Source organism: Agrobacterium sp. CFBP2214 (assembly GCF_030209895.1).
Lineage (GTDB): Bacteria > Pseudomonadota > Alphaproteobacteria > Rhizobiales > Rhizobiaceae > Agrobacterium > Agrobacterium radiobacter.
In genome coordinates, this window is the sequence record NZ_JARVRC010000007.1 from 1 (window position 1) to 380,859 (window position 380,859).

A 380,859-nucleotide genomic window follows, 5' to 3' on the forward strand; every position below is an offset into this window, starting at 1 on the left:
ACACCGTCAAAAAACTGACATTTTTATCAAGCCATTGATATCAATACATAGTTTCGTGGTGCGCAACGGAAATGGGCGAAAAGGGGAGGAATTTTCAGACGTTTCACCACAGGCCGGATGTCTCCCCTCCATGCGTCATTGCAAATAGCGCGCCAGGAACCGCAATTTTGCCGGCGGAGCATTTGCCTTATCCTTACATACGGCTGTCAAAGCGCAGGGTCGTGCATTAGAAACGGCATATAAGACGCTTAAACCCACCCCCAATCGCCGCAGGCCTGTTTGCATGACCAGAACGTCCGTCCCTATGAAGACTGAATCGCCCGAACTTCCCGTCAGTGCCGTTCTGGGCGATATCGCCGAGGCCCTGGCCGGGGCGAAGCGCGCAGTTCTTTCAGCCCCTCCGGGCGCGGGTAAAACGACGCTGGTGCCGCTTCATCTTTTGCAGCAGGACTGGCGGGGTGACGGCAAGATCATTCTTCTCGAACCGCGCCGGCTTGCCGCCCGGGCCGCGGCCGGGCGCATGGCCGAGCTGCTTCGCGAGGAAGTCGGGCAAACCGTCGGCTACCGCATGCGGCTCGACAATCGCATTACCTCGAAAACCCGGATAGAGGTGGTGACCGAAGGCGTGTTTGCCCGCATGGTTCTGGACGATCCGGAACTTGCCGGCGTTTCGACTGTGATTTTCGACGAGTTCCATGAACGTTCGCTCGACGGCGATTTCGGACTGGCGCTTGCACTGGACGTGCAGGGTGGGTTGCGAGACGATCTGCGAATCCTCGTCATGTCCGCCACTCTCGATGTCGAACGCATCAGCGCGCTCATGGCAGATGCCCCGGTCATTCAGAGCCTTGGGCGGACGTTTCCGATCGACGTCCGCTATGAGGATCGTTGGCAGGGCGTACCGGTTGAAGAAAAAGTCACCAAGGCGATTACCGAAGCCCATGGGTCGGAAACCGGCTCCATCCTCGCTTTTCTGCCGGGACAGGCGGAAATTACCCGAACGGCCGCGCGGCTGGAGGGGCGTTTTCCCAGTGATACGGATATCATCCCCCTTTACGGAAACCTTTCGCAGAAGGAGCAGGATGCAGCGATAAAGCCGGCGCCAGCCGGACGGCGCAAGATCGTGCTGGCCACCTCGATTGCCGAAACATCCATTACGATCGATGGCGTGCGTGTGGTGATCGACAGCGGATTACAGCGACTGCCCGTCTTCGAGCCGGCAACGGGAATCACGAGGCTCGAAACGGTGCGGGTGTCGCGCGCTTCCGCCGACCAGCGGGCGGGGCGCGCCGGGCGAACGGAACCCGGTGTTGCGATCCGCCTGTGGCATCAAGGACAGACGGCGGCGCTCAATGCCTTTACGCCACCGCAAATTCTGGCGAGCGATCTCGCCGGCCTTGCGCTTGATCTCGCCCATTGGGGGGTTCAGGACCCGTCTTCTCTTGCTTTTCTTGATATGCCCCCCGAAGCCGCACTTAAAGAATCGGTGGCGCTTCTCAAAAATCTGGGCGCGCTCGACAAAGGCGGCGCACTGACGCAGCGCGGTCGTCTGATGCGCGGCCTTTCGCTGCCACCGCGACTGGCAGCCATGGTGATTGCGGCGGCAAGCGAGGGTGCGGGGAAAAAGGCGGCGATGCTCGCCGTCATGTTGACGGAACAGGGGCTCGGCGGAAACGACATCGATCTCGATGAACGGCTGCGACACTTTCTTTCCGACAGGAGCGAAAGGGCGCTGGCGGCGCGGAAGCTGGCATCGAGGCTGTTCGATGCGATCGGCGACAAAACGGCGACAGCCGAATTGCCGAGTGAGGCCGGTCCACTGCTGCTGCACGCCTATCCGGACAGGATCGCACTCCAGCGTGGCGCGCGCGGACGTTATGTAATGGCTAATGGGCGGGGTGCGGAGCTTGCCGAGACCGAGCGTCTGGCGGCGAGCAAAATGCTTGTCGTGGCCGATATTACCGGACGGGCGGCGCAACCGCGCATCCTTGCGGCGGCGGGCATAGAAAGGACCGATATAGAAGAGCGGATGCCGCACCTCATCGTTCAGCAGGACCAGCTGCTTTTCGACAAGGCGAGCGGCCAGGCGCGTGCGCGAAGGGTGACGCGGCTTGGCGCCATCATCCTCGACGAAACACCCCTGCCCCGCCCCGAGGGTGAACAGGCGGCCCAGGCGCTCGCCAATGGTATCAGGGAATTCGGCATCGACATTCTTCCGTTTTCGAAAGAGACGCTGCAGCTGCGCGACAGAATCGGCTTTCTGAACGCCAGTATCGGCGACCCCTGGCCTGATGTCAGCGACGAGGCTTTGCTTTCGCGGCTGGACAAATGGTTCGTCCCTTTTCAGAACGGCGCGCGCAGCCTGCAGGACATCCGGCCCGGCAGCCTTTCCGACGGGATTCTGTCCCTGGTGCCGCATGAGGTAGGGCGCGACCTCGGCAGGCTGGCGCCCACGCATTTCGAAGCGCCGACGGGCCAGCGCCACCCCATCCGTTACGATGCCAGCGAACCGACGCTTTCCATTCGTGTGCAGGAGCTTTTCGGGCTGAGAGCCCACCCGTCTATTGCGCAGGGGCGGTTGCCGCTGCTCCTGGAATTGACCTCGCCGGCACACAGGCCGATACAGACGACACGCGATCTTCCCGGTTTCTGGGCGGGATCCTGGAAGGACGTGCGGGCGGATATGCGCGGACGTTATCCACGCCATCCATGGCCGGAGGACCCGGCATCGGCCCTGCCGACCAGCCGCGCAAAACCGCGCGGGACGTGATGACGATAAAGAGGGTAAAGGAGACGAAAATGGCTGGCCATTCGATCGAAACCACGAGACTTGGCCGCGCCAGCCGCAGGATAAGGCTGCAGACCATTGTCTGGCTGCGCTGGCTGGCGGTTGCCGGACAGACGGCGACAATCCTGCTTGTCGCCTTCGGGCTCAATTTCCCCCTGCCGCTTCTGGCCTGCGGCCTCTTGATCGCGGCACTGGCGCTCGCCAACCTGTTTCTCACTGCCCGTTTTCCCTCCACCTATCGTCTGGAGCCCTGGGAAGCGACGTTGCTGCTGGCCTTCGACCTGCTGCAATTGACGGCGCTCATTTACATCACCGGTGGACTTTCCAATCCGTTCGCGCCGCTGATCTGCGTGCAGGTCATCATCGCGTTTGCCTCCCAGCCGCTTCGGCACTCGCTTATTCTTCTCGCCTTTGCCGTCATCTGCTCGACAGCGATCGCTTTTTCCCCCTTTCCGGTTCCCTGGTATCCGGGTGAGGTTTTGCCGATCCAGCTTCTGCTGCATGTCGGCACCTGGGTCGCGATCATCGCCACGACCTCGTTTGCGGCTTTTTACGCCTATCGCGTTTCGCATGAGGCAAATCAGCTGGCGGATGCTCTGGCTGCAACCGAACTGGTGCTGGAGCGGGAAAAACATCTTTCACAGCTGGATGGGTTGGCAGCAGCAGCAGCGCATGAGCTGGGCACGCCGCTCGCAACAATCAGCGTCGTCGCGAAGGAGATGGAGCGGGAACTTGGGCATGACGAAAAATTTGGTGAAGATATAGCGCTGCTGCGCAGCCAGAGCGAAAGATGCCGTGACATTCTGCGCCGGCTCACATCGCTTTCCACCGACAATGAAGAACATATGCGCCGCCTGCCGCTCTCTTCGCTGATCGAGGAGGTGATGGCCCCGCACCGGGAATTCGGCATCCGCCTCGAACTCGTTGAAAAGAGCAATCGCGCCGACGAGCCGGTCGGTATCCGCAATGCCGGTATCATCTACGGTCTCGGCAACCTCATTGAAAACGGCGTGGATTATGCGCGGGAAAAGGTCACCGTAACGGTGGATTACGATCAGCAGAACGTCGCCGTCATCATTGAAGACGACGGGCCGGGTTATGCCCATGACGTACTTGCCCGTATCGGCGAGCCCTATGTGACCGAACGTCACAACGACACAAGGGCGGGCGGGCTCGGGCTCGGGCTTTTCATCGCCAAGACTCTGCTGGAGCGCTCCGGCGCCGGTGTCACCTTTGAAAATCGCGGCACAAGCGAAAAGGGAGCAAGGGTCACAATCGTCTGGCCTCGAGCGCTTATGGACGATAAAAGAAACCGTTGACTTTACCATCCACGTTGAAGCGGCGATAAGAAGAAGAAAACAAAGCCGACGAAGTTGCCGGAAGGCCGCAAACATGAAGACAGAAGACCAGAACAACTCCACCAGCGCGCCAACGGACGACGGCGATCCGATCGGGCCCGACAGATCGCTGTTGATCGTCGATGATGACGGCCCGTTTTTGCGCCGGCTTGCCCGGGCAATGGAAACACGCGGCTTTGCCGTCGATACGGCCGAGACGGTGAGTGACGGTATAGCCCGTTCCAGGGCTGCGCCGCCGAAGTATGCGGTGGTCGATCTGAGGCTTGCTGATGGCAATGGTCTGGAAGTCATCGAGGCGATCAGGCAGAACCGGGACGATACGCAGATCGTCGTTCTGACCGGCTATGGCAATATTGCAACCGCTGTTACCGCCGTAAAACTGGGAGCGCTGGACTATCTGGCCAAACCCGCCGATGCGGACGATGTCTTCAATGCGCTGACGCAGCGCAAGGGTGAAAAGACCGAAGTTCCCGAAAACCCCATGTCGGCAGACCGGGTTCGGTGGGAGCATATTCAGCGTGTCTATGAAATGTGCGAGCGCAACGTTTCGGAAACGGCACGCCGGCTCAATATGCATCGGCGCACCTTGCAGCGCATTCTCGCGAAACGCGCCCCAAAGTAACGATACTTATTCGCCAAAGCTGCGCCCGGTTGTCCATTCTGCCAGCATCAACCGGGTCGCGGCGGTTCTCGAGAAATCCAGCATCACCGATTTGCGGGTCGCCGGCGGCAATTTATGTTCCGGCGCATCGCGCAGCATATGGGCACCATATCCATCCGAGAGGATCAGCCCGCATTCCTCCGGGAATATGTCGGTCGGAACCTCCGGGTGGGTGGCGAAGAACAGCCGATCGCAATGCAGGCGATATTCCGGCCATTTGCGATCGACACGGAAATCCTCGATGGAGGATTTGATTTCGATGATCCAGATTTCACCCTTGACCGACAGACTGATGAGATCGGCCCGTCGCCCGTTTGCAAGCGGCAGCTCCGGCAGCACCGAATGGCGCATTTCGTGCAGAAGCACCTGAACGCCGCGACGCACCAGCATCGCCTTGTCCGACTGGCGTCCGTCGATTAACGGATTATTGTTGGTAACGGAAAGAATAGTCATGGATAAAGGCTGCTGAAGCGTTTGGCCTATTGTTGCAAAAAGGCAATCAACCGGCAATTTTAAAGGCGCAACCGCCTCGCGGCGGCGCAACGGCTTGCCAAGAGCGGCTTAATGGAAAATAACCGATTTATCCAATTAAGCCTACTCCTTCGCACAATTTGGCGAATTTTCCGCGAGAACGACATGCGCATCCGCACTCCATTGACCTTACTCGGTCTGACGGCAGCACTGGCTCTGGCCGGCTGCGCCGAAACTACCTCCCAATCCTCCGCTCCGACCTCCGGCAAGATCGCAGCGTCTGTTCCGGTTGCTGACCCCGTTCCGGCGAAGGTCGAAACGGTCCAGATCTTCAACGATGTTTACGGTGCCGTGACCGATGCGGGCTATGCGCTGCCGGCCATTCCGATCAACCGTGTCAACGAGAAGTATCGCCGTCAGATTGTCGAATTCCAGACATCCGAACGCGCCGGCACCATCATCGTCAACACGCGCGAGCGTTACCTCTATTACATCCTCTCCGGCAACCGTGCGGTTCGTTACGGCATCGGCGTCGGCAAGGCGGGTTTCGCCTGGGCCGGTGAAGCCTATGTCGCCTGGAAGCAGGAATGGCCGATGTGGCATCCGCCGAAGGAAATGGCGGACCGTAAGCCGGAAGTGGCCAAATATGTCGAGGCCGGCATGGGACCGGGCCTTTCCAACCCGCTCGGCGCGCGCGCCATGTATCTCTTCAACGAAAAGGGACAGGACACGCTGTTCCGCATCCATGGCTCGCCCGAATGGGCCTCGATCGGCACCGCCGCCTCTTCCGGCTGCATCCGCATGATCAACCAGGACGTCATCGACCTTTACAGCCGCGTCCGCCCCGGCCGCAGCACGAAAGTCGTCGTGATCCAGTAAAGATCAGATACCGGACAAGAAAAAGCCGCCGTGGATTTCCCCCGGCGGCTTTTTTGTTTCTCAGGACTGCTGACGGTGTCAGGCCGCCTGTTTGGCCTTCAGTTCCAGACGACGACGGTGCAGAACCGGTTCGGTGTAACCATTCGGCTGTTCGCGGCCCTTCAGCACCAGTTCGACAGCCGCCTGAAATGCCACCGATCCGTCGAAATCGGATGCCATCGGCAGATAGGCCGGATCGTCGGCATTCTGCGTATCGACCACGGCGGCCATGCGCTTCATGGTCTCGACGATCTGTTCCTCTGTCACCACGCCATGGCGCAGCCAGTTCGCCATATGCTGCGCGGAGATGCGAAGCGTGGCGCGGTCCTCCATCAGCCCGATATTGTTGATATCAGGCACCTTGGAGCAGCCGACGCCCTGATCGACCCAGCGCACGACATAGCCGAGAATACCCTGCGCATTGTTGTCGAGTTCACGCTGGATTTCTTCCGGCGTCCAGTTGGGACGCGGCGCGACCGGCACGGACAGGATATCGGAAAGCTTCGCGCGGCCGCGGCTTTTAAGTCCTTCCTGCACCGAAGCGACATCGACCTTGTGATAATGCGTGGCATGCAGCGTCGCTGCGGTCGGCGACGGCACCCAGGCCGTGTTGGCGCCGGCCTTCGGATGCGCGATCTTCTGCTCCAGCATCGCCGCCATCAGATCCGGCATGGCCCACATGCCCTTGCCGATCTGCGCATGGCCGGAAAGGCCGCATTCCAGCCCGATATCAACGTTCCAGTTCTCGTAAGCGGCGATCCACGCCGCCTGCTTCATGTCGCCCTTGCGGATCATCGGACCCGCTTCCATCGAGGTGTGGATTTCGTCGCCGGTGCGGTCGAGGAAGCCCGTATTGATGAAAACGACGCGATCCTTCGCGGCGCGAATGCTTTCCTTGAGGTTGATCGTGGTACGACGCTCTTCATCCATGATACCCATTTTCATGGTGTTCGGCGCCATGCCGACAAGCTTTTCGACCCGGCTGAAGATTTCGTTGGCGAAGGCCACTTCCTCCGGCCCGTGCATCTTCGGCTTGACCACATACATCGAGCCGGCGCGGGAATTCTGACGACGCCCGGACGGACCGACATCATAAAGAGCGATCAGCGCCGTGACGACGGCATCCATGATGCCCTCCGGCACCTCGCGGCCGTCCCTGTCGAGGATTGCCGGATTGGTCATGAGATGACCGACATTGCGCACCAGCATCAGGGAACGGCCCGGCAGCGTCAGCGCCGCACCATTGGGAGCCGTGTAGTAGCGATCCGGATTGAGGCTGCGGGTGAAGGTCTTGCCGCCCTTCGAAACCTCCTCCGTCAGGTCGCCGCGCATCAGGCCAAGCCAGTTGCCGTAAACCAGCACCTTATCCTCGGCGTCGACGGCGGCAACCGAATCCTCACAATCCATGATGGTCGTCAGCGCCGATTCAAGAATGACATCGGAGATGCCCGCCTTGTCGCCCTTGCCGATTTCGGTCGAGGGATCGATGACGATTTCGGTGTGCAAACCGTTCTTGCCAAGCAGGATCGTTGCAGGCTTTGCCGCCTCGCCGCTGAAACCCTTGAACTGGGCTGCATCCGTGAGGCCAGTCTTGGCGTCGCCGGTGGCGAGCTGCAACAGGCCATCCTCGATCTTGAAACCGGTCACATCGGACCAGCTTCCCGTCTCCAGCGGCGCGGATTCATCGAGGAAGTTGCGAGCCCAGGCGATGACCTTCTCGCCGCGCCCGGGGTTATAGCCCCTGCCCTTTTCCGCACCGTCAGCATCGGAAATGGCGTCCGTGCCGTAAAGCGCGTCGTAAAGCGAACCCCAGCGGGCATTCGCGGCATTCAGTGCATAACGTGCATTCATAACCGGAACGACGAGCTGCGGACCGGCAACGGCAGCAATTTCAGGGTCGACGTTGCTGGTTTCCACCTTGAAGCCGGGGCCTTCCGGCAGCAGATAGCCGATTTCCTTCAGAAATCCCTCATAGGCAGCAAAATCTACCGGAGCGCCATTCTGCCGATACCAGCCATCCAGTTTTTCCTGCAGGGCGTCGCGCTTTGCCAGCAATTCACGGTTCTTCGGAGAAAGCTCGTGAACAATGGTCGAAAAACCTTCGAAGAACGCCTCACTGTCCAGACCTGTGCCCGGCAGGACGTCGTCAGTCAGAAAGGCATAAAGCCTGTCATCGATGGAAAGACCGAATTTATTCGTGCGGCTCACATGCGCCTCCTCTATTCTGGAGATACAGATTGGACGCGGAGACGGGCGCTCGTCAATTGCGGCAGGCAGCCAAATATTATTTCCGTTTTGGAAACAATGGAGCCGATAGTCGTCTTTTTCTACAAAAGCGCCTGCAGATCCTTGAGGCGGTCGTTCACCAGCCAGCCGTAGTAGTTTTCTTCCGGTAACAGCGGCTGTTCCCCGCCCGAGGCGCGTTGGCGGTTCTTCTGGGCAAGGGCGGCAGCACGCTGCTGCGACCCGCCGACATTATAAAGCGTGGAGGTCACACCCGGATTTTTCGAAATATCCATGTCGGCAATCGACCGGTAATCATCGATAGACTTGCGGATGGAGGCGGCCATGAAGGCGAGTGACCGGTCCGGGTCCATGATCGCCGTATAGACCGCTGTGGCATCGTTTTCATCCAGCCTCTCGTAACCGGAGGTTCTCGACACCATGTCGGACAACATCAGCGCCGTCAGCGGGTTGATCTGGCCGAGGCCAAAAGTCTGGCCGGCATAAAAGGGCTGGAAGAATACGGCGCTGAAACGGTTGTTCGGATAGGCCACGCCATCGACGGTCTTACCACGGAAACTGTCGTCCCAGACATCTTCACGGCAATTCCAGAGGCTGTAGGAATCCTTTTTCGACTGGCATTTGGCAAATTGCGAATGCGTCAGAAACTGCGCGATGGTTTCGTCCTTGTAGCCGAAACGGAAGCTGCCGCCGGCATAGGAGGCGGCCTTGACGTAATAGGACTGCAGCCGGTCATAAGCGTCGACATTATAGGTATGTTCGCCGACGATCGCGCCGATCATATGGATCGGATCGATGCCGTAGCGCCCGGCCGTCGACTTGATCTTGGCGATCAGGGCCTTGTCGGAGGACAAAAGCTCGATGACCTTCTGGTATTTGCGCTCGAAAGACGTGTTGGACGCCTTGGTTCTTTTTGCGGAAGCGCCGGGAACACCCGGCTGTTCGGCATTGCGATTGCCCGGCGGAACGACCGTCGCGGCTTCGACGTAAGAAGACGCGGTGACGGTGACCGCCAAAGCAGCGGCAAATGCCAGAAGAGTTTTGCGCACGAGCGAATGCCTTTTCTCAAGCCTGCGGTTTCCGCCAGCGAAATACGCTGGGAAAACCGGATCATTCCACTAAAGCGGTTCCAACCGGAATGCAGCCCTTCCCATAAACAAAATGCGGGCTGAATGCGAGACAAGGCGGATAAAATAAAAGAGTGCGGCAAATATGGCCGCACTCTTCTTTCTCGGATCCCCGAAGTCTTCAGAGAATATAGCGCGACAAATCCGTGTCGGCGGCGAGATCGCCCACATGTTTTTTGACATATTCCTGGTCGATCTTGATGGCGGAGCCTCCGCGATCCGGCGCGTTGAAGGAAATCTCGTCCAGAACACGCTCCATCACCGTCTGCAGACGGCGCGCACCGATGTTCTCGACCGACGAATTGAGATGAACGGCCACATCGGCCAGAGCATCGATTGCGTCATCGGTGAAATCGAGATCCAGTTCCTCCGTCGCCATCAGCGCCTTGTACTGGCGTATGAGGCTTGCTTCCGTTTCCGTCAGGATACGGCGGAAATCCTCCTTGGTCAGCGGCTTCAGCTCGACGCGGATCGGCAGGCGGCCCTGAAGTTCGGGCAGGAGGTCCGAAGGCTTCGCCACATGGAACGCGCCCGATGCGATGAACAGCACGTGGTCGGTTTTGACCGGGCCGTACTTCGTCGAAACCGTGGTGCCTTCGACAAGCGGCAGCAGGTCGCGCTGCACGCCTTCACGCGAGACGCCGGCGCCCATGCCACCGTCGCGGGCGGCGATCTTGTCGATCTCATCGAGGAAGACGATGCCGTCATTTTCGACCGACTTCACCGCCTCACGCTGGATCATTTCATTGTCGAGCAGCTTGTCGGATTCGTCGCGGATGAGATCGGCATAGGATTTGGACACTGTCGTGCGCACCTTCTTGGTGCGTCCGCCCATGGCCTTGCCGAACATTTCCGACAGGTTGAGAACGCCGATATTGGCGCCCGGCATGCCGGGAATTTCGAAACCGGGCATGCCCGAGCCGCTATCCGCCACCTCGATGTCGATTTCCTTGTCGTCCAGCTCGCCGTCACGCAGCTTCTTGCGGAAGCTTTCACGCGTGCCAGGCGATGCGGTTGCACCAACCAGCGCGTCAAGCACCCGTTCTTCGGCGCTCTGATGCGCCTTGGCCTGCACTTCGGCGCGCTTCTTTTCACGCACGAGGCCAATGCCGATTTCAACCAGATCGCGGATGATCTGTTCGACATCGCGTCCGACATAGCCGACTTCGGTGAACTTCGTGGCTTCGACCTTGATGAAGGGGGCACCAGCAAGCTTGGCGAGGCGGCGCGAAATCTCGGTCTTGCCAACACCGGTCGGTCCGATCATCAGAATATTCTTGGGCATGACTTCATCGCGCAGGCTCTCATCGAGCTGCTGGCGGCGCCAGCGATTACGCAGCGCAATCGCGACCGCACGCTTGGCCTCATGCTGGCCGATGATGAAGCGGTCGAGTTCCGAGACGATTTCCCGGGGAGAAAAAGTTGTCATTCTATCCTCTCGGCTTTCCTGCTCCGGCCGGCCATCCAGGCCCGGCCCACAGGACCCATTGGTGAGAAATTGAGCTTACTCAGCGTCGAGGGTTTCGACGACGAGGTTGTGGTTGGTATAAACGCAGATATCGGCCGCAATATCGAGCGACTGGCGCGCCACCTCTTCGGCCGACTTGTCCGTGTCCATCATGGCGCGGGCCGCCGCAAAGGCGTAGTTGCCGCCGGAACCGATGGCGATCGCGCCGTGTTCCGGTTCCAGCACATCGCCATTACCGGTGATGGCAAGCGTGGTGGTTTTATCGGCCACCAGCATCATCGCTTCAAGATTGCGCAGATATTTATCGGTGCGCCAGTCCTTCGCAAGCTCGACGGCGGCGCGCATGAGCTGGCCCGGATATTGCTCGAGCTTCTTCTCAAGACGGTCGAGCAGCGTGAAGGCATCCGCCGTCGCACCGGCAAAACCGGCAATCACTTTACCCTTGCCGATACGGCGAACCTTACGGGCATTACCCTTCATGACCGTCTGGCCAAGGCTCACCTGGCCATCGCCAGCCATGACGACCTTGCCGCCCTTTCTGACTGTAATAATTGTTGTCATCAAACACCTGTCTGCCCTGCCGGGCCTGGGGTTAACGGGCCGGATGCGGCCCTTCTCGGTTTCTATGTAAGTTTGCTTTTCACGATTGCAATCTTCGCGGCGACGCACCGTTTTCGGCGTGTCATGCAAGACGATGGAACAACTGGATATTTGTGTCCCGTGCTGATAAGGAACGGCAACATTTTCACGGAGCGGCCAAAATGGCAGAACGTAAAGGCGAGATTATCCGCAACACCAACGAAACCGCGGTTTCGGTGCGCGTGGATATCGACGGCACCGGCAAGTCGACAATTTCCACCGGCGTAGGATTTTTCGACCATATGCTGGACCAGCTGAGCCGCCATTCGCTGATAGACATGGAGATCGAGGTGAAGGGCGACCTGCATATCGATGACCATCACACCGTGGAAGATACCGGTATTGCCATCGGCCAGGCGATTGCCAAGGCGCTGGGCGACCGGCGCGGCATTACCCGCTATGCCTCGCTCGATCTTGCCATGGACGAGACGATGACCAAGGCCGCCGTCGATATTTCCGGCCGACCCTTTCTCGTCTGGAACGTCAATTTTTCCGCACCGAAGATCGGCACCTTCGATACCGAGCTGGTGCGCGAATTCTTTCAGGCGCTCGCCCAGAATGCCGGCATCACGCTGCATGTCCTGAACCATTACGGCGCCAACAATCATCATATCGCCGAAACATGCTTTAAGGCCGTTGCCCGCGTTCTTCGCACGGCAACCGAGATCGACCCCCGGCAGGCAGGCCGCGTTCCCTCGACAAAGGGCATGCTGGCCTGACGCCAAAGCTGTCAGGAAGCCCATGACAAGCTATCTCGTTCTGGAAGCCCCCAACGGGCCGGACAGGGACCACAAGACGACCCGCTTCATTGCCGACCGTTTCGTCTGGCTGGCCCTGATTGCGCCCTGGCTTTGGCTCGCCATCAACCGCCTGTGGCTGGCAACGGCGGTGGTTATCATCGCGCTCCTTCTGGCCGGACGGGTATCAATATTAGCCGGATTCGAACCGGTTGGACTTCTCTGCGGTTTCGCCATCGGGCTCATCACGGCGCTGGAGGGACGCGATTTTCTCGTCCGGCACCTGATCCGCAAAGGCTGGAAGCTAGCGTCAGTCGTTTCCGCCCCTGATCTTTCGAGCGCCGAAGACATATATTTCTCCGAAACCGCCGAAACGGCGGAACAGCTGTCCCAGCCGGTCTGGTCTCCTTCGCCGCAAAATAGAGGCGACAAAAACTTCGTCAACGATCCCGCAGGATCGTTTCTTTTCGACTTGAATGGAAGGCGCTGACATGCGTGTCGCGATCATCGACTACGGTTCGGGCAATCTGCGTTCGGCCACCAAAGCTTTCGAGCGTGCCGCCCGCGAAGCCGGCATCAATGCAACCATCGACCTGACCGACAAGCCGGATCACGTCGCCTCGGCAGACCGCATCGTCCTGCCGGGCGTTGGTGCCTATGCGGATTGCCGGGCGGGTCTCGAAGCCGTTCCCGGCATGCATGAGGCGCTTATCGAAGCCGTCGAGAAAAAAGCGCACCCCTTCCTCGGCATCTGCGTCGGCATGCAGCTAATGTCCTCGCGCGGGCTCGAAAAGACTGTCAGTACCGGACTCGGCTGGATTGAGGGTGACGTCGTGGAAATGACGCCGTCCGACCCCAGCCTCAAAATCCCGCAGATCGGCTGGAACACGCTGGAAATCCGCCACGCTCACCCGCTTTTCGACGGCATCAAGACCGGAGCGGATGGGTTGCACGCCTATTTCGTGCATTCCTATCATCTGTCGGCAAAGCACTCGACGGATGTCATCGCCACCACCAACTACGGTGGCGCGATGACGGCTTTCGTCGGTCGCGACAATATGGCGGGCGCGCAGTTCCACCCGGAAAAAAGCCAGACGCTCGGCCTTGCCCTGATTTCCAATTTCCTGCGCTGGAAGCCCTGACATGATTCTTTTTCCCGCAATCGACCTTAAAGACGGCCAGTGCGTTCGCCTGAAACTCGGCGATATGGACCAGGCCACCGTCTACAACGAGGACCCCGGCGCACAGGCGAAGGCCTTCGAGGACCAAGGCTTCGAATGGCTGCATGTGGTTGATCTCAATGGCGCGTTCGCCGGCCAGACAGTCAATGGCGAGGCGGTCGACGCCATTCTGAAAGCGACGAAAAATCCGGTGCAGCTCGGCGGTGGCATCCGCACGCTCGATCATATTGAAGCGTGGCTGAGCCGTGGGCTTGCGCGCGTCATTCTCGGCACCGTGGCGGTGCGCGATCCGGTTCTCGTTCTGGAAGCCTGCAAGCGTTTCCCCGGCCAGGTCGCCGTCGGCATCGATGCCAAGGGTGGCAAGGTTGCCGTGGAAGGCTGGGCGGAAGCGTCCGAACTCGGCGTCATCGAACTGGCCAAACGCTTTGAAGGTGCCGGCGTCGCGGCCATCATCTACACCGATATCGATCGTGACGGCATTCTGGCCGGCATCAACTGGGCCTCGACGCTGGAACTGGCGGATGCCGTCTCCATCCCGGTCATCGCCTCCGGCGGCCTTGCCTCCATCGAAGACATCAAACGCATGTTGCAGCCGGATGCCGCAAAGCTCGAGGGTGCGATTTCAGGCCGCGCGCTTTATGATGGGCGCATCGACCCTGCCGAGGCACTTGCCCTCATCAAGGCCGCGAAGGAGGTACGCGCATGACCCTCAAAGCCCGTGTTATTCCCTGCCTTGATGTCAAAGACGGCCGCGTCGTCAAGGGCGTGAACTTCGTCGACCTGATCGATGCCGGTGACCCCGTCGAAGCGGCGAAAGCCTATGACGCGGCAGGAGCGGACGAGCTCTGCTTTCTCGACATCACCGCCTCCTCGGACAATCGCGATACGATCTTCGATGTCGTCTCGCGCACCGCCGATCATTGCTTCATGCCGCTGACCGTCGGCGGCGGGGTCCGCGCCGTTGCTGACATCCGCAAGCTGCTCCTTTGCGGCGCGGACAAGGTTTCCATCAATTCTGCGGCGGTGAAGGATCCTGACTTCGTGGCGCAGGCGGCCGACAAGTTCGGCAACCAGTGCATCGTCGTTTCCATCGACGCCAAGCGCGTTTCGAAGGATGGGGAAGCTGGCCGCTGGGAAATCTTCACCCATGGCGGACGCCAGCCGACCGGTATCGACGCCGTGGAATTCGCCATCAAAATGGTCGAACGCGGCGCGGGTGAATTGCTTGTCACCTCGATGGACCGCGACGGCACCAAAAGCGGATATGATATCGGCCTGACGCGCAGCATTGCCGATCAGGTTCGCGTGCCCGTCATCGCCTCGGGCGGCGTCGGAACGCTTGATGATCTGGTGGCTGGCGTTCGCGATGGCCATGCAACTGCGGTACTTGCCGCCTCCATCTTCCATTTCGGCACCTATTCGATCGGTGAAGCCAAGAGCTACATGGCCGAGCATGGCATCGCCATGCGTCTCGACTGATTGCAGGAACTTCTCATGAGCGCATTTTCCCTTTCCGATCTGGAACGCATCGTCGCGACCCGTGCCGCTGCCTCTCCTGACGAATCCTGGACGGCCAAGCTGGTTGCTGCCGGCCAGGAACGCGCGGCGAAAAAACTCGGCGAAGAGGCGGTGGAAGCCGTCATCGCAGCCATTGCGAAAGATCGCGACGGGCTGAAGAACGAAGCCGCCGATCTGCTTTACCATCTGCTGGTGGTGCTGAAGATCGCCGACATTCCGTTGGACGAGGTTTTTGCCGAGCTGGAGCGCCGGACCGGTCAAACCGGCCTTGCGGAAAAGGCGGCGAGGCCGACATCATGAATGTCGAGGCAGGCAGCGGGGAGAGAGGCATGCCGAGCACACTCGATCATTTCCGGCCGGATGAATATTCGCCCTACCACTTCTACAGTTCGGAAGAATGGGCGAAGTTTCGCGCTGACACGCCACTGACGCTTTCCGCCGATGAGGTCAAACGCTTGCGCTCGCTGGACGACCCGATCGATCTGGACGAAGTGCGGCGCATTTACCTGTCGCTGTCGCGCCTTTTATCCTCGCATGTCGAGGCGTCACAGCTGCTGTTCGAACAGCGCAACCGCTTTCTCAATATGGCTGACGTCAACAAGACGCCCTTTGTCATCGGCATTGCCGGCTCTGTGGCGGTTGGCAAATCGACGACGGCGCGTATTCTGAAGGAGCTTCTGGCGCGCTGGCCCTCCAGCCCGAAGGTCGATCTCATCACGACAGACGGATTTCTTTATCCGAATGAGGTTCTGCGGCGCGAAAACCTGATGGAGCGCAAGGGCTTTCCCGAAAGCTACGATATCGGCGCGCTCCTGCGTTTCCTGTCGGCGATCAAGGCGGGCCAGCCCAATGTGAAAGCACCGCGCTATTCGCACCTGACCTATGACGTTCTGCCGAATGAGTTCACTGTCATCGACCAGCCGGATATTCTGATCTTCGAAGGCATCAATGTGCTGCAATCGCGCGACCTGCCGGCGGGCGGGCGGATTGTGCCGATCGTTTCCGATTTTTTCGATTTCTCGATCTATATCGACGCGGACGAGGATCTCATTCACAACTGGTATGTGAACCGGTTCATGAATCTGCGAAAAACCGCCTTCCGCGATCCCAATTCGTTCTTCAACCGTTATGCTTCCATCAGTGAAGAAGCGGCGCTGAGCATTGCCGAAGGCCTCTGGCAGAACATCAACCTGAAGAACCTGCGCCAGAACATCGTGCCGACCCGCCCGCGCGCCGACCTTATCCTACGCAAGGGCAAGAACCACCTGATCGACACGGTGGCGCTTCGCAAATTGTGAAAGATGCCGCACAAGACGGCATCTCCATTGCAGCGGTTAAGAGCCGCTATTACGCAAGGTCAGGAATTCGCAGGACCTGGCCGGGATAAATCTTGTCGGGATGGGTCAGCATCGGCTTGTTCGCTTCGAAGATGATGTTGTTCTTCGCGCCATTGGCCTTGCCATATTGCGCTTCAGCGATCTTCCAGAGATTGTCGCCCTTCTTAACCGTATAGAACACCGGCTCCTTCGCGGGCGCTTCGGCCACTTTCAACTCACCCGCCTCGACCTTGGAAATGCCGAGCGTATTGCCGACCGCGATAACCGCCTTTTCGAAGACCGACTGATCGGCCACTTCGCCCTTCAGAACGACCTTGTCGTCTACCACCTCGACCTGAACCTTGTCCGTGCCGAGATCGTGGGAAGCGAGTTCCTTCTTGACCGCTTCGACATCGGGCGTATCATCGCCGCCGATACCGAGCTTCTTTCCCGCTTCCTTGATGAAATTGAACAGACCCATAGCACCCTCCTTGGTTGTAGGGAGGTTTACCAGACGATATTTGAAGCTCTATGACAAGCGCGAAACATTTGGCCCCTATTCGCCCGAGGGCTTGCCGCGCATTTTCTTGATATCGGAGCGGCCGGACTTCGCCTTCAGGCGGCGCTCGACCGAGCCCTTGGTCGGCTTGGTGGCCTTACGCACCGGCGGCGGCGGGGCGGCGGCTTCGAGGATCAGCTCCTTCAGCCGTTCGCGCGCATCTTCGCGATTGCGCTCCTGGCTGCGAAACCGGCTCGCCTCGATCATCAGCACGCCTTCTTTCGACACACGCCTGCCACCGAGGCGCAGGGCATTCACCTTCACCCGCTCCGACAGGGAGGGCGAATTTGCAATGTCGAAAAACAGCTGAACCGCCGTCGAGACCTTGTTGACGTTCTGGCCGCCCGGCCCGCCGGCCAGCACGAATTGCTCCGTCAGCTCCCAGCCGGCGATGGTGATACGGTTGCTGATGTAAAGCGGGTCGCTGGCCATGATCTTTCTCCGCGCCGGTGATGCCACAGATCGCAAAAAATGAAAACAGCGGAGAAAATGAAAGAACCCGGCACAAGGCCGGGTCCCCTCCTCCTCACGAATGAGGCTCTATTTATTCAGCCGCAAGCAGCAGGCCCGGTGCAGCATCGCGAACCTTGCTATCGACGTGATCTTCGAACTTGGTGAAGTTCGTGACGAACATCGAGACCAGCTTCTTCGCCTGCGCGTCATAGGCTGCGCCATCGGCCCAGGTCGAACGCGGATCGAGGATCGCGCTGTCGACGCCATCAAGCGACAGCGGCACTGCGAAACCGAAATTCGCGTCGGTGCGGAATTCCGCATTCTTCAGGTCGCCGGTCAGCGCTGCCGTCAGAAGCGCGCGGGTCGCCTTGATGGGCATGCGCTTGCCGATGCCGTAGGCACCGCCGGTCCAGCCGGTATTGACCAGCCAGCAATCCACGCCATGCTTGCCGATCAACTCGCGCAGCAGGTTGCCATATTCCGCCGGGTGGCGTGGCATGAAGGGTGCGCCGAAGCAGGTTGAGAACGTCGCTTCCGGCTCCGTCACGCCCTTTTCCGTGCCTGCAACCTTTGCGGTGTAACCAGAGAGGAAGTGGTACATGGCCTGTTCCGGCGTCAGACGGGCGATCGGCGGCAACACGCCGAAGGCATCCGCCGTCAGCATGATGATCGTCTTCGGATGGCCGGCAATGCCCGTTTCCGATGCATTCGGAATGAAGTGCAGCGGATAGGCGCTGCGGGTGTTTTCCGTCAGCGAGTTGTCGTTGAAGTCGGGAACGCGGTTTTGGCCCAGCACCACGTTTTCGAGAACCGTGCCGAAACGGCGGGTCGCGGCGTAGATTTCCGGTTCGGCTTCGGCCGAAAGCTTGATCGCCTTGGCGTAGCAGCCGCCTTCGAAGTTGAAGATGCCGTGCTCGCCCCAGCCATGCTCGTCATCGCCGATCAGCGTGCGCGACGGATCGGCCGACAGCGTGGTCTTGCCGGTGCCGGACAGGCCGAAGAACACGGCGGAATCACCTTCTGGACCAACATTGGCCGAGCAATGCATCGGCATGACGCCCTTGGCCGGCAGGAGATAATTGAGGACTGTGAAGACCGACTTCTTGTTTTCACCGGCATAGGAGGTGCCGCCGATGAGGACAAGACCATTGGTGAGATCGCAGGCGATGACGGTTTCCGAACGAACGCCGTGACGGTCCGGATCGGCCTTGAAGCTCGGCAGGTTGATGATGGTGAGCTTCTGTTTGAAGCCCGCCAGTTCTTCCTGCTTCGGTCGGATAAGAAGGTTGCGAATGAACAGCGAATGCCAGGCAAGCTCGGTGACGACGCGGGTCGGCAGAGCGTTTTCCTCATCGGCGCCGCCGATCAGGTCCTGAACATAGAGGGTCTTTCCGGCGGCATGGGCCAGCATGTCCTGGCGCAGCAACTCGAAATTTTCCGGCGACAGCGGCTTGTTGTTGTCCCACCAGATGGTGTTCTCGGTGGAGGCATCGCGGACGACGAATTTGTCCTTCGGCGAACGGCCCGTATGCTGGCCGGTGACGGCGCGAAGCGCACCATCGATGGTCAGTTCGGCCTCGCCGTTGCGGATCGCTTCTTCGTATAATTCGCTCTCATTGAGGTTATAAAAGACGCGGGAGGCCTCGCCCAGTCCGAGTTCCGCAACTCCATTGGCAGGATTATGAACCCCAAGCTCGTTCATGACGCGTTCCTTGTTAATGACGATAAGGCCGTTGAAATTTCCACGGAAAATACGTGGCGGCTTTTGGAAACGCAAGAGCCAAACTTTAAAAAACTTAGTGATTTCAATATATTAATCGATTTAAAAGATTTTATTTCTTTTTAAATCGGTTGAAGACGCATTAAAATCCAACTGCGGCCTTTCCGCAAAATCTCCTCGCTCCAGCCCGGCGATTTGGCAGCGAGTTTTCCTTTGCCACAATTTGTTCCACCTTTATACTCAAGAGAGTGGCTCGCGGCGCACAACCTTGGCTGGGTGAATGTCGGGAGTTACGAGAAAATGACGATGGAGACCAACTATATGCAGACGATCGCGCTTGTCGACGACGACCGGAATATTCTGACTTCGGTATCGATCGCGCTCGAAGCCGAAGGCTACCGGGTCGAAACGTATACGGACGGCGCTTCCGCGCTTGACGGGTTGATCGCCCGTCCGCCGCAGCTCGCCATTTTCGATATAAAGATGCCACGCATGGACGGCATGGAGCTTTTGCGGCGTCTTCGCCAGAAGTCGGATCTGCCGGTTATCTTCCTCACCTCCAAGGATGAAGAGATCGACGAATTGTTCGGCCTGAAGATGGGTGCCGACGACTTCATCACCAAGCCCTTTTCGCAACGCCTTCTGGTGGAACGCGTGAAAGCCATCCTGCGCCGCGCCAGCAGCCGCGAGGCTTCCGCCGCAACCGGCAGCGTGCTGAAGCCGACCGCCGATCAGCAGGCGCGCACGCTCGAGCGCGGGCAGCTCGCCATGGACCAGGAACGCCACACCTGCACCTGGAAGGGTGAGCCGGTGACGCTGACGGTCACCGAATTCCTCATCCTGCATTCGCTGGCGCAGCGGCCCGGCGTGGTGAAAAGCCGCGACGCGCTGATGGATGCGGCCTATGACGAACAGGTCTATGTGGATGATCGCACCATCGACAGCCACATCAAGCGTCTTCGCAAGAAGTTCAAACTCGTCGATGGCGACTTCGATATGATTGAAACGCTTTATGGCGTAGGATATCGCTTCCGCGAAGCGGCTTGAAGAAGCCGACTCGAGCAGAAGGGACCGCCCGATCTGGGGTGGTGAGGACTTTAATACGTGTTGAAGAAAACGCCGGAAACCGTCTCGGATAGTGACGATGCCGAAGAACGCGGCAGCGAACGCCGCCATCGTATCCATCCGCTGACGATCATCCGGCGCATTTTCGGCAATGCGGTGTTTTCCAGCCTCACGCGCCGCATTCTTTTCTTCAACGTTGCGGCGACGGTGGTTCTGGTCGGCGGCATTCTCTATCTCAACCAGTTCCGCGAAGGGCTGATCGACGCACGGGTGGAAAGCCTGTTGACGCAGGGCGAAATCATTGCCGGTGCGGTCTCGGCTTCCGCCTCCGTCGATACCAATTCGATCACCATCAATCCGGAAAAGCTGCTCGAATTGCAGGCGGGGCAGAGCATTACCCCCGCCCCCAATGACGAGGACCTGAGTTTCCCGATCAATCCGGAGCGGGTGGCGCCGGTGCTGCGGCGGCTGATCTCGCCGACGCGTACCCGCGCACGGCTGTTCGATGCCGACGCCAACCTGCTGCTCGATTCCCGCCATCTTTATTCGCGCGGTCAGGTTCTGCGCTTCGATCTGCCGCCAGTGACGCCGGAGACGCAGACCTGGGGCGACTGGTTCACCAGCATGTTCAACCGCATGCTGCAGCCCAGCAGCCTGCCGCAATATAAGGAAGCGCCGGGTGGCGACGGCTCGATCTATCCGGAAGTGATGAATGCGCTGACGGGTGTTCGCGGCGCTGTCGTGCGCGTCACCGAAAAGGGCGAACTGATCGTTTCTGTGGCTGTGCCGGTACAGCGCTTCCGGGCCGTGCTCGGCGTTCTGCTTCTGTCGACGCAGGCGGGCGATATCGACAAGATCGTGCATGCGGAGCGCCTTGCGATCATGCGCGTCTTCGGCATCGCCACCCTGGTCAATATCGTGCTGTCACTGCTCCTGTCCTCCACCATCGCCACGCCGCTGCGGCGCCTTTCGGCCGCCGCGATCCGAGTGCGCCGCGGCGCAAGGACGCGTGAGGAAATACCGGATTTCTCGGCGCGCCAGGATGAGATCGGCAATCTTTCGATTGCGCTGCGTGAAATGACGACGGCGCTCTACGACCGTATCGATGCCATCGAAAGTTTCGCCGCCGATGTCAGCCATGAACTCAAAAACCCGCTGACCTCGCTGCGCAGCGCCGTGGAAACCCTGCCGCGCGCCAAGACCGAAGAGTCCAAGCAGCGCCTGACCGAGATCATCTTCCACGACGTCCGCCGTCTAGACCGCCTGATCAGCGACATTTCGGATGCGTCGCGGCTCGATGCCGAGTTGGCGCGCGCCGACGCCTCGCCGCTCGATCTCGATGTTCTGATGAAGGGTCTGGTGGACATATCCCGCCAGATAAGCACCAAAAAGAAAAGCGTGACGATCGACTATTCTGTTGACCGGAAAGCGGGCGCAAAGACCTCGTTCGTGGTCAACGGCCACGATCTCCGCATTGGCCAGATCGTCACCAACCTCATCGAGAATGCGCGCTCCTTCGTTGCCGAGGAAAGCGGGCGCATCACCGTGCGCCTTTCGCGTCACAAGGATCGCTGCATCGTGCAGGTGGAGGACAACGGCCCCGGCATTCAGGCGGAAGATATCGACCGGATCTTCGAGCGCTTTTACACCGACCGGCCGGCGAGCGAAGGGTTCGGCCAGAATTCCGGCCTTGGTCTTTCCATCAGCCGCCAGATCGCCGAAGCCCATGGCGGTAGCCTCAGGGCGGAAAATGTCGTTGACAAATATGGCGTGATTTCCGGCGCGCGCTTCACCCTGTCGCTGCCGGCGGCCGAAACCCATGAACGCTGAACGCTTCAACCTTCACGCCACTGCCATCGTCGTTCAAAACACCGGTATCCTCTTTGCCGGACCATCGGGCAGCGGCAAAAGCGAGCTTGCCTTCAGCTTCCTGACGGAGGCTGAACGCTGCGGATTGCCGGCCGCACTGATCGCGGACGATCAGATTTTCGTGTATCGCGACGGCGAAACCATCATCGCCGAGCGGCCGGAAACAATCGCCGGCCTGCTGGAATTGCGCGGCAGCGGCATTGTTTCGTTGAAAAGCATTGCGCGCGCGCCACTACATTTCGCCGTCACGACAGTTCTTTCACCTGAAAATCCAAGACTTCCAGAAGATGACGAAGTGTTGTTGCTACCCTGCGGCGGGCATCTTCCGCTCTTACGTATTCCGCTTTCCAGTCTTACGCCCTATGGAAAATTTGCTGCACTTGCTCAGAATCTTTTTAAAACGAATGTGAAGTGACCGTGATTCAGGCGATTTTAGGCTTGCGATTCGCATTTTCCTCATCAAGATGAAATCCCACCGATGGACAGGATTGCCGCGTTGCGATAGTCGGCAATGAGAGTGCGTGTGCAAGGGAGCATTTCATGATCGGACTAGTGCTTGTCACCCATGGCAAGCTGGCTGAGGAGTTTCGCCATGCGTTGGAGCATGTCGTCGGTCCCCAGAAATTGATCGAGACGGTCTGTATCGGTCCCGAAGACGACATGGATCAGCGCCGGCAGGACATCATCGACGCCGTTGCGCGTGCCAATGATGGCAATGGCGTCATCATCCTGACGGACATGTTCGGCGGCACGCCCTCCAATCTCGCGATTTCCGTCATGAACAACGGCAATGTCGAAGTCATCGCCGGGGTCAATCTTCCCATGCTGATCAAGCTTGCCGGCGTTCGCAGCGAAGATAACATGGACAAGGCCCTTCAGGATGCATCCGATGCCGGCCGCAAATATATCAACGTCGCCAGCCGCGTTTTGAGCGGCAAATAAGAAGTCAGCCCATGTCGCCATTTACCCGGGAACTACCGATCATCAATAAACGCGGTCTCCACGCCCGGGCATCCGCCAAATTCGTGCAGATGGTCGAAGGTTTCGACGCGACGATCACGGTTTCCAAAGACGGCATGACCGTTGGCGGCACCTCCATCATGGGTCTTATGATGCTGGCCGCAAGCCCCGGATGCAGCGTCTATGTCGAGGCGAGCGGCAATCAGGCGAAAGAAGCGATCGAAGCGCTCGAGGCGCTGGTCGCCGACCGCTTCGGCGAAGAAGCCTGAGCCGGCACCATATAAAGACATAAAGACTTCTTTATATCATCATTGCCAGATCGTTCGTGGCCTGCTAAACCGCTGCTACGTTTAAAAGCCGGGCCGCAAGGCGCGGCGTTTCTGATCTGGAGAACTTCATGAGCCTTGAGAAGGACTACATCGTCGCCGATATCAACCTTGCCGCGTTCGGCCGCAAGGAGCTGGACATTGCCGAAACCGAAATGCCGGGCCTGATGTCCTGCCGCAAGGAATTCGGCGAAAGCAAGCCCCTGAAGGGCGCACGTATCACCGGTTCTCTTCACATGACGATCCAGACCGGCGTTCTCATCGAGACGCTGAAGGAACTGGGCGCGGATGTTCGCTGGGCCTCCTGCAACATTTTCTCGACGCAGGATCATGCGGCGGCGGCAATTGCGGCGGCCGGCATTCCGGTCTTCGCGGTCAAGGGTGAAAGCCTGACAGAATATTGGGAATATACCGACAGGATCTTCCAGTGGGCCGATGGCGGCCTCTCCAACATGATCCTTGACGATGGCGGCGACGCCACCATGTATATCCTGCTCGGCGCACGTGCTGAAGCCGGCGAGGACGTTCTGTCCAATCCCGGTTCGGAAGAAGAGGAAATCCTCTTCGCGCAGATCAACAAGCGCCTCAAGGCTTCCCCCGGCTGGTTCACCAAACAGCGCGACGCGCTGAAGGGTGTCACAGAAGAAACGACGACCGGCGTTCACCGTCTTTACGATCTCAGCAAGAAGGGCCTGCTGCCCTTCCCGGCCATCAACGTCAACGACAGCGTCACCAAGTCGAAGTTCGACAACAAGTATGGCTGCAAGGAATCGCTCGTCGACGGCATTCGCCGCGCAACCGACGTGATGATGGCCGGCAAGGTTGCCGTGGTCTGCGGTTACGGCGATGTGGGCAAGGGTTCTGCCGCTTCGCTGCAGGGCGCCGGCGCCCGCGTGAAGGTCACCGAAATCGACCCGATCTGCGCGCTTCAGGCTGCCATGGACGGTTTCGAAGTCGTTCGCCTGGAAGACGTCATCTCGTCTGCAGATATCTTCATCACCACGACAGGCAACAAGGACGTGATCCGCATCGAGCATATGCGCGAGATGAAGGACATGGCCATCGTCGGCAATATCGGCCATTTCGATAATGAAATTCAGGTCGCATCGCTGCGTAACCTCAAGTGGACGAACATCAAGCCGCAGGTCGACATGATCGAGTTCCCGAAGGGTAACCGCATCATCCTGCTCTCGGAAGGCCGCCTGCTGAACCTCGGCAACGCCACCGGTCACCCGTCCTTCGTGATGTCGGCGTCCTTCACCAACCAGGTGCTGGGCCAGATCGAGCTCTTCACCAAGCAGGGCGAATACAAGAACGAGGTTTACGTGCTGCCGAAGCACCTCGACGAGAAGGTCGCACGCCTTCATCTCGAGAAGCTTGGCGTGCGCCTGACCGAACTTTCCGACCTTCAGGCTGATTATATCGGCATCTCGAAGGAAGGTCCGTTCAAGGCTGAACACTACAGATATTAATATCATAGTTAATATCCACTAAAATTACACAACATCTAGATGCCGCGCACTTGACAAAGTGCGCGGCATCTTTTTTGCGCGCTCCCTTTCCGCAGATTTATGAAGGCGGTATTGTCATCAGACTTGATTCGGACACGCCAAAGGGCGGCGGGGACGAAATGGGATGTCTTGTCGAAGATGCGGCACATAGGACGGAGACAGACCGGGGATGACGGTTCACAATTCGGATCTGCGCGAGCAGACAGTTCAACGCGTTGAAAACACGCATGCTGGCGTGGCATTGAGCGCGGCTCTTACGCGTTGCCGGCTGGTATTCAGTGCGGTTCGGACAGGCGTTGCGAGGCTTCCTGTCCTGATGTCGGGCACGGTTCTGGCCGGCTCGGCAAGCATGGCGCTGGCGCAGGACGGGCTTGTGGCAAAGACCGGCGCGCGACTATTTTCATCCGGAGAAACAATCACCTATTCGCTTTTCGTCGGCATGCTTTCGGCAACGCTGTTTTCCGTTGTCTGGCTGGTGCGGCAGCGCGGCAATATCGAGGCGGAGAGCAGCGAATACCGTCAGGCGCTTGCCCAGTCCCACCACAAGATCGCGAAATACGAGGCGCTGATTTCCGACAAGAGCCGCCGCATCGTCATCTGGGACGGCGCGGATAAGCGCCCCGAATTTCTGGGACAGCTGCCGGCAGAAACCGGTGTGCCGCAGGCGGATCACGATTTTCTGGCCTTTGGCCGCTGGCTGAAACCGGCATCCGCAAGCCAGCTTGAAAAATCCATCGAAAAACTCCGCAGCCATGCGCAGAGTTTCGATCTAACCATTGAAACACAGCGCGGCGAAGTCATTGAAGTTCAAGGCCGGGTTTCCGGCGGCAATGCCTTTGCCCGTTTCATCGCGCTCAACAATCTGCGCGCGGAACTCGCTGAATTGCAGGTGGAGCGCGAGCGCCTGATCGCTTCGGTCTCCACATTTCAAGAGCTTCTGGATTCCATCGAACAACCCGTCTGGCGGCGCAATGGCGAAGGCGAACTCACCTGGGTCAACCACGCTTATGCGCATGCTGTGGATGCACGCGACGCCGACCAGGCCGTTCATGAGAAACGCGAGCTGCTGAACACGGTTACCCGGCAGAAGATACGCGCGGCCGCGACACCGGAATCACCCTATCACGACCGTATTTCGACGGTTGTTTCCGGAAACCGCACCTTCTTTGACGTCGTGGATATCAAGACAGCCGGCGGTTCGGCTGGCATCGCTATCGACGCAACGGAAGCCGAAACCATCAGCGAGGAACTCAAGCGGGTTCTGAAAAGTCACGCTGAAACGCTCGATCATCTGGCAACGCCCGTCGCCATTTTCGACGGCCGGCAGCGGCTGCAATTCTACAATCAGGCTTTCGCGGCTCTCTGGGGTTTCGACCTCGTTTTCCTCGAATCCAGCCCTGATAATTCCGAGCTTCTGGACAGGCTGCGCACCGCCGGCAAATTGCCGGAGCAGCTGAACTGGAAGAACTGGAAAGAGGCGGCGCTTTCCGTCTACCGTTCGCTGGATACCAAGACCGATCTCTGGCACCTGCCGAACGGCCAGACCCTGCGGGTTATCGCAACCGCCCATCCGCAGGGCGGCGCGACCTGGGTTTTCGAGAACCTGACCGAGCAGGTCGACCTGCAGATGCGCTACAACACGCTGGTGAAGGTGCAGGGCGAAACCATCGACCATCTGGCCGAAGGTGTCGCCGTATTCGGTGCGGATGGGCGCATTCGCCTCTCCAACCCGGCATTCCGGGCGCTCTGGGGCGTGACCGCGGAACAGGCTGAGACTGGCACCCATATCCGCGCCATCGAAACCGCCTGCACACAATCTTATGACAGGCCGGACGGCTGGCGCGCCTTCAGCCAGTTCATTACCAGCTTCGATGATGAGCGGCCCTCGCGACAGGGAACGCTGGAACTGCTTTCCGGCCTTGTGCTCGACTATGCCATCATTCCGCTGCCCGATTCACAGACCATGCTGACTTTCGTCAACATGACCGACAGCGTGCGGGCCGAGCGGGCGCTCAAGGAAAAGAACGACGCGCTTTTGAAGGCCGACGAGCTGAAGAACGATTTCGTGCAGCATGTTTCCTACGAGCTGCGCTCGCCGCTGACCAATATCATCGGCTTCACCGACCTCCTGAAGACGCCCGGCATCGGCCAGTTGACGGACCGGCAGGCCGAATATCTCGACCATATTTCCACCTCCTCCTCGGTTCTCCTGACCATCGTCAACGATATTCTCGATCTCGCGACGGTGGACGCGGGCATCATGCAGCTCAATTATTCGGATAATGATCTGAACGAATTGCTTGAAGACGTTTCGGTGCAGATCGCCGACCGGCTGCAGGAAAGCGGCATTTCGCTCGAGATCGTTGCACCGACCCATCTCGGCAGTCTCGTGGCCGATCACCAGCGACTGAAGCAGATTCTCATCAAGCTGCTGACCAACGCGATCAATTTCGCCCCGGAAGGGTCTTCGGTTCAGCTCTCCTGCCAGCGCAGCGAAGGTGACTTCGTGTTCTCGGTGGCGGACAAGGGTCCGGGTATTCCTGAAGACATGCTGAAGAGCGTGTTCGACCGCTTCGCGACGCGCGGCAATGGCGGGCGGCGAACCGGTGCAGGGCTTGGCCTTTCCATCGTGGAAAGCTTCGTCAGCCTGCACCATGGCACTGTCAGCATCGACAGCCGACCCGGCAACGGCACCATCGTCACGTGCCGCATTCCTTCCGGCACACGGCCGCATTCCATCGCCGCAGAATGAGCGAAGACATCTTGCCGATAGCCATTCCCCTTGAGGGAGAAAAGGACACCATCAGGCTCGGTGAAGACCTCGCACTGGCCTTAAAACCCGGCGATTGTCTCGCACTCATCGGCGATCTCGGCACCGGCAAATCGACGCTCGCCCGAGCCTTCATCCGCGGGATGGCGGATGAGCCTGATCTCGAAGTGCCGAGCCCCACCTTCACGATCATCCAGACTTATGACGCCCGCATTCCGGTCGCCCATCTTGATCTTTACCGGCTTTCGGATGTTTCCGAGCTGGACGAACTCGGCATTGATGAGATGCTGGAGGACGGCATCTGCCTGATCGAGTGGCCGGATATCGCCACTGATATTCTGCCGCCGGAACAGACCGTAACCCTTACGTTGACACATTCCGGCGAAGGGCGGCTCGCCGCCATCGAGGCTCCGGCAAAACTGAAAGCACGGCTTGAGCGGGTTTTCGCCATCCGCGCATTTCTCGCGAAAAATGGCAGGGGCGATGTGGCCCGGCGCTTTCTAAGCGGCGATGCTTCCACACGCGCCTATGAGACCGTTTCAACTGGTGGGCCGGATCTTATCCTGATGGACTGGCGCCGCCCCATGCGAGGGGCGATCGTCGCTGAAGGCAAGACCTATGCGGAAATCGCCCATCTTGCCCAGGATGCGCGTTCCTTCGTGGCTATTGGCAATTATCTGAGAAATAGCGGCTTTTGCGCGCCGGAGATTCTGGCGGCGGATACCGATCAGGGCATTCTCCTGCTGGAAAACCTCGGGCGGGAGGGCGTGCTGGCGCCTGACGGGACGCCGATAGAGGACCGCTATCTGCAAAGCGTCGCCTGTCTCGCGGCCCTTCACCAGGCCTCGCGGCCCGACCTGCTGCCAGTGGGTGACGGCAGCGCCTATGAGGTTCCCCCCTTCGACCGGCAGGCGATGAAGATCGAGGTTTCGCTGCTGGCGGAATGGTATCTGCCGCATAAACGCGGCAAGCCCCTCACCGATAGCGAAAAGAGCGACTATTACGCTCTATGGGACAGGCTGATCGACCAGCTCGCCGACTGTGAGACGGGACTTGTGCTGCGCGATTTCCATTCACCCAACCTTATATGGCAGCCGAAAAACAGCGGCATACGGCAAGTCGGCCTGATCGATTTTCAAGATGCGATGATCGGCCCGACCGCCTATGATGTCGCTTCCATCGTGCAGGATGCCCGCGTTACCATCTCCCCCGAACTGCAAGCGCGCCTGCTTTCGCACTATCTCGAGAACAGAAGAAGCACGCCTTTCGATGAGGCCGCTTTCCTCAAGGCTTTCGCCATCATGTCGGCGCAACGCAACTGCAAGCTTGCCGGTATCTGGGTGAGGCTGTTGGAACGGGATCGAAAACCCGGTTATATGAAACATATGCCGAGGACGTTCCGCTATCTCAGTGCAGCGCTTTCGCATCCGGAACTCGCACCGCTCAGAGACTGGTGCCTGCGCATGGGCATCGAATTTAACGACTGAAAGACGGTTGACCACGATGACGATCAAAAACGCGATGGTGCTGGCCGCCGGGCTTGGCACGCGGATGCGCCCGATCACGGATACGATCCCGAAGCCGCTCGTGAAAATCGCCGGCAAGCCGATGATCGACTACGCGCTCGATTCCCTTGTCGAAGCCGGTGCCGAGACAATCGTCGTCAATGTGCATCACCACGCCGAACAGATGATTGCTCATCTCGAAAACCGCACCGACGCCGAAATCCTGATTTCCGACGAGCAGTCGCAGCTGATGAATTCCGGTGGCGGACTTGCCAAGGGCCTGAAGCTTCTGGAACCCGGCCCGGTCTTCGTCATGAATGCCGATCTTTTCTGGATCGGCGAACAGTTGAATGCGGTCAGCAACCTGCGCAAGCTTGCGCAATTCTTCGATCCCACCCGCATGGATATGGCGCTGCTCTGCGTCGACATGGATCGCACCACCGGACACAATGGGAAGAGGGATTTCAACCTGGCGGATGACGGAAAACTGGCGCGGTATCGCGATGGCGACCCAACCCCGGTAGTTTATGCGGGCGCCATCGCCATGGATTCGCGACTGCTGGACGATGCGCCGGTGGATGCCTTCAACCTCAATATCTATTTCGATCGCGCCATCGGAAAAGACCGGCTTTTCGGGCTTTCTCTGGATGGCCACTGGATTACGGTCGGCACGCCCGACGCAATAGAAGACGCCGAAAGCATTATCCGGCAATTCAGGGAAAAACGCTCTGCATGACCCTTACTCACCACGCAAAGCGCGTCCTGACGATCGCCGCGGGAACACCGTTCCTCAGGACGCTCGCGGAAACGCTGTGTGATGGGACGCTGACATCAGGCTATAAATACGACCCGGCCGATCCGCTATCGCTTGCCAAGGTGACGATCTATGTGCCGACGCGGCGCTCCGCCCGCGTGCTGCGCTCCGAATTCGTCGATCTTCTAGGCGGCCGATCCGCCATTCTGCCGCTGATCCGGCCTCTGGGTGAGACGGATGACGATAGCGGCTTCTTCGAGATCGAAAACCCTGAGATCATGGATCTGGCGCCACCGATTTCCGGCACCGGCCGGCTCATCGAACTGGCGCGTCTCATTCTCGCCTGGCGCAACAGCCTGCCGGACGCCATCCGGGCCATCCATTCCGATTCGCCGCTTGTCGCCCCCGCCAGCCCCGCCGATGCTATATGGCTGGCGCGTGCGCTTGGCGAGGTGATCGATGCGATGGATACCGAAGAAAAGGACTGGGAAGCGCTTCAGCATATCGATACTGGCGATCACGCTCAATGGTGGCAGCTGACTGCGGACTTCCTGCGGATCGCCAGCGTCTTCTGGCCGGCGCGGCTTGCCGAACTCAACCGTTCCTCCGCCGGCCGGCATCGCAACGCCATCCTGCGGGCGGAAGCGAACCGGCTTGCCAATTTGCCGGATACGGGACCCATCATCGTCGCAGGGTCGACGGGCTCCATTCCTGCGGCAGCCGATCTGATCGCCGCCGTTGCCGCCCTGCCGCAAGGCACCGTTGTGCTTCCCGGCCTCGACCTCGCCATGCCGGAGGAACAATGGCAGGCGATTGCCGAGGACCCCACCGATCCTTCGAGCCGCACCCATTCGCAATACGGGCTTTATATGCTGTTGCAGAAGCTCGGCATCCTGCGCGATGACGTGGATCAGATTGGCGCCATTGACGGCGATCTGGAAAAGCGAGCAGCGGTGTTTTCGGCCGCACTCGCACCGGCCAAATCCACCAGCGACTGGAATCGCTGGCGCGAAGACAGGCAACCCGGCTTTTTCGACGATGCTTTCGCAACCGCCACGCTTATTGAAGCCGCCAATGAGCGCGAGGAGGCAACGGCCATCGCAGTGGCTTTGCGGCTGGCCCTTGAAGCACCGGGTGCTGGCCGTCCATCGCAGGCAGCATTGATTACACCGGACCGCGGACTGGCGCGACGCGTGGCGACGGAGTTACAGCGCTTCGGCATCGAAGCCGACGACTCGGCCGGTACGCCGCTTTCCGCCACCCCGCAAGCCGGGCTGACGCAACTGGCGCTGGAGGCCATCCTCAGGCCCGGAGACCCCGTGCCAATTATTTCCCTCCTGAAACATCCGCTCAGCCGTTTCGGGCTTTCCGATGAAGCTTTCGCGAAAGCCTCGAAAGCGCTGGAGCTGATTGCGCTGCGCGGCGGCCGTGTGGAAACCGAAATCGGCAATCTGGAAGCGGTTCTGGATGCACAGCTTGTGGTGCAGCGCGATGACCGGCACCCGCCCGCCTGGCGGCTGGCCCTGCCGCAGGCAAGCGCGGAGGCCGCGCGCGATCTGGCGCGGCGGATTGCCGTTGCTACCGAACCGCTCGGCTCCGCCTTTATCCGCAGAGATCGATCCGGCCGCGCCTTCACCGATAAATTGCCACTGTCCGTCTGGGCGGAGCGGACGGGCCGCGTGATCGAAGCCATCTGTGCGGATGAAAACAACGATCTTGCCGCACTCTGGTCCGGTGAAGCGGGAGACAAGCTTTCCGAGCTGTTCGGCGAATTGATGGAAAACGGCGAAATCCTCGACGCGGACGGACCGCAATGGATCGATATTTTTGCGGCACTGGTGGCCGGTGAATCGATCAAGCCACGATCGATGCGTCACCCGCGCATTTTCATCTTCGGCGCACTTGAGGCACGGCTGCAAAGTGTCGACACCGTCGTCATCGGCGGCCTCAATGAAGGGCTGTGGCCCGGCCAGACAGCGAATAATCCGTTTCTGTCCCGCACCATGAAGACCGCGATCGGGCTGGAGCCGCCGGAACGGCGTATCGGCCAGTTGGCGCATGATTTCGAGATGGCAAATGGCACCCGGCAGATTTTTTACACCCGCGCGCTGAGGCAGGGCTCGACACCCGCCGTCGCCTCACGCTGGCTGCAGCGTCTTCTGGCGCTGGGCGGCGAGAAATTTGCCGAAAGCCTGAAGAAGCGCGGCGAGACCTATCGCCATTGGGCAGGATTGATGGATGAAAGTATCGATCAGGAAGCGGCAAAGCGCCCTGCCCCGAAGCCGCCGGCCGAGTTGCAGCCAACGCGCTATTCCTTCAGCGAAGTGGGCCGCCTGCGCCGCGACCCCTATTCGATCTATGCGCGACGCATCCTGAAACTGGACCCGCTTGCCCCCTTCAACCGCGATCCGAACGCCGCCGATCGCGGCACGCTCTATCACGCGATCATCGAGCGTTATTCCCGCGAGGCGCATATTCCCGGCACGCCAGCCTCGCTCGCGGCCATGCAACGCATTCTCGATGAGTGTTTCGACGCGGAAAACCTGCCTCCCCATGTGGATGTCATCTGGCGGCCGCGTTTTGCGGCGGTGGCCCGCGCCTTCATCGACTGGGAGAAGGAAAGGCATCCGTCCATCCGCCACAGCTTTTTCGAGGCACGCGCCGGGCAGGAAATCGCCGAGGCGGGCATAAGGCTGACCGGGATCGCCGACCGCATCGACATCAAGACGAACGGCCACGCGGATATTATCGATTACAAGACGGGGCTTGCGCCTTCCGTCAATCAGGCGCGCGCGCTGCTTGATCCACAGCTTGCGCTGGAAGCCGCAGCGCTGATGCGCGGCGCCTTCCGCGAAGCCGGTTCGCCCACGCCTGACAATCTCATCTATGTTCGCCTGCGGCCGGGCGAGCGCTTCTTTGCCGATCAGGTCAATAACGAACATTCCAGTCGAAGCAGCAAAAGACCGCCGAAATCGGCGATTGAGCTCGCCACTGAATCGATCGAACAGCTCACCAAATTCGTTCATTCTCTGCGCAACGGCGAAAACGGCTTCGCCTCGCGGCTGGTGCCCGAGGAGCAGCAATCCTATGGCGGGGAATATGACCACCTCGCCCGCGTTTCGGAATGGTCGACGGCAGAACCGGGAGACGGCGATGACGATTGATCCCTTCGACGCCGGCCCCGCCACCGACACGCCTGAAAGCTGGATCGACTGGACCAGCGCCCGGCAGCGGCTTGCCTCCGATCCCGCCAGTTCCGCATGGGTGTCGGCCAATGCCGGCTCAGGTAAGACCCATGTCCTGACCCAGCGCGTCATTCGCCTGCTTTTGGCCGGCTGCCGGCCTTCGGCGATTTTGTGCCTCACCTATACCAAGGCCGCGGCGTCGGAAATGTCGAGCCGTGTTTTCGACCGTCTGGCGGAATGGGCTACTTTGCCGGATTCCGATCTTAAGGACCGCATCGCCACCATCGAAGGCAAGGCGCCGGATCGCATCAAGCTTGCCGAAGCGCGCAGGCTGTTTGCCAAGGCGCTGGAAACACCGGGCGGGCTGAAAATCCAGACCATCCACGCCTTCTGCGAGGCGTTGCTGCACCAGTTTCCGCTGGAAGCCAATGTCGCCGGCCATTTCTCCGTTCTCGATGACCGCGCCGCGACCACGCTGCTGGCCGAGGCGCGCCGCTCGCTTCTGACGGCGGTTTCAACGGAGCGCGACGCGGAACTGGCGCAGGCGCTAGCCTATGTGCTTGATCTCGCCGACGAAAGCGGGCTGGAATCACTGCTCTCCGCCATCATCGCCAACCGCAGCGCCCTTCGCGCCTTTCTTCTGGACGCCAAACAGTCAGGCGGCATCGATGCCCGGTTGCGGCAGGCGATGCAGATCGGCCATGGGGAAACCGAAGAAACCGCGGCAGCCGCCTTCTGGCCTCTGCCCGGCCTCTCCGGCCTCGCGCTCGATACCTATCTGGCCCTTGCCGACGAGGTGGGCGGAACACGCGTCATCGATGTCGCTTATGCGCTCAGGGAAGCAAAACGCCAAACGGACCCCGTCCGGCGGATGGAATTCATCGAAGCGGCGCTGCTGACGGCCAAGGGCGAAAAGAAGTCTGATACCTATGTTATCAACAAGGGTATGCAGAAATCCGCCCCCGAACTTCTCGATGCGCTGACGCTTGCGCGTGACCATGCTGTTTCCTGCCGCAACCGTTATCGTCTGGTGCGGATGCTGGCGGCTACAAAATGCGCCCTTGTTCTGGCCGAAAGGCTGATCGGCGATTTCGAAGACCTGAAGAAGCAGCGAAGCCAGCTCGATTTCGAAGATCTGATCGAGCGCGCCGCCAACCTCCTCAACCGCGATACGGCGGGCGCCTGGGTGCATTACAAACTGGATCAGGGCATCGACCATATTCTGGTCGACGAGGCGCAAGATACGAGCCCGGTGCAATGGTCGATCATCCAGTCGCTGGCGGCGGATTTCTTCACGGGTGAGAGCGCTCGCTTGGGACGGCGCACGCTGTTTGCCGTGGGCGATGAAAAACAGTCGATCTATTCATTCCAGGGTGCGCGGCCGGAACGGTTTTCGCAGGAGCGCGAAGAGACCAAAAGGCGCGTCGATTCCGTCGAGCAGGCCTTTCACCGCATCCGCCTGCCGCTATCCTTCCGGTCCACGCAGGATGTGCTGGCCGCTGTCGACCAGGTGTTTTCAGACCCGAATAACGCCAGCGGTCTCAGCGCCGATAACGAACCGGTGGAACACCGATCCAACCGGGCCGGTCATCCGGGCACTGTGGAAGTGTGGGACATGGTGGCGCCGGAAACCACTGAAGACGAAGAGGATTGGACTGCCCCCTTCGATGCGCTGCGGGAAAGTGCGCCGGCCACCATCGTTGCCCGCCGTATCGCCGCGCGCATCGCCGATATGATCGGAAACGAAACCATTATCGAAAAAGGTGTCGAGCGTACCGTCGAGCCCGGCGATATTCTGGTGCTTGTCAGAAAACGCCATGCCTTCGTTAATGCGCTGACCCGGGAGTTGAAAGGGCGCAAGAACATTCCCGTTGCCGGCGCCGACCGTCTTCGCCTGACCGACCACATTGCCGTGCAGGACCTTCTGGCGCTCGGCCATTTCGTTGTCCTGCCCGAAGATGACCTTTCACTCGCCGCACTTTTGAAAAGCCCGCTCTTCAACCTGACGGAAGATGACGTTTTCGACATTGCCGCCACGCGATCGGAAACGGAAAGCGTCTGGAAACGGCTGCAAATCCTTTCGCAGGAAGAGAATAGTCACCTTTCCACCGTTGCCGCCAAGCTGGAAGGCTTCATCGTGCTTTCGAAAACGGCCACGGTGCATGATTTCTTTGCAGCGGTCCTGACCCTGCATGACGGGCGCAAAAAATTCCTCGGCCGGCTTGGCAACGAGGCGAGCGACGTTCTGGATGAGTTCCTGTCCTTTGCGCTGGATCACGAAAGAACCGGCCTGCCCGGCCTGCAGGCCTTTTTGTCCGTTCTGGAAACCGATTCTCCTGAAGTGAAGCGCGAGCAGGACAAGGATCGCGGCGAAGTGCGCATCATGACAGTGCACGCCTCCAAGGGCCTGGAAGCGCCGGTTGTTTTTGTCGTTGATGGCGGTTCGAAAGCCTTCAACCACAGCCATGTGCCGAAACTGCGCTTCGTCGAAGCAGGTGAGGACGCCTTCCCGGTGTGGCTGCCTGGCAGCGGTTTTTCCAACCATCTCATCCGCTCGGATGAAGAACGACTGAAGACGGCCGCCGAAGACGAATATCGACGGCTGCTTTATGTGGCGATGACGCGCGCTGCTGATCATCTCGTCGTCTGCGGTTATCGCGGCCAGAAGGAAAATCCCGAATGCTGGCATGCCATCGTCAAGGCGGCGCTTGCCAACAATGAAGACCATTGCAAGCCGCAGCTTTTCATGGCGGATGGCGAGGAATGGCAGGGGCTTGTCTGGCGTAAATCCGAGGCTCGCACGACATCTATCCCGCAAAAGCCACCGGAAACGCAGCAGCAGGAAGAATACGCCCTTCCGGCGGGACTTCTCGCTCCCTTGCCGGCACTGCCCTCCCTGCCGAGACCGCTCAGCCCGTCCGGTGCCGGCACCATCATTGATGACGGCGCGGACGATCTCGCCGTGCGTTCGCCGCTTTTCGGCGAGAAAACCGATGTCTCGTCGCTGGCGCTGCAGCGCGGTAGGCTAGTGCATCGCATGCTGCAGGCCCTGCCGGATTTTACCGAGGAGGAGCGGGAAGCGGCTGCCCGCCGTTATTCGGAACGTGCGGCCCGTTTCTGGCCTGCTGCCGAGCGCGAACATTTAATACGAGCGGTTCTGCGCGTCATGTCCGAACCGGCAGTGCAACCGGCCTTCTCCGCCAACAGCCGCGCGGAAGTGTCGATCATGGGCACGATGACGATCGGCAGGCAGCAATATGCCGTCTCCGGCCGCGTCGACCGGCTGGCCGTGGATGGTGATCGCGTCATTCTGGTCGATTACAAGACCAACCGCGTGCCGCCGCGCGAAGCGCGTGAAATACCTTTCTCCCACACGGCGCAGCTTGCTATCTATCGCGAAATTCTAGCACCGCTCTATCCCGGCAAGAAATTTGTCTGTGCGCTGATCTATACGGAAAATGCCGCTTTTGTGGCAGTCGAAGACGATGCGATGAGAGAGGCCCTTGCCGCAATAAAGACAAAGTGAGATACCGGGGCATTGAAATTCCGACGCGCCCGCATCACATCGATAGCGGAAAAGATTAGCTGAAAGGAGAGCCAGATATGGCTACCGTAAAAGTCGATGCCGCCAACTTCCAGTCCGAAGTCCTCGAATCCGCCGAACCCGTCGTGGTGGATTTCTGGGCCGAATGGTGCGGCCCGTGCAAGATGATCGCGCCAAGCCTTGAGGAAATTTCGTCCGAGCTGGCCGGCAAGGTCAAGGTCGCAAAGCTCAACATCGACGAAAACCCGGAACTGGCAGCGCAGTTCGGCGTGCGCTCGATCCCGACCCTTGCCATGTTCAAGGGCGGCGAAGTGGCTGATATCAAGGTTGGCGCTGCTCCCAAGACAGCGCTTTCCGCCTGGATTTCCGGCGCCGCATAAGCAATATCGATGGAATGAAAAAAGCCCGGCAGTGATGCCGGGCTTTTTTATTGAGGAACCGTGCCGTTCAGGGCAAGCGCATTGCCCGCAAGGTAAAGCGAGCCGCCGATCAGGATGCGCGGCGCTGGTCCCTCGGGATCGAAGCGACGCGACAGCTCCTCCAAGGCATGCGTGAGAGACGATGTTGGCGCTGCCACGAGGCCAGCATCGAAGGCGGCATGGGCAAGTACCACGGGGTCGATCGCCGCATCCGTGCCGCCGATCGGCACGGTGAAGACATATTCGGCGATATCGGCGAAGGCCTTGAAGTAACCTACCGGATCCTTGGTGTTGATCATGCCCGCAATGATGAAGAGCGGGCGTGCCATCTTTTCCTCAAAGCCAGCCATCGCCTCGGCGATAACCTCGCCCGCGCCGGGGTTATGACCGCCATCGACCCAGATTTCCGCATCCTTAGGGGCCATTTCAGCGATTTTTCCGGACAGGATACGCTGCAGACGGCCGGGCCATTCCACCGTGGTCATGGCCTTTTCGATCATCCGTTCCGTCACCTCGAAACCGGCGGCCTTGACGGCGCGGATCGCGGCGGCGGCATTGGCAAGCTGGTGACGGCCGGGAAGCCGCGGCAGCGGCGCATCGGCCAGACCGAATTCATCCTGATAGACCATGCGGCCGAATTCTTCATGGGCGGAAAAATCCTGCCCGTAGACGGATACCGGGCAACCGAGCCGTTCCGCCGTGGCGACCAGCGTTTCGAGCGCCGCATCATATTCCTGATAACCGATGACGACGGGCGAACCCTTTTTCATGATGCCGGCCTTTTCGGCGGCGATCAGCTCCACTCGGTCACCGAGATAGGCCTCGTGATCGAGCGATATCGGCATGATGACGGAGACCGCAGGATTGTTGATCACATTGGTTGCATCGAAGCGCCCACCCAAACCAACCTCCACGATTGCCGCATCGGCTGGATGTTCCGAAAAAAGAAGGAACATCACTGCCGTCAGAATTTCGAAAACGGTGATCTTTTGGCCTTCATTGGCGACTTCGATGCGACGCAACGCGTCCGCGAAAACAGCGTCGTCAACGAAGCGGCCTCTCTCGCCGGCGACGCCTATGCGATAGCGTTCATGCCAGTTTACGAGATGCGGCTTTGTATGAACATGGACAGGAAGTCCCGCCGATTCGAGCAAGGCCCGGCAAAAAGCGCTGACAGAGCCCTTGCCATTGGTGCCGGCCACATGGATCACCGGCGGCATTCTGTTCTGGGGATTGCCGAGTTTTTCGAGAAGACGGGAAATTCTGTCGAGTGAAAGATCGAACCCCTTGGGGTGGAGCTGCATCAGCTCTTCAATGATCTTTTCGGCCTCACCGATCGCGGGCTTCGTCATGTCTTCCGTTCGCCTTTCAGGCGTTTTGCTTGCCATTTGTCCGCCGCACCAAAAATGAAATCATGCAACGTATAGCATCATCCCGAAGGCAGTTTATGCCTCCGGGCGACATATTTTTTTCCTCAGGCCGAAGCCGCCAGCGGTACGACGGCGTTTGCGTTGTCAGCAGGCGCTTTGGTCATGATCTTGAGCAGATTGGCCAGCGTGTCCGGGATTTCGCGGCGGTCGACGACCATATCCACCATGCCGTGTTCCAGCAGGTATTCCGAGGTCTGGAAGCCTTCCGGCAGCTTTTCACGAATGGTCTGCTCGATCACACGCTTGCCCGCAAAGCAGATTTCGGCGCCCGGCTCGGCGATATGCACGTCACCCAGCATAGCGTAGGAGGCCGTGACGCCACCCGTCGTCGGGTTCGTCAGAACCACGATATAGGGCATGCCTGCCTCTTTCAGCATGTTTACCGCAACCGTGGTGCGCGGCAGCTGCATCAGCGAAAGAATGCCTTCCTGCATGCGCGCCCCGCCGGAGGCCGGGAACATGACGAGCGGGCAACGCTCGGAAATCGCACGCTCAAAGGCCTTGACGATGGCTTCGCCGGCGGCAATGCCGAGCGAACCGCCCATGAACTGGAATTCATGCACGACGGCAACGATCTTCAGGCCTTTCAAGTGGCCGACACCGGCAAGGATCGTGTCTTCCTGCTCGGTTTTCGTGCGGCTGTCACGCAGACGGTCGGTGTATTTCTTGGAATCGCGGAACTTCAGAGGGTCCTGCGCCACCTTCGGCTGCGGAAGCGCCTCGTAGACGCCGCCGTCGAAAAGATCGGCAAGGCGCGCCTTGGCCGGCATCTTCATATGGTAACCGGAAGCCGGGATGACCCACTTGTTGTCTTCCAGGTCCTTGTGGAAGACCATTTCGCCCGTTTCCGGGCACTTGATCCACAGGTTCTCCGGAACCTCCGGGCGGCGGCCAAGCATGGAATTGATCCGCGGCCGAACGTAATTAGTGATCCAGTTCAACTGTCTACTCCTGACTGGGCCGCGCGCTTATTCCGCAGCGGCAAGGCGCGACGCACGCACGCCCGTTGAAAGTCCTTTTACCAGCGTCGTAACGGCCGGCACGGTATCGGCGGTCGCCTGCCCGTCCTTGGTCAGGCTGCCAGCAATCTGGTTGACGATGGCCGAACCGACCACAACGCCATCTGCCACCGCGCCGATCGCTTTTGCATGATCGGCTGTCTTGACACCAAAACCGACACAGACCGGCAGTTCCGTATGCGCCTTGATACGACCGACAGCGCCCGAGATCAACGAGGGATCGGGAAGCGCCGAACCGGTGATACCGTTCATCGAAACGTAATAAACGAAACCTGAGGTATTTTTAAGGACGGTCGGCAGGCGCTTGCCATCCGTAGTCGGGGTCGCGAGACGGATGAAGTTGATGCCGCGCGCAAGCGCCGGTATGCAGAGTTCATCGTCCATTTCCGGCGGAAGATCGACTACGATCAGGCCATCGATGCCAGCCGCCAGCGCGTCGTCCAAAAACTTTTCGACGCCATAGATATAGATCGGATTATAATAGCCCATCAGCACGATGGGTGTTGCATCGTCTTGCCTGCGGAACTCGCGGGCGAGATCGAGCGTGGTCTTCAGCGTCTGTCCGCCCTTCAGCGCGCGCTGGCCGGCCAGCTGAATGGCCGGACCATCCGCCATCGGGTCGGAAAAGGGCATGCCGAGTTCGATGACGTCAGCACCGGCTTCCGGCAGCGCTTTCATGATGCCGAGCGAGGTCTGGAAATCCGGGTCGCCGCCCATGAAATAGGTAATCAGGGCCGGGCGATTTTCAGCGCGCAGATCGGCAAAGCGCTTGTCCATACGTGCAGTCATGATCTTATACATCCATTCCAAGGAACTTGCTGACGGTGTGGACATCCTTGTCACCACGGCCGGAGAGGTTCATCAGGATGATTTCATCCTTGCCCATCTTTGGCGCGCGCTTGATGACCTCTGCCAAAGCGTGGCTCGGCTCGAGAGCCGGAATGATGCCTTCGAGGCGGGTCAGCATCTGGAAGGCGTCCAGCGCCTCATGGTCCATGATCGGCACATATTCCGCGCGGCCGATATCGTTCAGCCAGGAATGTTCCGGGCCGATGCCGGGATAATCGAGACCGGCGGAAATGGAATGACCTTCCTTGATCTGGCCATCCTCGTCCTGAAGCAGATAGGTGCGGTTGCCATGCAGCACGCCCGGCGAACCGGCCGTGATCGAAGCGCAATGCTCGTCACCGGAAAGGCCCTTGCCGCCCGCCTCGACGCCGACGATGCGGACATTCTTGTCATCGAGGAAAGGATGGAAGATGCCGATGGCGTTCGAACCGCCGCCGACAGCCGCAATGACCAGATCCGGCAGGCGGCCTTCCGCCTCCAGCATCTGCGCCTTGGCTTCTTCACCGATGACCGCCTGGAAATCGCGAACCATTTCCGGATAGGGATGCGGGCCAGCCGCGGTGCCGATCAGATAATAGGTATCCTCGACATTGGTGACCCAGTCACGCAGAGCCTCGTTCATGGCGTCCTTGAGCGTGCCATGACCTGCTGTCACCGGCTTCACCTCGGCGCCCAGAAGCTTCATGCGGAAGACGTTCGGGGCCTGACGGGCTACGTCGGTCGCGCCCATATAAACGACACAGGGAAGACCGAAACGTGCTGCCACCGTTGCGGAGGCAACGCCGTGCTGGCCCGCGCCGGTTTCCGCGATGATGCGGGTCTTGCCCATGCGCTTGGCAAGCAGGATCTGGCCGAGGCAATTGTTGATCTTGTGCGAGCCGGTGTGGTTCAGCTCCTCGCGCTTGAAATAGATCTTCGCGCCACCAAGTTCCGCCGTCAGGCGTTCCGCGAAATAAAGCGGGCTCGGGCGACCGGTATAGTGCGCGCCGAGATGCTTGAGTTCCGCCTGAAACGCGGGATCGGTCTTGGCCTTGTCCCATTCCGCCTGCAAATTCAGAATGAGCGGCATCAGCGTTTCGGCAACGAAGCGACCTCCGTAAATACCGAAACGGCCGTCCTCATCGGGACCAGCACGAAAAGAATTGGGTGTTGGCGCGTCGTTCACTTCAAGCTCCCTTTGGGCCTTTCGACCAATCATTCACCACATCAAAAAATGCATCGATCATGGACAGATCCTTGACGCCCGGCGCGCTTTCGACACCGGACGACAAATCTAGTCCACTTGCCTTGGTTTCCGCCAGAGCCTCGGCGACATTGTCCTTGTTCAACCCTCCGGAAAGCATGTAATCGATGCTTCCGTCAAGTGATCGCAGGATGGTCCAGTCGAACGAGACGCCATTACCACCCGGCAGGTCGGAGCCCGCCGGCGCCTTGGCATCCAGCAGAAAACGATCGGCTATTCCAATATAAGGGTCGATTTTGGCAAGATCAGCGGCGTCGCGAATGGAAATCGCCTTCATGACGGGCAGGCCATAAAGCGCCTTGATGTTCAGCAACCGTTCCGGGCTTTCATTGCCATGCAGCTGCAGGATATCCGGTTTTACGAGATCAACGATTTCATCGAGATAATCATTATCGGCATCAACGGTGACCGCGACCACCTTGGCGGCGCCACGGGCGGCTTCCGCCAGCCTGCCGGCAATATCGGGCTCGATGTTGCGCGGGCTTTTTTCAAAGAAAATAAAACCGACATGGGACGCACCGCGCCTGACGGCGCGCTCCAGCGCTTCCGGTGTCTTCAATCCGCAAATCTTGATATCCGGTTTCATACCCGCGACCTGACATGAAATGCGACAAGAGTCGAGCCAAATCGAACCCATTCCCGATGGAATGTTTCACGTGAATCCAGATGGCGATCCGTGCCGCAGGTTTCAATCGAAATCGATGGCGTGAAGTTTGGAGCCGTGGCGTTTCAGCCAGTCCTTGGCCTCATTGGTGTGCGGGCACAGCTTTTCACACAAGGCCCAGAATTTCGGACCGTGGTTCATTTCGCTCAGATGCGCGACCTCATGGGCGGCAAGATAATCGATGACCTTTTCCGGGGCCATGACGATACGCCAGGAAAAGCTCAAGTTTCCATCATGGGAACAGGAGCCCCAGCGGCTGCGTGTATCCTTCATGCTAATGGACCGCACCGGCCGGCCGGCAGCGCTGGCATGAACGGCGACGAGCCGTTCCAGATCGGCCTTCGCTTCCTTTTTCAGGAATGTCGCGATCCGTCGTCTCAGATGCTCCGGCGCGCCGCTGACTTTCAGAACGTCGACGCCATCGGCGTCTTTCGCGATATGTGTCAGCCCTCGCAGGCTGCCGGTATGGTCAATGCGGTGGGATATGCCTCTGATATCGATGGTAGCGCCCGGACGCAAACCGTCATCGAGGCTGAATTTCAGAAGCTTGCCTTCCAGCCAGCCCTGATGCCTCTCGAGAAAATCATCCACCTGCCGGTGATGCAGGCCCATAGGGATCGTCAGCTTCAACGCCCGGCCGCCCGGTTCGATGCGCAAGGTGATGCGCGTGGCCCGCGGATTTTCCCTGACCGTGATCGGCACCTGCCGGCCCGCCACCGCGACGGTGCGCTGGCTCGGCGCAACCTTCTTTGGCGCCGGTGACTTCAGGGATTTTCTGAGGAGCGAAAACATGAACCCTTCATAGCCGATTCGTCCGTCGCTTGGCCATGCAAATGCATGACACCACCCACCATCTTACGTCAGGCAGTCTGGTGTTTGTGGATAAAATCCAGCATGCGCGGCACGATTTCCTTCCGGAAGCGTGAGCCGTTGAAGACGCCATAGTGGCCGACATCCGGCTGCATGTAATGGGCGCGTTTGTCTTCAGGCAGGTTACTGCAGAGATCATGGGCCGCCTTTGTCTGGCCGACGCCTGAAATATCGTCATTCTCCCCTTCTACGGTGAACAATGCGACATTGCGAATGGCGGCGGGATCGACCGCCCTGCCCCGGTGCAGCATCTTTCCCTTCGGAAGCGCATGGTCGATGAAGACGGTTTCCACCGTCTGCAGATAAAACTCCGCCGTCAGATCCATGACGGCCAGATATTCATCGTAAAATTCGCGGTGCTTTTCGGCGGAATCGCCGTCATTCTTGACGAGGTTGAGGTAAAAATCCTTATGCGCCGTCATGTGCTTGTCGAGGTTCATCGACATGAAACCGGACAGCTGCAGGAAGCCGGGATAGACATTGCGGCCGAAGGCGGGCTGCGGCCACGGCACCTGCATGACGACATTATCGCGGAACCATTCGATCGGCTTCGCCTTGGCGAGACCATTGACGGCTGTGGGATTGATGCGCGTATCGATCGGACCGCCCATCAGCGTCATGGATGCCGGCGCAAATTTATCGCCATCGGCCTCCATAAGCGAAACGGCGGCCAGAACAGGCACGGATGGTTGACAGACGGCGACCACATGCGCGCCCGGACCTATCTCGCGCAGCATCTCGATGACATAACTGATGTAATCGTCGAGATCGAAGGTCCCATCGCTCGTTGCCACCATGCGGGCATCGACCCAATCGGTAATGTAAATATCGGCCGAAGGCAGCAGCGCCTCCACGGTGCCGCGCAGCAGGGTCGCATAATGGCCGGACATCGGCGCCACCAGCAGCACCTTCGGCTCAGGTTGGCGGGCAGGATCGATCTCTTTTTTGAAATGGACGAGATTGCAGAACGGACGCGACCAGACGGTCTCTTCAGCAACGGTAACGGTCTCTCCATCGACAATAGTCGTGGCAAGGCCGAATTCCGGTTTGACATAACGGCGCGTCAGGCGTTCGAAAACCTCGAAGCCGGCATCGAGGCTTCTTCCGAAGGCCGTGCTGGAAAGCGGGTTCATAGGATTGTTGCAGGCCTGGCGCATCATATCGGCACCGGCGCGCAGCGGCGCCATGGCCGCATGGTTCATTTCATAAAGATGGTAGAACACTGATGACGCCTCCCTCGCGATCACGCTCTTTTTTTCAACCATAGCAGCTTTTCGCAGGTGCACAAAATCGAAGGCGCCGGCGGTTTCCCACCAGCGCCTCACTTTCCGTTGAACGCCGTTGCGATCAGATGTCGGCGACGAAGGTCTGCTTCTGGGAACCGAGGCCCTCGATACCGAGTTCCACGACATCACCCGCCTTCAGGTAACGCGGCGGCTTCAGGCCCATGCCGACGCCGGGAGGGGTGCCGGTGGAAATGACATCGCCGGTATGCAGCGACATGAACTGGCTGAGATAGGAGACAACGTGGGCGACGCCGTAAACCATGGTCTTGCTGGAGCCGTCCTGCATGGTCTGGCCGTTCACCTTTAGCCACATGCCGAGGTTCTGCGGGTCGGTAATTTCCTCTTTCGTCACCAGCCAGGGGCCGATGGGGCCAAAGGTGTCGCAGGACTTGCCCTTTGTCCACTGGCCGGCACGCTCCGTCTGGAAGGCGCGTTCGGAAACATCATGCGAAACGCAATAGCCGGCAACGTAGTCAAGAGCATCGGCTTCCGAGACATATTTGGCGGTCTTGCCGATGACAACGCCGAGCTCGACTTCCCAGTCGGTCTTCTCAGAACCGCGCGGAATGGTGACGTTGTCATTCGGACCGACGATGGCCGAGGTCGCCTTCATGAAAATGACCGGTTCCGGCGGTACGGTGGCACCCGTTTCGGCGGCATGGTCGGAGAAATTAAGGCCGATGCAGATGAATTTTCCGGTTCCCGCAACGCAGGCGCCGATGCGGTCTTCGTTCAGGACTGGAAGCGTGCTCAGATCGATCGCGGCGATCTTTTTGAGGCCCTCGGGAGAAATGGCGTCGCCGCCGATATCTTTCACATGGGCAGACAGATCGCGGATTTTTCCTTCCGCGTCGAGGATTGCAGGTTTTTCCTGGCCGGGCTGGCCAACACGCATCAATTTCATGGAACTCTCTCCCGGTTGTCAGACAAGGTGATGCATATATGAACGATGCATTCATACTTGTCACCCCTTGACTGCGCCAAGTTTCGAAAAATACCTTTTCCTTCCCGTCAATCAAAAGGACATGGCCCGTGACGAACAGCAATTCCCGGCAATCCGAATATCCCGTTGATCCCCTCTTCCTTGATCGCTGGTCTCCGCGCGCCTTCGATGGCAACGCCATGCCGTCCCAGCATCTGATGACCATTCTGGATGCGGCGCACTGGGCACCCTCCGCTTCCAACTATCAGCCATGGCGGTTTGTCTATGCGCACAAGGATAGTGAAGACTGGCCGCTCTTCGTGGAACTGCTGATGGAAGGAAACCAGCGCTGGGCAAAAAACGCCTCCGTGCTGCTTTTCGTCATTTCCCGCGACCATAACATCTCGCGCGAAGGTGAGAAAAAGCCATCCGCGACCCATTCCTTCGATGCGGGTGCTGCCTGGTTTTCGCTTGCCATGCAGGCGCATCTGCTCGGGTACCACGCCCACGGCATGGCCGGCATCTTGAAAGACCAAATCGTTGAGAGGCTAAATATTCCGGAAGGCTACAGGGTGGAGGCCGGGGTCGCCATCGGCACGTTGACCGACAAGTCCGTTCTTCCTGATGATCTGGCGGAACGGGAAGTACCGAGCAAGCGTCTGCCTCTTTCAGACGTGGCTTTTGAAGGACGCTTCACGGGCAAGACCGACTGATATCAGCTTGTCCGCACAAAACAAAAGGCCCGGCGGAAATTGACCGCCGGGCCTTTTGTTAAAGTTTCGTTTCACGTGAATCGTTACGCGAACTGCTCCACAGGATTAAATGTCGAGGTTTGCAACGCTCAGCGCATTTTCCTGGATGAAGTCGCGGCGCGGCTCCACTTCGTCACCCATCAGGCGGGCAAACAGGCCGTCAGCATCGGTGGCGTCGTTGACCTTGACTTGCAGAAGCGAGCGAACATTGGCGTCAAGCGTCGTTTCCCACAGCTGCTCGGCATTCATTTCGCCAAGACCCTTGTAGCGCTGCATGGAAAGACCCTTGCGCCCGGCCGCGAAAATCGCATCCAGCAGCGCGCGCGGACCAGCCAGTTCCATCGTGCCATCCTTGCGTTGCAGGACCGGCGGCGTGACGTAGATATCGCGCGTGCGGGCCGCGAGCTGATCGATATGGCGGGCATCGGCCGAACCGAGCAGGCCCATATCCAGCGTCGAGACTTCCTTGACGCCACGCACCATGCGCTCGAAGCGCAAACCGCCATCCTGCAGCACGGTGCCGGACCAGCCGCGTTCGGTTTCTTCCGCAATCATGTCGAGACGCCGCGCCACTTCGGCAACGGTTTCTTCGGCGCGGGCGGCATCGGCCGAAAGCTCGGGGTTCAGCGCGCCGGCAATGGCAGCCTGTTCCACGATCGAGCGGCTGTAACGGGAATGCAGCCCGTCGATCAGCGAGCGCATGCGCAACGCATCCAGAATGACTTCGCGGAGATCGGCGCCGACGCGCACTTCGCCAGAGCCGAGGGTCAGCGATGCTTCCTCGATACCCATGGAGATCAGGTACTCTTCCAGCGCCTTTTCATCCTTGAGGTACTGCACGGATTTGCCACGCGTGACCTTATAAAGCGGCGGCTGGGCGATATAGAGATGGCCGCGCTCGATCAGTTCCGGCATCTGGCGGAAGAAGAAGGTCAACAGCAGGGTACGGATGTGAGCGCCGTCGACGTCAGCATCCGTCATGATGATGATCTTGTGGTAACGCAGCTTGTCGGCGTTGAACTCATCCTTGCCGATGGACGTGCCAAGTGCCGTGATCAGCGTGCCGATTTCCTGGCTGGACAGCATCTTGTCAAAACGGGCGCGTTCGACATTGAGGATCTTGCCGCGCAGCGGCAGGATCGCCTGCGTTTCGCGCGAGCGGCCCTGCTTGGCCGAACCGCCAGCGGAGTCACCCTCAACGAGGAAAAGTTCGGATTTCGCCGGATCGCGCTCGGAGCAGTCGGCAAGCTTGCCGGGCAGAGAGGCAATATCGAGCGCACCCTTGCGGCGCGTCAGTTCGCGCGCCTTGCGGGCAGCTTCGCGGGCAACCGCCGCTTCCACCACCTTGCCGACGAGAATTCTCGCGTCGGACGGATGTTCTTCCAGCCAGGTGGAGAGCGCTTCGTTGACGAGGCTTTCCACGACCGGACGCACTTCGGACGAAACGAGCTTGTCCTTCGTCTGCGAGGAAAACTTGGGGTCGGGAACCTTGACGGAAAGAATGGCCGTCAGACCTTCGCGGCAGTCCTCACCCTGCAGGCTTACCTTTTCCTTTTTCAGGATGCCGGAAGTTTCGGCATAGGAGGTCACCTGACGGGTCAGCGCCGCGCGGAAACCGGCCATATGGGTGCCGCCGTCGCGCTGGGGAATGTTGTTGGTAAAGCAGAGCACGTTCTCGTGGTAGCTGTCGTTCCACCAGAGCGCGACCTCAACCGTAATGCCGTCCTTTTCGCCCTTGATGGCGACAGGCTTGTCCACCAGCGGCTTCTTGGCACGGTCGAGATAACGGACGAAGGCTTCGAGGCCGCCATCATACAGCAGCTCTTCCTGCTTGATATCAGAATGGCGTTTGTCGGTGAGCAGGATGCGCACGCCGGAATTCAGGAATGCGAGCTCGCGCAGGCGATGCTCCAGCGTTCCATAATCATAGTCCGTCATGGTGAAGGTTTGCGGGCTTGCAAGGAATGTGACTTCCGTGCCCGAACGGCCTTCATATTCGCCAATGACGGAAAGCGGCGCATCAGCAACGCCATGGGTGAAGCCGATTTCATGCAGCTTGCCATTGCGGCGGATTCTGAGCTTCAGCCAGACCGAGAGCGCATTGACCACCGACACGCCCACGCCATGCAGGCCGCCGGACACCTTGTAGGAATTCTGGTCGAATTTACCGCCAGCATGCAGCTGGGTCATGATGACTTCGGCGGCGGAAACGCCTTCGGAAGAATGGATGTCGGTCGGAATGCCGCGTCCGTTATCCGTCACCGTCACGGAGCCATCGGCGTTCAGCGTCACCGTCACCAGATCGGCATGACCGGCGAGAGCCTCGTCGATGGCGTTGTCGACGACTTCATAGACCATGTGATGCAGGCCGGAACCGTCATCGGTGTCACCGATATACATGCCGGGCCGTTTGCGCACGGCATCAAGGCCCTTGAGAACCTTGATCGAATCGGCTCCATATTCCGCATTCGCGCCGACTTCGCTTGACGATGTTTCGGTCATAAGTACTCTTTCCAAAGTTTTCCTGGCCAGGTTTCCAGTGAGAAGGCCTGAAGCCAGCGAATCACTCAAATCCGACATGCGACTATAGAAATTCTACACCCAATCCCAAAGGCCGCATGCTTCAGGATGCTGAATAAAGCAGGGGATAGAGGGGTTTCAATCGCAAGAACGGCTTTTTTGCAGCAAGGCTGACAGTTCCTCTACCACACTCGGCGGCAGCTTGCGAATATCCCGTGCGAGACGGTTGGCGAAAGCCGTATATTGCGGCGGCAGGCCGATGGTGTCGATCACCACTTTCGGGTCGGACGAGCCGGCCAGAAAGAACAATTCCTCCGCCTCGTCCCAGATGATGTTGAAATATCCGGCGATGCGCTGCAGCAGATCAAAGCTCGGCTTACCACGCTTGCCATGCTCGAGCGCCGAAAGATAAGCCGGCGACACGCCGATGGCGGCGGCCATCTGTTTCTGCGTCACGCCCTTGCGTTCACGAAGCTGCCGCACGGCCTCCGCAAAGGGCGTCATGACTTTTCACCCCGCCGACGCGCCAGCCGCACATAAAGCGCGCCGTCGCCGCCGTGATTGGCGGATGCATCCTCATAGGATGAAATCAGGTGGCGATATTCCGGTTTGGAAAACCACATGGGCACCGCCCTTTTCAACGCGCCATCGCTGCCAATGGAACGCCCCTTGCCCGTTATGACGAGCACATGCCTGAGACCCCGTTCATGCGCGCGCAACAGAAAATCAAGCAGCACCGCATGGGCTTCGCTCTGGAACATGCCGTGCAGATCGATCCGCCCTTCCAGCGGCAGTCGGCCACGCGTGAGCTTGCGCTTGACCGGTTTTTCCATCGGCTGATGAATTTTCGGCTTTTTGTCCGGAGCCGCTGACGGCGGCTCGGCCGGCTCGGCAAGCATGCGGGGGAAGCTGCTCTTGCCGGTCTGGGAAACCTCGGGTTCAACCAAAGGCTCCTCCATGTCCTCGAAAGCCAGCAAGTCTTCCAGTCTGCCGGAGATCGGCCGCGTGGTTTTTGCGACCTTTCCCCACAGAATGCGCTCTTCCTTGCCGAGCTTGCGACTGCTCTTCATCACCGATACCTCTCCGCAGCAACCCGCGGTATCAGTATATAAAACTCGGCCTCATTGCGCACCGTACCGGCAAGCTCTCCTGCTTCGAAACCGGAGCCCGTGAAGATATCGCCACGGGCCGGGCCGACAATGGCTGAACCCGTATCGAGCGCCAGCATCAGCCGCGCGAAAGGTTTTCCACCATCGAGATGGGTAAGCGACGGTGAATGGATGAAGAAGGGAAGCCCGAACGTGTGGATGAGCCTGTCCACCGCAAGCGCCCGCCCCGCAACGAGCGGCACTTTTGCGGCGGCAATCGGCCCCATATCCAGATCTGCGACATCCGCCTCCCGGAAAAAAATGTAGGAGCGGTTATGCCATAACACCCCATCCACCTCGTCGGGATGGTCAGCGAGCCATTTGCGGATCGTCTGCATCGATACGGTTTTCGGATCAAGTTCCCCGCGATCAAGAAGCAGGCGGCCAATCGGCGAAAAAGGATGCCCGGCCTTGGCCGCATAGGTGATGCGCTTTACCGCGCCATCAGGAAAAACCAGACGCGCCGCACCCTGCACATGGACAAAAAACAGGTCCACCTTCGATCTCGCCCAAGCGATCTCAAGGCCCCTGCCCTTCAGATGCCCTTCATCGATCGCCTGGCGGTCGGGAAAATAGGAAATACCGTCCTCGTCCGCCCCGCCGAAAGCATAGGACGGATCGAAGCCAGCGGGCCGATTGGTATCGTCGATATCCACCAGTTCGGGCGGCCGGCGGTAAATCGGATAACGCCAGATGTCGTCGGGTTCAGATGACACTTCCAGTTCGGGTTCGTAAAAAGCGGTTACGAAACCGCTTTTTCCCGGAGCCGAAGAAATCCTGAAAGGCACGCAATTGGTTTCGAAAAACCGGCGCGCCTGTTCCGGACTTTTTGCTGGGTTTTTCTCAGCACTTTCCAGAAGCGAAACAAGTTCCGCCGCCGTGACCCCGAGCGCGCCGGTCCTGTAGGGTTTTGCGTTCCGAAGATGCGACAGGATTGTCGCCATCGCGGGAAAAAGCTTGCCCGGATCGTCTTGCCGCCATCCGGGCAGGTCGCTGAAAGAAACTTCCTCGATCGAATAGGGCGCGGTCATTGCTCGGATTCAGTAGCGATCAGCTTCCAGTTCGGATCACGCGAGCGGATATCGCGCGAGAAGGTCCAGATATCATCCACCTCCGCAACCGTATCCGGATCGCCATCCACCAGCTTGCCGTCCTTGTCATAGGTCGCCGAAATCAGCTGGCTGATGATCCTCAAGGTGATCTGCACTTCGGAATCGCGCACACCGGCCTGGGTAATATCTGCTTTCTCGATGCCCACGAAGGTGGACTTCACCACCTCGCCACGACCTTCACGCTCCGAAATCGCCGCTTCGAAACCATCGAAAACCTCCTTCGACAGAAGGTTCTTGAGCGTCTTGCGATCCCCATCGGCAAAACCCATGACGATCATTTCATAAGCCATGCGAGCGCCGTTCAGGAATTCCTTGGGACCGAAGGACGGGTCCCTGGTCATCACCTCACGCAGCGATGCATTGAGTGGACTATCGACGGGCGCTAGCGCATCCGCCTCAGCAAAGCGGTTCTCATCCTCTGCTTCGCTGCGTTTCGGCAAGGTCACGACCTTGTTATCATCTGCAACGGGGCCCTTTGCCACATCTCGCGGGCTATAGGGGTCGAATGGCGGCTTCTCATTGCCCGTGCGGCGGCCAAGGACGCTGCGCAGCTGAAAGAAGATCAGCACCGCTGCAACGAGAAAAAACAATGTGATAAAGTCGCTAAAGCCCATGTTTTACCAAAACCGCCATTTAAATTCGAAAACCTCACCATCATATAGTCTGCATCTTATCATCATTCAAATGTGCAGATTCAATCATCGGTGTCCCGGGAACCGGCAATCTGCCAGAGATGCACACGCAAGGCTAGAAGATGCGTTTTTCCTTTCTCCCCATCGTCATCCTGATGATGCCCATTCTCGAAATTGCCGGCTTCATTATCGTCGGCAAAGCGATCGGCTTGTGGCTGACATTGGCGCTTGTCCTGTTCACGTCGTTTCTGGGGCTCCTGATCCTACGTCTCGGCGGCATCGGCATGGTGAGAAACCTTCAGGATGCGGGCCGCACCGGCGCGCAGCCGACGGATGAGCTGGTGAATGGAGCCATGCGCGTCGTTGCCGGGATCCTGCTTATCATTCCCGGCTTCATTACCGACATTCTCGGCCTTCTGCTTCTGTCGCCGGTCGTACGGCGGTTTTTCTGGAAAGCCTTCGGACCGCGGGTCGTCGTTGCGGGTTCGTTTAGGCGGCCCGGCCAGCAAGCCGGTCCTCAGCCCGGTGATTTTTCTGGCTTTCGCAATGGTCCGGGACATGCCGGCAATTCGAAGGTGGTGGATCTTGATGAAGAGGAGTTTCACCGCGAGGAGCCAAAGGGTTCTCCATGGTCGCGCAAACCTGATGATCGCGACCTGCCCAAACCCTGACCCCGGGCGGAATGGATCACCATGACCCGATCACGAAGGGTTGTAAGCCCCCGGTCGAAATGATAGACCGCCTTCCACGAATTCACGCCGTGAGGAAACGTAATGACCGCTGAAAATGGTGCACAGGGCGCAGTAAGTCCTTCCCTCAACATTCTTGCCCAGTACATCAAGGATCTTTCCTTCGAAAATCCGGGTGCTCCCCGTTCGCTTCAGGCCCGTGAGAATGCGCCCTCGATCAACATCAATGTCAACGTCAACGCAAACCCGATCTCCGGTTCGGATTTCGACGTTGTCCTGACACTGAATGCGGAAGCCAAGGATGGCGACAAGGTCCTGTTTGCGGCCGAGCTGGTTTATGGCGGCGTGTTCCGCATTGCCGGTTTCCCGCAGGAACATATGCTGCCGGTACTCTTCATCGAGTGCCCGCGCCTGCTGTTCCCCTTCGCCCGCCAGATCATCGCCGACGTCACCCGCAATGGCGGCTTCCCGCCGCTGATGATCGACCCGATCGATTTCGCGCAGATGTTTGCGCAGCGCGTTGCCGAAGAACAGGCCAAGGCCCAGGTTCAGGCTGTACCGAACTAAGCGGCGCCCAACGCCCTGCATTGCAGATAAAACAAAACCCGGGTTCTGCCCGGGTTTTTCTTTGGCCAGAGTTCCATTTCAACGCCTCAGCAGGCGTCAATTCTGGTAGCGGTTCCAGATTGCCTTGTCGCCCATGCCGAGAACGAGCTTGCCATGGGCCGCGACCGTTTCCGCATCCAGTCTTGAGGGCAAGGGGCTCGGTCTTTGCAGCGGCTCAAGCGGCACATCGTCCTCGATGACAATAGTTTCCTGCTTGGCGGCGGAACCGAAACCGAGCGCCGTCTGACGCCCGCCGATCATCTCAATATAGACTTCGGCCAGCAGTTCGGAGTCGAGAAGCGCGCCGTGCTTGGTACGGTGGGAATTATCGATACCATAACGCCGACAAAGCGCATCCAGCGAGTTCGGCCCCATAGGGTGCTTGCGGCGGGCAAGCGAAAGCGTGTCTGTCACCAGTTCGGCGGACACCGGTTCGATGCCGAGGCGTGCGAATTCCGCGTTGATGAAGCCCATGTCGAATGTGGCATTGTGCGCCACCCAGCGCGCACCATCGAAGAAGTCGCGAATCTGGTCGACGACTTCGGCGAATTTCGGTTTGTCTTTCAGAAACTCGTCGGTAATGCCGTGAACGGCAAGCGCGTCGGGATGAACCTTGCGATCTTCCGGGCTGATATAGAGATGCAGCGTGCGGCCGGTAGGAAAGTGGTTGATCAGCTCGATACCGCCGATTTCAATCACACGGTCCAGCTTCGACTCAAGGCCCGTGGTTTCCGTATCGAAAATGATCTCACGCATTCATCTCTCCGCGGCGCGACTCAGCGGCCAGTTTCTGCAATATCTCTCTTACCTGATCCCGTGCTGCTTCGACACCACTTCCGGAATCGACGATAAAATCGGCACGCCGGCGCTTCTCCGCATCGGGCGTCTGTCGCGCGAGGATCATTTCGAATTTCTCTTCCGTCATGCCGGGTCGGGACAAAACCCGCTCCCGCTGAATCTCCGGCGCACAACTTACCACCACGACTTTATCGACGCGGCTTTCCGCACCGGTTTCGAACAGCAGAGGAATATCGAGGAGGGCGAATTGCCGATCGTCTTTCCTTGCCACAGCCAGAAAAGCTTCCTGCCTCTTGCGCACCAGCGGATGCACGATTTCCTCTAACCTGCCAAAATTAGCCGGATTCTTCCGTAAGACATCGCCGAGTTTCTGCCTGTCCACCACACCGGAAACGGTGGTACCGGGAAAGGCTGCCTCAATCAGCGGAACGGCTTCGGTCCGGTATAGCCCATGCACGACCTCATCCGAATCGAGAACTGGGACCCCTTCCCCGGCAAACAGCTTGGCGGTCGTCGTTTTTCCCATTCCAATCGAGCCGGTAAGACCGATGACGATCATCAATGTTTCTCCATGTCCTCGATGATGAGAGAACGCAGGGTTTCATCGACCTCAGGCATTTTGCCGAACCATCGCCTGAAACCGGGTTTTGCCTGATGAAGCAGCATGCCTAATCCGTCGACTGTCGCAATGCCTTGCTCTTCCGCCATCTTCAGGATCGGGGTCTTTAAAGGCACATAGACGATATCGGTCACGACGGCCTGGGCGGCCAGCGGCGAAAAATCGAGATGCGGCGCTTCTGTTCCATCCATGCCGAGCGATGTCGTGTTCACGAAAAGCCCGGCGCCCTGCATGACCTCATGAAGCGCTGCCTGGGGGTGGGAAAAGACCCGCGGCCCAAAACGGTCAGCCAGTTCTCGCGCACGCTCGACGGTACGGTTCAGGACATGGATCTCGGCAATACCACGATCACGCAGGGACTGAATAACCGCCCGGCTTGCGCCGCCGGCACCCAAAATCACGGCCCGCTCGGCCTTGTCCCAGCCCGGATGACGTTCATCGAGATTGGCGACGAAACCGTAACCATCCGTATTGGTGGCGCGAAGACTGCCCTCCTCCATCCAGACAGTGTTGGCGGCGCCGAGTTCTTCCGCCAGAGCATCGGGTTTATCTGCCAGCCGATAGGCCGCTTCCTTATGGGGAATAGTGACATTGCCGCCGACGGGTGTGCCCGGCTTGCCTTCCTTCAGCACTGCAATGAAATTCGTGAAATCATCAGGAGAGACTTCAACGGCCTTATACGAACCGGCAATCCCGAATTTCTTCAACCAGTAAGAATGGATAATAGGCGACCGCGAATGCTTGATCGGGTAACCGACAACGAAGGCATTTATGGTTAATGTTTCACGTGAATCAGCCATCGATGACATCCATGTCGCGCAGTTTCGATAAAAGCGGCAGAAGCGGCAGACCTAGAATGGTGAAATAATCGCCCTTGATTGAGGTGAATAGCTGGATTCCCTCTCCCTCAAGCTGGTAAGCGCCGACACTGCTCAAGGCCTTTTCGCCCACCCGTTTCAGGTGACGGGAGACAAATTCTGCACTTAATGTTCGAACGCCTAGCTCGGCGCTGGAAACGGTCTGCCACACCACCTCTCCATGCCGGACGAGAACGGCAGCGCTGTTCAGACGATGGACCTTGCCGGACAATGAGAGCAGATGCGCTTCGGCCTCCACCATCGTTTTTGGCTTGTGATAGACACGGGCACCAAGCGCCATGGTCTGGTCGCAGCCGAGAACCAGTGCTTCCGGATGGAGCGCGCCGACCGCAAGAGCCTTGGCCCTGGCAAGTTCCAGTGCGACCTCTTCCGGGCTGGCGCCGTCTCGTTCCAGCTGCTCATCGAGCGCACGCTCATCAATATCCGCCGGGATTGCCGAAAATGTCAGCCCCGCATTGCGCATCAGCATCTGGCGGGATGCGCTGGACGAGGCGAGGATCAACTCTTGTTTCATCGACTGTCTGCTCCGAATGGTGCGATCCGGATTATCGCGTCCTCGAGCGGAGGGCAAGGATGGCTGCGGCCGTTTCCTCGATGGAGCGGCGTGTGACATCAATCAGCGGCCAATTATTGCGGGCGCAGAGCGCGCGCGCATATTTCAGCTCTTCCATGATGGTGGCGCGATCCGTGTAACGCCCGCTGTCAAATCCGCCCGTCGCGCCCAACTCCCGGTTTTCACGCACCTGCGATATACGATCCGATGTCGCGACCAGACCCACAATCAGCGGCCGGGTGGCGGCATAGAGGCTTTCCGGCAAAGGCACATTGGGAACAACCGGAATATTGGCAGTCTTTATTCCCCTGTTGGCGAGATAGATGCTGGTTGGTGTTTTTGATGTGCGGCTGATGCCGATGATAACAATATCAGCCTCGTCATAGGTTTCCGGCATTTGCCCATCATCATGATCCATGGCGAAATTGAGCGCCTCGATCCGGGCAAAATAATCCGCATTCAACGCGTGCTGCGCGCCCACCCGCCGTCGGGACGGCGCACCGAGATAAGTCTGGAAAATACCAATGATCGGTTCGAGGACGTTGACGCAGGGCACCCCGATCGCATGGCACCGCAGATCCAGGAACTCGGCCAGCTGCTGATCGACGATGGTATAGAGGACGATACCCGGCTCCTTGTCGATGAGGTCGACCACCTGCGCGAGCTGTTTCTGGTTTCGGATCATCGGATAGACATGTTCCACCGGCATTGAGGCGTGAAACTGGGCCGAGACGGCACGACCGGCCGACATCAGAGTCTCGCCGGTTGAGTCCGAAATCAGGTGCAGATGGAAGAAGCTTTTTTTGTTCTCCACGCTGTTTTTCTCCCGCTGTTGATAAACCGGGACAAATCCCCGAATTGCCCTGCGGGTCGAACCGCGCCGTGAATAAAGTGGTGTTTTTCCACAATCCGCAAGTGGCTTCAATCATCGCCGGCGCGCCTGTGAATTATTTGAAGAATGTGGAGTTGTTCAAAAATTCTCCCCAGATTATCCACAGATATGCGGTTTTCTGGTTCGGCGGTAACTAAATGAAATAATTTAGTAAATTGTCGTTTTCCGAATTATCTACGAGCAAGCACATCGACAATATCCTCAGGTACCTGATGGGCCTTGCAACTGCGGCATTTCGACTGGAATGATTTTAATCCTTGCTACTCACAGACTCTAAGAAATAGAAAATCTTTTAAATCTCTTTGATTTTATTTTTTAGAAGCTAGGTGCCATGAGCGAACGCAAGGTTATGACGGTGTTGAACGGGCAGACGGTCGCGCCGCCGCCCATTTGGCTGATGCGACAGGCTGGGCGCTATCTTCCCGAGTATCGGGAAACGCGGAAGAGTGCCGGAAGTTTCCTCGATCTCTGTTATAACCCCGAGCTGGCAACGGAGGTCACTCTCCAGCCCATTCGCCGGTTCGGGCTGGATGCCGCAATTCTCTTTTCCGATATTCTGGTGATACCCGACGCGCTTCACCGCAACGTCTCCTTCAGCGAAGGCAAGGGTCCTGCCATGGACCCGATCGATGTCAGTGGTATCGAGAAGCTGGATGCCGCGAATGTCATGGCGCATCTTTCGCCCGTTTTCGAAACCGTTTCCCGTTTGCGTAAGACCTTGCCGGATGAAACGACGCTTCTCGGCTTTTGCGGCGCGCCCTGGACGGTTGCGACCTACATGATCGCGGGACATGGAACACCGGATCAGGCTCCGGCGCGGCTGTTCGGTTATCAGGAGCCGGCCGCCATGGAAAAGCTGCTGGCTTTTCTTGCCGATGTTTCCGCTGATTATCTGGTGGCGCAGATCGATGCCGGCGCCGATGCGGTGCAGATATTCGATTCCTGGGCCGGTGTGCTCGGTGAGAAGGAATTCGAGGATTATGCGATAAAGCCGGTTGCCCGCATTATCGCATCGGTGCGCGCCCGTCGGCCCTCGGCAAAGATCATCGCTTTCGCCAAAGGGGCCGGTTATCTTCTCAAAGATTATCGTCGCAAGACGGGCGCTGACGCCATCGGGCTCGACTGGTCGGTGCCGCTCGGTTTTGCCAGGGACTTGCAGAAGGAAGGCCCGGTGCAGGGCAATCTGGATCCCATGCTGATGGTAGCGGGCGGCAAGGCCTTGCAGGATGGCATCGACGCTGTTTTGCAGGCGCTGGGACAGGGTCCGCTGATCTTCAATCTAGGCCATGGCATTACCCCGCAGGCTGACCCGGAAAACGTCACCCGGCTGGTGCAGCGCGTGCGCGGCGGTGGAGCCGGGGCATGAGTGATGAAAAACAAACCTCCGCCCGTTCCGGCAATCGCGCGGCTCTGCGCGCCGGCATTGCACTTGGTGTCTTTGCCGCTTTCGTCGCCCTGTTATTTTATGCTGATCCGGCCGATCTCTATCTGTGGGTCAAGGCGCTGCATATCATCGCCGTGATTTCCTGGATGGCGGCGATTTTTTACCTGCCGCGGCTTTTCATCTACCACACCGATGCACCCGTCGGTTCGCAGCAATCCGAAACCTTCAAGGTCATGGAGCAGCGGCTGATCAAGGTCATCATGAACCCGGCGATGATGATTTCCTGGATATTGGGGCTTTATCTCGCATGGTCGGTTTATGGTTTTTCCGGCGGCTGGCTGCATGCAAAAATCGGGCTGGTGGTGCTTTTGACAGCGACGCATGTTTATTTCACCCGCAGTGCGAAGCGTTTTGCGCGGGATGAAAATACAAGACCTGCCCGTCACTGGCGGTTGATGAATGAAGTTCCGACCCTGCTGATGATCCTGATTGTCATACTTGTGGTTGTGAAACCCTTCGGTTAAGACGGTGCGACGATAAATTTCGCGGAATTCGTGCTTTCCTCTTGCAGCGGCCGTGTTCAATCGCTATTTTCGGACCACTCATCTTCGTGGCATGTGAATTATTCAGTCATCTGCGGTGTCTCCCTCAGCATCTGATTCGCGAACACGCCCTCCCCCAAATTACATTATCAAACGGTCTTTCCTTCATGGCTGAAATGAAGCTTCAGGAACTTAAGAGCAAATCGCCTACCGACTTGCTGACTTTTGCTGAATCCCTGGAAGTTGAAAATGCGAGCACCATGCGCAAGCAGGAGCTTATGTTCGCAATCCTCAAGGTTCTCGCGAGCCAGGACATCGAAATAATCGGCGAAGGCGTCGTTGAAGTCCTGCAGGACGGGTTCGGATTCCTGCGGTCCGCAAACGCAAACTATCTGCCCGGTCCGGACGATATCTATATTTCGCCCTCGCAGATCCGCCGGTTCTCGCTGAAGACCGGTGATACCGTTGAAGGCCCGATCCGCGGCCCCAAGGAAGGCGAGCGTTATTTCGCACTTCTCAAGGTCAACACGATCAATTTCGACGATCCTGAAAAGATCCGCCACAAGGTTCACTTCGACAATCTGACGCCGCTCTACCCGAATGAGCGCTTCAAGATGGAACTGGATGTTCCGACCTCGAAGGACCTGTCGTCGCGTGTGATTGATCTTGTCGCGCCGCTCGGCAAGGGCCAGCGCGGTTTGATCGTGGCGCCGCCGCGCACCGGTAAGACGGTTCTGCTGCAGAACATCGCCCATTCCATCACGGCAAACCATCCGGAATGCTATCTGATCGTTCTCCTGATCGATGAGCGTCCGGAAGAAGTGACCGACATGCAGCGTTCGGTGAAGGGCGAGGTTGTTTCCTCTACCTTCGACGAGCCGGCAGTCCGTCACGTGCAGGTCGCTGAAATGGTCATCGAAAAGGCGAAGCGCCTGGTCGAACACGGCCGCGACGTTGTCATCCTGCTCGATTCCATCACCCGTCTTGGCCGCGCCTACAACACGGTTGTTCCCTCCTCCGGCAAGGTCCTGACTGGTGGTGTGGATGCCAATGCCCTGCAGCGCCCGAAGCGTTTCTTCGGCGCTGCTCGTAATATCGAGGAAGGCGGTTCGCTGACGATTATCGCCACGGCGCTGATCGATACCGGCAGCCGTATGGACGAAGTCATCTTCGAAGAGTTCAAGGGTACCGGCAACTCGGAAATCGTGCTTGACCGCAAGGTTGCCGACAAGCGTATCTTCCCGGCTCTGGATATTCTCAAATCCGGTACGCGTAAGGAAGACCTGCTGGTGCCGCGCCAGGATCTGCAGAAGATTTTCGTTCTTCGCCGCATTCTCGCGCCGATGGGAACGATGGACGCCATCGAATTCCTGATCGACAAGCTGAAGCAGACAAAGAACAATTCGGATTTCTTTGAATCGATGAATACCTGATCCGAACTTTTAGCCGGATTCATCATAAGATTTGTAAAGCCGTATCCGTTCACTCGGATGCGGCTTGACTGTTTTAGACCGAGGTAAATGATGCCAGCTTCCGCCGATACGATCTATGCGCTTTCCAGCGGTGCCTTGCCTGCTGGCGTCGCTGTTCTCAGGATCAGCGGGTCAGGGGCTTTTGATGCCTTGAAGATGCTGACGGGTCGGGACCTTCCATCACCAAGAAAGACCACACTCTGCTCGATTCGGAATCGAAACAATGAGGTGATCGACCAAGCGCTGGTAATTGCTTTTCCAGCGCCAAATTCTTTCACCGGTGAGGATTGCGTCGAAATTCATAGCCACGGCAGTCGCGCGGTTATCGCTTCGATTTTTACCGAACTCGAAAACCTCAGTGGATTTCGACCCGCTGATGCTGGCGAATTTTCCCGTAGAGCCTTCGAGAACGGGAAGATGGACCTCCTTGAGGTCGAAGGTCTGGCAGATCTGTTGCAAGCCGAAACGGAAATGCAGCGACGGCTGGCGGTGGAACAGAGCACCGGCAAATTATCGGCACTCTATGATGGCTGGGCCAGTCGCCTGACGCGGGCTCGCGCCCTTATAGAAGCGGAACTGGACTTTGCAGACGAAGAGGATGTTCCGGATTCGGTGGCTGCACAGGTCTGGGACGCAGTGGCGCAGTTGCGCGGGGAAATCCGTGATCATCTCCAGGGAGGCGGAAGTGGCGAAATCATTCGTGACGGGTTCAAGGTTGCGCTCGTTGGCGAACCGAACGCGGGCAAATCCACCCTCTTGAATGCCCTCAGCGGCCGAGATGTTGCGATCGTCACCGACATTGCCGGCACGACGAGAGATGTCTTGAGTGTCGACATCAATCTGGAAGGTTATCTGGTCCGGATCTTCGATACGGCAGGAATACGGGAAACACAGGATGTCGTGGAACTGGAAGGTGTTCGGCGTGCGGTTCTGACAGCTGAAACGGCAGATATTATTCTACTGCTGCAAGATAATGATTCGCCCCCGAAACAACCTCTCGAATCATTCAAAAATCGGAGCTATCTCCGGGTTAGAACAAAAGCTGCACTTCATCCCACTACATTGGACGATCAATTTGATTTGTCTATCTCAGCCAAAGAGGGAATAGGCCTGAACGAATTGCGTTCGGTGCTCAAGCAGGAGATAGAAAAACGCGTCGGCGCCGGCCAGACTTTGTTTCCCGCCCGTGCCCGTCATAAAAAACGACTTGAAGAGACGCTGAACTATGTTAGTGATGCGCTCGATTCCGCGACCCCAGATCTTGCTATAAGGTCGGAATATTTGAGGCTCGCCGCCACATCGCTCGGACGGATCACCGGCCGTGTTGATGTGGAAGATTTGCTGGGCGTGATCTTCTCGGAATTCTGCATAGGAAAATGATTCACGTGAAACATCGGCGGCTGAGACCGTGATGTTGACGCTGACGGAACAGGGCGCAAGGATATGCACCAGTCATTCGATGTCATTGTTATTGGTGGTGGTCACGCGGGTAGCGAAGCCGCTGCCGCGGCTGCAAGGCACGGCGCAAAGACCGCCCTTGTGACCCACAAGCGCGAGACGATTGGCGTCATGTCCTGCAACCCCGCTATCGGCGGTCTCGGCAAGGGGCATCTCGTTCGTGAGATCGATGCGCTGGACGGTTTGATGGGCCGCGTTGCCGATGCGGCGGGTATTCAGTTCCGCATGCTCAATCGCAAGAAGGGCCCCGCTGTTCGCGGGCCGCGCACACAGGCCGATCGACGGCTTTATCGCGAGGCGATGCAGCGTGAAATCGATGCGATTGAAAACCTGACGATTATTGAGGGCGATGCTTTCGATATTGAAATGGACGATGATCGGGTCGCGGCGGTTATCATGAAAAACGGTAGCCGGATTCCTTGCGGCGCCGTCGTGCTGACGAGCGGCACCTTCCTGCGTGGTCTCATTCATATCGGTTCCGAAAAGATTCCGGCGGGGCGCGTAGGAGAAATGCCGTCTCTAGGTCTCTCGGACACGCTCTCACGGCTCGGTCTTGTTATGGGTCGTCTGAAAACAGGGACCCCTGCCCGACTGGACGGACGTACGATTGACTGGAATGCGGTGGATCGCCAGGCGGCTGATGAGGATCCCGTACCGTTTTCCTTCATGACGGATCATATTGTTAATCCCCAGATCGAGTGTGGCGTCACTCGCACCACGCCTGCTGGTCACAGGATTATCAAGGACAATATTCATCTATCGGCAATGTACTCCGGTCAGATCGAAGGGGTTGGTCCGCGTTATTGCCCGTCAATCGAAGACAAGATAACCCGTTTCGGCGAGCGGGACGGTCACCAGATATTTCTCGAGCCGGAAGGCCTCGATGATCACACCATCTATCCGAACGGCATATCGACTTCCCTGCCCGCTTCCGTGCAGGAGCAATTTATCAGGACGATACCCGGGCTTGAACAGGTTACAATTCTCCAGCCTGGCTATGCGATCGAATATGATTATGTCGATCCGCGCGGGCTGAAGCCGTCTCTGGAATGCCGCAAGATTCCGGGGCTGTTTCTTGCCGGCCAGATCAACGGCACGACCGGTTATGAAGAAGCGGGTGCCCAGGGCCTCGTGGCCGGTCTGAACGCTTCGCTTTATGCGGGCGATGCTGATCCAGTCTATTTCAGCCGCACCGAGTCCTATATCGGTGTCATGATCGATGACCTGACGTCAAAGGGTGTCAGTGAACCCTACCGGATGTTTACATCAAGAGCGGAGTATCGCCTCTCGCTGCGCGTGGATAATGCGGATCTGCGACTTACACCCGTCGGCCAGATGGTGGGCATTGTCGGTCGTGAGCGGCAGGAACGGTTTGCAAAGTTCATTTCCGATCTGGATCGTGGTCGTGAGTTGATGAAGGCAATCTCCATCAGTCCGTCCCAGGCGGCAAAACAGGGATTGAAACTCAATCAGGACGGCCAGCGCCGTTCCGTTTATGAATTACTCGCCTATCCTGATATGACGTTGGAGACCCTCACCGGACATTGGCCTGAATTGGGCGCGCTTGACAGGAAAGTCGCCGAAGTCTTGCAGATCGAAGCGAGCTATGCGGTCTATATGCAGAGGCAGAGCGCTGATATCGTTGATATCAAACGGGATGAAGACAGGAAAATTCCCGACGATTTCGACTTTAAGGACCTCTCCGGCCTCTCCAATGAGCTTAAACAAAAGCTGGAAAAAGCCCGTCCCGAAAATATTGCGCAGGCCGCCCGTGTTGACGGCATGACACCGGCTGCGATATCGCTGCTGCTCGCGCTTCTGCGGAAGGACTCCGCAACGCGAAATGAAAAATTGCGCATGCACCAATAGCGAGTCGGATTATGAAGATAAACGGCCAGAGTGTTTCACGTGAAACACAGGAGAGGCTCGAACATTTTGTCGAGCTTTTTAAGAAGTGGAACAGAACCACAAATCTGGTCGCGCCCTCCACTCTCACCGAGCTTTGGAGCCGGCATGTCGCCGACAGCGCGCAGATATTTCAGCTCTCCCCTCGGCCAAAAAACTGGATTGATCTTGGAAGCGGCGGCGGATTCCCTGGCGTCGTCACTGCAATTTTTCTGGCTGAGCTTGGCGATGGCTGGGTCGATCTCGTTGAAAGCAACAATAAAAAAGCGGCATTCCTGCGAATTGCACTGAAGGAAACCGGTGCAAGAGGTGCGGTACATCCTGTCAGAATCGAGAGGGCACCCGAAGTCATCAAGAATTGCGACGCCGTTTCAGCGCGCGCGCTCGCCGAACTAGACCTGCTTTTCGATTATATTCACCCCTGGGCGCGGAATAATCCAAATCTGAAGGCCTATTTTAATAAAGGCCGGGATTATGATTCCGAAGTGCAGAAAGCACATGGTCGCTGGGAGTTTGATCTGGTAAAACATCAGAGTGCCATTGAGGCAGATTCTGTTGTTCTTGAAATCAGCAACCTCGTTTTGAGGCGCTGACGAACTGGTCAGGTGCGGTATGACTTTTGAAAAAAACCGGATTATCGCAGTTGCTAACCAGAAAGGCGGCGTTGGTAAAACAACCACCGCCATTAATCTGGCTACCGCGCTGGCGGCTATTGGTGAGCGGGTGCTGATCGTGGATCTGGACCCGCAGGGTAATGCGAGTACCGGCCTTGGAATCGACCGCAAGGAGCGCAAGCTTTCGTCTTATGATCTTCTGGTGGGAGAACATGGAGTCGCGGAAGTTGCTGTTCCCACGGCAGTTCCCAATCTCGATATCGTGCCTTCCACGATGGATCTGCTCGGTTTCGAGATGCAGGTCGCGAATGTTTCCAACCGCGTTTTTCTGTTGCGCGCAGCCATGGAAACACAGGAAGCCAGAGGCTATTCCTATATTCTTGTTGATTGCCCCCCTTCTTTCAATCTTCTGACCATGAATGCGATGACGGCGGCGCATTCTGTACTCGTGCCACTGCAATGCGAGTTCTTTGCGCTGGAGGGCCTTAGTCAGCTGCTGGACACGGTCAGTCAGATTCGAGGGTCGGTCAATCCGCAGCTTGATATACAGGGCATCGTTCTGACGATGTTCGATGCGCGGAACAATCTTGCGCAACAGGTTGTGTCAGATGTGCGCACGCATCTTGGAGAAAAGGTTTACCACACGCTCATTCCACGCAACGTGCGTGTTTCCGAAGCGCCTTCTTATGGTAAACCGGCAATTCTTTACGATCTGAAATGCGCCGGCAGCCAGGCCTATTTGCAGCTGGCGTCCGAAGTGATCCAGAGAGAGCGTCTGCGTAAAGCCGCCTGACGTTTGCCGGAATGTATGGAGTAATATCTTATGAGTGATGATCTTTCCAAGCGTCGGCTGGGGCGCGGTCTTGCTGCATTGATCGGAGAAATGGATCAACCAGTGCCGGTGGGTGAGCCTCAGCGCGCTGTTAATGCTGACCGTACCATTCCGATCGAATTCATCGCTCGCAGCCAGAGAAACCCCCGTCGTCATTTCGATGAGAATGAGCTGCAGGATCTGGCCGCCTCCATTCGTCAGCACGGAATTGTTCAGCCTGTGGTCGTGAGAACAGTTGGAGTCAACCGCTACGAGATTATTGCGGGTGAAAGACGCTGGCGCGCGGCGCAGCTGGCGGGCTTTACCGATGTCCCTGTCATCGTTCGCGACGTGGATGATCGCACGGCGCTGGAATTAGCGATTGTCGAAAACGTACAGCGTTCAGATCTCAATCCGCTCGAAGAAGCGATGGGATATGAACAGCTGATCGCCGAACACGGCTATACGCAAAATGATCTCGGCGAAATCATCGGCAAGAGCCGAAGCCACGTTGCCAACAGCCTTCGGCTTCTCAAGCTTCCGGATCCGGTACGTGATATGCTGGCGGATGGTTCGCTTTCCGCAGGTCACGCGCGTGCGCTTGTTTCCACATCCGATCCGGCGACGCTTGCAAAAACAATCGTGTCCAAGGGACTTTCGGTGCGTGATGCCGAGCGCCTGGCGCAGAACGATATCAAGTCGCAGGGTGATGTCGCGGAGAAGCGACCTGCTGCGGAAAAGGATTCCGACACGATCGCGCTCGAACGCGGCCTGTCCGATGCTCTCGGACTCGATGTGAAGATCAGCCACAAAGGTGGATCCGGGCAAATCCGCATCGGTTACCGGACGTTGGAACAGCTTGAAGCGGTATGCCGCCTTCTGGAGCAGAAGTAGTAACTAATTGTTTTTAATTATAAAATACCCGCCAAAGGCGGGTATTTTTATTTGTGGACTCAAAAATCGATGGCCCGGCCTTTTATTTCGTAATCACCGAAACGCACAGGTTCAGCGCCACCGCGACCGCCGGTTTCCGGCGGTAATTGCAGATCGGCCTGTTGTCTGCGCCGTTCTTCTGCTTCCTTCAAAGCCCGTTGCGCCGCCGGCGAAAGCTGCTTGGCCCTTTCGGCGTCGTCCGTGGCATTGTCATTATCCGCATTCTGCATGAAATCCTCCCTATGACGGGATATTGAAATACGTTTGCCGCTTACCAGATTATATAATCTGATGGGCTTTATAAACCCCGGAATATTCCCGGTGAGTGAGAAGGAGAGTTTAACGGATGAACATGATGCGCACGGCAATGCTTCTGGCCTTCATGACCGCATTGTTCATGGGTGTCGGTTTTCTGATTGGCGGCAAGGGCGGCATGATGATTGCGCTGCTTATTGCGGCCGGTATGAATCTTTTCTCCTACTGGAATTCTGACAAAATGGTCCTCTCCGCCTATCATGCGCGGGAGATTGATGAGGCCAATGCGCCTGAGTTTTTTCATATGATCCGCGATCTGTCGCAGAATGCCGGTCTGCCAATGCCAAAGGTCTATATTTACGACAGCCCGCAGCCCAATGCCTTCGCGACTGGACGAAATCCGCAGAACGCCGCTGTTGCGGCTTCCACCGGATTGCTGGAGCGGCTAACTCCTGAGGAAGTGGCCGGTGTCATGGCGCATGAACTCGCACATGTGCAGAACCGGGATACGCTGACCATGACAATCACCGCCACGCTGGCGGGTGCCATTTCCATGCTCGGCAATTTTGCCTTCTTCTTCGGCGGCAACCGGGAGAACAACAACAACCCGTTGGGCTTTATCGGTGTGCTGGTCGCGATGATTGTCGCGCCGCTGGCGGCAATGCTGGTGCAGATGGCGATCAGCCGCACGCGTGAATATTCCGCCGACCGCCGCGGCGCGGAAATCTGTGGCAACCCGCTCTGGCTTGCCTCCGCCCTGCAGAAGATTTCGGGCATGGCGCAGCGCATTCACAATGATGATGCCGAGCGCAACCCGGCGACGGCGCATATGTTCATCATCAATCCGCTTTCCGGCGAGCGCATGGACAATCTCTTTTCCACGCATCCGAACACGGAAAACCGCGTGGCGGCGCTGCACACCATGGCGCAGGAGTTTTCTCCGCGAGGATCGACGCCGCCGTCATCGGGTGATAGACCTCTGCGCAAATCAGGCTCTGTTCCCAAAACAGGCTGGGGACGAGGCAATGAAAACGAGCGCAAGGGGCCGTGGTCTTGACATCCGATATTCAGAATAAGCCGGCGCGGTCCAGAAAACCGAGACCTGCAAATGGGAGGGGCCGTGAAGACGGCCCTTCGTCTTTCCAGGATAAGCCAGGCCTTGCCGCGCGCATTGCCGCCACCCGCATTCTGGCGGCCGTTCTGGAAAAGAAGACCTCGCTGGACGGGATGCTTGATAACGAAAACGGCAATCCCGTCTATCGAGCCCTGTCGCTTGCCGACCGGGCGCTGGTAAGGGCCATCGTCAACAGCGCGCTTCGCCACCTGCCCCGGATTGAAACGGCATTGTCGATGCTGCTCGATGGGCCGCTGCCGCAGGGCGCGCGATCGCTGCACCACGTCCTTGTCGTCGGTGCAGCCCAAATGCTCTACCTCGATGTGCCGGATCATTCCGCTGTCGACCTCGCCGTGGAGCAGGCTCACCGTGATCCGCGCAACAAGCGTTTCGTCAAGCTGGTGAATGCCGTTCTCAGAAGGCTCGGTCGTGAAAAAGCGGAGATCGAAAAGGCTGTCGCCGATGTTCCCGTGCTGCCGGACTGGTTCTATGCGCGGCTTGTTTCGGCTTACGGAAATGAGGCAGCCCAAAGGATTTCGCAGGCGCAGCTGACACCCTCCTCCATTGATCTCACGATCAAGGCGGATCCCGCTCTTTGGGCGGAGAAACTGGGCGGTACGCTCATGCCGAACGGCAGCGTGCGACTGGGTGAATTCGAGGGACAAATCCCATCGCTCGAAGGTTTCGCCGAGGGTGCATGGTGGGTGCAGGATCTTGCGGCGAGCATGCCTGTCAGGTTACTGGGCGATATCTCCGGCAAGCGTGTCGCCGATCTCTGCGCGGCCCCGGGCGGCAAGACCGCCCAGCTTGCGCTGGCGGGCGCCAGGGTGACGGCGCTGGATCAATCCGGCAACCGTCTTCGTCGCCTCAGGGAAAATCTCGATCGACTTGGCCTAAATGCCGAGACGGTGGAGGCGAATATGCTGAAGTACCAGCCGGAACAGCTTTTTGACGCGGTTCTCCTTGATGCGCCATGTTCTTCCACCGGGACACTTCGCAAACATCCTGATGTCTGCTGGACCAAGGATGAGAACGATATCGCCAAATTGGCCGCTCTTCAGGGCCAGATGCTGCGGCAGGCGCTGACCCTTGTTGGTCCCGGCGGTCTCGTGGTCTTCTCCAATTGCTCGCTTGATCCTTCCGAAGGGGAAGAGATGATTGCCGAGGTTCTGGCGGAAAATCCCGGCGTGGAGCGTGTTGCCGTCCGCCGCGAGGATTGGCCCGGAATGGAAGCGGCTATCAGCGCCGATGGCGATCTTCGTACGACGCCTGATATGTTCGGCGGCGTCGATGGGTTTTTTAGCAGTGTCTTGCGTAAGAAGTAGAAAAAAGCCAAGCTCTCGCGAATCATTAGATATTTATCGAAAACGTTCCGGTCGTCGCGGTTCACTGATAAAAACAAAACATGTGAAACGGGAAACACAGCTTGTTAGGGTCCTTTGCAGGCAGCATGAATGCCGCCGGTCTTCTTTCGCGGATGGCGTATCGTCATTTGTGTGTCGGCCTTACGCCCTTGCGCCTGCATGTGTCGCGATTTGCCAATCGTGTGCCCGATGGTCTGGTGGCGGCGCCGACCGATCTCAGAGCGATCGATCCCTATTTCGCCGAGGAATTGTTGCGGGGCCGCATCGCGTTGGCCGGGCGTGTCGTCGAAACCGGCGGAGCTTCGCCCTTTCAGGTGGACTACCCCTCGGCGGTTTTTGAAGAACGGCTGCATGCATTCACTTGGCTGCGGCATATTCGTTCCGATAAATCGAGCGAGGCCTGTAAGCGGGCTCGCCGCATCGTCGCCGAATGGATGGTGATCCATGGCAGACGGCTTGCGGGTATCGCCTGGTCGCCGGAAATCGCGGCGCAGAGGTTGATAGCCTGGCTCTCGCACTCTCCCGTGGTTTTATACGAGGCTGATGCCGGTTTTTACCGCCGTTTCCTGAAAAGCCTTGCCTTTCACGTGCGGTATCTCGAAAGAATCGTCAGACATGCGCCTGACGGCGAAGCGCGGCTGAGGGTTAGGATCGCGCTCGCCATGGCCTCTATCGCCATGCCTACCCGCCTGTCGCGCATCAACCGGAACGGAATGAAGCTGGCTCAGGAAATGGAACGCCAGATTCTACCCGATGGCGGGCATGTTTCCCGCAACCCACGGGTCATGCTGGATTTGCTGCTCGATCTCCTGCCGCTGCGACAAAGTTATATCAATCTGGGCCATGATCTCCCCTCCGGTCTGGTGCCGGCGATAGACCGCATGTTTCCGGCGATCCGGTTCTTCCGGCATCAGGGCGGCGATCTCGCGCTGTTCAACGGCGCCACGGCCACGCTGGCCAATGAGCTTGTTTCCGTGCTGCGCTACGACGAAACGGCTGGCCGGCCCTCCAAAGTCCTGCCGGATGTGAACTATCACCGGCTTGCGACGGACGATACGGTCATCATCGTCGATACAGGGTATCCCGGTTCGGCGGAGCTTTCACGCAATGCCCATTCGGGTTGCCTTTCGTTTGAAATGTCCTGTGGCAAGAACCGCTTCATCGTCAATTCCGGTTTTCCGCGCAATGCCGCGCCGGAATATCAGCGGGCCAGCCGTTCGACGGCCGCGCATTCCACTGTCACGCTTGCGGATACATCATCCTGCAGACTGTCGCGCTCGAGGCTGCTTGGTCCGATCATGGTATCAGGTGTCAGCCAGGTTGACAGCCGACGTGGAACGGACGCAAACGGCAATGACATCCTGTGGGCGTCTCATGACGGTTATTTGCAGAATTTCGGCTGTTATCATGAGCGGGAAATAGAATTGAATGCGGCCGGCACCAAGATAAAAGGCCGGGATCTGCTTCGGGCTGATGAGAATGCCGCAAAAACGCAATTGCAGTCGATCTCCGCGGTTTCGCGTTTCCACATTCATCCTCACATTCAGCTGCACCAGCGGGACGAAGAGTCGGTCTACCTGGAGGCGGCGGATGGAACCGTCTGGCTGTTTTCGGCACCCGGGCTGGAGCTTTTCGTCACCGAGGATGTGTTTATGGCCGATGCGTCCGGCATGCGGCCCTCTCAGCAGATCGAGCTCCCCTTCAATCTTGCGAATACGCGGGAAATCCGCTGGCTGATTGAACGCCAGGCCTAGGAAATTTCCGGCGGCGCGGGGCAAAAACCGCCATAGTTTACGCCGTTCAGCATCCCCGCTGTTTATTAATCCGGTAAGCTGTGTTAACGCGGCGGCAATTGCTGGATCAATCCCATTCCAGCCTGTCCTCCCCGTTTAACGGAGTATGCCTGATGGCCGTCGTGTCCAAGAAAATCCCCGCCCCCGACAAGGTCAAAATCCGCACGGCGCTTCTTTCCGTGTCTGACAAGACTGACATTATAGAGCTGGCGACGGTTCTGTCGAAGCTTGGCGTCAAGCTCCTGTCGACCGGTGGTACGGCGAAAGCCATTGCGGAAGCAGGCCTGCCGGTGACGGATGTCTCCGACGTGACGAATTTTCCTGAGATCATGGACGGCCGCGTCAAGACTCTGCACCCCAATGTCCATGGTGGGCTGCTGGCTATCAGGGATGACGCGGAGCATGTCGAGGCGATGAAGGCGCACGGCATCGAGGCGATCGATCTCTCGGTCATCAATCTCTATCCCTTCGAGGAAGTTCGCGCCAAGGGCGGCGATTATCCGACGACGGTCGAAAACATCGATATTGGTGGCCCGGCAATGATCCGCGCTTCCGCCAAGAACCATGCCTATGTCACTGTTGTTACCGATCCGTCCGATTACCCTGACCTGGTTGAAGCCCTGCAGGCTGATGACGGCCAGACCTCCTATGCGCTACGCCAGCGTTTTGCCGCCAAGGCCTATGCCCGCACGGCTGCCTATGACGCGGTGATTTCCAACTGGTTCGCGCAAGCGCTTGCGATCGAGACACCGGATTACCGCGCCATCGGCGGCGTGCTGAAGGAAAAGATGCGCTATGGCGAAAACCCGCACCAGAGCGCAGGCTTCTATCTGACGGGTGAGAAGCGCCCCGGCGTGGCGACCGCCACTCTGCTTCAGGGCAAACAGCTTTCCTACAACAACATCAATGATACGGACGCAGCTTACGAGCTTGTGGCGGAATTCCTGCCGGAAAACGCGCCGGCCGTTGCCATCATCAAACACGCCAATCCCTGTGGCGTTGCGACCGGCCCGACGCTTGCCGAAGCCTATCGGCGCGCGCTGGCATGTGATTCCGTTTCCGCCTTTGGCGGCGTTATCGCCTTGAACCGCACGCTTGATGCGGAAACGGCGGAAGAGATCGTCAAGCTCTTCACGGAAGTCATCATCGCACCTGACGTGACGGAAGAAGCCAAGTCCATCATCGCCCGCAAGCCGAACCTGCGCCTGCTGACCGCCGGTGGCCTGCCTGATCCGCGCGCGGCCGGGATTACGGCGAAGACCGTTTCGGGTGGCCTGCTGGTGCAGAGCCGCGACAATGGCATGGTCGAAGATCTGGACCTCCAGGTGGTCACCAAGCGTGCGCCGACGCTGCAGGAACTTGAAGACATGAAGTTCGCTTTCAAGATCGCCAAGCATGTTAAGTCCAATGCCGTTATCTATGCCAAGGACGGGCAGACCGCAGGCATCGGTGCCGGCCAGATGAGCCGTGTGGATTCCGCCCGCATTGCCGCCCAGAAGGCTGAAGATGCCGCCAAGGCTCTTGGTCTTTCCGAGCCGCTGACACGCGGCTCTGCCGTCGCTTCGGAAGCATTTTATCCCTTTGCTGACGGTCTGCTCGCCGCGATCGCCGCAGGTGCTACCGCTGTTATCCAGCCGGGTGGCTCCATGCGCGATCAGGAAGTGATCGACGCTGCGAACGAGCACAATGTGGCAATGGTCTTTACCGGCATGCGTCACTTCCGCCACTAAGTGCGGAACAGGCAGAAATGACAAAGGCCCGGAAAGTGATTTCCGGGCCTTTTGTTTCACGTGGGACAGTTTGTTGTCGCAGGTTCAGGTCACAGCCCCAACCTGCCACGGCACAAATTCGTTGTCGCCGTAGTCGTAAATCTCGCTGACGGTTTTGTCGCCGGATGCGACGGCCAGAATATGCTCGAAAATTCGTTTGCCGGATTCTTCGATGGTTTCGTTGCCGGTGACGATCTCGCCGCAATTGATATCCATGTCTTCTTTCATGTGTTCATACATTTCGGAATTGGTGGCGATCTTGATGCAGGGAGCCGGCTTGAAGCCCGAGACCGAGCCGCGGCCGGTGGTGAAACAGATGACGTTGCAGCCGCCCGCGACCTGGCCGGTGACGGCAACGGGATCATAGCCTGGTGTATCCATGAAGACGAAACCCTGCTCCGTCACGGTCTCGGCAAATTCATAAACCGCCTTCAGCGGCATGGAGCCGCCCTTTGCGACTGCGCCGAGTGATTTTTCCAGAATGGTGGTCAGGCCGCCAAGCTTGTTGCCGTGGGAAGGGTTGTTGTTGAGTTCGTCACCGTTGCGGGCGGTATAATCCCGCCACCAGTCGATACGCTGCAAGAGCTTCTCGGCCACAGCAGGGGTGACTGCGCGCTTCGTCAACAGATGCTCGGCGCCGTAAATCTCCGGCGTTTCGGAGAGGACTGTGGTGCCGCCGTTGCGGACGATGAGGTCGGAGGCATAACCCAGGGCCGGGTTGGCGGAAATGCCAGAGTAACCATCCGAACCACCACATTCCAGCGCCACCTTCAGCTTGGAGAGTGGTTGCTCGGTGCGGCTGGCGGCGTTGACCATTGGCAGCATGGCCTTGATCTCGGCGATCGCCGCATCGATCGTCTTGCGGGTGCCGCCATGCTGCTGGATCGTCATGGTGCGCAGCCGCTCACCCTCTTCCATCTTGTAATGTTCGAGGATGGGGGCGATCTGGTTGGTTTCACAGCCGAGGCCGATCAGCAGAATGCCGCCGAAATTCGGATGGCGGGCATAACCCTGAATGGTGCGGATCAGCAGGCGGTAACCTTCCGATTTTGTATTCAGCGCACAGCCGCCCCCATGGGTCAGCGCCACGACGCCATCGACATTGTCGAAACCATCAAGGCCGCCCTGCTTGTTGAAATAATCGGCGATGTAACGCGATACCGTGGCGGAACAGTTCACCGAAGCGATGACGCCGATATAGTTTCGTGTTCCGACGCCACCGAGGCCGCGGTCATACCCCTTGAACGTCCGGCGCTCGGCTTCCGGCAGCATGCCCTTTTCTTCAATATCGATACTGAACTGATGCGCGTGTTCGGACGGCACCATGGCGAGATTGTGCAGGTGAACATGCCGGCCGGGCTCGATATCCTGTGTGGCGATGCCGATCACCTGTCCGTATTTCAGCACCTCGTCTCCGGATTTGATGAGTTTGAGGGCCACCTTATGTCCGCGCCCGATCAATTCGAGCGCCGCCAGATCTCCCCTGCCCGTTGCGCCGCCGGCCGGAATGGACCGACGCGCCACCGCGACATTGTCGTTGGCGTTCAGCAAAATGGTTGCCTCGGAATTCTCACTCACGGGTTATCCTCCTCCCGGTATATATTGTCTGCTATGTTTCGAAATCAGCTTTCTACCCAGCGTCTCTTCGAACCTTCCAGATGGGTATGCATGGCTGCCTGCGCCAGCAGCGGGTCTTTAAGCTCAAGCGCCGCCAGAATGGCTTCATGTTCCTGAAGCGCATGGGTCCAGGTATCGCGGTCTTCAAATTTCACGCGAAGCTGGGCCGAAATCGGGCTGTGGCGCTCATCGAAAAGGTTCGCCACCATTCGGGCCAGAACGCTGTTACCGGATTGCTCGGCTATGGTGACGTGAAACAGCCGGTCCTGATCCAGAGGTTTGCGACCGGCCTCGATTTCCCTTTGCATGGTGTTGAGTATCTGGCGGAGGGTCGCGATCGTCTCATCGGCCATCCGGCTTGCCGCCAGCACGATGGTCGCGCCCTCCAGCGCGGCCCGCGCCTGCATCAGTTCGGAGGGGCTGTCGCCAAGCGATTTGGTATGATGGGTCGTCTGCAGAGCTTCCGCCGACACATAGACGCCGGAACCCATGCGAATCTCGACGGTGTTGTCGATTTCAAGCGCAATCAGCGCCTCGCGCAACGAAGGCCTTGATACACCGAGCTTCTGGGCCAGTTCCCGTTCGGCGGGAAGCCGCGTACCGGGTAGGAATTCACCCATATCGATGAGTTCACGTATCTGGTCCGCAATCTGCTGATAAAGCCTGCGCGGTTCCGCTATTTTGGCCTGACCACTCATGTGTTTTCCGACGAGCCCTATCTGCAATCCGTATTTGGCCTTACCGTAACGCCAAGCGTATCAATGCGCAAGGAATTACTTAATCATATGAAAATACATGATTATTACCGATATGATTTCGATACTCTGTTTCCGCTTCGGATGCAGGATAGCAAATTTTGACCTAATTGGCTTGACCATTCTGAAAAACCGGCCTAACCATTTGACCTGTTCATGAACCCCGGTGGAGCGGGGATACGGGTGGGAGGTTTCCAGATGTCGCAGGGCGCATCGACAATTCGGGGCGATTTTTCGCCTGAGGAGATGGCGCGCGCGGAGCGTTCGGCCCTTCTGCGTCTCGACAATATCAGCAAGGAATTTCCGGGCGTCAAAGCGCTGTCCAACGTGCATTTTGATTTGCGCGGCGGTGAAGTGCATGCCGTCTGCGGCGAGAATGGTGCGGGAAAATCGACGCTGATGAAAATCATCAGCGGCGTTTATCAGCCGAGCGACGGCACGATCCTGCACAAGGGCGTGAAGGTGCAATATGCATCACCGCTGGAATCCGAAGCCGCCGGCATCGCCATCATTCACCAGGAACTCAACCTCGTTCCGCATCTTTCCGTTGCCGAGAACATCTATCTTGCGCGCGAACCGCGTCGCGGTTTCCTCGTTGACCGCAAGAAGCTGCGTCTCGACGCCAAGCGCTGTCTCGACCGGCTGGGTGTGGATATCAACCCCGACCAGATGGTCCGTGGCCTCTCCGTCGCCCAATGTCAGATGGTGGAGATTGCCAAGGCGCTGTCGCTTGATGCGGAAGTGCTCATCATGGATGAGCCGACCTCTTCGCTGACCGAGCAGGAAACCCGCCTTCTTTTCAAGGTTATCCGGGACCTCAAAGCCTCCGGCGTCGGCATCGTTTACATTTCCCATCGTCTCGATGAAATGGCCGAGATCGTCGACCGTGTGACGGTCCTGCGTGACGGACGTTATATTTCGACCGACGATTTCGCCTCGATTACCGTCGATGACATCGTCACCCGCATGGTCGGGCGTTCACTGGAAGACAAATTCCCCGAGCGCACATCGCGCCCGACGGAAGACGTCATCTTCTCCGTTGAAGGTCTGGCCCGCAATGGCGTATTCAGCGATGTGAGCTTTTCACTGCGGCGCGGTGAAATCCTCGGTTTTGCCGGACTTATGGGCGCGGGACGAACGGAAGTCGCGCGGGCGATCTTCGGGGCCGATCCGCTTGATGCCGGCAAAATCACCTTCAATGGGCGCGAGCTTTCGATCAACTCGCCACAGGACGCGATCGAAGAAGGTATTGCCTATCTCTCGGAAGACCGCAAAAGCGATGGCCTCGCCATCAAGATGTCGGTGGCGGCCAATACGACGCTTGCCAATCTCGGCGAGGTTTCCAACCGTTTCGGGCTGATCGACTTCAAGAAGCACGACGACGTCGCCAAGCGCTACGTCGACCTTCTGAATATCCGCACCCCTTCGATCGATCAGACGGTGCGGCTGCTTTCGGGTGGCAATCAGCAGAAAATCATCATCGGCAAATGGCTGTTCCGCCAGTCGCGCGTGCTGTTCTTCGATGAGCCGACACGCGGCATCGATGTCGGCGCGAAATTCGCGATCTACAAGATCATGGACGAACTGGCCGCACAGGGCATCGGCGTCGTTCTCATCAGTTCGGAATTGCCGGAAATTCTGGGGCTGACGGATCGCATCGCGGTCTTCCATCAGGGCCGCATCACGGGCGTACTCGAAACCGCCAAGACCAATCAGGAAGAAATCATGCGGTATGCGTCCGGTTACGGCCGGGCCGCGCAGTGAGGAACGACATGGCCAATATTGCAGAACCCAAGAAGAGCTTTGCTGTCAGCGACCGCCAGAAGGACATCATCCAGAAGTTTGCTGCGCTCGGCAGCCTGTTCGCCCTCGTCGCGGTCTTCTCCGCCACCAGCAGCGCCTTCTTCACCGTCAATAACGGCATGACGATTGCGTTGCAGGTCACGTCCATCGCTCTGCTCGGCATTGGTGCCACCTGCGTCATCATCACCGGCGGTATCGATCTTTCTGTCGGTTCGGTGCTGGCGCTCGCCGGTGTGGTTGCCGCCCTTGCGGTGAAGGAACTCGGCATGCCTGTGCCGATCGGCATGTTGCTCGGCATTCTGACGGGATCGCTCTGTGGTTTCATCAACGGCCTTCTGGTCACGCGTTTCAAGCTGCCGCCCTTCATCGCCACTCTCGGCATGATGCTGATCGCGCGCGGCGTGGCGCTGCAGATTACCGGTGCGCGCGCCGTTTCGGGCCTTGGTGAATCCTTTGGCGAACTCGGCAACGGCGCTCTCTTCCGCATTGTTAATATCGGTGACGACGGTTTTCCGAATGTCGTTTTCCCCGGCATTCCTTACCCCGTCATCCTGATGGTGGTGATTGCGCTTGCGGTTTCCTTCATGCTCAACCGCTCGATCCTCGGCCGCCACATCTACGCCGTGGGCTCCAATGCGGATGCTGCACGCCTTTCCGGTGTCAACGTCGCCCGCGTCACCAATTTCACCTACATCCTGTCCGGCACGCTCGCCGGGCTGACGGGCTGCGTGCTGATGTCGCGCCTCGTCACGGCCCAGCCGAATGAGGGCGTGATGTATGAGCTGGATGCGATTGCCAGCGCCGTTATCGGCGGCACATCGCTGATCGGCGGCGTCGGCACGATTTCCGGCACGGCCATCGGTGCCTTCGTCATCGGCATCCTGCGCAACGGTCTCAATATGAATGGCGTCTCCGCCTTCACGCAACAGATCATCATCGGCCTCGTCATTCTGGTCACCGTCTGGATCGACCAGCTGCGCAACCGCCGCTGATCAAAGGGCTGCGGACCCTTTCCGCAAAAAAGATCGGCAGGGGAGGCCCGGTATGCCGACATCACGGAGGAAGAAATGAAGAAAATTGCGACTGCCCTTCTGACATCCGCAATCGCGCTGTGGAGCGTTTCCACCGTGCAGGCCGGTGAAATCGCCGTCATCGTCAAGACCGTCAACTCCACCTTCTGGCAGAACGTCCAGAAGGGCGCTGACGCGGCGATGAAGAATTCTTCCGGCAACACCATGACCTTCCAGGGTCCGGCTGCTGAATCGGCGATTGCCGACCAGGTCAACATGGTTGAAAACGCCATCAACCGTAAGGTTGCTGGTATTGTTCTCGCACCTTCCGATCCGGACGCGCTGGTGCCTGCCGTCAAGAAGGCCTGGGAAGCCCGTATTCCCGTCGTCCTGATCGACTCGCAGCTCGCCAAGGGCTCGGAGCAATATTACCAGTCGTTCCTGGCGACCGATAACAAGAAAGCCGGCGAACTGGCAGCGCAGGCGCTGATCGACAAGGTGGGCAAGGAAGGCAAGATCGCCGTCATGTCCTATGTCGCCGGTGCCGGTTCCGAAATCGGCCGTGTCGGCGGTTTCACCGACTATATCCAGATGAACTCCAATCTGAAGATTGTCGGACCGTTCTACTCGCAGTCGCAGATGGCCACCGCGCTGAACCAGACGACCGACGTTCTGGCCGCCAATTCGGACCTCAAGGGCATTTTCGGCGCTAACGAGCCGACGGCGATCGGCGTTGGCCGCGCTCTCGCCCAGAGCGGCAAGGCCGGCAAGGTCGTCGCCATCGGTTTCGACGGCAATCAGGACCTTCAGAGCTTCGTCAAGGATGGCACGCTGGGCGGTATCGTGGTTCAGGGTTCCTACCAGATGGGTGAAAAGGGCGTAGAGACCATTTCCAAGCTCATCAACAAGGAAAAGGTCGAGAAGTTCGTCGATACCGGCGTCGTTGTTGTCACCAAGGACAATATCGAAAAGCCGGAAGCCAAGAACGTTCTTTACTGATGCATGATGGCGCGCCGCCACAGGGCGGCGCGCCTTACCTGTTTGAGATGCGGTTTTCACCATCCCGCTCTAGCTAGAAATTCAGGAAGTCCCTGCGATGAAAGTCTCCGATACACGTAAGTTGCCGCACCGCGCCGTTGACGTCACCGTCATGGGCCTCGGTTGCGCCCAGATGGGCAATCTCTACCGCGTCACCCCCTATGAAGAGTCCAAGGGTGCGTTCGACAAGGCATGGGAAAGCGGCATGCGTTATTTCGATACCGCGCCGTTTTATGGCTATACGCGGTCGGAGCGTCGTCTGGGCACCATGGTTACGGAGCATGACCGGAGCGAATATACGCTCAGCACCAAGGTCGGCCGTGTGATGGTTCCTGACGAGACCGTCGGTCCGGAGGAGGATGCCTATATAGCGCCCCTGCCCTTCCGCCCGGTCTATGATTATTCCTATGACGGTATTCTGCGCTCCTTCGAGGCAAGCCAGCAGCGGCTAGGCGTCCTGAAGCCGGATATTCTTTATGTCCACGATATCGGTTCCTACACCCATGGCGAAAAGCACCAGCATTATTGGGAGCAGTTGACCACGGGCGGCGGCTTCCGGGCGCTTGGCAAGCTGCGCGAGGAAGGATCGACGGGGGCCATCGGCCTTGGCGTCAACGAGTGGGAAATTGTCAGCGACGCGATGGATGTCTTCGACATCGACGTTGCCATGCTTGCCGGCCGTTATACGCTGCTGGAACAGCAGAGCCTTGGTTTCATGAACCGTTGCGCTGAAAGCGGCGTCGGTATCGTTGTCGCCGGTGCTTTCAATTCCGGCATTCTGGCTGGCAACCGCAAATTCAATTATGCCGATGCGCCTGCCGATATTCTCACGCGTGTCGATGCGCTGCAGGGTGTTTGCGAGGAACTCGGCGTATCGCTGCAGGCCGCCGCATTGCAATTTCCGCTCGCGCATCCGGCTTCGGTCACTGTTGTCTCAGGTGCGCGCAATGCGCAGCAGCTGGCTTCGAATATCGAATGGTTCGAACAGTCGATCCCGGATGAATTCTGGTCCGAGCTGCACAGGCGTGGCCTGATTGCCGAAGGTGCGCCTACGCCTGTCGGGAAGGCTTGAGGCATGATTATCGACGCCCACCAGCATTTCTGGCTGATGAAGGATCGTGCCGGGCAATGGCCGCCGCCGTCGCTCGCCGCCATCTACCGGGATTTTCTCCCCGCCGATCTGTCGCCCTTGCTGGCCGCTGCCGGAGTTTCCGGCACCGTGCTGGTGCAGACGATGGAGACACGGGCCGACACGGATTTCATGCTGGAACTGGCGGAAAAGACCGATTTCATCAAGGGCGTGGTTGGCTGGGTGGACATGAAGTCTCCCGAGGCGGCGAGTGAAATTGCTCGCCGGGCAAAACATCCGGCCTTCAAGGCTGTGCGTCCGATGTTGCAGGGCATGGAGGATGTTGCCTGGATCGATGATCCGGCACTCGATCCAGCCGCGGCGGCTTTGGTAAAGCACGGTCTGGCGTTCGATGCGCTGGTCCTGCCGCCCAATCTGCCGCATCTGCTGTCGTTCGCCCGCCGCCATCCGCAGTTGCCCATCGTCATCGACCATGGCGCGAAGCCCATGATTGCCATCGGTCACTACAGCGACTGGCGCAAGGATATGGCCGCTCTGGCGGCTCTTCCCAATGTCCATTGCAAACTCTCCGGTCTGCTGACCGAGCGCGGTGAACAGCGACCGGAAGCCGTGCGGCCTTATGCCGAGACCATTCTTGAACTCTTTGGTGGCAACCGCGTGATTTTCGGCAGTGACTGGCCGGTGTTGCGGCTGGCCGGCGATTATCAGGCATGGCTGGATTTCTGCCGCGATATCGTGCCGGCAGAGGACCATGCGGCAGTCTTTGGCGGTAATGCCATTCGTTTTTATTCCCTTTCCCACAGGTGATGCATGCTGGCGATTTTCTGCGAAACCCCAGGTCAACTCGTCCCCAAGGAACTGCCGAAACCAGCGCGTGGCGAAGGTGAAGTGCTGGTGCGCATTCGCCGCATTGGTGTTTGCGGCACGGATCTGCACATCTTCACCGGCAACCAGCCTTATCTTTCCTATCCGCGTATCATGGGTCATGAGCTTTCCGGCACGGTGGAAGAGGCGCCGCAAGGCAGCCATCTGTCCGTGGGCGACGTGGTCACCGTCATTCCCTATATCTCGTGCGGCAAATGCAGCGCCTGCCTTAAGGGCAAGAGCAATTGCTGCCGCAATATCGGTGTGCTCGGCGTTCATCGTGACGGCGGCATGGTCGAATATCTGAGCGTGCCGCAACAATTTGTACTGAAGGCGGAGGGGCTAAGCCTCGACCAGGCGGCGATGACCGAATTTCTGGCTATTGGTGCGCATGCGGTGCGCCGTGGCACAGTCGAGAGGGGGCAGAAGGTTCTGATCGTCGGTGCCGGCCCGATCGGCATGGCCGTTGCGGTTTTCGCCGTTCTCGATGGTGGCGAAGTGACGATGATCGATGGACGTACCGACCGATTGGATTTCTGCAAGGAGCATCTTGGCGTTGCGCATACGGTGACACTCGGGGAAGGTGACAAAGATCGTCTTTCCGAAATCACCGACGGCGATTTCTTCGATGCGGTCTTTGATGCGACCGGCAATCCGAAAGCCATGGAGCGCGGCTTTTCCTTTGTCGGCCATGGCGGTTCCTACGTGCTGGTCTCCATCGTCGCCAGCGATATCAGCTTCAACGATCCGGAGTTCCACAAGCGTGAGACGACGCTGCTCGGCAGCCGCAATGCCACGCCTCAGGATTTCGAGCGCGTCCTGCAGGCGCTGCGGGAAGGCAAGGTGCCGGAGGCACTGATCACCCATCGCATGACGCTTGCCGATGTGCCCTCCAAATTTGCCGGCCTGACCGATCCGAAGGCCGGAGTGATCAAAGGCATGGTGGAGGTCGCATGACGTCCGATACGCCCATCCTGCAATTCGGCACCAGCCGCTTTCTTCTGGCGCATGCGGATCTCTTTGTTTCGCAGGCGCTGGACAAGGGCGAAGCGCTCGGGCGCATTGCGATTGTCCAGACGACCGGCAATGCGGAGAGCCTGAAGCGTGTTGCGGCGCTAAACAGCGGCGCGCCCTATCCCGTGCTTATTCGCGGTATCCGTGATGGGCATGACGTGGATGAGGAAATTCAAGGCAGGGCTGTCGCGCGGGCACTGACCGCTGCGACCGACTGGGCCGAAGTGCGCCGCCTCGCCTGCGAGGCCGAGGTTATTCTGTCCAATACGGGCGATCGCGGTTATGAGCTGGATTCGGCCGACAATGCTGGGCTTGCTGGCGATTTTACGATCGTGCCGAAGAGCTTTCCGGCGAAACTCTGCATGTTGCTGCTGGAGCGTTTTCAGAGCAATCCGGAAGCGACCGTGTCCATCTTCCCCTGTGAGCTTGTGCCGCGTAACGGCGAAAGGCTGAAGGAGGTCATTCGCCGGCTTGCCGATGAATGGCAATTGCCGGCGGGTTTTGCCTTTTATCTGAACGAGAAGTGCCGTTTCGCCAATAGTCTGGTGGATCGCATCGTCTCCGAACCTATCGACCCGGTGGGTGCGGTGGCGGAGCCCTATGCGTTATGGGCGATCGAGAAGCAGGACGGGCTTGTCCTTCCCTGCACGCACCCTGCCGTGGTGCTCACGGACGATCTCGATCACTATGAAAAGCTGAAGCTTTTCCTGCTCAATCTCGGCCATTCCTATCTGGCGGAACGCTGGACGCAGGATGCGCGCGGGAAAGACGAGACGGTGCGTCAGGCAATGGCCGACGATGCTCTCGTCGCGGATCTGGAGATGCTCTGGCGGGACGAGGTTCTGCCGGTCTTTGCGGCTGAAGGCATGGGAGACGAAGCGCAGGCCTATATCGGTCAGTTGCGGGAGCGTTTGCGCAATCCCTTTCTCGCGCATCGGCTGGCTGATATCGCCGGCAACCACGACGAAAAGAAGCGTCGCCGCTTCGCTCCGGTCATTGCCGCGGCGGAACGGCTGGGATTAAGCCTACCGCAGACAAAGCTGCGCGCTGCGCTCGCCACCATCAAGCAATAACGGAGTTTTTCATGCAGCGTATGGGCATGGTCATAGGCGTCAAACCTGACATGATCGCGGAATATAAAAGGCTGCACGCCGCCGTCTGGCCTGAAATTCTGGCGCTTATCAGCGACTGCAATATCCGCAATTACACGATCTTCCTGCGCGAGCCGGAAAATCTGCTCTTCGGCTATTGGGAATATCACGGCACCGATATCAGCGCCGACATGGCGAAGATGGCCGAAAGCCCCAAGAACCAGGAATGGTGGTCCTTCACGATTCCCTGCCAGCAACCACTCGAAAGCCGCAAGGAAGGCGAGTGGTGGGCGATGATGGAAGAGACCTTCCACCACGATTGAACGATTTCCTTTGACACTGACCGCGAGTGACCGGCCATGACCAAAATTACTGATCTGCGTGTTTTCGACCTGCGTTTTCCGACCTCCCAAAGTCTCGACGGTTCGGATGCGATGAACCCCGACCCGGATTATTCGGCGGCTTATGTCATTCTCGATACCGATGAGGCGGGTCTCAAAGGCCACGGGCTGACCTTCACCATCGGCCGCGGCAATGACATCTGCTGCATGGCCATCGAAGCGATGCGTCATCTGGTGGTCGGCACCGATCTTGCCACCGTTACCGAGAACCCCGGCAAATATTGGCGGCATCTGACGAGCGACAGCCAGCTGCGCTGGATCGGCCCGGACAAGGGCGCGATGCATCTCGCCACCGGCGCCGTTGTGAATGCGGTATGGGATCTGCTGGCAAAGAAGGCGGGCAAGCCGGTGTGGCAGCTTGTCGCCGATATGAGCCCGGAAGAAATCGCCGATATCGTCGATTATCGCTATCTGACCGACGTGCTCACCCGCGACGATGCGCTCGCGATCCTCAAAAAAGCCGAAAGCGGCAAGAAGGAACGTATCGAGACGCTGAAGAACGAAGGTTACGCCTGCTATACCACGTCGGCCGGCTGGCTTGGCTATGACGACGCCAAGCTGCGCCGTCTTTGCCAGGAAGCCATCGATGCCGGTTTCAACCATGTGAAGATGAAGGTCGGCCGTGATCTGGAAGACGACATTCGCCGTCTAACCATAGCCCGCGAGGTGATTGGTCCCGGACGTTACCTGATGATCGATGCCAATCAGGTGTGGGAAGTTGATCAGGCAATCGAGTGGGTGAATAAGCTCGCCTTTTCCAAGCCCTTCTTCATCGAAGAACCGACCAGCCCGGATGATGTCGCTGGCCATCGCAAAATTCGTGCTGCCATCGGCTCGGTGAAGGTGGCGACGGGCGAAATGTGCCAGAACCGGATCATGTTCAAGCAGTTCATCGCTGAAGGCGCGATCGATGTGGTGCAGATCGACAGCTGCCGCATGGGTGGCCTGAACGAGGTGCTGGCGGTTCTCTTGATCGCCGCCAAATACAATTTACCGGTTTGGCCGCATGCCGGCGGCGTCGGCCTTTGCGAATATGTGCAGCATCTGTCGATGATCGACTATCTGGTGGTATCTGGTACGAAGGAAGGCCGCGTGATCGAATATGTAGATCATCTGCACGAGCACTTCATCGAACCCTGCGATATCAGAAACGCCGCTTACATGCCGCCGAAACTGCCGGGCTTCTCCATCGAAATGAAGCCGGAGTCGATCGAGACCTACACCTTCGAGGAATAACCGAGGGATGACAGCGCCTCCTTAAGGCGCTGCCACTCCGTTTCGCTCCCGGGAAGGCCGAAACGCACGTCGTTCGGCCTTTCATCAAAAATGCGGACCAGAATGCCGTGTTGGCCAAGATGGCTGAACAGTTCGGTGGCCCGGGGGGTGCGCACCAGAGTGAAAAGGGACGTGCCGCCGGCAATCGCCTGTCCCGTTTTTTCCAGCATGTCATTCATGCGCCGGGAGTCTTCGGCAAGGCGCAGACGCATGGAAGATTGCCATTTCTTATCCGCCAGAGCCTGCGTCGCGATATGAAGCGCCGGGCCAGAAACCGCCCAGGGGCCGAGCTTTGCTTCAAGTTCAGCGGCGATATCGGGCTGTGCAATGGCGAAACCCAGCCGAACGCCCGCCATGCCGTAAAATTTGCCGAATGAGCGCAGGACCACCAGCGCTTCCTGACCGGTGGCATTCGCGAGGCTTTCGGCAAGTCCCGTCTCGGTGAAGGCTTCGTCCACGACGAGCAATCCGCCCTTGAGGCGCATGGCTTCGGCTAGCGACAGCAACGCTGCGCGATCTGTGATGCGGCCATCGGGATTATTGGGATTGACCACCACGGCATAATCGTGAGCCGATAGCTCCCGGGTGTTTTCCACCTCGGTCACGGCAAGTCCGGCCATCCGCGCGGTCCGGGCATGTTCCGCATAAGCGGGCGAAAGCACGGTGCCGCTCTTGGCCCCGCGAGCAAGTGCAATCTGAGCCAGCAATGGTATCAGCATCTGGGTGCCGGGTGAAAGCACCACATGCCGGGCGGAAGGCGCGTCGAAATGGGCTGCAGCCAGCTGTTTCAATTCTTCGGCGGCATCCGGTTCCGGCAGGCGGGCGAATGCGCTGGCGGGAACGGGCGAATGCGGATAGGAGTGCGGATTGATCCCGGTCGAAAGGTCGATCCACGGTTCCGGCGCTTCAGGAAACATCAGACGCGCCCTGCCGAGATTGCCGCCGTGACGGATCGCAGCCTGCGCCTTTTCTGGTACTGTTTCGCCCATGTTCTTTGCTCTCGCTTTCTTGTCGCTCTTGATCGAACGCCTGACCGGCTATCCGGACTGGCTGTTCAAACGCATCGGCCATCCCGTTACCTGGGTCGGTTCGCTTATCGCGCTGCTGGACAAAAAATGGAACCGGGAGAACGCGTCATTTTCACAGCGCAAGGCGGCAGGTGTGGCGGCTCTGGCCGGTTTCGTCGGGCTGACGCTGCTCCTTGCATGGTTTGCGCAATCCACCCTGCTTTTTCTGCCCTTCGGCATTTTGCTGGTTGCCGTGCTGGGCGCTTCGCTTCCGGCGCAGAAAAGTCTTGAGCAGCATGTGGAGGCTGTCGCCACTGCTCTGGAGCGCGAGGGCGTGGGCGGTGGCCGCAAGGCGGTATCGATGATCGTCGGGCGCGATCCGCAAAAGCTTGATGAGGCGGCGATCTGCCGGGCGGCGATCGAAAGTCTGGCCGAGAATTTTTCCGACGGCATCGTTGCACCCGCCCTGTGGCTCGGTCTCCTGGGCCTGCCGGGCGGCGCGGCTTACAAGGCGATCAATACGGCTGACAGCATGATCGGCCATCGCTCACCCCGCCATGAGGCCTTCGGCTGGGCCTCGGCCCGGCTGGACGATCTGGTCAATCTGCCGGCGTCGAGACTGAGTGGCGGCCTTTTCGTGGCCGCTTCGTTTTTCGTGAAGGGCGCATCACCCGGCGGGGCCATTGCCGCGATACGTCGCGATGCCCGTCATCACCGTTCCCCCAATGCCGGCTGGCCGGAGGCGGCGCTGGCCGGCGCTCTGGGCTTCGCGCTTGCAGGGCCGCGCTCCTATGGCGGGCAGATGATCGAGGCGCGCTTCATGGGCGAAGGCGGGAGGGCGACGCTGGTTGCGGGGGATATTCGCAGGGCGCTGGAGCTGGCGCGGGTTGCCGACCTGCTGTTGATCGGCCTGTTCGGACTTCTGGCGATCCTTATCGCGCTATAGCCAGCAGACGGTCGAGATCGAGGTGCTGCTCCATATGCGCCGCAAGATGATCGAGGACGGCCTCCACCTGCGCATCATAGTTCAGGTCCGCGCCCTGCCCGCCGAGCCGCTCCAGCCATGCGCCGCGTTGGCGATCATCCGCGAAAAGACCGTGAATATAGGTGCCGAAGACGCGGCCAGAGGCCGAGATGGCGCCATCATTATGCCCATCGAGCGTCGAGAACGGCAGATGGTCCGTCATGCCTGTGGTTTCGCCGACATGCATTTCGTAGCCGGATAAATCTATGCCGTCGAAACTCGTGCCGCGAACGGAAATGAGCCGCTTGTCGCCCGTCAGAACCGTGTCCACATCCAGCAGGCCCATTCCCTCGACCGTCGCTGGCGATCCTTCGATACCGTCAGGATCGGCAACTGTTTTTCCAAGCATCTGGTATCCGCCGCAGAGACCCAGAACATAGCCGCCGCGTCTTACATGCGCCTTGATATCAATGTCCAGGCCAGCATTCTTCAGCACGGCAAGGTCGGCGATAGTGGATTTCGAGCCGCACAGCAGGATCAGCCGGCAATCGGCGGGAATGGTTTCGCCCGGCCGCACGCGGATCAGTTCGACATCGGGTTCCATGTCCAGGGGATCGAGATCATCGAAATTGGAAATATGCGGCAGGATCGGCACGGCAATGCGCATCTTCGCACCCGGCTTTCGCTCAGCCGGGCCGGAAAGCCCGAGAGCATCCTCCGCCGGCAATTTTGCGGCGCTGGCAAAATGCGGCAGAAGCCCGATGGAGGCCCAGCCGGTCTTTTCCGCAATTATCCGCATGCCGTCTAAAAACAGGGCCGGATCACCGCGAAAGCGGTTGACGATAAAACCTTCGATCATCGCCGCGTCTTCAGCTTCGAGTACGGCTTTGGTGCCGACGAGGCTGGCGATGACGCCGCCCCGGTCGATATCGCCGATCAGGATCACAGGCGCATCCGCAGCTCTCGCAAATCCCATATTAGCGATGTCATTGGCGCGCAGGTTGATTTCGGAGGCACTGCCTGCCCCTTCCACCAGCACCAGATCGGCCTGCTGTTTCAGGTGCTCGAAGCTTTCCAACACGCGCGGCATCAGCCCGACCTTCATGTGCTGATAATCGGCCGCTTTGGCATTGCCGGCGATCTTGCCCTGCACCACCACTTGGGCGCCGGTTTCGCTCTGCGGCTTCAGGAGCACCGGGTTCATGTGCACGGAAAGCGGCACGCCCGCCGCCCGCGCCTGCAGCGCCTGTGCGCGGCCAATCTCGCCGCCATCGGCGGTCACGGCCGCATTGTTCGACATGTTCTGCGGCTTGAACGGCATGACAGACAGGCCGCGCCTGACGAAGGCACGGGCAAGGCCGGCCACCATCAGCGATTTGCCGACATCCGAGCCGGTTCCCTGAAACATCAGCACGCGTGCAGCCATGTCAGAATTCTATCCCCGCCTGCGCCTTCACGCCCGCCTTGAAGTGATGTTTGACGAGGGTCATTTCCGTCACCATGTCGGCGGCGTCAATGAGCGGTTGCTTGGCGTTGCGGCCGGTAACGATGACATGCAGATCGGGCCTGCGGCTGGAAAGCGTTTCGACCACCTCCTTCAGCGGCAGGTAATCGTAACGGAGCGCGATGTTCAGCTCATCGAGGATCAGCAGGCCGATGGTGTCGTCGGTCATCAGGACCTTGGCTTCTTCCCAGGCCTTTGCCGCCGCTGCGACATCGCGTTTCAGATCCTGTGTGTCCCAGGTGAACCCTTCGCCCATAGTGCGCCACACGACCTTGTCGCCGAAGAGAGTCAGTGCCTGCTGTTCGCCCGTCGACCATGCACCCTTGATGAATTGCACCACGCCGACCCTGCGCCCGGTACCGAGCATGCGCAGGGCAAGGCCGAAAGCGGCCGTGGATTTGCCCTTGCCGGGGCCGGTATTGATCATCAGCAAACCTTTTTCGATGGTCTTTTCCGCAACTTCGGCATCCTGCACCGTTTTGCGGTTGACCATTTTCTGCCGGTGGCGCTCGGCTTCGCTGTCGCTGATGTCGCGTGTCATTGCATTTTCCTTTTCATCCAGCTGTGCGGGATCCGGTGCCCCCGCCATTCGGAGCGGCGACTATACCCAATTTGCCGCACCCGGCAATGTGCCGCCGCAGGGCCCGCAGCATTGACCCTCACGCCCGTTCAGCCTAAGGGTAACGGACTGACGGTCTTTCCCCGGCAACGGGAAAAGCTAAGAGGGAACACGGTTCCAACCCGATTATCGGGTCATTCCGTGGCTGCCCCCGCAACTGTAAGCGGTAAGCCCGCACCGTAAAGCCACTGGACCTTTGAAGATGGTTCGGGAAGGCGGTGTCAGGGTGCAAAGCCGCGAGCCAGGAGACCTGCCGTTTCAGGAAAAACGTCTGCCGGGCGGGGTGCTCCGGTCAGTCGGTTAGATCGAACATCCGGTTTGCGCCTGTCCGCATGCCGTTTTCGACATCCGCACCCCGAGATTTTTTGCAAGGCGCGGGAAACGATACGGTTTGGATATTTCAGCGACATCTTCTTCTACGAGTGGAAACACACAGTATGAAACGGCGTCCGGCGTGACCGTCTTCATTTGCAGAAGCTGTCGCGATGAAGCCGATCCTAATGCCGAACCGCGCCCCGGTTCGCGTCTTGCCGATGCCGTCATGGCAAAAGCGGAGGAAACGGGTGTTACTGTTCGTTCCGTCAATTGCCTTGCCAATTGCAAGCGTGGCCTCAGCGCCGTGCTGCGCAGCGCCAATGGCTGGTCCTATGTATTCGGCGGGCTGACGACCGGTGATGCCGAAGATTTGTTGACCGGCGCGCGGCTGCTGGCCGCCGCCCCCGATGGCCTGATGCCCTGGCGCGGCCGCCCCGAACCATTAAAGCGCGGCATGGTGGCGCGCATTCCCCCATTCGATTTTACCGAGGAGAGATCATGAGCACCCTTCTGGACCGCGTTCCCTGCACCATCGTTACCGGTTTTCTGGGGGCCGGCAAAACCACGCTGCTGCGCGGTCTTCTCGAAAAGCTTGACGGCAAGCGGCTGGCGATCATCGTCAATGAATTCGGCGATATCGGCATCGACGGCGAGATTCTGAAAGGCTGCGGTATTGAAAGCTGCCCGGAAGAAAACATCGTCGAACTGGCCAATGGCTGCATCTGCTGCACGGTGGCGGATGATTTCCAGCCCGCCATCGAACAGATTCTGAGCCGCCAGCCGAAGGTGGAGCATATCCTCATCGAGACCTCGGGCCTTGCCCTGCCGAAGCCCTTGGTGCAGGCCTTCCAGTGGCCGGCCATCAAGAGCCGTGTGACGGTGGATGCCGTCGTGGCCGTGGTGGATGGCGCTGCCCTCGCCGAAGGGCAGGTGGCGCATGACATGGAAGCGCTCGCCGCTCAGCGGGCCAATGACGAGGCGCTCGATCATGATGACCCGGTTGAAGAGGTTTTCGAGGATCAGGTCGCCTGCGCCGATCTTATTGTGCTGACCAAGGCCGATCTTCTTGACGATGCCGGCCTGGACAAGGCCAAGGCGCATATTCTCGAACATCTGCCGAGGGCAGCAAAGATCGTCGTGGCCTCCAATGGCGCTATCGATCCCGCCGTGCTGATCGGTCTTGGCCTTGCGGTGGAAGAGGATATCGAAAACCGCCGCACCCACCATGATGGCGAGCTTGACCACGAGCATGACGATTTCGACAGCTTCGTCATCGATTTGCCGGCCGTCACCGACCCGGAAGCGCTGGCTATCCGTATCGCCGAGACGGCTGCTGCGGAAAATGTCCTGCGGATCAAGGGCTTCATCGAAGTTTCCGCAAAGCCGATGCGCCTGCAGGTGCAGGCTGTCGGCAGCCGCGTCAACCACTATTACGACCGGCCCTGGGCCGCGGGTGAAGAACGCCGCAGCCGTCTCGTCGTCATCGGTGAAAAGGGCCTCAATCGCGAGAAGATCGAGCAGATGCTGGCCGCCTGACGATGCATATTCTCGCCACCACATCCTCGTCTCTGGACGACCTGATAGAGCCGGTTGATCTAAACCAGCCCCGGTCGGATGTGGTGATGCTATCGTTTTCGGCAAGCGATCTGGCCGGGCTGGAACAGGCTTGGCGGCGAACCGAGAGTACACTACCCTCCCTGTCCGCCGCCAACCTGTCCGAGCTTCGGCACCCGATGTCGGTCGATCTGTGGATTGAAAAGACGGCGGAACACGCCAAGGTTATTCTTATCCGGATGCTCGGCGGTGCAGAACGCTGGCGCTACGGTGTCGATCAGCTTTCCATTCTGGCGCGCAGGCGCGGAATAAGGCTGCTGCTCCTGCCGGGAGAATGCAGCGACCGAGATGAAAAGCTTGAAGCGGCATCAACCGTCGATCGGCGGATCTTGGCCTCTGCCCTCTCCTTCTTCCGCGAGGGTGGGCAGGAGAATATGGGCCGGCTTGCCGGTGGTCTTACCTCCCTTGCAAATGGTGAGACATGGCCGGATATCGAGGCTGAACCGCTGCCGAAAGCCGGTTTCTACCGACCCGGCAGGGGCGTCATGGATCGGGCGGAAGCCTGCGAGGGTTTTCCCGCCGGTGCGCCCCTTTTGCCGATCCTCTTTTACCGCTCCATGCTTCTGGCGGCAGATGCTGCACCTGTGGATGCGCTCTTCGAAGCGCTCTCGCAGCGCGGTTTTGCACCCTTGCCGATTTTTGTCAGCGGCCTGAAGGATTGCGAGGCGATCCGTTTCCTCGAAACGGTGCTGCCAGATCTCAAACCCGCCGCCATCATTGCCGCCACCGCCTTCGCCAGCCAGACGGATGACGAGGGTAAAACACTGTTCGACCGGCTCGGCGTGCCGGTGTTTCAGGTAGTGATGGCGACGACGCGACGGGACGGCTGGGCGGAAAATGCGCGCGGTCTCAATCCCTCCGATCTTGCCATGCATGTCGTTCTGCCGGAACTGGATGGCCGGATTCTTGCCGGTGCGATCTCGTTCAAACAGGCGCGAATGGATGGTGGCGCGAGTTTGCTCAATGTACCCGAGGCCGATCGCGTCGAGCAGGTGGCAAATCGCATCGCCGCTTTCCTGCGGCTGCGGCATGCCGCTCCACGGGATCGCCGGATCGTCATTCTGATGCCGGATTATCCCGGTGCGGCGCCCTGGCGAACCGGTTATGCCGTCGGTCTTGATGTGCCGCAAAGCGTTCTCGAAATGCTGCGCGATCTCGCTGGCGCAGGTTATGCGGTCGAGGATATTCCTAAAACCGCGCGGGCGTTGCTCGACCGCGTCGAAAAGCAGGAAGCGACGATTGGTCTTTCCGTCTATGAGAGCTTTTTTTCCGCCCTGCCACCTATAGCTGCCGCATCCGTAAATGCGACATGGGGCGCAGCAACCGACGACGACGCATTGGTTGATGGTGCATTCCGGTTTCGTGTCGCCCGTTTCGGCGAAGTATTCGTGGCGCTCGCGCCCGACCGGGGCCGCAACGAGGATCGCCGGGTGGATTACCACGACCCTGCCCTGCCGCCGCGTCACGCGTTAGTCGCTTTCGGTGCATGGATGCAGCGGGTCGCAGATGCGCATGCCATCGTGCATGTGGGTGCGCACGGCACGCTGGAATGGCTGCCGGGCAAGACGGTCGCGCTTTCCCGTGATTGTTTTCCCGAAATTGTCACCGGCTCGCTACCCGTAGTCTATCCGTTCATTGTTTCCAATCCAGGCGAAGCGGCGGTCGCCAAGCGGCGTATCGCGGCCGTGACCATCGGCCATGTTCCACCGGTGCTGGTCAATGCCGGGCTTTCCCCGGAACAGTCGGCGCTGGAACAGCTCGTTGATGAATATGCGCAGGCGGATGGGCTGGATCGCCGCCGGCGTGACCGACTGGCGAAACTGATTGTCGAAAAGGCGCTGGAGACTGGGCTTGCAGCTGAGGCGGGCGTGGGTGTGAAGGATGATGCCGATGCGGCCCTGTCGCGCATCGACGCCTTTCTGTGCGACCTCAAGGATTTCGCCATCAAGGACGGCCAGCATGTTTTTGGCCGCTGTGCCGAAGCCGAGACCGATCTTCTGAGGCTTGAAAGCGCCAAATCGGAAAAAGCTGCCCTGCTGGCTGCGCTTGATGGCCGGCATATCGCCCCCGGCCCCTCCGGCGCACCTGCGCGCGGACGGCTCGATGTGCTGCCCACGGGCCGCAATCTCTATGCCGCCGATCCGCGCACCATGCCGACGCCGACGGCGTTCGAGCTCGGCAAAATGGCGGGCGAAGAGGTGCTGCGCCATCATCTGCAGTCCCACGGCGACTGGCCGAAACATCTGGTTTTCGATCTGTGGGGCAGCGCCAGTCTGCGCAATGGCGGTGAGGATGTGGCCCAAGCGCTGCATCTGATGGGGGCGAGACCGATCCACGATCTCGCCACCGGCCGGGTCACCGGCATCGAGGTTCTGCCGCCGGCGAGCCTGGGGCGGCCGCGTGTCGACGTCACGTTTCGCATATCCGGCCTGTTCCGCGACATGTTCCCGGCGCTGATCGCGCTTCTCGATGCTGCCGCCAAGGCCGTTGCGCGGCGGGAGGAAGCGCCGGGCGACAATCCTCTGGCGGAAGAGGCCGTCGCGCTTGGGCATATTCCGGCGCGCATTTTCGGCTCCGCGCCCGGCACCTATGGTGCCGGCATCGAAGAAAAGCTTGCGAGCGGGAAATGGGAAGAACGCGAGGAGCTGGGGCAGGCCTATCTCGACGCGGCGAGCCACGCTTTCGGTGGTGCGGACGGGCTGGAGATTTTCGAAGATACCGGTTTTGTGGAGCTCGTCAGGCGGGCCGACCTTCTGGTTCATACCGGCGATGATCCGGGTCGTGACCTTCTCGATGGTTCTTCCGATGTCGCCTTTATCGGCGGCTTTTCCGCTGCGAAGGCCGTGCTTGGCGGGGTCGCTGACATCGTGGCGCTGGATACCACAGATCCGGCACGCCCGCGTGCAAGGTCAATGACGCAGGCGCTGACGCGGGTGGTGCGCGCGCGCGCCGTCAATCCACGCTTCATTGCAGGCCAGATGCGGCATGGTCCGCGCGGGGCGGCGGAGTTCGCCGAGACGGTGGACCGGCTGATCGGCTTTGCCGAAACCACACATGCGGTGTCCTCCTCGTTGATCGAGGCGCTTTACGACGCCTATTTCGGCAATGAGGACGTGCGCGATTTCATTCTGCGGGAAAATCCGAAAGCGGCGCAAGTGATGGCCGAACGGTTTTTATCCGCCCGCCGTCGTGGGTTGTGGCATAGCCGCCGCAATGCTGTGGATGCGGAACTTGAAATGCTCATCCTGCCGCGGCCCCAAAGGGTGGAGGCGTGATGATGGCCGCTGCCGATCCCGTCCAGCCCTTTGGCCGCCGTGGCCTCTGCCCGGCCCTCTCCGTTCCCATGCGCACCGGAGACGGGTTTTTGTCGCGGATCGCTTTCGAGGCGGATATTGCCCCGCGTGACATGGCGGCGCTTTGCCATTTTGCCGAACTGCATGGCAACGGATTGATCGACATTACCGCACGCGGCAGCCTGCAATTTCGCGGCCTGACGCCGGAAAGCGCCCGCGCCCTGGAAAAAGATGTTCTGGCGCTGGATTTGCCGCTGCGTGAGGGACTGGCAGTTGAGACCTCGCCTCTCGCCGGTCGGGATGACGCGGAAATCGCTGATGGCCGCCCACTCGCCGCAGAGATTCGAAAAGAGGCTGACAGGCTCATTCTCCATGAGAAGCTTGCCGCTAAAATGTCTGTCGTCGTTGATGGCGGCGGGCACCTCTCCATGGGAGATTTGCTGGCCGATATTCGCCTGAAAGCACTGTCACTTGATGGTCGGACCTTCTGGCGATTGCTCGTTGGCGGGCCGGAAAGCAGGGCGCTGAATGCGGGACTGGTCGAGACGGGCGCGGCGGCGGGCGCCGTCGTGTCGCTGCTCGCCTTTCTGGCCGGCAAGGGACCGCTTACCCGTGGCCGCGATCTGGACCATTCGACCATAAAGACAGTTTGCGGAGATCGCCTGCTCGATCGGGTGATTGCGGACGAAGCCAGGGTGGCTTCTGCACCTCTGGGACTGATGACGACGGGAAAGGACTGCTTTGCAGTTGCTGTCGCGCCTGCTTTCGGGCAAATCCGGGCCTGCGATTTGTCTCATCTCTGCGAACGGGCCGGTACGCTCGGCATCAAGGCTCTACGGCCATCCCCAAACCATAGCCTGCTATTTTTTGGATCGTCATCCGCTTGCAACGCCTTGCTGGAGATTGCAGGGGAGTCCGGTTTCATAACGACGGCAGGTGACGCGCGCTCTTCCATCGCCGTCTGTCCCGGCGCGCCGGGCTGCGCTTCGGCTTTTCTTCCCACCCATGAACTGGCCGCCTTTGCGTCTGAGGAATGCGCGTCATTGCTGGATGGCTCCTTCACGCTGCATATTTCCGGCTGTGGTAAGGGTTGCGCTCATCCCGCGCCGTCGCTTCTCACTTTTTCCGGCACTGCCGATGGCCTGGTCTTTTCTATTGCAGGCCGCCCCGGCGATGTGCCGGATGGCATTTTACCTTTCCCGCATCAGAGGACGGTGCTTTCGCGGCTTGCCCGTCTTTACGAAAAAGAACATAAGCCCGGGGAAAACGCCGCTACCCTGTTTGCCCGGCTGGGCAAACAGGCGATCGGTGCGGCGCTTCGACAGGATGACCGATGACCGACTATGACTATATTCGCGACGGCAATGCGATCTATGAGCGCTCCTTCGCCATCATTCGCGAAGAAGCGGATTTGTCCGCCTTTACCGAAGAGCAGGCGGATATCGCCATTCGCATGATCCATGCCTGCGGGCAGGTGGAGGCGGCCAGCCATTTCCGATTTTCGCCGGATTTTGTTGCCGCTGCACGTGGTGCTCTACGAGCCGGCAAGCCCGTTCTCTGTGATGCTGAAATGGTGGCCCACGGCGTGACGCGTGCCCGTCTTCCGGCTGATAATGATGTGATCTGCACCCTTCGCGATCCGCGCACGCCTGAGATAGCGCAAAAGATCGGTAATACCCGTTCCGCCGCCGCACTCGATCTCTGGGCCGAGAAGCTGGATGGCGCGCTGGTCGCCATCGGCAATGCGCCGACGGCCCTGTTTTATCTTCTGGAAATGCTGGAAAAAGGCGCGCCGCGCCCCGCCGCCATCATCGGCATGCCCGTTGGTTTTGTCGGTGCGGCGGAATCGAAAGACGCGCTGGAAGCAAGTTCGCTCGGCATTCCCTATGCCATCGTCAAGGGACGCATGGGTGGCTCGGCGATGACGGCTGCCGCCATCAACGCGGTTGCGAGGGCTGGCCTGTGAGCGCGGCTCTTTTTGAAAACCCCAGGGGTAAACTCGTTGGCGTCGGCACCGGCCCCGGTGATCCCGAACTTCTGACGCTGAAAGCCGTTCGTGCCATCGAAAATGCCGATGTGCTCGCCTTCTTCTGCAAAAAGGGTGGCAGCGGTAACGGTCGTGGCATTGTCGAAGCCTTCATTCGCCCCGGTACGCTGGAAATGCCGCTGGTCTATCCGGTAACCGTCGAAAGCGACAAAAACGGCAGCGATTATCGCGATGCGATCGCCGCCTTTTTCGATCAGTCGGCGAAGGATATTGCCGTGCATCTCGAGGCCGGGCGCAATGTTGCCGTGCTGTCGGAAGGCGATCCGCTGTTTTACGGTTCTTATATGCACCTTCATTTGCGGCTTGCTCCGTCCTACCCGGCGGAGGTCGTTGCGGGTATCACGGCAATGTCCGGCTGCTGGTCCATGGCCGGTCTGCCGCTGGTGCAGGGCGATGATATTTTGAGCGTCCTTCCCGGCACGCTTGGCGAAGATGTTCTGACGGAACGTCTGTCCGGCACGGACGGTGCGGTGATCATGAAGGTGGGACGCAACCTGCCAAAGATTCGCCGGGCGCTGGAAAAGGCCGGTAAGCTTGAAGAAGCGCTTTATGTCGAGCGCGGCACGATGGCCAACAGCCATGCGGTGCGGCTCATCGAACGTGATGCATCGCCTGCGCCCTATTTTTCACTGGTTCTGGTGCCGGGCTGGAAAACGAGGCCCTCTGCAGGTGAAAAGCCATGACCGGCAGGCTCGTCGTTGTCGGCCTCGGCCCGGGTAGTGCGGCGCAGGTGACGCCGGAGGCGCTTGCCGCTGTCGATGCCTCGGAGGATTTCTTCGGTTATATTCCCTATCTCGATCGCCTTTCGCTTGGGCCGCACCAGCGTCGCCATGCGTCCGACAATCGCGAGGAGATTTCCCGCGCCGAGCAGGCTTTGCGGCTTGCGGCTTCCGGCGGCAAGGTCTGCGTGGTGTCCGGCGGTGATCCCGGCGTTTTCGCCATGGCGGCGGCAGTTTGCGAGGCGATCGAAAGCGGTCCTTCCGAGTGGCGCGAGATCGATTTTTCCGTCGTGCCCGGCGTGACCGCCATGCTGGCGGTCGCTGCGAGGGCCGGCGCGCCGCTTGGCCATGATTTCTGCGCCATTTCGCTGTCGGACAATCTGAAGCCCTGGAGCATCATTGAAAAACGGCTGATTGCGGCGGCGGAAGCAGGGTTTGTCATGGCTTTCTACAATCCCGTCAGCAAGGCGCGTCCGCACCAGCTCGGTACCGCTTTTGATCTGTTGCGGGCGCATTTGCCCGGTTCTGTGCCGGTGATCTTCGGTCGGGCAGCAGGCCGGGCGGATGAGCGTATCCGGGTGATACCTCTTTCGGAAGCCTCGAGCGACATGGCTGACATGGCCACCTGCATCATCGTCGGTTCGGTTGAAACCCGTCTGATTGAACGATCCGGCAAAGAACCGCTGGTTTATTCGCCGCGTTTTTCGAGAAGAGAGAGCTGATGTTGGATGGCGGTGAGCGCAGCTGCAATATCCGGCACCGTCACATCATTCATGGACGCGTCGTTTCGCTTTCGCGGCCGCTCGATCATGATGACCGGCAGGCGGAGCCGTCTTGCGGCCTCGATCTTTCCATAGCTGGCGCTGCCACCGGAATTTTTCGAGACCAATGTCTCGATGCGGTTTTCTTCCAGCATGCGGATTTCATCATCCAGCGCAAAAGGACCACGCGCGGTGATGTAGCGCGCATGCGGCAGTTTCAGTGGCGGCTCCACGGGGTCAACGCTGCGGATGAGATAGCTGTGCTGGGGCGCGGCTTCGAAAGGAAGCAGCTCCTGCCGTCCCAAAGCCAGAAACACGCGCCGGCCTTCGCTGCCGAGCGCAATAACAGTCTGCTCGACGCTGTCGACACCATGCCATGTGTCATCCGGCTGGCACTGCCAGGCGGAACGCGAAAGCGCCACAAGCGGGACCTTGGCAAGCCGCGCCGCCTCAACGGCATTGGTGGAAATCTTCGCCGCATAGGGATGCGTGGCGTCCACCAGAATATCGAAACCCCCGGTGCGAATGAAATCCGCAAGACCTACGGCACCGCCAAAACCGCCACTGCGCATCGGCACCGGCTGTTCGACCGGCGAGAGTGTGCGACCGGCCATGGAAAGCAGAATTCGGTAGCCGGAGTCTTCTGCCAGACTGCCGGCCAGAATGCGGGCATCCGCCGTGCCGCCAAGGATGAGTATGGAGCGTGTCATGACGTCTGAATATTCCGGAACGGGCGATGCTTCCACAGAAAAGAAAGAGAGGCCGTGGCTTTCCATCGTCGGCATTGGTGAGGATGGGCTCGCGGGGCTGGGCCGGAACGCGATCCAGGCGATAGAGGCGGCCGAGATCGTTTTCGGCGGTAAACGCCATCTGGAACTGGCGGCTGCGGCTGTTCGTGGTGAAGCACGGCGCTGGCCGGTGCCGTTCGACACGGATATGAGTGATGTCGTGGCGCTGCGTGGCAAGCGGGTTTGTGTGCTCGCCTCCGGCGATCCGTTCTTTTATGGCGTCGGCGTCACGCTTCTGCGGCATGTCGAGGCGGATGAGACGGTTTGTCATCCCTCGCCTTCCGCCTTTTCCCTGGCGGCGGCGCGGCTTGGCTGGGGGCTGCAATCGGTCGAATGCGTTTCGCTACACGGCCGTTCCATCGATCTCCTGCGGCCGTATCTCCATGCCGGTGCGCGCATCATTGCGCTTACCTCGGATGCTCACGCCCCGGCTTTGATTGCGGAATTGTTGTCCGATTTGGGCTTCGATCAGTCGGAATTCGTTTTGCTCGAAGCCCTGGGCGGCGAGCGGGAGAGGCGACGGCAGGTCAGGGCGGCCGATTTCGCCTTTGTTGATATTGATGCGCTGAATGTGGTGGCGATTGACGTCGTTGCGGATGAGGGTGCACGCGTCCTGCCTTTTACCTGTGGTCTTGATGACAGCCTGTTCGAACATGACGGGCAGATCACCAAACGCGAGATCCGCGCCGTGACACTTTCCTCTCTTGCCCCACGGCGGGGCGAATTGTTGTGGGATATCGGTGCCGGTTCGGGTTCGATCGGTATCGAATGGATGCTGTCGCATCCCTCGCTTCGTGCGATCGCCATAGAGCAGCACCCGGAAAGGGCGGAGCGTATCGCCCGCAATGCCGAAGCTTTCGGTGTACCGGGGCTTGAGGTCATGATCGGCGCGGCTCCCGCAGCTTTTGAAGGCTTGCCTCAGCCGGATGTGATTTTCATTGGCGGCGGCGGCAGTGAAACGGGCGTGCTGGAGGGGGCCATGGAGGTCCTGAAACCGGGTGGGCGGCTGGTCGCCAATGCGGTGACGCTGGAAATGGAGGCGGTACTGCTTGCCGCCCATGCGCGGCTTGGCGGTTCGATGATCCGTCTGGATGTGTCGCGGGTGGTGGCTGTCGGCTCCATGTCGGGCTGGCGTCCGGCAATGCCGGTGACGCAGTGGAACTGGGTCAAGCCATGGTGACAGTGGCTGGCATAGGCTGCCGCAAGGGCACGGGTTCGGATGCTGTCATGGCCGCCGTGCGCGCTGCGGAGCATGCTTTTGGCATGACCGCAGAATGCCTGGCGACTGCGCCGCTCAAAGCCGGTGAAGCCGGTCTTGCGGCAGCGGCAAAAAGCTTGTCGCTGTCACTGGAAATCGTATCGCAGGAGCGGCTCGATGCGGTCGCTTCGAAAACAATGACATTTTCACAGGCAAGCCTTGATCATGCCGGCTCGCCAAGTGTCAGCGAAGCGGCGGCGCTTGCCGCCGCCGGAGAAAATGCAAGGCTGGTCGCGCCGCGTCTTGTGGTTGGCGATGTGACGGTGGCCATCGCAACGACTGACGATGCCCCACGTGATAGCGGCTGTGCCATCGAACATGGAGAACAACAATGACGGTTCATTTCATCGGCGCCGGTCCGGGTGCCGCCGATCTCATTACGGTGCGCGGGCGCGATCTTATCGCCGCCTGCCCGGTGTGCCTTTATGCGGGCTCACTGGTTCCGAAGGCCCTCATCGATTATTGTCCGCCGGGTGCACGCATTGTCGATACGGCAGCGCTTTCGCTTGACGAGATCGAGGCGGAGTTTGTGGCTGCAGCAGAGGCCGGCAAGGATGTGGCGCGGTTGCATTCCGGCGACCTTTCCGTCTGGAGCGCCATGGGTGAACAGATTCGCCGTCTGGAGCGGCTGGGTCTCGATTATACCGTCACGCCCGGCGTGCCCTCCTTTGCCGCTGCAGCCGCCACTTTGCAGCGGGAACTGACGGTGCCGGAAGTGGCGCAGAGCCTTGTACTGACCCGCATTTCCGGTCGTGCATCGAAGATGCCTGACGGTGAGACACTGAAGGCTTTCGGTGCGACGGGTACGACGCTCGCCATTCATCTCGCCATTCATGCCATCGGCAAGGTGGTGGAAGAACTGGCGCCACTTTACGGCTCCGATTGCCCGGTTGCCATCGTGGTTCGCGCCTCCTGGCCGGATGAGCGGGTTATCAGGGGAACGCTGTTCGACATTGAAGGAAAGCTCGCAGCCGAACCGGTGGAGCGGACGGCCCTGATCTTCGTCGGACGTGGACTTGCCTCGACGGATTTTCGTGAAAGCGCGCTTTATAGCACCGACTATGTCCGGCGGTTCCGATCTCCGAAAGAAGATGCGACGGGCTGATGCGACGGCGTGGAGGCGGTGCGCCCCTTGAGCGTGCCCTGACGATCGAACACCAGAATATCAAGCGCAATGGCGGGCGTCTTCAGCGCTGTCGCTGCGGTCACCCAGGCTTTTTCCGCCACGACCGCACCGAGGTCTATACCCGCGCGTTCGGCCAGCTCAAAGGCGTGCGCCACCATGTTGGCCTGACGGATGGCAATGGCGAGGCTTCCGTCTCCTCCGGCTTCCGTCGCCAATGCCGCCAGCGCATCAAGATCGGCCAGTCCCTTCTTGGAGTGCACGTCGAGCATTCCCTGCGCGAGCTTGGTCATCTTGGCGACGCCGCCGGCAATCGTCACCCGCTCGACCGGATGACTGCGCAGGTATTTCAGCATGCCGCCGATGAAATCGCCCATGTCGATCAGCGCGGTTTCCGGCAGATCGTAAAGCGCCTGCCCGGCTTTTTCGGAGGTGTTGCCGGTGGCGCCCAGCACATGGGCGCAGCCGGTCGCGCGCGCCACATCAATGCCACGCCAGATGGAGTGGATCCAGGCGGAGCAGGAAAAGGGAATAACGATGCCTGTTGTGCCGAGGATGGAAATGCCGCCAACAATGCCGAGCCTGCCGTTCAGGGTTTTCTCCGCCAGTTTCTCGCCGTCGCGGACGGAAATCTCGACTTCGAAATCGGCACTTTCTCCGGCCACCTCTCGAATCGCTGTTTCGATCATCTTGCGCGGTACGGGGTTGATGGCGGGTTCTCCCGGTGGCAGGGGCAGGCCCGGCCGTGTGATGGTGCCCACGCCCTTGCCGGCCTTGAAGGTGATGCCGCTTCCCGGTTGACCTCGTCGCACCGTGCTTTCGATCAGCGCACCATGGGTTACGTCGGGATCGTCACCCGCATCCTTGACGACACCGGCGCGGGCGAAGTTTTCACCCTTTTCCTCGGTGGCGAGGGAAAATGCAGGCCTCGCGCCGCTTGGAAGTTCGACCTCGACAGGGTAAGGAAATTCGCCGGTCAAAAGGGCAGCGCAGGCCGCCTTCGTGGCGGCCGCCGCGCAGGTGCCCGTGGTCCAGCCGCGGCGAAGGGTCTTTCCATCTGTTTCCATATGAATTTCTATAGCCGGGACGGCTTTTTCCGTCATCGTTAAAAAGCAGCCAAGAAGAATGTCGATACCGCAGATTTTGAACAGCATTGCCGCAAAAGGTCCGGTCTTCCAGGCCGGTCACGTCTGGCTCGCGGGCGCAGGGCCGGGCGATGTGCGTTATCTGACGCTGGAAGTGGCGCTCGCGCTGTCTCAGGCCGACGTCATCGTGCGCGATGCTTTGGTGAGCGACGATGTCGTCGCTTTGGGTCCGCAGGCAGAGATTGTTTTTGCCGGTAAAAGGGGCGGCAAGCCTTCCGCAACGCAGGATGACATTACCGCTTCGCTGATCGATTTCGCCGGCCAAGGCAAAAAGGTGCTGCGGCTGAAGGGCGGCGATCCCTTTATTTTCGGGCGTGGCGGTGAAGAGGCGGAGGCGCTTGTCCATGCCGGCATTCCGTTTCGCATATTGCCTGGGATGACCTCGTCGTTCACAGCGCTTGCTTCAGCCCGCATTCCCGCCACCATGCGCGGCATCAGCCGCGCCGTGACTCTCGCCACGGGCCACGCAGCGGGCACGGAAGAGGATCTGGACTGGCTGGCGCTGGCGAAAACACGGGAACCCATCGTCGTTTACATGGGGCTGAAGAATATTGGCACGATCGCCGGTCTTCTGATGCAGGGCGGCCGTTCCGGCGAAACGCCGGTCGCCGTCATCATGTCGGCAACGACTGCGCTGGAGCGGATTTTCATCGGCAAGCTGGAAAGCATAGCTGACGATGCAATCAGGGAAAATTTCGAAGCGCCGGCTTTGATCGTTATCGGCGAGATTGTTTCGATGCGGGCGCGTCTTGGAGTTTCCGGCTCATGACGGCGCGGGCGATCATCATTGGCGCGCCACGCTCGGGTTCTGGCAAGACCAGCGTGACCATCGGCCTGCTCCGGGCCTTTGCCCGGCGCGGTATCAAGGTGCGCGGCATCAAGACAGGGCCGGATTACATCGATCCCGGTTTCCACACCTTCGCCACCGGCACACCGGGTCTTAATCTGGATAGCTGGGCCATGCGGCCAGACTTGCTGCGACATCTTTTTTCGCAACAGACGGAAGATGCGGAACTCGTTCTTATCGAAAGCGCCATGGGCCTGTTCGACGGCATTCCGGTTGCGGAAAATCGCACGGGTTCGGCGGCGGATCTGGCGCGGCTGTTCGGCATTCCCGTGCTGCTCGTGCTGGATGTGTCCGGTCAGTCGCAGACGGCCGCTGCCGTCGCCCATGGTTTTGCTCACTACGATCCGGCCGTTACCATGGCGGCGGTTGTGTTGAACCGGGCGGGCAGCGAAAGACATCGGACGCTGTGCACGGAAGCGATCGAAAAAATCGGCCTTCCCGTTGCCGGCTGCGTGCTGCGTGATCCTTCGCTCATCCTGCCCGAAAGGCATCTGGGGCTGGTGCAGGCCAGCGAACATCCGGAGATCGATGCACATATAGAACGACTGGCCGATGCGATGGAAAAATCCATCGATCTCGATGCCTTGCTTTCACTCGCCGCGCCGGTGGACGTGCCTTCAGGCTCGGTGGATGCGGCAATCGCACCGCCCGGTCAGCGTATCGCGCTGGCGGAGGATGCGGCGTTCACCTTCCTTTACCCGCATCTTAGGAAGCATTGGCAGGCGGCCGGGGCCGAGATCGTGCCGTTCTCACCGCTCGCGGATGAGGCGCCCGACGACAGCTGTGATATCTGCTGGCTACCCGGCGGATATCCCGAGCTTTTCGCCGGGAAGCTTGCGGATGCGGCTGGTTTCAAGGCAGGTATTGCCCGCTTTGCCGCGACAAAGCCTGTGCACGGCGAGTGCGGCGGTTACATGGTGCTCGGCGAGGCGTTGGAAGATGCGGATGGGGTGACCCACGCAATGACCGGGCTTCTGTCGCATGCCACCAGCTTTGCGACGCGCAAGATGAATCTAGGCTACCGGCAGGCAACAATTGCGGCAAGCGGCCCGCTCGGCACGGCGGGGGATGTTCTGCGCGGCCATGAATTCCATTATGCGCGGGTTACTGATGCCGGCAGCGATGAGCCCTTCGCCCAGATTGCTGACGGGCAGGGTCGTCCGCTGGGGCCATCGGGCGGCAGGAGAGGATTTGTCTCAGGCACCTTTTTCCATGCCATCGCCAGAGGCGGTTGACCGTTAACGGCTTTGGTCCGTGGGACCTGCGGCAAAGTGGAGCAAGCTGCGAAAGTTTGTAGGCTTGGATAACGGGAAAGTGCTATAGATCATTTTATAGGGCATGGAAGAGCGGAGTTGTCTGCCGTGATCCATGTTCGGTGAAGCGCAGCCGGACCGAAAGCCGCTTCATATTTCCTGGTCCGAACCTGCCCTCGCGCATTCATATCGAGCGTGCCTACCGATGATGAAACCCGGATTTTTTGTCTCTGCCGCTCTCGCTGCGACCATTTTGCTGGCCCCTTTGGGAACCGACGGCACGGTCGCCCACGGCGGTGAAGATTACGCAACGCTGGAAAAGCTCGGTGGAGCGCTGTTCGACGATCCCAACCTTTCGATGAACCGCACCATGGCCTGTTCCACCTGCCATATGCAGGCTGCCGGTTTTTCCGATGCGCGGGAGAGCGAAAAGGTCGGGCGGGACGTCTCTCTCGGCGACGATGGGATTTCGCTGGGCGACCGCAATGCGCCGACTGCAGCTTATGCCCGCTTCACGCCGCCTTTCGGCAGGAATGCGGCGGGCGAGTATGTCGGCGGGCAATTCTGGGATGGCCGCGCCTCTCTGCTCGAAGATCAGGCGGGCGGTCCGCCGCTTAATCCCCTCGAAATGGGCATGCCGGACAAGACCTCGGTCGTCAAACGGCTCCGGGAAAACCCGGATTATGTCGCGGCTTTCGGCACGCAGTTCGGCAAGGATGTTTTTGAGAGCGACGACACTGCCTATGCCGCGATGACGAAGGCGCTGGCGAGCTTCGAGCGCTCCGATGAATTTTCCACCTTCGATTCCAAATATGATCGTTTCCTGCGTGGTGAGGAGAAGCTGACCGAGCAGGAAGAGCTGGGTCGGGTCCTGATCTCCTCGACGCAATTCACCAATTGCAATACCTGCCACGAAATCCGCGGCGCCAAGGGGCTGGAAGACGGCCTCTTCACCAACCACAAATATTTCAACATCGGCGTTCCAGCCAACACGGCGGTGAGAGCCGCCAACGGCTCGAAGCCGGATGCGGTCGATCTCGGGCTCGCGCAAAATCCTGTTGTGGCCGGCGATCCGGCTGAGCGCGGCAAGTTCAAGGTGCCGACATTGCGCAACGTCGCCGTTACCGCTCCCTACATGCACAACGGGGTGTTCAGAGACCTGCGCACGGTGGTGCTGTTTTATGTAAAATACAAAAGCAAGAAACCCAGCCGCCAGATCAACCCGGAAACCGGCAAGACGTGGGATGCGCCGGAAGTGCCTGAAAATATCGCCATGACGGAACTGACATCCGCACCGGCGCTGGACGACAAGCGTGTGGACGCCATTGTCGCATTTCTGAAGACGCTGACTGACAAAAGATATGAGCATCTTCTGCCGAAAGAAGATGGACAGGCGAACGTGCCGCCTGCCCAGCCGGTTTCGTCAAGCGTTACGCCGAAAGCGCCTTGAATTCGGCGAGAACCGCGTCGCCCATTTCGGAGGTGCCGACCTGGCGGCTGCCCTCGGCCATGATGTCGGCGGTGCGGATGCCCTTGTCGAGCACGTTTGCGATTGCGGTTTCGAGCTTTGTCGCCTCATCCACCATGTTGAACGAGTAGCGAAGGCACATGGCAAAGGACGCGATCATGGCGATGGGGTTGGCGATGCCCTTGCCGGCAATGTCAGGGGCCGAACCATGGACCGGCTCATACATGGCCTTGCGCTTGCCGGTCTTGGCGTCAGGTGCGCCGAGAGAGGCGGACGGCAGCATACCGAGCGAGCCGGTGAGCATGGCGGCGACGTCGGAGAGCATGTCGCCAAAGAGATTGTCGGTGACGATCACGTCGAACTGCTTGGGCTTGCGCACCAGCTGCATGCCGCCGGCATCGGCCAGCATATGTTCCAGCTGAACATCCCTAAACTTGGCGGAATGGGTTTCGGTGACCACCTGGTTCCACAAAACGCCTGATTTCATGACGTTGCGCTTTTCCATCGAGCAGACGCGGTTGTCACGGGTGCGGGCCAGTTCGAAAGCAACGCTGGCGATGCGCTCGATTTCGAACGTATCGTAGATCTGCGTGTCGATGCCGCGCTTCTGGCCGTTGCCGAGATCGATGATCTGCTTCGGTTCGCCGAAATAAACGCCGCCCGTCAGTTCACGGACGATGAGGATATCGAGACCCTCGACCAGCTCCGGCTTCAGCGAGGAAGCGGCAGCGAGCGCCGGGTAGCAGATGGCGGGGCGCAGATTGGCGAAAAGTTCGAGATCCTTGCGCAGGCGCAGCAGGCCGGCTTCCGGGCGGTGCTCGTAGGGCACGCCATCCCATTTCGGGCCGCCAACGGCGCCGAACAGGATCGCATCGGCGGCAAGCGCCTTTTCCATATCCGCATCGGAAATAGCCACGCCATGGGCGTCGTAGGCAGAGCCGCCGACGAGGCCTTCCGAGACAGTGAAGCCGGCATTGTGCGCGCTGTTCATATAATCGATCAGCTTGCGGACCTCGGCCATGGCTTCGGGGCCGATACCGTCACCGGGCAGCAGGAAAAGCGAACGGACTGTCATGAGAACCCTCCTTGGGCGGCGCGCCGGAAAACATCACGAAGGGTTTTCGGTTGCGGCGAGCGCGGCGTCAAACTCGTTTCCGTCCTGCAGATGCAAAGTCTTATCGCAGCCGGACGGGATCGTGGGCTTCTTATCTCTGCCTCAACGGCTTTTCAAGCAAAGCAAAAGCCGATCCGGTACGGTTTGGTACGGGATCGGCTTTTTTGACGAGCGGAAATGTTGTCAGGCCCAGGGGCGGACCGAGGCGTTCGCCTTTTCGAACGTGTCGATGGCGCTGGAATGTTCGAGCGTCAGGCCGATATCATCAAGCCCGTTCAGCATGCAGTGACGCTTGAACTCATCGATCTCGAAGGTAATCGTGCCGCCATCGGGGCCGCTGATTTCCTGGCGTTCCAGATCAATCGACAGAACGGCGTTCGATCCGCGCGACGCATCGTCCAGCAGCTTTTCGAGGTTCTCGGGGCTGACGACGACAGGCAGAATGCCGTTCTTGAAACAGTTATTGTAGAAGATGTCGGCGAAGCTGGTGGAGATCACGCAGCGGATGCCGAAATCGAGAAGTGCCCATGGTGCATGTTCGCGCGAGGAGCCGCAACCGAAATTGTCGCCAGCGACAAGAATCTGGGCGTTCTGATAAGCGGGTTTGTTCAGCACGAAATCCGGATTGGGCGAGCCATCCTCAAGATAACGCGACTCGGCAAAGAGGCCCTTGCCAAGGCCGGTGCGCTTGATGGTCTTCAGATAGTCTTTCGGAATGATCATATCGGTGTCGATATTGACCACCGGCATGGGCGCGGCAACGCCCGTCAGCTTGGTGAATTTTTCCATCTGTCGCTTCCCGTGTTTCCCTTGAACATAATCCCGCGCGGACAGGCCTGCCGGATATTTTCAGCCGGGAAATACCGCAAAATTAAGCGCTTTAGAAGCGCAAACCCGCGTTCTTCGGTACGCCGTGTGTGGCGCGCTGGCATTTTTGCCGATTTGAGACGATCTCAGAGATCGATAATCGTGCCCTTACCGTCGTTCCAGACGCGCATATCACGCTGGTTACGGGGCTTGACCGGAATGGGGGCCGGCTTCAAACGCGCAGAAAGCAGGCGGGCAGCGCTGAGAACCGCGAGCACGCCGATGAAAGCGACCGTAAGCGACGCGGTGAAAAGGGCGACTATCGCCAGAACTGCAATGCCGGATGCGGCGATGAAAAACGAACGTATGCCTTGCATGATCCAAACCTTTCTATCCAGACGAATGTGGGCCTTCTTCTTCCGGCTTGCAAGAGGATTCAGTGGATTGTCAGCTTGCAGATGTCACAAAAGCTTGACACAAGTGCGGCATGGTCGATTTTTCCGAAAATATTCTTGTGAGACCGCGCCGTTCGCTGCTGTCAGTTCCGGCCATTAATGTCCGGGCGCTGGAAAAAATCCGCGATCTCGATTGTGACGGGGTGATCCTCGATCTGGAGGATTCCGTCGCGCCCGATATGAAGGGCAAGGCGCGGGACAATCTGGAAAAGCTGTTTTTGGGGCAGCCCTTTAGCGGGCGGGAAACCGTTATCCGCATCAATCCGCTCTCGACGCCAGATGGAAAGGCGGATTTGCAGCTCGTGCTTTCCTGCCGGCCGGATGCGGTTCTTTTGCCGAAGGTGGAACAGCCGGCCGATATCAATGAAGTGGCCGATCTTCTGGCCGAAATGGATGCACCGGAGCGCCTGAAAATCTGGGCGATGATCGAAACGCCGCTTGGTGTGCTGAATGCCGCCTCGATTGCTGACGCGGCCCATACGCCGGATGCGCGGCTTGCGGCTTTTGTCATCGGGCTCAACGACCTGCGCAAGGAAACGCGGGTTCCGGCCCTCCCAGGACGCACCTATCTCGTACCGTGGATGATGCAGGTGGTGCTTGCCGCCCGCGCCTACGGGCTCGACGTCATCGACAGCGTCTCGAACGACTTTCGCGATATCGCCGCTTTCGAAGCCGAATGTGAGCAGGGTCGCGCCATGGGGTTCGATGGCAAGATGTTGATCCACCCGGCCCAGATCGAGCCGGCCAACGGGCGCTTCGCGCCGGACGAGGCGGCGGTCGCGGAAGCGCGCGAGATCATTGCCGCTTTCGCAAAACCGGAATCTGTGGAATTGAACGTCATCAACATGAACGGTCGCATGATCGAGCGGCTGCATGTGGTTGAGGCCGAAAGGCTGGTCGCCATGGCCGATATCATCGCACAAAGAAAGGCAAACAGGACGTGAAGGTCTATCGTTTCATAACCGGTCCCGACGACGCGAAATTCTGTCACCGGGTGACCGAGGCGCTGAACAAGGGTTGGGAACTCGCGGGTTCACCGAGCTATGCCTTCAACGCCGCAAGCGGCGTCATGCATTGCGGCCAGGCCGTGACCAAGGTGGTCGAGGGCAAGGAGTACCATCCGGACATGAAGCTCGGCGAGCAGTGAGCGGCGCTAGCCGTCCCGATCAGCGATCGGCGGCGGCCTCGTCTGCGCTTTCTTCGATCCGTTCCATGTCGTCATCCGACAGGCCGAAATGATGGCCGATTTCATGGATCAGGACATGGGTGATGATATCGCCCAGCGTCTCCTCATTTTCGGCCCAGTAGTCGAGAATGGGGCGGCGATAAAGCGTGATGCGGTTCACCATCTCGCCCGTTTCCATGGTGAAACGTTCGGAGATGCCGCGTCCTTCGAATAATCCGAGAAGGTCGAAAGGCGTTTCGAGAGCCATGTCCTCGAACACGTCATCGGTCGGAAAATCGGCGATCTCGATGATGAGATCCTTCGTTAATGCGCGAAATTCTTCCGGCAGGTGGCCATATGCCTCGATCGCAAGCGACTCGAAGGCGGAAATTGTCGGCGCATGGCGGTCCCGCCAATCGTCGGTCTGGTCTATGCGGGCCATTTCTGCTCCTTGTTGGAAGGCCCATATAAACACTTGCTGGGCAAATTTCGAGACCTGACTGCTTCACCCGCCGAAAAAGCATGAAATTCTTGGCGTTACAGTTACTTTTCGGGCCGTCGTCATCTTGACATAAACTGGCGTCTCGCGTAATCGGCACCCAAATTGATGGCGTAATGCGCCTTCCGTTTATTCCGCCCCTTAAAAGGCGACTTCACCGGCAGACATTCAAAGGGACATTCTGTTCCCAAGGGTTTCTACCAAATTCCGACTGATAAAAAGACGGCCAGCTTGCATTTGCGGGCAGAGCCGGAACGAACATGAAAGGATAAAAAATGTTCGCAGTCATCAAGACCGGCGGTAAGCAGTACCGCGTAGCGGCCGACGCCGTGCTGACCATCGAAAAGCTGGAAGCAGAGGCGGGCGCAACTGTAGAATTCACCGAAGTTCTCGTTGTTGGCGAAGGCGCCGACGCCAAGTTCGGTGCTCCCTTTGTCAAGGGCGCCATCGTCAAGGCTGAAGTTGTCGAGCACAATCGCGGCAAGAAGGTCATCGCCTTCAAGAAGCGTCGTCGTCAGAACTCCAAGCGTTCGCGCGGCCATCGTCAGCATCACACTGTCGTCCGCATCACGGACATCGTTGCTGCCTGATCGGCGCGACACGGGAAACAAGGTTTAAAGGAGAACTCCAATGGCACACAAAAAAGCTGGCGGTTCCTCGCGTAACGGTCGCGATTCCGAATCCAAGCGCCTTGGCGTAAAGAAGTTCGGCGGCGAAGCTGTCATTCCAGGCAACATTATTCTGCGTCAGCGCGGCACACAGTGGCATCCGGGCGCCAATGTTGGCATCGGCAAGGACCACACGATTTTCGCACTGACCGCAGGTAACGTGAACTTCCGTACGAAGGCCAACGGCCGCGTATTCGTATCCGTGGCTCCGAAAGCGGAAGCCGCAGAATAAGCCGGTAAGCGTCATATGCAGCCGGTGTCCCATCGACCCGGCTGAGACGTATCAGGTTCAGTCAAGAAAACAGGGGAGATGGGGCACCACCCAACTCCCCTTTTTCTTTAACCTCATGGAGGGACTGAACCATGCAAGCTGAATTGTTGAGGGTTGACCAATCACGGTCACCCGAAGAGCGGCCAAGGCCCGATCGGTCAAGGAGCGATTGCCCCGTTTTACTGTCGCAGAGGCTGGTTTTACGCAAGCCTCACGAAGAAGACATCGACGCCCTTGCCCATCTTGCCAACAATGCCAATATCGCGACCATGGTGTCGCGTATGCCGCACCCTTACACGGCCAAAGACGCCGCGGATTTTGTGCGACGCTCCAAAGCTGGCGAGATTGGCAAGTGCGTCTATGCGATTACCCGCATGGACAATGGCGAGTTTCTGGGCTGCTGCGCGCTCGAACCCCAGGAAGACGAAAAGACGCTGGAAATCGGTTACTGGCTGGGGGAACCCTACTGGAACCGGGGCTACATGACGGAAGCCGCGCATGCGCTGATCGACATGGCCTTCCGCACGCGTGAAATCGACCAGATCGATGCTCGTTGCCGGGTCACCAACATCGCTTCGCGCCGCGTCATCCAGAAGTGCGGTTTCCAGTTTCAGGGTTCCGGCATGGTCGGTTCGCTGGCGCTCGGCGGCATGGTGCCGGTCGAATGGTACCGGCTGGACCGCAAGACCTGGGTTTCGCTGAAGAGCTGGGGGGACATGGGATGAGTGCGCTCGAACTGACCCGCCGCCGGGCTGCCACGTCAGTGGCGCCGCCCGGCCCCTGCCCCGTCATCGAGACGCGGCGTCTGGTGCTGCGCCCGCAGCGGCTTTCCGATGCCGGCAGCATTGCGGAATCGCTTGGCGATTTTGCTGTGACGAGGATGCTCGCTCGTGTTCCGGCACCCTATCACAAGCAGGATGCGCTGGAATGGTTGGTCCTGCGCACCTCAGGCACCCTGCCCGACTGGGATTTCGCCATTACCAGTGGCGACGATACCCTGATCGGCGTCGTTTCGGTGGAATTGCGGCACGGCGAGTGGCATCTCGGCTACTGGCTCAACCGCTTCTACTGGGGCAAGGGTTACATGACCGAGGCGGTGGCCGGCGTGGTTGAGCGGTTCTTCCGCCGCATGCCGGGCGTGACCCTTCATTCCGGCGTGTTTGCGGATAATCCCGCTTCGCTGCGGGTGCAGGAAAAACTCGGCTTCCGGGTGACCGGCTGCCACCAGATCTACGCCACGGCGCGCGCCGCCATGGTGGCGCATATCGACACGATGATCACGGCTGAGGATTTTGTCCGGCCGCATCGCTGACAATCAAAACAAGGCCGGTTTGCACCAAACCGGCCTTGTCTCGCACAGGGGCTTCCCGCACGATAGTCTTTGACCTTGTGAAGAAGCGCTTGTATTCGAAACGACGATATTTTTGTTTGGCGCAACGCGATTGGCGGCCGCGCCCGCAAACCGATAGAACGGCAGTCCGATGAAATTTCTCGATGAAGCAAAAGTCTATATCAAGTCCGGTGATGGCGGCGCAGGCGCGGTGTCTTTCCGGCGCGAAAAATTCATCGAATTTGGTGGTCCTGACGGTGGTGATGGCGGACGCGGCGGCGATGTCTGGATTGAGGTCGTCAACGGTCTCAACACGCTGATCGACTTCCGTTTTCAGCAGCATTTCAAGGCCTCGATCGGGCAGCACGGCATGGGCAAGACCCGCAACGGCGCCAAGGGCGCGGATGTGGTGCTGAAGGTGCCTGTTGGTACCCAGATATTTGAGGAAGACAATGAGACGCTGATCATCGACCTCACCAAGGAAGGCCAGCGCTTTCGTCTTGCCGCCGGCGGTAATGGCGGTTTCGGCAATGCCTATTTCAAGTCTTCGACCAATCAGGCGCCCACCCATGCCAATCCGGGTCTTGCAGGCGAAGAAAAGACGGTCTGGCTTCGCCTGAAGCTGATCGCCGATGCCGGTCTTGTTGGATTGCCGAATGCGGGTAAATCCACATTCCTCGCGACCGTGACCCGCGCGCGGCCGAAGATCGCCAATTATCCCTTTACCACCCTCCATCCGAACCTCGGCGTGGCGACCATCGACGGCCGCGAATTCGTGCTGGCCGATATTCCCGGCCTCATCGAAGGCGCGCATGAGGGCGTGGGCATTGGTGACCGCTTCCTCGGCCATGTGGAGCGCACTCGCGTGCTTCTGCATCTGGTTTCCGCACAGGAAGATAAGGTCGGCAAGGCCTATAAGACTGTCAAGGCCGAGCTGGACGCCTATGGTGGCGGGCTGACCGACAAGCCGGAAATCGTGGCGCTGTCACAGATCGACGTGCTCGATGAAAAAGAACTGAAAAAGAAGGCGAAGGAACTGGAAAAGGCCTGCGGCCGTCCGCCGCTTCTTCTGTCTGCCGCCGCGCATATCGGCATGACGGAAGCGCTGCGCGCCCTTCGCGACATCATCGTTTCGGCAAGCGAGGGCGGGGAGACTGCCCTGCCCGACAGGTCCATGCCGCATGAGGATAGCGAGGCCGAAGAAGAGGACGACCGCCTATGAGCCTGACGCGCAAGCCGCTGGCGAGCCACCATCGGATCGTGATCAAGATCGGGTCGGCGCTTCTGGTGGACCGAAAGACCGGTCTGAAGAAAGACTGGCTGGATGCCATCTGCGAAGATATCGCTGCGCTGAAGAAAAACGGCGCGGATGTCCAGGTCGTGTCTTCGGGCGCCATCGCGCTTGGGCGTACCGTGCTTGGCCTGCCTTCTGGTGCATTGAAGCTGGAGGAAAGCCAGGCGGCGGCGGCGGTTGGTCAGATCGCGCTGGCGCGGGCGTGGTCGGAAAGCCTGTCGCGGCATGAAATCGTTGCAGGCCAGATTCTGCTGACGCTGTCCGATACCGAGGAGCGTCGCCGTTATCTCAATGCGCGCGCCACCATCAACCAGTTGCTGAAGATCGGCGCTATCCCGATCATCAATGAAAACGATACGGTTGCGACCACCGAAATCCGTTATGGCGACAATGACCGTCTGGCAGCGCGTGTGGCGACCATGACGGGTGCCGATCTTCTGGTGCTGCTTTCGGATATTGACGGACTTTATACGGCTCCGCCGCATCTCGATCCGGACGCGAAATTCCTTGAGACGATCGCTGATATCACCCCCGAGATAGAAGCCATGGCAGGTGGTGCGGCCTCCGAGTTGTCGCGCGGTGGCATGCGCACCAAGATCGATGCGGGCAAGATTGCAACCGCTGCCGGTTGCGGCATGATCATTGCGTCAGGCAAAACGTTCAATCCGCTGAAGGCCATCGAAAACGGCGCGCGCTCCTCGTGGTTTGCACCATCAGGCACGCCGGTGACGGCACGCAAGACCTGGATTGCCGGGCAATTGCAGCCGGCCGGTGAAATCCATGTGGATGCCGGCGCGGAAAAGGCGCTCTATGCCGGAAAAAGCCTGCTTCCCGCGGGTGTGAGACTGGTGAAGGGCAATTTCGGCCGTGGGGATGCAATCGCCATTATCGGTGCGGAAGGCCGGGAAGTCGCTCGTGGTCTTGCGGGCTACGATGCGGAAGAGGCGCGCCTTATCATCGGTCACAAGTCCAACGAGATCGAGGCGATCCTCGGTTATGTCGGGCGCGCGGCCATGATCCATCGCGACGATCTCGTGATGACCGGCGCCGCCGTCAAAATTAAACATGCAAAGAAGGATGAGGTCCATGCCTGAACAGGCCGTGAAGCAGAGCCATGACATCGATGCGCTGATGATCACCATCGGCGCTCAGGCGAAAGCTGCTTCACGACCGTTGTCCATCGCCGGCACGGACCAGAAGAACCGTGCGCTGCTCGCCATGGCCTCCGCCATCGAGGCGTCGAAGGAGGCGATCCTTGCCGCCAACAGGAAGGATCTGACCGCAGCCGAGAGCGCCGGTCTTGCTGCTTCTTTCGTTGACAGGCTCACGCTCAACGATGCCCGCATCGCCGGCATTGCTGAAGGTATTCGCTCGGTTGCGGCGCTGTCCGATCCGGTCGCCGAAGTCATTGCCGCCTGGGATCGCCCCAACGGGCTTAAGATTGAGCGCGTGCGTACGCCGCTTGGCGTCATCGGCGTGATCTATGAAAGCCGCCCGAATGTGACGGCGGACGCCGGTGCTTTGTGCCTCAAGGCGGGCAATGCCGTCATCCTGCGCGGTGGCTCGGATTCGCAACATTCATCGCGTGCTATTCATGCCTGCCTCGTGGAGGGGCTGAAGATTGCCGGTCTTCCCGAGCATGCCATTCAGCTGGTGCCGGTGACCGACCGTGCGGCCGTCGGCGCACTTCTCAGCGGCCTGAACGGCACTGTTGATGTCATCGTGCCGCGCGGCGGCAAGAGCCTCGTGGCTAGGGTGCAGTCGGAAGCCCGCGTGCCGGTCTTTGCGCATCTGGAAGGCATCTGCCACATCTATGTCGACAAATCCGCCGATCTCGACATGGCAAAACGTATCGTCGTTAACGCCAAGATGAGACGCACCGGCATTTGCGGCGCGGCTGAGACATTGCTGGTGGATGCCGCTGCCGTTTCCACGCATCTCGAGCCGCTCGTCAAAGCCTTGATCGAAGCTGGCTGCGAAGTGCGCGGTTCGCAAGCTGTTCGTGATGTGGTGGCGGGTCTGGTGCCGGCAACGGAAGAGGACTGGCGCACCGAATATCTCGACGCAATCATTTCGGTTGCTGTGGTGGAGGGCATTTCCGGTGCGATAGAGCATATCGGCACCTATTCGTCCAACCATACCGAGGCGGTGATCGCCGAGGACTCTGACGTGGTTGAGCGGTTCTTCAACGAACTCGATTCGGCCATTCTGCTGCACAATGCCTCGACGCAATTTGCCGATGGCGGCGAATTCGGCATGGGTGCGGAAATCGGCATCGCCACCGGCAAGATGCATGCGCGGGGTCCCGTTGGCGTCGAGCAGCTCACCTCGTTCAAATACCGGGTGCATGGCACCGGCCAGACACGGACCTGATATTTGCCCGCTGATAAGCGCCTCGACAGACGTTATCTCACCATGCCGCATGTGGAACGCGGCATGGTCGTCGGGCTTTTCGGCGGCTCTTTCAATCCCCCCCATGCAGGCCACGCGCTTGTGGCCGAGATTGCGCTGCGCAGGCTGGGTCTCGATCAGCTCTGGTGGATCGTCACGCCGGGCAACCCGCTGAAAAGCCGTTCGGAGTTGGCGTCCCTCGAAGATCGCATCGCGGCCTGCGAAAAGCTGGTCCACGATCCACGCATCAAGGTGACGGCTTTCGAGAAAACGCTGGGGATGAGCTATACGGCCAATACACTCGCGAAGGTGAAGGCAAAAAATCCGCACGTCCGCTTCATCTGGGTCATGGGTGCCGACAATCTGAAGAGTTTTCACCATTGGCAGAAATGGCGCACCATAGCCGAGACTTTTCCAATCGCGGTGATCGATCGACCGGGTTCGACCCTGTCCTACCTCTCCTCCACCATGGCGCAGGCCTTCAGCCAGGTGCGGATAGATGAGGACGATGCCGGGGTTCTGTGGAAAAAACGCGCTCCCGCCTGGGTTTTCATTCACGGACCGCGTTCTACGCTCAGTTCCACGGCGCTGCGCAACGGCCGTAAATGACAGCTCCGATCACAAATGATGTATGCGGCTGATGTTGAAGTGCCCATATCTTGAAAAGTTAATGCTTTGATGCCACCTTCATTGTGTGACGCAGAGAATCGCGTCGCGCAGTGCCTGTTTTGTCATTCTTGGAAAGGAAAACCTCTGACAACAGTACACGCCAAGGGAAAAGCATTTGTTGCTATCCCGAAGGGTCAGGACAGTGGCGCCGATGCCGCCGGCCATGCCCTCGAAACCGTCCTCGCGAGCCTCGAGGACTCCAAGGCTGAAGATATCGTCTCTCTCAACATTGCCGGAAAATCGGCGCTTGCGGACTACATGGTTGTGGTCTCCGGGCGATCGAACAGGCATGTCTCGGCGATTTGCGAGCATCTTCTGAAAGACATGAAGGATGAAGGGTTCGGAAACGCCCGCGTCGAAGGTCTCGAGACCGGAGACTGGGTGCTGATCGATACCGGCGACATCATCGTTCATGTGTTCCGCCCGGAAATCCGCGCCTTCTACAACATTGAAAAAATGTGGGCGACGCCGGATATGCCGGAAGAGACGCTGCATTGATGCGGTGAGCCTTTGAGCGAGTGCATCGTTTCTGCCGAAGATCAATCTGACTTCGGAAACGGTGCCTCTGGCCGGAAATCAGACCGGCCGCATAGGAATCCGCAGGCTATGCTGTTAAGAGCGGGACCCTGTTGGGTCACGACGAATGCAGGTTTGCGATGCGGATTTCAATTTTTGCGGTGGGACGGCTGAAATCCGGCCCTGAAAAGGATCTTGCGGCCCGTTATATCGAGCGTCTGGCAAAGACCGGCCCGGCGATCGGGCTGGAGTTTTCGCGGGTGATCGAGGTGGGTGAAAGCCGTGCTTCCAATGCCGAGACCCGCAAACGCGAAGAAGCCGCGATGCTGGAGAAACATCTGGCCGATGGCGCTGTCCTCGTCCTGTTGGACGAGCGCGGAAAGGCACTTGATAGTCCCGCCTTTGCTTCATTTTTTGGCGATCTGCGTGATAGCGGCAAACGTGACCTTGTGATCGCCATTGGCGGGGCAGATGGGCTTGACCCCGCGCTTTACGACAGGGCGGCGGCCGTTCTCAATCTCGGCAAGCTGACATGGCCGCATCAGATCGTTCGTATCCTGATTGCCGAGCAGCTCTATCGGGCTGTCACGATCCTCTCCGGCCATCCCTATCACCGCGCCTGAACGGGTTTCCTTTCGGGGAATTGTCTCAATTTCAACATGAAGCTCCGCGACACCGCTGACTGCGGACGACTTTGGCGGCGGCCTTTCTCAGGCCTCTTGGAAGATCGCGGCAAAATCCCTAATATCGGCGCTCCTGCTTCGGCATCAAAGAAAGCTCAAATGGACACCACGCCTCAACGAAAACGGCACGCTGCCCTTGCGGGCGCGGTTATTGCTGCTTTCGTCATGGGGGGCGGTCCGACCCATTCGCGTGACGATGCGGGCGCTGCCCCGGCGGCAAGCGATGCTTCCTCGCCGGATGCGCTGCAGACGCTGGAGAAGCGCCGCGACCAGAACCGGCAGGATCTGGAGGAGCTGGTCGACAGCATCGGCCTTTCGGAAGACAAGACAAGGACGCTCGAAGAAAGCATCGCCTCCCTCAATCAGGACAGCGCGCGCATTCGCGAGGAACTGATCGCATCGGCTGCCCGACGCAAGGCGCTGGAAGCCAAGATCAGCGACGGCGAGGATCGCCTGGCCAAGCTTTCGGTCCGTGAGGATGGCGTCAAGGCATCATTGCGGGAAAGACGCGGCGTGCTGGCGGAGGTTCTGGCCGCATTGCAGCGCATGGGCAGAAACCCGCCACCGGCTCTCCTCGTTTCACCTGAAGATGCACTGGCTTCCGTGCGCAGTGCCATTCTTCTCGGCGCCGTCGTGCCCGGCATTCGCGGTGAAACCGACAAGCTCGTCGCCGCTCTCAAAGAATTGACCGACGTCAGGCAGGCAATCGCTCGCGAAAAGGGTGATCTTACGGGTATGATGACGGCAAGTCTGGAAGAGGAAAAACGCCTCGACCTCCTGATTGCCGAAAATGACCGCAAGAATTCCCAGACGGCGGCCGAACTGGAGGCGGAACGCAAGCGATCTGAAGAGCTTGCGAGCAAGGCGACGAGCCTTGAGGGGCTAGTCAGTTCGCTCGAAGGCGAGATTACCTCGGTGCGGGAAGCGATGGAAAAGGCGCGGGCGGAAGAGCAGCGTCTTGCTCGTCTTTCGGAGGCGGAACGCGAGAAGGAACGCGCCGCGGCCGAGGCGGGAATGCCCGATAAAAACCGCATTGCGCCCGCATATCCCTTCGCGAGTTTGAAGGGAAAGCTGGAGCTGCCGGTGACCGGCGAGGTGCTGCGGCGCTTCGGCGATGCGGACGGAACGGGCCACTTTTCCAAGGGAATTGTTGTCGCGAGCGGACCGGAAGCCATCGTGACGGCGCCTGCAGACGGCTTCGTGGTATTTGCCGGAGATTTTCGCAGTTACGGCCGGATGATCATCCTCAATACGGGTAACGGATATCATGTGGTGATGACGGGCATGGACAATGTGAGGACGCGGCAGGGCATGTTCGTGTTCTCCGGAGAGCCCATCGCCTCCATGGGTGCAAAAAGAGTAGCGAGTGCAGCAGCATTGGCGCTGGAAACCGACAGGCCAACGCTCTACATTGAGTTCAGGAAAGATGGTGTACCGGTTGATTCCCAACCGTGGTGGACCGCAAAAAATACCGGAAGGGCGCACAATGATTCGTAAGGTTTCGCTTCTCCTTATCGGTGGGCTTATGGGCGCCACGGCGATGAGTGTGATTTATTCGGCGAGCATGCCGGCACAGGCGGCCGGGCCTTCGACCTATAAGGAACTGTCGATCTTTGGCGACGTGTTCGAGCGCGTGCGCGCACAATATGTGACGCCGCCGGATGACGAGAAGCTGGTGGAAAATGCCATTAACGGCATGCTCAGCTCGCTCGATCCGCATTCGAGCTTCATGAATGCCAAGGATGCCAACGACATGCGCACCCAGACCAAGGGTGAATTCGGCGGTCTCGGTATCGAAGTGACCATGGAGAACGAGCTGGTCAAGGTCATCACGCCGATCGACGACACGCCGGCTTCCCGCGCAGGCATTCTCGCAGGCGACTTCATTTCAGAAATTGACGGTACGCCGGTTCGCGGCCTGAAGCTGGAACAGGCGGTTGAAAAGATGCGCGGCGCGGTCAAGACGCCGATCAAGCTGACGATCATCCGCCAGGGCGCTGACAAGCCGCTTGAATTCACCGTCATGCGCGATGTCATTGCCGTGCGGGCCGTCAAGTCCCGCGTCGAGGGTGACAATGTCGGTTATCTGCGCGTCATCTCCTTTACCGAGAAGACCTATGATGATCTCGAAAAGGCGATCAAGAAGATCAAGGCTGATGTGCCTGCCGACAAGCTGAAGGGCTATGTGCTCGATCTGCGCCTCAACCCGGGTGGTCTGCTTGATCAGGCGATCAATGTTTCCGACGCCTTCCTCGAGCGCGGTGAGGTCGTTTCGACCCGTGGCCGCAATCCCGACGAGACCCGCCGCTTCAACGCGACGGCCGGTGATCTGACCGATGGCAAGCCGGTAATCGTGCTCGTCAACGGCGGTTCGGCTTCGGCTTCGGAAATCGTTGCCGGTGCCCTGCAGGATCTGCGTCGTGCGACCGTCGTCGGCACGCGCTCCTTCGGCAAGGGCTCGGTCCAGACGATCATTCCGCTCGGCGAGGCCGGTGCGTTGCGTCTGACCACGGCGCTTTATTACACGCCGTCGGGCAAATCGATCCAGGGCACGGGCATTACGCCTGACATCAAAGTTGAACAGCCTTTGCCGCCGGAATTGCAGGGTCGCGTCACGACCGAAGGCGAATCCAGCCTGACCGGCCATATCAAGGGCCAGAGCGAAACGGACGAAGGTTCTGGTTCCTCCGCCTACGTGCCGCCGGAAGCAAAGGACGACATCCAGCTCAACTACGCGCTGGACCTGTTGCGCGGCGCCAAGACGGATCCGTCTTTCCCGCCGAACCCGGACAAGGCTGTGGTCAACAAGCAGTAAGATAGTGCGCCGGTCAGCCGGCGCATTGTCTCTATTGCCCAACCGTTTGGACGGATCGTTCATTGCCTTCGGACCTGCGAAAACCGCTTCTAGGTCGTCAGAAAAAAAGCGCCGGTATTAACCGGCGCTTTTCCGTCATTATGGCTCTGTCGGTGCTTGCGGTTTTTTCGATTGGCGGCCTCTCCGTCTATACGGCGCTTTCGCCCGGCAACTTGCAGAAGACGGCGAGCGGGCCGGATGCACAGCCTCAGCTTGCCGACAAGACACCTGAAACCGCACTGGCCGAGGTAACGGCTCCCGGTGATGCTGCCGTTCTGCAGCCGCAAAGCGGGCGCTCCGGCGCCAATATCAATCGCGAGACAATGCCTGATGGCAATGTCGTATCGGTGTACTCCCCCCGCCCGCGCGAGGGTGACGGGCCGGTGCTGATGAGCGGCCAGACCTATGGTCAGGATCCGCGCATGGCGACGCGGCCCAATGAGGAGCTGCTGGAAGAAACCGCATTCGGCAGATTGCCGGTCGTTGGCGCGGACGGTTTGCGGCCGATGGAGCAATATGCACGGCCCTGGTCGGGCGCACGGGGCACACGGGTGGCGATCGTGGTCGGCGGGCTGGGTCTCAGCCAGACGGGGTCGCAAAAAGCGATCCGAGACCTGCCGCCGGAGGTCACGCTTGGTTTTGCCGCCAGCGGCAACAGCCTGCAACGCTGGATGCAGGAAGCGCGCCGGCAAGGACATGAAATTCTTCTTCAGATACCGCTGGAACCCTTCGGTTATCCGGGTACTAATCCCGGCCCGGACACGCTGCTGGCGGGTGACCCTGCCAAGGTCAATATCGACCGGCTGCATCGCTCCATGACAAAAATCACCAATTACACCGGCATCATGAATTATCTCGGCGGGCGCTTTCTTGCCGAGCAGGCGGCCTTGGAGCCTGTCATGCGCGACATCGGCAAGCGTGGCCTGCTGTTTCTGGATGATGGCTCCTCGGCGCAGTCGTTGAGCGGGGGGATCGCGAAGGCTATTTCCGCGCCGCAGGGCTTTGCCGATATTTTGCTCGACGGCGAAGTCACCGAAGCTTCCATTCTGCGCAAGCTGGACGAGCTGGAGCGGATTGCGCGGCGTAATGGCCAGGCGATCGGCGTTGCGTCGGCCTTCGATGAAAGCGTTGCGGCGATATCGAAATGGTCGCGTGAGGCCGGCGGGCGCGGTATTGAGATCGTCGGTGTTTCCGCGCTTGTTTCCGGGCAGGCGGGGCAGTAAACCTTGCCTGCGACCATTTCCGGCGTTGAGACAGTGCGGGTTTCCCATGACAATCAAAGCAGAAGATTTGCCTTACCGTCCCTGTGCGGGAATAATGGTTCTGAACGCTCGAGGCCTCGTCTGGGCCGGTCGGCGTATCAAGGAAGGCAATTCCGAATATGACGGTTCACCGCAATTGTGGCAGATGCCGCAGGGCGGCATCGATGACGGCGAACGGCCTTTGACGGCCGCCATTCGCGAACTCTACGAAGAGACGGGCATGAAAACGGTGAGCCTGCTTGCGGAAGCGAGCGACTGGATTCACTATGATCTGCCGCCCGAACTGATCGGTATCGGCCTCAGGGGCAAATATCGCGGGCAGGCGCAGCGCTGGTTTGCGTTCCGCTTCGAGGGCGATGAAAGCGAAATCCAGATCGATCCGCCGCCAACCGGGCACACGGCCGAATTCGACGCATGGGACTGGAAGCCGATGGAAATCCTGCCGGAGCTCATCGTGCCTTTCAAGCGGGCGGTATACGAAAAGGTTGTGGCGGAGTTCCAGCACCTTTCCGGCAAATAAAAAAGGCGGCCTGGGCCGCCTTTTCTGTCCTGTCGCCAGTGCTTATTCCGCTTCGTTGGCGGAATCGGCATTGAGCTGGCCGTATTTCTCTTCGCCGATCTTGCCGAGCAGTTCGAGCTGGGTTTCGAGAAAGTCGATATGGCCTTCCTCGTCGATCAGCAGTTCTTCGAAAAGCTTCATGGAGACATAGTCTCCGGCCTCATAACAGATATCGCGCGATTTCTTGTAGGAGGTGCGGGCGTCATATTCGCCGGCAAGGTCAGCTTCCAGAACTTCCTTGACGTTCTGGCCGATGCGCAGGGGCGAAACCGTCTGAAGGTTGGGATGGCCTTCAAGGAAGATGATGCGTGCGACCAGCTTGTCGGCGTGCTGCATTTCCTCGATGGATTCAGCACGTTCCTTTTTGGCGAGCTTCGTGTAGCCCCAGTCTTCCAGCAAACGATAGTGAAGCCAGTACTGGTTTACCGCACCGAGTTCGAGAAAAAGGGCCTCGTTAAGCCGCTCGATGACTTTTTTGTCGCCTTTCAATGTCCGCTCTCCTGTTCTCTTCATGGAATTGCTTCAGGCGGGACATAAAATCAAAAACATCGGCCTCAGTCGAGTGGCGACGGGCATGATATTCTTCAGTCGTTTTGATGATCAGGTCGACAACGGTCGGGAAACAGCCGCAGCAGCGGCCGCGTTTTTCCATGGCGTGATACACTTTTGCAGGAACGATGAGCTGCCAACAGTCCTCGTCGAGGAGCTCGTTAATGACGTCCCGGATATCGTGATCAGTGATGTAATTGCAGCTGCAAACCAGCATGATGGACTGCCTGTATGACGCAACACGTTGTTTTCATTCTTAAACCAAAACAGGACAGCCAATGTCAAGAAAAACCTATTAATGAGTCGCCAAGGGTTTTCTAGACTCATTCTAAACTATACAAAAACTATCGTATTTTCATTGGTTTAGGCGGCCTGTCTTTCCTGTCTTTCATCTTCAAGTTTTTGTGCGCCGCAAATTTATCGAAGCCGAGATCACGGAAAGTTTACTGAGTTCAGGCGGCCGGCAGGGCGGCGATGGATGGCCTCAGGCGAAATATTGTCCGCCATTGGCCGTCATGGTCGAGCCGGTGATGAAGCCGGCCTCGTCGGAAACCAGAAACAGAACGCAGCGCGCGATTTCTTCTGGTTCACCCAACCGTCCTACGGGAATTTGCGGCACGATCCGTTCGGCCAGAACCTTTTCCGGGATCGCTCTTACCATCTCCGTGCCGATATAGCCGGGGCAGATGGCGTTGACAGTGATGTTGCGGCTGGCGCCCTCCTGGGCGAGCGCCTTGGTGAAGCCGATATCGCCTGCCTTCGAGGCGGAGTAGTTGGCCTGCCCTGCCTGTCCCTTCTGGCCATTGATGGAGGAAATATTGACGATGCGACCGAAGCCGCGGTCGCGCATGCCCGGCCAGACGGGGTGCGTCATGTTGAACACGCCGGTGAGGTTGGTGTCGATCACCTCGCGCCATTGCTGCGGTGTCATCTTGTGGAACATCGCATCGCGGGTGATGCCGGCATTGTTGACGAGGACTTCGACGGGCCCGAGAGTTTCCTCCACCTTCGCAATACCACTGACGCAGGCGTCATAGTCGCGCACGTCCCACTGGAGTGCAGGGATGCCGGTTTCTTTCTGGAATGCTTCCGCCCTGTCCGTTGTGAAAGCGTAGTTGACGGCCACGCGGTAGCCGGCCGCCTGCAGGGCGCGGGCGATTGCGGCACCTATGCCGCTCGTCCCGCCGGAAATCAAAGCAACCCGGCTCATATCGGCCTCCATGACCTGTCATTGAAGCGCCTGCATATGCGAGGATGCTTCCATATCTTGCAGAAGTTTTTCGTCGCGCTCACCGGCCACAGAAATGCGGCCAATGGGAGGCCGCTTCTAACCTATTGCACGCCGAACCGGAATTGCTTTTTGAAAAGTCAGGCGGTGGTTTCAGAGTGCTTCGATGCACATGGCGACACCCATGCCGCCGCCGATGCAGAGCGTTGCGAGGCCCTTCGACACGTTGCGGCGGCGCATTTCGAAAATCAGGGTGTTAAGGACGCGTGCACCGGAGGCGCCGATCGGATGGCCGATGGCAATCGCCCCGCCATTGACGTTGACGATATCAGGATCAAGACCAAGTTCGCGCACCACCGCGCAGGACTGGGCCGCAAAGGCTTCGTTGGCTTCCACAAGGCCAATATCGCTGATCGACCAGCCAGCCTTGGCCAGCGCCTTGCGGGAGGCGGGGATGGGGCCGGTGCCCATGATCTGCGGATCGACACCTGCCGTCGCCCAGGAGGCGATACGGGCCAGCGGCTTGATACCGCGCTTTCCCGCCTCCTGTTCCGACATCAAAAGCGTGGCGGCGGCACCATCATTCAGACCGGAGGCGTTGCCCGCCGTCACGGTGCCTTCCTTGTCAAAGGCGGGGCGCAGCTTGGCCATCGTTTCCAGTGAAGCGCCAGCGCGGATATGTTCATCCGCATCGATGACGATATCGGCCTTGCGGCCTTTGACCGTGAAGGCAACGATCTCGTCAGTGAAACGACCGGCATTCTGCGCGGCTTCGGCCTTATTTTGCGATGCGACCGCAAATTGGTCCTGTTCATCGCGGGAAAGCTGCCATTGGCGTGCGATGTTTTCAGCAGTGATGCCCATGTGATAGCCGTAAAAGGCGTCAGTCAGGCCGTCTTTCAGCATGGTGTCGATCATCTTGAAATCGCCCATCTTCACGCCGCCGCGCAAATGGGCGCAGTGGGGCGCCATGGACATGGATTCCTGGCCGCCGGCAATAACGATGGCCGCATCGCCGGTAACGATCTGCTGCATGCCAAGGGCCACGGCGCGCAGGCCGGAACCACAGAGCTGATTGAGACCGAAGGCGGTTGCTTCCTGGGGAATTCCGGCCTTCATCGCCGCCTGCCGCGCCGGGTTCTGCCCTTCGCCCGCCGTCAGGACCTGACCGAGAATGACTTCATCGATTTCGCCAGCCGCGACGCCGGCGCGTTCCAGCACGGCGCTGATGACGGTCGCCCCCAGTTCATGGGCTGGCGTATTGGCAAAGTGGCCATTGAAAGAGCCGACTGCGGTGCGCGCGGCGCTGGCAATTACGATTGAAGGCAGGGTCATTAGTTTTCTCCTCACTTGCGGGCGGAGACTGGCAAAGCTTTCAATACAAGTCAAATGGCGAAAGTTGCTTTAAAAGATGTTGCTAAATCACGCTGGAATCTTGCGGAAAATTGCTGCGCAAAAAACAAACTGTTGCGATGCACAAAACATTTGTCAGAGGGCTTGTTTTGCGCATACACTTTGCGGTGGGAAGAGCAATAACACCAAAAAACAAGAAAATACCATCATCGCGAGGAGGCGGGCATGGCGAAACACGACGGCGAAACAATCATTAAAAAATACGCCAACAGGCGGCTCTATAATACTGGCACGAGCACCTATGTGACGCTTGATGATCTGGCGCAGATGGTCAAGCGCGGCGAAGACTTCAAGGTTCAGGACGCCAAATCATCAGAGGATATTACCCACGCAGTCCTGACGCAGATTATCGTCGAGCAGGAGGCCAAAACCGGCAATACGTTGCTGCCGACGGCGTTTCTGCGGCAGCTGATCTCCTATTATGGCGACCAGATGCAGATGGTAGTGCCGACATTTCTCGAACATTCGATGAAGACCTTCTCCGACCAGCAAAGCCAGATGCAGGAGCATATGGCCAAGGCCTTCGGCGACGGTTCGCTTGCCCGCAATTTCCAGGCGCCTCTGCAGATGATGGAAGAGCAGATCCGCCGTAACACCGAACTCTTCCGCCAGGCGATGCAGGGCTTCACGCCTTTTGCGATGCCGCAGGCGCCGAAAGAAACCCGCAAACCGAATGCATCCGAAATCGATGAGCTGAAGGCGCAGTTGCGCGCATTGCAGCAAAAACTCGACCAGCTGTGATTCTACCGCATTCTGGCCGATGCTGGATTTGATCACCGCATCGGCTGCTGCTTGGGACTTTCAGCCCGCCGCTCTTTCCGGAACGCGCAACAGCAGCAGGAAACCTGCCCCCAGAAATACGATGAGCGTCGCCATGCCGATATGGGCGGAGCCGCTTATATAGGTGGCTATGGAAAATGATAGCGTCGCCATGAAACTCGTGGCGCGCCCGGAAAGCGCATAGATGCCGAAATAGCGGCCCGCTTCTGCGACAGTGATGTTGCGGGCGAGATAAGAGCGCGACGAGGCCTGAACCGGGCCAAAGGCAAGGCCGATCAAAACGCCATAAAAGAGATACGTCTTTTCCGCACCGGTGGCGAAGATGCCGCCATTGTCAGCGGTTGATAATTGTATCCAGCCGAACAGGGTAGAGCCCTTTTCCGTGGAGACGATGCCCAGCGTGGCCAGCAGCAAAAGCACCAGGCTGATGAGGATGGTGACGCGTGACCCCAGTCTCTGGTCGACGCGCCCGGCGGCAAAGCAGCCCGCGATGGCGACGACATTGAGCAGAATGCCAAAAAGGCCGATTTCCATCGTCGCCCAGCCGAACATGCCGGCAGCGAAAGCCCCGCCCAGAATGAGAACGCCATTAACGCCATCCTGATAGAGCATGCGCGCGATCAGAAACCGCAACAGCATGGGGCGGTAACGCAGTTCGCGTAGCGTAATCTTCAACTCCCCCAATCCCGAGCGGATCGCGGCTGCGAAGGGCAGACCCTTTTCAGCATCGGGGGTCAGCATAAACATCGGCAGAATGAAGATGAGATACCAGACCGCGGCGAGCGGGCCTGTTATTCTGGCATCTTCGCCGGTTGCAGGATCGAGGCCGAAAAGCGGCTTGATACCGGCAATGGTCACCCCGGTCTGCGGGTTGGCGGCCAGAAGCGTCACCACGGCAATCAATACCACCATGCCGCCGAGATAACCGAGCCCCCAGGCGAGATTGGAAATGCGCCCGACATTTTGCGGATTGGTCAGCCGCGGCATCATGGAATCGTTAAAAACGATGGAAAATTCCGCCGCGATGGAGGCGAGGATCATGCAGACGATCGGCAGGATGAGCGGTGAACCCGGTGCGGCAAACCAGAGGAAAAAGAGGCTGGTAATCTTGATGACGGCAAAAAAGGCGATCCAGGGTTTGCGTGCGCCCGACTGGTCGGCGATGGAACCGAGAATGGGTGAAAAGAGAGCGATGATGATCGACGACACCGTCGCCATGTTGCTCCATGTCGCCTGCGCCGAAATCGGATCATCAGTGAGCCGGGCGACGAAATAAGGCCCGAAAACGAAGGTTGTGACAACAGTGAAAAACGGCTGTGCCGCCCAGTCGAACATCACCCAGCCCCAGATGCCGCGTTTGGTAATCACTGTTTCCGCATTGGGGGAAGGGACAGTCATTCATCGTCCTATCGGAAAATCGGGAAATAAAAGGCGCGATGCCGGTGCATTCGTCTTGCCTGCTCCATCCGGGCCGGTGACCCGGATGGCGTTTTTTAAGGTTGCCGCTCAGCGTGCCTGAACGATGTCGCCAAGCAGCCCCGCCGCGACCGTCAGACGGGCAAGGTTGGTATCGCCGCTGTCGCTGAGCGCGCCGAGTTCGGAGACGATACGGTTGACGCGCACGCGGTCTGCCGCATACCAGGCCTGAACCGGATCCTTTTCCTTGGCATATTCCGTCAGCGCGGAGATGACGATCCGTCGTCTCGACGAGGAGATCTGATCCTGGCTGCGCAGGAGAGCCAGACTCTCGTAATGATCCGCCGGCGTGATGCGCTGGCTGGCATCCAGCAGACGCGCGACACGGAAAGTCGAGGAGACGGTGGCATAGCTTTCGGCGGCGCGGGCGAGCGTCGTGCCCGCACTTTCGGCGATGCGCATGATTTCAGGCACATAGACCAGCAGCGAAAGCGTATCGAGTTCCTCCAGAAGAGCTTGGGGAACGCCGTCGATTTCCGTGACGCCAAGCTCCCGGCGATATTTCGCTGCCGCTGGCGACAGCGTCTTGATCGCGGTTTTCAGACGCTCGATCTCGGTCGCCATGTCGCCCGTCGCCGCGCCCGCACTCCCGGTTTGCAGGTAAAGCCTGCTCGCATCCGAGAAGATACGTGTGATCGTCGCATAAAGCCCGTTCTGGACTTCACCTCCGATCTTGCCGTCAAGCGCGTCGACTTCGCTCCAAAGACGTTTGAGACCAAAACCGTCCTCAACGATCACCGCCGCCTTGACGACATCAGCGGCCAGAAGACCGCTCGCATCGGCAAGTTTTTGCACGAAGCCCGGGCCGCCGCGATTAACCACGGCATTGGCGAGTGCGGTCGCGACGATTTCGCGGTGCAGACGATGCGCCTTGATATCGTCGGCATAGTTCTTCTGCATCTTGGCCGGGAAATAATCGACCAGCAGATGCTGGAGATAGGGTTCGTCCGGAAGCGGGCTTGCCACCAATGCGTCGAACAGGGTCAGCTTGGCATAGGAGAGAAGCACGCCGATTTCCGGCCGGGTCAGCGGTTTGCCGGAGGCATATCTTTCGCTGAGTTCGGCATTGTTCGGCAGGGTTTCCACCTTGCGGTTCAGCTGTCCGGTTGCCTCCAATGCGCTCATCAGGCGGCCGAGCTCTTCCCGGTTGGCGAGCCCCAGCCGCTCCGTCAACGAGATCGCCAGGGATTGCAGGTAGTTGTTGCGCAGCACGAGCTGCGCCACTTCCGGCGTCATGGAGGCGAGAAGCTGGTTGCGCTTCGGCATCGTCAGGCGACCACTATTAACGGCGGAGGCCAGTGCGATCTTGATGTTGACCTCGACGTCGGAGGAATTCACGCCCGCCGAATTGTCGATCGCGTCGGAATTGCAACGCCCGCCCGAGAGCGAATAGGCGATGCGGCCCTTCTGGGTGATGCCCAGATTGGCGCCTTCGCCGATGACCTTCGCACGCAACTCCGTGGCGTTGACGCGGATGGGGTCATTCGCCCTGTCGCCCACCTCGGCATTGGTTTCCACCGCCGCCTTGATGTAGGTGCCGATGCCACCGAACCACAGAAGATCGGTCGGCGCCTTCAGGATGGCGGTCATGATCTCGAAGGGCGTGGCGACGGATTTGTCGATGCCAATGGCAGCCACGGCTTCCGGCGTCAGCGTCACCGATTTTTCGGAGCGCGAAATGATCATCGCGCCGCCGGAGAGCGTTGAACGGTCGTAATCCTGCCAGCTGGAACGGGGCAGTTCGAAAAGCCGCTTGCGCTCGGCAAAGGACTTGTCGGTATCGGGGTCCGGGTCGATGAAGATGTCGCGGTGATCGAAGGCCGCAATCAGCCTGATCTTTTCCGACAGCAGCATGCCGTTGCCGAAAACGTCGCCGGACATGTCGCCCACGCCTGCCACGGTGAAGGGCGTGGTCTGTATGTCGGTGCCCATTTCACGGAAATGGCGTTTTACGGTTTCCCAGGCGCCACGCGCGGTGATGCCCATCTTCTTGTGGTCGTAACCGGCCGAGCCACCCGATGCGAAGGCATCGTCCAGCCAGAAGCCGGCGTCGTGGGCAAGACCGTTCGCCGTATCGGAGAAGGTTGCTGTTCCCTTGTCGGCGGCGACAACGAAATAGGGGTCGTCGCCATCGAGCCGCAGCGTATCGGCCGGTGGCACAATGGCATCATCAACGATATTGTCGGTGATGGACAGCAGGGTGCGGATATAGGTCTTGTAGGCCTCGCGGCCGGCATTAAAGACCTCATCGCGGGAGCCGCCGGCGGGCAGGCTCTTCGGGAAGAAGCCGCCCTTGGCGCCAACAGGAACGATCACCGCATTCTTGACCTGCTGCGCCTTGACGAGACCGAGCACTTCCGTGCGGTAATCCTGGCCGCGATCCGACCAGCGCAGACCACCACGTGCGACCTTGCCGAAGCGCAGATGCACACCTTCGACCTCGGTTCCATAAACGAAGATTTCGCGGAAGGGGCGCGGGTCGGGCAGGCCATCAAGATGTTTGGGATCGAACTTGAACGCCAGAATGTCACGCGGCGTGCCATCGGCGTTTTTCTGGAAGTAGTTGGTGCGCAGCGTCGCGTCGATGGCGTTGACGTAACGTCGGAGGGTGCGGTCCTCATCGAGATTGGGAACGCCGCTCAATGCCGCTTCGATTGCCTTGTGTATCTCGGCGAGTTTCTTCACCCGCTTCTTTTCCTCAACAGACGGATCGAAGCCGGCCTTGAACAGCGCGAAAATATTCCGCGAAATGTCAGGATATTTATAGAGCGTTTCGGAAATATGCTCCTGTGAATAAACGATGCCGGTCTGGCGCAGATAACGGGCATAGGCGCGCAGGACGGAAACTTCGCGCACTGTCAAACCGCTGGTGAGGATCAGGCGGTTGAAGTTGTCGTTATCGACCTTGCCGGAGAAGGCGGCAAGGAAGGCTTCTTCGAGCTTCGGTCCGTAATGCGGCAGATCGAGCGTCGTGCCGGCTGCGACAGAGAGTTCCATATCGTGCAGAACGATATCGCGCTTCTCGCCATCTGAAACCACACCGATGTCGAAGGTGCGCTCACTGATGACGTTGAAGCCGAGATTTTCGAGCAGCGGTACGCGGCGCGAAAGCGGCAGGTGACCGTCGCGGTGGAAGATTTTCAAGGACAGCGTGTCGGCCGACTGGCCTTCCTGCTGGTAAAATTCGATGCGGACCGGCTCACCCTTCGCGGCACCCAGAATATCGGGCATGTCGCCGATCGCCTCTTCCGGCGTGAAGGCCTCCTGATACGCCTGATCCACCTCCAGCACCGGCGCACCGGGCTCCGACAGCGCAATGAAGTGGTCTATCCAGCGCGCTGCAATATCGCTGACGGCATCTTCGAGCTTGTCCTGGGCAATGCGTGGGGTTTTGCCTTCCGTGCGCCCGACGATGAAGTGCACGCGGGCGACGGCGCCTTCGGGGAAGGCGGGATAATAGGCGGAAATATGCCCGTCATAGACCCTGCTCAGATAATCGCCGATCTTCTCACGCACATAGGAATTATATTCCTCACGCGGAACGAAGATGATGGCCGAAACGAAGCGGTCGAAACGGTCGATACGCGCAAGCACGCGCACGCGTGGCCGGTCGCTCAGTTCCATGATCTGCTCGACGAAGCGGATCAGAAGATCCGTTTCGATCTGGAAGAGATCGTCGCGCGGGTAGGCTTCCAGCGTGTTCTGCAGGATGCGGCCGGAGTGGCTGTTCGGATCGAAGCCGAAATGCCGTTCGACTTCCGCGACCTTGGCGCGCAGCAAGGGTATCTGTTTGACCGAGCGCGTGTAGGCGGTGGCGGTGAAGAGGCCGACGATGCGCAATTCGCCGATGACATTGCCGTCCTCGTCGAAGCGTTTGATGCCGATATAATCCATATAGGCGCGGCGGTGCACGATGGATTTCACATTGGCCTTGGTGACGATGAGGAAATCCGGGCCGTCGAGGAAGGCAAGGATTTCCGGGGTCGTCGTCACGGCGTTCTTGCCGAGACGCAGCACGCGCACATCCGGATCGCTGAGACTGCCGAGGCCAACGCCGTCGCCGCGTTCGATCTTCGCGTTCTTTCCCTTGCCGGAATAGGTGTAGTCACGCATGCCGAGGAAGGTGAAATTGTCATTGCGAAGCCAGTTGAGGAATTCGACCGCTTCCGTTCGCTCCGTCTTGCGCCGCGATGAGCCGCGCTTGGACAATTCGTCCAGCGCCTCGTCGAGTTTCGCCAGCATGGGCCGCCAGTCGCGATAGGCTGACTGGACCTGCGTCAGTACGAAGCGCAGCTTCTCTTCCAGCGCTGCGGCGGCCTGCTGCGTGAGCGGCGCGATATGCAGCTGGATGAGGCTGATATTTTCAGCGGGATCATCCTCCGGTTCCGCAAGACGATAGCCTGCCTGCGCGCTTTCGTCGCGCACCAGTATCGGGTGCACGGCGAGATAAAGGCCGCGATAGCTGCTGGTGACCTCGCCCATGACGGAATCGTAAAGGAAAGGCATATTGCGGCCGATAATGGTCAGAACCGTTACCGGAACCTCCCGCGGTGAAACGCCCTCCACCTGGGAGATGCCGATGTACGGAACCTCTCCCGTCCAGTGCGAAAGTGCCTGGAAACTGTGGGCCGCGCTCGCCGCCAGCATCTCTGCGGAATAATATTCTATATCGTCCGCACTTGCCCTTCCATAAAGAATACCTGGATCAAGAAATTGGACATTTTCGGCAATTGCCTGCTGGCGCGCTTTTTCGATCTGTTTTTCGCGTTTTGGATTGTTTCTATAGCCCATTTGACGTGGATTCCTCCAAAAATCACACTTTAATATAAAAAAGCATCGCCAATTTGCGGATTTTGCCTTTTCAGTCGAATCGGATATTGGCGTGGAATTACGAAGAGTTTAAGAGGCTTTCGTGTTTCTGCAGTTTGGAAACGAAATTTTTTTGCTCCTTTTGCCATGAGGCCTGTCACGAAGCATTTTGACAGTATTTCTGCGGCTAATTTTTAGGCGGTTCTTTGGCCGCCATGTGATGTTGCGGCCACGGTCGAAGCAAATTATTGATTTGCGCCTATTTTTGTGGTACACCAACGACACTGATCCACAGCGTGGCATTTGTGTGCCCAAAAACACCACGAAAGCAACACCTCTTTTGCACGCGGTTTCCGTGACATATCGAGCGTTTACGTTATCGAACCCCGCAAGACGGGAAGGTGTGTTTTTGCGTGCACGGCTGGACCAGTGCGGAGTCACCTGACGGTTCCCCCGTCTCATCAGGGCCTGACCGACCCAACCCCGGCATCCCCGGGTATGTAACAGGGAGTTTTTAGAACGAATGACGACCCAGCAGAAGAAATCTCCAGCACATCACGGTTTCAAGACCGGTGAAGCGATTGTGTATCCCGCTCATGGTGTCGGTACCATTTCTGCAATCGAGGAACAAGAAGTTGCCGGCATGAAGCTTGAGCTTTTTGTCATCGATTTCGAAAAAGACAAGATGCGTCTTAAAGTTCCCGTCGCAAAAGCCGTCAGCATCGGCATGCGCAAGCTTTCCGAAGGCGATTTTGTCGAGCGGGCGCTGAAAGTGGTGCAGGGCAAGGCGCGTGTGAAGCGTACCATGTGGTCGCGCCGCGCGCAGGAATATGATGCGAAGATCAATTCCGGCGATCTCATCGCAATTGCGGAAGTTGTGCGCGATCTCTACCGTGCGGAAAACCAGCCGGAGCAGTCCTATTCCGAGCGTCAGCTTTATGAGGCTGCGCTCGATCGCATGGCGCGCGAAATCGCCGCCGTCAACAAGATGTCGGAAACCGAGGCTGTTCGCCTGGTGGAAGTCAACCTTGCCAAGGGCCCCAAGCGTGGCAAGACCGTTGAAGAGGACGATTCTCAGGACGAAGCCGCTTAATATCAGGCTTTTTCCTTCTAAAAAAACCCGCCTTAATGGCGGGTTTTTTGTTGGCTGCTTGCAGGCTCAACGTCACAGGATGCGGATCTTTGTGTCCTTGCGCAGATACGGTAGAATGCGGCGCATGTCTCGGGGGTGCAGGGCGACGCAGCCTGCGGTCGGCTCATATCCCGGTCGGATCAGATGCATGAAGATCGCCGAGCCCCGGTTGCGGCTTCTCGCGGTGATGTTCCAGTCAAGCACCAGGCAGACGTCGTAGAGGCCGTCCTTGCGCATCATTTCTTCATGGCTCAGGGCGAAGGGCGCCTTGACCAGCCTGTTATAATTGGCGTTGCGTGGCTCGTCGCACCATAACATGGACTTCCGTGTTCGCTGCATCGGCAACGCCGTGGCGATGCCGGGAAGGCGGTCGCCGCGATAGAACCCGTGCAGGAGGCGCGTGGTGGAAATGGGGGATTTTCCGTCTCCCTCGCGTTTCAGTGCGGTGCGGCCATTACGACCGATCGCGGCTGGAAAAGTGAGGTGTCCGAGCTGGACGATGGCGCGGCTGATTTTCGAAGGGGCTGGCCGAACCATGAGCGTCGATGCGCGTTTACGTTGTCTTGCGGGCTGTATGCTCATGTTTTTCACGAGATTTTGCTTTGCAGGTTATTTAACGTGAAGTCATAGCACTTCGTTATATCAAGGCAATGGGTTGACCTTTTATCGGCAAACCGCTGAATTGGCTGATAATTGGAGCGCCAGGCGTCTTTTCGGACGCCCAAGGGACGCTCTAACTCTTTTAAACTACGCATCGTGCTTCTCGAAAATCGAACCTGATTTTTGGGCTGGTGCGCTAAAGTAAGAAAGGCTGAGAATCCGAATGACGGCTCGCACTATCCTTCTGGTGGACGATGACGACGATCTTCGGGAGACGCTGACCGAGCAATTGTCTCCCTATGAGGAATTCTCGCTTTTGAGCGGCGCAAACGCCGCACAGGCGATGCAGACCGCCAAGACCGCTCAGGTCGATCTTTTGATCATGGATGTCGGCCTTCCGGACATGGACGGCCGTGAGGCGGTGAAGTTGTTGCGCAAGGGCGGCTTCAAGGCGCCGATCATCATGCTGACTGGGCACGACACTGATTCCGATACTATCCTTGGGTTGGAAGCTGGTGCGAACGACTATGTGACGAAACCTTTCCGTTTCGCCGTGCTTCTGGCGCGTATCCGGGCGCAGCTGCGCCAATACGAGCAGAGTGAGGATGCGGTTTTCACTGTCGGCCCCTATCAGTTCAAACCCAGCCAGAAGCTGTTGACGACGGAGGATGGCAAGAAAATCCGGCTGACGGAAAAGGAAGCGGCGATCATCCGTTATCTCTACCGCGCCGGCAGCACCGTCGTGACACGCGACGTCCTGCTCGAAGAGGTCTGGGGTTACAATTCCGGGGTGACGACACACACGCTCGAAACGCATGTCTATCGTCTGCGCCAGAAGATTGAACGCGACCCGTCCAACGCTGAAATTCTGGTCACCGAGAACGGCGGATACAAGATCGTTCCCTGAGCAGGGACCTTGTTGCGCCTTTCATATGTCGTCGTTGAAGCTCACGCCGCGCGTCCGAAAAGGCGCGCGGCGTTCTAACACCTTGTATTTTGAGGACTGATATTGGAAAACCGCTATAGTGATGCAGGCGTTTTCCGGAGTAACGATCGACATGGCCTTGACGGACGATATCATGCTGCTGGGGCAAGTGCCGTTGTTTGCAGGGTTCAGCGATGACCAGCTGCGGCTCATCGCCTTCGGTGCGGAACGCCGCCGTGTATCTGCCGGGCAGACATTGTTCCGGGAGCACTCACCGGCCGAATGCGCCTTTGCGGTGACATCGGGCCATTTCGAGCTTTTCACGGCCGGGCGGGATGGCAAGCCCGTGCTGCAGGCGACGCCCGGCAAAGGGGCGCTGCTTTCGGAGCTGGCGCTTTTCACGCTTTGCGAAAGAAAGTTCACTGCGGTCGCGGCTGAGGATTCCGAAGTCATTCGGATAACGCGCATCCTCTTTCACCGGCTGGTGGAGGAGTTTCCGGAAGTGGCCGATATCGTATCGGCGCGTATTCGCGACAATATCGCGTCTTTGGCGGCGGGTGCGGCCCGGTTGCAGAACCGCTTCGTCTGACGCCAAGTCAAACGCGCCGGCTCAAAACCGGAACTGGGCGGTGACCGGAACGTGGTCCGATGGCCGGTTCCAGCCACGGGCCTCGCGCAATATGTCGATTTTTTCAAGCGAGGGGCCGAGATCCTGCGAAGACCAGATATGGTCAAGACGGCGGCCGCGATCAGCCGCCTCCCAATCCTTGGCGCGGTAGCTCCACCAAGTATAGATCTTTTCAGTCTCAGGCACGTTCAGACGCATCAGATCAAGCCAGTTGCCCTGCTTCATGATGTCAAGCATCCCCTCGGTTTCGACAGGCGTGTGGCTGACGATCTTCAGAAGCTGCTTGTGGGACCAGACGTCATTTTCGAGCGGTGCGATGTTGAGATCGCCGACGAGAATGGACGAGGTGCCGGGCACGCCATCGGCACGCAGCGCCTTCATTTCCTCGATGAAATCGAGCTTGTGGCCGAATTTCGGATTGATTGAGCGATCCGGCTCGTCACCGCCCGCCGGCACATAAAAATTATGCAGCCGCACACGGCGCGATCCAACCTGGAAAATCGCGGAAATGTGCCGCGCGTCACCGATTCCGCAATAGTCCTGTCGATGATCTTCGGTCAGCGGAATCTTCGAGGCGATGGCGACGCCGTGATAGCCCTTCTGGCCATGGATGATGACGTGCTCATAACCCAGCGCCTTCAGCGGCTTCATCGGAAACTCGCCATTCGGGCATTTCGTTTCCTGCAGGCAGAGAATGTCGGGCTTGTAACGCACCAGAAACTGCTCAACGATCGGCATTCTGAGCCTGACCGAGTTGATGTTCCAGGTGGTTATCGAAAACGACATGCATGTGCTCCGCTTTTATTGCCGCGAACCGCATGGCCCGTGACATGTTTCCGGGGCGCAGGCTTATAACATCGCGATGAAAACGGGAATTTATTTTAGCGCTAAAATGAAAAAGGCGACCGCAGGGCCGCCTTTCAAAAGTTTCCGTGGGCTTGATGCCTCAGCCGCCTTTACGGACTTCCTCATAATTGATGCTGAAGACGCGTTCATCAAGGTTTACGCCGGTCTGGACGTTGAAGATCATGACGGTCGTGTCCTTGTTCTGGGCGTCGGTCGTCGTCCATTGCCTCAGGTCGAAGGTCTTCGGATCGAACATCAGGGTAATGGTGGAATCGCCGAAGACGCTCTTGTCGCCCAGCACGATTGTGGTCAGGTCCGATTCTTCCTTCACGTTCCGGACCTTCTGGTTGCCGAGATCGATGTTGTCGGACAGAAGCAGGCTGAGCGGCGTTTTGGAGAGCGGATAAAGATCCCATGTCTTCAGCTTCATATTGCCAATGACGACGTTCCTGCCGTCGGCAATGACGCGCATGGGCGAAGGGTCCTCGTAATTGAAACGAAGCTTGCCGGGCCGTTCGATGTAAAACTTGCCGCCGGTCTGCTCACCACGCGGGCCGAACTGGACGAATTCCCCCATCATGGTTTTGACCGACGAGAAGTGATTGGCGATTTTCTGTGCGGTCGCGCTATTGCCGGCCGCCTGGGCAAAGGCGTCAAGCGGCGATAGGCCGGCGATCACCGCGGCCATGGAAAATGCCGTCAGCACGCCACGTCGCGTCACGCCGTTTTGCGTTGCGTTTGCGTTGGCCGTTTCGCCGGTGGTGAGGTCGTTCATTCTATTCTCCTTCATCGCAGCGATTGTCCGCATAAAAGGCGGCGGCTTCATGACGTTGAAAGCGTGGAATAACGCTTCTCCGCCCCGCTTGGTTGCGGACGTTACCGCTCGATGATGTCTGCTTCCGTTGGCACGAGGATTTCGCGTTTTCCGGCGTGATTGGCGGGACCGATGATGCCTTCCTGCTCCATGCGTTCGATCAGCGAGGCGGCGCGGTTGTAACCGATGCCGAGACGCCGTTGCACATAGGAGGTGGAGGCTTTGCCATCGCGAAGCACGACGGCCACGGCCTGATCGTAGGGGTCTTCGGAATCGGAGAAGTTGCCTGCGCCGGCCGGGCCGCCGGCATTGCCTTCCTCGTCGTCTTCCTCGGTAATCGCTTCCAGATATTCCGGCGACCCTTGTGTCTTCAGATAGGCGACGATTTCTTCGACTTCATTGTCGGAAACGAAGGGGCCGTGCACGCGCTGGATGCGCCCGCCGCCCGCCATATAGAGCATGTCACCCATGCCGAGCAGCTGTTCGGCGCCCTGTTCTCCAAGGATGGTGCGGCTGTCGATCTTCGACGTCACCTGGAAGGAGATGCGGGTTGGGAAGTTTGCCTTGATCGTACCGGTGATGACATCGACGGACGGACGCTGGGTGGCCATGATGACGTGGATGCCGGCGGCACGCGCCATCTGCGCCAGGCGCTGCACCGCGCCTTCGATGTCCTTGCCGGCAACCATCATCAGGTCTGCCATCTCGTCGATGATGACGACGATATAAGGTAGTGGCTTCAGGTCGAATTCTTCCGTTTCGTAGATCGCCTCACCAGTCTGGCGGTCGAAGCCTGTCTGGACCGTGCGGGTAAGGATTTCACCCTTGTCGAGCGCCTGCTGCACGCGGCTGTTGAAGCCGTCAATGTTGCGCACGCCGATCTTCGACATTTTCTTGTAGCGCTCTTCCATCTCGCGCACCGTCCACTTCAAAGCCACCACGGCCTTTTTGGGATCGGTAACGACCGGAGAAAGCAGATGCGGAATGCCGTCATAGATCGACAGTTCGAGCATTTTCGGATCGATCATGATCAGGCGGCACTGCTCCGGTGACATGCGGTAGAGCAGTGACAGGATCATGGTGTTGATGGCAACCGACTTGCCCGAGCCGGTGGTGCCGGCGACCAGCAGATGAGGCATCTTGGCAAGATCGGCGATGACGGGTTCACCGCCGATGGTCTTGCCGAGCGCCATGGCGAGCTTCGCCTTGCTGTTTTCGAAATCGCGGCTGCCGATCAGTTCGCGCAGGAACACGGTTTCGCGCGTCTGGTTCGGCAGTTCTATGCCGATGGCGTTGCGACCGGGAACGACGGCGACACGGGCGGCAATCGCGCTCATGGAGCGGGCGATGTCATCAGCAAGACCGATGACGCGCGAGGATTTGATGCCGGGCGCCGGTTCCAGTTCGTAAAGCGTGACGACCGGGCCGGGGCGGACATGGATGATTTCGCCCTTGACCCCGAAATCCTCGAGAACGCCTTCCAGAAGGCGGGCGTTCTGTTCCAGCACTTCCTCGCTCAGCATATTGTCGCGAACGACATTCTTCGGTTCTGCCAGAAGATGGACGGTTGGCAGCTGGAAACCGTCTGCGGCGATGAAGGAGGCCTGCGCCTCCCTTGCCACGCGCTCGCTGGGCTTCGGTCGTGCGGAAGGTGCTGTTATTCTGGGCTGTCCGCGTCCCGGCACCTGTCTGGCGGTGAATTTCTGGTCGGCCTCGTCGTCGGAGAGAATGCCGTCCGGCAGCCGGCGTTCGTCCGCGTCGAAGGGCGGTTCGTTATCCATGTCCTCGTCATGACCGAGCGCGATGGATGGAGGTGACATCTGGCGACGCGATGCGGCGCGTTCTTCGAAAGACGGCTCTGCGCGCTGGTCGAGGCGGTTGATTGCGGTCTTGAGGCGAGAAGGTTCGTTCAGCGTGCCGAATTCATATTCGTTGAAGTCATAGGGATGTTCGAACTCATCGTGCAGGGACTTCGACTTCAGGCCGAACAGGCGGCGCAAGCGCGCCTGGGTGATGTACCAATAATGCGTAAGCGCGCCGAAGGCGAGCATATTGGTGAAGAAGCCTTCGCCGTCGTCTTCGTCATCCTCTTCGACTTCACGGGCTGCGCGGGCCTTGCTGGTGGTGACCGGAGCGGCTTCTTCCCGCTCCAGTTCATCGTCCAGGCCGCCCACAATGCCGGTGGCAAACAGCATCAGCCAGGCAGCCGGTGCCGCGAATATGACACCCAGTACCGTGGCGATCGTGCCGGTGGGGTAAGCGCCGATAAAAAGGGCGGGAAAACGCAGGATCATGTCACCGATGACACCGCCGATGCCGTTCGGAAGCGGCCAGGTGACGGGGGCAGGAAAACAGCCGAGCGAGGCGGCGCAGACAATGGCGCCAGCGATCCAGGCCACGAGGCGGACGGGTATGCGGTGGAATTTACGACCGGCGATCAGCGCGATCGCCCAGGCGATGACCGGGAGAAGCGAGATGATTGCGGAAAGCCCGAGGAACTGCATCACGATATCGGCGAAAATCGCACCGCCGTAACCCAGAAGATTGGTAGGCTGGTTTCCTGTCGCATAGGAGAGGCTCGGATCCGCCACATTCCATGTGGCGAGTGCGGCAATGCCCAGCGCGATCGTGGCCAGCAGAGCGAAACCGGCCAGAGCCATGATCTGACGCACGAAAAACGCCGTCAGCACGAAGCGTGTGTGACGACCATCGAATGTCGGAGAATGCATTCTGCCCATGTCCCTGAACCCGTCGCTTTTCTTGGTTTCGGCAAGATTCGGCTGGTGACCAAATCCCGGATTGACAGGGAAAACTAACCGCTTGCTGGTTAATGTCGTATTAACCATGCGGTTTTTTGAGCGTTCACGGGTTTGCGTCAAAGAAAAAGGCCCGCCGAAGCGGGCCTTCTTTTGGGAGAGGGGATGGAGAACCCCTCTTCCGTGATATCAGGAGTGGTAGGCGGCTTCGCCGTGGGTCGCGAGGTCGAGACCTTCGCGTTCGGCTTCGACCGGAACCCTGAGACCAACGATCACGTCGACGATCTTGTAGAGGATCGCCGAGACGATGGCGCACCAGACGATGGTGATGGCGACGGCGACGAACTGCGTCCAGACCTGCGAGGCGATGGAGAAATCGGCCTTGCCCGTGCCGCCAAGCAGCGGAGACGTGAAGATGCCGGTGCCGAGGGCGCCGATGATGCCGCCGATGCCGTGGACACCGAAGACGTCAGCTGTGTCGTCGTAGCCGAACTTGTTCTTCACAACCGAGACGAAGAAGTAGCAGATCGGCGAGACGATGAGGCCGAGAACGATAGCGCCCATGGGTCCGACGGAACCGGCCGCAGGCGTTACGGCGACGAGGCCGGCGATCATGCCCGAAGCTGCGCCCAGCATGGAAGCCTTGCCGCGGGTGAAGCTTTCAACCAGCGACCAGGAAACGATGGCTGCTGCAGTGGCGAGGAAGGTGTTCATGGTTGCAAGAACCGCACCGCCAGATGCTTCGAGGTTGGAGCCGGCGTTGAAGCCGAACCAGCCGAACCACAGCATGGCTGCGCCAACCAGCGTCAGCGTCATGGAGTGCGGGGCCATCATGTCCTTGCCGAAGCCGGTACGCTTGCCAACCATGATCGCGCCGATCAGGCCCGCTACACCGGCATTGATGTGAACGACCGTGCCGCCGGCGAAGTCGAGAGCGCCCATGCCGAAGATCAGGCCGTTCGCATCCCAGACCATGTGAGCGATCGGGAAGTAAACGAAGGTGGCCCACAGGATGGTGAAGAGAATGACGGCGGAGAACTTCACGCGTTCTGCGAAGGCACCGATGATCAGCGCCGGGGTGATGGCCGCAAAGGTCATCTGGAAGGCGATGAAGGTGTATTCGTAGATCACGACGCCCTGGGAGAAGGTTGCCGAGGTGCTGTCAAGCGAAACGCCCGACAGGAACAGCTTGCCGAAACCGCCGAAATAGGGGCCGGTGCCGCCGCCAAAGGCAAAAGAATAGCCGTAGATGACCCAGATGAGCATCATGACCGCGGTGATGACGGTGCACTGCATGAGAACGGAGAGCATGTTCTTCGTGCGGACGAGGCCGCCGTAAAACAGCGCCAGACCCGGAAGGATCATGAACAGCACGAGGATCGTCGCGACATACATGAATGCGGTGTCGGCTTTTTCAGGAACGGGCGCTGCGGCTGCTGCCGGCGCGGCATCCTGGGCAAAGGCGATGGCCGGCGCCATCAGGGCCGCCGCTGCGGCGCCCAGCTTGCCGAGCGTGGAAAATTTGTTGAGTTGCATAGTTAGAAAACTCCCCTGTCAGCCGTGCTTCAAAGCGCTTCTGTGTTGGTTTCGCCGGTACGGATGCGCACGGCCTGTTCGATAGAGTAGACGAAGATCTTGCCGTCACCGATCTGCCCGGTCTTTGCCGCAGACGCGATCGCCTCGACGGCCTTGTCGACGACGTCGGATGGAACTGCGATCTCGATCTTCAGCTTGGGAAGGAAGCTCACCGCATATTCCGTGCCGCGATAAATCTCGGTATGCCCCTTCTGGCGTCCGTAACCCTTTACCTCGGTCACGGTCAGGCCCTGGATGCCGACGCCGGTGAGCGCTTCGCGCACTTCATCCAGCTTGAACGGCTTGATAATGGCCATCACAATTTTCATCTGGTTTCCCATCCTTTGTTTTGTCCTCGGCACGGAGCCGACTCTCCTGCCGCTGGCAGATCAGTAACAGCGACTGAGGACATACATTCAAAGGGCGTGCCAGTTTTGAGTGTGTATCTAACGTATTGAAATATAAAACTTATATGAAAGGCGTCTGAAAAAGGGGCATTTGTCGCCAAAATTTGCGTCTATTAAATGTGCGATTTTCAGAAAAAGCACATTATTTAATCATTTGCCCTTTTGCGGATCAAACCCTCCTGCGCCACGGAAGCGACCAGTTCACCCTGTCTGGTGAAAATATTGCCACGGGTCAAACCACGAGCGCCGGAAGCGCTGGGGCTATCCTGTGTGTAAAGCAGCCAGTCGTCCAGATGGCAGGGGCGGTGGAACCACATGGCGTGATCGAGGCTCGCCACCTGAATGGAGGGATCGAAGATCGTTGTTCCATGGGCGTAGAGCGAGGTGTCGAGCAGGGTCATATCTGAGAGATAAGCGAGAATGGCCGACTGCAGACGCGGATCATCCGGCACGTCGCCGACGGCGCGGACCCAGATATCCTGCTGCGGTTCCAGCTTTTCTTTCGAGATATAGTGGGTCAGCGAAACCGGCCTTATCTCGATCGGCCGCTTGTTGCTCCAGTATTTGCGAATTGAAGCGGGCGCCTTGGCGAGGAAGGCCGCCTGCATCTGCTCTTCGCTCATCAGCTTTTCGGGCGGCGTCACATCAGGCATCTTGATCTGATGGTCGAAACCATCCTCGAAAATCTGAAACGAAGCAGACATGGAAAAAATCGCTTTGCCATGCTGAATGGCGACGACACGGCGGGTGCAGAAACTCGCGCCATCGCGGATGCGCTCTACCTGGTATACGATGGGCACCAGCGGATCGCCCGGGCGCATGAAATAGGCATGCAGCGAGTGCACGAAACGGTCGTCATCCACGGTCCTTTGGGCGGCAATCAGGGCCTGCGCGATGACCTGACCGCCGAAAACCCGCTGCCAGCCGATTTGCGGGCTTTCGCCCCGGAACAGGTTCTCCTCCAGCTTCTCGAGATCGAGCGTGGCGATGAGATTGGCCATCGGGTCTGACGTTTGCGAGGGATGCGACATTTTTTCGGCCTGCTCCGGCTGTAGGAAGACGTCACATGGTCTATAGTGCGCCGATGATGCGTGCACAAGATTTGAGGAGAAGCGTGATGCTGGACGTAGTGGTGGCAGGCGGCGGATATGTCGGTCTTTCCGTTGCTGTTGCAATCAAGCAGGCGGCCCGGCATCTTAATGTGCAGGTGGTCGAGGCCGCTCCCGAGGATGTCTGGGTAAAGGACGTCCGTGCGTCCGCCATCATCGCGGCGGCCACCCGGATGCTCGATGTTTTCGGCATCTGGAGCGAGATTGAGCCGGAAGCCCAGCCGATCCACAAGATGATCGTCACCGATTCGAAGACCGCCGATCCGGTGCGTCCCGTGTTCCTGACGTTCGACGGTGCCGTAGAGGAGGGCAGGCCGTTTGCCCATATGGTTCCGAATGTCGCTCTGGTGGGTGCGTTGCGGGGCCTGTGCGAACGCCTTGGCATAGAAATCCGCCACGGTCTCAGTGTTTCCGATTTCGCCGCGGGGCCGCAGTCGACGGCCATCAGCCTTTCCGACGGGTCAATGCTCGAAGCACGATTGCTAATTGCCTGTGACGGGGTTCGCTCGGCACTCAGGGACATGGCTGGCATCAAGACGGTGCACTGGGCTTATGATCAGTCCGGTATCGTGACGACCGTTGAGCATGAGCGGCCGCATGAGGGTTGTGCGGAGGAGCATTTTCTGCCATCGGGCCCCTTCGCCATCCTGCCCTTGAAGGGAAACCGGTCTTCGCTCGTCTGGACCGAACGCACGGCCGATGCCGACAGGCTGGTGGCCTCCGACGATCTGGTGTTTGAAGAAGAGCTGGAGCGCCGGTTCGGTCACAAGCTCGGTCCTCTGCGTCCCGTCGGTCCCCGCCGCGCCTTCCCGCTGGGGCTGACGCTGGCGCACTCCTTCGTCGCGCCACGGTTTGCGCTTGCGGGTGACGCGGCGCACGGCATTCACCCGATTTCCGGGCAGGGCCTCAATCTTGGCTTCAAGGATGTGGCGGCGCTCGCGGAAACGGTGGTCGAGGCAGACCGTCTGGGCCTCGATATCGGCTCTCTCAATGTTCTGGAGCGTTACCAGTCCTGGCGGCGTTTCGATACATTGCGGATGGGCGTGACGACCGATGTGCTGAACCGGCTTTTCTCCAATGATATTGGTCCTATCCGTGTCATGCGTGATTTCGGTCTCGGCGTCGTGGATCGTTTGCCGGGTCTGAAGTCCTATTTCATCGGCCAGGCCGCCGGCACGATGGATGCGAATGCGCCGCGTCTGCTTGCCGGCGAGGCGCTTTGATCCAGCCCTTCGCATATATTTCGGATCGGCTTTTCCGGGATTGCCGCTTGACAGCCTATCCCGGTATTTTCTGCCCCGAGGCCCTTCCGTAAAGATGAATCCGGCCAAGGACTTATCCGGATTCATAATCTGGTATGGTCTGCGCGCTCGCCAACCAGATATTGCGGAGAACAAAAGCTGAATCATGCGGAGTCAGCGATTCGTATTCGATTCGTTCGCAGACTGTTCCGTAGCCGAATCGATTCGATTTTCGCCGGATTCTTTTTGTTTCTTCAACTTGCTGAATCTGCACGGAAAATTCCGTGGATCGGTCGCCTTGCGCCACTTTGCGGGCAAGGCCTATTGCCTTTGTCAGCGGGCGTTGCCATGTGTGGTGCGTGCGGCCCGCATCAGCAATGGTGAGCGGCACGGCAAGCAGATGAAGTCGATTCGCGGATAGTACGTTGAATTTTCGCCCCATGATCCTGAGCGGCCGCGGTGTCACGGCCGTTCTCGGCCCCACCAATACCGGCAAGACCCATTACGCGATCGAGCGGATGGTCGCGCATGGCAGCGGTGTCATCGGCCTACCGCTGCGTCTTCTGGCGCGGGAGGTCTATACCCGCCTCGTTGAAAAGGTTGGGGCGCCGAATGTGGCGCTGATTACCGGCGAAGAAAAGATTTCACCTCCCAAAGCCAAATATTCCGTCTGCACGGTTGAAGCCATGCCGCGCGAGACGACGGCCGCCTTCGTCGCGATCGACGAGGTGCAGCTGGCGGGTGATCTCGAGCGCGGGCATATCTTCACCGACCGGGTGCTGCATCTGCGCGGGCGGGAGGAAACGCTGCTGCTCGGCGCGGGCACGATGCGCCCTATCCTCGAAAAGCTGCTGCCCGGAATTACCGTGGTGGAACGTCCGCGCCTGTCGCAGCTTTTTTATGCGGGTCAGAAGAAGATAACCCGTCTGCCACAGCGCACGGCGATCGTCGCTTTTTCCGCCGATGAGGTCTATGCCATTGCCGAACTGGTGCGCCGCCAGCGCGGTGGCGCAGCCGTGGTGCTGGGTGCGCTTTCGCCACGCACGCGCAATGCGCAGGTGGGTCTCTACCAGTCCGGCGATGTCGAATATCTTGTCGCGACGGACGCCATCGGCATGGGTCTCAACCTCGATGTCGATCATGTCGCCTTCGCACAGGACCGCAAATTCGACGGTTATCAGTTCCGCAATCTCAATCCCGGCGAGATCGGCCAGATTGCCGGCCGCGCCGGTCGCCACCTTCGCGACGGTACATTCGGTGTGACGGGGCGTGTCGATCCGTTCGATGACGAATTGGTGGAGCGGATCGAAACCCATCAGTTCGACGCGGTGAAGGTGCTGCAATGGCGGACGAAAAATTTCGATTTTTCCTCCATCGCCAATCTGCGCCTGAGCCTCGACGCCGCACCGGCGATCCAGGGACTTTCGCGCGCTCTGCCGGCAATTGACCAGCAGGCGCTGGAATATCTGTCGCGTTATCCTGAGATCATTGATGTGACGACCACCGATTCGCGGGTGGAAAAGCTCTGGGAGGCCTGCGCGCTGCCCGATTATCGCCGCATCGCCCCCGCACAGCATGCCGACCTGATCTCCACGCTCTATTTCGACCTCGTCAAACGGGGGGCGGTGAATGAGGATTTCATGGCCGAGCAGGTGCGCCGCGCCGACCGGACGGATGGAGAGATCGATACCTTGTCTGCAAGGATTGCGCAGATCAGAACATGGACTTATGTATCGAACCGCCCAGGATGGCTTGCCGATCCGACACACTGGCAAGAAAAGACTCGGGAAATCGAGGATCGATTGTCCGATGCGCTACATGAAAGGTTGACGAAACGCTTTGTTGATCGCAGGACATCTGTGCTCATGAGGCGCCTGAGAGAGAATGCGATGCTTGAAGCTGAAATCAGTGTAAATGGTGATGTCTTTGTAGAAGGACATCACGTCGGCCAGTTGGCCGGGTTCCGGTTCACGCCGGTGCCGGGAATGGAAGGGCCGGATCAGAAGGCCGTGCAGGCTGCGGCGCAGAAGGCGCTCGCGCTCGAATACGAGGCGCGTGCTGCGCGTCTGCATGCCAGTGGAAACGGCGATCTCGCTTTGAGCTCCGATGGTCTGGTTCGCTGGTTGGGCGAGCCGGTAGCCCGCCTTTCGGCCGGCGACAACATCATGAAGCCGCGGGTGATCCTGCTTGCCGACGAGCAGTTGAGCGGCAATGCCCGTGATCACGCGCTGGCGCGCGTCGAGCGTTTCGTCAATCATCAGATTGCGACCGTGCTGAAGCCGCTGGACGATATTTCCCGCGCCGAAGACCTTCAGGGTCTGGCGAAGGGCCTGGCGTTCCAGCTGGTCGAAAATCTTGGCGTGCTGTTCCGCCGCGACGTTGCCGAAGACGTGAAGTCTCTCGACCAGGACGCGCGCGCCTCCATGCGCCGTTACGGCGTGCGTTTCGGCGCCTACCATGTTTTCCTGCCCGCGCTTCTCAAGCCCGCTCCGGCGGAGCTCGTCACGCTGCTCTGGGCTTTGAAGAATGATGGCCTTGGCAAGCCGGGTTACGGCGATCTCATTCCGGTGCTTGCCGCCGGCCGTACATCGGTTGTCACCGATGCCAGCTTCGAGCGCATGTTCTATAAGCTCGCCGGTTTCCGTTTCCTCGGAAAGCGCGCCGTGCGTATCGACATTCTCGAGCGTCTGGCTGATCTCATCCGTCCGCTCCTGCAGTGGAAGCCCGGCCAGCAGCCGCGTCCGGAAGGCGCCTATGACGGTCGCCGTTTCACGACCACGACGGCCATGCTTTCCATTCTCGGCGCGACGCTCGACGACATGGAAGAAATTCTGAAGGGCCTTGGTTACCGAGCCGACCAGGTGACGGCGGAAGACGCGCAGGCCTTCCTCGCCAGTCACGCCGGTGCCTCTGCCCCGGTTGCTGCAGAAGCGGCGACGGCAGAAGAGGAAAACATCGAGACCGAGGAGCACGAGCCGGCTTCCGAAGAGCAGGTGTCCGAAACGGCGACTGTTGCGGAAGGCGAAGCTGCCGAGGCGCCGGTTGCGGAAGTTGCCAGCGAAGAGGCTGCTGCAGCCGAGGCTGCACCGGAAAGCGCCGATGCAACCGAGCCCAAGCCCGTCCTTCTGTGGCGTCCGGGTGGTCGCAACGAAAATCAGCGTGGCGAAAGCCGCCGTCCCGGCAATCGCGGTCAAGGCCGTGGTGAGGGAGCCCGCGAACAGGGCGAGCGTCGCGGTGAAGGCCGTCGCGACAATCGTGACGGTGCAAACCGCGAAGCTGCAAATCGCAGTGGCGACGGCGAGCGCAAGCGTGATGGCGGACGTCCCGACCGTGGCAACAACCGCAACAATGATCGTCATGATCGCGGGGAGCGCAAGGACCGGCCGGAACGCAATGACCGTGGCGGAAAGCCGCAGGGGCAGCAGCGCTTCGAAGCCAAGCCGCCGCGCAAGGAGAAGCCGCTCGATCCGGATTCACCTTTCGCAAAGCTCGCTGCTCTCAAGGAGCAGCTGAAGAAGTAAGCCTATGGGAAGCAGCGAACAGCCACTGGAAGGCACGCGTCAGCGTCTGGACAAGTGGCTGTTCTTTGCCCGTATGGCCAAGTCCCGTTCGCTTGCCCAAGGCTACATTCAGTCGGGCCACGTCAAGGTCAACGGGGTTACCATCCGCCAGCCCAGCCATGCGGTGAAGGCGGGTGACAGGCTCGATATCGGTTTCGAGCGCATGGACAAGGTGCTTGTCGTCAAGTCCGGCGGAACACGGCGTGGGCCCTATGAGGAAGCCAGACTTCTCTATGACGACCAGACACCGCCACGCGAACCTTCCGACAGGCTGACGCCTCTCGAGCAGGCGTTGCGCCAGCCGGGCAGCGGGCGTCCGACTAAAAAAGAGCGCAGGGCGCTCGACAGGTTTCTGTCTGATAGCGACGGAAGCAAAGATTAGAATAAACCTCCAAGTCGCACCCGTTTTTCAGAATTGTTTATCCTTGCTATCTGTAGTCAAAGGCATTACGTCACTTGCGAAATTGCCCTGTCTGAATTCCGGGCGACGGCTTGTGTTCCGAAGCCCAAAGACCCGGCCTGCATATTCTGGAGTTCATCATGACATATGTCGTGACCGACAATTGCATCCGCTGCAAATATACCGATTGCGTTGAGGTCTGCCCCGTCGACTGCTTTTACGAGGGTGAAAATTTCCTCGCGATCAATCCCGATGAATGCATCGATTGTGGTGTGTGCGAACCGGAATGTCCCGCCGAGGCTATCAAGCCCGATACGGAACCGGGTCTCGACAAGTGGCTGAAGCTCAATGCCGAATATGCTGCAATCTGGCCGAACATCACGATCAAGCGTGACCCGATGGCGGAAGCCAAGGAAATGGACGGCGTTGAAGGCAAGCTGGAGCTTTATTTCTCTGCCGAGCCCGGCAAGGGCGACTGACCTCGGATTTACGAAGGTCCTGTACAAATATTTGAAAAGCCCTCGTTGCACCCAGCACGAGGGCTTTTTGTTTATCCGCCGCGGCCGGACTGCAGCGTGGTGGAGAGCAATGTCAGAAGGGCCACGCTTTCCTCCAGGCTTTGCCGCTGGCGGCTTTGCAGGATGGCGGCCTGCAGACGGTTCATCTCGCGGGCAATCGCCGCTGGCTGCCAAGTTCGCAGCGCTCTTTCGATGACGGGTTTTCTGCGGAAGTGGATGTGGCGTCCAAGCGTCTGCATGACCTGGCCGGCCTGCAGTTTTTTCTCATCCATTTCGGCCCGCATCTGGTCGAGCAGCTGGAATTGCTTGAGGCATCCCTGGAGCACAAGGAAGATCGGCGTCTTCGAAGAGACGATCTTCTGCGTCGCATGGAAAAAGGCGTTTCTGTCGCCTTTCAGGATGGCGTCAACGGCATCGTCGGCGGAGACCGTGCTGGCATCGCCGATAATGGAGAGAACGTCGTCTTCTTCGACCACGTCCGCGCCACGGCAATAGAGCGCGAGCTTACGGATTTCATTGCGCGAAGCGATACGGTCGCCGCCGAGCGATTCTATCAGCCTCTGCCGCGCAGCAGGCGCGATGCGGAGATTGTCTGCGGATAGTTCCTGATCGATCAGTGCATTCAGCGAGCGGGCATCGTCGGCATAACAGGGGATCGCGGCGATGGAGCGCGCAGGCTCCGCGATCTTGCGCAGTCCGGTACCTTTTTTGACATCGCCCGCTTCGATGATCAGGAAGCTCGCTTCCGGCGGCGTTTCCGCCAGAATCTGGAGGGCATCCACCAGCGCCTTTTCGGCGGAGGCACCTTTGACCCAGACGAGTTTTTCACCGCCGAAAAGACCGATGGCGTTCACTTCATCGAGCAGGCGGCCAGGGTCGCCCTGCAGATCGGATGCGGTCAGCTTTAGCGATGCGAAAGCGTCGTCGGGATCGATGCCGGTCTTTTTGGCGATGAGGGTCGCCCGTTCCGATACGAGGCCGCGATCCGGGCCGTAGAGCACGAAAACGCGAAAGCGCTCCGCCGGATTTTCGGCGAAGCGCTCGAATTCATGGGACTTTATCTCCGTCACGGCCGCCGCTCTCAGCGGCCGAGTGTGGCGGCGATATCGGTGCGGATGATTTCAGCCAGTTCCCGGGCGGCACGATTCTCGGCGTCGCGAGTTGCACGGATCTTGGCGAATTCCTGCTGCGGCAAGTCCACCTGCGCCGTCACGCTGCGGCGTGCAGAGCGCAGAATCTGACCGTCGGAAACGCGCGTCAGCACATATTGACCGCTCATCACGACACGGCCGGGATAGGGGCCGTCGTAATTGTTGTTCGCGCGGGTCGTCAGGTCGTAGTTCTGCACTTCCGTTGACGTGGCGCTCGAGCTTACAAAAACTTTGACGTTATATTGCGCCGTGGCCGGTTGGCCCGCGCCGCCGGCCATCAGAAAGATCAGCTGATTGCGGACTTCCTGCCCGACTCTGCCACCGGTCTCGGAGACGCTGACAGCCGCCAGCCTCTCCTTCGTTCCGGAAGCCTCGCCATAAAGCGGGCGCACCTGGCATCCTGCCAGAAGACCAGCCATCGTCACGACGGAAATCGCTGCCGCGACGCGGCTCCATCTTGAAAAAACGTCAGACAACAATGTTCACAATCCTCTGCGGAACCACGATGACTTTTTTGGGCTCGCCACCGGCAAGAATCGATTTGACGGCATCCAGCGCAAGGGCGGCCGTTCGGACCGCATCTTGATCCGCATCGCGCGCGATTGTCAATTCGCCACGCTTCTTGCCATTGACCTGCACGGGCATGACCACGTCGTTTTCCTCGACCAGCGAAGCGACGAAGCTTGGCCATGGTGTCTGGGCCACGAGGCCCGTATTGCCCAGCGCCGACCAGCATTCTTCCGCCAGATGCGGTGTCATCGGGGCAATGATGCGGATGAGGATTTCGACGGCGTCGCGCGCCGCTGCCTTGACGTCGTCAGGCTTGCCGCCAGAAGCAACATCGGCGAGCGGACCGGCCAGCGCATTGACCAGTTCGTAGATGCGGGCGATGGCCTTGTTGAAGGCGAGCTTGTCCAGATCTTCCTGGACAGCCTTCAGTGTCTTGTGGGCCGCCTTGGAGGCTGCCAGCCCTTCGCCTTCGGTTGCCGGCTTCGGTTTCACGCCCTTCAACTGTTCGGCTGCTTCGCCAATGATGCGCCAGACGCGCTGAACGAATCGGTTTGCACCTTCCACACCGGCTTCAGACCAGATGACGTCGCGATCAGGTGGCGAATCCGAGAGAACGAAGAAGCGTGCGGTATCCGCCCCGTAGGATGCGATGATATCGTCAGGGTCGACCACGTTCTTCTTAGACTTCGACATCTTCTCGATGGAGCCGATCTTCACCTCTTCGCCGGAAGAGAGCAGGAAGGCGCGGCGCGCGCCGTCGTTTTCCTCGATCCGCAGTTCGGCAGGCGGCACCCATTCACGCGTTGTGCCTTCACCGCGGCTGTAAGTCTCGTGGACCACCATGCCCTGGGTGAACAAGCCCTTGAAGGGTTCCTTGACATCCACATGCCCTGTTTCGCGCATCGCACGGGTGAAGAAGCGCGAATAGAGCAGGTGCAGGATGGCATGCTCTATACCGCCGATATATTGATCCACCGGCAGCCAGTGATTGGCGACCTTCGGGTCGGTCGGTGCGTCTTCCCACGGCGCGGTGAAGCGCGTGTAATACCAGCTGGAATCGACGAATGTATCCATCGTATCCGTTTCGCGGCGTGCGTCATGGCCGCATTGCGGGCAGGAGACATGGCGCCATGTGGGATGCCGGTCCAGCGGGTTGCCGGGCACATCGAAAGTCACGTCGTCGGGCAGTTTGACCGGCAGATCCTTTTTCGGAACCGGCACCACGCCGCAGACTTCGCAATGGATGACCGGGATAGGGCAACCCCAGTAACGCTGGCGGGAAATGCCCCAGTCGCGCAGGCGGAAATTGACCTTGCGCTCGGCCTGCGGCGTGTTGCCCAGCATCTCAGCAGAGAGCTTCTGCACGACCGCCTCAAAAGCGTCCGTCGTATTCATGCCGTTCAGGAAGCCGGAATTGATCATCACGCCATCATCGGTGAAGGCGGTGTCTTCGATGGTGAAGCTTGCGGCATCCGGACCTTCCGGTGCGACGACGGCGACGACCGGCAGGCCGTATTTGCGGGCGAAATCCAGATCGCGCTGGTCGCCGGAGGGGCAGCCGAAGATCGCGCCGGTGCCATAGTCCATCAATACGAAGTTGGCGACATAGACCGGCAGTTCCCATGTCGGGTCCAGCGGGTGCACGACCTTGACGCCGGTATCGATACCCTTCTTTTCCGCCGTTTCCAGCGCTGCCAAGGAGGTGCCATGGCGGCGGCATTCGTCGCAGAACTCGGCAATCGCAGGATTCTGCGCAGACAGTTCCCGCGCCAGCGGATGGTCGGCGGCGATCGCCAGGAAGGATGCGCCGAACAGCGTGTCCGGGCGCGTCGTATAGACGGTGATGTCGGAGAAATCTTCCGGCGCCGTGTCAGCAACGGTTTGCCAGCGCAGCGACAACCCCTCGGAACGACCGATCCAGTTCTTCTGCATCAGGCGCACTTTTTCCGGCCATTGATCCAGCGTATCCAGCTCGTCCAGCAGGTCCTGGCTGAAATCGGTGATGCGGAAGAACCATTGCGTCAGTTCGCGCTGTTCCACCAGCGCGCCGGAGCGCCAGCCGCGGCCGTCGATCACCTGCTCATTGGCCAGCACGGTGTGGTCGACCGGATCCCAGTTGACCTTGGACTGCTTGCGATAGACCAGACCTTTTTCCATGAAATCGACGAACAGCGCCTGCTGGCGATGGTAATATTCCACGTCACAGGTGGCGAATTCGCGGGTCCAGTCCAGCGACAGGCCCATGGATTTCAGCTGGCCGCGCATGGTCGCGATGTTCTGGTAGGTCCAGTCCTTCGGATGAACCTTGTTCTGCATGGCGGCATTTTCGGCAGGCATGCCGAAGGCGTCCCAGCCCATCGGATGCAGGACGTTGAAACCACGGGCACGCTTGTAGCGGGCGACGACGTCGCCCATGGCGTAGTTGCGGACATGGCCCATATGGATGCGTCCCGACGGATAGGGAAACATCTCTAGAACGTAATACTTCTCACGCGGATCGCTGTTGTCGGTGACGAAAACCTTGTCTTCGTTCCATTTCTGCTGCCAGCGCGGCTCGGCGTCGCGAGGATTGTAACGTTCGATGGCCATTGTTTAGAATTCCGGGTATCGAGGGGAAAAATTTGCGCTGACCTTCACCATGAAACGACCGGGGCGTCAAGTTTGGCGGGGCATTCGGGCGTTCAATCTTGGCCAGCGTGCCTCAAATGGTGCTAAACCCGCTTGGCATCAAGGCAATCGGCGTCTAGTTAGCGTTGCGAATGGTTCAAATGAAGGTCTTGTGATGGAAATCGAAGCACGTCTTGAAGATGTCAGGCAACGCATTGGTGATGTCGCGGAAAAATCCGGCCGCAAGCCTGCGGATGTTGCCCTCGTCGCGGTCTCTAAGACCTTTGATGCGGAGGTGATCCAGCCGGTCATCGATGCCGGCCAGCGCGTATTCGGCGAAAACCGTGTGCAGGAAGCGCAGGGCAAGTGGCCGGCGCTGAAAGCGAAGACTGACGCCATAGAGTTGCGTCTGATCGGCCCGTTGCAATCCAACAAGGCGGCGGATGCCGTGGCGCTGTTTGATGTCGTCGAGAGCGTCGACCGCGAAAAGATCGCCCGCGCGCTTGCCGAGGAATGCGGCAAGCAGGGCCGCAGCCTTCGGTTTTATGTTCAGGTCAATACCGGGCTTGAGCCGCAAAAGGCGGGCATCGATCCGCGTGAGACAGTTGCTTTCGTGGCCTTTTGCCGGGATGAGCTGAAATTGCAGGTCGAGGGATTGATGTGCATTCCGCCGGCCGATGAAAATCCCGGCCCGCATTTTGCGCTGCTGGCGAAGCTTGCCAGGGAGTGCGGCCTGGAGAAGCTTTCCATGGGCATGTCCGGCGATTTCGAAACCGCCGTCGAATTCGGCGCGACCAGTGTGCGTGTGGGTTCTGCCATCTTCGGTAGGCGATAAGGCCATAAACAAAAAACCCGGCGCTGAGGCCGGGTTTCAAGTATTCGAGAACGTCGATCAGTACTGATCGTCCTCGTCTTCGTCCTTCTGCGTGGATTTCAGCGAGGAGAGCTTCTTGAAGACCGCATCGGCGTCGATCTGTTCGTCTTCTTCGCGCTGGAGGTTGTAATCCAGACCTTCCGTCACGGTTGCCGGCTGCAGCGTGTTGTCCAGCTCTTCGGCTGTCGGCAGCGGGCGGCCGCGCGAGGCGCGTTCGACTTCAAGGTCGAGGTCGATCTGGCTGCAGAGGCCGAGCGTTACCGGATCCATCGGCGTCAGGTTTGCCGAGTTCCAGTGGGTACGGTCGCGAATCTGCTCGATCGTCGATTTCGTGGTGCCGACGAGACGCGAAATCTGCGCATCCTTCAGTTCCGGGTGGTTGCGAACGAGCCAGAGAATGGCGTTCGGACGGTCCTGACGCTTGGAAACCGGCGTGTAGCGCGGGCCACGGCGCTTGGATTCCGGCACGCGGACCTTCGGCTCGGAAAGCTTCAGCTTATGGTTCGGATTGGCTTCGGCGCGGGCGATTTCGTCGCGGGAAAGCTGTCCGGTTGCGATCGGATCGAGGCCCTTGATGCCCTGCGCGGCTTCACCGTCGGCAATTGCCTTGACTTCAAGCGGATGCAGTTTGCAGAACGTGGCGATCTGATCGAACGACAGCGCGGTGTTGTCAACCAGCCATACAGCCGTAGCTTTTGGCATGAGCAATTGTTGAGCCATAGATACAGTCCTTCTGTCCGTCCGCGCCGGTGTCGCGGGCGTGGTATCAACCACTGATTTCCGGGATATTGGCGCTCTATAACCGGATTGCATCATAATTGCAATTCTTTGCGAAACAAATGACCTTTGTCTAATTGCCGTGCGCATTTGAACTGCTATGAATTCAACACATGCCTGAGGTGGGAGTCTCAAGGTCACGCATATCTAGCCATATCTGGTTCCAGGAGGAGTTCATGTCTGCCAAAATCTACCCGGTTCTCAAATCGGCGAAGGCCCGCACGCTCATCGACAATGAGCGTTACCAGAAATGGTATCAGGAGAGCGTCGAGGATCCGGAAAAGTTCTGGGACAAGCACGGCCGGCGGATCGACTGGTTCAAGCCCTATACCAAGGTCAAGAATACGTCCTTCAAGGGTAGGGTGCCGATCAGGTGGTTCGAGGACGGCCTGACCAACGTCTCCTATAACTGTATCGACCGTCACCTGAAGACGCATGGCGAGCGCACGGCGATCATCTGGGAAGGCGACAATCCCTATATCGACAAGAAGATCACCTATAACCAGCTCTATGATTATGTCTGCCGTCTGGCGAATGTGCTGAAGAAGCACGGCGTCAAGAAGGGTGACCGCGTCACCATCTATATGCCGATGATACCCGAAGCGGCTTATGCGATGCTCGCCTGCGCCCGCATCGGCGCCATCCATTCGGTCGTCTTTGGCGGCTTTTCGCCCGAAGCGCTGGCGGGCCGCATCGTCGATTGCCAGTCCACCTTCGTCATCACCTGCGATGAGGGCGTGCGCGGCGGCAAGCCTATCCCGCTCAAGGAAAACACCGACAAGGCGATCGATATCGCCGCCAAGCAATATGTCATCGTCAACAAGGTTCTGGTGGTGCGCCGCACCGGCGGCAAGACCGGCTGGGCTCCCGGCCGCGACATCTGGTACCATCAGGAAATCGCCACCGTTAAGCCGGATTGCCCGCCGGTGAAGATGCGCGCTGAAGACCCGCTGTTCATCCTTTATACCTCCGGCTCTACCGGCAAGCCGAAGGGCGTGCTGCACACGACTGGCGGTTATCTCGTCTATACGTCGATGACACATGAATATGTCTTCGACTACAAGGATGGAGAGGTCTTTTGGTGTACCGCCGATGTCGGCTGGGTCACCGGACACTCTTATATTGTCTATGGGCCGCTTGCGAATTGCGCGACGACGCTGATGTTCGAAGGCGTTCCCAACTTCCCCGATCAGGGCCGGTTCTGGGAAGTCATCGACAAGCACAAGGTCAATATCTTCTACACGGCGCCGACGGCGCTCAGATCGCTGATGGGGGCGGGCGACCAGTTCGTTCAGCGCTCGTCGCGCTCCAGCATCCGTCTTCTCGGCACGGTGGGTGAGCCGATCAACCCGGAAGCATGGGAGTGGTATTACCATGTGGTCGGCGAAGACAAGAGCCCGATCGTCGACACCTGGTGGCAGACGGAGACCGGCGGCATTCTCATCTCGCCGCTGCCCGGTGCGACCGATCTGAAACCTGGCTCGGCGACGAGGCCGTTCTTCGGCGTGCAGCCGCAACTTGTCGATGCCGAAGGCAACGTGCTGGAAGGGCCGGCTGACGGCAATCTCTGCATCATCGACAGCTGGCCGGGCCAGTCGCGCTCCGTCTATGGCGATCATCAGCGCTTCATCGATACGTATTTCTCGACCTACAAGGGCAAATACTTCACCGGTGACGGCTGCCGTCGTGATGAGGACGGTTATTACTGGATCACCGGCCGCGTCGATGACGTGCTGAACGTTTCCGGTCATCGCCTTGGCACGGCCGAAGTGGAATCGGCGCTGGTGTCGCATCATCAGGTTTCGGAAGCGGCCGTGGTCGGTTATCCGCATCCCATCAAGGGACAGGGCATTTATTGTTATGTCACGTTGATGGCGGGCCAGAATGGCGACTATGCGCTGCGCGAGGAGCTGGTGAAACACGTGCGCAACGAGATCGGGCCGGTTGCGACACCTGACAAGATCCAGTTCGCGCCGGGCCTGCCCAAGACCCGTTCCGGCAAGATCATGCGGCGTATCCTGCGCAAGATCGCCGAGGACGACTTTGGTGCGCTGGGGGATACATCGACGCTCGCCGATCCGGCGGTGGTCGAAGACCTCATCGCCAACCGGCAGAACCGCACGGCGTGATCTTTTGAAAAGGCTGCTTCGGCAGCCTTTTTTCTGTCGGCCATTTTCACAAACAAAAACACCCGGAGGTGGAACCTCCGGGTGTTTTCAATTTTATCCGGTAAGGATTACTGGCCGCGGATCTTCTTCAGGTCCGCCAGAACGGCGTCAACGACGTCAGCGCCGATTTCAGCCTTGTGCTTTTCGTAAACGACCATCGACTTTTCGCGAATACGGGTCTGCTCTTCCGGAGACAGCGTGTTCACTTCGAGACCGGCAGCCTTGATCTTTTCCAGCGACTTCTGGTTCAGTTCGCGGATGACCTTGCGTTCTTCGTCACGGCCGACGACTGCGCATTCACGCAGGGCCGTCTGCTCTTCGGGCGTGTAGCTGTCGAAGATCGGCTTGGAGAAGAGGAAGAGGAACGGCGTATAGGCGTGGTTCGTCTCGGTGATGTACTTCTGCACCTCGTAGAACTTGGAGGTGTCGATCGTCACATAGGGGTTTTCCTGTGCGTCGATCGCGTTGGTTTCAAGCGCCGAGAACACCTCGCCGAAGGCCATCGGCGTTGCGTTGGCGCCGAGGTTCTGGAAGGTGTCGAGGAAGATGTTGTTCTGCATCACGCGGACCTTGAGGCCCGAGAAATCTTCCCACTTGTTCACGGCATGCTTGGAGTTGGACAGGTTGCGGAAACCGTTTTCCCAGTAGGCGAGATTTACGAGACCCTGCTCTTCCAGCTTCTTGTTCATCATGTCGCCGAAGGCGCCGTCCATGACGGCATCGGCTTCCTTGTCGTTCGCAAAGAGGAACGGCAGGTCGAAGACGCCGAGCGACGGGATGAGGCCGACGAGCGGCGAGGACGAGGTTACGACAGCTTCCTGAACGCCGGAGCGCAGGGCCTGCGTTGCCTGAAGGTCGCCGCCAAGCGCGCCGCCCCAGAATGCCGTGAGCTTCAGCTTGCCGCCGGATTTGTCATCGAGGCAGGCCTGCATGGCCTTGATGCCGTTGCCAACCGGGTGGTCCTGGTTGATGCCGTTCGAAACGCGGATGTTACGGCTGTTGAATTCGGCCATTGCCGGGGCAGCGGCGCCAACGGCGAAGGCAATCGCTGTAGTGGTCAGAAGAAGCTTTCTCATAATATCCTCCCTTGGATTGTGGTCGAGAAAAAGTATCGATTAACGAAGGTACTGCAGCGGAACCATGACGATGTCAGGGAATATCACCAGCAGCGCCAGCACGATGGTTTCGGCAACGAGGAACGGCCAGACGCCGATTGTGACCTTGCCGAGCGGGATGCGGCCGACACCGCTGACGACGTTCAGCACGACGCCAACCGGAGGGGTAATCAGGCCGATGGCGTTGTTGATGATGAAGAGTACACCGAAATAGACCGGGTCGATGCCTGCCTGCTTGATGATGGGCATCAGAACAGGCGTCAGGATCAGGATGGTCGGGGTCAGGTCGAGCGCGGTTCCGACGATGAAGACCAGCACCATGATGACGATCATCAGAAGCATCGGACGGTCGATCAGCGGCTCGATATAGCCTGCGACTTCGTTCGGAATGTTCGCCGCCGTGATGAGCCACGCGGAGACGAGTGCAGCGCAGACGAGGAACATGATGATCGAGGTGCTCTTGGCGGCGCGCAGAAGCACGTGGAACAGGTCCGCCGGCTTCAGTTCGCGGTAAATCACCATGCCGACGAACAGCGCGTAAGCGGCAGCGACGACGGCGGCCTCCGTCGGTGTCATGATGCCGGCCTTGATGCCGCCGAGGATGATGACGGGCATGCCGAGCGCCCAGCCGGCGCGGGCGGTTGCGACGAGACGTTCCTTGGCTGTGGTTCTCGGCAGCGGCTTGATGTCATCCTTGCGAACGACGATCAGCCAGGCGACGATCAGCGAAATGCCCATCAGAATGCCGGGAACGATACCTGCCAGGAAGAGCTGGGTGATCGAGACGTTTGCGGCGACGCCGAAAACGATGAAGGCCATGGACGGGGGGATCACCGGTGCGATGATGCCACCTGCAGCGATGAGGCCGCCGGAGCGCGGAATATTGTAACCGGCCTTCGCCATCATCGGGATGAGGATTGCGGCAAGGGCTGCGGTATCGGCTGCCGCCGAACCCGAGATGCTGGCCATGATGATGGCCGCCACGATGGCAACGATGCCGAGACCGCCCCTGATATGACCAACGCAGGCGATGGCGAAATCAATGATGCGGCGCGACAGGCCGCCCGAATTCATCAATTCGCCAGCCAGAATGAAGAACGGGATGGCCAGCAGCGTGAAGGTATCCGCGCCCGAAATCATGTTCTGGGCGATGATCGCAGTGTTGAACATGCCCATGTACCACATGAGCACGACGCCGCAGAACATCAGCGAGAAAGCGACGGGAACGCCAATCGCCATGGCTCCCAGGAGAGAGCCGACAAAAACGAGAAGTGTCATGGTATCAGCGCTCCGAAAGCTGTTCGATCGTCAGGTTCTCGCCCGCAAACTGGGCGATTTCGTCCTCTGTCACGCGGCCCGTCAAAAGACGGTAGAGGCGTTCCAGCGCGATGATGAACATCAGGCCGCCGGTGAACATGCCGATGCCATAGACCCAGATCATCGAAAGCTTGGTGACGGGGGCATGCATGCTGGCGTTGATGCCTGACTGCTTCCAGGTTCCCCAGAAGAAGATGGCGGAACAGGCCAGAATGATGATGTTCGACGCGATCATGCAGACGATGCGGGCACGGCGCGACAGGAACATCACCAGCGTTTCAATGCCCATGTGGCTGTTCTCACGGAAGGTGAGCACGGCGCCGAGGAAGGTCAGCCACACGAAGAAATAGCGCGACAGTTCTTCCGAGACGTTGATGCCGGAATTCATCGAGTAACGCATGACGACGTTGACGAAGACCATGATCGACATGCCGGCGAGCAGCAGGACGAGAATGATTTCGAGAATCCGGTAAAAGAGATTGATGGTCTTTTGCATTTTCCCCTCCCGAAGAAATATCTAGAGCAGCCCTCGTTTCGCCAGGTTGCGCATCAGGGCCGCGGTGCCGAATGTCCATTCCGGGCATTCGTCAGTCGTCGTGACCCAGTTGATCAGCTTACCGAGCTTGGGCGTGGAGATTTCGACACGGTCCCCCTTTGAATGGGTGAAACCGAGACCTGGTCCATGGCGGTCCTTTACCGGCGCGAACATCGTGCCAAGGAAAAAGACGGCACCGTCAGGATATTGATGGTTGCGGTTCAAAAGCTGCGACGCAAGGTTTTCCGGCGTGCGGCTGATCGCCTCCATGGGGCTGGCGCCCGTCATGGTGAAACCGTCTTCGCCTTCGACCAGAAGCGAGATCTGCGACTTCTTCACATCTTCAATGGTGAAGTTGCCGTCGAACAGGCGGATGAAAGGACCGATCGCGCAGGAGGCGTTGTTGTCCTTGGCCTTGCTGAGCAGCAGGGCGGAACGGCCTTCGAAATCGCGCAGGTTGACGTCGTTGCCAAGCGTTGCGCCGATGATGCGGCCATCGGAGGTAATGGCCAGCACCACTTCCGGTTCCGGGTTGTTCCACTGCGATTTCGGGTGAACGCCGATCAGGGCGCCGCAGCCCACCGAGGCCATGGCCTGCGCCTTGGAGAAGATCTCCGCATCGGGGCCGATACCTACTTCCAGATATTGCGACCACAGGCCCATTTCCTGGAGCAGTTTCTTGACTTCGGCGGCTTTTTCCGAGCCGGCCTCAAGTCCCTTGAGATTGTCGCCGAGAACCGGGGCCAGCCGCCCGCGAATTTCCTGCGCGCGCAGCGGATCGCCCTTGGCCTGCTCTTCGATCACCCGTTCCAGCATGCTGTCGGCAAAGGTGACGCCTGCAGCCTTGACGGCCTGAATGTCATTGGGGGCAAGAAGTTCGCCGGCGGAACCGTCCAGAAACGCCTCCAGCGCACCGAGTGCGACGAATGTACCGGTGTCGGCGAGCCGCTCCACCAGATCCGTGTTTTCCAGAAGTTCGGACATGGTCGGGGAAAGCGAAGTGAGGTCATAAAGCACGCCGCCCTTGAGCAGGACGGGGCAGGGGCCGCCCTCGCTTTTCGACCACACGCGGCCGACGAGCAGCGCGTTTTCGAAATCTTCAGGCAAAATTGCAGTAGCGTCGATGGACCTTGTGCCGGTCATGTAGTCCTCCCCTTCAGCATCCGACAGGCCGCCTCCTGCGGTCTTATTGTCTGGATGTCTGACAACTTAATCCCATTCTTCTTAGTATGACTTTTGCTACGAGTCTAGCGGCCTTGCCGACAAATTTGTCGTCTTTCGCGTCTCAATTCCCGGAAAGCCGTAAACCTGTCCTATAGCTTTGCCGGCGTGGTCTTTCGCTGCTCTCAGAAGATATCCAGTTCGAGATTGACCCGGCTTGCGGCGCCGATCAGATGCTTGCGCATGGCGTTCTTGGCAGCAGCGGCGTCTGCCTTCTCGACGGCCTCATAGATTGCCACATGTTCGGTGATCGTCACCTCGAGAATTTCGCCAAAAACCGCGCGGGAGAATGCGATGTTGATCGCGGAACTGATGCGTTCCGCGATGAAGCCGAGGAACATCAGAAAATATTCGTTCTGCGTCGCTTCCGCCAGAATGCGGTGAAAGTCGAGATCGGCAGCAACGCCTTCCGTTGACCAGTCATCGGCGGTTTTCATCTTTTCCAAAGCGGCCGCCAGCCGCGTCAGTTGCTGTGGGCTGCGATGCAGTGCGGCCAGACCCGCCGCCTCTATTTCCAGAGGCATGCGAAGCTGGAAAAGATCGCGGAAATTCTCCGGGTCGTTCAGCCGGGAGCGTTCGATGCGGATGGATAGTCTCTGCCGGGGATCGGTGACGAATGCGCCCACGCCCTGCCGGGTTTCGACAAACCCCTCGTTGCGCAATTGCGCGATCGCTTCGCGGATGACCGAGCGGCTGACCCCGAAGGTCTTCGCCAGAACATGTTCCGTCGGCAGCCTGTCGCCCGGGCCGAGCTTCGAATCATTGATTTCGCGCGCGATCTCCGCGGCGATCCGGCCGGGCAGATGGTCGTTGCGATGTATCTGATTGAACTCCAGCGTCATGGTTGCTCCCGTTCCACAGAAACGATTGGTTCTTTTTCCCGCGGCAGGCGACTTCCTCCTTCGCCGTCAACGGGGTTTTCAAAGGCGGCGTTTTCAGCCGCCTTTGCCGTTCCTCGATTAGCTATCCGGTTGCAGGGTTATCTGGCAACCGGGATTCATCCGCAAATCGGGGTCGAACGTGTTTTTAAGGCCAGTGATCATCCGGCGCTGCACATCAGATAGCCGGCTTTCGAAATCGGAGCGTTTCAGGCGGCCGATGCCGTGCTCGGCGCTGATGCTGCCGACGTAACGGTCAAGGACTTCGTTGACGAGGGTTTTCGATTTGTAGATGAAGGCTTCGCGCTCCTGCGGCGTTGCTCCGTTTGGCGGCAGCACGTTGAGATGGACGTTGCCGTCTCCGACATGGCCATAGGAAACCGCCAGGCATTCCGGCAGTTTTTCCGCCAGTTCAGCCTCTGCTTCGGCCACGAACGCCGCAAGTTTTGACAGCGGCACGGAAATATCGGTGCGCATATGGCTGCCGCGCAGCGCCTGACCCTCGTTCATGCCCTCGCGGAAAAGCCACAGCGATTGCGCCTGTGCTCGCGAGGAGGCGATGACGCCGTCCAGCACCAGACCGTCTTCCATGACGCCCTCGAGGAACCGTCCCATCAGGTCGGCAGTGTCTACTAGCCCCGAGCCGGAAATTTCCATCAGCACATAGGCCGGATAATCTCCGGCGATCGGCATTTTAAGGTCAGGGATTGCTTCGATTGCGAGTGTGAAGGCGACGGGCGGCATGAATTCGAAGGCGGACATCAGGTCGCAGCATTCGCGGCGGGCGCGGCGATAAAGCTTGATGGCGTCATCCAGCGAATTTAGGCCGAGCAGTGCCGTCTCGACATGTTCTGGATTGGGGTAGAGCTTTACGGACACGGCCGTGATGATGCCGAGTGTTCCTTCCGCGCCGATGAAAAGCTGCTTCAGGTCAATGCCACGATTGTCCTTACGCAGCGTCGACAGGCCATTCCAGATCGTGCCATCAGGCAATACCACTTCGAGACCCAGCACCAGTTCGCGGGTCATGCCGTAACGCAGAACGTTGATGCCGCCAGCATTGGTGGAGACGTTGCCGCCGATGCGGCAGCTGCCCTGCGCGCCGAGCGACAGCGGAAAGAACATTCCCTTGTCCTGAACCGCATCCTTGAATTCCGACAGAATACAGCCGGCTTCAACGACAGCCGAAAAATCGTCGCTGTCTATGGTGCGGATGGCGTTCATGCGCTCGAGGCTCAGCACGATCTGACGCTTTGGCTCATCGGGAATGCCGCCGAGTACCAGCCCGGTATTGCCGCCCTGAGGGATGATGGCGAGACCGAGTTCGGCGCAGGCGCGAACCGTATCGGAGACTTCCTTGGTCGAACGGGGGCGGATGACGGCTACCGCCGAACTGGTAACGTCACCATGCCAGTCGCGGCAATAGCGCAGCATGTCTTCCTGCGATGTCAGCAGCAATGCCTCGCCCAGCCTGTTCTTCAGCGAGAACCGCAATTCCTCGATATCGTGTTCGCTCACGATCGTCATTCCACCCTCTCCGTCCAATCCGCCCTAAAATATCCGGGCAAAGGTCTTTCGCCCTTGCTTTTGCCGGTTTGTGAAAAAATACTATTTTCAATCAAACCATATAAGGTTATCAGACAACCTTACAAGCTAATTTATCGGTTCACGAGCCGATGATGTTTTTTCGGTCTCGGGAGAATGACCGGGCCAAAGAGGAGGAAGATATGCATATCGCAATCATCGGTGCTGCAGGCATGGTTGGCCGTAAGCTGACGCAGCGTCTCGTCAAGGATGGATCGCTTGGCGGCAAGTCGATTGACAGATTCACGCTTATCGACGTGTTTCAGCCTGAAGCGCCGGCCGGCTTCTCGGGTGCGGTTGATGCGCGCGCAGCCGATCTGTCCGCGCCGGGCGAAGCCGAAAAGCTGGTCGAAGCCCGCCCCGATGTGATCTTTCATCTTGCTGCCATCGTATCCGGTGAAGCCGAACTTGATTTCGACAAGGGCTACCGTATCAATCTCGATGGCACGCGTTATCTCTTCGACGCCATCCGCATTGCCAACGGCAAGGACGGTTACAAGCCGCGCGTGGTCTTCACCTCGTCGATCGCCGTATTCGGTGCGCCGCTCCCCTATCCGATTCCGGATGAGTTCCACACCACGCCGCTGACCAGCTACGGCACGCAGAAAGCGATCTGCGAGCTGCTGCTCTCCGACTATAGCCGTCGCGGTTTCTTCGACGGTATCGGCATTCGCCTGCCGACGATCTGCATTCGCCCCGGCAAGCCGAATGCGGCTGCTTCCGGCTTCTTCTCCAACATCCTGCGCGAGCCGCTGGTTGGTCAGGAAGCGGTTCTGCCGGTGCCGGAAAGCATTCGCCATTGGCACGCTTCGCCGCGTTCCGCTGTTGGTTTCCTTCTTCATGGCGCAACGATCGACGTGGAAAAGGTCGGTCCCCGCCGCAACCTGTCCATGCCCGGCCTCAGCGCCACCGTTGGCGAACAGATTGAAGCGCTGCGCAAGGTTGCGGGCGAAAAGGCCGTTGCCCTCATTCGCCGCGAGCCGAATGAGATGATCATGCGCATGTGCGAAGGCTGGGCGCCCGGTTTCGAAGCAAAGCGCGCCCGTGAACTTGGCTTTACGGCTGAAAGCTCCTTCGAAGAGATCATTCAGGTTCATATCGAGGACGAACTGGGAGGTTCACTGAAATGAGTGTCGGCGGGGAGGAGAAGAAGCGGTCGGTTGCCTTTATCGGCACAGGCCTGATGGGCGGGCCGATGGCCCGGCGTCTGCTGGGCGCGGGCTTTTCGGTTGCGGTGTGGAACCGCAGCGTCGAAAAGGCTGAGGCGCTGGTTGCCGATGGCGCGGTTCTCGCGGCATCGCCGGCCGAAGCCGCCAGGGGTGCCGATATCGTCATCACCATGCTGAGCGATGGCAAAGCCGTGGGCGAGGTGCTGTTCGAGGCGGGTGTGGCCGAAGCGCTGGAAAAAGGCGCTGTTGTCATCGACAGCAGCTCCATTGCGCCGCCTATTGCGCGCGAACACTCCTCCCGGCTACGGGCAATGGGCATTCATCATGTCGATGCGCCGGTCTCCGGCGGTGTGCCGGGCGCAACGGCGGGTACGCTCGCGATCATGGCCGGTGGCGATGAGGCGCTGATCTCTGGTCTTTCGGATTTCTTCGCGCCGATGGGCAGGCTCACCTATGTCGGCCCCTCCGGTGCGGGCCAGCTTTGCAAACTCGCAAACCAGCAGATCGTCGCCATCACCATCGGCGCGGTTGCCGAGGCGATGATGCTTGTGGAAGCGGGCGGGGCATCCCGCGAAGGGTTCCGTAACGCCATACGTGGCGGTTTTGCCGAAAGCCGGATATTGGAGTTGCACGGCGAACGCATGGTGAAGCGCAATTTCGCGCCAGGCGGACCCTCCAAGTTCCAGCTCAAGGATCTGAACGGGGTGCTGGCGACGGCGAAGGATTTGTCCCTGACGTTGCCTTTGACCCAGCAGGTAACGCGGGAGTTCGATGATTTCGTCAGCGATGGCGGAGCCGATATCGACCATAGCGGTATCCTGCTTTACCTCGAAAAACTCAACAACCGGGAACAGGGCTGAGGCGGTCTCATGAGCGACGACAAGACACCCGTGCGGCGGCTGCGATCCCAGGACTGGTTCGACAACCCTGACCATCTCGACATGACGGCGCTCTATCTGGAGCGCTTCATGAATTATGGCGTGACGCCGGAAGAGCTGCGTTCCGGCAAGCCGGTCATCGGCATCGCGCAGAGCGGCAGCGACCTGACGCCCTGCAACCGCGTCCATGTCGAACTGGTCAAGCGGGTGCGCGATGGTATCCGTGATGCGGGCGGTATCCCTATCGAGTTTCCGACCCATCCGATGTTCGAAAACTGCAAGCGACCGACAGCGGCGCTTGACCGCAATCTTGCCTATCTCAGCCTGGTGGAAGTGCTTTACGGTTATCCGCTCGATGGCGTCGTGTTGACCACGGGCTGCGACAAGACCACGCCTTCGGCGCTGATGGCGGCAAGCACGGTTGATATTCCGGCTATCGTCTTATCCGGCGGGCCGATGCTCGACGGGTACCATGACGGCGATCTGGTTGGTTCCGGGACGGTCATCTGGCGCATGCGCCGCAAATATGGCGCCGGCGAAATCACCCGCGAGGAATTCCTGCAGGCGGCGCTGGAATCCGCTCCGTCGGTTGGCCACTGCAACACCATGGGCACGGCCTCCACCATGAATGCCATTGCCGAAGCGCTCGGCATGTCGCTGACCGGCTGCGGCGCGATCCCGGCCGCTTACCGCGAACGCGGCCAGATGGCCTATCGCACCGGCCGTCGCGCCGTCGAACTGGTTGTCGAGAATATCAAGCCTTCGGATATCATGACGCGCGAGGCGTTTTTGAACGCGATCCGCGTCAATTCGGCGATCGGCGGTTCGACAAATGCCCAGCCGCATCTGGCGGCGATGGCGAAACATGCGGGCGTCGAACTTCGCGAGGACGACTGGCAGGTTCACGGTTATGACATTCCGCTCATCGCCAATGTCCAGCCCGCCGGAAAATGGCTGGGCGAGAAATATCACCGTGCCGGCGGTACGCCCGCCATCATGTGGGAGCTTCTGAAGGCAGGCAAGCTTGATGGGAGCTGTCCGACCGTGACCGGCAAGACCGTGGCGGAAAATCTGGACGGGCGGGAATCGACCGACCGCGACGTGATCCTTCCTTACGATAAGCCGCTCAAGGAACGGGCCGGTTTCCTCGTCCTCAAGGGCAATCTGTTCGATTTCGCCATCATGAAGACGAGCGTGATTTCGGCGGAATTTCGGCAGCGTTATCTGAGCGAGCCGGGCCGCGAGGGCATTTTCGAGGGCAAATGTGTGGTGTTCGATGGTTCGGAAGACTATCACGCCCGCATCAATGATCCGTCCCTGGATATCGATGAGCGCACCATCCTCGTTATTCGCGGAGCGGGACCGCTCGGCTGGCCGGGTTCGGCCGAGGTCGTCAACATGCAGCCGCCGGATGCGCTGCTGAAAAGGGGCATTACCAGCCTGCCGACGATCGGCGACGGCCGGCAATCGGGAACGGCGGACAGCCCGTCGATCCTCAACGCCTCGCCGGAAAGTGCCGCAGGCGGCGGGCTGGCATGGCTCCGCACGGGCGATGTGATCCGCATCGACTTCAACAAAGGCGAGTGCAATGCGCTGGTGCCGGATGAGGAGCTTGCGGCCCGCAAGGCTGACGGCATTCCCGCTGTTCCCGCGGATGCGACGCCCTGGCAGCGCATTTATCGTCAGTCGGTGACCCAGCTTTCGGACGGCGCGGTTCTGGAAGGAGCTGCGGATTTCCGCCGGATCGCCGAGAAGATGCCCCGGCACAATCATTGATCGCACCTGACAAAAATCCCCGGCCACGTCCGGGGATTTTTCCTTTCGGACTGTTTCGCATTTGATTGCGACCTCCTAATGTATCCGCGAATCCGCGTTACATCCGCATTATCGAGGGCAGGACATGACAGATATTTCGATGATAGAGGCCGCGCGCGAGCGTATCGGCAACCATGCGGTGCGGACGCCATTGCTGTCGTCACCTTTTCTGGATGAGATTGCTGGGCGAAAGCTGTTCGTGAAGGCCGAATGCCTGCAGAGGACGGGTTCCTTCAAGTTTCGCGGCGGCTGGTCGGCCGTCTCCGGCCTGCCGGCGCAGGTGCGCGCCAAGGGCGTGATCGCCTTTTCCTCTGGCAACCATGCGCAGGGCGTGGCCCTTGCAGCCCGCCTGCACGACGTTCCCGCCGTCATCATCATGCCGTCGGATGCACCGAAGATCAAAATCGACAATACCCGCGCCTATGGCGCGGAGGTGGTGCTCTACGACCGGGCGAACGAAGATCGCGATGCCATCGGAGATCGCATTTCGCGCGAGCGTGGGCTGACACTGATCAGGCCCTATGACGAACCGCTGGTTATTGCCGGGCAGGGGACGGTGGGGCTGGAGATTGCCGAACAGGGCGCGGAGCTGAGTATCTATGCAGCCGAGGTTCTGGTGCCTTGCGGTGGCGGTGGCCTCACATCCGGCATCTCCCTTGCACTTGCGGCGAAAGCTCAGAACTACAAGGTCAGGACTTCAGAACCGGAGCGGTTCGACGATGTGGCCCGTTCCCTTGCCTCGGGCAAGATCGAGCGTAACGCCACGACCTCGGGTTCGATCTGCGACGCGATCGTCACGCCACAGCCCGGAAACATTACTTTCCCGATCATGGCGGAGCTTTGCGGAAAGGGCATTGCCGTGACCGAGGAGGAAGCGCTGCGGGCGATGGTTCTCGCCTTCAACCGGCTGAAGATCGTCGTCGAGCCCGGTGGTGCGGTGGCGCTGGCGGCGGCCCTCTTCCACGGCGATGAACTGGAGAGCGAAACGGCGATTGCAGTGGCTTCCGGCGGCAATGTCGATCCTGACATCATGGCGGGCGCGCTGTCCCGTTTCGGCTGAATGAGGTTGAGATCAAGCCTCGAGTCGTGCCGCGACCTCGTTGGCAATCGCCAGCGAGGCGGTCAGGCCGGGGCTTTCTATGCCGAAGAGATTGACGAGGCCGGCAACGCCGTGGGTTTCCGGCCCGTCAATGCGGAAATCCATGGCCGGTTCGTCCGGACCGGAAATCTTCGGCCGGATTCCGGAATAGGCCGGAATCAGCGCATGGTCGGGAAGGCCCGGCCAATAACGCCGTATCGCGTCGCCAAAACCCTCCATGCGGCGGGGATCAACGGCGTAATCGATGGTGTCCACCCATTCCACATCCGGCCCGAAACGGGCCTGGCCGGCAAGATCGAGAGTGAGATGCACGCCAAGGCCATGGGTGTGAGGTGCGGGGTAGATCAGCCGTGAAAAGGGCGACTTGCCGGCCAGCGAAAAATAGCTGCCTTTGGCAAAACGCGCTTGCGGGACCAAATCCTCCGACAATCCTTCGATCTTTCTTGCCACCATCGGCGCAACAAGTCCGGCGGAATTGACGAGCAGCCGGCATGTCAGGCTTGTGGGCTCCGCGCCGCCGACGTGAACCCGGAAACCATCGCCGATCACTTCTGCCTTTTCGAAGGGTGCGTTCAGGGCAAGGGCTGCGCCATGATCCTGCGCGTCTCCAAGGAGCGCCAGCATATAACCATGGCTGTCGATGATACCGGTCGAGGGCGATGTCAGGGCTGCGACGCAGGTGAGCGCGGGTTCGAGCGAGACTGCCTGTCGCTCATCGATCAGCTCAAGGTCGTCGCAACCGTTGGCTTTGCCTTTTTCGCGGAGGGTGGTGAGCATGGCCGTCTCTTCATCGCTCGCGGCGACGATGAGTTTGCCGCAGCGGCGATATGAGACGCCGTGGCTTTGACAGAAAGCATAGAGTCGCGCCTTGCCTTCCACGCAAAGCCGGGCCTTGAGGCTTCCGGCCGGATAATAGAGCCCGGCGTGAATGACTTCGCTGTTGCGGGAGGAAGTGGCCGAGCCGAATTCCTTTTCGCTTTCGAGGATGATGACGGAGAGGCCGCGCATCGCCAGCTCGCGTGCTGTCGCCAGTCCGATCACCCCGGCTCCGATGATGATGGCGTCGATATCCGTCATGGTCTTTTCCGTGCCCGCCGCTGGTTTTGAACGGAAATGCCCTCCAGCGCGTTGATCCCGGGCAATGGGTAGATTGATGCTTGCCGGTGGGCAAGTCGCAATCCGTATTTTTCCCGATGCGCCAATCTTATGGAATTTTATCTCTACTGAAACAGTGGGGAATAAAGCTATTCTCTACGTGAAATAAGCAATGCCCGCTTTGAAGGGCCGAGCAGGAAGGGAGTGCACAATGTCTTATTCCAAGGCAGGAAAAGTGAAAGACTTTGTCTCGCAGCCCCAGTCGCCGCGTAACTGGAAAGATTCGGTTCATGCGGCTCTTGTCGGCGTCTGCGTGGCGTTTGTCGCTGCCGTCATATTCGGTCTCGTTCCCTGATCCTCCCGACTTTCTCATCAGGGTATTTGAGAACAAAAGGCCGGTCGCTCCTCCGACCGGCCTTTTTCATGTCCATTCATGCCTTCAGGTAATCCTCGGCCAGATCAACCCAGAAAGCGGTTCCGATCGGCAGGATATCGTCGTTGAAATCGAATTTCGGATGGTGCAGCGGTGGGTCGTTGTCGGTGCGCGCGGTGCCGAGGAAAAAATAACAGCCGGGCCGCTTCTCCAGCATATAGGCGAAGTCTTCCGCGCCCATCGACGGGCGCTGCATCTCAGCCACCCTTTCAGTTCCGGCAAAGCGGCGGGCGAGATCGGCGACATAATCCGTTTCCGCCTTGTGGTTGACCGTTGCGTTATACCCGCGCTCGTAATCGATGGTGACGCTCATGCCATAGCTGGCCGCCTGGCCTTCGGCTATCGCCCGGATGCGCTTTTCCAGCTCATCGCGCACGCCCGGATCGAAGGAGCGGATGGTCAGCAGCATTTCCGCCGTCTCGGGAATCACATTGCTGGCAGCACCCGCATGGAACGCGCCAACGGTGACGACCGCCGACAATTGCGGATGGATATTGCGGGATACCACCGTCTGCAAGGCCATGATGATGCTCGCGCCGGCAACGATGGGGTCGGCCGCGTCCTGCGGCTCGGCGCCGTGGCCGCCGTAACCGTTGACGGTGATCTTGCACTCGTCGACAGCGGCGAGAATCGGCCCCTCGCGCAGCACGAATTGCCCGAAGGGCAGGCCGGGATCGTTATGCAGGGCAAAAACCGCATCGCAGGGAAAACGTTCGAATAGCCCGTCCTCGATCATGATTCTGGCGCCGCCGAAATTTTCTTCCGCCGGCTGGAAGATCAGATGCAGGGTTCCATCGAAATTCTTGCGCTCAGCGATGATCTTTGCCGCGCCGAGCAGCATGGCGGTGTGGCCATCGTGGCCGCAGGCATGCATCACGCCCTGATTGGCGCTTGCATAATCCGCCCCCGTCTCTTCGTGGATCGGCAGGGCGTCGATATCGGCGCGGATGCCGAGCGTGCGTGTGCTGTCGCCATTGCGCAGAGTGGCGACGATACCGGTGCCGGCGAGCCCGCGCGTCACCTCATAACCCATTTCCACCAATTGCCCGGCAATGAAGTCCGAGGTTTTGAACTCCAAAAGACCGATTTCCGGATTGCGGTGCAGGTGGCGGCGTATGGCCACCACATCTGGCATATGGTTGGCAAAGAATGCGATATTCGCGGTCTGTTTCGTCATTTTCAGAATCCCGGGTTTGGCCGTTTTTTCCGGCGTCTTTCCCAAGGGACATATCAGCATATTTATGTATTCTAAAGTGTCGTTATCGGCGCGGAAATGGCCTGAAATTCAGCGCTTGCATCGTGCCGCGACAGGTGGCATGGAACTATTGACGTCCTGGGGCATTAGCTTCTTTCGGATGTAGCGCGGGCAGTCTCGGTTCCGCGTTGCCCTTCAGGTTGTCAACGGGGGATTATCGACGTTGCGCGAACAATTTTCGCCGTCGGGGAGGGTGCGAAATTCGGTCGGAACGGCATTGCCGGGCCGCAGGATGCCATTTTCTTCCTGTTATCGAAAATCTCCTGTCCGCACCGATCTGCGGTTTTCCGATCGTATCGGAATAATTTCACTGCAACATGCTGCACCTGCGGATACCACCCGCCTGACGATTCGTTCCGCACGGCGTCCGGTCCGGTTCACCGAAGGTTCAGGATAAGTCATAAATATAGCGTGGCCTGATTTTCGTATGTGTTCCCGCCATGGACGAAATGCCGGTCAAGTCGAACAAGTTTCCCTAAAGTTCAGAATACGAGCCCGATGTCATTTCATATTACCCCGACCGCCGCCGCCCGTGATTCCGAGACGAAGCAGATCGATCATAACGATTCGATCCGCGCGTCCTATATGACGGTCGAGGAACTGCATGATGCGGGCGCCGCGCTTTCGCGCGATGGCGCCGACAGCCTTCCCGGCTTCATGGAGTTCGATTTCTTCGAACGTCATCGTGAGAACGAGAAGGAAATTCTGCGGGTCTACCGCACAACGGCGGTCGACGCGGAAAATGGCGCGACGATAACGCCGGCGGCGGAATGGCTGCTCGACAATCACTACGTCATCGAAGAGGCGATCCAGGAAGTCCGCCGCGATTTTCCGCGCAAGTTCTATCGCCAGCTGCCGACGATGACGGTGGGCGGTGTGACGATCCCGCGGGTCATGGCGCTCGGCTGGCTTTATGTCGCCCATACCCACAGCACGGTTTCGCGCGAGAACATGACGGCGCTGGTGGATGGCTACCAGACCTCAAAGACGCTGCAGATCGGCGAATTGTGGGCGCTGCCGTCGATCATCCGTTTTGTCCTCATCGAAAATCTTCGCCGCATCTCCATCCGTGTGGAGCGTTCGCGCCGCATGCGCCAGAAGGCGAACGAGGTCGTTGACGAGATCATTCGTCTCAACGATGCGGAGGCCTCCGCGGCCCTTTTGAAGCAGGTCGATACGCTGGTCGACGACCCGACTTTCGCAACGCAATTCCTTTATCGTCTCCGCAACGGCTCCCAGACATCGGGTTTTGCGGTGGCATGGCTCGAAGAGCGCCTGCATGCTGCCGGCACGGACGCCGAAAACGTCATGATGTCGGAACATAACCGTCTTGCATCCGGCAACGTGACGATGGGCAACATCGTCAAGAGCCTGCGCGAAATCGACGATACCGAATGGTCGGTGTGGTTCGAGGAAGTCAGCCACATCGACAAGGTTCTGCGCGAAGAGACCGATTACGAAACGCTCGATTTCGGTTCGCGAAACACCTACCGCAATACTATCGAACTTCTGGCGCGCCGTTCTCCCAAGACTGAAGTTGAGGTTGCGCGTGCCGCTGTCGAAATGGCGCGCGCTGATACGCCTGTGGAGGCGGACGAGACACATCCCGTCAATGTCGGCTCCGTGCTCGTGGGCCAGCGTCGTTTCGAGCTTGAGAAGGCGCTGGGTTACCGGCCTTTGGTGTCGCAGCGTATCGTCCGGGCGATGCGCAAGTTCAACTGGCTTGCGATTGCGGCGCCGGTGTTTCTAATCACCGCGCTCGCCATGCTCGCCGTTGGCTGGTTCCTGGCGCAGGCGGGCATGCCCTGGTATGTGGTGACCGCCTTCCTGCTGATGTTCGCATTGCCGGCATCCGAGGGCGCGACCGGCCTCTTCAACACGCTCGTCACCTTCTTTGTGAAGCCGTTCCGGCTGGTCGGATACGAGTTCAAGAACGGCATTCCGCAGGACGCCCGCACGCTGGTTGCCGTGCCCTGCATGCTGACCAGCCGCGACAGTGTCGATGAGATGATGCGCAATATCGAGGTGCATTATCTCGCCAATCCGCATGGCGAGATCTATTTCTCGCTGGTGAGCGACTGGCGCGATGCGCAGTATGAACAGTCCGACGATGACCTCGAAATTCTCGATTATGCCAAGCGTGAGCTTGCGGCGCTGAACAGCCGTTATGCCTTTGACGGCAAGACGCGCTTTTACCTGCTACACCGCCGCCGCATCTACAATTCGGCTGAAGGCTGCTGGATGGGCTGGGAGCGCAAGCGCGGCAAGCTGCATGAGCTGAACATGCTGCTGCGCGGCGACAAGGATACAACGTTCCTGGGCGGCGCCAATGTCGTGCCGGAGGGCGTGAAATACGTCATGACACTGGATGCCGATACGCGCCTGATGCGCGATGCGGTGACCAAGCTCGTGGGCAAGATGCACCACCCGATCAATCGTCCGGTGATCGACCCGGTGTCCGGACGGGTTGTCGAAGGCTACGGTCTGCTGCAGCCGCGCGTAACGCCCTCGCTCACCACCGGCAAGGACGCATCCGTTTTCCAGCGGGTCTTCTCGATCAACCGCGGTATCGATCCTTACGTCTTCACCGTTTCCGACGTCTATCAGGACCTGACGTCCGAGGGCACCTTCACCGGCAAGGGCCTTTACGACGTGGATGCCTTTGAGGCGGCGCTGAAGGGCCGGATCGAGGAAAACTCCATTCTCAGCCACGATCTGCTCGAAGGCTCCTTCGCGCGCTGCGCGCTGGTGACCGACGTGGAGCTGGTCGAGGATTTCCCGACCCGTTACGAGGTTGAAGTGTCGCGCCAGCATCGCTGGGCGCGTGGCGACTGGCAGCTTCTGCCCTTTATCCTCGATCGTGCCCGTGGCGTTACCGCGATCGGCCGCTGGAAGATGGTCGATAACCTGCGTCGCTCGCTGACGCCGATCGCCTGGTTCTTCGCTTCGATCCTCGGCTGGTATTTCATGGACCCACTGGGCGCGCTGATCTGGCAGATTTTGCTGATCTTCTCGCTGTTCGTAGCCCCCACGCTTTCCCTGCTCTCCGGCCTCGTGCCCCGCTCCACCGATATCGTGCCGCAGGCGCATTTTCACACCATCTGGTCGGAAATCCGCGCGACCAACGCACAGGTGGCGCTGCGCATCGTCTTCATCGCCGATGCCGCCTGCATGATGACGGATGCTATTGCCCGCTCGCTTTACCGCCTGCTCGTCAGCCACAAGCTGATGCTGGAATGGCGTACCGCCGCCAGCATGCAGTCGAGCGCGCAGGGCAGCATCATCGATTATTATCGACAGATGTGGCATGCGCCCGTAGTGGCGATGCTCGGCCTGCTGTTCGCGGCGCTGCCGGGTGACAATGCCTTCCTGATCGGCATTCCCTTCACGCTTCTCTGGGTTCTGTCGCCTGCCGTTGCCTGGTATGTCAGCCAGTCGGCTGAAACCGAAGACCGGCTGTTCGTTTCGGAACACGTCTCCTTCGAGCTTCGCAAGATCGCGCGCCGCACATGGCGTTATTACGAGGCCTTCGTGACGCCGCAGGAAAACCACCTGCCGCCTGATAACTTCCAGGAAACGCCGGAGCCGATCGTCGCATCGCGTACGTCGCCCACCAATATCGGCGTCTACCTGCTCTCCATCATTTCGGCGCGCCAGTTCGGCTGGATCAGCTTTGCCGATACTCTGGAGCGGATCGAGAACACGATCCAGACCGTCGAGAAGATGGAGAAACATCGCGGCCATCTCTACAACTGGTACCATACGGACACGTTGCAGACGCTTGGACCCCGCTACGTTTCGGCGGTGGACAGCGGCAACCTCGCCGGTCACCTGATCGCGGTCTCTTCGGCCTGCCGACAGTGGGCGGAAGCGCCTTCCGCGCATCTTCAGGGCAATCTGGACGGTATCGGTGATCTTGCCGGCATCCTGCGCGAAACGCTGAAGGCGCTGCCTGACGACCGCAAGAACCTGCGTCCGCTGCATCGCCGCCTTGAAGAGCGTATCATCGGCTTCTCGAACGCTCTCGCCTCCGTCAAGCGCGAGCATGAATTCGCGTCGATCCGCGTCATCAATCTGGCGGTGCTTGCGCGCGACATCCAGAAACTCGCTACCAATGTCGATCACGAAGTGAAGTCTGCGCAGAGCGCGGAAGTGACCCGCTGGGCGCAATTGCTGGTGGATTGCTGTGAGGCGCATATTTCCGACAGCGCCATCGATCTCACCAATATGGAACCGTTGCGCCAGCGTCTCGCATCGCTGCGCGACCGCAGCCGCAACCTCGCTTTCTCGATGGATTTCACGTTCCTTTACCGCAAGGATCGTCGTCTTCTCTCGATCGGCTACCGCGTCGAAAGCAAGGAGCTGGATGAGGCCTGCTACGACCTTCTGGCGTCCGAATGCCGCCTGACCAGCCTGTTTGCCATCGCCAAGGGTGATCTGCCGACAGAGCACTGGTACCGTCTCGGCCGTCAGGTCGTGCCGATCGGCGCGCAGGGCGCGCTGGTCTCCTGGTCGGGTTCGATGTTCGAATATCTGATGCCCCCGCTCGTCATGCAGGAGCGTCAGGGTGGCATTCTCAACCAGACCAACAATCTGATCGTCAAGGAACAGATGAACCACGGCCGCCGCCTCGGCACGCCATGGGGCATTTCCGAAGCGGCGTTCAACGCCCGCGATCACAACATGAACTACCAGTACACCAACTTCGGCGTGCCGACGCTTGGTCTCAAGCGCGGCCTTGGCCAGAATGCAGTGATCGCGCCCTATGCGTCGATCCTCGCCAGCCAGTACGATCCTGATGGTGCGCTTGAGAACCTCGACAAGCTGCGCAAGCTTGGCGCGCTTGGCCAGTACGGCTTTCATGATGCGGTGGATTTCACACCGACACGTGTGCCTGATGGTAAGGTCTGCGCGGTGGTCTACAACTATTATGCCCACCACCACGGCATGTCGATTGCGGCCGTCGCCAACGTCGCTTTCGATGGCGTGCTGCGCGAACTCTTCCATTCCGATCCGGTGATTGAAGCGGCCGAACTGCTGTTGCAGGAAAAGGCACCGCGCGAAGTGCCCGTCATGAGCGCGAAATACGAGCCGGAAACCCCCGGCAAGGAACAGGCGGACCTGTTGCGTGCGGAAGTGCGCTCCATCGTCGACCCGGCCGCGCGCGACCGCGAAGTGGTGTTCCTTTCGAACGGCCATTATTCGACGATGCTCACCTCTACGGGTGCCGGTTATTCGAAGTGGAACGGTCAGGCGATTTCCCGCTGGAAGGCCGATCCGACCGAAGACCGCTGGGGCACCTTCATCTTCCTGCGCGACACCACCAACGGACAATGGTGGAGTGCGACGGCAGAGCCGCGTGTTATCGAAGGCGAAAAGACCAAGACGATCTTCACCGACGACAAGGCCGAGTTCCACAAGACCACCGGCGATCTGCAGAGCGTGGTCGAATGCATTGTCGCCACCGAGCACGATGCCGAAGGCCGCCGCGTCACGCTGCTCAATGTCGGTTCCGAGGATCGCTATATCGAAGTGACCTCCTATATGGAGCCCGTCATTGCGTCTGAAGATGACGACAACGCCCATCCGCTGTTCTCGCGCATGTTCGTGCAGACCGAGATTGGCCGCCGCGGTGATGTCATCCGCGCCTGGCGCAACCGTCGCAGCCCGAACGAGCCCGGCACCGTCATCGCGCATCTTGCCGCCGACAATGCCGGCCCGTCGCGCCCGACGGAATTCGAGACCGATCGTGCCAAGTTCATCGGCCGCGGCCGCTCGCTGCGCGAAGCGGCGGCTTTCGATGCCGGTGCGACGCTTTCCAGCAACGACGGCTTTACGCTTGATCCGATCCTGTCCTTGCGCCGCACCGTACGCGTGCCGGCGGGCAAGAAGGTGAGCGTGATTTTCTGGACGATTGCCGCGCCAAGCCGCGAGGAGGTCGACAAGGCGATCGACCGTTATCGTCATCCGGACGCGTTTGCCCATGAACTCGTGCACGCCTGGACACGCACGCAGGTGCAGATGCGCCATGTGGGCGTCACCTCGCAGCAGGCGGCCGCCTTCCAGCATCTCGGCCGCTATCTGACCTATCCGGACATGCATCTGCGTGCGGATTCGGAAACGCTGAAAACCGGCCTTGCCTCGCAGCGTGCTTTGTGGCCGCTCGCGATTTCAGGCGATTTCCCGATCTTCAGCCTGCGCATCAACGACGATATGGACATGGATATCGCCCGTGAGGCGCTGAGCGCCCATGAATATCTGCGTTCACGCGGCGTGATCTTCGATCTCGTTATCGTCAACGAACGGGCTGCATCCTATGCACAGGACATGCAGCATGCGCTGGATCATATTTCCGAGGCGCAGCGCCGCATCAATCCCGCCGATGGCGGTCGTCCGCACGTCTTCTCCGTGCGCCGCGACCTGATGGACGAAGAGACGTGGAGCGCGCTTCTCGCCGCTTCTCGCGTTGTTCTCCACGTGCGCAACGGCAAGATTGTCGACCAGATCAACCGTGCGGTCTCGCTGTTTGCGGCCCATCGCGGCCCCGATGGCACAAGCGATGCTGCGCAGGCCCGTTTGCCGGTTCCGGCCTTTCCGGTTGCGGAACAGGTCGAAGATGCGGGTGATCTCGATTTCTGGAACGGTTTTGGCGGCTTCGCCAGGAACGGCCAGGAATATGTCGTGCGCCTCAATGGCGGGCAGTCCACACCGCATCCGTGGATCAACGTCATCTCGAACGAGAGTTTCGGCTTCCACATTTCGGCCGAAGGCGCCGGTTTCAGCTGGAGCCGCAATTCGCGCGACTATCAGCTGACGCCCTGGAGCAACGATCCGGTCGTCAACCGGCCGGGTGAGGCCTTCTATGTCGCCGATGTGGAGACAGGAAAGCTCTATACGCCCTGCGCCGCGCTGTCGCGCGATCCCGAAGCCATGTTCGAAACCCGCCATGGCCTGGGTTACTCCGTGCTGACAGGCGTGGCCGATACACTTGAAGTCGAAGTGACGCAGACCGTTGATCGCGAAAAACCGGTCAAGTTCTCGCAGGTCATCGTTCGCAACAAGGGTTCAAAAAGCCGACGCCTGAAGGTCTATGCCTATGTGGAATGGGTGCTGGGCAACAATGCCCAGAAATCCGCACCGTTCATTCTGAGCAGACACGATGCCGGCAGCAATGCTATCTTCGCGTCGAACCCCTACAGCATCGACTATAGCGCCCGCACCGCTTTCCTGACGCTCGACAGCGAGGCGAGCGGGTTTACCACCAGCCGCCGGGAGTTCATCGGCCGCTTCGGGTCGGCGCAGGCGCCGCAGGGCATCGTGTCCGGCGCCGCACTCAGCGGCAGCACCGAGGTCGACGGCGATCCCTGTGCCGCGCTGATGCAGGAAATCCATCTGAAGCCCGGTGAAGAACGGCACATGACCTTCATTCTCGGCGATGCCGACAATGCGGAAGAGGCCGAAGCGCTGGTAAAGGACGTTCGCAAGGCGGACTTCCAGACGGTGCTGGATGAGAGCAGGGCGTTCTGGACGGGCTTTACCGGCCAGTTGCAGGTTTCCACGCCGGATGCCGGTTTCAACCACATGGTCAACAACTGGCTGCCCTATCAGGCGCTGGCGTGCCGCATTCTGGCGCGCACGGCCTTTTACCAGTCGAGCGGCGCCTTCGGCTTCCGCGACCAGCTTCAGGATACGCTGGCCTTCCTGCTCTACCAGCCGGATCTCGCCCGCAAGCAGATCCTGCGTGCAGCCGGTCGTCAGTTCCCGGAAGGCGATGTGCAGCACTGGTGGTTGCCGCTGACCGGTGCCGGTGTTCGCACCACCATCTCGGATGACGTGGTCTGGCTTGCTTATGCAATCAACCAATATGTCTCGGCCACGGGTGATGTCGCGATCCTCGATGAAAGCATCCCCTTCCTGAAGGGCGCCGCATTGATGCCCGGCCAGCATGACGCTTTCTTCCAGCCGGAGACCAGCGACAGATCTGCTACGCTTTACGAACATGCGGCGCTGGCGCTTGATCTCGCCATTCATCGCACCGGCGAAAATGGTCTGCCGCTGATCCTAGGCGGCGACTGGAACGATGGCATGAACCGCGTCGGTGTCGGCGGCAAGGGCACCAGCGTCTGGCTCGGCTGGTTCCTTTCCGGGGCGTTGCGCGATTTTATCACGATTGCGGAGAAGCGTGGCGATGCCGACCGCGTCGGCAAATGGGCATCGCATCGGGAAAGGCTGCGCAACGCGCTGGAAACAGCGGGTTGGGATGGCAGCTATTACCGGCGCGGTTATTTCGATGACGGCACGCCGCTCGGTTCCGCCGAAAGCGAGGAGTGCCGGATCGATTCCCTTGGCCAGAGCTGGAGCGTTCTTTCCGGCGAAGGCGAAGAGGGTCGGTCGCGGCAGGCGATGGATGCCGTCATGGAGCATCTGGTCGATGAGCAGACCGGCATTATCAGGCTGTTCACGCCGCCCTTCTCGCGTGCACCGCATGATCCGGGTTACATCAAGGGATATCCGCCGGGCGTGCGTGAAAACGGCGGGCAATATACCCATGCCGCAACCTGGGTGGTTCTTGCCCTCGCCAAGCAGGGTAGGGCGCAGGAGGCATGGAACTGCTTCAAGCTGCTCAACCCGGTCAATCATGCGCTCGATGCGGCATCGTCAGAAACCTATCGGGTCGAACCCTATGTGGTGACCGCGGATGTTTATGGTGAAGGCGCTTATGCGGGCCGTGGCGGCTGGAGCTGGTACACGGGTTCGGCCGGCTGGCTCTACCGCGCCGCTGTCGAGGGTATTCTCGGCATCACACGCACCGACGGCAAGCTGCATATTGCGCCGTCTCTGCCGGAGGACTGGAGCGGTTTCTCGGTGAAGATCACGCTCGACGGGAAGGCAAGGGACATCGCCGTCAGCCGCAAGGCCGGTGGGGCGGAAGTCTCCGTATCCGTCGATGGCAAGGCTTTGTCGGCAGGCGACAGGGTGATCCCCTTCGACTGAGACGATCAGGCCTCTGTTCGCTTTTAGACTCAGGCTCCTGTGGTGACGCAGGGGCCTGAATTTTTATGGTGCTAGCTTGGTTTCCAACTTGGCACATCGGCCGGATCATGGCCCGGAAGCCCGGTCTCCTTCGCAGCGGTCGGCTGAAAGGTCCTGCGGCACCGAGATAAGGTCATGCAGGCAGGCCTTCACGGCGCAGTGCCGGATTTGTCCGGTCCGACCTGTCGTCAATCTTTTCGGAAAAAAGCAGCCGTTGCGAGTGATTAATTACTGAAGACGGGCAACGGCAGGAACCTGTCATCTATGGTCGGCTTCAGGAATTGCACTCAGGAATCTTGATTGGTCTCCGCGTGTTTCGCGATATTCTCGGTCGATCGGAAAGGGAGTTACCTTGCAATTCAACACCTCTTTCACAGAACCTGCACTGTTGGTGTTGCTCGCCATTCTTTCCCTGGCGTTGTCGTGTTGGTTGGCGCGCTACCCGCGGAAGACGAGCGTCGGAGTAACGCTTGGCGTGGTGCTCGGAGTTTTCCTGACTAGTCTCGCAGCAGGTATCGTTGCCTTTCTGGGAAATGTCCTCCCATTCGGGCAGATCGATTTTTGGTTGGCCAGTTCCTTGACCGGAATTCTCCGATAGGAGACCCGTGATCTGGCGCCGCCGTCGGGAAGCGGGCAAAGAAAAAGGGCGGACAACATGCTGTCCGCCCTGTCTTCATTCTGTCAGCCAAACACTCAGGAAGCTATGGCCTTTGGCCGGGGTTGCTGGCCTTCATCTTCCGTCAGCAGGCCGCTGGTGCGCAGCAGCGAGGTGAAGCGTCCGCCGCGCTGGCTCAGCTCATCGAAAGTACCGTTTTCGATGATCCGGCCCTGATCGAGGAAGAGGACGAGATCGGCATCGCGGACCGTGGAAAGGCGGTGGGCGATGATGAAGGTCGTACGGTTCTTTCTCAGCGCGTCGACAGCGGCCTTCACGCGGGCTTCCGTTTCCACGTCCAGCGCACTGGTCGCTTCGTCCAGAACCAGAATGGGAGCGTTCTTCAGGATGGCGCGCGCAATGGCGATGCGCTGGCGCTCGCCGCCGGACAGGCGGTTGCCGCGTTCACCGACCTGGGTCAGATAGCCATTGATGCGGCTGTCGATGAAATCCGTTGCCGCCGCTGCCGCCGCTGCTTCCATCACTTCCGCATCGGTTGCCGATTCACGGCCGAGGCGGATGTTTTCGCGGATGGAGCGGTTCAGCAGCCCGGCATCCTGAAATACTGTGGCGATGGAATTGCGGAGCGAATTTTTCGTCACCGTCGAAATATCGGTGCCATCGATCAGGATCTGGCCGGAATCGGGATCGTAGACGCGCTGCAGAAGGTTGATGAGCGTTGTCTTGCCGGCGCCCGTCGGACCGACGATCGCAACGGTCTCGCCGGCCTTCGCCGTGAACGAGACGTCATGAACGCCCTGCTTGGTGTTGGCGAAACCGAAATTGATGTGGCGGAATTCCACGGTGCCGGAGACATTCGACAATTCGCGGGCGTCGCCCGGCTCTTCCCGTTCCTTGACGGAATCCTCCAGAACGAAGAAATCCTCGAGCTTGGCGCGGGCTTCGAAAATTTGCGTCACGAATTGCCGCATCTGATCCAGACGGCCAATCAGGAGATTGGCAAAACCGATGAAGGCGATGACGTCGCCGACGCGCAATTCGCCGTTCTTGACCAGAACGGTACCGATGACGAGGATGATCATCATCGAAACAGTGGAGGCCGTGCGGTTCAGAGCACTCGCAAAGGCCCACCAGTCAAGCACCGGATATTGTGCGCTCAAGAGTTTTTCAGTGAAGGATTTCAGCGCCTTCGTTTCAGCCTCGATGCGGTTGTAGCTGTGCAGCACCGACACGTTGCTGATGGAATCGCTGACATGGGCAAAAACGCTGTGATAGTGCTCTTCAACCGAAGCCTGGCCATCCTTGGTGCGGCCCATCACCCACTTGCCGATGAACCAGTAGACGATGCCGAGGCCAATCAGAACGAAACTGAGGCGCATGTCCATGGACATGGCGGTCGGCACAAGCAGCACCAGCGCGACGAAAGTGGCCAGATGCGTGCGCATGAATTCGAGCCAGAGGCCAAACAGCGTTTCGCTGGCGCGCAGGAGCGTGTGCAGGGCGTTCGACGTGCCGCGCTGATGGTGCCAGGAGAGCGGCATGGAGATGATGCGCCCAAAGGCTTCCGTCAGCAGCGAAGCGCGCCGGCCATGGGCCAGCCGGTCGGCCTCGCGGGCGACCGCGACATAAGCGACGGTGTTGAAGACGCCAAAACCCGCCCACAGAATGAGAATGGGCGTGACATTGGTGCCAGAAGAGATGGCGTCAATGATCCGGCCGAACAGTACGGGTTCGGCGATGGTGATCGCTGCAAGAATGACGTTGGCAATGACGACAACCGTCACACGCCATTTATGAACGGTCAGATAGCGCAGAGCGCGTGTATAAACCTGAAACAAGGTCAAATTTTCAATCCAGTCCGTGCGTCTTTTCAAGCGGTTTATTGTTCGGCCTCAACGCCATGCTACTTTAGCAAGGTTGCATGAGACGGCGAATTTTGTGTAATTATCGCTCTTTCTGTCTGAATGGCGGCTTAACAGATTGACCGCGCGTGCGAACCGAAAAAACCGAACCCGATGTTTCCCGGGGCCTGCCGTCACAAGATTTAGCATCTTCGTTTCAGGGATTGATAACGACGATATGTTCAATCTCAACCGACCGGCGCCCGAGTAACATGACGTCATCGCGGGACCATGTCCTCCGTGTCATTCCCTTCAAGCCAAGCTCCGGACCCCGTGTCTTTATGCATGATATTCTTCACTTCATCTCAGCGTGTTACCAGGCGGGAAGCGCCGACCGCGTTCGCTCCGAATTTGCAACGCTCATTCGCGAATACGGTTTCGAATATTTTCTCGTCAGCAGGCGGATGACCGGGGAGATCGCCTCCAGTGGACACATTCTCGCGCAACATCTGCCTGAAGGCTGGCTGGAGGTTTACAGGGCCAAGAAGTACAATCTCGTCGATCCCGTCCGCAAGGTGATCGGCATGGTGCACAAGCCGTTTCAATGGAAGGAAGCGCTTGAGGGCCTGCCGCGTGCGATGCATCGCAAAAGGGCGAGCGTCTTTTTCCACGACGCAGGCCGCTACGGTCTGCAGGGCGGCTATGCCTTTCCCGTGCACGGTCGTGCGGGATTCATCGGTGCGGTCTTCATTGGCGGTCAGGATCGGCAATTGCCCTCCTTGCAGGTGGAGCTGCTTGATGCTGCCACGCGTGCCGTGTTCTGGCGCCTGCTCGATCTTTCCGGGCAGGCTCATGGCTTCAGCAATGCCCCCGACGTTTCCGCTCTCGAGCTTACGAGGCGCGAAATGGAGGTGCTGACGCTGATGGCAGACGGCATGACCTCGACGGAAATCGGACGTCAGCTATCGATCTCCAACCACACGGTCGACTGGTATATCAACGGAATCCAGCGCCGTTTCAGCGCCAAGAACCGACAGCACACCGTAGCGCTTGCTTTTCGTCATGGATTGCTGAGCTAGCGCAAACAGGACAGTTCTCGCCGGAATTGCCCTTTCCAAGACCGGGTTTTGCTGCTTAATTCCGCAGTGCAGCAGAAGTTTTGTTTTGGCGTGTGGGGAGACCGTCTTGAAGATATCGAAAATACTTGTTGCCAACCGATCCGAAATTGCGATCCGCGTTTTCCGGGCAGCGAATGAGCTTGGGATTAAAACCGTTGCGATTTGGGCGGAAGAGGACAAGCTGTCTTTGCACCGCTTCAAGGCGGACGAATCCTATCAGGTTGGCCGAGGGCCGCATCTCGCCAAGGACATGGGGCCGATCGAGAGCTATCTTTCGATCGAGGAGGTTATCCGCGTGGCCAAGCTCTCGGGAGCAGACGCGATCCATCCCGGTTACGGTCTCCTGTCTGAAAGCCCCGAATTCGTGGAGGCCTGCAACAAGGCCGGCATCACCTTCATCGGACCGACGGCGGATACGATGCGCCAGCTCGGCAACAAGGTCGCCGCCCGCAATCTGGCGATCTCGGTTGATGTCCCCGTTGTTCCCGCCACCAATCCGCTGCCTGATGATATAGCGGAAGTGGAACGCATGGCCGAAGAAATCGGCTATCCCGTGATGCTCAAGGCCTCCTGGGGCGGCGGCGGTCGCGGCATGCGCGCCATCCGCAAAAAGGAGGACCTCGCCCGCGAGGTGACGGAGGCCAAGCGCGAGGCGAAAGCCGCCTTCGGCAAGGATGAAGTTTATCTCGAAAAGCTGGTCGAGCGTGCGCGTCACGTCGAAAGCCAGATTCTCGGCGATACGCATGGCAATGTCGTGCATCTGTTCGAGCGTGATTGTTCGATCCAGCGGCGCAATCAAAAAGTCGTCGAGCGTGCGCCTGCACCCTATCTGTCCGAAGCGCAGCGCCAGGAACTGGCCGCCTACTCCCTGAGGATCGCCGCCGCGACCAATTATATCGGCGCCGGCACGGTCGAATATCTGATGGATGCCGATACCGGCAAATTTTACTTCATCGAGGTCAATCCGCGTATTCAGGTGGAGCATACCGTCACCGAAGTCGTGACTGGTATCGATATCGTCAAGGCGCAGATTCATATTCTCGAAGGTGCCGCCATCGGCACGGCGGAATCCGGCGTTCCGCGCCAGGAGGACATCCGTCTCAATGGCCATGCGCTGCAGTGCCGCATCACGACCGAAGACCCGGAGCATAATTTCATTCCGGACTATGGCCGTATCACCGCCTACCGTTCCGCGTCAGGCTTCGGCATTCGTCTGGACGGCGGCACCTCCTATACCGGCGCTGTCATCACCCGCTATTACGATCCGCTGCTTGTGAAGGTGACGGCCTGGGCGCCGCGACCGGATGAGGCGATCAACCGCATGGACCGCGCGCTGCGCGAATTCCGTATTCGCGGCGTGGCGACGAACCTCACCTTCCTCGAAGCCATCATCGGTCACGACAGCTTCCGTAACAACACCTATACGACCCGGTTCATCGATTCGACGCCGGAGCTCTTCGCACAGGTCAAGCGTCAGGACCGCGCCACCAAGCTTCTGACCTATCTCGCCGACGTAACCGTCAACGGCCACCCGGAAACCAAGGGTCGCGCCAGGCCGTCCGAAAAGGCGGCGAAGCCCATCGTGCCTTATATCGATGCGCCGACACCTGACGGCACAAAGCAGCTGCTGGACAAGCTTGGCCCGAAGGGCTTTGCGGACTGGATGCGTAATGAAAAGCGAGTGCTGGTCACCGATACGACCATGCGCGATGGACACCAGTCGCTTCTGGCTACCCGCGTTCGCACCCATGACATCGCCCATGTCGCGAGTGTTTACGCCAAGGCGCTACCGCAACTTCTGTCGCTGGAATGCTGGGGTGGTGCGACATTCGATGTTTCCATGCGCTTCCTCACCGAAGATCCGTGGGAGCGCCTGGCGCTTATCCGCGAAGGCGCGCCGAACCTGCTGCTGCAGATGCTGCTGCGCGGCGCAAACGGCGTCGGATACAAGAATTATCCTGATAATGTCGTGAAATACTTCGTCCGCCAGGCCTCAAAGGGCGGGGTTGATCTTTTCCGCGTCTTCGACTGCCTGAACTGGGTGGAGAATATGCGCGTTTCGATGGATGCGATTGCCGAGGAGAACAAGCTCTGCGAAGCGACCATCTGCTACACCGGCGATCTGTTGAATTCGGCGCGTCCGAAATATGATCTCAAATATTATACGGGCCTTGCCGCCGAGCTTGAAAAAGCCGGCGCTCATATCATCGCCGTCAAGGACATGGCGGGTCTGTTGAAACCGGCTGCCGCCAAGGTTCTTTTCAAGGCGCTGCGCGAGGCGACCGGTCTGCCGATCCATTTCCATACCCATGATACCTCGGGCATTTCTGCCGCTACCGTTCTTGCGGCCGTGGATGCGGGTGTCGACGCGGTCGATGCCGCGATGGATGCCTTCTCCGGCAACACCTCGCAGCCTTGCCTCGGCTCGATCGTGGAGGCGCTGGCAGGGTCGGAACGTGATACGGGTCTTGATACGGAATGGATTCGCCGCATTTCCTTCTATTGGGAAGCTGTTCGTAACCAGTATGCGGCTTTCGAAAGCGATCTCAAGGGACCGGCTTCGGAAGTCTATCTGCACGAAATGCCGGGCGGTCAGTTCACCAACCTCAAGGAACAGGCGCGTTCGCTGGGTCTGGAGAGCCGCTGGCACGAGGTGGCGCAGGCCTATGCCGATGCCAACCGCATGTTCGGCGATATCGTCAAGGTAACCCCGTCCTCCAAGGTCGTCGGTGACATGGCGCTGATGATGGTCAGCCAGGATCTGACGGTCGCCGATGTCGAAAACCCCGATCGTGAAGTGTCTTTCCCGGAATCTGTGGTTTCGATGCTGAAAGGCGATCTCGGACAGTCGCCAGGCGGCTGGCCGGCAGCCCTGCAGAAAAAGGCGCTGAAGGGCGAAGCGCCCTATACCGTTCGTCCGGGTTCGCTGTTGGCAGATGCCGATCTCGACGCGGAGCGGAAGGTGATCGAGACCAAGCTGGAGCGCAAGGTCGACGACTTCGAGTTCGCGTCCTATCTCATGTATCCGAAGGTGTTCACCGATTTCGCGCTCACCGCCGAGACATACGGCCCCGTTTCCGTGCTGCCCACCCATGCCTATTTCTACGGCATGGAGGATGGCGAGGAGCTGTTTGCCGATATCGAGCGCGGCAAGACGCTTGTCATCGTCAATCAGGCCTCGTCCGGCATTGATGACAAGGGCATGGTGACGGTGTTCTTCGAGATCAATGGCCAGCCGCGCCGCATCAAGGTGCCGGATCGCGCCCATGGTGCTTCCGGCTCAGCTGTGCGCCGCAAGGCCGAACCGGGCAATGCTGTCCATATTGGCGCACCGATGCCCGGCGTTATCAGTCGCGTCTTCGTCAATCAGGGTCAGGAGGTCAAGGCCGGTGACGTGCTGCTCTCCATCGAAGCCATGAAGATGGAAACTGCGCTTCACGCCGAACGTGACGGCAAGATCGCGGAAGTTCTGGTGCGCCCCGGCGACCAGATCGACGCGAAGGATCTGCTGATCGCTTACGCCGAATAAAAGCCGTTCGAATCTCTCATTACACAGTCAGACGCCCGTCTTTTTCGGCGGGCGTTTTTTATTGCACTTCCGCAGAAACTCGAATATGCATGTTTGTGCACGTTTATTCCTGTTTATGCGTGAGTCTCCATGAGTGATCATTTCGTCAGTGAGCGGCAGGCGCTTATCCTCGCACAGTTGCGGCAAAGCGGCCGTGTGCTGGCGCAGGATCTTGCGCAGAACTTCGGCGTTTCCGAAGACACGGTGCGTCGTGACCTGCGTGAGATGGCGGCGCGCGGGGAATGCCTACGCGTTTATGGCGGGGCGCTGCTTTCCGACAGCAAGACGGTGCCACTGAAGACGCGCATTGCCGAGGATGCGGACCGCAAGGCCATGCTGGCGCGTGCCGCTGTCCCGCTGCTTGAACCCGGCATGGTCGTCTTCATCGATGCCGGCTCCACCAATCTCGCCATCGCACGCGCGATCCCTGCCGGTCTCAACCTGACAGTGGTGACGAATACGCCAGCCATTGCCGCCGAACTGACGGGGCGGGCCAATATCGATCTGGTGCTGATCGGCGGAAAAGTCGATCCGGCTGTAGGTGCGGCTATCGACGCCATGGCGCTTCGGCAGCTCGAACTGATGCGGCCCGATCTTTGCATTCTCGGTGTGTGCGGCGTTGCGGCCGAGACGGGTCTGTCGGCGGATGTTTTTGAAGATGCGGTGTTCAAGCGGCTTGCCTGCAGCGCCAGCCAGCGGATCGTCGCAGCGATTACCACGGAAAAGCTCGGCCATAAGGCTGCTTTCCATGTGCATGATTTTTCTCCACCTCTTTCCCTCGTGCTGGAGCAGGATGCCGACCGCGTATTCGTCGAGGCGCTGTCGGCAAAGGGCGTACAGATTCATTGCGGCGATGAAGACGCCGCCCGATTTTCCCACGGTCAAGTCTGAAGGATATTGCCGATGAATGGCCCCACGACATTTTCGCCGACAGGCATGCGTTCGTCCTATCTGACACGGCACAGGCTGGGCGTTTCCCTGTTGTTCCTGATGAATGGTTTCATGATGGGGTCATGGGCGCCCAAGATTCCGGAATTTGCGGCGCGTCTTTCCCTCAGTGAAAGTGCGCTTGGCCTCATCATTCTGGTTTTCGGCATTGGCTCGCTGGTTTTCATGCCGATTGCCGGTTCGCAGATCGCCCGTTTCGGCTCGCGCACGGTGAGCCTTGTCACCGCCGCGATCTTTCTGCCGACGCTGCTTTTCATTTCCTGGGCCGGCACGGTGTGGGCGGGGGTGATCGCGGTATTTCTGTTCGGCGGGCTGACGGGGGCGATGGATGTCGCCATGAACGCCAATGCCGTGGCGGTGGAACGGGATATGCGCCGCGCCATCATGTCGTCGTGCCATGCCTTCTGGAGCCTCGGCGGTCTGATCGGCGCTGGTCTTGGCGGTTATCTCATCACGGCGATCGGTGTGCAGGGGCATGCCGTTGCGTTGACGGTCATCGCGCTGGTGTTGCTGGTCATTGCATGGCCGCGGGTTCTCGCGGATCGCCCGCATCCTGAGGAGGAACGCCCGAAAGGCGGCCTGCCGCTGACGCCGCTGCCCTGGATCATCGGCCTGATGGCGTTATTCTCGATGATTCCGGAAGGCGCCATCCTCGATTGGGGTGCCCTTTATCTGCGCAACGAACTGGGCGCTTCCGTCTCGCAGTCCGGTTTCGCTTTCGCGGCATTTTCCATGACCATGGCGATCATGCGGTTTGCCGGCGATCTGGTGCGTGACAGGTTCGGGGCGGTCCGAACCCTGCGTTTCTGCTCGGTCATGTCGATCACCGGTCTTCTGATTGCCGGCCTTGCGGGAAATTCCACTTTCGTGATTATCGGTTTCGCCATTGCCGGTATCGGTATTTCCAACATGGTGCCGATCGCCTTTTCGGCGGCGGGCAATATGCCGGGACTGGCGCCTGGCATCGGCCTTTCGGTCGTCACCACCATGGGTTATTCCGGCATTCTGGTAGCGCCCTCGGCGATCGGCTTCATCGCTGAACATACCGGTCTTGCCAGCGTGTTTCTCGCTCTGCCGCTGCTGCATGTGGTCGTTCTGCTACTTTCACGGCTCGCCCGGCATGCTGATGGTGCGGGCAAGGAATAGGCGTCTCGAATTTTGCCATGATTGCGGTAAAGTAGAAGCTCCAGCGCGTTGGGTGTTGACAAGGAGGCCCCCTTGTTTCACCTCAATTGCCAGACCTTGCCGCAAGCTCCAGAGACCGCCATGACGTCACATGCCGATTACGATCCGAAGCCCCGCCGCGCATCCGTCGCCGTAGACGTGGGCGGTGTCATCGTCGGTGGCGGTGCGCCCGTCGTCGTGCAGTCGATGACCAATACCGATACGGCTGACATCGACGCCACCGTGCAGCAGGTGGCGGCGCTTTTCCAGGCCGGTTCGGAAATGGTGCGCATCACCGTCGACCGCGATGAGAGCGCTGCCGCCGTGCCGAAAATCCGCGAGCGGCTGCTGCGTCTCGGCATGGATGTGCCGCTGATCGGCGATTTCCATTATATCGGTCACAAGCTTCTCGCCGATCACCCTGCCTGTGCCGAGGCGCTGGCGAAATACCGCATCAATCCCGGCAATGTCGGCTTCAAGGACAAGAAGGACAAGCAGTTCGGCGAGATCGTCGAAATGGCGATCCGATACGACAAGCCGGTGCGAATCGGCGTCAACTGGGGGTCGCTCGATCAGGAATTGCTGACGACCCTGATGGACAAGAACAAGGAGCAGGGCTTCCCTCTCTCCGCTCGTCAGGTCACGCGCGAGGCGATCGTGCAGTCGGCGTTGATTTCCGCCGAGCTTGCCGAAGAGATCGGCCTGCCACGTAACCGCATCATCCTGTCGGCCAAGGTCAGCCAGGTGCAGGACCTCATCGCCGTTTATTCGATGCTGTCGGAACGCTCCGGCCACGCCCTGCATCTCGGTCTCACCGAAGCGGGAATGGGCTCGAAGGGCATCGTCGCTTCATCCGCCGCCATGGGTTACGTGTTGCAGCATGGTATTGGCGATACGATCCGCGTTTCGCTGACGCCGGAGCCGAATGGCGACCGCACCCGCGAGGTGCAGGTGGCGCAGGAATTGCTGCAGGTCATGGGTTTCCGTCAGTTCATTCCGGTCGTTGCGGCATGTCCCGGCTGCGGGCGCACCACGTCCACCGTCTTCCAGGAACTTGCCCAGAATATCCAGAACGATATTCGCAAGAACATGCCGATCTGGCGTGAGAAATATCCTGGTGTCGAGGCGCTCAATGTCGCCGTCATGGGTTGCATCGTTAATGGCCCCGGTGAAAGCAAACATGCCGATATCGGCATTTCGTTACCCGGAACCGGCGAAAGCCCCGCAGCGCCCGTCTTCATCGACGGAGAGAAGGCGCTGACCCTGCGTGGACCCAATATCGCCGCCGATTTTGAAGCGCTTGTGATCGATTACATCGAAAAGCGTTTTGGCCGGAAAGATGCGGCGGAGTAAAGAGTACCGTGAAAAGGCCGGAATTCCACTGTCATACCTCCTGAACCTCTCGGAGCATCAAAATACATGATCAAAAAAATCGCGATCGTCGCCCTTTGCGGGACCTATCTTTCCGCCTGCACCACCACCGATCCCTATACGGGTGAGCAGAAGATGTCGAACACCGCCGGCGGTGCCGGCATCGGCGCCGTGGTCGGTGCTCTGGGTGGTCTGGCTGTCGGCGGTTCGCCGACCGGTCGCCGCAATGCCGCGCTTATCGGCGCGGGCATCGGCGCGCTCGCCGGCGGCGCTATCGGCAATTACATGGATGGTCAGGAAGCCGAGCTTCGCGCCCAGCTTCAGGGAACGGGTGTTTCGGTTACTCGCCGCGGCGACAGCATCGTTCTCAACATGCCGTCGAACATCACCTTCGCGACGGACCAGGATCAGGTCATTCCGCCATTCTACCCGACGCTCGATTCTGTCGCCATCGTGCTGAACAAGTTCAACCGCACGCTCATCGACATCAACGGCCACACCGATTCCACCGGCAGCCTGCAGCATAACCAGGCGCTTTCCGAGCGTCGCGCCGCATCGGTTGCGAATTATATCGGCGCACGCGGCGTCGACCAGCGCCGTATTTCGACGCTCGGCTTCGGCCCGTCGCAGCCGATCGCCTCGAATGCAACGTCTGACGGTCGCGCCCAGAACCGTCGCGTCGAAGTGCTGATTTCGCCGCTCAAGGGCTGATTGGATGATGGGAAGCTGAGAGGGAAACCGGCTCAGCTTTTCCGTTCAGCGATGAACCTAGCGGCCGCGATGAGAATCGCGGCCTTTTCACCATAGGGAGCCAGCAGTTCCGCAGCTTCCGCCACCTGCTCCTGCAGCTTGCGGCGCGCCCAGTCTTCGCCGCGCAATGCCACGAGCGTTCCCTTGCCGCGCGCGGCATCCTTGCCGGTCGCCTTGCCCATGGTGGCGGCGTCGGCCGTCAAATCCAGAAGATCGTCGGCAAGCTGGAAGGCGAGGCCGATCTTTTCGCCGAAGTGACGCAACCTTTGCCTTTCGGAAACATCGCTTCCGGCGATGATTGCGCCCGCTTCGCAGGCAAAACGCAGCAGTGCGCCAGTTTTCATAGCTTGCAATGTAATGACGCCGGCCTCATCCGGCGCTGTCTTTTCAGCAGCGAGATCGAGGGCCTGGCCGCCGGCCATGCCGCCGATGCCCGCTGCGCGGGCAAGCGAAAGCACGAGCGCGGCCTTGCGTTCGGCCGCGAGCGGATTTTCGTCCGAGGCGATGATATCAAAGGCAAGCGTCAGCAGGCTGTCGCCGGCGAGAATGGCGGTCGCCTCATCAAATTTGCGATGCACCGTCGGCTGGCCGCGGCGCAGGTCATCGTCATCCATGGCGGGCAGATCGTCATGAACAAGCGAATAACAATGGAGGCATTCCAGCGCGGCGCCGACATAAAGGGCGGCTTCGGCATTTCCGCCCGTAAGGGCGGCACTTTCGATGACGAGGAAGGGCCGCAGGCGTTTGCCGCCGTTCAGCACGCCATGGCGCATGGCGTCGAGCAGGTTTTGCGGGCGCGTGATCTCGTCTGCGCGTGCTTCGCCGGAAAGCAGGCGGCCAAGCAGGGCTTCGGTTTTAGCCGCGTTTTCGCGCAGCTTCATTTCGAAATTTGTCATCGCAGCGTCCATGCCGCGCTCTTTGGCATGCCGCGCGAATGCAGGCAAACCTTTTCGTGATTCCAGAGGCGCAACTATTTGACCGGACTCGCCTTGAAGGCGGCAATGGACTATGAAAGGCTTCAATTGGTGCGGGGCTTTGACGAATATTGAGCAGTACGCCTGAAAGCGACGCAGATTACGCCGTGCTGGCGGAAGACCGGAGCAGTCCGAAGGTGGATTTTCGCACGTTGGCAAAGCGCATCATCATGACCTTGCTGGCTTTGCTGATCCTGCCCTATCTGCTGATCCCGGTCTATGCACTGCCGTTTTTCCGGCCGGTCTCGACGCTGATGCTTGCCGATCTGGTGACCTTTCAGGGTTATGACAGACGCTGGGTGCCGCTCGAGGATATTTCCCCGCGCCTTGTTCAATCGGTGATGATGTCCGAGGACGGGCAATTCTGTTTCCATGGCGGCGTGGACTGGAACCAGATGCAGTCCGTGGTCAGCAATGCGCTCGACGGGGCCTCCACCCGTGGCGCGAGCACCATTCCGATGCAGACGGCAAAGAACCTGTTTTTATGGAACGGCCGCTCTTTCCTGCGCAAGGGGCTGGAGTTGCCGCTGGCGATCGCCGCCGATTTCGTCTGGTCCAAAAAACGGATGATGGAGATTTATCTCAACGTTGCCGAATGGGGACCTGGCATCTACGGCATTGAGGCCGCAGCACAGCACCATTTCAAGGTGCCGGCCGCAAAGCTCAGTTCCCGCCAGGCGGCGCTGCTGGCTGTTTCACTACCTAATCCCATCGACCGCGTCGCCAGCAAGCCGGGACGCGGATTGCAACGGCTTGCCGGCCTTATCGAGCGTCGCGCTCGCGCCTCCGGCGGCTATGTCGGCTGCGTGCTGGACTGACCCTAGCGCGCTGGTTCAGCCTTTCTTGAAAATATAGTCGGTTTCCTGACGCAGCGTTTCGCCCGGCCGCAGGATTGCATGCGGAAAATCCGGGTGATTGACGGCGTCTGGCCAAATCTGCGTTTCCAGGCAGAAGCCCGCAAAGGGGCCGTAGTGACGGCCATCGAGGCCGGGAACCGGGACGTCCAGTTTAAAGGCCGAATAAAGCTGTACACCGGGTTCGGTGGTGTGAACCTCAAGAGCGATATCGGAGGCCGGCGAATAGGCGCGGGCGACCTTGCGCTTGGCGCGACGTTCGGGCGAAAGGCAGAAATTATGGTCGTAGAGGACCTGCTCGCCATTCTCCTTGCGCCGCATCGGTGTTGTCTGGCGAAGGTCGAACACGGTTCCTTCGACGGAGCGGATTTCGCCCGTCGGTATCTGCTTGTCGTTGGTGGGCAGGTAGAAGTCAGCAGCGATGCTGATCTCATGCCCAAGTGCGGTATCTGCCCCATCGAGATTGAAATAGGAATGCTGGCAGACATTGGCGATGGTCGGCTTGTCGGTCACCGTTTCATAGACCACCGAAAGCACACCGCCGTCGAGGATCGTATAGGTGGCCGTGACCGTGCAATTGCCGGGATAACCGGCGCGGCCATCGGGATCGATTATCTGCAGAATCGCATGGCTTTCGCCATGTTCCATCAGCATCCAGTTGCGTTTGCCCATGCCGTCGCTGCCGCCATGCAGATGGGTTACGCCCTTTTCGTTCAGTTCCAGCTGGTATTCGTGCCCGTCGATCGAGAACCGGCCGTCACCGATACGGTTGGCGTTGCGGCCGGGGGTGGCGCCGAAATAGGAGGAATATTTGTAATCCTCGAACTTGTCGAAGCCGAGCACGAGCGGCGGCTGGTGGCCCTCAAGACGCAGATCCTGAATGACGGCACCCCAGGTGATGACCTTGGCCGTCAGCCCGCCTTTCGAGATGGTGACGCGTTCGACTTTTTCGCCGGTCGCCGTGAAACCGAAATTCTCCCGTGCCGCCGCGTCGCCCATAACATCATTCTCCCGGTTGCCATGAATTGCCGGCGGACGTTGCGTCATTTTCCGGCAATTCGCAATCCCGCAATTCAAAGCATGTCTCCCAAAAGTGTCCTGCGGTTTTGGGACAAAGACATGCTTAAAACAAAGAAGAAAGCGCGTCGCATGCGTTTGACCAAACGCGACGCGCTTTAAGCGGCCAGTTGCCCGATGGCTTCTAGATCATAGGGCGTCGTCTGGTATATCTCGTTGATCCAGTTGCCGAAAAACAGATGGGCATGGCTGCGCCAGCGGTTGAGCGGGGCAAGTTCCGGGTCGTTGTGCGGAAAATAATCATGCGGCAGCTTGATGGGCACGCCGGCATTCGCGTCCCGGAAATACTCATCCGAAAGCGACGTCGAATCATATTCGACATGGTTGAACATATAGAGCCGGTTGCCCTCCTTCTCATGCACCAGACAAACGCCCATTTCCTCTGACTCCATCAGGATTTCGAGTCTCGGATGTTTTTCGATATCGGCGCGGCGTACTTCAGTCCAGCGCGAGACAGGAACCTGGAAATCATCCGAAAAGCCGTTCAGGTAGATCGACGAGGGGCAAAGATTGCGGTGACGATAGACCCCGAAAGCCTTTTCCTTCAGTTCGTGCTTCGGCACGCCATGGAAATGATAGATGGCGGCCATCGCCCCCCAGCAGACATTCAGCGTCGAATGGACATTGGTCTGCGTCCATTCGAAAATCTTCTGCATTTCGTTCCAGTAGGTCACGTCTTCATAGGCCAGCGTCTCCACGGGGGCGCCGGTAATGATGAAACCATCAAACTTGCGGTGGCGCACTTCCTCCCACGTCTCGTAGAACGACAGGAGATGCTCTTCCGGCGTGTTCTTGGCGCGATGGCCGCCGATCCGCACCAGCGACAGTTCCACCTGCAGCGGCGAAGCGCCGACGAGGCGTGCCATCTGGATTTCCGTCTTGATCTTGTTCGGCATGAGGTTGAGAAGCCCGATCTGGAGCGGGCGGATATCCTGCCGGATAGCAGCCGTTTCGGTCATGACCCGCACGCCCTCGTGAACGAGGGTCTCAAAAGCGGGAAGCGTATCGGGAATCTTGATCGGCATGTCGAACTCTCTTTTCCGGATCACGTAAAGAACGTTGCGAAAACAAAAAAACCGGCAGCGAAATCGCGACCGGTCCCAGGAAATTGCCTTTTTCCTCGACCCTTTAGCGACTTCTTTAAAGTGGCTGCAAGCCGGTCGGCAAATCACCACTGAGGCGTTTCATAATCCCGAAGCCGGCGAAAATCAATATAGGCTGATTTCATCGGGGTTTCGGCTTTCCATTTTTGGCCGAGGTGCGGTAAGGCAGGGCATGGATAAAGAGCGTTTCACCATTCTGCTTGGCGGCGATGTCACGGTGACCGATCGTCTGAAAGAGGCGGTCGCGGATAGCCGTGTGATTGCGGCCGATGGCGGCATGCGCCATGCCCGGCCGCTTGGCCTTGCGCCGGAGCTGTGGGTCGGGGATTTCGATTCCGCCAGCAAAGAGTTGCTGGACGCCTGGCCAGATGTGGCGCGGCAGCCGTACCCGGCCGCAAAGGCGGTGACGGATGGCGAGATCGCGGTATCGGAAGCTCTCTCCCGTGGAGCGCATTCGCTGGTGCTTGTCGGTGCGCTTGGAGGCGAGAGAAGCGACCATGCGCTGCAGCACCTTCTTTACGCGGTGGCGCTGGCCGAACGTGGTATCGACGTTACGCTGACGTCAGGTGAAGAAGAGGCCCGGCCGCTGCTTCCCGGTTTGCTGGATGTCGATCTGCCGCCCGCTTCGCTGTTTTCTGTTGCCGGATTTACCGCCCTTGCGGGGCTTGATATCGGCAATGTGCGTTATCCGCTGAAGGATTTCGCGCTTGCTTTCGGCTCCTCCCGCACTATTTCCAATGTCGCGAATGGCGGCCCCGTGCATTTCTCGCTGAAAAGCGGAAAAGCCATCGTGCTCGCCCGCCCTTATGATCTGACCGGAGCCTGACACCTTGGCACCCCCAATTTTGAAACTCGATGACATCAAGCTGACCTTCGGCGTGACCCCGCTGCTCGACGGCGCCAATCTTCAGGTAGAGCCGGGCGATCGCATCTGCCTTGTCGGGCGCAACGGTTCGGGCAAGTCGACGCTGATGAAGATCGCTGCGGGTCTCGTTGAAGCGCAGTCGGGTGAGGTTTTCCGGCATCCGTCCGCGACCATCCGTTATCTGGAACAGGCGCCGGACTTTGTCGGTTACGACACGGTTCAGGCTTATGCCGAAGCGGGGCTCGGGCCAGGTGACGATCCCTACCGCGTCACCTATCTTCTTGAGCATCTCGGCCTCACGGGGCAGGAACATCCGGCAAGCCTTTCCGGCGGTGAGGCGCGACGTGCGGCCCTTGCCCGCGTGATGGCGCCGGAACCCGATATCCTGATGCTGGACGAACCCACCAACCATCTGGATCTGCCGACCATCGAATGGCTTGAAAGCGAGCTGCAGCAGACGCGCAGCGCGCTTGTGCTGATTTCGCACGACCGCCGTTTTCTCGAAAAAGTCTCGACTTCGACCGTCTGGCTCGATCGTGGCCAGTCCCGCCGTCTCAATCGCGGCTTTGCCCATTTCGAGGAATGGCGCGACAAGGTGCTGGAAGAGGAAGAGCTGGAGCAGCACAAGCTCGGCAAGGCCATCGAGCGCGAAGAACACTGGATGCGCTATGGCGTGACCGCGAGGCGCAAGCGCAACATGCGCCGCGTTGGTGAGCTTCAGGCCATGCGCGCGGAATATCGTGGCCACAAGGGGCCGCAGGGCACCGTGCAGGCGACCGTCACCGAAGGGCGCGAATCCGGCAAGCTGGTCATCGAGGCCGAGGCCATCACCAAGGCCTACGGCGAGCGCGTGATCGTCGCGCCGTTTTCGCTGCGTGTCCATCGTGGGGATTGTATCGGCTTCGTCGGCCCCAATGGCGCCGGTAAAACCACGCTTCTGAAGATGCTCACCGGCCAGCTTGAGCCCGATAGCGGTATGGTGAAGCTCGGCACCAATCTGGAGATCGCGACGCTCGACCAGAAACGTGAGGATCTCAATCCCAACGATACGCTCGCGCATTATCTGACCGATGGTCGTGGCGAAAACCTGCTGGTCAACGGCGAATTGAAGCATGTGACGGGCTACATGAAGGATTTCCTGTTCCAGCCGGAACAGGCCCGCACGCCGATCCGTAACCTTTCCGGCGGCGAGCGAGCGCGCCTTATTCTGGCGCGCATTCTGGCGCGGCCGACCAATCTTCTGATCCTCGACGAGCCGACCAACGATCTCGATATCGAAACGCTCGATCTTTTGCAGGAAATCGTCGCTGGCTTTTCCGGCACGGTCATTCTCGTCAGCCACGACCGCGATTTCCTTGACCGCACCGTCACCTCCACCATCGCCCCGGTCAATCCGGACCAGCCGGATGGACGATGGATCGAATATGCCGGTGGCTATTCGGACATGATGGCGCAGCGCAAGGGTGCTGCGGAAGAAAAACGCAAGGCTGAGAAGCAGGAAAAAGCGAAGGCCGCACCTTCGGCCTCCGCGTCGCAGGATCCCTCAAAGGCCAAGGGCAAGCTTTCCTTCAAGCAGAAATTCGCGCTCGAAAATCTTCCGAAGGAGATGGAAAAGGCGCAAGGCGAAATCGCCAAGCGCGAGGAGCGCATGGCTGATCCTAATCTCTTCACCAAGGATCCGGCCACTTTCAACACGCTGGCGAAGGAAATGACGAAGCTGCGTGAAAAGCTCGAGACCATGGAAGAAGAATGGCTGGAGCTGGAGATGCTGCGCGAGGAACTGGAAGGCTGAAGGCCGCAGGCCCCTCGTTTGATCGACCCTCCTTCGGTCTTTGACAGAAAAGCGGAATTGCCGTTCTATGCCGGTTCGTTTGGAGGAGTTGTGAAAATGCGCATGATTTTCGTCAATCTGCCGGTCAAGAATATCGAGAAATCAAGAAGCTTTTTCACGGCTCTCGGTTTCAGCTTCAATCCGGAATATTCTGACGACCGCACGCTCTGCATGATCGTGGAAGAAAACATCTTCGTGATGCTTCTTCAGGAAGGGCGTTTCCGCGATTTCATCAACGGCGACATCGCCGATGCGACGCGCACCACCGAGGTTCTGACCTGTCTCACGGCGGGAAGCCGCGACGAAATCGACCGGATGATCGCAACGGCGCTTGCCTCCGGTGGCAGTGATTGGAAACCCGTGCAGGATCACGGCTTCATGTATGCCGGCAGTTTTCAGGATCCCGACGGGCACGTCTGGGAGCTGGTGCATATGACGGAGCAGGGCTGACGGCGGCCATCTTGCCAAGCAGGGACGACCGGACTACACCATCATCTTGATCTAACGGGGTGTCTTTTGCGCTTGCGTGCAAAAGGCTGAGAGGCTTGCCAACCCGAAGAACCTGATCCGGTTCATACCGGCGGAGGGATTAGACGGCTTCAAGGCAGGCGGCTATTTCCCTTTTTGTTTTGAGGAGATACCCGTGCGCCGTCGTCTTTTCCTGAATTCCCTTGTTGCCGCTTCGCTGTTCCTGCCCGGTCTTGCCGCCGCGCAGGACAAGCAAGAATTGACAGTCTATACCTATGAGAGCTTCGTTTCCGAATGGGGTCCCGGTCCCAAGGTAAAAGAAGCCTTCGAGAAGGTCTGCGGTTGCACGGTCAATTTCGTCGGTGTTGCGGATGGTGTGGCGCTTCTTAACCGTCTGAAGCTTGAAGGCGCAGGGTCCAGGGCGGATGTGGTCGTTGGTCTCGACACCAATCTTGTTGCCGAGGCGAAACAGACCGGTCTTTTTGATGTCAGCGGCGTCGATGCGTCGGCCGCCAAGGTGCCGGGCGGTTACAGGGACGATGTTTTCGTGCCTTACGACTACGGGCATTTTGCCGTCATCTATGACACGCAGACGGTGAAGAACCCACCGACGAGCCTGAAAGAGCTGGTGGAAGGCGACCCCTCGCAGAAGATCGCCATTCAGGACCCGCGCACCTCCACGCCGGGGCTCGGCCTGCTGTTGTGGGTAAAATCGGTCTACGGTGACAAGGCCCCGGAAGCATGGGCAAAGCTCAGGAAGCGCATTCTCACCGTCACGCCGGGCTGGTCGGAATCCTACGGCCTTTTCACCAAGGGGGAGGTGCCGATGGTGCTCTCCTACACCACCTCGCCCGCCTATCATATGGTCGCCGAAAAAACGGATCGTTATCAGGCCGCGGCTTTTTCCGAAGGGCATTATATCCAGATCGAAGTGTCCGGCCTTCTCAAAAACGCGCCGCACAAGGAGCTGGCAAAGCAGTTCCTCGCTTTCACGCTGACATCAGGTTTTCAGGATGCCATTCCGGAAAACAACTGGATGATGCCGGTTGCGGCAACGTCCAATCCCCTGCCCGAGGCTTTTTCCAAACTCGTGGTGCCGCAGAAGACTTTCCTGATGGATCCGGAAGAGGTGGCGAAGAACCGCAAGGCGTGGATCGATGAATGGCTCGCGGCCATGAGCATGAATTGAGGAAGAGGCACGCCCGCACATGATGCTGCGTCGCGATTATCGGCGATCGATCATTTTCGGAACGGCGGCTTTTGCCGCCGTTTTCCTATTCATGGCGCTCGCCGTTGCGGCCCTCCTGTCTTTTGATGCGGGCGCGTCTGCTGCCGGTATCATGGATGCCTATACGCTGCGCATCCTGCGTTTCACGCTTTATCAGGCAACGCTTTCCACCCTTCTTTCCATTGTTCTTGGCCTGCCGGTGGCGCTGGCGCTTTCCCGGCGACGCGAGTTTCCGGGAAGGATCTGGATCATCAGGCTGATGGCGGTGCCGATGGGTCTGCCTGTCATCGTTGGCGCCTTCGGCATCATCACCATCTGGGGCAGGCAGGGTGTTTTGAATACGGCCCTCGTTTTTGCCGGTGCGGATGAACCTTTCAGCATTTACGGCCTTTCCGGCATCCTTATCGCCCATGTGTTTTTCAATCTGCCGCTTTCGGTCCGGCTGATGCTGGCCGGGCTTCAACGTATTCCGGGCGAATATTGGCGCATGGCGGCAAGCCTCGGCATGGGGCCGGTCTCGGTTTTCCGTTTTATCGAATGGCCGGCGGTCGCGCGTCTCGTTCCCGGCATTGCCGGGCTTATCTTCATGTTGTGCGCCACCAGCTTCACGCTCGTGCTTCTTTTAGGCGGCGGGCCGGCAGCCACGACACTGGAGGTGGCGATCTATCAGGCGCTGCGGTTCGATTTCGATCCGCAGCGGGCGATTGCGCTTTCGGTTTTGCAGATTGCCCTCACCGCAATTCTGCTCGGCCTTCTCGCCTTTTTGCCGTCGCCCGAAGCGGAAATCCCTTCGCTTGGTCGTTCCCTTCGCCGTTTCGACGGCAAGAGTATCGGCGCCCGTTTGTGGGATGGGGCGGCAATTGTCTTCGCTGTTCTGCTGATCGGCCTGCCGCTTGTCGCCATAGCTGTCTCGGGTTTGAGTGCCGATCTGCCGCGTCTTCTGTCTGCACCGATTTTTCTGCGCGCGGCGGCGACCAGCCTTGCAATCGCCGCGCTTTCCGCAGCCCTTGTCGTGCTCTACTGCATGGCGATCATCGGCGCGCGCCAGGCTGTAGGCTCCAGACGGCAGGTGGGGCAGCCTCTGCGCTTGCTCTCCGCCATGCTTGGGGCGGGGTCTTCGTTGGCGCTCTTGGTGCCGCCTGTCGTGTTGGGAAGCGGGTGGTTCCTGTTATTGCGGGTTTTCGGTGATGTCAGCTTCTATGCTCCCGTTCTCGTGGCGCTTATCAATATGTTGATGGCTTTGCCGCTTGCCATGCGGGTGCTGGAGCCGGCCTTCACCAGTCATTTTTTACGCACCGGCCGGCTTTCCGCCAGTCTCGGGCTTCAGGGCCTCACGCGGCTGCGGTTTGCCGATCTGCCGGTTCTGTGGCGGTCGCTGGCCATGGCGTTTTCCTTCGCCATGGCCCTGTCGCTCGGCGATTTAGGCGCGGTTGCCCTGTTCGGCTCGGAAAATTTCGTCACCCTGCCGTGGCTGGTCTATAGCAATATGGGCAGCTATCGCACCAATGATGCCGCCGGTTATGCCTTCCTTCTCGGCATTGTCTGCCTGCTGCTTGCCGCAGGCGGCGTTTCACGGCAATCCCAATCAGCAAGGGCGAGCATATGACAGGCGATGATTTTGCCGTTGAACTGGACAAGGTCAGGCTACGGCTGGGAACACAGGATTTCGAGCTTGATTGTTCGTTCCCTAAGGGGCAGATAACCGCCGTTGTCGGTGCATCCGGCTCGGGAAAATCCACGCTTCTCAATCTCGTCGCCGGTTTCGAGGAACCGGATTCCGGGCGCGTGATGATCGGCGGGCAGGACATGACCGCGCTTGATCCTTCGGAAAGACCGGTCTCATCAATCTTTCAGGATAATAATCTTTTCGCCCATCTCGATATCTTCACCAATGTCGCTCTCGGTGTCAGCCCCGGGCTGAAATTGCGGGTGGAAGACCGGCAAGAGATTGAGATGGCCCTCGTCCGTGTCGGTCTTGCGGGTTTCGACAAACGCTTGCCGGGCACGCTTTCCGGTGGAGAAAGACAGAGGGCGGCGCTGGCGCGCGCGCTGGTCAGGAAAAAGCCTGTCATGCTGCTTGATGAACCTTTCGCGGCACTCGATCCGGGATTGCGGGCGGGCATGACCTCCCTGCTTCTCGACTTGCACGCCGAAACAAAAAACACGGTGATTATTGTCACCCACCATCCCGAAGACATAAAGAAGCTGGCGCAGCGGGTGGTGTTTCTTGAACGCGGCCGTGTTGTCTATACCGGTTCGACCGCAGATTTCTTCGCCACACAAAATGTGAAGGCGGTCGACAGTTTTCTGAACGGGTGATCGCCTTATTTTCGACGCGTGCCGCTGGCAATCGCTTTAGATGACTTCAATGGCGCTAATTTGCACTTGCCAGTTTCAAGTTGTTGCCCGAGAAAAGATGGGAATTATTGCGTTCTTCAGGAATATTCCGGACTTGATGGATCGTTTTTACCGTTTTGGCATTCATCGCCCGTTGGGGCGAATCTGTTATTCTGGTCTGCAATTAACGGATGATCAGGAACGTTAGGGGCAGGCATAGAGAATGAGAAATAGCATGACTGCACAGTGGAGGCTCTTCTCCCGTTCAGGCCTTCGCCGTTCGGGCAGGATGGCTGCCGCCTGTTCCGTGCTGACAGCGTCTGCGGTGTTCCTGTCGTCGTGCCAGTCTCTCTTCAGCCCGGCCTACCAGTCCACCCTGCGCCCCTCGGATAATCCGCAGACCGTGGAAGAAGTGCAGAAGAATGATCCCCGCGCCCAGATGGGTGCGCGCGAGCATCCGCGCATCGTGGCGAGTTATGGCGGCGAATATCGTGACGCCAAGACGGAAAGGCTCGTCGCCCGCATCGCCGGCGCGCTGACGGCGGTTTCGGAAAATCCGCAACAGTCCTACCGCATCACCATCCTGAACTCGCCGGCCATCAATGCCTTTGCGCTGCCGGGCGGATATCTTTACGTGACGCGTGGGCTTCTGGCGCTTGCCAACGATGCTTCGGAAGTGGCTGCCGTGCTTTCGCATGAAATGGGCCATGTCACCGCCAACCATGGCATTGAACGCCAGCGCCGGGAAGAGGCGGAGGTGATTGCCAGCCGCGTGGTTGCCGAAGTGCTGTCGAGTGATCTCGCCGGCAAGCAGGCGCTTGCGCGCGGCAAGCTGCGGCTCGCGGCCTTTTCGCGTCAGCAGGAATTGCAGGCGGATGTGATCGGCGTGCGGATGCTGGGCGAGGCCGGTTATGACCCCTTTGCCTCGCCGCGTTTTCTGGATTCCATGGCGGCCTATGCGCGGTTTTCCTCGGCCGATCCTGAAAACGACCAGAGCCTCGACTTCCTTTCCAGCCACCCCAACACGCCGCAGCGTATCGAGCTTGCGCGCCGTCATGCCCGCGCCTTCGGCCAGGACGGCCAGGTCGGGGATCGTGGTCGCGAGTGGTTTCTGGACGGCATAGACGGCCTGCTTTATGGCGACAGCCCGCAGGAAGGGTATGTCCGGGGCCAGACATTCCTGCACGGAACGCTCGGCATTCGTTTCGATGTGCCGGAAGGTTTCGTCATCGACAACAAGGTTGAGGCCGTTCTGGCGACGGGGCCGGGCGATATGGCCATCCGCTTCGACGGCGTCGCCGATCCGAAACAGACAAGCCTTGCCAATTATCTGACCAGCGGCTGGGTTGCCGGCCTGTTGCCGGAAACCGTCAAGGAAACCCAGATCAACGGTCTGGAGGCTGCGACGGCGCGGGCAAGCGCGGATAAATGGGATTTCGACGTGACCGTCATTCGCGTCGGCCAGCAGATATTTCGTTTCCTGACGGCCGTGCCGAAGGGCAATACCCAGCTCGATTCCATCGCCAACACATTGCGCACCAGCTTCCGCAAGATGACGCCGCAGGAAATAGCCTCGCTGAAGCCGCTCAGGGTGCGGGTGGTGACGGTGAAGCCCGGTGAAACCGTGGCGACGATGGCGGCGCGGATGATGGGAACCGACCGGAAGCTGGACATGTTCCGCATGATCAACGCCATGAGCGCCACCGCCACAATCCAGCCCGGGCAACGGGTGAAGATCATTTCGGAATAAGCTTGCGGCCTCCTATTCGCCGGTTGCCTGCGACAGGTAGGCGTGAACCAGTGCGATCATTTCCCGCCTGACTTTGGGCGACTGCAGCTCTCCGCGGCGGGCGGCATTGTGAATGATGCCGTCAATGGCATCCGATACGATCCGCGCTGCGGTTCCGCTTTCGACCTTTGAACCGGCTGTCATATGTGCCGCGATCGCTGCCGCATAGAGACCGAGATATTCCTCTTCGAAAGCGCTGTTGGGATCGTTCGTTCCTTGGTGGCTCGGCGCATCATCCAGAAGGACCTTGTGAAGGCCGGGATGGATGCTGTGGACCCCGATCATGCCGGTCACGAGCTCTTCAACGAATCTAGCGAGCGATTGCCGCTTTTGCGCGATGCTCTTCATGATGGAGAGACAGTCCTCGAGGTGACGATGGCGTACCGCTTCCACGATCGAAACCTTGTCCGGGAAATATTGATAGAGCGAGCCGATGCTGACGCCGGCCGTTTCGGCGACCCTGTTCGTGGTAAAACCCGCCCAGCCGTGATCGCTTAAAATGCGAGCCGCCGCATGGATGACAGCATCGACCGTTGCCCTGGAACGCTCCTGACGCGGCTCCTTGCGCATCTCGGTTTTCCGCTTTGCAATGCGAGTAGACAAGGCATCCTCCATGACGAAAATATAAACATAGTGCTCACATTTTTCAGATGTAAAGGATATTGTCATGAGGGATTTGCTCAGGAGCCTGCTCGGCTATCACGCATGGGCGAACAGGGACTTGTTCGAGAAGCTGCAACAACTCGATCCCGTCCAGAACGCGTCCGAGCGGCACATGGCAATTCGGCTGATCAATCATTATTACGTGGTCGCAAGGATTTTTTCGGGCCATCTCACCGGAGCGGCGCACGGTTTTCTCTCCGACAATACCGAGGCAACGCCGCAGCTGGATGATCTTGCGAAGGATGTCGCTGCTCTGGATGGCTGGTATCTCGACTACATCGGGAAAACATCACCGGCATCGCTTGGCGAATTTGTCGCCTTCACCTTTACGGATGGTGACAAAGGTTACATGTCCCGTGCCGAGATGATCTCGCATATGGTCCTGCATGCCGGCATTCACAGAGGGGAGGTCGCGCGTATTCTGAGCCAGCTCTCCATCACGCCGCCCTGGGATACTTTTGCTGTGTTTCTGCACGGCACGCAGCCGCAACGGCGTTTGCAGGGGGCATAATAAAAAGCCACCCGCCCCTGTGTGGGACGGGTGGCTTTCCTGAAACGATGGTGTCAGGAACCTATTGCCACTCGCGCACGTCGACGAAATGACCGGCGATCGCCGCCGCTGCTGCCATGGCAGGGGAGACGAGGTGGGTGCGGCTCTTATAGCCCTGGCGGCCCTCGAAATTGCGGTTCGAGGTCGAGGCACAGCGTTCGCCGGGCTTCAGGCGGTCGTCATTCATGGCAAGGCACATGGAACATCCCGGTTCGCGCCATTCGAAACCGGCTTCGAGGAAAATCTTGTCGAGACCTTCCTTTTCCGCCTGTTCCTTCACAAGACCGGAGCCGGGCACGATCATTGCCGAGACCGTGGGGGCGACCTTGCGGCCGTCGACGATTTTCGCCGCCGCGCGCAAATCTTCGATGCGGCCATTGGTGCATGAGCCGATGAAGACGCGGTCGATGGCGATATCGGTGATGCGCGTTCCGGGCTTCAGGCCCATGTATTCCAGCGCACGCCATTTGGAGGTACGCTTGTTTTCTTCCTCGATATCATCCGGATTGGGAACGATCCCTTCAACGGAGGTCACGTCTTCCGGCGACGAGCCCCAGGAGACGATCGGCGGCAGATTGGCCGCGTTCAGTACCACGACCTTGTCGTAATGTGCGCCTTCGTCGGACTTCAACGTTTTCCAATAGGCGATGGCCTGTTCCAGCGTTTCGCCCTTCGGCGAGCGCGGCTTGTCTTTGATGTAGTCAAAGGTGGTTTCGTCAGGTGCAATAAGACCTGCGCGGGCTCCGCCCTCGATGGTCATGTTGCAGACCGTCATGCGGCCTTCCATGGAGAGCGAACGGATCGCCTCGCCGGCAAATTCGATCACGTGACCGGTGCCGCCAGCCGTGCCGATCTCGCCGATAATGGCGAGGATGATGTCCTTGGCGGTAACACCATCCGGGATTTTGCCGTCGACACGCACCAGCATGTTCTTGGCCTTTTTCTGGATCAGCGTCTGGGTCGCCAGAACGTGCTCCACTTCCGAGGTGCCGATGCCATGCGCCAATGCGCCAAAGGCGCCGTGGGTCGAGGTATGACTGTCGCCGCAGACGATCGTCATGCCCGGGAGGGTGAAACCCTGTTCGGGGCCGACGATGTGAACGATGCCCTGGCGCTTGTCGCGCTCGGAATAATATTCGACGCCGAAATCCCTAGCGTTCTGCGCGAGCGCTTCCACCTGAATGCGGCTTTCCTCGTTCTTGATACCTTCCAGCCGGTCGGCCGTGGTCGGAACGTTATGGTCGACGACGGCCAGCGTGCGGGCAGGTGAATGCACGGGGCGACCGGCTATGCGCAGGCCTTCGAAGGCCTGCGGGCTCGTCACCTCATGGACGAGGTGACGGTCGATGTAGAGAAGACAGGTTCCGTCGGGATCACGATTGACGACGTGGTCGTCCCAGATTTTGTCATACAGGGTGCGGGGTGCGCTCATGGCTCTGTGCCTTGTCATATAAAAGGGTAATGAGGGTTCAGTAAGGCGGTGGACAGCGTGCTGCTGTCAGGCGAGCCTAAGTCGGCTGGTGAGCGCCCCGGAAACGCGCGCAAAGAACCGTGCCGGCAGACGCTTGTGGTCCTGCAGCACATAAACATTCTGCGCGAGACATCCGAATTTAGATCCCATGGCTGAGTTCATAGCAGATTGCCGGTTTTACGGCAATATGAATGCGTACAGCCCTGAATGCGACGGTTCGGCATTTTCTATATGCGCTGCATCATGGCTCAAGCCCCCAATGGGCCTGCCTTGTAGTGGTTGCCGGTGGTTATGATGCAGTGCAACTTGCGTATTTTGCAATGCACATATAGATGGGTTCCCTTATCATTTGCATTTCGACGAGCAATCGAAGGGAGGGAAAAGCATATGGTATCCGAAAAAGCCCTTATCTCGAAGATCACCTGGCGGCTGATGCCGTTTCTTGGCCTTCTTTATCTCATCGCCTATATCGACCGCCAGAATGTCAGCTATGCCAAGCTGCAGATGGTCGATGCGCTGAGCCTCAGCGAATATGCCTACGGCCTTGGCGCTTCGCTGTTCTTCATCGGCTATTTCCTCTTCGAGGTGCCGAGCAACCTTTTCCTCAACCGTTTCGGCGCCAGCAAATGGTTCGCCCGCATTCTGGTTTCCTGGGGCGCCGTCACCATCGCGCTTGCCTATACGCAGAACGCCACGATGTTCTACATCCTGCGCTTCCTGCTCGGGCTCTGCGAGGCGGGTTTCTTCCCCGGCGTCTTGTTCCTGATGACGCTCTGGTTCCCGCGCGATTATCGTGGCCGCATGATCGGCCTGTTCATGATCTTCAGCGCGCTTGCCAATGCCATCGGCGCGCCGCTTGGCGGCATGCTGCTCGATCTGGATGGTTTCCTCGGTTATGCCGGTTGGGAATGGGTATTCCTCGCCACGGGTATTCCGGCCGTCATCGCCGGTATCGCCACCTTCTTTTATCTTGATGATACGCCGGAAAAGGCGAAGTTTCTGACGCAGGATGAGAAAACCTGGCTGAAGAACCGGCTGGCCGAAGAAAACAAGGGCATGGAAGAGCATGCGGAGGACGGCTTCAAGGCGCTGGTCAATCCGCGCGTTCTGTTCATGGCGCTTTGCTATGTCGGCTTTCCGCTGGCCGCCTATGGTCTCAGCTACTGGCTTCCGACCATCGTGAAGAGCTTCGGCGTTTCCAACACCGCTAACGGCTTTATCAACATCATCCCCTGGGTGATCGTCGCCGTTGCCCTGTTCGTCGTGCCTTTGGCAGCCGACAAGGCCAAGAACAAGACGCCCTATATCGTCGGCCCTGCCTTCATCGGTGCGTTTTGCCTGTTGATGTCGGCATTGCTCAGTGATCCGGTCCTGCAGTTCGCTTTCCTGTGCATCGCCGCCGCAGGCATCTTTGCCGGCCAGCCGGTGTTCTGGAGCCTGCCCGGCCGCTTCCTCAAGGGAGCAGGTGCGGCTGCCGGTATCGCCGCGATCAATTCCGTCGGCAATCTGGGCGGCTTCGTGGCGCAGAATGTGGTGCCCTGGATCAAGGATCAGACCGGCAGCACCATTGCGCCGATGTTCTTCCTTGCTTTCTGCTTGGCGCTTGCCGGGGTGCTTGTCATCGTCGCAACGCGCAGAATGGGCAATCAGGTCAGGGCCGCCTGACTTTGGAAGATAGCGACAGCTGACACGATTGCCGACCGGCGCACCTGTAAAAAATCGTGGCCCGGATGTTTCCGGGCCACGATCATTTTAAGCGGCAAATAATCAAATTCTCTTCGAGAGAATTACGCGGTGAACCAATCGCTACCGGTCAGGTGAACACCGGAGACAACGATCTTTTCGCCCTTGTGCTCGCCAGTGACGTTGTAGCTGAGGATGGTGTCGTTATCGATCGTCGATACCGCCCAGTTATCGATCACCGAGCCGACCAGCTTGAGCTTGTCCACGGCGGCGTTGAAGCCTTCGATGGTATCAGTCGCAAAGCTCTTGGCCATGTCGCCGAGATTAAAGACGAAGGTATCGGCGCCACCGCTTGCGATGATGTGATCGATACCCTTACCGCCGGTCACCAGTGAGGACGCAAGTTTCACGCCGCTCAGGTCGATCGTATCGTTACCGGCACCTGCATCGATCTTGACGGAAGTGAAGCTGCCGTCGGTGATGCCAGCACCGCCATTCACGGCACCGGTATTGGCGGCAAGACCGCCCGTGCCAGCCGCAGATGCGTCGTTAAATGCAGCGCCAGCCTTGACGATGATCGTGTCGTTGCCTGCCCCGGTATCGATGTTGAAATTGTTTACCCAGGTCTTTTCATTCGAAACGACAGAGACGGTGACCGTGTCATTGCCAGCGCCGGTCGAGATGTTGCCACGCTTGGCATTGAGAACTTCCACGGTGGACGAACCGGTGCCGCCGAGATGAACGTCGACCTGAACGAAATCCTTGAAGATAAGGTTTTCAGAGGTGTCGGACTGGGCGAGAGCGTTCTTTACCGAATTCCATGCTGACGATACGTCAAATTTGAAGCCGTTCGAGGAGGCATCGTAACCGACATCCACCGTACCACCTGCACCGGTGCCGGGAACTGATACAGCGCCGACATTGACGCTACCGGATTCGAGCGAGGAACCGTTCTTGACCTGAGCGGTCGATTCCGTGAGGAGCTTATAAGCTTCCTGGTCGATCAGGCTGGTAAGCGAGGAAACCGAAGCGGCGCCGCCATTACCGAAAGTTACTTTTAACGCCATTTTAAACTCCTATAAATCTTTGAGAAATTGATGAATTGAAATTAAATTAATAGTAATTATTGCGGGTAATATTTAATACATAAAAAACGATAATACAATATAAGAAATACGTTTTTTTCGAAAAATCGCGTATTTGGTGTATTGAGAAATTTTCTCTAAAAGCCGCTTTTTCTGAAATAAATCATTCCTGAACGAAGGTTTTTCTGAGCCTGTCTTGGAATGGTTTTACGAAATAAGAAAGAACACTCCTCTCGCTGGTCTGGATAAATACTTCTGCCGGCATGCCAGGATACAACTTCCCGCCAGGTAGGTGCGTCATGCCGGCCTTGTTGGGTTTGATGCGCAACGCGTAATAAGATGTGCCAGTTCGGGAATCCGTCTGCAGATCGGGGGCAACGACAGCAACCTCCGCGCTCAAATCCGGCGTCGTGCTTTGGTTGAACGCCGTAAAGCGAACGGTGACCGGTTGCCCGACGTAAATCTGATCGATGTCTCGCGGGGTTATATTGGCCTCGATCGCAAGCTCATCCCGCTCCGGCACCACCAGCATCAGCACTTCGCCGGATTGAATGACGCCATTTATATTGTGCACTGAAAGCTGGTAGATGCGACCGGCAATCGGCGAGCGGATGTCGAGGCGATCCAGCTGGTCGCGCGTCGCCGCCAGCCGTTCTTCATATTCCGCAACGGTCGCTTCGATTGATGTCAGATCTTTCGTGACTTCCGATTTGCGGTCTTCGTCGAGCTGAAGCAGTTGCAGATCCAGTTCGCTCAGCTTGCCCACCGTTTGCGCACGAGCGGCGATATATTGGCCCTGCTGGCCTTCGAGATTGGACAGCTGGCGTTTGAGGAGATTGAGGCGCTGGAGCGTCACGAGCCCTTTTTTGAAGAGCTCGTCCGTCTTGGAAACATCGTCCTTTACAATGGCAAGCTCATTGTCCGTCGCCTCCACCTGCACCTCGAGGCCACGCGCCTCGTCACCGAGTTGGTCCTTGCGCGTTCCCAACTGCTTTTTCATGCCGACCAACGCGTTGCGACGGCTATTAAAAAGGTTCTGTTCGCTGTCGATGAAGGTCTTGGCCGCCTTCGAACTCGTCAGCGCCGCCAGGTCTTCCGTTACAGTGAAAGACGGTGCTTCGGCAATCTCTGCACGGAGACGGGCCCGACGCGAGTAGAGCTGCGCAAGCGTATTCTCGATGATGGAGAGGTTCGCCTGAACGACGGTGGCGCTCAGCCGCAGGAGGATCTGGCCGGCCTCTACCCTGTCACCTTCGGCGACATTGATCTCGCTGACGATGCCGCCGGAAAGATGCTGGATTTTTTTTGAATTGCCTTCAACGACAACCCGGCCCGTGGCCACCACCGCACCGGCAAGCTTTGCGAAAGCAGCCCAGCCGCCCAATCCGACCAAAAGGCCAAGGGCGAGAACGACCACTGCCGTCGAATGTCTGAGAATGGACGCATTCGTCATGCCGGGTTTTTCCGCTTCAACCATTTTCGCTCACCCGGTTTTCAATCTTGCGCGTTTCTTCCTCCTCAGGCACCTGGCGGATGTTCTGCCGCAGGATTTGCGCGAGCACCTCCTCCTTCGTGCCAAAGCGCAGCATCCGGCCGTTGCTCATCACCATCACCAGATTGACGCTTTCGATGGCGCTGGGGCGATGGGCAATGACGACGACGATGCCGCCGCGCGCCCTGATGTCGCCAATCGCATTGCGCAGGGCTCCTTCGCCTTCACTGTCCAGATTGGAGTTCGGCTCATCGAGAAGGACGAAGAAGGGTTCGCCAAACAGGGCACGGGCAAGGCCGATGCGCTGCTTCTGCCCGCCCGACAAAGCCTCGCCGCGGTCGCCAATATAGGTATCGTAACCGTTGGGCAGGTTCAGGATCAGCTCATGCACCTGCGCAGCCTTGGCTGCGGCGACAATTGCTTCCGCAGTCGCATTGCGGTCGAAGCGCGCAATGTTCTGCGCCACCGTCCCCGGCATCAGTTCCACCTGCTGGGGCATGTAACCGATGGATTTGCCGAGAAACTCGAAATCCCACTGGTTGAGTGCGGCCCCATCAAAGCGGACGGAGCCACGTTCATAAGGCCAGATGCCGGTCATCAGGCGTGCCAGCGTGGACTTGCCGGACGCGCTTGGGCCAATGATGCCGAGCCCGTCGCCTGCGTTCAGCGTGAAGGAAATATCGGCGACCGTATCGCGTGCGCCATTGGGCGGCCCACCCGTTACACGATCGACTGCGACGGTAAATTGCGGGCGCGGCAGGGAGAGCGGCGGTGTGGGTTCCGGCACCAGCTCCAGGAACTCGTTGACGCGTTTCCAGCCCTGTCTTGCGGTCATGAAGCTGCGCCAGTTCGCGATTGCATGTTCGACAGGACCGAGCGCCTTCGCAGAGAGAATCGAACCTGCGATGATGCTGCCCGCCGATGCATGGCCGTCGATGACAAGCACGGCGCCGATGGCCATGACGCCGGATTGCAGCAACAGGCGGAAGGTTCTCGACATGGCGCCGAGCATGCCGGCCGTATCTGAAGTCGACAGGGTGACGGAGCGATATCTGGAGTGCAACTCGTCCCACATGGACGTCACTGCATCCATCATGCCCATGGTCTTGATGGATTCAATGTTGCGCTGACTGTTGCCGACGAGGACGTTTCTCTGCCCTCGCGCAGTATAAGCCTGCTTTGTCGCCCTTTCGGTCAGCCAATTGGTCAGAAGCGTCAGCACGATGAGAACCACGGCTCCGCCGAGCACAGCGAACCCGATCCACGGATGCAGGGCAAAACAGATCAGGAGATAGATGGGCAGCCAGGGAATATCGAAAAAGGCCGCAGGCCCCGGCCCTGAGAGAAACTGGCGGATCTGATCGAGATCACCGACGATCTGCAGCCCATCGATCTTCCCGGAAGCAAGGAGCGGGGCGCTGATCGACGCCCTGAAAAGCTTCTGATTGAGCGCGTCGTCCATATTGTCCGAGATGCGCGCCAATATACGGCCTCGCAGCGCGTCGAACCCCATGAGAAACGCGTAGAGAACGATCAGCAGAACGACCAGCGCCACAAGAGAGGGAATGCTCTTGCTGGGCAGAATGCGGTCGTAAACTTCCAGCATGAAAAGTGAGCCGGAAAGATTAAGGATGTTCATCAACGCGCTGGCGAGGCCAACTGCCAAGAAAGCGGACTTATTTCTTGTTAAAAAAGAATTAAATAAAAACATAATAACACCTAAAACAGCAAGAAAATTGCACAATAAAGGGAATTAGGCAATGCTATTCGAGGATGGGCTAAAACACCCACACGAAAAAATTAAGTAAGTATCTGTAGTTGATTGGAATCTTTCTGCATCCTTTCATGAGAAATGACTGAAAGGTCGCGCGGCAGGCGGGCAGTAAGGCGAGTTTTCTTTCGATTTTCCAAGCTGCATAAAACCGCTCGCGCAGCATAGTTCCAGGCCGCTTGCCAATTCTCAGCCTGCGGCTTTAGGTTTGCAGCGAGACACCACAAAAAAGGCGGCCCGAAGGCCGCCTTTTCTTTAATCCATCGAAATGGAAATCTTATTCGGCTGCGGTTTCAGCAGCCTTTGCTGCTTCTTCTGCTGCCTTGGCTTCTGCGGCTTCGGCTGCTGCCTTCTCGGCGGCGAGAGCCTGTGCTGCTGCTACCTTTTCGGCTTCCAGACGTGCCTTTTCTTCGGCTGCTGCCTGCCGCTCGGATTCGTTCAGCTTGCGCGCGCGCGTACCGGTGTTTTCAACGATACGGGCAGCCTTGCCGCGACGGTCGCGCAGGTAGTAGAGCTTCGCGCGGCGAACCTTACCGCGGCGAACGATTTCAACGCCTTCGACCAGCGGGGAGTAGATCGGGAATACGCGCTCGACGCCTTCGCCGTAGGAAATCTTGCGAACGGTGAAGCTTTCGGAAAGGCCACCGCCGGAACGGGCGATGCAAACGCCTTCGTAGGCCTGAACGCGGGTACGGTTACCTTCGGTAACGCGAACGTTGACGCGCAGGGTGTCGCCCGGAGAAAACTCGGGCAGGGTGCGCTTTGCTTCGATCTTGGCGGCCTGTTCGGCTTCCAGCTGCTGAATGATATTGGTCATGTTAACCTCTGATTTCTTCTGAAACAGCCAGAGCGCTCAACGGTTTGTCCTTCGGTCAAAGCCTTGGGATCATGCCTTGCGGCAGGAGCGGATTCGCCATTCTTTGCTTGCGGTTAAAGGGGTAAACCCCAATTCCACGCGGGCACATACACGAGGCAGCGCCGTTTGTCATCCCTTTCATGACAATATTTTATCAATTGCGCACAGCGTTCCTGCAGTTGCGAAGCGGCTTTCTGCCGGATATGGCATGAAAACCTTGGGAGGGGCCATGTCCATATTCATCGTTCTCGTGCTGTTTGCGACCGGCTTTCTGTCGGGTGTCGTCAATGCCATTGCCGGCGGCGGCACTTTCCTGACCTTCGGGGCGATGACGCTGGCCGGCCTGCCGCCCATCGTTGCCAATGCCACTTCGGCTATCGTGCAGTTTCCGGGTTATATCACCTCGGTCATCGCCTATGGGCCGGAAATCCGTGCGCATTGGCGCGAGGCGATCCTGCTGTCAGCCGTTTCCGTCGTCGGCGGGCTGGCCGGCTCGCTGCTTCTGCTGTCGCTCGACAATCCTTCCTTCCGCCAGCTGGTTCCATGGCTGCTTCTTGCCGCCACCGCCGTTTTCGCCGCCGGCCCGTGGCTGCGTCCGAAGGTCAGTACGGAGCGGTCTCCCGGCAATCTTCCGAGCCTCGTCTTTCAGGGGCTCGCCTCCATCTATGGCGGTTTTTTCGGTGCCGGCATGGGAATCATGATGCTCGCCATCCTCGGGATCACCTCGGGCGGCAGCTATCATCATCTGAACGCGCTGAAGAACCTGCTGTCGGTGGTGATCGCCATCATCGCGATTACGATCTTCGTCAGCGGCGGCGTCGTATCCTGGTGGGCGGCGCTCATCATGTTCCCGGCAGCGGCACTTGGCGGCTATGCGGGCGTGCACACGGCAAGGCGCGTGCCGCAATGGATCATTCGCTGGCTGGTCATTGCGGTCGGCCTGGTGCTGACGGCCTATTATTTCGTCTCGGCCTGAGCCTTTTTAAGAAGGTCTGGCCGTCTTTCCTTCGTCAGCGCCAGCGCCTGTTCGTGCCGCCATTTGTCGATGGCGGCGTGGTTGCCTGACGTGAGGACGGCGGGAATATCGCGGCCCTCCCATGCCTGCGGACGGGTATAATGCGGATGTTCCAGCAGCCCGCCCTCGAAGCTTTCATGCACACCTGACAGATCGTTGCCCATGACGCCCGGCAGGACGCGGACGATGGCGTCCAGAAGCGTCAGTGCGGCCGGCTCGCCGCCTGAGAGGATGTAGTCGCCGATCGACACTTCCTCCAGCCCGCGCGCCTCTATGACCCGCTGATCGACGCCTTCGAAACGGCCGCAGACGATGATCGCACCGTCGCCAACCGCCAGTTCGCGCACACGGTCCTGCGATAGTGGTTTGCCGCGTGGGCTCATCAGCAGGCGCGGTCGCGTATCGCCATCCGAAACATGGTCGATGGCTGCAGCAAGAATGTCGGGTTTTAGTATCATGCCGGCACCGCCGCCTGCCGGGGTGTCATCGACGCTTCTGTGCTTGTCCGTCGCGAATTCGCGAATCTGCACGGCCTCAAGCGACCATTGTTCGCGTTCCAGCGCCTTGCCCGCCAGCGAATATCCCAAATGTCCCGGAAACATTTCCGGGTAGAGCGTCAGAACGGTGGCCTTGAAAGTCATTGCTTTATTTCTTGCCGAAAGGCGATGCGCCGGTTTCGTCTTTGTCGTCGGGATTGTCGATCAGTCCGGCGGCCATCGGGTCGATGAGAATGCGGCCGCCTTCGAGATCGATTTCAAGCACGGCTGCTTCCGAAAAGGGTATGAGGGCAGGGCGACGGCCCGCACCTTTCAGTTCCAGCAGATCACCTGCACCGAAATCGTAGACGGCGCTGACGGCGCCATAGCTTTTGCCTTCGGCATCAACGGCTTCCAGCCCTTCGAGATCGGCATAATAAAACTCGTCGTCGTCAAGCTCGTCGTCAGGAAGGTTGTCCCGGTCGATGAACAGTTCCAGCCCGTTCAGGCTTTCGGCCGCATTACGGTCGTTGATGCCCCTGAAACGAACGACGACAACGTTCTTGCCCTCGCGCACCTCAAGAATTTCGAAGATGCGGCCATCGGCGGTGACCAGATTACCATAATCGCCGAGCGCCATCGGATCGGCCGTATAGGTGCTGACACGGACCTCACCGCGCAGGCCCTGCGCGCCGCCGATCTTTGCCATGAGTACCGGGTTTTCCAGCTTTGCCATCGGGCCGTCCGTCTTCTGGTGGTGGTTGCGTCAGCTTTAAGGTTTGTTGACGCCAAAATAAACAAAAAACGGGCGGCATGGAAAACCACGCCACCCGTTCTTCAAAAGATTCTGCGCAGATTATTCTGCGGCAGAGGCTTCCGCAGCAGCAGCGGCTGCATCTTCAGCCTTCTGCTTCTTTTCGGCAACGCGTTCCAGAGCGCGCTTGCCCGGCTTTGCCTTTTCCGGGTTGCTGCGAGCGGCGCGCTCGGCAAGGCCGGCTTCTGCGAGGAAACGCAGAACGCGGTCGGTCGGCTGTGCGCCCTTGGCGATCCATTCCTTGATGAGGTCAGCCTTCAGCTCGATGCGCTGCGGGTTGTCCTTGGCAAGCATCGGGTTCCAGGAACCGACCTTCTCGAGGAAACGGCCGTCGCGGGGCGAACGGGCGTCAGCAACGACGATCTGGTAGTACGGGCGCTTCTTGGAACCACCGCGTGCGAGACGAATTTTAAGTGCCATGTCATTTACTCCTTAGGATGGCTTGTCCGCCTTTCAGGCGGTCTTTTCGGTGCCGCCATGTTCGGCGGCGATTGCTTCATGATGCCGGATGACTTCCTTGATGATGAAGTTCAGGAACTTCTCGGCGAAATCCGGATCCAGATTGGCATCCTTTGCCAGGTGGCGAAGGCGTTCAATCTGGTATTCCTCGCGCGCCGGGTCGGCCGGCGGCAAATTGTATTTTGCCTTCAGCACGCCCACCGCCTTGGTACAGCGGAAACGTTCGGCAAGAATGTGAACCAGTGCGGCATCGATATTGTCGATCGACTGTCGGTATTCGGAAAGCTGGGCTTTCACCTCTGCATTGTTCACTGGTGTCCCCCTCACTTCTTTTTCGGAAAGCCGGGCAGGCCCGGCATGCCGCCAAGACCTGGCAGCTTGGCGCTGCCGAGGCCCGGCAATCCGCCCGGCATGCCGCCGAGGCCGGGCATCCCGCCCGGCTTGCCGAGACCGGCGGCTTCTGCCTGCTTCTGGAGCGCTTCAAGCTGCTTCGGATCGATGTTCGACAGATCAGGCATGCCGCCGCCAAGACCACCGAGGCCCATCTTGCCGGCAAGGCCGCCCATCATCTGCTTCATGATGCCGCCTTTGCCCTTGCCGCCCATGGCCTTCATCATGTCGGCCATGCCGCGATGCATCTTCAGAAGCTTGTTGATTTCAGCGGCATCGGTGCCGGAACCGGCGGCGATGCGCTTCTTTCGGCTGTGCTTCAGAATATCGGGATTGGCGCGTTCCGCCTTGGTCATCGACGAGATGATGGCGATCTGGCGGTCGAACATCTTGTCGTTGAGGCCAGCGGAAGCCATCTTGTCCTTCATGCCGGCCATGCCGGGCATCAGCCCCATGATGCTGCCCATGCCGCCCATCTTCTTCATCTGGGCAAGCTGGTCGGAGAGATCGTTGAGGTCGAACTTGCCCTTGGCCATCTTCTCGGCCATGGCACGGGCTTTTTCCGCATCGATGTTCTCGGCGGCCTTCTCGACCAGCGAGACGATGTCGCCCATGCCGAGAATACGGTCGGCGATACGGCGCGGATGGAACTCGTCGAGTTCGTTCATACGCTCGCCGATACCGATCAGCTTGATCGGCTTGCCGGTGACGGCGCGCATGGAAAGGGCGGCACCGCCGCGTCCGTCGCCGTCCATACGGGTGAGCACAAGACCGGTGATGCCGACGCGCTCATCGAAGTTGCGGGCGAGGTTGACGGCGTCCTGACCTGTCAGCGAATCCGCGACCAGCAGGATTTCGTGCGGATTGGACTTCTTCTTGATGTCGGCCATTTCCAGCATCAAGGGTTCGTCGATGTGGGTACGGCCGGCGGTGTCGAGAATGACGACGTCATGGCCGCCGAGCTTTGCAGCCTGCACGGCGCGCGCGGCGATATCTGTCGGCGACTGGCCGGCAATGACCGGCAACGTGTCGACGCCGGTCTGCACGCCGAGCTGACGAAGCTGTTCCTGTGCGGCCGGACGACGCGTGTCGAGAGATGCCATCAGCACCTTCTTCTTGTCACGGTCGGTCAGGCGCTTGGCGATCTTGCCTGTTGTCGTGGTCTTGCCCGAACCCTGCAGACCCACCATCATGATGACGACGGGGGCGGCCGCATGCAGGTCGATCGAGACGCCTTCGGTGCCGAGCATTTCGACAAGCTCGTCATGCACGATCTTGACGACCATCTGGCCGGGCTTGATGGATTTCAGAACGGCTGCGCCGACAGCCTTTTCACGCACCTTGTCAGTGAAGGAACGCACGACTTCCAGCGCAACGTCCGCTTCCAGAAGCGCACGGCGAACCTCGCGCAGGGCGGCAGCAACATCGGCTTCCGTCAGCGCGCCACGGCCGGTCAGTCCATTCAGAATGGAACCAAGGCGGTCCTGGAGGTTTTCAAACATCGTTTCTTCCTTCTTCGTTCCGGGGTTTCCGAAACGTCGGTGCTTTCGCTGCCAAAAACAAGACGCAAAGCCAAAAAGCACCCGAGGGCGCATCGCGCTGTCGGGTGTTGACCTCCGGGATCTCTTTATACCTTTGCGGGTCCCGGTCGGCGGCTTGGAGTCGTGAAACTGCCAGCTGATTGGCGGCGATAAACAGGAAAGCGCGGGAAAAGTCAAGGCGGTGCCGGGTTTCAGGCGCGAAGGCCTGCATTTCATCTTTGCGTGATTGGTCGCCGGCCACCATTGGCGGTGCTTGAACGGCCCTCTTTCGCTCCCTATACATTTGTCATGAACCGTCGAAAATTTTTTCGTTTTTCCGCTCTTGGCCTGCTCGCTCTGGCGGGTGGTGGCCTTTATGCCCGCCGTTCGAGCGCCAGCGCCTATTATAGCGGCCCGATCTCCGATCATTTCGACGGGATGCGCTTCTTCAACCCCGGCGGTTCGCCGCCCGGCAATTTCATGGGGCTGCTGAAATGGCGCTTCAATGGCGAGCGCGCCACATGGCCGGAAAGCTATCCGAGCCCCTTTCCCTTCGCAAAGCCGGAAGCCCGCATCGAAGGCAGGGACATGCGCGTCACCTTTGTGGGCCATGCTTCATTTCTCATCCAGACGGCGGGTTTGAATATTCTCGTCGATCCGGTGTGGTCGCAGCGCACCAGCCCTTTCAGTTTTGCCGGTCCCAAACGGGTCAATCCGCCCGGCATCCGTTTTGAGGATTTGCCGCCCATCGATCTGGTGCTGGTGACCCATAATCACTACGACCATCTGGATATGGAAACGTTGAAGCGCCTGCATGTGGCGCACAAGCCGCTTTTCATCACGCCGCTCGGCAATGACGCGATTATTCGCACCGGTGTCGAGGCGGCGCGTATCAAGGTGGGTGATTGGGGCGATGTGGTGGAGACAGGTTCGGTGAAAATTCATTTCGAACCGTGCCACCACTGGTCGGCCCGCGGTCTTAACGACCGACGCATGGCGCTCTGGGCCGCCTTCGTCATCGAAACGCCAGGCGGTAAAATCTACCATATAGGCGATACCGGCTTCCACGAGGGCCTCAATTATCACGCCGCGCGCAAGAAGCACGGTGAGTTCCGCCTCGCCAACCTGCCTTTCGGTGCTTACGAGCCGCGCTGGTTCATGAAAGGCCAGCATCAGAACCCGGCGGAAGCCGTGGAAGGAATGAAGCTTTGCGGCGCGGCGCATGTTTGCGGCCATCATTGGGGGACAGTACAGTTGACGGACGAGGCCGTGGATGCGCCGCTTGCGGCCCTCAAGGTTGCGTTGACGGAGCAGGGGGTCGACGAAAGCCGTTTCCGGCCAATGCGTCCCGGTGAAGTTTTCGACGTGCCTTCCGTCTGACCGCAGCCCCGTTTGCGCCGCAACAGTCTGGTAATTTGCCGGTCTTTCCGCCATATAGGGCGAAAGCGCGGGGCAAATCCCGAATGCAAACCGGTTTTCAGACAGTTTTCAGGTTTAAGGCGATGGCGGATACGGTCGAATTTGCGAAGATGAACGGGCTTGGCAACAAGATCCTCGTTATCGACATGCGCGGCCGTAAAGATATGGTCACGCCGGAGGCGGCGATTGCGCTGAACGCCGATGCTGCCACACAGTTCGACCAGATCATGGCGATCCACGATCCGCGTGTTGGCGGCACGGATGCCTTCATCGATATTCTCAATTGCGACGGCACGAAGGCGCAGGCCTGCGGCAATGGCACGCGCTGCGTGGTGCAGGCGCTGTCTTCCGAAACGGGCAAGACTAGCTTCACCTTCCAGACGGTGGCGGGCATCCTGAACGCCGTCGAACATGAAGATGGCATGATATCAGTCGATATGGGCCTGCCGCGGTTCCGCTGGAGCGACATTCCGCTTTCGGAGGAGTTCCACGATACCAGCCGCATCGAATTGCAGATTGGCCCGATCGATGCGCCGATCCTGCACTCGCCTGCTGTGATGTCCATGGGCAATCCGCACGCGATCTTCTGGGTGGATCGTGATCCGATGGAATTCGACCTCGAACGTTTCGGGCCGCTGCTCGAAAACCATCCGATGTTTCCGGAGAAGGCCAATATCACGCTGGCGCAGGTGATTTCCGACAGTGCGCTTCGCACCCGCACCTGGGAGCGCGGCGCAGGGCTGACACTCGCCTGCGGTTCGGCCGCCTGCGCATCAGCCGTTTCCGCCGCCCGCACCGGCCGTACCGGCCGGAGGGTCACCATCGATGTCGCCTCCAGCCCCATCCGCGTGCCGCTGACCATCGACTGGCGTGAGGACAATCACGTCATCATGACCGGCCCTGCCGAATGGGAATGGTCCGGCATGGTCGATCCCGTTACCGGCGTCTGGTCGCGTGATGCTGCGGCCGAACAGGGGGCCGTATGAGTGGCGTCGAGGTCATAACCTTCGGCTGCCGTCTCAACACCTATGAATCGGAAGTGATGCGGGCGGAGGCCGAAAAAGCCGGGCTCAACAATGCCGTGCTGGTCAATACCTGTGCCGTGACGGGCGAGGCGGTGCGTCAGGCGCGCCAGGCCATCCGCCGCGCACGGCGCGACAATCCGCATGCACGCATCATTGTTACCGGCTGCGCCGCACAGACGGAAAAACAGACCTTTGCCGAAATGCCCGAGGTGGATGCGGTGCTGGGCAATGAGGAAAAGCTGAAAAGCGCCTCCTATCGCGCGCTACCGGATTTCGGCGTCTCGGCGGAAGAAAAGCTGCGCGTCAACGACATCATGAGCATCAAGGCGACAGCGCCGCAGATGGTGAAACACATAGACGGGCATGTGCGCGCCTTCATTCAGGTACAGAATGGCTGCGATCATCGCTGCACCTTCTGCATCATACCCTACGGGCGCGGCAATTCGCGCTCGGTGCCCATGGGTGCGGTGGTGGATCAGGCACGCAGGCTGACGGAAAGCGGCTATTGCGAAATCGTGCTGACCGGGGTGGATGCGACCAGCTATGGCGCGGACTTACCCGGCGAGCCATCGCTCGGTTACCTCGCCAAGACATTGCTGAAACAGGTGCCGGATATTCTGCGTCTGCGGCTTTCCTCGATCGATAGTATCGAGGCCGACCATCATTTGATGGATCTGATTGCCGATGAGCCGCGTTTCATGCCGCATCTGCACCTGTCCCTCCAGCATGGCGACGACATGATCCTGAAACGCATGAAACGCCGCCATTCACGGGCCGATGCCGTTCGTTTCTGTCACGAAGTGCGGGCGCTGCGGCCGGAGATCGCCTTCGGCGCGGATATGATCGCCGGTTTTCCGACCGAGACGGAAGAGATGTTTGAAAATGCCGCGACGCTGGCGGAAGAATGCGGCATTTCCAGCCTGCATGTATTTCCCTACAGCCCGCGTGCCGGCACGCCGGCGGCTCGCATGCCGCAGCTCGACCGCGCGCTGGTGAAGGAGCGGGCGGCGAGGCTTCGTGAACGCGGAGAAGCGCTGCGGCTCACGCATCTGCAAGGTATGGTCGGTTCGATGCAGACGATCCTCGTCGAAAACAACGGTTTTGCCCATACCAATAATTTCACGCTGGTCGCGGCGCCTGATCTTCCTGCGCGTACTCTTGCGCAGGTTGCGATTACCGGCCACAACGGCAAACATCTGAACATGAAGCTTCTGGCGGCAAATGCGGCCTGAGGCGGCTAAAGAGAAAAGACACGGGAACGACCATGGCCCTCGGCTTCATCAAAAAAGTCTTTTCGTTCGGCAAGGACAAGGCCGAAACGGAAGAGCGGCCGCAAGAGGACGCCGCGTCTGAGCGCGGCAATGAAAACGCCTCCTTCGAAGCGGCGCTGAGCGACGCGCAAGTGCATGACCCTGTCGAAAGGGACCCGGTTTCCGAACTGGAGATGGAGACGGCCGGTGGCCCGGCCCCGGACGAGGCGACGGATGTCGTTCTCTCCGAAGAAGATGAGGAAGAGGACGCGCCGCTTCTTCCCGGTGCCGAGCTTTCCGGCGATATGGGCGTGGTGCCATTGTCGTTGCTACAGGCGGAAGCAGCCGCTGAAGAGCAGGACGAAGCTTTGCCGGAAGCAGCGGATGTCGTGCTGGATACGGATGCGATGGATGCGCTGCTCGACGAGGCGGAAGCCGCGAGCGCGGTCGAACCCCCTGCGGTTCCCACGGCTCTGCCCAAGGGTTTTTCGTCGGCAAGTGAACGGCAGGAGCCTGCGCCTATCGCACCGCAGATAAAACTGACATGGTTTCAGCGCCTGCGGGCCGGGCTTGCCCGCACGTCGTCGCAGCTGACGACGCAGATTTCGGCGCTCTTTACCAAGCGCAAGCTGGATGAGGACACGCTCGATGAGCTGGAAGACCTTCTCATCCAGTCGGATCTGGGTGTGGAGACCGCCATGCGCATCACCGGCGCCCTGTCTTCCGAACGTTACGGCAAGGATGTCAGCGGCGAAGATGTGGCGCGCATTATGGCGGGCGAGATCACCAAGGTCCTGAAGCCTGTCGCCAAGCCGCTGGAACTCGATCTCTCGCACAAGCCGCATGTCATTCTCGTCGTCGGCGTGAACGGTACCGGCAAGACGACCACTATCGGCAAGCTTGCCGCCAAGCTCTCGGGCTCTGGCCTCAAGGTCATGCTTGCGGCCGGCGATACCTTCCGCGCGGCGGCCATCGAACAGCTCAAGATCTGGGCTGATCGGACCGGTTCGCAATTCATCGGTACCAAGCTCGGCGCAGATGCGGCTGGGCTTGCCTACGACGCTTATGAGCAAGCGCGGGCGCAAAAAAGCGATGTGCTCATCATCGATACGGCCGGCCGTCTGCAGAACAAGACGGAACTGATGGCGGAGCTGGAAAAGATCGTGCGCGTGCTCGGCAAACTCGATCCCGATGCGCCGCACACCGTGCTGCAGACGCTGGATGCGACGACCGGCCAGAACGCGATGAACCAGGTGGAAATATTCCGGAATGTCGCGGGCGTTTCGGGCCTGATTATGACAAAATTGGATGGCACGGCGCGGGGCGGTATCCTCGTCGCCATCGCTGCCAAACACAAGCTGCCGGTTTATTTCATCGGCGTGGGTGAAGGTGTTGATGATCTGGAGCCCTTCGAGGCGGAAGATTTCGCCAAGGCCATTGCGGGAGTGTGAGTATGGATATTGAAAGCAATTCCAAGGAAAGCGAAAAGATGGTGGCGGAAATCAGCCCGCTCCTGAAATTCGTGCTCGAGCTTGGCCCGCTCATGGTGTTCTTCTTCGCCAATTCCCGCGGCGAATGGCTGGCCTCCACCTTCCCTGTGCTGACGGAATTCGGCGGGCCGATCTTCATCGCCACCGGCCTGTTCATGATTGCAACGGCGCTGGCTCTTTCGGTTTCATGGGTGCTGACGCGGAAACTGCCGATCATGCCGCTGATATCAGGCATCGTGGTGTTCGTCTTCGGCGCGCTGACCTTGTGGCTGCAGAACGACACCTTCATCAAGATGAAGCCGACCATCGTCAACACGCTGTTCGGCGTCATTCTGCTGGGCGGCCTGTTCTTCGGGCAATCGCTGCTGGGTTACGTCTTCAATTCGGCCTTCAGGCTGACGGATGAGGGCTGGCGCAAGCTGACGCTGCGCTGGGGCGTGTTTTTCCTCTTCCTCGCGGTGATGAACGAGGTTGTGTGGCGCATGTTCACCACCGACACTTGGGTCGCCTTCAAGGTGTGGGGCACGATGCCGATCACCATCATCTTCACCATGGCGCAAATGCCGCTCGTCATGCGCCATTCGCTGGAACCGCTCAACAAGGACGAAAAATGACAATTGCAGAGATGTCGGCTTCCCGTTCGCGCTCGCTCAAATGGTTCGGCGTGGCCGCCGGGCTGCTTCTCCTGCAGATCGTCATTCTCTATGCCATGGGCCGCATTCCGATCTGCGAATGCGGTTATGTGAAGCTGTTCGAGCCCGGCGTGAACACACCGGGAAATTCCCAGCATCTGGCCGACTGGTATACGCCCTCGCATATCATTCACGGCTTCCTGTTCTACTGGTTCGCCTGGCTGCTCTTCCGCAACAAACCGCTTTCCATGCGGCTGTCACTTGCGGTTCTGGTGGAAGCGGCATGGGAGATCCTTGAAAACTCGCCTCTCATCATCGAGCGTTACCGCACCGCGACCATGGCGCTGGGTTACACCGGCGACAGCATCCTGAATTCAGCGATGGACACGGTTTTTATGGTGCTGGGTTTCCTCTTCGCCGCCCGCGTGCCGGTGTGGCTGACTGTCGTGATCGCCATCTTCTTCGAAATCTTCACCGGCTGGCTAATCCGCGATAATCTGACGCTGAACGTCGTCATGCTGGTCTGGCCTGTGGAGGCGATCAAGGAATGGCAGAACGCGCTCCCGCAAATGTGAACGCAGCTGCCGGGATTTTGGCCGGGATGAGCTGAAACCACGCGAGACATGCAGGCTTTCTTAAGGGCATTGCGGTATCGTCCGGGTTCAAAGACCCGTCTCTTCCTGGCAGAACCCGTTGCAAGATAATTTCGCCTATCTTCTCCCCTTCATCATGCTGACATTCGGCGTGGTGTTCCTGTTCCTGCAGAGGATCGGTCACGCTTCCGCCCGCTATTGGGGTATCGGATATCTTTCGGCGGCCTTTGGTTTTGCGACGCCTCTGGTGCTCGGTGGCCTGCCTTTCGAAGTCCAGGCGATCCTTTCGAACCTGTTGTTCTTCTCCGCCTTCTTCCTCTATGGCCATGCGCTGCTTACCCATTTTGACCGGCCGCTTCATACCGCGGCCCGACTGTCGATCGTCGTGGTTGCGGTGTTGCTGGTCTCTTTCCATGTTTTCATCACGCCGGATCTGAAACGCGAGCTCGTCATTGGCGATCTCGTCTGCGCCCTTTTGCTTGCGATCCCGGTCTGGCTCGTGCGAAAGCGCCCCGTCGCGCTCGCCGACAGGCTGATGGTGGGAATTGCCTGTCTTGTGGTAGTGGAAACGCTGGTGCGCATCGGCATGCTGCTGGTGATGACGCCGGGGGGCTCGATGATCGAGCTCAGCGAATTCTTCGAGTCGGATTATGCCTTCTACATGCAGCTCGCCGCGAGCATTTTCGGTTTCCTGCTTGCGCTTTCCGTGCTCGCGAGCCAGATTTCCGTCACCGTCGACCGTCATCTGCATGCGGCGGAACATGATCCTCTGACTGACGTGCTGAACCGCCGCGGCTTTGATCGCCGTGTTCCCGATTTTCGCAACGATACGCCTGAGGGCGCGGTCATTGTCTGCGACATAGATCATTTCAAGCGCATCAACGACGTCTACGGTCATGCGGCAGGAGATATCGTTCTTATCGGCCTTTCCGATCTTCTCAGAAAAAACGCGCCCGGGGATGCGCTGGTGGCGCGCTTTGGCGGTGAGGAATTCGTTGTCTTCCTGCCCGGCCAGACGGCTGCCGCAGCCGGCCAACTTGCCAATGGCATGCGTACAGGTCTCTCGTCGCTCGATTGGCGCAACCGGGGTGTAACCAGCCAGATCACGGCAAGCTTCGGTGTCTCGGCCGTCGCGAGGGGGGATCATTCAATCCACGATGCCATCAAGCGTGCCGATGATAGTCTCTATGCCGCAAAACGTGGCGGTCGCGACCAAGTCGTGCTGGAAGGCATGCGTCTGCCGGCTGAAGGCCCGTCGCTGAGGGTCGTTACCAAGGGGTGATACCTTGCGGAGTGGGTTATTTCCCGGCTGCGGCCGCGATGGCTGGCAGCAGGTCCCGTTCGACGCTGCGGGCATCGAAGGGGCCGACCTTTTTATAAAGGATCGTGCCATCCGCGCCGACCAGATAACTTTCGGGAATACCATAGACACCCCAGTCAATCGCCGCCTTGCCGTTCGGATCGACGCCTATCGCCGCAAAGGGATTACCGAGCTCGCCGAGGAAACGCAGCGCATTATCCTGCTTGTCCTTGTAATTGATGCCGACGACGGTGATGCGCTCGTCCTTCGCCAATTCCTGAAGCAGCGGATGCTCCTGCCGGCAGGGAATGCACCAGGAGGCGAAGACGTTGACCAGCGTCAGCCTGCCTTTGATGGCGGTATCGGTCAGCGCCGGAAGGTTCGAGCCCTCCAGCGGCGGTAGCGACAGGGCGGGTGCCTTGGTACCGATAAGCGCCGAGGGAATGGCGCTGATGTCAAGCCCGTTCACGTCCTGATCGTAGAGCATCTTGCCGGCGATGAGGGCGAAACCGCCAAACAGCAGCAACGGGAGAAGCGCCAGCGCATAACGTGTACGGCCCGTCGTTTTGGCTTTTGTGTCGTCCCGGTTGGCCTGCGTCATTGCGCGTCACCTGCGGAACCGGCTCTTGCCCTGCGGCGCACACCGGAGGCCTCCAGTTCCTTCAGTTCCCGTTTGCGTGCCTGACCGTCCACGACGACCCAGGCGATGAGACAGAGAACGACAAGGCCCGTCGCCGCATAGGACATTCCGATATAAAAGGCGTGTGTCATCCCCTCAGCCCTCCCGGTTCGCCATGCGGGCGGCAAGCCGCCGTTGCGCGGCGACACGCCGGCGCCAGATTTCATTGCGCATGGCGGCGATATGCAGGGTGAAGAACAGCAGCGTGAACCCGATGGCCATCGTCAGAAGCGGCCAGAGAAATTCTGCATCGATGGCGGAACCGCCCATGCGGATGACACTTGCCGGCTGGTGAAGCGTATTCCACCACTCGACCGAAAATTTGATGATGGGGATATTCACGAAACCGACGAGGATCAGCACGGCGCTGACGCGGGCCGCCCTGGACGGATCATCCATGGCCCGGTTGAGTGCGATGAGCCCGAGATACATCAGGAAAAGCACGAAAACGGAGGTCAGCCGTGCGTCCCATACCCACCAGGTTCCCCACATGGGCTTGCCCCAGAGCGAGCCGGTGATGAGTGCGATGAGCGTGAACGCTGCGCCGATGGGGGCGGCGGCCTTGTGGCTGACATCCGCGAGCGGGTGACGCCAGACGAGGGTGCCGATCGCGGAGATCGCCATGACCGAATAACACATCATGGCGAGCCAGGCGGAGGGGACATGCACATACATGATGCGCACGGTATAACCCTGCTGGTAATCGCCATCGGTGGTGAAGGATAGATAAAGGCCTGATGTCAGTACCAGTGCTGTCAGAGCCGCGAGCCAAGGCAGAATGCGCGCCGCCAGCGCCAGGAACCGCGTGGGGTTGGCGAGATCACTGAATTTGGTGATGGTGAAGGTCTGCTCGTTCATGCCGTTTGTGTAACCCGAGAATGGCCGTCCCGCAATTGATCCCTGTCAATCGGGGATCGTCTGGCGTGGTTTCATCAATCCATAACATTGCGCAGTGCCAAAGCGGCAAAGAAAGGACCGGTCACGGCTGAAAATAACGTGATCGCGCAGAGGATGAGGAATGGCGGCATGAAGGGCGCCGGGTCCTGCACGGCTGCATAGGAAGCGCTGACGCCGAAGATCAGGACGGGAATGGCGAGCGGCAGGACGAGGATGGAGACCAGAAGGCCGCCGCGTGGCAGGGCAACGGCAACCGCCGCGCCCACCGCGCCGATGAAGGTGATGGCGGGTGAGCCAACGAGAAGGGTAAGCATGACGGCGCCGATCGCCACCTCGTCCATGTTCATGAACAGGCCGAGCAGCGGCGAGGCAAGCACCAGCGGCAGGCCGGTCGTGACCCAGTGCGCCAGGCATTTCACGAAGACGGTCAGGACAAGCGGGGTTTCCTGCATCAGGATCAGATCGAGGGAGCCGTCATCCCTCTCCGCCTGAAACAGCCGGTCGAGGCCGAGAAGGGCGGATAAAAGCGCGCCGATCCAGACGATGGCCGGGCCGATGCGGGCGAGCAGGTTGAGATCGGGACCGACGCCGAACGGGATGACGGCAACCACGGTCATGAAGAACAGCACGCCGATCAGCGCGCCGCCGCCGGCGCGGATGGAGAGTTTGATATCGCGGAGGAAGAGGGCGGTCATTGGTAGGGCCTCGGTGGATATAGCTTACCCCCCTCTGCCCTGCTGGGCATCTCTCCCTCAAGGGGGGAGATCGACCTGCGGCAAGGTCTCACCCATCTCAATGTTGGAGAAAGAAGCGGCGGGAGTGCGCCTTGCCGATCTCCCCCCTTGAGGGAGAGATGCCCGGCAGGGCAGAGGGGGGTAAGCCGCACGCACATCACCATCATGCCCAAGCCTCCACCCCTGCAAACCCCATCATCTGCAATTCCTGCGTATTCTCCAACCCCAGCGGCTGATGGGTCGCAGCAAGTACAATCCCGCCCCTTCCAAGGTGGTTTTTCACAAGATCGGTAAACATTCCGTCCGCAGCCTTATCAAGCGCCGCGGTCGGCTCATCGAGAATCCACACCGGTCGCCAGGCAATCAAAAGCTTCGCCATGGCAAACCGCCGCTGCTGGCCGGCGGAGAGATAACCGAAGGGCAGGTGGGTAATACCGGCAAGGCCGACGATCTCCGCGGCCTCATCAATCGCCATGCCCCTGCCGCCGGGAAAGTCACCGAGGAAATCCTTCCAGAAGCGCAGGTTTTCCGAAACGGTCAGTTCGGTTTTCATGGCATTGCGATGGCCGAGATAATGGCAGGCCTCCGAGGGGCGCATGGCCGGCTCAATTCCTTCGCCGGCTATCTTAATCCGTCCCTGCTCGGGACGCAGCAGACCCGCCACCGTGCGCAGCAGCGTGGATTTTCCCGAGCCGTTGCGCCCGGTCAGCACCAGCGCCTCTCCGTCGCTTAACTTGAAGGAAATATTCATGAATATGAAATCTTCGCCGCGTCGCACGCCAAGATTTTCCGCCGTCAAATCCATGCTGCGGTTCCGTTTCAGATTTCGTCGTCTCGATAAAAAAATCGATTAGCTTGGTTGAATGGTCTGGCACGTTTCTCTGAAATTATCTATATGGGTGTCAACACGCCAGCGGCCGGCGTGAACATCATCTTGCGCCGGACTTGACGATTGCGAGGAGCAATTTTCACGTGCGGACAGCGGAAATGGTCGTACCCGCATCCTGATGTGCATGAGTGCATAGGTGTCCGCACGAACGTGTTGGCTATCAGTGTAAGCGGGGTTTTTATCCATGCCCAAATCACTCGACAGTTTCAAATGTCGTTCCGTCCTTACCGTTGGCGGTAAGGATTACGTCTATTTCAGCCTTCCCAAGGCTGAAGCAAATGGCCTGAAGGGCGTTTCCAAGCTGCCCTATTCCATGAAGGTTCTTCTGGAAAACCTGCTGCGTTTCGAGGACGGCCAGTCCGTCACCAAGGAACATATCCTTGCGGTGTCCGAATGGCTTGGTAACAAGGGCCTGACCGAAACCGAAATCGCCTACCGCCCCGCCCGCGTTCTCATGCAGGACTTCACCGGTGTTCCCGCCGTGGTTGATCTTGCCGCCATGCGTGACGGTATCAAGGCTCTTGGCGGCGATCCGGAAAAGATCAATCCGCTGGTTCCCGTCGATCTCGTCATTGACCACTCTGTTATCGTCGATGAATTCGGCACGCCGAGCGCCTTTGCCCGCAACGTTGAACTGGAATATGAGCGCAACGGCGAGCGTTACCGCTTCCTGAAGTGGGGCCAGCAGGCGTTCAAGAATTTCCGCGTGGTTCCGCCCGGCACAGGCATCTGTCACCAGGTCAACCTCGAATATCTCGGCCAGACCGTCTGGACGAAGGAGGAGGACGGCGAGACGATCGCTTATCCGGATACCTGCGTCGGCACGGATTCGCATACGACCATGATCAACGGTCTCGGCGTTCTCGGCTGGGGTGTCGGCGGTATCGAAGCCGAAGCTGCCATGCTCGGCCAGCCGGTCTCCATGCTTCTGCCCGAGGTCATCGGCTTCAAGCTGACCGGCAAGGTGAAGGAAGGCGTCACCGCGACCGACCTCGTTCTGACGGTCGTGCAGATGCTGCGTAAGAAGGGCGTGGTATCGAAGTTCGTCGAATTCTTCGGCCCCGGCCTTGATTCGATGTCTCTGGCCGACCGTGCGACCATCGGCAATATGGGCCCGGAATATGGCGCGACCTGCGGCTTCTTCCCGGTTGACGGCGAAACCATCAACTACCTGACCATGTCCGGCCGTGCCAAGGATCGTATCGCGCTCGTCGAAGCCTATTCCAAGGCGCAGGACATGTGGCGCACCGGCGATGGTTCCGACCTCGTCTTCACCGACACGCTGGAACTCGATCTTGGTGACGTCGTGCCCTCCATGGCCGGTCCGAAGCGCCCGGAAGGCCGTCTGCCGCTCGAAACCATCGCACCGAATTTCGCGACGGCTCTCGAGAACGACTACAAGAAGCCCGGCCAGATCAACAGCCGCTATGCTGTCGAAGGCGAAGCTTTTGATCTCGGTCACGGCGATGTGGCGATTGCCGCCATCACCTCCTGCACGAACACCTCCAACCCCTCGGTTCTCATCGCCGCCGGCCTTCTCGCCCGCAACGCTGTCGCCAAGGGGCTGAAGTCCAAGCCGTGGGTGAAGACCTCGCTGGCACCGGGATCGCAGGTTGTTGCCGAATATCTCGACAAGTCCGGTCTGCAGAAGGATCTCGATGCGATCGGCTTCAACCTCGTCGGCTTCGGCTGCACGACCTGCATTGGTAACTCCGGTCCGCTGCCGCCTGCGATCTCCAAGACGATCAACGACAAGGGCCTGATCACATCAGGCGTTCTCTCTGGTAACCGCAACTTCGAAGGCCGCATCTCGCCTGACGTGCAGGCGAACTATCTGGCCTCGCCGCCGCTCGTCGTGGCCTATGCGCTTGCCGGCACGGTCCAGAAGGATCTGACCAAGGAGCCGATCGGCGACGACCAGAACGGCAACCCGGTCTATCTCAAGGATATCTGGCCGACTTCCAAGGAAATCCAGGAATTCATCCTGAAATACGTCACCCGTGAGCTCTACGAAACCAAGTATGCTGACGTGTTCAAGGGTGACGCGAACTGGCAGGCCGTTCAGGTTCCGCCGGGCCAGACTTATGCCTGGGACGACAAGTCCACCTATGTTCAAAACCCGCCCTATTTCGTCGGCATGGGCAAAAAGGGCACCGGCCTCAAGAACATCAAGGGCGCGCGCGTCCTCGGTCTCTTCGGCGACAAGATCACCACCGACCATATTTCTCCGGCCGGTTCGATCAAGGCTGCTTCGCCTGCTGGCGCCTATCTGACGGAGCACGGCGTTGCCGTGGCCGACTTCAACCAGTACGGCACGCGCCGTGGCAACCATGAAGTGATGATGCGCGGCACCTTCGCCAATATCCGCATCCGCAACCACATGCTCGGCCCGAACGGCAAGGAAGGTGGCTACACCATCCACTATCCGTCGAAGGAAGAGATGTCGATCTATGACGCCGCGATGAAATACAAGGCGGAAGGCGTTCCGCTCGTCATCTTCGCCGGTGTCGAATACGGTAACGGCTCGTCCCGCGACTGGGCGGCGAAGGGCACCAACCTGCTCGGCGTCAAGGCTGTCATCGCGCAGTCCTTCGAACGCATCCACCGTTCGAACCTCGTCGGCATGGGTGTCGTTCCCTTCGTTTTCGAGGAAGGCACTACCTGGGCGAGCCTCGACCTCAAGGGCGACGAAATCGTCGAGATCGATGGTCTCGAAGGTGAAATCAAGCCGCGTGAAAAGAAGATCGCCAAGATCACCTACAGCGACGGTACGGTGAAGGAAGTTCCGCTTCTCTGCCGCATCGATACGCTTGATGAAGTGATCTACATGAACAATGGCGGCATTCTGCAAACCGTTCTTCGCGATCTGGTCGCGTAAAGCTTTGAAAATCTAAGGCGCCGGGCGGAATCCCGGCGTCTTTCCGTTTCAAGTCTCTTTTTTTGTGATTGTCGCTCACCCCTTCGTGACTTTCTATTGAAGGACAATAGACGTTATTTTCCGGTTTGCATCCCGGCAGGATTGATCGCATCAATTCGTCTGGATCTCTTCCGGACAAAGGTTTTTGTAATGCCGCTGAAATTCCCCCTGTCGATATGTCTTCTCGGCACGTTTCTCGTCACCTCCGCGCAGGCGCAGGAAGCTGTGAAGGGCGTCGTCGAATTGTTCACATCGCAGGGATGTGCCTCGTGCCCGCCGGCGGATGAAGCCTTGCGCAAGATGATCCAGAAGGGCGATGTCGTCGGTCTTTCCTACCATGTCGATTACTGGAACTATCTGGGCTGGACGGATTCGCTGGCATCGAAGGAAAATACCGATCGGCAATATGGCTATATGCGCGCACTCGGCCGCAACGGGGTCTATACGCCGCAGGCCATTCTGAATGGTCGCGACCACGTCAAGGGCGCGGATGTCCGTGGAATTTACGACAGGCTCGATGCTTTCAAGCGCGAAGGCAAGGGACTGAATGTCCCGGTCTCGTCGAAGTTTTCCGGAAACGAGGTGGAGATCGATATCGGTGCCGGCAGCGGCAGGGCCGATGTCGTAGTCGCCTATTTCACGCGCGAACAGACGGTTGATGTGCAGAAGGGGGATAACCAGGGGAAAAAAATGTCCTACTGGCACAGCGTCTATGACGTGCAAACCGTCGGCATGTGGGATGGTTCACCGATGACAGTGAAGCTTCCGGCGAGCGTGGTGGCAAAGGTGAAAAAGGGCGGCTGCGCGGTGCTTTTGCAGACGGCAAATGCCGGCGGCGATCCCGCGGCAATTGTCGGCGCAAGTATCCTGCTTGGAAATGAAACCCCCTGATCGCCTGTGGGCGATGGAAGATCCGGTCCGGGCATTGGGGGCTGGGGGTAAAGGGTCAATGCACCGGACCGGGTCATCTTGGTGCCTAGGCATCAATTGACAATAGGACTATTCCACCCAATTCGGGCCATGGTTTGACCGAAATACGGCAGGCCATGTGAAAATGGCTGCCTAAATGGTTACCATTTTTAACCTCTGCCTTTGCTGTCGGCAGTCCCTCCAGAGGGATGGATGGGGCGCCATTCCGTGCTGGCGCCTTCTGGATCGGCTGCAATTCGAGGCCTGTCAAACCTTTCCTGGAATTGCCGGTCCTGTGCGCCATGGTAGTGCAAAGACTTGCAATTTCGCCCCCTCAGGCTCACACTGCATGGATGATTTGGGTGGAATCGGAGGTATTGGATGACCGATCAACCGGATGTGCAGCAGGTGCAGACCGCTTCACGTGACAATTCCACCGTTATCGATCTCCGGGAATATAAAAAGAACAAGGACCCTTTGCCGGTCACCTTTCACCGGCGCGAGCTGGATGCGATTCTGCGCATCTATGGCCGCATGGTGGGAGAGGGCGAGTGGCGTGACTACGCCATCGATCACCTGAAGGAAAAGGCGGTGTTTTCCGTCTTCAAGCGATCAGGTGAAATGCCGCTTTTCAGGATCGAGAAAAACCCCAAGCTGGGGGCAAAACAGGGTGCCTATTGCGTGGTGAATACGGATGGCCGCATTCTGAAACGTGGCCATGAATTGCCGCAGGTTCTGAAAGTCTTCGACAAGGTTCTGAAGCTTATTGAATGAGCTTTAACAGGAGCGGACTATTCGCAGGAACAGCACGCCCTGACGGATATAGGTGAAGAAATCTTCGCAAATAAAAAGGCGGCCGAATGGCCGCCTTTCGCATATAGGTCAGGAGAACTCTTAACCTTAGTCGTCGCGGTTTCCGAGGAACTGCAGGAGGAAGGTGAAGAGGTTGATGAAGTCGAGATAGAGCGTCAGCGCGCCCATGATGGCCTTGCGGCCAGCCACGGCAACATCGTCGCCGTCAAAGTACATTTCCTTGATCTTCTGGGTGTCGTAGGCGGTCAGGCCTGCGAAGATCAGTACGCCGATTGCGGAAATCGCAAACTGCAGTGCGGAGGATGCAAGGAAGATATTGACGATGGAAGCGATGATCAGGCCGAACAGACCCATGATCAGGAACGAACCGAGACCGGAAAGGTTCTTCTTCGTCGTATAACCGTAAAGCGAGAGCGCGCCGAACGAAGCGGCCGTCACGAAGAACGTCTGCACGATGCTCTGGCCGGTGAAGACCAGGAAGATCGCCGACAGCGAGACGCCCATCAGCGCTGCATAGACCCAGAAGGTCGTCTGGGCGGCGGAAACGCTCATGTTCTGAATACGGAAGCTAAGGAAGAAAACCAGTGCGAGCGGAGCCAGCATGACGACCCAGCGCAGTGGCGATGCGTAGAGCAGCTGGGCGAAAGCCGGGTTGGAAGCGGCAAGCGTATAAGTGCCGAACGCTGCAACGCCGGTGATGACCAGAGCCAGCGCCATCAGGTTGTAAACCTTGAGCATGTAGGCGCGAAGACCTTCATCGATCATCGCACCAGTCTGTGCACGGGTCTGCGCCATGCGGTTCTGGTAGTTATTGAAGTCAGCCATTGTTTCCTCTTTTGAGCTCCGTGATTGCTACGGTGTCGGGATACCTCCCGGGCGCCGCTGCGGAGCTTCAGCAAGCCTGCTCAAGAATATGATGGCAGAACGTGTCCGATACAAGGCCTTTTCCAGTTGAAAAGACACCATATGCGCGAAAAGCGCTCACGTTTTGGCGATCATTACAAAGAATTAATCGTTAAAGTTAAGCCGCGCACAACCGACGATCATTCACCCGCCTGCCTGAGAACCGGAGCTGCCTTCTGCCCGAGAATTCGCCATGTGCCGATGAGCCCGATGCCGACAGTCATGACGAGGGCGACGACGAGGGTTCCGATCGCCACATCCGGCAGGAAGCTGGAGGGCAGCTTCATGATGCGGGCGATCACGAACCATGCGGAGACGCCGCCGGCGAAAAGCGCGAAGACGGCGGTGGCGAGACCGAGCATCATATATTCGTAGGAGAAGGCGCGGATGAGCAGGTTTCGTGTGCCGCCCAGCGTTTTCAGGATGACCGCGTCGTGGGTTCGCGCGCGGTTGCCGGCAGCGAGAGCGCCGGCGAGAACGAGGACGGAGGCTATCAGCGCGACGGCGGCAGCGGCGCGAATGGCGGTGGCAAGCTGGCCGACAAGGCGGTTGACGACGTCGAGCGCATCCTTCACGCGCACACTGGTGATCGTCGGATAGGCGTTGGTGACAGCGCGCAATATGCGGCCTTCGTCGGCGGCGGTTGCGGAGGGGTCGGCGAGCGTTGCCAGCCACGCATGCGGCGCGCCGCGGAAGGTGTTCGGTGAAAACACCATGACGAAATTGATCGACAGTGATTCCCATTCGACGTTGCGCAGATTGGCGATCTTGGCCGTTATGCTGCGTCCGAGCACGTTGACGGTGACCGTGTCGCCGATCTTGAGGCCCAGATCCCCCGCCTCTTTCGCAGCGAAGGAGACCAGCGGCTCGCCGCTATAGTCCGGCCCCCACCATGTTCCCTCCGTTAGCGTCGCGTTTTCAGGAATTTCCTGGGAATAGGTGATGCCCCGGTCACCGCGCAGCACCCAGCGTCCGGAAGATGGCACGTCCATTTTTGTCACGTCCTCCCCGTTAAGCGCCAGAATGCGGCCGCGCAGCATCGGTACTTCGGTCAGGGCTCCATCCGGCGCTTCCCGCTTCAAAAGATCGCGGAAGCCCTGAACTTCGCTGCCCTGAATATCCACGAAGAAGAAATTCGGTGCCTTTTCCGGCAGGCTGTCCGTCAGTTCGCGACGCAGATTGCCGTCGATCAGGGTGAGCGTTACGAGGAGGGTCAGCCCGAGGCCGAGCGAAAGAACGACCGAGGGGGTGAGTGCGCCCGGCCGGTGAATATTACCGATCGCCAGCCTCAGCGCAGCCGAATGAACGCGCGGGCTGCGCTTGGCGATGGCCTTTACGCCCGCAGCCACCAGTCGCAGCACCACGAAGGCAAAAGCGATGGCCGCAAGGAAGATCGAGGCGATGAAGCGGTCTTCCGCCGAAAAGATGGCGAGGGCGGCAAGCGCCGCCAGCAGCAGACCGGTTGCGGCCAGATAGGGCCAGGATGGCCAGCTTCCTTCTTCGAAACCCTGCTCGCGGAAAAGCGCGGTTGCCGGAACCTCACGCGCCTGGCCAAGGGGAACGATGGCGAAGGCGAACGTGGTCAGGAGGCCGAACAGGGCGGCGAGACCGAGAGCGCCGGGGTAAAAGGCGAGCTCTTCCGGTACAGGCAATACGCCTTCCAGAAACCGCATGGCGATGAGTGGCGCGACGGCGCCGACCACAAGGCCGATGACGATGCCGACGGCGGCAATGAAGGCGATCTGGAAGAGATAGGTCATGGTGACCACGGAGGCCGGTGCGCCCAGGCATTTCAGCGAGGCGATCGTGGTGCGTTTGGAATCCAGAAACGCGCGGACGGCATTTGCGACGCCGACACCGCCGACGATGAGGGCGGTGAGGCCTACCAACGTCAGGAATTGCGAGAAGCGGTTGACGTTTTCGGTGAGCGAGGGTGCCGCCCGGTCGCTGGTGCGGATGGACCAGCCAGCTTCAGGAAAGGCCTTGTTGGCCGCGTCGTTCATCGTTGGCCGTGACGAAGCATCGTTCAGCCTGATCTTGTAGGCGTGTTCGACCAGGCTTCCGGTCTGAACGAGGCCAGAGGCAAAAAGGGCATCGCGGCTGACCATCAGCCTTGGAGCAAAACCGAAGCCGTCAGACAGCGCATCCGGTTCGTCGACCACGGTGCCGGTCAGTTTCAGCTTCACATTGCCGAGCAGGATTTCATCGCCGACCTTGATGCCGAGCCGTTCCAGCAGAAGCGGTGCGGCGATGGCGCCATAGGTGTCGCCGGTGCCAGCCAGAAGCTCGCTTAACGGCCGGTTGGGTTCGGCAACGAAGGTGCCAAAGAGCGGATAGGAGCCGTCTATGGCTTTCACCTCAGTCAACGTCTGTTCGGAACCGTCGGCAAGGCGCGCCATGGAGCGCAGCCCGGTGGAAACCGCGACGGTGCCTAGCCCATCGAGATAGGCCCGTTCTTCCTGCGTTGCTTCCCTGTTGCGCAGTTCGAAACGCACGTCGCCTGCCAGTATGGACTGACCTTCCGTGGCAATGGCGCTGGTGACCGCGCGTGAGACGGAATTGACGGCGGCGATGGCGCCGGTTCCAAGCGCAATACAGGCAAGGAAAATGTAAAAGCCTCGAAGGCCGCCGCGAATTTCTCGCCGTGCGAGCCTCGCGGCGTTTCTGACATTGGCAAAAGACGGGAGAACAGATCCAGTCATGCCGATACCGCCCGCGCAATCTGGGGCTTCGCGCTGTCGCCCTCTATCTCGCCGGAGCGCACCTTGATCTGCCGTGAGCAGCGGGCGGCAAGCGACGGATCATGGGTGACGAGGATCATCGTCATGCCGCGCTCGGCCTGTTTGGCAAAAAGAAGATCAGCGATCTGCCTGCCGGTATCGGTATCGAGATTGCCGGTCGGTTCATCAGCAATCAGTACGGCCGGTGAGGGGGCAAGCGCGCGGGCGATGGCGACACGTTGCTGTTCGCCGCCGGAGAGCTGGCCGGGATAATGGTTCAGGCGTTCACCGAGACCGACGGCGACGAGTTCGCGCCTGGCGATCTCGAAGGGGTTCGGGGTGTTTGCCAGTTCGAGCGGAACGGCGACATTTTCCAGTGCCGTCATGTTGGCGATGAGATGGAAGGACTGGAAAACAATGCCGATATTCCGGCCGCGAAAATCCGCCAGCGCGTCCTCGCCGAGCTTGTGCAGTTCCGTATTCGCGATGATGATTTCACCGCTATCGAGCCTCTCGAGACCGGCAAGCACCATCAGAAGCGTCGACTTTCCCGAGCCGGAGGGGCCGACGATACCAACCGCCTCGCTCTCTCCGATTGAAAGATTGATGTTCTTGAGAACGTGAACGGAGGCGGCGGCATTGCCGAGCGTGAGGTCGGCTTTCTTCAGCTCTATGATGCTTTTCGTCACAATTCTCGTTCCTATATAGGGTGATGAAAACGGTCTGGCGGTCGATGCGGTCGGTATTTCAGACAATGGGAACCAAGTTAGGAAAGCCGTGATGAGATTTAAAGCTGCCCTGTTTCACTTCATCGTCATTTTCGCTACCGCCTTTTCCGCCACTGTTGTCACGGCTCAGGAGCGGACATGGCAACTGGTCGGCCTCGGCGACAGCCTGATGGCTGGCTATCAGTTGCCCCCAACCGACAGCTACACCGCACAGCTTGAGGCTGCATTAAAGGGCAAGGGCGTCAATGTCGCCATCGCCAATGCCGGTGTGTCCGGCGATACCTCTTCCGGCGGCCTGGCGCGGGCGGAATGGTCGGTTCCCGATGGTACTGATGGGGTCATTCTGGAACTCGGCGCCAATGACGCTCTGCGCGGAATTCCCCCCGAACAGACCGAAAAGAACCTCGACACCATCATTTCCGGCTTCCAGAAGCGCAACATAGCCGTGTTGCTGGTCGGCATTATGGCGCCGCCGAATATGGGCGAAGATTACGCCAAGCGCTTCAATCCGATCTTTCCGAAGCTTGCCGAAAAATACAACCTGCCGCTTTATCCCTTCTTTCTGGATGGCGTGGTGACGGATGATGCGCTGAAGTTGGATGACAAGATGCACCCCAATACCAGGGGTGTGGCGATGATGGTTGAAAAATCTTTGCCGGCTGTTGAAAGCTTCATCAAGACAATCGGTGCGCAAAAAAAATAAGCACTTGCGCCCATCTGCATTGCGTGATTCGCTATGCTTGTTCTGCCAAGAGATTCGGGGAGCTCGCCATGCCGAGACTGTTTACCGCCCTCGAAATTCCGCGCAATGCGGCTATGAGCCTCTCATTGTTGCGCGGTGGTCTGCCGGGAGCCCGGTGGATCGATGTGGAGAATTATCACATAACCCTGCGTTTTATCGGTGACATCGACGGGCGGACCGCCGATGAGGTCGTGGACAGGCTGGATCGGATCGAAAGGCCGGAATTCCAGCTCAATCTCACCGGTATGGGGTCCTTCGGTTCCAAGAAACCGCATTCCATCTGGGCCGGGGTTTCTCCCTCTCCGGAAATGCATGCGCTGCAGGCGGAAGTCGAGAGAATCTGCCAGAGGATCGGTCTCCCGCCCGATCCGCGCAAGTTCATGCCGCATGTCACGCTGGCGCGGCTGCGCTCATCGCGGCTGGACGATGTCGTTCATTATCTTTCCGGACGCGGCAACTTCCGCACCTCGCCCTTCACGGTCGGACGTTTTGTGCTGATGTCTTCGAAGGAATCGGTGGGCGGCGGGCCCTATATCGTTGAAGAGGCGTTCCCGCTTCACGAGGCCCGGTCCAGCTCCATCTTTTCGAGCAACGACCTGCATCCTGCCAAGAGCATGTTGTAGACGCCAAGGAACCCGTCCTCGGCACCGTAATAGGGATCGGGGACGTTCTCACGACGGCCAGCGGCATAATCCATGAAGAGATGGATTTTGTGCCGATGCTTTTCCGGGCTCGATTGAAGCAGGTTCGCCAGATTGTTTTCGTCCATGGCGAGTATCAGGTCGAAAGTCTCGAAATCTGTCCGGGTGACCTGTCTTGCCCGCTGACTTGAAATATCGATGCCGTGCCATCGCGCCATGGCGATGGACCGGGGATCAGGCGCTTCACCCGCGTGCCAGCCGCCGGTGCCGGCGGAATCGATAGCGAGCTGGTCAGACACGGCCGCGTCATCGGCAAGATGTCTCAAAACGCCTTCGGCAGTCGGTGAGCGGCAGATATTGCCCATGCAGACAAAAAGAATAGCTGTATGTTTCATGGAATATGCGTCGATCCGGTCGTTGAAGCGTTAATGGGTCTCAAGCGGAGGCAAGTTCATGAAATATCCCAGACTCGAGCCGGACGCCATCCGGCAGGCCCTGTCGAAACTCGAGGGCTGGTCCCTGCGAGAAGACGGGGCGGCGATCGTCCGTTCCTTCAAGTTTTCAAGTTTTGCGGAAGCCTTCGGTTTCATGGCCGAATCCGCACTTGTTGCGGAAAGGCTTAATCATCATCCCGAATGGTCCAATGTCTATTCGCGGGTCAAGGTTTGCCTCACCACGCATGATTCACAGGGAGTGACGGAGCGGGATTTTCTTCTGGCCGAAGCCATGCAGAAGGCGGCTGCGGGCCGAAGCAATTGAACGGCGGACCTTAAATCCCATATAATAGCCGTGACCGGAGGACCGTCGATCATGGATGATGTGAAAATCGGTGAAATTCTTCTGCCGGGTGAAACCGACAGGCAGCAGGAGCGTGAAAATGCGGTGCGGGCGAAATTCTGGCCCAAGCTGAAGCGTGTGATGTCAAAAGTGCCCTTCGCGCGCGATGCGGCGGCGGCCTATTATTGCGCGATCGACCGTGACACGCCGCTGCGCGCAAAGGGTATCATCCTGGCGGCGCTTGCTTATTTTATCATGCCGATGGATGCCGTGCCTGACGTGCTGGCCGTCATCGGTTTTACCGATGATATTGCCGTCATCACGGCAGCGCTTGCCATGATCCGCGCTCATATCAAGATGGAGCATTACGAGGCGGCTGACGCCATGCTGAAGCGACAGCAGGAAGCCGGGTAACGTCTCTGTGATGTGTCCGTCCGGCAGAGCCCGGCGGGTGACAAATTCTTGCCTGAATTTATGTGTCTTACACACGAGGGAAGGGCGTGCCACGCCGTTCTCCTCAGGGCGTCGGGAAGTCGCCAATCTGTAACACCGCAAGACGTTTCCGGCATTTTATGCGTGTTGTTGACGGTTTGGTAACCGCTTTCCGACCACAATGAGAAAAGACGATCCGCACCTGAACGTGGCCGATCCAGAAACTGGGCTCGCCGCTGCTTCGGGCCAATGGAAGACAATAACCCGGCAGGAAATTCTATGTTTGTAAGAAGTGTAGCAACCGCAGCGGCCATTTTGCTGACCAGCGTCGGCGTAGCATCTGCACAGTCGCCCACGCGCATCCAGCAGTTCAATGCATGGGGTGCCTATTCGTACAAATCGGGCAACAGCACCGTCTGCTACGTTCTTTCCATTCCGACCGCCAAGGAACCGGCGAGCGTCGACCACGGCGATATTTTCTTCATCGTGTCGCAGCGCCCGGGCCAGAATATCTCCTATGAGCCGCAGGCCATGGTGGGTTATTCGCTCAAGCAGGGTTCCAAGGTCAATGTGACGATCGACAACAAGAACTTTGTCATGTTCACCAAGGACAAGGCCGCTTGGGTTGAAAACGCCGCTGAAGAACCGGCTCTCGTGGCTGCCATGAAGGGCGGCAAGTCCATGACCGTCAAGGCAGTCTCAGGCCGCGGCACCGCGACCTCCTATTCCTATTCGCTGTCGGGTATTTCGGCAGCTCTCAAGCAGATTGAGAGCTGCAAGTAACCCTGACGCTTCATCGCATTTGATAATGGCCGGTCATTGACCGGCCATTTGCGTTTTTGCCAGTTTGATGCTAAAGGCGCGGCAACATTGACAGGCGGATGCGCGAAAAGTGCTCCGCCTTTGATTTTCTCGACATGCAGACGATTTTCCGCCTATCCGACAGGCCGGTCGTGCGATGCATGGAATGATGGGATAGCGTGATGTCCGTAATGCAAGCCCCTGCCGGCCTGGCAGTCAAAACCCCGCTGATCGCCAATAGCGATCTGATGTCCGGCAAGCCGTCACTGATTGGCCTGACGCGTGAGGAAATGGGCGAGGCGCTGGCCGAGATCGGCGTGCCGCAGAAGCAGGTGAAGATGCGCGTCAGCCAGTTGTGGAACTGGCTTTATGTGCGCGGCGTCTCCGATTTCGACAATATGACCAATGTCGCCAAGGAGCTTCGCGAGAAGCTGAAGGCGGCCTTCACTATTGCCCGCCCGGAAATCGTCGAGGAGCAGATCTCCAATGACGGCACCCGCAAATGGCTGATGCGCTTTCCGCCGCGCGGTGCGGGACGCCCCGTCGAGATCGAGACGGTCTATATTCCCGAAGAAGGTCGCGGCACGCTGTGCATATCGAGCCAGGTCGGCTGTTCGCTGACCTGTTCCTTCTGTCACACCGGTACCCAGCGTCTGGTGCGCAACCTGACGGCTGAGGAAATTCTCGCCCAGCTGCTGCTGGCTCGTGACCGGCTCGGCGATTTTCCCGATGGTTCGACCCCGGTAGGCGCCTATGTGCCGAGCGAGGGCCGCAAGGTCTCCAACATCGTGATGATGGGCATGGGCGAGCCGCTCTATAATTTCGAGCATGTGAAGACCGCGCTCCTGATTGCGACCGATGGCGATGGCCTGTCGCTCTCCAAGCGTCGCGTCACGCTCTCCACCTCCGGCGTCGTGCCGGAAATTTTCCGCACCGGCGATGAGATCGGCGTCATGCTGGCGATTTCGCTGCATGCGGTGCGCGACGACCTGCGTGACATGCTGGTGCCGATCAACAAGAAATATCCGCTGAAGGAGCTGATCGAGGCCTGCCGCAATTATCCGGGTCTCTCCAACGCTCGCCGCATTACCTTCGAATATGTGATGCTGAAGGATGTCAACGACAGCTTGGAAGATGCCAAGATGCTGGTGCAGCTTCTGAAGGGCGTTCCGGCCAAGATCAACCTCATTCCGTTCAATCCATGGCCGGGCACGAACTACCAGTGCTCCGAATGGGCGCAGATCGAGAAGTTCGCCGATTTCATCAATCAGGCGGGTTATGCCTCGCCGATCCGCACGCCGCGCGGCCGCGATATCCTCGCCGCCTGCGGTCAGCTGAAGTCGGAATCCGAGCGCATGCGCAAGACCGAAAGGCTGGCTTTTGAGGCGATGATGATCGCAAACCACGGTGCGGATGACTGAATCAGCCGCAATTGCGCCATAAAGCTTGATTTGCAGCGGTTCTCTGATTGATTTCAGACTGTCTTGTTCCTAAGAAGACGAAAACAGGGAACCAACAGGAGGATATCCATGCGCGCATTCATTCTCGCTCTCGCTGCCGCGAGCGCCCTCGTTCTGCCGGCCAAGGCCGAAAACGTCACCGTCGCCGTCACCGCCATTGTTGAACATCCGGCGCTCGATGCCGCTCGCGATGGCGTGAAGGCCGCCCTTGCCGAAGCCGGTTACAAGGAAGGCGAGAACCTCAAGTTCCTGTACGAGTCCGCGCAGGGCAATCCCGGCACCGCAGCGCAGATCGCGCGTCAGTTCGTGGGCGACGCTCCTGATGTCATCGTGCCGATCTCCACGCCGTCCGCTCAGGCCGTCGTTGCCGCCACGCGTGATATCCCGGTCGTCTTCACGGCCGTTTCCGATCCGGTTGGTGCACAGCTTGTCAAGAGCATGGAAAAGCCCGGCGGCAACGTGACCGGCCTTTCCGACATGCTGCCGGTTGGTGAACATCTGGCGCTCATCAAGGAAATCTCGCCGAACGCCAAGTCCATCGGCTTCATCTACAACTCGGCCGAAGCCAACTCCGCCTCGACGCTCGCTTTGCTGAAGGCTGAAGCTGAAAAGGCTGGCCTCAAGATCGTCGAATCCGTCGCCACCAAGTCCGCCGAAGTGCAGGGCGCAACCCGCGCGCTGGTCGGCAAGGCTGACGTGATCTACGTTCCGACCGACAACACCATCGTTTCCGCTTTCGAAGCGGCAGCTGGCGTTGCTTCCGAAGCCAAGATCCCGCTCTACGCCGCCGATACGGATTCCGTTGCCCGCGGTGCGGTTGCGGCCCTCGGCTTCAACTATTTCGACGTTGGCAAACAGACCGGCGCGGTCGTCGTCCGCATCCTCAAGGGTGAAAAGCCGGGCGACATTCCGGCAACCGTTGCTGTCGGTACTGATCTGGTGATCAACAAGAAGGCCGCTGAAAAGGCTGGCGTTACCTTCCCCGAAAGCGTCACGAAGCGCGCCACCAAGGTCATCGACTAACCGAAACCAGACTGAATTGCGGGCGGCGGCATTTCGCCGCCCGTTTTACGTGGCACGAGACGGTGCCCGTATCCGCCTGATGGCGGCAATAACAAGGACATTACCGTGAGCCAAATCGCCTTCTGGGGTGCCGTGGAGCTGGGACTGGTCTTCGCTTTCGTGGCGATCGGCGTCTACCTCGCTTTCCGCGTGCTTGATTTTCCTGACCTGACCGTGGACGGTTCTTTTCCGCTTGGCGCCGCTGTGGCTGCCGTGCTGATCATCGCCGGTCTGAATGCCTGGGTCGCGACGGCGATTGCAATGGTTGCCGGTGCTGCCGCCGGGATCGTGACCGCAACGCTCAACGTCCGTTTCAAGATTCTCAACCTGCTTGCCTCGATCCTGACGATGATCGCGCTTTTTTCCGTCAATCTGCGGGTGATGGGAAAGCCGAATGTGGCGCTGCTCAATCAGGACACGATGATCTCACCGTTTTACGGCCTCGGCCTTTCGGAATATCTGGTGCGGCCGCTCTTTGTCGGCGCGCTGGTGCTGATCGCGGTCATTCTCGTCTGGCGTTTTCTTGAAAGCGATGCCGGCCTTGCCATGCGGGCCACCGGTGCCAACGCGCGGATGGCGCGGGCGCAGGGTGTGAAGACCGGTGACCAGATCTATCTCGGCATGGCGCTTTCGAATGCGCTGGTCGCCCTCGGCGGCGCGCTGTTTGCGCAGACCAATGGTTTTGCCGATGTGACCTCCGGTGTCGGCACCATCGTCGTCGGGCTTGCCGCCGTCATCATCGGTGAGACGCTGTTCGGTGCGCGCGGCATTCTGATTGCCCTTATCGGATGTGTCTTCGGCTCAATCGCCTATCGTCTAGCCATCCAGCTTGCTTTGTCGAGCGATGTGCTGGGTCTCAAGGCATCCGATCTCAATTTCGTAACGGCGGTATTGGTGGCCATCGCGTTGATCCTGCCCCGACTCCGCCGTGGGGGGGCAACATCGTGATTTCCCTTTCCGATATCCAGGTCGTTTTCGGGCGCGGCACGCCGCTGCAAAAACAGGCGCTGTCCAAGATTGACCTTACCATCGAGGATGGTTCCTTCGTCACCGTCATCGGCTCCAACGGTGCAGGTAAATCAACGCTGCTCGGCGTATTGGCGGGCGATGTCCTGCCGACGGCGGGCAAGGTGATGATCGGCGGCGCCGATGTTACCCGCAAGCCGACCGCCAGCCGGGCGGGGCGGGTGGCGCGTGTATTTCAGGACCCGCTGGCGGGCAGCTGCGGTGCGCTCACCATCGAGGAAAATCTGGCGCTCGCGGCATCGCGTGGTGAACGCCGCGGCCTTCTGCCGGCGCTTGGGCGCGGGCGGCGGGATTTCTTCAAGGAGCGTATCGCCTCGCTCAACCTCGGTCTGGAAAACCGACTGAAGGACCGCATGGATCTTCTGTCGGGCGGCCAGAGGCAGGCTGTGTCGCTTGTCATGGCGACGCTATCCGGCTCGGACGTGTTGCTGCTCGATGAACACACGGCCGCACTTGATCCCGGCATGGCGGAATTCGTGATGGAGCTGACCCGCAAGGTGGTGTCGGAGCGCAAGCTGACGACGCTGATGGTCACCCATTCCATGCGTCAGGCGCTGGATTACGGCACCCGCACGATCATGCTGCATGCCGGTGAAATCGTGCTCGACGTCTCCGGCGACAGCCGCAAGGATCTCGAGGTCGAAGACCTGATCGACATGTTCCGCAAGATACGGGGCCAGAAGCTTGATGATGACGAGTTGCTCATCGGTTGATCGCAAAAAGGCGCCTTCCGGCGCCTTTTTTGTTTGCCCTCAGCGCGTTTGCGTGAAGAAAATCTTGACCGCGAAAATCGAGAAGACGCCGGCGATCGTGTAATCCAATCCACGCAGAACCTTCCGGTTGCGTTGCAGCCACGCGGAGAGAACATCGGCGGCGACAACAATGCCGATGCCGATCGGCAGTGCGACGATGATCGACCAGATGCCGAGGAAGATCAGCTTGCCGGTCACATGCGGATCGGAGGCGCTGACGAATTGCGGCAGGAAGGTCATGAAAAAGATGATGACCTTGGGGTTGAGCAGATTGACCCAGATGCCGTTCAGCAAGGCCGATTTCAGGGAGGCCTGCGCCCTTTCGCCGGTGCTTTTCACCATCACGAAATCCGAGCCCTTGCGGATCGCCTGGATGGCGAGCCACACCAGATAGGCGGCGCCGCCTGTTTTCAGGATCATGAAGGCGGTCGGTGAGGCGACGATGAGGGCGGCGACGCCAAAAGCGACCAGCATCGTATGCACGGTGATGCCGATGTTTGTTCCCACCAGCGTCATGAAGCCCGCCGCCCGGCCTTCGCGCAGGGAGCGGCTGATCCAGAGCGTCATATCAGGACCCGGCGTCACCGCCAGAAGCAGAATGGCGATGGTGAAGGCGATCAGTGTTGGCAGGCTTGGAACGAAATCCATCGCGGCACCCGTAAATTCTGGAGATTGCCGTTGCTTAACGCGGTTTCGTGCTTCTGCCAATGTTTTTGAACGGCGACGCGCCTGCGGGAGAGAATAGCCGCCGCACCTTTCAGGCACGGCGGCTGAAAGTTCAGTTTTTCAAAAAGCTGGTGAAGGCGGCGGAATATTCCGTGTGCCAGCGCGACAGCGGGGGGCGGTTCTGGACGATGTCATAGGCCGCCCAGAGAATGCGCTTTTCATCCGTCGGGCGGTCTACCTCGCCATCCGGGCAGAGAATGTAGAAATCGCCGCGGCCGATGCTCTCAAGCATGAAATCGACGGTCTGTTCGCCGGTCCATGCGCCTTCAGGCTTTTCCGTCCTGCCATGGGCGGTGAGGCCGGTGAAAACGAAACCGGGAATCAGGAGATGGGCGGAAACCGCACCGTTCGGAACATTACGCAATTCGTGCTGAAGCGCCTCCGTGAAGGTTTTGACGCCGGACTTCGAGACATTATAGGCGGGATCACCGGGAGGCGTGGTGATGCCCTGTTTCGAGCCGGTATTGATGATGAGCGCCGGCTCGCCGTGGGCGATCATGCCCTGGCCAAAAACGCGGCTACCGTTCACGACGCCCATCAGATTGACGCCGATAATTTTTTCCCAGTTGGACTGCGGTCCGAAGATGGCGCTGCCCGGCTGGATGCCGGCATTGTTCATGAGGACGTGGACACGCCCGAAACGCTGGATAACCGCGCGTTCGAGCGCCTCCAGCTCATCGAGTTTCGATACGTCGGTCGGGATGGCGACGATCTGCGCTTCACCGTCCTTGGCGACAGTCAGAATATCCGCATGGGCTGCGGCGAGCTTTTCGCCATCAAGATCGACGAGCACGACGCTCATGCCAAAGGTGGCGAATTTGCGGGCGGCGGCAAGTCCGATGCCGGATGCCGCACCTGTTATGACAGCGACATTATCTTCCTTGAATGCGGGGTGGATGGTCGTCATAGGTTTCTCCTTCGCGTCGTTTCTGCTGTTTCCAGCGGTTTGCAACGTTGCCTGAACCTGAGTGGCTTCATTCACGGTCTTCAAGTCGATCGCGCCGCTTTATGATAAAGCGCGAATTTTCTAAATGCATGTGACAATTGCTTCGTTCCCGTCGGCGCGGCCGGTCATCGCCCATCGTCATACGCGCCCATCAATTGTTTTGTCGCTTATCTCACGGAAAAGCGCTTCACACATTTCGGGTTGCACTGTAAAAGTGCCGAAATCCCGAGGAAATGGCGGTGTCCTGATGCCGTCATCATGCAGATGGACATCACTATGGCACTCCCGAAAGACGTTAAGAAAGTCGTTCTCGCCTATTCCGGCGGTCTCGACACCTCGATCATCCTGAAATGGCTTCAGACGGAACTCGGCGCTGAAGTCGTGACCTTCACTGCCGATCTCGGTCAGGGCGAAGAGCTTGAGCCGGCGCGCAAGAAGGCCGAGATGCTGGGCATCAAGGAAATCTTCGTTGAGGACGTCCGCGAAGAGTTCGTGCGTGATTTCGTGTTCCCGATGTTCCGCGCCAACGCCGTCTACGAAGGCGTCTATCTGCTCGGCACTTCGATTGCCCGTCCGCTGATTTCCAAGCATCTGATTGAAATCGCCAAGAAGACCGGCGCCGACGCCATTGCCCATGGCGCCACCGGCAAGGGCAACGACCAGGTTCGTTTCGAGCTTTCGGCCTATGCGCTGAACCCTGACATCAAGATCATCGCGCCCTGGCGTGACTGGACGTTCAAGAGCCGTACCGACCTCCTGAACTTCGCCGAACAGCACCAGATCCCGGTCGCCAAGGACAAGAAGGGCGAAGCGCCTTTCTCCGTCGATGCCAACCTCCTGCATTCCTCTTCCGAAGGCAAGGTTCTGGAAGACCCGGCACAGGAAGCGCCTGAGTACGTGCATATGCGCACCATTTCTCCGGAAGCCGCTCCTGACAAGGCAACCGTCATCAAGATCGGTTTCCGCAAGGGCGATGCCTGCTCCATCAACGGTGTTGAAATGTCGCCCGCGACGCTTCTCGCCACGCTCAACAATTATGGCCGTGAAAACGGCATCGGTCGTCTCGATCTGGTCGAGAACCGCTTCGTCGGCATGAAGTCGCGCGGCGTTTACGAGACACCCGGCGGCACCATCCTGCTGGCTGCACATCGCGCCATCGAATCCATCACGCTCGACCGGGGCGCGGCCCACCTCAAGGACGAGCTGATGCCGCGTTATGCCGAGCTCATCTATTACGGCTTCTGGTTCTCGCCCGAGCGTGAAATGCTGCAGGCACTGATCGACAAGAGCCAGGAACATGTCGAAGGTGAAGTGACGCTGAAGCTCTACAAGGGCAATGTCATGGTAACCGGCCGCGAGAGCGCCAAGTCGCTTTATTCCGACGCGCTGGTGACCTTCGAGGACGACCACGGCGCTTACGATCAGAAGGATGCAGCGGGCTTCATCAAGCTCAATGCGCTGCGCCTGCGCACACTGGCCAAGCGTAACCTCAGCAAATAATTCTGCTGGAATGGAAATAATGAAACCCGCGGGCGGTGACGCCGGCGGGTTTTTTATGTCTCTCTTCTGGAAACGATGCGGAAGCCGATATAGCTGGCAACGGCCGTGAACTCCATCACCGGAATGATGATGCCGAAGCCGGTGAGTGGCGAGCCGATGACCGAGGCGGCAGCGCCGCCCGCAAAACCAGAACCCATCTGGATGAAGCCCATCATTGCCGAGGCCGAGCCGGCAATATGCGGAAAAGGGGCAAGGGCTGCCGTTACCATCGAAGGCGTCAGCAAGGCAATGCCGATCGTCGCGACGGCCACGGGTCCCATGATCGAGAGAAAGGATGGGGGTATCAGGAACACTGACAGCAGAATGAGAAGACCGCCTGCCGCCGAAAAACAGAGACCGAGGACGACCGAACGACGGTCACCCAGTCGCGGTGCGATATAACGCAGGGCAATGGAGCCGAAGAAATAAGCACCAGTCTGCATCAGCATGCCAACACCGAAAGCGGTGGGTGTCATGCCGACCTCGTTGATGAGGATGAAGGTCAGCATGGTGGCCTGCGCATAAAGCGCGCCGATGGACCCGCCAAGCACCAGTGCGGCCAGAAGAAAGCGCGGCGCGCTCAGCAAGGTCTGATAGGCCGACAAAAGGCGACGTGGGCGGATCAGGCTCTTGTCCGGGATCGTCGTCTCGCGCAGAAAAACCACGACGGAGAAGATGGCCAGAGCCCCGAGGCCGGCCATGAGGAAAAATACCGATTGCCAGCCAAAAGCCGCAAGTGAAAGCCCGCCGATTGTCGGGCCCATGGCGGGGCCAACGGCCAGCATGATACCGATGAGGTTCATGATGCTGGAAGCATCGGCGCCGGTGAACTGGTCGCGCACCACGGCGCGCGCCACTGTCATCCCGACGGAGGCCCCGATGCCCTGGATAAGCCGGGCAAAGAGCAGCACTTCGATTGTCGGTGCGAAAATGGCAAGCAATCCGCCGCCCAGAAAGATGGACAGGAAAACGAGGCTTGCCTTGCGCCGCCCGAAGGCGTCGGAGGCTGGGCCGGCGAGCAGTTGCGCGATCGCGAAACCCGCAAAATAAAGCGAGAGGCTGAGTTTTATGGCGGACTCTGTCGTGGCGAAAACCCGCGTCAGCTCCGGCATGGCCGGTGTATAGATGGCCATGGAAATTGGCGCCAGCGCCGTCAGCAGCGCACCGAGCATGGCCGTGCGCTTTCTGGACATGATCGTTTCTGGTGACATTGAGGTCAGCAGCTCTGGCCGGGCTGTTCCGGTTGGAGATTGTTGCGAAGCGTCTGCAGGAAGCTGCGGAAAAGCGCGACCTCCTCCTCGTTCAGGCCCTGCGTGGCGTGACGGACGAGTTCATCGATTTCCTGTCGCACGGCTTCCAGCATCTCGGTGGAGTTCTTCGTCAGTACGATGCGCTTGGAACGCCTGTCCTGCGGGTCCTGCTGGCGCTCAATGAGATCGAGGGACTGCAGCTTGTCGAGATAGGCGCAGATCGTCATCGGCTCGATGCCTAGCCGGGCGGCGATATCCGACTGCTTGCTGCCATCAACGACGGCAACCGTCAGCAATGCGCGGGCTTCGCCGGGGGTAAGACCCAGTCCAGCTTCAGAAATTCGGCGCTCAAACGCACTGTTCAGCAGGCGTGCGCTGCTGTTCAGCAAGAATGCCAATGAATCTTTTTCGCGTTTCGTGCCCATGTCTCGCCTTTTCGTAAGTCAGCCTTACTAAATTCCGGGCGATAATCAATGGTACACAAATCATATTGTCGAAAATCGAGTAAAGTATGCGTCAATTCGGTTGTCGGACGGCCCGCAATATAGTCGCCGATTGTTACGCTGAAGCAAAAAAGATCGGACTTCCCCGTTTTTTTCACGCGGCCTGTCATCTCCGCCGGGCATATTGAATTGGCGGTGGAGGCGTGCCCATATGGGCTTAAACCGGAATTGTACAAGGAAGACGAAATGCCATCCAAGACGACGCTTTATCCCGCCCTCGTGACCTGGGACGGTCACAACGGTTTGCCCAAATTTGATGCGGTCAAAGATGAGGATTTCGCTCCGGCTTTCGAGGCAGCGCTTCTCTCCCATGAACAGGAAATCGATGCGATTGCCGGCAATGCGCAGGCGCCGAGTTTCGAAAACACCGTGACCGCGCTTGAAATCGCCGGCGACGAGCTTTCGCGCATTTCGGCGCTGTTCTGGAACAGGGCAGGCGCCAATACCAATGGCGTGATCCAGGCGCTGGAGCGGGAGATTGCGCCGAAAATGTCGCGGCACTATTCGAAGATCGGCATGAACGAAACGCTGTTCAAGCGCATCGATACATTGTGGGAAAAGCGCGAGACGCTGGGGCTGACGGGCGAGGAAAGCCGTGTTCTCGAGCGGCACTGGAAGGGTTTCGTACGCTCCGGCGCGAAGTTGCCGAAAGACCGGCAGGAACGGCTGGCGGCGATCAATGAGGAGCTGGCCGGTCTCGGTGCAAAGTTCGGGCAGAATGTGCTGGCGGATGAAAAGAACTGGAAGCTCCTGCTTTCCACCGAAGAGGAACTTGCCGGCATTCCCGGCTTTCTGCGCGACGCCATGGCGGGTGCGGCCCGTGAGCATGGCGAGGACGGCAAATTTGCCGTTACCCTTTCCCGTTCCATCATCGAGCCTTTCCTCACCTTTTCCGAACGTCGCGATCTGCGCGAGCAGGCCTTCAAGGCATGGGTGGCGCGCGGCGAAAACGGTGGCGAGACCGACAATCGAGAGACCGTTCACCGCACGCTCGAACTGCGTGAGGAAAAAGCCAAGCTTCTCGGTTACGGGAATTTTGCCGCTTACAAGCTTGATGACACGATGGCGAAGACGCCGGATGCCGTGAACGGCCTTCTGGGTCAGGTCTGGGAAAAGGCCGTGCGCCGCGCGGGCGAGGAAGAGACCGAACTTGCCGCCATCATCGCCGAGGAGGGCAGGAATCACGAGGTGCTGCCCTGGGACTGGCGGCACTATGCCGAAAAGTTGCGCGCGCGGAAATTCAGCTTCTCCGAGACGGAATTGAAGCCCTATCTGCAGCTCGAAAAGATCATTGAGGCCTGCTTCGATGTCGCCGCGCGGCTGTTTGGAATTCGTGCCGTTGAAGTGAAGGGCGTTGCCGCCTATCACCCGGATGTGCGGGTTTTCGAAATTCGCGACGACAGGGGCGATCTGAAGGCCATGTTCCTCGGCGATTATTTTGCCCGCCCCTCCAAGCGATCCGGTGCATGGATGAGTTCGTTCCAGTCGCAGCACAAGCTGCCGCTGAAGAGCGGAACGGTCGGTGAAATTCCGATCATCTACAATGTCTGCAATTTCGCGAAACCGGCTGAGGGTAAGCCCGCGCTGCTTTCGCTTGATGATGCGCGCACGCTGTTTCATGAATTTGGCCACGCGCTGCATGGCATGTTATCTGATGTGACCTATCCTTCCGTTTCCGGGACGGGGGTCTCGCGCGATTTCGTCGAATTGCCGTCGCAGCTTTACGAACACTGGCTGACGGTGCCGGAAATTCTGGAAAAATACGCGCTCCACTACGAGACCGGCGCGCCGATGCCGAAAGCGCTGCTGGACAAGGTTCTGGCCGCTCAAACTTTCAATGCCGGTTTCAGCACGGTGGAGTTCACGTCTTCGGCTATCGTCGACATGGCGTTCCACACCCGGGGCAGCGTGAGCGATCCCATGGTCGTACAAGGCGAGGTGCTCTCCGCCCTCAACATGCCGAAGTCCATCGTCATGCGGCATGCGACGCCGCATTTCCAGCACGTCTTCTCGGGCGATGGCTATTCCGCCGGCTATTATTCCTACATGTGGTCGGAAGTGCTGGATGCCGATGCGTTTTCGGCCTTCGAGGAAACCGGCAATCCCTTCGATGGCGAGATGGCGCGCAGGCTGAAGGACAATATCTATTCTGTCGGCGGTTCCATCGATCCGGAGGAGGCCTATCTCGCGTTTCGCGGCAAGATGCCGAGCCCGGACGCCATGCTGTTGAAGCGCGGCCTCGTATAAGAGCACGTTATAAAAGACTGTCATATTTCTGAGCTAGAACCGGAGCGCAGGGGGCTTATGACAAGGCCCCCCCCTTTCGCATTTGCAAAAAAAAGGTTATGAGCGCGCCAAACTAAATTGGCGCATCTCACGATAGTGGCGCCCAACCTCAGAGATTTTGAACAATGGCACTTCGCAACATCGCGATCATCGCGCACGTTGACCATGGAAAAACGACGCTCGTGGACGAGCTTCTGAAGCAGTCCGGCTCGTTCCGCGACAACCAGCGTGTCGCCGAGCGCGTAATGGACAGCAACGACCTCGAAAAGGAACGTGGCATCACCATTCTCGCCAAGGCGACCTCGGTGGAGTGGAAGGGTGTTCGCATCAACATCGTTGACACCCCCGGCCACGCCGACTTCGGCGGTGAAGTCGAGCGTATCCTGTCGATGGTGGATGGCGCGATCGTTCTGGTCGATAGTTCCGAAGGTCCGATGCCGCAGACGAAGTTCGTCGTCAGCAAGGCGCTGAAGGTTGGTCTTCGTCCGATCGTCGCGATCAACAAGATCGACCGTCCGGATGGCCGCCATGAAGAAGTCATCAACGAAGTCTTCGACCTCTTTGCAAACCTCGATGCTACCGACGAGCAGCTCGACTTCCCGATCCTTTACGGTTCTGGCCGTGACGGCTGGATGAACGTCAACCCGGAAGGTCCGAAGGATCAGGGTCTTGCACCGTTGCTCGATCTGGTTCTCGAACATGTTCCAGAGCCCACAGTCGAAGAAGGTCCGTTCCGTCTGATCGGCACGATCCTCGAAGCCAACCCCTTCCTCGGCCGTATCATCACCGGCCGCATCGCCTCTGGTTCGATCAAGCCGAACCAGGCCGTGAAGGTGCTTGGCCAGGATGGCAAGACGATCGAAACCGGTCGTATTTCCAAGATCCTCGCCTTCCGCGGCATCGAGCGCACCGCGATCGATGAGGCCCATGCGGGTGACATCGTCGCCATCGCCGGTCTTTCCAAGGGCACTGTTGCCGACACCTTCTGTGACCCCTCCGTCACCGAAGCGATGACCGCGCAGCCGATCGACCCGCCGACCGTTACCATGTCGTTCATCGTTAACGACAGCCCGCTCGCCGGCACCGAAGGCGACAAGGTAACGTCGCGCGTCATCCGCGACCGTCTGTTCAAGGAAGCCGAAGGCAACGTCGCGCTGAAGATTGAAGAGGCTGAAGGCAAGGACTCGTTCTTCGTTTCCGGCCGTGGCGAATTGCAGCTGGCAGTTCTGATCGAAACCATGCGTCGCGAAGGCTTCGAGCTCGCCGTTTCGCGTCCGCGCGTCGTCATGCACAAGGATGAGAACGGCACCCTGCTGGAGCCGATCGAAGAAGTCGTGATCGACGTCGATGAAGAGCATTCCGGCGTCGTCGTCCAGAAGATGTCCGAGCGCAAGGCTGAAATGGCCGAGCTTCGTCCTTCCGGCGGCAATCGCGTTCGTCTGAAGTTCTATGCCCCGACCCGTGGCCTCATCGGCTACCAGTCGGAACTTTTGACCGACACGCGCGGTACGGCGATCATGAACCGTCTGTTCCATGACTATCAGCCCTTCAAGGGCCAGATCGCCGGTCGCGTCAACGGCGTTCTGCTGTCGAACGGTTCGGGCGAGGCAGTTGCCTACGCCATGTTCAACCTGGAAGATCGCGGCCCGATGATCATCGAGCCGGGTGAAAAGGTCTATGCAGGTATGATCATCGGCATTCACACGCGCGACAACGATCTCGAAGTGAACGTGCTGAAGGGCAAGCAGCTGACCAACATCCGCGCCGCCGGCAAGGATGAAGCCGTGAAGCTGACGCCGCCGATCCGCATGACGCTCGACCGCGCTCTTTCCTGGATCCAGGAAGACGAGCTGATGGAAGTGACGCCGAAGTCCATCCGCCTGCGCAAGATGTTCCTGGACGCCAACGACCGCAAGCGTTTCGAAAAGGCAAAGCTCGCTGTCTGATTGGCTCTACGCCACGAATTTCAAAGAACCCGGCCTCGCGCCGGGTTTTTTTATGCATTCGTTTTTATGTGTGCATGAGTCGAAAGGCGCTTTGCCAAAGGTTAAGGATGCGTTAATTTTTTCTGGTCGTCCACATGAATAGGCTGTGGGTAAGCTTGCCGGCGTTAACCTTTATGACTGGTAAGTTTCCGTGGCCGGGGCCAGAATCGCGTTATGAAAACGTTATCCATCGATGTTCGCCGTGCTGAACCGCATGATGCGCGCGCCATCTCAGAGGCGCACCGTCTGTCGTGGCAACAGGCCTATGCGGGGCTTATCCCGCACAGGCCGTTGACGCAGATGCTGGAGCGCCGTGGCGAAGTCTGGTGGAAAAAGGCGACCAAGGGCTCCGCAACCATGCTGGTGGTGGAAGTGGCCGGTGTGGTTGCCGGATATGCGACGCTGGGCTTAAGCCGGGCGCGTGGGCTGCCGCAGGACGGCGAGATTTACGAACTTTATCTCCGGCCTGAATATCAGGGTATTGGCCTCGGCTCGCTGCTTTTCACGGAAGCGCGCAGATTGCTGACTTCACTTGGCTGCAACGGCATCGTTGTCTGGTGCCTCGAGGATAGCGACGTCGCCAATCGCTTTTTCCGCTCGCATGGCGGCCGGGATATTGCCGAAGGCATGGAAGATTTTGACGGCAAGTCGCTTCGCAAGGTCGGTTTCGTCTGGAACTGATAGAGGGAGTTCGCGCCGTTTTCATTTTGCAGCGGGCGATGCTTCGTCGCGATGGCATCAAATCGCCCATTCTGCCTTATCCGGCCAAAGCCATGTTGCAATGCGGCGACTTTCCCAGTATCGAAAACCAAATCCAACCCGCCGAATGAGGGAAGCGAATGCGTATTGATGCAATTTCCATAGGCAAGAATCCGCCGGAAGACGTAAATGTTATCGTTGAAGTGCCGGTTGGCGGCCAGCCGATCAAGTACGAGATGGACAAGGACGCCGGTGCGCTGATCGTCGATCGCTTCCTCTACACGCCAATGACCTATCCGGGTAACTATGGCTTCGTGCCGCACACGCTGTCCGACGATGGCGACCCGATCGACGTTCTCATCTGCAACACCCGCCCGCTGGTTCCCGGCTGCGTGATCAACGTTCGCCCCATCGGCGTGATGATCATGGAAGATGATGGCGGCAAGGACGAGAAGATCCTCGCCGTGCCGGTTCCGAAGCTGACGCGCCGTTACGACAAGGTCCACAACTACACGGACCTGCCGGAAATCACGCTGAAGCAGATCGAGCACTTCTTCGAGCACTACAAGGATCTGGAGCCCGGCAAGTGGGTGAAGATGGGCGGCTGGCAGGACGTAGACGTCGCCAAGAAGCTGATTGTCGAAGCCATCGAGCGCTACAAGGCGCAGGGCTGATAGGCCTAACCCGCCAGCTTTTTAAAGAGCTTTTCGAAATCCTCCGGGTCGGTATCGATCCGGAGGATTTTTTTGCGCGCTGTTTCGCCTGAGATGAAGGTGATGGATGATTTGGGCAGGCCGAGTTTTTTCGCCAGCAAAACAATCAGGGCCTTGTTCGCCTTGCCGCCTTCCGGCACGGCGCTGACGCGGGCCTTCAGATGCGCGTTTCCGTCCGCATCCTGCTCCACGCCGTCAATCGCATCCCGCCCGCCATTCGGTGTGAGGCGAACGGACAGGTGGATATGATCATCGTGCTTTTTCCAGAGACTGCTCAAACGGTCATCGGATAGAGCGTGTTCCACATGAAGGAGCGGATGAAGAAGATGATCAGCAGCAGGATGATCGGCGAAATGTCGATCCCGCCGAGATTGGGCAGAATGCGGCGGATGGGGCGCAGGGCCGGTTCCGTGACATTGACCAGGAAACTCCCGATGGCGTTCACGAACTGGTTGCGGGAATTGATGACGTTGAAGGCGTAAAGCCAGGAAAAAATGGCGCTGGCGATCAGCACCCACGTATAGAGGTTCAAGGCCAGATCGATGGTCTGAAACAGGGCAAGCATCAATATCTCCGTATCTTGGTTGCAAGACATTTAGACATTGACGCGTGAACCGGCAAGTGTTGCGCCGGATCGTAATGATCTTTGGTCTGATCGGCTGCGGTCATCGCGGGATTTCAGACGAATACCGCTCACACTTTTCGCCGTCCCGCTGAAGAGGAGGGCTGGCGATTCCTGTGATATCGCTCTATTGCAGTCATCTCATATTGTCTCGCGAGCACTCAGCCGATGTCCCTCCCTTCCGCCGAAAACCGTTTCGGTGCTTTCCGGCATAGTTCCTATCGCCGTTTTTTCAGCGCCCGGTTTTTCTCGGCCTTCGCCATTCAGATCGTCAGCGTCTCCGTGGGCTGGCAGATGTATGAGGTTACCGGCAACGCCTTTTATCTCGGCCTGATCGGTCTCTTCCAGTTTCTGCCGTCTCTGCTTTTGATCCTTGTTACGGGAACGGTCGCCGACCGGCATAATCGCCGGCGTATCATGGCCATATGTCTTCTGGTCGCGGCGCTGTGTGCTGTGGCTCTTCTGGGTCTTACGCTGACACACAGCTTTTCTCCCTGGCCGGTCTTTGCCATTCTCGTTGTCTTCGGCATAGAGCGGGCCTTCATGGGGCCGGCAGTCCAGTCGTTGGCGCCCAATCTCGTGCCCGTTGAGGATTTGCCGAACGCCATCGCCTGGAATTCCTCTTCCTGGCAGATGGCGTCCATTCTGGGGCCTGTTGCCGGCGGTCTGCTTTATGGTCTCGGCGCTTCCATCGCCTATAGCGTGGCGCTTGTGCTTTTCGTCCTCTCCGCAACGCTGGCGGTGACGATCCGCAAGCCGGAACAGCGTGGTCCGGCAAAAGCCGTCACCCTCGAAACAATGCTGGCCGGCTTCAAATTCATCTCGCAGGAGAAGATCGTTCTTGGCGCCATTTCGCTCGATCTTTTCGCGGTGCTGCTGGGCGGTGCCGTCGCGTTGATGCCGATTTTTGCCAAGGAAGTGCTGACGCTTGGCCCATGGGGTCTCGGGCTTCTGCGCGCCGCACCCGGCATCGGGGCCATCACCGTTGCGGTCATTCTGGCATTCAAGCCCATTCGCCACCATGCGGGCTTGCTGATGTTCGTCGGCGTCGGCTTCTTCGGCGTTTCCACCGTGGTCTTCGGGCTTTCGCAAACCGCGTGGCTGTCCATTGCCGCGCTGGTGGTCATGGGAGCATCGGACATGGTGTCGGTTTATGTGCGCGAGACCCTGATCGCGCTCTGGACACCGGATGAGGTGCGCGGGCGTGTGAATGCGGTGAATATGGTTTTCGTTGGAGCCTCCAACGAATTGGGTGAATTCCGCGCCGGCACCATGGCCCATGTTGTTGGTGCCGTGCCAGCCGTTGTCATCGGCGGGGCGGGCACGCTTGCTGTCGCGGTCATCTGGGCGCTTGGTTTTTCCAAGCTGCGCAAGATCGATAGCCTCGACGCGCCGCACTAACCGCGATGGGCCTCAGCGCTGTGCCTTGCCCTCAAAAACCAGATCGAGAAAATTGCTGAGCCATGCCCTGAGCGGCGTGTCGAACAACATGCGGCCTTCCAGATGCTGACTGCCGACCTGCGCATTCGGCATGCCGAAACGCTGCGCGCCGCGCACCACCCAGCTATGCATCATGGCGCGGGTCAGTTCGGCGTGAAACTGCAGGCCCCAGGCATTTTTTCCATAACGATAAGCCTGATTGGGATAGGTCTCGCCTGCCGCCAGAAGCTCGGCTCCCCGCGGCAGTTCGAAGCCTTCGCGGTGGAAATGATAGACCATCTTCGGCCAATGCGGCATCAGAAGCCGACCGTGTTCGGTGGCGTGTAGCGGATACCAGCCGATTTCCACCTTGCCGTCCCTGTCTGCCTCGACCTTGCCGCCCAGATGTTTGGATAGCATCTGCGCGCCGAGACAGATGCCGAGAAAGGGCTTGTTTTCCTTCAGCGGCACCTTCAGCCAGTCGATTTCGGCTTTGACATAATCATGTGGATCATTGGCGCTCATCGGGCCGCCGAAGATGATGGCGCCCGCATGTTTTTCCAGCGTTTGCGGCAGGTCGTCGCCGAGCGCGGGCCGCCTTATATCGAGGCGATAACCCTTTTCCACCAGGATCTGGCCGACACGGCCGGGCGTGGAACGTTCCTGATGCAGGACGATGAGCAGCGAAGGTTGTTGTTCCTGTTGCCTGGAAGGGTCAAACAGCATCGTCTTCGTTTTCGCTTTCTTCAGCGGGCCCGGACCTCGTGGCGGCCTGCTGACGTTGCAGAACCCTGTCGCGCACGGAAACACCGAGGAGATCGGCGACTCGCCAGATCACATGGTCTTCCATTTCGCTTCGTTCGCCGTCAGCGTAAACAATATCCCATAATATGCCAATAAGCTCCACGCGCTGATCCTCATCGAGGTGGCGGCGGATATCGGTGGTGAAGCGGTAATAATCGACGGCTTCCTTGCCGGCCTCCTGGCCGGCGGCAAGAAGGGCATCAAGCTTGCCACCGTCGAGATGGTAATATTCGTGAAGAATCTGGCGCAGGCGATCACGCTCGCTTTTCGAGACGGTGCCATCCGCTTCCATCACCTGGAAACAGAGGGCGGCTACCGCCACCCTCAGATCATCAGGGCTGAAATCACCCGCCTGCGGGCCAACGAGGTTCTGAATAAACGACTGTATTTGCTGGAACATCGATAGCCTGCTGGTCAGAAGAGTTTGAGCCGGGTCTTGGGTTCGGCTTCCGCGCCTGGCTTCTTGACGCCCGGATCATCCGGTGCGCCGCCAAAAAAGGGCACGGCTTCCGCCGCCTTGTCATCCGCCACTTCGGTTTCCACCGGCGCTTCGATTGTGACCGGCTTTTTCTCCTTCGGGATTGAAACAGTCGGCTTTACCTCGATCGGCGCGGCCGGGGCGGGTTTTGGCTCCGCAAGGGTCTCGGGCGCGGCTTCGACAACGATCGTCTTCGCAACCGGTTCGGCTCTTGCGGGTGCCGCGGCAATCGCATTTTCGATCGCCAGATCTTCAACAGGGCCTTCGAGCTGACCGAAGGGCGCTTTCCATTCGAAGGCGTCGAGACGGCCGGTGATGGGGGAGACCGGAAGCCATTTTTCCGAGACGATACCATCCGCCACCCATGCCGGGTCACGCGGCGCGCGCAGCGCCTGTGCCATCCAGTAGCGCACACGGCCCTGATCGCCGGTTTCCGCTTCTTCGATATCGGCCATCAGCAGGAAGATGCTTTCGCGTGGCTCAATGCGGGCGGCGGCTTCGGCCTTGGCCCGTGCCTTGGCGAATTCCTTGGCGTCGAGCGCTGCCTGCGCCACGGCAAACAGGGATTCGATGTTGTTGGGCTTCAGGCTCTCAAGCCGCTCCGCCCGTTTCAGCCGGTCGATGGCGGTATCGCCGCTGCGGGCGCGGACATAAAGCTCGGCGATCTGCGGATGCGGATCGTTCTTCCAGACGGGTTCCAGAACCGTGGCGGCCTTGCGCAGATTGTCTTCGCGCAGATAGGACTTCGCTGCAATCAGTGCCGCCGGAACGAGGCCTTTTGCGAGCTTGAGAGCGTGCTTGGCATCCTCGCGCGCGCCCACCGGGTCGCTTTCCAGCTTTTCACCGGCCTTGGCGGTGAGAAGCACGGCTTTCAGCCGCTCCGCCTCGCCGCGTTCGATGACGCTTGCCGCTTTCTGCTGGTCGAGCAGGCGGATGGCATCGTCCCATTGTCCGTTGCGGCAGCGGTTTTCCAGCGTCGCCTGTGCCGCCCATGGCAGGTAGGGGGCTTTTTCCGCTGCATCCTCGGCATATTGCTGGGCGGCTTCATAGGCGCCCTGCCGACGCGCCTCGATATAAAGGCCGCGAAGGCCGAGTTCGCGCGTTTCAGGGTCACGGGCCATCGCCTCGAACTTGCGGCGCGCCTCGTCATATTTGCCTTCGATGAGGTCGGCCTGCGCATCGAGCAGATGGATCAGCGGTTCCTGATCGGCGCTGAGCAGCCCCTGCGTGCGGGCCGTCATCTTGCGGGCGAGGATGGCATTACCAGCGCCGGCGGCAATGAGGCCGGTGGACAGAGCCTGATAGCCGCGGTCGCGCTTCCGGGCGCGGAAATACCGGCGTGCGGCATTGGGCGAGGTCCAGATGGCGTTGACGACCCACCAGACCAGCATGATGGCGGCAACCAGCGCGGCGATGATGGAGGCGGCGACCATCAGGCTCATTTCGATCAACTGGCCCTGCCAGACGATGGAGAGCACGCCCGGCCTGTCGGCCAGCCAGGAGAAACCGAAACCGAGAGCCAGAACGATAATGGCGAAAGTCAGAATTCTGGTCATGCGCTCACCCCTGCCTGCCAGTGCTGGTGATGGCGCGGTTCAACGTGCCGCCCACCAGATTCTCGACCTCGATGCGCGCATCCAGAGATTTTTTATAATCGGCGGATACCGTCCTGGCGGCATCGGGAAGACCATTCCACTCAAGTGCTGCGCCCTGCAGGTCGCCGTTGCGCAGCTTGTTTTCCATACGCGCGATCATGGCCTCGGGGGTCTCGCCCTCGATGTTGCCGACCGGGCGCACCTTCACCAGCGAAAAGGCGCTTTCGGTCAAGCGCTCCATGATGCCCTGATTGGGGTCAGGCTGGTTGATGGCTGACAGCATCGCATTGGCGACATCGGGGAATTTCTGCATCAGCTCCGAACGCGACGGTACGCCGGTGGCGGCGAAGGATTGCAACGATGCAATCGCCGGATCATCTGATGTGACCCTGGAGAGCGTATCGAGTTCCGTGAGGAACGGCCCGCCGCGATCGATCGCGGCCTTCAGCGCGGCCGAGGCAATGGCGCGGGCGACTTCGATATCGTCGCGTGGCTCGTTGATCTTGGCTTCCGCATCCGCAAGACGGCGTGTCAGTTCGGCGGTCGCCGTGGCCTGCGCGGATCGCTCCGACTGCAGGGCAGATTCCAGCGCGGTAATTTTTTCAGAAAGCCCATCCACCTGCGGGGCTTCACCCTTTGCGCCTTCGAGGGTTGCGATGCGCTGTTCCAGTGCCGAGGTGTCCGCCGCTGGAGCATTGGCAAGCTGCTGCCGAAGATTGCCCAGATCGGTTTTTAGTGCGGCGATCTCCTCGCCTCCGGCCCTGCCTGCATTAACGGAGGGCAGGATACCGGCATATTGCATGCTGCCGGCGGCGGCGAGCGCCACAAGGCCGCCGACGATACCCGCAGCGATCAGGCCGGAGGTCGCCGCTTGTTTGCGTTCCGCCTGTTGTGATGTGGATGGCTTCGCCGGTCCTGAATTGGCCGGTCCTGAAGATGGGGTCGTGGTCGATGGTTTTGCAGCGGTGGCCCCGCCAGATTCGCTGGAGGAAGCCGTGGAGCCAAAGGCCGGCTTCGCACCTGCTGCTGCAGCCGCAGTGGCGCTCGTCCCGGCGGTGCCCGTCATTGGTTTTGCATCGGCCTTGGGCGGAACAGGGGCCGTCGAGACAGGCCCTTTCTGTTTGTCTTCAGGGCTCTCCGCCTTCGACGCGGCGGCTACGGATTCCGTTTTGCCGACATTGGGTTCGGGCTCGATAGGGGTTTTCTTGGGCTGGTCCCAGATGGGGGCGGAGTTGCCCGTTGTGGCTGCTTCCGGCTTTGTTTCCGAAACACCCGGCGTTGCGGTGGCCGCAGGCGTTTTGTCACCGGGCTTTTCGTCCGTCTTGGCAGCGTCCACGTCGGCGGAAATTGCTTTCACGTCTTTGGCGTCCAGGTCGATGGTGACCGGTTCGGCTTTGGACTTGGAGTGGCGTGGCGGCTTTCCCGATACCATGACAACCTCATTTCTGCCTGCAGTAATCTAAACCTAGTCAGTGACGGCGGCAAAGGAAAGAGGCGAGCTCGAATTAGGTTCCAGAGTTAGGATGCAGAAGTTCGAACATCGCAGCCTCGCTGGGTTCTCTGGCGGCGATGGCGTTTGCGCGAAAGATTTCCGGAACCAGAGAAAGCACGTTGTGGCTGATGCAGATGAATTGTGTCCCAGCCAGTGCTGCCGCGTATCTGTCCGTTGATGCATGGCTGAAAAAGGCCCGCGCCGCTTCCGAGGAATAGAGCAGGACTACATCGGCAGCGTTTTCGACAAGCGCCGTCTGGAGCATGCTTTCGGAGATATCCGAGGGCAGCATCTCGTAACAGTCGATCACTCTAAAGGGAATGCCCGCGGCGGCAAGGCCCTCCTCGAAGACGGAGCCACGGGGCCTGCCGGCGAGATAGAGCAGGGGCTGTCCTTCGGAAAGAAGTGCGCGGCGCTGCGTTACGAGAGCAATCAGACCCAAGGCGTCTCCGGAGGCGATGAGTATTTGCGTGAAGCCGGCTTTTTTCGCCGCTTCCGCCGTTGTTGCGCCGACGGCGAAGAGCGGTTTTGACAGATGCGGGACCAGCCGGTCCCGTGATGTTTCCAGTGCCCGCAATGCCTCGGCACTGGTCACCGCAATCGCCGCCAGCGGGCCGGATAGCGCCGAGATGGCGCGTTCGCCATGATGGGCTGGATGAAACAGCGGCAAAAGCACCGGGTCGTGGCCGAGCGCTTCAAGTTTTGCGGCCGTCCTTTCGCCCGAACGTTGCGGTCGGGTGACGACGATCCGCATAGGCTCAGTTCCAGCCTTCGAAGAAATTGCTGCCCGCCTTGGCACGCACCTCTTCGCCGGCCTGTCGGCCAAGCTTTGCCGCATCTTTGCGGTTGCCGGAGATTTCGATGTTGTGGCTCGTCTGGCCATGAGGGGTGAGGATCAAGCCGGAAAAATAGAGTTCCTCGCCCTCGCAGGTGGCGTAACCGGCAATCGGGGTGCGACAGGAACCGTCGAGTGCGGCCAGGAAGGCGCGCTCGCAGGTCACCGCATCATAAGTGGGCCTGTCGTTTATGGGGGCAAGCAGCTCGTCCATGCGGGTGTCACCGATGCGGCTCTCCACACCGATTGCGCCCTGCGCCGGAGCAGGGGGGAATTCCTTTGGGTCGAGAATTTCCGTCGGAACATTGTCCTTGCCGAGCCTCTTCAGGCCGGCAAAGGCAAGCAGCGTCGCATCCGCCTGGCCTTCTTCGAGCTTGCGCAGCCGCGTATCGACCTGACCGCGAAAGATGATGACGCTCAGATCCGGCCGCAGGCGGCGGATCAGCGCCTGGCGGCGCAGGGATGCGGAGCCGACCACGGCGCCCTGCGGCAGCTCCAGCAGCTTCGGCGCGGTGCGGCCGATGAAGGCGTCGCGCACATCTTCCCGCGGCAGGAAGGCGGACAGATAAAGGCCTTCGGGTAAAACGGTCGGCATGTCCTTGGAGGAATGCACGGCCATATCGAGTTCGCCAGACAGAAGCTGGCTTTCCAGCTCCTCGGTAAACAGGCCTTTACCGCCGATTTCCGACAAGGCGCGGTCGGTTATCCGGTCGCCCTTGGTGGATAGCACGACGATTTCGAACATTTCTTCCGGCAGGCCATGCGCCGCCATCAGCCGGTTGCGCGTCTCGTAAGCCTGCGCGAGCGCCAGCGGGCTGCCGCGCGTGCCGATTCGGAAAGGTTTTGTTTGCATCCGCGTCTATCCATTGTTACCGGAGTTGTCTTAGACCAACTCAGCGCATGATCGCAATGAACGAACAGATTTGATGACCCCCTTTCTTCGTATCCTCGGCATAGAGACAAGCTGTGACGAAACCGCTGCATCCATTGTGGTTCGGCATGCGGACGGGCGTGGCGAGATCGTCTCCGACGTCGTTTTGTCGCAGCTGGAGGAACACAGCGCATATGGCGGCGTGGTGCCGGAAATTGCCGCGCGCGCCCATGTCGAGGCGCTGGACACGCTGGTGGAAGAAGCGCTGGAGCAGGCAGGCGTGACCCTTGCCGATGTCGACGCCATTGCCGCCACCTCCGGTCCCGGCCTCATCGGTGGTCTGCTGGTGGGGCTGATGACGGGCAAGGCCATCGCCAAGGCGGCCGGCAAGCCGCTTTACGCCATCAACCATCTGGAGGGCCACGCGCTGACGGCGCGGCTGACCGACGGTTTGTCTTTTCCCTATCTGATGCTGCTGGTTTCCGGCGGCCATACCCAGCTGGTGCTGGTGCGCGGTGTGGGCGACTATGAGCGCTGGGGCACCACCATCGATGACGCGCTGGGTGAAGCCTTCGACAAGACCGCGAAACTTCTGGGCCTGCCCTATCCCGGCGGTCCTGCGGTCGAGAAGGCGGCGGCGAAGGGGGATCCCAACCGCTTTCCGCTGCCGCGTCCGATGGTCGGCGAAGCACGGCTCGATTTTTCCTTTTCCGGCCTGAAGACAGCGGTGCGGCAGGCGGCGACTGCCATCGCGCCGCTTTCGGAGCAGGATATTGCCGATATCTGCGCCTCCTTCCAGAATGCGGTCTCGCGCACTCTCAAGGATCGCATCGGCCGTAGCCTTGCGCGTTTCCGCCAGGAGTTTCCGCAGCTGGAGACCCAGCCTGCGCTGGTCGTGGCTGGCGGTGTCGCCGCCAACAAGGAAATCCGCCAGACCCTGCAGTCGCTTTGCGATATCAATGGCTTCCGCTTCGTCGCACCGCCGCACCGGCTCTGCACTGACAATGCTGCGATGATCGCCTGGGCCGGACTGGAGCGGATGGCCGATGGCAAGGAAGCCGATCCGCTTGAAATTCCGCCGCGCTCGCGCTGGCCGCTGGATGGCAGCGCGGAGACATTGATCGGTTTCGGTAAAAGGGGAGCCAAGGCCTGATGCAGCGGGAAAAAATCGTCGTCATCGGCGCCGGCGCCTTCGGAACCGCGCTAGCCGTCGTCATTGCGCTGGAAAACCGGCATGATGTGACCCTGCTCGGCCGCGATCCGTCCCTGATGGCTGACCTCAGGAGCGATCGCGTGCACGAGGCGGCCCTGCCGGGTGTCGACCTTCCGGATGCGCTTGAATTTTCTGCCGAGCCTGATGTGCTTGCAGGTGCCAGCATTGTGCTCTTCGCCATGCCGTCTCAGGCCCATGCCGATGCGGCCCGTCACTATGGTCCTTATCTGGCTAATGACTCTATCATTGTCACCTGCGCCAAGGGCATCGACCGCAGTTCCGGCCGTCTGCTGACGGAACTTCTGGAAGCGGAACTGCCACATCACCCGATTGCGGTTCTGTCCGGTCCGGGCTTCGCGGCCGATATTGCCCGTGGCTTGCCGACGGCCATGGCGATTGCGGCGGAAGACGCTGCCATCGCCGAACGGCTGGCAACCACGATTTCCGGCAGGACCTTCAGGCTTTATGCCTCGATCGACCGCATCGGCGTGCAGCTTGGTGGCGCACTGAAGAATGTTCTCGCCATTGCCGCCGGCATCGTCGAAGGCGCGGGCCTTGGCGATTCCGCCCGGGCGGCGCTGATCTCGCGCGGGCTTGCCGAAATGTCGCGTCTCATTGTCGCCATGGGCGGCAAGGCGGATACGGTGCGCGGCCTCTCGGGCCTCGGCGATCTGGTGCTGACTGCCACAAGCCATCAGTCGCGAAACCTGCGGTTCGGCATCGCGCTCGGCCGCGGGGAGGGCAAGGACATGTCCGGCGGGCTGGTGGAGGGCGCTTTTGCGGCTGCCGTCGCCGCCCGACTCGGAGAAAGTCACGCTGTCGACATGCCGGTTACCGAAGCGGTGGCCGCCATCATCGATGGCAATCTGGATGTGGCGAGCGCCATGCAACAATTGATGACACGGCCGATCACCACCGAATGAGGGTGGGGCGGTCGAACAATATTTTACGCATGTCTTGGTCCCAAAGCCGCTGATACTTTTGGGAGACATGCTCCAGCGAGGAGACGAAAATGCTGTTTGCCTTTATCTGCAAGGACAAGCCCGGCCATCTGAACGTGCGCATGGAAACGCGCCCGGCGCATCTGGAACATCTGAACAGGCTGAATGCCGAGGGCACGCTGAAGATCGCCGGTCCGTTTCTCGATGCCGAAGGCAAGCCGAATGGCAGCCTCGTCATCGTGGAAGCTGCCGATATCGATGCGGCCAAGGCCCTTGCCGATGCCGATCCCTATGCAAAGGCCGGCCTGTTCGAAAGCGTCGATGTGAAGCCCTATAATTGGGTCTTCAACAATCCGGGAGCGTGACCGGACATGGCGAATTACTGGCTTTATAAGTCCGAGCCGTTCAAATGGTCCTGGGAAATGCAGAAGGCCAAGGGCGAGGCCGGCGAAGAATGGACCGGCGTGCGCAACTATCAGGCCCGCAACAACATGCGGGCCATGAAGATCGGCGACAAGGGTTTCTTCTACCACTCCAATGAAGGGCTGGATGTCGTCGGCATCGTCGAAGTCTGTGCGCTGTCGCATCCGGACTCGACCGCTGAAGGCGATCTGAAGTGGGATTGCGTCGATATCCGCGCCGTTTGCGATATGCCGCAGCCGGTTTCGCTGAAGGATGTGAAGGCCAATCCCAAGTTGGAAAAGATGTCTCTCGTCACCTCCATGCGGCTTTCCGTGCAGCCGGTGACGGAGGAGGAATATCTTGAGGTTTGCCGCATGGGTAACCTCGCCAATCCACCGAAATCACCGGACTGACCCTTCGGTGAGGACCGATCCCGAACGCTTCATTCTCGACAACACCGGCATCATGCGCCCGCCGCATGTGCCGGAATTGCGTCTTCATCTTGCCACGGAGGCTCATGAGCTGTGGCTGAAGACGGAGGAGGAGCTGGAAGCGATCGGCCTGCCGCCGCCCTTCTGGGCCTTCGCCTGGGCCGGCGGGCAGGGGCTTGCCCGTTATGTTCTCGATCATCCCGACAGCGTCTCCGGCAGGCGCGTGCTGGATTTCGCCAGCGGCTCCGGCCTTGTCGCCATCGCCGCGGCAAAGGCAGGTGCCAGCGCGGTTCTGGCGGCCGATATCGATCCGTGGACAGAGACGGCCATTCGGCTGAATGCGGCTCTCAATGAGGTGGACATTGCCTTCACCGGACTTGATCTGGTCGGGAAGCCGGTCGCTACGGATGTTCTGCTGGCTGGCGACGTGTTTTACGATCGCGCTTTTGCAGATCTTCTCGTGCCGTGGTTTCGGGAACTGACGGAAAAGGGCGTGAGCGTGCTCGTCGGCGATCCGGGGCGGGCCTATTTGCCCAAAGATCGGCTCCGGGCGGAGGCGACCTATCAGGTGCCGGTGACGCGGGCGCTGGAAGACGGCGAAGTGAAGAAGACCACCGTCTGGCGTTTTATCTGATCAGTGCATCGCACATTTGCAGTAAAACCGCGTCATGCTTTCGCCGGAAATGCTTTAGGGCCGGATAATGCAGACGCCATGTTCATAGGCGCAGGCGTCGTCAGCGGTTTCGGCACGGACATTGATGATCTTCGCCTTTGGCGCAAGCTGCGAGCCTCTTGTGAGCGTTGCGCCTTTCCGTGAAAGCCCGCCGCCAATTGCGAAATAATTGCCATTGCCACGAACGCGCAGCGCCGATATCGCGCCCACATAAGTGCCGCCGGAGAGGGTGGATGGCAGCCCGTCCGTTGAGAAGCTCACCTGCGATTGACGATGTTGATAATGATGCTGATAATCACGGCGACCATAATAATCGTCTGCCGCCGCCGGAGGCATTACTGTGAAAATGACGCCTGCAACCATCATGGTTAAAGCAGCGATTCGGCGCTGTAACATGAGCCTCATTCTCCGGATTTTCCTCATTAACAAAAGGTAAATTACACGATTCATGAATTACGTAAAGGTAAATATTTTGAGGGCGTAAATCTTGGAAACGCTCGATTTTTTATTTTGACGCAAAAAAATTCCAAAAAAAATTCGTGAACCAATCGATTAAATTGGAATCGGCCATGAAATGTGCTTGTGGTGATGCTCCCATGTGATTAAACGTCGCGGTTGGTGCAATGCACATTCTTTCGTCATGTGCTGTTGCTTGGGGGCGTCCTGTCTGATGGGCGCACGGGAAAACGCCGCGAGGTTCTGATGGCGAATGTGACTAATAACCGGCCTCTGTCGCCGCATCTTCAAATTTACAAGCCGATTCCGACGATGGTTGCTTCCATCGTGCACCGCATCACAGGCGGCGCGCTTTATTTCGGAACGCTTCTGGTTGCCTGGTGGCTGATCGCAATCGCCTCGGGTTCTGCCTATTACGACTGGGTCAACTGGGCGATGGGTACGATCATCGGCAGACTCATCCTGATCGGATATACCTGGGCTCTCGTGCACCACATGCTAGGCGGGCTTCGCCACTTCATGTGGGATCTGGGCTACGGCTTCGAAAAGCACTTTACCACCAAGCTGGCAAAGGCCTCGTGGGTGGTGTCGATCTGTCTGACCGCGCTGATCTGGGTCATCGCCCTGATCGTGCGCTGAGGAGATTTTTCATGGATATGCGTACACCTCTCGGAAAGGTTCGCGGTCTCGGCTCCGCCAAGGAAGGCACCGACCATTTCTTGCGCCAGCGCGTCACCGCGGTTGCCAACGTTCCGCTGCTGATCTTCTTCGTGATCTTCCTCATCAAATATGCCGGCGCGCCCTATCCGGAAGTCGTCGCCGCGCTGTCGAACCCGCTTGTTGCGGTCATCATGGCTCTGGTGCTGGTGTCCGGCCTCATTCACATGAAGCTCGGCATGCAGGTCATCATCGAAGATTACGTCCACGCCGAGGTTTCGAAGCTCGTTCTTCTGATGCTCAATACGTTTTTCGCGATTCTGATTGGCGGCCTTTCGATCTTCGCCATTCTGAAAATCGCATTCGCAGGATAAGTCCGCCATGGCATCGATCAGTTCACCTTCCCAGAATGGCAAGGCCTACACCTATGTCGATCACTCCTATGACGTGATCGTGGTGGGCGCCGGTGGCGCGGGTCTGCGCGCAACGCTCGGCATGGCGGAACAGGGTTTCCGCACGGCCTGCATCACCAAGGTTTTCCCGACGCGCTCCCACACGGTTGCGGCGCAGGGCGGCATCGCGGCCTCGCTCACCAACATGACGCCCGACTGTTGGCAGTGGCACCTTTACGACACCGTAAAGGGCTCCGACTGGCTGGGTGACGTTGATGCGATGCAATATCTCGCCATGGAAGCGCCGAAGGCGGTCTATGAGCTTGAGCATTACGGCGTGCCTTTCTCGCGTAACGAAGAAGGCAAGATCTACCAGCGCCCCTTCGGTGGCCATATGCAGAATTACGGTGAAGGCCCGCCGGTGCAGCGCACCTGCGCCGCTGCTGACCGTACCGGCCACGCCATCCTGCACACGCTTTATGGCCAGTCGCTGCGCAACAATGCGGAATTCTTTATCGAATATTTCGCGCTCGACCTCATCATGTCGGCAGACGGCCGTTGCACGGGCGTCGTGGCGTGGAACCTCGATGACGGCACGATCCATCGCTTCTCCGCCAAGATGGTGGTTCTCGCGACCGGCGGTTACGGCCGCGCCTATTTCTCGGCGACCTCTGCCCACACCTGCACCGGTGACGGCGGCGGCATGATTGCCCGCGCCGGCCTGCCGCTTCAGGACATGGAATTCGTGCAGTTCCACCCGACCGGCATTTATGGCGCAGGCTGCCTCATTACCGAAGGCGCGCGCGGCGAAGGCGGTTATCTCGTCAACTCCGAAGGCGAGCGCTTCATGGAGCGTTATGCGCCTTCGGCAAAAGACCTTGCCTCGCGTGACGTGGTGTCGCGCTGCATGACGATGGAAATCCGTGAAGGCCGCGGCGTCGGCAAGAACAAGGATCACATCTTCCTGCATCTCGACCACCTTGATCCGGCGATCCTGCATGAGCGTCTTCCGGGCATTTCCGAAAGCGCGAAGATTTTCGCCGGCGTCGACGTAACGCGCGAGCCGATCCCGGTCCTGCCGACGGTTCACTACAATATGGGCGGCATTCCGACCAACTATTGGGGTGAAGTGCTGAACGCCGATGCCAACAACCCGGAACGCATCGCGCCCGGCCTGATGGCTGTTGGCGAAGCCGGTTGCGCCTCGGTTCATGGTGCGAACCGCCTCGGTTCCAACTCGCTGATCGACCTCGTGGTCTTCGGCCGTGCCGCCGCAATCCGCGCTGCCCAGGTCATCGACCGCGATGCGCCGGTTCCGGCGCTCGACATTGCTGCCTGCGACAAGATCATGGAACGCTTCGACAGCCTGCGTTATGCCAACGGCTCCACGCCGACGGCGGTGCTGCGCGACAAGATGCAGCGCGCCATGCAGGACGATGCGGCGGTGTTCCGTACGCAGGAATCGCTCGAGAGCGGCTGCAAGCGTCTTTCCGCCATCTGGAAGGAACTGCCTGACGTCAAGGTCACGGACCGTTCGATGGTCTGGAACTCCGATCTGGTCGAAACGCTCGAGCTGCACAACCTGATGGCCAATGCGATTACCACGGTCTACGGCGCGGAAGCGCGCAAGGAAAGCCGCGGTTCGCACGCCCGTGAGGATTTCGTCGACGGTCCGTTCGCCGGTCGCGATGATGTGAACTGGCGCAAGCACACGCTTGCCTGGGTCAGCCCCGAAGGTGATGTCAAGCTCGACTACCGCCCTGTTCACACCGACCTGATCGCCGACGGCATCGATCCGAAAAAGATCGAGCCGAAGGCTCGCGTCTACTGATTTGAGGAACTGGATATGGTTGAACTAGCTCTCCCCAAGAATTCCCAGATCAGCGAAGGCAAAGTCTGGCCGAAGCCAGACGGCGCCAGGAACGTTCGCGAGTACCGGATCTATCGCTGGAACCCGGATGATGGCCAGAACCCGCGCATCGATACCTATTATATCGATGTCGACGATTGTGGCCCGATGGTTCTCGATGCGCTTCTCTACATCAAGAACAATATCGACCCGACGCTGACTCTGCGCCGCTCCTGCCGTGAAGGCATCTGCGGTTCCTGCGCGATGAACATCGACGGCACCAATACGCTCGCCTGCACCAAGGGTATGGAAGAGATCAAGGGTACGGTTAAGGTCTATCCGCTGCCGCATATGCCTGTCGTGAAGGACCTCGTTCCCGATCTGTCGAATTTCTACGCCCAGCATCGCTCCATCGAACCCTGGTTGAAGACGGTTTCGCCGACGCCCGCCAAGGAATGGAAACAGAGCCACGAGGACCGCCTGAAGCTGGACGGTCTTTATGAGTGCATTCTGTGCGCCTGCTGCTCCACCTCCTGTCCCAGCTACTGGTGGAATGGCGACCGTTACCTTGGTCCCGCTGTTCTGCTGCAGGCCTATCGCTGGCTCATTGACAGCCGTGATGAGGCAACCGGCGAGCGTCTCGACAATCTCGAGGATCCGTTCCGCCTCTATCGCTGCCACACCATCATGAACTGCGCGCAGGCTTGCCCGAAGGGCTTGAACCCGGCCAAGGCGATCGCGGAAATCAAGAAGATGATGGTCGAGCGCCGCGTTTAAAGGCGATTCGCTGACAACGAAAAATCTATCGGGCCGCGGTCTCGGCCGTGGCCCTTTTTACAACCCGGCGTGGGAAAATTCGGTAAAAATCGACCGAAATGGTAATTATCCCGGCCATCGCTTGCGCAAGATAAGGCTTTGGTAATAATTCAGCCTTCTTGTTTGATCATGATCTTTCCGGAAGCGAGAGAATCGGGAGCTTGATATGCAATTCAGATATGTGGTGACGGGCCTTGCGGTTGTGATGACTCTCGCCGGTTGCCAACGTACCTCCTACGATTACAACAACACCAGCAACAATCCCGGTTATACGCCGCCTTTGCAGGCGCAGCCGGTGCCCTCCGTCCAGTCCGGCGCCCTGCCGCCGCCCGGTGGCGCCACCGGCAGCCAGTTCCCTTCGGCACCTGCCTCGGCGGCCCCTGGCGGAACCAATGTTGCTTCCGCCGCCCCGCCGGCAGCCGCACTTGACGTTACCAAGGAATCCATGGTCGGCAACTGGCGCGTTTCCAATGGCGGCGCCAATTGCGACATGTTCCTGACGCTCACCAATCTCGGCAGCGGCTCGCGTGGCGGCACGCGCGGTTGCGCGGGCGAGTTGACGGCAATGGGGTCATGGGAAGTGTCCGGCAAGATGGTTCTCTTCAAGAACCGCTCGGGTGACACGATCGGCCGCGTCTACAAGAGCGCCGATGCGCGCTTTGACGGCACGACCAATAGCGGCCAGCCGCTCAGCCTCAGCCGATGAGTCTTTCCGGTGCAGCCGGAACGCTCTTTTCGCTCTAAGCCTGTTCATTCGTCGCGGGTGCCTTTGTGCGCCCGCGCCCAAGGCGTTTATCCATGAAGCCTTTGCCTGATTACAATCATAGTGTCGTTGAACAGCTCAACGCATTGACGGCAGCTGGCACCTTGCAGGCCGATGCCGCCCAGCTTGGTGTGGCGGCGCATCTTGATCGTATCCTTGCTGATCTGAAGGCACGCAAGCCGGCCAAGAAGAAGAGCGCGCTGGGCTGGATGTTCGCGCGCAAGTCCGGGCCTGCCGCCTCCGTCAAGGGATTGTATGTCTATGGCAGCGTCGGCCGCGGCAAGACGATGCTGATGGACATGTTCTACGAGATGGCGCCCGTCTCTTCCAAACGTCGCTGCCATTTTCATGAATTCATGGCGGATGTGCATAATCGTGTGCACGCGCATCGGCAGAAGCTGAAGAATGGCGAAACCAAACAGGCCGATCCCATTCCCCCCGTCGCGGCGGAGCTTCTGGCGGAAGCGGAGCTTTTATGCTTCGACGAATTTACGGTCACGGATATTGCCGATGCGATGATCCTCGCCCGGCTGTTCAGCGAACTCTTCGCCAATGGGTGCACCTTGGTGACGACCTCTAACGTCGTACCCGACAATCTCTACAAGGATGGTCTCAATCGCGGCCTTTTCCTGCCCTTCATCGATCTGCTGAAGAAATATGTTGACGTGGTGACGCTGGACAGCCCCACCGACTACCGGATGGAGAAGCTGGAAAGCCTTCCGGTCTACGTCACGCCGCTCGACGGTTCGGCGGATCAGGCGATGGACATGGCCTGGCGGCACATGACCGGCGGTCATCTCGTTGCCCCAACGGAAATACCCATGAAGGGCCGCTCCATTCTGGTGCCACGCGCCAGCGGCCGGGTGGCGCGCTTTTCGTTTTCAGATCTCTGTGAGAAGCCGCTCGGGGCTTCCGACTTCCTGGCCATCGCCAATCGTTTCGATACCGTCTTCATCGACCATATCCCGCTGCTCAACGCGGACAAGCGGAACGAGACCAAGCGTTTCATTATCCTCATTGACGCGCTTTACGACCATAGCGTCAGGCTTTTCGCATCAGCCGCAGCCATGCCGGAAGACCTGCTCGGCAAACGCAAGGGAACCGAAGGTTTCGAGTTCGATCGTACGGCCTCGCGCCTGTTCGAGATGCGCAGTGCAGACTACCTGGCGCTTCATCACGAAAAGCGGCAGAAAGTTTGACACTTTCGTGACGCATTTTCTTACGTTTACGTAAGAAAATAATGATCTAAACGATTGAAAATATTCACCACAAAAGAATCTGTTGCCTATTTTAGCCAATGGGGCTAATCGGAGTGCGACAATTTGGCTGCCGGTTTGGCGCGGTGAAATTGAATTGAAGCTCAAGAGGAAGCATTCGATGGCTCGCAAAAAGATTGCACTTATTGGTTCTGGCATGATCGGCGGCACGCTGGCGCATCTCGCCAGCCTGAAGGAACTGGGCGATATCGTCCTCTTCGATATTGCTGACGGCATCCCGCAGGGCAAGGGTCTGGATATTGCCCAGTCCGGCCCGGTCGAAGGCTTCAATGCAAAGCTCACCGGCGCTTCCGATTATGCTGCCATCGAAGGTGCTGACGTCTGCATCGTCACCGCTGGCGTTGCCCGCAAGCCAGGCATGAGCCGCGACGATCTTCTCGGCATCAACCTCAAGGTGATGGAACAGGTCGGCGCCGGCATCAAGAAATATGCCCCGAACGCTTTCGTCATCTGCATCACCAACCCCCTCGACGCCATGGTCTGGGCGCTGCAGAAGTTCTCTGGCCTGCCGAAGAACAAGGTCGTCGGCATGGCCGGCGTTCTCGACAGCGCCCGTTTCCGCCTGTTCCTCGCTGAAGAATTCAATGTTTCGGTCCAGGACGTCACCGCCTTCGTTCTCGGCGGTCATGGCGATACGATGGTGCCGCTCGCCCGTTATTCCACGGTTGGCGGCATTCCGCTGACGGATCTCGTCAAGATGGGCTGGCTGACCGCTGAGCGCCTTGAGCAGATCATCCAGCGCACCCGTGACGGCGGCGCGGAAATCGTCGGCCTGCTCAAGACCGGTTCGGCCTATTACGCGCCGGCCGCTTCGGCGATCGAAATGGCAGAATCCTACCTTAAGGACAAGAAGCGCGTTCTGCCCGCCGCTGCCCACCTCTCGGGCCAGTACGGCGTTGATGATATGTATGTCGGCGTTCCCACCATCATCGGTGCCGGCGGTATCGAGCGCATCATCGAGATCGAACTCAACAAGGAAGAAGAAGCCGCCTTCCAGAAATCCGTCGGCGCCGTCGCTGGTCTTTGCGAAGCCTGCGTCAACATCGCTCCGTCGCTGAAGTAATAGCCTAGCGGCTCCAAACAGGGATTATTCCATGAATATTCACGAATATCAGGCCAAGGCTCTTCTGAAGGGCTACGGCGCGCCGGTTGCTGAAGGCGTCGCCATTCTCAAGGTCGAAGAAGCCGAAGCTGCCGCAAAGCAGCTTCCCGGCCCGCTCTACGTCGTCAAGAGCCAGATCCACGCTGGCGGCCGCGGCAAGGGCAAGTTCAAGGAACTCGGCCCCGACGCCAAGGGCGGCGTTCGTCTGGCAAAGTCGATCGACGAAGTCGTTTCCCACGCCAAGGACATGCTCGGCAACACGCTGGTAACGGCGCAGACGGGCGACGCCGGCAAGCAGGTCAACCGTCTCTACATCGAAGACGGCGCAGACATTGCCCGCGAACTCTACTGCTCGCTGCTGGTTGACCGTTCCGTCGGCCAGGTCGCTTTCGTGGTTTCCACCGAAGGCGGCATGGATATCGAAGCTGTCGCCCACGACACGCCCGAGAAAATCCACACCATCGCCATCAACCCGGAAAAGGGTGTGAGCGACGCCGACGTTGCCGCGATCTCCAAGGCGCTCGAGCTTGAGGGTGTTGCTGCGGAAGACGCCAAGGCGCTGTTCCCGATCCTCTACAAGGCCTTCAACGAGAAGGACATGGCTCTCCTCGAGGTTAACCCGCTGATCGTCATGGAAAACGGTCATCTGCGCGTTCTCGATGCCAAGATGTCCTTCGACGGCAACGCGCTGTTCCGCCATGACGACGTCAAGGCGCTGCGCGACGAGACCGAAGAAGATGCCAAGGAAATCGAAGCCTCCAAGTGGGACCTCGCTTACGTTGCGCTCGATGGCAACATCGGCTGCATGGTCAATGGTGCCGGTCTCGCCATGGCGACGATGGACATCATCAAGCTTTACGGCAAGGAGCCGGCAAACTTCTGTGACGTCGGCGGCGGCGCCGGCAAGGAGAAGGTTGCTGCAGCTTTCAAGATCATCACGGCCGACCCGAAGGTCGAGGGTATCCTCGTCAACATCTTCGGCGGCATCATGAAGTGCGACGTCATCGCCGAAGGTGTTATCGCAGCCGTCAAGGAAGTCGGTCTCAAGGTTCCGCTCGTCGTGCGCCTCGAAGGCACGAATGTCGAGCTTGGCAAGAAGATCCTCAACGAGTCCGGCCTTGCGATCACCGCGGCTGACGATCTCGACGATGCGGCGAAGAAGATCGTCGCAGCGGTGAACGGCTAATTTGAAGGACCGGATATAATGTCGATTCTCGTCAATAAAGACACCAAGGTCCTCGTACAGGGCCTGACCGGCAAGACCGGCACCTTCCACACCGAACAGGCGCTTGCCTATTACGGCACGCAGATGGTCGGCGGTATTCACCCGAAGAAGGGTGGCGAAACCTGGACCGGATCGAAGGGCGAAAGCCTGCCGATCTTTGCAACGGTTGCTGAAGCCAAGGAAAAGACCGGTGCAGACGCATCCGTGATCTACGTTCCGCCGGCAGGTGCTGCGGACGCCATCATCGAAGCGATCGAAGCTGAGATCCCCTTCATCACCTGCATCACCGAAGGTATCCCGGTCATGGACATGGTTCGCGTCAAGGCTCGCCTCGACCGCTCCAAGTCGCGCCTGCTCGGCCCGAACTGCCCGGGTATCCTGACGCCGGAAGAATGCAAGATCGGCATCATGCCGGGCTCCATCTTCCGCAAGGGTTCGGTTGGTATCGTTTCGCGCTCCGGCACGCTGACCTATGAAGCCGTGTTCCAGACCTCCAACGAAGGCCTCGGCCAGACCACGGCTGTCGGCATCGGCGGCGACCCGGTCAAGGGCACCGAGTTCATCGACGTGCTGGAAATGTTCCTCGCTGACGAAGCCACGCAGTCGATCATCATGATCGGCGAAATCGGCGGCTCGGCTGAAGAAGATGCAGCACAGTTCCTGATCGACGAAGCCAAGAAGGGCCGCAAGAAGCCGATGGCCGGCTTCATCGCGGGCCGTACGGCTCCCAAGGGTCGCACCATGGGCCACGCCGGCGCTGTTGTTTCCGGCGGCAAGGGTGACGCAGAATCCAAGATCGCAGCCATGGAAGCGGCTGGCATCAAGGTTTCGCCTTCCCCGGCGCGCCTCGGCAAGACGCTGGTTGAAGTCCTCAAGGGCTGAGACCACATGACATCGGTACGGGCGGCGCGGCTTTAATGCCTCGCTGCCCGATGCCGCAAGAAGACAGACAGACGGCATACCGCCCCGGCGGCAGACAGCAGTAATCAAAGCGGCAGGCCGGCGAACGGCCCTAACGGCATCGAGGAGGCGGACGGATAAGTCCGCAAGAACACAATGGCAAGGCAAGAAGCGAACGAGCAGTTTCAGATCACGTCGTTTCTGGACGGCGCGAATGCAGCCTATATCGAGCAGCTCTATGCCCGGTACGAAGAGGATCCCTCTTCCGTGTCGCCGGAGTGGCAGAGCTTCTTCAAGGCGTTGTCCGATAATCCGGAAGACGTGAAGAAGGCGGCCAAGGGCGCCTCCTGGAAGCGCGCCAACTGGCCGATCCCGGCCAATGGCGAACTGGTATCCGCACTGGACGGTAACTGGGCCACGGTCGAAAAGGCCATCGAGAAAAAGGTTCAGGCGAAGGCTGAAGCCAAGAGCGCCGACACCGGCAAGCCGGTCAGCGAAGCCGAAGTGCTGCAGGCGACCCGTGACAGCGTTCGCGCCATCATGATGATCCGCGCCTATCGCATGCGCGGCCACCTGCACGCCAAGCTCGATCCGCTCGGTATCGCCGTTGCGGTTGAAGATTACAACGAGCTGTCACCGAAGTCCTACGGCTTCGAGGAAAGCGACTACGACCGCAAGATTTTCATCGATAACGTTCTCGGCCTCGAATATGCGACCGTGCGCGAGATGATCGATATTCTGGAGCGCACCTACTGCTCCACCATCGGCGTTGAATTCATGCACATGTCCAGCCCGGAAGAAAAAGGCTGGATTCAGGAACGCATCGAAGGTCCGGACAAGGGCGTTGCTTTCACGGCCGAAGGCAAGAAGGCCATTCTGTCCAAGCTGGTTGAAGCCGAAGGTTACGAGCAATTCCTCGACGTGCGCTTCAAGGGCACCAAGCGTTTCGGCCTCGATGGCGGCGAATCGCTGATCCCGGCGCTGGAGCAGATCATCAAGCGCGGTGGCCAGGACGGTCTGGAAGAAGTCGTGCTCGGCATGGCCCATCGTGGCCGTCTGAACGTTCTCACCAACGTCATGGGCAAGCCGCACCGCGCCGTGTTCCACGAGTTCAAGGGCGGTTCGTTCAAGCCTGACGATGTCGAAGGTTCCGGTGACGTGAAGTACCATCTAGGTGCCTCCTCCGACCGCGAATTCGACGGCAACAAGGTTCACCTGTCGCTGACGGCCAACCCGTCGCACCTTGAAATCGTCAACCCCGTTGTCATGGGCAAGGCCCGCGCCAAGCAGGACCAGCTGGCCAAGACATGGGACGGCGACATCATTCCGCTTTCCGAACGCGCCAAGGTGCTGCCGCTGCTGCTGCACGGCGATGCCGCCTTTGCGGGTCAGGGCGTGGTTGCCGAAATTCTCGGCCTTTCCGGTCTGCGCGGCCACCGCGTTGCCGGCACCATGCACTTCATCATCAACAACCAGATCGGCTTTACGACCAACCCGGCCTTCTCGCGTTCGTCGCCCTATCCGTCCGACGTCGCCAAGATGATCGAAGCGCCGATCTTCCACGTCAACGGTGATGATCCGGAAGCGGTTACCTATGCGGCCAAGGTCGCGACCGAATACCGGATGAAGTTCCACAAGCCTGTCGTCATCGACATGTTCTGCTACCGCCGCTTCGGCCATAACGAAGGCGATGAGCCGGCGTTCACGCAGCCGAAGATGTACAAGGTCATCCGTGGCCACAAGACGGTCGCGCGCATCTATGCCGACCGCCTGATCGCGGAAGGCCTGATGAACGAAGGCGAATTCGAGAAGATGAAGGCCGACTGGCGCGCTCATCTGGAACAGGAATTCGAGGCAGGCCAGTCCTACAAGCCCAACAAGGCCGACTGGCTGGATGGCCAGTGGTCCGGCCTGCGCGCCGCCGACAATGCCGATGAGCAGCGTCGCGGCAAGACCGGCGTGCCGATGAAGCAGCTGAAGGAAATCGGCAAGAAGTTGTCGACCATTCCGGAAGGCTTCAGCGCCCACCGCACGATCCAGCGCTTCATGGAAAACCGCTCGCAGATGGTCGAGACGGGCGAAGGCATCGACTGGGCGATGGCGGAAGCGCTTGCTTTCGGTTCGCTCGTTGCCGATGGCCACAAGATTCGTCTTTCCGGTCAGGATTGCGAACGCGGCACCTTCTCGCAGCGTCACTCGGTTCTCTACGATCAGGAGACCGAAGAGCGTTATATTCCGCTCGCCAACCTTTCGCCGACGCAGGCCCGTTACGAAGTCATCAACTCGATGCTCTCGGAAGAAGCTGTCCTCGGTTTCGAATATGGCTATTCGCTTGCCCGCCCGAATGCGCTGACGCTCTGGGAAGCCCAGTTCGGCGACTTCGCCAACGGTGCGCAGGTAGTGTTCGACCAGTTCATCTCTTCGGGTGAACGCAAGTGGCTGCGCATGTCCGGTCTCGTCTGCCTTCTGCCGCATGGTTACGAAGGTCAGGGGCCGGAGCACTCTTCCGCCCGTCTGGAGCGCTGGCTGCAGATGTGCGCCGAAGACAACATGCAGGTAGCCAACTGCACGACGCCGGCCAACTACTTCCACATCCTGCGCCGTCAGGTGAAGCGCGACTTCCGCAAGCCGCTGATCCTGATGACGCCGAAGTCGCTGCTGCGTCACAAGCGCGCCACCTCTTCGCTGGCCGAGCTTGCAGGCGAGTCCTCCTTCCACCGTCTCCTGTGGGACGATGCTGAAGTCATCAAGGACGGCCCGATCAAGCTGCAGAAGGATTCGAAGATCCGCCGCGTCGTCATGTGCACGGGCAAGGTCTATTACGATCTGCTCGAGGAACGCGAAAAGCGTGGTATCGACGACATCTATCTGCTGCGTGTCGAACAGCTCTATCCGTTCCCGGCGAAGGCGCTCATCAACGAGCTTTCCCGTTTCCGCAATGCGGAGATGGTCTGGTGCCAGGAAGAACCGAAGAACATGGGTGCGTGGTCGTTCATCGATCCTTACCTGGAATGGGTTCTGGCGCATATCGACGCCAAGTACCAGAAGGTCCGTTACACGGGCCGTCCGGCTGCCGCCTCTCCGGCGACCGGCCTGATGTCCAAGCACCTGGCGCAGCTTGCTGCGTTCCTGGAAGACGCGCTGGGAGAGTGAGAACTCTCCCGCATCGCCCCGCAAAAAAGACACCTGAATAACGGAACTAGATCATGGCCACTGAAATCCGCGTACCAACCCTCGGCGAATCCGTCAGCGAAGCGACCGTAGGCACCTGGTTCAAGAAGGTCGGCGATACCGTCAAGGCCGACGAACCTCTCGTTGAACTGGAAACCGACAAGGTTACCGTTGAAGTCCCGGCGCCTGCGTCCGGCGTTCTCACCGAAATCGTTGCGCAGAACGGCGAGACCGTCGGTCTCGACGCGCTTCTCGGCCAGATCGCCGAAGGTGCCGCCGGCGCTGCAACCGCTGCACCTGCCGCAAAGCCTGCTGCGGCTGCCACACCGGCACCTGCCGCCGTTGCCGCTCCGGCAACCGGCTCCATGCCGCCGGCACCTGCCGCCGGCAAGCTGCTTGCTGAAAACAACCTGTCTGCCGATCAGGTTGACGGTTCGGGCAAGCGTGGCCAGGTTCTGAAGGGCGACGTTCTCGCTGCCGTCGCCAAGGGTGTTTCTGCACCCGCCGCTGCTCCGGTTGCCGCTGCTGCCCCCCGTCCGGTTTCGGCCGAACGGGATCAGGTTCGCGAAGAGCGCGTGAAGATGACCCGCCTGCGCCAGACGATTGCCCGTCGCCTGAAGGATGCGCAGAACACGGCCGCCATGCTGACCACCTATAACGAGGTGGACATGAGCGCCGTCATGGACCTGCGTAACCGCTACAAGGACGTGTTCGAGAAGAAGCACGGCGTCAAGCTCGGCTTCATGGGCTTCTTCACCAAGGCCGTGACCCACGCGCTGAAGGAACTGCCCGCCGTCAACGCTGAAATCGACGGCACGGACATCATCTACAAGAACTATTGTCACGTCGGCATGGCTGTCGGCACCGACAAGGGCCTCGTCGTTCCTGTCATTCGCGATGCCGACCAGCTCTCCATCGCAGGCGTTGAAAAGGAACTCGGCCGCCTCGCCAAGGCAGCGCGTGACGGTTCGCTCGGCATGGCCGACATGCAGGGCGGCACCTTCACCATCACCAATGGCGGTGTTTACGGTTCGCTGATGTCCTCGCCGATCCTCAATGCACCGCAGTCGGGCATCCTCGGCATGCACAAGATCCAGGAGCGTCCGGTCGCCATCGGCGGTCAGGTCGTCATCCGTCCGATGATGTATCTTGCGCTCTCTTACGATCACCGTATCGTTGACGGCAAGGAAGCAGTGACCTTCCTCGTTCGCGTCAAGGAAAGCCTGGAAGATCCGGAACGTCTGGTTCTCGATCTCTAAGACCAGATAGGGGAGAAGAGGGATGGAAAACCTGGCCGGCGGGAATGGACCTTTTGTGTTCCTGCTGGCGCTCAGCGTCATTCTTCTTCTCCTGCATATCTGCATTCAGGCCATGTCCGTCACGCGGGAAGTTGGTCTTGCCTGGAATGCGGGTGCGCGTGATGCGCGTCCGGACCTCAAAGGGGTCTTTGCGGGACGCGTGCAGCGCGCCTCGGATAATTTTCGGGAAACCTATCCGGCTTTCGTCGGTCTGGTTCTCGCTCTTGCGATCGCCGGCGATGCCTCCGGCTGGGGGCTGACGGGCGGCTGGATATGGACCGTGGCGCGCGTCGTCTACATCCCGCTTTATCTTGCAGGCGTTCCCTATATGCGGTCGATCGCGTGGGTCGTTTCCCTCGTCGGTCTGGTCCTCATGCTTGTCGCGCTGATCTGAGGTCGAGCTCATGCATCAATATCTCATCGAACTTGCATCCCTGATGGCGATCTTCTTTTTCGCGATCGTTTCCCCCGGCGCCGATCTCGCGATGGTCATGCGTCAGGCCATGGTGCATGGGCGCAAGCAGGCCATCATCACCAGTTTCGGTGTCGGAACGTCGTTGATGTTCCATGTCACCTATACGATCCTCGGACTTGGTCTCATCATTTCCCAGTCGATCTATCTCTTCAACATCGTCAAGTGGCTCGGCGTCGCCTATCTGATCTATATCGGCATCAAGGCGCTGCGCGCTGGCAAGACCGAACTGCCGACCGCTGCTGAAGGCGAGGTTCGGGCCAAAAGCGGCCAGACAGGGCTCAAGGCCTTCACGCTCGGCTTCGCCGCCAATGCGCTCAATCCCAAACCGGTGTTTTTCTTCCTGTCGATCTTTTCGACGGTGGTTCACGCGCATACGCCGGTCGCCATCAAATTCGGATACGGGCTCGTCATGGCGAGCTGCCTCATCCTGTGGTTCGTCGGCGTCAGCCTGTTCATGACGACGCCACGCATGCGCGCCGCATTTCAGCGCGCCAGCCAATGGATCGACCGCACCAGTGGTGTGGTGTTCATCGCTCTCGGTATAAAACTCGCAACGGAAAAAGCGGCCTGAGTTTCAGGTCAAACGCAAGCAGGGCAATGATCCGCATCTTGCCCGACATCAATCAGGAAAACGAACATGGCATATGATGTAGTTGTAATCGGCACGGGCCCCGGCGGTTATGTTTGCGCGGTCAAGGCGGCACAGCTCGGCCTCAAGGTCGCCGTCATCGAAAAGCGCGCGACCTATGGCGGCACCTGCCTCAATGTCGGCTGCATCCCGTCGAAGGCGCTGCTGCACGCGTCCGAAACCTTTGCGCATGTTGCCCATGGCGTCGATACGCTCGGTATCGAAGTTGCTGCTCCGAAGCTGAACCTTGAAAAGATGATGGGCCACAAGGACGGCGTGGTGAAGGCCAATGTCGATGGCGTTTCCTTCCTGTTCAAGAAGAACAAGATCGATGCCTTCCAAGGCACCGGCAAGGTGGTTTCCGCCGGCAAGGTCGCCGTCACCAATGACAAGGGTGAGACACAGGAAATCGAAGCCAAGAACATCGTCATCGCCACGGGTTCTGATGTTGCCGGCATTCCGGGCGTTCAGGTCGATATCGATGAAAACGTCATCGTTTCCTCCACCGGCGCGATCGCCCTTTCCAAGGTTCCGGAAAAGCTGATCGTTGTCGGCGGCGGCGTGATCGGCCTCGAGCTCGGTTCGGTCTGGTCGCGCCTCGGCGCGAAGGTCACCGTTGTTGAATATCTCGACAATATTCTCGGCGGCATGGATGGCGAAGTTTCCAAGCAGGCGCAGCGTCTGCTCGCCAAGCAGGGTCTCGATTTCAAGCTCGGCGCCAAGGTGACGGCCGTTGAAAAGACGGGCGCCGGTGCGAAGGTGGTGTTCGAGCCGGTCAAGGGCGGCGCTGCCGAAACGCTGGAAGCAAACGTCGTGCTGATCTCCACCGGCCGCAAGCCCTACACCGAAGGTCTCGGCCTTGCCGAAGCCGGTGTCGTGCTGGACAGCCGCGGTCGCGTTGAAATCGACGGCCATTACAAGACCAATGTCGACGGCATCTACGCGATCGGCGACGTGGTGAAGGGCCCGATGCTGGCGCACAAGGCGGAAGACGAGGGCGTTGCGCTCGCGGAAATTCTCGCTGGTCAGCGTGGCCATGTGAACTACGACGTCATTCCGGCAGTCGTCTATACGCAGCCCGAAATCGCTTCCGTCGGCAAGACCGAAGAAGAACTGAAGGCCGCTGGCGTCGCTTACAAGGTCGGCAAGTTCCCCTTCACCGCCAATGGCCGCGCCCGCGCCATGCAGGTGACGGATGGTTTCGTGAAGATCCTAGCTGACAAGGAAACCGACCGGGTTCTCGGCGGCCATATCGTCGGTTTCGGCGCTGGCGAAATGATCCACGAGATCACCGTGCTGATGGAATTCGGTGGTTCTTCGGAAGATCTCGGCCGCACTTGCCATGCGCATCCGACCATGTCGGAAGCGGTGAAGGAAGCAGCGCTGGCGACCTTCTTCAAGCCGATCCATATGTGATCGGTTCTGGAGCCCGCTGCTCCAACATTAAATTTCAGTCATCTGCCAAACCCCGGCTTGCCATGCAGGCCGGGGTTTTCCATACTCGCGCCATAGCCTGTCTAACCTTTTGATAAAAGGCAATAAAATGGCGTTTCAAAGTCAAGTTTCCTTTTCGGTTCCACAGCGCATCATTCACTGGGCGATGGCGCTTCTGATCTTCTTCAATCTGCTGTTTCCCGATGGTATGGAACATGCCTATCGGCTGATGCGGCGGGGCGAGACACTGACGCCGGAGCAGATTTCTTCAGCCAATATTCACGCCTATGTCGGTTTTGCCGTGCTGTTTCTTGCGGTTTTGCGCCTCTGTCTGCGCTTCTTCCAAGGCGTGCCGCCGCATCCCGCCGAAGAACCGCGACCGTTTCAGATCGCCGCGAAGGTGGCGCATTTCACCTTCTATGCCCTGTTTCTCGTTCTGCCCCTGTCAGGTATCGCCGCTTATTATTTCGGTGCGCAGTCGGCCGGGCAATTGCATTCCGGTCCCTTCAAGGCGCTGATGTGGGTGTTGATCGCCGGTCACGTCGGCGCCGATCTGGTTCATCAGTTCTACTGGCGCACCAATGTCCTGAAGCGCATGACGCACGGCTAAGCGGCGGTTTGTCGCGTTCCCGGTTCCTTGGAAAAAGAGGAAGGTGGCCCTTGTCGCATGGTGCGGCCGGGGTTCAGGAATGCAGGTTATCGAAGACATATTGCCGGGCGCAGACTGGCGGGATCGCTATCAGGGAGAGATGGTGACGCCGGAGCCGTCCTCTCTCGATGTAAGCAGGCTCCTTCTCGATCATCCTCCAGCGTGGATCAGCAGCCTTATGGCGCTTCGAAACCGTGTCGTATCGCTTTTCGGTTTAAGAACGGTCGAACTGGCGGCTGGCACGTCGGCGGGCGGTTTTCCCGTTCTTTCTTCCACCCAGGAGCGGACAGTGCTTGGCTTCGACGACCGCCATCTCGATTTCCGGATCGTTGTTGATCTTGAAGAGAAGGGGAACGGCCAGATGGTAATTGTCACCACCATCGTCAGGCGCAAGAACCTGTTTGGGCGGCTCTATCTTCTTGTCGTCGGGCCGTTTCACCGCCGCATCGTACCAGCGACGATGCGGCCCTTCTGCTCCAATGTCCGGCCCGTCAGCATCGGGCGTGAGCGGGTCAGTCAACCCGCGTGAGGGTGAAACCCTGGGCGCGCAGAAGTTCGACGACGCCTTCCTCACCGGGCAGATGCAGCGCGCCGACGGCCATGAAGACATTGCCCTTGGCAAGCTCGGGGGCCGCCCGTTCCGCCATGACGTGGTTGCGGTCGGTGATGATGCGCTGTTCGAAGGCGGCATAGCCCTGTTCGTTTTCAGCCGCGGCCTTCTTGGGATCGAGGCTTTTCAGCATGGGCATGGTCATGCCGATATCGCCGGCGACGTAAAGATCGGTCATGGTCGTCATCACGTCATCCATGCGCTCCCCGAGCTCAAGCGTTTCGATCAGCGCCTGAAGATGAAATTCCATCGGCAGTTCGGACATGGCCGTCAGCTGCTCGACCATGGTTTCCAGCCCGACAAGGCGCTTGCCGTCCGCAATCGCATCTTCGGCCAGCTTCTTGTCCAGAAAGGAGAGGCCGGTCGCCTTGCGGGCGAATTCGCAGGCGGGAAGGGCGACGAAGCTCGAAAGCATCCACGGCTTCATCCGCGAAACGGCATTCAGCGGGATGCCGCGTTCCTTGAGGCCTTTTTCGAGGCGGGCGACATTATCGGGCGACAGAATGTCGGTGATCGATTTGCCATCCAGAAACATGGTGAGCTCAGGCTTGCTCAGCAACGAGGTCGCGACCTTCTTGTCGTCGACGATTTCGTCCGACTCCACGATGACAATCGCGGCTTTTTCAAAGGCGGGGCTGGCGGCGGCAGGCATTTCGAGAACACGCGGATCGGTGACATGCATGGTGCCGAGAAGATAGGACGGGGCCATGCCTGCCTTTTCGATGCGCCAGAAATTGCCCTTGCCGTTCGGGATGGAGGCCGCTTCCTGTTCGATCTTTGCGAAGGCCTGCGGATCGGTCTTGCGCATTTCCACGAGAATGTCATTGCCCGTGCACGTGATCTGCTGCTGCTCTGCGGCTTCCGCTTGCCCCAGCGAAAACAGGGTCATGAGCAGGATTGCAACGGCTGTGACATGCAGGGCCGCAAGCAGCCAGAGCAGGGCATCGCCGGTCTTGCCCATCAGGGTGGCGGTGAGATTTTGTGGTCTTATCAGGCTGTGCATCGGTCCAATCCGGTTGTCCTTCGCTTATAGAACGGCGGCTTGGACGTCTGGTTAATGATTATGGTTAACCATTTCCTGCTTCATGCGCGCGGGTGGGCATTGTCGTAGATTTCCAGCAATCTTGCGGTATCGACACCGGTATAGACCTGTGTGGTGGAAAGGCTGGCGTGGCCGAGCAGTTCCTGAATGGTGCGCAAATCCCCACCGCCGGCCAGAAGATGGGTGGCGAAGGAATGGCGCAGCGCATGTGGCGTGGCGTTCTCCGGCAGGCCGAAAGCGCCGCGCAGCTTCTGCATTTCCCGCTGGATGATGGCGGGTTGCAGCTTGCCGCCGCGTGCGCCAAGGAAGAGGGGCTCATTCGCCGACAGGGTATAGGGGCAGAGCTTCTTGTAGGCGTCGACCGCTTCCGTCACCACCGCCAGCAGGGGCACGATCCGCGTCTTGTTGCCCTTGCCGGTAATGCGCAGGCTGCGGGCACCGGGTGGGAAATCAGATGGCGTAAGACCCAGCGCCTCGGAAATGCGCAGGCCGCAGCCATAAAGCAGTGAGAGGACTGCCGCGTTGCGGGCGGCGATCCAGGGCTCTTCGTTCAATTGCGCCTCGGCAGTGGTGATTTTCAGCGCCTGCCGGTCGGTCAGCGGTTTCGGCAGGGATTTCGGCTGTTTTGGCGCGCGCATGGCAGTCGCGCCAGCCGCGTTGACGAGGCCATTTTTCTGCAGGTGGTGCAGCAGGGAGCGCAAGCCGGCCAGATGCCGGCCGAGCGATCGCGCGCCCGCACCCTCCTTGCGCCTGTTGGCCAGAAAGGCGCGAAGGTCCACCGGACGCAGATCGGCTATGTCGCTTATAGCCGCGGGCTTGCCGATGTAACCGGTGAGGAAAGTCAGGAACTGGCGGGTGTCGCGTTCATAGGCTTCGACGGTATTGTCCGAAAGCCGTCGTTCGCCGGCAAGGGCGGCGAGCCAGGACTGACGCTCGTTCAGGAGATCAGGTTCAGCAAATGTCAGGATTTCGGTCACGTGGCGCTCCATTCCATGTCCCGAAACTATGCGCTTATGATCAGCATTTGGTTAAGAGGTGGACTTTGCAAGGCGTGCCCACTACATCCGGGCGGTTTCCTTTTTCCTGTCGTCGGGGCATGGTCGCCACATCATGGCAAAAGATTCGTCCGATCTGTTTGGGGCTCTGTTCGACCCGCCGTCGCCCACGCGCACGGTGCCCGTTCTCGTGCCCATGCCGGCGCCCGGGCCCTACAGCTACGCCGTGCCTGAGGATATGGTGGTGGAAACCGGTTCCGTCGTTCAGGTGCCGCTTGGTCCCCGGCAGGTCTTCGGCGTGGTGTGGGACGATGCCGGCGAAAAGGGCGTTGATCCGAAGAAGCTGCGGCCCATCACCAAGAGTTTTGAATGCCCGCCGCTGAAGGCGGAGATGCGCCGCTTCATTGACTGGGTTGCCGCCTATACGCTTTCTCCGCCCGGCCTGGTGGCTCGCATGGCGCTGCGTGCGCCCGCCGCCTTCGATCCCGAACCGATGATCGAGGGGTTGCGGCTGACCGAAGGCAGGCCGGAGCGCCTTACCCCCGCCCGCGAGCGGGTGATGGAGCTGGCGGCCGAAGGACACGGCTGGACGAAGAGCGGGCTTGCCCATGCCGCCGGTGTCTCGACCAGCGTCATCGATGGCCTTGTCAAACAGGGCGTGTTTGAAACGGTTTTTCTGCCGGCGCCGCCTGTCGTCGCCGAGCCCGACCCTGACTATGTCGAGCCGCGCCTGGAAGGCCCGCAGAAACAGGCCGCGTCGGAGATACTGGAAGATGTGCGCAAGGGTGGTTTTCACGTCTCGCTCATCGATGGCGTGACCGGTTCGGGCAAGACCGAGGTCTATTTCGAGGCGGTGGCCGAGACGCTGAAGCAGGGCAAGCAGGTCCTCATCCTGTTACCGGAAATTGCTCTGACGGCAGCCTTTCTCGAGCGGTTTCAGGACCGCTTCGGCGCAAAGCCGGCGGAATGGCATTCGGACCTGTCACCGCGCATGCGTGAAAAGGTCTGGCGGCAGGCCGTCACTGGTGAAGTGAAGGTGGTGGCCGGTGCGCGTTCGGCGCTTTTCCTGCCTTTCGACAATCTCGGTCTCATCATTGTCGATGAAGAGCACGACCCGGCCTACAAGCAGGAAGACCGCGTCTTTTATAATGCACGCGATATGGCCGTCGTCAGGGCGCGGATCGCCGAGTTCCCGGTCGTGCTGGTCTCGGCCACGCCTTCGGTGGAAAGTCAGGTCAACGGCAGTTCGGGACGTTATAACACCATTCACCTGCATACGCGTTTCGGCGATGCGGCGATGCCGGACCTGCATCTTGTCGATATGCGCCGCCATCCGCCGGAAAGGGGAGGGTTTCTCTCACCCGTCCTACTGCGTGGTATCGGCAAGACGATCGAAAAGGGCGAGCAGGCGTTGCTGTTCCTCAATCGCCGTGGTTATGCGCCGCTGACGCTCTGCCGCGTCTGCGGCCACCGTTTCCAGTGCCCGCAATGCTCCAGCTGGCTGGTGGAGCACCGCTTCCGCAATCAATTGCAGTGCCACCAGTGCGGCCATAGCGAGCCGACGCCCGATCATTGCCCGGAATGCGGCACCTTCGATCATCTGGTGGCCTGCGGTCCCGGCGTGGAGCGCATTGCCGAGGAGGTGGAGAAACATTTCCCCGAGGCTCGCACAATCGTGCTCTCGTCCGATCTCATGGGCGTCAAGAGGTTGCGTCTGGAGCTGGAGGCCATCGTCAAGGGCGAGGCGGATATTGTCATCGGCACGCAGCTCGTCGCCAAGGGGCACAACTTTCCCCTTATGACGCTCGTCGGCATTGTCGACGCCGATCTTGGCCTTGCCAATGGCGATCCGCGTGCGGCGGAGCGAACCTTCCAGCTGCTTTCACAGGTCACCGGCCGCGCCGGACGTACGGGTTTGAAAAGCCACGGCCTGTTGCAGACCTATCAACCGCAGCATCCCGTCATGCAGGCCATCGTTTCTGGCGATGCCTCGGCCTTCTACGAACGGGAGATCGTGGAGCGGGAAAAGGCTGTTCTGCCGCCGTTCGGGCGCCTTGCCTCGATCATCGTTTCCGCCGATACGCGCGGGGAAGCGGAAACCCATGCACGTGGCTTGAGGGCCGCGGCCCCCCAGGTTACCGGCATCATGCTGCTCGGCCCGGCAGAAGCGCCGCTCGCGCTCATCCGCGGCCGCCACCGTTTCCGCCTCCTGGTGCACGGGCGGCGCAATTCCGACATGCAGTCTTTTCTTCGTACATTGCTGGCCAATGGTCCGAAGGAGCGGGGCAGCGTGCATGTGCAGCTCGATATCGATCCGCAAAGTTTCCTTTGAACTTCGCCGACGAGGCGTTTTCCCGCTGTCATGACCGTGTCATAACGCAGCAGGCAAAAAACGATTTGGGGAACGAGATGGAGTTTTATTTTCCCGCCGAATTCGGCGAGCAGCTGGCCTTCGGCGCGGCGGTGGTGTCGGCCGTGATTGGCCTCTTCTTCATGTTTGCGCCGGGCCTTACCCTGCGCGCTTTCGGTCTGCAGGCGATCGGCGAGCGTCGTGATGGCTACGCGCTTGTGCGCTCATCGCTTGCCGGCTTCTATCTCGGCCTCGGCGCTGCCGCACTGCTTCTGGCGCAGCCCATGGTCTATCTCGCTTTCGGCGCGGCCTTCGGTCTCAGCGTGTTCGGCGGCATTCTCTCCATTCTCTCCGATGGAGGCGCAACGGTGCGGAATTTCATACTTCTGGTTGTGCACCTTCTGTTGTCTGCACTGTCGTTGAGCTACGTGTTCGGACTAGTCTGAGGCGGGCTTTTTGGCTTTTGTGCCGCACCTGCGGCGCATCCTGGGCGGAATCGGAAAATTTAAACGCATTCCCCCTTGCCCAAACGGCGCTTTCCGCTATTACGCGTGTTGCGAGTCCCGGCGTCCTATGCTAGACGGACCGCGAAATTGGGAAAAGGCAGGGGGGAATTCCGGTCTTTTTCGGGGAAATTGAAACGATTTCAAGAATTTGATGCGGAGGATCCCCCTCGCTGATGTTCTTGGACGATTAGCAGGGAAAAAGTGCCCGTGGCAGATACCTCCCATGGAACATCCGGTGTAGCCGAAAGGTATGCATCGTCGCTTTTCGAGCTTGCTTTGGAAGCGGGTGCGGTCGAGGCAGTTGGAGCCGATCTGGACAGGTTCGGCGCACTTCTCGATGAAAGTGACGATTTGAAGCGTCTGGTTGCGAGCCCGGTGTTTTCCGCCGAGGATCAGTTCAAGGCAATCACCGCAATCTGCGAGAAGGCCGGTCTTGCCGGTCTTGCTGTCAATTTCCTCAAGGTCGTTGCGAATAACCGCCGTCTGTTTGCCGTTCCCGGCATGATCCGCGCCTATCGCTCCATTGCTGCTGCCCATCGCGGCGAAATTACCGCCGAGGTCACCTCGGCACATGCGCTCGACGAAGCGCAAGAAACTGAACTGAAGGCGGCGCTGAAGAGCGTTACCGGCAAGGATGTGACGGTTTCCGTTACCGTTGATCCTTCGATCCTCGGTGGCCTGATCGTCAAGGTTGGTTCTCGCCAGATCGATACGTCTCTTCGCACCAAACTTTCCACCCTTAAGCTTGCACTGAAAGAGGTTGGCTGATGGATATCCGCGCCGCGGAAATTTCCGCAATTCTGAAAGATCAAATCAAAAATTTCGGCAACGAGGCGGAAGTCTCGGAAGTCGGTCAGGTGCTTTCCGTCGGTGACGGTATCGCCCGCGTCTATGGTCTCGACAATGTTCAGGCCGGCGAAATGGTCGAGTTTCCTGGCGGCGTTCGCGGCATGGCGCTCAACCTCGAGGCCGACAACGTCGGTGTGGTTATCTTCGGTTCCGACCGTGCCATCAAGGAAGGCGACACCGTAAAGCGGACTGGCGCTATCGTTGACGTTCCGGTTGGCCCGGAACTGCTCGGCCGCGTCGTTGACGCCCTTGGCAACCCGATCGACGGCAAAGGCCCGATCAACGCCGCCAAGCGTTCGCGCGTTGACGTCAAGGCTCCCGGCATCATTCCGCGCAAGTCGGTTCATGAGCCGATGTCGACCGGCCTCAAGGCTATCGACGCCCTCATCCCGGTTGGCCGCGGCCAGCGCGAGCTCGTCATCGGCGACCGCCAGACCGGCAAGACCGCGATCATTCTCGACGCGATCCTGAACCAGAAGGCCATTCACGACAATGGTCCGGAAGGCGACAAGCTTTATTGCGTTTACGTTGCTATCGGCCAGAAGCGTTCGACCGTTGCCCAGTTCGTAAAGGTTCTGGAAGAGCGCGGCGCCCTGCAGTATTCGATCATAATTGCTGCCACGGCTTCCGACCCGGCTCCGATGCAGTATCTGGCACCGTTTGCCGGTTGCGCAATGGGCGAATACTTCCGTGATAACGGCAAGCACGCTCTCATCGGTTATGACGACCTTTCCAAGCAGGCCGTTGCTTACCGTCAGATGTCGCTTCTGCTGCGCCGTCCTCCGGGCCGCGAAGCTTATCCGGGCGACGTCTTCTACCTTCACTCCCGTCTTCTGGAGCGCGCTGCAAAGCTCTCCGACGAAATGGGTGCTGGCTCTCTGACGGCTCTGCCTGTCATCGAAACCCAGGGCAACGACGTTTCGGCCTTCATTCCGACCAACGTGATCTCGATCACCGACGGTCAGATCTTCCTTGAAACCGACCTGTTCTACCAGGGTATCCGTCCGGCCGTTAACGTCGGCCTGTCGGTTTCGCGCGTTGGCTCTGCCGCCCAGATCAAGGCGATGAAGCAGGTCGCCGGTTCGATCAAGGGTGAACTTGCCCAGTATCGCGAAATGGCCGCCTTCGCCCAGTTCGGCTCGGACCTTGACGCTTCCACGCAGCGCCTGCTTAACCGCGGTGCCCGCCTGACCGAGCTTCTGAAGCAGCCGCAGTTCTCTCCGCTCAAGACGGAAGAGCAGGTCGCGGTGATCTTCGCCGGTGTCAACGGTTATCTCGACAAGATCCCGGTCGCGCAGGTCGGCAAGTTCGAGCAGGGTCTGCTCTCCTACCTCCGCTCGGAAGGCAAGGCGATCCTCGACACCATCCGCACGGAAAAGGCAATCAGCGACGATACCAAGAGCAAGCTCAAGGGCGCTCTTGATAGCTTCGCGAAGTCTTTCTCGTAATTAGGGCTCTTTTACTCGGACGGATAACGGATGCCTTCACTAAAGGATCTGAAAAACCGCATTGCCTCCGTAAAGGCGACGCAGAAGATTACCAAGGCGATGAAAATGGTCGCCGCGGCGAAGCTTCGGCGCGCCCAGGAAGCTGCGGAGGCCGCCCGGCCTTATTCTCAGCGCATGGGCGCCGTTCTTGCCAACATCGCCAAGGCGGTAGAGGCGGACGTCGCTCCGGCGCTGATGACCGGCACCGGCAAGGACAACGTGCATCTGCTCGTTGTCTGCACGGCTGAGCGTGGTCTTTGCGGCGGTTTCAACTCGCAGATTTCCCGTTTTGCCCGCGATCAAGCCCGCAAGCTGATTTCCGAAGGCAAAACGGTCAAGATCATCACGGTCGGCAAGAAGGGTTACGACAGCCTTCGTCGCGAATTCGCAGCTAATATCATCGAGCGCATCGAACTGCGCGAAGTGAAGAAGGTCGGTTTCGAAAACGCCGACCAGATCGCCAAGAAGGTGATCTCCCTGTTCAATGCGGGTGAATTTGACGTCTGCACGCTGATCTACTCGGAATTCAAGTCCGTCATCAGCCAGATCCCGACCGGTCTGCAGCTTATTCCTGCCGCAGTCCCTGTTGTGGAAGAGGTTGAGGCAACGCAGAGCGCCGTCTACGAATATGAGCCTGATGCGGCTTCTATTCTGGAAGACCTTATTCCGCGCAACATTTCGGTTCAGGTTTTCCGGGCTCTGCTCGAAAACGTTGCCGGTGAAATGGGCGCCAAGATGAGCGCGATGGACAACGCAACGCGCAATGCCGGTGATATGATCAACAAGCTGACGCTTTCCTACAACCGTCAGCGTCAGGCTCAGATCACCAAGGAACTCATTGAAATCATTTCGGGCGCGGAAGCGCTCTGAGGTAAGGAAAGAGGGTAAGGATAATGGCTAAGGCAGCTACCCCCAAGAAAACCGCAGCGGTGAACGGCGCGGGCAAGGTTACCCAGGTTATCGGCGCTGTTGTCGACGTGGCGTTCGAAGGCGAACTGCCTCCGATCCTCAACGCGCTCGAAACCGATAACAACGGCAACCGCCTCGTTCTGGAAGTCGCTCAGCATCTCGGCGAAAACGTCGTACGCACGATCGCCATGGACTCGACCGAAGGTCTCGTCCGCGGTCAGGTCGTCGCTGATACGGGCGCTCCGATCGAGGTTCCGGTCGGTCTGGAAACGCTCGGCCGCATCATGAACGTCATCGGTGAGCCGGTTGACGAAGCAGGTCCGATCGTAACGGCCAAGAAGCGCGCCATCCACCAGGACGCACCGTCTTACGTCGAGCAGTCGACTGAAGGCCAGATCCTCGTTACCGGCATCAAGGTCGTTGACCTTCTGGCTCCTTACGCCAAGGGCGGCAAGATCGGCCTGTTCGGCGGCGCTGGCGTTGGCAAGACGGTGCTCATCATGGAACTGATCAACAACGTCGCCAAGGCGCACGGTGGTTACTCGGTATTCGCCGGCGTGGGTGAGCGTACCCGCGAAGGTAACGACCTCTATCATGAAATGATCGAGTCGAACGTCAACAAGCTTGGCGGCGGCGAAGGTTCCAAGGCAGCTCTCGTTTACGGCCAGATGAACGAACCGCCGGGCGCCCGCGCTCGCGTCGCTCTGACCGGTCTGACGATCGCTGAAAACTTCCGCGACGAAGGCCAGGACGTTCTGTTCTTCGTGGACAACATCTTCCGCTTCACGCAGGCTGGTTCGGAAGTGTCGGCTCTTCTCGGCCGTATTCCTTCGGCTGTGGGCTATCAGCCAACGCTCGCAACCGACATGGGCCAGATGCAGGAACGCATCACCACCACGAACAAGGGTTCGATCACCTCGGTTCAGGCGATTTACGTTCCCGCCGACGACTTGACCGACCCTGCACCGGCCACTTCGTTCGCGCACCTTGACGCAACGACGGTTCTGTCGCGTTCGATCGCAGAAAAGGGTATTTACCCGGCTGTTGACCCTCTCGACTCCACCTCGCGCATGCTCGACCCGATGATCGTCGGTGAAGAACACTACGAGGTTGCCCGTAAGGTTCAGTCGACCCTGCAGCGCTACAAGTCCCTTCAGGACATCATCGCCATCCTCGGCATGGACGAACTGTCGGAAGAAGACAAGCTGACGGTTGCCCGCGCCCGTAAGATCGAGCGCTTCCTGTCGCAGCCGTTCTTCGTTGCCGAAGTCTTCACCGGTTCTCCGGGCAAGCTCGTCGCACTCGAAGACACGATCAAGGGCTTCAAGGGCCTGGTCAACGGCGAATACGACAGCCTGCCGGAAGCAGCTTTCTACATGGTCGGTTCGATGGAAGAAGCCATCGAAAAGGCAAAGAAGCTGACTGCTGAAGCTGCCTGATTATGAATTGGCGGGCGCGTGGTTCGACCACGCGCCTTGCCGACGATGACGGTGAAACCGGAACGGCTTTGCCGGCGTTTTAATAAACAAGTCCGTGACGCCCGCGTAATTGAAAAGAAGTGAATAGCCATGGCTGACAGTTTCAAATTCGATCTCGTTTCCCCGGAACGTCTGCTCGTTTCCGAAACGGTTACGGAAGTCGTCATTCCGGCTACGCTGGGTGAGATGACGGTTCTGGCCAATCACGCGCCGACGATGACCACGATCAAGCCGGGTCTGGTAACGGTGAAGTTCGCTTCCGGTGAGACCCATAAATACGTGGTTTTCGGTGGTTTTGCCGATATTCTGCCGACCGGCTGCACGCTTCTTGCCGAATCCGCGGTTTCGGCCGATGACATGTCTCCCGACACGCTGCAGAAGCGTATCGATGCGGCCAAGGCCGAAATCGAAGAGGGCAATCATCACCACGAGCATCTGACCAAGCTTGAAAAGCACCTTTACGAACTGACGAACCTGCATGAGGTTCTCGTCGCTGCTTGAAAGCACCGGGCGGGTTCGAAAGAATGACTGCCCACAAAAAATTCAAAACAGAAAGCGGCCGTTTCGGTCGCTTTTTTGTTTTGGGCTAGTGTCTGCCACTTTATCCAAGCGAAAAATTCCCGTTTCCGCGCATGAGCCCGTCCGTCAGCTCGGCTCGGGCTTCGGAATGTTGCTAGCGAATTACGCCGGCGATTCACGGGCAGACAATGGGTAAAGCAGGGATAGTAAAGCGCCTTCAATAGATGCACTCGGAAACCGATTCCGATTTTTATGGCTATAGGTTAGATGTGGTGGCGGGAAGAAGTGCTGCTTTGGGATCCTTAGCGAGATGAGGCAGATTTTCGTCATGGAGGAGTGATCAGCGTGTCGGCAGAGGCAAGTTACCGAAGGGTCGCAAGAACCGCTCTGCGGGAAGGGGCCATAGTCGAGGGCGAGCGGGCGGTGCCCGAGGAGGTGCCGGTTGCCTTTTCTTATGGCGGCAGCACCCATGCCGTGATGATGGCCAGCCCCGCCGATCTTGTCGATTTCGCAATCGGTTTCAGTCTCACGGAGGGCATCATATCCACCAGGGCGGAAATCCGTTCCATTGAAGTGATTGAGGCCGGGCAGGGTTTCGATGTTCAGGTGGATTTGCAGGATGCCAACGCCGATGCGCTGAGGGCAAGACGACGGCATATGGCGGGCCCGGTCGGATGCGGTCTTTGTGGCATCGAATCCATTGAACAGGCAGTCCGCGTGGTACCGGATCTGAGCGGCGCGGAAGTCTCCGTTGATGGCAATGACATCGTTGCGGCGGTGAAAGCGCTGAACGGGGCGCAAAGCCTCAACCGCGAAACGAGGGCAGTGCACGGCGCGGGTTTTTACAATCCTCAAGGAGGGCTGCTTGCCGCCCGAGAAGATGTCGGCCGCCATAATGCACTCGACAAGCTCGCAGGTGCGGTTATCAACGCGAACCTATCTCCCGATGTGGGCATTGTGGTGGTCACGAGCCGCCTGTCGGTGGAAATGGTCCAGAAGACGGCCATCCTTGGCTGCCCCATTCTGGCAGCGATCTCCGCGCCCACCGCGCTCGCCATTGAAACGGCTGAGAGCTCGGGTATCACGCTTGTGGCGCTGGTGCGGGGTGAGGATTTTGAAATCTTCACCCGGGCGGATCGTATCATTCTATAACGTTGAGGCCGCCGTTTCCCGGCGACCTTCCGGCTTCTGAACGGGCCTAGAATTCCGCCCATTCCGCTGCTGCGTTTCCGTGAGACCTTGGCGCGGCGGCATATCGAGGCTGCGGCGCGGGAAGTCTGGTGACGACGGCAGGCTTTTTGTCCGCCGGGCGGGCGGGTGATGCTGATGCTTCGTGTGATATTCTGAACTGCCGCAGCAACTCGTGCAGATTTTCCGCCTCGGTGGCGAGGCCGTGGCTGGCGGCAGTGGTTTCCTCCACCATGGCGGCGTTTTTCTGGGTGGCCTGATCCATGACGTTGACGGCCTGATTGATTTCCCGCAGACCATTCGCCTGTTCTCGCGAAGCTTCAACGATGGCCGAGACATTGGTGTCGATCTCGCTCATCTGTGACTGGATATCCCGCAGGGCGCCGCCGGTTCTGCCAACCAGATCCACGCCATTGGCGACCTGCTCGCGAGAGGTGTTGATGAGGGATTTGATTTCCTTGGCCGCAACGGCGGACCGTTGGGCGAGTTCCCGGACCTCCTGTGCCACAACGGCGAAACCCTTGCCCGCTTCCCCGGCCCGGGCAGCTTCGACGCCCGCATTCAGGGCCAGAAGATTGGTCTGGAAAGCAATGTCGTCAATGACGCCGATGATGTTGGTGATTTCACCCGAGGACCGAGAAATCGCGTCCATGGCGGAAATTGCCTGCTGGACGATGTCGCCGGAATGTTCGGCATGTTCTCTCGTTCGCAGCACCAGCTTGCCGGCCTCGCCGGCGCGCTGGCTGGCATCGGACACGGTGGTGGTGATTTCCTCCAGTGCGGCTGCGGTTTCTTCCAGCGAGGCCGCCTGCTGTTCGGTGCGTTGCGAGAGTTGATCGGCGGCGATGCGGATTTCGCCTGAGCCGGAGGCGATTGTCGAGGCATTGTGGGCAATGGTCTGCATGGTGGTCTGCAGCTTGGCGACGACCTTGTTGAAGTCCGCACGCAGCTTTTCCATGCTGGGCACGAAGCTGTTGTCGAGGCGCTGCACAAGATCACCCTCGGCCAGTGCCCGCAGGGCATCGGCAAGCACGCTGATGGCGCTCATGCGCGGCGTGACGTCAGTGGCGAATTTCACCACTTTCACCACCTTGCCTGCCTCGTCCAGCACCGGATTATAGGCGGCCTGGATCCATATTTCCTTGCCGTTCTTTCCGTAGCGGACAAATTCATCCGAGATGAATTCCCCCGCCGCCAGTCGCGGCCAGAAATTGCCATAGGCAGGCGAGGCGGCATAGGCCGGATCGCAGAACATCCGGTGGTGCCTGCCCTCGATTTCCTTGACGTCGTAATTTACCGTGGCGCAGAAATTCGGATTGGCGGTGATGATGGTGCCATCGGGCAAAAACTCGATGGTCGCCTGGGAACGGGAGAGTGCCTCCAGCTTGCCGGCATCGTCCACGGCCTTGATCTTCTTGGCGGTGATGTCGGTGGCGATCTTCACGACCTTATAGGGTTTGCCCGAACGGAAAACCGGGTTGTAAGAGGCCTCGATCCAGATAACGGAGCCGTCCTTGCGGATACGGCGATATTCCTTGGCCTGGAACTCGCCACGGGCGAGAGAGGCCCAGAATTCCTGATAGGCCCGCGATGCGGCGAGTTGGCCGTCGCAGAAGATGCGATGATGCTTGCCGACGATCTCGGCGAGATCATAACCCAGCGCCGCGCAGAAATTCTTATTTGCAGTGAGAATGTTACCTTTGAGATCGAATTCTATGACCGCCTGTGATCTCGATATGGCATCGAGCATATTTTTATTATCTGCTCTTTTTCCTAACCCCAGCATTCCACGTCCCCCAAAATCAGCCCACGGCGCGGCGAGCCGCACAGGACATGCGGTCCACGTCGTATCATGTTGAATAACGAACAGGTTTTGCCGCCGAAGGCAGCAATGCAGGCACTTTTGTCTCTTCGCCTTGGTCAGGTATCGGCCCGCGTGATAGTCGTGCCGGCGCGATAATGATCTACGGCTTTTAATATTAGATATCTATAATATTAAAATGTTCTTATTTAATAAAACAGCGTAAAGGAAAAACAAAACCGCCGGGCGGGTGCTCCGGCGGTCTGGATTGATTGATAGTTTTCGTCTGGCAAGGCCAGCGGAAACGGCCTGATTAGGCGGCGAGGTCTTCCGCTTCGGTTCCCTTGAACATTTTTGCGAGGTTCAGGAAGCAGATCATGCCGTGTTCGTTGGCAATGATGCCTTCCGAGTACGACTTGTCGAAGGAGGCCGAGATCTCCGGAACCGGCTGAACCTGGTTTGCCGGGATCGTCAGAATGTCAGAAACGCGATCGACCAGCATGCCGATGACCATGTTGTGCACTTCCGCCACCACGATGGCGCTTCTCTCATTGGCGACGGTGCTTTTCATGCCGAGCTTGTGGGCCAGATCGATGATCGGGATGACAGAGCCGCGCAGGTTCATGACGCCGATAACGTCTTTCGGCGCGTGGGGAATAGGCGTCGAAGGCGCCCAGCCGCGAATTTCGCGGATGGTCGTCGTCTTCACGCAGAATTCCTGATCATGCAGGCGGAACGCGATGATTTCGAGCGTCTCACCGCCAAAATTGGTAGAGTTAATCATTGCCATCAGAATTCTTCCCAATGCTCGCTGTGGAGGCCGGCGCAAGTGCACCGACACTTGCATATGCGGATTTGGCGTTCTGCCTGGTGCCTGAACAGCCGGAAAACAATATTTCCGTCTTCAATGGAAGATTCGTAGCATGAGATGGTTTCGCAAACCTAAATGCGAAGCGGCTCTGGAGTGTTTTCGCTTTTCTTCGAATTGCGAAAATACTCTCTTTGATTTTACGCATTGTCCGGACGTAAAACCGCTACGCACTTTTACTGGAAATACTAATATTCCTTCTCGTAAAATATGCCGGCTGCGCCATCGCCATCGCCGCCCGCTTCCCCGCGCAATTTCACGCCCCGCCCGACATCGAGGTTGATGATGGCTTTTGCGCCGGACTCGCCGCTTTGCTGCAGTTCGAGATAGGTTCTTTCGTTCAGATATTTACCGGCGGAAACGCGGGCCTGCCCCTCGGAGTCGGTCGAAATATCGAGATCGTCGACGCCGAGATTGCTTCTGAGCTTGTCGAACAGCGAGGTGGAGCGTCCGCCTGCCAGCTGGGCGGCGGCATCGGCGAGCCTCGCGATCTGCAGAGCCGAGAGTTTCGACATGGACTGGCCGAAGATCAACTGTGCCATTACCTCGTCCTGCGGCAGGGCGGGCGCCGAGGAGAAAGCAAAGGTCGGATCGTTGGCAGTGCCGGAAACGGACACGGTGATAGTCGTTGAGCCGACCGTCGAGTCCGCCTTCATATCGAGGACCGGAACGAGGCCGCCACCAAAACTGATATTGCCTGTCGTGAAATCGAGGCGGCGAGTGAGGATTTCGAGCCGGCCACGGCGCATTTCAAAGCCACCGGAAATGACGGGAACGGCTGCCGTGCCACGGATCGTCAGATTACCCGTGAGTTCCGCATCGATGCCGCGGCCGCGCACGAAGATACCGCTTGGTGCATTCACCTGCAGATCGAGATTGATGGTGGACGAGCTGCCGCTTCCGCCTTGGTCAGCCCCGAGCGCTTTGGCCTGCGCGCGCACCTTTGGTGGGGCGTTCTTGTGCTTGACATCGATCTCCGTCAGCGAGGCCGGAAGCTTTTCCGGAATGGTGATGGCGCTTCTGTCCAGCGTCAGATTGCCACCCAGCACGGGGGAATTCAGCAGCGGGCCTTTCAGCGTCAGCGTGCCGCTTACCACCGTCGTCACCAGCGTGCCGTCATTATAACCGGCGCGATTAAGCGTGATCGATATATCGGCGGGGAAACCCGAACCGCCTGATATGCCGACGCTGCCGGTTCCCGAGATCGTTCCACCGCCCGCCAGCTTGCCCGTCAATCGGGAAATGACGGCGCGGTCGCGGTCGAAGGTGATGGTGGCGCCCAGATCGTTGATGGTCAGGTTCCTGCGCACGTCGGTCAGGCGCGTACCATCGGTGGTGATGCTGCCGGTCACGACGGGCGCGGAAGCGCTGCCGGAAATCTTCACATCGATGGCGGCGGTGCCATCCACATCGAGGCCCTGCGCTGCGGTTTGTGCCGCGACGGCGGAGAAGGGCAGCCTGCCGGAAAATGCCATTGAAAGCGGACGATTGCCGGCGATGCCGAGCGAGCCGCCGCCGGAAAGTGACATGCCGCCCTGGCCGGATACATTGGTGTCGATCTGCAAGGTGCCGCCGGCGAAACGGCCATTCGCCTTGATGCCGAGCGCCGCGAGCCCCGCTGCGCGTGTCTGCGCGACCTCGGCATTGGTCCAGTTCAGATTGTAATCGACCGCCGGATTCGACGCCGCACCCTTGGCGCTCACCGTACCGGAGATACTGCCTGCCGCATCCAGCCCGGTGGCGAAGGCATTTGCGAGACTGGCGGGCAGCGAACGGATATCGGCATTGATGTCGAGCGTTGACCCGGCGGTGCCGTTGACCTCGACCCGTCCTTCACCCGTGATGATGGTCAGACCGGAGATGCGGGCCGTGCCGTTCTGGATGGCGATGGTGCTCGGTTTTTCAAGCCGTACTGCAATGCCCTTGGGCGCGGCGGAAAAGGCGTCAATCCGCACCGCCATCGGCGAACCACCGGTGTCAGCGCTGCCCTTTACCACCAGCGGCGCGTTGTCGTAACGGCCGTTGACGTCGAACTGTGTCGTCGTGCCGGAATGGCCGATGGTGGCATTCAGGCCTGATATCACGGCGGCGCCGGCATTGACGCTATCGGCGCTGACCTTGCCATTGATGGCGAGAGCCTGAAGGTCATCGATGGAAATATCGGCGGCGAGCTTGGAGATCGTTGTCGTGCCCTGGCGGATGCTGCCGCCATTGGCCTTTATCGTCGTGGCGATCCGGCCATTGGCGTTGCTCAGCGCGATTTCGCCGGCAATATCGCCATCCGCCTGCTGCGCGGCGAGTGCGGCGAGCAGCGCAAGATCGGGGAAATTGAAGGAAAGATTGCCCGATGGCAGGAACTGCTGCGAGAATTGCAGCTGCCCATTCAGGATATTCCGGCCCACCGCCACGTGCAGCTCGGGCATCGCCGTGCCGTTTTCGGTCTGCACTACATTGGCATTGGCGTCGATCTTCTGCCGGTCGAGACTGCCGCTGGCGGTGATTTTTGCCTGAGGCGCAGCCGGGTCGGCCTTGCCTGTTGCATTGACCTTCAGCGCTTCCAGCGTGCGTCCGGCAAGGATGGCGCTTTCGGAACTCAGGGTGACGTTGAAATCCGGTGCGGCAAGCGCACCGCTGGCCTCGATTGCAAAATCGGCGACGCCCTTTGCCTGCGGCGTCAGTTTCTCGAGCGCCGGAAATTTACCCGTCAAGCTGGCGCTTAATGCCTCGTTTTCGAGGCTAACATTGCCCGTGGCTTCGATCGTTCCCGATTTGACGACAAGGTTTTCAACGCTGGTGCGTCCACCGATCGTCAGGTCGATATCGCCCTGGAGGGCGATGGTCGTATCGAACTTTTCCGCGAGCGCCGGTGGAAGGGTAGCGGGCAGTGCGAAGAGCTGAATGCCGGAGGTGAGGCGATTGCCGGCGAGATCGAAACTGCCGTTCAGCGTGCCGCCGACACTGGCGCTTTCCAGCGTCGCGCCGTCGAAGCCGATGGCGGAAGAGGTGAGGCGGAGCGGGGCCTTGATGGTGAGTGGCGCACGCACCAGCCGGTCGATATCCGGGCTGACGAAGGATGATTGCGCCACGGACAGGACCGTCGCGATCGTGCCACTGCGGTTGGCGACGTTGAGATCGGCGCTTTCGGCCGTCAGCTTGACATCGTCAAGCCGGCCTTGCGGCAGGGAAAGGCTGCGCAGCGATACGGTCGTGTTGAGATGCGCGGCCTCCGCTCCACCCTTGAGGGAAAGATCGAGGCCGTTGATGAGAGCCTGAACCTCGCCATTCTCCAGCGGCCAGCGAAAATCCACGGGGCCGGCGGTGCCGATGAGATTGGCGGCAAGATCATTTTCACCGTTCGGATCGACGGAGCCTGATGCCGTCAGCAGCAACGTGCCGGTCTCCAGCGTGCTGCTACCGATTTCGATGCGGCCCTGCGGCGAAAGGGTCGCATTTGCATCGAGCTTCGTCTCGCCAGCAAAAAGCTGGCGGAAGGCCGGGGGCAGAAGCAGGTCCGGCTGGCCACCGCCCGCAATTTCGATACGGCGTGTGCCATCATCGCCAAGAAGGTGGCGACCGGTCACATTGACGACGGGGTTACCGGCGACATTGCCGCGCAGGGTGCCCGTCCAGTCTGAAAGCGGGCCTTCACCGTTGAGGTCTATCGCCACCGCAGGTGTGCCGGGAAGCGAAAGCAGCGTGGCGAGAAGCCCGCCCTCGGGCTCCTTCATCTCCGCTTTCAGCTTCAGGACGTTCTCATTCGGAAGGAAAGCAACGTCGGCGTTAACCTCCGCATCCGGTGCATTCAGCCGGTGGGCCGTGAGCGACAGCCTCACGTCGTCCCGGGCGGCCTTGAGGCTGCCTTCAGCGGTCAGGTCGAAAGGGCGGCCGAGAAGTGATTGTCCAAGGCTGATATCGGGAAAGCTGAAATTGTCGACGGCGACTTCGATCGGCAGCGAGGAATTGCTGGAGCTCTTGGTCGGCGTCTGCTCTGACGCAAGCGGTTTACGCTCGACATCGATCGATCCGGCCGAGACGCGGTCGGCATGGAAGGTGCCGGCAAGCAGCGAAAGCGGCGACCAGTTGACGGCGATCTGGTTCACGCGGGCATAGGGGCCCTGCCGGTCTGAAAGGGTGACATTGTCGAGCCGAAGGCGACCGGTCAAAAGGCCGCTCGGGGGAGAAATCTCGATCACCTGATCGGGCGTGGAAACGAGTGATGAAATCTGCGTTGCGGCGATCCTTGCGCCCATCGGCGTAAGACCGACGAACAGAACCGCGAGCAGCACCAACACCACGCCGAACAAAGCAGCGTAGCCCAGCCATTTCAGCAATCGAATCAACATTTTCATAAAGGGTAATCTACACTCTGTTGCAAGGGTGTTCGACTGCGGCGTTTAAAAAGACTGGCCGATGCCAGCATAAATGCCGAAACTGTTGCCACCATCGTATTTTTCAAGCGGCATGGCGACATCGAGACGCAGAGGCCCGAAGGGCGTCGCGTAACGCAGGCCGATACCGGCGCCAGCCCGGATATCGGAAAAATCGGGTGTCACTTCATCCGAAACAACACCCGCATCGATGAAGGGCACGATGCCGATTGTATCGGTGACCTTGATGCGGGCTTCGATGGAGCCGACCACATAAGAACGGCCGCCCGTTGCGTCGCCAGCGGCATTATACGGCGATATTTCCTGATAGCTATAGCCACGCACCGATCCGCCGCCACCCGCATAAAAGCGCCTTGTGGTGGGAATGTCCTGTAGATCGCTGCCGCCGACGAGCACGCCGCCGGAAAGCTTTCCGGCCATGATCAGCCGGTCTTCGGCGCCAATCCCCTTGTAGCCCGAGATGGAGCCTTCAAAAGAGGAAAAGAAGGTGCCGTTCAGTGCTTCATAGCTAGGCTTGGCGGCCAGCGATGCGCGGAAGCCTTCGGTGGGGTTGAGCTTGTCGTCGCGTGTATCACGAACGAATTCCAGCGGTATGGAGGTGGTGAGGTATTCGTTCTTGCCGAATGCGTCTTCGGTATCGGCCCATTGCACCTCGAGACCGGCTGCCGCAGTGTCAGTGTCGTTCAGCTCGTAGGCGAAACCGGCTGTGCCCGTCACTGTCTTGGCGTCGTATGTATCGGGGTGTTCGGTCTTGGCAATCAGGCTGGTCTTGAAGGTGGTGCGCGGATTGAACATGCCGGGCTTGGTGAAAGTAATACCCGCCGAATAATCCATGCCTTCGACGCTCGATGCTTCGGCGATGCGCGAGACAGAACCTTCGATACGCAGCGATTCTGCCTGTCCGAACAGGTTCCGGTGGCCCCAATAACCCTGAAGGCCGATGCCTTCCGTGGTGGAGTATTGTGCGCCGACGCCGAAATAGCGGTGTTTGCCTTCTGAAACCTCGATGGTGAGCGGAATGGTGCCGTCGCGCGCCAGCGTTCCCGCTTCCTTGATCGTCAGGCTGGAAAAGACGCCCAGCTGGCGCAGTCGGTCGGCGGCCTTGCGCAATTTTTCCGGCGAATAGGGCTCGCCGCCATTGAGGCGCGAATAACGGCGGATGAAATCGCCATCGACGGTTTTTTCACCTGTTACCGTCACCGTGCCAAGGGGCGCCACGGGACCGCCTTCGGCCCCCATGGTGATATCGACCGTGTTCGTTGCGTGGTTGGCGACAGCCTCTCGTTTCGTCAGCTTCGCAAGCGGCCGGCCTTCGGCCTTCAGATCATCGATCAGCTTGTTGCTGGCGCGGATGATGGCCAGAGAACCGGCGTCGCCCCCGGTCGTCAAGCCATAGTCCTCAAGGTTGCGGCCGGTCACATCGCCTTCAAGCCTGACATTGCCAAGTTTGAAGACCGGGCCGGGCGTTACCGTGATCACCACGGGCACCGGAGCGGAATGATCGAACACCGGATTTGGCGGCAGGCTATCCACATCCTTGCCGGCGACAGTGACCTTGACGATGCCGCCATAACGGGCGTTTTCATAAAGCGCCGCAATCAGCCTGTCCCTGTCGTCTCTTGCCTTTATCAGAAGGCCAAGATCGCCTGAGGCCGGCTTTTCCTTGTCCGCCAGGAGAAGCGAGCTGTTTTCCAGGCTGTCTTTCAGGGATTTGTCGGCGTCCTGGGCATCAAGCGTGACTGCGTATTTGACCGGATTGATAACCTCGACCTCCGGTTCTTCCGAACCCCAGAGGCGCATGCCGAACAGTTTGAAGGCGAAGGCGTCACGGGTAAACGCCGGATACAGGGCGAACGTCACAGCAACCGCGAGAGCGGTGCCGGCTTTCCGATACGCAATACCTGTCTTCGGGTTAGTTCGTGTTCTTCGCATAAGCTGCTTTATGGTTGAGCCTTTATTGTCGCCCTAACCCGTTTCCTGTCCGTTAACATTGCAATTTAATCATAAATAAACGGCTTTGAGGACCCTCCGCCCCGTCTTTTGCCCGCCATAACGCAAAAAGCCCCGGATGACCGGGGCTTCTGTGCAACGGTATTTCGCGAAGCGATTAGCGGCAACGTGCTGTGTAACGCTGACCGTACTGGTCGCGATAATAGCAATAGCCCGGCTCGGAAGCATTGCCGATCAAAGCACCGCCGACACCGCCGATCGCTGCGCCAACTGCCGCGCCGCGAACATTACCCGTGATGGCTCCACCAATAACAGCGCCGGAAACGGCACCGATCGAAGCGCCCTTTTCCGTCTGCGTGCAGCTTGCAAGCGACAGGCCGACGAGCGCAAATATGATTGCCTTTTTCATGAAACTCTCTCCAACGTTACAATGAGCTCTTCGGCTCGGTAGGCGTCCCATATTTATCTGCGGCGACTGCTACCTCCGACCGCCACAGATAACTAACAATTCGATGTCGTTTAGGGAAGCCTCATCTTCCAGGCATTCCTGCGAGCGTAAATCGATTGTGTGCCAGACAACGGCGCGGTGCGAAAAAGGTTCCAAATCTCGCGGTTTTTTGATGTGAATCAATTTTGTACTTTTCATCAGCGTCTATAAACGGTTTATTGGAATGGTTCAAAACAACGGCGAATTGACGCAGACGTGGTTAAAGCAGCTCGCAAGGGTTGACGGTCCCGGTGTCGAGGCAGAAAAACGATCTGGTCAATTCTGGAGCATGGCATGGACTTCGAGGCATTTTTCACAACGGAACTGCAAAGCCTGCATTCTGAGGGACGCTATCGCGTTTTTGCGGATATCGAACGCCAGCAGGGCAATTTTCCCCGCGCGACACGGTACAACGCCAATGGCGAACGCAAGGACGTAACCGTCTGGTGTTCCAACGACTATCTCGGCATGGGCCAGAACCCGAAAGTCATCGAAGCCATGAAAGCCGCCATCGATCACTGTGGCGCGGGTGCGGGAGGCACCCGGAATATTTCTGGCACCAACCATTATCACGTCCTGCTTGAACAGGAACTTGCCGACCTCCATGGCAAGGAATCGGCGCTGATCTTCACCTCGGGTTATGTGTCCAACTGGGCAACACTCGGCACGCTCGGCCAGAAAATTCCGGGCCTGATCATTTTCTCGGATGCGCTCAACCACGCATCGATGATCGAAGGCATCCGTTATGGCCGTTGCGAACGGGTGATCTGGAAACACAACGATCTCGAAGATCTCGAAGCCAAGCTCAAGGCTGCCGATCCGAACGCGCCGAAGCTGATCGCTTTCGAATCCGTTTATTCCATGGATGGCGATATCGCGCCGATCAAGGAAATCTGCGATCTGGCCGACCGTTATGGCGCCATGACCTATCTCGATGAAGTTCATGCCGTCGGCATGTATGGCCCGCGCGGCGGCGGCATTGCCGAGCGCGAAGGTCTCATGGATCGCCTGACGATCATCGAAGGAACGCTCGGCAAGGCCTTCGGCGTGATGGGCGGCTATATTACCGGGTCCACGGCGGTCTGCGACTTCATCCGCTCCTTCGCCTCCGGCTTCATCTTCACGACGGCCCTGCCGCCGTCGCTTGCCGCCGGCGCGATCGCTTCGATCCAGCATCTGAAGGCAAGCCCCTTCGAGCGCGCCCGCCATCAGGATCGCGTGCGCAAGCTGCGCGGTCTTCTCGATGCACGCGGTATTCCGCACATGGACAATCCCAGCCACATCGTGCCGGTCATGGTGGGTGATGCCGCCAAGTGTAAATGGATTTCGGATATCCTGCTCGACAGTCACGGCGTTTACGTGCAGCCGATCAACTATCCGACTGTGCCGCGCAAGACCGAGCGCCTGCGCATTACCCCGACGCCGCTGCATAGCGATGCCGACATCGAGCATCTCGTTGGCGCGTTGCACCAGCTCTGGTCGCATTGTGCACTGGCGCGTGCGGTGGCGTGAGGCCGCAGTTAAGATAAAAGAAGACCGGGCCGCGTTTACGCGGCCTTTTCTTTTGTGGCGATCAATTCACGGGCGTGACGACGGGCTTCCTCATCCGCTGCGAAGACGTCTTCGATGGTCGCGGCAGATCGGCCGTCATGCATGCGGTCCATGACCGTTTCGACGATCTCGGCCATATCGAGAAAACCGATGCCGCCCGCGACGAAGGCGTGAAAGGCGGTCTCTTCGGCGGCATTTAGGGCTGCGCCCTGCAAGCCGCCGCGCTCCAGCGCCGTGCGGGCCAGACGGATCGCCGGGAAACGGGCTTCATCCGGCGCTTCGAAATCGAGCCGCGCCAGTTTTGCGAAATCCAGCCGCTCGACATTCAGATTGCCGCGTTGCGGATAGGTGAGGGCATAAGAAATAGCGGTGCGCATGTCGGGAGAGCCGAGTTGGGCGATATAGGAACCATCGGTATAACCCACCATCGAATGGATGATCGACTGCGGGTGGACGATCACCTCCACCTGATCGGGCCTGAGATCGAAGAGATATTTCGCCTCGATCATTTCCAGCCCCTTGTTGAACATCGAGGCGCTGCCGATGGAGACCTTCAGCCCCATCGACCAGTTGGGATGGGCGCGGGCGATATCCGCCGTGACATTGGCCATCTCGTCGCGCGACCAGGTGCGGAACGGCCCGCCGGAGGCCGTCAGCACGATGCGCTCCACGGCCTGTTTATGTTCGCCCGTCAGGCACTGGAAGATTGCGCTGTGCTCGCTGTCGACGGGGATCAGCCTGCCGCCGCCCTGCTTGACCGTGCGCAGAAAAACATCACCAGCCGAAACCAGGCATTCCTTGTTGGCGAGGGCTATATCTGCGCCGCGCCGCGCGGCTGTCAGCGTCGGCGCGAGACCGGGGGTTCCGGCAATCGCCGCCATCACCCAGCCGGCATCCATCGATGCCGCTTCTTCGAGGCCGGATTTGCCTGCCGCAACCTCTATGCCGGTGCCGGCAAGGGCCGATTTCAGCGCTTCGTATTTGTCATCTTCAGCCGTGACTGCCAGCCGCGCGCCGAATTCCCGCGCTTGTTCCGCAAGGAGAGCAATGTTGCCCGCGCCGGTCAACGCCGTGATCTCGAACGCGTCGCGGCCACCCAGCTGACGGACCACATCCAGCGTGCTGGTGCCGATCGAACCTGTCGAACCCAATATTGTCAGCTTGCGTGGCATTTCACTGGCATCCGTCATTTTCAGTCCGTCGGTCGTTTCCGGTTCGCACCTCTTGGTGCCTGTCATTCTCCCGAAATCGTTACGCACTTTCGGGCAACATGCATTAGCCTCTACTCGCGAAAACCAGCCATAACAAGGACAAAGCCCGGGCTATTGTTTTTGCGGAGGGCAAAGCCATATGCAAGAAAAACAATGAGAGGATATTGATGCGACGTTTCCTGGTTTCCAGCGGGTGGATTTTTGCGGCAAGCCTTGTGCTGGTCCTGGTCTTCATTCCTTTTGATCCGCGTCTTTCCGAAAGTGCGCAGGCCCTGCCGGGTGGGGTGGTTTCCTTTAACCGCGCGATTACCGATTTCGGAACCTTCAGCTGGATGCTCTATTCCACCGGCCTTCTGGCGATATTGGCCTATGTCGCCGCACGGGTTTTAACGGCGCAGACCTACAATGGACGGCTGAGGACGGCATGGCGGCTTCTGGCTTATTTCTTTCTGACGATCGGAACGGCGAGCATTCTCGTCCATACGCTGAAATTCCTGATCGGGCGGGCAAGGCCGGAGCTTCTCCTTGAAATGGGCGCCTATAGCCTCACTCCATTTACGGGCGACAATCTCTATGAAAGTTTTCCCTCCGGCCATTCGACAGCCGCCGGGGCGTTTTTCGGCGTTTTCGCCATGTTGATGCCGCGCTTCCGCTGGGCGTTTCTTTTGCTTGCCCTTGTCATCGGTGTTTCGCGTGTCATTGTCGGCGCACATTATCCAAGCGATGTCGCCGCCGGGCTGTTGCTCGGCATGTGGACGGCCATGGCCTTCGCCTTTATCTTTGCCCGGTCCGAAATGCTGTTCCGGTTTGACGCGCAGGGCTGGCCGCAGCCGAAAAATGCAAATCTTCCGGCGGCGGATACACGATAGAGACTTTCAGCGGGACATAGGGGGAAGGTGATGGAAGAGGCGACAAACGCTCCGGAAAATGACGGCAGGTCCGTTCAGCGTATCCGCACGTCCGTCGCCGTGGCCGGCGGCGGGCCGGCGGGCATGATGCTTGGCCTGCTGCTCGCGCGCAGCGGTATCGATGTCGTCGTTGTCGAGAAACACGGGGATTTTCTCCGCGATTTTCGTGGCGACACCATCCATCCCTCGACGCTTGAATTGATGGAGCAACTCGGTTTTGTCGATGAGTTCCTGAGCCTGCCGCATACGCGTGCGCTAAGGCTGAATGCGGTCATCGGCGGCGAGCGTGTCACGATAGCGGATTTTTCCCGTCTGCCGGTCCGTCACCGCTTCATCGCCTTTATGCCGCAATGGGATTTTCTCAATTTCATTGTCGGCAAGGCGGGGCAATACGAAAATTTCCGATTGCTGATGAATGCGCCGGTGACCGGCCTGATTGAGCGCGGCGGGCATGTTGGTGGTCTCACGGTCAGCACACCGGAAGGCATCATCGAGATCGAAGCCGATCTGGTGGTGGGAGCGGATGGCCGTAACTCCACCGTTCGCGAGGCGGCGGGGCTGGAGGTGCAGCGTTTCGGCATTCCGACCGAAGTACTGTGGTTGCGTCTTTCGAAACAGCCTGGTGATCCAACGGAAACCATGGGGCATGCCGGCTCGCGGCAGGGTTTCGTCATGATCAACCGGGGCGATTACTGGCAATGCGGTTACGTGGTGCGAAAGGGATTTTTCGCGGACATAAAGCTGCAGGGAATTGAAGCCTTCAGGGACAGGGTTGCGGAAATCTGCCCTTTCCCACGCGAAAGGCTGGATGAGCTCAAGAACTGGGACGATGTGCATCTCCTGACCGTCCGTATCGACCGGCTGAAGCGCTGGTGGAAACCGGGCCTGATCTGCATTGGTGACGCGGCTCATGCCATGTCGCCTGTCGGTGGTGTTGGCATTAATCTGGCCATTCAGGATGCGGTTGCGGCGGCGAATATATTGGTGCCGGTGCTCGTATCCGGTCGCGCCGTTACCGACGACGATCTTGCCGCAATTGAAAAGTGGCGATCCTTCCCGACCAAGGCCACGCAATTTCTGCAGCGGATGATGCGTATCGGCGGCAAGAAGGGCCGGGCCGATGCGGAAAAACCGAAGGGACCGCCAGCCTTTGTGCTGGCCATCATGCGGTTTCCGCTTCTTTCCCATCTCACCGGCCGGCTGGTGGGGCTGGGTTTCCGCCGGGAAAAGATCGAGACGGTGTGACGCCGCTCAGGCAGTGCCGGCGGCTTCTTTCTCATATTTCAGCCCGATAACGGCGGAACCGATCAGCCCCGGCTCAATGCGGCAGATGGCGGGCACGACCAGAGGGCGATCGAAGCGTCTGAGAATGCGGCTCCTGACCACCTCGTCCAGAGCTGCGAGAAGCGCCTTCGAATTGGAAAGTCCGCCGCCGACCGGCACGATGGTTGCGCCGGTAACGTTGATCACCATCGCCAGAGGCGAGGCGAGAATATCGATGAGGACATCGATGGTTCTCGCGGCCTTCGCATCGCCCGCCTGCCAGGCCGCAATAATGTCCTCGCTGGTCATCTCCTGCCGGTGAAGATGCGAATGCAGTTTTTCCATGCCACGGGCGCTGCCGATTGCGTCGACGCAGCCGGAAAGGCCGCAACCGCATTCGAAACGCGGCAGTGAAACCGGCGGGTTTCCGGCCAATGTCGCGGCCACCGGCCCGTGTCCCCATTCGCCGGCGAAACCGCCGTCGCTGTTGATGAGCTTGCCGTCGATGACAAGGCCACCGCCGACACCCGTTCCGAGGATGACGCCGAAGACCACGCGATGGCCTCGCCCGGAACCGATTTCCGATTCGGCGATCACGAAACAATCCGCATCGTTCGACACGATGACGGGAAGGTGCAGCGCCTTTTCCAACTCGTCCTTCAATACCCTGCCATGGATGCTCTGAATATTGGCGACAGTGGCCTTGCCGGTGTCGGCGTCGATGACGCCGGCAATCGACAGCGACACGCAGGCGGGTGTGCCGCCGCTATTATCGATGATGGATTTCAGGCCGGCGGCGAAGTCTTCAAAACTGGTCTTGGGCGTCGGGATGCGCGGCACGGGGCGAATATCGTCGGGAGCGTAGGCAATCGCGCCCTTGATGGTCGTTCCGCCTATATCGAAACAAACGATCATGATTCAGGCTCCGGAACGTGCGGCATCGTGGATTTTTTCTCCTGATATCCATGTCGAATGCATCTGAAGGTCGGGTGTCAGCATGACGAAATCCGCATCGAAACCGGGCAGGAGTTTACCTTTGCCGGAGGCGCCGACCGCCTCGGCGGGATAGGCCGAGGCCATTCTCAAGGCCTCTTCCAGCGGTGTGTCCAGCTTTTCATGCATGAAGCGGACGCAGGAGAGCATATCGATATCCGCCCCCGCCAGCGTGCCGTCTTCAAGCGTCAGCCGGCCGCCGTTGCGATAGACGCGCCTGCCATTCAGTTCAAAACCGTCATCGTCCGTGCCGATGGTGGACATGGCGTCGGTAACGAGAAAAATGCGGCCAGGACTATTCTTGGCGCGAAGCGCTATGCCGATCGCGGCGGGATCGACATGGAAACCGTCGGCGATCAGCCCGCAATCCAGCTTCCCGTTAGAAAGTGCCGCTCCCACCAGCCCCGGCTCGCGGTGGCCGAGCGGGCTCATGGCGTTGAAGAGATGTGTCACCATGGATGCACCGGCCTCGGCATAGGCCGTCGCCACGCTGAGGCCCGCATCGGTATGGCCGAGACTGACGACGATGCCGGCCCTGCGCAGCGCCGTAACCTGCTCCTCGGTTACGTTTTCCGGGGCGATGGTTGTCAGCACGAATGGAAGCTTCGCCTTGCAGCCCGTCAGAATCGCAAGATCGGCCGTTTCCATCTTTCGGATCAGCGCCGGATCATGGGTGCCCTTGCGTGCGACGGAAAGATGCGGCCCTTCGAAATGCAGGCCGAGAAAGCCGGGCACCCCAGCCTTGTGGGCGACGATGCCGGCTTCGGCGGCTCTGGAGGTAATGTCCGGCCGGTCGGTGATGAGTGTGACCATCAGCGCCGTAGTGCCGAATTGTGCATGGGCCGAGCAGATGCGGGCAATGCCTTCCACATCCGGCTCATTGTTGAACATCACGCCGCCGCCGCCATTGACCTGGAGGTCGATGAAGCCCGGCGCAATGAGCAGTCCTTCCGCATCGATAATGTCGGCGTCTGGGGGTACGGACATGCGGTCGGCTATGTCGCCAACACGGCCGTCACCGGTCACCAGCACCTTGCCATCGTGCCACCCGGCGCCATCGAAAATGCGGGCGCCGACAAATGCCTTGCTGCTCATTGGGTTTCCGTCACCTTCTTCAACGCCACGGGCGCATCCGGATTGAAGCCGCGTGCGCGCGACAATTGCTCGATGAAGCCGTAAAACGGTGCGATCAGCAACAGGGCGTCGGTCAGCGGGTGATTGGTTTCCACGAAGGGCAAGGGCTTGGCCGGGCTGCCTTTTGCGGAGGTGACGAAAACGCTTGCGCCCTTGCCGGCGAGACCGGCCGCTATGTCAGTCACGGAGGTTTCCGCGCGGTCACGCGCGGCAAAGGCGATGATGGGAAATTTCGGCGCGACCAGCGAAACGGGGCCGTGCATGACTTCCGCCGAAGAATAGGCCTCCGCGTGGAGTTCGCAGGTTTCCTTGCATTTCAGGGCGGCTTCCGCGGCAATGGCGAGAGCCGGACCGCGGCCTAGCATATAAAGCGATTCCTCGCCCTTGACTGCTTCGCCGATCTGGCTCCAGTCGAGCGCGATGGCCTTGGCGAAATTCTGCGGCAGGGCGCTGACCGCCTTGGCAAGCAGGCTGTCTTCCGTCCATTCGGCAAGGATCGCGAGGCCAGCGACGATGGAGTTGACGAAAGATTTGGTTGCCGCCACCGCTTTTTCAGGACCGGCCTGGATGTTGATGGCGTGATTTGCCGCTTCGCCGAGCGCGGAGGGCAGGGTGTTGACGAGCGAGAAGGTAAGCGCGCCACCCGTACGGGCGCTTTCCGCCAGAGCGACGATATCTGGGCTTTTACCGGATTGCGAGACGGCGAAGGCCGCCGCCCGGTCCAGCCGCAGTTTCGTCTGGTAGATCGAGGCGAGCGAGGGGCCGAGCGAAGCGACTGGCAGCCCGGTCTGCAATTCGATCGCATATTTCAGGAAATGCGCGGCGTGGTCGGAGGAGCCGCGTGCAATGGTGACGATAACGGCCGGGTCACGGGCCTTCAGGTGAGCGCCGGCTTCCCGGAAGTCGGCTTTGGCATTGTCCAGCAGGCGGGCGACTGCATCGGGAATCTCATCGATTTCCTGGCGCATCAGGGTTGTCATCGTTTCATGTCCTTGATCAAGGTTTGTCACTCGGGACCCATCGTCAGTTCGGCGACGAGGTCATAGGCGTCACTGCGGTACAGTGCGCGGGATATTTCCATGAGGCGTCCGCTTTCCAGATAGGCCATTCGCTGAACGGAAAGGGCTGCCGAGCCTGGCGGGACCCCAAGCAGCAATGTTTCCTCATCGGTGAGGTTGCGGGCGGAGATGCGCTGAATGGCGCGCACGGGGCGAATGCCGCTTTTCTCGAGCTCCAGATAAAGCGAGTTTTCAACCAGTTGCGGGTCGGGCAGAATATCGCCCGGCAGGCTCGTGACTTCGAGTGCGATCGGCTGGTCGTTGGCGAGACGCAGACGTGTGAGTCGCGCCACCATGGCGGATTGGGAAAGGCCGAGCGCCATCATCTCGTCGCCGGTCGGGTGGAACAGGCCTCTGTCCAGCCAGCGTGTGCTCGCTGTCATCCCGCGCCGGCGCATGTCCTCGGTAAACGAGGTGAGCTTGGTCAGGGGCTGCTGCATACGGGTGATGGGCTTGACGACAAAAGTGCCCGAACCGTGCCGGCGGACCAGAAGACCATCGCGAACGAGATCATCCACCGCCTTGCGCACTGTGACGCGACTGACGCAGGCGCTTTCGGCAATATCGCGCTCCGGCGGCAAGGCGTCGCCATGCTTCAGGCGGCCGCCATTGATGGCGTCTTCAATCGTCTGGCGCAGTTTCAGGTAAAGCGGGCCGCCGCCTGATTGCAGGTCATCCAGATTAAGCGCTGCCCCGTTCATCCATAACCTCTGTCACGATCCATGTGGTCGGCGATATGGCCGGCTCTGGCTATATCATATGCCGCGTAATCAGCAATACCAAAATAAAACCATTGTCGGATTTGTACGATTAATCGGTTATTTTTTCGATATTTTGCCTGATAATAAGGCTATGTGCTTGATATTTTCGCATTAACCAAAAAAAATTTCCCGATAACGGAAATGCTCTGGACGATTGGCATTTTTTTGGTATTGTTTTGTGCGTTGGTGGCCGGCGGCGATCTGTTTCGCACCTGTCTCGACGAAAAAATCGGTTTCCAGCTGGCGGCAGCGTTAGTGAAATCGAATTTAACTTGACCGTCGTGAAAATTAATTTCATCGTGACGGAAAATTATCGCAGATAACTGGATGGCCAGCACAGAAATGGTCGCTTCTGCGAAAATGAATTACGAATGAACAGGGAACAAAGTTCATGAAGGTGGGAATTATCGGACTCGGATTCCGTCTCGGTTATCTGGGCTACGTTTTTCATGAGATCGACAAGGATTTCGAGATCGTCGGTTATGTCGATCCGGCGCCGGCAGGCCTGCCGGGTCTGCAGGAAAAGGGCATTTCGGCCGGCAAGGCTTACGATAGTCCCGAGGCGCTGATCGCAAACGAAAAATTCGATCTGTTGATGATCGGCTCGCCGAACCATATGCATCTTGAACATATCCGCATCGGGCTTGAGGCCGGCTGCACCATCTTCTCTGAAAAACCCATCGTCGTCAGCATCGAGGAAAGCCTCGAACTCGCCCGGTTGCTCAACAAGCACGGTCACGAGCGGCTGCTCGTTGGTCTGGTCCTGCGTTATTCCCCGCTCTACCGCGATCTGCGCGCCGCGCAGGCCGAAGGCAAGCTGGGTGATGTCGTTTCCATCGAGGCCTCGGAGCATATTCCGCCCTATCACGGCGCATTCTTCATGCGTGACTGGCGGCGTTACGAGAATTATTCCGGCTCCTTCATGCTGGAAAAATGCTGCCACGACCTCGATCTTTATAATGGCGTGGTCGGTGCGCGGCCGCGTTTCGTATCGAGTTTCGGCGGGCGCAAGAGCTTCACACCGGCGAACGCGCCGCAGAATGACGGTATCAACGACATGGAGGTTTACCATCGCAAGCCGAGCGGCTGGATGGGCTCCGAAAAGGTCTTCGACAGCGACGGCGACATCATCGACTACCAGACGGCGATCGTCGAATATGAGAACGGCGCGTCGCTGGCCTTCCATACCAATCTCAACGTTCCCGATGATTTCCGCCGCTTCTGCGTGATCGGCGCCAAGGGCATGGCCGAGGGCGATTTTGTTCGCGGCTTCCTGAACGTGCACAATGCCCGGACCAATGAAAAGACCGTTGCCAAGACCTATTCGGCGGCGACCACGCTCTCGCAGCATTATGGTGCGGATGAGCAGATGGCGGAGGACGTCATCGCCCATATTGTCAAGGGTACGCCGCTGCCGGTTTCCGCACTCGATGCGATAGAGGCCGGAATTCTGGCGCTTGCCATGGATGAAGCGCGCCATGGCCGTAAAGTGATCGATCTCAAGCCGGTGTGGGAGGAGTATGATCTGGCGCTGCACGGGCAGCTGAAATCCCCCGCCGTGAAATCGGCTTGAGGGGCGCGGCGATGGATGCGAAACGCAGCGCGGTCGTCTTCGCCTGGCTTCTTCTTCTGCCGGCGCTTTTATACATCACGGTTATCGTTGCTTATCCGCTCGTCGATACCTTCATCCTGTCCTTCACCGATGCGTCGCTTAGAAAAACGACGAACTGGGTGGGATTGATCAACTACGAGAAGATTTTCAACGCGACTTTTGCCGAGGTCATCACGCGGACCTTTATCTGGACGTTCTTTTCCGTCTCGATAAAGATGATCATCGGCACATTTGGTGCAGTCCTTCTGAATTCGGCCGTTCCTGGTCGGGCGCTGTTTCGCCTTTTGACCATGCCGCCATGGATCGTGCCTATGGCTATCGGCATCTTCATGTGGGGCTGGATGTATAACGGCCAGTTCGGCATGATTTCCGGTGTCCTTCAGAACGTGGGTCTGGTGGACGGTCCGGTCGCCTTCCTCGCCTATGGCAGCACGGCTTTCTGGGCGACGATCATTACCGATGTGTGGATCGGCGTGCCGATGGTGACGCTTTATCTGCTGGCGGCGATCCAGGCCATTCCGCAGGATCTCTACGAGGCAGCTTGGACGGATGGCGCCAGCCGCGCCTACCGCTTCCGCCGCATCACACTGCCGCTGATGCTGCCTGCCATGATCACCATGTCGATGATCTCGCTGATTTCGACCTTCAACTCGTTCGATATCATCTGGATCCTGACGCAGGGCGGCCCGACCGGCCAGACTACGACCATGATCATCGACACCTATAAAACGGCGATCGGTTCCTACAAATACGGTGAGGGTGCTGCACGCGCCGTGCTGATCTGCATCTTCCTGTCGATCTTCACCTATTTCTACTTCCGCATCACCAGCCGTATCTCGCAGGAGGCCAGCCGATGACCGACAAGAATGCGATGATCAACCGTTACAGATGGTATGAAATCGTCGGGATCTATTGCGGCATCGCCGTGTTCCTGACCTTCGTGCTGGCGCCCTTCGTGGAAGGATTTCTGGTTTCGCTGAAGCCGCTCAGCCTGCTTTTCTCCTCGCCCTACAAGTTCTGGCCGCAAAACGGCTCCTTCGAGGCCTACCGGACCATGTGGGTCAGCGTTCCCGTTTTTGCCCGCTACGTCTTCAATTCCTTCTTCATCTCGACGATCTCGACCATTATCGTCCTGCTGCTGGTGGTGCCGGCGTCCTACGCCTTTGCCAGATTCCAGTTTCGTGGGCGTGGACAATTGCTTGGCGCATTTCTGGCCATCAACATGTTTTCCGGTGCGGTGCTGCTGATCCCGCTTTACCGGCTGATGCGCAATATGGGCGTGCTGAACACCTATCTGGCGATGATCATTCCCGGTGCCGCCTTTTTGATCCCCACCGCCATCTGGCTTTTGCGGACCTACATGCTGCGTATCCCGCGTGAACTGGAGGAGGCGGCCTATGTGGATGGCGCGAGCTATTTCTACACCTTCCGCCGGGTGATCCTGCCGCTGGCGATGCCTGGTATCGCGGTCGTGTCCATCACCACCTTCATCGGCGCTTATGCGCAGCAGTTCATCTTCGCGCTCACCTTCAATTCCAAGACCGAATATATGCCGCTGCCCATCGGCCTGTTTGCCTATTTCGGTCGTCAGGAAGTCGTCTGGAATGAGTTGATGGCGGCCAGCTTCGTCGGCATTGCGCCGGCCATGGTCGTCATCTTCTTCATGCAACGCTATCTCGTCAGCGGGCTTACCGCAGGCGCGGTGAAATAATCAACAATAGGAACGACCACCAGAAAACGGGAGACTATCTATGGCACTGAAACATTACGGATTGGCGCTTTGCGCCTTCGCATTTGCCGGTTCCACTGCCCTTGGCACGGTGGCGGCACACGCCGCCGACAAGGAGATCAGCTGGATCTATTGCGGCGACAAGATGGACCCCATCCATGAAAAATACATCAAGGAATGGGAAGGCAAGAATGCCGGCTGGAAGGTCGTTCCGGAAGTCGTCGGCTGGGCGCAGTGCCAGGACAAGGCAACCACGCTCGCAGCCGCCGGCACTCCGGTCGCCATGGCCTATGTCGGTTCGCGCACGCTGAAGCAGTTCGCACAGAACGACCTCATCGTTCCGGTGCCGATGACCGAAGACGAAAAGAAGACCTACTACCCTAACATCGTCGATACGGTTACCTTCGAGGATACGCAGTGGGGCGTGCCCGTCGCCTTCTCGACCAAGGCGCTCTATTGGAACAAGGACCTCTTCAAGCAGGCCGGTCTCGATCCGGAAGTGCCGCCGAAGACCTGGGCTGAAGAGATCGCCTTTGCCAAGCAGATCAAGGAAAAGACCGGCGTCGCCGGTTATGGTCTGCCCGCCAAGACCTTCGACAACACCATGCACCAGTTCATGCACTGGGTTTACACCAATAACGGCAAGGTCATCGACGGCGACAAGATCACCGTCGACAGCCCGCAGGTTCTTGCAGCTCTGAAGGCCTACAAGGACATCACGCCTTACTCCGTCGAAGGTCCGACGGCCTACGAGCAGAACGAAATCCGCGCCATCTTCCTCGATGGCAAGGTTGGCATGATCCAGGCGGGATCGGGTGCCGCAACCCGCCTGCAGGAAACCAAGATCAACTGGGGTATCGCAACCCTGCCGCTCGGCCCTGAAGCCAAGGGTCCCGGCACGCTGCTCATCACCGACAGCCTCGCGATCTTCAAGGGAACCGGTGTCGAAGAAAAGGCGACCGAATTCGCCAAGTTCATCACTTCTCCCGGCCCGCAGGGCGAATACGAACTGCAGGGCGGCGCTGGCCTGACCCCGCTTCGTCCGTCGCCGAAGGTTGATGAGTTCATCGCCAAGGACCCCTTCTGGAAGCCGCTGATCGACGGTATCGCCTATGGCGGTCCCGAGCCGCTCTTCACTGACTACAAGGGCTTCCAGGACACGATGATTGAGATGGTGCAGTCTGTCGTTACCGGCAAGGCGACACCGGAAGATGCCGCAAAGAAGGCCTCTGCCGCTCTCGAGCAGTACAAGTAATCCACTTTTATACGGTTGCGGGCGCAGGTCGCCCGCAACCTCATAATTCGTTGCGAGAATACCCGCCGCTATGACGGCAGGAGCTTCTCGTGTGTTTTAACGGTTCCGATAAGGCGCGATTTTTCCGTGTCGCGGAACGTCTCTGAACGCAGCCTGATGTCGGCTGGTGACGGGAGAGGCAAGTTTTGGGTCAGCTTTATCTCAACAACGTCCGCAAGAACTATGGACATTTCGAAGTCATCAAGGGCGTTCAGCTCGACATCAGGGATGGCGAGTTCGTCGTTTTTGTCGGTCCCTCGGGATGCGGTAAATCCACATTGCTGCGCATGATCGCCGGCCTTGAGGATATTTCCGCCGGCGACATCGTCATCAACGGCGTGAAGGTCAATGACTTGCCGCCGGTTAGACGCGGCATCGCCATGGTGTTCCAGTCCTATGCGCTCTATCCGCATATGACAGTTTTTGAAAACATCGCTTTTCCCCTCCGCGTCGAAAAGATGGAAGAGGGCAAGATCAAGGAAAAGGTCGAGGCCGTCGCCAAGATCCTGCAACTCGACCAGCGCCTGCAGCAGCGTCCCGGCATGTTGTCCGGCGGCCAGCGCCAGCGTGTAGCGATCGGTCGCGCCATCGTTCGCGAGCCGAAGATCTTCCTGTTCGACGAGCCGCTTTCCAACCTTGACGCCGCACTTCGCGCCGACATGCGTATCGAGCTCACCAATCTGCATCGGACGCTGAAGGCGACGATGATCTACGTGACGCATGACCAAGTGGAAGCCATGACCATGGCCGACCGCATCGTGGTGCTGAATGCGGGCGAAATCTCCCAGGTCGGCGCGCCGCTGGAACTTTACCACAAGCCCGCAAACCTGTTCGTCGCCGGTTTCATTGGCAATCCGAAAATGAATTTCCTGAAGGTCACCTGCAAATCCGTCAGCGCCGATGGTGTGACCGTGGAGTATGAGGGCCAGACAATCACCGTGCCGGTGGAGCCGCGCGCCGGTCTTGAAGGCACGCAGCTGACGCTCGGCATTCGCCCGGAACATACCGGTCTCGAAACGGCCGACCTGAATATCAAGGTCGCGCCCAGCGTTATCGAGCGGCTGGGTGTAAATACGATCGCTTATGGCGTCGCGCCCACGGGTGAAAATTATTGCGCGCTTCTTTCCGGTTCCGCGCCGGTTGTTGTCGACGAACTCATCGTCACCGGCATTAAGGCGTCGGACTGCCATCTGTTCGATGAAAGCGGCACAGCGCTGGAACGGCGCGTCGATCTCTCCGTCCTCAAGCTGATACAATAAAGGGCAGGAACCGGGCCATGAAATCTGTCTCCCCATGCCCGGTTTTCTCTGACGAGATCCATTTTCGTCGGTTTTCTTCTTCGTCTTCCAGACGAAAAAATAACGCCGGGCTTTCGGCCCGGCGTTCGAAACTGTCTGCCAAGTCCGTTGGATCAGGGCATAGGATTGGGCATGTAGCCGGTGAAACCGCTGATCTTCCAGCGGCCCTCATGCAGCCGGCAATAATAGAGCGTCTGCCATTTCATCACGTCGAAGCTGCCATCGGCCTTGCGAAGCCCGCCGTCGAACTTCTTGCGGACCAGCGCGGTCTCGCCTTCCACTTCGATTTCTTCCAGCGTGGTGGTCGTGAAGATCGCACCCCGCGGGTCTTCGGCGAATTGCTGTGTCTGGAAATCCTGCGCCTGCCGCAACCACTCGTCGCGATAGGCCTCAAGCGATGGGAAGGACAGGCGCCAATTGTCCGGGTTTGCATCCCGGTTGGCGTTGATGCCGAGAAAGCCGTCCTCGACGAAATCATCCGCGACCTTCGACCAGTCGGCAGTAAGGAATGCGTCGATGTCCCGCGTCACCAGCATCTCCCAGATAGAATGGCGGGCGACGTCCGTTGCGGGAAAGGGGTTTTTGAAGGGGTCACGCATGGTTTGGGTCCGTTTTTGAAATTATTTTCAAGATTTGGAGTTTTCTCTGGTGAAGATTGTTGGCATATGCTCATCTATCAATCAACAGAGAAAATAATTTTCAAATCAGAGGTGTCCGTCGTGTCGTCAATGGGACGAAACAGGATCGATTCAGGGGGCTATGCGGTTGACGGGCGCGCTTTATTAGGGTGCATCGGTAACGGAGCCAAGGCTTAAGTTTTGGCGGAACGGAGACCGGTGAACATGGATATTTTCGCAAGGATACAGGAAGACAGGGGGCAGTTCTCGCAATCGGAACGGCGGATCGCCGATATTCTGGTTTCGGACTTCGAATTCGCCGTCAATGCCTCGATCATCGAGCTTGCGGTCCGCGCCGAAGTATCTCCGCCGACGGTGACGCGGTTCTGCCGGCGTCTCGGCTGCCAGAGCTTTTCGGATTTCAAGGTCAGCCTCGCCAAGACGGCCTATGTGGGTATCCGGTATCTTACCTCCGAGCCCTCCAGCGCCGGCCCTTCCGATGTCGCGGAGGAGGTGCTTGCCAAGGCGCAGGAAGCGCTTTTCCTGCTGCACAGGACGCTCGATCCCGCCCTTGCCGATGAAGCGGCGATCAGGATCGCCAATAGCGGCATGATCTACGCCTTCGGCGCGGGCGGCAATTCCTCGATGATAGCTTCGGAAATCCAGAACCGGCTGTTCCGCCTGGGTCTGCGCGTTTCGACCAGCGCCGATCACAGCATGCAGCTGATGATGACCGCCGCTGCGCGCAAGGAAGACGTCATCATCGGTTCGTCCTTTTCCGGCCGAAACATGGAACTGGTGAAATGTTTCAGGCTGGCGCGGGAAATGGGGGTCACCACCATTGCGCTCACCCAGAGCGACACGCCTGTTGCCGCGGCTGCGGATATGGTGGTGGCCGTTAATGTACCCGAGGGAAACAATATCTTCCGCCCCACCTCATCGCGCTACGCCTATCTGGCCGCCGTCGATGTTCTGGCGACGCTTGCTGCCTATCACCAACGGCAACGGTCGATGGTGACGTTGCGTCATATCAAGCAGCAGCTCGTGGAACATCGTGACCCGGATGACAAGCAATTGCTCGGTGATTGAGGGCGGTATGCCGAAAAACACAGGCTGCTTTGCCGGAGACCTCGCTTTGTGGCGGGTCGTAAAGCTTCAAGGGAGTTGTAGGAGATGAAGGACAGGAAAGACCAGCTCGCCGTCGTTACCGGCGCGGCAGGTGATATTGGTCGGGCAATTGCTGCGGCGCTCGCTGAAAGCCATGCAAAGGTAGTGTTGGTCGATATCGATCCCGACGCTCTTTCGGGCGCGCTATCCCTGCTTTCCGGTCCCCGCTTCGTTGCGAAAACCTGCGATGTCACCGATCCGCAGGACCTTGAGAGGCTGGCCGCCGAGGTTGCGGAACTGGGTGATGTCGCGACCCTCGTCAACAATGCGGGTGCCGCAAGGGCGGTCAGCCTGCATGACACGACCGCCGACATATGGCGCAAGGACAATATCCTCAATCTGGAAGCCCCGTTTCTCTGCTTCAGGGCTTTCGAGGAGGCGTTGAAGCGTACCCAGGGGTCGGTGGTCAACATCACCTCCGTCAACGGCATGGCGGTATTCGGCCACCCTGCCTATAGCGCGGCAAAGGCCGGGCTGATCCATCTGACCAAGCTGATCGCCGTCGAATACGGAAAATTCGGCATCCGCTCCAACGCCGTTGCGCCGGGCACCGTGCGCACGCAGGCATGGGAGGCGCGGGCCGCCGTCAATCCTCAGGTCTTCGAGGAGGCGAAGCACTGGTATCCGCTGCAGCGGATCGTGCGACCTGAAGATGTGGCCAATGCGGTTGCTTTCTTGGCCGGCCCGCAGGCCGCCGCCATCAGCGGCGTGTGCTTGCCGGTTGATTGTGGTCTCACGGCGGGGCAGGCACCGCTTGCCCGGACTTTCTCGCAATCCGAACACTACTGATTAAAACCGTCTCACCGGTTCCAATGCGCAATAAAGGGGAGCATCATGGCGCTCGCACAATATCGTCTTGAAAATTCTTGGCATCCGCTCGCAGAGTCCGCATCCGGCGGCTTTACCTTCACTCTCGTCAATCTTTCCGGCGCACCGCTGAAGGATTTCCGTATCGTTTACACGTCGCTGACGCGGACGGTGGACAAGCCGGTGTGCGGCAATGCCGTTTACCTGCGCCGCAACGCCAATTTCCATGAATTAGCACCGCCGGCGGGCTTCGTGCTGGAGCCCGGCAAATCCTGGCGCTTCACCGTCGATGGCCTGCTGCGGCCCGCAAGGCATCGCACGGATGGCGCGAAATCCGCCTATGTCAGCCTTGCCGACGGAACGCATCGCGCTGTCGATGTCGGTGACCTGATGCTGGATGGGCGTCACAGCGAGCCGGCACCGGTGCTGCTTCCTGAAGGCAAGCTCGATCTGCCCTTTTCCATCCAGCCCTGGCCTGCCGAAATCGATGCGGAACCGGGCGAAGGCTTCCCCGTCGCGCTCTTCCCCACGGAAGATGCAGGCGCGGAAGAGGTGCTTGCGGTGGAAACCGTGCTTTCGTTGTTCCGCAGGCTTTTTGCCGTCGGGCACGTGCCCTTCAGCCTCGCGCCGGTTCATGAGGGAAAACCGCTTCGTTTCAAGCAGCATAGCGGTCTGGAAGCCGAAGGCTATCGCATCACCTTTTCGAAAGACGCGGTCGTTGTGGAATATTCGGCCGCTGCCGGTCTGCAATATGGCTTGACGGTTCTGGCGCAGCTGCTGCATGGCGCGCGCATCGATCCCAAGTTCCGTTTCCCTGTTGCCGGCACCATCAGCGATGCGCCGCGTTATAGCTGGCGTGGCTGCCATCTGGATGTCTCGCGGCAATTCTATCCGACTGATGATGTCGTGCGGCTGATCGATATTCTCGCATGGCTGCGCATGAACCGGTTCCACTGGCACCTGACGGATGATGAGGCGTGGCGTCTTGAAATCAAGGCCTATCCGCTGCTGACCACAGTCGGCGCGACACGCGGTCCGGATGCGCCACTTCTGCCGCAGCTCGGTAACGGGGCCGAACCGGTGTCCGGCTATTACACGCAGGATGAGGTGCGCATGGTCGTTGCGCATGCGGCCGCGTTGAATGTCGAAATCGTGCCGGAAGTCGATATTCCCGGCCACAGCACGGCGGCTCTTGTCGCCTATCAGGAACTGACGGATGGGCAGGAGGCACCGGACAGCTATCGCTCTGTGCAGGGATATCCGAACAACGCGCTGAACCCGGCCATCGAGCCGACCTATGAATTCCTCGGCAAGATATTCGACGAGATGGTTGAGCTCTTTCCGTCGCGGCTGATCCATATTGGCGGCGACGAGGTTGCGGATGGGTCCTGGCTCGCCTCGCCTCTTGCCAAGGCGCTGATGGAAAAGGAGGGGCTGGATGGCACCTTCGGCATCCAGTCCTATTTCATGAAACGTATTCAGGGGATGTTGCACGAGCGCGGCCGTCAGCTTGCCGGCTGGGATGAGGTTTCCCATGGCGGCGGCGTCGATCCGGCCGGAACGTTGCTGATGGCATGGCAGAAGCCGGAAGTCGGACTTGAGCTTGCGCGCCAGGGCTACGACGTGGTGATGACGCCGGGTCAGGCCTATTATCTGGACATGGTGCAGGATGAAGCCTGGCAGGAGCCGGGCGCAAGCTGGGCCGGCACCGTTCCGCCTTCGCATACCTATGCCTATGAAGCCGTCGGCGAATTTCCCGAGGAGTTGAAGGAGCGGATGAAGGGCGTTCAGGCCTGCATCTGGTCGGAACACTTCCTCAACCGTGCCTATTTCAACCATCTGGTTTTCCCGAGGCTGCCGGCCATTGCCGAGGCGGCGTGGACACCAAAAGCGCAGAAGGACTGGTTGCGTTTTTCCGCCATCGTCCCCTTGAGCCCGGTTTATTGAGGGAAAACAGACATGCGTATTGCCGTTGGTGGAATTCATACCGAATGCAGCACCTATTCGCCGGTGCTGATGGGGCAGGAAGATTTTCGTGTCTTTCGCGGCGTCGAACTGCTGGAGGCCGAGTATTTCAATTTCCTCGGTGAGGGCAGGGTGGACGTACTGCCGCTTCTGCATGCGCGGGCGGTGCCGGGCGGCCCTGTGTCGCGCGCGACCTATGACGCGTTCAAGCGGGAATTCCTCGAGCGCCTGAAGGCCGCGCTGCCGCTCGACGGGCTTTATCTCGCCATGCATGGAGCGATGAATGTCGAGGGTATGGAGGATGCGGAAGGTGACTGGATTTCCAGCGCCCGCGCCGTGGTGGGACCGGATGTGATCGTTTCCGCGAGCTATGATCTGCATGGCAATGTCAGCCAGACGATCATCGATCAGCTCGACATATTTGCCGGCTACCGAACGGCGCCGCATATCGACGTGCGCGAGACGATGGTGCGGGCCTGGACGATGCTGCTGAAGGCCCTGAAGACCGGCGAAAAGCCCGGCGTGGCATGGGCGAAAATTCCGGTTCTGCTGCCAGGTGAGAAGACCTCCACAGAAGATGAGCCTGCCAAAAGCCTTTATGCGGTTCTGCCGGATCATGATGTGCGGCCCGGCATTTGGGATGCGAATTTCATGATCGGCTACGTCTGGGCGGACGAACCCCGTGCAACGGCCTGCGCCGTGGTGACGGGAACGGACAAAGCGGCTGCACAGGCGGTCGCGAGCGAGATCGCGCAATCCTACTGGAATGCCCGGCAGGACTTTCGTTTCGGCCCCGTGACCGAGCCGCTTGAGGCCATTGTGGATATTGCCGAAAACACCGCAACGCGACCGATCATCCTGGCCGACTCGGGAGACAATCCGACCGGTGGTGGGGTTGGCGATCGCGCCGATGTTCTGGCCGCACTGATTGCGCGCAACTGGCAGGGTGCTCTGCTGGGCGGCATCACCGACAGGCCGGCGGTCGAAGCCTGTTTTGCGGCCGGCGAAGGTGCAACACTTTCCCTGAAGATTGGCGGCAGTCTCGATCCGCAAAGCCCATCGGTCACTGTCGAAGCCGAGGTCCTGAAATTGGACGATTCTGGTGCTGCGGACCAGCGGCAGGCGGTGGTCGCCATCGGTGGCATCACGGTCATCCTGGCGGCGCGGCGTAGGCCTTATCACATGATTTCCGATTTCACCCGTCTCGGCTTCGATCCAAAGGGCGTGCGGCTGCTGGTCGTCAAGTCCGGTTATCTTTCGCCGGAGCTTGCACCGATCGCCAATCCCAACCTCATGGCGCTGACGGAAGGGGTTATCAATCAGGATATCGAAAATCTTCCCAATCGCCGCCGGGATGGCGATTTCTACCCATGGAAGCCGCATTTCGACTATACCCCCAAACCCATCCTTTCGGCTCGCTGGCGATGACAGCGGTCCGGTAGCTTTTACCCAGCGATCCGGCGGTGCCGGATCATCTCAGGCGAATCTCCATGCCGTCGGCTCTTTCCATCGTCATCAACAATCCGTCGATCCGCATCGGGGCGCTCGCCATCCTGTTCTTCGGGTTTTCGAATGCGGCGACCGCCCCCTATCAGGCGGTCATCGGCATTCGCGAAATCGGGCTGAGCAACAGCGTCTATTCGCTGTTGATGCTGTTTGCCGCTGTCATCAATGTCAGCGCCAGCGTGTTGATGGGCATCGTCGCCGACAGGCTGGGCGAATATCGCAAGCCAATGCTCTATATCGCGCTCTTCGGTGTCAGCGGTTATCTGCTGGTTTATCTGGCCGGCAACGCCACTGCCTTCGTGGCTGCAAAGCTGGTGCTTCTGCCGATTTTCGGGGCGATGAATTCGCTGATCTTCGCGCATGTGCGTGCGGATGCGCGCAACCTTTCGACAGGTGAAATGATCGCGGTGAACTCGATCATGCGGGCAACCATCTCGCTTTCCTGGGTGCTGGTGCCTGGTATTGTCGGTGTTTTTCTGGTGAATTCCGGCAATATGCTGATGGCTTTCCTGTTTTCGGGCATCTGCGCGCTTGTCTGTTTTCTGCTTGTCGCCTTCTGCCTGCCGCGGGCCGCCACACCGGCATCGGCAAATACCGAAGCGCGGTTCGGCCTGCGCGCCTCGCTTGCGGAAATCGGGTCACGGCGGGTGCTGCTCCGGATCATCGCCATCGCGCTCATCTGCTCGATGCTGCATCTCAACGATTCCGTGCGCTCGCTCATCATAACCGGACAGGCCAAGGGCACGGTGGCGGATATCGGTATTGTTGCGGGTATCGTCGCTGCGCTGGAAATCGTCTTCATTCTCCTCTGGGGCTGGATCGAGAAGAAGGTTCCGCAAACACTGACACTTGCGGCGGGAGCGGGGCTTTATGCCATCTATCTCATCCTGCAGGGGCTTGCTTCCGCGCCGTGGCATATCTACGCGCAGACGGTTATCAGTGCGCTGGGTGCCGCCGCGATCATCAGCATTCCCATTACCTACCTGCAGGAACTGATCGCTGATCGGCCGGGGCTCGGAAGCTCGCTGATTGCCGTCAATATCTTTCTCGGTGCTGGTCTGGGTGCGCTGATTTTTGCCGTTGGAACCCTGGTCTCCAGCTATTCGGGAACTTCCATATTGGGAGCAATCGTGGGGCTCGGCGGCGTTTATATGCTTTACGCGCTTGATGGAAAGGGCCGCCGCAGGTAACGGCCACCCAAATGAAAGAGGTTACGATGATTCTCGAGATTTGTGTGGACGATGTCGCCGGTCTGGAAGCGGCGGTCAGCGGTGGGGCCGATCGCATTGAGCTCTGTGCGGCGCTGTCGGGCGGCGGTGTGACGCCATCGGCGGGTTTCATGCAACGCGCGGCGTCCTGTGGGCTGCCGGTGAGCGTCATGATCAGGCCGCGCGCCGGTGATTTCGTGTTCACACGCGATGAAGCGGATGTCATGAAACGCGACATCGATGCGGCGCGTGCTGCAGGCCTTTCCGGCGTGGTGCTCGGCGCCTCGCGTGACGATGGTTCGCTCGATATCGTTCTGCTCGAGGAATTGCGCCGTCACGCGGACGGGCTGGATGTGACGCTGCACCGGGCCTTTGATGTCGTGCCTGATATGGAAGAGGCCCTGGAAGCTGCCATCACGTTGGGGTTTCCAAGAATTCTCACTTCCGGCGGCGCGCGTTCGGCGCTTGAGGGGATGGAGGCTCTGGCGCACCTATCCGAGATGGCCGCAGGCCGGATCGTCATCATGCCCGGTGCCGGCGTGCGTCCGCAGAGCGTTCAGACATTGCTGGATCGCTTTCCGATCACGGAAATCCACGCATCCTGTTCCGCCGTTCCATCCTTTGATCCGGAAAGCAGGGTGGCGAAGCTCGGTTTCACCGGCGCAGGGCGCAAGGTTACAGATGAGGCGGCGGTTCGCGAGTTGAAGACGATCCTCACCGCTCATCATAAAGGCGGCGCAGCGCTCTAGCCGTTCCGGCCGCGCCATCGAGGTCGAGCGTGATCGTGCCGGGTGCTGGCAAGGCCAGTGCTGCCTTGATGGCATCGGCCATCGGTTGCGCCGAAATATCCTTCTCCTCCAGCACATGCGCCAGCCCCAGTCGCGCCAGTCGTTCGGCACGGGCGCTCTGTTCGGTTTCGCCCCCGGCCGCGAAGGGGATCAGAAGCGAGCGGCATTTTGCCTGAAGAATATCGCAGACGGTATTATAACCGGCCTGTGAAACCGAAAGCCGTGCCCCGGCGAGCAAACTTGCGAAATCCTTGCGGAAACGGAAGACGGACACATTCTCGGCCGCCTGCGCCGAGATCGCATCGAAATCCGCTTGCGGCATGTTTGGACCGGTTACGAGGCACCAGTTCTTGATGCCACCAAGCAGAGGGGCGGCCTCGATAGCAGCCCGTATGAGTGTTGCCCCTACGGCGCCGCCGCCTGCGGAAACCACGATGTCGAATTTCTCCTCCGGTTCCGGCGGCGGAAGGGGGGCGACGAGCCCGGTATAGACGATGCGCTGGCTGATTTCGCCGGTGAGGGGAAAGGTGTCTTCCAGCCGGGCGAAATCCGGATCGCCATGGACGAGCACTGCATCGAAATGTTTCTTCACCAGCGACACGGTCTCTTCGTCCCGTCCCGGTTTGGTTTTTTCCTGAAGAATATCGCGCAGCGACGCCATGACGAGGGGGCGCGGTTCGCTGTCCTCAATCTCGTCCAGCAGCGGCAGCAATTCAAATCGCACCTGCCTGCGACCGAAAGGGAAAGCCTCGATGATAACGATATCGGGTTTGGCGCCGTGATAGGCCCCGATCAGCATATCGGTTCTAAGCCTCTTGAAGTTGTCATCCACCGGTTTGCCGGAACTGTCGACTAGGCCGGCAAAGTTGCCGTCGCTAACGGCGATGGGCGGCAATTCGACATGGCGGATGCCCTCGCCCGGAAAGCCCGGGACCGGAGTGCCGCCCGTCACCAGAACCACATCAAAACCGTCCGTCTGAAGGGCTTTGGCAATGCGGCTGGCGCGGGCGATATGGCCGATGCCGAGAAGGTGCTGGACGTAAAAGAAGACGCAGGGGCGTTTTTCCGTATCGGTCATGGCGTTTTTTCCCACTCGGTCTCGAACAGGGCCTTCAGTTCGGCAATGCTGGTGCGATGGTCGAAGGCGGTGCGCACACGGTTTTCGGCTGCACTGCCAAGACGCTGGCGCAATTGCGGATCGGTGATGGCCATGCGCAGAGCCTCTGCGAAGGCGGCCGGATTTTCCGGTTCCGTCAATAGGCCGTTTTCACCACTGACGAAGAACTCCGGAATGCCTGATATGTTGGTGGAGATGCAGGTCAAAGCCTGGCTCGCAGCCTCGACCAGCACATTGGGAAGGCCATCGCGGTCGCCATCGCTGGTGATGCGGCAGGCAAGAGCGAAGAGGTCTGCTTCCCGGTAATTCTCCAGCACCTGCTTCTGGTCCATGGCGCCGGTCCAGACGATCCTGTCGGCAATGCCGAGTTCGTCGGCAAGTTTCTTCAGTGCGGCCAGTTCATCGCCGCCGCCGATATGGGTGAAACGCCAATGGATATTCTGGGGAAGCGAGGCGAGCGCGCGCAGCAGAATATCGATGCCCTTTTTCTTGACGGCTCGGCCGACGCTTAAAATCCTGACAGGATCATCGGCGTCCGATCCGTCCCTTACCGGGCGCGGTGTCTCGAAATGCGGGAAGCGGGTGAGATCGAGGCCATGATAGCTCAGATGCACATTCTTCTTGGCCCCGGAAAGTGTCTGCAGATGCTGAAAACCGCCGGCGGTGCAGGTCACGGCCCAGCGGGCGCTTTGCAGCTTGGCGGCAAGGTCGCGGTCGTTCGAGGTCCAGATGTCCTTCGCGTGCGCCGAGATCGTCCAGGGCGTGCCTGTCATCAGATGGGTATAGGCGGCGACCGAGGCGGGCGTGTGGATGAAGTGAACGTGCAGCCATTCGGCATCTTCCGGCCATTCATGCGCGAGCACCGCGGCCTGCCCGAAACGGCGGAAGCGGTTGCGGCTGAGATCATGCGGCAGGTCGCTGAAAAAGCGGCGAAGCGCTTTGGTGAAGCCCGGCTTTTTGCGGCAGGCCCATAGCGCCCTCAGAACGCGCAGCGGTTCCTCGTGCAGATACTCCGGCAAATAGGTAACGGGCGCGCGGATTTCATCGTGAACGGGATGGCGCTTCTTGTCCGTGGGCCGGCGCATCGACATGAGTTCGAGCTTCAGGCCGGCCTTTTCCAGCCCGAGAAGCTCCTGAGCTATGAATGTCTCGGACAGGCGCGGATAGCCCTTGAGGAGCACCACGATTTTTTTTGTATCGGTCACGTTGCGCGTGTCTCTTTTGAAGTGGTGTTTGTCGGGGAACCGGTCACGCGGTTAGCGTGATCGGCGCCTTGTCGCCCTCGGGCGGCAGCCATTCGGCGATCCGGCGCGATATGTTTTCCAGACCATCCAGTTTCAGCCCGCGCGCATTGACGGAAGGGGGCGCGCGGTTTGGCAGCGCTTTCAGTGCCGCCGCCATTTTTGCGGGGTTCTCGGCATCTTCCGGTAGAAGCATGTCGAAAAGGCCAAGCTCCGAGGCGCGGCTGGCGCGGATAAGCTGCTCTTCGCGCGGCACCGTGCGCGGCACGACGAGGGCGGGTTTGTCGAAAGACAATATCTCGCAGACGGTGTTGTATCCGCCCATCGAAACAACGGCCTGCGCGCCGGCGACGAGATCTTCCATGCGATTGTCGAACTCGATGATCTCGATATGCGGAATATCGGCGACGCTGTTCATGAAGCGCTGGCGCTGATCCGCCGGCATATAGGGGCCGAGCACCACCAGCGCCTTATGCGTCAGTTCGCTGTCATGGCGATAGGCGTTGATGACGTCATCGATCAATTCGCTGCCATCACCGCCGCCGCCGGTGGTGACGAGAAGGTAATCGCCTTCCGGCCGATGCGATACGGTTTCGGCCTGCGTCTTGGACCTTTGCAGGAAACCGACGAAATCCATCTTGTCTCGAACGGTGTGCGGAACATCGAGCCCCGTCAGCGGATCGTGGAAATCGGGCGGGCCATAAATCCAGACGTGGTCATAGAACTGGCCGATCTTTGTCATGACATTGTTGCGCTTCCACTCCGCTTCGAGCAGCTGCGGCGCATCCATGACGTCGCGCAGGCCGATGACGAGCTTGGTGCCCTGTCCCTTGAGATAGGCGAGCGTTTCCTCCACCTCGCCACGCAGGCCCATGGGCTCCTTGTCGACGATGAAGATATCCGGCTGGAAGCTTTCAGCGGTGTGATAGATGATGGAGCGGCGCATCTTCAGCGTTTCCTGAAGATCGATATGCCTGTCCATCGAGGTATATTCACCGTTGCGCAGTTTGATGACGCTCGGGATTTTCACGAAATCGACGCGGGCGCGATAATCGAAGGCGCCGGCAATCGTCGCACCTGAAATGATGAGGACGTTGAGGCCGCGATAATCCTCCACCAGAGCATGCGCAATCGTGCGACACCGCCGCAGATGGCCGAGGCCGAAGGAATCATGGCTGTACATGAGAATGCGCGCGTCGTTCAAACGGGAGCTCATGGGCCAGACCTCTTTTTGCCTTTCACGATGAAGGCGGCGTCGGAAGGGCAGTGTATCAAGACGTATTCCATTTTATTTGAAGGGGTCCGCAGCATCACGTAGTCCGTCACCGAAGAAATTAAAGGCCAGAATGACGAGAACGACCGGGATCGTCGGTATTAGAAGCCACGGATATAGCGCAATGACGCTGACGCTGCGCGCCTCTGTGAGCAGAATTCCCCAACTTGTGATCGGTGGTCTGAGACCAAGCCCGAGAAAGCTCAGTGCGGTCTCGCCCAGGATCATGCCTGGAATTGTCAATGTGGCAGAGGCGATCAGGTGTGACATAAAGCCGGGAATAAGGTGTCTGCCGATGATGCGCGGCGTGCCCGCGCCCATCAATTGTGCAGACAAAACATAGTCTTCTTCGCGAAGCGCCAGCAGTTTTGAGCGCACGGCGCGCGCCAGCCCCGTCCAGTCCAGCATGCCGAGAATGATGGTGATGCCGAGATAGACGAGGATGGGGCTCCACGTCACCGGCATGATGGCTGCAAGCGCCAGCCACAGCGGAATGCTGGGGATGGATTGCAGCACCTCGATGATGCGCTGGACGATCAGGTCGAAGGTGCCGCCGCGATAACCCGCCAGACCACCGATCACAATGCCGAGAACGAAGCTCATGGCGACGCCGAGAAGGCCGATGGTCAGCGAAATACGGGCGCCATAGATGATACGGGAGAGTACGTCACGGCCGAGACGATCCGTGCCGAGCAGGAACATTTCACCGCCTTCGGCCGGGCAAACGAGATGGGTTCTGCCCTCGAACAGGCCCCAGAAGTGATAGGTATCGCCCTTGCAGAAGAAACGCAGCGGCTGGATATCCGTCGGCACGTCCCGATAGACCCGTCTCAGATTGTCCATGTCGAGCGTCATTTCCCGGCCGTAAACGAAGGGGCCGACAAATTTTCCGTCATTGAACAGGTGAATGGCCTGCGGTGGCGCGTAGATGTGCTCGATATTGCGGGTATGGAGGTTATAGGGCGCGAGGAATTCGCTGATCAGGATCGAAAGGTAAAGCACCACCAGAAAAGCGCCGGACCAGACCGCGATCTTGTGCTGTCGGAACTGCCACCACATGAGACGCAGCTGCGAGGCCTTGCTGAAGGCCGCCATTCCTGACGTGTTGGGTTCGATCAGCGACGGGTCGAAGGGCGCGGTCGAGACATAGTGGGGCAGCGCTTCGCCGGGGTTCGGAATGGATGAAGTCATTTGACGTTACCACCTCCGAAGCGGATTCTCGGGTCGAGTATGGCAAGGGCGATATCCGACACCAGAACGCCGATCACCGTCAGGAAAGCAAGGAACATCAGGAACGAACCGGCCAGATACATGTCCTGGCTCTGCAGCGCTCTGATGAGCATGGGGCCGGTGGTTTCGAGCGATAGGACGACGGCGGTGATTTCCGCGCCTGATATGATCGCAGGCAGGATCGAGCCGATATCCGAGATGAAGAAATTCAGCGCCATGCGCAGCGGATATTTGGTCAGCACCTTGAAGGGATGAAGCCCCTTGGCCCGGGCCGTCACCACATACTGCTTCTGCAATTCGTCGAGCAGATTGGCGCGCAGGCGGCGTATCATGCCGGCCGTACCCGCTGTTCCGATGATGAGGACGGGAATCCAGATATGTTCGAGGATCGATTTGAGCTTCGCCCAGCTCATCGCCTGGCTCAGGTATTCCCGGTCCATCAGGTGGCCGATGGAGATGCCGAACCAGATATTGGCGAAATACATCAGGATCAACGCCAGCATGAAATTGGGAATGGCGATGCCGAGCAGGCCGAGGAAGGTGAGCCCGTAGTCACCCCAGCTGTACTTGTGCGTGGCGGAATAGATGCCGATTGGAAAAGCGAGGATCCAGGTGACGATGATGGTGACGAAGGACACCAGAACCGTCAGCCACAGGCGGTCTCCAACCACATCGCTGACCGGCAGCTGATATTCGAAGGAATAACCGAAATCACCGACGAGCATGCCGGTCGCCCAGCGGAAATAGCGGATCGGTGCCGGTTGATCGAAGCCATAGCGGACGCGCAACTCCTCGATTTCGGCAAGGTTCGCCGTTTCGCCCATGGCACGCAGCTCTGCGACGTAGCTTTCGAAATAATCGCCCGGCGGTAGTTCGATGATGGTGAAGACCAGCATCGAGATCAGGATCAGCGTGGGGATCATGACGAGGATGCGCTTTAAAATATACCGCAGCATATCAGGCGTCTCCGTCATACCAGAAGGCATCCGGCATGTAGACGCCGAGATAAGATGTGGGTTCGTAACCGAAGAGCGCTTTGTCCGGCACGTTTCGCATGCGTTTGACATGGACGACAGGTTGCAGCGCGCCGTTGACGATACCGATGGAAAACACCTGCTGCGTATAAATCCCGAGCATCTCCAGCCAGATGGCCTGACGTTCTTCCTCGGTGACGCTTCTGCGCCATTTTTTCAGGAGATCGAGCAGGTGCGCCGCTTCCGGCAGGTCAGGTTCCTTGCCCTCGCGGCCGCCGGAAAGATAATGGATGCCCCAGACTGGCCATTGCAGCTGGTCGTCACCGGTGGGCGCAAGGCCGGATGGCAGCATGTCCGGCGTCGGCACACCATTGTCCATGCCCATCCATACCGACATCAGCACCTCGCCGCCCATGGCGCGTTTGCGGAAGACATCGCGCTGGGTGGGGCGCACGGAAACAGCAATGCCGATATGCCGCCAGTGATCCGTCACCAGCTCCATCACGTCGGTTTCGAGCGTGCTTTCGCCTGTCGTCTCGACGATGATATAGGCCGGACGCCCATCCGGCAGGAGCCGGAGGCCAGCGCTGTCGCGCCTGTCGAGACCGGCTTCATCGAGCAGCCTGTTGGCGGTTGCGCGGTCGAAGGCGCTCCAGGCGTCCGCAAATTCCTGCCGGTAAAGCGGGCTTTCCGGCAGAACGGTATCGGCGCTCTCCTTCGCCAGCCCGTAAAAACAGACCATGTTGATTTCGTGCCGGTTGATCGCAAGGGACAAAGCACGGCGCACGCGTACGTCCTGAAAAGCGCTGCGCCAGACCGGATCGGCGCAATTCAGGTTGGGCAGAAGCGCGATGCGTGAACCCTGGGAGCGCTTGTAGAGGTTCACCTTCAGAGGAAAACGCTTTTCCGCATCCTTCAAAAAGGTGTAGTCGGCGAAATCGAGGCCAAAATATTGCAGATCGCTGTCGCCGGAGGCCGTCTTGGCCGAGATGATATCGGACGAGGTGACGTTCAGCAGGAACCGGTCGAGATAGGGCAGTTGCAGGCCGTTTTCATCGACGCGATGATAATAGGGGTTGCGTTCGAACACGAACTGTTCGGCTGGCGGCGCGGTTGTGTTGCGCCAGGCATCCAGTGTCGGCAAAGCAGGATTTTCCGGGCGCACCTGCCGCGACATCTTGATATGCAGCCCGCTCCAGTCATCCGCCTTGTTTTTCTTGATGAGTTTGGCGAGATTTTCCGCAGTCTGATATTTGACGTGGAACTGCTTCATGTAGGCGGCGGGAAGGAACAGCCGCGCCGGTGAGGCGGCTGCGAGCTTCGCCAGAAAATCCGGGTTGGGGCCGTCCCAGCTGTAACGTACCGTCAGCAGGTCAATGACCTCGATCAGGGGTGGTTTGTTGTTGACCAGAAGTTCGATCGGAGGACCGCCCTTGTGGATTTCCTTGTTGAGGGCGACATCCTCCCAGAAATAGCGGAAATCCTCAGAGGTGAAGTCGCTGCCATCGGACCATTTGTGGCCCTCGCGCAGCTTGAAGGTGAAGATGCGTTCGTCCTGAACGTCGTAGCTTTCCAGAATATCCGGATGAAGCTCGAATTTTTCGTCATAACCGACGAGGCGGGCATAGCTGCTGATCGGCATCAGCCTGATATCACGCTGGCCGCCAATGAGCATGCGCACCGAGCCGCCATGTTTTCCTGGCTCACGGCCAAGCGCTTTCATGTCGATGACGCGCGGGTTTTTCGGCAGCCGTTCGGCTACGTCGGGCAATTCGCCCTTTTCCCGTTTTTCCTTGAAATAGGCGGGGTCGGTATAGGCGGCTCGCGCATAGGCCGGCAGGAAAACGGAGGCCAACAGGGCAAGGGTGGTGCGGCGCGTGATCAAGGGCGAAGCTCCCGGATATCGGCGTTGCCGTTTGCGAGAACGAAATGGCCGTCGCCCAGATCGGCGGAGATCATGTCGCCATCACCCTCATCGCGGAACTGCTTGCCCCAGTCGAATTTGCCCGTCGCGCTGATCTTGCCGATGGTGCGGAAATCGAGCGGCCGGTCGAGATCGGGGAAAGGTACAGCCGCCAGCAGCGATTTGGTATAGGGATGCACGGGAGCGCGCATCATGATTTCCCGCGGCGCCAGCTCGACGATGCGGCCCTCGCACATCACGGCCACGCGGTCGGCCATGTAATCCACCACCGCCAGATTGTGCGAGATGAAGAGATAGGTAAGCCCGAGGTCTTTTTGCAAATCCTTGAGCAGATTGAGGATTTGCGCCTGCACGGAGACATCGAGGGCGGAAACGGGTTCATCGCAGATCAGCAGTTCGGGTCCGAGCGCCAGGGCTCTGGCGATACCGATACGCTGCCTTTGGCCGCCCGAAAAACTGTGCGGATAACGATTAAGCGCGCTTTCTCCAAGCCCGATAGCCCTGACGAGATTGCGGACTTTCTCCGCGCGGTATTTCGCATCGCCCCGTCCGTGGATTTCGAGCGGCTCGCTCAGAATATTGCCCACCGTCATACGTGGAGACAGCGACGATATCGGGTCCTGGAAGACCATCTGTATCTTCGACCGCAGCTCCTTGAGGTCGCCGTCCTTCGCATTGAGGACATCGATATCGCCCTGCGGCCGGTGAAAGGTCACCGAGCCTTCATCCGGGCGCACGGCGCGCATGAGGATTTTGCTGACGGTGGTTTTGCCGCTGCCGCTTTCGCCGACCAGGCCGAGGCATTCTCCGCGGCGGATTTCAAAACTGACGCTGTTGACCGCTTTGGTGGCGTTGGCGTCACCCTTGCGGAACCAGCTGGACTTTCGGGTTGTGAAGGTCTTGCTGATATTGTCCACGGTCAGAAGCGGGCCGGGAGTTTTATTGACCGCGGCGGTCTTTTTGCCGACCAGGCTTTCGTGGTCAATGTTGATTTCGCGCAGTGCCTTCAGCCTTTCGCCGGGCTTCATGTCGAAATGCGGTACGGCGGCCATCAAGCCTTTGAGATAGGGATGGCTTGGCGCCTTGAAAATGTCGTCGACCGTGCCCGCCTCCATGATCTCGCCCTGATAGATCACGGCGACCTCGTCGGCGATATTGGCCACTACGCCGAGATCGTGGGTGATGAGCAGCATGCTCATGTTCAGCCGGCTCTGGAGATCGCGCAGGAGCTTCAGGATCTGCGCCTGTATCGTCACATCAAGCGCCGTCGTCGGCTCGTCGGCGATCAGGAGCGCGGGGCGACAGATCAGCGCCATGGCGATCATGGCACGCTGGCGCATGCCGCCCGACAATTCGAAGGGATACATGTTCACGACCTTCTTGGGTTTGGAAAACCCAACGAGATCGAGCGTTTCATACATTTTTTCCGCACGTTCGGCCGGCGACAGGATGCTGTGGATTCTGAGCGCCTCATCGATCTGGTTGCCGATCGTATGCAGCGGCGAGAAGGACGTCATAGGCTCCTGAAAAATCAGGCCGATGCGGTTTCCGCGTATTGAACGGATTTCCCGCCCGTCCTTCGGCAATTGCAGCAGATCGATAGGGCCGGCTGCGGCATTTTCCGGATCGGTGAACAACACGCGGCCGTTCACGCGCGCCGTCTTGGGATGAATGCCCATGATGGTCTGGCCGATGACGGACTTTCCCGAGCCGGACTCGCCAACGAGAGCAGTGACTTTTCCCGGAAGAATGCGAAGGCTGGTACCCCTGACGGCATCGATGGTGCCGCCCATCAGAGAAAACGAAACCCGCAGATTTTCAATACGGAGCAAATCTGCGCCTGCGCTCATGCCAAAGGGTTCCTTGCCGTCTCTTTATTGTTACGTTGTGACAATTGCTCAGGAGGGCTTAAATCCACGTTATCGCAGGGTTTGTTGTCTGTCTATGCCTCTGAAACATCGAATTGTTTAGCAAATTCAAAGCCGGCTTCCGAAATAGGGCGGCTTGCCTGACAGCTCCTGTTTCGTGATATGTTAACGGGTGCTTTTGAATGAGGATCCATGTCCGACAAGAAATATTATGACGCTGAGCTCGATAAAGCCCGGCAGTTGCAAAATGACGGCCGATACGCGGAAGCCGACGCGCTTCTCTTATCGCTGGTTGCAGCGAAAGACGGACATCTGATGGGCGAACGGACGGTGCTCGGTCTGCCGCGCAGACTGCATGCCGCGCGGCTGCGTCTCGCCAAGGCCGAGGGCGATATGGTCGCCAGGATCGGCTATCAATATACGCTGGTTCCGCCGCCACAGGTGCTGCAGAAATATGCGCGGTTTTCCACGGAAGAACGTCGCATCATCAGTCTCAAAAGCCGTGAAGACGTGCCAAGGCTTATCCACCAGATATGGATCGGGGAAAAAGCCCCGCCGGTATCGGTTGAGGCATGGGCCGCCCACGCTTCGAACCATCGTTACGACTATCGCCTCTGGCGGGAGGCTGATCTTGAGCGGGAAGGCGTGTTTTCGAACGGCATCTTCAAAACCATGCTGGACAAAGGCGATTATCCGGGCGCGGTGGATGTGGCCCGTTATATCCTGCTGGAGCGATTTGGCGGCATCTATCTCGATTGTGACTGGTATCCGGCGCGGGACGATGTGAGCTTCGATACATTCCTGCCCTTGGCGGGGCTGACAGTGTTTGACGAAAAAACGCCGCGTGACACGGGGCAGGGCAGCATGCTGCTTGCCAATTCCTTCATCGCTGCGCCTGCCGGACATCCGGTCTTTGGCAAGATGCTGGAGGCCTTTCCCGGGATCATCGAAGACATGCCGCGCGCGCCTGCCTGGTGGTCGACTGGTCCTTTGATATTCACCGTTATCGCCCGGGCCGGAAGCATCAGCCTCGCGCCGGCGTCGTTCGTCGCCGCGTCTCTTCCCGACCGCGCAGCTTTCGATGAGGTGGAAGTGGTCAGGCGGAAACTTTCCACTGAGGCGGGCGGGTTGCTGATCGCCTGGAAATCATGGTGAGATTTCGTCGACAAGGTCCTTGGAAGAACGCCAGCGGGCGGCGGGATGTTCGGCGGTCACTTCGAAAAGCCGTCTCAGGAAGCGCCAGACATTGTCGTCATGCACGAGATGATGGGTAAGGACGCCTGTGACGCCGCCATTTTCGGCGGCCCTCAGGATGCGGGCGGCGGTCTCGGAAAACAGGATGCCGTCGTCACGGCCACCGCGGCTGCCGTGCCAGTCGATCACGTCGACATGGGTGTTCAGGCAGGGCGGCAGGGTGCTTTTCTCCGGGCCGAAAACGGACAAGGCGCGATATCCGAGGCCGGCCAACTCCTTCACGATACCGGCATCTATGCGGTTCCATGGCGGCACGAGCATAGGTACCAAGCGCCCACCATGCAGGTCGTGGAGTTTATCCAGCCCGGATTGCAACTCATCGAGAACGATGGCCGGATCGCGATGTGATCCGAGCTCCTGCTTCTTTTCTTTCTCCCCGGCATAATTCGCATGGGACCAGCCATGGACGGCGACCTGGGCGATATCAGACGTATCCAGATGCTGTGCGAGCCTGTCTGTCGTCATCTCGGGAATGACCGCGAGCGTGACCGGAGCGGAAAAGCCGGCGCAAAGATCGAGTAGCGTGTCGAGGGCCGGTGTCGGCTCCACCGCATCGTCGTCCCTGAGCCAGAGATCGGCCTTTATGCCGCGCCGCTCACATTCGTCCAGTGCCGCAACGAGTGTTTCCAGACTCATGATCTTCGCGCCTTTGCTTGCAGCAGGATATGGTTCAGCTCTTTTGCGGCGTTTTCCAAAGACCGTTCGTTCCTGACGAATTGCCGGGCCGCCCTTGCCAGTTCTTCACGCCTGTTGTCATCACCGATCAGGGTTTTAATCGCGTCGGCATAGGCGGCTGTATCATTCTCCGGTGTCAGTAATCCTGTGGTGCCGGATTTTACCACTTCGGGAACGCCCGCCACCTTTTCGGCCACGACGGGTAGGCCGGCGGCCTGCGCTTCGAGATAGGCAAGCCCATAGGCCTCGCCATGGCCCGGCCAGACGTAGAGCGACGCTTTCGAAAGAAGCATGGCGATCTCGGACGCGGTTTTTTCCCCGTGCCAGACAAGGCGCTGATCCGGAAAAGCGCTGAACATGGCTTGTACGGCCGCGCGTTCCGGCCCATCGCCGACGATATCCAGCGTCCAGTTGATATCCTGCGGCAAAAGGGCGAGCGCTTCGGCAAGGGCGCGATAGCTGTCGAGCTTGTCACCCGCCCGCATCATGGCGACGGCAATCAACTTTGCTGGGGTCGGATTGGGTGTGTTTTTGAGAAAGGCCTCGGCATCGATAAAGGGCGGTAACATGGCCCATCGAAGGGCGGGCGAGGCCCGCACAAGCCCCTCGCGATCCCGCGCAGTGAGGCAGATATTGATCGATGCGACATTCAATGCGGCCAGCAACCGGTCTTGAACCACCTGCCAGCCCATCCCGTTGCGCTTGGGCGAATAGGATGCCTCGGCGGTGACGTAGGGAATATCGAAGCGTCTGGCCAATTCCGGCCCAAGCAAATCGAGGGCCTTGTAATAGGGGTGATAACAAAACCAGAGGTCCGGTGCGCCCTCCAGCTGCCAGCGCTGCGTGATGGTCTCGATTTCGCGCTCAGCCGTTTCGGCAAGCGAAGTCCGCGCGGGTTCATCCGGCTGTTTCAGGAAGCTGCGCAGTTCGGAGGCGACTGAAACCTCGTGGCCGCCCATCGTCATCGCCTGCATCAGCAGGCGGGCCATCAGCCGGTCGCCGGAGGGAACGGGATGGTTGGGTGATTTGAGCGGCGCATGAAAGGCGATCTTCATGGCGATGGTTGTGCGTTGCCGGCGGCTTGGGCGTCAACCGGAATTTGAAAGGCCCGAGCCTTGACAGGTCAGTCATTCTTGCCCAACTGAAAGGCATCTTTTGCACATGCGCGGAGCGTGACACGCTTTGACTTCCCCAGACATTTCCCAGAACCTGCTTTCCAGCATTGAAAACAGAAGCGCCAAAGCGGGGGTGATCGGCCTCGGCTATGTCGGTCTGCCGCTTGCCATGACGATCGCCAAGGGCGGTTTCAAGGTTGTCGGTTTCGATATCGATCCCGGTAAAATTACCGCGATCGAGGCCGGACACAGCTATATCGAGGCCGTTTCGGACGAGGTGCTGGCAAGTGTGAGACAGGATGATGGCTTTGTCGCCACCTCGGATTTCTCCAGGCTGGCCGAATGCGATGTCATTGCCATCTGCGTGCCCACGCCCCTGACCAAATATCGCGAGCCGGATCTCTCCTATGTCGAAAAGACCTGCCGGGATATTGTCGCGCATCTGCGCAAGGGGCAGCTCGTGGTTCTGGAATCGACCACCTATCCCGGCACCACCGACGGGGTGGTGAAGACCATTCTGGAAAGCACCGGGCTTGTCTCCGGCGTCGATTTTTTCCTTGGCTTTTCGCCCGAGCGGGAAGATCCCGGCAACCGCGATTTCGAGACCTCAACCATTCCGAAGGTTGTCGCTGGCGATGGTGAGGCCGCTGGAAAGCTGATGGAGGCTTTTTACGGTTCGGTGGTCAAAAAAATCGTTCCGGTTTCGACCAATGCCACGGCGGAAGCGGTGAAAATCACCGAAAACGTCTTCCGTGCCGTCAATATCGCCCTCGTCAATGAACTCAAGGTCGTCTACGAGGCCATGGGCATCGACATATGGGAAGTGATCGATGCGGCGAAAACCAAGCCGTTCGGTTTCATGCCCTTTTATCCCGGTCCGGGTCTTGGCGGCCATTGCATACCGATCGACCCTTTCTATCTCACCTGGAAATCGCGGGAATATGAATTGCCGACGCGGTTCATCGAACTTGCCGGTGAAATCAATACCGGTATGCCGCGTCACGTCATCGGACGGGTTGCGGAGGCGCTCGATATTCATTCCGGCAAGGCGCTCAGCCGCTCGAAGGTGCTGGTTGTCGGTCTCGCCTACAAAAAGAACGTGCCTGACATTCGCGAAAGCCCCTCACTGAAGCTCATCGAGCTTATTCAGGAGCGCGGCGGCGAAGCGGCCTATTTCGATCCCTACGTGGCTGAAATCCCGAAAACACGGGAATATAGCCACCTCATGGGCATGAAATCCGTGTCGTGGGACAGGCAGGCGATAGGCGCCTTCGACGCCGTTCTCGTTGCGACTGACCATGACAATGTGGATTATGCCGCTCTAAGCGAATGGGCGCCGCTTATCATCGACACACGCAATGTTTTCGCGCGTCGGGATATAGCCGCAAAACACATCATCAAGGCCTGATAAAATGAGTAGACTCGATAGTTTCATTCGCCGGTTGACCGCGCAGCGGGATATCCTCAACCATGTCGCGGCCAATCTCGATCTGCCGGGTGAAGGGGCGCTTATGGAAATCGGCCTTGGAAACGGGCGCACCTTCAATCACCTGCGAGAGCTGTTCCCCAACCGCCGCATCATCGCTTTCGACAGGGCCATGGGTGCACATGCCTCCTCGGTTCCGGCGCAGGAGGATCTGGTGATCGGCGAAATATCGCAAACCGCTCCGGCTTTCATCGGCACGGAAGCGGCTTTCGTGCATGCCGATATCGGCACGGGCTATCCGGAAAAGGATGCGGTTACCCTTACATGGTTGCCCGATCTTGCTGCGGGCATGCTGGCAAAAGGCGGCCTCGCGGTCAGCGGGCTGCCTCTGGATCATCCCATGCTGAAGCCGCTGCCGGTGCCGGCAAGTGTGCCGACGGACCGTTATTTTCTCTATCGCAAGATTTGAGATCGGACGCCCCGACAGGTTTGTCGGGGCTACTTCATAAATAGCGCTCGCTCTCTTCCTTCGAGAGCAGGAAGACCCTCATCTGCGAGTTTCGGCCGCGAATGGCGATTTCTTCGCTCCTGAGATCGGCAATCTCCTGTCCCGCCTGAATGATGGCCGGTTCGGAAACGACGATGGCGGCGCCGAACTCCTTGGCCTTGGATTCGAGCCTGCTTGCCACGTTGACGGTATCGCCTATGGCCGTCAGGGTTTTTGCCGCGCCATATCCCATCACACCGACGATGCTCGGGCCGGAGTGAATGCCGACCACCACTTCCAGGCGGACGGCGAATTGTTTCTCCAACCCCTCGTTCAGGATGGCGATATCCCGCAATATGGTTGCGGCTGCCTTCATGGCGTTGCGACAGGCACGGTCCGCATCCTCGCCAAGTCCAAAAAGGGCCATGGCGCCATCGCCAATGAATTTGTCGAGATGACCTCCGGCGTGTTCGACGGCTTGGCCGACGATGGTGAAATAGCGGTTGAGAAGGAAGACGATATCATAGGGCAGCTTCGCTTCGGACAGCGTGGTGAAGTTACGCAGATCGCAGAAGAGGATGGCGATTTCTTCTTCACGGCCGGGTCGGGCCGGCTGTGCATCCGCGGGCAGATCGCTCTGCTGGGGCGGTGAAACGAGAAGCGCGATGTTGAGATCGCTCGTAGGGCGCAGCTGACAACCGAGCCGCACATCCGAATCGGCATGGATGCGCCTCAAGGTGGTCTGCTCTATCTCCCCGGGTGGCGGAAGCGGGCCCTTGCTGTTCAGAACCTTGACGCGACAGGTTGAGCAGCGTCCCTTGCCGCCACAGACGGAGTAGTGCGGGATGCCCGCGAGCCTGCTGGCTTCGAGAATGCTGAAGCCGGCCGGGATGCGTGCTTGTGCGCCCTGTTCATAGTGGATTTCGATGGCGGTCAACCGTTGCCGGAAGCTGCGCACGCCGCGCAATACGAAGACCAGCATGACCGCGCCGGCAAAAAGCGCTTCGGTCGTGCTGGTAATGAACCGGATTCGCGTTTCCATCTCCCTTTGCAGCGGGAGCTCGTCTCTCTGGATGGCGTAATCCGAGAGCCCGGGAGGAAGCGCGTATTTCCGATCGACTTCCTCCAGCCAGCGGCCCGCATCGCTGAAACCCAGCAAGGCCAGAAGCGGCAGCATCACTGCCACCGTCATGAAGAGCCCGGCGATTTTCGGATACCAGTCGCGATAACGCAGCCAGAAATAAAGGCCGATGCATCCGTGGATCCAGATCACGATCAATGCAAGGCTCTGCCATGCGCCGCTGACAGGATTATTGATCCACAGGCGGCGGATAACCGAATAATAACCGACGTCGATGCCATAGAGCATGTGCGATACGCGGATATTCACGGCATGGCCGATGATCAGAAACGGGATCGACAGGCCGAAAATGACCTGAAGCGCTTCGCGAAGCGGCATGCGCAGCGTTCTGCGCTGATAAAGCGAGCGCAGAACAAGGCAGACATGCACGACAACCGACCCATAAAAAAGCAGGCTGCTGACGGGATTGAGCCAGATCAGGCTGAACCATTTTCGCGCCCGTTCGGCGGTATCGATGGAGATGAGCGCGAGGGAGTGATTGAAAAGATGGGAAAATACGAAAGCAAATATGATGAGACCGGATAAAATCCGGGCGCGTCTCAAATTGGTCTCCGAAAAGAAACGGATCATGCAAATCCCATCATGTGGTCATCGACGCAGAATCATCATGTAGTATGTGGTGGCACCCCTTAGTGCAGGGTGTCTCGTGGCAATATCGTGGAGCAATTGATCGCAAACAGTCAATTGTGCGTGTTCGAATGCCCGCGTGCAAAAGATGTTGAATCAGGACTTCGAAAAAACGGTCGGCAAGATCAAATCTTCGCCGGAGCCAAGTTGCGATCAGAGTTCGATGATCTGGCCGTCCATGGCCGCGAACGCGCCGCTGAACAGAGCTTTTGCCTGTTTTTCGATGCTGTCCAGTTCCTCGTCGCTGCGGCTGGGGGCGTGGTGGATGAAACCAACATTTTTTGCGCCAGCGAGTTTGGCGAGGCGGATCGCCTGTTGCCAGGACGAATGGCCATAACCGCGATAAAGGCCCATTTCCTCATCGGTGAACATGGCGTCATAGAGGAAAAGATCGACATCCCTGATCAGGTCGAGCACGGTTTCGTCGATGCTGCCCGGCTCATGTTCGGTGTCGGTGATGATGGCAAGGGATTTTCCTTCCCAGTCCAGCCGGTATCCGATGGCGTTGCCGGGATGGTTGAGCATTCCGGTTCTGATCGAAAGGCCGGGATGCACGTCAAGCGCATCGCCGGGCAGGAAGTCCCGTGTTGCGATCTTGGCACAACAGATCTCCAGCGGCACGGGGAACCAGGGCGGGCTCATGAAATCCCTGAGCATTTCCCGGGTCGTCATGGTGCCGGCAAGGTGGCCGGACCAGATGGCGACATCATTGGAGCTGTTATAAAAGGGCTTGAAATAGGGGAAGCCGACAATGTGGTCGTAATGGCAATGCGAGAAGAACAGGTTGACGTCGGTAATGCCTTCCGCCCGCAAGGCAAGGCCAGCGGGATGCAAGCCCGAACCCGCATCGAACAAAAGAACGTGATCGCCGCATCTTACCTCGATGCAGATGGTATTCCCGCCGTATTTTCGGAAGTTTTCACCTGAAACAGGAAGCGTTCCCCGCGCACCCCAGATCTTTACCCGAAAATTTCTATTACTTTCCCGACTTGCTGTGTCGGAATCGAACGCCATGACACACCCCAATAACAACGGAATCTTGCACGCTTTCCTCCCATGAAGCCCGTTGTCTCTATAGATTCTTATATCCGCTCGTTTCTGGCGGAAGCCTTTACCCCTTATTCAGTCAGCATTTCATTTATATTGCAATAGTACGACATTTATTTTTCCAATATCGCCATTCACGGTAGCAAGGAATTGCCGTTTATGTCCTGACGCTCGTTCGCGCTTTGCTCAGTTCCGCCGTCGTCTGGGTAAGGCGTTCGGCGAGAACACGCATGACCTTGATGGTGATGTCAGGGAAATCGGACATGAGCTTGAAGAACTGTTCCTTGCCGATGCGCAGGGCTTCCACATTGGTGGAGGCGCGAACGGTCGCTGTTCTGACGCTATCGCAAAGGATTGCGATTTCGCCGACAATGGCATTACCGGTCATTTCGGCCACTTTCAGCGTGCCCGAAGGGGAATCGACGAGAACATCGACTTTTCCGGTCAAGAGAACATAGGCCGCATCGCCGACGTCTCCCTGATGAAACAGTATGTCGCCAGCATGATAGGATACTCGGTCGGACGCGAATGCGAGTAGTTTGAGTTTTGACGGTTCCATTTCCGAAAAAAAAGGGACCCTTTTCAGCATTTGAATTTCGTCTTTAAACAGCATTGACTTACCCTGTTCTTGTTCCACCTCGGTCACCTTCTTGGACTTATGTTGCGAGCATGTCCTTGAATGTACCGTTTTCCTCGGCGAGAGTCTCGTAACTTCCGTCGGCGGTGATCAGACCCTGATGAACAACGATCACTCGCTTGAACATGCGAGAGAGCGTCGCATTCGACAGAACCCATATGATCGACGGGTTATTGTTGTTCTGTTTCAGGAGTGTGATGACCCGTTCAACAATTTCCTCCTGCTGTCGGGGATCGAGGCCGGGGAGAGGGCGGTTGAAGACGTAATAATCGGATTTGCGGATCAGCGCCCGTGCCAGATTGAGCTTCTGGCGCTGGAGCGGGCCAAGCCGTTTGCCGCCGGCGCCGAGGTTGAAGTCCAGACCCACCGCCAGCACGCGCTCATAGACACCCTGCTTGCGCATGACATCGGCCACGATGCGGGTGATGCGCCGCGAGGCGTCGGTGTAACGATGGCCGACCTTGCCGAAGAGGATGTTGTCCAGAAGGCTGGTAGCGCTCATGTATTTGGTCGGATCGTAGATTTCGATCACGTTTTTCAGGCTGTCGGGCAGGTTCTCATGGAACATGTGTCGGACTTCGACGATCCGGTTCATGATCTCCGGCGACAGCAGGCCGAAACGCTGGCGAGGCTCGATGTAGAAGAAGCTGAGCCGCAGCATTGCGCGCTTTTCGTTTTCATTGGCCTCGTCGAAACTCTTTCCCTGAAGCCGCTGCAGCATCTGCTGATAGACTGGAATGTCATCGGGGGTCATGAAGGTAAGCTGCTGGAAGAAGGGGTGATCTCCCGGCAGGTCGGCGAAGATTTCCACGATGTTTTCGGCAATCGTGTAACCCATTTCGAACAGGGTTTTGACGAGACCGGTTTCGCGCATCAGGGCGCGGAAATAGTCGCTTTCGATGACGATTCTGATCGTCTGGGACGAATCCCGCATGGTGCCGAACAGAAGGTTTTCACCGACCGTCGCCTCGCTGTTGTAGCTCTCCAGTTCAAAGGGTGCGATGAGGCCGCTCAGATTTTCCTTCTCCAGTTCGGCCCGCAGGACATGCCGCAACTCCACGATGCGGGCGGCAAGATGCAGGTCGGTCAAAGGATCGATCGACGAACGCAGCGCAAATTCCAGAATATCCTGTGAGAGCTCCACGCTGTCGAGGACGGCCAGAATGGCCTGGATAAGATTTTCCGGTTTGCCGTCGCCGGCCGGGCTTGAAGCGTAATCGATCCATTCGCTGTTGATATCGATCAGTGGATTTCCCGCCATTTTGGCTTCGCGGATTTCCCACTTGCGGTGTTCCAGCGCCGCGCCCTCATAGTCCCTGTCGGCAAGCGGGGCGTGTTTGAGGCCGTAAAGCAGATTGTCCTTCAGGCTGGCGTGGAAGAAGTAACTGTCCGAGGAGACATAAGAAATGCGCCGCCCGGTGAGCGATTCCGGCAGTTCCAATATGTCGACGTCGTTGATGCTGATCTTGCCAGAGGTTGGCCAGAGCGTGCGGCCGATCGCATCCGCCAGCGCCTCGGCGCCCGAGCCGCCGACGATGGCGATCACCTCACCCGGCTCGACCTTCAGCGATGCCTGCTCCAGAAGCCGGCTGCCGCTATCATCCTCGAGCGTCAGATTGGCGACGACGATCGGGGCGCTGATTGCCGCGACGGTGCCGGGAGACAGTTTCTGCACCTTCTCTTCGATCATGTTCGGGGCATCGAACTGCTCGAAGACCTGCTCGTATTTCACCTGCACGTCCTGGCGTGCCTGATCCCAGTCGATCAGTTCTTTCAGCGGTCCCGGCAGTTCCTTATAGGCATTGATGACGGCGACCAGCTGCCCGACATCGAGACTGCCCTTCAGTGTGAGATAACCGCCGAGCGCATAAAAGAAGAAGGGTGTCAGCTGCGCGAGGAAGTTATTGATGAATTTGACCAGAAACTTCCACTGGTAGAGATCGTAGCGGATCTTGAAGATGTCGCCGAGGCGATGCGAGGCATCCGCGCGCTCGTAGTTGGAGGTGTCGTAGGCGTGGATGGTGCCGATACCGTCGACCATTTCGCCGATGCGTCCGGCAAGCTGGCGAGCGCTCAGCTGCCGCTGGCGGCCGAGCTCGATGAGGCGGCGGCGCATTTTGGGAATGATGCCCACCTGGATTGCCGCCATGAAAGCTGCGATCAGGCCCAGCCAGAAATTCTGAACGAGAATGAAGAAGAGCGCGGAGAGCGCCTGGCCGCCGAGAAGGGCCGGCTGCACGAAGGCGTCGCCGGTAAAGCCGCCGAGCGGCTCAACCTCGTCCTTCACCATGCTGGAGATTTCAGCGCCCTTGACCCGTTTGAAATGGGAGGGTGGGAACCGCAGAATCTTGTCTATGAGCTCGAAGCGGATACGCCGCAGAAGTCGTTCGCCGAGGCGACCCTTGAAGGTATTGATATAATATTTGAAAAGACCGTTGATGACGACAAGCGCAAGGAACGTCAGGCTGAGCGCCATCAGCATCGACATGCGGTTGAGCTCAAGCCCGGGGAATAATGTCACGGTGCCCCAATAGGGAATATCGACCGTGAGATGCATGAAAAGCTGCGTCGCATTCGCCCCTTCGAAACCATCCCCCTGAATTGGGCCGTTGACGATCTGCTTGGGCAGATCGAAGGCGAGGAAATAGGGGATCATCGAGAGGGCCACGATCAGCAGAATGAAAAGCTGCTGCCGCCTCGTGTGCGACCAGATATAACGCGTAAGGCTTTGTTCCATATAAAACTTCTATGACCTGGCGGGCGAGGCCCGGCGTGTTGGTTTGCGCGGTGTCTAGACGATCCGGTGGCCGGGTGGCGCAACCTCCTCCTGCAAATAGGTGTGGGACTCGCTATTTATCAGTATATTCAAGCGGTTTCGAGCAAAATAGCGGTCCTGCCGAGACTTCTCCGTCACCCCCGCGTTTGTTTTTGCAACGTGTGGGCGACAAGGGATATAAATGCGACTATATTTTTAGACTTCTCTAATATTGTTGTTTTTATTGTAGATCAGGCGTTAAGACGCTTCGATGCAATGATCCCGCAAGGGTTGAGCCAGACACTGGCGCAATGATGGCAAGGTCGATGGCGATAGATATTTCAGAGCGTACAGGCAGCGATCCGTCCCTTGATGCATTGTCGCTTTCCGGCATTGCCTCGAATGGGGCTGTTGCGCATCCGGTCTCTTTTGACGGGCTCACCGGGATTTTCCATCCGGCGCACAAGCAAGTCAGACAAGGCCATGCCGTTCTTTTCGTCAGCCCATGGGGCATGGAGGAGCTCTGCAGCCGCAAGTTTCAACGGGTACTGGCCGAGCGGCTCGCCGCTTGCGGTGTCGCTAGCCTTCGATTTGACTATCTCGGCGCGGGCGACGCGCTTGACCCTGATGATGCGGGCCGCGCGGCGGACTGGGTTTCGGATGCGCACGCGGCGCTCAACTGTCTGAAGCGTCTTTCCGGCTGTACCAAGGTGGTTGTCGTCGCTCAGGGCCTCGGTTGCCTGATAGCGGCACAGGCATTTGCCGGTGTGGCCGAAGCGGGTTCCATGGCGTTTCTGGCGCCTGTCGTTTCCGGCCGCGCCTATCTGCGTGAGCTGGCGATGTGGTCGTCGATGATCGACGATGGTTTAGGCCTTCGGCCCGCGCAGAGGATGATGGAAGCGGGATCGATTGCCGGCATGACCATGCCTGCGGGTGTTGCGGATGCGATCAGGAAGACCAATCTTTCCAATCTCGCGGCTACTCCGGCGCGCACCATTCTGGCTCTCTCCCGACCGGGCCGCGTGACCGATGCCGATTTCGCCAAACATCTTGCCACGACCGGCGCTAAGGTGGAGGAGGCGGAGTTTTCAGGTTACGACGATCTCGTCTCCAGCCCGACGCTCTCGAAAATATCCGACGATGTGGTCAATCGGCTGGTCGACTGGGTTCTCTCTCAGACCCACGCCGAGAGTGCGGCGATGCCTCTGGAGGATTTCACCCTCAATGCTCCGCAGCGCGGTCGCGGTTTCGTCGAGCAGCCGGTGCAGTTTGGAGATGGCGGACGGCTTTTCGGCGTTTTTTGCGGGCCAGATGATGGGGATGTGGTTTCTTCGGTTCTTCTACTTGGCGCTGCCTATGACCGGCATGCGGGCTGGGGCAGGCTTTCCGTTCAGATGGCCCGAGCATTGGCGCGTGAGGGTGTGGCATCGCTTCGCTTCGACGCGGCCAATATTGCCGACAGCCCTCCGGTCAAGAATGTGCCTGAGCAGGTTCTCTACGATGTCGCGCAGAATGACGACGTGGCTGCCGCACTCGATTTTCTCGGCAAGCGCGGCAAGGGGCCTTTCATTGCGGCGGGCCGGTGCAGCGGCGCTTATCTCGCCTTCAACGGCGCAATCGCCGATGAGCGGATCGGTGCGGTTGTCGCGGTCAATCCGGTGGTCTTCCATTGGCGCAAAGGCCGCTCGGTGGATGAGGCCTTGCATAAACGGCCGCGTTCCTTCGGGGAATACAGCCAGCGCTTTCGCCAGGGCGCGACATTCAAGCGTCTCATCAGCGGCGATGTCGATGTGGCAAGTGCCGGACTGAATATCGTCAAGGCGACGATCAAGAGGCTTTCGACAAAAACGGCGAGGCTGTTCCGCAGGGGGAGCGAGGAAGGGCGTGCCGTTTATGGCGCGTTCGACAAATTGAAGGCGAATGATACCGCCGTCCATCTGCTTTACAGCGACAACGATGATGGTCTGGAGCACTTCCAATATTATTTTGATGCCAATGGCGAAGGGCTATCAGCCTATCAGAACGTGTCGCTGACCATCATTCCTGATGCCGATCACAATCTTTCAACGCCTGAAGCCAAACAAACCTATATCGACGCGGTGAAGCGACTGGCTCTCGAGCATTTGCAGTAAAAACGCTTAGCGGTCGTGCCCTAGAAGGAAAATCGCCGGCTGGAACCGAGTGACACGACCTCTCCGGAAGGAGGAGCTTCTGTCGCCGGGGTCTCCGGTAGGAGGCCGATTTTTCTGGTCTCGCCAGGGCCGAGATGGAACCAGTTTTCTGCCGGGTGGTAACCCTGCACCTCGACATGGACAGACTGCGCCAGCCGGTCCGCGCCGATTTCAAGAGACCAGTTGCCGCTCGTTTCGCTGAGCGCCACCTGAAGGTTCGCGGCATGCAGCGCCTTTTTACGGCCGAGAGGGAAATGGAACGCGTCGGCGATGACATGTCCTGTCGCAACGTCGCGAAGCCTGGCGACCGTTACATCATGGGACGGGGGGCCGAAACGATAGGCATAGGTCGTATCGAAAAAAGCGCCGAACAAATCTGTTGCGGCAATCGTCTGGCCCTGCCGCGGCAAAAGCGTGAGTGGTCGTTTGGCGTGCACGACAGGTTGCACACCTTCGCGCAGGCAGGTCAGTTCCAGCATGGCTTCAAAGCCGCCGCCGGTCTCGTTGATGAGATGGATATCCAGCCCGTTCGTGCCCTCATCTGAAAGGCCGACCTGAATGGGACGGAACGCCCTTTTCAGTGCATGCCAAACGGATTTCGGCCTGCCGGTCGCATCGATAATGCCCCAGCCTGCGCCGGGAACGAGATCCTGCAGGGTCCAGACCATAGCGCCCTGACAGGAGGAACCGCTGCGCCGCCATTCGGCGAAAGTCGCTTCCATGACCTCGGCCGTCGCGGCCCGGGACATGTCGAGATAAAGGCCGCCATCTTCGCGACGCAGCACGTCCGGTTCGACGTCGTAGAGCAGCTTCAGATAGTGATCGCGAACATCCTCGAAATCCCAGGAGGCGCCACGATCGCGCGGTGCGCGGGCTTTCCACCGTGGATCGTGCACGGCCACGCCGGGAAGATATCTGTCCAGCGTTTCCTGTTCGGGAATATTGGCGAAGGCGAGGCATTCGGCGGCAAAGCGCAGATTGGCGCGGCGCGCATCTTCCAGCGGGCGGCAATAGGCGCCCACGCCGTAATAATGGCCGACCCCGGCGTTGGGAATGAAGGGCAATGCACCGCCGGAAGGGGAATTGGCGACATAGGCTGCATCTGGTCGCTTCTCGGCGACGAGTTCCGGCAGGACCTCCTCGGTGAGCGTTCCCTTCCATATCTGCTCTGGCAGGCCGAGCATAGCGCCCTGCTGGTACATTTCACTGCCGCCGCAGAAAACGGCAAGCGATGGAGAAAGCGCGATCGCTTCCAGGAACTGCGAGATTTCCGTGACGATATGCTGGCGCAGGCTCTCGTCCTTTGCCGGGTAATCGAAATTGGCGAGCATGGCATCCTGCCAGACCATGATGCCAAGCTCGTCGCAAAGCGCGAAGAATTCCGGTGTCTCATAGGCCATGGTGCCGCCGATGCGGATCATGTTCATGCCCGCTTCCGCGGCTTTTCTAAGCCATGGCTCATAGTCCGGCCGTGTTCCCGGCAGGCGCACAATATCGGCCGTCGTCCACACCGCGCCGCGGCAAAATATCTGCTGACCGTTCACCTTGAGGCCGAAACCGTTGCCGTCTTCGCCGTGATCGATCTCGACTTGCCGGAAGCCCGTGCGCCCAAGGTGATGTTGCGTGCCGTCGAGCTCAAGAACGACGTCATGCAGAGCCGGCCTGCCATGGGTATGCGGCCACCATTGTTCGACATCGGATATGCGCAGTTCGCCGGAAAGCTTGCCGTTCCCGTCCAGAGAAAGATCGGCGCTGTAACCGGCGCAGCCAAGCCTTGCCGATTTTATCGGGCGGTTGCTTTGCAGCGCGATGCTGACCGTTCCCGTTCCGTCTCCGTCCAGCGAAGACCGGAGCGTGCAGAGCACTCCGTCCTGCCTTATCAGGCTGATGGGTCGCCAGGGGCCGGCGGCGTGGATTTCCGGGCACCATCCGGGCATGTAACCCAGTGCAGTGGTGCGGATCAGCCGCAAGCCCTGCGTATTCATCATTTGCGGCCGCCAGCGGGCGCGGGGCCCGGTTTTTTCAAGTCTCGGCGCAAGCGCCCGGAAGCAGATCGAAAGTTCGTCTGCGCCCGTTAGTTCGACAGGCACTTCCAGCCTTTCGAACATGCTCTGGCTTGCGGCGATCAGCTCACCGTTGAAGAAGATTTCGGCAATGGTGGAGAGACCATCGAAGCGCAGTGTGGCGCGTTCGCGCGTATCGGAAATCATCGTCAGCCGATACCAGGCATCCCTGTCATTGAGGGGCGCTGGAGCAAGGCGGTCGAACTTTTCGGCCGATTCCAGAGCCTGCGCCACGGTTCCGGGCACGGAGACGTGAAGGCTTTCAAGCGATGCGGGAATATCGGAGGGTGTTTCGCAGGCATCGGCGGGCGTCAGCGTCAGCGTCCAGCCTTCGCTCAGCAATTCCTCGCTTTCACCCGGAAGATAGGTCCTCACGCTGCCTCGCTGGCATCAGACAGTTTGGCCGCAAGCGCTTCCATCACGTCATCCCATGCATCCGCCGCCGGATCGAGTACTGACGCGAGCGCATCGAACTTGCGCCGGGTGACGGCGCGGGCAAGCTGGAACTGTACCGTCTTGGCGACTTCGGATATGCGCAGCGCGTGATCCCTCGCTTCAGCGAATTCATTCCTGTCCAGCCACTCGAGATGGCTTGCCAAAAGCTCGAAATTGGCGCCGAGCTGACGCAGCGTGTTGAAGGCATATTTGTGGAAAAAACCGAATGGCCTGTCGGCAACCTTTTCCACCTGTGCCGGAAAGACGCTTGCGAAAGCCCTGACCGGGTTGGCGGAGGGTCGGCGCGAAAAATGAAACTTCAAGAGCCGTTCGGCGGTCTTGCGAATATGCGTCGGCGAAGGATTGCCGTCTGCGAATTTCGCAAACTCCGTATAGGGCAGGAAGGGCGGATCGGTTTCCGCCAGATGATGCTGGAACAGGCCGTCAAAATCTTCGCCTGCAAGATGGAAGAAGCCGGCATTGTGGAAATAGTCGAGTTCACGTTTCGCGAGGTCGAGCCGGTTGATGGCGATGGTGGTCTTGCCGTGTTCTTTCTGGTAGCCCACCCCATGGGTATCGGGCATATAGAAGCTGTCCATCTCGATCAGGCAGATGCGGCCGCGTTCCAGCTGCGCCTCGATATGGTTTTCCACCCTGTCGAAGATCGCAAGTTCGGTGGCGCGAACGCCATAAAGTGCTTCGAGATCTTCCAGCGGCACCTTGAAGAAGGTGAACTGGTCGCCTTCGAAATCCTGTGTCAGGGTGAAACCGAACATGGCTTCCGGGGATAAGCCTTTCGAGGCCAGCACCTCGATCCACAAATCGATGTAGCAATTCGTTTCCGGCCACATTCTCTCGGAGGAATGGAGCGGATGCTGTACATAATTTTGGGGGTCGAGACCGGGAAAAATCTGCCGCATGAATGATCAGCCCCAGAGCGTTTCCACGACCTTCGCAGGCCATTTCTTCACGTCGAGGCCATGATGCGCAAACAGCGCGAGCGCGATGCGCTCAAGGCCGAAACCAACGCAGGCGGTATGGGCGACATCGCCATTGTCGAGGTTAAGACCCCATTTCTGGCCGAAGGCATCCTGGTGATAGTTGAAGCTCATGCAGGCCGTCGGGCTGGTCGTCGATGTGACCGGGATCAGCAGTTCGAATTTCAGGTTCTGGTCGCGCTGGTTGTTGGCCAGCATCTTGCCGGCACGGCCGAAGAACGGATCGTTGGCGACATCGATGGTGACGTCGAGCCCGACTGCTTTCATCATCTCGACGCCGCGATCCATCCAGGTCTGGCGGAATTCGGTGACGTCGGACTCGGTACCCATGCAAACATATTCGCGCATGCGGAAAAGCTGCTGGCGGGCCGGATCCTTGGAGGGTTCATGGCGGAAGCAATAGGACTGGATGTCATAGAGACCGCCGCCGGCAGGTAGCGCGCCGCGCTTGGCAATCGTCGGATAAAGCGGGTAGCAGGCCGCCGGCGTCAGCACGATGTCTGTCGCTTTCTGGTCCTTGGTCCAGTCACCGCCCTCATCCATGGTTTTCAGCAGGCTGACATGGTCGAGTTCGCAGCCGCAGAAGGAGTGGACGGTGCCGGCGAGCTGCGGGAAGCTCTTCATGTAACCGCTCTTTTCGAAGTAGGCGCGGTTGATGCCGGGCGGAAAACGGATCGCTTCGGCGCCATCAGCGCCGCCGGTGCGGTCGATCAGCCGCTCGAATGCGGCAATCACGTCCTCGAACTGGCCGCTGCGTCCATAAAGACCGTCCACACCCGTTTCAATCAGCAGGCCTTCTTCGAACAGTCGATCGAGAAACGATGTTTGCATGTCCATGGTCTTATCCCAAGAGGCTGGTGTCCTGCTTGTGAACCAGCAGGAGATTGGCGGAATTGCCGAGAATGCGGTCGTTGGAAATCATCAGACGGGCGGAATGCGCGTCGCGAAGGTGCCGGCCGAGGCTGTAGGGCGTGCCGTTCTTGTAGCCCATGATGCCGCAGACCAGCATGGCGTGGTCAATGATTTCAAGAATGGTTTCCGAAGAGCAGATCTTCACATTGTTCATCGCGACGGCAAAGGCCATCGACATCAGTTTTTCCGGGTCGCTCTTGGTATCCTCGTAAGCCTTGATGCCGGCGATGATGTTGGATTTCACCACCTGCAGCTTGGTGGAAACCTCCGCAAGGCGGATCGCGCCGGGAGGAGCCGTGCCGGGCGACTTGCGCGCTGCGGCTCTGACGAAAGACTGCGCGCGCAGCACGGCATCCGACGCGATGCCATACCAGACGGCGCTCCACAGGAGATGCGAGCTTGCAAGCATGGATTGCGCTGCGATTTCCGCGAAAGGCTTCGGGAAAATCTGTGCCGCCGGCGCTTCGCCGCGAAACAGGAAACCATCCGAACAGGTACCGCGCATGCCGAGCGTATCCCAGACATGGGTTTTTTCGAGCGTGTACTGGTTTTTCAGAAAGACCGTCATCACCTGATCGGCGGGCGCGGCATCCTTATGGGTGCGCGAGGTGATGAGGATCGCATCGGCATTGCTGCCATAGGAAATGACGGTGGCGTCCTTTTCCAGCCGGCAGAAATCGCCTTCGACCTCGATTGCGCAGATGGAGTTGCGCAGATTGCCGCCGATGCCGCCTTCGGTGGTGGCCGAGCCGAGCAGCAGCTGTTCCGCCGCGACGCGGCTCATGAAGCCCGCATGCCATGCGCTCGCCTCGCCATGTTCCACAAGGCTGGACAGCTTGATGTGGTGCATGGCGAAAATCATCGCGGTTGCGGAACAGGCCTGGCCGAGCCGGGCGCAGATATCGGCGATTTCGTGCAGGGAAGTACCTTCGCCACCGAGCGAAGCGGGGACCTGAATGCCGAGCAGGCGTTCCTGCCTGAGTGTATCAACGGCTTCCTGCGGAAAGCGGCCGGTAACATCGACCTCATCTGCGTGTTTGGCGGCAATTGCTGCGACACGGCCCGCGCGCGCGGACAGCGTTTCATCCTGCGGCGCTACGGTGACGTTCATCAGGCTGCCTCTTTACCATCCAGAATGAGCTTAACGGTGTCTTCAATGGCCTTGATGCTGGCAAACGACTTGCGGTTCAGCAGATTGTCCGGGAATTCGATATCGAATGCTTCTTCTATGCCGAGCATCAATTGCACCGATGCGAAGGAAGAAAGCCCCGCCGCGTAAAGATCGGCTTCATCTGCAATCGTATCGACGGGGGTTGGAAGCTGGCCGAATTTGGCCAGTATTTCACGTATAGTCGCATTCATTCCGACGTATCTCCCATGAATTTCACATCAGGATGGTTTGTGCTTATCGTTACGTTGCAAACGATAATATTCGCCTAAACCGTTAGGTTAATTACAACTAACGGCAGCATGCGCCATTCCCGCACCTTTGCCAAGCATGGATCATCGGCCTTGACAAATGCCTGATGGTGTTTTTTGCTGGGGTTATTCACCAGGGGTGTCCCGTCAAGGGGCTGAGATTCTGCTTTCATGCGCAGTGACCCGTTGAACCTGATCCAGTTCATACTGGCGTAGGGACGGTGCAAAGACCTGATGTCGGACGGGCGCATGACGTCGTGTTTCGGCACTTCGGTATTTTCCATCATTCCGGCTCGAACTGGGTCTCCACTGTTAAACTTTGGAGCCTCAAGATGAATATCGCTGCCAAGAATACCCCGCTTGTCGTCACCACCGGACCGCATGCCGCTTCGACGAAAATCCACAAATCAGGCATTTTGCATCCGCATATCCGCGTGCCGATGCGCGGGATCGCCGTCCATCCGACGGCGGGCGAACCGCCGGTGACGGTCTATGATTCCTCCGGTCCCTATACCGACCCTACCCATCCCGTTCTGATTGAAAAGGGTCTGCCGCGTCTGCGTCACGAGTGGGTTGTAGCGCGGGGCGATGTCGAGGCTTATGATGGCCGGCACGTCAAGCCGGAGGATAACGGCTTTGCCACCGGCGAACGGCTGACGCCCGAATTTTCCGTGCGCCACCAGCCGCTCAGAGCCACGGCAGGTAAAGCCGTGACCCAGCTTGCCTATGCGCGGGCAGGTATCATCACGCCGGAAATGGAATTCATCGCCATTCGCGAAAATCTCGGGCGCGAGGCAGCGAAGGAGAAGCTCGCGCGTGACGGCGAGAGTTTCGGCGCGCATATCCCTGATTACGTCACGGCGGAATTCGTCCGTCAGGAAGTGGCGTCGGGCCGCGCCATCATTCCCGCCAACATCAACCATCCGGAACTTGAACCGATGATCATCGGCCGCAATTTTCTGGTGAAGATCAACGCCAATATCGGCAATTCCGCCGTCACCTCCTCCATGGCGGAAGAGGTGGAGAAGATGGTCTGGGCGATCCGCTGGGGCGCCGATACCGTCATGGACCTTTCGACAGGGCGCAACATCCACAATATCCGCGAATGGATCATCCGCAATTCGCCGGTACCGATCGGCACGGTGCCGCTTTATCAGGCGCTGGAGAAGGTCAACGGCATTGCCGAGGATCTCAACTGGGAGGTGTATCGCGATACGCTGATCGAACAGGCGGAACAGGGCGTGGATTACTTCACCATCCATGCCGGCGTCCGGCTGCACTACATCCCGCTCACCGTCAATCGCGTCACCGGCATCGTCTCGCGCGGCGGATCGATCATGGCGAAGTGGTGTCTGCATCACCACAAGGAAAGTTTCCTCTACGAGCATTTCGACGAGATTTGCGACATCTGCCGCGCTTACGACGTTTCCTTCTCGCTGGGCGATGGTCTTAGACCCGGCTCGATTGCCGACGCTAATGACGCGGCGCAGTTCGCGGAACTGGAAACGCTTGGCGAGCTGACGCAGATCGCCTGGGCTAAGGATTGCCAGGTGATGATCGAAGGCCCCGGCCATGTGCCGATGCACAAGATCAAGGAGAATATGGACAAGCAGCTGAAGACCTGCGGCGAGGCGCCCTTCTATACGCTTGGACCTCTCACCACCGATATTGCGCCCGGTTACGACCATATCACTTCGGGCATCGGTGCTGCGATGATCGGCTGGTTCGGCACGGCCATGCTCTGCTACGTCACGCCCAAGGAACATCTCGGCCTGCCTGATCGTAACGATGTGAAGGTGGGCGTCATCACTTATAAGATCGCCGCGCACGCGGCCGATCTCGCCAAGGGCCATCCGGCCGCACAGGTGCGGGACTATGCGCTGTCGCGCGCAAGGTTCGAGTTCCGCTGGGAAGACCAGTTCAACCTGTCGCTCGATCCGGATACGGCGCGTTCCTTCCATGATGAGACCCTGCCGAAGGAGGCGCACAAGGTTGCGCATTTCTGCTCCATGTGCGGGCCGAAATTCTGCTCGATGCGGATTTCCCACGATATCCGCGCCGAAGCGCAGAAGGAGGGGCTGGAGGCCATGGCCGCGCGCTTCAAGGAAGGCGGTGAGCTTTATATGCCGCTCGCGACGTCTGCGGATGCCGAATAGCATGCGCGTTCTGGTCAAGGGAACGGGGGTCGCCGGTTTGACGGCGGCCTTCGAACTGGCGCGGAACGGCGTTACCGTCGAGGTTTGCGAGCGCAATGCCGAACCCTTTCGCGGCGCATCCTGGTATGCGGGCGGCATGCTGGCGCCCTGGTGTGAGCGTGAAAATGCGGAAGAGCCGGTTCTGACGCTCGGCCAGGCGGCGCTCGACTGGTGGGATGAGGCAACCCCCGGCCTTGTGGCCCGACATGGCACGCTGGTTGTCGCGCCCGCCCGCGACAAAGCGGAGCTTTCGCGTTTCGCATCGCGGACCGGCGGCTATCGCTGGGTGGACGAGGGAGAGATCGCCGCTCTGGAGCCTGATCTTGTCTGGCGGTTTCGCTCCGGGCTTTATTTCCCGGGCGAGGGGCATCTCGATCCGCGCCTTGCACTGAAATCGCTGCATGAGCGGCTTTGCACCATGGGTGTGCGGTTCCACATGGGCATCCCGGTGGATGACCGACCGTTCGACCGGGTGGTGGATTGCACCGGCGCCGCTGCGGTGGGAGAGATTTCCGACCTTCGCGGCGTGCGGGGAGAGATGCTCTATCTCTCCACGTCGGAAGTTTCTTTGTCCCGTCCCGTCCGGCTGCTGCATCCGCGTATTCCGCTTTACATCGTGCCGCGCGAGCCCGGCCGTTTCATGGTGGGGGCGACGATGATCGAGACCGAGGATACCGGCGACATTTCTGTCCGTTCGATGATGGAATTCCTGAATGCCGCCTATGCGGTGCATCCGGCTTTCGCGGAAGCGGAAATCATCGAGACCGGCACGGGCGTGCGCCCCGCCTATCCCGACAATCTGCCGAAAGTCACGCAAGACGGCCGGCTCATTTTCATCAACGGCGCACACCGGCACGGCTTTCTGCTCTCGCCGGCTATCGCGCGTCAGGCGGTTGAAATCGTCTGCCAAACTCTTTCTCAAAAGGAACAGGATCATGAAACTTCTGGTAAATGGCAACGAGCTTGATCTCGCCGCCGAGACGCTGGCCGGTCTGCTCGCCAGCCTCGAATACGAAGGCGAGTGGCTGGCAACGGCGGTCAATGGCGATCTGGTGCATTCGGAAGAACGCGCCGACTATCAACTGAAGGCTTTCGACCGTGTCGAAATTCTCTCGCCGATGCAGGGAGGCTGAGACATGCTGACGCTTTATGGCCGTGAAGTCTCGTCCCGTCTTCTCCTCGGCACGGCGCGGTATCCGTCCCCCGCCGTGCTTGCCGATGCCGTGCGGGCGAGCAACACGGATATTCTGACGATTTCGTTGCGCCGGGAAACAGCCGGCAATAAGAAGGGCGGTCAGTTTTTCGAGCTTATCCGCGAGCTCGATCGCTACATCCTGCCGAATACGGCCGGGTGCCATACGGTCAAGGAAGCGGTGCTGACGGCAAAGATGGCCCGCGAGGTGTTCCGCACCAACTGGATCAAGCTGGAGGTCATCGGTCATCACGATACGTTGCAGCCCGATGTCTTTGCGCTTGTCGAAGCGGCGAAAATTCTCTGTAACGATGGTTTCGAGGTCTTTCCTTATACGACCGACGATCTGGTCGTCGCCGAAAAGCTGCTGGAGGCAGGCTGCAGGGTACTGATGCCCTGGTGCGCGCCAATCGGCAGCGCCATGGGGCCGCTCAATCTGACGGCGCTGAAATCCATGCGGGCGCGTTTTCCGGATGTGCCGATGATTGTTGACGCCGGTATCGGCCGCCCGTCCCATGCGGTCACGGTGATGGAGCTTGGTTACGATGCTGTTCTGCTCAACACGGCGGTTGCGGGCGCGGGGGATCCGGTCGGCATGGCGGAGGCTTTCGCCCACGCCATAGAGGCCGGCCATCAGGCATATCTCTCCAGGCCGCTGGAGCCGAGGGACATGGCCGTTCCCTCGACGCCGGTCATCGGCACGGCTGTTTTTTCCTGATCGCGGCTTGTCGTAGACATCAGGCACGTCACGTTTTGCGTTGACAGTGCCTGATGGTGGCGGGATACCGGGAAAAAAGGGAAACGGCATGGCGGCACTCACCAATCTTCTGACGGATATTGACGGCGTTTCGGTCGGCAATGTCACCGATCTTTCCCTCGGCTCCGGTGTTACGGCGATTGTTTTCGAAAAGCCCGCCATTGCTTCCGGCTCTGTTTTGGGCGGTGCGCCGGGCGGGCGTGATATCGGCCTGCTCGACCCGGTGATGACGGTGGAAACGGTGGATGCCTTCGTGCTGTCAGGTGGTTCCGCCTTCGGGCTGGATGCGGCGGGCGGCGTTCAGGCCGGGTTGCGCGAGATCGGGCGGGGGCTGCAGGTGGGGTCCACCCGCGTTCCCATCGTGCCGCAGGCGATCCTGATGGATCTGCTGAATGGCGGTGACAAGGATTGGGGTCTGCATTCGCCCTACCGCGAGATGGGATATGCAGCCTTCGAGGCGGCGCGTGCGATGCCCTTCGAGCTTGGGACAGCCGGGGCTGGAACGGGTGCGACGACCGCCACCTTCAAGGGCGGGCTCGGCTCCGCAAGCGCCGTCAGTTCCGGCGGTTACAAGGTGGCGGCCATCGTTGCCGTCAATGCGCTCGGCTCCGCAACGGTTGGAACGAGCCGCCATTTCTGGTCCGCGCCTTTTGAAGTGCAGGGTGAATACGGCGATCGCGGTTTTCCTGCTCATTTCGAGCCGGATCACACCGCGCTGCGGCTCAAGGGGGTCAATCTCACGGCAACGACCATCGGTGCGGTGGTGACGGATGCCGCGCTCACCAAGGCGCAGGCGCATCGCCTTTCCATCATGGCGCATGACGGGCTGGCGCGCGCCGTTCTGCCCGCCCATCTGCCGAGTGACGGCGACACCATGTTTGCGGCCTCAACCGGTGAAAAGCCGCTTGAGGGCGGCGTTCATTTCGCCGAACTTTGCCATCTTGCCACCATCGTGATGGCGCGCGCGGTGGCGCGTGGCGTCTATGAGGCCACGGCGCTGCCGGTGGATGGAGCGCAAAAGGCCTATCGCGATCTTCATGGACGGAGCCTTTGAACGATGAGTAAGGCCCTCCCTCCACTGAAACCTGTTCTTCGTATCGATTTTCCGCCCGGAGAGCGTCTCGGGCACGGCAAGATCGAATTGATGGAGCTGATTGCCGAAACGGGTTCCATCTCCGCCGCGGGGCGGGCGATGGACATGTCCTATCGTCGCGCATGGCTGCTGGTGGATGCGCTGAACCATATGTTCCGGCAGCCGGTTATTGAATCGCAGCGCGGCGGTAAACAGGGCGGCGGTGCGGCGCTGACCGCTTTCGGCGCCGAATTGCTGGAACGCTATCGCGGCATGCAAAAGCGGATGAACGAGGCCTTGCGCGCGGATATCGACTGGCTGGAGGCCAGCCGCAATCCCGATGCGGCCCTCAATAGGGATCGAGAGCCACCGACTTTATGATCGCATGCACCGGTCTTCCGGGTTCCAGCTGCAGCCTTTCGCGGGAGAGGTCGGTGATGCGCGACTGGATGATGTCACCGCCACAATCCACCTGAACCGTGACCATGCCGTCTTCACTGGCCGAGACGGTTGCGACACGACCCTCGAGAATGTTGAGGGCGCTCAAGCCTTCGGATTTTAGGGTTGCCAGCATCACGTCACGCGCCGGTATAAGCACGCGCGCCGGGCTGCCGGATGTTCCCCTTTTTGCCGGAACATGGAGCAGCATGGTCTTTAGCCGCACGGCGGCAAGTCCGTGCCGCTCATCAAAGCTTTCAATGTGCCCGGAAAGAATGCTGCCTGCCTCACGCCGTTCGAGATGCATGCTGAAATCCGGTCTCGCCAGCACCTCGGCTGCTTTTCCCTGCGTTTCCACCTTGCCATCCTTCATCACCACGATGCGGTCTGCGAGGCGGGCGACTTCCTGAATAGAGTGGCTGACATAGACAACAGGGATTTTCGTCTCGTCGCGCAGCCGTTCGAGATAAGGAATGATTTCGGCTTTCCGCTGCTCGTCCAGCGAGGCGAGCGGTTCGTCCATCAGCAGCAGTCTGGGGGAAGAAAGCAGTGCGCGGCCGATGGCGACGCGCTGTTTTTCGCCGCCCGAGAGTTTGTTTGGACGCCGCTGCAAGAGATGGCCGATGCCGAGCATCTCCACGATATGGTCTTCCTGCGCGGCCTTCGTTTTGTCTGCGGCGAACCAGCTGCCGTAATGCAGATTTTGCGCCACGCTGAGATGCGGGAAAAGCCGCGCCTCCTGAAAGACATAACCGAAACGGCGTTTATGGGCCGGCACGAACAGTCGCTTTTCGCTATCGGCCAGCACCTCCCCATCCAGCAAAACCTGTCCCTCATCCGGCCGCAGCAGGCCTGCTATGATACGGATCATCGAGGTCTTGCCGGAACCGGAGCGCCCGAACAGCGCGGTGACGCCGCCTTCGGAGATGAATGACGCATCGAGTTCGAAGGAACCGAGGCGATGGCGGGTGGTGACCGAAAGCGTCATTCCATGCTCACCCGTTTGCCGATGATGCGGGCCAGAAATTCCGAGACGAGCAACGCGAGCATGGAAATCACGACCGAGACTATGGTCAGCCGCAATGCGCCGGCATCCCCGCCTGGAACTTGGGTGAAGGTATAGATGGCGGCGGAGAGTGTCTGGGTTTCACCGGGAATATTGGAAACGAAGGTGATGGTCGCGCCGAATTCGCCCATGGCCTTGGCGAAAGCCAGGATCATGCCGGCGATGATGCCAGGCAATGTCAGGGGAAGCGTGACAGTGAGGAACACCCAGAACGGGCTTGCCCCCAATGTGCCCGCCGCTTCCTCCAGCTTGCGGTCCACCGCTTCGATGGAGAGGCGGATGGAACGCACCATCAGGGGAAAGGCCATGACGGCGCAGGCGAGCGCGGCTCCTGTCCAGCGGAAAGAAAAGACGATGCCGAACCAGCTATCGAGAAATTGCCCGATTGGCCCCCTGCGACCGAACAGGACGAGCAGCAGAAAGCCGGTGACGACGGGCGGCAGGATGAGCGGAAGGTGGACGATGCCGTTGAGCAGCGACTTGCCCCAGAAGCGGCCGCGCGCCAGCGCCACGGCAATCGCAATGCCGAAAGGCAGGCTGGCGAGCATGGCGATGGAGGACACCCACAGGCTGAGCCTGATTGCCGTCCATTCTTCAGGGCTGAGTGTCCACCAATGCAATGTCATATCCTGCAATCGTCATCTCTCGCGGCCAATATGCTGGGCTCACGAAAGGCAGTTTATTTCAAAACGGTAAAGCCTTGCTTTTCGAAGAAAGGCGTCGCCTTTTCGGATTTCAGGAAATCCAGATAGGCTTTTGCTGCCGGCGATTTTGCCTCCGCGAGAACGGCGACGGGATAGATGATCGGCGGATGGCTGTCTTCCGGGAAGGTGCCGACGATCTTCACGCCGGGATCGGCGGCGGCGTCGGTCTGGTAGACGATGCCATAGGGGGCTTCTCCGCGCGAGACGAGCAGCAGCGCGGCACGCACGCTTTCCGCGCCGGCGACCTTTTGTTCGACAGACGACCAGACGCCGAGTTTTTCCAGAGCGGCCTTGCCGTATTTGCCCGCTGGTACGGAATCAACCGCGCCCATCGCCAGACGACCGTCGCCCACCAGAGCGGCAAGATCGAAGCCCTGCTTGATTTCGACCGGCTTTGCCTTGTCTGCGGGAGCGACGAGAACGATGCGGTTGCCGAGAAGATTGGAGCGGCTGTCAGCGTTTATCAGCTTCTTGTCGGCAACATAGTCCATCCATGCAAGGTCGGCGGAAATGAAGATATCCGCCGGTGCGCCCTGCTCGATCTGCTTGGCCAGCGCAGAGCTTGCGGCATAAGAAACGGTTGCCTCGTTACCGCTGTCCTTCGCCCATTCGGCGTTGATGGCGTCGAGGGCGTTTTTCATGCTCGCGGCGGCAAACACCGTGACTTTTTCGGCGGCATGGGCCGGAACGGCCGCAAAGGAGGCCGCCATCCAGAAGGATGTGGCTGCGGCAATGGTTTTGAAAAAGCTGCGACGCAAAAGTCTCATGGTATGTTACCCCCGGTTCGAGATATTCCTATGAATATATCGATAGGCCTATAGGGCAATCATTATATTTTCAAGGATATATCGCTGGGGTGGAAAAAAGCCCTTGGCGGGCTGGCTGAATCCTGGTGAGAAGCATAGGGATGAGGGACGGTGAGCGCACCCGAAAACGGCAGACGTCGTATTGAGGCATCGGCCCCAACGTTCGTGTCGTGCGCTGGAAGTCCGATCAAAAACGCTCGCCGGCGAAATGGGCGATCTGTGCGCCTGCCTCGTAATAGGCTTCCTTCACCGCCCGGAAAGCCTGCGCTTTCGGCTCCGTCACAGGCAGGGGCAATTCGGCTTGAGCAATCTCACCGAGAATATGCTGCGCGATTACCTTGCCGAAGGCCGTACCCGGCGCAATGCCGCGGCCGTTATAGCCCGAGAAGCCGACGACGTTCTCCGCAAATTTGTGAAACCGTGGAACGGCATTGTCCGTCATGCCGATCTGGCCATACCATTCACATTCGAATTCCGTGTCTCCAAGCTGCGGGAAAAGCCGCTTCAGCGATCGTTTTGCCCAGGCACGATGAATGGCGGCGCCGGTGCCGCGTAGCGCACCGACACTGCCAAAGACCAGCCGGCCCGCTTTGTCCATGCGGAAGGAGGAGAGAATTTCCTTCGTATCCCAGCAGCCCTCGCGGCCGGGCAGGATGCTCTTTTGCAGGTTGTCGCCGAGTGGTCTGGTCGCGAAGTTGAAATAGGGCAGGTAGATCTGCTCATCGCGAACGATCTGCCACGGTCCGGTGCTGTAGGCTTCGGTGGCCACAACGATCCAGCTGGCGGTTACAGACCCTTGCGGCGTCTTCACCACCCATTTTCCGTTGCTGCGTTCGGTCGCTACCACCGGGCTTTCGGTGTGCAGACGTGCACCCGCTTTCCGGGCGGCTGCGGCAAGGCCTCGAACATAAGCGAGCGGCTGTATCGTGCCGGCGCGTGTATCCAGAAGCGCACCGGAATAGGCCGTGCTGCCGGTGCGTCTCGCTGTCTCCTCGGCATCAAGAATGCGGACGGGGGCGCCTCTCGCAGCCCATTGTTCGCAGCGCTCGCGGATTTCGGCGAGCCCCTTTTCCCCGACGGCGCAATGCAGCGTGCCGTTTTTTTCGATCTCGCAGGGAATTGCGTGTTTCTCCACCAACTCGCGAACGAGGAGGGGCGCATTGCCTAGAAGATCGAGAAGCCGTTCGCCGTAAGTCGAACCCAGCACACCGGGCAGTTCTTTCGGCATAACCCACATGCCGCCATTGATGAGACCCACATTGCGGCCGGCGCCCCCGAAGCCGATTTCCCTTGCTTCGAGAAGAACGACATCCACACCACATTCGGCAAGATGAAGGGCGGCGGATTGTCCAGTGAAGCCACCTCCGACGACGACGACATCGGCAACTGCCGCGCCCTGCAGGGCGGGCGTTACGGGCGGTTGCGGCGCGGTCTTTTCCCAGAGACCGTGCGAGCGGGGGTCGTTATACATCGTTCCACCATGTTCCGGGCCAGTTCATTTGTTTTTCGTATGAGTGACAAGCCCTTGTTTATGAGACTTTACAAGCGGTCTTGCCTGTTGAATATCGACATATCGTCAAGAGTTCATTCCGTGAGGGAATATGGTTCTGCCGCCGCGCCGTTTTCTGCCGTCACTTTCGCTGCTGGCGGCTTTCGAAGCCGCCTCGCGCACGGGCAGCGTTACCGCTGCCGCAAGGGAACTGGGGTTGACGCAGGGTGCGGTCAGCCGCCAAATTCTGGCGCTTGAAGAGCAGCTTGGCGTGGCGCTATTCTTGCGCGAGCGGCAGACGATACGGCTGACAAGGGCCGGGGAGGGGTATGCAAGGGAAATCCGCGAGGCCTTGCGGCGCATATCGACGGCCTCGCTCAACCTGCGCGCCAATCCTGATGGCGGCACGCTCAATCTCGGGATTCTGCCGAGCTTCGGCACGCGCTGGCTGGTGCCGCGTCTTCCCGATTTCATTGCCAGACGCCCGGGCGTTTCGGTCAATCTTCTGACGCGATCATCGCTGTTCGATTTCCGTACTGATACTGTTGATGCGGCCATCCATTTCGGATTGCCGCATTGGCCGGGAACCGAGCTGGTTTTCCTGATGCATGAAAAGGTCATTCCGGTATGCAGCCCGGCCTTCAAGGAGCGACACGGACTTTCAAGGCCTGACGATCTGCTGCAGGTGCCGTTGCTGCACATGACGACCCGGCCGGATGCCTGGGAACAATGGTTTCGCAGCCACGAGGTTCGTTTCGACAATGTGCATGGCATGCTTTTTGATCAGTTCACGACGATTGCCGAGGCGGCGAGCGCCGGTGTCGGGGCGTCGCTCATTCCGTCTTTCATGATCGAGGAAGAGTTGCGAAGCGGTCGCCTGGTCGCGGCTGTCGCGGGCGAAGTTGAGAGCGAGGAAGCCTATTATCTCGCCTGCATGCCGGATCGCGCCGGTTATGCACCGCTTGAGAGTTTTCGGCGGTGGATCGTTTCCGAGGCCGCAATTGGGGCGAACGGCAGGACGGGCCAGTTTTCGGCGTAATCCGGTAACCGGCCTTGCAAGACGGACGCAGCTCAGCCAATAGTGCGCCATGACGCATGGCACGAGCAGCCATGCACCGAAAGTTCAAATACGGGAGATGTCCGTGAAGCCCATTTTTGTTCAGCTTCAATGTGAGCCCGGCAAGACCTATGATGTCGCCGATGCCATCTACAAAACGGAACTGGTTTCCGAGCTTTATTCCACCAGCGGTGAATATGATCTGCTGCTGAAAGTCTACCTGCCGCAGGAAGAAGATATCGGCAAGTTCATCAACCAGAACATTGTCAATATTCCAGGAATCGTGCGCTCGCTGACGACGCTGACGTTTACCGCATTCTGAAGACTTTTGAAGATTGCCGTCCATCCGGCCTCAAACGCCTGCTGCCCGTAATAGGGTGGAGGTGCGCGCGCATGGCAGGAAGAGCCTTTTCGGTCCAAGACTTGCGGTCGGCTAGGTTCCTGTGATGCGTACAGGGATGAATTGAGGTGCGGCTTTAAGAGGTATTGCGCCTGGCGTCCGGCATTCCGTTCGAATCCGGATTTTTGGACTTCAGTTCCGCGCAGAGCGCTCTGATGCGCAATGCATGGCCAGCGCGACTGCAGGCTGGCGAGCTGTCAGGCAAAGGAAAAGCGCGCCATCGGCCCGCGTTTTGGGGGGCTGATATTTGGCGCGCTCTGGTTTTGAGGGTTGTGTGAGCGGGCGAAAGTTTTCCCGCATCAGGCGACCGCGGCCAGATTCCGGTTGCGCACGAGATCGCGGATCGCAATCCGCACGTCGTCGGCGCTGTCGAACTTCTGTTCGTCCAGGTCGTGAACGTGGAACTTCACCGCGATGAACTTCAACCGGTCGTTATCCGGGATGACGATGCCGACGGGTTCGCCAGCGAATTCAATAACTTGCTTCTGCATAGATATACTCCCGCTGTGGCTAATTAACACAGCATGTTGTCGAACTGATTTTCAGGAAATTGAGACCGTCAGGTCACATTCGACAGCAGCGGGAACACGTGGATTTAAATCCAGCATTCCAGGACTCAAGACCAAGGATTGCGTTGATGCTGATATGTTTTGACATGACACACTCCCTGTATTGGTGTTGGTCCGGAATCAGGAGACTCGTTCTCCAGTTCCACACTGATAATCCAGACCAGCACTAAAATCAATGCTGATTGTTATAGGTAGAATATTTTTCTTTATGATGACAGGAGAGGGGCGGAAATGTGAAATTTTTGTTTTCGTCCGAGGCCGCCGCGAAAAGCCCGGTGTAGCAGGCTTTTTATGTATTTTTTAATCGTCGCCGGTGGCTGGCGGTGGGTAAATATGATCGTTTCCGTTGAAATCGGAAACGGAATAACAGCCATCGCGGGTCTTTTCGGCCGCATTTCGGCCGATAGCAGCCTTGCCGTGACCGCCGGGAATGTCGAGAACATAGGTCGGCTGGCAAAGACCGGAGACATTTCCGCGTAACGCCGAAACGATTCGCTGGCCCTCTTCGATCGTTAGCCGGAAATGGCTGGTGCCGGGCGCAAGATCGGGATGATGCAGATAATAGGGCTTGATACGGGTCTCGACAAAGGCGCGCATCAACTCGGCAAGAATTGCCGGGTCGTCATTGACGCCTTTTAGAAGAACCGTCTGGCTGACCATCGCGATGCCGGCATCGATCAGGCGTGCCGAGGCGTGCCTTGCGGCTTCGCTGAGTTCCCGGGCATGATTGGCGTGCAGGGCCAAATAGGTGGTTTTGCCGCTGGCCTTCAGCGCATCAATCAGTGCCGCGTCGATACGGTCGGGATCGACCACCGGCACGCGGGTATGGAACCGGACGATCTTCACATGCGGTATGTTTTTCAGGCGCGTCATCAGGTCAGACAGGCGCCGGGGGGAAAGCACCAGCGGATCGCCACCGGTCAGGATGACCTCCCAGATGGCGGGGTTCGCATTTATATAGTCGAATGCGGCGTCAAGCTCGGCCGGGCTCATCATGCCATTGCCCTGCGGCCCGACCATTTCCCGGCGGAAACAGAAGCGGCAATAGACGGGGCAGACGTGCACTGCCTTTAAAAGAACCCGGTCGGGATAACGGTGAACGATGCCGTGGACGGGGCTGTGTGCGTCGTCGCCAATCGGGTCGTCGCGTTCTTCGGGAAGGTGCAGGAGTTCGGCCGCATCCGGCACGAATTGCCGGGCAATGGGATCCTGCGGGTCGCGGTTGTCGATCAGCCCGGCAATCGATGGCGTGATGGCGAGCGCGTAACGCTGCGTCACCGCGCGCAGGTTCTCCAGCGCTTCGGCTTCAATCAGCCCCGCTTCGAGAAGCGCTTCGGGTGTCTTGATGGTCTCAAGCCCTGTCATCGTCCATATTCCGCGACTGGGGCCCACATGACGAGATCGATACGGGGGGCGCCGGTCGCCAGCATTACCAGCCGATCGAAACCGAGTGCTATGCCGCTTGCCGGCGGCATGATGGCGAGTGCGGCCAGAAAATCCTCGTCCAGCGGATAGGTTTCGCCGTAAATGCGCTGCTTCTCGGCCATTTCCATTTCGAAACGCCGTCTCTGCTCGATCGCGTCGGTCAATTCGCCAAAGGCATTCGCGAGTTCAACGCCGCAGGCATAAAGTTCGAAACGCTCCGCCACCCGCGCATCCCCGGGGGACTTGCGGGCAAGGGCTGCTTCGCAGGTCGGATATTCGTCAAGAATAGTCGCTCTGCTGAAACCCAGTTCCGGTTCCACCCGCTCCACGATGACACGGCTGAACATATCCGCCCAGCTATCGTCATCGGCCACGCGAATGCCGGCATTGGTGAGGCTCGCGGCAAGATGGCGGCTGTCGGTTTCGCCGTTTCGGCTGATAGTGGCCAAGAGGTTGACATTAGCATATCGCTCGAAGGCTTCGGCGACGCTCACTCGTTCCGGCTCCAGGAATGGATCGACGCTGCGGCCGCGATAGGTGAAATTCTTCGTCTTTGCGGTTTCGGCTGCAAGCGCCAGAAGATTGGCGCTGTCCTTCATCAGGCTCTCATAGGTTTCGCCGACCCGGTACCATTCCAGCATGGTGAATTCCGGATGGTGCAGGGGGCCTCTTTCCCGGTTTCTGTAAACATGGGCAAAACAGGTGATGCGTTTTTCACCGGCGGCGAGCAGCTTCTTGCAGGCAAATTCCGGCGAGGTGTGCAGATAAAGCGGCGCGGCGTCGCCGGCCGGCGTCAGGCCTTGCGTGGCGAAAGCATGCAGATGCGCCTCGTTGCCGGGGGAGATCTGCAATGTCGCGGTATCGACCTCAAGAAAATCGGCGCGGGCGAAATAGCTGCGAAAAGCCGACTGGATCGCATTGCGCCCGATGAGAAACGCGCGGCGGTCCGCGTGGACGTCAGGCGTCCACCATGGCGACATTGTCTCGTTGCTTGCACGCATTCTCAGTTCTTTTCCGTCTTCTCTGCGGCGCTCAGTTGCGGAGAAATGGTCCGCAAAACGCCTGATCGCGTCATTTAAAGCAATTCCGGGCGGAAAACCGCTAGGCACTCTTCCGGGAATTGCTGTAGAAGGCTGGCAATTCGTGCGGATTTAAGGTAGTTGCGCCCCAGAAAAAAGACAAAACGTCTGCCGGGGCCGGTGCTGCCGCGCAGTCCTTTACGACGCATTTCATCGAGTTACAAGGAAGTCATATGGTCAAGGTTATCGCCTCATCCGTCCGCAAGGGCAATGTTCTCGACGTGGACGGCAAGCTTTACGTCGTTCTTACCGCGCAGAACTTTCACCCCGGCAAGGGCACGCCGGTCACGCAGGTGGACATGCGCCGCATCGTTGACGGCGTGAAGGTCTCCGAGCGCTGGCGCACCACCGAGCAGGTCGAGCGCGCTTTCGTTGAAGACCTGAACTTCCAGTTCCTTTATGAAGATGGCGAAGGCTTCCACTTCATGAACCCTGAGAACTACGACCAGGTCGTGGTCGATACTGAGACGATGGGCGATCAGAAAGCCTATCTGCAGGAAGGCATGACCTGCGTTCTTTCCATCCACGAAGGCAATCCACTGGCTGTGGAACTGCCGCGTCACGTCACGCTTGAGATCACGGAAACGGAACCGGTCGTCAAGGGCCAGACGGCTTCTTCTTCCTACAAGCCGGCAATCCTCTCCAACGGTATTCGCACCATGGTGCCGCCGCATATCGATGCCGGCATTCGCGTGGTCATCGCGACGGAAGACAATTCCTACGTCGAGCGCGCCAAGAACTGAGCCTGGAGACGGGCTGAAAAAAAGCACCGGGTAACCGGTGCTTTTTTTGTGCCTTGAATAACAAAAAGCCCGCATCGAAAGATGCGGGCTTTTTGTTTGCTTTTTTGGGCCTTGCTTACATGCCCTTCGCGGCGGCCACGGTCGGGCCGGCGGACTTCTTCGGGGCAGGCTGGCCAACGGCATAACCGCCACCGAGAGCCACGTTGAGCGAGACATAATCCTGCGCGGTTGTCTGGATCGCCGTGGCAAGGTTTGCCTGCGCATCCGATACCGAGCGCTGGGCATCCAGAACATCGAGCAGAGACGAGGCGCCATCACGATAGCTGGCGGTGGAGAGCTGCAGCGCTTCCTGGTAGGAGGCGACGGTCTTTCTCAGCGCGTCAACGGTACGCTGGTCGCGATTGATGGCGGCCAGGGCGTTTTCGACTTCTTCCACCGCATTGAGAACGGTCGCCTTCCAGACGAGATATTGTTCGCGTGCCTGTGAGTTGGCGATGTCGACATTGGCGCGGAGTCTGCCGCCATCGAGGATCGGGAGCGTGAGGCTCGGACCGAAGGACCAGCTATTGGCAGTTCCCCTGCCGCCGCCACTCAGGAAATTGTAGCTCGGGGTGATCGCGCCACCAAGCTCGATGCTTGGATAAAGCTGTGCCTCGGTTACACCGATCGTGGCGACCGCAGCGGCGAGATTGCGTTCCGCGACGCGGATGTCCGGACGGTTGCGGATCAGGTCGGCCGGGATGCCGGTGCGGGGAACTGCGCGCGCAACAGGCTGGCGTGCGCCCTTCTGCAGCTCGGCGATGAGCGACGAGGCCGGCATGCCAAGCAGGGTCGCGATGCGGTGCGCTGCCTTGCGGAAGCTGGTTTCGAGGCCGGGTATCTGCGACAGCGTGGAATTGACCAGACCTTCGGACTGGACGACATCGAGACGCGAGGCCGCACCCGCTTCGAGCTGCAGCTTGGTCAGATCGAGCGTTTCGCGGCGTGAACCCAGGTTCTGGCGGGCAATCGCCAGGCGCTCCTGATAATAGCGCACGTCGATATAGGCGGCGGCGACGGACGAAATCAGCGTCAGGCGCTGCACGTCGACGGTGGAGTAAGCGGCATCGAGCGATGCATCCGCGCTTTCCGTCGCCCGGCGGTAGCGACCGAAGAGGTCGAGGAACCACGAAACGCTGAGGCTGCCGCTGGATACGTTGGTGACGGGAACGTCACGGTAGCTGCCCTTGGTCTGGCTGGTCGTGTGGCTACCGCTGCCTGTCAGGCTCGGCAGGCCGCCAGCGCCGTCAACGATCACCTGGGCCTGCGCCTGATTGATGCGTTCGATCGCCTGCATCACGGTGAGGTTCTGCGCGAGGCCGGTGGAGACGTAACCGTTCAGGCGGTTGTCGTTAAAGGCCGTCCACCATGCAACGCTGCTGATGTCGCCATTACTGGTTTTTCCGGCTTCCGCAAACTTTCCCGGCAATTGGATTTCCGGCGTCTTGTGGTCGGGTCCAACAACACAGCCCGAGAGCAGCAGCATTGTCAGGGGAAGGGTAGCGCGAATAGACAGCATGTAATTTTCCCAATTCTCTGGTTGGCTTACCGAGCGCGGCTTGCTGACAAATGGGCTGCGCGGTCGATATGCCGTAGAAACGTGCATTTGCCAAATCGGCAACATTTCTAGCAGCGTATTAACGGTTGGCACAGCCCATTTTTGTTTTGTTAACGCCTTGAAAGGCGACGAATGATGACGAAAAAGGACGGAACGAAGAAAATTCCGAGCAGTGTTGCAGAAAGCATACCACCCAGGACCCCGATACCGATTGCATTTTGCGCGGCGGAACCCGCTCCAGTTGCGATTGCGAGAGGCACAACACCGAGGATGAAGGCCAGCGACGTCATAATGATCGGACGCAGGCGCAGCTTCGCCGCCTCCAGCGTCGCTTCCATCAGGCTCAGTCCGTGCTCCTGTCTCTCCTTGGCGAACTCAACGATCAGGATCGCATTTTTCGCCGCAAGGCCGATGGTCGTCAGAAGGCCCACCTTGAAGTAGACGTCGTTCGACTGGCCGAAGAAATGCGCCGCGGTCAATGCGCCGAGAACGCCCACTGGCACGGCCATGATGACCGAGAAGGGGATGGACCAGCTTTCATAAAGGGCGGCAAGGCAAAGGAAGACGATCAGTACCGACAGTGCATAGAGCATCGGCGCCTGCGAGCCGGAGAGGCGCTCCTGATAGGAAATGCCCTGCCACGCGACGGTGTAACCGCCCGGCAGGCTTGCCGTCAGGCGTTCCATCTCGTCCATCGCGTCACCGGATGCAACGCCTGCGCCGGCGGTGCCTTCGAGCGAGATCGCGCCTGTACCGTTGAAGCGGGCGAGAGACGGCGGCGCATTGATCCATTTCACTTCGCTGAAGGAAGAGAAAGGCACCATCTCGCCGCTGGTATTGCGGGCGTACCAGAATTTCAGGTCGTCCGGCTGCATGCGGTAGGGTGCGTCACCCTGGACATAAACGGGCTTCAGTTCGCCGTTCAGAGTGAAGTCATTGACATCCCGGCCGGCAAAGATCGTCGACAGCATGAGGTTCACGGAGGAGAGATCGACCCCCATGGCTCCCATCTTTTCCTGATCGAGAACGATCTTCATCTGCGTTTCATTGTCCTGGCTGTCGCTTCGAAGCGAGCTGATCTTCGGATTGCTGGTCGCGAGCGCGATCAGCTCCTTGGATGTGGCGGTCAATGCGTCGGTGCCGTTGCGGCCGCTATCCACGAGATACATCGAGAAACCGCTTGACGTGCCCATGCCCTGAATTGCCGGCGGCAAAAGCGGGAATACCTGTGCATCGCGGAAGCCGAAGAACGTGCCCATCGCACGCTGCACGATGGCGGCGGCGTGTTGATCGGGTGCGGTTCTCTCGGAGAAATCCTTGAGCCTGGTGAAGACGATTGCGTTGTTCTGGCCCGAACCGCTGAAGCTGAAACCAAGCACGCCGAAAACGGATTCGACATTCTTGCCTTCTTTTTCGCGGAAGTAGTTTTCGACCTGTTTCACTACCTCATTGGTCCGTTCGATGTTCGAACCGGTCGGCGTCTGAATGATCGTCAGAAGCACGCCCTGGTCTTCCTGCGGCAGGAAAGAGCTTGGCAGCTTTGAAAAGAACCAGGCGCAGCCGCCGATCACGATCGCGAAGATGATCATCACGCGCAGGGGCCGTTTCAGCAGATAACCGATGGAGGACACGTAGCCATCCGTCGTCTTGCCGAAGCCGCGGTTGAACCACGCGCCCGGTCCGCGCTGCTTCTTGTGATGATCGATCGGCTTCAGCATGGTGGCGCAAAGCGCGGGCGTCAGCACGATCGCGACAACGGCCGAAAGCAGCATGGCCGAAACGATGGTGATCGAGAACTGGCGGTAGATGATGCCCGTCGATCCGCCGAAGAAAGCCATCGGAATGAACACGGCGGTGAGCACGAGCGCGATGCCGATGATCGCACCGGTGATCTCGCCCATCGACTTTTCGGTCGCCTCGACCGGTGACAAGCCCTCTTCCGACATGATGCGCTCGACGTTTTCGACAACGACGATAGCGTCATCGACGAGAAGGCCGATCGCCAGAACCATGGCGAACATGGTGAGCGTATTGATGGAATACCCGGTGAGCGCGAGAACGCCGAAGGTGCCGAGAAGCACGACCGGAACGGCGATCATCGGAATGAAGGTGGCTCTCAAATTCTGCAGGAACACCAGAAGCACGACGAAGACGAGGATGATCGCCTCGATCAGCGTATGCACCACTTTCTCGATCGACAGCTTCACAAACGGCGTCGTGTCATAGGGGTATTCAATCGAAACACCCTCGGGCAACGAACCCTCGACATTTGTCAGAGCCGCTTTCACACGTGCCGCTGTGTCGAGCGCGTTTGCACCCGTGGCAAGGTTGACTGCGAAACCGGCGGACGGACGGCCGTTGGATCGGGAATCGCCGCCATAGGTTTCCTGGCCGATTTCGATGCGCGCCACGTCGCTGAGGCGAACCGTCGCGCCATCCTTTTCGACTTTCAGGATGACCGATTCGAAATCGGCAACCGTGGTGAGCTGGCTCTGCGCCGTCACCGTCACATTGAGCTGCTGGCCCTTGACCGCGGGCACGGCGCCGAGCGAGCCGACCGAAACCTGGGTATTCTGGCTTTCGATGGCGCTGGTGACGTCGGCGGTGGTCAGCTGGTATTTGTTGAGCTTGAACGGATCCAGCCAGATACGCATCGCATATTCGGAGCCGAACACGTTGATGCTGCCCACGCCTTCGAGGCGCTTGATCTGGTCTTCGACACGCGAGGAGAATACGTCGCCGAGATCGGCCGAATTGCGCTTGCCGTCGGTCGAGATCAGCGCGCCAACCATCAGGATACTCGATGTCGAGCGGCTGACCTGGATACCCCGCTGCTGCACGGTATCGGGCAATTGCGACTGGACAAGCTGCAGCTTGTTCTGCACCTGAACCTGCGCAATGTCTGGCAGGATGCTGTTGCCGAAGGTCAGCGTCACTTCGGCGCTGCCGGTCGAGGACGACGAGGTCATATAGGTGAGGTCGTCGAGGCCGGTCATGCCGTCCTCGATGATGGTCGTCACCGATTTCTCGACGGTTTCGGCGCTGGCGCCGTTATAGGTCGCACTGACACGCACCGTTGTCGGCGCAATATCGGGATATTGCGAAATGGAAAGCGTCCAGATCGCAAGGGCGCCGCCCAGCATGATGACGATGGCGATAACCCATGCAAACACGGGGCGCCTGATGAAGAAATGGGCCATGGCAGTCCTGCCTTACCTTTTACGAGCTTCGACCAAGGGGTTTCGTGCTCATGCTTATTTCGAGGGGGCGGCGGCAGGCGGAGCTTGCTGCGGCAGAACGACGATACCGCGATCGTCAATGGTCACTTCAACTGGCGCAACCGTTGCGCCGTCGGCAATCCACTGGAAGCCGTCGACGATGAGCTTGTCGCCATCCTTGACATTTTCCGTCACCAGCCAGGCGTTGCCCGACTGCTGGCTGGACGGGAAGGTGCGGGTTTCCACCTTGTTTTCCGCGGTCACGAATTTTGCGGTCAGTTCGCCATTGGCGTTCCGGCTCGCTGCGCGCTGCGGAATGCGGAAACCTTTTTCCTTGCCGATCGTCAGCGTGGCGCGAACATAGGTGCCGGGAAGCAGAAGATCATCAGGGTTGTCGAAGAGGGCGCGGATGGAGAAGGTGCCCGTCGTTTCGCTCACCGCCATGTCCGACATATCAATCTTGCCGTCATGCTTGTATTCGGTGCCGTCTTCCAGCGTCAGGTGAATGCCGGTCTCCTTCGTGTCGCCGCCAAGCTGACCCGACGAGATCGCCTTTTTCAGACGCAGGAGATTGATGCTGGATTCCATCAGGTCGATATAGATCGGATCGATGCGGCGCAGCGTTGTCAACGCCGTCGTCTGGTTCGCCGTCACCACGTTACCGATGCTGAAGGCGGTCGCGCTGGTAATGCCGTCGAAGGGGGCCCGGACCTTGGTGAGATCGAGATTGATCTCGGCCGTTTCCAGCGCTGCCTTGGTCTGTGCCACGTCGGCTTGCGCCTGCAGCAGCGTCACCTTGGCATTTTCATATTCGATCTGCGTCGCACCGCTGTTGACCAGGCGTTCGTAACGGGCAAGGTTCGCCTGGGCGCTTGGAATGCTTGCTTCCGCCTTCGCCACGTTAGCCTTGGCCTGCGCCACTTCCGCCAGATAGGTATTGTCCTCGATCTGGTAGAGAACGTCGCCCTGCTTGACCTCGCTGCCTTCCTTGAAAGGAATTTCGCGGATGATGCCGGTGACGCGCGGCCGGATTTCGGCTGTCTGGAACGCGCTGGCGCGGCCGGGCAGAACGGTGGTCAGGGGATATTCGCTGGTCTTCATCAGGATGACGCTGACCGGAGACGGAGGACGCTCTGCAGTCTGGCCGGCGGTCTGGTCGCTCTCGCCGCCATCGCTGCAGCCCGCCAGAAGCGCGGTTACACACAGAGAAGCAAATAGGGGTAAAATACGTCGGCTCATTGTTCTTCCCTGCGTATCGCTCGCATTTAACTATAAGCGCAATGTCGCTCGGCGGATGCGCGTCCGGAAACAGACACGACAGGCGAAGGCCTTGGAAGGGACCCGATTCGCTCATTTTGTCCGGACCGCCACGCGCATAGAAGCGCAGGCTTTTGCGCTTCGCAAGCAATTGCGAGAAGGTGACGTAAATTGGGAATCGTCACTTAGCAAGCGGATTGCGCAATCCCGCGTCGATTAAATCGACGAGTTGATCGCAACGTGTTGCCAAATTGCCGATATCTTCCCGCGCAATGAGGACGGGGTGGATGACGCTGGTCAGCGCGTGGAGCACGGTCTCCGCCAGAGGAGGGATATCGGTGGCGGTGTAGATTCCGGCCTCGACGCCGTCCTGAATGATTTCGGCCAGCAATTTAACGATGACGGATTTATAATAGTCTCCGCACTTCATGTCCTGCTTGGCGGTCATCAGGATCATTTCGAAGACGTAGGGATTTTTATTGAGATCCTGGTGGTGCTGCTCCATCAGGTTGCGCGCGAGATGGCGCAATCTGGAAAGCGGTGCATGGCTTTTGCCGAGTGGACAGATCTGCCGTTCGAAAGCACCGATCTGTTCGAAGCCAAGGGCGTCGACGAGCGCGTTCTTCGAGCTGAAATTCTTGAAGACATTGGCGGGAGACATGCCAAGCGCTGAGGCGATATCGGCAATCGCCACCGCATTGAAACCACGCTCCCGGAAAAGCTCTTCCGCTTTGGCGAGAATGTCCCGCCGGGTTTCCTCGGCGGAACGGCGAGGCCGGCGCCTGACAGGACGGTCACTCTTCCTGTCGCCCTTTCTCGCCTGTTCGATCATTTTGCTCACGGTCAGACTCCGGGGAAGAACGGCTCCAGATTCCGGCGTACTCTTGCAAGCGGCGTCTCGCCGCTATCGTCGGGAACGAAGCTCTGTCCGGTGATGCGTTCGTAAGCATCAATATAGACCTTCGAGGTCTGCAAGACGAGATCCTGCGGAATTTCGGGAACGTCATCCTTATAAGGGTCGCAGCGTTCGGCAACCCAGGCTCTCACGAAATCCTTGTCGAAGCTCGCCGGCCGGGTGCCGTTGCGAAAGCTTTCCTCATAGCTGCCAGCCATCCAGTAGCGGCTGCTATCAGGTGTGTGGATCTCGTCGGCCAGGATGATGGTGCCGTTTTCATCCGTTCCGAATTCATATTTCGTGTCGACGAGAATGAGGCCCTGCTTTGCGGCAATTTCCTGCCCGCGCTTGAACAGTGCCAGCGCGTAACGGGAAAGCGTGTTCCATTGCTCCTGTGTCAGGAGTTTCTTCTCCACAATCTCGGTCGGTGTCAGCGGCTCATCGTGGCCGCCATCGAAGGCCTTGCTTGTGGGCGTGATCACCGGTTCGGGCAGAATCTGGTTGTCCTGCATCCCGTCAGGAAGGCTCATGCCGTACATCTGCCGCTCGCCCTTCTTATAAAGGGTCAGGATCGACGTGCCTGTCGTGCCGGCCAGATAACCGCGAACCACCACCTCGACCGGCAATATCTCAAGTCTTTTGCCGATGACGACATTTGGGTCAGGATAGCTGACCACATGATTGGGGCAGATGTCCTTTGTCTTTTCGAACCAGTAGCGGGCCGTCTGGGTCAGGACCTGTCCCTTATAAGGTATGCAGGTGAGAATACGGTCGAAGGCGCTGAGGCGGTCGGTGGATATGATGATACGGTTGCCGTCCGGCAGATCGTAGTTTTCCCGCACCTTGCCACGGTAGTAATTCGGCAGCTCGGGAATGACGGCTTCATCGAGAATGCGCACGGGCTCTCCAATTCTTCGCTTTATAAGGGGACGTGAGACGCCCCAAGTCTTCTGAAACTCTCGTCCGTTCCTATTGCATGTTTCCTGGAACAGGGCCAGTCGCGACATAAAGACTGTCCTTCCCCCCATTTCCGTTGCGCACCACGAAAGTATGAAGTGATATCAATGGCTTGATAAAAATGTCAGTTTTTTGACGATGG

The 380,859-nt window shown here is 59.2% G+C and carries 337 protein-coding genes and 4 riboswitches; of the genes, 192 read left to right on the plus strand and 145 right to left on the minus strand.

The window, feature by feature from the left end; genetic code table 11:
* Positions 1-304: 304 nt before the first annotated feature.
* The 3 genes from hrpB (at position 305) to QRN60_RS18725 (ending at position 4,768) form a co-directional block, all read left to right on the plus strand.
* Entirely contained in the window at positions 305-2,770 is a 2,466-nt protein-coding gene (hrpB, locus tag QRN60_RS18715) for an ATP-dependent helicase HrpB (RefSeq protein WP_423622319.1), read from the plus strand.
* Positions 2,771-2,799: 29 nt separating this feature from the next.
* Positions 2,800-4,107, plus strand: coding sequence for a two-component system sensor histidine kinase ActS (actS, locus tag QRN60_RS18720; protein ID WP_111793374.1), 1,308 nt, complete (start codon positions 2,800-2,802; stop codon positions 4,105-4,107).
* 73 nt (positions 4,108-4,180) lie between these two features.
* Positions 4,181-4,768: an ActR/PrrA/RegA family redox response regulator transcription factor gene (locus tag QRN60_RS18725; protein WP_111792806.1), complete on the plus strand. Its 588-nt coding sequence runs from the start codon at positions 4,181-4,183 to the stop codon at positions 4,766-4,768.
* A 6-nt stretch (positions 4,769-4,774) separates the two neighbouring features.
* Here QRN60_RS18725 and QRN60_RS18730 read toward each other — a convergent pair whose 3' ends face one another.
* Entirely contained in the window at positions 4,775-5,260 is a 486-nt protein-coding gene (locus tag QRN60_RS18730; RefSeq protein ID WP_111792805.1) for an MmcB family DNA repair protein, read from the minus strand.
* A gap of 183 nt (positions 5,261-5,443) precedes the next feature.
* On the opposite strand from QRN60_RS18730, the gene QRN60_RS18735 reads away from it, so the two are divergent.
* Positions 5,444-6,157, plus strand: coding sequence for a L,D-transpeptidase (locus QRN60_RS18735; protein WP_003505393.1), 714 nt, complete (start codon positions 5,444-5,446; stop codon positions 6,155-6,157).
* A gap of 78 nt (positions 6,158-6,235) precedes the next feature.
* Here QRN60_RS18735 and QRN60_RS18740 read toward each other — a convergent pair whose 3' ends face one another.
* The 4 genes from QRN60_RS18740 to hslV form a co-directional block, all read right to left on the minus strand.
* Complete coding sequence (locus QRN60_RS18740; RefSeq protein WP_165000612.1) at positions 6,236-8,404, minus strand: malate synthase G; 2,169 nt, start codon at positions 8,402-8,404, stop codon at positions 6,236-6,238.
* A gap of 119 nt (positions 8,405-8,523) precedes the next feature.
* Entirely contained in the window at positions 8,524-9,489 is a 966-nt protein-coding gene (locus QRN60_RS18745) for a DUF1402 family protein (protein ID WP_003505391.1), read from the minus strand.
* A gap of 199 nt (positions 9,490-9,688) precedes the next feature.
* Entirely contained in the window at positions 9,689-10,996 is a 1,308-nt protein-coding gene (gene hslU / locus QRN60_RS18750) for an ATP-dependent protease ATPase subunit HslU (protein WP_003505390.1), read from the minus strand.
* Between the two features lie 75 nt (positions 10,997-11,071).
* Positions 11,072-11,596 carry an ATP-dependent protease subunit HslV gene (gene hslV, locus QRN60_RS18755; protein WP_129564829.1) on the minus strand — a complete coding sequence of 175 codons (525 nt, stop codon included), beginning with the start codon at positions 11,594-11,596 and terminating at the stop codon, positions 11,072-11,074.
* A gap of 200 nt (positions 11,597-11,796) precedes the next feature.
* Between hslV and hisB the strand changes: the two genes are divergently transcribed.
* The 7 genes from hisB to coaA are packed head-to-tail and all read left to right on the plus strand — an operon-like array spanning position 11,797 to position 16,408.
* A complete protein-coding gene (gene hisB / locus QRN60_RS18760) occupies positions 11,797-12,393 on the plus strand; it encodes an imidazoleglycerol-phosphate dehydratase HisB (protein WP_129564828.1) in 597 nt (198 codons plus the stop codon).
* A gap of 22 nt (positions 12,394-12,415) precedes the next feature.
* Positions 12,416-12,901 carry a DUF2628 domain-containing protein gene (locus tag QRN60_RS18765; protein WP_112356353.1) on the plus strand — a complete coding sequence of 162 codons (486 nt, stop codon included), beginning with the start codon at positions 12,416-12,418 and terminating at the stop codon, positions 12,899-12,901.
* 1 nt (position 12,902) lies between these two features.
* Entirely contained in the window at positions 12,903-13,553 is a 651-nt protein-coding gene (gene hisH, locus QRN60_RS18770) for an imidazole glycerol phosphate synthase subunit HisH (RefSeq protein WP_003505386.1), read from the plus strand.
* Between the two features lies 1 nt (position 13,554).
* The gene (hisA, locus tag QRN60_RS18775; RefSeq protein ID WP_003505385.1) at positions 13,555-14,298 is read left to right on the plus strand and encodes a 1-(5-phosphoribosyl)-5-[(5-phosphoribosylamino)methylideneamino]imidazole-4-carboxamide isomerase; all 744 of its coding nucleotides are present in this window, start codon (positions 13,555-13,557) and stop codon (positions 14,296-14,298) included.
* Positions 14,295-15,071, plus strand: a complete 777-nt coding sequence (gene hisF, locus QRN60_RS18780; protein WP_003505384.1) for an imidazole glycerol phosphate synthase subunit HisF — start codon at positions 14,295-14,297, stop codon at positions 15,069-15,071. The genes hisA and hisF overlap by 4 nt, the downstream gene beginning before the upstream one ends.
* 15 nt (positions 15,072-15,086) lie before the next feature.
* A complete protein-coding gene (locus tag QRN60_RS18785; RefSeq protein ID WP_003505383.1) occupies positions 15,087-15,410 on the plus strand; it encodes a phosphoribosyl-ATP diphosphatase in 324 nt (107 codons plus the stop codon).
* A complete protein-coding gene (gene coaA / locus QRN60_RS18790) occupies positions 15,407-16,408 on the plus strand; it encodes a type I pantothenate kinase (RefSeq protein ID WP_020010676.1) in 1,002 nt (333 codons plus the stop codon). Before QRN60_RS18785 ends, coaA begins: the two co-directional genes overlap by 4 nt.
* Positions 16,409-16,457: 49 nt before the next feature.
* On the opposite strand, the gene lysM is transcribed toward coaA, so the two are convergent.
* The 3 genes from lysM to QRN60_RS18805 form a co-directional block, all read right to left on the minus strand.
* Positions 16,458-16,907, minus strand: coding sequence for a peptidoglycan-binding protein LysM (lysM, locus tag QRN60_RS18795; protein ID WP_111792802.1), 450 nt, complete (start codon positions 16,905-16,907; stop codon positions 16,458-16,460).
* 75 nt (positions 16,908-16,982) lie between these two features.
* Positions 16,983-17,417, minus strand: a complete 435-nt coding sequence (gene arfB / locus QRN60_RS18800; RefSeq protein WP_020808742.1) for an alternative ribosome rescue aminoacyl-tRNA hydrolase ArfB — start codon at positions 17,415-17,417, stop codon at positions 16,983-16,985.
* A 112-nt stretch (positions 17,418-17,529) separates the two neighbouring features.
* Positions 17,530-19,140 carry a phosphoenolpyruvate carboxykinase gene (locus QRN60_RS18805; protein ID WP_129564827.1) on the minus strand — a complete coding sequence of 537 codons (1,611 nt, stop codon included), beginning with the start codon at positions 19,138-19,140 and terminating at the stop codon, positions 17,530-17,532.
* Between the two features lie 339 nt (positions 19,141-19,479).
* Here QRN60_RS18805 and chvI point away from each other — a divergent pair, with 339 nt between their 5' ends.
* The 12 genes from chvI (at position 19,480) to trxA (ending at position 37,027) form a co-directional block, all read left to right on the plus strand.
* Positions 19,480-20,205: a two-component system response regulator ChvI gene (gene chvI / locus QRN60_RS18810; RefSeq protein ID WP_003505377.1), complete on the plus strand. Its 726-nt coding sequence runs from the start codon at positions 19,480-19,482 to the stop codon at positions 20,203-20,205.
* A gap of 57 nt (positions 20,206-20,262) precedes the next feature.
* Entirely contained in the window at positions 20,263-22,053 is a 1,791-nt protein-coding gene (chvG, locus tag QRN60_RS18815) for a two-component system sensor histidine kinase ChvG (RefSeq protein ID WP_026363717.1), read from the plus strand.
* On the plus strand, positions 22,043-22,507 hold the full coding sequence (locus QRN60_RS18820) for an HPr kinase/phosphorylase (protein WP_003505375.1): 465 nt from the start codon (positions 22,043-22,045) through the stop codon (positions 22,505-22,507). The genes chvG and QRN60_RS18820 overlap by 11 nt, the downstream gene beginning before the upstream one ends.
* 125 nt (positions 22,508-22,632) lie before the next feature.
* Positions 22,633-23,034 (plus strand): PTS sugar transporter subunit IIA, encoded by a 402-nt coding sequence (locus tag QRN60_RS18825; RefSeq protein WP_003505374.1) that lies wholly within the window; start codon positions 22,633-22,635, stop codon positions 23,032-23,034.
* An 11-nt stretch (positions 23,035-23,045) separates the two neighbouring features.
* Positions 23,046-23,321, plus strand: coding sequence for an HPr family phosphocarrier protein (locus QRN60_RS18830; RefSeq protein WP_003505372.1), 276 nt, complete (start codon positions 23,046-23,048; stop codon positions 23,319-23,321).
* Between the two features lie 128 nt (positions 23,322-23,449).
* Entirely contained in the window at positions 23,450-24,850 is a 1,401-nt protein-coding gene (gene ahcY, locus QRN60_RS18835; RefSeq protein ID WP_020010684.1) for an adenosylhomocysteinase, read from the plus strand.
* 208 nt (positions 24,851-25,058) lie between these two features.
* Complete coding sequence (locus QRN60_RS18840) at positions 25,059-27,641, plus strand: sensor histidine kinase (protein ID WP_129564826.1); 2,583 nt, start codon at positions 25,059-25,061, stop codon at positions 27,639-27,641.
* Positions 27,638-29,146 carry a tRNA (adenosine(37)-N6)-threonylcarbamoyltransferase complex ATPase subunit type 1 TsaE gene (gene tsaE / locus QRN60_RS18845; protein ID WP_111792800.1) on the plus strand — a complete coding sequence of 503 codons (1,509 nt, stop codon included), beginning with the start codon at positions 27,638-27,640 and terminating at the stop codon, positions 29,144-29,146. The genes QRN60_RS18840 and tsaE overlap by 4 nt, the downstream gene beginning before the upstream one ends.
* 16 nt (positions 29,147-29,162) lie before the next feature.
* Positions 29,163-29,900 carry a nucleotidyltransferase family protein gene (locus QRN60_RS18850; protein ID WP_035212847.1) on the plus strand — a complete coding sequence of 246 codons (738 nt, stop codon included), beginning with the start codon at positions 29,163-29,165 and terminating at the stop codon, positions 29,898-29,900.
* Positions 29,897-33,082: a double-strand break repair protein AddB gene (gene addB, locus QRN60_RS18855; RefSeq protein WP_129564825.1), complete on the plus strand. Its 3,186-nt coding sequence runs from the start codon at positions 29,897-29,899 to the stop codon at positions 33,080-33,082. The genes QRN60_RS18850 and addB overlap by 4 nt, the downstream gene beginning before the upstream one ends.
* On the plus strand, positions 33,072-36,629 hold the full coding sequence (addA, locus tag QRN60_RS18860) for a double-strand break repair helicase AddA (protein ID WP_129564824.1): 3,558 nt from the start codon (positions 33,072-33,074) through the stop codon (positions 36,627-36,629). The genes addB and addA overlap by 11 nt, the downstream gene beginning before the upstream one ends.
* A gap of 77 nt (positions 36,630-36,706) precedes the next feature.
* Positions 36,707-37,027, plus strand: coding sequence for a thioredoxin (gene trxA, locus QRN60_RS18865; RefSeq protein ID WP_003505361.1), 321 nt, complete (start codon positions 36,707-36,709; stop codon positions 37,025-37,027).
* Between the two features lie 47 nt (positions 37,028-37,074).
* Here trxA and QRN60_RS18870 read toward each other — a convergent pair whose 3' ends face one another.
* The 8 genes from QRN60_RS18870 to QRN60_RS18905 form a co-directional block, all read right to left on the minus strand.
* The gene (locus tag QRN60_RS18870) at positions 37,075-38,454 is read right to left on the minus strand and encodes a bifunctional folylpolyglutamate synthase/dihydrofolate synthase (protein ID WP_373426370.1); all 1,380 of its coding nucleotides are present in this window, start codon (positions 38,452-38,454) and stop codon (positions 37,075-37,077) included.
* Positions 38,455-38,540: 86 nt separating this feature from the next.
* Positions 38,541-39,437, minus strand: a complete 897-nt coding sequence (accD, locus tag QRN60_RS18875; RefSeq protein ID WP_026363719.1) for an acetyl-CoA carboxylase, carboxyltransferase subunit beta — start codon at positions 39,435-39,437, stop codon at positions 38,541-38,543.
* Between the two features lie 27 nt (positions 39,438-39,464).
* Positions 39,465-40,304 carry a tryptophan synthase subunit alpha gene (gene trpA / locus QRN60_RS18880; RefSeq protein WP_003505355.1) on the minus strand — a complete coding sequence of 280 codons (840 nt, stop codon included), beginning with the start codon at positions 40,302-40,304 and terminating at the stop codon, positions 39,465-39,467.
* Positions 40,305-40,308: 4 nt separating this feature from the next.
* Entirely contained in the window at positions 40,309-41,529 is a 1,221-nt protein-coding gene (gene trpB / locus QRN60_RS18885; protein ID WP_284766277.1) for a tryptophan synthase subunit beta, read from the minus strand.
* A 1-nt stretch (position 41,530) separates the two neighbouring features.
* A complete protein-coding gene (locus QRN60_RS18890; protein WP_111792797.1) occupies positions 41,531-42,193 on the minus strand; it encodes a phosphoribosylanthranilate isomerase in 663 nt (220 codons plus the stop codon).
* Between the two features lie 102 nt (positions 42,194-42,295).
* Positions 42,296-43,063, minus strand: coding sequence for a M48 family metallopeptidase (locus QRN60_RS18895; protein ID WP_003505351.1), 768 nt, complete (start codon positions 43,061-43,063; stop codon positions 42,296-42,298).
* Between the two features lie 68 nt (positions 43,064-43,131).
* The gene (locus tag QRN60_RS18900) at positions 43,132-44,364 is read right to left on the minus strand and encodes a polyhydroxyalkanoate depolymerase (RefSeq protein ID WP_233282912.1); all 1,233 of its coding nucleotides are present in this window, start codon (positions 44,362-44,364) and stop codon (positions 43,132-43,134) included.
* A gap of 124 nt (positions 44,365-44,488) precedes the next feature.
* A complete protein-coding gene (locus QRN60_RS18905) occupies positions 44,489-45,331 on the minus strand; it encodes a fumarylacetoacetate hydrolase family protein (RefSeq protein ID WP_111792796.1) in 843 nt (280 codons plus the stop codon).
* A gap of 128 nt (positions 45,332-45,459) precedes the next feature.
* On the opposite strand from QRN60_RS18905, the gene QRN60_RS18910 reads away from it, so the two are divergent.
* Positions 45,460-46,062 (plus strand): nitroreductase family protein, encoded by a 603-nt coding sequence (locus QRN60_RS18910; protein WP_060727337.1) that lies wholly within the window; start codon positions 45,460-45,462, stop codon positions 46,060-46,062.
* 105 nt (positions 46,063-46,167) lie between these two features.
* On the opposite strand, the gene gyrB is transcribed toward QRN60_RS18910, so the two are convergent.
* The 5 genes from gyrB to QRN60_RS18935 all read right to left on the minus strand — a co-directional run bounded on the left by gyrB (position 46,168) and on the right by QRN60_RS18935 (position 51,495).
* The gene (gene gyrB, locus QRN60_RS18915) at positions 46,168-48,603 is read right to left on the minus strand and encodes a DNA topoisomerase (ATP-hydrolyzing) subunit B (RefSeq protein WP_003505346.1); all 2,436 of its coding nucleotides are present in this window, start codon (positions 48,601-48,603) and stop codon (positions 46,168-46,170) included.
* Between the two features lie 156 nt (positions 48,604-48,759).
* Positions 48,760-49,125: a helix-turn-helix domain-containing protein gene (locus QRN60_RS18920; RefSeq protein WP_060725292.1), complete on the minus strand. Its 366-nt coding sequence runs from the start codon at positions 49,123-49,125 to the stop codon at positions 48,760-48,762.
* Positions 49,122-49,691, minus strand: a complete 570-nt coding sequence (locus tag QRN60_RS18925) for a Smr/MutS family protein (protein WP_003505344.1) — start codon at positions 49,689-49,691, stop codon at positions 49,122-49,124. Before QRN60_RS18925 ends, QRN60_RS18920 begins: the two co-directional genes overlap by 4 nt.
* Positions 49,691-50,800: a murein transglycosylase A gene (gene mltA, locus QRN60_RS18930; protein ID WP_129564822.1), complete on the minus strand. Its 1,110-nt coding sequence runs from the start codon at positions 50,798-50,800 to the stop codon at positions 49,691-49,693. Before mltA ends, QRN60_RS18925 begins: the two co-directional genes overlap by 1 nt.
* Entirely contained in the window at positions 50,797-51,495 is a 699-nt protein-coding gene (locus QRN60_RS18935) for a Tim44/TimA family putative adaptor protein (protein WP_003505341.1), read from the minus strand. Before QRN60_RS18935 ends, mltA begins: the two co-directional genes overlap by 4 nt.
* Positions 51,496-51,635: 140 nt before the next feature.
* Here QRN60_RS18935 and QRN60_RS18940 point away from each other — a divergent pair, with 140 nt between their 5' ends.
* The gene (locus QRN60_RS18940; protein WP_129564821.1) at positions 51,636-52,184 is read left to right on the plus strand and encodes an FxsA family protein; all 549 of its coding nucleotides are present in this window, start codon (positions 51,636-51,638) and stop codon (positions 52,182-52,184) included.
* Positions 52,185-52,286: 102 nt separating this feature from the next.
* Complete coding sequence (gene secB / locus QRN60_RS18945) at positions 52,287-52,769, plus strand: protein-export chaperone SecB (protein ID WP_004444254.1); 483 nt, start codon at positions 52,287-52,289, stop codon at positions 52,767-52,769.
* A 96-nt stretch (positions 52,770-52,865) separates the two neighbouring features.
* Here the strand turns inward: secB and dnaQ are convergent, their stop codons facing one another.
* From dnaQ to QRN60_RS18970, 5 genes are read right to left on the minus strand one after another with little or no spacing between them, the layout of a single operon-like run.
* Entirely contained in the window at positions 52,866-53,564 is a 699-nt protein-coding gene (gene dnaQ, locus QRN60_RS18950) for a DNA polymerase III subunit epsilon (RefSeq protein ID WP_020010703.1), read from the minus strand.
* On the minus strand, positions 53,557-54,165 hold the full coding sequence (gene coaE / locus QRN60_RS18955) for a dephospho-CoA kinase (RefSeq protein WP_020809714.1): 609 nt from the start codon (positions 54,163-54,165) through the stop codon (positions 53,557-53,559). The genes dnaQ and coaE overlap by 8 nt, the downstream gene beginning before the upstream one ends.
* Positions 54,165-55,025, minus strand: coding sequence for a shikimate dehydrogenase (locus QRN60_RS18960; protein WP_031233717.1), 861 nt, complete (start codon positions 55,023-55,025; stop codon positions 54,165-54,167). The genes coaE and QRN60_RS18960 overlap by 1 nt, the downstream gene beginning before the upstream one ends.
* Positions 55,018-55,617 (minus strand): Maf-like protein, encoded by a 600-nt coding sequence (locus QRN60_RS18965; RefSeq protein ID WP_020809712.1) that lies wholly within the window; start codon positions 55,615-55,617, stop codon positions 55,018-55,020. The genes QRN60_RS18960 and QRN60_RS18965 overlap by 8 nt, the downstream gene beginning before the upstream one ends.
* A gap of 31 nt (positions 55,618-55,648) precedes the next feature.
* Positions 55,649-56,470, minus strand: coding sequence for a pyruvate, water dikinase regulatory protein (locus QRN60_RS18970; protein ID WP_003505331.1), 822 nt, complete (start codon positions 56,468-56,470; stop codon positions 55,649-55,651).
* Positions 56,471-56,879: 409 nt separating this feature from the next.
* Between QRN60_RS18970 and hemE the strand changes: the two genes are divergently transcribed.
* The 8 genes from hemE to QRN60_RS19010 all read left to right on the plus strand — a co-directional run bounded on the left by hemE (position 56,880) and on the right by QRN60_RS19010 (position 65,628).
* Positions 56,880-57,914 (plus strand): uroporphyrinogen decarboxylase, encoded by a 1,035-nt coding sequence (hemE, locus tag QRN60_RS18975; RefSeq protein ID WP_031233715.1) that lies wholly within the window; start codon positions 56,880-56,882, stop codon positions 57,912-57,914.
* On the plus strand, positions 57,911-58,456 hold the full coding sequence (hemJ, locus tag QRN60_RS18980; RefSeq protein ID WP_020809711.1) for a protoporphyrinogen oxidase HemJ: 546 nt from the start codon (positions 57,911-57,913) through the stop codon (positions 58,454-58,456). The genes hemE and hemJ overlap by 4 nt, the downstream gene beginning before the upstream one ends.
* A 185-nt stretch (positions 58,457-58,641) precedes the next feature.
* Complete coding sequence (gene rho / locus QRN60_RS18985) at positions 58,642-59,907, plus strand: transcription termination factor Rho (RefSeq protein WP_004444236.1); 1,266 nt, start codon at positions 58,642-58,644, stop codon at positions 59,905-59,907.
* Between the two features lie 87 nt (positions 59,908-59,994).
* The gene (mnmE, locus tag QRN60_RS18990; protein WP_162694597.1) at positions 59,995-61,326 is read left to right on the plus strand and encodes a tRNA uridine-5-carboxymethylaminomethyl(34) synthesis GTPase MnmE; all 1,332 of its coding nucleotides are present in this window, start codon (positions 59,995-59,997) and stop codon (positions 61,324-61,326) included.
* A 63-nt stretch (positions 61,327-61,389) separates the two neighbouring features.
* Positions 61,390-63,273 carry a tRNA uridine-5-carboxymethylaminomethyl(34) synthesis enzyme MnmG gene (gene mnmG / locus QRN60_RS18995; RefSeq protein ID WP_129564820.1) on the plus strand — a complete coding sequence of 628 codons (1,884 nt, stop codon included), beginning with the start codon at positions 61,390-61,392 and terminating at the stop codon, positions 63,271-63,273.
* Between the two features lie 11 nt (positions 63,274-63,284).
* Positions 63,285-63,902: a 16S rRNA (guanine(527)-N(7))-methyltransferase RsmG gene (gene rsmG, locus QRN60_RS19000; RefSeq protein ID WP_080866499.1), complete on the plus strand. Its 618-nt coding sequence runs from the start codon at positions 63,285-63,287 to the stop codon at positions 63,900-63,902.
* A gap of 19 nt (positions 63,903-63,921) precedes the next feature.
* Entirely contained in the window at positions 63,922-64,716 is a 795-nt protein-coding gene (locus QRN60_RS19005) for a ParA family protein (RefSeq protein WP_111792792.1), read from the plus strand.
* A gap of 30 nt (positions 64,717-64,746) precedes the next feature.
* Positions 64,747-65,628, plus strand: a complete 882-nt coding sequence (locus tag QRN60_RS19010; RefSeq protein ID WP_111792791.1) for a ParB/RepB/Spo0J family partition protein — start codon at positions 64,747-64,749, stop codon at positions 65,626-65,628.
* 59 nt (positions 65,629-65,687) lie between these two features.
* Here QRN60_RS19010 and QRN60_RS19015 read toward each other — a convergent pair whose 3' ends face one another.
* Positions 65,688-65,897: a DUF1674 domain-containing protein gene (locus tag QRN60_RS19015; protein WP_060725302.1), complete on the minus strand. Its 210-nt coding sequence runs from the start codon at positions 65,895-65,897 to the stop codon at positions 65,688-65,690.
* 116 nt (positions 65,898-66,013) lie between these two features.
* Between QRN60_RS19015 and htpX the strand changes: the two genes are divergently transcribed.
* The 4 genes from htpX to purH all read left to right on the plus strand — a co-directional run bounded on the left by htpX (position 66,014) and on the right by purH (position 71,923).
* Positions 66,014-66,979, plus strand: a complete 966-nt coding sequence (htpX, locus tag QRN60_RS19020; RefSeq protein WP_111792790.1) for a zinc metalloprotease HtpX — start codon at positions 66,014-66,016, stop codon at positions 66,977-66,979.
* Positions 66,976-68,361 (plus strand): RsmB/NOP family class I SAM-dependent RNA methyltransferase, encoded by a 1,386-nt coding sequence (locus QRN60_RS19025; RefSeq protein WP_003505318.1) that lies wholly within the window; start codon positions 66,976-66,978, stop codon positions 68,359-68,361. Before htpX ends, QRN60_RS19025 begins: the two co-directional genes overlap by 4 nt.
* A gap of 125 nt (positions 68,362-68,486) precedes the next feature.
* Positions 68,487-70,154, plus strand: coding sequence for a heparinase II/III family protein (locus QRN60_RS19030; RefSeq protein ID WP_003505317.1), 1,668 nt, complete (start codon positions 68,487-68,489; stop codon positions 70,152-70,154).
* A 152-nt stretch (positions 70,155-70,306) separates the two neighbouring features.
* The gene (gene purH / locus QRN60_RS19035) at positions 70,307-71,923 is read left to right on the plus strand and encodes a bifunctional phosphoribosylaminoimidazolecarboxamide formyltransferase/IMP cyclohydrolase (RefSeq protein ID WP_065695307.1); all 1,617 of its coding nucleotides are present in this window, start codon (positions 70,307-70,309) and stop codon (positions 71,921-71,923) included.
* Between the two features lie 84 nt (positions 71,924-72,007).
* Here purH and QRN60_RS19040 read toward each other — a convergent pair whose 3' ends face one another.
* Complete coding sequence (locus tag QRN60_RS19040) at positions 72,008-73,540, minus strand: UxaA family hydrolase (RefSeq protein ID WP_111792788.1); 1,533 nt, start codon at positions 73,538-73,540, stop codon at positions 72,008-72,010.
* 44 nt (positions 73,541-73,584) lie between these two features.
* Positions 73,585-74,277, minus strand: coding sequence for a FadR/GntR family transcriptional regulator (locus QRN60_RS19045; RefSeq protein WP_129564819.1), 693 nt, complete (start codon positions 74,275-74,277; stop codon positions 73,585-73,587).
* 255 nt (positions 74,278-74,532) lie between these two features.
* Here QRN60_RS19045 and QRN60_RS19050 point away from each other — a divergent pair, with 255 nt between their 5' ends.
* The 9 genes from QRN60_RS19050 to QRN60_RS19090 all read left to right on the plus strand — a co-directional run bounded on the left by QRN60_RS19050 (position 74,533) and on the right by QRN60_RS19090 (position 83,881).
* Positions 74,533-76,098: a sugar ABC transporter ATP-binding protein gene (locus QRN60_RS19050; RefSeq protein ID WP_162687265.1), complete on the plus strand. Its 1,566-nt coding sequence runs from the start codon at positions 74,533-74,535 to the stop codon at positions 76,096-76,098.
* A gap of 8 nt (positions 76,099-76,106) precedes the next feature.
* Positions 76,107-77,129 carry an ABC transporter permease gene (locus QRN60_RS19055; RefSeq protein ID WP_003505311.1) on the plus strand — a complete coding sequence of 341 codons (1,023 nt, stop codon included), beginning with the start codon at positions 76,107-76,109 and terminating at the stop codon, positions 77,127-77,129.
* A gap of 75 nt (positions 77,130-77,204) precedes the next feature.
* Entirely contained in the window at positions 77,205-78,146 is a 942-nt protein-coding gene (locus QRN60_RS19060; RefSeq protein WP_003505310.1) for an ABC transporter substrate-binding protein, read from the plus strand.
* Positions 78,147-78,243: 97 nt separating this feature from the next.
* Positions 78,244-79,257 carry an aldo/keto reductase gene (locus tag QRN60_RS19065; protein WP_111792787.1) on the plus strand — a complete coding sequence of 338 codons (1,014 nt, stop codon included), beginning with the start codon at positions 78,244-78,246 and terminating at the stop codon, positions 79,255-79,257.
* 3 nt (positions 79,258-79,260) lie between these two features.
* Positions 79,261-80,082 (plus strand): amidohydrolase family protein, encoded by an 822-nt coding sequence (locus QRN60_RS19070; RefSeq protein WP_003505307.1) that lies wholly within the window; start codon positions 79,261-79,263, stop codon positions 80,080-80,082.
* A gap of 3 nt (positions 80,083-80,085) precedes the next feature.
* The gene (locus QRN60_RS19075) at positions 80,086-81,096 is read left to right on the plus strand and encodes a zinc-binding alcohol dehydrogenase family protein (protein WP_111817188.1); all 1,011 of its coding nucleotides are present in this window, start codon (positions 80,086-80,088) and stop codon (positions 81,094-81,096) included.
* Positions 81,093-82,226 (plus strand): mannitol dehydrogenase family protein, encoded by a 1,134-nt coding sequence (locus QRN60_RS19080; RefSeq protein WP_129564818.1) that lies wholly within the window; start codon positions 81,093-81,095, stop codon positions 82,224-82,226. Before QRN60_RS19075 ends, QRN60_RS19080 begins: the two co-directional genes overlap by 4 nt.
* Before the next feature lie 11 nt (positions 82,227-82,237).
* The gene (locus QRN60_RS19085; RefSeq protein ID WP_020809694.1) at positions 82,238-82,567 is read left to right on the plus strand and encodes an L-rhamnose mutarotase; all 330 of its coding nucleotides are present in this window, start codon (positions 82,238-82,240) and stop codon (positions 82,565-82,567) included.
* Between the two features lie 36 nt (positions 82,568-82,603).
* The gene (locus QRN60_RS19090; RefSeq protein ID WP_129564817.1) at positions 82,604-83,881 is read left to right on the plus strand and encodes an L-fuconate dehydratase; all 1,278 of its coding nucleotides are present in this window, start codon (positions 82,604-82,606) and stop codon (positions 83,879-83,881) included.
* Here QRN60_RS19090 and cobD read toward each other — a convergent pair.
* The gene (gene cobD, locus QRN60_RS19095) at positions 83,863-84,909 is read right to left on the minus strand and encodes a threonine-phosphate decarboxylase CobD (protein WP_112356342.1); all 1,047 of its coding nucleotides are present in this window, start codon (positions 84,907-84,909) and stop codon (positions 83,863-83,865) included. The genes QRN60_RS19090 and cobD overlap by 19 nt on opposite strands.
* Here cobD and cbiB point away from each other — a divergent pair.
* On the plus strand, positions 84,908-85,873 hold the full coding sequence (cbiB, locus tag QRN60_RS19100) for an adenosylcobinamide-phosphate synthase CbiB (protein WP_087745209.1): 966 nt from the start codon (positions 84,908-84,910) through the stop codon (positions 85,871-85,873). The two genes, cobD and cbiB, sit on opposite strands and share 2 nt — an antisense overlap.
* On the opposite strand, the gene QRN60_RS19105 is transcribed toward cbiB, so the two are convergent.
* A complete protein-coding gene (locus QRN60_RS19105) occupies positions 85,860-87,317 on the minus strand; it encodes a cobyric acid synthase (protein WP_111793371.1) in 1,458 nt (485 codons plus the stop codon). The two genes, cbiB and QRN60_RS19105, sit on opposite strands and share 14 nt — an antisense overlap.
* A gap of 1 nt (position 87,318) precedes the next feature.
* The gene (gene cobO, locus QRN60_RS19110; RefSeq protein ID WP_112278047.1) at positions 87,319-87,936 is read right to left on the minus strand and encodes a cob(I)yrinic acid a,c-diamide adenosyltransferase; all 618 of its coding nucleotides are present in this window, start codon (positions 87,934-87,936) and stop codon (positions 87,319-87,321) included.
* 134 nt (positions 87,937-88,070) lie between these two features.
* Positions 88,071-88,286, plus strand: a riboswitch (cobalamin riboswitch).
* Positions 88,287-88,405: 119 nt separating this feature from the next.
* On the opposite strand from cobO, the gene QRN60_RS19115 reads away from it, so the two are divergent.
* Genes QRN60_RS19115 through QRN60_RS19145 form a run of 7 tightly spaced genes read left to right on the plus strand, consistent with a single transcriptional unit; the run spans position 88,406 to position 96,724 of the window.
* Positions 88,406-88,831 (plus strand): DUF1636 family protein, encoded by a 426-nt coding sequence (locus QRN60_RS19115; protein WP_087745205.1) that lies wholly within the window; start codon positions 88,406-88,408, stop codon positions 88,829-88,831.
* Positions 88,828-89,865, plus strand: coding sequence for a cobalamin biosynthesis protein CobW (gene cobW, locus QRN60_RS19120; protein ID WP_284766314.1), 1,038 nt, complete (start codon positions 88,828-88,830; stop codon positions 89,863-89,865). The genes QRN60_RS19115 and cobW overlap by 4 nt, the downstream gene beginning before the upstream one ends.
* 2 nt (positions 89,866-89,867) lie before the next feature.
* A complete protein-coding gene (gene cobN, locus QRN60_RS19125; protein ID WP_129564816.1) occupies positions 89,868-93,218 on the plus strand; it encodes a cobaltochelatase subunit CobN in 3,351 nt (1,116 codons plus the stop codon).
* On the plus strand, positions 93,218-94,573 hold the full coding sequence (cobG, locus tag QRN60_RS19130) for a precorrin-3B synthase (protein ID WP_129564815.1): 1,356 nt from the start codon (positions 93,218-93,220) through the stop codon (positions 94,571-94,573). Before cobN ends, cobG begins: the two co-directional genes overlap by 1 nt.
* A complete protein-coding gene (locus tag QRN60_RS19135; protein WP_107677672.1) occupies positions 94,570-95,202 on the plus strand; it encodes a precorrin-8X methylmutase in 633 nt (210 codons plus the stop codon). Before cobG ends, QRN60_RS19135 begins: the two co-directional genes overlap by 4 nt.
* A complete protein-coding gene (locus tag QRN60_RS19140; protein ID WP_087745200.1) occupies positions 95,199-95,966 on the plus strand; it encodes a precorrin-2 C(20)-methyltransferase in 768 nt (255 codons plus the stop codon). The genes QRN60_RS19135 and QRN60_RS19140 overlap by 4 nt, the downstream gene beginning before the upstream one ends.
* Positions 95,963-96,724, plus strand: coding sequence for a precorrin-3B C(17)-methyltransferase (locus QRN60_RS19145; protein WP_020809686.1), 762 nt, complete (start codon positions 95,963-95,965; stop codon positions 96,722-96,724). Before QRN60_RS19140 ends, QRN60_RS19145 begins: the two co-directional genes overlap by 4 nt.
* Here the strand turns inward: QRN60_RS19145 and QRN60_RS19150 are convergent.
* A complete protein-coding gene (locus tag QRN60_RS19150) occupies positions 96,691-97,473 on the minus strand; it encodes a cobalt-precorrin-6A reductase (RefSeq protein WP_284766320.1) in 783 nt (260 codons plus the stop codon). The two genes, QRN60_RS19145 and QRN60_RS19150, sit on opposite strands and share 34 nt — an antisense overlap.
* Here QRN60_RS19150 and cbiE point away from each other — a divergent pair.
* Genes cbiE through cobM form a run of 3 tightly spaced genes read left to right on the plus strand, consistent with a single transcriptional unit; the run spans position 97,472 to position 99,914 of the window.
* Positions 97,472-98,731: a precorrin-6y C5,15-methyltransferase (decarboxylating) subunit CbiE gene (cbiE, locus tag QRN60_RS19155; RefSeq protein WP_129564813.1), complete on the plus strand. Its 1,260-nt coding sequence runs from the start codon at positions 97,472-97,474 to the stop codon at positions 98,729-98,731. The genes QRN60_RS19150 and cbiE overlap by 2 nt on opposite strands.
* On the plus strand, positions 98,725-99,144 hold the full coding sequence (locus tag QRN60_RS19160; protein ID WP_162692805.1) for a cobalamin biosynthesis protein: 420 nt from the start codon (positions 98,725-98,727) through the stop codon (positions 99,142-99,144). Before cbiE ends, QRN60_RS19160 begins: the two co-directional genes overlap by 7 nt.
* On the plus strand, positions 99,141-99,914 hold the full coding sequence (gene cobM, locus QRN60_RS19165) for a precorrin-4 C(11)-methyltransferase (RefSeq protein WP_003505271.1): 774 nt from the start codon (positions 99,141-99,143) through the stop codon (positions 99,912-99,914). The genes QRN60_RS19160 and cobM overlap by 4 nt, the downstream gene beginning before the upstream one ends.
* Here cobM and QRN60_RS19170 read toward each other — a convergent pair.
* Complete coding sequence (locus tag QRN60_RS19170; RefSeq protein WP_003505270.1) at positions 99,869-100,999, minus strand: cobalt-precorrin-5B (C(1))-methyltransferase; 1,131 nt, start codon at positions 100,997-100,999, stop codon at positions 99,869-99,871. The two genes, cobM and QRN60_RS19170, sit on opposite strands and share 46 nt — an antisense overlap.
* Before the next feature lie 58 nt (positions 101,000-101,057).
* Here QRN60_RS19170 and cobA point away from each other — a divergent pair, with 58 nt between their 5' ends.
* From cobA to QRN60_RS19185, 3 genes are all read left to right on the plus strand, one after another.
* Entirely contained in the window at positions 101,058-101,846 is a 789-nt protein-coding gene (gene cobA, locus QRN60_RS19175) for a uroporphyrinogen-III C-methyltransferase (protein ID WP_020010742.1), read from the plus strand.
* Complete coding sequence (locus QRN60_RS19180) at positions 101,843-103,159, plus strand: cobyrinic acid a,c-diamide synthase CobB (protein ID WP_003505266.1); 1,317 nt, start codon at positions 101,843-101,845, stop codon at positions 103,157-103,159. Before cobA ends, QRN60_RS19180 begins: the two co-directional genes overlap by 4 nt.
* 223 nt (positions 103,160-103,382) lie before the next feature.
* The gene (locus QRN60_RS19185) at positions 103,383-104,627 is read left to right on the plus strand and encodes a cytochrome-c peroxidase (RefSeq protein ID WP_111784294.1); all 1,245 of its coding nucleotides are present in this window, start codon (positions 103,383-103,385) and stop codon (positions 104,625-104,627) included.
* Here QRN60_RS19185 and leuB read toward each other — a convergent pair.
* From leuB to QRN60_RS19200, 3 genes are all read right to left on the minus strand, one after another.
* A complete protein-coding gene (gene leuB, locus QRN60_RS19190) occupies positions 104,608-105,720 on the minus strand; it encodes a 3-isopropylmalate dehydrogenase (RefSeq protein ID WP_020809681.1) in 1,113 nt (370 codons plus the stop codon). The genes QRN60_RS19185 and leuB overlap by 20 nt on opposite strands.
* Before the next feature lie 222 nt (positions 105,721-105,942).
* The gene (gene leuD, locus QRN60_RS19195; protein ID WP_003505261.1) at positions 105,943-106,548 is read right to left on the minus strand and encodes a 3-isopropylmalate dehydratase small subunit; all 606 of its coding nucleotides are present in this window, start codon (positions 106,546-106,548) and stop codon (positions 105,943-105,945) included.
* 164 nt (positions 106,549-106,712) lie between these two features.
* Complete coding sequence (locus QRN60_RS19200; RefSeq protein WP_129564812.1) at positions 106,713-106,943, minus strand: hypothetical protein; 231 nt, start codon at positions 106,941-106,943, stop codon at positions 106,713-106,715.
* A 110-nt stretch (positions 106,944-107,053) separates the two neighbouring features.
* Between QRN60_RS19200 and QRN60_RS19205 the strand changes: the two genes are divergently transcribed.
* Both QRN60_RS19205 and QRN60_RS19210 read left to right on the plus strand, forming a co-directional pair.
* Positions 107,054-107,965, plus strand: a complete 912-nt coding sequence (locus QRN60_RS19205; RefSeq protein WP_165000611.1) for an HpcH/HpaI aldolase/citrate lyase family protein — start codon at positions 107,054-107,056, stop codon at positions 107,963-107,965.
* The gene (locus tag QRN60_RS19210; RefSeq protein ID WP_003505258.1) at positions 107,962-108,168 is read left to right on the plus strand and encodes a DUF1737 domain-containing protein; all 207 of its coding nucleotides are present in this window, start codon (positions 107,962-107,964) and stop codon (positions 108,166-108,168) included. Before QRN60_RS19205 ends, QRN60_RS19210 begins: the two co-directional genes overlap by 4 nt.
* Before the next feature lie 19 nt (positions 108,169-108,187).
* Here the strand turns inward: QRN60_RS19210 and QRN60_RS19215 are convergent, their stop codons facing one another.
* Complete coding sequence (locus tag QRN60_RS19215; RefSeq protein WP_003505257.1) at positions 108,188-108,628, minus strand: metallopeptidase family protein; 441 nt, start codon at positions 108,626-108,628, stop codon at positions 108,188-108,190.
* A 332-nt stretch (positions 108,629-108,960) separates the two neighbouring features.
* On the opposite strand from QRN60_RS19215, the gene rplU reads away from it, so the two are divergent.
* From rplU to QRN60_RS19285, 14 genes are all read left to right on the plus strand, one after another.
* Positions 108,961-109,275, plus strand: coding sequence for a 50S ribosomal protein L21 (rplU, locus tag QRN60_RS19220; protein ID WP_003492690.1), 315 nt, complete (start codon positions 108,961-108,963; stop codon positions 109,273-109,275).
* Positions 109,276-109,315: 40 nt separating this feature from the next.
* Positions 109,316-109,585: a 50S ribosomal protein L27 gene (gene rpmA / locus QRN60_RS19225; RefSeq protein WP_003492686.1), complete on the plus strand. Its 270-nt coding sequence runs from the start codon at positions 109,316-109,318 to the stop codon at positions 109,583-109,585.
* Between the two features lie 131 nt (positions 109,586-109,716).
* Complete coding sequence (locus QRN60_RS19230) at positions 109,717-110,349, plus strand: GNAT family N-acetyltransferase (protein WP_003505256.1); 633 nt, start codon at positions 109,717-109,719, stop codon at positions 110,347-110,349.
* On the plus strand, positions 110,346-110,936 hold the full coding sequence (locus QRN60_RS19235; protein WP_111791637.1) for a GNAT family N-acetyltransferase: 591 nt from the start codon (positions 110,346-110,348) through the stop codon (positions 110,934-110,936). The genes QRN60_RS19230 and QRN60_RS19235 overlap by 4 nt, the downstream gene beginning before the upstream one ends.
* A 169-nt stretch (positions 110,937-111,105) precedes the next feature.
* The gene (obgE, locus tag QRN60_RS19240; RefSeq protein WP_129564811.1) at positions 111,106-112,176 is read left to right on the plus strand and encodes a GTPase ObgE; all 1,071 of its coding nucleotides are present in this window, start codon (positions 111,106-111,108) and stop codon (positions 112,174-112,176) included.
* Positions 112,173-113,342: a glutamate 5-kinase gene (proB, locus tag QRN60_RS19245; protein ID WP_060725331.1), complete on the plus strand. Its 1,170-nt coding sequence runs from the start codon at positions 112,173-112,175 to the stop codon at positions 113,340-113,342. The genes obgE and proB overlap by 4 nt, the downstream gene beginning before the upstream one ends.
* Positions 113,335-114,621 carry a glutamate-5-semialdehyde dehydrogenase gene (locus QRN60_RS19250; protein ID WP_035212838.1) on the plus strand — a complete coding sequence of 429 codons (1,287 nt, stop codon included), beginning with the start codon at positions 113,335-113,337 and terminating at the stop codon, positions 114,619-114,621. The genes proB and QRN60_RS19250 overlap by 8 nt, the downstream gene beginning before the upstream one ends.
* Before the next feature lie 42 nt (positions 114,622-114,663).
* Entirely contained in the window at positions 114,664-115,248 is a 585-nt protein-coding gene (locus QRN60_RS19255) for a nicotinate-nucleotide adenylyltransferase (protein ID WP_129564835.1), read from the plus strand.
* Positions 115,249-115,317: 69 nt separating this feature from the next.
* Positions 115,318-115,806 carry a ribosome silencing factor gene (gene rsfS / locus QRN60_RS19260; RefSeq protein ID WP_003505248.1) on the plus strand — a complete coding sequence of 163 codons (489 nt, stop codon included), beginning with the start codon at positions 115,318-115,320 and terminating at the stop codon, positions 115,804-115,806.
* Between the two features lie 158 nt (positions 115,807-115,964).
* Positions 115,965-116,447: a 23S rRNA (pseudouridine(1915)-N(3))-methyltransferase RlmH gene (rlmH, locus tag QRN60_RS19265; RefSeq protein WP_003505246.1), complete on the plus strand. Its 483-nt coding sequence runs from the start codon at positions 115,965-115,967 to the stop codon at positions 116,445-116,447.
* Positions 116,448-116,606: 159 nt separating this feature from the next.
* Positions 116,607-118,004, plus strand: a complete 1,398-nt coding sequence (locus QRN60_RS19270) for a murein hydrolase activator EnvC family protein (RefSeq protein WP_003505244.1) — start codon at positions 116,607-116,609, stop codon at positions 118,002-118,004.
* On the plus strand, positions 117,994-119,322 hold the full coding sequence (locus QRN60_RS19275) for a S41 family peptidase (protein ID WP_003505242.1): 1,329 nt from the start codon (positions 117,994-117,996) through the stop codon (positions 119,320-119,322). Before QRN60_RS19270 ends, QRN60_RS19275 begins: the two co-directional genes overlap by 11 nt.
* A gap of 62 nt (positions 119,323-119,384) precedes the next feature.
* Complete coding sequence (locus QRN60_RS19280; RefSeq protein ID WP_111791634.1) at positions 119,385-120,584, plus strand: divergent polysaccharide deacetylase family protein; 1,200 nt, start codon at positions 119,385-119,387, stop codon at positions 120,582-120,584.
* A 46-nt stretch (positions 120,585-120,630) separates the two neighbouring features.
* Positions 120,631-121,143, plus strand: a complete 513-nt coding sequence (locus tag QRN60_RS19285; RefSeq protein WP_080570260.1) for an RNA pyrophosphohydrolase — start codon at positions 120,631-120,633, stop codon at positions 121,141-121,143.
* 42 nt (positions 121,144-121,185) lie between these two features.
* On the opposite strand, the gene bfr is transcribed toward QRN60_RS19285, so the two are convergent.
* The 4 genes from bfr to QRN60_RS19305 form a co-directional block, all read right to left on the minus strand.
* Entirely contained in the window at positions 121,186-121,671 is a 486-nt protein-coding gene (gene bfr, locus QRN60_RS19290) for a bacterioferritin (protein WP_003505236.1), read from the minus strand.
* Positions 121,637-121,948 (minus strand): (2Fe-2S)-binding protein, encoded by a 312-nt coding sequence (locus QRN60_RS19295; protein WP_003505234.1) that lies wholly within the window; start codon positions 121,946-121,948, stop codon positions 121,637-121,639. The genes bfr and QRN60_RS19295 overlap by 35 nt, the downstream gene beginning before the upstream one ends.
* Before the next feature lie 267 nt (positions 121,949-122,215).
* Positions 122,216-122,941, minus strand: coding sequence for an acetoacetyl-CoA reductase (gene phbB, locus QRN60_RS19300; RefSeq protein WP_035212852.1), 726 nt, complete (start codon positions 122,939-122,941; stop codon positions 122,216-122,218).
* 171 nt (positions 122,942-123,112) lie between these two features.
* A complete protein-coding gene (locus tag QRN60_RS19305; RefSeq protein ID WP_003505229.1) occupies positions 123,113-124,294 on the minus strand; it encodes an acetyl-CoA C-acetyltransferase in 1,182 nt (393 codons plus the stop codon).
* Between the two features lie 243 nt (positions 124,295-124,537).
* Between QRN60_RS19305 and phaR the strand changes: the two genes are divergently transcribed.
* Positions 124,538-125,113 (plus strand): polyhydroxyalkanoate synthesis repressor PhaR, encoded by a 576-nt coding sequence (phaR, locus tag QRN60_RS19310; RefSeq protein ID WP_003520279.1) that lies wholly within the window; start codon positions 124,538-124,540, stop codon positions 125,111-125,113.
* A 60-nt stretch (positions 125,114-125,173) separates the two neighbouring features.
* On the opposite strand, the gene QRN60_RS19315 is transcribed toward phaR, so the two are convergent.
* A complete protein-coding gene (locus tag QRN60_RS19315) occupies positions 125,174-126,550 on the minus strand; it encodes an MFS transporter (RefSeq protein WP_080866488.1) in 1,377 nt (458 codons plus the stop codon).
* 108 nt (positions 126,551-126,658) lie between these two features.
* Positions 126,659-131,419, minus strand: a complete 4,761-nt coding sequence (locus QRN60_RS19320; protein ID WP_129564810.1) for an NAD-glutamate dehydrogenase — start codon at positions 131,417-131,419, stop codon at positions 126,659-126,661.
* Between the two features lie 541 nt (positions 131,420-131,960).
* Here QRN60_RS19320 and QRN60_RS19325 point away from each other — a divergent pair.
* On the plus strand, positions 131,961-132,530 hold the full coding sequence (locus QRN60_RS19325) for a CarD family transcriptional regulator (protein ID WP_003505223.1): 570 nt from the start codon (positions 131,961-131,963) through the stop codon (positions 132,528-132,530).
* Positions 132,531-132,602: 72 nt separating this feature from the next.
* Here QRN60_RS19325 and QRN60_RS19330 read toward each other — a convergent pair whose 3' ends face one another.
* On the minus strand, positions 132,603-133,106 hold the full coding sequence (locus tag QRN60_RS19330; protein ID WP_031233964.1) for a L,D-transpeptidase family protein: 504 nt from the start codon (positions 133,104-133,106) through the stop codon (positions 132,603-132,605).
* A 286-nt stretch (positions 133,107-133,392) separates the two neighbouring features.
* Here QRN60_RS19330 and QRN60_RS19335 point away from each other — a divergent pair, with 286 nt between their 5' ends.
* Positions 133,393-134,076 carry a response regulator transcription factor gene (locus tag QRN60_RS19335; protein WP_003505216.1) on the plus strand — a complete coding sequence of 228 codons (684 nt, stop codon included), beginning with the start codon at positions 133,393-133,395 and terminating at the stop codon, positions 134,074-134,076.
* Positions 134,077-134,227: 151 nt separating this feature from the next.
* The gene (locus tag QRN60_RS19340) at positions 134,228-134,683 is read left to right on the plus strand and encodes a cyclic nucleotide-binding domain-containing protein (RefSeq protein WP_031233965.1); all 456 of its coding nucleotides are present in this window, start codon (positions 134,228-134,230) and stop codon (positions 134,681-134,683) included.
* 21 nt (positions 134,684-134,704) lie between these two features.
* Here the strand turns inward: QRN60_RS19340 and QRN60_RS19345 are convergent, their stop codons facing one another.
* The 6 genes from QRN60_RS19345 to tesB form a co-directional block, all read right to left on the minus strand.
* On the minus strand, positions 134,705-135,508 hold the full coding sequence (locus QRN60_RS19345) for an exodeoxyribonuclease III (RefSeq protein WP_003505210.1): 804 nt from the start codon (positions 135,506-135,508) through the stop codon (positions 134,705-134,707).
* 160 nt (positions 135,509-135,668) lie between these two features.
* A complete protein-coding gene (locus QRN60_RS19350; RefSeq protein ID WP_020810584.1) occupies positions 135,669-136,394 on the minus strand; it encodes an outer membrane lipoprotein carrier protein LolA in 726 nt (241 codons plus the stop codon).
* A 50-nt stretch (positions 136,395-136,444) separates the two neighbouring features.
* A complete protein-coding gene (locus QRN60_RS19355) occupies positions 136,445-139,111 on the minus strand; it encodes a DNA translocase FtsK (RefSeq protein ID WP_165000609.1) in 2,667 nt (888 codons plus the stop codon).
* Between the two features lie 216 nt (positions 139,112-139,327).
* The gene (locus QRN60_RS19360; RefSeq protein ID WP_020810586.1) at positions 139,328-140,674 is read right to left on the minus strand and encodes an ammonium transporter; all 1,347 of its coding nucleotides are present in this window, start codon (positions 140,672-140,674) and stop codon (positions 139,328-139,330) included.
* Between the two features lie 29 nt (positions 140,675-140,703).
* Positions 140,704-141,054 carry a P-II family nitrogen regulator gene (locus tag QRN60_RS19365; protein WP_004444057.1) on the minus strand — a complete coding sequence of 117 codons (351 nt, stop codon included), beginning with the start codon at positions 141,052-141,054 and terminating at the stop codon, positions 140,704-140,706.
* 212 nt (positions 141,055-141,266) lie between these two features.
* Positions 141,267-142,151 (minus strand): acyl-CoA thioesterase II, encoded by an 885-nt coding sequence (gene tesB, locus QRN60_RS19370; protein ID WP_129564808.1) that lies wholly within the window; start codon positions 142,149-142,151, stop codon positions 141,267-141,269.
* Between tesB and QRN60_RS19375 the strand changes: the two genes are divergently transcribed.
* Complete coding sequence (locus tag QRN60_RS19375; RefSeq protein WP_423622327.1) at positions 142,127-143,452, plus strand: ubiquinone biosynthesis hydroxylase; 1,326 nt, start codon at positions 142,127-142,129, stop codon at positions 143,450-143,452. The genes tesB and QRN60_RS19375 overlap by 25 nt on opposite strands.
* A 112-nt stretch (positions 143,453-143,564) precedes the next feature.
* On the opposite strand, the gene QRN60_RS19380 is transcribed toward QRN60_RS19375, so the two are convergent.
* Positions 143,565-143,912 (minus strand): hypothetical protein, encoded by a 348-nt coding sequence (locus tag QRN60_RS19380; RefSeq protein ID WP_003505199.1) that lies wholly within the window; start codon positions 143,910-143,912, stop codon positions 143,565-143,567.
* Between QRN60_RS19380 and QRN60_RS19385 the strand changes: the two genes are divergently transcribed.
* The 3 genes from QRN60_RS19385 to fdxA all read left to right on the plus strand — a co-directional run bounded on the left by QRN60_RS19385 (position 143,911) and on the right by fdxA (position 147,909).
* On the plus strand, positions 143,911-146,991 hold the full coding sequence (locus QRN60_RS19385; RefSeq protein ID WP_099085807.1) for a helicase-related protein: 3,081 nt from the start codon (positions 143,911-143,913) through the stop codon (positions 146,989-146,991). The genes QRN60_RS19380 and QRN60_RS19385 overlap by 2 nt on opposite strands.
* Before the next feature lie 4 nt (positions 146,992-146,995).
* Positions 146,996-147,412 (plus strand): RNA-binding S4 domain-containing protein, encoded by a 417-nt coding sequence (locus tag QRN60_RS19390; RefSeq protein ID WP_060725343.1) that lies wholly within the window; start codon positions 146,996-146,998, stop codon positions 147,410-147,412.
* Between the two features lie 158 nt (positions 147,413-147,570).
* Positions 147,571-147,909 (plus strand): ferredoxin FdxA, encoded by a 339-nt coding sequence (gene fdxA / locus QRN60_RS19395; protein WP_003505193.1) that lies wholly within the window; start codon positions 147,571-147,573, stop codon positions 147,907-147,909.
* Positions 147,910-147,980: 71 nt separating this feature from the next.
* Here the strand turns inward: fdxA and holA are convergent, their stop codons facing one another.
* The 3 genes from holA to leuS are packed head-to-tail and all read right to left on the minus strand — an operon-like array spanning position 147,981 to position 152,198.
* A complete protein-coding gene (gene holA / locus QRN60_RS19400) occupies positions 147,981-149,018 on the minus strand; it encodes a DNA polymerase III subunit delta (protein WP_003505192.1) in 1,038 nt (345 codons plus the stop codon).
* 11 nt (positions 149,019-149,029) lie between these two features.
* Complete coding sequence (locus QRN60_RS19405; protein WP_003505190.1) at positions 149,030-149,575, minus strand: LPS assembly lipoprotein LptE; 546 nt, start codon at positions 149,573-149,575, stop codon at positions 149,030-149,032.
* Positions 149,568-152,198 (minus strand): leucine--tRNA ligase, encoded by a 2,631-nt coding sequence (gene leuS / locus QRN60_RS19410; RefSeq protein WP_111791630.1) that lies wholly within the window; start codon positions 152,196-152,198, stop codon positions 149,568-149,570. The genes QRN60_RS19405 and leuS overlap by 8 nt, the downstream gene beginning before the upstream one ends.
* Before the next feature lie 193 nt (positions 152,199-152,391).
* On the opposite strand from leuS, the gene QRN60_RS19415 reads away from it, so the two are divergent.
* On the plus strand, positions 152,392-153,051 hold the full coding sequence (locus QRN60_RS19415; RefSeq protein WP_165000608.1) for a YggS family pyridoxal phosphate-dependent enzyme: 660 nt from the start codon (positions 152,392-152,394) through the stop codon (positions 153,049-153,051).
* A gap of 57 nt (positions 153,052-153,108) precedes the next feature.
* Here the strand turns inward: QRN60_RS19415 and QRN60_RS19420 are convergent, their stop codons facing one another.
* The gene (locus tag QRN60_RS19420; RefSeq protein ID WP_003505184.1) at positions 153,109-153,810 is read right to left on the minus strand and encodes a DUF1013 domain-containing protein; all 702 of its coding nucleotides are present in this window, start codon (positions 153,808-153,810) and stop codon (positions 153,109-153,111) included.
* Between the two features lie 233 nt (positions 153,811-154,043).
* Between QRN60_RS19420 and acs the strand changes: the two genes are divergently transcribed.
* Entirely contained in the window at positions 154,044-155,996 is a 1,953-nt protein-coding gene (gene acs / locus QRN60_RS19425; protein WP_111834622.1) for an acetate--CoA ligase, read from the plus strand.
* A 107-nt stretch (positions 155,997-156,103) separates the two neighbouring features.
* On the opposite strand, the gene QRN60_RS19430 is transcribed toward acs, so the two are convergent.
* From QRN60_RS19430 to QRN60_RS19455, 6 genes are all read right to left on the minus strand, one after another.
* Positions 156,104-157,111, minus strand: a complete 1,008-nt coding sequence (locus tag QRN60_RS19430) for a TRAP transporter substrate-binding protein (protein ID WP_060727351.1) — start codon at positions 157,109-157,111, stop codon at positions 156,104-156,106.
* Between the two features lie 39 nt (positions 157,112-157,150).
* Complete coding sequence (locus QRN60_RS19435) at positions 157,151-158,428, minus strand: TRAP transporter large permease (RefSeq protein ID WP_003505178.1); 1,278 nt, start codon at positions 158,426-158,428, stop codon at positions 157,151-157,153.
* Between the two features lie 4 nt (positions 158,429-158,432).
* A complete protein-coding gene (locus QRN60_RS19440) occupies positions 158,433-158,963 on the minus strand; it encodes a TRAP transporter small permease (protein WP_003505177.1) in 531 nt (176 codons plus the stop codon).
* A gap of 21 nt (positions 158,964-158,984) precedes the next feature.
* The gene (locus QRN60_RS19445) at positions 158,985-160,145 is read right to left on the minus strand and encodes a fumarylacetoacetate hydrolase family protein (RefSeq protein WP_003505175.1); all 1,161 of its coding nucleotides are present in this window, start codon (positions 160,143-160,145) and stop codon (positions 158,985-158,987) included.
* Between the two features lie 203 nt (positions 160,146-160,348).
* Entirely contained in the window at positions 160,349-161,065 is a 717-nt protein-coding gene (locus tag QRN60_RS19450) for a FadR/GntR family transcriptional regulator (protein ID WP_284766388.1), read from the minus strand.
* A 117-nt stretch (positions 161,066-161,182) separates the two neighbouring features.
* Complete coding sequence (locus QRN60_RS19455; RefSeq protein ID WP_129564806.1) at positions 161,183-162,628, minus strand: FAD-binding oxidoreductase; 1,446 nt, start codon at positions 162,626-162,628, stop codon at positions 161,183-161,185.
* 200 nt (positions 162,629-162,828) lie between these two features.
* On the opposite strand from QRN60_RS19455, the gene denD reads away from it, so the two are divergent.
* The 4 genes from denD to QRN60_RS19475 all read left to right on the plus strand — a co-directional run bounded on the left by denD (position 162,829) and on the right by QRN60_RS19475 (position 167,607).
* Positions 162,829-163,815, plus strand: a complete 987-nt coding sequence (gene denD, locus QRN60_RS19460) for a D-erythronate dehydrogenase (RefSeq protein WP_003516536.1) — start codon at positions 162,829-162,831, stop codon at positions 163,813-163,815.
* Complete coding sequence (locus QRN60_RS19465; RefSeq protein WP_019566003.1) at positions 163,812-164,714, plus strand: NAD(P)-dependent oxidoreductase; 903 nt, start codon at positions 163,812-163,814, stop codon at positions 164,712-164,714. The genes denD and QRN60_RS19465 overlap by 4 nt, the downstream gene beginning before the upstream one ends.
* A gap of 9 nt (positions 164,715-164,723) precedes the next feature.
* Positions 164,724-166,508, plus strand: a complete 1,785-nt coding sequence (locus QRN60_RS19470) for an IlvD/Edd family dehydratase (protein ID WP_111791626.1) — start codon at positions 164,724-164,726, stop codon at positions 166,506-166,508.
* A 124-nt stretch (positions 166,509-166,632) separates the two neighbouring features.
* A complete protein-coding gene (locus tag QRN60_RS19475; RefSeq protein WP_003505156.1) occupies positions 166,633-167,607 on the plus strand; it encodes a threonine ammonia-lyase in 975 nt (324 codons plus the stop codon).
* Positions 167,608-167,619: 12 nt separating this feature from the next.
* On the opposite strand, the gene QRN60_RS19480 is transcribed toward QRN60_RS19475, so the two are convergent.
* Entirely contained in the window at positions 167,620-168,723 is a 1,104-nt protein-coding gene (locus QRN60_RS19480; protein WP_003505153.1) for an NAD(P)/FAD-dependent oxidoreductase, read from the minus strand.
* 229 nt (positions 168,724-168,952) lie between these two features.
* Here QRN60_RS19480 and QRN60_RS19485 point away from each other — a divergent pair, with 229 nt between their 5' ends.
* Entirely contained in the window at positions 168,953-169,096 is a 144-nt protein-coding gene (locus QRN60_RS19485; protein ID WP_003505150.1) for a hypothetical protein, read from the plus strand.
* A gap of 76 nt (positions 169,097-169,172) precedes the next feature.
* Here QRN60_RS19485 and QRN60_RS19490 read toward each other — a convergent pair whose 3' ends face one another.
* Entirely contained in the window at positions 169,173-170,351 is a 1,179-nt protein-coding gene (locus QRN60_RS19490) for a M20 aminoacylase family protein (protein ID WP_162690273.1), read from the minus strand.
* Positions 170,352-170,927: 576 nt separating this feature from the next.
* Between QRN60_RS19490 and QRN60_RS19495 the strand changes: the two genes are divergently transcribed.
* On the plus strand, positions 170,928-179,423 hold the full coding sequence (locus tag QRN60_RS19495; RefSeq protein WP_129564805.1) for a glycoside hydrolase family 94 protein: 8,496 nt from the start codon (positions 170,928-170,930) through the stop codon (positions 179,421-179,423).
* Between the two features lie 732 nt (positions 179,424-180,155).
* On the opposite strand, the gene QRN60_RS19500 is transcribed toward QRN60_RS19495, so the two are convergent.
* A complete protein-coding gene (locus tag QRN60_RS19500) occupies positions 180,156-181,922 on the minus strand; it encodes a glucan ABC transporter ATP-binding protein/ permease (protein ID WP_129564803.1) in 1,767 nt (588 codons plus the stop codon).
* A gap of 338 nt (positions 181,923-182,260) precedes the next feature.
* On the opposite strand from QRN60_RS19500, the gene QRN60_RS19505 reads away from it, so the two are divergent.
* The 6 genes from QRN60_RS19505 (at position 182,261) to QRN60_RS19530 (ending at position 190,799) form a co-directional block, all read left to right on the plus strand.
* The gene (locus QRN60_RS19505) at positions 182,261-182,998 is read left to right on the plus strand and encodes a helix-turn-helix transcriptional regulator (protein ID WP_003505141.1); all 738 of its coding nucleotides are present in this window, start codon (positions 182,261-182,263) and stop codon (positions 182,996-182,998) included.
* 106 nt (positions 182,999-183,104) lie between these two features.
* Complete coding sequence (gene pyc, locus QRN60_RS19510) at positions 183,105-186,566, plus strand: pyruvate carboxylase (protein WP_003505139.1); 3,462 nt, start codon at positions 183,105-183,107, stop codon at positions 186,564-186,566.
* A 129-nt stretch (positions 186,567-186,695) separates the two neighbouring features.
* On the plus strand, positions 186,696-187,496 hold the full coding sequence (locus QRN60_RS19515) for a DeoR/GlpR family DNA-binding transcription regulator (protein ID WP_003505138.1): 801 nt from the start codon (positions 186,696-186,698) through the stop codon (positions 187,494-187,496).
* 12 nt (positions 187,497-187,508) lie between these two features.
* Positions 187,509-188,699: an MFS transporter gene (locus QRN60_RS19520; protein WP_003505136.1), complete on the plus strand. Its 1,191-nt coding sequence runs from the start codon at positions 187,509-187,511 to the stop codon at positions 188,697-188,699.
* Between the two features lie 120 nt (positions 188,700-188,819).
* Positions 188,820-190,070 carry a flavodoxin-dependent (E)-4-hydroxy-3-methylbut-2-enyl-diphosphate synthase gene (gene ispG, locus QRN60_RS19525; RefSeq protein ID WP_111791623.1) on the plus strand — a complete coding sequence of 417 codons (1,251 nt, stop codon included), beginning with the start codon at positions 188,820-188,822 and terminating at the stop codon, positions 190,068-190,070.
* 66 nt (positions 190,071-190,136) lie between these two features.
* Positions 190,137-190,799 carry a YiaD family glycine zipper/OmpA-like lipoprotein gene (locus QRN60_RS19530; RefSeq protein WP_003505133.1) on the plus strand — a complete coding sequence of 221 codons (663 nt, stop codon included), beginning with the start codon at positions 190,137-190,139 and terminating at the stop codon, positions 190,797-190,799.
* 32 nt (positions 190,800-190,831) lie between these two features.
* Here QRN60_RS19530 and QRN60_RS19535 read toward each other — a convergent pair whose 3' ends face one another.
* Positions 190,832-191,746, minus strand: a complete 915-nt coding sequence (locus tag QRN60_RS19535) for a polyprenyl synthetase family protein (RefSeq protein ID WP_111791621.1) — start codon at positions 191,744-191,746, stop codon at positions 190,832-190,834.
* A gap of 137 nt (positions 191,747-191,883) precedes the next feature.
* Between QRN60_RS19535 and mtgA the strand changes: the two genes are divergently transcribed.
* A complete protein-coding gene (gene mtgA, locus QRN60_RS19540) occupies positions 191,884-192,630 on the plus strand; it encodes a monofunctional biosynthetic peptidoglycan transglycosylase (RefSeq protein WP_020010807.1) in 747 nt (248 codons plus the stop codon).
* A gap of 15 nt (positions 192,631-192,645) precedes the next feature.
* Here mtgA and QRN60_RS19545 read toward each other — a convergent pair whose 3' ends face one another.
* Both QRN60_RS19545 and metA read right to left on the minus strand, forming a co-directional pair.
* Positions 192,646-193,665 carry an aldose epimerase family protein gene (locus QRN60_RS19545; protein WP_060727358.1) on the minus strand — a complete coding sequence of 340 codons (1,020 nt, stop codon included), beginning with the start codon at positions 193,663-193,665 and terminating at the stop codon, positions 192,646-192,648.
* Between the two features lie 176 nt (positions 193,666-193,841).
* Entirely contained in the window at positions 193,842-194,768 is a 927-nt protein-coding gene (gene metA / locus QRN60_RS19550; RefSeq protein WP_003505125.1) for a homoserine O-acetyltransferase MetA, read from the minus strand.
* Between the two features lie 83 nt (positions 194,769-194,851).
* Positions 194,852-194,928: riboswitch (SAM riboswitch) on the minus strand.
* 90 nt (positions 194,929-195,018) lie between these two features.
* Here metA and QRN60_RS19555 point away from each other — a divergent pair.
* The 7 genes from QRN60_RS19555 (at position 195,019) to QRN60_RS19585 (ending at position 203,325) form a co-directional block, all read left to right on the plus strand.
* Entirely contained in the window at positions 195,019-195,672 is a 654-nt protein-coding gene (locus QRN60_RS19555; RefSeq protein ID WP_003505123.1) for a thiamine diphosphokinase, read from the plus strand.
* Between the two features lie 4 nt (positions 195,673-195,676).
* On the plus strand, positions 195,677-197,503 hold the full coding sequence (locus QRN60_RS19560; RefSeq protein ID WP_087745158.1) for an ABC-F family ATP-binding cassette domain-containing protein: 1,827 nt from the start codon (positions 195,677-195,679) through the stop codon (positions 197,501-197,503).
* Positions 197,504-197,599: 96 nt separating this feature from the next.
* A complete protein-coding gene (locus tag QRN60_RS19565; RefSeq protein WP_003505120.1) occupies positions 197,600-197,992 on the plus strand; it encodes a VOC family protein in 393 nt (130 codons plus the stop codon).
* A 45-nt stretch (positions 197,993-198,037) separates the two neighbouring features.
* Positions 198,038-198,148: riboswitch (TPP riboswitch) on the plus strand.
* A gap of 37 nt (positions 198,149-198,185) precedes the next feature.
* Positions 198,186-199,199: a thiamine ABC transporter substrate binding subunit gene (gene thiB / locus QRN60_RS19570; RefSeq protein ID WP_111791620.1), complete on the plus strand. Its 1,014-nt coding sequence runs from the start codon at positions 198,186-198,188 to the stop codon at positions 199,197-199,199.
* Positions 199,200-199,218: 19 nt separating this feature from the next.
* The gene (gene thiP / locus QRN60_RS19575; RefSeq protein ID WP_129567257.1) at positions 199,219-200,844 is read left to right on the plus strand and encodes a thiamine/thiamine pyrophosphate ABC transporter permease ThiP; all 1,626 of its coding nucleotides are present in this window, start codon (positions 199,219-199,221) and stop codon (positions 200,842-200,844) included.
* Complete coding sequence (locus QRN60_RS19580) at positions 200,841-201,557, plus strand: thiamine ABC transporter ATP-binding protein (RefSeq protein ID WP_003505116.1); 717 nt, start codon at positions 200,841-200,843, stop codon at positions 201,555-201,557. Before thiP ends, QRN60_RS19580 begins: the two co-directional genes overlap by 4 nt.
* Before the next feature lie 307 nt (positions 201,558-201,864).
* Complete coding sequence (locus QRN60_RS19585; protein ID WP_065695313.1) at positions 201,865-203,325, plus strand: M48 family metalloprotease; 1,461 nt, start codon at positions 201,865-201,867, stop codon at positions 203,323-203,325.
* Between the two features lie 12 nt (positions 203,326-203,337).
* On the opposite strand, the gene QRN60_RS19590 is transcribed toward QRN60_RS19585, so the two are convergent.
* Entirely contained in the window at positions 203,338-203,934 is a 597-nt protein-coding gene (locus tag QRN60_RS19590) for a TetR/AcrR family transcriptional regulator (RefSeq protein WP_129564833.1), read from the minus strand.
* A gap of 97 nt (positions 203,935-204,031) precedes the next feature.
* Between QRN60_RS19590 and QRN60_RS19595 the strand changes: the two genes are divergently transcribed.
* Positions 204,032-204,538, plus strand: coding sequence for a DinB family protein (locus QRN60_RS19595; protein ID WP_003505110.1), 507 nt, complete (start codon positions 204,032-204,034; stop codon positions 204,536-204,538).
* A gap of 61 nt (positions 204,539-204,599) precedes the next feature.
* Here QRN60_RS19595 and leuC read toward each other — a convergent pair whose 3' ends face one another.
* Positions 204,600-206,009 carry a 3-isopropylmalate dehydratase large subunit gene (leuC, locus tag QRN60_RS19600; RefSeq protein WP_003505108.1) on the minus strand — a complete coding sequence of 470 codons (1,410 nt, stop codon included), beginning with the start codon at positions 206,007-206,009 and terminating at the stop codon, positions 204,600-204,602.
* A 426-nt stretch (positions 206,010-206,435) separates the two neighbouring features.
* Here leuC and QRN60_RS19605 point away from each other — a divergent pair, with 426 nt between their 5' ends.
* Complete coding sequence (locus QRN60_RS19605; protein ID WP_111791618.1) at positions 206,436-207,713, plus strand: MFS transporter; 1,278 nt, start codon at positions 206,436-206,438, stop codon at positions 207,711-207,713.
* A gap of 122 nt (positions 207,714-207,835) precedes the next feature.
* Here the strand turns inward: QRN60_RS19605 and QRN60_RS19610 are convergent, their stop codons facing one another.
* From QRN60_RS19610 to rplS, 4 genes are all read right to left on the minus strand, one after another.
* The gene (locus tag QRN60_RS19610; protein ID WP_284766409.1) at positions 207,836-208,798 is read right to left on the minus strand and encodes a calcium-binding protein; all 963 of its coding nucleotides are present in this window, start codon (positions 208,796-208,798) and stop codon (positions 207,836-207,838) included.
* 181 nt (positions 208,799-208,979) lie between these two features.
* Positions 208,980-210,293: an HlyD family type I secretion periplasmic adaptor subunit gene (locus QRN60_RS19615; protein WP_060725366.1), complete on the minus strand. Its 1,314-nt coding sequence runs from the start codon at positions 210,291-210,293 to the stop codon at positions 208,980-208,982.
* A complete protein-coding gene (locus QRN60_RS19620) occupies positions 210,286-212,019 on the minus strand; it encodes a type I secretion system permease/ATPase (protein WP_129564801.1) in 1,734 nt (577 codons plus the stop codon). Before QRN60_RS19620 ends, QRN60_RS19615 begins: the two co-directional genes overlap by 8 nt.
* Positions 212,020-212,356: 337 nt before the next feature.
* The gene (gene rplS / locus QRN60_RS19625) at positions 212,357-212,896 is read right to left on the minus strand and encodes a 50S ribosomal protein L19 (RefSeq protein ID WP_003505101.1); all 540 of its coding nucleotides are present in this window, start codon (positions 212,894-212,896) and stop codon (positions 212,357-212,359) included.
* A 268-nt stretch (positions 212,897-213,164) separates the two neighbouring features.
* Between rplS and QRN60_RS19630 the strand changes: the two genes are divergently transcribed.
* A complete protein-coding gene (locus QRN60_RS19630) occupies positions 213,165-213,911 on the plus strand; it encodes a sulfite exporter TauE/SafE family protein (protein ID WP_112977799.1) in 747 nt (248 codons plus the stop codon).
* On the opposite strand, the gene trmD is transcribed toward QRN60_RS19630, so the two are convergent.
* From trmD to QRN60_RS19660, 6 genes are all read right to left on the minus strand, one after another.
* Complete coding sequence (gene trmD, locus QRN60_RS19635; RefSeq protein WP_111834634.1) at positions 213,893-214,591, minus strand: tRNA (guanosine(37)-N1)-methyltransferase TrmD; 699 nt, start codon at positions 214,589-214,591, stop codon at positions 213,893-213,895. The genes QRN60_RS19630 and trmD overlap by 19 nt on opposite strands.
* Before the next feature lie 4 nt (positions 214,592-214,595).
* Positions 214,596-215,162 carry a ribosome maturation factor RimM gene (gene rimM, locus QRN60_RS19640; protein ID WP_003505095.1) on the minus strand — a complete coding sequence of 189 codons (567 nt, stop codon included), beginning with the start codon at positions 215,160-215,162 and terminating at the stop codon, positions 214,596-214,598.
* A 120-nt stretch (positions 215,163-215,282) separates the two neighbouring features.
* On the minus strand, positions 215,283-215,660 hold the full coding sequence (gene rpsP, locus QRN60_RS19645; protein ID WP_003505093.1) for a 30S ribosomal protein S16: 378 nt from the start codon (positions 215,658-215,660) through the stop codon (positions 215,283-215,285).
* Between the two features lie 33 nt (positions 215,661-215,693).
* A complete protein-coding gene (locus QRN60_RS19650) occupies positions 215,694-216,011 on the minus strand; it encodes a chorismate mutase (protein ID WP_003520511.1) in 318 nt (105 codons plus the stop codon).
* 11 nt (positions 216,012-216,022) lie between these two features.
* Complete coding sequence (gene ffh / locus QRN60_RS19655) at positions 216,023-217,591, minus strand: signal recognition particle protein (protein WP_129564800.1); 1,569 nt, start codon at positions 217,589-217,591, stop codon at positions 216,023-216,025.
* Positions 217,584-217,874 (minus strand): hypothetical protein, encoded by a 291-nt coding sequence (locus tag QRN60_RS19660; protein WP_077998725.1) that lies wholly within the window; start codon positions 217,872-217,874, stop codon positions 217,584-217,586. The genes ffh and QRN60_RS19660 overlap by 8 nt, the downstream gene beginning before the upstream one ends.
* A 44-nt stretch (positions 217,875-217,918) precedes the next feature.
* Here QRN60_RS19660 and QRN60_RS19665 point away from each other — a divergent pair, with 44 nt between their 5' ends.
* The 7 genes from QRN60_RS19665 to QRN60_RS19695 all read left to right on the plus strand — a co-directional run bounded on the left by QRN60_RS19665 (position 217,919) and on the right by QRN60_RS19695 (position 225,300).
* Positions 217,919-218,989 carry an MBL fold metallo-hydrolase gene (locus QRN60_RS19665; RefSeq protein WP_080868365.1) on the plus strand — a complete coding sequence of 357 codons (1,071 nt, stop codon included), beginning with the start codon at positions 217,919-217,921 and terminating at the stop codon, positions 218,987-218,989.
* A 122-nt stretch (positions 218,990-219,111) separates the two neighbouring features.
* Positions 219,112-220,014 carry a diaminopimelate epimerase gene (dapF, locus tag QRN60_RS19670; RefSeq protein ID WP_129564799.1) on the plus strand — a complete coding sequence of 301 codons (903 nt, stop codon included), beginning with the start codon at positions 219,112-219,114 and terminating at the stop codon, positions 220,012-220,014.
* Positions 220,011-221,285, plus strand: coding sequence for a tRNA (N(6)-L-threonylcarbamoyladenosine(37)-C(2))-methylthiotransferase MtaB (mtaB, locus tag QRN60_RS19675; RefSeq protein WP_003505081.1), 1,275 nt, complete (start codon positions 220,011-220,013; stop codon positions 221,283-221,285). Before dapF ends, mtaB begins: the two co-directional genes overlap by 4 nt.
* A 32-nt stretch (positions 221,286-221,317) precedes the next feature.
* Positions 221,318-222,754: a signal recognition particle-docking protein FtsY gene (ftsY, locus tag QRN60_RS19680; protein WP_129564798.1), complete on the plus strand. Its 1,437-nt coding sequence runs from the start codon at positions 221,318-221,320 to the stop codon at positions 222,752-222,754.
* Positions 222,755-222,756: 2 nt separating this feature from the next.
* A complete protein-coding gene (locus tag QRN60_RS19685) occupies positions 222,757-223,407 on the plus strand; it encodes a septation protein A (protein WP_003505077.1) in 651 nt (216 codons plus the stop codon).
* Complete coding sequence (locus tag QRN60_RS19690) at positions 223,404-224,000, plus strand: DUF2585 domain-containing protein (RefSeq protein ID WP_020810184.1); 597 nt, start codon at positions 223,404-223,406, stop codon at positions 223,998-224,000. The genes QRN60_RS19685 and QRN60_RS19690 overlap by 4 nt, the downstream gene beginning before the upstream one ends.
* A gap of 118 nt (positions 224,001-224,118) precedes the next feature.
* Positions 224,119-225,300: a GGDEF domain-containing protein gene (locus QRN60_RS19695; RefSeq protein ID WP_020810183.1), complete on the plus strand. Its 1,182-nt coding sequence runs from the start codon at positions 224,119-224,121 to the stop codon at positions 225,298-225,300.
* 16 nt (positions 225,301-225,316) lie between these two features.
* On the opposite strand, the gene QRN60_RS19700 is transcribed toward QRN60_RS19695, so the two are convergent.
* The 5 genes from QRN60_RS19700 to ccmA all read right to left on the minus strand — a co-directional run bounded on the left by QRN60_RS19700 (position 225,317) and on the right by ccmA (position 228,433).
* Positions 225,317-225,919: a DsbE family thiol:disulfide interchange protein gene (locus tag QRN60_RS19700; protein ID WP_113076749.1), complete on the minus strand. Its 603-nt coding sequence runs from the start codon at positions 225,917-225,919 to the stop codon at positions 225,317-225,319.
* The gene (gene ccmD, locus QRN60_RS19705; protein WP_060725377.1) at positions 225,916-226,089 is read right to left on the minus strand and encodes a heme exporter protein CcmD; all 174 of its coding nucleotides are present in this window, start codon (positions 226,087-226,089) and stop codon (positions 225,916-225,918) included. The genes QRN60_RS19700 and ccmD overlap by 4 nt, the downstream gene beginning before the upstream one ends.
* Positions 226,090-226,093: 4 nt before the next feature.
* Complete coding sequence (locus QRN60_RS19710) at positions 226,094-226,855, minus strand: heme ABC transporter permease (protein ID WP_113076750.1); 762 nt, start codon at positions 226,853-226,855, stop codon at positions 226,094-226,096.
* A gap of 74 nt (positions 226,856-226,929) precedes the next feature.
* Positions 226,930-227,589, minus strand: coding sequence for a heme exporter protein CcmB (gene ccmB, locus QRN60_RS19715; protein WP_003505065.1), 660 nt, complete (start codon positions 227,587-227,589; stop codon positions 226,930-226,932).
* Positions 227,590-227,791: 202 nt separating this feature from the next.
* Positions 227,792-228,433: a heme ABC exporter ATP-binding protein CcmA gene (ccmA, locus tag QRN60_RS19720; protein ID WP_112977797.1), complete on the minus strand. Its 642-nt coding sequence runs from the start codon at positions 228,431-228,433 to the stop codon at positions 227,792-227,794.
* A 268-nt stretch (positions 228,434-228,701) separates the two neighbouring features.
* Between ccmA and acnA the strand changes: the two genes are divergently transcribed.
* From acnA to QRN60_RS19735, 3 genes are all read left to right on the plus strand, one after another.
* Positions 228,702-231,395, plus strand: a complete 2,694-nt coding sequence (acnA, locus tag QRN60_RS19725; RefSeq protein ID WP_003505059.1) for an aconitate hydratase AcnA — start codon at positions 228,702-228,704, stop codon at positions 231,393-231,395.
* 189 nt (positions 231,396-231,584) lie between these two features.
* Positions 231,585-232,325, plus strand: coding sequence for a DUF1223 domain-containing protein (locus QRN60_RS19730; protein ID WP_003505058.1), 741 nt, complete (start codon positions 231,585-231,587; stop codon positions 232,323-232,325).
* A gap of 399 nt (positions 232,326-232,724) precedes the next feature.
* Positions 232,725-233,117 (plus strand): DUF2794 domain-containing protein, encoded by a 393-nt coding sequence (locus tag QRN60_RS19735; protein ID WP_003505057.1) that lies wholly within the window; start codon positions 232,725-232,727, stop codon positions 233,115-233,117.
* Positions 233,118-233,243: 126 nt separating this feature from the next.
* Here QRN60_RS19735 and QRN60_RS19740 read toward each other — a convergent pair whose 3' ends face one another.
* The 3 genes from QRN60_RS19740 to QRN60_RS19750 all read right to left on the minus strand — a co-directional run bounded on the left by QRN60_RS19740 (position 233,244) and on the right by QRN60_RS19750 (position 237,468).
* Positions 233,244-233,981: a Bax inhibitor-1/YccA family protein gene (locus tag QRN60_RS19740; protein ID WP_065114304.1), complete on the minus strand. Its 738-nt coding sequence runs from the start codon at positions 233,979-233,981 to the stop codon at positions 233,244-233,246.
* Positions 233,982-234,199: 218 nt separating this feature from the next.
* Entirely contained in the window at positions 234,200-236,761 is a 2,562-nt protein-coding gene (locus QRN60_RS19745) for an ABC transporter permease (protein ID WP_129564797.1), read from the minus strand.
* Positions 236,758-237,468, minus strand: coding sequence for an ABC transporter ATP-binding protein (locus QRN60_RS19750; RefSeq protein WP_060725382.1), 711 nt, complete (start codon positions 237,466-237,468; stop codon positions 236,758-236,760). The genes QRN60_RS19745 and QRN60_RS19750 overlap by 4 nt, the downstream gene beginning before the upstream one ends.
* Before the next feature lie 91 nt (positions 237,469-237,559).
* Between QRN60_RS19750 and QRN60_RS19755 the strand changes: the two genes are divergently transcribed.
* Positions 237,560-238,210 (plus strand): arylesterase, encoded by a 651-nt coding sequence (locus tag QRN60_RS19755; protein ID WP_003505051.1) that lies wholly within the window; start codon positions 237,560-237,562, stop codon positions 238,208-238,210.
* 68 nt (positions 238,211-238,278) lie between these two features.
* The gene (gene thpR / locus QRN60_RS19760) at positions 238,279-238,872 is read left to right on the plus strand and encodes an RNA 2',3'-cyclic phosphodiesterase (protein ID WP_003505049.1); all 594 of its coding nucleotides are present in this window, start codon (positions 238,279-238,281) and stop codon (positions 238,870-238,872) included.
* On the opposite strand, the gene QRN60_RS19765 is transcribed toward thpR, so the two are convergent.
* On the minus strand, positions 238,806-239,285 hold the full coding sequence (locus tag QRN60_RS19765; RefSeq protein WP_129564796.1) for a low molecular weight protein-tyrosine-phosphatase: 480 nt from the start codon (positions 239,283-239,285) through the stop codon (positions 238,806-238,808). The two genes, thpR and QRN60_RS19765, sit on opposite strands and share 67 nt — an antisense overlap.
* A gap of 58 nt (positions 239,286-239,343) precedes the next feature.
* On the opposite strand from QRN60_RS19765, the gene QRN60_RS19770 reads away from it, so the two are divergent.
* The 7 genes from QRN60_RS19770 (at position 239,344) to QRN60_RS19800 (ending at position 245,161) form a co-directional block, all read left to right on the plus strand.
* Complete coding sequence (locus tag QRN60_RS19770; protein ID WP_003505045.1) at positions 239,344-239,649, plus strand: 4a-hydroxytetrahydrobiopterin dehydratase; 306 nt, start codon at positions 239,344-239,346, stop codon at positions 239,647-239,649.
* 51 nt (positions 239,650-239,700) lie between these two features.
* A complete protein-coding gene (locus QRN60_RS19775) occupies positions 239,701-240,081 on the plus strand; it encodes a YkvA family protein (protein WP_003505043.1) in 381 nt (126 codons plus the stop codon).
* Positions 240,082-240,378: 297 nt separating this feature from the next.
* Positions 240,379-240,882, plus strand: coding sequence for an invasion associated locus B family protein (locus QRN60_RS19780; RefSeq protein ID WP_003505042.1), 504 nt, complete (start codon positions 240,379-240,381; stop codon positions 240,880-240,882).
* A 266-nt stretch (positions 240,883-241,148) separates the two neighbouring features.
* Positions 241,149-242,321, plus strand: a complete 1,173-nt coding sequence (gene rlmN, locus QRN60_RS19785; RefSeq protein WP_077998729.1) for a dual-specificity RNA methyltransferase RlmN — start codon at positions 241,149-241,151, stop codon at positions 242,319-242,321.
* A 108-nt stretch (positions 242,322-242,429) separates the two neighbouring features.
* A complete protein-coding gene (locus QRN60_RS19790; RefSeq protein ID WP_060725386.1) occupies positions 242,430-243,383 on the plus strand; it encodes an ABC transporter substrate-binding protein in 954 nt (317 codons plus the stop codon).
* Positions 243,384-243,488: 105 nt separating this feature from the next.
* The gene (locus QRN60_RS19795; protein ID WP_020813325.1) at positions 243,489-244,370 is read left to right on the plus strand and encodes an ABC transporter permease; all 882 of its coding nucleotides are present in this window, start codon (positions 243,489-243,491) and stop codon (positions 244,368-244,370) included.
* Positions 244,367-245,161, plus strand: coding sequence for an ABC transporter ATP-binding protein (locus QRN60_RS19800; RefSeq protein ID WP_003523190.1), 795 nt, complete (start codon positions 244,367-244,369; stop codon positions 245,159-245,161). The genes QRN60_RS19795 and QRN60_RS19800 overlap by 4 nt, the downstream gene beginning before the upstream one ends.
* Positions 245,162-245,200: 39 nt before the next feature.
* On the opposite strand, the gene QRN60_RS19805 is transcribed toward QRN60_RS19800, so the two are convergent.
* Together QRN60_RS19805 and QRN60_RS19810 are read right to left on the minus strand one after the other, a co-directional pair.
* The gene (locus QRN60_RS19805; protein WP_003505033.1) at positions 245,201-245,848 is read right to left on the minus strand and encodes a LysE family translocator; all 648 of its coding nucleotides are present in this window, start codon (positions 245,846-245,848) and stop codon (positions 245,201-245,203) included.
* Between the two features lie 130 nt (positions 245,849-245,978).
* Positions 245,979-246,833: an SDR family NAD(P)-dependent oxidoreductase gene (locus QRN60_RS19810; protein ID WP_003505031.1), complete on the minus strand. Its 855-nt coding sequence runs from the start codon at positions 246,831-246,833 to the stop codon at positions 245,979-245,981.
* Positions 246,834-247,148: 315 nt separating this feature from the next.
* Between QRN60_RS19810 and QRN60_RS19815 the strand changes: the two genes are divergently transcribed.
* Entirely contained in the window at positions 247,149-248,372 is a 1,224-nt protein-coding gene (locus QRN60_RS19815; protein WP_003505030.1) for an argininosuccinate synthase, read from the plus strand.
* A gap of 53 nt (positions 248,373-248,425) precedes the next feature.
* On the opposite strand, the gene QRN60_RS19820 is transcribed toward QRN60_RS19815, so the two are convergent.
* Both QRN60_RS19820 and QRN60_RS19825 read right to left on the minus strand, forming a co-directional pair.
* On the minus strand, positions 248,426-249,622 hold the full coding sequence (locus QRN60_RS19820; RefSeq protein ID WP_173992189.1) for a multidrug effflux MFS transporter: 1,197 nt from the start codon (positions 249,620-249,622) through the stop codon (positions 248,426-248,428).
* Positions 249,623-249,627: 5 nt separating this feature from the next.
* A complete protein-coding gene (locus tag QRN60_RS19825; RefSeq protein WP_003505026.1) occupies positions 249,628-250,086 on the minus strand; it encodes a MarR family winged helix-turn-helix transcriptional regulator in 459 nt (152 codons plus the stop codon).
* Positions 250,087-250,350: 264 nt separating this feature from the next.
* Here QRN60_RS19825 and QRN60_RS19830 point away from each other — a divergent pair, with 264 nt between their 5' ends.
* From QRN60_RS19830 to ppa, 4 genes are all read left to right on the plus strand, one after another.
* On the plus strand, positions 250,351-252,411 hold the full coding sequence (locus QRN60_RS19830; protein ID WP_129564794.1) for a M3 family metallopeptidase: 2,061 nt from the start codon (positions 250,351-250,353) through the stop codon (positions 252,409-252,411).
* Between the two features lie 164 nt (positions 252,412-252,575).
* On the plus strand, positions 252,576-254,396 hold the full coding sequence (gene typA, locus QRN60_RS19835) for a translational GTPase TypA (protein WP_003492424.1): 1,821 nt from the start codon (positions 252,576-252,578) through the stop codon (positions 254,394-254,396).
* Positions 254,397-254,609: 213 nt separating this feature from the next.
* Positions 254,610-255,116, plus strand: a complete 507-nt coding sequence (locus QRN60_RS19840; RefSeq protein WP_003523484.1) for a GNAT family N-acetyltransferase — start codon at positions 254,610-254,612, stop codon at positions 255,114-255,116.
* Between the two features lie 158 nt (positions 255,117-255,274).
* Positions 255,275-255,808, plus strand: a complete 534-nt coding sequence (gene ppa, locus QRN60_RS19845) for an inorganic diphosphatase (protein WP_003505020.1) — start codon at positions 255,275-255,277, stop codon at positions 255,806-255,808.
* A 5-nt stretch (positions 255,809-255,813) separates the two neighbouring features.
* Here the strand turns inward: ppa and QRN60_RS19850 are convergent, their stop codons facing one another.
* Together QRN60_RS19850 and QRN60_RS19855 are read right to left on the minus strand one after the other, a co-directional pair.
* Positions 255,814-256,125: a DUF167 domain-containing protein gene (locus QRN60_RS19850; protein ID WP_165000607.1), complete on the minus strand. Its 312-nt coding sequence runs from the start codon at positions 256,123-256,125 to the stop codon at positions 255,814-255,816.
* Complete coding sequence (locus tag QRN60_RS19855; protein WP_003492418.1) at positions 256,122-256,412, minus strand: YggT family protein; 291 nt, start codon at positions 256,410-256,412, stop codon at positions 256,122-256,124. The genes QRN60_RS19850 and QRN60_RS19855 overlap by 4 nt, the downstream gene beginning before the upstream one ends.
* A gap of 225 nt (positions 256,413-256,637) precedes the next feature.
* Between QRN60_RS19855 and QRN60_RS19860 the strand changes: the two genes are divergently transcribed.
* Positions 256,638-257,870: an MFS transporter gene (locus QRN60_RS19860; protein ID WP_129564791.1), complete on the plus strand. Its 1,233-nt coding sequence runs from the start codon at positions 256,638-256,640 to the stop codon at positions 257,868-257,870.
* Between the two features lie 12 nt (positions 257,871-257,882).
* Here QRN60_RS19860 and QRN60_RS19865 read toward each other — a convergent pair whose 3' ends face one another.
* The 6 genes from QRN60_RS19865 to hemC form a co-directional block, all read right to left on the minus strand.
* On the minus strand, positions 257,883-258,614 hold the full coding sequence (locus QRN60_RS19865) for a glutamine amidotransferase (protein ID WP_020813316.1): 732 nt from the start codon (positions 258,612-258,614) through the stop codon (positions 257,883-257,885).
* Positions 258,604-259,092: a tellurite resistance TerB family protein gene (locus QRN60_RS19870; protein ID WP_020813315.1), complete on the minus strand. Its 489-nt coding sequence runs from the start codon at positions 259,090-259,092 to the stop codon at positions 258,604-258,606. The genes QRN60_RS19865 and QRN60_RS19870 overlap by 11 nt, the downstream gene beginning before the upstream one ends.
* A 14-nt stretch (positions 259,093-259,106) precedes the next feature.
* A complete protein-coding gene (locus QRN60_RS19875) occupies positions 259,107-260,726 on the minus strand; it encodes a heme biosynthesis protein HemY (protein WP_080866474.1) in 1,620 nt (539 codons plus the stop codon).
* A 4-nt stretch (positions 260,727-260,730) separates the two neighbouring features.
* The gene (locus tag QRN60_RS19880) at positions 260,731-262,197 is read right to left on the minus strand and encodes a COG4223 family protein (protein WP_129564790.1); all 1,467 of its coding nucleotides are present in this window, start codon (positions 262,195-262,197) and stop codon (positions 260,731-260,733) included.
* A 73-nt stretch (positions 262,198-262,270) separates the two neighbouring features.
* Positions 262,271-263,011 carry a uroporphyrinogen-III synthase gene (locus QRN60_RS19885; RefSeq protein ID WP_129564789.1) on the minus strand — a complete coding sequence of 247 codons (741 nt, stop codon included), beginning with the start codon at positions 263,009-263,011 and terminating at the stop codon, positions 262,271-262,273.
* A 4-nt stretch (positions 263,012-263,015) separates the two neighbouring features.
* On the minus strand, positions 263,016-263,945 hold the full coding sequence (hemC, locus tag QRN60_RS19890; protein ID WP_129564788.1) for a hydroxymethylbilane synthase: 930 nt from the start codon (positions 263,943-263,945) through the stop codon (positions 263,016-263,018).
* 73 nt (positions 263,946-264,018) lie between these two features.
* On the opposite strand from hemC, the gene tsaD reads away from it, so the two are divergent.
* From tsaD to QRN60_RS19915, 5 genes are all read left to right on the plus strand, one after another.
* The gene (gene tsaD / locus QRN60_RS19895; protein ID WP_112356304.1) at positions 264,019-265,116 is read left to right on the plus strand and encodes a tRNA (adenosine(37)-N6)-threonylcarbamoyltransferase complex transferase subunit TsaD; all 1,098 of its coding nucleotides are present in this window, start codon (positions 264,019-264,021) and stop codon (positions 265,114-265,116) included.
* Positions 265,116-266,099 carry an NAD(P)H-dependent glycerol-3-phosphate dehydrogenase gene (locus tag QRN60_RS19900; RefSeq protein WP_112356303.1) on the plus strand — a complete coding sequence of 328 codons (984 nt, stop codon included), beginning with the start codon at positions 265,116-265,118 and terminating at the stop codon, positions 266,097-266,099. The genes tsaD and QRN60_RS19900 overlap by 1 nt, the downstream gene beginning before the upstream one ends.
* An 89-nt stretch (positions 266,100-266,188) precedes the next feature.
* Positions 266,189-266,482 carry a YciI-like protein gene (locus tag QRN60_RS19905; protein ID WP_003504994.1) on the plus strand — a complete coding sequence of 98 codons (294 nt, stop codon included), beginning with the start codon at positions 266,189-266,191 and terminating at the stop codon, positions 266,480-266,482.
* A 6-nt stretch (positions 266,483-266,488) separates the two neighbouring features.
* Positions 266,489-266,932, plus strand: coding sequence for an EVE domain-containing protein (locus QRN60_RS19910; protein ID WP_003504993.1), 444 nt, complete (start codon positions 266,489-266,491; stop codon positions 266,930-266,932).
* A gap of 7 nt (positions 266,933-266,939) precedes the next feature.
* A complete protein-coding gene (locus tag QRN60_RS19915) occupies positions 266,940-267,584 on the plus strand; it encodes a class I SAM-dependent methyltransferase (RefSeq protein WP_003504992.1) in 645 nt (214 codons plus the stop codon).
* Positions 267,585-267,638: 54 nt separating this feature from the next.
* Here the strand turns inward: QRN60_RS19915 and QRN60_RS19920 are convergent, their stop codons facing one another.
* Positions 267,639-268,019, minus strand: a complete 381-nt coding sequence (locus QRN60_RS19920; RefSeq protein ID WP_060725400.1) for a hypothetical protein — start codon at positions 268,017-268,019, stop codon at positions 267,639-267,641.
* A 306-nt stretch (positions 268,020-268,325) separates the two neighbouring features.
* On the opposite strand from QRN60_RS19920, the gene sdhC reads away from it, so the two are divergent.
* The 16 genes from sdhC (at position 268,326) to QRN60_RS20000 (ending at position 285,244) form a co-directional block, all read left to right on the plus strand.
* The gene (sdhC, locus tag QRN60_RS19925) at positions 268,326-268,718 is read left to right on the plus strand and encodes a succinate dehydrogenase, cytochrome b556 subunit (protein ID WP_129564787.1); all 393 of its coding nucleotides are present in this window, start codon (positions 268,326-268,328) and stop codon (positions 268,716-268,718) included.
* An 11-nt stretch (positions 268,719-268,729) separates the two neighbouring features.
* The gene (sdhD, locus tag QRN60_RS19930) at positions 268,730-269,110 is read left to right on the plus strand and encodes a succinate dehydrogenase, hydrophobic membrane anchor protein (protein ID WP_003504989.1); all 381 of its coding nucleotides are present in this window, start codon (positions 268,730-268,732) and stop codon (positions 269,108-269,110) included.
* 7 nt (positions 269,111-269,117) lie between these two features.
* The gene (sdhA, locus tag QRN60_RS19935) at positions 269,118-270,959 is read left to right on the plus strand and encodes a succinate dehydrogenase flavoprotein subunit (protein WP_003504988.1); all 1,842 of its coding nucleotides are present in this window, start codon (positions 269,118-269,120) and stop codon (positions 270,957-270,959) included.
* A 15-nt stretch (positions 270,960-270,974) separates the two neighbouring features.
* Positions 270,975-271,754: a succinate dehydrogenase iron-sulfur subunit gene (locus tag QRN60_RS19940; protein WP_003504987.1), complete on the plus strand. Its 780-nt coding sequence runs from the start codon at positions 270,975-270,977 to the stop codon at positions 271,752-271,754.
* A 205-nt stretch (positions 271,755-271,959) separates the two neighbouring features.
* Entirely contained in the window at positions 271,960-272,499 is a 540-nt protein-coding gene (locus QRN60_RS19945) for a protease inhibitor Inh/omp19 family protein (protein ID WP_129564786.1), read from the plus strand.
* 92 nt (positions 272,500-272,591) lie between these two features.
* Positions 272,592-273,755 (plus strand): cell division protein ZapE, encoded by a 1,164-nt coding sequence (gene zapE / locus QRN60_RS19950; RefSeq protein WP_111784998.1) that lies wholly within the window; start codon positions 272,592-272,594, stop codon positions 273,753-273,755.
* Positions 273,756-273,933: 178 nt separating this feature from the next.
* The gene (gene mdh / locus QRN60_RS19955) at positions 273,934-274,896 is read left to right on the plus strand and encodes a malate dehydrogenase (protein ID WP_003504984.1); all 963 of its coding nucleotides are present in this window, start codon (positions 273,934-273,936) and stop codon (positions 274,894-274,896) included.
* 31 nt (positions 274,897-274,927) lie between these two features.
* Positions 274,928-276,121: an ADP-forming succinate--CoA ligase subunit beta gene (gene sucC, locus QRN60_RS19960; protein ID WP_129564785.1), complete on the plus strand. Its 1,194-nt coding sequence runs from the start codon at positions 274,928-274,930 to the stop codon at positions 276,119-276,121.
* Positions 276,122-276,139: 18 nt separating this feature from the next.
* The gene (gene sucD, locus QRN60_RS19965) at positions 276,140-277,042 is read left to right on the plus strand and encodes a succinate--CoA ligase subunit alpha (RefSeq protein ID WP_003504982.1); all 903 of its coding nucleotides are present in this window, start codon (positions 276,140-276,142) and stop codon (positions 277,040-277,042) included.
* Between the two features lie 174 nt (positions 277,043-277,216).
* A complete protein-coding gene (locus QRN60_RS19970; RefSeq protein ID WP_003504981.1) occupies positions 277,217-280,213 on the plus strand; it encodes a 2-oxoglutarate dehydrogenase E1 component in 2,997 nt (998 codons plus the stop codon).
* Positions 280,214-280,266: 53 nt separating this feature from the next.
* Entirely contained in the window at positions 280,267-281,490 is a 1,224-nt protein-coding gene (gene odhB / locus QRN60_RS19975) for a 2-oxoglutarate dehydrogenase complex dihydrolipoyllysine-residue succinyltransferase (protein ID WP_129564784.1), read from the plus strand.
* Between the two features lie 22 nt (positions 281,491-281,512).
* Positions 281,513-281,923, plus strand: a complete 411-nt coding sequence (locus QRN60_RS19980) for an MAPEG family protein (protein ID WP_284766456.1) — start codon at positions 281,513-281,515, stop codon at positions 281,921-281,923.
* A 10-nt stretch (positions 281,924-281,933) separates the two neighbouring features.
* Positions 281,934-282,575, plus strand: coding sequence for a LysE family translocator (locus QRN60_RS19985; protein WP_003504977.1), 642 nt, complete (start codon positions 281,934-281,936; stop codon positions 282,573-282,575).
* A 66-nt stretch (positions 282,576-282,641) separates the two neighbouring features.
* Complete coding sequence (lpdA, locus tag QRN60_RS19990) at positions 282,642-284,048, plus strand: dihydrolipoyl dehydrogenase (RefSeq protein ID WP_060727375.1); 1,407 nt, start codon at positions 282,642-282,644, stop codon at positions 284,046-284,048.
* 127 nt (positions 284,049-284,175) lie between these two features.
* Positions 284,176-284,676 carry a cytochrome b gene (locus tag QRN60_RS19995; RefSeq protein WP_129564782.1) on the plus strand — a complete coding sequence of 167 codons (501 nt, stop codon included), beginning with the start codon at positions 284,176-284,178 and terminating at the stop codon, positions 284,674-284,676.
* A 79-nt stretch (positions 284,677-284,755) separates the two neighbouring features.
* Entirely contained in the window at positions 284,756-285,244 is a 489-nt protein-coding gene (locus QRN60_RS20000; protein ID WP_129564781.1) for a DUF2867 domain-containing protein, read from the plus strand.
* On the opposite strand, the gene QRN60_RS20005 is transcribed toward QRN60_RS20000, so the two are convergent.
* Positions 285,228-286,328 carry a TraB/GumN family protein gene (locus QRN60_RS20005; RefSeq protein ID WP_129564780.1) on the minus strand — a complete coding sequence of 367 codons (1,101 nt, stop codon included), beginning with the start codon at positions 286,326-286,328 and terminating at the stop codon, positions 285,228-285,230. The genes QRN60_RS20000 and QRN60_RS20005 overlap by 17 nt on opposite strands.
* Positions 286,329-286,408: 80 nt before the next feature.
* Positions 286,409-287,356, minus strand: a complete 948-nt coding sequence (locus QRN60_RS20010; protein ID WP_080868363.1) for a tyrosine recombinase XerC — start codon at positions 287,354-287,356, stop codon at positions 286,409-286,411.
* 121 nt (positions 287,357-287,477) lie between these two features.
* Here QRN60_RS20010 and QRN60_RS20015 point away from each other — a divergent pair, with 121 nt between their 5' ends.
* The 8 genes from QRN60_RS20015 to fdhD all read left to right on the plus strand — a co-directional run bounded on the left by QRN60_RS20015 (position 287,478) and on the right by fdhD (position 296,612).
* Positions 287,478-289,694, plus strand: coding sequence for a primosomal protein N' (locus QRN60_RS20015; RefSeq protein WP_060725472.1), 2,217 nt, complete (start codon positions 287,478-287,480; stop codon positions 289,692-289,694).
* 77 nt (positions 289,695-289,771) lie between these two features.
* Positions 289,772-290,158, plus strand: a complete 387-nt coding sequence (locus QRN60_RS20020; protein ID WP_045021196.1) for an AGROH133_08824 family phage infection protein — start codon at positions 289,772-289,774, stop codon at positions 290,156-290,158.
* Between the two features lie 261 nt (positions 290,159-290,419).
* Positions 290,420-290,986 (plus strand): F0F1 ATP synthase subunit delta, encoded by a 567-nt coding sequence (locus tag QRN60_RS20025; protein WP_174069867.1) that lies wholly within the window; start codon positions 290,420-290,422, stop codon positions 290,984-290,986.
* A complete protein-coding gene (gene atpA, locus QRN60_RS20030; RefSeq protein ID WP_003516747.1) occupies positions 290,986-292,515 on the plus strand; it encodes a F0F1 ATP synthase subunit alpha in 1,530 nt (509 codons plus the stop codon). The genes QRN60_RS20025 and atpA overlap by 1 nt, the downstream gene beginning before the upstream one ends.
* A 30-nt stretch (positions 292,516-292,545) precedes the next feature.
* Entirely contained in the window at positions 292,546-293,424 is an 879-nt protein-coding gene (locus QRN60_RS20035) for a F0F1 ATP synthase subunit gamma (protein ID WP_003516748.1), read from the plus strand.
* Between the two features lie 23 nt (positions 293,425-293,447).
* Positions 293,448-294,902, plus strand: a complete 1,455-nt coding sequence (gene atpD, locus QRN60_RS20040; RefSeq protein ID WP_003516750.1) for a F0F1 ATP synthase subunit beta — start codon at positions 293,448-293,450, stop codon at positions 294,900-294,902.
* Positions 294,903-295,031: 129 nt separating this feature from the next.
* Positions 295,032-295,442 (plus strand): F0F1 ATP synthase subunit epsilon, encoded by a 411-nt coding sequence (locus QRN60_RS20045; protein WP_003492358.1) that lies wholly within the window; start codon positions 295,032-295,034, stop codon positions 295,440-295,442.
* A 354-nt stretch (positions 295,443-295,796) separates the two neighbouring features.
* A complete protein-coding gene (gene fdhD / locus QRN60_RS20050; protein WP_129564779.1) occupies positions 295,797-296,612 on the plus strand; it encodes a formate dehydrogenase accessory sulfurtransferase FdhD in 816 nt (271 codons plus the stop codon).
* Positions 296,613-296,658: 46 nt separating this feature from the next.
* Here the strand turns inward: fdhD and QRN60_RS20055 are convergent, their stop codons facing one another.
* The 5 genes from QRN60_RS20055 to QRN60_RS20075 all read right to left on the minus strand — a co-directional run bounded on the left by QRN60_RS20055 (position 296,659) and on the right by QRN60_RS20075 (position 306,064).
* Positions 296,659-298,434: a methyl-accepting chemotaxis protein gene (locus tag QRN60_RS20055; RefSeq protein ID WP_129564778.1), complete on the minus strand. Its 1,776-nt coding sequence runs from the start codon at positions 298,432-298,434 to the stop codon at positions 296,659-296,661.
* Between the two features lie 328 nt (positions 298,435-298,762).
* Entirely contained in the window at positions 298,763-299,239 is a 477-nt protein-coding gene (locus QRN60_RS20060; protein WP_003504949.1) for a chemotaxis protein CheW, read from the minus strand.
* Positions 299,240-299,505: 266 nt separating this feature from the next.
* Positions 299,506-303,666, minus strand: a complete 4,161-nt coding sequence (locus QRN60_RS20065) for a translocation/assembly module TamB domain-containing protein (protein WP_129564777.1) — start codon at positions 303,664-303,666, stop codon at positions 299,506-299,508.
* 45 nt (positions 303,667-303,711) lie between these two features.
* The gene (locus tag QRN60_RS20070) at positions 303,712-305,637 is read right to left on the minus strand and encodes an autotransporter assembly complex protein TamA (RefSeq protein ID WP_020812883.1); all 1,926 of its coding nucleotides are present in this window, start codon (positions 305,635-305,637) and stop codon (positions 303,712-303,714) included.
* A 175-nt stretch (positions 305,638-305,812) separates the two neighbouring features.
* The gene (locus QRN60_RS20075; RefSeq protein WP_003504940.1) at positions 305,813-306,064 is read right to left on the minus strand and encodes a YMGG-like glycine zipper-containing protein; all 252 of its coding nucleotides are present in this window, start codon (positions 306,062-306,064) and stop codon (positions 305,813-305,815) included.
* Between the two features lie 372 nt (positions 306,065-306,436).
* On the opposite strand from QRN60_RS20075, the gene hemA reads away from it, so the two are divergent.
* A complete protein-coding gene (gene hemA / locus QRN60_RS20080; protein ID WP_003504938.1) occupies positions 306,437-307,654 on the plus strand; it encodes a 5-aminolevulinate synthase in 1,218 nt (405 codons plus the stop codon).
* 35 nt (positions 307,655-307,689) lie between these two features.
* On the opposite strand, the gene dxr is transcribed toward hemA, so the two are convergent.
* Positions 307,690-308,883 carry a 1-deoxy-D-xylulose-5-phosphate reductoisomerase gene (gene dxr / locus QRN60_RS20085; protein ID WP_111793065.1) on the minus strand — a complete coding sequence of 398 codons (1,194 nt, stop codon included), beginning with the start codon at positions 308,881-308,883 and terminating at the stop codon, positions 307,690-307,692.
* 188 nt (positions 308,884-309,071) lie between these two features.
* Between dxr and QRN60_RS20090 the strand changes: the two genes are divergently transcribed.
* Both QRN60_RS20090 and QRN60_RS20095 read left to right on the plus strand, forming a co-directional pair.
* The gene (locus tag QRN60_RS20090; protein WP_020812884.1) at positions 309,072-309,773 is read left to right on the plus strand and encodes a phosphatase PAP2 family protein; all 702 of its coding nucleotides are present in this window, start codon (positions 309,072-309,074) and stop codon (positions 309,771-309,773) included.
* A gap of 30 nt (positions 309,774-309,803) precedes the next feature.
* Positions 309,804-311,057, plus strand: coding sequence for an FAD-dependent oxidoreductase (locus QRN60_RS20095; RefSeq protein ID WP_129564776.1), 1,254 nt, complete (start codon positions 309,804-309,806; stop codon positions 311,055-311,057).
* Between the two features lie 6 nt (positions 311,058-311,063).
* On the opposite strand, the gene QRN60_RS20100 is transcribed toward QRN60_RS20095, so the two are convergent.
* Genes QRN60_RS20100 through QRN60_RS20115 form a run of 4 tightly spaced genes read right to left on the minus strand, consistent with a single transcriptional unit; the run spans position 311,064 to position 314,961 of the window.
* Positions 311,064-311,990: an ROK family protein gene (locus tag QRN60_RS20100; protein ID WP_003504929.1), complete on the minus strand. Its 927-nt coding sequence runs from the start codon at positions 311,988-311,990 to the stop codon at positions 311,064-311,066.
* Between the two features lie 3 nt (positions 311,991-311,993).
* Entirely contained in the window at positions 311,994-313,163 is a 1,170-nt protein-coding gene (gene nagA, locus QRN60_RS20105; protein WP_111793062.1) for an N-acetylglucosamine-6-phosphate deacetylase, read from the minus strand.
* Positions 313,160-314,182: an SIS domain-containing protein gene (locus QRN60_RS20110; RefSeq protein ID WP_111793061.1), complete on the minus strand. Its 1,023-nt coding sequence runs from the start codon at positions 314,180-314,182 to the stop codon at positions 313,160-313,162. Before QRN60_RS20110 ends, nagA begins: the two co-directional genes overlap by 4 nt.
* A gap of 26 nt (positions 314,183-314,208) precedes the next feature.
* Positions 314,209-314,961 (minus strand): GntR family transcriptional regulator, encoded by a 753-nt coding sequence (locus QRN60_RS20115; protein ID WP_003504923.1) that lies wholly within the window; start codon positions 314,959-314,961, stop codon positions 314,209-314,211.
* Positions 314,962-315,114: 153 nt separating this feature from the next.
* Here QRN60_RS20115 and QRN60_RS20120 point away from each other — a divergent pair, with 153 nt between their 5' ends.
* The 6 genes from QRN60_RS20120 to QRN60_RS20145 all read left to right on the plus strand — a co-directional run bounded on the left by QRN60_RS20120 (position 315,115) and on the right by QRN60_RS20145 (position 320,915).
* The gene (locus QRN60_RS20120) at positions 315,115-315,297 is read left to right on the plus strand and encodes a hypothetical protein (protein WP_035212808.1); all 183 of its coding nucleotides are present in this window, start codon (positions 315,115-315,117) and stop codon (positions 315,295-315,297) included.
* Between the two features lie 115 nt (positions 315,298-315,412).
* Positions 315,413-316,594 carry a Gfo/Idh/MocA family protein gene (locus tag QRN60_RS20125; RefSeq protein WP_129564775.1) on the plus strand — a complete coding sequence of 394 codons (1,182 nt, stop codon included), beginning with the start codon at positions 315,413-315,415 and terminating at the stop codon, positions 316,592-316,594.
* A gap of 11 nt (positions 316,595-316,605) precedes the next feature.
* The gene (locus tag QRN60_RS20130) at positions 316,606-317,490 is read left to right on the plus strand and encodes a carbohydrate ABC transporter permease (protein ID WP_129564774.1); all 885 of its coding nucleotides are present in this window, start codon (positions 316,606-316,608) and stop codon (positions 317,488-317,490) included.
* Positions 317,487-318,344, plus strand: a complete 858-nt coding sequence (locus QRN60_RS20135; RefSeq protein ID WP_129564773.1) for a carbohydrate ABC transporter permease — start codon at positions 317,487-317,489, stop codon at positions 318,342-318,344. The genes QRN60_RS20130 and QRN60_RS20135 overlap by 4 nt, the downstream gene beginning before the upstream one ends.
* 40 nt (positions 318,345-318,384) lie before the next feature.
* Complete coding sequence (locus QRN60_RS20140; protein ID WP_003516773.1) at positions 318,385-319,617, plus strand: extracellular solute-binding protein; 1,233 nt, start codon at positions 318,385-318,387, stop codon at positions 319,615-319,617.
* Positions 319,618-319,802: 185 nt separating this feature from the next.
* Positions 319,803-320,915 carry an ABC transporter ATP-binding protein gene (locus QRN60_RS20145; RefSeq protein WP_060725423.1) on the plus strand — a complete coding sequence of 371 codons (1,113 nt, stop codon included), beginning with the start codon at positions 319,803-319,805 and terminating at the stop codon, positions 320,913-320,915.
* Positions 320,916-321,067: 152 nt separating this feature from the next.
* On the opposite strand, the gene QRN60_RS20150 is transcribed toward QRN60_RS20145, so the two are convergent.
* The gene (locus QRN60_RS20150; RefSeq protein WP_060725424.1) at positions 321,068-321,553 is read right to left on the minus strand and encodes a hypothetical protein; all 486 of its coding nucleotides are present in this window, start codon (positions 321,551-321,553) and stop codon (positions 321,068-321,070) included.
* A gap of 243 nt (positions 321,554-321,796) precedes the next feature.
* Here QRN60_RS20150 and QRN60_RS20155 point away from each other — a divergent pair, with 243 nt between their 5' ends.
* From QRN60_RS20155 to QRN60_RS20180, 6 genes are all read left to right on the plus strand, one after another.
* Complete coding sequence (locus tag QRN60_RS20155; protein WP_129564772.1) at positions 321,797-322,660, plus strand: MurR/RpiR family transcriptional regulator; 864 nt, start codon at positions 321,797-321,799, stop codon at positions 322,658-322,660.
* A gap of 84 nt (positions 322,661-322,744) precedes the next feature.
* A complete protein-coding gene (locus tag QRN60_RS20160) occupies positions 322,745-323,527 on the plus strand; it encodes an SDR family oxidoreductase (protein ID WP_003504903.1) in 783 nt (260 codons plus the stop codon).
* Positions 323,528-323,572: 45 nt separating this feature from the next.
* Complete coding sequence (locus tag QRN60_RS20165) at positions 323,573-325,492, plus strand: beta-N-acetylhexosaminidase (RefSeq protein WP_129564771.1); 1,920 nt, start codon at positions 323,573-323,575, stop codon at positions 325,490-325,492.
* Between the two features lie 12 nt (positions 325,493-325,504).
* Positions 325,505-326,938, plus strand: a complete 1,434-nt coding sequence (locus QRN60_RS20170) for a M81 family metallopeptidase (protein WP_111834668.1) — start codon at positions 325,505-325,507, stop codon at positions 326,936-326,938.
* Between the two features lie 62 nt (positions 326,939-327,000).
* Entirely contained in the window at positions 327,001-328,206 is a 1,206-nt protein-coding gene (locus QRN60_RS20175) for an MFS transporter (protein WP_020808536.1), read from the plus strand.
* Between the two features lie 26 nt (positions 328,207-328,232).
* Entirely contained in the window at positions 328,233-328,973 is a 741-nt protein-coding gene (locus QRN60_RS20180; protein WP_107677601.1) for a copper homeostasis protein CutC, read from the plus strand.
* Here the strand turns inward: QRN60_RS20180 and QRN60_RS20185 are convergent.
* The 7 genes from QRN60_RS20185 to QRN60_RS20215 form a co-directional block, all read right to left on the minus strand.
* Positions 328,939-330,090 carry a glycosyltransferase family protein gene (locus tag QRN60_RS20185; RefSeq protein WP_129564770.1) on the minus strand — a complete coding sequence of 384 codons (1,152 nt, stop codon included), beginning with the start codon at positions 330,088-330,090 and terminating at the stop codon, positions 328,939-328,941. The two genes, QRN60_RS20180 and QRN60_RS20185, sit on opposite strands and share 35 nt — an antisense overlap.
* Entirely contained in the window at positions 330,087-331,334 is a 1,248-nt protein-coding gene (locus tag QRN60_RS20190) for a glycosyltransferase (RefSeq protein ID WP_020808533.1), read from the minus strand. Before QRN60_RS20190 ends, QRN60_RS20185 begins: the two co-directional genes overlap by 4 nt.
* A gap of 43 nt (positions 331,335-331,377) precedes the next feature.
* Complete coding sequence (locus QRN60_RS20195; protein WP_003504889.1) at positions 331,378-332,586, minus strand: glycosyltransferase family protein; 1,209 nt, start codon at positions 332,584-332,586, stop codon at positions 331,378-331,380.
* A 72-nt stretch (positions 332,587-332,658) separates the two neighbouring features.
* Complete coding sequence (locus QRN60_RS20200; protein WP_003504888.1) at positions 332,659-333,834, minus strand: ABC transporter permease; 1,176 nt, start codon at positions 333,832-333,834, stop codon at positions 332,659-332,661.
* Positions 333,831-334,829, minus strand: coding sequence for an ABC transporter permease (locus QRN60_RS20205; protein ID WP_003504887.1), 999 nt, complete (start codon positions 334,827-334,829; stop codon positions 333,831-333,833). Before QRN60_RS20205 ends, QRN60_RS20200 begins: the two co-directional genes overlap by 4 nt.
* A gap of 1 nt (position 334,830) precedes the next feature.
* The gene (locus tag QRN60_RS20210) at positions 334,831-336,732 is read right to left on the minus strand and encodes an ABC transporter substrate-binding protein (RefSeq protein ID WP_060725431.1); all 1,902 of its coding nucleotides are present in this window, start codon (positions 336,730-336,732) and stop codon (positions 334,831-334,833) included.
* Complete coding sequence (locus QRN60_RS20215) at positions 336,729-338,621, minus strand: ABC transporter ATP-binding protein (protein ID WP_020808531.1); 1,893 nt, start codon at positions 338,619-338,621, stop codon at positions 336,729-336,731. Before QRN60_RS20215 ends, QRN60_RS20210 begins: the two co-directional genes overlap by 4 nt.
* A gap of 210 nt (positions 338,622-338,831) precedes the next feature.
* On the opposite strand from QRN60_RS20215, the gene QRN60_RS20220 reads away from it, so the two are divergent.
* Positions 338,832-339,794, plus strand: a complete 963-nt coding sequence (locus tag QRN60_RS20220) for a glycosyltransferase family 32 protein (RefSeq protein WP_165000605.1) — start codon at positions 338,832-338,834, stop codon at positions 339,792-339,794.
* Here the strand turns inward: QRN60_RS20220 and QRN60_RS20225 are convergent.
* Together QRN60_RS20225 and QRN60_RS20230 are read right to left on the minus strand one after the other, a co-directional pair.
* Positions 339,786-340,529: a polysaccharide deacetylase family protein gene (locus QRN60_RS20225; RefSeq protein WP_111780536.1), complete on the minus strand. Its 744-nt coding sequence runs from the start codon at positions 340,527-340,529 to the stop codon at positions 339,786-339,788. The two genes, QRN60_RS20220 and QRN60_RS20225, sit on opposite strands and share 9 nt — an antisense overlap.
* Positions 340,526-341,623, minus strand: a complete 1,098-nt coding sequence (locus QRN60_RS20230) for a glycosyltransferase family 4 protein (protein WP_129564769.1) — start codon at positions 341,621-341,623, stop codon at positions 340,526-340,528. The genes QRN60_RS20225 and QRN60_RS20230 overlap by 4 nt, the downstream gene beginning before the upstream one ends.
* Positions 341,624-341,750: 127 nt before the next feature.
* Between QRN60_RS20230 and QRN60_RS20235 the strand changes: the two genes are divergently transcribed.
* Complete coding sequence (locus QRN60_RS20235; protein WP_165000604.1) at positions 341,751-343,091, plus strand: nucleotide sugar dehydrogenase; 1,341 nt, start codon at positions 341,751-341,753, stop codon at positions 343,089-343,091.
* 4 nt (positions 343,092-343,095) lie between these two features.
* Positions 343,096-343,578, plus strand: coding sequence for a class I SAM-dependent methyltransferase (locus QRN60_RS20240; RefSeq protein ID WP_003504873.1), 483 nt, complete (start codon positions 343,096-343,098; stop codon positions 343,576-343,578).
* 34 nt (positions 343,579-343,612) lie between these two features.
* Here QRN60_RS20240 and QRN60_RS20245 read toward each other — a convergent pair whose 3' ends face one another.
* From QRN60_RS20245 to QRN60_RS20260, 4 genes are all read right to left on the minus strand, one after another.
* The gene (locus QRN60_RS20245; protein WP_129564768.1) at positions 343,613-345,307 is read right to left on the minus strand and encodes an adenylate/guanylate cyclase domain-containing protein; all 1,695 of its coding nucleotides are present in this window, start codon (positions 345,305-345,307) and stop codon (positions 343,613-343,615) included.
* Between the two features lie 210 nt (positions 345,308-345,517).
* Positions 345,518-346,378: an MBL fold metallo-hydrolase gene (locus QRN60_RS20250; protein ID WP_050816427.1), complete on the minus strand. Its 861-nt coding sequence runs from the start codon at positions 346,376-346,378 to the stop codon at positions 345,518-345,520.
* A 190-nt stretch (positions 346,379-346,568) separates the two neighbouring features.
* Complete coding sequence (locus tag QRN60_RS20255) at positions 346,569-347,024, minus strand: cyclic nucleotide-binding domain-containing protein (RefSeq protein ID WP_003504866.1); 456 nt, start codon at positions 347,022-347,024, stop codon at positions 346,569-346,571.
* 43 nt (positions 347,025-347,067) lie between these two features.
* Complete coding sequence (locus QRN60_RS20260; protein ID WP_129564767.1) at positions 347,068-349,785, minus strand: ABC transporter ATP-binding protein; 2,718 nt, start codon at positions 349,783-349,785, stop codon at positions 347,068-347,070.
* A gap of 344 nt (positions 349,786-350,129) precedes the next feature.
* Here QRN60_RS20260 and QRN60_RS20265 point away from each other — a divergent pair, with 344 nt between their 5' ends.
* Positions 350,130-351,935, plus strand: a complete 1,806-nt coding sequence (locus QRN60_RS20265; RefSeq protein ID WP_165000603.1) for an alpha/beta fold hydrolase — start codon at positions 350,130-350,132, stop codon at positions 351,933-351,935.
* A 20-nt stretch (positions 351,936-351,955) separates the two neighbouring features.
* Here the strand turns inward: QRN60_RS20265 and QRN60_RS20270 are convergent, their stop codons facing one another.
* The 5 genes from QRN60_RS20270 to QRN60_RS20290 are packed head-to-tail and all read right to left on the minus strand — an operon-like array spanning position 351,956 to position 357,744.
* Positions 351,956-354,412, minus strand: a complete 2,457-nt coding sequence (locus tag QRN60_RS20270) for a glycoside hydrolase family 2 protein (protein ID WP_129565393.1) — start codon at positions 354,410-354,412, stop codon at positions 351,956-351,958.
* On the minus strand, positions 354,409-355,392 hold the full coding sequence (locus QRN60_RS20275; protein ID WP_060725442.1) for a DUF1839 family protein: 984 nt from the start codon (positions 355,390-355,392) through the stop codon (positions 354,409-354,411). Before QRN60_RS20275 ends, QRN60_RS20270 begins: the two co-directional genes overlap by 4 nt.
* A 6-nt stretch (positions 355,393-355,398) precedes the next feature.
* A complete protein-coding gene (locus tag QRN60_RS20280; RefSeq protein ID WP_003504856.1) occupies positions 355,399-356,307 on the minus strand; it encodes an amino acid--[acyl-carrier-protein] ligase in 909 nt (302 codons plus the stop codon).
* Between the two features lie 4 nt (positions 356,308-356,311).
* Positions 356,312-357,493: an acyl-CoA dehydrogenase family protein gene (locus QRN60_RS20285; protein ID WP_003504854.1), complete on the minus strand. Its 1,182-nt coding sequence runs from the start codon at positions 357,491-357,493 to the stop codon at positions 356,312-356,314.
* Positions 357,493-357,744 (minus strand): acyl carrier protein, encoded by a 252-nt coding sequence (locus tag QRN60_RS20290; protein ID WP_003504852.1) that lies wholly within the window; start codon positions 357,742-357,744, stop codon positions 357,493-357,495. Before QRN60_RS20290 ends, QRN60_RS20285 begins: the two co-directional genes overlap by 1 nt.
* Before the next feature lie 182 nt (positions 357,745-357,926).
* Positions 357,927-358,038: riboswitch (TPP riboswitch) on the plus strand.
* Positions 358,039-358,133: 95 nt separating this feature from the next.
* Between QRN60_RS20290 and thiC the strand changes: the two genes are divergently transcribed.
* The 6 genes from thiC to QRN60_RS20320 all read left to right on the plus strand — a co-directional run bounded on the left by thiC (position 358,134) and on the right by QRN60_RS20320 (position 363,398).
* On the plus strand, positions 358,134-359,957 hold the full coding sequence (thiC, locus tag QRN60_RS20295; RefSeq protein ID WP_284766503.1) for a phosphomethylpyrimidine synthase ThiC: 1,824 nt from the start codon (positions 358,134-358,136) through the stop codon (positions 359,955-359,957).
* A gap of 1 nt (position 359,958) precedes the next feature.
* Positions 359,959-360,963, plus strand: a complete 1,005-nt coding sequence (thiO, locus tag QRN60_RS20300) for a glycine oxidase ThiO (protein ID WP_087745050.1) — start codon at positions 359,959-359,961, stop codon at positions 360,961-360,963.
* Complete coding sequence (gene thiS / locus QRN60_RS20305) at positions 360,932-361,129, plus strand: sulfur carrier protein ThiS (RefSeq protein ID WP_099085856.1); 198 nt, start codon at positions 360,932-360,934, stop codon at positions 361,127-361,129. Before thiO ends, thiS begins: the two co-directional genes overlap by 32 nt.
* Positions 361,130-361,132: 3 nt before the next feature.
* The gene (locus QRN60_RS20310; protein WP_087745046.1) at positions 361,133-361,906 is read left to right on the plus strand and encodes a thiazole synthase; all 774 of its coding nucleotides are present in this window, start codon (positions 361,133-361,135) and stop codon (positions 361,904-361,906) included.
* An 88-nt stretch (positions 361,907-361,994) separates the two neighbouring features.
* The gene (locus tag QRN60_RS20315) at positions 361,995-362,999 is read left to right on the plus strand and encodes a P1 family peptidase (RefSeq protein WP_129564763.1); all 1,005 of its coding nucleotides are present in this window, start codon (positions 361,995-361,997) and stop codon (positions 362,997-362,999) included.
* A 3-nt stretch (positions 363,000-363,002) separates the two neighbouring features.
* The gene (locus QRN60_RS20320) at positions 363,003-363,398 is read left to right on the plus strand and encodes a winged helix-turn-helix domain-containing protein (RefSeq protein ID WP_060725447.1); all 396 of its coding nucleotides are present in this window, start codon (positions 363,003-363,005) and stop codon (positions 363,396-363,398) included.
* On the opposite strand, the gene modC is transcribed toward QRN60_RS20320, so the two are convergent.
* The 4 genes from modC to QRN60_RS20340 form a co-directional block, all read right to left on the minus strand.
* Positions 363,367-364,443, minus strand: a complete 1,077-nt coding sequence (gene modC / locus QRN60_RS20325) for a molybdenum ABC transporter ATP-binding protein (protein ID WP_129564762.1) — start codon at positions 364,441-364,443, stop codon at positions 363,367-363,369. The two genes, QRN60_RS20320 and modC, sit on opposite strands and share 32 nt — an antisense overlap.
* Positions 364,440-365,147: a molybdate ABC transporter permease subunit gene (gene modB / locus QRN60_RS20330; protein ID WP_099085858.1), complete on the minus strand. Its 708-nt coding sequence runs from the start codon at positions 365,145-365,147 to the stop codon at positions 364,440-364,442. Before modB ends, modC begins: the two co-directional genes overlap by 4 nt.
* A gap of 53 nt (positions 365,148-365,200) precedes the next feature.
* Positions 365,201-365,992, minus strand: a complete 792-nt coding sequence (modA, locus tag QRN60_RS20335; protein ID WP_129564761.1) for a molybdate ABC transporter substrate-binding protein — start codon at positions 365,990-365,992, stop codon at positions 365,201-365,203.
* Positions 365,993-366,218: 226 nt separating this feature from the next.
* Complete coding sequence (locus tag QRN60_RS20340; protein WP_087745033.1) at positions 366,219-367,502, minus strand: NAD(P)/FAD-dependent oxidoreductase; 1,284 nt, start codon at positions 367,500-367,502, stop codon at positions 366,219-366,221.
* 130 nt (positions 367,503-367,632) lie between these two features.
* Between QRN60_RS20340 and QRN60_RS20345 the strand changes: the two genes are divergently transcribed.
* Both QRN60_RS20345 and QRN60_RS20350 read left to right on the plus strand, forming a co-directional pair.
* Positions 367,633-368,559, plus strand: coding sequence for a LysR family transcriptional regulator (locus QRN60_RS20345; RefSeq protein ID WP_129564760.1), 927 nt, complete (start codon positions 367,633-367,635; stop codon positions 368,557-368,559).
* A 103-nt stretch (positions 368,560-368,662) separates the two neighbouring features.
* The gene (locus QRN60_RS20350; RefSeq protein WP_003504815.1) at positions 368,663-368,899 is read left to right on the plus strand and encodes an Lrp/AsnC ligand binding domain-containing protein; all 237 of its coding nucleotides are present in this window, start codon (positions 368,663-368,665) and stop codon (positions 368,897-368,899) included.
* Positions 368,900-369,276: 377 nt separating this feature from the next.
* Here QRN60_RS20350 and QRN60_RS20355 read toward each other — a convergent pair whose 3' ends face one another.
* The 3 genes from QRN60_RS20355 to epmA form a co-directional block, all read right to left on the minus strand.
* Positions 369,277-369,468: a hypothetical protein gene (locus QRN60_RS20355; RefSeq protein ID WP_003492264.1), complete on the minus strand. Its 192-nt coding sequence runs from the start codon at positions 369,466-369,468 to the stop codon at positions 369,277-369,279.
* Between the two features lie 378 nt (positions 369,469-369,846).
* Positions 369,847-370,911 carry a lysine-2,3-aminomutase-like protein gene (locus QRN60_RS20360; RefSeq protein ID WP_003504813.1) on the minus strand — a complete coding sequence of 355 codons (1,065 nt, stop codon included), beginning with the start codon at positions 370,909-370,911 and terminating at the stop codon, positions 369,847-369,849.
* Positions 370,908-371,972 (minus strand): EF-P lysine aminoacylase EpmA, encoded by a 1,065-nt coding sequence (gene epmA / locus QRN60_RS20365; protein WP_003504810.1) that lies wholly within the window; start codon positions 371,970-371,972, stop codon positions 370,908-370,910. Before epmA ends, QRN60_RS20360 begins: the two co-directional genes overlap by 4 nt.
* Before the next feature lie 251 nt (positions 371,973-372,223).
* Between epmA and efp the strand changes: the two genes are divergently transcribed.
* Positions 372,224-372,793 carry an elongation factor P gene (gene efp, locus QRN60_RS20370; RefSeq protein ID WP_060725453.1) on the plus strand — a complete coding sequence of 190 codons (570 nt, stop codon included), beginning with the start codon at positions 372,224-372,226 and terminating at the stop codon, positions 372,791-372,793.
* 115 nt (positions 372,794-372,908) lie between these two features.
* Here the strand turns inward: efp and QRN60_RS20375 are convergent, their stop codons facing one another.
* From QRN60_RS20375 to QRN60_RS20395, 5 genes are all read right to left on the minus strand, one after another.
* Positions 372,909-374,351, minus strand: coding sequence for an efflux transporter outer membrane subunit (locus tag QRN60_RS20375; RefSeq protein ID WP_003510442.1), 1,443 nt, complete (start codon positions 374,349-374,351; stop codon positions 372,909-372,911).
* 149 nt (positions 374,352-374,500) lie between these two features.
* On the minus strand, positions 374,501-377,590 hold the full coding sequence (locus QRN60_RS20380; RefSeq protein ID WP_129564759.1) for an efflux RND transporter permease subunit: 3,090 nt from the start codon (positions 377,588-377,590) through the stop codon (positions 374,501-374,503).
* Between the two features lie 54 nt (positions 377,591-377,644).
* On the minus strand, positions 377,645-378,847 hold the full coding sequence (locus tag QRN60_RS20385) for an efflux RND transporter periplasmic adaptor subunit (protein WP_129564758.1): 1,203 nt from the start codon (positions 378,845-378,847) through the stop codon (positions 377,645-377,647).
* A gap of 199 nt (positions 378,848-379,046) precedes the next feature.
* Positions 379,047-379,706 (minus strand): TetR/AcrR family transcriptional regulator, encoded by a 660-nt coding sequence (locus tag QRN60_RS20390; RefSeq protein WP_060725456.1) that lies wholly within the window; start codon positions 379,704-379,706, stop codon positions 379,047-379,049.
* 2 nt (positions 379,707-379,708) lie between these two features.
* A complete protein-coding gene (locus QRN60_RS20395; protein ID WP_003510435.1) occupies positions 379,709-380,659 on the minus strand; it encodes a phosphoribosylaminoimidazolesuccinocarboxamide synthase in 951 nt (316 codons plus the stop codon).
* Between the last annotated feature and the right edge of the window lie 200 nt (positions 380,660-380,859).

Excerpts from the sequence above, each read along its gene's own strand:
- hrpB (WP_423622319.1), top strand. The coding sequence starts at position 305 with ATGAAGACTGAATCGCCCGAACTTCCCGTCAGTGCCGTTCTGGGCGAT.
- actS (WP_111793374.1), top strand. The coding sequence starts at position 2,800 with ATGGCTGGCCATTCGATCGAAACCACGAGACTTGGCCGCGCCAGCCGC.
- QRN60_RS18725 (WP_111792806.1), top strand. The coding sequence starts at position 4,181 with ATGAAGACAGAAGACCAGAACAACTCCACCAGCGCGCCAACGGACGAC.
- QRN60_RS18730 (WP_111792805.1), bottom strand. The coding sequence starts at position 5,260 with ATGACTATTCTTTCCGTTACCAACAATAATCCGTTAATCGACGGACGC.
- QRN60_RS18735 (WP_003505393.1), top strand. The coding sequence starts at position 5,444 with ATGCGCATCCGCACTCCATTGACCTTACTCGGTCTGACGGCAGCACTG.
- hslU (WP_003505390.1), bottom strand. The coding sequence starts at position 10,996 with ATGACAACTTTTTCTCCCCGGGAAATCGTCTCGGAACTCGACCGCTTC.
- hslV (WP_129564829.1), bottom strand. The coding sequence starts at position 11,596 with ATGACAACAATTATTACAGTCAGAAAGGGCGGCAAGGTCGTCATGGCT.
- hisB (WP_129564828.1), top strand. The coding sequence starts at position 11,797 with ATGGCAGAACGTAAAGGCGAGATTATCCGCAACACCAACGAAACCGCG.
- QRN60_RS18765 (WP_112356353.1), top strand. The coding sequence starts at position 12,416 with ATGACAAGCTATCTCGTTCTGGAAGCCCCCAACGGGCCGGACAGGGAC.
- hisH (WP_003505386.1), top strand. The coding sequence starts at position 12,903 with ATGCGTGTCGCGATCATCGACTACGGTTCGGGCAATCTGCGTTCGGCC.
- hisA (WP_003505385.1), top strand. The coding sequence starts at position 13,555 with ATGATTCTTTTTCCCGCAATCGACCTTAAAGACGGCCAGTGCGTTCGC.
- hisF (WP_003505384.1), top strand. The coding sequence starts at position 14,295 with ATGACCCTCAAAGCCCGTGTTATTCCCTGCCTTGATGTCAAAGACGGC.
- QRN60_RS18785 (WP_003505383.1), top strand. The coding sequence starts at position 15,087 with ATGAGCGCATTTTCCCTTTCCGATCTGGAACGCATCGTCGCGACCCGT.
- coaA (WP_020010676.1), top strand. The coding sequence starts at position 15,407 with ATGAATGTCGAGGCAGGCAGCGGGGAGAGAGGCATGCCGAGCACACTC.
- lysM (WP_111792802.1), bottom strand. The coding sequence starts at position 16,907 with ATGGGTCTGTTCAATTTCATCAAGGAAGCGGGAAAGAAGCTCGGTATC.
- arfB (WP_020808742.1), bottom strand. The coding sequence starts at position 17,417 with ATGGCCAGCGACCCGCTTTACATCAGCAACCGTATCACCATCGCCGGC.
- QRN60_RS18805 (WP_129564827.1), bottom strand. The coding sequence starts at position 19,140 with ATGAACGAGCTTGGGGTTCATAATCCTGCCAATGGAGTTGCGGAACTC.
- chvI (WP_003505377.1), top strand. The coding sequence starts at position 19,480 with ATGCAGACGATCGCGCTTGTCGACGACGACCGGAATATTCTGACTTCG.
- QRN60_RS18820 (WP_003505375.1), top strand. The coding sequence starts at position 22,043 with ATGAACGCTGAACGCTTCAACCTTCACGCCACTGCCATCGTCGTTCAA.
- QRN60_RS18825 (WP_003505374.1), top strand. The coding sequence starts at position 22,633 with ATGATCGGACTAGTGCTTGTCACCCATGGCAAGCTGGCTGAGGAGTTT.
- QRN60_RS18830 (WP_003505372.1), top strand. The coding sequence starts at position 23,046 with ATGTCGCCATTTACCCGGGAACTACCGATCATCAATAAACGCGGTCTC.
- ahcY (WP_020010684.1), top strand. The coding sequence starts at position 23,450 with ATGAGCCTTGAGAAGGACTACATCGTCGCCGATATCAACCTTGCCGCG.
- QRN60_RS18840 (WP_129564826.1), top strand. The coding sequence starts at position 25,059 with ATGACGGTTCACAATTCGGATCTGCGCGAGCAGACAGTTCAACGCGTT.
- tsaE (WP_111792800.1), top strand. The coding sequence starts at position 27,638 with ATGAGCGAAGACATCTTGCCGATAGCCATTCCCCTTGAGGGAGAAAAG.
- QRN60_RS18850 (WP_035212847.1), top strand. The coding sequence starts at position 29,163 with ATGACGATCAAAAACGCGATGGTGCTGGCCGCCGGGCTTGGCACGCGG.
- addB (WP_129564825.1), top strand. The coding sequence starts at position 29,897 with ATGACCCTTACTCACCACGCAAAGCGCGTCCTGACGATCGCCGCGGGA.
- addA (WP_129564824.1), top strand. The coding sequence starts at position 33,072 with ATGACGATTGATCCCTTCGACGCCGGCCCCGCCACCGACACGCCTGAA.
- trxA (WP_003505361.1), top strand. The coding sequence starts at position 36,707 with ATGGCTACCGTAAAAGTCGATGCCGCCAACTTCCAGTCCGAAGTCCTC.
- QRN60_RS18870 (WP_373426370.1), bottom strand. The coding sequence starts at position 38,454 with ATGGCAAGCAAAACGCCTGAAAGGCGAACGGAAGACATGACGAAGCCC.
- trpA (WP_003505355.1), bottom strand. The coding sequence starts at position 40,304 with ATGACTGCACGTATGGACAAGCGCTTTGCCGATCTGCGCGCTGAAAAT.
- QRN60_RS18890 (WP_111792797.1), bottom strand. The coding sequence starts at position 42,193 with ATGAAACCGGATATCAAGATTTGCGGATTGAAGACACCGGAAGCGCTG.
- QRN60_RS18895 (WP_003505351.1), bottom strand. The coding sequence starts at position 43,063 with ATGTTTTCGCTCCTCAGAAAATCCCTGAAGTCACCGGCGCCAAAGAAG.
- QRN60_RS18905 (WP_111792796.1), bottom strand. The coding sequence starts at position 45,331 with ATGAAATTGATGCGTGTTGGCCAGCCCGGCCAGGAAAAACCTGCAATC.
- gyrB (WP_003505346.1), bottom strand. The coding sequence starts at position 48,603 with ATGACCGAAACATCGTCAAGCGAAGTCGGCGCGAATGCGGAATATGGA.
- QRN60_RS18920 (WP_060725292.1), bottom strand. The coding sequence starts at position 49,125 with ATGACGCCCTTTGCGGAGGCCGTGCGGCAGCTTCGTGAACGCAAGGGC.
- QRN60_RS18925 (WP_003505344.1), bottom strand. The coding sequence starts at position 49,691 with ATGAAGAGCAGTCGCAAGCTCGGCAAGGAAGAGCGCATTCTGTGGGGA.
- mltA (WP_129564822.1), bottom strand. The coding sequence starts at position 50,800 with ATGACCGCGCCCTATTCGATCGAGGAAGTTTCTTTCAGCGACCTGCCC.
- QRN60_RS18935 (WP_003505341.1), bottom strand. The coding sequence starts at position 51,495 with ATGGGCTTTAGCGACTTTATCACATTGTTTTTTCTCGTTGCAGCGGTG.
- QRN60_RS18940 (WP_129564821.1), top strand. The coding sequence starts at position 51,636 with ATGCGTTTTTCCTTTCTCCCCATCGTCATCCTGATGATGCCCATTCTC.
- secB (WP_004444254.1), top strand. The coding sequence starts at position 52,287 with ATGACCGCTGAAAATGGTGCACAGGGCGCAGTAAGTCCTTCCCTCAAC.
- dnaQ (WP_020010703.1), bottom strand. The coding sequence starts at position 53,564 with ATGCGTGAGATCATTTTCGATACGGAAACCACGGGCCTTGAGTCGAAG.
- coaE (WP_020809714.1), bottom strand. The coding sequence starts at position 54,165 with ATGATCGTCATCGGTCTTACCGGCTCGATTGGAATGGGAAAAACGACG.
- QRN60_RS18960 (WP_031233717.1), bottom strand. The coding sequence starts at position 55,025 with ATGGCTGATTCACGTGAAACATTAACCATAAATGCCTTCGTTGTCGGT.
- QRN60_RS18965 (WP_020809712.1), bottom strand. The coding sequence starts at position 55,617 with ATGAAACAAGAGTTGATCCTCGCCTCGTCCAGCGCATCCCGCCAGATG.
- hemE (WP_031233715.1), top strand. The coding sequence starts at position 56,880 with ATGAGCGAACGCAAGGTTATGACGGTGTTGAACGGGCAGACGGTCGCG.
- hemJ (WP_020809711.1), top strand. The coding sequence starts at position 57,911 with ATGAGTGATGAAAAACAAACCTCCGCCCGTTCCGGCAATCGCGCGGCT.
- rho (WP_004444236.1), top strand. The coding sequence starts at position 58,642 with ATGGCTGAAATGAAGCTTCAGGAACTTAAGAGCAAATCGCCTACCGAC.
- mnmE (WP_162694597.1), top strand. The coding sequence starts at position 59,995 with ATGATGCCAGCTTCCGCCGATACGATCTATGCGCTTTCCAGCGGTGCC.
- mnmG (WP_129564820.1), top strand. The coding sequence starts at position 61,390 with ATGCACCAGTCATTCGATGTCATTGTTATTGGTGGTGGTCACGCGGGT.
- rsmG (WP_080866499.1), top strand. The coding sequence starts at position 63,285 with ATGAAGATAAACGGCCAGAGTGTTTCACGTGAAACACAGGAGAGGCTC.
- QRN60_RS19005 (WP_111792792.1), top strand. The coding sequence starts at position 63,922 with ATGACTTTTGAAAAAAACCGGATTATCGCAGTTGCTAACCAGAAAGGC.
- QRN60_RS19010 (WP_111792791.1), top strand. The coding sequence starts at position 64,747 with ATGAGTGATGATCTTTCCAAGCGTCGGCTGGGGCGCGGTCTTGCTGCA.
- QRN60_RS19015 (WP_060725302.1), bottom strand. The coding sequence starts at position 65,897 with ATGCAGAATGCGGATAATGACAATGCCACGGACGACGCCGAAAGGGCC.
- htpX (WP_111792790.1), top strand. The coding sequence starts at position 66,014 with ATGAACATGATGCGCACGGCAATGCTTCTGGCCTTCATGACCGCATTG.
- QRN60_RS19030 (WP_003505317.1), top strand. The coding sequence starts at position 68,487 with ATGAATGCCGCCGGTCTTCTTTCGCGGATGGCGTATCGTCATTTGTGT.
- purH (WP_065695307.1), top strand. The coding sequence starts at position 70,307 with ATGGCCGTCGTGTCCAAGAAAATCCCCGCCCCCGACAAGGTCAAAATC.
- QRN60_RS19045 (WP_129564819.1), bottom strand. The coding sequence starts at position 74,277 with ATGAGTGGTCAGGCCAAAATAGCGGAACCGCGCAGGCTTTATCAGCAG.
- QRN60_RS19050 (WP_162687265.1), top strand. The coding sequence starts at position 74,533 with ATGTCGCAGGGCGCATCGACAATTCGGGGCGATTTTTCGCCTGAGGAG.
- QRN60_RS19055 (WP_003505311.1), top strand. The coding sequence starts at position 76,107 with ATGGCCAATATTGCAGAACCCAAGAAGAGCTTTGCTGTCAGCGACCGC.
- QRN60_RS19060 (WP_003505310.1), top strand. The coding sequence starts at position 77,205 with ATGAAGAAAATTGCGACTGCCCTTCTGACATCCGCAATCGCGCTGTGG.
- QRN60_RS19065 (WP_111792787.1), top strand. The coding sequence starts at position 78,244 with ATGAAAGTCTCCGATACACGTAAGTTGCCGCACCGCGCCGTTGACGTC.
- QRN60_RS19070 (WP_003505307.1), top strand. The coding sequence starts at position 79,261 with ATGATTATCGACGCCCACCAGCATTTCTGGCTGATGAAGGATCGTGCC.
- QRN60_RS19075 (WP_111817188.1), top strand. The coding sequence starts at position 80,086 with ATGCTGGCGATTTTCTGCGAAACCCCAGGTCAACTCGTCCCCAAGGAA.
- QRN60_RS19080 (WP_129564818.1), top strand. The coding sequence starts at position 81,093 with ATGACGTCCGATACGCCCATCCTGCAATTCGGCACCAGCCGCTTTCTT.
- QRN60_RS19085 (WP_020809694.1), top strand. The coding sequence starts at position 82,238 with ATGCAGCGTATGGGCATGGTCATAGGCGTCAAACCTGACATGATCGCG.
- QRN60_RS19090 (WP_129564817.1), top strand. The coding sequence starts at position 82,604 with ATGACCAAAATTACTGATCTGCGTGTTTTCGACCTGCGTTTTCCGACC.
- cbiB (WP_087745209.1), top strand. The coding sequence starts at position 84,908 with ATGTTCTTTGCTCTCGCTTTCTTGTCGCTCTTGATCGAACGCCTGACC.
- cobD (WP_112356342.1), bottom strand. The coding sequence starts at position 84,909 with ATGGGCGAAACAGTACCAGAAAAGGCGCAGGCTGCGATCCGTCACGGC.
- QRN60_RS19105 (WP_111793371.1), bottom strand. The coding sequence starts at position 87,317 with ATGGCTGCACGCGTGCTGATGTTTCAGGGAACCGGCTCGGATGTCGGC.
- cobO (WP_112278047.1), bottom strand. The coding sequence starts at position 87,936 with ATGACACGCGACATCAGCGACAGCGAAGCCGAGCGCCACCGGCAGAAA.
- cobW (WP_284766314.1), top strand. The coding sequence starts at position 88,828 with ATGAGCACCCTTCTGGACCGCGTTCCCTGCACCATCGTTACCGGTTTT.
- cobN (WP_129564816.1), top strand. The coding sequence starts at position 89,868 with ATGCATATTCTCGCCACCACATCCTCGTCTCTGGACGACCTGATAGAG.
- cobG (WP_129564815.1), top strand. The coding sequence starts at position 93,218 with ATGATGGCCGCTGCCGATCCCGTCCAGCCCTTTGGCCGCCGTGGCCTC.
- QRN60_RS19135 (WP_107677672.1), top strand. The coding sequence starts at position 94,570 with ATGACCGACTATGACTATATTCGCGACGGCAATGCGATCTATGAGCGC.
- QRN60_RS19145 (WP_020809686.1), top strand. The coding sequence starts at position 95,963 with ATGACCGGCAGGCTCGTCGTTGTCGGCCTCGGCCCGGGTAGTGCGGCG.
- cbiE (WP_129564813.1), top strand. The coding sequence starts at position 97,472 with ATGACGTCTGAATATTCCGGAACGGGCGATGCTTCCACAGAAAAGAAA.
- QRN60_RS19150 (WP_284766320.1), bottom strand. The coding sequence starts at position 97,473 with ATGACACGCTCCATACTCATCCTTGGCGGCACGGCGGATGCCCGCATT.
- QRN60_RS19160 (WP_162692805.1), top strand. The coding sequence starts at position 98,725 with ATGGTGACAGTGGCTGGCATAGGCTGCCGCAAGGGCACGGGTTCGGAT.
- cobM (WP_003505271.1), top strand. The coding sequence starts at position 99,141 with ATGACGGTTCATTTCATCGGCGCCGGTCCGGGTGCCGCCGATCTCATT.
- QRN60_RS19170 (WP_003505270.1), bottom strand. The coding sequence starts at position 100,999 with ATGGAAACAGATGGAAAGACCCTTCGCCGCGGCTGGACCACGGGCACC.
- cobA (WP_020010742.1), top strand. The coding sequence starts at position 101,058 with ATGTCGATACCGCAGATTTTGAACAGCATTGCCGCAAAAGGTCCGGTC.
- QRN60_RS19180 (WP_003505266.1), top strand. The coding sequence starts at position 101,843 with ATGACGGCGCGGGCGATCATCATTGGCGCGCCACGCTCGGGTTCTGGC.
- QRN60_RS19185 (WP_111784294.1), top strand. The coding sequence starts at position 103,383 with ATGATGAAACCCGGATTTTTTGTCTCTGCCGCTCTCGCTGCGACCATT.
- leuB (WP_020809681.1), bottom strand. The coding sequence starts at position 105,720 with ATGACAGTCCGTTCGCTTTTCCTGCTGCCCGGTGACGGTATCGGCCCC.
- leuD (WP_003505261.1), bottom strand. The coding sequence starts at position 106,548 with ATGGAAAAATTCACCAAGCTGACGGGCGTTGCCGCGCCCATGCCGGTG.
- QRN60_RS19200 (WP_129564812.1), bottom strand. The coding sequence starts at position 106,943 with ATGCAAGGCATACGTTCGTTTTTCATCGCCGCATCCGGCATTGCAGTT.
- QRN60_RS19205 (WP_165000611.1), top strand. The coding sequence starts at position 107,054 with ATGGTCGATTTTTCCGAAAATATTCTTGTGAGACCGCGCCGTTCGCTG.
- QRN60_RS19215 (WP_003505257.1), bottom strand. The coding sequence starts at position 108,628 with ATGGCCCGCATAGACCAGACCGACGATTGGCGGGACCGCCATGCGCCG.
- rplU (WP_003492690.1), top strand. The coding sequence starts at position 108,961 with ATGTTCGCAGTCATCAAGACCGGCGGTAAGCAGTACCGCGTAGCGGCC.
- rpmA (WP_003492686.1), top strand. The coding sequence starts at position 109,316 with ATGGCACACAAAAAAGCTGGCGGTTCCTCGCGTAACGGTCGCGATTCC.
- QRN60_RS19230 (WP_003505256.1), top strand. The coding sequence starts at position 109,717 with ATGCAAGCTGAATTGTTGAGGGTTGACCAATCACGGTCACCCGAAGAG.
- QRN60_RS19235 (WP_111791637.1), top strand. The coding sequence starts at position 110,346 with ATGAGTGCGCTCGAACTGACCCGCCGCCGGGCTGCCACGTCAGTGGCG.
- obgE (WP_129564811.1), top strand. The coding sequence starts at position 111,106 with ATGAAATTTCTCGATGAAGCAAAAGTCTATATCAAGTCCGGTGATGGC.
- proB (WP_060725331.1), top strand. The coding sequence starts at position 112,173 with ATGAGCCTGACGCGCAAGCCGCTGGCGAGCCACCATCGGATCGTGATC.
- QRN60_RS19250 (WP_035212838.1), top strand. The coding sequence starts at position 113,335 with ATGCCTGAACAGGCCGTGAAGCAGAGCCATGACATCGATGCGCTGATG.
- QRN60_RS19255 (WP_129564835.1), top strand. The coding sequence starts at position 114,664 with ATGCCGCATGTGGAACGCGGCATGGTCGTCGGGCTTTTCGGCGGCTCT.
- rsfS (WP_003505248.1), top strand. The coding sequence starts at position 115,318 with ATGCCACCTTCATTGTGTGACGCAGAGAATCGCGTCGCGCAGTGCCTG.
- rlmH (WP_003505246.1), top strand. The coding sequence starts at position 115,965 with ATGCGGATTTCAATTTTTGCGGTGGGACGGCTGAAATCCGGCCCTGAA.
- QRN60_RS19270 (WP_003505244.1), top strand. The coding sequence starts at position 116,607 with ATGGACACCACGCCTCAACGAAAACGGCACGCTGCCCTTGCGGGCGCG.
- QRN60_RS19275 (WP_003505242.1), top strand. The coding sequence starts at position 117,994 with ATGATTCGTAAGGTTTCGCTTCTCCTTATCGGTGGGCTTATGGGCGCC.
- QRN60_RS19285 (WP_080570260.1), top strand. The coding sequence starts at position 120,631 with ATGACAATCAAAGCAGAAGATTTGCCTTACCGTCCCTGTGCGGGAATA.
- QRN60_RS19295 (WP_003505234.1), bottom strand. The coding sequence starts at position 121,948 with ATGCTGGTTTGCAGCTGCAATTACATCACTGATCACGATATCCGGGAC.
- phbB (WP_035212852.1), bottom strand. The coding sequence starts at position 122,941 with ATGAGCCGGGTTGCTTTGATTTCCGGCGGGACGAGCGGCATAGGTGCC.
- QRN60_RS19305 (WP_003505229.1), bottom strand. The coding sequence starts at position 124,294 with ATGACCCTGCCTTCAATCGTAATTGCCAGCGCCGCGCGCACCGCAGTC.
- phaR (WP_003520279.1), top strand. The coding sequence starts at position 124,538 with ATGGCGAAACACGACGGCGAAACAATCATTAAAAAATACGCCAACAGG.
- QRN60_RS19315 (WP_080866488.1), bottom strand. The coding sequence starts at position 126,550 with ATGACTGTCCCTTCCCCCAATGCGGAAACAGTGATTACCAAACGCGGC.
- QRN60_RS19320 (WP_129564810.1), bottom strand. The coding sequence starts at position 131,419 with ATGGGCTATAGAAACAATCCAAAACGCGAAAAACAGATCGAAAAAGCG.
- QRN60_RS19325 (WP_003505223.1), top strand. The coding sequence starts at position 131,961 with ATGACGACCCAGCAGAAGAAATCTCCAGCACATCACGGTTTCAAGACC.
- QRN60_RS19330 (WP_031233964.1), bottom strand. The coding sequence starts at position 133,106 with ATGGTTCGGCCAGCCCCTTCGAAAATCAGCCGCGCCATCGTCCAGCTC.
- QRN60_RS19335 (WP_003505216.1), top strand. The coding sequence starts at position 133,393 with ATGACGGCTCGCACTATCCTTCTGGTGGACGATGACGACGATCTTCGG.
- QRN60_RS19340 (WP_031233965.1), top strand. The coding sequence starts at position 134,228 with ATGGCCTTGACGGACGATATCATGCTGCTGGGGCAAGTGCCGTTGTTT.
- QRN60_RS19345 (WP_003505210.1), bottom strand. The coding sequence starts at position 135,508 with ATGTCGTTTTCGATAACCACCTGGAACATCAACTCGGTCAGGCTCAGA.
- QRN60_RS19350 (WP_020810584.1), bottom strand. The coding sequence starts at position 136,394 with ATGAAGCCGCCGCCTTTTATGCGGACAATCGCTGCGATGAAGGAGAAT.
- QRN60_RS19355 (WP_165000609.1), bottom strand. The coding sequence starts at position 139,111 with ATGCATTCTCCGACATTCGATGGTCGTCACACACGCTTCGTGCTGACG.
- QRN60_RS19360 (WP_020810586.1), bottom strand. The coding sequence starts at position 140,674 with ATGCAACTCAACAAATTTTCCACGCTCGGCAAGCTGGGCGCCGCAGCG.
- QRN60_RS19365 (WP_004444057.1), bottom strand. The coding sequence starts at position 141,054 with ATGGGAAACCAGATGAAAATTGTGATGGCCATTATCAAGCCGTTCAAG.
- tesB (WP_129564808.1), bottom strand. The coding sequence starts at position 142,151 with ATGTCGCATCCCTCGCAAACGTCAGACCCGATGGCCAATCTCATCGCC.
- QRN60_RS19385 (WP_099085807.1), top strand. The coding sequence starts at position 143,911 with ATGATCCTGAGCGGCCGCGGTGTCACGGCCGTTCTCGGCCCCACCAAT.
- QRN60_RS19380 (WP_003505199.1), bottom strand. The coding sequence starts at position 143,912 with ATGGGGCGAAAATTCAACGTACTATCCGCGAATCGACTTCATCTGCTT.
- QRN60_RS19390 (WP_060725343.1), top strand. The coding sequence starts at position 146,996 with ATGGGAAGCAGCGAACAGCCACTGGAAGGCACGCGTCAGCGTCTGGAC.
- fdxA (WP_003505193.1), top strand. The coding sequence starts at position 147,571 with ATGACATATGTCGTGACCGACAATTGCATCCGCTGCAAATATACCGAT.
- leuS (WP_111791630.1), bottom strand. The coding sequence starts at position 152,198 with ATGGCCATCGAACGTTACAATCCTCGCGACGCCGAGCCGCGCTGGCAG.
- QRN60_RS19415 (WP_165000608.1), top strand. The coding sequence starts at position 152,392 with ATGGAAATCGAAGCACGTCTTGAAGATGTCAGGCAACGCATTGGTGAT.
- QRN60_RS19420 (WP_003505184.1), bottom strand. The coding sequence starts at position 153,810 with ATGGCTCAACAATTGCTCATGCCAAAAGCTACGGCTGTATGGCTGGTT.
- acs (WP_111834622.1), top strand. The coding sequence starts at position 154,044 with ATGTCTGCCAAAATCTACCCGGTTCTCAAATCGGCGAAGGCCCGCACG.
- QRN60_RS19430 (WP_060727351.1), bottom strand. The coding sequence starts at position 157,111 with ATGAGAAAGCTTCTTCTGACCACTACAGCGATTGCCTTCGCCGTTGGC.
- QRN60_RS19435 (WP_003505178.1), bottom strand. The coding sequence starts at position 158,428 with ATGACACTTCTCGTTTTTGTCGGCTCTCTCCTGGGAGCCATGGCGATT.
- QRN60_RS19440 (WP_003505177.1), bottom strand. The coding sequence starts at position 158,963 with ATGCAAAAGACCATCAATCTCTTTTACCGGATTCTCGAAATCATTCTC.
- QRN60_RS19445 (WP_003505175.1), bottom strand. The coding sequence starts at position 160,145 with ATGACCGGCACAAGGTCCATCGACGCTACTGCAATTTTGCCTGAAGAT.
- QRN60_RS19450 (WP_284766388.1), bottom strand. The coding sequence starts at position 161,065 with ATGACGCTGGAGTTCAATCAGATACATCGCAACGACCATCTGCCCGGC.
- QRN60_RS19455 (WP_129564806.1), bottom strand. The coding sequence starts at position 162,628 with ATGACGATCGTGAGCGAACACGATATCGAGGAATTGCGGTTCTCGCTG.
- denD (WP_003516536.1), top strand. The coding sequence starts at position 162,829 with ATGCATATCGCAATCATCGGTGCTGCAGGCATGGTTGGCCGTAAGCTG.
- QRN60_RS19465 (WP_019566003.1), top strand. The coding sequence starts at position 163,812 with ATGAGTGTCGGCGGGGAGGAGAAGAAGCGGTCGGTTGCCTTTATCGGC.
- QRN60_RS19470 (WP_111791626.1), top strand. The coding sequence starts at position 164,724 with ATGAGCGACGACAAGACACCCGTGCGGCGGCTGCGATCCCAGGACTGG.
- QRN60_RS19475 (WP_003505156.1), top strand. The coding sequence starts at position 166,633 with ATGACAGATATTTCGATGATAGAGGCCGCGCGCGAGCGTATCGGCAAC.
- QRN60_RS19480 (WP_003505153.1), bottom strand. The coding sequence starts at position 168,723 with ATGACGGATATCGACGCCATCATCATCGGAGCCGGGGTGATCGGACTG.
- QRN60_RS19485 (WP_003505150.1), top strand. The coding sequence starts at position 168,953 with ATGTCTTATTCCAAGGCAGGAAAAGTGAAAGACTTTGTCTCGCAGCCC.
- QRN60_RS19490 (WP_162690273.1), bottom strand. The coding sequence starts at position 170,351 with ATGACGAAACAGACCGCGAATATCGCATTCTTTGCCAACCATATGCCA.
- QRN60_RS19495 (WP_129564805.1), top strand. The coding sequence starts at position 170,928 with ATGTCATTTCATATTACCCCGACCGCCGCCGCCCGTGATTCCGAGACG.
- QRN60_RS19505 (WP_003505141.1), top strand. The coding sequence starts at position 182,261 with ATGCATGATATTCTTCACTTCATCTCAGCGTGTTACCAGGCGGGAAGC.
- QRN60_RS19515 (WP_003505138.1), top strand. The coding sequence starts at position 186,696 with ATGAGTGATCATTTCGTCAGTGAGCGGCAGGCGCTTATCCTCGCACAG.
- QRN60_RS19520 (WP_003505136.1), top strand. The coding sequence starts at position 187,509 with ATGAATGGCCCCACGACATTTTCGCCGACAGGCATGCGTTCGTCCTAT.
- ispG (WP_111791623.1), top strand. The coding sequence starts at position 188,820 with ATGACGTCACATGCCGATTACGATCCGAAGCCCCGCCGCGCATCCGTC.
- QRN60_RS19530 (WP_003505133.1), top strand. The coding sequence starts at position 190,137 with ATGATCAAAAAAATCGCGATCGTCGCCCTTTGCGGGACCTATCTTTCC.
- QRN60_RS19535 (WP_111791621.1), bottom strand. The coding sequence starts at position 191,746 with ATGGACGCTGCGATGACAAATTTCGAAATGAAGCTGCGCGAAAACGCG.
- QRN60_RS19545 (WP_060727358.1), bottom strand. The coding sequence starts at position 193,665 with ATGGGCGACGCGGCGGCACGGGAGAATTTCGGTTTCACGGCGACCGGC.
- metA (WP_003505125.1), bottom strand. The coding sequence starts at position 194,768 with ATGCCGATCAAGATTCCCGATACGCTTCCCGCTTTTGAGACCCTCGTT.
- QRN60_RS19555 (WP_003505123.1), top strand. The coding sequence starts at position 195,019 with ATGGATAAAGAGCGTTTCACCATTCTGCTTGGCGGCGATGTCACGGTG.
- QRN60_RS19565 (WP_003505120.1), top strand. The coding sequence starts at position 197,600 with ATGCGCATGATTTTCGTCAATCTGCCGGTCAAGAATATCGAGAAATCA.
- thiP (WP_129567257.1), top strand. The coding sequence starts at position 199,219 with ATGATGCTGCGTCGCGATTATCGGCGATCGATCATTTTCGGAACGGCG.
- QRN60_RS19580 (WP_003505116.1), top strand. The coding sequence starts at position 200,841 with ATGACAGGCGATGATTTTGCCGTTGAACTGGACAAGGTCAGGCTACGG.
- QRN60_RS19585 (WP_065695313.1), top strand. The coding sequence starts at position 201,865 with ATGGCTGCCGCCTGTTCCGTGCTGACAGCGTCTGCGGTGTTCCTGTCG.
- QRN60_RS19590 (WP_129564833.1), bottom strand. The coding sequence starts at position 203,934 with ATGCGCAAGGAGCCGCGTCAGGAGCGTTCCAGGGCAACGGTCGATGCT.
- QRN60_RS19595 (WP_003505110.1), top strand. The coding sequence starts at position 204,032 with ATGAGGGATTTGCTCAGGAGCCTGCTCGGCTATCACGCATGGGCGAAC.
- leuC (WP_003505108.1), bottom strand. The coding sequence starts at position 206,009 with ATGAGCGCACCCCGCACCCTGTATGACAAAATCTGGGACGACCACGTC.
- QRN60_RS19605 (WP_111791618.1), top strand. The coding sequence starts at position 206,436 with ATGGTATCCGAAAAAGCCCTTATCTCGAAGATCACCTGGCGGCTGATG.
- QRN60_RS19610 (WP_284766409.1), bottom strand. The coding sequence starts at position 208,798 with ATGGCGTTAAAAGTAACTTTCGGTAATGGCGGCGCCGCTTCGGTTTCC.
- QRN60_RS19615 (WP_060725366.1), bottom strand. The coding sequence starts at position 210,293 with ATGGTTGAAGCGGAAAAACCCGGCATGACGAATGCGTCCATTCTCAGA.
- QRN60_RS19620 (WP_129564801.1), bottom strand. The coding sequence starts at position 212,019 with ATGTTTTTATTTAATTCTTTTTTAACAAGAAATAAGTCCGCTTTCTTG.
- rplS (WP_003505101.1), bottom strand. The coding sequence starts at position 212,896 with ATGACCAATATCATTCAGCAGCTGGAAGCCGAACAGGCCGCCAAGATC.
- QRN60_RS19630 (WP_112977799.1), top strand. The coding sequence starts at position 213,165 with ATGTCCATATTCATCGTTCTCGTGCTGTTTGCGACCGGCTTTCTGTCG.
- trmD (WP_111834634.1), bottom strand. The coding sequence starts at position 214,591 with ATGACTTTCAAGGCCACCGTTCTGACGCTCTACCCGGAAATGTTTCCG.
- rimM (WP_003505095.1), bottom strand. The coding sequence starts at position 215,162 with ATGGCAAAGCTGGAAAACCCGGTACTCATGGCAAAGATCGGCGGCGCG.
- rpsP (WP_003505093.1), bottom strand. The coding sequence starts at position 215,660 with ATGGCACTTAAAATTCGTCTCGCACGCGGTGGTTCCAAGAAGCGCCCG.
- ffh (WP_129564800.1), bottom strand. The coding sequence starts at position 217,591 with ATGTTTGAAAACCTCCAGGACCGCCTTGGTTCCATTCTGAATGGACTG.
- QRN60_RS19660 (WP_077998725.1), bottom strand. The coding sequence starts at position 217,874 with ATGGTGGCCGGCGACCAATCACGCAAAGATGAAATGCAGGCCTTCGCG.
- QRN60_RS19665 (WP_080868365.1), top strand. The coding sequence starts at position 217,919 with ATGAACCGTCGAAAATTTTTTCGTTTTTCCGCTCTTGGCCTGCTCGCT.
- dapF (WP_129564799.1), top strand. The coding sequence starts at position 219,112 with ATGGCGGATACGGTCGAATTTGCGAAGATGAACGGGCTTGGCAACAAG.
- mtaB (WP_003505081.1), top strand. The coding sequence starts at position 220,011 with ATGAGTGGCGTCGAGGTCATAACCTTCGGCTGCCGTCTCAACACCTAT.
- ftsY (WP_129564798.1), top strand. The coding sequence starts at position 221,318 with ATGGCCCTCGGCTTCATCAAAAAAGTCTTTTCGTTCGGCAAGGACAAG.
- QRN60_RS19685 (WP_003505077.1), top strand. The coding sequence starts at position 222,757 with ATGGATATTGAAAGCAATTCCAAGGAAAGCGAAAAGATGGTGGCGGAA.
- QRN60_RS19690 (WP_020810184.1), top strand. The coding sequence starts at position 223,404 with ATGACAATTGCAGAGATGTCGGCTTCCCGTTCGCGCTCGCTCAAATGG.
- QRN60_RS19700 (WP_113076749.1), bottom strand. The coding sequence starts at position 225,919 with ATGACGCAGGCCAACCGGGACGACACAAAAGCCAAAACGACGGGCCGT.
- ccmD (WP_060725377.1), bottom strand. The coding sequence starts at position 226,089 with ATGACACACGCCTTTTATATCGGAATGTCCTATGCGGCGACGGGCCTT.
- QRN60_RS19710 (WP_113076750.1), bottom strand. The coding sequence starts at position 226,855 with ATGAACGAGCAGACCTTCACCATCACCAAATTCAGTGATCTCGCCAAC.
- ccmB (WP_003505065.1), bottom strand. The coding sequence starts at position 227,589 with ATGACCGCCCTCTTCCTCCGCGATATCAAACTCTCCATCCGCGCCGGC.
- ccmA (WP_112977797.1), bottom strand. The coding sequence starts at position 228,433 with ATGGATTTGACGGCGGAAAATCTTGGCGTGCGACGCGGCGAAGATTTC.
- acnA (WP_003505059.1), top strand. The coding sequence starts at position 228,702 with ATGCCCAAATCACTCGACAGTTTCAAATGTCGTTCCGTCCTTACCGTT.
- QRN60_RS19730 (WP_003505058.1), top strand. The coding sequence starts at position 231,585 with ATGCCGCTGAAATTCCCCCTGTCGATATGTCTTCTCGGCACGTTTCTC.
- QRN60_RS19735 (WP_003505057.1), top strand. The coding sequence starts at position 232,725 with ATGACCGATCAACCGGATGTGCAGCAGGTGCAGACCGCTTCACGTGAC.
- QRN60_RS19740 (WP_065114304.1), bottom strand. The coding sequence starts at position 233,981 with ATGGCTGACTTCAATAACTACCAGAACCGCATGGCGCAGACCCGTGCA.
- QRN60_RS19745 (WP_129564797.1), bottom strand. The coding sequence starts at position 236,761 with ATGACTGGATCTGTTCTCCCGTCTTTTGCCAATGTCAGAAACGCCGCG.
- QRN60_RS19755 (WP_003505051.1), top strand. The coding sequence starts at position 237,560 with ATGAGATTTAAAGCTGCCCTGTTTCACTTCATCGTCATTTTCGCTACC.
- thpR (WP_003505049.1), top strand. The coding sequence starts at position 238,279 with ATGCCGAGACTGTTTACCGCCCTCGAAATTCCGCGCAATGCGGCTATG.
- QRN60_RS19765 (WP_129564796.1), bottom strand. The coding sequence starts at position 239,285 with ATGAAACATACAGCTATTCTTTTTGTCTGCATGGGCAATATCTGCCGC.
- QRN60_RS19770 (WP_003505045.1), top strand. The coding sequence starts at position 239,344 with ATGAAATATCCCAGACTCGAGCCGGACGCCATCCGGCAGGCCCTGTCG.
- QRN60_RS19775 (WP_003505043.1), top strand. The coding sequence starts at position 239,701 with ATGGATGATGTGAAAATCGGTGAAATTCTTCTGCCGGGTGAAACCGAC.
- QRN60_RS19780 (WP_003505042.1), top strand. The coding sequence starts at position 240,379 with ATGTTTGTAAGAAGTGTAGCAACCGCAGCGGCCATTTTGCTGACCAGC.
- rlmN (WP_077998729.1), top strand. The coding sequence starts at position 241,149 with ATGTCCGGCAAGCCGTCACTGATTGGCCTGACGCGTGAGGAAATGGGC.
- QRN60_RS19790 (WP_060725386.1), top strand. The coding sequence starts at position 242,430 with ATGCGCGCATTCATTCTCGCTCTCGCTGCCGCGAGCGCCCTCGTTCTG.
- QRN60_RS19805 (WP_003505033.1), bottom strand. The coding sequence starts at position 245,848 with ATGGATTTCGTTCCAAGCCTGCCAACACTGATCGCCTTCACCATCGCC.
- QRN60_RS19810 (WP_003505031.1), bottom strand. The coding sequence starts at position 246,833 with ATGACGACCATCCACCCCGCATTCAAGGAAGATAATGTCGCTGTCATA.
- QRN60_RS19815 (WP_003505030.1), top strand. The coding sequence starts at position 247,149 with ATGGCACTCCCGAAAGACGTTAAGAAAGTCGTTCTCGCCTATTCCGGC.
- QRN60_RS19820 (WP_173992189.1), bottom strand. The coding sequence starts at position 249,622 with ATGTCACCAGAAACGATCATGTCCAGAAAGCGCACGGCCATGCTCGGT.
- QRN60_RS19825 (WP_003505026.1), bottom strand. The coding sequence starts at position 250,086 with ATGGGCACGAAACGCGAAAAAGATTCATTGGCATTCTTGCTGAACAGC.
- QRN60_RS19830 (WP_129564794.1), top strand. The coding sequence starts at position 250,351 with ATGCCATCCAAGACGACGCTTTATCCCGCCCTCGTGACCTGGGACGGT.
- typA (WP_003492424.1), top strand. The coding sequence starts at position 252,576 with ATGGCACTTCGCAACATCGCGATCATCGCGCACGTTGACCATGGAAAA.
- QRN60_RS19840 (WP_003523484.1), top strand. The coding sequence starts at position 254,610 with ATGAAAACGTTATCCATCGATGTTCGCCGTGCTGAACCGCATGATGCG.
- ppa (WP_003505020.1), top strand. The coding sequence starts at position 255,275 with ATGCGTATTGATGCAATTTCCATAGGCAAGAATCCGCCGGAAGACGTA.
- QRN60_RS19855 (WP_003492418.1), bottom strand. The coding sequence starts at position 256,412 with ATGCTTGCCCTGTTTCAGACCATCGATCTGGCCTTGAACCTCTATACG.
- QRN60_RS19860 (WP_129564791.1), top strand. The coding sequence starts at position 256,638 with ATGTCCCTCCCTTCCGCCGAAAACCGTTTCGGTGCTTTCCGGCATAGT.
- QRN60_RS19865 (WP_020813316.1), bottom strand. The coding sequence starts at position 258,614 with ATGCTGTTTGACCCTTCCAGGCAACAGGAACAACAACCTTCGCTGCTC.
- QRN60_RS19870 (WP_020813315.1), bottom strand. The coding sequence starts at position 259,092 with ATGTTCCAGCAAATACAGTCGTTTATTCAGAACCTCGTTGGCCCGCAG.
- QRN60_RS19875 (WP_080866474.1), bottom strand. The coding sequence starts at position 260,726 with ATGACCAGAATTCTGACTTTCGCCATTATCGTTCTGGCTCTCGGTTTC.
- QRN60_RS19880 (WP_129564790.1), bottom strand. The coding sequence starts at position 262,197 with ATGGTATCGGGAAAGCCGCCACGCCACTCCAAGTCCAAAGCCGAACCG.
- QRN60_RS19885 (WP_129564789.1), bottom strand. The coding sequence starts at position 263,011 with ATGCGGATCGTCGTCACCCGACCGCAACGTTCGGGCGAAAGGACGGCC.
- hemC (WP_129564788.1), bottom strand. The coding sequence starts at position 263,945 with ATGCAAACAAAACCTTTCCGAATCGGCACGCGCGGCAGCCCGCTGGCG.
- tsaD (WP_112356304.1), top strand. The coding sequence starts at position 264,019 with ATGACCCCCTTTCTTCGTATCCTCGGCATAGAGACAAGCTGTGACGAA.
- QRN60_RS19900 (WP_112356303.1), top strand. The coding sequence starts at position 265,116 with ATGCAGCGGGAAAAAATCGTCGTCATCGGCGCCGGCGCCTTCGGAACC.
- QRN60_RS19905 (WP_003504994.1), top strand. The coding sequence starts at position 266,189 with ATGCTGTTTGCCTTTATCTGCAAGGACAAGCCCGGCCATCTGAACGTG.
- QRN60_RS19910 (WP_003504993.1), top strand. The coding sequence starts at position 266,489 with ATGGCGAATTACTGGCTTTATAAGTCCGAGCCGTTCAAATGGTCCTGG.
- QRN60_RS19920 (WP_060725400.1), bottom strand. The coding sequence starts at position 268,019 with ATGTTACAGCGCCGAATCGCTGCTTTAACCATGATGGTTGCAGGCGTC.
- sdhC (WP_129564787.1), top strand. The coding sequence starts at position 268,326 with ATGGCGAATGTGACTAATAACCGGCCTCTGTCGCCGCATCTTCAAATT.
- sdhD (WP_003504989.1), top strand. The coding sequence starts at position 268,730 with ATGGATATGCGTACACCTCTCGGAAAGGTTCGCGGTCTCGGCTCCGCC.
- sdhA (WP_003504988.1), top strand. The coding sequence starts at position 269,118 with ATGGCATCGATCAGTTCACCTTCCCAGAATGGCAAGGCCTACACCTAT.
- QRN60_RS19940 (WP_003504987.1), top strand. The coding sequence starts at position 270,975 with ATGGTTGAACTAGCTCTCCCCAAGAATTCCCAGATCAGCGAAGGCAAA.
- QRN60_RS19945 (WP_129564786.1), top strand. The coding sequence starts at position 271,960 with ATGCAATTCAGATATGTGGTGACGGGCCTTGCGGTTGTGATGACTCTC.
- zapE (WP_111784998.1), top strand. The coding sequence starts at position 272,592 with ATGAAGCCTTTGCCTGATTACAATCATAGTGTCGTTGAACAGCTCAAC.
- mdh (WP_003504984.1), top strand. The coding sequence starts at position 273,934 with ATGGCTCGCAAAAAGATTGCACTTATTGGTTCTGGCATGATCGGCGGC.
- sucC (WP_129564785.1), top strand. The coding sequence starts at position 274,928 with ATGAATATTCACGAATATCAGGCCAAGGCTCTTCTGAAGGGCTACGGC.
- sucD (WP_003504982.1), top strand. The coding sequence starts at position 276,140 with ATGTCGATTCTCGTCAATAAAGACACCAAGGTCCTCGTACAGGGCCTG.
- QRN60_RS19970 (WP_003504981.1), top strand. The coding sequence starts at position 277,217 with ATGGCAAGGCAAGAAGCGAACGAGCAGTTTCAGATCACGTCGTTTCTG.
- odhB (WP_129564784.1), top strand. The coding sequence starts at position 280,267 with ATGGCCACTGAAATCCGCGTACCAACCCTCGGCGAATCCGTCAGCGAA.
- QRN60_RS19980 (WP_284766456.1), top strand. The coding sequence starts at position 281,513 with ATGGAAAACCTGGCCGGCGGGAATGGACCTTTTGTGTTCCTGCTGGCG.
- QRN60_RS19985 (WP_003504977.1), top strand. The coding sequence starts at position 281,934 with ATGCATCAATATCTCATCGAACTTGCATCCCTGATGGCGATCTTCTTT.
- lpdA (WP_060727375.1), top strand. The coding sequence starts at position 282,642 with ATGGCATATGATGTAGTTGTAATCGGCACGGGCCCCGGCGGTTATGTT.
- QRN60_RS19995 (WP_129564782.1), top strand. The coding sequence starts at position 284,176 with ATGGCGTTTCAAAGTCAAGTTTCCTTTTCGGTTCCACAGCGCATCATT.
- QRN60_RS20000 (WP_129564781.1), top strand. The coding sequence starts at position 284,756 with ATGCAGGTTATCGAAGACATATTGCCGGGCGCAGACTGGCGGGATCGC.
- QRN60_RS20005 (WP_129564780.1), bottom strand. The coding sequence starts at position 286,328 with ATGCACAGCCTGATAAGACCACAAAATCTCACCGCCACCCTGATGGGC.
- QRN60_RS20010 (WP_080868363.1), bottom strand. The coding sequence starts at position 287,356 with ATGGAGCGCCACGTGACCGAAATCCTGACATTTGCTGAACCTGATCTC.
- QRN60_RS20015 (WP_060725472.1), top strand. The coding sequence starts at position 287,478 with ATGGCAAAAGATTCGTCCGATCTGTTTGGGGCTCTGTTCGACCCGCCG.
- QRN60_RS20020 (WP_045021196.1), top strand. The coding sequence starts at position 289,772 with ATGGAGTTTTATTTTCCCGCCGAATTCGGCGAGCAGCTGGCCTTCGGC.
- atpA (WP_003516747.1), top strand. The coding sequence starts at position 290,986 with ATGGATATCCGCGCCGCGGAAATTTCCGCAATTCTGAAAGATCAAATC.
- QRN60_RS20035 (WP_003516748.1), top strand. The coding sequence starts at position 292,546 with ATGCCTTCACTAAAGGATCTGAAAAACCGCATTGCCTCCGTAAAGGCG.
- atpD (WP_003516750.1), top strand. The coding sequence starts at position 293,448 with ATGGCTAAGGCAGCTACCCCCAAGAAAACCGCAGCGGTGAACGGCGCG.
- QRN60_RS20045 (WP_003492358.1), top strand. The coding sequence starts at position 295,032 with ATGGCTGACAGTTTCAAATTCGATCTCGTTTCCCCGGAACGTCTGCTC.
- QRN60_RS20055 (WP_129564778.1), bottom strand. The coding sequence starts at position 298,434 with ATGCTGGGGTTAGGAAAAAGAGCAGATAATAAAAATATGCTCGATGCC.
- QRN60_RS20060 (WP_003504949.1), bottom strand. The coding sequence starts at position 299,239 with ATGGCAATGATTAACTCTACCAATTTTGGCGGTGAGACGCTCGAAATC.
- QRN60_RS20065 (WP_129564777.1), bottom strand. The coding sequence starts at position 303,666 with ATGAAAATGTTGATTCGATTGCTGAAATGGCTGGGCTACGCTGCTTTG.
- QRN60_RS20070 (WP_020812883.1), bottom strand. The coding sequence starts at position 305,637 with ATGCGAAGAACACGAACTAACCCGAAGACAGGTATTGCGTATCGGAAA.
- QRN60_RS20075 (WP_003504940.1), bottom strand. The coding sequence starts at position 306,064 with ATGAAAAAGGCAATCATATTTGCGCTCGTCGGCCTGTCGCTTGCAAGC.
- hemA (WP_003504938.1), top strand. The coding sequence starts at position 306,437 with ATGGACTTCGAGGCATTTTTCACAACGGAACTGCAAAGCCTGCATTCT.
- dxr (WP_111793065.1), bottom strand. The coding sequence starts at position 308,883 with ATGACGGATGCCAGTGAAATGCCACGCAAGCTGACAATATTGGGTTCG.
- QRN60_RS20090 (WP_020812884.1), top strand. The coding sequence starts at position 309,072 with ATGCGACGTTTCCTGGTTTCCAGCGGGTGGATTTTTGCGGCAAGCCTT.
- QRN60_RS20095 (WP_129564776.1), top strand. The coding sequence starts at position 309,804 with ATGGAAGAGGCGACAAACGCTCCGGAAAATGACGGCAGGTCCGTTCAG.
- QRN60_RS20100 (WP_003504929.1), bottom strand. The coding sequence starts at position 311,990 with ATGATCGTTTGTTTCGATATAGGCGGAACGACCATCAAGGGCGCGATT.
- nagA (WP_111793062.1), bottom strand. The coding sequence starts at position 313,163 with ATGAGCAGCAAGGCATTTGTCGGCGCCCGCATTTTCGATGGCGCCGGG.
- QRN60_RS20110 (WP_111793061.1), bottom strand. The coding sequence starts at position 314,182 with ATGACAACCCTGATGCGCCAGGAAATCGATGAGATTCCCGATGCAGTC.
- QRN60_RS20115 (WP_003504923.1), bottom strand. The coding sequence starts at position 314,961 with ATGAACGGGGCAGCGCTTAATCTGGATGACCTGCAATCAGGCGGCGGC.
- QRN60_RS20125 (WP_129564775.1), top strand. The coding sequence starts at position 315,413 with ATGAAGGTGGGAATTATCGGACTCGGATTCCGTCTCGGTTATCTGGGC.
- QRN60_RS20130 (WP_129564774.1), top strand. The coding sequence starts at position 316,606 with ATGGATGCGAAACGCAGCGCGGTCGTCTTCGCCTGGCTTCTTCTTCTG.
- QRN60_RS20135 (WP_129564773.1), top strand. The coding sequence starts at position 317,487 with ATGACCGACAAGAATGCGATGATCAACCGTTACAGATGGTATGAAATC.
- QRN60_RS20140 (WP_003516773.1), top strand. The coding sequence starts at position 318,385 with ATGGCACTGAAACATTACGGATTGGCGCTTTGCGCCTTCGCATTTGCC.
- QRN60_RS20150 (WP_060725424.1), bottom strand. The coding sequence starts at position 321,553 with ATGCGTGACCCCTTCAAAAACCCCTTTCCCGCAACGGACGTCGCCCGC.
- QRN60_RS20155 (WP_129564772.1), top strand. The coding sequence starts at position 321,797 with ATGGATATTTTCGCAAGGATACAGGAAGACAGGGGGCAGTTCTCGCAA.
- QRN60_RS20160 (WP_003504903.1), top strand. The coding sequence starts at position 322,745 with ATGAAGGACAGGAAAGACCAGCTCGCCGTCGTTACCGGCGCGGCAGGT.
- QRN60_RS20165 (WP_129564771.1), top strand. The coding sequence starts at position 323,573 with ATGGCGCTCGCACAATATCGTCTTGAAAATTCTTGGCATCCGCTCGCA.
- QRN60_RS20170 (WP_111834668.1), top strand. The coding sequence starts at position 325,505 with ATGCGTATTGCCGTTGGTGGAATTCATACCGAATGCAGCACCTATTCG.
- QRN60_RS20175 (WP_020808536.1), top strand. The coding sequence starts at position 327,001 with ATGCCGTCGGCTCTTTCCATCGTCATCAACAATCCGTCGATCCGCATC.
- QRN60_RS20180 (WP_107677601.1), top strand. The coding sequence starts at position 328,233 with ATGATTCTCGAGATTTGTGTGGACGATGTCGCCGGTCTGGAAGCGGCG.
- QRN60_RS20185 (WP_129564770.1), bottom strand. The coding sequence starts at position 330,090 with ATGACCGATACGGAAAAACGCCCCTGCGTCTTCTTTTACGTCCAGCAC.
- QRN60_RS20195 (WP_003504889.1), bottom strand. The coding sequence starts at position 332,586 with ATGAGCTCCCGTTTGAACGACGCGCGCATTCTCATGTACAGCCATGAT.
- QRN60_RS20200 (WP_003504888.1), bottom strand. The coding sequence starts at position 333,834 with ATGACTTCATCCATTCCGAACCCCGGCGAAGCGCTGCCCCACTATGTC.
- QRN60_RS20205 (WP_003504887.1), bottom strand. The coding sequence starts at position 334,829 with ATGCTGCGGTATATTTTAAAGCGCATCCTCGTCATGATCCCCACGCTG.
- QRN60_RS20215 (WP_020808531.1), bottom strand. The coding sequence starts at position 338,621 with ATGAGCGCAGGCGCAGATTTGCTCCGTATTGAAAATCTGCGGGTTTCG.
- QRN60_RS20220 (WP_165000605.1), top strand. The coding sequence starts at position 338,832 with ATGTCCGACAAGAAATATTATGACGCTGAGCTCGATAAAGCCCGGCAG.
- QRN60_RS20225 (WP_111780536.1), bottom strand. The coding sequence starts at position 340,529 with ATGAGTCTGGAAACACTCGTTGCGGCACTGGACGAATGTGAGCGGCGC.
- QRN60_RS20230 (WP_129564769.1), bottom strand. The coding sequence starts at position 341,623 with ATGAAGATCGCCTTTCATGCGCCGCTCAAATCACCCAACCATCCCGTT.
- QRN60_RS20240 (WP_003504873.1), top strand. The coding sequence starts at position 343,096 with ATGAGTAGACTCGATAGTTTCATTCGCCGGTTGACCGCGCAGCGGGAT.
- QRN60_RS20245 (WP_129564768.1), bottom strand. The coding sequence starts at position 345,307 with ATGATCCGTTTCTTTTCGGAGACCAATTTGAGACGCGCCCGGATTTTA.
- QRN60_RS20250 (WP_050816427.1), bottom strand. The coding sequence starts at position 346,378 with ATGGCGTTCGATTCCGACACAGCAAGTCGGGAAAGTAATAGAAATTTT.
- QRN60_RS20255 (WP_003504866.1), bottom strand. The coding sequence starts at position 347,024 with ATGCTGTTTAAAGACGAAATTCAAATGCTGAAAAGGGTCCCTTTTTTT.
- QRN60_RS20260 (WP_129564767.1), bottom strand. The coding sequence starts at position 349,785 with ATGGAACAAAGCCTTACGCGTTATATCTGGTCGCACACGAGGCGGCAG.
- QRN60_RS20265 (WP_165000603.1), top strand. The coding sequence starts at position 350,130 with ATGGCGATAGATATTTCAGAGCGTACAGGCAGCGATCCGTCCCTTGAT.
- QRN60_RS20275 (WP_060725442.1), bottom strand. The coding sequence starts at position 355,392 with ATGCGGCAGATTTTTCCCGGTCTCGACCCCCAAAATTATGTACAGCAT.
- QRN60_RS20280 (WP_003504856.1), bottom strand. The coding sequence starts at position 356,307 with ATGGACATGCAAACATCGTTTCTCGATCGACTGTTCGAAGAAGGCCTG.
- QRN60_RS20285 (WP_003504854.1), bottom strand. The coding sequence starts at position 357,493 with ATGAACGTCACCGTAGCGCCGCAGGATGAAACGCTGTCCGCGCGCGCG.
- QRN60_RS20290 (WP_003504852.1), bottom strand. The coding sequence starts at position 357,744 with ATGAATGCGACTATACGTGAAATACTGGCCAAATTCGGCCAGCTTCCA.
- thiC (WP_284766503.1), top strand. The coding sequence starts at position 358,134 with ATGAATATCGCTGCCAAGAATACCCCGCTTGTCGTCACCACCGGACCG.
- thiO (WP_087745050.1), top strand. The coding sequence starts at position 359,959 with ATGCGCGTTCTGGTCAAGGGAACGGGGGTCGCCGGTTTGACGGCGGCC.
- thiS (WP_099085856.1), top strand. The coding sequence starts at position 360,932 with ATGAAACTTCTGGTAAATGGCAACGAGCTTGATCTCGCCGCCGAGACG.
- QRN60_RS20310 (WP_087745046.1), top strand. The coding sequence starts at position 361,133 with ATGCTGACGCTTTATGGCCGTGAAGTCTCGTCCCGTCTTCTCCTCGGC.
- QRN60_RS20315 (WP_129564763.1), top strand. The coding sequence starts at position 361,995 with ATGGCGGCACTCACCAATCTTCTGACGGATATTGACGGCGTTTCGGTC.
- QRN60_RS20320 (WP_060725447.1), top strand. The coding sequence starts at position 363,003 with ATGAGTAAGGCCCTCCCTCCACTGAAACCTGTTCTTCGTATCGATTTT.
- modC (WP_129564762.1), bottom strand. The coding sequence starts at position 364,443 with ATGACGCTTTCGGTCACCACCCGCCATCGCCTCGGTTCCTTCGAACTC.
- modB (WP_099085858.1), bottom strand. The coding sequence starts at position 365,147 with ATGACATTGCATTGGTGGACACTCAGCCCTGAAGAATGGACGGCAATC.
- modA (WP_129564761.1), bottom strand. The coding sequence starts at position 365,992 with ATGAGACTTTTGCGTCGCAGCTTTTTCAAAACCATTGCCGCAGCCACA.
- QRN60_RS20340 (WP_087745033.1), bottom strand. The coding sequence starts at position 367,502 with ATGTATAACGACCCCCGCTCGCACGGTCTCTGGGAAAAGACCGCGCCG.
- QRN60_RS20345 (WP_129564760.1), top strand. The coding sequence starts at position 367,633 with ATGGTTCTGCCGCCGCGCCGTTTTCTGCCGTCACTTTCGCTGCTGGCG.
- QRN60_RS20355 (WP_003492264.1), bottom strand. The coding sequence starts at position 369,468 with ATGCAGAAGCAAGTTATTGAATTCGCTGGCGAACCCGTCGGCATCGTC.
- QRN60_RS20360 (WP_003504813.1), bottom strand. The coding sequence starts at position 370,911 with ATGACAGGGCTTGAGACCATCAAGACACCCGAAGCGCTTCTCGAAGCG.
- epmA (WP_003504810.1), bottom strand. The coding sequence starts at position 371,972 with ATGCGTGCAAGCAACGAGACAATGTCGCCATGGTGGACGCCTGACGTC.
- efp (WP_060725453.1), top strand. The coding sequence starts at position 372,224 with ATGGTCAAGGTTATCGCCTCATCCGTCCGCAAGGGCAATGTTCTCGAC.
- QRN60_RS20375 (WP_003510442.1), bottom strand. The coding sequence starts at position 374,351 with ATGCTGTCTATTCGCGCTACCCTTCCCCTGACAATGCTGCTGCTCTCG.
- QRN60_RS20380 (WP_129564759.1), bottom strand. The coding sequence starts at position 377,590 with ATGGCCCATTTCTTCATCAGGCGCCCCGTGTTTGCATGGGTTATCGCC.
- QRN60_RS20385 (WP_129564758.1), bottom strand. The coding sequence starts at position 378,847 with ATGAGCCGACGTATTTTACCCCTATTTGCTTCTCTGTGTGTAACCGCG.